Below are 461,373 nucleotides of genomic sequence, written 5' to 3' on the forward strand. Positions count from 1 at the left end.
CTTTGCAACCCCTTTTTTAATATTAGTGAAACAACAGTTCGCTTTTTAATCAAAAACGATAAAAATAGTCATTTTTTATATAAACATGGTTGTAAAAGCATCAATTTATCTAAGATCTTCTCGTCTTGATTCTTTTCTTGCCATCTAAGTGGTCGACAATCTATATATTCACAATATCCACCCTCTCCTTGCAGACACTGTTCATTCCAGCTTAATTGATATTGAAAGCTTCCCACATACCCAGCCGCCAACCCAAACTTGTAGTCACCACGGCTTTGTGCATAAAGTTCAAAAATTATTTTTCCGTTTTTCTCACATTGCCAAGAAAACTCCCTTGGCAAATACATCTCTTTACTATTCGGTGTTTTAACCTTTGGATAAACTCGGTGGATATGTAAATTTACGTCTTCTGTAAAACTTTCAACAGGCTTCCCAAATTCTTGAATATCTAATCTTGAACATAGGATGATATTCCACTGATTTCTTATTTGTAAGAATGTAAGCTGCGTCGTTTCATTTAAGTTAATAATTTGGCACGTATAGAAACATAAAGATAAGAACGGCAAATGCAAAGCTCGCGCGTGTTTAAATCGCCCCAACCCTTCAATTTGATATTTCTGTCCTTTATAAAAAATTTCACCTTCACATACACATAATGTTGACCAATAGTCAGAAACACCCCACTGCAAAGCAGAGGCATTAGATATATTCTCAGGGACTTGAATCAAAAGATCACATCCCATTTCTGGGTCTAAGCGTTTAAGGCGAATTGTCGGGATTTGCCATTGAATCACATCAATTTTATCAAATTGATATAAGGTCGAATCAAACTGACATTGGCGACGAATAGAATATGTTTTTAAATGCCCCACACTATGTTGGCTATTACTTACAAGCACTGTTGCAGTATCTATTGCCGAAGTTGTAATGGTGTGAGTGTTATAACAAAGAGGTATCCGCGGTTGTCCCACTAAACTAATGTAATTAAAATAACGAAGTGGGGTCGGTAAATTTGGAAGAATTAAGCCTTGATAAACAATTTTAAAAAAGCCACGAGAAGGTTGATAAACAACCCCCTCTTTAGGATTCAGGCCCAGTTGCTGTAATTGATTAATTTGACTTATCAACTTAGGCATACTGAACCTCTTCTATTTTATGTTTTTATTGTTTCATTACTCTTGCGTGCCAATAGAGTCGTAACAAAACCAGAGAGAGCATAGATAATTGAAACAGTCAAAATGCCCATTGGAATATTATAAGTGATTGCTGCAAAAATCAGTACTACTGGCAACATAACTACAAAGGGAACGCGTTTACGATCCATTTGTTTGAAAGAGTAATATTTAATATTGGAAATCATGAGTAATCCCACAACAACCATGAGAACAGAATTAATCGTTTGAATCGCAATATCCCGCAAATCAAAAATGAAAGGATAATCTCGAGCAACCCAGACGAGTGAAATAATGATAATGGCAGCGAGTGGACTTGCAATGCCAATAAAATAACGCTTATCAACAACTCCAATTTGCACATTAAAACGTGCTAAACGGAAGGCTGCGCAGGCTGTATAAACAAAACAGCATGCTAATCCAATACGGCCTAAATCATGCAAACTCCAGCTATACATCAACATTGCTGGAGCTACACCAAAAGCTAACAAGTCCGATAGAGAATCATATTGTTCACCAAAAGCGCTTTGTGCACCAATCGCTCGAGCAACTCGCCCATCTAAACCGTCAAGTAGCGCTGCAATAAAAATGGCATAGATCGCTTGGTTAAAATCCCCATTCATACTTGCAATGATGGAATAGAAACCGGACAACAGAGCAGCGGTTGTAATTAAGTTAGGCCAAAGGTAAATACCTCGGCGCTTCACTTTTTGTCCTTCCGGATTATCTTCTTCTTCAACCACTTCAAATGTAATCCCATCAAATGAATGTTCATTATGAGTTAAATCTTGCTCTGGTTTAGGCGCATTTGTCATTATTTTCTATTCCAAACATGTGCATTGATTTAAGTTAACTGTTACTCACCTACTAACCAGCGAACAGCAGCATGACCACCAGTTTCTTGCATACGTAGATGCGGGAATAACCACTGTAGTGCTTGGTCTGCTTGTTCTGAGAACTGCCAAGGTGGGTTAATCACTAATAAACCACAACCATTTAGGCCTACAGGGGTATCATCTGGCCATACACAAATTTCACAAACTAACTGACGGCGAATACCCGTTTTAAACATTTTCTTTTCAAAACGTTCAATCATCGCTCGGTCTTTAATTGGATACCAAACCGCAAAAACGCCCGTTGGCCATTTTTTATAAGCTTGTAGTAAAAGTTCAACTAATTGCGGAAAGTCTTTACGTTCTAATTCGTAAGGAGGGTCAATCATAACCAGACCGCGCTTTTCTTTTGGCGGAATTACACCGAGCAAGCCTTCATATGCATCGCGTTCATGTAAACCTGCACGTTTATCACGAATGTTATGACGTAATTGCTGAAATACATCGCGCTGCATTTCAAATATAGTCGCTTTGTCGATTTCACGCATGCCTTGCAAAGCAAACCAAGGAGAACCAGGATAACTACCCTTTCCTTCCTCAGAACGTAATTGTTCAACCAATTTCAAATATTGCTGGATCGCTTCAGGTGCCTGACGCTTTTCCATATCAGATAGTTGAACTAGACGATGAATGCCTGTGAGAAACTCTCCAGACTTTTGTGCAGGTGCCAGAGATAAATCATATTTGCCTGCCCCTCCATGCGTATCGATATAACGATAAGGTTTATCTTTAGCATTTAAACGGTTGAGCAGCTGTAGCAAAAGCACATGCTTCATAACATCTGCAAAGTTGCCCGCATGGAAATGGTGACGGTAATTCATGTTGACTTTAATTCCTCAATTCAACAAATAGTTTAACATGAAAAAAATATTCTTTCGTAAGGTTGTGATCATCTAAAATAGAGCTGCTTGATATTTTTACGATCTACCTGAGGTTATATGCACTCTCACTCGCTTCCTGATTCATGGAATTTGGATCAAATTTTGGATGATTTAAATACGCATGGCTTTGCCATTATAAATCAAGCCTATCCCGATCAATATCGCGCTCAGGTCGCCAATGAGTGCAGCCATCACATGGATGAATTTAGAGAAGCAGGTATTCAAAACGGCGTAGTCAGTAATATTCGCAGTGACCATATTCTCTGGATTAACGATCAGCTTCCTATTGCTCAACAACATATTGAAACTTTAAGTTTATTTTCACAGAGTCTAAATCAAGCATTCTATTTAGGGATTAAAGAGGTTGAAGCTCATTTTGCTCGTTATAATTTGGGTGAATTCTATGCTTTACACCGAGACAATCCTCAACAAAAAAATGATCGTATGATGTCAACTGTCTATTACCTACACCCAGAATGGCAAGAAGATTGGGGTGGACAATTACGACTGCAAGATAAAAATGAAAAATGGCATATTGTTAATCCTGAACCCAATCGCCTGGTAATATTTCAAAGCGATTTATTACATGAAGTATTAATCTCAAAACAACAAAGACTCTCTATTACGGCTTGGCTTCGTAGTGGAAATTCCATCTGGGTCTAAAGGTTACTCTTTAAATTTGCTAAATGAACCCGATATAAAAGCTATTGATTAAAAAAGGTGATGGCGTATGTCTATTGAAAGTAAAACAATTGTGAACCGAATTGGTGAAACAGACCAACTTTATTTGACTGAAAATACGCCTGAGCTTGCTTTAGAGCGTGCTGAGTTACGCATGCAACTTGTAGTATTAAGTCGTGTTCGCCAAGAGCAACTTCATTTTTTACAAGAAGCTATTGTTCTGCTTGAACAAGCTCGTATGGAATATGAAGAAATGCCATTGAGCTTATATCTTAATTTGTCTTTACATTTAGCCAAAGCCTATATGCTTTATTTTGAATTAAATAAAGAAAAACGTTTTGCGTTAATTACTCAACAAATTTTGAAGCCCTTAGCGCATCATGAGCATGCCGATATCTATTTCTTTTTGGCCTATGCTTCAGCAGCACGACAAGAATCAGCACTAACACGACATTGGTTAACTAAATATTTATCAACCTCTACGTGCAATCTTGAACTACTTCATGGCCAACCTGTATTTGATCTTGTTCGTCATGAACCATGGTATAAAGATCAATTAAAAGTAAAAACACATTAAACCCTTAATGTAATAAAGCCTGTTTTACGTATTACATGTAAAACAGGCTTTATTTTTTATGAAATTATTTTTTTACACTGTCTTCATGCAGTTGTTCATTCAGTTCATCAATCACCACAATCCATTCATCATCTTTTTCCCAATGACTTTTTAAAAAATCACTTTGCCCCTTTGACCAAAAAGAAGCTTCATGTAATTTTTGTTCGGCTGGCAATTGATGTGTCTTAATAAAATTTTCAATACTTGCTTCATCTGAGTCCAAACCCAGTTGATCAAATAAAAGCTCTAATGTAGGTTGCTGCTCAAACATTGTTATTCTCCTATAACTTCTTTTAAATCATCTATTAACTAATCTAACAATAAAACGTTTTTACTTGCATGATAGTGTCTATATTTTCTTGTTGCTTTTTGTGTTCCCTTTTTCAGGGTTCAATAAAAAAGCACTCTATAAAGAGTGCTTTTTTAACTCATCAAGTTGATGAATTATTTTACCATGTCAGCAATTGCTGCACGTTCTTCTTCAAGCTCGTTTAGAGTGAAGTTGATACGCTCACGGCTGAATTCATCGATTTCTAAACCTTGAACGATTTTGTATTCACCGTTTTCAGTTGTAACAGGGAAACCGAACATAACGCCTTCAGGAATACCATAAGAACCATCAGATGGAATACCCATAGTTACCCATTTGCCGTTTGTACCAAGCGCCCAATCACGCATATGGTCAATTGCAGCGTTAGCAGCAGAAGCAGCAGAAGACAAACCACGCGCTTCGATGATCGCAGCACCACGTTTACCAACAGTTGGAAGGAATACGTCTTTGTTCCAAGCTGGATCGTTAATTTTGTCTTTTAAGCTTTCGCCATTTGCAGTTGCAAAACGGTAGTCAGCATACATTGTTGGAGAGTGGTTGCCCCAAACTGTTAAGTTTTCGATATCAGCAACTGCCACACCAGCTTTTTGAGCAACTTGAGTCAACGCACGGTTGTGGTCAAGACGCAACATCGCTGTGAAGTTTTTCGCTGGAAGATCTGGAGCAGATTTCATTGCGATGTAAGCGTTAGTGTTTGCAGGGTTACCTACAACTAATACTTTAACGTTACGGCTAGCAACTTCGTTTAATGCTTGACCTTGACCGATGAAAATTTCACCGTTAACTTTTAACAAGTCAGCACGTTCCATACCAGGACCACGTGGACGAGAACCTACCAATAATGCGTAGTCAGCATCTTTAAATGCAACTTTCGGATCATCAGTCCCGATCATGCCAGCCAATAAAGGGAAAGCACAGTCATCAAGTTCCATCATTACGCCTTTAAGCGCTTGTTGTGCTTTTTCAACTGGAACTTCAAGCAATTGTAAAATAACAGGTTGATCTTTACCTAACATTTCACCGCTTGCGATACGGAATAATAAGCTGTAACCAATTTGACCTGCAGCGCCAGTCACGGCAACACGAACGGGTTGCTTCATGTAATTGTCTCCAATGAGTGTCCTTAATCGGGCTAAATAGGAATTCCATCTAACCAAATCATCATAAACGGCAAAGATTGTACTCTAAAGATTTGGCAGATGCATGTAAAAGCGACTCATTTTCACCAAAAGTCTGATAGAAAATACAAATTAACCTTTATAAATAGATTCAATGTATGACGAGCATTTTCTTACGAAATGACCATCACCTTTAGTAACTACCTTTAATCATGATTTCACCAGGGCAATTCGATACTACATGATTTGCACATTGTTTATATTGGCCTTTTACCGTGTAACAAACTTTCACTTCTGTTAAGACCACATCCGAACGCGATAACTGACAACTAAAACGAATACCATTTTGAGGTAAGCTCGGATTAAGGCGAATGAATTGCTGTCTTAACGCAGATTGTTGCATTTCAACATTTGTTGAACTTGTAAGACTAGCCGGAATTTTTAGACGTTCAGCAAAATTAATAACAGTACGGAAATATTGGCTTGCATTCATAGGAACGCATCCGCCTACACTTTTCCATAGCTGTACACGAGCATTATTATCGGGCATAACCCGAGCCACGACTTTAGCTTGCAATGGAGACAAGGTTGCAGAACTGTCTGTTGAGCAATTACTTTGGTTTGTTTCCGGCATGAGACCTGTAATTGTCAGTGAATATCCTTCAAGACATTTACGTTGTTTTTGTTTAGAGGGATCTAATGCACATGCGGCAGGTGTCATTTGCACATGCATAACATACCCCTGTAAATTAACAGGTTCGGCATGTAAAACAGAACTCATCAACCCTACTCCCGCACAGATGAGCCACCATGCAAGTTGCAAAATTGAACGAAGTTCCCAATATCTATATTTCATTTAATTAAAACTTGAATATGCCAATTAAAAGAAGATCCATCATCAACCACCTTAAAATTAAGGCGACGTACGCATTGGAATGACTTTCATACGTTGCGATAACGACTGGGCTCCTTGGCCCAATATTACGCCGTAATGTGTTGCATTCGTCATAACATGCTTGACATAGTCTCTGGTTTCCAACAATGGAATTGTCTCAGTATATTGGTCAGCCGAAATTGATTGGTAGTCCGGTTGCCAACGTCTAGCCCGATTAGGCCCCGCATTATAACCTGCTGTCGCCAAAACAGGGTTATTACTTAATTGTCCCTGAATCATCGACAAATAAAATGTTCCATATCGAATATTGGTATTCATTTCATTTAATGCAGCCGGATTATAAGTTTCACCCATTTGACGTGCAATCAACTTCGCTGTATCAGGCATAATTTGCATAAGACCGCCCGCCCCAACGTGAGAGCGCGCAGAAGTAACAAACCGGCTTTCTTGACGCATTAAACCATAAGCCCATGCAGGATCAATTCCTGCATTGTAACTATGACTTACGACATTAGTCTTATGAGGAGTCACATAACGATAAGTATCATTATGCTTATTTGTTGTACGATCTGCTGCATAAATTGCACGGTCATACCATCCCATGTCATGAGCACGCTTTGCCGCAGCTAAAAGTAGCCCATCGTCATGCTGAAGATAAGCTTGGCGAACTGCCCAATTCCACTCTCGGTTGGTATAAGTTGGATTGGCATTAATACGTCTTAAAGTAAAAGCACGATTAAAGTGAATATTCTGATCCAAACGTCTTAAATCACTTGCCGTTGGCTGATCATCATAGGGCTGATGGTTATAACGCTCACCTAAACGATCTTTTGCTAAAAGGTTATGATAGTCGTCACCCGCCTGAGCCAATTTTCTATAAATTTGTTGTGCTGTTGCTTTAGAAGCACTATCACCACGCTGTTCTGTTGCACGAGCAAGCCAATATTGCCAACGGTCTTCTTGTTTTTGGGATACAGTCATACTATCAATGGCACGTATTAAACTTTCCCACGCACCAAATCTAATCGCCTGACGCGCATAAATTTCAGCTTCTTCCGGACTTAATGGATAACCATAACTTGCATCAAAGTATTGAAGGACTTCACGATTAAAATTATTTTTCATCACCGTGGTGCCACCAATATAGGCTACCGTACGATATAAATATTTTTGTACATTTTGTGGCGTACCTTGAGCGACACGCTGCACATTCGAAAAAGCATTGCTTAAGTCATTATTAGCTAAACGCCCTAACGCGAAAATCAAATAAGCATAATCTGCATCATTTGTCTTAGGCGCACTCCATAAATAGTTAAGTGGGTTGGCCTGAATTTGGTTAAGCTGAGCCAAAGACAAATTCAAACCCAAAGTCTGTGCTGTCGCTAGCGCCTGTCCCGACAAACCTGCACGCAACTGTACCCATAGACGCTGTTGTTTATCTTGTACACTCATTAAAGGACTAGATAACATCATGCGACCTAAGCCCACACAAGATTCAGGTTGTGATTCAGTCGCTAGCCAAACATCTTTATATTCAGCAAAGACTAAAGCATCGCCGCTTTTCGCCCGCACTTGTGCTAAAGCACAATTTTCGGCTTGGTCAGGATTGGTAACATAAGATAAAACAGGTTGTGCAGATGCAAAGTCAGCTTGTTTAACTTTTTCTTCAACATAATCAGCTGCTAATTTTTCAGCCATTGCTGATTGTGGATAGCGTTGAGCAAAGCTTACGATAGAGGCAGTGGGTTGAAAGCCAAGGTTGGTATTGAGTTTCCAATACTCTGGATAATATCCCAATACATCATTTTGCATTGCAAGCTGATATTGGTCTAATAACGCAGTATTACCACTATTTGCAGCATTTAAGGCATCATTGAACTGCTCTTCGGCAGCATAAGTAAATGAACAACCAAGTAAACACATAGCTCCTAACCAGCTACGATGCATATATTTATTTTTCATTACACGACTATGTATTGATGAGCTCTTTCTACTTGGTCTCATAAATGTGCTAAACCCTGACTATTCACCTTCAACGCATAGTTTAATTATTCTTCGTGCTTTCTTTTGTTGTGTTATGTAACTCTATGATTCAACATCATTAAAATTCACCTAATTTACTTCACAAAAACCTTGTCATGTTCTGAAAGTTTACTGTTATCGGTTCGGCTCAAATACTGCTATAATAAATGGTTTGACCCATTTTGGGCCAATTTATTCTTTTTAGATCGATCTGTTAGGAGCCTGCATGACGGTTCAAACCTTCATTCCCAATAGTGCCAAAGCTGCCTCAGAAAACACTGTTACCCAGCCAACGCACACCACTGATGTTTCAATAAAAAAACTTTATATTGAAACTCAAGGGTGTCAGATGAATGAGTATGACAGTCACCGTATGGCAGACCTTTTAGGCGACTCTCACGGCTACGTTTTAACGACCAACCCTAATGAAGCAGACATTCTGCTCATGAATACGTGTTCTATTCGTGAAAAAGCGCAGGAAAAAGTATTTAGTGAATTAGGCCGCTGGCGCAAACTCAAAGACAAAAATCCTGACCTGATAATTGGTGTGGGTGGATGTGTTGCCTCTCAAGAAGGTGACAATATTCAAAAACGTGCGCCTTACGTGGACATGATTTTTGGCCCACAAACATTACACCGTTTACCACAAATGCTTGATCAACATAATGCTCAAGTAGAAAAACCCAAAAAAGATAAAATCAAATTGGTTGATATTTCTTTCCCAGATATTGAAAAGTTCGACTTTTTACCTGAACCACGTGTAGAAGGCTTTAAAGCATTCGTTTCTATTATGGAAGGCTGCTCTAAGTATTGTTCTTTCTGTGTAGTTCCTTATACACGCGGTGAAGAAGTTTCTCGCCCATTAGATGATGTACTTGCAGAAATTGCAGGTCTGGCTGAAAAAGGTGTTCGTGAAATTTCACTTCTGGGTCAAAATGTAAATGGATATCGCGGCGAAACTTTCGAAGGCGGCATCTGCACCTTCCCTGAATTGTTACGACTCGTTGCAGAAATTCCGGGTATTGGCCGTTTACGTTATACAACTTCACATCCACTTGAGTTCTCTGATGAGTTAATTCAGTGCTATGAAGATTTGCCTCAAATGGTGTCACATTTACACTTACCTGTTCAAAGTGGATCAAATGATGTCTTACAGGCAATGAAGCGAAATCATACGATTGATGTTTATATTGATAAGATTGCCAAGCTAAGAAAAATACGTCCAGATATGCATTTATCGAGTGACTTTATTATTGGTTTCCCAGGTGAAACTGATGAAAACTTCGCTGAAACACTTCAATTTATCAAAGACTTAGATTTTGACCACTCGTATAGTTTTGTCTATTCAAAACGTCCAGGTACACCTGCATCAGACTTGCCTGATACTACGCCTGAGCACGTTAAGAAAGAGCGTTTAGTTCAAGTTCAAAAAGTGATTAAACAATCTAGTATTGAAAAAACTGATGCAATGCTTGGCAAAATTGAACGTGTTCTTATTGAAAAAGTTTCGGACCAAGACCCTAATATTTTACTAGGTACAGCCGATAATACACGTCTAGTCACTTTCGTAGGTGATGCTTCTTGGGTAGGTCGTTTCGCAGAGATCGAGATTACTGAAATTAAAACTTTAAATTTAGTTTACGGTGAACTCTTGAATCTTGAGCCTGACGTGGCGTAATGTAGAGGTATTCTAAAGTCTACTGAAAGGTTTTCTCTTGACTGCAGCGATTCGACGTACCGTAACATTTCCTGAAATTTCAATGGAACGTTTAAAGAGCATCTTGGGTGCCTATAATGGGCACCTTAAGCAAATTGAACAGCGTTTAGATGTCAAAATTACTCATCGTGGAGATGTTTTTCATATCGATGGTGAGATAGATGCTGTTGGGAGAGCCGAAGCATTATTGCAACGACTCTACGAAGAGTCTGAGGTATCCCAGCAAATCAGTGCTGATCTGTTGCACCTGTTAATTCAATCTTCTCAAACTGAACGTAATTTCGAGTTAGTGGGAGAAGAAATGGATGAGCATGATGCGCCAATGGATGTTTATTTCCAAACTCGAAAAGGCCGCATTAATCCACGTGGTGCCAATCAAAAACGTTATGTACAGCGTATTTTGCAAAGCGACATTTCTTTTGGTGTTGGCCCTGCTGGTACAGGTAAAACCTATTTAGCAGTTGCCGCCGCAGTAGATATGCTCGAACGTAACGAAATCCAGCGGATTTTACTTGTACGTCCTGCCGTGGAAGCTGGGGAAAAGCTCGGTTTCCTACCTGGTGATTTAACTCAGAAAATCGATCCATACCTACGCCCTCTTTACGATGCCCTTTACGAAATGCTTGGCTTTGAAAAAGTTGCCAAGTTAATTGAGCGTCAAGTGATTGAGGTTGCCCCTCTTGCCTATATGCGTGGTCGTACACTTAACCATTCATTTGTAATTTTGGATGAAGCTCAAAACACAACGCCAGAACAAATGAAAATGTTCTTGACCCGTTTAGGTTTTGGCTCTCGTGCAGTGATTACAGGCGATATTACCCAAGTAGATTTACCTCGAGGCCAACAATCTGGTTTGGCACATGCACTACGTGTACTCGAGAATATTAAAGAAATTCATATTACCCGTTTCCATTCCCGTGACGTTGTACGTCATCAACTTGTTCAAAAAATTGTTGAAGCGTATGAGGGTTGGGATGGTGAACAACAGCGTCTTAATGCTGAAGCACGTGCTGAACGCAAAGCACGTCAAGAGGCATTAGTTGCTGAAAACGATACAGCAGCAGACTTGCAACATCAGGATGCTTAAGGATTCATTTTGAAAATCAGTTTAAGTTTACAACAAGACTTTCAATCACCTGAGTTAGAGCTCAAACGAGCTCAACTCAAAAAAATTATTGAGACAACTTTACACCACGTTGGTTATAAAGAAGATTGTGAAATTGGGGTTGCTTGCGTTGATCTGGACGAAAGCCAACAACTCAATTTGCAATACCGAGAAAAAGATAAACCGACTAATGTTTTATCTTTCCCAAGTGATATTCCTGAAGAAGTTTTACAAATGCTAGATGCCTTACCTCTAGGTGATTTAGTTATTTGCATTCCAGTGGTATTACAAGAGGCGTTAGAACAGAAAAAAACTGCCCAAAATCATTTTGCCCATTTACTAGTGCATGGTGTTTTACATTTGCTCGGTTATGACCATGAAACCAGTGATGAAGATGCTGAAGAGATGGAAGGCTTAGAAATTGAAATTTTAGCAAAACTCAATATTGCTAATCCTTATCAGGAATAATGTGATCATTAGTAAAATGTGGATATCCTAAAAGTTATCCACATTTTTTAATTAGTGAACCTCAAATTCAGCTTCAGCTGGGTCAAAGCGCCAAGTACGTACAATACGTAATTCCGAAATGTCTTTCATATTGGCATCAAAATGTCCAAATGGTGCGCCGCGACGTACTGAAGACTTAGCTGCTTCATCTAGTATTGAATGCCCTGAGCTTTCAAGCAGTCGGATTGCACGAATTCCGCCTTGAGCATTCAAAATCACCATTAAACGCACTTCACCTCTTAGCTGTTGTTGTTTGGCCTCTTCCGGATAATAGCGATTACCGTAAAGCTCTACTTTTTCACGGAACTTATCTAAATAAGCAGCCGAGGCATCTTTCTTTGCTTGAATTCCGTCTACTGTTTTTATTTTTTGCTGGCGGCTGAAATCTTGTCTACGTTGTAAATATTGTGCTTCAAGACTGGCAACCATCGCAGCTTTTGCCTGAAATTGACTTTGTAATTGTTCTAATTCTTTTTTTCTTTGACTTACATCCGCTTGTTTCTGCCAACTCAAAACTGTCATTAAGACCTTTTCTTCAAACTTAAGCTCTCTTTGTTGCTGAATATTTTGCAAAGTTTCTAACTCTGCATTTCCAGTTGAAGCATCCCTAAGCATAGGATTTAGAGTATCACTAGAAGTCCGGTGAGCCTCACGAAATGCACCTGAACCCTGCTGGTCTGCTTGCGCTAAAAAATCTGCCTGATGAACTGGCTCATTGTTTGGTCGAATTGAAATTGCAATTTCTTTAGTAGATTGCTCTGACGGGCTGGGCATAGCAAATTGAATGAGCAATACAAAAATATGCAGCAAAATTGCTAATATTGTTGCAGCAACAAAGACTCTGTCTTGCCACCAATAATGAAAAGGCTCTATGAATCGGCTTCTTTTGTTCAGCATAATCTTAAAAGCATATAAATGCCTTTTCCCCACGGTTTAATACCGAATAAAATGTAAACTAATATTCAAATATGGATAAAAGTGTGATTCACTTCAAATAGAGGGTTTTATCCATTTTCATTTTGTCAAAATGTATCAATTAAATTTGTTACACTGCAATATCAAAACCCGTTTTTTATCATAATAAAGATTGTCTGGGCTCTTTAGTAAATTATCTTCTGGAAGTTCTTTTATGCAAACGCTATTTTCCTCATTAGTCAGACGCCTTCAAAAAGTCTATAAAAAAGCAGAAGCATTCATTGAGGAAGAAAGAGATTTTACATTATCGCAAACCTTTCTGAATGCAACTTTGCAACGTTACGTCACTAATAATGTTGAGTTTTTAGATGACCTACATGCTGATCTTTATCATGACTGGTTAAGATTATATGCCACCATGCATGTAAAAGGCTTAGAAACTACATTATCCGTCGACTTAAAACTGATTCAAATGGAATTTAATAAAGAACAACAGCTTTTAGTTTTTGAACAAATTAGTAATACACAAATTATTGAAGCAAAATATAAAAACTTCTGGCAAAAAATTGCCGTAAAAGCCGCAGTTTTTTACTACCATAAAATTTTAAAAAAAGACCCTTTAGGGATGATTCTTGAACGTTTTAATGTAGCAGAAGAACGTGATGAACTTATATTTCTTGATCTCAACCGCTGGTTTGGTAAAAAAGCTAGTATCATCGAAACATTAGGTAAAGTGCATGTAAATTACGCACGGGTTCGTGAAGCTGAATTAGTCGTATTTGGAAATGTGAATTTAGCAGCATTACTTTACCGTGATCAGGACGAAGACGATTTTGAAGATGAATTAGAAGACTCTGAAATAACACCAATTCAGCAAAAAGGTGCATAAACGGATATAAATGAAAATTAATTAGCTGCCAAAAAACACAAATAGATTACACATTTAGCATAAATCCTGATTTTTTCTTCATGATCAGCAGGCATAATATGTTTAAGTTACAGATGCATCAGCACTGACTTTTTAGTCTGTACAAGGATACTTACTTATGGCAACAAAATTTCTGAAATCGTTTGGCATCGCAACAGGTATTTCAACAACTTTGCTTTTTGCAGGCTTCTCAAGCCATGCTCTTGCCATGAGCCCATTTCAGGCAAATTATCAGTTTACTTATAATAATAAAGGTATGGGTACGGCTACCCGTGCTTTAAGTCAGCAAGGTAATAACTGGACTTATAACTTCACCGCAAAAGCAGGTGGAATTGCTTCTGCAAGTGAGACAAGTAAATTCAGTTTCAACAATGGTAAAATTGGGTCTCAAAGTTTTAGCCGTACCAGCAAAATTTTGATTCATAACAACACCATGAGTATTAACTTTAATCCAAATAGCAAAACTATCTCTACGAAGAAAGATGATAAAGCCCGTTCATTTGCTTGGCAGGCAGGCGTTCTTGATGAGCTAAATGCAGAGTTACAGCTGCGTGAAGATTTAAAAAATGGTTCACTTAAAACTTCTTACCCACTTGCAGATGCAAAAGAAGTTGAAAATCGTCGATTTGTAAAACAAGGTAATGAGAAAATTAAAACCTCTTATGGCACATTCGATACCATTAAAGTCGTTTTACAACATAAAAAGCCTGAACGTAGTACAGTCTTTTGGTTAGCCCCAAAACTAGATTATTTACCAGTTAAAGTTAGCCATATTGATGGTAAAACTTCTTATGGCCTGTTATTAACAAGTTATACAGGTAAGACGAATTAAAGCTTGCATTTTTTCGGATGCTTTTTAAAATACGCATTTGCTTTAAAAGCATCCGTCTAGAGGATTCTCCCGTGCACGCACTAGAACAGAAAATCTTAACAGAAGGTATCGTTCTATCTGATCAAGTCTTGAAAGTCGACGCTTTCTTAAACCACCAAATTGATCCTGTACTCATGCAGCAGATTGGTAAAGAATTTGCCGCTCGCTTTAAAGATGCAGGGATTACCAAGATTATTACCATTGAAGCATCAGGTATTGCACCTGCAATCATGGCAGGTTTGGAACTTGGTGTACCTGTAATTTTCGCTCGTAAATATCAGTCATTGACGCTAAAAGATGACTTATATCGCTCAAAAGTATTTAGTTTTACTAAACAAACTGAAAGTACAATTGCGATTTCAAACAAGCACCTTCATTCAACTGATAAAGCATTAGTTATTGATGACTTCTTGGCGAATGGTCAAGCAGCATTGGGATTGATTGATTTAATTCACCAAGCAAATGCAGAAGTTGTAGGCGTGGGTATCGTAATTGAAAAATCATTCCAACCGGGCCGTGATTTATTGCTTGAAAAGGGTTACCGTGTTGAATCATTAGCACGCGTTCATTCCCTTACGGATGGCAAAGTTACTTTTGTAAAAGAATAAATTGTACAAATAAAAAAGAGCGGATAATCCGCTCTTTTTTATTTAATTACAGTGCGGTAAGAAGCTTTTTAGCAACTTCGCCTAAACGCTTGCCTTGAGCTTCACACAAAATCTTTTCGTCCTGACTTAAGTTCTGGTCATGACGCGGTCCACTTACATGACTTGCTCCATACGGCGTTCCACCTGTTTTAGTGTTAGATAAAGCTGGAATTGCATTTGGTAATCCCAAAATCATCATCCCATGATGAAATAACGGCGGTAGCATAGTGAGTAAAGTACTTTCTTGCCCACCATGCATTGAACCAGAAGAAGTAAAAACGCATGCTGGTTTATTATGTAATGCCCCATTCAACCAAAGACTTGTGGTTTGATCCCAAAAATATTTCATTTCACTTGCCATATTACCAAAGCGAGTTGGAGAGCCTAAGGCCAAACCAGCACAATTTGCTAAATCATCTAACGTACAATAGATATCGCCTTCTTCCGGAATGCTTGGCTCAGCTATGGTGACGACTGGAGCAATATTTGGCACTGTCCGAATTTTCACTGACATACCCACAGACTCAACACCGTTGGCAATTAAATGAGCCATTTCTTTAGTAGAACCATATTTGCTGTAATAGAGTACAAGAATGTAAGGTTGCATCGGTTTCATAAATTTTGTTAAAAAGAACACTATACGGGATTTTTTATTTTTTTGGCGCAACCAATTTTATGAAATTCTAGAGGTGATTGATGGTATAGCACCAAAGATAACACGAGCAAATTTCTCAAATTCGACGAGTAACAGTTTTTTCTACTTTTGATAAACCCATGCTCAGACAACAGAAAGTCTACTTTTTTGAAAAAAGTTTATAGCTACAATTCTTTCTATAGCGCATAGTAAACTTACAGAATGTCTTTAATTCTATAAGTTATTATTTTGCTCTAATCTACTATTTGAGTGTTTAAGCTCATACTTTGATAAGCTATCAATTGCCCAACATGATGATTAAAAAAATCGGGATAGACGACGCATGTTACAACGTTTTTTAAATAAGCTTCCTTTTTATAATAAAACCTGGTTTCAGTTCGTTTTATATGTATTTAAGCGTTTTGAAGCTGATCGGTGCCGTGAACAAGCTGGCTCTCTCACTTATACAACCCTATTTGCAGTTGTGCCGATGTTAACGGTTTTTTTAGTAATTATTTCTTCAATTAAAGCCTTAGAACCAGCAAGACAACAGCTCCAACATTTAATTTATAGCAATTTTTTACCGAAGAGCACAATCGCATTTGATAAAGCACTAAATGCTTTTACAGAAAAATCCAGCAACTTAACCATTATTGGTGTGCTGTTTTTATTCGTAACTACTGTCTTAATGCTGACCTCAATTGAAACAGTTTTTAATCGTATTTGGCGTGTTAAAGAAACTCGCAGTGGCATTATGGGCTTTATGCGTTATTGGACGATCATCTCCTTAGGTCCGATTATCTTAGGAAGTGCATTTGTCATTTCATCTACAGTCGCTTCCATGAACTTATTAAGTAATAACTTCACGGGGTATCAACTTGATGGTGCATTTCTACTTTGGCTTATTTCTTTTGCTCTTACCATTTTGGGTTTTTTCATTTTATATTGGACCATTCCCAATCGCACAGTTCCACTATATTCGGCAGCAATTGCCGCATGTTTAAGTGCAGCATTGTTTGAAATACTCAAAAATCTATTTAGCTTTATCATGTCAAACTTTACCAGTTATGAAATCATATATGGAGCATTTGCAGCAGTACCCATTTTCCTGCTATGGGTCTTTTTATCTTGGAATATTATTTTGCTAGGTGTAGAAGTGAGTTTTGCTTTAACTGCCTTTCATTCAGGTAAAGAGCAAAAACGGCACCCTGTTTTAATGCTATTAGATATCCTTGAATTGTTTTATAAAAAGCAGAAACTCGGTGAAAGTGTAAATGATAAAGAAGCTCTAGAAATTTTAGGCCGTGGAGAAATTGGCCGTTGGCCAGCTTATGTGCTTTTACTAGAGGAGCAGAATTTAATTAAACGCACAGATAAAGATGAATATGTGCTTGCTCGTAATTTATCTCAAGTCGACTTTTGGGGTTTTTTTACAGCTCTTCCTTACCCGCTACCACTACGGGAAGATGTTCTAAATGCACATGATGACGATGAATGGATGGAAAAAATTGGACCTGCTTTGGTCGAATCTAACGATTATTTGGCTGCTAAGCTTTCGATTCCTCTCTCAACAATTTTTGAAGAGAAATAGAAAATAGAGCTATTTATTAATAGAAATACCCTATCTCCTAGCTAATAAAAAAACCCTATTATTGAAAAAATAGGTTTTTTTTATTGTCCATTTTAAGAACAGATTAGGCTTTCACAAAAGTTTCCCATACAAAATCTTGCGTTGCACCTTTTAATGTCATTTTCAACTGATCACCCGAGTATAATGGACCAACCCCAGCTGGTGAACCTGTCATAATCACATCACCTGGTTCGAGTGAAAAGACCTGATTAATATCAGTTAACAGTTCGCCAATAGTAAACATTAACAGTGCAGTATTACCATCTTGACGCAATTCATCATTAATATGGAAAGTGAATTTGGTCTCTTGCCAATTTGTAATTTCTTTTGTATCAACCCAGTCTGACAAAACACAAGCACCATCAAAAGCTTTGGCACGCTCCCATGGATGACCTTTACTTTTCAAATCATTCTGTAAATCACGCATTGTTAAATCAAGACCCAACGTCACTGCCCCAATCGCCTTTAAAGCTTTTTCAGGGTCTGTTTCACCCTTTAAAGGCTGATCAATGCGCAAAACTAATTCACACTCAAAGTGACAACTGCCCCAAGCTGGATTCCATGAAATACCGTCATTTAAACCAATCAAGCTACTCGGTGGTTTAATAAATAATATAGGTCTGTCAGGCATAGCATTATTTAATTCTTTAACATGATCGGCGTAACTTCTGCCCACGCAAACGATTTTTGAAGGACGTGTATTCATGAGGCTTCCTTTGTTGTTGCGGCTAATAATTCCAATAATTTATTTCTTAAATGTATTTTCAAATATGGTTTGATCTGAAAGCTGCGCAAAAGCACGCTTTGGTACAATAATTACAGTTTTATTTTTTAGCTCAAGCATGTAAGTCAATTTGCCTTTAGCAAAAGTTTGTACATCCGCATATTGCATCACTTGCTTACGACCATTGGCATAAAGCTCAAAATAATCTTGATATAAGTCAATTCCCTGCTCGCTCTTTCCGAACTGGTAACGAATAAATTGACGCTTAAATAACATGGGTAAAAGCCAGTAACGCATCAGAACTTGCATCACCAGAAAAAACACGCCTAACCCGACATAATATCGACCAACACCAGAGAGACCTAAATAAAATCCCCAAATAATAATTGCGATACTAATCGCAGGTGTTAGAAAACGGGTAATTTGCTTTTTTCCAAAAGTCACTAATGAAAATCCATCTTGTGACTCTTCTAAATTCAAATAGTAACGTAGAGATAAAGCTGTTTTTTGCTCGGTCATTGCACTGCATCAATACTCAATAAATCTAAACTATTAGAGCATATTCATTTCAGCTTTAAAATGAATCAAAAGCTATTTTTTAATTTGTTTAAAGATGAAGCTTATTATTAGATTGGAAGATCAGCTACGTTGCATATATAGAACGTAGATTCATATTTTTTGAGCTTATTTCAGTTTTTAAAATTTCTACAATAAGAGCATCACCTTCTTAGTGGAATGTCTCATGTCTTTCTTTGCAAAATTATTTGGCTTAAATCAAAAAGCAACAGTCTCAAAAGATGTGGTTACTCAATCCACTCAAGAGTCCTCTCTTTTCAATCAACCAAGCTTTTTAGAATTAATTAAAAAACGTCGTTCTATTTATTCGATCGGGAAAAACCTAAAACATACTTCTGCGGAAATTGAAGAATTGATTCAAGAGGCGGTCAAACATAGCCCATCAGCGTTCAACTCTCAATCTTCTCGTGTTGTGATTTTATTTAATCAATCTCATCAAAACTTCTGGAATATTGTCTTAGATGTCTTAAAAACTATTGTTCCTGCCGAAGCATTAGCTGGAACTGAACAAAAAATCCAAAGTTTCGCAGCGGGTGCCGGTACAGTTTTATTTTTTGAAGACCAGAATGTAATTAAAAGTCTACAAGAACAATTTGAAACGTATGCAGATAATTTCCCCGTTTGGTCTGAACACTCAACCGCAATCGCACAGTTTGCAGTATGGAGTGTATTGGCTGAACAAGGTATTGGAGCTTCTTTACAGCACTATAATCCAATTATCGATGAGAAAATTAATGCTGCTTTTGATATTCCTGCTCAATGGAAATTAAGAGCTCAATTAGTATTTGGTTCAATTGAAGGCAAAGTAGGCGAAAAAGCTTTTATTGAAGACGAAAGCCGTTTTAAGACATTTGGCTAACTTTTTCGACTTCAAATTATTTATGAGCTAGTTGCCATGAGCACTAGCTTTTGAATGGAAATAATAAAAAAATAGACACAAAAAAACCGCTATATATAGCGGTTAATTCTTCAAGTGGTGCGCTCAGAGAGATTCGAACTCCCGACCCCTTAGTTCGTAGCCAAGTGCTCTATCCAGCTGAGCTATGAGCGCGTACTTGATGTTGCGCATTATACGCATTTTTCATAGCTTAGGAAGCCTTTTTTCATCTTTCTGTCATCAAACGTCTAGTTCTTAGCCAGAACCATATTTTATATAAAATCGTGGTTAAAGAAATTGAAGTTTTTCTCACCTAAGATGTATTTGAAATATTTTTTTTCAAATAAGTTTTAACGGTTTTTTGAAGTATTTGGCCATATACCTAGAAGATAAAGGCTACTGTTTTAGTCAACATTATAGAAATAATATATTTCTGATTGAACCTAACCATTATAAGCCTACATGAAATTTAACTAAGATAATGCTTCAAATAAGTGAAAATATGATTAAAAAAATAATTAGTTAAAATTATATAATATAAAAATTATTATTATTTTTATGTCTAAATTAAATAAATTATTATTTCTTTAAATATTATTTAATAACAAAAAATGTGACTAAAAATACACATTGACAGCTTTTGAGATCTAACCAATACTAAATCGCAATTATTGAGATACACATCTCATTAATTAACTCGCGCAATAAATAATACTTACTTAAAAATACATAATTATACAGGAAATAGACCAACATGTTTTTACTAAAAAATCTCGTATCTTCGATATCAAAAGTGACTCAAGACTTGGGCAACATTATATCGGTGAACACTACTGTAACGGGCGGCTCTTCTGTTGAGGGTCAGATATCAACCTCTGGTTTACTTTCAGACACTCTATCTACAGTAACAAATACCCTTACTACGACCACAACGGGCCTTATTTCTGATACCGTTGGTACTGTTACTGGCAGTATCGGTTCTACAAGTCCTGTAGACACAGTAACTAATATTATTGGCGGAGTAACTGGCGGTATTGATCTTGGAACTTCTCCAATTTCTCCAGTTATTGACGTTGTTCAAGGTGGTATCGACATTCTTCAGGGTGTTGAAAGCCTAAAAACTGAAATTATCAATACTGGCATTGAAACTGTTGCGGATACTATCATTGGTGTCCTTCCTCAAACTGAACACCCTGTTTCTGAAATTGCTGATCTTGGCACTTTAACTTTCGAAACTTCTCGTGACACAGTAAATGGCACGCTTGAAGTTATTTCTGATCTAGTGGGTGGAGATATTCAAGGCGCAACTGAGTCTGCTACTGGTGTCGTTGAAACATTAATCACTAATGGCACAACTGCGACTGGTATTGTTACTGAGGTTGTCGGCAGCATTACAGATGTCGTTGGCGGTGTAACTGGTGGTGTTGATGGTAACCCTCTCGAAGTAATTACCGATATTATTGGCGGTGTAACTGGCGGTGTTGATGGTAATCCGCTTGAAGTAATTACTGATATTATCGGCGGCGTAACTGGTGGCGTTGACGGAAATCCGCTTGAAGTAATTACTGACATTATCGGTGGTGTAACTGGTGGTATCGGTGATGGCACATCTCCAATCTCACCAGTTATTGACGTTGTTCAAGGCGGCATTGATATTATACAAGGGGTAGAAAGTTTAAAAACTGAGATCATTAATACTGGTATCGACACTGTTGCTGATACTATTATTGGTATTCTTCCACAAACTGAATACCCAGTTTCAGACCTAGCAGATCTTGGTACTTTAACCTTTGAAACCTCACGCGACACGGTAAATGGTGCTCTTGAAGTTGTTTCTGATTTAGTTGGTGGCGACATTCAAGGGGCTACTGAATCAGCAACAGGTATTCTCGATACGCTGATTACAAATGGCACAACTGCTACTGGAATTATTAATAACATTATCGGCGGCGCAACAAGTGGTGATAGCCCACTTGGCGTGGTAACCGACATTATTGGTGGTGTAACTGGTGGCGTTGACGGTAACCCACTTGAAGTAATTACTGACATTATCGGTGGTGTAACTGGTGGCGTTGACGGTAACCCACTTGAAGTAATTACTGACATTATCGGTGGTGTAACTGGTGGTGTTGATGGAAACCCACTTGAGGTAATTACTGACATCATCGGTGGTGTAACTGGTGGTGTTGATGGAAACCCACTTGAGGTAATCACTGACATCATTGGTGGTGTAACTGGCGGAATCGGTGGTGGAACTTCTCCAATCTCTCCAGTCATTGATGTCGTTCAAGGCGGTATTGATATTCTTCAGGGTGTAGAAAGCTTAAAAACTGAAATTATCAACACTGGTATCGACACTGTTGCTAACACAATCATTGGTATTCTTCCACAAGCAGAACATCCTGTTTCTGAAATTGCCGACCTCGGCACATTAACTTTTGAAACTTCTCGCGACACAGTAAACGGCGCACTTGAAGTTGTTTCTGATTTAGTTGGTGGTGACATCCAAGGTGCTACCGAATCTGCTACTGGTATTCTCGATACGCTTATTACAAATGGAACAACTGCTACTGGATTAGTAACAGAAATCATTGGTGGATTGACAGGAACTATTGGTGGAGTTACTGGTGGAGATAGCTCACTAGGCTTAGTTACTGATTTACTTGGCGGTTTAACTGGTAGCGTAGATGGTGATAGTCCTCTTGGCTTAGTGACCGACCTTCTAGGCGGCTTAACTGGTGGCGTTACTGGCGGTACAGACAACCCTATCGGCATCGTAACAGATATCGTGGGTAGCTTAACGGGCGGTGTGACTGGGGAAGGCGGATTAGATGTTATCTCTAATTTACTAGGTGGATTAACTGGTGGCAGCTTACTCGGTGGTGTAACGTCTACAGTATCTAATGTAACTAATACAACGCATACTATCGTACCTACATCATTACTTACTGATAACTTCTTAGAAAACTCTTTCAATACTGTTTAATATAAGTCGTAAAATAAAGCCACTTATTACAAGTGGCTTTATTTATTGATATATCTTTAAATATTAATTCATTTCTTCCCATCTATAATATTTCTTATGCGCCAGCTCTAACATTGCATAATCATTAGGTGTATCACCATAAGCATAAATTGTAGAATACTGAGTTAAATCATATTTGTTTTTTATTCTATTTACTTTTTCTAAATAACCACAATCACCATTAATAAAATCACCTGTCAAAATACCATCACGTATTTCAAGTTGATTACATATAACGTCTAAATCTAAAGATTGGCACCAGCTTTCTAGATAAACGCCTAATGATGCAGATACAACAACAACCTGATCACCTTGTTGTTTATGCCAAAGAATACGTTCTAAAGCATTTTGACGCACACAGGTAGGGAGTACATTTTTAGCAAACTCTTGCCCTATATATTTTAGGGAATCCGCATCATAGCCCACGTATCCCACTTGGCAGAGTTTAGTTCGAATAGTTTTATCGGTTACCCATTCAAGCTTATAACCCGCTATATAAGGTGCAAGTCGAATACCACCTAGTATTTGAGCTTTTTTATTTAAAGAAAATTTAAGGAATAGGCTGAATGTATCGCTGTGAGTGATCGTGCCGTCAAAGTCAAATAAAGCTAAGTTCATTTATGATTATCTCTAATATAATTAAAAAGTTATAAATTTAGATTTTTTTAAAGTACTAAAAAGCAGGCACAAAAAAACCGCTATAAAAGCGGTTAATTCTTCAAGTTGGTGCGCTCAGAGAGATTCGAACTCCCGACCCCTTAGTTCGTAGCCAAGTGCTCTATCCAGCTGAGCTATGAGCGCGTAACTTGTGTGCCTTTCAGCGATTCGTTCTATTTTACTTGGTGCGCTCAGAGAGATTCGAACTCCCGACCCCTTAGTTCGTAGCCAAGTGCTCTATCCAGCTGAGCTATGAGCGCATTAAGTAAATGGCGGTGAGAGAGGGATTCGAACCCTCGATACCAGTAATAGGTATGCTTCCTTAGCAGGGAAGTGATTTCAGCCACTCATCCACCTCACCGGAACGAGCCGCCATAATACAAACTAAAACCCTATTGTTCAAGTCATCATAGTGAAATTTTCTTGTTTTTTAGTTCAATGAATTATTTTTTAAGCAATTTTCTCATTATTTTCGTCTTTTTCGATCAAACGCTTGTTAAGATAGATATTATTTCTTCATTAAAATACTGTAGTGCATAACACATTATTGCAAACCTAAACGTGCAGTTCGGGTCTGCATGACTTATGCTAAACTTATCTGCCAAGCGTGAAACCAAACGACATGACAAAAAACTGGGCTGACCCCGAAGCAAAAGCTGAAGCTGAACGTTATGACAATCCTATTCCAAGCCGTACTCTTATTTTAGATACATTGGAACAATTGCAGACACCGCAATCTCATGCAGAACTTGTCGATCATTTTAATATTCATGACCAAAAAAGTATTGAAGCTCTAAGTCACCGCTTAAGTGCCATGGTTCGTGATGGCCAAATCATGAAAGACGGTTTTAAATTTCAGTTGGTGGCAGATCAACCAACCTATGAGGCAACTGTTTACATTAATAGTAAAGGTTTAGGTACGGCACATATTGATGGTCAAACTGATCTTTTACTTCCTGAACGCGAATTACGTTTAGTATTTAATGGTGACCGAGTTAGAGTGCGCCAGACTTCGGTTGACCGTAAAGGTAAACCTTGGGGTTTTATCACAGAAGTTTTACAGCATCGTGTTAAACAATTAATTGGTAAATTGTCAGTTCACGATGGCGAATATTTTATTCAACCCAACAATCCAAATCAGCACCAACCTATTCCCTTAGAAAAAGAACTGGTAACCCACGCTGAAGCAAATGTTGGCGATATGCTACGTGTCGCAATAGATAGTTATCCGACTCGTGAAGAATTTGCGACGGCGCATATTATTCAATCTATGGCCGACAAAGCTGATACAGAAATTATTATTCCACAAACTATTCTTGAGTTTGGCTTACCTTACGAATTTCCAGATGAAGTTATAAAAGAAGCTGAAAGTTTTAAAGAGCCTTCCGCTCAAGATCGTGAAGGCCGCATCGATTTACGAGATTTAGCATTAGTTACGATCGATGGTGAAGATGCTCGAGATTTTGACGATGCGGTTTATGCAGAAAAGCGTCCAGGTGGCGGTTATCGTGTAGTTGTCGCGATTGCTGATGTTAGCCATTATGTACGCTTAGACTCAGCCCTCAATGAAGAAGCTGAGGAACGTGGTACTTCTGTATACTTCCCTCACTTTGTATTACCGATGCTACCAGAGGCTTTATCAAATGGCTTATGCTCTTTGAACCCTCATGTAGACCGTTTATGTATGGTCTGTGACTTGAAGCTCTCTCGTACAGGCCGTGTAACAGGTTACGATTTTTATCCATCGGTCATGCATTCAAAAGCACGGTTGACCTATACACAGGTAGCACAATATTTTGACGGCGCAACAGATGCGATTCCAAAAGATCGTGATGTTCATAAATCTTTGAATACGCTTTTCCAGCTTTATCAGATTTTGAAAAATTTACGTGCTGATCGTCATGCAATGGAATTTGAAACCATTGAAACCTACATGACTTTTGATGAGCTAGGCGGGATTAAAGAAATTTTGCCACGTACACGTAATGAAGCACATAAGCTCATTGAAGAGTGTATGTTGCTTGCTAACGTTGCTGCGGCTGAATATGCATTAGAACATGATGTTCCAATGTTATATCGCGTGCACGAAGCGCCAGAGTTCTCTCGTATTCAAAAAGTAAAAGACTTTGTAAAATTACTGGGTCTACCCTTCCCTGACCAGCCAACTCAAGCAGACTATCAAAGAGTTATTGAGGCAACTAAAGATCGTATTGATGCACCGAGCATTCATGCTGTCTTATTACGCTCAATGATGCAAGCTTATTATGGCGCTAAAAATGCAGGGCACTATGGTTTGGCTTATGAAGCTTATACGCATTTTACTTCGCCAATCCGTCGCTACCCAGATTTATTATTACACCGTGCCATTAAAGCACATCTCAAACAAAAGCCTTTTCCACTCTCTGGTGCTGCACTAGATGATGCAGGTGAACATTTCTCTCAAACCGAGCGTCGTGCTGATGAAGCATCTCGCAGCGTAACGACTTGGTTGAAGTGCCACTACATGCAACAGCATTTAGGGGATGAGTTTATAGGTATTGTGAGTGCAGTAACCGAATTTGGTTTGTTTGTGACGCTGAAAGATCTATATGTCGATGGCATGATTCATATTAGCCAACTCGGCGATGACTTCTTTATTTATGACCAAGCGAGTCAAAATCTAGTAGGTCAAAATCGTGGTCAAGTCTTTGGTTTAGGCGATGAAGTTAAAATTCAGGTTGCTGGCGTCAATCTGGAAGAACGTAAAATTGACTTCCAGCTGATTAAACAAGTAACTCATGCAGGCCGAGTAGTTCGTAGCCGTGCACCGCGCACGACTAAAACAACTGCACAGGCTAACGAAGAAGTCTTTAGTAAACCAACCGTCAGCAGTGATGGTGAAAGACCTGTTCACAAAAAGAAAGAAAAAAGCAAGCCAAGTTCTTACACCAAAAAATCTGGTAAAAAAACCTCAGCAAAAGCTGAGACTAAACCAGAGAAGGTGAAGAAAAAATCGAAGCCTAAAAAGAAAAAGTCGAATGCAAAATCAAAGGCTGAATAATGAGTAAATAATTATCACGTTTTAGTAATAAGTCTCCAATAGGAGGCTTATTTCTTTTTAAAAGGGTTATTTTACAGATTAAGCTTGATTTCCGACTTCAGAGGACCTACATCTAATACTATGTTTAAAAAATAATGTGGCTATTAGCAATGACTTTACAGCAAGCGACTTTACCAACTCCTCATTTTGATCAAATCAAATTAGAAAATTTAAAACAGGATATTCAGCAAGCAATTCAAGCTGGACAAGAGTTTTTAAATACACTTACAGCCGCACCTATAGATACAGCTCAGCAACTTGCCGTACTTGAGCAAGTCGATACGCTTGAAAATAATCTAAGTGAATCATGGGGTGTTCTATCGCACTTAAATGCAGTAATGAGTAATTCAGAAACGAGAGAAGTTTATCAATCCTTATTACCAGCATTGAGTGAATATTACACTCAGCTTGGTCAACATACGGCGCTTTATCAAACTTATCAACACATCCATGATGGTCAAGGCTATACGTCGCTTAGCCCAGCCCAACAAAGTGCGATTCGCCTAGCTTTACGTGACTTTAAACTTTCTGGTGTAGCCTTAGAGGGTGAAGAGAAAAAACGTTATGCAGAGATTTCTGCGCGTCTTTCACAGCTTTCTTCTGATTTTTCAAATCACGTACTTGATGCAACACAAGCTTACTTTAAGCCACTTACCGAAGATCAGCTAAAAGGTCTTCCAGAAAGTAATATTGAATTATTAAAACAGTACGGCAAACAACGTGAACTTGATCAAGCTGTAGCAACCCTAGATTTTCCAGCATATTTTGCAATCATGACTTATGCCGATGACCGTGCATTGCGTGAAGAGCTTTATAGAGCTTATGTAACTCGTGCATCTGATCAGTCTGAACAAACTGAGTTTGATAACAGCAAAATTATGGAAGAAATTTTGAGTCTTCGTCAGGAAATGGCGAAACTACTTGGTTTCAATAACTATGCTGAATATTCTCTGGCAAGCAAAATGGCACCAGACGTAAAAACAGTACATGATTTTTTGGTTGACCTAGCAGAGCATGCGCGTGCTCCTGCGCTTCAAGAAGTTGCCGAACTTCAAGAAATTGCCAAACAAGATGGTGTTGATGAACTTAAACCTTGGGATACAACTTACTATTCTGAAAAGCTTAAACAGCAACAATTCAACTTATCTCAAGAAGCATTAAAACCTTATTTTCCTGCACCTAAAGTTATTCAGGGATTATTCCAGATTGTGCAGCGTCTATACGGCATTAACATTATTGAAAGACAAACACCTGTTTGGCATCCAGATGCACGCTATTTTGAATTAGAAGACCAAGGCCAAGTGATTGGTGGCTTCTTCTTTGACATCTATGCACGTACAGGTAAACGTGGCGGCGCATGGATGAATGGTTTCCGTTCGCGCATGCAAACACTTCATGGTTTACAAAAACCAATTTGCTACATGGTGTGTAATTTCACTCCTCCAGTAGGTGACCAACCTGCTTTATTGACTCATGACGAAGTGATTACTTTGTTCCACGAGTTTGGACATGGTTTACATCATATGTTGACCGAAGTAGATAATATCTCGGTTGCAGGAACGCACGGTGTTGCTTGGGATGCAGTAGAGCTACCAAGCCAGTTTATGGAGTTCTGGTCATGGGATAAAGAAAGCCTCGATGTACTAAGTGAACACATCGATAGTAAACAAACTTTGCCACAAGAATTACTGGATGCTTTATTAAATGCCCGATTCTTCCAATCTGGTATGCAAACTTTGCGTCAGCTTGAATTTGCGTTGTTTGACTTGACCATTCACACCAAAACACCTGCCCTGAACAGTGAGCAAATTCAGCAAACATTAAATGATATTCGTAAGCAATATGCGGTCGTTCCTACTGTCGACTACAACCGTTTCCAACATAGTTTTAGTCATATTTTTGCTGGCGGTTATGCCGCAGGTTATTACTCTTACAAATGGGCAGAAGTTTTAGCAAGTGATGCATTTGATCGTTTTGAAAATGAAGGCATTTTTAACACTCAAACGGGTAAAGAATTCCGTCAGGCAATTCTAGCTGTGGGTGGAAAAGACACTGCGCTTGAGGCATTTGTTAATTTCCGTGGGCGCGAGCCTAAAATTGACGCGCTGTTACGTCATCAAGGTTGGACGAATGACAACAAAACCGCTTAAACTATGGGCCTAAATTGATCGTGTGGTTAGGGTGATAAAGATGAAAAAACGTTTCATTGCTGGAGCAAAATGTCCAAAATGTGAAGCCATGGATCGAATTGTCATGCTAACCACCGCAGAAGACGAATGGATTGAATGTATCGAATGCGGTTATAGCGAAAATCGTCCGACTCATGTGGATGAGCCTGAAACACCTGCTATACCTGATGAAATTGGGGTAATACAGTTCAAGCCACGTCGTCCCGACTAAAGGTCTTAAACATGCCACTACAAAGAAAACAAAACTCAAAATTATTATGGATTTTAATTGGGGGCTTAAGCATTCTCGTAGTGCTTTTTTTTGCAGCGCAATGGTTTTTTAAAAAAACCGAGTCGTCAGCACCACTGGTTGATCCACAACCTGTCTCAACACCCGCTCCTGCTAAACTGAAACCGACCGATCCACTACCAAGTTCTGAACCCTTAGCTGAAAATGCAAGCTCTCAGCAACTTGTCAGTGAAAATGTGCTTAAAGAACCAGTACCAGCCCAAGAGTCTTTAGCGAAGGAAGAAGTATCTAAACTTGAAGATATTCATCGCCAGTTAAAAGATCAGGAAGCAACCTTAAAAGCTCAGCATGCTGATGCTGATCAATTAACTAAACTCAAAGAAGAACAAGTTAAATTGCTTGAAGCTCAGCTCAAACAGCAATAGTTTTTGAGTAAACTCTTAAAAAAGCTAAAGTCATCTATCTTTAGCTTTTTTTATTTGGATTTTAAAATAGTACTAATTACCTGTTTCTAAATTTACTCAATCCACTTATTAAAAAAGCCCTCCATTTAGGAAGGCTTTTTGTATAACCGATAATTTGATTTCAGTTATTTATACCAATCGAATAACTTAAATACATATGGCACATAAGTAACCAATACTAGTGATGAGAACAAGACAATAATTGGTAGCAACCAGCGCTCATACCGGAAGTAGAAGCTTGTATATTTCTCTTTCGCTTCTGCATCAGCAGCATTCACTTCATCATCTCCAACGGACAACCGCGTGAGTAAATGGTTCAAGGCAACTGGTGGTGTTACATAGCCAAACTCGAATGCAACTAATACAATCATCCAGAAATGAATTGGATGAATACCATTTTCGTATGCCACAGGCGCAATGGTTGCAGCAACTAAAATTACAGCACCAAATGGATCTGTACACATACCAATAATGGCAAGTAATAGCGCAATACATGCAAGTGAGATATAGATACTGCCCAAATGAGTCGGCAATAATTCAACCACTTCAGAGCGTTCAATTAAACCACCTACACTTGCAGACAGGGCCATCAAGATAATCAGAGCACCAATATGACCTACAGTTTCTAAAGTCGCAAAACGAAGTGCTCCACCAAAACCGAGACGGAATTGAGAGCTATGCGGATCATGGGCACGTAGGAATGGTGATTTCTGTTCGTGTTCACGAACAATCGCCTCATGAATATTGATTGCAGGAGCTTCTTTTGTAGAGACCAATTTGTCATATAGGATCATTGCGATCAGAACTAATGGCAAAATTACTGGTGCAGTAAATTCGTTCATTCCTGTGTCTAGTGCATATTTATAAATCGCAAGAACAACAACAGTAATTAAAATGTATGGAATTACGGGTACAAATGCACGCATCATGCCTGGAATCGCAACTTTTGGTGAATTCACACGGAATTTTTCTTCAGCCAAAAGTAATGAAACACCCAAGAAAATAAATGCAGTTAACCAAAATACATAGATACCATGACCAAATAGCTCATCCGACGTGACATGACGGCTATCAAGCATTGCAATTAAAACAACCAGTAGACATGGACGTACAACTACCCCTAAAGAACCTGACATTGCAGACACAGCCAAAGCATATTGACGGCGAGCACCCGCATTCCAGACTTCTTTATAAATAATTGCACCTGCTGCAATAACGAAGATACCGGATGCACCTGTATAGGCTGTTGGTACAGCAGCAGCAATTAGAATTAACCAAGTTAAGGTTTCTGGCGCCAAGTTCCATGGACGAAGTACATTAAGGAACAAGTCCATAACGCGTGTTTGAGTCAAAAGCATACCTGCCCAAATAAATAAGGCAAGGTTTAAGAAAATACCTGAGAACTCAACCAATAAACCAAGGTAAATCCCTTGTCCCATTGGGTAATCCATGAAGAACGTGAACGCTACGCCCGTAATCACAGCCATGTAAGCATATAAAGGCACACATAGTAAGGCTAAGCCAATATTACCGCCTTCACGTTTTGGTGGAGGTGAAACAAACAATTGGTAAAGACTAATTAAGGTCAGGACAACAAATAAAATCATCCAGATCCAGTAAATAGTCACCGTTTCATAGGTAGGTGTTACCCCGGAATTAATGACTGAACGATACTGACTAATTACAGAGGTACTTAGTAAAGCATTACCAATCACCATGAAGATGGAATAAACTTTGTAATCTATTTTTGTAGCTGGATTACGCAAGCCAATATGATGAAATTTCAACGATGCTGTAATCGCAGAAATTAGAACCATAAAGATGAGTAAAATTGCGCGATTTTCTGTACCGAATTTAAAAATACCAAAGAAACCTGTCTCGATAGCACGGTAAGTACGTACCCCTGGGTTAGCTTCGATATATTTTATGGTTTTATCATATGCCTGATATTTTTCATCACATTGTTGCTGCGCTGCGAGTAGCGATGCACGGACATCACTTTCTGACGCTGCACCAAAGAAACTTGCGAAATCATCAGACGCATTCGCTTTCATTTGTTCTTTTACTTGAGCCTCGATATTTGGATGTCGATCACAAGTCGGCTTTTCAGGTTCAGCACGCAAAAAAGAATATTGCATACCTGTAGCAGGGTCACCATAAAGACGCTCCCCGATACGTAATAACTGTCCGTGGATCATTTCCCCGGTACCAATTATCAGAGTCATTAATAGCAGAATAAGGATAACGAATGTTGAGATCCATTCGTTCCAGATATAACCCAGTAGACCTAATCCAGATCTTTTTTCTTGATGTTCTTGCATAAATATTCCAATTTTGTTCTCTCAAGTCCCTAAAAATTAAAGAATTGAGTCATGCAATTTTTCTTGGTCAGGGGTTAAATCCATCCCCCTTCTACCAATCCCTTTATTCAACGATCAAATTTGCATCAAACTTTGTTAATAAAGAATGACTAAAATCTCTTTTTTAACAGTTTGTATTGTCAATGTTTCTTTTTTAATCTCTGGAAAAGCCAATAGCATCCTCCAAAAATTGCTCCACCTATCGCTCCATATAAATGGGCTTCAGTTAAAACAGGGCTCCCTATTAACTGGGCAGTTCCTGTTTGGCCGAATGTATTTTCCCATATGAGTTTGGCTACGATTAAACCTAGTACCAACAAAGCGAAATTACGTTCTTTACGATATTGCAGATAAACTAAAGCAACCGCTGTATATAGCCCATGTAAGACGCCAGATAGCCCTGCATACGCTTCGATATAAGGTAAATAAAAATAAAACATCAAACTAATAAAAGGTGGCAACAGCAAAAGTAGGCTTAAAAGATGCCATGCTTTTGTATGCGGAAAGATAAAGGGTAAACAGGCGAATGCCATCATATTTAAAAGGAAATGAACCCATCCCACGTGTACCCAATGAGCAGTCCATAAACGCCAGAATTCACCAAGTAAACTTTCGCGCCAATAAATAAAAATATCAGGAAACACCTGTAGACAAGCAGATATGGAAATGCACACTGCGACCAAAAGCACTTTACTATTCAGTACATGATCCTTCATGGCACACTCCTTGAAATTAAACTTCTTACGATTATTGTAGAACTTAACAATAGACTCGCAAGAAGTTAGTCTTTCAAATATTCTTTACTGCGCTGCTGGTGGAGCAGATGAATCAGCAGGAACTTCAGATGCCGCTCCCCCATCAAACAACTCATCTAGCTCTGCGGCACCTTCATTCTTATCATCCCAGAAATGAGACATCCCATCATCTCCGGTACGTACACCAGTATGCTCAGTCCAATAACGGTCAGAGATACCACGTACAATAAGGCCAGCCATGCTATCGATTAACTTAAAGTTGGGATTGACAGGTTTGTCATCAGCTTGAGACGCTGCATAAGATCTTAACGCATCACGGATTTTTGCATCATCACCGCTTGCTTGGGCAGCTACCGCATATAAAGCATGAGATAGGCGAACACCTTTTTTCTCACCAATCTGAATTGACTGTTTTAAAGTTTGGTATGGATCAGGCTTTCCTTCATCAGCACCTGGCAATAAGGTCCAGATAACTGCACGAGTTGCGTTAGGTGCACCCCAGAATTTTTCATTATCTAGACAAACCATGCCACGCTCTACAATAGCAGCGATATCTTTAGGGACATTGACTGCACCACCTGAGTTAATATCGTTGGTTACAGCTTGAAGACCACTGATCATTCCAAGTAAATAAACAGTTTGATCAGTATCATTACGCATTGTTGGGCAAGAATCACCTAAGTGATATTTATATTTAGATTCCCACCGATCAGCAAACAACTTATAACCCGTATATTGACGTTCAGCAGCAATTGCCGCCCAACGCTTTTGGGCAATACGTGCATCTTGGGCTTCTGTCACTTGACCAGCTTTTGAGGCACGCAAATAACGCAATTCCTGTTCTAATGCTTGATTTTCCGCACATACGCCTGAAGCAGCATACATTAATACCGCAACACGTGTTGGATCTGCGCCCATACCTTTAGTAGACATGATTGCTGGTGTTAAAGCACTACCAGTATTACAAACCATTTCAGCATCTTGCATTGCCAGAATAGGCGGAACGACGTGCTTTTCCGTAAAACCTAGAGCAACATTTGCTCCGGTTTTCACGACGTATGAACAACCTGATAAAACTGAAGCTGCAAGAAAACTCACCGCCAAACCTTGGCTTATTTTTTGGACTTTAGACATCTTCCTGTCCTCTATGTAATTTGTTTTTTCCTTTTCAGATGTACATTAGCAGATGCATATCTTGAATAAAAGAGTAATTACTCTAATTGTAGCGCTTATACTTTGACACACTTCACAGCAGATAAAATTGACAGTTTTTCAAGGAAACAGAAATTTTAGGCAAAAAAAAGTAGCATTGCGACGGTTCAGCACATGCTACTTATTAACTGGGACAAGCTTTTAACGGCTTATATTATTTTTGTTCTATATAATCCTTAAGTAAAGTTCCTGCTCTTCCTACTACTACAGCCATAACTACTGCAATTAACAGAAACATCCACATTGAAATCTCCATGAGAGACCTCCTTACTACAATCGCACCCAGTTACTGGACACTTGATGAAATTAATCGATTAACCAATTTTAATAATTGACTGATCGACGACCTTGCATCCTCTGTCTCTTAACTTTGTTAATATTAACTCTGTTAAGATATTCCCTGAGTAAAGTTCCTGCTCTTCCTACTACCACTGCCAAAATTATGGCAATGACCAAGAACGACCATGTTGGCATCTCCATTTTGAGACCTCCGACACACTTTACGTTGGTGTTTGTACTTTAACCGATCAAATAGATACCCATAGGTGAAATTGTCAGACAATTGTCTTTCCTTGGCTTTTTTCTATATTTTAATTAGACAATCCTAAGCTCAAGGAATAAAAAAATAATTAAGTTTTTGTTTTTTATAATTTTTAAATAAATATACAATTGTAGAATTGTCTAACAATTAATAGAGTTTTTCTAAAACTTTTAATCTTTTCCACTGCTCAATAGAAAGCTGATCGAACCAAACAGTTGTTGCTTTCGCAGATGCCCCTTCAAAATAAATCACTACAAACATCTGATAATCAATTATTTTTCTAATTTCCGCACGGTAAATTTCTTTTTCCGAGTAATATGCAACCGACCATAATTTTTGATCTAAATATTCAATTTGAGATATTTGTGTTTGCTTTAAAAAGAAAATAAAACCAATAAATATAAAAATGACAGCACATAGCCACCATATCGGCATTAATAATTGATAAAGCAAGATTGCTAAACCCAAACCAATAAAAAGCTGAAATATTACCGAGACACGGCTATATTTCAGCTCAAAATTTAATTCTTTTATCAAAACAGTTTAGCCATGTACATACTGTTTTAATTTATAAATAAATTCACGTAACTCAGTACGTGGAGGCTCAGAAACTTCCATGAACCAATCTAATAAATCTGGATCTTCTTGATCAACTAACTCTGCAAATAATGCTTTTTCTGCTGGAGCAGCTTTTAAATAATAGTTTTTTACATACGGGTCAAAATAGACGTCAATTTCTTTTAAGCCGCGGCGTGCTCGATAAATTACTTTACGTTCTTCCAAGGTCATTTCGTCAGACATTTACGTCCCCATCTGCGTTGATAGTGCGCCTAGTTTACCTGATCACATCCTAAAGATCGCTAAAAATATCAAATTGACCAAATTTATCATATTGTACTCATAATTGAGCATTCATCACATTGTTCGGGATGAAATGCTTCCGTATGTTTAGGATATAACATCACACCTGAACCAAGGAAGAAATACAAATGCAATCTGGTGCCATCCGTCCTATTCCAAATATGCTACCGAGACAATTATTCAATGAGGAACACGAAGCCTTCCGTGAGACAGTGCGCAAATTCTATGAAAAGGAAGTAGTTCCCAATATAGAAAAATATGAGAAACAGCAACATGTTGACCGAGATCTTTGGAATAAAGCTGGCGAATTAGGTCTTCTTTGCACCACAATGCCAGAGCAATATGGCGGTTCTGGGGTAGATCGTCTATACAGTATGATTCTTATAGAAGAACAAGCGTATGCGATGGACTCTAGTACGGGCTTTTCTTTGCATTCCGACATTGTTGCTAATTACGTTAACAATTTTGGTAATGAAGAGCAAAAACAAAAATGGTTACCGAAAATGGCCACTGGAGAAGTGGTGACTGCTATTGCCATGACAGAACCGGGCACCGGTTCAGATTTACAAGCGGTAAGAACCACAGCGGTTCTTGATGGTGACGAATATGTCATTAATGGTTCTAAGATTTTTATTACAAATGGCTACTTATGCGATATGGCCGTAGTCGTTTGTAAGACTGGTAATAGTGATAAAGGTTCGGCGAACTTATCCTTAATTATTGTGGAAGCAGACCGTGCTGGTTTTAGTAAAGGTAAACCTCTCAACAAAATTGGTATGAAAGGCCAAGATACTTGCGAATTATTCTTTGATAACGTTCGTGTTCCTAAAGAAAATCTTTTAGGCATGGAAGGTATGGGCTTTATCATGCTCATGAAAGAATTAGCATGGGAACGAATGTTAGTTGCTATTATTTGTCAGGCAGGTGCTGAAGCAGCATTTGCACATACCGTTCAATATACAAAAGATCGTAAGGCTTTTGGTAAACCTATAGGCGCATTTCAGAATACACGCTTTAAACTTGCTGAACTTAGAACAGAAATCGATTTCTGTCGTACTTATCTAGATCGTTGTATGGAATTACAACTTGAAGAGAAGTTGAGTGTCGAAGCCGCCGCAGCTGCTAAATATAAAATTTCTGACATGTTCTCGAAGATTGTAGATGAATGTCTTCAATTACATGGTGGTTATGGCTATATGCTTGAATATCCAATTGCGCGTGCCTACATAGATCATCGAGCAAATCGAATTTATGCAGGTACAAATGAAATCATGAAAGAATTAATTTCAAGAACACTTTGATACCTTCATAAGAAAAGGGGCATTACGCCCCTTTTCTTATTTAATATGGCTTAAGATACTAATTTGGGTTTACGCTCATTCGCTTCAGAACGCTTATGAAAATGAAGAATCCCATCTTCAAATTTTGCATTTTTTAGGGACTTTCTATCTTCTAAATAGTTATTAGTCACCTGCCATGGAGCACGCTTACCTTGTTTAGGAAGTTCATGTGCTGCACGATTGATATAACCTGAAGATAGTTTACCCATTACGGTATCTTCTTCCATCACCGTCTTATCACCCGATGGAATCACTTCATCATAACTATTTTTGTCCATATAGTTTAATAAGCGACAAATATATTCGGCAGCGATATCCACTTTAAGTGTCCATGATGCATTCACATAACCAATTATCATCGCCATATTTGGCACATCACTGAGCATTATGCCGTTATAAAGCATATGTTCAGATGAGTTGATTGGTTTCCCATCAAGAGTAGCCTGAACTCCACCCATAATCTGAACTTGTAGCCCTGTTGCAGAAACAATGATGTCAGCGTCAAGATGTTTGCCAGATTTAAGCAAAACACCTTTTTCGGTAAATTTCTCAATCTGATCAGTTTCTACACTTGCTTTGCCTTCACGTAAAATCTTAAACAAGTCACCATCTGGCACTACACATAAACGCTGATCCCAAGGATTATATGAAGGCGTAAAATGCTTCATATCAACCTTACCTTTAAGTTGTACCTCAATTGCTTTTAAGAGCAAACGACGTACCGTTTTAGGATGTTTTTGAGATAACGCATAAATAGCACGTTGCATACCAATGTTGCGAGCACGGGTAAATTTATAAGCTGCTTCTTCAGACATAAATTTACGCGTTTTTTCATAGATGAAATCGATAGAAGGAACGCTAGCAATATACGTTGGTGAACGCTGCAACATGGTCACATGACCTGCCCCACCTTTAGCCATTGCTGGAACTAAAGTAATCGCTGTTGCACCACTACCAATAATAACCACCTTTTTACCCGCGTAATCTAAGTTTTCAGGCCAATGCTGTGGGTGAATTAGTTGCCCTTTAAATGCTTCTTGATTTGGGAAAGAAGGCGCATAGCCCTGGTCATAGTTGTAGTAACCTGTACACCCTACAACAAAGTTGGCAATCCAAGTCTGCTGTTTTTTATTGCTATCTTCAACTACAACCTGCCATTTTTTTGAAGCTGAATCATAATTAGCAGAAAGTACCCGATGACCAAAATGAATTTTTTCTTTTAATTTAAATTCATCAATTACTTCACCTAAATACCCTTTAATAGAAGCACCATCAGCTAATACATTCGCTTTACACCATGGTTTAAAGTTAAAACCAAAGGTAGACATATCTGAATCTGAACGAATACCAGGGTAGCGAAAAAGATCCCATGTTCCACCAAAAGACTCACGACGCTCTAAAATCTCGAATTGTCGCTGTGGAGAATTTTTTGACAAATGGGCAGCAACTCCAATTCCTGAAATACCTGCGCCAATGATTAAAATATCAACTTGCTTTTCCATTTTATTTTTATACCCATTGTTGAGAATATAAGTTTATTAAAACACAATTTTGACAATACACAATGTCAAGTTTGACCGTTTATCTACTTTTTTATGTCACTTGAGGACATTTTTATAATTTATTTTGTGACTAGAAATAAAAAAGACCGGTATAAAACCGGTCTTTCTTGAATAAAATCAATTATTCAGCTGAAGTGTTCACTTCACGATCTACAAGCTCAACGTAAGCCATCGGTGCTGCATCACCAGCACGGAAGCCCGCTTTAAGAACACGTAGATAACCGCCGTTACGTTCTTTGTAACGAGGGCCGAGTACGGTAAATAATTTACCAACAGTTGCAGCATTACGAGTACGAGCAAATGCTAAACGACGATTTGCTACAGTATCGTTTTTTGCTAGAGTGATTAAAGGCTCAGCAACACGACGTAATTCTTTAGCTTTAGGAACAGTTGTTTTGATCAACTCGTGTTCAAATAAAGAATTAGCCAAGTTTTGGAACATCGCTTTACGATGGCTGCTTGTACGGCCTAATTTCACACCACTATTACGATGACGCATGGTGATAGTCCTACTTAATTAACGGCTACGATAGGCAAAACGGTCGTCCATACGAAGACTAGCTGGTGGCCAGTTTTCAAGACGCATACCGAGTTGTAAGCCTTTCGATGCCAAAACATCTTTGATCTCTGTTAACGATTTTTTACCAAGGTTAGGAGTTTTTAACAACTCAACTTCAGTACGTTGAACAAGATCACCAATGTAGTAAATATTTTCTGCTTTCAAACAGTTAGCAGAACGAACAGTAAGCTCTAGATCATCTACTGGGCGAAGCAAGATTGGGTCAACTTCTTCACGAGGCTCTTGAGCAACTGGAGTTTGGTCTTTCTGAAGATCAACAAAAATTGCAATTTGTTGTTGCAAGATTGTTGCCGCTTTACGGATTGCTTCTTCAGGATCCACCGTTCCATTTGTTTCAAGGTCGATTACCAGTTTATCTAAATCAGTACGTTGTTCTACACGCGCATTTTCAACGGTGTAAGAAACACGTTTAATCGGGCTATAAGAAGCATCTAATTGCAAACGACCAACAGGGCGTGTTTCACCTTCAGGGAAACGAGAATCAGATGTTTCATAACCACGACCTTGAGCAACTTTCAAGCGCATTTTTAATGAGCCTGAAGCACTTAAAGTACCGATTAAATGTTCTGGGTTAACCACTTCAACATTATGAGGTAAACGAAGGTCAGCAGCAGTAATATCGCCAGGACCTTGTTTTTCTAATGTTAAATATGCTTCATTTTGATCGAACAGCTTAATAGACAATCCTTTTAGGTTCAGCAAGAGCTCGACGATGTCCTGCTGCAAGCCTTCTAAAGTACTGTACTCGTGCTCGACACCTTCTATCTCTACTTCAACCACAGCAGCGCCAGGTAAAGAAGACAATAGAATGCGACGTAAAGCATTACCTAGAGTATGGCCAAAACCACGCTCTAAAGGTTCTAGAATCACTTTTGCCGAGGTCCCGCTTACCGCTTCGACCTTGATCGCTTGCGGAGTTAGAAACTCGTTTGCAGTACGCGTCATTATTGCTACCTCAAGGATTATTTAGAATACAATTCTACAATCAAGCTTTCGTTGATTTCAGCAGGTAAATCAGAACGATCTGGTGCAGCTTTAAACGTACCTTCAAGCTTAGAATGATCAACTTCGATCCAAGCTGGAATACCACGTTGTGTAGCTAACTCAATCGCGTTTTTAATACGCAATTGTTGTTTAGCACCTTCGTGAACCGCAATTACATCACCAGCTTTAACTTGAATAGATGCGATGTTTACACGACGACCATTCAAAGTAATGCTACGGTGACTTACCAACTGACGAGCTTCTGCACGTGTAGAACCAAAACCCATGCGATAAACAACGTTATCAAGACGGCTTTCAAGCAATTTCAACAAGTTCTCACCTGTTGCGCCTTTAACACGAGCTGCTTCTTTATAGTAGTTACTAAATTGACGTTCTAACACACCGTAAATACGACGGACTTTTTGTTTTTCACGTAATTGTAGTGAATACTCAGATTGCTTACCACCGCGTGCCTGACCATGTTGACCAGGAGCTTTGTTAGCTTTTTTAGTTTTGACGTCAAATGGTTTAACGCCAGATTTAAGTTGCAGGTCTGTCCCTTCGCGGCGAGAGAGTTTGCATTTTGGACCAATATAACGAGCCATGAATGTTTCTCCTTACACGCGACGTTTTTTAGGTGGACGGCAACCGTTGTGAGGAATTGGAGTCACATCGGTAATGCTGTTAATCTTATAACCCACTGCGCCTAATGCACGAACCGCAGACTCACGACCTGGACCAGGACCTTTTACAAGGACGTCCAGATTTTTCAAACCGTAATCCAAAGCTGCTTTACCAGCAACTTCAGCAGCTACCTGAGCAGCAAACGGAGTTGATTTACGTGAACCACGGAAGCCTTGTCCACCTGAGGTGGCCCAAGCCAATGCATTACCTTGACGATCAGTAATCGTAACAATGGTGTTATTAAAAGACGCGTGAATGTGTGCAACACCTTCAGAGACGGTACGGGTGACCTTCTTGCGTGTGCGAGTATCTTTAGCCATCTTTTAGCTTCCAGAAATCTTACTTTTTAATCGGTTTGCGCGGACCTTTACGGGTACGTGCGTTAGTTTTGGTGCGTTGACCACGGACAGGCAAGCTGCGACGATGGCGAAGGCCGCGGTAGCAACCCAAATCCATTAAACGTTTAATGTTCATGGAAATTTCGCGACGTAAGTCACCTTCGGTAGGAACCTTAGCAACTTCTGCACGAATCGCATCAAGCTGAGCATCGTCCAACTCACGGATCTTAGTAGTTTCAGTAATACCAACTGCAGCTAAGATATTCTTAGCAGTGTGGCGACCGATACCAAAGATATAAGTGAGGGAGATAACAGCATGCTTGTTATCCGGAATGTTTACACCGGCAATACGAGCCATTCACTTTCTCCAAAAAGGCAGTAGAGATAATCAACCGCCCCACAAAAATCTTGAGGGGCGGATATTAACCCAATTCGCCTACTGAAATCAACAGGTCTTGATTAGATTAACCTTGACGCTGCTTATGACGAGGTTCTGCGCTACAAATTACGCGAATAACCCCATTACGACGGATAACTTTACAGCTACCACAAATTTTCTTTACAGAAGCTTGTACTTTCATGATGAAACCTCTAAGTGCGCTTATCCCTTAGGATGAGCAGTCGTTTTTCTCATTAATGTTTGATTATCATATTGATGAGATGTTAAATGCGCTTGTAGCTGAGCCATAAAGTCCATAACAACGACTACTACGATCAATAATGAGGTACCACCTAAATAGAATGGAATCCCAAAAGAGCTTTGTAGAATCATTGGCATTAAACAGATGACCGTAATATAAATCGCACCAATAAATGTCAAACGATTAAGAATATGATCTAAGTAACGAGCAGTTTGCTCACCTGGGCGAATACCAGGCACATAAGCTCCGCTGCGTTTTAGATTTTCTGATACTTCCTTAGGGCTAAATACTAAAGCCGTATAAAAGTAACAGAAAAAGATAATTAACGCACCAAAGAGCACCAAATACAAAGGCTGTCCAGGCGACAATACTAAAGCTAGATCTTGTAAGCTACTTTTAATAAAACCAGCATTTGGATCTGCACTTCCCACCCATTGTCCAAGACTTGCTGGGAACAATAGTAAAGAACTTGCAAAAATCGCAGGAATTACACCAGCCATATTAATTTTTAATGGCAAATGCGTCTGCTGTGCTGTAAATATACGACGTCCCTGTTGCTTTTGCGCATAGTTTACTGGAATACGACGTTGTGCTTTTTCAATAAACACAATGGCTGCCAATACACCTAAAGACAAAAGACCAAAGATTACAAGACCAATTAAACTTGTTTGACCATTATCTACAGAAGATACTGATTGCATGATTAAATTAGGCAAACCAGCAACAATCCCTGCAAAAATAATCATTGAGATACCGTTACCAATACCTCTTTCAGTGATTTGCTCACCCAGCCACATTAAGAACATAGTTCCAGCGACAAGTGAAGTAACTGCAGGTATATAAAAGGCAAGGCCAACTGTCAGAGTAATACCCTGACCGATCAAACCTGCGCACATACCGACTGCCTGAACCACTGCAAGTAATAAAGTACCCTGACGCGTATATTGATTAATTTTACGCTTACCTTGCTCACCTTCCTTTTTCAAGGCTTCAAGTGAAGGAATTACTGTTGACATTAACTGCACAATAATTGATGCAGAAATGTAAGGCATAATCCCTAAAGCAAGAATAGACATTCGCTCTAAAGCACCGCCAGAAAACATATTGAATAGCCCAAGAATAGTTCCTTGGTTCGCATGAAATAAATTTTCTAACGCAGCATTATTAATGCCTGGTACTGGAATATGCGCTCCTAGTCGAAAGACCAGCAATGCACCGATTAGAAAACTCATCCGGCGAATAATTTCACGATATTTCACATGAAATGGCTGACCTTTCATCATGTTGACATGACCTGAAGAACTAGGAGACATAGACACTCGAGATTACTCCTCGACTTTACCGCCAGCTGCTTCAATCGCAGCTTTAGCGCCTTTAGTCAATGCAACACCTTGAACAGTGAATGCACGAGTGATTTCACCAGAAAGTACGATACGAGCACGAATTTGGTCACGACGAACAACATTCGCAGCTTTCAAAGTTTCCAGGCTAACGATGTCGCCTTCAACCTTGCTTAACTCAGATAAACGTACTTCAGCAGTTTTTAAAGCGATTTGGCTAGTGAAACCGAATTTAGGTAAACGACGATAAATCGCTGTTTGACCACCTTCAAAGCCTGGACGAACGCCACCACTTTTACGTGATTTTTGACCTTTGACACCACGGCCACCAGTCTTACCAACGCCAGAACCGATACCACGGCCTAAACGACGGTGTTCACGTTTTGCACCTTCTGCAGGCGCAAGTTCATTTAAACGCAGAGTCATGGCTTATTCCTCTACACTAACCATATAGTAGACTTTGTTGATCATACCGCGGTTAGAAGGCGTATCTTGCACTTCTACAGTATGACCAATACGACGCAGACCTAAACCTTGTAAGCAAAGCTTGTGATTTTTCAAGCGATGTGAAGAAGATTTAGTCTGGGTAACTTTAATCGTTTTCATGATTGATTACCCTTGAATTTCTTCTACTGATTTACCACGTTTCGCAGCGACTTTCTCAGGAGAAGTCATATCACGCAAACCTTTAAAAGTTGCGTTTACTACGTTTGCAGCATTAGTAGAACCATAACATTTAGCAAGTACGTTATGTACACCTGCAGCTTCTAGAACGGCACGCATAGCACCACCAGCAATTACGCCAGTACCTTCAGAAGCAGGTTGCATATATACACGGCTTGCACCATGACGAGCATTCACAGGGTGTTGTAAAGTAGTACCTGCAAGGTCTACAGTAATCATGTTGCGACGTGCAGCTTCAAGTGCTTTAGAAATAGCAGCTGGAACTTCACGAGCTTTACCACGACCAAAACCAACACGACCATTACCATCACCCACAACAGTTAATGCTGTGAAAGAGAAGATACGACCACCCTTAACAACTTTGGCTACACGATCAACGGCAACCAGCTTTTCAACAAGACCTTCGTTTTGTTCAACTTTAGCCATGATTAGAACTCCAAGCCGTTTTCACGAGCAGCATCAGCCAAGGCTTTGATACGACCATGATATTTAAAACCAGAACGGTCAAATGCAACTTTAGTTACACCAGCTGCTTTCGCACGCTCTGCGATTAAAGCGCCTACTTTAGTAGCTGCGTCTACATTACCTGTAGTACCGCTACGTAAAGATGCATCCAAAGTTGAAGCTTGTGCTAAAACTTTGCCACCATCTGCTGAAATAACTTGAGCATAGATGTGACGCGGAGTGCGGTTTACACACAAACGAGTCGCACCCAATGCACGAATGTGCAAGCGTGTGCTTTTCGCACGACGCAAACGGGATTGTTTCTTTTCGTTCATAAGAACCTCGCGCCTTATTTCTTCTTAGCTTCTTTACGAAGAATGACTTCATCCGAATAACGAACACCTTTACCTTTATATGGTTCAGGAGAACGGTATGCACGGATTTCTGCCGCTACTTGACCTAACAACTGCTTATTTGCTGATTTCAAAATGATTTCAGTAGCAGTTGGAGTTTCCGCTGTTACACCTTCAGGTAAAGCGTAGTCAATTGGGTGTGAAAAACCAAGGTTAAGGTTTACAACAGTACCTTTAACCGCAGCTTTATAACCAACACCAACTAGCTGCAACTTACGTTCGAAGCCTTCACTAACCCCTTTTACAAGGTTATTCAATACAGCGCGAGCAGTACCAGCTTGCATCCAAGCATCTTTCGATTCTTTAACTGGAGCAAGTTGAAGTTTACCTTCTTCCTGTTTTAGCTCGACCAGCGCATGCAGGTTGAAAGACAATGTACCTTTGCTGCCTTTCACTTCGACCTGCCGGCCGTTCTGAGTAACTGCTACACCATTAGGTACAGTTACTGGGGCTTTAGCCACACGAGACATGAGGAATCACCTATTAAGAAACAAAAGCAATAACTTCACCACCAACGCCCGCAGCACGTGCAGCGCGATCAGTCATGATGCCTTTGCTTGTAGAAACAATTGCAATACCTAAACCTTGCTTAACGCTTGGAAGTTTATCTTTACCACGGTATTGGCGAAGACCTGGACGGCTTACGCGTTTAACCATTTCGATAACTGGTTTGCCTTCGAAATATTTTAAAGTAATTGTCAAAGTAGATTTTGTCTCTTCTTGAGCAACTTCTACATTTGAAATATAACCTTCTTGTTGAAGTACGTTTGCAATAGCAACTTTCAACTTAGAAGAAGGCATAGAAACAGTTTGTTTCTTAGCCATTTGTGCGTTACGAACACGTGTTAGCATGTCGGCAACGGTATCTTGCATACTCATTTAGTCGCTCCTTACCAGCTTGCCTTAACAACGCCTGGTACATCACCCTGCATTACTGTGTCACGTAATTTGTTACGGCTTAAACCGAACTTACGGAAGTAACCATGAGGACGACCAGTTAAACCACAACGGTTACGAAGACGTACCGGAGATGCATTACGTGGCAATGCTTGTAACTTTAACATCGCTTCGAAACGCTCTTCTTCACTTGCATTTACGTTTGCAATCGTAGCTTTTAATTCAGCACGTTTTGCAGCGTATTTAGCAACTGTTTTTTCGCGTTTCAATTCGCGATTAATCATACCTTTCTTAGCCATATCGACCTCTTATTTGAACGGGAAGCCGAATGCACGCATAAGCGCACGGCCTTCGTCATCGGTGCGAGCAGTCGTAGTAATAGTAATATCCATACCACGAATACGATCAATCTTATCGAAATCGATTTCAGGGAAAACGATTTGCTCTTTCAAACCCATTGAGTAGTTACCACGACCATCAAATGATTTCGAAGAGAAACCACGGAAGTCACGGATACGAGGGATTGCGATTGAGATCAAACGGTCCAAGAATTCGTACATTTGGTCGCCACGTAAAGTAACTTTACAACCAATCGGCCAACCATCGCGGATTTTGAAACCAGCGATAGATTTACGAGCAAGTGTAATTACTGGTTTTTGACCAGCAATTAATTGCATGTCGACTACAGCGCCATCTAATAATTTCTTATCAGTTGCAGCTGCGCCTACACCCATGTTTAGGGTAATTTTTGTGATGCGTGGAATTTCCATCACGTTCTTAATGCTAAGTTCTTCTTGTAACTTCGCTTTAAGTTCTTCGTTGTAACGTGCTTTAAGTCTGGCCATTGCCTTTTCAACCTATTACTTCGCTACCGCCACTGATTCACCATTTGATTTGTAAACGCGAGTTTTCACGCCATCAATCACTTGGTAACCAACACGGTCAGCCTTCTGGGTTGTAGCATTTAAAATTGCCACGTTTGAAATATGAAGCGAAGCTTCTTGAGTAACGATACCGCCTTCAGCGCCAGTTACACGATTCGGCTTTTGATGCTTCTTCACTAAGTTAAGGCCTTCAACCTTAACGCGGTCTTCAGAAACAGACAATACAGTACCCTGTTTGCCTTTTTCTTTACCTGCGATCACGATAACTTGATCGCCTTTTTTAATCTTAGCCATGATTGCCTCTTATAGAACTTCAGGAGCCAATGAAATGATTTTCATGAACTGTTCAGTACGAAGTTCACGAGTCACTGGTCCGAAGATACGAGTAGCAATCGGAGCTTTGTTGTTGTTCAGGATAACTGCAGCATTATCATCAAAACGGATCACAGAACCATCTGGACGACGAATGCCGAATTTAGTACGAACTACAACCGCATTCATCACGTCACCTTTTTTAACACGTGCGCGTGGGATTGCTTCTTTTACAGTAACTTTAATAATGTCGCCAACAGAAGCATAACGACGATGTGAACCACCAAGTACTTTAATACATTGTACGCGGCGAGCACCACTGTTGTCTGCTACGTCGAGCATAGTTTCGGTTTGAATCATTGCCCTACTCCAAAACCGAGCATCACCGGTCACAATTTCGAAAGGCTCAAAGAGTACTCGAAATTGACCGATGATGCAACAAGAACGTCGAATTACTCAGCAGCTGCTTCAACTACTTCCACTAAAGTCCAAGCTTTAGTTTTAGAAATTGGGCGGCTTTCTTTAATGGTCACAACATCGCCAAGTTTAGCAACATTGTTCTCATCATGAGCGTGTAACTTAGTTGAACGGCGAATTGATTTGCCATACAACGGGTGTTGAACGCGGCGTTCGATAAGAACAACAATAGACTTGTCCATTTTGTCGCTTACTACTTTGCCGGTTAACGTGCGGACTGTTTTTTCACTCATTGTCCGTTCCCCTGTTTTTCGGTAAGGAGTGTCTTAATACGAGCAATTGTCTTACGAGCAACTTGCACTTCATGCGATTTACCCAACTGACCAGTTGCTTTCGCCATACGAAGACGGAATTGATTAAGCTGTTGCTCATCAAGCAAAGCTTTCAACTCTTCTACCGATTTTTCACGTAGATCTTTAGTTTTCATTACATTACCGTCCGAGTCACGATAGTGGTTTTAAACGGAAGTTTAGCAGCAGCTAAAGCAAATGCTTCACGCGCTAATTCTTCGTTCACACCTTCAATTTCGTACAGGATCTTACCTGGTTGGATCTGGCAAACCCAGTACTCCACGCTACCCTTACCTTTACCCATACGCACTTCAAGAGGCTTTTGAGTAATTGGTTTATCCGGGAATACGCGAATAAAGATTTTACCACCACGCTTAATACGGCGGCTAATAGTACGACGTGCAGCTTCAATCTGACGAGCAGTCATACGACCACGTTCAGTTGCTTTAATTGCAATCGAACCAAATGATACTGTACTACCACGATGCGCTAGACCAGTATTACGGCCTTTGTGCACCTTACGGAATTTGGTACGTTTAGGTTGCAACATGGATTATTCTCCCTTGTCAGCAGCACGGTCACCGCGACGACCACGACGCTCTTGACCTTCACCACGACCACGACCACGTTTAGCTGGACGATCTTCAGCAGGAGCAGGGTTCATGACTTGTTTCATGCCACCTAAAATCTCGCCACGGAAAATCCAAACTTTAACACCAATCGTACCGTAAGTTGTTTCTGCACGCATAGTTGCATAGTCAATGTCTGCACGTAACGTATGTAAAGGTACACGACCTTCACGATACCATTCTGTACGAGCAATCTCTGCACCACCTAAACGGCCAGACACTTCAACTTTGATACCTTTAGCACCAGCACGCATAGTGTTTTGAACCGCACGCTTCATAGCACGACGGAACATTACACGCTTTTCTAATTGAGAAGCGATAGCTTCAGCAACTAAACGCGCATCTAAGTCTGGGCGATCAATTTCGTTGATACTTACTTGCGCAGGAACACCCATAATGCTGGTAAGTTCGCGCTGTAATTTCTCAATATCTTCGCCTTTTTTACCGATTACGATACCAGGACGAGCTGTGCTAATAGTTACTTTAGCAGCGCCTGATGGACGTTCGATAAGAATATTGCTTACCATCGCATTCTTAAGTTTTTTAGTTAAAAACTCACGAACTTGAAGATCTTTAAGCAAGTATTCAGCGTATTGTTTCGGATTCGCATACCAGTTAGCGTTATGACGTTTCACAACACCTAGGCGGATACCGATTGGATGAACCTTCTGACCCATATCAAACCCCTACCTTAACGGTGATGTGACAAGTACGCTTAGTAATACGATCTGCACGGCCTTTAGCACGTGGCATAATACGTTTAAGGCTCATGCCTTCGTCAACGTAAATCGTAGATACTTTAAGATCGTCAACATCTAAACTGTTATTGTGTTCAGCGTTTGCAATCGCAGATTCCAATGCTTTTTTCACTAAAACAGCAGCTTTTTTATTGCTGAAGTTTAAGATATTTAAAGCATGCGCAACAGATTTGCCGCGAATAAGATCTGCAACCAAACGTGCTTTCTGTGCCGAGATAGCGGCACCGCGTAATTTAGCAGTTACTTCCATCATGACACCTATTAACGTTTAGATTTCTTGTCAACACCGTGACCACGATAGGTACGAGTTGGCGCGAATTCACCGAGTTTATGACCAACCATATGCTCAGTAACAATTACTGGAACGTGGTTACGACCATTATGAACAGAAATTGTTAGACCAACAAAATCTGGAAGGATCATCGAACGACGAGACCAAGTTTTAATCGGCTTGCGAGAGTTACTAGCAACAGCCGCTTCAACCTTAGCGAACAAGTGCGCATCGACGAATGGGCCTTTTTTCAGAGAACGAGGCATTAGTCAGATTCCTTTACTTGACGCGACGGTCGCGAATAATCATCTTAGTCGTACGCTTATTGGTACGTGTCTTGTACCCTTTAGCTTTTTGACCCCATGGGCTTACAGGTTGAATACCTTTGTTACGCCCTTCACCACCACCATGCGGGTGATCAATTGGGTTCATCGCCATACCACGTACGGTAGGACGAACACCACGCCAGCGCGAAGCACCAGCTTTACCCAATGAACGAAGGTTGTTTTCTTGGTTAGAAACTTCACCAATTACAGCGCGGCATTCAACATGTACTTTACGCATTTCGCCTGAACGAAGACGAATAATTGCGTAAGAACCATCACGACCCAATAACTGAACAGAAGCACCAGCAGAACGCGCTAATTGCGCACCCTTACCAATTTTAAGTTCAACGTTATGAAGTGTAGAACCGATCGGCATATTACGAAGTGGCAAGCAGTTACCTGGACGAATTGGAGCATCGTTACCAGATTGTACTTTATCGCCAGCACGTAAGCCTTTAGGTGCGATGATATAACGACGCTCACCATCAGCATATTTCAATAAAGCAATATGTGCTGTACGGTTTGGATCGTATTCAATACGCTCTACAACAGCTGGGATGCTGTCTTTGTTACGTTTAAAGTCAACGATACGATAGTGTTGTTTATGACCACCACCAACGTGACGAGTAGTAATGTGACCGTTGTTATTACGACCACCAGTACGTTTTTTAGCTTCAACCAACGGTGCGTAAGGCGCGCCTTTGTGAAGATGGTCATGAACCACTTTCTCTACAAAGCGACGTCCTGGAGACGTTGGCTTACATTTTTGAATCGGCATAATTTTCGTCCTTATTCCGCTGCGCTTTCAGCGGTATCGCCCAAGTCAGCCATTTCAACATCTTGGCCGGCTTTCAGGGTGACGTATGCTTTTTTAACATCAGAACGGCGTCCTAATGTACGACCAAAGCGCTTAGTCTTACCTTTAGTAATAGTTGTGTTAACTTTAACAACTTCTACACCAAAAAGTTTTTCAACTGCTTTTTTGATTTCAAGCTTAGTAGCATTGATGTCTACTTTAAATACTTGAACACCAACAGTATCACCTAAAACTTGTGCCTTTTCTGAGAAGACTGGTCCTTTAAGGACGTGATAGATACGTTCGTTGTTCATCCGAGTTCTACCTCAATTTTCTTAGCAGCAGCTACAGACATCACAACTTTATCAAACGCGATCAAGCTTACAGGATCGATTGCAGTTGCATCTACCACATCTACATGTGGAAGGTTGCGTGCTGCAAGATATAAGTTCTCATCTACAGCGTCAGTAACGATTAATGCACGAGCAGCATTTAAGTCGTTAAGCTTTGCAAGCAATTCTTTAGTTTTTGGAGCTGCAACAGCAAACTCTTCAACTAATACAAGACGATCTTGGCGAACAAGTTCAGCTAAGATACATTGCATTGCACCGCGGTACATCTTACGGTTTACTTTTTGAGACCAATCTTGTGGACGAGCAGCAAAAGTTTTACCACCGCCAACCCAGATAGGGCTACGAATAGAACCCGCACGAGCACGACCAGTACCTTTTTGACGGAATGGCTTTTTACCACCGCCAGAAACGTCTGCACGTGATTTCTGAGCACGAGTACCTTGACGACCACCTGCTAAGTAAGCAGTAACAACTTGGTGTACAAGAGCTTCGTTAAATTCACGTCCGAAAGCAACTTCAGACAATTCAACAGCAGAGCCGGAAACAGTTTTCAAATTCACGGTATTTCCCCTCAGGCCTTGATGGTAGGACGTACAATCACGTCGCCGCCAGTTGCACCAGGAATTGCACCTTTAACAACTAAAACAGAACGTTCAGCGTCAATAGATACGATTTCAAGACCTTGTACTGTTACGCGTTCATCACCTAAGTGACCAGCCATTTTCTTGCCTTTGAACACGCGTCCAGGAGTTTGGTTTTGACCTGTAGAACCTAATACACGGTGAGAAACTGAGTTACCGTGAGTAGCGTCTTGGGTACGGAAGTTCCAACGTTTAACACCACCTTGGAAACCTTTACCTTTTGATTGACCAGTTACGTCAACTACCTGACCAACTGTGAACAAATCAACGCCAATAGTGCCGCCAACTTCACGACCTTCAAGCTCAGCTTCAGTAACACGGAACTCTTTAACTAAACGACCAGCAGCAACACCAGCTTTCGCGAAGTGACCTTTCTGAGCATTAGTTACGCGAGATTCGCGACGTTCACCAGTAGTTACTTGAACAGCTTGATAACCATCAGTTTCAAGTGTTTTGATTTGCGTAATGCGGTTTGGATCGACTTCGATGACTGTAACAGGTACAGAAACACCTGCATCTGTAAAGATGCGAGTCATACCACATTTGCGACCGACTAAACCAATAGCCATGTGCATAAACCTCTAAAAAAGCGGCCTAATTAACTTAGAAGTTAATCAACCGAAAGCCTTAACCCAAAGCGATCTGAACATCAACACCAGCCGCAAGATCTAATTTCATCAATGCATCAACAGTTTTATCTGTAGGTTGAACGATGTCGATCAAACGTTTATAGGTGCGAATTTCGTACTGGTCACGCGCATCTTTGTTAACGTGCGGTGAAGTAAGAACGTTGAAGCGTTCGATGCGAGTAGGCATCGGAATTGGACCACAAACTTGTGCGCCAGTACGCTTAGCGGTTTCTACGATCTCTTGAGCAGATTGATCAATCAGACGATGATCAAAAGACTTCAAACGGATACGAATTCTCTGGTTAGACATACCAGTAAACTCCAAGCCAAACATATAAAGAATCACCCTTGACGCATCTCACCCATTGGTAAGTGTCAAAGGCAGTGAAAATCACTAAGGTCATGATCGATGCCACGACTGTAATGCACATTTACTACTTTCTTCGCAGTAAATGCCCCTCCTTTTGAGGGTCGCCCATTATAACGATTGTTTAAGTCTTATGCAATTCTCTTTTTCTATTTTTTGTTCAAAACGTGCTTTAACCTAGCATTGATAAATCATTTAAGCATTTATGACAAATTCAATCGCTTTATTTAAGAGTTGATTACCTTGTTCAAATTTTTGCGCTTCCGAATATTGTAATTCACTTGCAGATTGAACATATTCTCCATTAAAAATAGATAGCTCCTCTTCATTTTCAAGCAAAAGTTTTAAAGTCGCAGGTGTCATCTCTGGATGGAATTGAAAGCCCAACACATTTTTCCCAATTTGATACATCTGATTACGACAAGCTATATTCTCAGCCAAATGTATGGCACCTTTCGGTATTTCAAATGTTTCACTGTGCCACTGCATCACCTTTATTTTTTCAGGCAATGGGAAGCTGTCTTGAGGTAGGTTTGCTACTCTTTGAACTGTCGACCACCCAAGCTCCTGATAGCGATTTCGACTGACTGCCGCCCCTAATGCATTAGCAATTAACTGCCCACCCAAACAAAGACCTATAGCCGGCTTCCCTGCTGCCAAATAACGACGTAACCATCTTTTCTCAATCTTAAGCCATGGATAATTAGCCTCGTCATTTACACTCATGGTGCCACCCATGACTAATAACAAGTCAACTTCATCAATTCGGGGTAAAGCTTCTATTTCAAGTGACCGATCGACTGGAAGTGCAAAAAATTCCGTAGAACTAATAGTCGCATGGTGAGCTTTTAAAAATGAATAACAACTCCCAAAGCCTTCACCTGCGATATGTTGAAAATAATGAACTCTTAAATGCGACTTCATGCGCTTAAACCTATTGTTGTTAGAATGTTGTAGAGGTCTTTGCAAAAATAAAGCCAAGTTTTTGTTTTATGGGTCGACTGTAACGAAACGTCTTACAAAACTTTATAAATCTAGCGAATAGTTTAAATTTCTCTTAATCTAACTTTATCATTTAAAACATAATGCACTATGAAAAAGCACAACGATTTTCAGACTCGCCTCATTCATGCCCCAAGAAAGGCTCCGCAATTCATTGAAACAGTGCAACCTCCCCTATTTCGCGCATCAACTATTATTTTTAAATCGACTTCGCACCTTTTTGATCGTCATTGGACTGACCCCTATGACTATAGTTATGGAACACATGGCACTCCTACCACCTTCACACTAGGCGACAATATTGCGCAAATTGAAGGTGGTTTGCATTGTTTGCTTGCACCGAGTGGTTTATCAGCAATTAATATTGTGAACTCAACATTTTTAAGCACTAATGATGAAGTATGGGTTCCAGACAATATTTATGGACCAAATCTAGAACATCTAAATTATCTACAAGATCAATATGGGATCATCGTTAAAGTATATAATCCAATTGATGCATCAAGCTTTCAGCCAACCGACAAAAGTAAACTACTATGGCTAGAAGCTGCAGGTTCGGTTACTTTAGAATTCCCTGATCTTAAAAATCTAGTTAAAAAAGCTAAAGAACATGGTGTTTTAACAGCCCTTGATAACACTTGGGGAGCTGGACTTGCGTTTAATGCTTTTAATTTTTCTGATGAACATCTGTCAGTCGACTTAACTATTCATGCACTCACCAAATATCCAAGCGGTGGGGGTGACATCTTAATGGGCAGCATTGTAACTCGTGATGAAAAACTGCATCACCGCCTATTCCGTACGCATGCCATTTTAGGTATTGCAGTTTCGGGAGATGATGCAGCACAGATTCAACGTAGCCTTGCTCATATGTCTTTACGCTATGAAAAACAGTCAGCCAATGCTCACACTCTACTTAAATGGCTAAAGAATCAACCTCAATTTGCACAAGTTCTACATCCAAGCGATGAGAACGCCCCAGGCCATCAATACTGGCAAGAAATCTGCACCATCGGTCAAAGTGCGGGGTTAGTGAGTATCATTTTCAAACCTGAATATGACATTAAAGCAGTACGTCGCTTCTGCGATGCATTAAAGTTATTTAAGCTCGGCTTTAGCTGGGGTGGGCCCGTTAGCCTGATTATGCTTTACGATTTAAAAATGATGAGAAAACTTGAGAATACACATTTACAACAAGGATTATTGGTTCGCTTCTGTATAGGACTAGAAGATCCGCAAGATTTGATACAAGATATCGAAAATGCACTGAAACAACTGTAAAACGACAACATTATAGTGACTCAAACCATAGGATAAAAATATATGGGTACACCGATTGTTATTGCTAAAAATATTAATGACACATCAAAAGAAATTGTTTTGCTTTCCCAGTTTGCTAACCGTCATGGACTTATTGCAGGCGCCACAGGTACAGGTAAAACAGTTACGTTAAAAGTTCTGGCAGAGAATTTCTCTCGAATCGGTGTGCCGGTATTTCTTGCCGATGCTAAAGGCGATGTTTCAAGTCTCGCAAAAGCTGGTGAAGCTTCGGATAAATTTAATGAACGCTTAAAACTTTTACAAATTGATAGTGTTCCATTCACAGCGAACCCAGTTGTTTTTTGGGATTTATTTGGTCAGCAAGGTCATCCTATCCGAACTACTATTTCTGAAATTGGGCCAATTTTATTAGCACGCATACTAAACTTAAATGATACCCAAGAAGGTGTTTTATCTGCTGTATTCCGTATAGCAGATGATCAAGGTTTACTTTTAGTCGACTTTAAAGATTTAAAAGCCATGATCACTTTTGTAAGTGAGCATGCGGCTGAGTTTAAAGCCGAGTATGGCAATCTATCTCCAGCCAGCCTGGGTGCCATTCAGCGTAACTTACTCGCTCTTGCCGACCAAGGTGGAGAACAGTTCTTTGGGGAACCAGCTTTAAATATTTTAGATTTTATCCAAACCGATGCAAACGGACACGGTTATATCAATATTCTTGCTGCTGACAAGCTCATGAATACGCCTAAGCTATACGCCACTTTCCTCTTATGGATGCTTTCAGAGTTATTTGAACAGCTACCAGAAGTCGGTGATATGGATAAGCCTAAACTCGTGTTTTTCTTTGATGAAGCTCACTTGTTATTTGATAATGCCAGCCAAGCACTCCAAGACAAGATTGAACAAGTTGTACGTTTAATCCGCTCTAAAGGGGTGGGTATCTACTTTATTACTCAAAACCCACTCGACTTACCCGAAAGCGTTCTTGGTCAACTTGGTAATCGCGTTCAACATGCATTACGTGCATTCACCCCTAAAGATCAAAAAGGGGTAAAAACTGCAGCAGATACTTTCCGAGCTAATCCAAACTTTAAAGTTGATGAGGCGATTACCGAACTTGGTGTTGGTGAGGCACTCATTAGTTGCCTAGATGAGCAAGGTACTCCACAAATTGTAGAACGTTGTTGGGTTATGCCTCCCTACTCTTCGTTTACGCCTATCACTCCAGAAGAGCGTCAGACCCTAATCTCGCAAAGTATTATTGCTGGTGTGTATGAACAAGCTGTAGATCGTGATAGTGCCTATGAAATGCTACAGAATAAAGTTGCTGAACGTGAACAGCAGCAACAAAATGCTGAACTTGCTAAACAACAAGCAAAAGAACAAGAAACTTTAGCAAAACAGCAAGCTAAAGAGCAGGAACGTTTGGCACGTGAGCAACTAAAAGAGGAAGAAAGGGCAGCACGTGAACGAGCCAAACTCACCCAAGACATTGTTGGAACTTTTGCCAAAAGTGCTGCACGCAGTTTAGGAGGAAGTACAGGCCAAAAACTCGTCCGAGGCCTACTGGGTTCTTTATTTGGAAAATAAAAAAAATTTAATAAAACTGTGTTAATTCTAGGGGATTTTATATCCCCTAATTTTTTTATGGTTTTTCTCAAAAAGTTATTGCCATTAATTTTTTAAAGATGTATTTTAAATACATCTTATATAGCCAGATAAATAAGGTCTAGCCATGACTCCACAACAAATTGAACTTGTTAAATCTACCGTACCTGTTTTACGTGAACACGGCGTTACGCTGACTACATACTTTTATAAGCGTATGTTGAATAACAATCCCGAATTAAAAAATGTTTTTAATTTAGATGACCAAACCAGCTTACGTCAGCCTCGTGCTCTTGCAGCTGCTGTACTTGCTTATGCAGAAAATATTGAAAACCCCACTGTTCTAGCCAAAGCTGTTGAACGCATCACTACTAAACACGTGAGCTTAGATATTCAGCCTGATCAATATGCAATTGTTGGTGACAATCTACTTCATTCAATTAGTGAAGTACTCAATGTGCCATTTGAATCAGAGCTTATCGAGGCGTGGAAGCAAGCATACTTACAGTTGGCTGATATCTTGATTGGTGTTGAAAAACAAAAATATGAACAACTTGAAAGCTTAAAAGGTGGATGGGCTGGCTGGCGTTCATTTGAAATTACTCAAATTGATCCTCTGGAATCTGGCAAACGCTTCACTTTAAAAGCAACTGACCATGAAGACGTACTGACTAGCCCAGCAAATGCCTTTATTTCAGTTAAAGTACAAGTTCCCGAGCAACAACTTGAACAACCGAAAGCTTTTAAATTTACAGAAGCTCAAGAAGATAACTCGTATCACTTTGAAGTGCAGCCTGAAGAAAACCACACTGAGTTTTCGGTGGCTAATATTTTACTTGAACATTACAGAGTGGGGGATCAAGTGCAGGTTTCAGCTCCTTTAACGCTGTAATGTAAAAACCTCTTGCCTGAAAGTTTTCTTATTTAAACTTTCAGGCTAAGATGATCATCCTTTTTATTCTCTTCCATTTTTGGTGATCATGCAGCTTAATAAATTTACCGATTATGCATTACGAATATTAATGTATGTTGCACGCCCAAGTGATGCACCCTACACGATTGCAGAAATCGCGAAAGATTTGCATGTTTCACAAAACCATCTAGTTAAAGTTGTTCACTTTATGGGCAAACAGGAATGGATTATTACCATTCGTGGAAAAGGTGGTGGAATACGCTTAAACCCAGATGCACTTAACTCAAGTTTAGGTTCAATTGTTCGAATATTACAGGGTGACAATCAAATCGTTGAGTGCAATACACCCCCTTGTGTATTACGCAGTCACTGTGGTTTAAAAGGTATTTTAGATCAAGCTCTAGAGAGCTTTTATCAAAGCCTAGACCAATACACACTCGGAGAAGTTTTGCAACAATCAAAATCTGCTCCTGACAACTCCCCTATTGCATTTTTACAAATCTGACCTCTACTGATTTTGATAAGTTGATTTATTGAAAATTAGCAAGAATACCCAAGCTCCTTTATACTAGGCGCGAGCCCTCTCATTTAAAAAGTTATTTTTTATGCGTCGTAGTGAAAAATCGAAAGACACCAAAGCCAGACTCGCACCCAAGCAAAAGATCAGCTATGAAAAAGCCCCAGATCCGGCGATCACAGCCTATGCTGTGCAATCACTAAACTGGTTACGCCAAGCTGAGTTTCTAATGAGTGCACCTAAATTGGCACTTTGTGTTGAAGATAGTGGCTACGAAATTGCTTTTGCAGGACGCTCAAATGCTGGTAAGTCCAGTGCCATTAATGCCTTGACCAATAAAAAACAGCTCGCACGTGCCTCTAAAAAACCTGGCCGTACTCAGATGATTAACTTCTTTAGTCTAGGTAATCCTGATCAGCGTTTAGTCGACCTTCCCGGCTATGGCTACGCAGCTGTACCTGAAGACATGAAACGAGTATGGCAAAAAGAGTTAGAGAACTATTTAATCCATCGTAAAAGCTTACAAGGCTTAGTATTACTGATGGATATTCGCCATCCTTTACAGCACTTCGACATGATGATGTTAGAGTGGGCTTATTCACGCCATCTTTTTGTTCACATCCTTCTAACAAAAGCGGACAAACTTAATCGTGGTCCAGCAAACAAAGTACTCTTAGAAGTTAAGCAACAGCTGAAAAAAATGAAGCTTGATTTCTCGATTCAACTTTTCTCATCACTCAATAAATTAGGTTTAGAAGAACTAGCCAGTGTTATGGCTGGACGTCTACATTTTACGCTTGATCAAGAGCCGGAATTTGATGTCGATGCGATTCCTGAAGCCACAGATGAGGATGCTGAAAGCTAAATTGTCATAGCAGATACAATTTCTTCATTAAATTTATATTCAAATTGGCCCCTATTGCTAAACACAAATGTAGGGGCTTTTTTTATACTCGTTATAACTTCATCGAGTTAAAAATCAGGACTAAATGATGAAATTATTATCTTTTTTGAAGAACAAGGCTTTAGGTTCTTCTATTGACTATAAAATTCTTCCACGTAAAGTAAAATTTGACTGGAAAGATACCCCTGTTGACTGGATTCCAAATCAACCTTTCGCAAGTTATTTTATTAATGAAATTAATAATATTTTACCTGCCGGAGAATTCTGGTTTTGCCGTTTGTACAATAAAGTTTTACCGCAAATTAAAGATGAAAAACTTAAACAGGATGTACAAGCATTTATCCGCCAAGAAGCTATGCATGCCAATGCGCATACTTCTGCCAATAAAGAATATTTAAGTGTGCGTAATATTGATATCCAGCGAAATCTGGACATTATGAATTATCTATTTACTACCGCCTTAGCAGATAAACCTTTTGATAAAGAAGTCCCTCAATTTCTACAAGAGCAATGGGACCTTTTCCGTTTAGGCGTTATTGCAACCGTCGAACATATGACCTGTGTATTAGGGAAATATGCGCTCTATAACAAGCGTTGGGAAGAATTAGGCGCTGACCCTGAAATGGTCGATCTAGTTAAATGGCATGGTTCAGAAGAAATTGAACACCGTACCGTAGCTTTTGATTTATACCGCCATCTTGGTGGGGGCTATATTCCACGCTACTATTTAAGTCTTGCAGTGATTGTACTGGTACTTGGATTATGGGTAGATGGTGCTGCACATATTATGAAACAAGATCCTCGCTTTTCAGATGCCGCTAAATCTAGATTTTTCCCAGTGTGGGTTGCTGTAGAATGGCTTAAGATTAGTCGCAAAGATAACCAAGTGCTACCAAATCCATTTTGGCTGATTGCCCAACAAATTGATTACCTCATGCCTTGGTATGATCCAGTTAAAGAAGGCAGCACTGAAGATGCGGTAAGTTATTTATCTCAATCTCCAGCAGCAAAAAGAGCCGAGCTTCAAGCCGCTTAAAAATAAAAAAGCAGGATTTTAAATCCTGCTTTTTTATTTACGAGATTAGACACTTATATCTTTATCTTTTGTATAACGGTCAACCACCACACTAATCATCATATCGCCCTGTACATTGACCACCGTTCTTACCGTATCTAATAGGCGATCAATCGGAAGTAAAATTGCAATTGCTTCAGCCGGCAAACCTACAGACTGTAAAACCATAATCATGGTGACCATACCCGCACTCGGAATTCCAGGTGCACCGAGTGATGCAATCATTGCTGTTAAGCACACGATAATTTGTTGTGTCAGGTTTAAGTCTAACCCCACCAAATTTGCCACAAAGAGTGCAGCTGCCGCTTCATATAGTGCCGTACCATCCATATTAAGCTGCGTGCCTAAAGGAATTACGAATCCTGCTGTTTGAGGGCGAACACCTAAGTTTTCTTGTGCGCATTTCATACTAAGTGGCATCGTGGCAGAGCTAGAACTGGTTGCAAATGCAGTAATCAGGGCTGTACGTGTTCCTTTAAAAAAAGTCCAAGGACTCATGCGGCCAAAAATCCAAAGTAGTAGCGGCAAAACAACAGCACCATGAAAAATGGTAGTCCCCGTCACCACAACAGCAAACTCAGCCAAACGACTTAATACCGAAATATCTTCCGTTGCCATTAACTTTGCTAATAAAGCAAAAATACCTAAAGGTGCCAGCTTCATTACCCAACCGACTAGCATCATCATTATTTCAAAAAACTGATGACTTAATACGCGAACACTTTTGAAACGCTCACCGCCATGGACTAAAGCCACACCAACAAATAGGGCGAATACCACAACAGCTAAAACGTTACCATCGCTAAAGGCTTTAAATGGGTTGATTAATGTATTTTGAATAAAATTAGTGAAAAAACTTGCAGGGTTTAAACTATCAGGTGCCTGATAATTTTGCATAGATGTTTGGAAAATAGAGATATCTATACCGCGCCCTACTTCAAATAGATGAGCACAACTTATACCTAAAATTAAAGCCAATGTTGTTGTGGTCAAACAACATAAAAAGGTAATTTTCCAGACTGGACCTAACTGCCCTCCCGCCTGCAAATTCGACACCCCCACAACAATCGAACTAAAAATTAAGGGCACCAATAACATTTTAAGCAGCCCAATAAAGACACTACTTAATATGCCCAACCCATATAAACTATGTTTTACAAACGCAGTATCGGGATATAGCGTTAATATAAAACCAAAGGCTAAGCCTAAAATGGCAGCAATAAGAATTTGTGTGTTTAAGTTCATATCAGCATTATTTTTTTCAGTTGGCAATCCTTTCGCAAATATGACATGAGCCTGCTTCTCATACGAGCAATTTTTTGTCACATCGTTTCAATTAAAAATAAAAAAGCCATCTGATGAGATGGCTTTATAAATAAATTTATTGCGTTTCAATTTCCCTCAAACGAATTAAACCCTCTTGTACGGTACTGCATACCAGCTGACCATTTTGCCACATACGGCCAAAGTTTAAGCCGCGAGAAGCTGCGCTGACTGTTGCTTCCATATCATAAAGCATCCATTCGTCAGCACGCAGCGGGCGATGGAAATAAATTGCATGATCAATACTTGCACATTGTAAACTTGGAGAAATATAGCTGAGCCCATGTGGTCTTAACGCGGTTGTCATTAAGGTAAAGTCTGAATAAAAGGCAACAATCGCTTGATGCAAGGCAATTTCATCTAATTGTTTTGGAATACGGTCATGGGTACGAATATAGTGAGCATTATAAGGAGCTTCGGGTTGCGGCTGAAATGGGTTTACCGGATCAATTGGGCGAATTTCCACATGACGCTCACGCATAAAGCTAGCACGAACATTTTCAGGTACGAAGTTTAGAATACCTTCTTTGAGTTCACTTTCAGATTTAAGGGCTTCTGGTGCAGGGTATTCTGGTTCTTGATGTTGATAGTTCAAGCCTTCTTCGGGATTAGCAAAAGAAACCATCGCCGAAAATATAACTCGGCCATGTTGAATTGCACGAACCTGACGGCTTACGAAGCTCTTCCCATCACGTAAACGATCTACTTCATAGATAATTGGGGCATTAATATCGCCACCATATAAAAAATATGCATGTAAAGAATGCGCGGGGCGATCGGTTGTATAAGATGCCGCACGTAAAGCCTGACCCAAAACCTGTCCACCAAAGACACGTTTACCGACAAGATTACGGCTTATGCCACGGTAAATATTTTCTTCTAGCTTTTCTAAAGTGAGAAGATCGACAAGTTCTTGGGTTAACGCATTCATGAGAGATACCTTCATATTTCAGGTAAAAAATCGTATTAAAGTACAGATGTGTAGAATCTATTGTGCCATAAAAAACTATTTGAACATGGAACAATCAGTCAACTTCTGACGAACATTGCTCATATAACAGCTAAAAATACGATTTTTAACGATAAAATATGCCAAAAGCATTATAATTTATAAGAAAGTAGCATATTGTTTTTTTTAATAAATGCCGCAAAATAATTACCCTCTGCATTTGGTGCTGGGATTTGTCTTTAAGAAGTAGGAGTTCTTATGTCCAAGAGTGGGTTTGGTCAAATGTATCGTCGGCTTTCGAGTAAACTACTTGACCTCGTGGTAACACCACATGTTCTTGGGGAAGTTCCTACTGAACCAGTATCAGAAACAACAGAAACAGAAGCAAAAACTGAGCGCCAAAAAGTGGTTTGCTATGTCTTGCAAAACCACTCTCGAAGCAATGCTTTAGTGGTTGATGGAGAAACGCGCCGTTTAAATTTAAAACCTGCGTTAGACCCATTAGTTGTTGGCACTCATCAGGAAAAAGCATCAGTTTTATTTTTACAGCACAATGATGAAAATAATTTACTGAATCCGCCTCCTCATGCTTTTCCACCACGTTTATTAAAACTTATTGAAGTTTTACAAGAAAATCCTGAACTTGATATAGAGCTTGTTCCGGTTACCGTTTTATGGGGCCGTTCGCCAGATAAAGAAGATTCTTGGTTTAAGCTATTATTTTCAGACACATGGGCAACACCAAGTACAGTTAAGCAGCTGGTTAATATTGGTTTGCATGGCCGTCAGTCTTATTTAGAATTTCATGAGCCGCAATCGCTTCGTGAATTGGTTGAATATGCACAGCAGCATTATCCGAACCTTTCACCAGCAACCTATATTGTAAGTACATTAAATGATTATTTAGACCGTCAGCGTGAAGTGGTGTTAGGTCCCGATTTATCGGATCGCCGTAATGTCATGCAGTCAGTCGTAAAATCTCGTGATGTACAAGAAGCAATCCGCCGTGAAAGTATTCGCGGAAAAGTGAGCATGCTTGAAGCTGAACGCCGTGCGATTGGTTATGTGAATGAAATCGTATCGGATTATTCACACTCAGCAGTACGCTTTGCCGACCTTGCCTTAACACGCTTATGGACCCAGCTTTATGACGGCGTAGAAGTACATAACTTTAGTACCGTTCGTGAACTAGCGAAAGATTATGAAGTTGTCTATACACCGTGCCATCGCAGTCACATTGACTATTTATTATTGTCTTATGTCATCTATAAGCGTGGCTTGATGGTTCCGTATATTGCTGCGGGTGACAACTTAAACTTACCATTTGTTGGGCAGCTTTTACGTGGAGGCGGTGCATTCTTTATTCGCCGCTCTTTCCGTGGAAACGGTCTATATACCACTGTATTTAAAGAATACTTATATAGCATCTTGTCACGTAACACACCACTTGAATACTTTATTGAAGGTGGACGCTCACGTACAGGACGACTATTACCGCCTAAAACCGGTATGCTTGCCATGACAGTTCACAGCCATTTACGTGGCCGTGCTAAACCAATCGTTTTCTTACCAACTTATATTGGTTATGAACGACTCATGGAAGGCTCAACTTACGTAGGCGAAATGCAAGGTAAGCCAAAAGAGGCCGAATCTATTTTTGGTATTGTGAAAACCTTACGAAAAATTGAACGTATTTTTGGTAAAGTCCATGTGAACTTTGGCGAACCTGTCTTCCTTGATGATCTGCTTAAGCAACATAATGCAGAAAATGTCTACATCGAGAAAAATGACGATCCAATTCCTCAAGCCGTTTCAGATGCAGTAAATAGCTCTGCACATGCAATTTTAGAAAATATTAACCGAGCTGTGGTGATTAACCCTGTCTCTTTACTTTCTATTATTTTGCTTGCGACGCCAAAGCATACGCTTGATGAAGAAATTTGTATTAAGCAGCTTGAAGCTTACCGAAATCTAGCATCAAACTTCCCATATGATCAACGTATGGAAGTAACGCCACTTTCTGGTAAAGAAATTATTGCTTATGGTTTAAAGCTTAAACTGATTAAACGAGTTCAGCATGCACTCGGCGATATTATTGCAATTGAAGATAACCAAGCTGTTCTTCTGACTTACTTCCGCAATAACATCTTGCATGCTTTCGTTTTACCGTCTTTGGTTGCTTCACTTGTTGAACATAATGGTAAAATCAGCCGTTCAGATTTAGCCAATGTCATTTATACACTCTATCCATTCTTGAAAGCTGAATTATTCCTTAAATGGAAGAGTAGCGAACTTAAAACACAAGTTGAGCAATATGCAGATGCACTTGTTCAATCAAACCTTATTCAACAAGATGATGAAGGTAATTTGATTAGCTCAGCACCTAATACGGAAGAGCATAATCAGCTTGTCGTTTTAGCTACACCAGTTAAGCAAAGTCTTGAGCGTTACTACATGACACTTGCGCTCATCACTCAACGTGGTTCAGGTAATATTTCTGCTAAACAAGTTGAAGAATTAAGTCATTTATTAGGACAACGTTTGTCAGTTCTCTATGAATTTAATTCGCCAGAGTTCTTCGACAAAGCTTTATTCCAGAGCTTCTTAAAAGTACTTACACAGCAAAATTACATTCGCACCAATGACCAAGGCCAAATCGAGTTTGATGATAATTTCCGTCAAATGGCTGCTGGCGCACAGTTGGTACTGGATGAAGTAACCTTACAAATGTTGCAGCACATCACGACCTTTACCGACGAAGAATTAAAAGATGCTCTTGAAGCAATGGCATCTCAACAAGCTAAACGCCGTTTAAAACGTAAAAAAGCTTAAATTCTTTACTCAAAATAAAAGGCAACTTCGGTTGCCTTTTATTTTATTAGCGAATTGGACATTCAAAATAACGCGGATCATCCATACACCGCAGACGCTTCATAAGTTGAACAAAATAAGCATCGTAATAGCCTGAAAGGACGTACTGATTACGTATTTTGGCAACCATCACGTCATAACTTTGCTTCTCATAAAAAGAGACATCTACCCAATAATAAGCAGGTAAATGATTTTCCCATTGTGTCGCACGGTTAGTCAGCAATTGGCTATTTTGAACAAACCATCCTCGAATTTTTCGGCCAAAATTAGCAGGATAAGCGTGTGGTTTAATAATTAAATTGACCCCGAAATATGCCAAAGGAAAATTAATGACTTGAGTATCTGGTCCAAATTCTTTTTGTAGGTTATATGGCAACAATCCATACACTGGTACAGGAATAATATCGATTTTATTTTGCTTAAATTGCACAATTGCGTTAGATAAATCCACATAAACTGGCTGAGCGCCCACACTTCGTACCAACGCTTGTTGTGGTGGATTGTTAAGTAGCACCCCAATACGTTGATTTCTTAGTTGAGCAACTCTAGAGATTTTCTTGTCTTTTAGAACCATGTAAGCCGTTCCAATAGGAATCATCCCTACAGCTTCATAATTCTTAGAAACTAACCTTTTTTCAATTGTGGGATGATTTAAAAGCTGCAAGAAGCTCTTGGCCGTACGATTATTAGGAATAAGCCCGATACCCGCCGTACTTCCCATAAACTGGTTATAACGATAAGTGTTAAAATTGGATGCAGCTAGACCTGAACATTTACCATCATCAAAAGCTTGTATGGCCTGCTGTTCTTTTTGATAGGTCACTACTTTAAATTTGACTTGATATTGCTGGGCATATAGCCGAATGTCATTTAAACGACGAGTAATATCCCCTTGGGACCCAATCGGATCATAGGCACACCACACCTGATCCTCGGCCCAACTCGCAACAGCTGTTACGCTCAAAATAAGAGCTAAACAAATTTTTTTCACTTTCAACCTTTTTATCTTTATCGGCAATTTGACTGCCTCATCAGGTATTTCTGTTCTTATTTAAAGTTTAATCAAAATTTTATTTAGTGCTATGGACATTTAAACATAATAAATAGTCATTAAAGCAAATTGGATGTTCTAACTGAAAACCTATTGTAGTTAAATGTTTTGCATAAATTCGTTTACCTGAGATTTGGTTTGATTCTAACGTTAACTCTGGCAATCCTAATTGTTTTTGAAACCACCCTATAATTTCATGTAAAGGTAATGGTTGATTATTAGTCACAATATAGCTTGATTGAGGATTTTCATAATCAGCCATAAAAGCCAAAAATCTTGCTAAATCATCAATATGTATTCGATTGCTATAATGTATATTTGGATAGCTTCGATTATTTTCAGCCATTTTCTTTAAACGGGCAATTGAAGTTCCATAAATCCCAGTTGGGCGCACAATTACAGATTGAGTTGGATAATGTTTTTGCCAGAGTAGCTCCATATTACGCAATATATGGCCTTGTTCATCACTTGGATGAATTTCACTAAAATCATCAATAATTTCTCCTGCATTTTCACCATACACCCGCGTAGAAGAGACAATGATTATTTTTTTTACTGGATGTATTTTTAATGCTTCTCGAATCGGTTCAATACTATCAACATAAGTATGTTGATAGCCCTCAACCGTACTCTCGTCTGGAGAAAGTAGAATATATACAACCTCTACAGGTTCAATATTACTTAAATCGAGCGAAAAAATATCTTGAACAAGATGTGTTGCGTAACTATCCGTTTTTACACTACGGCTGATTGTGGTAATTTGATGTTCTTTCTCAAATAGTTGTTTAGCAACACGCTGAGATGTTTTACCATAACCGATAAATAATATATGCATAGAAAACTCGTTGAGGGGACATGACTTCAGTCCATCAGTTACAAGGCGTTGGATCGGCTTCAGCAGCCCTGCTCGAAAAACTAAATATTTTTACCACAGATGATTTACTGTTTCATCTGCCACGTGATTATGAAGACCGAAGTACGATTATTCCAATGAATCAACTTGTGGTTGGACGGAGCTATTTGCTCGAAGGTGAAGTCAAATCAATTGACTTCCCTCCGGGAAAACGAAAATCTATGGCAGCCTTGGTTCAGGATGAATTCGGTAAAGTCACCTTACGCTTTTATCATATATATAAAAACCTGACTGATAAAATAAAACCAGGTCATCGCTTACGTATTTTTGGTGAAGTCCGCGTAGGTGCTCGCGGCCTTGAGATGTATCATCCCGAAATTCAGCTCATTCATGAACATACACCTCTACCAAAAACTCAGCTTACAGCAATTTATCCGAGTACGGATGGGCTCACTCAACCTAAACTGCGCGAATACGTTAAACAAGCTTTAAAGCATCATAGCGATGCCCTACCCGAGCTACTTCCAAAGCAATATACCAATGGCTACGCGCTTAAAGAAGCTTTGTATTACATTCATGAACCTCCCGTTGATGCCAATATGCTCCAATTGGCTCAAGGTTCGCACCCTGCACAGCAACGGCTTATTTTTGAAGAACTGGTTGCACATCAAATTAGTTTACTTAATCGCCGTGCTTATATTCGCCAAATTGCGTCACCTGCTTTTTCAAGCAGTAAAATATTAGCTAAAAAACTATTAGAAGCTTTACCTTTTCAAATGACCAATGCACAAAAACGTGTATCTAAAGAAATTTTAAATGACTTAAAACAGCACCAACCCATGCTACGCCTAGTACAAGGTGACGTAGGTGCTGGAAAGACCTTAGTTGCTGCTGTAGCTGCTTGCCATGCTTTAGAAGCCGATTGGCAGGTTGCATTAATGGCTCCTACTGAAATTCTTGCAGAACAACACTATTTGAACTTTAAACGTTGGTTTGAACCATTAGGTGTAACCGTGGCATGGCTATCTGGCAAACAAAAAGGTAAAGCCCGTGCCCAAGCAGAACAACAGATTAAAGAAGGCCACGCGGAACTTATTGTCGGTACACATGCCTTATTTCAAGATAATGTTGGCTTCGCTAAATTAGGGCTAGTTATTATTGATGAACAACATCGCTTTGGTGTAGACCAACGTTTAGCTTTACGCAATAAAGGTGCTGAGCAGTTCACCCCTCATCAACTCGTAATGACAGCCACACCTATTCCAAGAACTCTAGCAATGAGTGCATATGGTGATTTAGACACATCAGTTATTGATGAGTTACCTCCGGGCCGTACTCCCATTCAAACGGTTACCATTCCGCTTGATCGTCGAGAGGAAGTACTCCAACGTATTGCTTCAAATTGCAGAGATGGGAAACAGGCATATTGGGTATGTACATTGGTTGAACAGTCTGAGACTTTAGATGCACAAGCAGCGGAAGCAACTTACCAAGAGATGAAAGAGCGTTTCCCTGAGCTCAACATTGGCTTGGTGCATGGCAAAATGAAAGCTGACGAAAAACAAGCCGTCATGCAAGCATTTAAAAATAATGAATTACAGCTTCTTATCGCAACGACAGTGATCGAAGTTGGAGTCGATGTTCCCAACTCCTCCATTATGGTGATTGAAAATGCTGAACGCTTAGGCCTATCTCAGCTACACCAATTACGTGGTCGTGTAGGTCGAGGGGCTCAAGCCAGCTTTTGCGTACTTTTATACAAAACACCTCTTTCACAAAATGGGCAAGAGAGACTTTCTATTTTAAGAGAAAGTAATGATGGCTTTGTGATTGCAGAAAAAGATCTTGAGTTACGCGGACCGGGTGAATTACTAGGGACTAAACAAACTGGGGATATGGGATTTAGAGTTGCTCGTTTAGAGCGAGATGACCACCTACTGAGTCAAGCTCACTATGTGGCACAACAAGTTTTAAAAGATTATCCAGAACAGGCAGATGCTCTATTAAAACGTTGGCTTCCTGAGGCGCCTCGCTACGCCTATGTTTAATTTTTTAAACTTCCAACCTCTTATTCAGTTATTTTCACCTTGCTCATTGTGCGAGTTAGGCATGCGAGAAAAATACTCGCTCTGTAAAGACTGTTGGGAACAGCTACCTTGGCTTAAACAAACGATTCAACGTAATAATCACTCTGTTCTTGTGGCCTGTGACTATGCTTATCCAGTTAACCGGATTATTCAGCAATTTAAATATGAACAAAAGTTACATTATCAGATCTTATTAGGTGAAATTTTAAAACAATTAAAATTTCCCAAGATACAAGCGATCGTACCTATGCCCATTTCCAATCAACGTTTAATCGAGCGTGGTTTCAATCAATCATTACTACTTGCCAATATCTTAAGCAGACACTTAAAAATACCTGTTTGGCAACCAATTCAACGTTTAAATGAGCACTCTCAAAAAGGACTTTCTCGGCTAGAACGCTTTGAAAATATCGAACAACAATTTTTACCCTATCATCATGAGAAACGACGTTATCGCCGCGTTCTCATTATTGATGACGTAATAACTACGGGAAGCTCTGTTCATGCGCTCAGTCAAGCCCTTAAACAATTAGGCTGCACATCCATTCATACGGCTTGTCTAGCAGCAACGCCGAAGAGTTAAGCTATTGCACTGTAGATAAATACTCTTCACACCAAGGAATGACGATTTCTCGGGTCAATGGGGCAAGTTGAGTTTCTGAATCATTTAAATCTATCCACTTCATTTCTGCAATTTCGGCTGCAATTTTAGGAGCCTGATCAAGCTGAACAAGATATAAGTGACTCACTAAAATATGATCCGGTTCATTGGCAGCTGCTGTTTCAAAATGACCAATGAATTGCTCAATCACACAAGAGCTACCCACTTCTTCTAAAATTTCTCGTTGCATGGTGATGTCTGGCGCCTCATTAGGTTCCAGCTTGCCACCCACTTGCATAAAAGCTTGTGTATTACGCTTTCTTACCAGCAATAACTGATTTTGCTCATTTAAGATCACTGCGGCAGCGACCGTAATTGTTTTCACCTATTTAACCTCGTTTATGGTTGAACATCTGCATTTGTCCATTTTGGAGCAGGAGCCTGATATTGCTCAAACTGTTGAAGAATATCTTCAATGTTGTCTGAGGCGATCAATTTATCAACGAACCGTGCTTGGCTGAATCCATTATCCACCGTCCCTTGAATCATTTTAAGTAAATCTTCATAAAAACCCGCTACATTTAAGAAAGCACATGGCTTTTGATGAATCCCTAATTGCGCCCACGTCCATTGTTCAAAGATTTCTTCCAAAGTACCTGCACCGCCCGGCAAAGCAATAAAGCCATCTGAAAGATCCGCCATCTTGGTTTTGCGCTCATGCATATTTTCGACCACATATAATCTGGTTAGGCCCGGATGAGCTAACTCACGATCAACTAAAGCACGAGGGATCACACCCATGACTTGTCCACCTGCTTGTAAGGCACTATCGGCAACCACACCCATTAGCCCTGAGCGACCACCACCATAAACTAAGGTTTTACCTTGTTTTGCAATCGCCTCGCCTGTAGCTTGGGCAATTTGTTGGAAAATTGGGTTTGAACCAAGAGATGAACCACAGAAAATACAAATTGATTTCATAGTGTAAAAAACCGTTTTATTGAACTGTCATGCTGACAAACTAAACTATCGATAGAGTTTTTTTTTGCAAAATAGCGTATTGGCAAGTGTTTTTCGGCAAATCCTTGTCTAAAATACACCCATCCATTTCCATCAGACTGCGTGAGGAAAAAAGACACATGCTTGAAGCCTTTTATGCCACAGAACGCGGAAGTCTGGAAGATGCCACCATCAATGGTGGATTTGATCTACATCCCGAATTAGTCTGGCTTGATCTTATTGCACCCTCACAAGAAGAGCAACAATGGGTATTAGATGCCTATGACCAAAATTTACCAACCCTCAAGTCGCTTGAAGACATTTCATCTTCTGCACGATTTTACCGTGATGATGACGGTATTTTGCATATCAGTACTTATTTTTTAACGAAAAATAAAAATTACCAAGTAGATGGTGATGCAGAAGACTCATCACACATTTTAGCAATGGTGCAAACGGTCGCTTTCATTTTACATAAAGATCGCTTGTTCACGATGCGCGGAGAAAAATTAGTTGCCTTTCGCGCCTTTCGTGCACGTGCTCGTCGAAATGACTATGACATGGACTATAAAGATCCTACATGGATTTTATTAGGCCTTCTTGAAGCAAAACTCGATGAGCTTGCGGATATCTTAGAAGATATCCACAAAGATTTAGAAAAATATTCTACAGAGGTTCTTAATAACCACCAACGTGAAAAAATTCTAGATCTCGATGACATGATTACACGCCTCGCTCAACAAGAAGACATGCTAGGAAAAGCACAGCTTTGTCTTATTGATTTACGACGTGTACTTACTTTCTTATCACGTCCACGTGCTTTAGGCAGTCATATTTATGACGCAGACATTCGAGAACTGAGTGAAGATGTGCGCTCACTGGTAGAGCATGATGCCTTCTTATTCCAAAAAGTACGATTCTTACTTGATACGACGTCCGGATTCATTAACACCGAACAGAATGACACGATTCGTCGATTCTCGATTTTACCAAGTATGTTAGCTCCACCTATGCTCATTGCCAGTATTTATGGAATGAACACAGACGTATTACCTTTTGCACATGGTACGACCAGTTTCTTTATTGTTTTGCTCATTATTATGGGCTTCTTTATTGGGCCGATCATTTATTTCCGCTGGAAAAAATGGATTTAAGCTTTGTAATAAAATGCTAATTTCGAGCATAAAAAAGCACCTATATTTAGGTGCTTTTTTATATCTTAAACATCAGATCAAATGCAGATCTTCCTGCAAATGGCAAGCTTGAATGATCTTCAGCATTTTCTCGGGTACATTTTTAAAATGCAAACCAGCATTTTTTGGGGTCTCTCGTAACCATTGAACTAAAACAGCCAATGCCAAGGTACTACCATGCTCAAGCTCAGTTAAATCTACCACTAGAGGGAAGCTTTGCTGCTTCTTTATGATAGCCAAACCTGCTTGATACTGTTGTTCCGCATTTTCAAAATCAATTTTTCCCGAAACAACCAATTGTTGGTTGAGATACTGAACCACTCGTCACCTACTTATTTCTTTTTGTTTTGATTAACCGCTGCATCTGCATCAGGTTGGAAAGTTGCAATTGCTTTGTTTAAATCACCGCCATTGCGTTTCACTGTTGCAGCAAACTGATTACGGAACTGTAATCCTAAATCAATACCAGAAACATTGATATTACGGATTTTCCATTGAGTACCTTTGTCAGCTAACTGGAAAGAAACAGGAATTTTTTCACCATTGTGATTAAAGTCCAATGTCACTACAGGGTTTTTACCCGCAGTTGCCTTGTAAGGGCGCATGGTATAGCTTTGATTTGTATATTTAGCAAATGCGCTACCGTAATTTTCAATTAATGTATTACGGAAGTTCGTTTCAAACTGAGCGCGCTGTGCAGCTGTACTATACTGATTTGTCGCATAAGTACCCATCACGATACGAGTGAACGCTTGTGAATCAACATACGGGTCTAAATTCTGACGTACGATCGTTTTCACTAGCGCAGGGTTGCTTTGTAATTTTGCATGATCTGCTTTTAAACGAGCGATCAAACCATCAGCAACACGTTTAATAAAATCTGGTGGTGCTTCTGAAGGTGCAGCAAAAGCTGTACCTGCAATCATGGTAGACAAAAGACTTGCTGTCAGGGTTTGTTTAAACAACGTATTCACCTGGAACCACTCCTTCAAATAATCTTTTACTCAACAAATGATGTTTGCGCACTATCACTATTAGCGCTTGCAGGAGCATCTGCTTCTGTTGAGGCTGAACCAGCAGCGACTTTACTTGCACCGCCACCAGTAATAAATTTACTAATTAAATCTTCTAAATCCATAGTTCCTTGGGTATTTGAAATCATATCGCCACGTTTAAGATAGTTTAAACCACCACCTGGAACGACTTTCAAATACTTCTCACCCAACAAACCATTCGTTGCTACCATTATATAAGCATCTTCATCAATACTTGTGATGGAGTTCATGTTACTGGTCAGTTGCTGTTCCATTGCTTTTTGTTGCTCTGGGGAAGCCTGCGTATAGTCAGAACTATAACGGAGTTCATCTAAAGCATTTTTTTGAACTTCTTTTAGCTGCTCAGCATTAAAACTTGTCAATTTTCCATCTAAACCAAAGGTTACCGTAGCCAAACGCGTAACCGGATCAAGGGTAATTGAATCAACACGACCAATTGTGACACCGCTCATCGTTACTTTAGCACGAGGCTTTAAACCGTTGACGTTATCAAACTGAGCCTTCATGGTATAACTATCATTTAAGTTAGTTCCAACAAGGCCACTAACTTTCATGGCTAAAAAGAACAAGGCAATACCGAAGATAATAACAAAAATACCTACGGCCAGCTCACTACTACGTGATTTCATTAAATCCCTCCGAACATGACCGCAGTCAACACGAAATCAAAACCTAAAACACATAATGAAGAATATACAACTGTTCTCGTCATTGCAGTTGCGATTCCTTCCGGAGTCGGATCACATGCATATCCTTGATATACCGCAATCCATGTACATAACAAAGCAAACACAATACTTTTGATAATGCCATTTACGACATCATGCCCAAATTGCACATTGTTTTGCATTCCGCTCCAGAATGAGCCTTCATCGACGCCAAGAAAATCAACACCTACCATTTTACCGCCCACAATACCAATCGCAGCAAAAATGACAGTGAGCATCGGTAAGCTGACCACTCCCGCCCAAAGACGTGGTGATACGATTTGTTTTAATGGGTCAACACCAATCATTTCCATGCTGGCAAGTTGTTCACTTTGCTTCATTGAACCAATTTCTGCTGTTAATGCAGAACCCGCTCGACCAGCAAATAACAAAGCAGCAACTACAGGTGCCAATTCACGCAGTAATGTTAAAGACACCATTGTGCCTAGCATTGATTCACTGCCGACGTTTACTAAAATTGAATATCCTTGTAAACCGAGTACCAAACCAATAAATAGGCCCGACACTGTAATAATTAACAAAGACATTACCCCTACCCGATGCATTTGGTAAATAAATCGTCCAAAGCCACCAGATGAAGGAAAAGAAAAAACAATTTGTAAGAGCATTAGTGCCGCAACACCAATCCCTCGAATCCGCTCAATAACGAGTCTACCTAACCAGGCAATCGTATTCATGGACGAACCTCGTTATTTAAATAGGCTTGATGACTAAATTGGTATTCAACCGGTCCTTCTGCCGAACCTGTTAAGAATTGGCGTACAAATGGAGAAGCATATGCTTGTAATTCTTCTGGCGTTCCTTCCCCTTGAATTTTTCCTTCTGCTACAACGTAAATGTAGTCAGCAATAGAAAGGGTTTCAAGAACGTCATGCGAAACAATAATTGTGGTTAAATCTAAAGCTTCTCGCAATGAACGAATTAAACGTGTCAACACACCTTTTACAATCGGGTCTTGCCCTGCAAACGGTTCATCGTACATGATTAAATCAGGGTCAAGTGCGATTGCACGTGCTAAAGCGACACGACGGTTCATACCACCCGAGAGTTCTGTAGGCATTAATTGTTCAGAACCACGCAACCCTACTGATTCAAGTTTTAAAGCAACTAGCTCAGCAATTAGATTTTCAGGAAGCTTAGTGTGCGCTCGGATCGGGAACGCTACATTTTCATAGACGGACATATCCGTAAATAAAGCACCGCTCTGAAATAACATACCCATACGTGCACGGGCAGAAAAAAGTTCTTGACGAGACATTTTGGCAATATCTTTACCGTCGAGCAAAACTTCACCCTGATCAGGAACTAACTGTCCACCAATCAGACGTAATAATGTTGTTTTACCTGTACCAGAAGGTCCCATAATGGCCGTAATCTGGCCTCGACGTATATTTAAACTAATATTGTCATAAATGACGCGTTCCCCTCGATTAAAACTCAAATTTTTCACTTCAATAAGTGGTTGAGCCGAGAGAGGAGTTTTATTATTCATAATGGCAATCGTTCCTGCACTTTTATGCACGCATACTATAACACTGAAAATTGGCAAACTTGTTGTTATTTTGACAAAAGCAAAGCTAACTTAATTGATCGAATTAGAAGAAGTATGTTCGGAAAAAGAGGTTAATTCAGAAATTTGAAATTGTTCAATAGAACTTCCAGTTATAAAAGCATAGGCAAAATAAACCCCATTACACAAAACAAGTGCAATAAAAAGATAAGGCAAACCGTGCTGAACTAATAAGTTCTTCAACTGCGCCATTATTGTTTCTTTTCGTTTAATTTTACTCATTATTTAATAAAAAATTGAACCAATTCACACTTTGTTATTTTATAACAAAACTGAAAAATAAGAAAGGCCAGTATAAATACTGGCCTTTCTTTAAGATAATTAAGATAACTATTGATTAACGGTCGAATTTACGACGCGGTTTATCATCAAAACTACGACGTGGACGATCTTCACCACCGAAGCTACGTTTTGGACGATCTTCGCCACCAAACGCTGGACGCTCACCACGTGGTTTATCATCAAAGCTACGACGCGGTTTATCGTTAAAACCACCTTCGCGACGTGGACGATCTGAGTTGAACTCACGACGTGGACGATCTTCACCACCAAATGATGGACGCTCGCCACGAGGCTTATCATCAAAGCTACGACGTGGACGATCTTCACCACCGAAACTACGTTTTGGACGATCACCAAAACCATTTTCACGACGTGGTTTGTAATCTACGCGGTTACCACGGTTGTCATCATTTGAGTCAAAACGCGGTTTATCATTGAAACCACCTTCACGACGCGGACGATCTGAGTTGAACTCACGACGTGGACGATCTTCAAAACCACCTTCACGACGCGGGCGATCTGAATTGAACTCACGACGTGGACGATCTTCACCACCGAATGGGCGTTCACCGCGTGGTTTGTCATCGAAGCTACGACGTGGACGGTCATCACGACCACCTTCACGACGTTTGAAGTTGCTTTCGCCTTCAAAACGACGACCACCGCCAAAACCGCCACCACGACGACCATCACGACCACCGTTGCCGCCACGACCACGACCACCGCCATCACGACCTGAACGAGCAGGAGGTGGAGATGGCTCTAAGCCTTCAATTTCAGAAACACTTAAACGTGCATCTAAATAGTCTTCAAGCGCACGGATTTTACCGCGTTCACGATAAGTCGCTAAAGTAATTGCTTGACCTGTACGACCAGCACGACCTGTACGACCAATACGGTGTACATAATCTTCGTGTTTCATTGGTAAACCGAAGTTAATTACGTGAGAAATTGTCGGTACGTCAAGACCACGTGCAGCAACGTCTGTTGCTACCAAGATTTTTGCACGACCTTCACGAATACTACGTAAACGACGGTTACGAACTGTTTGTGGCATTGCACCGTGAAGTGCAACTACAGAGTGACCTGCTTCTGCAAGTTCTTCAGCCAACATATCTGTATCTTCTTGAGTGCTCGCGAATACAACCGCTTGATCAAGAGTTTCATCAGCCAACCAGTGAGTCAGAAGTTTCTTCTTGTGTTCGAAACCATCTGTCCAGTGTAAAGTTTGGGTGATGTCAGTGTTTGTACTGTGACCTGTTTCAATTGCAATACGCTCAGGTTCATTCATCATGCGCTCAGCAAGACGAATAATACGGTCAGCGAAAGTTGCAGAGAACATTAATGTTTGACGACGGTTACCAGCTAAATCGCTGATCGCTTCTAAATCTTCAGAGAAGCCGAGGTCTAACATACGGTCAGCTTCGTCAACGATTAAAGCTTCAACTTTATCTAACTTTAATTGACGACGGTTAACTAAGTCTAATAAACGGCCAGGAGTGGCAACAATAACTTGCGCACCTTTAAGCTGTTGGATTTGCTTACCAAAAGGCATACCACCCATGATTGCAGCAATACGAACACCTTTCATGTGACGTACGAAAGCAATCGCATCTTGGCTAACTTGTTGAGCCAATTCACGTGTTGGGCATAAAACTAAAATGTTAGGTTGGGTCACAGCTTTCATGCGTTCTTTGAACGGAACAAAAGTTTCTTGACCAGCTAAATTATGTAATGTCGGTAATAAAAATGCCGCAGTTTTACCAGAACCAGTCTGGCTAGATACTAGAAGGTCTTTTCCTTCTAAAGCTGCAGGAATAGATTGTTCTTGCACAGGAGTCGGGGTAGTAAAACCTAAACCTTCAAGCGCTTGTTGTAAGGTTTCATGCAAAGAAAATTCGGCAAAAGTTTTGCTCATAGAGAGTTTCACCCTAGTGGGTGCTCCATTTTTAATAAATACAAAATAGACATCGGCACAAAGCGGCAAAGCAAAGTTAGCTGAAACGTTTTTTCAGCAGCAATCCGAGTAACGACGATGTGGACTAAACGCACGCTTGATTACGGCCGAACCTGAAGAATCGCTGAGCGATCGGGGCGCAAGAAATGGTCCTCTCTATGGACAGCGTGCGCTTACAATGAATAGAACAGAATGTTCAGGTAATGAACGGAAATTTAAGTGCGTGGGCGGATTATAGCAGAAAGAAATTAAAAGTCATGTGTTTTAATCAACTTTCTTCATATTTATTGAACTAACTGAAATTTACCAATCACTTAAAAAATAAAACCCTCTGATAATAGAGGGTTTTATTTATAAATCATTAAATTATTTTGCGGCTTGAGCCCAAGCTGGAACTACAGTTTGCATTAAAGGTTTTAGCATTTTGAGTGAACTTGCAAGCACTTGACCATTTTCAAAAGACTCATTACCACCACGTGCATCAACCACTACACCGCCAGCTTCTTTAATAATAAGCTCACCAGCAGCGATATCCCATGGTTTTAAACCAAGCTCAAAGAAACCATCAAAACGACCAGCAGCAACATATGCTAAATCTAGGGCAGCTGAACCACCACGACGAATTTGTGCGCCTGCTTGAGTAACAGCTAATAATGAAGCAAAGTGTTGTTCTGCATAAGATACGATCTCACCAGCACGTTTAGCACGGTAAGGATGGCCTACTGCCAAGAATGTATTTTCTAAAGTATCTTTTACATTTACACGGATACGGCGTTGGTTCATCACCGCGCCGCGACCGCGACTTGCAGAGAATAATTCGTCACGTACTGGGTCGTAGATTACGCCATGCTGAGTAACGCCTTTATGCTGAACTGCAATAGAAATACAGAAATGAGGGAAACCATTAATAAAGTTTTGCGTGCCATCAAGCGGGTCGATTACCCAGCACCAGTCTGCATCGTGGCCTTTGCCTTCTTGCAAACCGAACTCTTCACCTAAGAAGCTATGGTTTTTATAACTTTTACGTAATGTATCAATCGTCAATTGTTCCAAATAACGATCTACACGTGTTACCGGGCCATCAATGCCTTTCTCTTCAACTTGCAAATCGAGTTTATGACGATTTTGATGCGCTTTTAAAAGCTCTTGACCAACTGTTTGAGCCGCACGCGCAGCCATAACCACCATAGGTTCCATTGAACACCCACTACAATACAAATTTGAAGATTTTGACAAAGAATAATGCATAAAAGCGCATACATTTTAGCAAATGAATGCGCTTTAGGGGAAAAAATGTTTCAAAAATTTTATTAAGGGTTTAAACCACCTGATTTAGCTTAAGCCAAGCTCGCTCAATTGAGCTCAAAATACCTTTAGCATCTAACCCACAATCCTGTAGCATTTGACCATGTGATGCTTGTTGTAAAAACAAATCTGGCAGACCTAAATTAATGATAGGTTTCACAATTTGTTCTTGTGCCATGAACTCATTTACCGCACTGCCTGCACCACCCATAATTGCATGCTCTTCAACAGTGACAAATAAATGTGTGCGTTCAGCCAACTCACGAATAATTTTTTCATCAAGTGGTTTCACAAAACGCATATTTACAACACGTACACCAACATCGTGTTTTTGTGCAAATTGCTCAGCAGCTTCTATGGCAACCATAACGCGGCTACCAAATGCCAAAATCGTAATCTGCTCATCAGAAGCAGATTTAATTTCAGCAACAATTTCAGCTTTACCTAATTCAATAGCAGTTAACTCTTGCTGAATTTCCACCCCTACCCCTGCACCACGTGGGTAACGTACTGCTGCTGGTCCATTATAGACATAGGCAGTATGTAGCATTTGACGACATTCATTTTCATCTTTTGGTGCCATGATGACCATGTTCGGAACTGTACGCATATATGCATAGTCATATGCACCAGCATGTGTTGGACCATCTTCACCCACCAAACCAGCACGATCGATCCCGAAAGTTACATCAAGATTTTGTAATGCAACATCATGAATAAGTTGGTCGTAACCACGCTGTAAGAATGTTGAATAGATCGCAACGACAGGTTTTAATCCTTCACACGCCATTCCTGCTGCAAGTGTTACTGCATGCTGTTCAGCAATTGCAACATCGAAGAAGCGCTTTGGAAATTCTTTAGCAAACTTAACCATGCCCGAGCCTTCGCACATAGCTGGAGTAATCGCTAATAAACGTTCATCTTGTGCAGCTTCGTCACACAACCATTGACCAAATACATCTGAATATTTTGGCGGTGTTTTACCCGCTGAAATCGCATTAACTTTACTAATTGCATGGTAGGTAATTGGGTCAGCTTCTGCAGGAGTAAAGCCCTTACCTTTTTTAGTATAAACGTGGACTAAGCGTGGACCTTTACGCTTTTTCAATGCGTTAAATACTTGAACAAGTTGATTTACGTCATGTCCATCGAAAGGACCGAAGTAATCGAAACCAATCGCTTTAAATAAATTATCGGCCGCATCTGTTGCCGATTGATGTAAACGAGAGTTGTACGTCCATTTCGGATGTGGCTGTACATACGCCTCGCCATGTTCATCGACATTAACTAAATGGCCTTTTTCCCAAATTGCAGCTAAATGCTTAGCAAAACCACCGGTACTGCAAGAAATCGACATGTCATTGTCATTCAGCACAACAATTAAATCAGCGTCATGTGCAACAGCATCGTTCATGGCTTCAAATGCCATACCGGCTGTCATTGCTCCATCACCAACAATACACACCACATCACATGGGTCGTTTTGATAGCGACGTGCTAAAGACATTCCTAAACCTGCTGAAATTGCAGTTGATGAATGCCCTACGCCAAAAGTATCAAAAACTGATTCTTCTCTAGCTGGAAATGCTGCTAAACCGTTTTTAGCACGGATTGTTGTCATTTGCTCACGGCGACCAGTCAAGACTTTATGTGGGTATGCCTGATGTCCTACATCCCAAACTAATCGGTCATTTGGAGTATTAAAGCAATAATGCAGCGCAACCGTCAGCTCAACCACGCCGAGGTTAGCACCGAAATGGCCACCACTCTGGCCTGCTGCATATAAAATATATTGACGCAACTCATCAGCCACTTGAACCAATTGGCTATGCTCGAGCTGACGTAATTGTTGAGGATGATCAATTGCATCTAACAATGGCGTAACAGGGCGTTGAGTTGGAATTTCGGTATACAACATATGTGGCAAAGCCTTTATAAGCCTGGCAAATCCTAAGCTGGGTCAAAATGGGTCGATCATACAATCGAATGAAGTCACCTTCAATCAGCCACATTTGCGAACGAGGTCATGCAAAGCAGTCTCTCATACAGTATGGGTATGGTTGGCAGATTATCCTGAATAATCTGACTATTTATCAACTATTATCGTCTTCTTTATACAAAAAAGAAAACCTTAGTGCTCAAAATGATTATGACAATTCGACCAATCTCCCAGCATTACGCTATACTTTAAACCGTTTTCGGTTAAAAGATGAGTTAATCTGTGCCTATAGAGTTCATTGCAACATCCAAACTCCCGACTGCTTTTGGTGAATTCAATATTTCTGTGTTTCAAGATCCCGTATCAGGTGAAGAACATGTGGCACTTTCTAAAGGGTTAGAAAATCCACCCACAGGCCCTGTTTTAGTACGTGTTCATTCAGAATGCTTAACAGGTGATGCTTTTGCGTCATTAAAATGTGACTGCGGCCCTCAATTACAGGCAACTCAAAAGCTCATTAACGAAGCAGGTCAAGGCGTTATTTTATATTTACGTCAAGAAGGCCGTGGTATTGGACTTACAAATAAAATTCGTGCGTATGCCTTACAAGATCAAGGTCATGACACGGTAGATGCAAATTTACTTTTAAATTTGCCAGCTGATGCACGCCGTTACGACATGTGCAGTATTATGCTCGACCACTTAAAAGTAAAAGAAGTTAAGTTAATTACTAACAATCCTTTGAAAATTCAGGCACTCAAGGATCAAGGTATTAATGTGGTTGGTCGTGTTCCATTAACGGTGGGACGTAATCCTTTTAATGAACAATATTTAAAAACTAAACGTGAACGCATGGATCACCTTTATCAAAAAGATGATTTCTAAAATAAAATTATAAATTTGAAAAATAATTGGAAGGGATTTTTAAGACATTTCTTAAAAATCCCTTACTTTTTTTATGGTTTTGTGTTTTGATGTATCTATCTCCTATCTCAATCATCTTTGAGGGTCACTATGCAACATCCGACTTCAACAGATATTCAACGTGTCCGCGAATTTCTCCTCGATTTACAAGCTCGTATCTGTGCTGGTTTAGAACAACAAGAAAAAGCTGGCGGTGGTACGGGTGAATTTATTATTGATGATTGGGAACGTCCAGAAGGTGGTGGTGGTCGTTCACGAGTTTTGCAAAATGGCACCGTGATTGAAAAAGGTGGTGTGATGTTTTCTCACATCAATATTAGTAAACTGCCCGCTTCTGCTACAGAAAGACACCCTCAAATTGCTGGTGCTAAAGCACAAGCGCTCGGTGTGTCATTAGTGATTCACCCTAAAAATCCGAATATTCCGACATCCCATGCCAATGTACGTTTATTTGTTGCAGAGCCTGAAGGTCAAGATCCGATTTGGTGGTTTGGTGGTGGTTTTGACTTGACACCGTTCTATCCAGATGAACAAGATGTTATCGATTGGCATCAAGCCGCATACGACCTATGTCAACCTTTTGGAGACAATGTCTACGCTGAACATAAAAAATGGTGTGATGACTACTTCTATTTAAAACATCGTGATGAACAGCGTGGCGTCGGTGGTTTATTCTTTGATGATTTAAATTGCTGGGATTTCGAAACCTGCTTTAAATATATCCAAGCTGTAGGCAATGGTTATTTAAATGCCATTCTGCCAATTTTTGAAAAACACCGTGAACAGCCTTACACCGAAGCTCAACGAGAGTTCCAGCTCTACCGTCGTGGTAGATATGTCGAATATAATTTAGTCTATGACCGTGGAACATTGTTTGGCTTACAAACAGGTGGACGTATCGAATCTATTTTAGTCAGCCTCCCTAACCTTGCAGGTTGGTCGTATCGTCCAGAATGGGATGAAGATTCACCAGAGAAACGTTTAACTGACTATTACCTAAAGCCACGTGACTGGTTAAATCTAAAAGAAAAAGTTGCTTAATTTTTTGCTTTTTGGAGATTCTTTGGCTTCCACCCTAGAGAATCTCCTTTTTTATTTTTCAATTTTCCGAACCTCATTCAAATATTTTTTCTTATCCCAATTTGGCTTATAGTGAGGCCTGCTGAATATTCAGTACAGACTTTATCTGCCTCATGCCATTTTAAAATTTTGGATATAAGAATGACCAAACAGTTTGCAGTAATTGGCAACCCCATCGAACAATCACGATCTCCTGAATTGCATCATGCTTTCGCTCAAAAAACAGGTGTTGACCTAGACTACCAAAAACGTCTTGCACCTCTGGATGGTTTTGAGGCGAGTATGCGTAATTTCTTTAAAAATGGCGGAAGTGGCATGAACGTTACCGTACCATTTAAAGAACAGGCTTTTGCTTTGTGTGATGTGCTGACTGAACGTGCTCAAATTGCCAAAGCCGTAAATACACTATGGATGGAAAATGGCAAATTACATGGTGACAATACTGACGGCCAAGGCTTAGTTGCAGCCATTCAAGCTTTAGACTGGAACCTAGAAAATACAACCATTTTAATTTTAGGTGCTGGTGGTGCAACGCGTGGTGTGATTTATCCGCTTGTGCAGGCTGGCGCTAAAAAGATTGTAATTGCAAACCGGACTCTTGCTCGTGCAGAGCAACTTGTAGATGACCTAAAAGCAGCAGTTCCTCAAGCTCAATTACAAGCAATTTCTCTAAATGAGCTAGAAGGGAAATTTGATATTATCATTAATGCAACTTCTGCAAGCCTGTCTGGTGATACATTACAACTACCAGAAAATTTAGACTTCAAATATGCCTATGAAATGGCTTATGGCAAGCCATCTAGCTTCCTTGATCAAGCCAAACAACGCAATGTACCTTATGCGGAAGGTTTTGGCATGCTAGTTGGTCAAGCCATTGAAGCTTTCTATATCTGGAATGGCGTAAGGCCGGAATTAAAAGATTTTCTATAAGTCAAAAAAAGAACCTACACGGAGTAGGTTCTTTTTTATCTCATCTATTATTTTTTAGCTGTAACCATCTGCTTATAAACATCTCGGAAAATCTCATAATCAATAAATTCATTATGTTCAGGTTTTAAATTCTGAATTGTTTTTTCCGTAAGTTGCTGTTTGCGAGCAGCGACATAAACTTTACCTAAAATATCAGCAGTTTCTGACAACAAGTGTTTTTCTTCATCAGAGCTACCATTTTGTTTTTCAAACTCTAATTGATACTGTTTTGAGAAAAGCTGTTCTGGTTGCTTATATTGTTTCTGTAGTTTTTGCCATGCTTCACGCCCAGCTTCACCTTGTATTGTTGTGATCACAATATGGTCCACAGCTCGACCTAAGTCATTATCAAATTGATCTTCTTGCTCAAGATGATGTTTTTTCTGCAACGCCTCAATACGTTCTAAGGCTTTACCTTGAGGATTATAAGTTTCCTCTTCAGAGAACCAATAAGCATAGACCTCGGCAATTTCTTGCAACTGTTGAACTGAATAATAATGAATATATGACGGTTTTTCGGCAGTCAATTTTGCAATAAACACAGCCTTATACGTTTTGTCATAAGCATGTGTTGCATCATAAGTTTGGTTAGCCAACAGCGCCAGAGTCGAGTCTAAATCTTGTACATCGCTATGTGCACCAACTGGATGCTCAGAGACATCACCCTGCCCAAGTTTTTCACTAAATCCTTTTACGAAGTTTTCAAATAAAGAACCTTTGCTTGCCTCTGCAACTGATTTAGCTTGTTTAAGTTGCTGCTGATTAATTGGGGTCGCTTTACCATAATTGAGAATTTGCATGTCTGCTTTAATATTAAAGCGATGGTTAAATTCAGCTGGTGTATATGCAATATCATAATCTGCGTTGACTAAACGGCCCTTTTCATCCAGTCCGACATCAATCGTAACTGGATTTCTTTGTTTTGGTAAAGCTTGTTCAATTTCTGCCTTATGCTTGATCCATAGAGCTTTGAATGCTTCATCATTAACAAACTGGCTTTGATCATAAGCAGCAAAAGTTTGTTTCAAGGCAGCTTGACGAGCCTTAATCTGAGTTTTTTCGGTATTTACAGCACTCCGATCAAGCACATCAATACCGTAAATTTGACAGTAATTAATATCACCTAAGGCAACGGGACTTTTTTGAGACTGTAATTCAACACACTGATCTTCTGTAAGTGAAGCTACTTCTTCATCTTGTGTGACTTCTTCAGCATCTGCTACAGCAACATCTTCGGCTTGGGCCGTATCAGAAGCATCCTCTTCGGCTGCCCCATCTTGAGCTACACTTGATTGGTCTTCATCATACTCAGAATCTAAGGCATTACCAAAATGAGCATTAATAAGTGAATAAAGTTGCTGGCTAACTGCGGCTGCATCTTCTGAAGAAACTTTCTGCTCCTCAGCACCACCTACCTTTCTCTTCGCTTCCGAAGCAGCTAATTCAGTTGCTATAGATTCGGCAATTTTTTCTTCATCAAATCCTAAAACATTTTTTTGCAAATATTTTGCATTGACCTGACTATAGAGCTGCGATTGTAGCAATAACGCTTCAACCGTATCTTTTAAACGAATTTTCTCTACAATCCCGGCTTTACGCTCAGCGTCACTAATTGATAAACGCTGTAAATTTTGCGGTTCAGCCAAAAGATAAGATACAGCGCCAGAAGCTTTCGCATATTCAACGAATTTCTTCATATCGACATTTGTAAACAGATTTTTATATTTTGAAAAATCGACATACGCCAAATTATTTTGATTATCTTTATTGACCAAATAAGGCATTAACCCGAAATAATTAACGTAAAATTTATAATCCTTCAGATCAAGTACCATTGGCAATTTTGCCTGTACCAAAAGCGTTGGTTTTTCATACCTTGCTGTGAGGTTTAAAGACCCCATTTTTTGACGATAATGAACCGAACCGTCGTAACTAAATTGAAGGTCATTTAATAAATTAATTAATACGGCGTTTACTTTTTCTGAGCGTGATTCACCAGAAATGCCCGAGTCCGCTTGCTCATTTGCAATTGCGGCATAGAGCGCCTGCTTCTGTTTTTTATTCAAATTAATTTTTTGTTCACGTAAATATTGATCTACTTTTTTTTGCACTGCAGCATCTAACTGCACTGTTTTTTCAACATTATTTATTTTTCTTGACTGATTTGGATCTACACTAACTTTAAAATGCCCACGATAGTCATAGCTTGGATATTCATACATTGCATTCATACCCTGAATGACTTTTTGATCTAACTGAGTAGATGCTACCGATGGACGTAGGTTATGCTGCGCACAAGCGGTCAAACCCAAACTAAATAAACATAAACTGAGATATTTTAAATGCATAACCTTTTTTAAAACCTTATCGCTTTATCTTTTTAACAAAACTTGCTAAAAATAAGAAAATTAGTTGTTTTTTCACATAAAAGTATAAGTCCTGAATGTAGCAGAAATTATAATTTCAGGTGTATTTATTTTCGACAAAATTCGCTTTTCTGACATTTCTTTCGGGTGCGATTAACATTGTATTTTTATCATGTGAGTGAATAATCAAATCATCGATACAGATAATCCCACAATGATTCAAAATTAGGATTAAAGCCATGCCAGCATATAAAGCCCCGCTACACGATATCCGCTTCTTAATGAATGAAGTATTAGATTACCCTGCTCACTATAAAACTTTATCAAATGGTGAAAGTGCTGATCCAGATACAGTTGATATGATTCTTGAAGGTGCGGCAGATTATTGTGAAAACGTATTGTCGCCACTTAACCAATCTGGTGATGAAGAAGGTTGCCATTTTGACAACGGTGAAGTAACTACTCCTAAAGGCTTTAAAGAAGCTTATGACCAATTCGTAATGGGCGGTTGGCAAGGTCTTTCTTACCCAGAGGAGTTTGGTGGTCAAGGCCTTCCAATGTCATTAAATCTGATTAAATCAGAGATGATGGGTACTGCAAACTGGTCATTTACCATGTACCCGGGTTTAAGTTCTGGTTGTATGAACACTATTTTGCAATTCGGTACTGATGAGCAAAAGCAAACATATATGCCTAAGCTTGTTGAAGGCACTTGGAGCGGCACAATGTGCTTAACCGAACCTCAATGTGGTACAGACTTAGGTCAGGTAAAAACTAAAGCTGAACCTCAAGCAGATGGTAGTTACAAAATCACTGGTACAAAAATCTTCATTTCTGCTGGTGAACATGATTTAACTGAAAACATCATTCACATCGTACTTGCACGCCTTCCAGATGCACCTGCTGGTACTCGTGGTATCTCATTATTCATCGTACCAAAATTCATGCCTACAGCTGATGGCGGTGTTGGTGAACGCAATACAGTAACTTGTGGTTCAATCGAACACAAAATGGGTATTCGTGCGTCTGCAACTGCAGTGCTCAACTTTGATAATGCAACTGGTTATTTAATCGGTGAAGTTAACAAAGGCCTACATGCAATGTTTACCTTCATGAATACAGCACGTATTGGTACTGCTGTTCAAGGTATTGCACATGCTGAGTTATCTTTCCAAGGCGCATTACCATATGCCAAAGATCGTATGTCAATGCGTGCGCTTTCTGGTAAAAAAGATCCGGATAAAGTTGCTGATGCAATCATTCACCATGCAGACGTACGTCGCATGCTATTAACTCAAAAAGCAATCGCTGAAGGCGGTCGTGCAATGATTTACTACGCTGCGCAAATCGCTGACAAAATGACAGATGCGTTAACACGTGGCGATCAAGCTGCTTTTGAAGACTACGATGATAAACTTGGTTTCTATACACCAATTTTAAAAGGTTTCTTAACTGAACTTGGTTTAGAAGCTGCTAACCATGGTATGCAAGTTTACGGTGGCCATGGCTACATTAAAGAATGGGGTATGGAGCAAATCGCACGTGATGCCCGTATTGCGACCTTGTATGAAGGAACAACTGGCGTTCAAGCACTTGACTTGATTGGTCGTAAAGTGTTGTTAAGTTCAAAAGGTAAAGTAGTTCGTGAATACACGGCTGAAATCTTAAAATTCTGTGCTGCACATGCACGTAATAAGTATTTACGCCGTTTTGCTTGGGACCTAACTAAGCTTTGTGCTCAATGGAATACTTTAACAGTACGTATCATGCTTGCTGCACGTAAAGACCGCGACATCGTATCTTCTGCTTCTGTAGATTTCTTAATGTTCTCAGGCTACGTGATGATGGCTTATTTCTGGGCTCAACAAGCTGTGGTTGCTTCTGAAAAATTAGAAGCAGGTAACGGCCAAGAAACTGCTGAATTCTATAAAGCAAAAATCAAAGTTGCTGATTTCTACTTTGACCGTTTATTGCCACGTGCTCAAGGCCATGCAGAATCAATGGTGACTACATCTCGCACACTAACATCATTACCAGTTGAACACTTTAGCTTCGACTACTAATGATTTTTAAGTAGTGAAATGAAAAAGAGCGCAATTTATATTGCGCTCTTTTTATATAAAACAGTTATCTATTCTTTAGTTAAAACATACGCCCGATTTGGAACAAAATAATTTTGCTCTAAAAATTCACGATTTTTCCCATAGTCACTATAAAGTAGCTTTTCTAAGTTCGTGACCAATCTTTTATCGGAATCAAGATTAAAATAAAAATTAACTTTAGATAACGGACATTGAATCGTTAACTCACGCTCTTTTTCATCTACTTTCCAATTTAAAGTAGGACATAACTGATTTACAGCGGCACTTTTAGCCCCGTCTTTACTTCCCACACGACCAAAATGAACAACATTCCAATAAGCCGAACCATTTGGTAATAAGTTTAAAATGTACTCAGCTTCGCCTGACTCACAATCAGCAAAAGCATCCTCACATGAGATACGAGTATGATAGCGCCCTACATATTGCAATGAGGCCGCATTTAATTTTTGGGTTTGATCAGAATTGTCTTCAGGTAAAAAAGTACGTCCAGCGACATAATCTAATGTTTTTATAGACGTGCTACTTTTTATTAAGTTTTCTTCATGATTAGAGCTAGAACTTGTAGTCGAGTGATCTTTTGAATTGGTATGGTTTATATCGCAAGCACTAAGGGCCATGCACATTGCAGCCGCTACAACCACATGCTTAACTGAAAACCTAGACCACTTCAAAGACATATACATTATTCACAGATAACAGCAACAGCTATATTTACTATTCAAATCGGGTATTAGCTGATTGCCGCTTTAAACTCTTAAGCCCTGAAAGGGTGCATTTTAGTAGATGTTGGTTTCCTTCATTTCAATCCTTTACATATTTTAACTATTTTACTTTTTAAAGGACTTTAAACCTTTAATTTCGACACCATATTTTTATTAAGCAAGAGCAATAGCTTCTTGTAATTTTTATCTTTAAGGAGAATTAGATGGCCAGTTCTGGTTTATATCGCTCGAACCGACACAGCATGATCGCCGGTGTAATGGGTGGTATTGCTGAACGTTTTGGTTGGAACGTAACTTTACTACGTGTCATTTTTGTTTTGATCTCAATAATGAGTGCAGCCTTTCCAGGACTTTTAGTTTATCTGGTTTTATGGTTAGTCATTCCGAAAAAACAGCCAGAGCATATTGAAGGCTATCGACAATCCGTCCGAACAGTAAATGAAGAACAAGTACGTTAATTCATAACTTTGGTCGCTACGGTTGCATCCCCTAATCAACCGTAGCTTTTTTTATTCTAAAAATTATAGCTTTCGATTTAACTGTTGCTGTAATGCAGCAATCATATCTGCACGGCTAATCATTCCTATAAGCTTACGATCTTCAACGACAGGAATATAGTTAAACGACTTCTCGACAAAGTACGGCACCAAATCTTGAATCGGTTGAGTTGGTAGTACCGTGACCACTCGACGGCTCATAATTTGTTTTACATAGTGCTGCCAAGAGTTTCTAGGGTCGGCTGCACCTTTAAACCATTCTACGACTTCATACAGCGCTAAAGTTCCGACCAAATGGTTTTCTGCATTTACTACAGGTAGGCTCATCAAGTTCACTTGTTTAAACTTATCGAGTGCCTGATGAATATCATCATCTTCATGTAGTTTAATCACATCACGGCTCATAATATCCTGACAGACATATTGATTGACCATACGCTCATTGGCATGCTCTTGCGCTTCTAAAATGATTTTTTCTAAGTCGTATTGGCTAATATCTAAAAGTTCAGTGTGATGTTCTAATGCGTACTCAATATCTTTGGGTTGAATCGATACTTTTTGAGTAGGCGTTGGATCTTTACTACGTTCATTAAGGCGTGCGGTAACCGGATAATGTCGTCCAATCAATCGATTAAAGAAAACAGCAAATCCAAGTAAAAGTAACGAATTGAGTAAAACTGGATAAAAAATAAAATAAAAGCCCAACTTATGAATTGCGGCCCCACCTAGTACAGCCGTAATCGCAACCGCGCCACTCGGTGGGTGCAAAGAGTCGGTGGTCATCATTAAAAATATGGCAAAACCTACTGCGACACTAAAAGCTGTGGTTAAATCTGGAATCCACTGCGCACAGGCAACACCAATAATTCCAGCCAGAGTATTACCAACAAGGACATTCCACGGTTGAGCCAAGGGACTGGTCGGCACAGCGAACAATAAAACAGATGAGGCACCCATTGGGGCGATGTACCAAGCATTAATTCCACCGAGAACATACCAACTAATTAAGGAGGAAATTGCTAAACCACACAACGCTCCAATACCGCAAAGTAACCGTTCTTTTAAAGGTAAAACCTTAAAATTTGGCTTTAAAATCTGTAACCACTCTCGCTGTATAACACTCACAGTACACCTTTAGGGATATGCCGTTATTTATAACGGGCAAAAGTATACGCCCAAAGCTACATAAAGTGCATTTAAATTATATCTTTCAACAATAAGAAAACTGGCTGAACTATTCTTTATGATTTTAAAACTTTAATATTCCATCAATTTTTCATTTAAATAGCGCCAGTAACGTTTTGGTAAATATTGCACATGAAGTTTTATATTTTGCCGTTCAGTAATATTTACGCTCTTAAAATAATCCTTCCAAAGCTGATCATATAAAACTTCCTGCTCATCAAGCTCAAGCTGAAAGCTTTGACTCATGCCATTTTTTAAATTACGGTCAACCTCAAAGGCTTCGAGTGAAACTTCATGTACTTCTTGTAAGTCATAATACAGCCCGAACTTACGTTTCTCATCATAAATCAGCCAACGCTGATCTTGATAACGCCGTTTAAAATGGGGCTGAATAAGCGGTAAAACATTAAAATCTGGACGCACCAGACTTAAAAAAAGCTCATCTTTGGTTTTCTTAAACCGAATAAAAGCTTCCATCCGATGCTTCTCTCGCCCGACCTTCTTCGTCCACTGAGCAATCGCTAAAACACTTGGATTAGAATAATCTTTTTCAATGGAAACAAGGCTAGTAAACACATAAATACAGTAGTTAAATAAATGCTGATAGGCATCTAAAGATTCAGATAAAAAAGCAAAATAAAATTGTCTTAACGAAGAAGATGAAAGCTTTTTTTGTAGCGCAGACCAAACACGCTCGGCATGTTGCTCGTTATTTGAAACCTCAATTTTATCAGCAAATAAGCCATGTTGACCCGCATTATTCAAACAGAGTCTGACTTGTAATTCTTTAAATTGAAATGCACGAAAAACACAGCTTAGCAGCCCAACCATTGAACCATCAAAATAGTAAGCGACTTCATCATTAAACATGACTAAAACCCAAGGCTTAATTGTGGCGAGAGTTGCTGCACATATTTCGAAGATCCCTGCGTTAAAATCTGCTGCCGAATAAAGCTTGAAGAAAGTTCTTTTTGGAATTTTGGACTGTCTTCACAGCGAATAAAGTATTTTGCACGCTGATAGGCCACGCCTAGTTTTTTAAGTAAATCGATATGGATTTTTCCAAAACGGCGAGCCTGTACAATTTTTTTGGCCGATTTCACTCCAATGCCCGGTACACGCAAAATCATTTGATAATCGGCACGGTTTAAATCTACTGGAAACTGCTCGGGATGCCTTAAAGCCCAGCTTAATTTCGGGTCAACATCAAGGTCTAAGTTTGGGTGTTTTTCATTGACGATTTCATCAACCTGAAAGCCATAAAAACGCATCAGCCAATCGCTTTGATAGAGACGATTTTCACGCAGCAAAGGCGGTGCAGAACCAACTGCCGGCAAGTAATTATTTTCGGTATTAATTGGAATATAGCCAGAGAAATAGACGCGTTTGAGTTTAAATTCTTTATAGTGTTTGTCAGCCATAAATAAGACATCTTGGTCTGACTCTTGATGGGCGCCAACCACCATTTGCGTAGTCTGCCCTGCTGGTACATATTTCGGCACATGCTTAATAATTTGTCGCTCATCTTTAAGCTGAATCAGCCTATCACGGACCAAACCTAAATCTTTTTGCACTTCCTGATGTGATTTTTCTGGGGCAAAAGTTTTTAGCCCTACCTCGGTCGGCATCTCTAAATTAATACTCATCCGGTCAGCATATAAACCTGCCTCATGAATCAGTTCAGGCGATGCTCCCGGAATGGTTTTTAAGTGAATATAACCATTAAAATTTTCTTCAAGGCGCAACTTCTTTACGACTTGAAGCATACGCTCCATCGTGTGATCTGCCGATTTAAAAATGCCTGAGCTTAAAAATAAGCCCTCAATATAATTACGGCGGTAAAAATTAATAGTTAAGTCCACCACCTCTTGCACCGTAAATGCTGCACGCTGGACATCATTAGAACGACGTGAAACACAGTAGGCACAGTCAAAAATACAAACATTACTAAATAGAATTTTTAAGAGAGACACACAGCGGCCATCTTCGGTATAGCTATGGCAAATTCCTGAATGGCTGGCATCTCCTAAACCTTTATCTTTATTTTTACGGTCACTGCCACTTGATGAACAAGACACATCATATTTAGCAGCATCAGCAAGAATCTGTAGTTTTTCCCGAATGCGATCAGACATATCAAACGACTCATTTATGGCATCGTTTAAAAAATATCATTTTGCTCTCTTAAATTTAATCCAGTGAGGTACGCTCGGCGTCATGAGGTGACGTTTTAATTCTGCTCAAGCTAGTACTGTTTATTAAATCAGATATAATCACTAAAAATTCAAAAGTTTAAAATATAAGCAATGGAACAAAACAAAGAAGAACTCCTTAAGCATCTTGCTGCTTCGCTCGAAGATGCAAAGAATGAGGGCGGTGCAATTTTATTGGTAGGTGCTGGTATTTCTGTATCTGCTGGAATTCCCCCTGCACAAAAATTGATGAAAATTGCTATTGAGAACTTTCCTAACTACTTTACTCAAGAAGAGCAAAAATTTGCTCAAAAAGACTTAAGTAAACTTCAATACAATGACATTATGACTAAGCTTTCTAACGTTAAACGCAAGGAGCTGTTTAAGTGGTTTATTGAAGGAAATAATGAAAAAAATATTGAAAAAGCTAAGCTAAATTTTGCGCATATCGCAATTGCTGAATTATTAAAACAGGGATATTTCAGTCGTATATTAACTGTAAATTTTGATCCTCTTTTAATCCATGCTTGTTACATGGTTGGTATGTATCCATTTCCTGCCATTTATGATTTAGGGGCTATGGGTAAAGTAAATGCTGAGCTTTTACATGACCCAAGCATTGTCTATTTAAATGGACAACATGTTGGATTTGTTCAGCGAAATACTACAGACCAACTTGAAGCACATAAAGAAACTTTAACTCAAATTGTACGTTCAACAGGTTGTAATAAAACTTGGGTTGTCGCTGGTTATAGCGGTGAAAATGATCCTCTAATGCATGCATTAAATGAACTTCGTCCCTATAATAATTGGTTATATTGGCTAGAATATGGTGATCAAGTTATCCAAAAAGACAGCCACAATTTCTTAGAAAAAGATGAAGAAATAAAAGTAATCTATAGATGTGATGCAGATGAAACATTTATGGAAATCGCTGAAAATTTACAATGTAGTTTAGATTTTATTGAACAGCCCTATACTGAATTAGAGCTTTATACTAAAGAAATTAATTTCAATACATCAAAGCTGAAAGGACATCAACTATTATCTAAAGTAAGAAACTATATAACTGTTTTAAAAAGTGATGTTACTATTAATAAATTTAAAATTGCTGAGATAGTTACAGATTATATTAGTAATGAAGAGTTCCATTCTTCTTCTGGTGATCCAAATTATTCTAATGAAAGATTAGTTTCTATTTGTGAAGAACTATTCCCAATTTTAAAAGAGAGTTTAACGGGTGAATTCTTTTTCTGGTGGGCAAGCGCATATTGTCCTTTAAATAAAATTTTCGATAGTAAACCTACTAATGAAAAAATCCTTGCCTATGAAAAAGCCTTAGAAATATCGCAGAAAGGTATTAAGCAAGATCCATCTTTTGGTGGAAATTTTCATTACAGCGGAATTTATCAATTAGAACTAGCTAAATTACTCAAGAATGATAATCCAAGAAAAAAAGAGCTTTTAAATCAATCTATTCAAAACTTTAGATCAAGTAACGATTATGCTGAACATGTAATGTATTCTGTAGAATGCTATATACTTTTAGAAAAATTCGATAAGCTTATTAACTATTTTAACGAACCTAAAACACTTGAAATAGTAAAAAGACATAAACCTCTGATATTCCAAGAAGAATATATACCCGCACTCATCCAAAATGATATTTTCTGTATATGGTACAAAACTATATTTCATAATATACCAAATAAAAAAAATATGAGAACTAAGGATAGCTAAAGCCTTTGCCACTCCCCCACAAAATCCTTATACTTAGTGGCAATTTTTCTCATAAATTCGTGGATGCTACATGAGTCGCGCCATCTCGCACATTGATACATTTCAGGGCTTAATTCTTGCCCTACAAAACTATTGGGCCGAACAAGGCTGCGTCGTATTACAACCTTACGACATGGAAATGGGCGCTGGAACATTCCACACCGCAACATTCTTACGTGCTTTAGGGCCTGAGACTTGGAATGCTGCATACGTTCAACCTTCACGTCGTCCCAAAGATGGCCGCTATGGTGAAAACCCGAACCGTTTGCAACATTACTATCAGTTCCAAGTGGTACTTAAGCCAAACCCAGACAACATCCAACAGCTCTATCTTGATTCTTTAAAAGCAATTGGGATTGATACGCTTACTCACGACATCCGCTTCGTAGAAGACAACTGGGAATCTCCGACATTAGGTGCTTGGGGCTTAGGTTGGGAAGTTTGGCTTAATGGTATGGAAGTGACTCAGTTCACTTACTTCCAACAAGTCGGTGGCGTTGAGTGTTACCCAGTGACAGGCGAAATCACTTACGGTTTAGAACGTCTTGCAATGTACCTTCAAGGTGTTGACTCGGTTTATGACCTTGTTTGGACGAAAGGCCAATTCGGTACTGTAACTTACGGTGATGTATTCCATCAAAATGAAGTTGAGCAATCGACTTATAACTTTGAATACGCTCCAGTTGAAAAACTATTTGAACTGTTTGATTTTTACGAATCAGAAGCAAACCGTTTAATTGAAGCAAAACTTTCTCTTCCTGCGTATGAGCAAGTTGTTAAAGCGTCTCATACCTTTAACTTGCTAGATGCACGTGGCGCAATTTCTGTGACTGAGCGTCAACGTTACATTTTACGTGTACGTACTTTAGCGCGTGCAATTGCACAAAGTTATGTACAAGCACGCGCAGAGCTTGGCTTCCCAATGGCAGAACCACACTTACGTGATGAAGTATTGGCACAGTTAAAAGCACAAGCTGAAAGTGAAGCAGCAAAGGCGGAGAAAAACTAATGAGCAAACATACTGTTTTATTCGAACTTGGCTGTGAAGAACTTCCACCAAAAAGCTTAAAAACTTTACGTGATGCTTTAGAAGCAGAAACGGTAAAAGGCTTAAAAGATGCGGGCTTAAACTTCGCATCAATTGAAGCTTATGCAGCTCCACGTCGTTTAGCGCTTAAAATTGTAGATATCGATGCTGCTCAAGCTGATACACAAAAACGTTTTGACGGCCCTGCCGTTCAAGCGGCTTATGATGCAGAAGGCAAACCGACTAAAGCGCTCGAAGGCTTTATGCGTGGTCAAGGCATTACTGTTGATCAGCTTTCTACATTCCAAGCAGGTAAAGTTGAAAAAGTTTGCTATTTAAAAGATGTGAAAGGTCAAAGTCTTGATGCTTTACTTCCACAGATTTTACAAACTGCATTAGACAATTTACCAATTGCTAAGCGTATGCGTTCTGCTGCAAGCCGTACCGAATTTGTACGTCCGGTGAAATGGGTTCTCTTACTTAAAGATGACCAAATTATTGACGCAACTATTCAAGATCACAAAGCTGGTAATGTGACTTATGGTCACCGTTTCCATGCACCTGAAGCTGTGACTTTAGCGCATGCAAATGACTACTTAGCTGCTTTAGAAAAAGCTTACGTTGTTGCGAACTTTGAAAAGCGTCAAGCAACCATTCAAGAACAAGTGAAAAAGTTAGCTGATGAAGTTAACGCAACTGCGATTGTTCCAGCTGACTTACTTGATGAAGTAACAAGTCTGGTTGAATGGCCTGTAGCTTTACGTGCAACTTTTGAAGAACGCTACTTAGCTGTTCCTCAAGAAGCACTCATTACAACGATGCAAGACAACCAGAAGTATTTCTGTTTGATCAATGCGGAAGGTAAATTACAGCCTTACTTCATTACTGTTTCAAATATTGAGTCTAAAGATCCGACTCAAATTATTGAAGGTAACGAAAAAGTTGTTCGTCCTCGTTTGTCTGATGCTGAATTCTTCTTCTTACAAGATCAAAAGCAACCGCTTGCATCTCGTAAAGAAAAATTAGCAAACATGGTATTCCAAGCACAGCTTGGTACGCTTTGGGACAAATCAACACGTATTGCAAAACTTGCTGTAGCTTTATCTGCAATCACTGGTGCAAACCCAGCCGATGCTGAAAAAGCTGCATTACTTGCTAAATGTGACTTAACCTCTGAGCTTGTAGGTGAGTTCCCGGAACTTCAAGGTATTGCGGGTACTTACTACGCACGTATTGAGGGTGAAAACACTGAAGTTTCAGAAGCTTTAGGTGAGCAATATTTACCAAAATTTGCTGGCGATGTTTTACCAAAAACCAAAACAGGTACAACCATTGCCCTTGCTGACCGTTTAGATACCCTAGTTGGTATTTTCGGTATTGGACAAGCACCAACAGGTTCTAAAGACCCGTTTGCTCTGCGTCGTTCAGCAATTGGTATTTTACGTTTAATCATTGAAAATGAGCTAGACGTAACAATTGAAGAATTAGTGAATCTTGCGCTTCAAGGTTATGGCGATATCGTTAAAGACCACGATAAAACTCTTGCTGATGCTGTTGCATTCTTGGAAGGTCGTTACCGTGCTAAGTACGAAGATCAAGGCGTTGCTGTTGACGTACTTCAAGCAGTTCAAGCACTCGCACCAAAATCTCCACTTGATTTTGACAAGCGCGTAAATGCTGTTAACCACTTCCGCACATTACCTGAAGCTGCTGCACTTGCTGCTGCGAACAAACGTGTTGCTAATATTCTTGCAAAAGAAGCAGCACCAGAAGGTTCTGTAGTTGAAGCAAACTTGGTTGAAGATGCTGAAAAAGCATTATTTGCTGAACTTCAAGCAGTGACACCTGTGGTTGAACCATTACTTGCAGCAAAAGACTACACTGCTGCACTCTCTAAGCTTGCAGCACTTCGCGCGCCGATTGATGCATTCTTTGATGGCGTAATGGTTATGGCAGATGATGCTGACCTAAAAGCAAACCGTTTACGTTTATTGGCTCAGTTACGTAACTTGTTTACAGCTGTGGCTGATGTGAGCGTGTTGCAAGGCTAAGCCTTAATTGGTTGTAAATTAATGAGAACCCCTCTATAAATTAGTGGGGTTTTTTAATATTAAGAATAAATCAGCAGTTATCATAATGAATACCACTTCAATTAAAAAGTTTTACCGTATAGATGCTTACCTTGTTCTTTGCCACACTCTTTTGATGGCATTCGGTTATGGTCTATGGAAGCTATATCCTCATATAAAGACCAAACCAGATATGAGCGGCCTGTTCTTTATGATTATCTCTATTCTAGGCGGTTTCGCAGGGCTGATTATGCTAGCTATAACTTTGCCTCGTTTAGATCGTTCTGTTCATAATTTATCAGTGAACAAATTTATTTTGGCTCTGCTGTATTGGGTTTCTAGTACCATTATTTTCGTACTATTTGGCATCAGCAAATTCTTCTTCAATAATCCGCTAGTTTTGCTGGTTTTTGTTTTGGTTTTTTTCAGCAGTGTTTATCTTTCGGTGATTCGCCTTGCAGATATGCGTAAAAAAGACTGGTTGATCTTAAGCGGAATTTTTGGAGCTATTGTGCTGTTCTTCTTTTTGCCAGAGCTTTAGAAAATGGCTTAATTAAAGATTCTAAGCTTGTAATGCTTTGCGTACTTAACAATACCTTCTTTGATGGCGTAATGGTAATGGCAGATGATGCTGACCTGAAAGCAAACCGTTTACGTTTATTGGTTCAATTACGTAACTTGTTTACTGCTGTGGCTGATGTGAGCGTATTTCAGAGTTAAGTATTTATAATACTTGATCTTTTTAATAAACCCCGCTATAAAATTAGTGGGGTTTATTTTTTGAGCAAATAGAATGCAAGCTAATTATAAAGTATATGATTTTGAAAAAAGTCGTGAAAGAATTGATGAGATATTAGATGCTTCTGATAATAATTATATCGAAAGTAATCAAATTCCTAGTATTGATAACTTAACCTATACCAATGGCTATCATATAAACTGCTCTGCCTTATTCATAGATATACGAGGTTCAAAAGAATTAGCTACTAAACATCAAAAGAAAGTATTAGCAAAAATTTATAGAGCTTATATTTCAGAACTAGTTGCTCTTTTTAACGGAAATCCAAATATTAGACAAATCTATATTGAAGGTGATTGCGTTTGGGGCGTTTTTAATACAGAAACAAAATCAGAAATCGATAGAGTCTTTCAAACTGCCTACGAAGCAAACTCATTAATCCAAACTTTAAACATCAAATTAAAGAAGAAAGGATATACTCAACTTTCAGTTGGTATGGGCCTCCACTATGGACAAGCATTAATTATAAAAGCTGGACATAAAGGAAGTGGTATCAATGAAGTTACATGGATTGGTGAGTTGATTGGAAAGACAGCACAATATTGCGGTTATGCTAATAAGGGGTACAGAAAAACAATTATATTATCTGATATATTCCATCAGAATTTAAATGAACATAACAGGGGATTATGTCAAAAAATAAATTATACAGATTATCATGAGTCTAATGCAGTCAGTACATATATGAATAATTGGGTTTCACAAAATGGATAAATCCACATTTTTGCAATCTGCCATTCAAGATACTCAACAAAATATTCGTGCTATTGATTTTAAAATCGGAGCATTATTAGCAGGTTGTATTGTTCCTTTCCCGCAGATTAGAACAATTTATGAATTTTTAAACTCTAATGGTCTATGGTGGCAACAAGGGTTGGCTTGGCTTATCTTTGCAATTTGGCTTATTGCTGTTTTAATCTTATTAGCAGCTCTTTCAGCAATTGATAATCCAAGTAAACATATAAATGACGGCTATGCTCAGAAAGGTACCTATTATGGGGGTGGAACTTTTAGATTTAATTTGATTAATGGTTTTTTTCGTACTGACATTCGTGCCAATCAAACAGTTTTAGATTACTCTAATGAATTAGATGATTCTAACTTTCCTTTTACTAAAGAATTAGTATTTGAACATCTTAAACTAATTTATATTCGTGATTTAAAGTTATATAGACTTAAGTTTGCTGTAAGTTTAATCGCGTGTCTAATTGTTACTGGCTCAATATCTTTCCTTTTTGCACCAAATATCAAAAAAGTTGAAGTTGAACCCAAAAAGACTATGCCTCAGAATTCAAAATCAATCCATTAAAAAATTAGAAATTAATTCTCTTATATAAAAGAATTAATTTCTTCTAAACTTTTCGACGGCTCAAACCACATAAAATCATAATCAGCCACATCATGAATATAAAATGGGTCATTTTTCATGATTGCTTCAGCTTCTTGAATCGAAGAGCTTAAAACTAAAATTACCCCACCTACTCTATTTTCTCGACGTCCCGATGCTAGAAACTTCTTTTGCTCATAGTAGTGATCTAAAAATGCAATATGCTCTTTGAGTACAGCATTAACTTCGGCTAATGGTTTTTTATAGGTCAAGGTAACAACAATCATTTCATTCTCTTAAAACAAGTAGCGCATGACATAGCTTATTCGATAGTACGCCTATTCCCCCAATTCATCCATACCAAGCTCCCCACAATAATCACTCCACCTAACAGCACCATCATTGATGGTTTTTCATTTAAGAAAACAACGGCTAAACTCATCGCGACAATCGGCGAACAATATAAAAAATTCGATGCAATCGTTAACGGCATATTTTTAAGTACATAGCCCCAAAGTACATACGCCATCGCACTTGGGAAAATACCCAATAAGACAACCGACATATTGGCTTGCCAAGTGGCATGTAAAATCTCATCAGGCAAATGAGCACTATAAAAAAGTAAAGGAATGGTTCCGAACCAAATGATGTAGCACATCATGCTCAAGGCATCATAATTTAAAGCAAATTTCTTATATAAATTAAAGTAGAGACCCCATGCAATTGCAGCTAAAACAATCAATAAACTATAAGGACTAGGTACACCAAAACCATGATCTCCACTGACCACCAACACGGCGCCGCCCAGTCCCAACAAAATACATAACCATTGTTTGAAACTGATTTGTTCCTTAAAAAGCAAAGCTGAAATAATAAATGTAAATAACGGAATAGATTGACTTAAAATGCTGGAGGCAACCGCAGTCACATATTGCTGCCCTGTATTTATCAGCAAATGATGCAGAGTTACAGAGAAAAAACCTAATACAGCAAGTGCAGGAGCATCTTTCCACTTTAAAGGCTGAATGCCTTTTTTCATGACCAAAAGCAGTAAAAAAAATGATGCGATCAAAAAGCGGAGCAAGGCAATGTGCTGCGGTGTATATGAATGCAAGGCACTATGTACGCCAATAGGTGAATAGCCCCAACAAAAGACAGTCACAGCAATACATAAATAGAGCTTAAATGCGGGAGGCTGGGTTTCGGCAGCAAGAGAAATTGCCATGTTAAATCTGCACTAATGAAATGGAACTCTTTCATCATATGCGCATGGATAGTTGAATAAAATTAACTTATATTGAGTTTAATATTCATTAAAAGTGAATGATAAAACATGGATATCGCTCAGTTAAAGATGTTCCAAACCGTGGTTGAATGCGGAACAATGGCAAAGGCATCAATGCAACTGCATTGTGTACCATCCAACATTACGACACGGATTAAACAACTCGAAGAAGAGCTTGGAGCACCTTTGTTTTATCGAGAAGGAAAAAGTTTAAACCTCACTCCATCAGGAGAAATTTTCCTAAATTATTGCCATAAAATTTTAGCGTTATGTGATGAGGCAAAACGTAGTATTCACCCTGATGCACCACCCTCTGGCCCACTCAAAATTGGAGCGATTGAATCGTCTGCCACAACTCGTCTGCCTAGCTTACTTGCGAAATATCATCGGCGCTATCCAGAGGTTTCCATTCAAATTATTACAGGTACATGGAAACAGCTATTAGTCGATATTTCTCAGCATAAACTCGATGGTGCGATTGTCGCGGGTAATATTGATTTTCCAATGCTTAATAAACTCAGCATTTACCAAGAAGACATGGTCTTAATTGCATCTCACTCTTTGGGAGAAATTAATTGCCAAGAAGACCTCATAGGCAAAGAAATCTTTATGTGGACTGAAGGCTGCCCTTACCGTGCAGCCCTCGAAGAATGGCTTAAACTGAAAAATATCTCTCTTCCCATCACTAGCATTACCAGCTATGCCACGATTATTGGCTGTGTGAGTGCAGGCTCAGGGGTGGCCTTAGTACCTAAGAGTATTTATGAGCAATATAAGAATTTAGCCCATATTCAAAGTTATAAGTTTGAATATCTTTCCTTTATGCAAAATCACTTTTTCTGGCACAAAAATGTGAGTAACCATAAAGCTCGAGATATGTTTATAGAATTAATTAAGTCTGAATTTTGTTTGTGAGTCATTGGTCTCATTGTTTTACTACTATTAAATGATGATTTATCGTAATCAAATCGTATGGGTTTTATCTCATTGCAGTACAAGCTTTATTTTTAACAGTAAGATCACCACTTCATCTTTTGATTCTGGTTGGGGAGATTGATCCATATGAAAACCTTACAAGTGTTATGCGTTGCAAGTTCTATATTGGCTTCATCAACCTTATTTGCAGAAACAACACAGCCACAACAAGTTGTTGAAACGACACCCAAAACACAACCTTATGGTGACAATCCTAGCTTAGGGCGCGTACTGTTGTATAAAACAGGCAAAGGCATACAAAATTTAGGAAACTCTATTCAAGGTGCTTCTGAAAAAACATCGAATAAAATTAGTGAGAAATGGCAAGACACCAAAGAATTTACTGCTGAAAAAGCAGAAGTCGTTCAACAAAAAGCAGATACAGCCAAAGTATTTACTGAACAGAAAATAGAGCAAGCCAAACAAAATATGACCAGTAGCCGAAATGGTGAAAATATTCCGATCGAGCAAGGTGAATTAAGTAAGTCGAGCACAACAGCTAACTAATTTTTTGGATAGCGCGATAAATTCGCGCGCTTATAAACACAGATATTCATCTAGAAATAATGTCATTAACTATAAGAAAGCTAGGAATTTGCCCTATGAATAGTCAAAAACTCCTCTTTTCAACATTATGCTGTTTAGCATTAACTGCATGTGCGACCTCTGCACCTCCTTCTTCTTCCTCTTATTCTCAAGCGCAAGTTTTAGAACAAGATACGAATATTGAGGCTTATCCATCCACCACAGGTAATGTAGCCAAACTCATTAAACAAGATAAACAAGCTTGTATGATTGAATTTACAGGATACTTAGGAGGTGGACATGTGACTGAACACTGGGTATTTAATGATAAAGGACTAATTTCAGCTACATCTTTCACCCAACAATACCCTGATGAGTCAGGTATATTAAATCAAGCAACAAACTCTACAACCAAAAGCTCAACCACTTTTAATATTCACGATCCAGAAATTCAGAATAATTTTAAAAAGCTTCAAAACAACTTTAATCCCGCGAATTTAGAGAAGTGTAATTAATACTTTTTCATAAAAAGCCCGTTGCAGAAGTTACCTTTTGCAACGGGTTATAGCTATTTAAAATTTCTTGGACCTTATTTTAAAAATTATAAATAAGCGATTTAGTTAATAGTTAAACCATTTGTTGCCGCTAACAAATCAATACGAGGGAAAACCAAGCCTGTTCTTGAATCAGTAACTGGCTTACCTGTCGTTTTTAAACGGCTAATGGTTTGATCAATAGTTTCTGCTGGACTCACACTATTCGCTCGTAATAAAGCAAACGTACCTGCCACATGTGGTGCCGCTTGAGATGTACCGCCCATGGTATAGCCCCCTGCGGTAATCAATGCACCTGGCGCTAATAAAGTCACCAGCTTACCTCCATTACTAAAGCAGGTTACCTTGTCGGCTGCTGTAGTTGTATCCGTACAATTACTCCATGATAAACCACCTAGGTTACTGTCATAGACAGCTCCCACTCTTACTGCGCCAGCAACACAAGCAGGAGATGAAATTCCATCTGAAAATGCATCATTACCTGAAGCTACCACCGGGACCACGCCTGCAGCTCTCGCATTAGCAAATGCGGTTGCATAACTGCTATTACTACACTCTGAAGTGTATTTAACGCCCGGTACGCCAAGGCTTAAATTCACCGCTTTGATGTTATAAGTTTGGGCATTATTTACAGCCCAGTTAATCCCCGCAAGAATATCACTATCATAGGCAGTACTAACCCATTTACCTTGGGATCTGACCTTTCTAAAAACATCAATGCCTATAATTTTAGTCTTAGATGCAACTTTAGAGACAATCCCTGAAACATTACTACCATGACCATCATCATCTAAAGTGCTGTCATCTGGTGCACTATCAAATGAATAAGCAACCCGACATGTGTTTGATGGTGTATTTACTGCCGTACACCCAAAGTCAGAGTGAAGATAATTTACGCCTGTATCAATCACTGCCACACTAGAGCCCTCACCCGTGAAACCATTGGTGTTTGCTTGTGGTTGATTAATTAAAGGTAAACTTTCATTGGTTGTAGTACGGTTAATACGATTTGGATAAACCGCTTTAACATTCGGATCATTTAATAAAGAGACTAAAGCTTCGCGATTACTAATCCGATAAAAAGCTAAAGGCAGATTATTATAGTCTCGAAGCACTTGGATGCCGCCAGCCCGGTTAAATCTTGCCTGTATATTCTTTTTATTCGTTGCAATATAACTTCGCCGTTCTAAACCGGAAGGCACACTCACCGAAGGAATATTATATTCAACAATTAAATCATTAGATTCATTGGTGACCAAGGCATCTAAATCGATTTTACCCTGAAGCACTTTTTGTTTTGCTGCCTGATTTAACTGCTGTTTGGCTCCCTTAGAATCCAAAGGAAGAGCGAAAGCTGTTGTACTTAATATTGTAGATAGACCTAATAGTAATAACGTTTTACTTTGCATTATTTTTCTCCGCAGTTCTCTGGTAAAGAACATTTGAACGTCTAGTATTTCTTGGATAAAGAAGACTAGATTATTTAAAGTGTTTTAATTTCATTAGCAGGATCTTTTTCTGGATCAATCGGTTGAATAGAAAGATCACTTTTTGTGTCATAAAAAGGAACAGTATCTGCAGATACTGGTTTAGGTTGTGTTGAATTTAAAGGTACGTTTTTAAGTTGAGTAGGCTCCTTAAGTTTAGAATGTAAAGATGAAGTGTCTGATTGTGATGAATTCGGCTTGGGTAAGGCAGAATTGAACACATCAGATGCACCGCTTGATGGCTTAAAATAGAGAACAACGGCGACTAAGCCGAGTAATACGACAAGGGAAGCAATAATTTTCATCATTTAAGATCTCTGTTTTTTTGTTTATAGACATCTATTTTTATTTTTGATTATTCGAAATAAAGTGCTATTTCTTTAGATACATTTCATGTGAAATTTCTATTTCATAAAATATAAACATTAGAAAAGCTAAAGTACCTTTTCCCGAATAAGCAAAAATATAGTTCTGCCCTGTGCATTTATATTTCTGGCAGAATATGGTTCAAAAAAGTGCTAAAAAGCGCTTTATTCTCATAATAAGCAATAACTATGCCGTTTCCACTAACAAATAATGAGACTCAAATCATAATTAGAGATATAGGTACAGGATGATAAAGAAGAGTAATTTTCAGAAAAGTTAAAATTTGCTGTTAAAAAAAGAAAAGACAAAATTAGACCAGTTTAATTAGCATAACTAACAAATAAACATTCTTTTTCACTTTATTATTAATTTTTATTAATCTTCACAATTTATCCCTAGTCTGTTTACTAAGCGTAACACTGTTGTAACATTTTGATGAAGTGAGTTCCCAAGCCTATATCACCTTGGCTATGATTCGTTTGCGTTTATGAAATACCTCACTAAAAAGGTATATTCTTTGAAGGATATCGCAATGAAAATGATGAAAACAGCTATCGTTACTGCAAGTGTTCTTGCTTCTGCCTCTATTTTTGCACAAAGTGCAGGCGTTAATGCAGGTGCTTCTGCTCAAGTAAATGTACAACCGGGTGGTCTTGTTAGTGGCGTAGCCAATACAGTCAAAAATACTGCACACACTGTAGGTAGCACAGCTAAGCATGCTGGTCATGTAGCTGCTGACACTACGGTTAAAGCAACTAAAAAAACAACAGGAAAAGTGACTGAACTTTCTTCTAAAGCTGCAAATGGCACTAAGCATTTTGCTAGCGAAGCTGCGACAGGTACTAAAAATGTAGCAACTAAAGCTGCAACTGGTACTAAACATTTTGCTACCGAAGCAGTAACAGGAACTAAAAATGTAGCGACTAAAGCTGTAAACGGTACTAAAAATCTAGCAGTTGAAGCAAAAGCTGATACAAAAGCAAGTGTTGATGCTGTAAAAGCTAAAGTTGCAGAAAAACAAGCTGACCAAAAAGAATTTACTGCTGAAAAACAAGCTAATGCTCAAGCGCATGTAGATGCAGTAAAAACTCGTGTAGCTCAAAACCAAGCTGAGCAAAAAGAATTTGTAGCTGACACTAAAGCTGATGCTCAAGCAAAGTTAAATGCAGCTCAACCAGCACATGCAATTAACGCTCAAACTGGTGTAAATGTGGGTGTTAACGTTGGCCCTGTTGGAGTTAACACAAACGCAAATGTAAATGCTGGTGCTCAAGCGTCTACACAAAAAGCTGAAAAGAAATCTTGGGTTAAAGGTCTTTTCGGTACTAACTAATAAATCACATAAATAAAAAAAGGGCAATTCATTGCCCTTTTTTATTTCTCAAAAATCAAGCATTCAACTCATTTCAGTTAAAACTAAACCCGCACGCAAACCAGTTTTCACATTTGGATTTGGAAATAAAATCCAGACCTGATCTTGCTCAACCACATAATTACCAGAAGGTTGAGTCGCAATGATTTCCCCTTTAGTAAAAGTCGAAAAATTTGGAGCCTCAGCCGATAAATTCATCTGAAAATCTTCATCTTTTTTAATTAAAGAATCAGTTACTTTAAAGACCCGAATTTTTGTTTTATTACGTGGTGGCAAGTCTTGATCAGAAACCACATGTCGAATAACTTCATCAATTGCTGCAAACTGGCTCAGGTCATTTTGTCCAAATGGTAAGGCTTTGCCTAACTCTAAAGTTGCACTCGCAGCCTTAAAATTTTCACTCGTAAAATGTGTAAACGTTTTACCTACCGCATTGTGATAAACCAAAGCATCTAAATCAGCTGCTTCCAGACTTGCTTTTAAATCTGCATCATAGCCATGCGTTTGATATGGAAATAAAGCGAAAGTAGGCAATAAAGAGGCACGAATTGCGGTGTGCAAATCATAGTGATAACGTTTTGCCTGACTCGAACTTTCCTGAAAGAAAGTGGCAACTGTCTGCTCTAAAACTTCAGCGCGCTTAGATTCTTCAGTCACAGTCAGATTTTTATACCCACCACAGAACATGCGGTTTACATCGTCATGCACATAGCGTTTGCCTTGACGCATTGCATAAGGGTTCCCCAATACAAGCAGCAACCTCACAGCAAGCTTTAAACGTCCTGCGAATAAATCTGTGCAAAGATGAGATAATAATTCAATTGGTGCTGTTTCATTACCATGTACTCCAGCTGACAGTACGACGGCTTTGTCGTACTGTGTGTTTGGCGTACATTCAAGAAGTCCCTCACCCAGCCAACGCCAAGAAAAATTATCTTGTTTTCCTTCGCGGGTTGTAGGCTGCTCACCTTGTAAGGTTAATGCTAGAAAATCTTGCATGTCACCTCCTCATTATTTTTGGAAAGGATAAACCGAACCCAAACCTAAAATTTTGGTTAGCTCGTCAAGTGCCATACGACTTTCCATTAACAAATGCGGATCAGCCAAATCTTCTTGTGCTAAACGATCACGATAATGTTTATCTACCCATTGATTGAGCGTGCTAAACAATTGATCATTCATTAGTACTTTTGGATTTACAGCGTTTAACTCAGTTTCGTTTAAAGCTACACGTAAACGTAAGCAAGCCGGACCACCACCATTACGCATACTTTCACGTAAGTCATATACCTGAATAGCATCAATTGGTGTGCCCATCTGAATCATGTCATTCAAATAGCCCCACACTGCTGCATTTTGACGAGACTCTTCTGGTACAACAATGGTCATTCCACCATCTGGACGAGTCAAAATTTGGCTATTAAATAAATAGGTTGCTACGGCATCATCAACGGTAACACGGTTTTCAGGGACTTCAATTGAAATAAAGTCTTCACCGATGCTTGCCATTTTTTGACGAATTTCAGCAAAAGCCTGATCTTGATTTAAAAAGGCATGTTGATGATGGAATAAAACCTGTTGGTTACTTACTGCGATCACATCGTTATGGAAAACTCCCTGATCAATCACATCAGGATTTTGCTGAACAAAAACGGTATGTGCATCATCTAAACGGTGCAAACGTGCAATTGCTTCACTCGCCTCGCGCGTCTGACGAGCCGGATAACGTTTTGGTCCCGGTAGGCCATTATTTAAATGTTGTTGACCATAAACAAACACCTGAACACCGCGCTTAGCATAATCACCACCTAAACGATTATGATTTGCTGCACCTTCATCACCAAACAAAGCCACTTGTGGCAATGCTTCATGGTGTACAAAGTGGCGTTCATTTTTAAAGATGGCTTGTAAAACTTGGCTTGTAGTTTCAGCTTCAATTGAACGATGAAACTTATTGTTCAGGTTCGCTGCTGTAAAATGCACGCGCTCATCTTGACTATCTGCCGAAGGTGAAACAGTAGCTGCATTGGCAGTCCACATTGGAGAAGCTGAACTTAAAGATGATAATAATTCTGGTGAATGACGCATTGCTTGAGCAATAACACTAATGTCATCTCCCGTAAAACCTAAACGACGTAACATTGGAACATGTGGACGCTCATGCGGAACAAGTACACCTTGTTTCATCCCCATGTCAGCCAAAGCTTTCATCTTTAGCAAACCTTGTTTAGCTGCTAATTTGGGGTTCGAGGTATTATTACGGTTTTTCGTCGATGCTTCATTACCAAACGATAAACCCGCGTAGTGATGCGTTGGCCCCACTAAACCATCGAAATTTACTTCATATCCTTTCATTTTTTCTTTCCTTAGTGTTTAAGGCAACACAATCCCTGGAGATAATTTTTCTGGTAAGGTTAAGCTGTCACTTTCAAGTGATGCCATCGGCCAAGCACAATAGTCAGCAGCGTAAAAAGCACTCGCGCGGTGATTACCAGATGCTCCGACACCACCAAATGGTGCAGCACTTGAAGCACCAGTTAATGGCTTATTCCAATTCACAATACCTGCACGCGCTTCAATGAGTAAGTCATCAAACAGTTCACGCTTTGGAGAAACCAAACCAACCGACAAACCAAAACGAGTGGCATTCGCAATTTTTAATGCTTCTTCAAAGTTGTCATAACGCTGAATTGTGGTAAGCGGACCAAAATATTCTTCATCCGGAATATCTTTCACGCCTGTTACATCAACAATACCCGGGGTAAGTAATGAGCTCTCTTGTTGTGGACGCGTCATTGCTAATAAACTTTTTGCACCAAGCTCAAGTAACTTTTGTTGAGCATTCATCATGTTTGTTGCGGCAACTGACGAGATTACCCCACCCATAAATGGTTGTTGCTCATCGTTCCAACTACCAACTTTTAGGTTTTTAGCAACTTCAACAAAACGTTGAATAAATGCATCACCTTCAGCACCATTTTTTACCAAGATGCGGCGCGCACATGTACAACGCTGACCTGCCGAAACAAAAGCAGATTGAATCGTAAGATTCACTACAGCATCAACATCGATAATTTCATCAATAATCAATGCATTATTGCCACCCATTTCAAGCGCAAGAATTTTTTCAGGTGCACCCGCCATTTGTTTGTGTAGGTGATAACCTGTGTTCGCACTTCCGGTAAACAATAAACCATCAATTTCATGTGAGGCAGCCAAGGCTTCACCTGTGGTGCGTCCACCTTGCACCAAATTCATCACACCATTTGGCAGACCAGCTTGTTGCCAAAGTTTTACAGTTTCTTCAGCAGTCCAAGGCGTTAATTCACTTGGTTTAAAAACAACTGTGTTGCCAGCAAGCAATGCAGGAACAATATGCCCATTTGGTAGATGGCCCGGGAAGTTATATGGACCGAAAACTGCAAGTACACCATGCGGACGATGACGTAAAGATGCTACACCATCGGCCATTTCAGTTGAGCTTTCGCCTGTACGCTGGTGGTAAGCACGAATTGAAATCGCAACTTTACCAATCATTGATTGAACTTCAGTTAATGTTTCCCAAAATGGTTTACTGGTTTCTTGGCTAATGACTTCTGCTAAACGCTTTTTATTTTCTTCAAGCAAAGCCGCGAATTTTTCAACAATCGCCACACGCTCTGCAAGTGGTAAACGCGCCCATGCTGGAAATGCAGTACGCGCTGCCTGACAAGCTTGCTCTACATCAGCAGCAGTTGCTTCAGCACCTGACCATACAGTTTGGTTATCAACCGGATTTGTTTTTTCAAATGTTGCGCCGCTGCCTTGTAACCAGACACCGTTTATAAATAAAGAGTTTGACATCAGGATACTTCCATTGGATTTAGTGATAGCACACGAACAACGTGACCTTCTTGTACACCGAGTTTTTCAGCTTGCTCATGTGTTAAATTTATTGTGTTATCAACAAGATCAAGCTTTAACAACATTGCCTTGTAGTCATGATAATTATCATTGGCAACGAGATATTGGGTCTTACCGACCGCAGCTTCACTTGTAATTTTGACGTTTAGTAACTGACTTTCTTTTACTGCTCTCAATTCATCAATATTGGCTTCAATGGTTGGACCCGCATCAAAAATATCGACATATCCTTGATAGCGTAAGCCTTCCGACTCAAGCACATGATAAGCAGGCAAAGTTTGTGGATGCATTTTTCCAATCACCTCTTGCGCGTCTTTTGGCAAGAGATCTACATAGACTGGAAAACGTGGCATAAGCTCTGCAATAAATACTTTTTGCCCAATTCCACTCAAATAGTCTGCTGTTGAGAAATCCATATTAAAGAAATGGTGACCAATCGCATCCCAAAATGGAGAACATCCATTTTCGTCTGAGAAACCACGCATTTCAGCAATTAATTTTTTCTCAAAATATTGCTTAAAGGCAGCAATAAACATAAAACGGATTTTCGATAAGAATTTACCGTTTTGATTTTCACGACGCTCTGGATCTAAAAATAATGTACAGAGTTCGCTACTACCTGTTCTGTCATTACTTAAAAATAAAGTAGGTAGTGACTTATAAACATTTAATGCTTTTGAAGCGTGTACTTGAGTACCAACATGAAAGTTGTACCAAGGTTCAATGAGTCCTACAGCAACTTCAATTGCACTTAACCCAATAACACGTTGAGCTTCTGTATCTTCAAGAACAAACAGATAACCTTGTTCACTTTTATGGACATTGCCATTTAAAGTATTGCGAGTACGTGAAATTCGAGCCGAAAGTGTATCCATATTTTGTGGCAAGGAAGTCAGGCCTACACCCGACTTACCTGCTAATTTATAAATATCTTCAAGGTCTCGAAACTCGGCATGACGGACGATCATCATGGCTAGCTTTCCTTTTTTTTATTTAGCCAACTTTGCCAATGCGCGTTTTAAACGAGCAATTCCTTCATCAATATCTTGTTCAGGAATAATCAGAGACGGTGTAAAACGAACTACATTCGGGCCTGCAATTAAAGCAAGTAAACCTTCTTCACCTGCCCAAGTCGTAATATCTTTCGCTTTCCCTGCATATTCAGCTTTTAATTCACAACCAATCAGTAAGCCTTGACCACGAATTTCTTGAAAAATCGGGTATTCAGCATTTAATTTATTTAATGCGTCAAGGAAATATTGATGGCGGTGCCTTACACCTTCAAGTACTTCAGGTGTATTAATAAATTCAAATACTGCACCCGCAACCGCACTTGCTAACGGGTTACCACCATAAGTCGTGCCATGTGTACCCACTGAAAAATGCGGAGCAAACTTATCGGTTGTTAGCATTGCACCGATTGGAAAACCACCACCTAGTGCTTTTGCAGTTGTTAACACATCTGGAATAACACCAGAGTTCATGTAGGCATAGAGTGCACCGGTACGGCCAACACCTGTTTGTACTTCATCAAAAATTAGTAAAGCACCGAACTCATCGCATAGTGCACGTAAACCTTTTAAAAATTCGATATCAGCAGGAATAACGCCGCCTTCACCTTGGATTGGCTCAACAATCACGGCACATGTTTGTTCATTAATGACCGCTTTGGCAGCGTCTAAGTCATTGAAGGCAACATGGTTAATGCCATTTGGAAGTGGTGCAAAGTCTTGTGAATATTTAGGTTGACCACCTGCTGAAACGGTAAATAAGGTACGGCCGTGGAATGCATTGTTAAATGCAACGATACCACTTTTACCCTCAACACCACTGTCTAAACCAACTTTACGAGCTAGTTTGAGTGCTGCTTCATTGGCTTCTGCACCTGAGTTACAGAAGAATACTTTATCTGCAAATGTATTTTCGGTGAGTTGTTTTGCAAGGCGTAGAACGGGTTCATTTGTATAACCATTGCCTACATGCCAAAGTTTTGTTGCTTGTTCTGTTAAAGCATTTACTGCCACTGGATGCGCATGACCTAATGCGTTTACTGCAATCCCGCCTGCAAAATCGATATATTCTTTATTTTCTTGATCCCAAATACGTGAACCTTCGCCACGTACCGGAATGAAATTTGCCGGTGCAAAAACTGGAACCATCCAGTCGTTAAAGTTGCTTCGAGTTACAGAAATTGGCTGTTCCATGCTTACCTCAGTATTTATTTAATATATTCGATAACACTTAAATTTGAATCATTTAGAAAAAGGGAGTGAGCAAATAAACCCTATAACATCCTTTATATTTGCTCAAACCACTTTTTCTAAAGTAATTTCCGCAGATTAGCCTGGGAAAATACCGCGCTCTTTACGAGCTTTTAAGATACGCTCACATGCCAAGATGTAAGCTGCTGTACGTAAAGTACAAGCGTTGCTGTTTGCAGTATTCCAAACGTCGTCCATAGCTTGAACCATCAATTTGTCTAAACGCTCATTGATTTCTTCTTCAGTCCAGAAGTAGCTAGCCATGTCTTGAACCCATTCGAAGTAACTTACAGTTACACCGCCGGCGTTACATACCACGTCAGGAACGACAACAATTCCACGCTCAACTAAAACGTCTTCAGCTTTCGGATAAGTCGGGCCATTTGCACCTTCTAAAATCAACTTAGCTTTAAGTTTTTGAGCACGTTCAACAGTGATTTGGCCTTCCAATGCAGCAGGAACAATAATGTCAACTTCAGCTGTCCAGAAATCTTCGTCAGCAATTGATTGAGCACCAGCAAAACCACCAACACCTTGGTTTGCATTTACGTGATCACGTAATGCTTCAAGATCAATACCATCAGCATTGAAAATTGTGCCAGTGTGGTCTTGAACATGTGTAACTTTCGCTTTTGATTCAACAAATAAGAAAGCCGCTTCACTACCTACGTTACCAAAACCTTGAATAGCGATTTTCGCACCTTCAATTGGTAAATTGATTTTTGCAGCTACTTCACGACCTGTAACAAATACACCACGACCAGTCGCTTTTACACGACCTAAAGAACCACCTAAGTGAACTGGTTTACCAGTTACAACACCTGTTACTGTATAACCTTGGCTTGTAGAATAAGTATCCATCATCCAACCCATGATATTGGCATTCGTACCAACGTCTGGAGCAGGAATATCTTTTTGAGGCCCAATAATGTGACCAATTTCAGTCGTATAACGACGAGTCAAACGCTCTAATTCACGATTAGATAATTTACGTGGATCAACACGAATACCACCTTTCGCACCGCCAAATGGCAAGTTCAAAACAGCAGTTTTAATTGTCATCCATGCAGACAACGCCATCACTTCATTCAAATCAACATTTGGATGGTAACGAACACCACCTTTACCAGGACCACGAGACAAGTTGTGTTGTACACGATAGCCTTCAAAATGTTGGATAGTACCGTCGTCCATTACGATTGGCACGTCTACAATAAGTGCACGTTTTGGACGTTTTAAAGTGTCGATAAACTCAGCTAAGTGGTCTAAGTACGGAGCAACACGGTCAATTTGTGCCAAGTAAGTTTGCCATGCATCGCTGTGTTCGTTTACGTATGAAAGATCTGACATCTTTTTTCCTATATACCTTCATAGACTCAGATTTGATAAATCCATAGTCTTTATTATTCAGCAACCAAAACCTTGCAATAACAAAGTCTTAGTTTATTTACTAAACCTTCTGCTCTTCTAAAGCATTAGGTTTTTTAAATTCCATTTGTTGATACTAAAAGTATGATCTACTTTTATATATCGATATCTTTTACAAGCTTTCTTTCACTTAACTTACTGTTTATAAAGCTATCTTTATAAAAGCAAAGTTTAACCACAACCCACTTAATCCAGTCGGCTGAAATATAAATACAAAAGAAATGGCATAACCGTTAGGGAGTTAAAAAGAACGATGATTTATCAAAAAATCAGTGTCCATAAAAATTATTTTGACTAATCGATAGATCCCTCCATTAGTCTTTTTAAAAATAAACATTGTTCAATAATGCTACAGATTAATTATCTCTACAGATACCAACTAAAATTGAGATGGCACATAGCGATAAAATCTTCCAATAAATATAGCATATAGCACTCTCATTTAGAACATTTTAAAATAAATAAGCAGAGAAAAAATAATCAAATCGCACTGTTTCTTATAATAAAAAAACAACAAATATTAAAAAAACCTTAACTTTAATAAAAAAAATTTATAGAAAAAATAAAATCATAATTTAAAAAAATACACCAAATTAAAATTATAAATAACAATAACTTAAAAATTATTCACCATTATTAAATTGTTAAAAATTTATACCTCTTCTACATTAAATCTATAATAAATCCATTTCCAATTCATATTTCATAAAATCTAAAAAACCTCTTTATCAAATAACCAAGCTAAACATAGACTTAATCAAATATTAATAATAAATAAATATTAATAAGAATCCGATAAATGGTAATTTTATAAAACAATATTTGTTTTCATGATTAAAAATAAAACTTCATTTTTAAAAAAAATACAGAAAATCTCTCTTTTGTAGTTCCTGTAAGGCACAAAAAAGGCCCCTTTCGGGACCTTTAAAAACACATTTTTTCAACTAAAAAAGCTTAGCCTTGCACTAGATCTTTCTTTCGATAAAAAATGAAATAGCTTGCATAGCAAAGAAGAATAAAAATAATGCAACTAATAAAACCAACGTGCATGGATGGATCAAACACCATACTGATACAGGTAATGATACAGAATAGCCCACCCACAATTGGAGTAAGAGGAAAAAGAGGTGCTGCGAAACGTAAATCTTTTGCTGTTTTGCCTGACTTATACCATTGTCTACGGAAGTTAAATTGTGAAACACAAATCGCAATCCAAACCACAACCATTGTAAAAGCTGCAACACCCAACAAATTCTTAAAAATTGTTTCTGGTGCAAATTGTTCTGAAAGCAAGCCAGGAATTGCCCCAAACATAGTTACAGTAATGGCAACAATAGGTGTTCCCGAAGGAGTTAATTTAGAAAATATTTTTGGTAATTGATTTTTTGCAGAAAGTGACCACATCATGCGTGAGGCAGCAAACAAACCAGAATTTGCAGCAGAAAGTAAAGCGGTAATAATTACAAAGCGAATAATGTCTTCTGCGTAGGGAATACCAATATAATTAAATACAGTCACAAAAGGGCTATTACTTACCTCATTCGCACTAAGTCCTGCGAGTTGGTACGGTAGTAATGAACTAATCACCACAATTGTACCCACAAAGAAAATCAGTAGTCGCCAAATAGCCGCATTGATTGCTTTAGGAACTGTCTGTGCTGGATTTTCAGCCTCCCCAGCCGCCACTCCAATTAATTCTGTACCGGAAAAAGCAAAGTTAACAATAAGCATGGTGGCAAAAATTGGGAAGAGACCATTTGGAAACCAACCGTGAGCCGTCAAGTTGCTAAATAATGGTGCCGTTTCATGCCCTTGGTACGGAATAAAACCAAAAATTGCCAGTAAACCCAATCCAATGAAACAGATGATAGTGATAACTTTGACGAGGGCCAACCAAAATTCAGATTCGGCAAATAATCGAGTTGAACTGATATTAAGAAAAAAGACTAAGGCGCCAAAAAAAAGAGTCCAAGCCCATACCGAGGTAGATGGAAACCATTCCTGTACCAATAAAGCCGCAGCGGTAAACTCAGTTCCTAAAGTTGCAGTCCAAGTTAACCAATAGAGCCAAGTAATCATATAGCCCGTACCCGGACCGATATAACGACGAGCGTACTCCCCAAAAGAACCCGATTCAGGCACATGGACCGCTAGCTCACCAAGACACAACATCACGGTATAGGCAATTAAACCGCCCAAAAAATAAGAAATAATTGCGCCAATTGGGCCTGCTTGGGAAATTACATCACCAGATCCTAAAAAAAGACCTGTACCTATGGCACCGCCAAGGGAGATCATCACCAAATGTCGAGTACTCATTGCTCGTTTCAAAGGTGCAGAACTTCCATGTTGCGATGCATCATTATTCCGATAATTTAATGATTGCATATAAAAAACTGTAACGACAATTTAGTAAAAAATCATTTTAGGAGAAAAAAATAAATATGCAATTATCTTTGAATAATGAACTTATTTTAACCAAACTCTCTACGTTAAAATAAAATCTATATTAAAAACATCTAGTTATATATTTTTATAGTTATAACTGTATTTTAATTAACCCCACATCATTTCTTCAATTTATATCAATTAAAAACCCATTTATTTATAAATATAATATTTATATATATTACTAGATATGCCTAATTTTAATACAGTGAATATGCACACAATAACCGTACTATTTATTTAAATAATGAATTTAAAAAAAATATATAAATAAGTTTATAAAAAAATATTTTTTAAGCAAAAAATAAAGCTCAAACCTAAAGGTCTGAGCTTTATTTAAACACTATCAAGTTTTAATAGTTGATGGTGGTCAACTGTTCTGTAGATTGAATCGAACCTTCTGTAAATTCACACAGCCCTTGTTCATCACAAGATAAATTTAGTTGCTTATAGCTAATCGCAAAAGAGTCAGAATATTTTTTGACTACAAACGGGCTCATATCCGACGTTAAAGGCTCTTCACTCTTGAACAATTTAATGATCTTACGGTCATTCATCGCTAACAAATAAATTTCATTATTTAATTCAATATGCACTACACCTGTGTGTTCAGCCACAATTGGAACCAAATAAGATTTATTCACCAGCAGAGTATCTACCATATAACTTTCAATCTTTGAATTGATGAGGTTGAATACCAAAACTGAACCAAAGCTGGTCTGCAAACCTTCTTTATAATTTGCAGCTTCTTGAATTCGCTGTACTTTAATACCCAACTTTTGAAAGTCTAGCTCAGTTGCTTGCTTCGTCTTTATCAAGCTACGCGTAATAGCCTGTTTAAGCGGGTTATCAAAATAACGTTCATCGAGCTGAAAATCGTTCTGACGCAATATTTTTAACAACATTTCATCATGATGGGTAAGAACATGCGCAAGTACATTACGGAAGTAAAATTTACTTTGCTTTTTGACCTTACGAACCTGCTGATAAAAATAGATTTCATCAAAGTCATGTTCAATAAAATCATGTAATAAACTTGAACTTGCCAACACAGACAATGCTTCATGACCAGTAAATGGCAAATGGATCGTATGTAAGTTTGGTAGCAGCTCTTTTATTTTTAGATAATGTTCACGGTCAGTCGCAAAATACGGATCATAAACAATAACGTATTCACGTGCTGCATCTACATCTTGTGGCTGGATCTGCATGTCTTTGTTTGCTATAGCATCAAAAAACTCGGCATAGCGTCGATCTTCAACCTGCTCAGGATCAATTGAATATTGAGGCACAAATGCAATCACACGATTCATATTCAATAAATTAGAATATTTGATTGCTGCATAGCCGCCCATTGAACCGCCATAACCTACAATATTTTTAAAGCCTTCTAAAATAGGCGTAATCGCTTTTGCCAGCTCAATCATGCTCGCTTGAGGAAACCATGATTTTTGTTTTGGCATTACCCCAATAACATTATATTGGTATTTAATTAGGGACTTTTCAGCATTGATAGATAAGCCACTCGCTCGGGTAATCAAATCGCCAAAAGAGAGAACCAATGTATTAGAATCGCCTGGTAAAAAAATGGCTCTAATGTGTTCGTCTTCAAAAATAATTTGCTTATCCATGCTCACACCGAAAGAAAATTTACTCCCACATACAACGTCAAAAATGAAACAAAATAGGTGTTTTGCCAATTTATGATTGCGGAGTATCTTATTTTATAGATGCCAGTCAGATTAAAAAGCGCAAAATATGACACAATCCTTACATCCTGCCGCTCAAAAAGGCTTCAGCTCGGCTGCTGAACTTTATCAGCAAGTTAGACCCAATTATCCCGCAGAAATAGTAAGTTGGCTGCAAAATTGCCTACAAATACAGGAAAACTCTACTGTTATCGATCTTGGATCAGGTACTGGCAAATTCTTACCCTACTTAAAACAAACACATGCTGATGTTATTGCAGTTGAGCCAATTGGCGAGATGTTACAGCAGCTTCAACAAGTTTATCCTGATATCAAAACATTACAGGCTTTTAGCCATTCAATTCCTGTAGCAGACCATGAAATTGATGCGATTATTTGTGCACAATCTTTTCACTGGTTTGACAACTTCGATACCCTAACAGAAATGCATAGAGTATTAAAACCAAAAGGGCATTTAGGGCTCGTTTGGAATCAACGCGACGAACGTAAGGACTGGGTAAAAGCCTTAGCTGATTTTCTACTTCCACTTGAAGGAGACACACCTCGTTATCATAGTGAAAAGTGGAAACGTGTATTTGAACAACAAGATTTGTTTGTATTTGATAGCCTACAAACATTCACACAGTCACAACACGGTTCTGTCGAACAAGTCGTGAGTAAACGTTTACTCTCTACGAGTTTTATTGCTGCAATGACTGAAAAAGATCAATTACAACTCAAAGCACAGTTTGAAAAAATTGTTTATGATTTTACGGGATTAGGTCCTCAAGATCAGATTGATTTCCCATATGTTACATATGCATATCACTTTCAGAAAAGTACGTTACCCGTTAAATAATTAGTGAATAGGTTTGGTTGAAAAGTTATGAAGAAGAAAACATCTCAAATCATTTTAATGTCTTTGCTTTGCTCTAGCCTATTTCTTACTGCTTGTAAAAAAGCAGATGAGCCTGCTAAGACGGAGCAACCTTCTGCCACCTCATCTACCGATCAGGTGTTAGAAAAACTGAATGAAAGACCTGTTAAGACATTCCCTGCCACTGCTGATGATGCACACGATATTGCACTGTTAGAGGATTATGACCGTCGCTTTACAGAAATGAGTGACGAGATGGAAAGTGAATTAGCAAAAATGCATGAAGCTGGAACCCTCACTACAGAGTTTGAGCAACAGCGTACTCTCGATAATGTGCGCTCTTCTCTGACCATGTTAAAAGATTTAGATTTAAAAACTGAGCAAGGCCGTTACATTCAGGGTCTACTTTATCAATATTGGGAAAACCAAGAAAAACACTTGAGTGATAAGCAAGCCAATAAAGATGAACAGATCAATGATCTTGCCGACTATTTACAAGCGCAAAATCAATTAAAATATTGGAAAGCATCGCAACAGAAATAAGTAATATAGTGCTTATAAAAAAGCCTTCATATTTATGAAGGCTTTTTAAATTATATATTTTGCTTTTCAACCCAATGAATAGATTGCACACGAAATAGTTCACAAGCACCATCACCTGTATCAGTTGGTGTAAGCGACGATTTCCAGACTAAATTTTTGTCTTTAATCTCGACAAGGTCACCTTTTAGATAAACTAAATCACCACGTTTAACCTGTTTAATCTGCTGAGCAATTTCAGGATTTGCAGGAATAATGTGCATGTTAGACACCATTTGCATTGCTTGCTCTGCTGGAACAGGTAATTTAGGAATTTTCCAGTTTAAATAACGGTCATATTGTTTCACTGAAATATGACGTGCGATTTCAGGCTGGGCAAACAATCCCCAACTTACTGCATAGTCGATAGGAGAAAATTTAGCTTGTTCATCATTTTGATAAACTTTTGAACCCAGAATTCTGAAATTTCCTTGAAAAGGCTGTAATACAGAAATAGATTGGTCTTTTTCTATCGGGCTCAAACCGTTGGCAATATTGTATGCGCTTGAGGACGATGCAAATGCTGAACTCATGCCAATAGCAGCTAGTAAGCCCATCATCAAACGTTGTTTTTTCATCGTGTTACACCTCAAATATTGCTAGATCAAAATGAATAGATCTTCAATTTATAATAGCTTTAAGCGATGAAAAAAATATCGAAATTTAGTAACAATACAGATCAATTTCGTCTATTTTTGTGCTGAATTAAACAGCTTGTTAATCTTCGAAATCTATTCTCAACGTTTCAAAACGAACCTTACCTTGTTGAACAGCTTGAGCAATTGCCTGTTGGCCTTTAGTGAGTCTAGCACCGCCACTTTTTACATCGAGTAAAATAATATTGATATCTTCTGCCGTACCATCGCCATCGCGAAAATCGGTATATCCATCAAAAATAATATAGTCCACCGGATCACCCATGAATTTTGCATCACTTGGTAAATATTGAAATTCAGGTAAAACTGGAGCAAATTGTTCTGCCATTTTTCCTTTCAATACCGCACGACTTGTATTTACACTTCTCTTTTGCGCTTGAGTAAGGGCTTGTTGATGCTCTAATTCAAGTTCAGCAATATATTGCTCATATTCAGCCCGAATTCGTCCATTACGTGTATTTGATAGAATAAGAGTCGTGAGAATAATTCCAATACCAGCACCAATAAGCATGGCAAGCCATACAGACATAAATTTTCCTTAGCAAACACAAATCAACATGACAGATCTGCAATCATATCTAAAATAACGAAACAGCTTAAACTTTTGTCAAATGCGGTCATCTACTTCTAACAAAAAGATGCTAAGGTATAAAACATAAACAAATGTGCTGCTGAAAATAATTGGATTTATGAAAACGATACTTATTGCAAATCAAAAGGGCGGATGCGGAAAAACCATGACAGCCATTACGTTGGCAACGGCATTGGCACAAAAAGGATATAAGGTAGCATTAGCAGATTCAGATAATCAGAAGTCAGCTTTACAATGGTTAAAACAGCGCCCTGATACAGTTGCGGCGATCCAAAGCCTAGACTGGCGTCATGAAAAATCAATTGGCGATGCTCCAAAAAATCTGGACTATTTAATTATTGATGCACCTGGTGCTCTTTCAGGTGAACATGCTGAACAGCTCATTAGTGAAGCTCATGCCATTATTACCCCACTTCAGCCTTCATTTTTTGATATAGATAGTACTCGTCGCTTTTTGAAGCATTTACAAGATATTAAACGTATTCGCAAAGGCAAAGTTCAGATTTTACTTCTTGCTAATCGCGTAAAACCAAACAGTGCCAGCTCAAAAGATATTCAACAGTTTTTTGAAAAAATTGAACAAGAACCTGTGGCATGGATTGCTGAACGCACTGCATATGGCAGTTTGGCAATGCAGGGCTTGAGTATTTTTGATAAACCGCAAAAAAACTTTATTACTATTCAAAATCAATGGCAACCCGTTCTAAACAAGTTGATTGAAGATAAAGCTGAATGGTTTTAAAGGACTTTTGTCCTCTAAAACTGCATGTATAAGGTTCTTTACATTAGAGCCTTAAAATTTGCCTCAGGTTATTTTTCAGTTAATATGACTTTATTCTATGTAGAAAATTAGAGAAATATTGTTCGTGCATCCATACGCTCCTAATTTACAGCGCGTTTTATTGTTTGGGCTGTTTTTTATTTTGATTTTTTTAGGATTTAATATCCTGAAATATTTTATTGTTCCTGTACTTTGGGCTGCCATCATTGCTTATATGACTTGGCCTATTTATTTAAGAATTCAGCGTTTTTTTGGAGAAAGCCGTAATACTTTAAATGCAACACTCATGATTAGTCTGGTCATTTTGGTTGTTGGTATCCCTTTTACATGTGCTATTTTCATTTTACAGCATGAAGGACGCAACTTATATTTTGACTTACAACGTCAGGTTTTTTCTGGTCATTTAAGCGTACCGGATTTTATACGTAATCTTCCTTTTGTCGGTAAAGAAATTTCTCGTACACTCAATGAGTTAAATAACGATCCTAATAGTACGATTCAAAATATTGCAGCTTGGGTACAAAGCCATTTAAGTTATGGCCGCGTGTTGCTCGGTGAAATTAGTAAAAATATTGTCAAACTTGGCTTTGCCGTATTTAGCCTATTTTTCTTCTATCGTGATGGTCAGCTCATTTTATCTCAGGTGAGCAAAGCTTTAGAGATGATCATTGGGCCTCGGATTCATCATTATCTTGATACGATTTCCGAGACAACTCGTGCAGTCGTTTATGGGGTGGGTTTAACTGCTATTGCTCAAGCTGTTTTAGCTGGATTAAGTTACTTCGTAGCAGGTGTACCAAACCCTATGGTCCTCACCATCGCTACTTTTTTATTGGCTTTAATTCCATTTGGTACTCCAATTTCTTATTTAGGCGTTGGCTTATGGTTGTTCTCTCAGGGACAAACTATGGAAGCGATTGGTGTTGTCGTTTGGGGTGTATTGATTGTCAGTAGTTCAGATAATGTTATTAGACCACTTGTGATTTCTGGTGCCACCAAAATTCCATTCTTATTAATTATGTTTGGTGTGTTGGGTGGTATTGCGAGTTTTGGCTTAGTAGGTCTATTTATTGGTCCTGTAATTTTAGCTATTTTATTAGCAATTTGGCGTGAATGGCTACATGAAACGATTGAGCCTGAACCTATGCCAAAAACCACTATGATTTATGATTCTGATAATGAGTCTTCAGCTGATAAAGAGTGACTTCATTATTTAATTTAAAAATGTTTCTAGATACAAATTAACTATTTAAATTAACTTGTAGGTTAGACCTGCGTTTGTTTGAATCAAACAATCATATAGATTTATAAGGACATCCAATCATGCAGATGTTTAATAAAATTGGTGCAGTTTGTGCGCTTACGGCTCTTTTCACGGTTGGCTGTAGCTCAGTCACAAAAACTGTATCCGATACGGCTCAAGCATTAACCACAATGCATACAAAAAAAGTGGTTGATGTAAATGAAGTAACTGCTAACGGTATTGGTAAAAAAATAGGTACCATTAGCTTTCAAGATAGCGACAAAGGTTTAATTATCACCCCTGCTCTTGCTGACTTACCAAGTGGTACTCGTGGTTTCCATATTCATGAAAACGCCTCTTGTGCACCTGCTGTAAAAGATGGGAAACCTGGCGCTGCTTTAGCTGCGGGTAGTCACTATAACCCGAACCAAGCACCTCATCACGGTACTCCAACCACTGGCCATTTAGGTGATCTACCTGTTTTAGTGGTCGACAACACAGGTGTTGCAACAACGGCCGTAATCGCACCTCGATTGAAACTTGCTGATATTAAGGGTCGAGCTATTATGATCCATGCGGGTGGCGACAATTACTCAGACTCACCTCAACCTCTTGGCGGTGGCGGAGCACGAATTGCGTGTGGTGTGATTAAATAATTGATGCCCTTGTTTAATTGTGGGTATCTAAAAAGATATCCACAATTTTGCTAATTTATTAATCATTAAGACTTGATCTTAAGTTTCATAAAATTTTAAAAAGTGACTGACTTTTGTAGATAAAAAGAATAATATTTTTGAAGTAATAAAATTTAAAGTTACATACTGCTTTCTCACGTATTCTCTAATTTAGAACAAAAAGCCGTGAATTATCTGACCCAAATATTTAATAGCTTTAAGACAAACTCTATTTTAATTTATTGCCTGCAAATTCTGATTGTACTCACTGGCACAACTTTAGGTTTGCTTTGGCTGGGCTATAATCAACTGATTGTTCCAGTAACCTTAGGGGCAATTGCAGCAGCATTAACAGACTTTGATGATCGCTTAAGCATTCGATTACGCAACTTGGTCTATGTCTGTCTGCTCTTTTCTACAGTCAGTAGTATTCTCGGCTTTTTAGCTCCTTACAAAATTTTCTTTATTTTATATCTCTCTATCTCAAGTGCTTTTTTCATATTACTAGGCGCATTAGGGCAACGTTATGCCACGATTTCTTTTGGTACAATTTTGCTTTCTATTTATAGTATGTTCGGTTTAGGCGAATATACACATTGGTATCAACAACCTACCTATTTTGTTTATGGTGCTCTGTGGTACGGTTTAACTTCTATTTTATTTTTTATTATTAAACCTACACTTCCCTTACAAGACAAACTCTCACAAATCTTTCAAGAAATTTCTGCTCTACTGCAAGCGAAAGCACGTTTGTTTGATCCAGACAATAAAGAGAATGTAGAACAGCTTTTATATGAACTGTCCTTACAAAATACGCAAGTTGCCCAAAGTCTTAATCAAATACGCAGTTCACTCCTTACTCGACTCAAAGCTTCAAGAGTCAGTAATAAAAGTATCTATTGGCTAAACCTATATTTTTTCGCACGAGATATTCACGAGCAAGCAACTTCAAATTATTTACATTACGAACATATTCAACAGAATTTTAGCCGTAGTGATCTTATTTTCCGTTTCCAGAAAAATCTACGCTTACAAGCACAAGCGTGCCAAGATCTAGCTCAGTGTATTTTGCATAATCGACCATCTCAGCCATCGCTAGAAAGCCGAACCGTATTAAACCATTTAGAAAGTTCTTTAAAGGACTGGATACAACAGCATCCACAAAATTTTGAAGTTAAAAATTTAAAACTTATTTTTGATAATTTAAAAGGAATGCATGAACAGTTTGAACAACTACAATATGCACAACCCGTCCCTGAAAATAATACCCAAACAAGACAAGAACACTTAAATTTACTTGATGATGATATTCAAGGATTTTCAGATCTTATCTTAAAACTTCGGCAACAACTTACGCCGCAGTCAGCCCTGTTTAGACATGCCATACGGATTGCTGTGGTTTTTGCCGCAGGTTATGCGATTTCGTTATTACCCTTTGCGCAGCATGGATACTGGATTTTACTGACCAGTTTGTTTGTTTGTCAGATTACTTATTTTGCGACTAAAAGCCGACTTAAATTAAGAACGATTGGTACCGTACTTGGTGTTTTATTAGGAATACCTATTTTATATTTTGTACCGAGTATTGAAGGCCAGCTCATTCTTACCATTATTTGTGGAGTTAGCTTTTTCTACTTACGCCAGAAGAAATATGCTTTAGCCACAGTCATGGCTACCCTTATGGTATTGCTCATTTTCAACTTAAAAGGTGCAGGTTACAGCATTATTTTACCTCGCCTAATCGATACCTTATTAGGCTGCTTTATTGCATGGCTTGCCGTAAACTTTATTTGGCCCGACTGGAACTTTCGAAACATCCCCAACAATATTAATAAAAGCAGCAAAGCCACCTTAGATTATTTCAATGTGATTGTTGAACAATATCAATATGGAAAAAATCAGGATATAGAGTACCGCCGAATTCGTCGTGCTGCGCATAATGCTCAAATCGAGCTATCAAATATGATCTCGAGTTTAAGTGCCGAACCGAACCCTAACCCTCAACTCATCCATTATGCTTTTCGTTATTTGGTTTATAGCCACAGCCAACTGAGTTACGTAGCAGCGTTAGGAAGTCAGCGTCAAAAAATTGATGATGAGCAGATTTTGCAATTATTGTTACGCTGCCAGCAAATTATAAGCCAGAGTGTTCTTGAGCAGTCACTTCCCGACCCGAAGCTTATTGAACAAACCTTACAAGAAATTCAAAGCATAACTGAACATGAACACCTTTCTGAAAAATATATATTAGTCTTGAAACAAATCACTTTATTGTTAGAAACTTTGCCTGAATTATTAACGCTTAAAGGCAAACTTTTAGAACAAGAGATTAAGTAGAATAAAAAAATACCGGAATATAAATTCCGGTATTTTTTTATTTAATTATTGCCTTGTTGCAGCCTTTCTTGCATTTCCTGCTTTAAAGCACTTCGCGGTTGGCTAAACCAAAGAGCAATAAAGGAAAATGCAGACAATGCAAAAGCCCATAAATGAAATTGCGTATAGAGATAACGTACTAGCTCAATCATTGCAAAGAAGCTCATCATCAGCAACATCGAAACTGCTGCGGCAACTGTTCCTTTTGATACTTCAGATGACATGAGTGCAAAACGATATAAGACTGAGAAACTAATCCCTTCACCAAAACAAATCAGAGTCATACCTGTAAGCAAACAAGGTATGAGATAGGTTTGCCATACCACACCTAGTATTAAAATAAGTGTACCCAACAGCATAATAGGCAAACCCATCATGACCGTTCTACCCAAAGGTAAACGGTCAATAATTTTGATTAAGACAATGTTGCCTATAATTAAACCCAAAAATACAGGGAATTGAGCTAAACCATATTGCACACTGGTAAGCTTTAATTCATCTACTAAAATGATTGGAGATAAAGCAATCCATAACATTAAAGGCATGCCCACTAAGGGTAATGCAAGGCTTAGACCCAAAAAACGGCGGTTGGTAAACACCTTCTTAAAGTCATCAAAAAGATAACTAAAGGGTTGCTTAGTTACACTGACTTGCTGGCTTGGCATCTGTTTTTTCAACCCGATCCAACTGAGTAATGCCAATACAGCGATGGCGACAAAGCCCCAATGCCATGACACATAATCAATTAAGAAAGCGCCAAGTACAGGTCCGAGCAAGGGCGCAAGCAATGAGATATTTGCCATGAGTGCCATGACTTTAATTGCATCACGCTCAGCAAAACTTTCTTGAATGGCCGCATAACCAACAGCTGAAATTACGGTTAAGCCAATTCCCTGCAAAAATCTTAAAGCTAGGAATTGCTCGATTTGCGTCGTCAGTAAAATTAAAAAGCAGCATAGAGCAAAGAATAAAACTCCTGCTAATAGTACTTTTTTACGTCCGAGACGGTCCGACAAAGGTCCAAGTAACCATGCAACAGATGCACCACCTAATAAATAAAATGACATCGAAGATGGTGCCCAAGTTGCACTTACACCAAAATCTTCAGTAATTGCCAACATGGCTGGCTGAATCAGGTCATTACCAATATAAACCGCAAATTCAAATAGCACTAAGGCCAAAGGAAACATCAACGTTGTACGGTTCAACGTTGCCGTTTGAATATTTTTCATGAGTTGTACACTTCAAAATAGCGGCCATATGTCTCTATGACTACCTATAAAATAAGATGTAGTCATGACGATGACATGTATGGTCAATCAATCTTTAGTTAAGTTGTTATATGCCGTGAGAGTGCATGTTTAGAGTGTGAAACACCGTATTCACAAGGTGTCTAAAACGAGAAAAAATATATGACGTGAGATTCGGTAATTTTTACCAATTGGCACTATTGCCGAGCGCAACAATAGCACTTTTTAAATTGATCAGCAATCATGCAATTTCAAGAAGCTTAAATTTCAGTTTTTTACACAAAAAGGCATGCAAATTATGGTTGTGCACAAACTCAAAGTTATCCACATATTTGATAAAAAATTAAGCATCATGGACAAGGGTTAACTTGAAAGTCTGTAGTTTCCTCCCCTTTTGTACATTGATAACTTTGCTTTTTATTCACAATTTTCCAGATTTGCTGATCTCTTTTTAATAAATATTCAGTACGTGTTTTCGACACTGCATCTGGACTAGGCTCTGTTTGTAAAATAGTAACTTGCGCATTGGAAGGATCATCTGCAGCATTCATTTGCTGCGAAATATCTAAATTGGTTGCATCATTTAAAAGATCTGGTTGATCAAATAATACAGCCTGTATCGGACTATCAGCAAGTTGAGTTGAAGATTTTTGAGGCGGAGCACAAGCCGTTAATATGCTTAAGCTGAAAATAATCAACAAACAATTTTTTTTCATTATCCTTCCCCTCTATTTACCCAAAATTAATGCTAAAGCTAATAGGCCACTTTTTCCTTTTGAGCTTTGTAAATAGTCATAAATTTATTGATATTAATTAGTTATATTAATATCAAATAAAAATCCCACAATAATTATTGATTTTTTGTCAACAATATTTTTCCAATTCATGCATTTTTCTACAACAGTAAATTTCATACAGTAGGCGTCAAATACAGGAATTTAATGAGAGCAACCTCCATGAGTAAGATTTTAGTGATTAATGGCGCTAAACAATTTGCCCATTCAAACGGTGAATTAAATGACACATTAACCACCCTCGCAACTACACATCTCACGGAACTCGGACACGAAGTTCAGGTCACCCGTGCAGACAGCAATTATGATGCTGAAAGTGAAGTTGAAAAATACTTGTGGGCAGATGTCGTTATTTACCAGATGCCAGGCTGGTGGATGGGTGCACCTTGGACAGTCAAAAAATATATTGATGATGTGTTTACCACAGGCCATGGTTCCCTTTATGCAAGTGATGGTCGTAGCCGTTCTGATGCCTCAAAAAAATATGGTTCAGGTGGTTTAATTCATGACAAAAAATATATGCTATCACTCACCTGGAATGCACCGATGGAAGCATTTGACGATGCAGATCAGTTCTTCCATGGCATAGGGGTAGACGGCGTTTATTTACCATTTCATAAAGCCAATCAATTCTTAGGCATGAGTACGCTTCCAACGTTTATTGTAAACGACGTAATTAAAATGCCTGACGTTGATAGTTATGTTGAAGAATATAAAGCACATTTAAATACTGTATTTGCAGCAGCCTAATAAGGAGAAATCCATGCTAACCATTATTGCGGAAATTCGTACTAAATCGGGTGGACAGCATCGCCAGAACGTATTGGATGCCTTTCAAAAAATCATTCCAACTGTTTTAGCAGAAGATGGTTGTCATGGTTATGAACCTTTAGTTGATCACAAATCAAATGCGAGCTTCCAAACTCACGAGCCTGATACGATTGTCATGCTAGAAAAATGGCAAAGTGTGGCCCATCTTGAAGCGCATTTAGCGACGTCTCATATGCAAGCACATCATGAAGCAGTTAAAGATGATGTAGTTGACGTTAAAATTAAAATTTTAGAAAGTGGCGTATAACTTAGCCTATAAAAAAGACGATATATTTATCATCTTTTTTTTATATTTTAAGAACAAAGCTGGGTCTGGAACCCTCTAGAGCCTTTCCCTCTCGCACATTGATAGCTCTTTTGCTTATTTTGCAATTGCCACTTTTCATCAATCAATTTAAATGAATATTCTGTTCGGATTGCAGAAACAGAATCATCCATTAAACCAGTTTGAATCACGGTAATACGGGAAACAGTTGGAGATTCTACGCGGTTAAATACTTGCTGAACTGATGTATTGTTGTGCTCTTTTGCAATCTCGGGTTGAGCTTTAAGTACTTGTTGCATTGGGGTATCAGAACCCACAAAAGGAATTAATTTACTGGTCGTCGCACACCCAGTGAAAAGTCCAGCACAAAGCGCTGAAATTAAAAATAAACGTTGCATACTTATCACCAAAAACAAAAGCCATAGCTTTATGATGCTATGGCTTTGTCGGTTACTCTGTAGAAACTATGTAGTCCTACAAAATAGATCTAACTTAAAGATCAAATAATTTACCTGGATTCATTAGACCATTCGGATCAAATACTTTTTTCAAAGCTTTCATATATTCAATTTCTTCAGGCGAACGTGAATATTCCAAATATGGCTTTTTCGTCATACCGACACCATGTTCAGCAGAGATTGAACCGTCATATTTTTTGACGGTATCAAACACATATTTATTCACAACCTGACATTTCGCAAAGAACTCATCTTTGGTTAAGTTTTCAGGTTTTAAAATATTTAAGTGCAAGTTACCGTCACCGATATGACCGAACCAACAGATTTCAAAGTCTGGATAGTTTTCTTGAACAATCGCATCAATTTCACGAATAAATGCAGGCACGTGAGTAATTAATACTGAGATATCGTTTTTATATGGAATAAACGGCGCGATTGATTCAGAGATATCTTCACGTAAACGCCATAAACTTTCTACTTGGTCAAGGCTCTGGCTCATTACGCCATCAAGTACCCAACCCTGCTCCATACAATGCTCGAAAATTTCCATTGCTTTATCGAGAATCGGCTCATATGGTGCTTCAAACTCAAGTAATACATAGAACGGACATTGAGTTTCAAATGGGCGTTGTACATGTCCATGATCTAAAACTTTTTGCATTGCAAGTTCACCAAAGAACTCAAATGCCGTTAAATCGATATCTTTTTGGAACGCATGTAATACAGGCATTACTGCATCAAAGTCAGGAACACCTAAAACTAAAACTTGTAAGTTTTGTGGCTGACGCTCAAGTTTAATTTCTGCTTCAGTGACTAAACCTAATGTGCCCTCACCACCAATAAACAAATGCTGTAATGCATAACCAGTTGCATTTTTAACCATACCTTTGTTTAAACGTAGAATATCGCCTTTACCAGTCACTACGGTTAAACCAAGCACCCAGTTACGTGTCATGCCATATTTAATAACTTTAATCCCACCGGCATTTGTTCCGATATTACCGCCAATCTGGCTAGAACCTGCTGACGCAAAGTCCACTGGATAATACATGCCTTGTTCTTCTGCATAATTCTGCAATTGCTCAGTCACAACACCAGCTTGGACACGAACCATACGATCTGCCGGGAAGAACTCAAGAATTTGGTTCATTTTGTCCATGCTAATGACAATTTCACCATTGGTTGCTACTGCACCGGCAGAGAGACCGGTACGACCACCTGACGGTGTAATCGCAACATTAAACTGATTCGCAAGCTTTACAACTGCCTGAACTTGTTCAGTCGTTGACGGAAAAACGATGACCGATGGGTTCGGATTAAAATGCTTGGTATGATCTTTACCCCAGTTTTCGAGACTATCAGCATCGATTTTAATACGGTTTTCACCGACGATTGCTGTTAATTGGGTGAGTAACTCAGGTGTTAAAGCGACTGGAGCATTCATCGTTTGCAGACCTAGCAAGAAGTAAACTGTGGTGGGACTATGACCTCATAATTCTCAAGGTTCTCACCTGAGCAAAGCCATAATGTTCTAGGAACTCCTATATTCTACATGTATCCGCGCAAGCGATAAAGTTCAGAATAGAGATACTGTCACTACAAAACATGTTTAACGTAAATAAATACTTCCTATGGGGCTTTCAGAGAAAAATCGCATTTAACTAACAGACAAAGCATATTTTTAAATGCTCGACAAGCCCATAAACAGAAGTGATTAGACATAGATAAAATTGCCATAAGGCGATGGTATAAACGAAATATCTATAGCGCTGCCCAGTATGTTATTATACCGCCACCAAATTTGGCCTTTGTAGCGGAGCCGTAATGAGCCAACATCTTTCACTACCTAAAGATAAAATCCGTTTCCTTTTGTTAGAAGGCGTTCATCAAAACGCAGTCGATACTCTAAACGCTGCGGGTTACACCAATATTGACTATCGTAAAACTGCTCTTGAAGGCGAAGCGCTTAAAGAAGCAATTAAAGAAGCTCACTTTATTGGTATTCGTTCGCGTACCCAATTGACTGAAGAAGTTTTCGAAGCTGCAAATAAATTGATCGCTGTAGGTTGTTTCTGTATCGGAACAAACCAAGTTGATCTTAAAGCAGCAATGGCACGTGGTATTCCTGTATTTAACGCACCGTATTCAAATACGCGTTCGGTTGCAGAGCTTGTACTTGCCCAAACAATTCTTCTTCTTCGCCGTGTTCCTGAAAAATCGGCGGCTTGTCATCGTGGTGGTTGGGACAAGTCTGCTGTCGGTTCTTTTGAAACTCGTGGCAAAACTTTAGGTATTGTGGGTTACGGTTCCATCGGTTCTCAACTTTCAGTTCTTGCTGAAAGCCTAGGTATGCATGTCATTTATTATGATGCAGTAACTAAATTACCGATGGGTAATGCTCGCCAAGTTGGTTCTCTAGATGAACTTTTAGCAACTGCAGATGTTGTAACGTTACATGTGCCAGATGTTCCATCTACACGCAACTTCTTCACTAAAGAACAATTTGCGAAAATGAAAGAAGGCGCAATTTTCTTAAATGCTGCACGTGGTACATGTGTAGTGATTGAAGATTTAGCTGATGCAATCAAATCTGGTCATATTGCTGGTGCAGCGGTTGACGTATTCCCGAAAGAGCCAAAAGCAAATGGTGAAGAATTCCAGTCTCCACTTCGCGGCTTAGACAACGTGATTTTAACTCCTCACGTTGGCGGTTCAACTATGGAAGCGCAAGCAAACATCGGTTTAGAAGTTGCAGAGAAATTTGTTGCTTACTCTGACAAAGGTATGACACTTTCTGCGGTTAACTTCCCAGAAATCGCATTGCCATTGACAGCTGGCCAACACCGTTTATTGCACATCCACAAAAACGTGCCAGGCGTATTGTCTAAAATCAACAACTTGTTTGCTGAACAAGGCATCAACATTTCTGGTCAATCACTTATGACTAAAGGTGACATCGGTTACTTGGTCATGGACGTTGATGCTTCTGCTTCTCAAGAAGCTTTAGATATGTTGCATGAAGTTGAAGGTACAATTCGCGTGCGCGTATTGTTCTAATACGAACTGTAAATTAAAAAGCCACAGCAATGTCTGTGGCTTTTTTATGGGCATTTACATTATCATGTGAAAAGTATACCAATCGATCAAATAATAAAATGTCTAGTTCGACTCAGAAATCTCAGCTACATGCTTTGGGCTTTCTCATTCTCGCAATGCTAAGCGTACAAAGCAGCGCATCTTTAGCAAAAATTCTGTTTCAGAACTTTCCTGTGCTCACTGTCTCTGCAATGCGCTTATGTCTAGGTGCAATTATTCTTGCCATTATTTTTAGAATTTGGCGAATTAATTTTAGTCAGGTTCGTTGGAAAGCAATCTTGGCTTATGGATTTGCGCTTGCAGGAATGAACGCACTATTTTATCTGTCGATCGAACGCTTACCGATTGGAATTGCGGTTGCTTTTGAATTTATTGGCCCTTTAAGTGTGGCGTTATACCACGCACGCCAAAAATATGATTTTGTTTGGGTGAGCTTCGCAATTATTGGGCTGATTTTACTTTTTCCTTTCAATCAGGCTCATAGTTTAGATTGGATCGGCGTCTTATTTGCCATTAGCGCAGGCGCGTGTTGGGCACTTTATATTATTGCTGGGCAAAAACCTTCTGGCATTTCAGGCAATCACACGGTGTGCCTGGGAATGAGTGTGGGTGCATGCATCTTATTACCCATTACCTTTTTTTCAGGGTCAATTGCACAAGTTATAGAACTTCCCAATCTTTTTTATTTTATTGGTTTAGCCATTTTAGCCAGTGCTCTCCCATTCTCTTTAGAAATGTTGGCACTTCGCAATTTGACGCCCTTAAGTTTTGGAACATTGATGAGCCTAGAACCCGCAGTTGCAGCGCTATCTGGTTTTATCTTTTTAGGCGAATATCTGTTATGGAACCAATGGCTAGCACTTGCAACCATTATTACAGCTTCTGTTGGTTGTACCATAACCACCCAAAAAGCTCGTCAAGAACGTGAAAAAACAGCAAGTTAATTTAATGAAATCCGCCAAGTAAAACACAGTATTCGTTATAATTGTCCGCCATTATTTTTAGATATCAGATGAAGCGCTAGAGTATTTTTCCATGCAAAATCTTCCAATTATTGCTGTGCTGTATATGATTTTGTCGATGGTTTCATACCAAATCAGCGCTTCATTTGCTAAACAGCTCATTGCGACATTAGACCCGCTCACCGTTACAGTTTTGAGACTAAGCTTTGCAACAATCATAGTCGCGATCATGTTCCGCTCTTGGAAAATCTGGTCACGCTTACCCTATTTAAAATGGCGTGATTTATTGATGTACTGCGCCTCTTTGGGGCTAATGAATATCTTATTTTATACGTCGCTTGGAAAATTACCCCAAGGTATCGCCGTAGGCTTAGAGTTTATTGGTCCATTAGGTCTTGCACTTCTTTCTATCAAACAAAAGAGTGATTACATTTGGGTAGCACTTGCCATGTTAGGCATTGCACTCATGGTACCTTGGCAAAACCCAGTTCAACACAATTTTTCCTATATTGGCGCAGCATGTGCGCTAGGGGCTGGACTTTGTTGGGCATTCTATATTTATTTCGGTCATAAAGTTGTGACCCAAAATATCGGGATGCATGCATTAACAATTGGGATCGGTGTTTCTGCAATTGCCTTATTGCCAATTGGAATCTGGCATAATGCTCCTGCATTACTTGAGACACAGTACTGGGGTAAAGCCTTACTTATTGCTGTGTTAGCGACTGCAATTCCATATGCACTCGATTTAATGGCTCTCAAACAACTCAATAAATTAACTTATGGGACTCTAACGAGTTTAGCACCAGCATTGGCAGCATTAACGGGTTTCTTATTACTTCACGAAGAAATCAGCATGCTGCAATGGGTGGCTTTGGCTTGCGTAATGCTGGCCTCAATTGGTGTCACTTTAAGAAGTACTAACAAAGCTGCATAGGTTTACTCTACTGCTGCTTTTTATACTTTTTATATTCCTTTAAATATTTATTACCCAGCGTTTCTTTTTCGCTGTCTTTAAGAATTTTTCCGGCTTGCTGGAAAAATTTATGTTCTTCTTCTTTTAAATGATGATGGACTTTTTCACTCAACTGTTTGGCGGTTGCTAACCAGCTTGGACTACTCATATCAGTTTTTTCAAGTTGTTCGACCAACTCATCCATTTCATGATGTTCGGATAAAGCATGTCTCGTAATATCTAGCCCCACATCATCAAACATTAAAGGAATATAGAGGTAGCGATCTTCGGCAACTGAATGGGCATAAAGTTCATTTTTTAATGCATCAAATAATTCTTTTCGTTCTTCGGTTAAACCGTGTGTCTGAATGAGTTGTTCAGAAAGGTTACGTTGATTTTCATGGCTTTCTCTTAATGCTTCGAAAATATTCATTCTCTTCCTCATTTTTTAGCTAAAAAATCTTTTTTATTTCAAGGTTTATCATACGTTGAAATTTATAATGTTTAAGTAGCTTAAAATGAGACTATTTTTTACACAGTTTTCTTTCTAGTAAATTTCTGTAATGATTTTTATATTTCTAGCTTTAAATGATACATAAAAGTATGAACTGCTTTCTAAGATCAGCTCATACTTTTTTTATTTGACTTAGCCTGTAACAAACATTTGATAGCCCAGACGGCAAATCAGGATACTCACCAAAATTAAAAAGATAATACGGACAAAACCACTACCGTATTTAAGCGCAGTACGTACCCCAACAATAGAACCTAGCACGTTAGCTACAGCCATCATTAAACCAATATGTAAAATCGCGTGTCCAGTTGGAATGAGGAAACTCAATGCAGCCAAGTTCGTCATAAAATTACCGATTTTAGACAAAGCTGAAGCATGTAAGAAATCAACTTGTAAAAAACGGATAAAGAAGAAAATAAAGAAGCTACCTGTACCCGGCCCAAAAATACCGTCATAAAAACCAATGGCCAAACTACCAATAGCAGCTAAAATTAACATTTTCGTGGTAATTTTTTGCTCGGTATGAACTTGACCGAAGTTCTTTTTAACTAGGGTATAAATTGCGATCACAATCAACATGACGAACACGAAAGGACGTAATACCGATTGGGGAATAAGTGACAAACATGCAGCGCCGGCAAAAGAACTAATCAAGGCACAAATGGCAATAACGGCTAAAAGCTTCCATTGCAACTTTACTTTCTTAGCAAAGGTATAAGCCGCCGACGCCGTACCAAAAATAGATGAGACTTTATTGGTACCAATCACGGTAGCAGTCGACATGTTAGGAAAAGTACTCATGATCCCGGGAATCTGGATGAGTCCACCGCCGCCTACAGCAGCATCAATTGCTCCTGCAGTAAACGCAAAAAAGATCAAACTAAGGATAACATCCCATTCCATGCCCATGTTCTATACTCTACATCTACTACAAATTTAAGATACGCTTAGGTACCAACCGTTTTTTATCGGTAATCTCGGCTAAGCCTAAACAGCGCTCACCCGAAAACACCAAAACTTCTGCTTCTGCAGAATGCTCAATATTGCTTTCTAAACCGTTACAAAAGTATTTTTCACGCCCTTCCGGAACTTGAATTTTCAAGAAATGGTCAACCGGAGCATAAACTGGAAGTAGCAAGGCTTCTCTTTGCTCTTCTGTTAAGCTTTCTAGATATTCAATGGTATAACTCGGTATAAGCTCAAAATGTCCTGTTTGAGTCCGGTTTAGCATCGTTAAATGCCCACCACAGCCAAGTGCCTCACCAATATCTTCACCTAATACACGGATGTATGTCCCTTTAGAACAGGTTACATCCAGAGTGATACTATTTTCGGTAAACTCAATAAGCTCTAAAGCATAAATCGTGACTGGACGCGCTTCTCGCTCAATCTCTATACCTTTTCTCGCCAACTCATATAACGGCTTACCTTCTTTTTTCAAAGCTGAATACATGGGCGGAACTTGTTGAATATCGCCTCTAAACTTTTCTAAAGTTTGTTCAATAAGTTCTTGGTCAAGAACAGGAATAGGGCGCTCTTGTAAAATCTCCCCTTCCACATCACCTGTTGTTGTGGTCTGTCCTAATCGAACAGTGGTTTGATAACGCTTTGTTGAGTCCAGCAAATAATGTGAGAACTTGGTCGCTTCTCCTAAACAAATCGGGAGCAAACCTGTCGCCAAGGGGTCTAACGCTCCAGTATGGCCTGCTTTTTGAGCGCGATATAACCAACGCACTTTTTGCAAAGCCGCATTTGAACTTAAGCCTAATGGTTTATTTAATAGAAATACACCACTGATATGGCGACGAGAAATTTTTTGATTTTTTGTCGTCATTTTTACTGGAACACAAAGCTAGAAAAAAGTGCCGACATGTTAGCAAATTCGGCAAGATATTTTCACAATATTTAGGTGCCTTTTCACTTATTTTATGGCACATTAATGATCGAGTAAAAAAACAACAAATTAAAACTTAAGGAAGATATCTTTATGCAAGGGATGCAGAAGAAGGTATTGTGGTGCGTGCTCGGATTTTTTATTCTGGGCCTCATTGCATGTGTATATTGGCTAAGCCCAGAATCAAAAAATACATCGACTCAAATAAATCAGAATGAAGCTAAAAGCTTAGCATCTGTTCCACCTACAAATCATTCATCGCTAAATGCAGATGCTTACCATAGTAAAAGTCAGCAAGATACCCAAGTTAACTGTCAGTTAAAAATTGATAGTTCTCAACATTTGGTCGTTAATAGTCAAACACGTGACTGCTTTGAATATTTTATTACCCAATATGGCGAAAACGATTTAGAGCAAATTAAAAATCACTTTGGACAATTTATTCAGGGAAAATATTTAGAGCCAGCTCGCTCACAGATTCTGGATTTATGGACCCGTTACTTAAAATACCGTGAGCAGCTTGCTCAAATCCAAACACCGTCATCAAAACATCAAGATAAAAATTATTTTCAAAAGATTTTTAATTCAATTCAAGATCTAAGAAAACGTTTCTTTTCAAATTCTGAAATTGAAGGACTCTTCTCAACTGAAGATATCTATCAGAACTACACGCTAGATCGTATGCAAATACTTGAGGACTCTTCTTTAAGCGAAATTGAAAAGGCTCAAAAACTTAAAGAACGCTTTGAACAACTACCAGAAGACTGGCAACAAAACCTACAAGAGCTCTCTAAACTTGATGATTTACATACACTGACCAAACAAATTAAAGCACGCAATGGTTCAGCAGAAGAACTTAGACAAATGCGTACAGCACTCGTTGGAGCTGAAGCAACGCAAAGACTAGAAACATTAGATACACAACGTAGTGCTTGGCAGCAAAGGGTCACAAGTTACCTGAGTGGACGAGATGAAATTATTAAAAGCAATATGAGTGATAGCGCTAAAAACCAAGCCATACAACAATTACGCCAACAACAATTTAACTCATCACAAGAACAATTAAGACTTCGAACTTTTGAAACGGTCCATGATCAGGGAGGTGAACTGCCATTTAATTATTAAGCCTTTCCTTTTAGGGACTGGCTAAAAATTCACTAGCAGTAAGAAGCTGCTTTTCATACAAAATAAAAATAGTGAGTAAAAAATGAAAAGGAAGTTAATATATTTTTGCGCTGCGATGCTCTCAGGACTGAGTATTTCAGCGGCCCATGCCACAAATGCTGAACAAGTTAAAAACTCGTTCGTTTATTCATCTTACGCACAAACCAAATATCCAATGGTTTTTAACCATGGTATGGCAGGTTTTAACCGAGTTGGAACAGATACCCTTGGTCTCGATTACTGGTACCAAATTCTTCCAGACCTTGCTCGTAATGGAGGAAATGTTTGGGCGACAAGAGTATCCCCATTTAACTCAACAGAAATGCGTGGAGAACAACTTGCCCAGCAAGTAGAAGAGATCATTGCCATTACTGGCAAACCTAAAGTCAACTTAATCGGTCATAGCCATGGGGGCCCGACAATTCGTTATGTGGCCGGTATCATGCCAGAAAAAATTGCCTCACTCACCACAATTGGTGCACCTCATAAGGGATCACCAATGGCAGATGTCATACTGAATGTTGAGGGTACTCCTCTTTCAGGCGTAGCAACGTTAGTAAACTGGTTTTCAGCAGCCATTACTTGGGCAGGAGGCTTAGATCCAACAAGCTATCCACACGATTCTTTAGCAGGCGCTCATAGCTTATCTACGCAAGGTTCTGCAAAATTTAATGCTCAGTTCCCAATGGGTATACCAACTACTTCTTGTGGTGAAGGGACATATCAAGAGAAAGGTATCTATATGTATTCTTTCTCAGGAAATAAAGCTCTCACCAACCCATTAGACCCATTTGATATTGCGCTAACAGGCAGTAGTTTAGTAGTCGATCCATTCGGTGATAATGATGGACTTGTTTCCAGATGCAGTGCCAAATTTGGTAAAACAATTCGTGATGATTACAACTGGAACCATTTAGATGAAGTGAACCAAGTACTTGGGGTACGTTCTATTTTTGCTTCCGATCCTGTCTCGGTTTACCGTCAACATGCCAACCGTTTAAAACTTCAAGGATTATAGTTTTTAAACAAAAAATGCGCCAAAAGGCGCATTTTTTTACTCGCTATAAGCTTACGCTTTACGAGCTGGTAATTTTTCACGAATACGTGCAGCTTTACCAGACAAGTCACGAAGGTAGTAAAGTTTAGCACGACGAACGTCACCACGACGTTTCACTTCGATTTTAGCAACAACTGGTGAATGAGTTTGGAATACACGCTCAACACCAACACCGCTAGAAATTTTACGTACTGTGAACGCAGAGTTCAAACCACGGTTTTTCTTAGCGATTACAACACCTTCAAATGCTTGAAGACGTTCACGATCACCCTCTTTTACTTTTACTTGAACGATGACAGTGTCACCAGGAGCAAAAGCAGGGATATCAGATTTTAACTGTGCATTTTCAACAGCTTGAACTAAAGGATGTTTACCACTCATTGTGGGAATCTCCAATATGTGCGGAGTCAGAAGAGGTCTGAGGTTCCGCTGGGGATAGAGGCTAAAGCGCATATCAACCCGTTTATCTTTCCCTTTACGACAATATGTCTATAAAGAGCCTTTAAATATACATAAAACTATTCATTAAATAGAATTATGCTTTAACTCGAAGCACTGCTTCTCGTCTGGTTGCAGAACTTTCGTTCTTGAGAATAACGATTAAGAATTACCGTCATTCTCTTGCGTATCTTTTAGCCATTTCTTTTGCTGCTTAGTCAACTCAACCTTTTCGACCAACTCTGGTCGGCGCTCTAGAGTTCGTTGATATCGCTGCAAAAAGCGCCATTTTTCAATGTTGCCATGATGTCCAGATTTTAATACCTCTGGCACATCCAGCCCTTCAAAATGGTCAGGCTTTGTATATTGTGGACAATCTAAAAGACCATCAACAAAAGAATCTTGTACTGCTGATTGTTCATCTGACATTACATTCGGCAAACGGCGAATAATACTGTCAAGTAACACCATAGCGGGCAGTTCACCACCAGATAAAACATAATCACCAATTGACCATTCTTGATCAACATAATGCTGGATCAAACGTTCATCTACTCCCTCATAACGTCCACACAGTACAATTAAGCCGTCATAATCGACAAACTGCTGTACTGCCTGTTCATTTAAGGTTTTGCCTTGTGGGGACATATACACCACAGGGACATGAACATGTCCTGCTTGTGAGGCAAGCTGTTTGGCATGTGCAATTGCTTTCGCCAAAGGCTCAGCCATCATCACCATACCGGGGCCACCACCAAATGGACGTTCATCCACTCTTCTGTAGTTTCCCTCAGCAAAATCACGAGGATTAATACAAGTGACTTGTACAATATCTCGTTTTGCCGCACGTCCGCTGATGCCGTAAGCTGTAATCGCTTCAAACATTTCAGGAAAAAGCGTAATGACTGCAAAAAACATTACAGACTCCTCTATTTTCCTGCTGTATTAATCCTAAAAGGATTAATAATCTACGCCCCAATTGACGTAAATACGACCAGCTTCAAGATCAACACGTTGTACTACATCTTTATGCCAAGGAATCATGCGCTCTTCTGAATCAATGCTGTCTGGGGTAGCATGCACCACCATCACATCATTAGCTCCAGTTTCAAACAACTCATGAATTTTCCCTAAGTTTACTTCCTGTTCTTCTTCATCAAGACCTAACACGGTTAAGCCCTTCAAATCTGACCAGTAGTACTCATCCACATCTGCTTTTGGCAGTTGAGACTTAGCAATCCAGATATTAGCGCCAACCAAGCTTTCCGCTCCAGTGCGATCACTCACACCCTTCAACGCGACAACTAGGCCTTTGCCATGGGGTTTCCAACGTTTTACATCTATTGTTTGCCAACCGGCCTTGGTCTCAATGTACCAAGGCAGGTAGTCAAACATGTTGCTCATAGGTTCTGTATTTGAATACACCCAGAGCCACCCATTCAATCCATAAGCTGAACGTAACTGTCCAATCTGAATACGATCTTCGGGAACATTCTGTGTTGATGTCATGGGCTACCTACTACAAAAATTATGCAGTAGCTTTTTTAGCTTGAGCAGCTAAAGAAGCAACACGTTCAGAAGGTTGAGCACCTTGAGAAACCCAGTGAGCAAAACGGTCAGCGTCTAAACGAAGTTTTTCTGCTTGACCTTGTGCAGTCGGGTTAAAGAAACCGATACGCTCGATGAAACGACCATCACGTGCATTGCGGCTGTCAGTCACAACGATTTGATAGAATGGACGTTTTTTTGCGCCGCCACGTGCTAAACGAATAACAACCATGATAAAAGCCTTATAATTCTTACGGATTATCCCTGCGCCGACCATCGGCAACACTTCAAACCCCTTTCATAGAGGGCGACATTCTACGTGATTTTCGCCCTGAAAGAAAGATTATTTTTTGAGTTATCCGCAGTTTTGAATTTAAAATTACTGTAGCCAATTTGATGTGGCAGATAACGCACAATCAGTTGCACCTTTTGCCCAAAATTTTTGCCCTTGATCATTAAGACAAATGATCCCATCACTAGCTTGAGAACTAGTAGCAATAGGTGTAGCAGTTAACACCCAGCTTGAATCAGTTATGCTAGCAAAAGCTAAGTTATATAGGGCTTGGCCTTGTTGAGGACTGACACTAGAACCATAAATCGAAGTAATCGTCGCATTCGACGGATAACGATTGTGAACTACTTTTTCTGATTCTAATGTTTGGGCAATATTCATCATTTCAGATTGAACAGCTGTACGATGCCCTTTGCGTAAATACTGCAAATACGAAGGTGTCGCTATAGCTGCTAAAATTGCAATTATTGCTACTACAATCATGAGTTCTATTAAGGTAAAACCATTCTTCATTGCCAATTCTCACTATTTGTTTCACATACATTGCAAGTGACTGTTCCACCACAGTCATTATCAACAGCCGTAGCTGTTAAACTTTGGCAACGCAAACCTGAATTCTTAGCAATAAAATTAATGTTTCTTGAATCTGTAGTTGTCGCTTTAATGACCCATGTTTGCCCATTTGCAGCAGCATTCGTTAATAAATTTCCTGTCCTCGTATCATCACTAATTTCAATCGTATAACCACCCCGTGGCAAAGTTACAGATGTGGTCGTAAATCCTCTATAAGTAAAGTTCTTGGATTTATGTCGTTCCAACTGTTCTGCCAATTTTAGAATTTCACCTTTAGCAGCAGAGGCAGTCGCTCTGCGGCTATAACTTTGATATGAAGGGATAGCAATTGAAGCAAAAATAGCGACAATCACGATGACAACCATGAGTTCAATCAAGGTAACACCCTGATTAAACCGCAGAATATAATATTTATTCATCAGTCATCCCTTAGCGATAACGCTCATACCAGCGCGCAGGAACTAAGTGACTTGTACATTGCCACTCGCCCGTTCCACTCTCGTTTCCAGACAGTTGTAATTTCCCACAACTATTAGTCACTGGAGGTACATCTCTTTTTGGAACGAATGCTATGCCACGAATACCTGAGCCAATGATATTTGTATTACATTCAGAAGCTCCTACTGGGCAATTAGTACCAGTTTTTGTTCTGAATCCACTTCCATTCTCTTTATTCTGATCAATTGATCCATCAGAATTAAGGCAGGCGCCAAATGGTAAACAGAACGTCTGCTGGTCAGTTTCACCTACTACCCGAGGTAAACATGGGTCTGCCGCTACAATACCTGTTCCCTGTGGATCATAAACAGGCACAATTAAAGTCCCTGTAATTGCCATAGGCTCTTCAAAAGCTTTCAGACCTCCTTTAATACGGAAACTATTATTAGCTTTCTCGGTACCATCGCTCATACTAGAAAGTGAACGATACCAACCATTTTGTCCCGTCCCAGTGTTTGGAAAGAAAATCTGTGCTACTCGTGTTTCCCCAGATCGTAAAATTTGTGGATTTTTTCGAAGCATCGATCGAGTAATATCTTTCGTTTCAAGCTGGCTATCTGTTAAAGACATTAAATTCTTTTTAATAAAGTCTTTATCGATAATTCCATAGACGTTGTTTACAGGTCTTCCGCTTAATGCCGTGCTCGGTGACATCCCCTCACGACCTGTAAGCGGATAAACATCTAAAGGTGTACTACGGTCACCTGAAGCAATACCTACAGTAATAAAAGTGCGGATTCCATAATCGTGAATTGTCACTGTTGGCGGTTCATAAAAACGCGGCGCATTCCCAGCGGTATAGTCATTCGAAGCATCATAAGTTGAGTCATTTGTTGCCAAATTGGCTAATCGAACAACTCGAATACCGAAACTGCTATAAGTTGAATTTGTTTTGGTCTGGTTATTATTAAGATCGATACGGAAAATTTGCCCGCCTAAATCACCAAAATATAAATGGTCGACTAAACCATCAGCATCTCGATCTAAGGTACTAATGCGACTAACAATACTGTGCTTCATATTAGAGTTATCTACACTAGAGCCTGTATCACTAGTCCACCATAAGCGTTCCCCAGTTTTAGCATCAATAATATAGACAGCGTTCCCTTTTGCTTTTCCATTCGTAAAGCAAGAGTTAGTCAACGTAATATTCGGGTTTTCATAACATTGGTCGTAGCCACCACCAACAATCATAACGCGTTTAATAACTCCGTTATAACGTATATTTGCAAGTACAGGTTTAGACCAACTCTGCCCCATGCGACTATAATCAGTTTGATCTGCTCCTACTCTAAAGAGAAGCTTAGGTGAAGCAGGATTTAAGACATTTAAGCCATAATAGCTGCTGCCCCCCATTCGCATACCACCATAAATATTCATTTGCTTTGCAGTTACTTTTGATACTACTGAGCTACCGCTTCCCGTTGTAGTAATACTATATGCAGGGTCAGATACCCAAGCCCCATCCATACCGTGAGCAGGAGCTGTAGCATCACTTTGGCCAACCACTAAAGCTTTTGATGCAACCGGATCATTTAATATATCAGCGGGAACGAAAGCCATTTGTTCTACACCAGTTGAGGCATCCACAATATGCAGACCACCTTCCATCGTTCCATAGAGAATGGATTGTTCACGCGCAGATGTTAAATTCCCATTTTCATCTAATGTTCCATTATAGGTAAGCTGTACCGGTAAAGAATGAATACTACCGCCCATCGATAAATAGGGTTCATTCGATGTAACTAATGACGAAGGTAAAGTCGTAGCGCTAATATCAGTTGAGTAACCTAGATAATTTAATATTTTTAATTTCAAGCTAATCGGGAAAGCTTTTAAAATATCTTGTCCCGTTGATGCATTAAATTTTCCTAAAATATAACTTGCTGTATTAGCCACACTATCAAAAGGATTAGTTCCTTCTGGTGGAGTAGCTGGAATTTTTAGCAAATTAGTTCCAGAAGTCGATATTTTCGTTAAGCTACCATCTGATGCAACGGCGGAAACATCAGTAAATAAGTTGCGGATTTTAGTTTGTACTGCGTAATAATATTTTGTGATATTTCCTTCTTCATCACGTGTTTCATTTTGTCCAGCAATTGGTAAAGGAACTTTTGCATATGAACCACCAAAAAAGACTTTACCTCCATCATTATAAGTAGAGCTATTCCAATAGTCTTTCGTACCCGTTCTAAATGCCCCAGTTGCGTTGTAAACCAACCCACCTGTATTAGCTTCAAAAGCGCCCGCATTTGTTCCCGATAAAACAACATGATATTTCTTTAAATTGCCTCGCCATGTTAAGTAGGTGTTAGCCGGGTTTGGCTCAAAAGCACGTAAGTAACCATATTCCTGTAAATTTTTAGGATTTAGTGCATCATAAGGAACAGAGATAGCACCTGTGGTTAAGGGTTCTAAAGGAACTTTATCTAAGTTATTAATAAATGCGATAACACTATCTGTTACACCTTGCGCACTTTGGGTAGGGAAAAATCCTCCATTTCCATAACCAGGTGCAGCGACCGCATTTGTGGTCTGATTCGGCGAACAATTATCATCACTTTTACGATCAGATTGGGTTCTCGAACTTAAACGACAGGCATTTTTTACATCAGAAGAACTTAAACTAGAAAAGTCACTACCAAAACCGACAAATGCTGTTTGAATAGAAACTCCAGCTGGATTTTTTGTTTTATCAAATAATCTTTTTGCAAATTCCCCCATACAAGCCCAACCAGAGTCTGCTGTCGTGTTAGACAAACCTCCAGAACAAGTAAAATTTGCTCCCAAAGTGTTACCTAGGGCTGTCGACATTACAGTTGCAGAACGCGTATTTGTTGTATTGTTCGGCTCCCCATCTGATAAAAAGTAGATTCCTTGCCCATCACAACTCTGGCGATTGGCCACCGCAGGCAAAGGAGATTGGTAAATAGCATTTAAATTAGAGGCATTTCTATCTACAACAATATTTGGATTGCTTGTCGTATCATTTGTTTTTGATTTTGGAATGCCACTATCTGCATTTGCTACAGCATAATTAAAGGTGGTGTAGTAATAAGTATAAGAATAAGTCCAATCCGAAGAAGTATCATAGGCAGTTGCCGTATCCACACCCGGATTAGAAGTTGACCAGTTACTCCAATAGTTATTAGAACGACAAGGTTGCCATAGATTTGTAGTATCGATTTGTGAATCGCGATAATTCGTACAATATGAGTATTCCGTTCTATTATCAGATTTTCGCACACGCTTTACATAGCTATCTTTTCGAATAGTATAATTCGCCTCTGAATAGGTTGTTGTACCCATCAAATAAGCAGCAGCTTCTGCATAAGCATGCGCTGAAGGTGTTGCCCCACCAGCAGTTAAATTTGCAACAGCCTGTTTTAATTTATAACGCTGAGAACCTACTGTATTTAAAGTACTCGCATCTCCTAAAGGAGCAGCAGCTACCAAAATTTGTCCACTTCGGCTATCACCATTGGCAGAGAAATTTCCCAAGCCCACACGAGTATCATTTAAAACAGGATTATTACTGGCTAAAAAAGCATTCATACCATTTTTAAGCAGGGCCAAACGGTTTTCACCATAACTATTGTTGGTCATACTTCCTGATGTATCCAACATCATCACAATGGTTTTTTTACCCGCTGTAGGTGAAGCATAAATTTGTAAATCACTCGCCTGCACCACAGAACTTGTCATTAGCCATGTAAAAGCAACCGAACTCGAACAGATGGCATACCATAAATTATTTGGCTTAAAATTCTTCAATTTTAGTTTCATGATATTCCCCATTATGAACCTGGTGCCGTAATTTGAGTGAGTTTATTGGTATAGTTAAATTCTTGAACTTGAGTACTAAAAGGCACGTTATGATTTGCCAAACACTCCGCCAATGTTTGTTTAGCTGTTAAAGCGGTATCAAAATTGTCGCTAATTTTTGCCGAACTCGTGCTTAAGCAATCTCTTTGTAAAGTTTCGATAGAGGTAGATGCATAGGCTGGTAAAAAAGCTGTTGTAATCACTCGAATACGTTGCGTAGATAGCATGCTTTTAGGAAGTTGTGTACCTTCCGAAGTATTTGTTCCTCGCGGTAAATTTGAACCTGGAATATCACTAGCAGCATCTGTTGGAATACTTACAGCAACTTGAGTAACCACTGCTTGGCGATTACTTCCATAGTCACTTGTTAAATCACAGAAACCCGCTACGCCGCCATCTTCAACGACTGCATTATTAGCGCTTCCTGCTCGAAGTAAACTTGCACCTCTGGTCTGAGCAAAATTTGTTGTAGAAACAGGCTTATAACAAAAGTTGTATTCCGCACCGGGGTTACTTTCGTGCTCTTTCAGCGCCGCCCCAATCACATTAGTAATATTAGTTAGGGTGGTAGGATTCATCTGCACAATGAGTTCTAAAGGTGTGTCAGATGACTGAAAATTTAATTGGCTAACTTGGCTATTGGTAGCAACTTTTAAAGAAACAATAGCCACTCTTATTGCTAAAACGCCTACAGAAATAACAATCAATAAAATAATAAGCACAACAATAAGGGTTGCCCCTTTTTCCTTAGATCTACTTTTATGAATTAAATGGGTCATAGACTTTCCCCCATCGCGTTGCGTAGAGCAATTGTTAAGTTATAAGTGCGGCGTAAGAATCGAGTTGTATTATCAGAAGCATGCACGGTTTGATCTAACATAAAAAAAGATTGCTCAGGATCTATTGCTTTGCTTTGGGCATTATTAGTAGAGCGCGCTAATACAGATATTTGTATTGAAAGAATTCGTGGCGGCATCACAGATGGTGTGGCATCTCGGGCAGCCTGTGCAGCAGCGCGATATTGGGGAATGGTATAGTAAGCAAAATTGCCAGCCGCATTTTTTGCACCAAACAGCACATGAAAATGATCAATACGCGGCAATACAATTTGACCAGCGTCGCCTAACCCAGCAATAGTTGTCGGTTGAGCTGTGGCTACAATAGAGGGAGTATTTGCATCACATACGAGTGCATAATCTTGCTGTGAACTACCATTGCTATCAAGACGTAAAAAATAACGCTCTACAATTAAATCTCCTGCAAGTACATTCACACCTTCACAATTGGTCATATTCGTAGGCGCAATAAATTGAATAGTCAATTGATCACTTTGCACAGCTGCATTTGAACTGTTCTGTATATTTGAAAGACCTTTCCAGTGATTGCTCACTGTACTTACCGTATCTCCTGCGCCACGACTGAGTAATGTGTTAGCAATATAAGTATTTGCTCCGACATTAGGGACAAAATTAACAGTGTTATTATTAGTTGCTGTTGAACCAGTTAGCACAACGCCGCCCCAAGGCGTCATATCAGTTAATATTGGGTTGGTTACATTTCCATAATTTAGAAGGCGTATATCACGGGCAATATATTCCAAACCAAAAATACCGCTATCTTGTATTTCAGCATTTGCTTTTTGTAGACGGCTTGATAAAAGTCCACCAATAAATAATTGAGTTGCTGCAGCTACTAAAATTAGGCCTAAAGCCAATGCAACCATAAGCTCAATTAATGTAAAGCCCCGTTGTTTCCACGATACAAATGAGTGAGCCATTAATATGTCTCCATCATCAAACAATTTGAATTATTGGTATATACACCATCTGTACTCATACAACTCGACACATCCGCGCTAGTGACTCCTTCAGTTGTTGTAATTACCGGAGAGGTTTTTCCCCAAAAAACAAACAGACATTGTCTCTGCTGGGCCATTGTGCTTGTAACCCCAGGGCAATTTGTCATTGTGATTTTCATGCCAAGTTGATCAGCATTTCTTGCTGCTTGATATGCATCAAATTGGGCAAGTTGAGAAGGTGTACAAGCTGAATTGAAACAGGAAGTCGGAGCTGCGGTAGTAGATGAATAATTGCTATAACTACGAACAAACGCAGGATATTGACTAGCTTGAGCACTATTTACGCGAATGTTTTCTGCTAATCCTCTCATAATCATCATGGCTTGAGATTTGCTTAATGCTTCTGAAGAAGCATCCATAGCCCGGACTTGCAAGGCAACATATCCTAAAACCCCTACCGCAAGTAAAATTAAGGCAACCAACACTTCTAATAAACCCACCCCAACTTGAGCTTTTTGTTTAGAGCTCCGCATTAGCATGTCTCCTCAGCTTTAAAAATTAATGTGCCAAGCTTTGTTAAAATAAGAATTTTCTTTTTATTTGTTTTTGAATTACAAATAGATAAAAGTGTATCTTGGGTAATATTAGTTACCACTCCATTTGCATTAAAAGTTAAAGTCGTCGCTGTTGATGAGCTCTGTGTACCGTTAGCAGCGATATTTTTAAGCTCAAGAGTGCTATTGGAAGCAGCTTTCCAATTAAAAGAAGTTGGTGTATTTGAGGCTGTTGAATTCAGATTAATGGATACATCTTGTCGACCAAGTATCGCTTGAGTCTTTGCTTCCGACAAAGTATTGATCAGGTCTCGTTGATTTTCATCTAATCGTTTGCTTTCTAATAAATTCGACATAGATGGCGCGGCCATCATCGCGATAATAGCCATGACCGCAATCGTCACCATAAGCTCAACTAAGGTGAACCCGTCTTGCGGAATAATTCCCCTCATCCCCAGAACCCCAAATAAACTTAAAAATTTTTTATTTATTAATTAAATTTTACGCTTTATGTTTACAAAAAAAATACAAAGCAGATAAAGGGTATAAAAAAACAGATAACTGTCATATCAACAATTATCTGTTTAACTTTTTAAAATCAGTATGTTAAATAAGTCACACTTTATGCTTGAGTTACATGAATGCGTAATTCTTTAGGAAGACTAAAGGTTATGTTCTCTTCGCGCCCTTCTAATTCTTTCGGTGCTTGAGCACCCCAATCTTGTAAACGTTGAATAACTTGTTTAATCAAGATTTCTGGCGCAGAAGCACCAGCGGTAACACCAATCTTGCAAGTCTCATTGAACCATGACTGCTCTAACTGATCAGCATTATCTACAAGGTAAGCAGCTTTACCCATACGTTCTGCAAGCTCACGCAATCGATTTGAATTTGATGAGTTAGGTGAACCCACAACCAATACCACATCGCACTTTTCAGCTAAATCACGCACAGCATCTTGTCTGTTTTGAGTAGCATAGCAAATGTCATCTTTACGTGGACCCTGAATATGCGGAAATTTAGCACGCAGAGCATCAATCACTTTAGCTGTATCATCAATAGAAAGCGTTGTTTGTGTGACAAATGCAAGTTTTTCAGGATGTCGTACGGTAAGTGCAGCAACATCTTCTTCATCTTCAACCAGATAAATATCACCGCCTTTTAATTTGTCATATTGACCCATTGTGCCTTCGACTTCTGGGTGCCCTTCATGACCAATTAAAATAGCTTCAGTACCTTCACGCGCATATTTAGTCACTTCAATATGAACTTTAGTCACTAAAGGACAAGTTGCATCGAAAACTTTTAAACCTCGGCGTTCAGCTTCTTGTTGAACTGCTTTTGAAACACCGTGCGCACTAAAAATTACAATTGAGTCATCTGGAACCTGATCTAGCTCATCAACAAAAACGGCCCCTCTCTGACGTAAGTCATCAACCACAAATTTATTGTGTACAACTTCATGACGTACATAAATAGGAGGGTTGAAACATTCCAAAGCCCGATTGACGATTGCTATGGCTCGATCAACACCGGCACAAAAACCACGCGGATTAGCTAACACAATTTCCATAACAGCCTCAAAATTAATAAAACAGGGGAATTTCTCTTGAATATTTGCAATTAAAACTATTCAGTTTAAACGCACGGTACACTACAATAGCGAAGATATTTTATCATATCAGGAAAAATATCATGTCGGGTCTATTGTTTGTCGTTTCTGCTGCATCAGGAACGGGCAAAACATCTTTGGTAAAAGCCCTGCTTGACCGTGTGAGCAATTTACATGTTTCAGTCTCGCATACAACCCGAGGTCAACGTCCCGGTGAGTTAGATGGTGTTCACTATCACTTCACTACAAAAGATGAATTCCTAGACCAAGTCAACCATGATGGTTTTATCGAATACGCTGAAGTATTTGGTAACTACTATGGAACTTCTCAAGCTACTGTAAAACAACAGTTAGCTCAAGGACACGATGTCTTACTTGAAATTGATTGGCAAGGTGCAGAACAAGTACGCAAACTTTTCCCTGAATCCAAACAAATATTTATTTTACCTCCGACTCAATTTGATCTGCGTCAGCGTTTATCTAATCGCGGCACTGACTCAGTTGAAGTCATTGAGCATCGTTTAAGCTGTGCAGTAGAAGATATGCAGCACTACACGAACTTTGATTACATCATTATCAATGATGATTTTAATAAAGCCTTACATGAGCTTGAAGCTGTGATTACAGCGAACCGTTTAGTGCTATCTCAGCAAGCAAAACGTCATCAAACATTAATCCAAGACTTGATTACTCCTCAACCAAAACAGGAATAACTTGAGTCTAGATCGAAAGCCTTTTATACTATTTAGTCTGTTCAAATTCACCATTCCAAAACGAGAACTTTTATGGCACGCGTCACCGTTGAAGATTGTTTAGATCATGTAGACAACCGTTTTGAGCTTGTGCTCGTTGCAAGTAAACGTGCTCGTCAATTGGCACGTCAAGGCATGGAGCCAACTGTAGAATGGGATAACGACAAACCAACTGTAGTTTCTTTGCGCGAAATCGCGGCAGGGCACGTTACGAAAGAAATTCTTAAACAACGTGAGCAAGATTACCAAACTTCTAGTCTTGATCTTGCCCTTTCTACAAACAGCTTGAATTTAGAAGGTTTTTCTTTCTAATTCACTCTGTTTCATAAAAAAACCATCGTTTTTTTGCGATGGTTTTTTATTTGGCTTTGCGACATATTCAAACATATTGGGAAAAGCAATTATTTTCATTGAAAAAAAAATACACTTTTTCAAATGAAAAATTTGACAAGTTCCGCAATATGCTTTTCATTAAGAAGCAGATAGATTTAGTTTTTCAGCAATAGGAAAAAGGGTGATTTATGCCAGGCGAAGAGGTCAGCCAAGCCAAGCAACAGCTCAAATTAATTATCGACCCTTACTTATCGGTAAGCGAAGTCGAAAAAGTGCTTGCTGCCTGCGATTTTGCCGATCTAGCGCACACTGGCATTACACGTAAAAGTGGCGAACCTTATATTTTGCACCCGATTGCGGTAAGCTGCATCCTTGCAAACATGCGTTTAGATGCTGAGACTTTAATGGCAGCACTTTTGCATGATGTTATTGAAGATACTCAATATACAAAAGAAGATATTATTGAGAAATTTGGTCTAACCGTTGCTGAGTTAGTCGATGGTGTAACCAAACTTAGCCAATCAAGCGATAAAGAATATAACAAGGCAGCTTCATTCCGAAAAATCTTGCAAGCGACCTTACAAGATCCACGTGTCATCATTATTAAATTAGCAGATCGCTATCATAATATGACAACTCTAGGTGCTTTACGTCCAGATAAACGTGCCCGTATTGCTCAAGAGACTTTTGATATATTTGTACCGATGGCAAGATTAGTCGGCATGAATGAAATGGGCGATAATCTAGAGAATCTCTGTTATCAAAACCTTGATCTAGATATGTTTGATAACGTTCAAAATGCGCTGCTTCAAACAAAACCAGAACGATGTAAATATCAAAGTATTTGGGAACAAAACCTCGCTGAACTTCTGCATAATTATCATATTCAAGGCCGTATTAAAAAGAAAAATAATAATATCGAATTATTACGCCATTTCGTTAAAAACGAGATGGATCTCCAAGAGCTTACCCATAGTCATGCTTTTGAAATCGTTTTACAGTCTATTGCCGACTGTGACCGCTTGGTAGAAGCATTAAGAGAAAACTTTCAGGTTATCCAGTATCAGGACCATATTCGTCGCCCATTACCCGGCGGCAACCAGTCTTTACTGATTAAACTTAAAGGCGAAAAAACGACGCTATCTCTTACTATTCAAACCGAGTTGATGCGTAAAGCTGCTCGTTTTGGTGTCGTGTTAGGCGAAAATGCGCCGCAAACTTGTCGCTCTGCCATTCAGGCTTCAATGCAGAACCTAAATACATTAATTGATGGCGAATGTGCTAAAACAACTTTCAATGATTTACTTGATTACTTACACCAAGAAAAAATCTGGGTATATACACCGCATGGTCAACTGCATGAGCTACCACAAGGTGCTACCGTAGTTGATTTTGCTTATTCAGCAAGTTTATTTTTAGGTAACCATGCCGTTGGCGCAAAAGTCGATGGTGAGATTAAACCACTTTCTACCCCATTAGTTAGCGGTCAGGTTATTGAGATTATTACAGATGTTTTAGCTACACCGAACCCAGACTGGCTAAGTTTTATTAATACGCAGAAAGCTCGTCGTGCTTTACAGCATGTGCTTAAAGATCAAGATATCGAAGAACAACGTCTAGTTGGAGCACAAGCCCTTTCTCGTGCACTGAAACTCTTTAATCGTTCAATCAATGATCTTTCTGAAGCCGACTGGCTAGATCTATTGCAATGGCGTCATATCGATAATAAAAATACATTGTTTGAACAAATTGCGGTTGGTGATTTATTACCTCAACTTGTAGCAAATCACCTGTTTGCGCATGATAAACACCCACAAGTAGAAAACTCAGATCGACTTATTCAAAGCACTGAAGGAGTCGACGTTAAATATGCACACTGCTGCAATCCAATTTTAGGCGATCCAATTCAAGGACACTTAACACGTCGTGGATTAATTGTGCATCGCATCCGCTGTCATAACTTACTACATGAACAACATCTACACCCTGAAAATATCATGCCGCTTCAATGGAAAGCAGATGATGTAGATGATGTCCGTTTTACTGCCTACCTTGCTATTTATATGACGATGAATGATGAACAGGTATCAGATCTGATTTATCAATGTCGTAAAAATAACGCTGGGGTAGAGATGGTTCACTCAAATGAGCAAAGAACTTTTGTGAATATTGTAGTGAATAACCGTAAGCACATTGCAAAAGTCATTCGTGATTTACGCATGCACTATGGTTTCCCACGTATTGAACGTTTAGATGCCCCTGCTCCACAAATGGAAATTTCAAAAGTAAGCTAAGACTTTATAGAGACTATTGGCTATAAATTTTTGTTTCCTTAACAAAATCAAACTTTCCAAATCCACTTAATCAATTAAATCGATGATACTTTTGTCCAAAGCTATCATCGATTATGATGGAAATAGATTTAATCAAGGAGAACCAAATGTCCCGCCAAGTCATTCATACTGAAAATGCCCCTGCTGCTATCGGCACCTATTCTCAAGCTATTTTAGTAGATAATACGCTATATCTTTCAGGGCAAATTGGTTTAGACCCATACAGTATGGAACTTGTAGAAGGTATTGAAGCTCAAATTCGCCGTGTATTTGATAATTTAAAAGCAGTTTGTGAAGCTGCTGGTGGTTCACTTGCAGATATTGCTAAACTCAATATTTTTTTAACTGACCTATCAAATTTCCAACTTGTAAACCAAATCATGGGTGAATATTTTGCTCAACCCTACCCTGCACGTGCAGCTCTTGGTGTAGCAAGCTTACCAAAAGGTGCATTAGTTGAAATGGATGGAATTGTAATTATTAATCAATAAGATATAAAAATCAAAATATCTAGCTCTAAATATTTGGTTTTAAAAATATGAACCACCTTTGTGTAAAAATCTAATTTCTTCTTAGATTTCCGCTTAGGTGGTCTTTTTTTATCCAAAATCCCAATAAGGATAAATGAGATTTTAAATGAATTTCATTGACAAACGATAATAATTATCAATAATATCAATTATCGCATTTATATTTGGGGATCACTCCCATGTACGTTTGCTTGTGTCGTGGCATTACTGATCAGGATATTAAAGACGCTATCGAAAATGGCGCTGAAAGCTATCGTGAAATTCGCGACTTGCTTGATCTTGGTACATGCTGTGGACGCTGTGCACCAGAAGCTCGCGCTATCATTAGCGAAGAATTAGCAGAAATCGCTGCTCGCATTTCTGTAGCTGCATAATAAAAATGAATATTTAACAAAATTTATTGACTCCTCCACCGCTTTTTGCGGAACGTTCATAGTTCCACATTCAAGCGGTTTTTTTTGGCATAAAAACCTTCTTTCTAATATTGTGTTGTTTTTGATTGCGATTTTCATTTGCTGTTCCATAAATTACTCGCCATCTCTATGATTGTTCACTAAAATGGATTTATAGATTGCCTTAATTAAGTTTGAGGCAGAAATTGTTTTGGAGTAGCTACAATGAAAGGCAATCGTGATGTCATTAATCAGCTCAATCAAGTGCTGTATCATCATTTAACTGCAATTAATCAATACTTTTTGCATTCACGCATGTTTAATGACTGGGGAATTGAGCAACTTGGTTCTGCTGAATATAAAGAATCAATTCGTCAAATGAAACATGCTGATAAAATCATTGAACGTATTTTATTTTTAGAAGGTCTACCTAACCTTCAGCATTTAGGCAAGCTTTATATTGGTCAACATACAGAAGAAGTTCTGCACTGTGACATTCGTAAAGTAAAAGAAAATATAGAGGCAATTCAAAAAGCGGTTGCTTTAGCTGAAACAGAGCAAGACTATGTCACCCGTGACCTTGTTCAAGAAATTTTAGAAAAAGAAGAAGAATATTGGGACTGGTTAGATACTCAAATTGATCTTATTGGTAGTGTGGGTATTGAAAACTATATCCAGAGCCAAATGTAATTTTTTATATAAAAATCCCCTTGAGTACAAGGGGATTTTTTTATTACTTCTCTTTTAATAACTCTGGTAGCGTTATTTTTTGTTTATAGAGACGCTGTAAAATAAATATTTGCTGCTGTGCCTGCTCTACTTTTCCATTATAAGCCAGCAATTTTGCGTACTTACGCAAGTTATATGGAGTAGGCTTATTTTTTACAAAATTTTCCCATTCAACCAAATCACCTTCAGATAAAATATTTTGGGGATTAAGTTCAATCCACTTTAAACGCTGCTCAAACTGCGTTAAAACAAAAATTTTACCACTTCCCATAAATTCAGCATTTGGACGCTTATTATTAAAGAGCAAATTACTATTTAAAACATAGACATTATAATCACGTAAAATCGCAATAATAAGCAACAAACTTACACCCCATGATAAGCGGAGAACATACTTACTAAGAATGATTCCTTTAAGTACAGGAGTCTGTGCTTGAACAATACCCAGTAGGAACCCACAAGTAAGCAAGAAATAGGCATAGCGTTGTGGGAACTCTAACATAGCATGAATAAGCACGGTACAGACCATCATAATCGCTATAATCGAGATAGTATTTTTAGCTTGTTGGTTTAACCACATAAACCAGCAAGCAAAGTAGGTAATGATTACAGCGCCCAGTGGAATACCATTCCAGATGATTAAATCAAGTAGTACATTATGAGCACTAGTGGTCCACTCTCCTGTTGGCAAAGCATGATAAACCGTCATTTGTGCCACACTGGTTTGATTCCAACCATAACCCAACCAAGGGTGCTGCTGTACAGCAAGTAACATTTGTGTCCAGATATTAAAACGCAAATATCCTGAACTTGCTCTTTCAACCAAACTACTTGATTGGGTTACATCTGTACTTGACCATGCTTCAATTAAACTAGTAGCAAATGGCAGAACTACACCGGCTATTACAAAAAAACCTACACACCACAAAAACCCCTGAACAAATCCAAATCTTTTTTGTTTTCCAAATTGTTTAACCATCCAGTAGATAAATAAGAATGGAAAAACAATCCATGAGGTACGTGACTGACTCAATGCGATCGTAAACAAAATAATCAATGCTGAAGGCAATAATAACCATAGAGTTACTTTATTCTTTTCATATAAGTATAAACATCCTAACAACCCAATAATTAAAAAAGTTGCCATGTTGTTGGGTTGACCAAAATTACCGTAAGGACGGTTACCAATCAGATGAAGGGTATAAATTAAATGTGATTCAATATTTAGCCACTGGGAAATTGATATAAGGCTGGTTAATAGTGATGCAATAATGATTAATAAGCTAAAACCTGAAAAAATCTGATCTCTCTTTTGTTGATCTAAAGATAGGTTGTAACCTGCCAAGACCATGAACCAAAAACCTAACAAATAAAACGTACTCAATAATGCCGTACTTAAATCAAAAACTAGACCGAAGCCCCACTGCACCATAGGAATTAAAGTAAATGGCAACAAAAATAATTGTGGCCTAGGAATTTTAATATTTTGTTGAATTAGGGCGGCTAATAGGCACAACCCAGTCCCGAATGTACTCACTTCACTTGAAAACATGACCCAAGGGCTATAGTGGAATGGAGACAACCATGCAAAACCCAACAGGATTGCAGCGAGGAATAGGAAGAATACTTGCATAGCGATAGGTTAAAGATCAAAATTTGAGAGAATTATACATGGAACATCAAGGAACCGTTTAGATTCCCTATGTATGACTCTTTTGCATTCACACAACATATTGTTAGGGAATCTGATCAGCGGGAATGAGATGTTCGGCTCCACCATAAAACCAAAAATTTGGTGCCATCCTTCCGACATAACTACCACCCCCCCAGCACATTAAATCTTGTCCTAAATACATGATCGTAATATACAAAAATAAAGCTCCCCACAAACCAATTAATAGTTTTGTCACTCTATAAGAATATTTCAAATATTCTTTAGACTGCTGCCGTTGAGAAAAAGCAAATGCTAAGAATAATATACAGGCCATTTGTGAAGCGGGATAAACCATACTTCCTGAGAACATCGCATCAAGTAGAATTGCAGCTAAGCCAGCTTTCGCAATAGGTAAAACATTCTTATCTCTAAGCAACCTGACAATTTGATATATCATCCAAACTAAAAAAATAAATCCAACGACTCCCCATTCAAAAATTAATCTTAAATATAAGTTATGCATGTGATGTCCATATTTATATTGGATTTCTGAGAGATATCCTCCTCCCACTCCAGACCATGGCCTCTCTTTCCATTGCTCAAAAACGAAACTCCACATCTCTGCACGCATGGATGTCCCCACTCTCATTACGGTCATAGTATTTTTATCAGCGAAATAAATCGTAGTTTTATAAATTAAAAAAGCTAAAAAAATGTAAATACAGCTTTGCAAAATGAGCTTTCGATTTTCTTGATAGTATATAAAGAAAAACAACAATCCTGTGGCTACAGCAAGTAAAGCGGATCTGGCTCCGTCAAAAAACCATGCTAGAGCAAAAAAGAAAATAGCAAATGGATAAAAGTAATCGAAATAAGGGTAATTTTTATTTTTTAAAAAAATTAGAAAAAAGAATATAGGTACGATAACACTGTCATAAATTCGAATCGTGCCAGAGTTAAATTGCCAATCAAACCATTGTTTATATAAAATAAAATTAGCGATAGAAACACAAATAAATAAACAAGGAATAAATGCTGAAACGACGATTAATGCTAGGCCATGTTCTATATTTTTTATATTCCTTAACTCATATGTCAAAGCAGAAAATATAAATAATAATGTTATCGCAGACCAAAGCTCTTGAAACTGAAAAATACTATAAGTTGTTATCTGTATAGCAGTTAATACACCAATTAGAAAAAAAATAGTTTGAGTGAAAATTGAATATTCTATTTTTTTTGTAAAGATTAAAACTGATAAAGCAGATAATGCTAAGGGGAATTGTAATAGGCGAAGCTCATCATATTGAAAGACAGACCAATCAATTTGATAACCCAGTAATGCCACAATTAGATAAATTGCTATTAAGAGGAATTGTATTTTGTTTTTTAACATTTTTATTTTCTTCAATAAAAAAGAGAGGCCCAAACCTCTCTTTTTTATTTATCTTAATATTAAGATGCAGCACATCCTTTAGGAGCAAGTGCTTTATTATTTGTATCTGTAATACCTGTAGTGGCACAAGTCCAAATTCCAGTTGCACCAACTCTTGTCCAAGTCATTACTGCACCTGTAACTTGAGAAGGAGCATTTTTAACTGTACATGCAATAGTTCCCGCACCACTACCAGCTGCAAAACCAGTTACAGCAATATCACAATTTGATGTAGTTGCTTGAAGACCAAGATCAGTTAGGGTAACTGCTTCTCCATTATTAATTCGCTCTTCTGCTACAGTTTTACCTGCTGAAATCTCTGACAAACTTGCTGTTAATTTAGATTTTGCTTGATACTTACTATACTGTGGAATCGCAATTGCTGCCAAAATACCAATAATGGCAACTACGATCATGAGTTCAATTAATGTAAAACCTTTTTGTGCATTCATAGCCTTTTCCCCAAAGATTGTATGTATGTTTTTATATAAGCTTTTTCAGCTATCAACTATATTGCAGCATCCATGCCAACTTTTATTCTAATTAAAAAACAATAAGTTATTTTATTTCAATAAATATTAAATATAAAATCGATGTAAATAATTGACAAAAAATGTCATAGAGCTTTTTATAAAACCAAATCACAAATTAAAAAAAACAAATTACCCACTTCAAATTTTATATTTGTTTTTGTGAATAAAATCTCTTTAAAAATGAATAAATAAGTGACATTTTTTGTCAGTCACCTTTAAAATTAAAAAAATTAGCTAGTATAGGCATGTTACAAGGCTAATTAATTAAGAATAATCGGAGTATTACCCAACTCATTGGATTGATCAGGCATATTTTCATCATAAAACCGTGACATCACCTCTCCAATTTGTTGTACGCCAATTACTACGGCCTGTTGATATTCTTTTTGTTTAAGCTTTTGTACTATTGCCTCACAAATCTGTTGCCAGACTTGCTCGTTAGTCGCATTTCGAATACCACGATCAAATACGATCTCTACTGTCCGTTCACATAAATTTAGGTATAACAATACGCCACTATTTAATGCAGTGTCCCAAACACCTAATTCTGCAAATAATTGCTGTGCTCTTAAACGGGTATTTTGTCTATAGGCTTGTGACACCGGAATATGGCCTTCAATTACAACCTGTATTTCCCCAGCATGCCCATGTTCTGCTTGCTGTACAGCATCAGCAATAGCTTCTTTATCTTGTTTTGAAAAATATCGGCTACTGGCTGGCAAGTAACAAAAATGCTTGAACCAACGCTTTAGGCTAGGTTCTACAGATTCCTCAATTTTGGGCTGAGTAATAATTTGTGTTGTTTCTGATGTTGTTACCATGAGCCTGAAGCACCTCCTCCGCCAAAACGGCCTCCGCCGCCGCCATAGCCTCCGCCACCTCCGCCGAAGCCACCTCCGCGTCCACCGCCACCAGAACCACTTAAAATAGCCTGTAAAATAAGTTGGGCAATAGAAGTAATGAGTAAAAAGAAAATACCAAAACCAAGTAGTAAGCTAGTGACTAGCCCTGCGCCATTTACAAAACCTGCTACCGCGGCAGCAACACCTGCTGTAGATGCACTAAGCGGACGACCGACAATAAATGAGCCCACAATTCCAGCAACAAGAATAAATAAAGACATTGTCAGCGTTGTTTGCTTCGCCTGTTGTTCTTCAGCAGCTCGATGCTGACGTTCTTTTAAATCTTGCGCAGCTTGCTGAGCTACTTCTGGGTCAAGATTTAAAATTCTTCCGATTTCATCAAGACCTGCACTCAGACCTTGTGCATATTGAGCTTGTTTAAAATAAGGTGTAATTTGGTTTCGAATAATCCGACTTGCCACAATATCAAGCAACACGCCTTCTAAGCCATAACCAGTTAGTATTTGTATACGGCGGTCATTTACAGCGACTGCAATCAGTAATCCATTGTCACGTTTAGCTGAACCTAATTGCCACTTTTCACCAACACGTAATGCATAATCAAAGATATCTTCTTGACCAGTTGTGGGAACAATCACAATACCAATCTGCGCTTTGCCTTGTTGGTATAAACTTAGAATTTTTTGATCAAGTTGCTGCTTCTCAGCCTCGCTTAAGATATTGGCTTGATCAATCACAGGCTGGTTTAAAGTTGGCAAACCACGAATTGATTCACCATCAGCCATATCATTAGCAACTTGGACTTGAGGCGCAGCACTTGAAGCAGCTTGCCCCTCTAGTTTAGTTGCAGAAGCTTGAGTTTGTTGCTTTTGAATAAGTTTGCCAGCAACTACTGTATCAGTCTCATCCGTAGCAGTTGCAATATTACTTTCACTCCATGCCGTATTCTGAAAAAGAACACCACAACACAGCAAAATCAAGGTCGAAATAAAGACCTTAATTTGCTTTGATTGAAGCAATAGAGTATCTCTCATACGGCACTTCCTTGATTTAAATTAATCAAAAGAAACTTTTGGAGCCTGTTGAGCAGATGCTTCTGCAGAGAAATTGGCTTTTGGATGCATACCAATTACTTTTGCTGTTACTGCCTGCGGGAACTGACGCACATATGAGTTATAGTCTTGTACTGTTGTAATATAACGATTACGTGCAACAGCAATACGGTTTTCAGTACCTTCAAGCTGAACTTGTAATTCTTGGAATTGAGTATTGGCTTTCAAGTCTGGGTAATTTTCCGAAACAGCAATGAGTCGAGATAATGCCCCTGTTAATTGACTTTGAGCCTGTTGATATTTTTCAAGTAAAGCGGGATCTTCTAAAACTTCTTTATCAACTTTTAAACCTGCAACATTAGAACGTGCCTGAGTTACTTCGGTTAATACTTGCTCTTCGTGCTTAGCATAGCCTTTCACTACGTTCACAAGGTTTGGTACCAAATCTGATCGACGTTGATATTGGTTTTGTACTTCAGACCACGCTGCTGTTACAGCCTCATCTTTTACTTGTAGAGTGTTATAGCCACATCCCGAAAACAGTAAGGTACTGGCAAGTGTTGTTGCGATCGCAAATTGTTTCAACATTTTCATCGTCACATTATCCTCAAGTTTTTCTTTATATTTTTAACCTCTTTACCTGATTGTATGATGAATTTGGCAATATTGTGTTGCTTTTATTTTATTGATTTTAAAAAACCGGATTTTTAAATCCGGTTATCTATTAGCTCAATCTTTGATGTTTTTCTTGTTCAAAGCTTGCCATTTGATGTTCTTCTGCTAAAGAGCTTTTCCAATAATTAACCATCCTGCCATAATCTTTTTGACCCGGATGGAAGTCTTTTTTGTAATATACGAAATATTCAGGCATTAACTGAACGAGCATCTTAGCCAGCAAGTACAATCCAAATAAATTCCCTCCAATTTTAGGTAAACTGTTCCATTTATCTTGCCAAAATAAACGTGTTGTCCCATAAAAAGCGAGACTCGCAAATCCTGTAGTGACACTACGCATCAATAAACGACGGATACGATCATCACCATATACATGTTGATAGACATCAAATGCGACCGAACGGTGTTCAATTTCTTCAATCGCATGCCATACCCAAAGTTTTAGCGCATCTTCATCTAGCGTTCTTAATAGCTCTGGATGCTGCAATATATATCCCCCAAGTAAAGCAGTGAAATGCTCAAATGCACAGGTCAATGCCAATTGCAGCTTAGGTGGAATTGTTCTTAAATATTTATCGCGCTGATTTAGCCAATTTTGAAAACTGTCCAGATTATAATCATCACGTCGCCACGCTTCATTAAATTCGCCATGTGCTTTGGAATGCATGGCCTCTTGCCCAATAAAAGCCGCAATTTGTGCTTGTAGCTGAGGATCTGAAACTTTATCACGTACGTTACGTACGCTATTTACAAAAAATTGCTCACCCACTGGAAACGTCGATGAAAGTGCAGTTAAAAAATGCGACATGAGAGGTGAATTTGCAAAATAGTGCCGCTTGATCGCTTTGGGATTAAATTCAAGACGACGCACTGTAATACCCAACGCTTTTCGACGATTTAAATATGATTTTTCTGCCGTCATACCTGCCATGTTCATATTCAACACCTATTGTATTGAAGAAGGAAGTTTCGAGTATGTCGCGAGCTTAAAAAGCTAAAAAGGGCAAAAAAGCTTATTATATTTGCCAAAAACATCAAAGTGACTAATGGTAGACAATAAAAAAGCCTACTTGAAGTAGGCTTTTTTATTGTCTTTTAACAAATGGCTTTATTAAACACCAAGATAGTCCAAAATGCCTTCGGCAGCTTGACGGCCTTCCCAAATCGCAGTCACGACTAGATCTGAACCACGTACCATATCACCACCAGCAAAGATTTTCGGGTTTGAGGTCTGGAATTTGAATTCTTGCTTTTCAACTGCCACAACACGGCCTGAACCATCAAGATTGATATTCACATTACCGAACCAGTCTGCTGGGCTTGGGCGGAAACCGAAAGCAAGTAAAACTGCATCAGCTGGTAATACTTCTTCAGAACCTGGGATTGGCTCAGGGCTACGACGGCCACGACTATCTGGTTCACCCATTTGTGTCGTTACCACTTTTACGCCTGTTACTTTGCCGTTTTCACCAACAATCTCGATCGGTTGACGATTGAATAGGAATTTTACACCCTCTTCGTAGGCATTTTTTACTTCACGCGCAGAGCCTGGCATGTTGCTTTCATCACGACGGTATGCACAAGTTACATCGTGAGCGCCTTGACGTAAAGAAGTACGGTTACAGTCCATAGCGGTATCACCACCACCAAGTACAATTACTTTTTTACCATCTAAGCTGATGTATTCACTTGGGTCTTTTTCCCAACCTTGGCAACGGTTCACGTTAGAGATCAAGAAATCAAGTGCATCATAAACACCATCAAGATCTTCACCTGGGAAACCACCCTTCATGTAGGTGTAAGTACCCATACCCATGAATACAGCATCATATTCTGCAAGTAATTCATCAATCGTGATGTCTTTACCAATTTCCGTATTTAAACGGAATTCGATGCCCATACCTGTGAAAATTTCACGACGGCGTTTCATTACATCTTTTTCCATTTTAAATTCTGGAATACCGAATGTAAGTAAGCCACCAATTTCAGGACGCTTATCGAATACAACTGGTTTAACGCCACCGCGAGCTAGAATATCCGCACAGCCTAAACCTGCTGGACCCGCACCAATAATTGCAACTTTTTTGTCAGTCCATTTTACGCCTGACATATCTGGACGCCAGCCCAAAGCAAAAGCTGTATCATTGATATATTTTTCAGCATTACCAATCGTCACTGCACCAAAACCATCATTTAAGGTACAAGCACCTTCACATAAACGGTCTTGTGGACATACGCGACCACATACCTCAGGTAGCGTGTTCGTTTGGTGACAAAGCTCAGCAGCTTGGAAAATTTGGCCTTCAGCGATCAGTTTTAACCAGTTTGGAATGTAGTTATGTACAGGACATTTCCATTCGCAATATGGGTTACCACAGCCTAAACAACGGTGAGTCTGATTAGTGACAGTTTCCGATGTAAAAGGTTTATAAATTTCCACAAATTCTGCTTTGCGGACAGTAATATCTTTTTTCTCTGGATCTTGACGTGGTACATCCAGAAATTGAAAGTCATTATTTAGGCGTTCTGCCATGTCTCTCTCCGTGGGTAGGCGCGGATTTCCTTGTTGCCCGCACCTGCCTATGTCTTTGCAGTCGTGGAATTATTGTGGGTCAGCTTGTGTTGTTTTCAAAAGCGTTTGCAAGTTAGCAGCTTTTGGTTTCACAAGCCAGAATTTACGGCTGTAGAAATCGAACTCATTGCGGATTTTATAAGCCCAAGCACTACCAGTTTCTTTGATGTGCTCATCGATAATACGCAACAAGAACTCTTTATGATCTTCCATAGATTCTGTTGAAATACGATTTAAATCAATCAACTCGTGGTTGTAGTAATCTACGAAGTCATTATCGAGGTCAAGTACATAAGCAAAACCACCAGTCATGCCCGCACCAAAGTTATGGCCTACTTTACCAAGTACAGTCACAACACCACCTGTCATATATTCACAGCAGTGATCACCCGCACCTTCGATTACAGCAAATGCGCCAGAGTTACGAACTGCAAAACGCTCACCCGCTGTACCTGCTGCAAAAAGCTTACCGCCAGTTGCACCATACAAACAGGTGTTACCAATAATTGCTGTGTTTTGTGTTTGGAAAGGTGAACCTTGTGGTGGGAAAATCGAAATACGACCACCAGCCATACCTTTACCTACATAGTCGTTTGCATCACCTTCAAGACGGATGTGTAAACCACCAGCATTCCAAACACCAAGAGACTGACCAGCTGTACCAGTTAAGTTCATTACAACTGGATGTGCTTCCATACCCAAGTTGCCGTAGCGACGAGCAATTTCACCTGACACACGAGCACCGATTGAACGGTCACAGTTCACGACGTTGAAGTTGAACTGACCACCAGCACTTGACTCAATTGCAGGAAGCATTTCAGCAACCATTTTCTCAGCCAATACACCTTTATCAAATGGTGCATTACCTTGTACCTCACAGTACTGTGCTTTACCTTCAGCAGAAGGATGTGAGGTTAACAATGCACTTAAATCAAGGTGAGCATGTTTTTCAGTTTCACCCGGTAATACTTCAAGCAAATCAACACGACCAATTAAGTCTTTCAATGAAGAAACACCTAATGCAGCCAACCATTCACGAGTTTCTTCCGCAATAAAGTGGAAGAAGTTGATGAGCATTTGCGGCTCGCCAATGTAGTGTTCTTGACGTAAATGATCTTGCTGCGTTGCAACACCGGTTGCACAGTTATTTAAGTGACAAATACGGAGGTATTTACAACCTAAAGCGATCATTGGTGTTGAACCAAAGCCAAAACTTTCAGCACCTAAAATTGCTGCCTTGATCACATCAAGACCAGTTTTTAGACCACCATCTGTTTGTACACGTACTTTCCCGCGCAAATCGTTTACACGAAGTGCTTGATGTGCCTCACTAAGACCCAATTCCCATGGAGAACCCGCATGGTGAATTGAAGAAAGTGGAGATGCTGCTGTACCACCGTCATAACCTGAAATGGTAATGAAGTCTGCATAAGCTTTTGCAACACCAGCTGCAATTGTTCCCACACCCGGTTCAGATACCAATTTCACAGATACCATTGCTTTCGGGTTAACTTGTTTCAAGTCAAAAATTAACTGAGACAAATCTTCAATTGAGTAAATGTCGTGATGTGGCGGAGGTGAAATTAGCGTTACACCTGGTACCGAGTAACGTAAACGCGCGATTAAGCCATTTACTTTACCACCTGGTAACTGACCACCCTCACCTGGTTTTGCACCTTGAGCAACTTTAATTTGCAATACTTCAGCAGAAGTTAGATATGCAGGAGTTACACCAAAACGACCAGATGCGATCTGTTTGATTTTCGAGTTACGAATTGTTCCGTAGCGAACAGGATCTTCACCGCCTTCACCAGAGTTTGAACGGCCACCAATCGTGTTCATCGCGATTGCAATTGCTTCATGTGCTTCTGGAGAAAGAGCACCTAAAGACATACCTGCCGAGTCAAAACGAGGTAAGATATCTTCAACTGATTCAACTTGCTCAACTGGAATTGAATTCGTTGTTTTTAGCTTAAATAAGTCACGGATTGTCGCTACTGGACGGTTATTTACCAACTCAGCATATTCTTTAAAGTCTTCGTATTTACCAGACCGAACTGCTTTGTGTAATGAGTTAATCACGTCTGGATTGAACGCATGATACTCTTTATCAAATACGAACTTAAGCAAACCACCTTGATCAATTGGCTTACGATTTGACCAAGCTGTCGCTGCTAATTTTTTCTGGTCTTTTTCAAGGTCAGCAAAGGTTGCGCCCTGAATACGGCTTGGAACGCCCAAGAAACATTGATCAACAACTTCAGATGACAAACCTACCGCTTCAAAAAGCTGACCACCGCGATAAGAAGCAACTGTAGAGATACCCATTTTTGAAAGAACTTTTAATAAGCCTTTCTCAATACCTTTACGGAAGTTTGCTTGCGCATGGATTGGATCACCTAAAAGCTCACCTTTAGCAATCAAATCATTGATCACGTCATATGCAAGGTATGGATAAACTGCGGTTGCACCAAAACCAAGTAATACCGCAAATTGGTGCGGATCACGTGCAAAACCAGTTTCAACCATGATGTTTGCATCAGTACGTAAACCAGTTTTGATGAGGTAATGGTGTACTGCACCTGTTGCAAGTGCTGCATTTGCTGGCAATAAACCTTGACGGATATTTTTATCTGTTAAAACGATTAAAGTCTTGCCGTCACGAACTGCTTGTGCTGCTTCTTCACAGATACGTGTGATTGCAGCTTGCAAACCTTCTTCTTCAGCATAGTTTAAATTGATATCAACTGCTTCATAACCCGGACGCTCAATGCTACGGATTTGCTGCATTTTTGAATTTGACAATACAGGGCTAGAGATGATGATACGGTCAGCATGCTCAGGACCTTGCTCAAATACATTCTGCTCACGACCCAAACAGGTTTCGAGCGACATTACAATTGACTCACGTAGCGGGTCAATTGGCGGGTTTGTCACTTGAGCAAACTGTTGACGGAAATAATCTGTCACGTGTCGTACTTGACGAGACAATACAGCCATTGGCGTATCATCACCCATTGAACCAACAGCTTCTTGTCCGCTCTCAGCGATTGGACGTAACAACTGGTCACGCTCTTCAAATGTCACCATAAACATTTTTTGAGCCGCTTTTAAAGCATCGCCAGTTAAGCCTTTATCGATTAATTGTTCTTCAAGTTCTGGGTTTGCATTTAAACGAATCGCATGATCACGTAACCACTCACGGTACGGGCGCATGTTTTTCAAATGCGTACTAACATCTTTAGTATCAAGTACTTTACCTGTTAAGGTATCAACTACCAAAATTTGACCAGGGCCTACACGGCCTTTAGAAACTACATCTTCAGGCTCATAACCCCAAACACCTATTTCAGATGCCAAGGTAATGTAATCATTTTTGGTAATTACCCAACGCGCAGGACGCAAACCGTTACGGTCAAGCATACAGATCGCATGACGGCCATCTTGAATAACAAGACCAGCTGGGCCATCCCAAGCTTCCATATGTTTAGAGTTGAACTCATAAAATGCGCGTAAGTCTGCATCTAAAGTTTCTACGTTTTGCCAAGCTGGTGGTACGAGCATACGTAAGGCACGGAATAAATCCATACCACCACCCACCAAGATCTCAAGCATGTTATCTAAGCTTGAAGAGTCCGAACCTGTACGGTTAACGATTGGGTTAAGCTCAGTAAGACCAGGTAATAATGGGTTTTCAAATTTAGGAGTACGCGCCAATGCCCAGTTACGGTTTGCTGTAATTGTGTTGATTTCACCATTATGAGCAAGGTAACGGAATGGTTGAGCCAAAGGCCAACGCGGTAATGTATTGGTGGAGAAGCGTTGGTGGAATACCACAATATGTGATTTTAAACGCTCATCTGCCAAGTCTGTATAGAACTCAGCAATTGCAGCCGGCATCATCAAGCCTTTATAGCTGATCACTGTCGAACAAAGCGTAGTCACATAAAATAATGGATCATTTTGTAATTGTTGTTCTGCACGGCGACGTGCCAAGAATAATTTACGGTTAAACTCAACCTCAGTTACTCCCATTGGACAGTTCACAATAACCTGTTCAAAAGCAGGGAGAGATTGAAGTGCAATTTCACCTAGTGCATCGTTATTAGTCGGGACAACACGCCAAGCCAGTACGCGTAAGCCTTCTGCCTCAATTTCTTTATTTAAAATATTTTTAGAATGTTGCGCTAATGCCGGATCAATATTTAGAAATACCGTACCTACAGCAAAAATCTCACTCAGTGTAATATCACTCAGTTTTTTTGCTTCATCACGAAAAAATTGCTTTGGCATCGCCAATAATAAGCCGCAACCATCTCCCGTCTTGCCATCTGCGGCAATACCACCACGGTGCGTCATGCAACTTAAACTGTGAATCGCGGTTTCTACAAGATGATGACTTGATTCACCCTTCATATGGGCGATCAGTCCAAAACCACAGTTATCCTTAAACTCATCAGGCTGATATAAACCTTGAGCGGGAGCTACAGTATTAGGCGATGGCATGTGCATAGCGTACCCTTCTTTCAATAAGGCTCTTTCGAGCGTCAAACAAACAACTTCTTTTTGCGATAGTGCCTACGGACGACAGTTAGCTCAATGTTTCACAAAAAAAAATTTTGGGCTGATAAGCCAATATACGCTGTTCCATTTTTACGTACACTGGTTTTTGCTAGAAAAATGTTTTGACTTATTTCGCACTCTTTTAAAGCAGTTCGACCCCACGACTCTGCATAGAATTCACTCTTTAGAGCGCCAAAATAGTTTACAGCACATTAATAAGCACAAGAATAAAGCAAAAACTATGCCAATATGATTTTTATAATTTAAGTATTTATTTTTGTTAAAAATAGCTAGGTTTTATTCGCGTTATCATTTTAATAAATGACTAAATATGCACCACAGAAGATCAAAAAATATATGCTCGTCCTCTTTTTGCACTATATTCGTGCAATTTATACTTATAATTAATTGCCTCGTGTGCCCTCATTTGTTGCATTTTTCGTAGAAGGTTCAGTTGTACGATTTTGTTGAACCCTTTTAGCCGCATCAGCAGCTGAATTAGACTGATGTACATCCACAACATTCCCTTCAGCATCTCGACGAATAATGGTTGTTCGAGTTGTAGAGTTTGTTGAAGGAGCAGCCACTTTAGGTGATGTATTCACAGCTCCACCTACCCCGGTCCCTATGAGCAAAGACTCATCAATTTTAGGTAAGGCAGCAGGACGTAACCGCACTTCATAAGTTTGACTAATGCCACCTTTCATCTCATCCGCCCCTAAATCATTAACTAATGGCGCATATGTAGAGAATTGTTGCGGTTGAGGTTTAATTGATTCAGGTAAATCAAGATTAAGTTGGGTTAACTGCTGAATTGCATCTTCAGAACGTTTAAACACCCCATATGTCAAAACATATTGTTCAGATTGCTTCTCTCCACTTAAACGGAAGTAGATAAATTTATTACGATCATTACGATTTTTTAAAAAGTTTTTAACAATATCTTCATCAGACGCGCGGAAAAGCTCAAGCGTCCATTGTTTCTTGTTTTCATTAATGAACTTTGTACCACGAAACTCAGCCTCGTGCTGACCTGAAGCGACTGTACGGGTTGTTAAATCAAGAGGCCTAACTTCATCAGCTAAAGCCCCTAAGTTAGCCGTTGTTGCTACTTTTTCCGGCTGAATTTGCACTGGCGTATCTGAATCAGCTGCTTTTTCAACTTCAACAAGCTTCTTACTATCGGTCATTACCCAAAAAATAAAAGCCAAAAACAAGCAGACGATACCACCCACCAACCAGATATATTGTTGAACATTCTGCCAAAGTGTACGTGATACAGTCATGTGTTACCTTAATTTATTATCCGTGTTGATTCGCCAAAATAGCTTGTTTCATGAGCTCAACATCAAAGTCTTTGGTAATTACTGCTTTTCCAAGTTGTTTTAACAACACTAAACGTAATTGACCATTGAGGACTTTCTTATCATGCGCCATATATCCAAGGAATTCATCCAATGGAATTTTTGGACATGATATCGGCAAATTAGCGCGTTGAATAATTTTTTTTGTACGCTCTACATCATCGCTTGAAATCCAACCTAAACGTTGTGATAAATCAGTTGCCATCACCATGCCAGTCGCTACTGCTTCACCATGTAACCAAGTACCATAACCAAGGTAAGATTCAATCGCATGACCAAAAGTATGGCCTAAGTTCAGTAAAGCTCTTTCGCCTTGCTCTTTTTCATCGTTGGCAACAATTCGTGCTTTATGAGCACATGAACGATAAACTGATTCTGCTAAAAGTTCAGCATCTCGTCCAATTAACCCATCCATATTCTGCTCTAACCAAACCAGAAAATCAGCGTCGCCTAACAAAGCATATTTAATGACTTCTGATAATCCAGCAGATAACTCTCGATCAGGTAAAGTATCGAGTTGAGCCATATCAGCCAAAACAACTTGAGGTTGCTGAAATGCGCCCAACATGTTCTTACCAAGAGGATGATTAATACCTGTTTTACCACCCACACTTGAGTCTACTTGTGAAAGGAGCGTAGTTGGAACTTGAACAAAATAAACACCACGCTGGAAACATGCCGATGCAAAGCCGGCCATATCACCAATAACACCACCACCCAAAGCTAAAACCGTACAATCACGATTAAAACCAGCTTCAAGTAAAGCATCAAAAATCAAATTTAAATGTTGAATATCTTTATATTTCTCACCATCTGGCAAAATGCAAGTCGCTACAGTTTTACCTAAACTTTTTAAAGCTTCTTGATAATGAGATAAATATAAAGGAGCAACCGTTTCGTTACTCACGATCATAACCTGTTGACCATGAAGATAAGGCTCAAGCAACTGCTTAGGATCCAGTTGACTGCCAATAAAAATAGGATAACGGCGTTCGCCTAATTCAACATGTAAAGTTTGCATGAGTTTATAAAACCACAAGTAAGTTTGGCTATTTTAGCGGGTTGGACAAAATAAGTTGCAAAATCTTTTGAGCAAGATCACGAGCAGCACCCTGATTGGTTTCAATCGTGTAATGCGCAACTTCACGATATAAAGGGTCACGTATTTTTAACAAATCACGTAATTTTTGTTCAGGGTTTTCAACTTGTAATAGAGGTCTGTTTTTATCACGATAAGTTCGTTGTAATTGTAATTCTACGGGGGTGTACAGATAAACAACTATACCACGTTGCTTTAGAAATTCGCGATTGGGTGCTTGAGTAATCGCCCCTCCTCCTGTCGCTAATACTAAGGCCTTACGGGAGGTCAACTCATTTATGACTACGGTTTCACGAGTACGAAATCCAATTTCCCCTTCTTTCTCAAAAATCCAGGGAATAGTGGCGCCTGTTTTGCGTTCAATTTCATGATCACTATCTAAAAATTCACGCCCTAATAGTTCGGCTAAATGACGTCCAACGGTTGTTTTTCCTGCCCCCATGGGCCCTACCAAATAAATATTTGGCAGGGTTTCAAACGCTTTGCTTGGCAAGGCGCCACCTATTTCAATTGCTTTCATTAAAAAATATATTAATGATTTCTCACCAAAGTGTCATTAACAATTCGTGGCGTAACGAAAATCAATAACTCTTGCTTATCATCAGATTTCACATCTTTTCTAAATAAACGCCCAACTACAGGAATGTCTCCAAAGAAAGGAACCTTGGTTTGTGAGTTAGAAGTCGTCTGCTCAAATACCCCTCCTAAAATAACAGTTTCACCATTATTGACCAGTACATTGGTATTGATATTATTTTTATTTAAAATTAACTCACCATTAGGTGCTTCACCAGCAACAGAATCCTTTGAAATATCCAATTTCATTTGAATTTTACCGTCAGGGGTAATGCTCGGAGTAACGTCCAGGCTTAAAAGCGCATCTTTAAAAGAAGTACTTGCTGTAGCGCCAGCAGCAGAATTCGTTGTGGTTTGATAAGGGACTTGTTGACCTGTCGCCACTCTGGCAGATTGTTTATCTGCGGTCATCACTTTAGGTGTGGAAATTACCTCACCATAGCCATCAGCTTGTAGGGCAGAAAGTTCAAGATCAAGCATGAAATCCGACATACTGATCAAGCCAAAGGCAATACTTCCAGCTGGATTAGTTACCCCTAAATCGACATTTAAATTATCTGGACGTTCAATCGTGTATTTGTAACCACCTGTGGTTTCATCTTTTTTAGGTTCTCTTAGATTCCACAAGGTCGTTTCACTCCCACCAACTAACAAATTATTATTGTTAGTAATCCCTTGCGATAATATGCCCCATTTAACGCCGAGTTCTTTCGTAAAAGAAGTAGAGGCTCTTACAATACGAGCTTCAACCATGACTTGTTTGATCTGCACATCAATCAAATCAATCATTTTACGAACTTTATCAATGTTCTGGGAAGTATCATTTATAATCAAAGTGTTGGTACGCGTATCAGCAACAGCACTACCTCGGAAGCTCAATAAACTTTCTAAAGCAAGAGAGTCTGAATTTGAGGTACGGTTTGCGACAGCAGTCTTACCATCCCGGGTATCTTCAATTAGCTTCAGCACATCTGCTGCTTTTGCATAGTTCAAACGAATATAATCCGTTTGGATCGGTGCTAATTTAATAGTTTGTGCTAAAGCTTTTGCTTCATCATCTTCTGCTTTGATTAACTCAGCGACTGGAGCAATCCAAATAACGTTACCATTTCTACGTTTATCTAAATTTTTAGTTTTTAAAATAATATCAAGTGCTTGGTCCCATGGAACGTCTTTTAAACGTAAAGTGATGTTCCCTTGCACACTGTCAGCCGCAACCATATTAATGCCAGTAAAATCTGCCAATAATTGTAAAACGCGTCGAACTTCAATATCTTGGAAATCAAGAGAAAGTTTATTCCCAGAATAATTAGATGGCTTAGATGAAGGGTTTACAGTTTTATCTTGAGGACGCTTTAGGCTAATGGTTAATTTATTTTCCGCCTGATAAGCCATATATTCATAGCTACCAGTGGATTGGATCGTAATAACACCATTGCCTTTTTCGTTATAAGATTCAATTGTCGAAACAAGCGTAGCAAAATCATTAACATTTAAGCGTTTAGCTAAATGCGCGGGAATTTTAGAACCTAATGTTTTTACTACAACTTTGCTACCTTGTTGCTGCACATCAACAGGGGTATTACTACCTAGCAAATCGATAACAATAAGGCCTTCTCCTTGACCACCGCGCTGAAAGCCAATATTTGAAACACCTTGGGGTTGCATCACACTTGTTTGTGCGGGCTTCGCTATAGCTTGAGCTGTATTAATTTTTAAAATAAAAGTATTGCCTTCAATACGAGTAGTAAAAGCACCTGCTTCTTTTAAATTTACAGTCAAACGTGAACGCTGATTATCAGAGCTTACATCGACAGAGCTCGCCTCATTCGTTCCAATCGCTACTTTTGACTGTGTGAGATTCTGCTGCGCTTTATTAAAATCTAAAATCAAACGTGAAGGATTTTCAAGTTGATATGCTTGTGGTTGCGGCGGCAAACCATTAAACATCACTCGAATTTCCGTACCCTGACCCGCTATTTGCGTCGGTACAATATTAATCATGCTGACCTGTGCAGACGCAACCTGCATAATTGCAATTGCTACAGCTCCCATAGAAAACTGACGGAATACGTGATTCATTGTCTAACCATCCCCAATAAATAATCTTTAAAAATAATTTTTTCTTTGTTATTCCCTAAATTTTAGGGTGCGGGTCCAATTAACACTAAGGTTCTTGGTCTTTCCACATAGCCTTCTCGTCCATCAGGGATAATTTCCACCAGATCAATCTGAGTCGGACCAATATGGGTAATTCGACCTTGATTCATCCCGATATAGTTCCCGACCTGTACTCGCTCAATTTGTTGATCAGGTGTTTGGATCAGAGCCATGACTTGCCCGCGGCTGTTACGCATGCTGCCTTTCATATTTAAGGATTCTAATGCATAGCTTTCAAGGGGTTGAGGTGCTCGTGAGAAATTCGGATATACCCGTTTTCCCGCCATAATCTTGAGTTCAGCAGCAAGCGAGCTTGGTAAAAATGGGCTCTTTAACTGATGGGCTGCATAATTAAACTGTGGGACAGGTGTAAAAACAGGCGCTGGCTTTATAGCTTGCGGTGGCTGATTACGTATGTCGGCCATTTGCTGATTTACGGCATCAATTCTCGAGTCGCATCCGACTAAAACCAAGCCCACCCCAAGAGAAAGTAAAATTTTCTTTAATTTCATTAATTATCCTCCTACTTTCGCTTTGACTTCTTGATAGAAGGAATATTTACATTATGGCTATCGGAGGTGTTGGCTTGCGTCTCACCATTTCCCCCTTGTGGGTCATTATTATTTTGGTTTTCCCCAGCGCCCATATAGCGATAAGTTTTTGCTTTGATAGAATAATTAAGCACAGGAATATCTGATTTACTATCCTTAACAGGAGCAGCTTCAACAATAAAATCATGCATCGTCACAATACGCGGTAATGCCGCAATACTGCTCACGAAAGCACCGAAAGCGTGATAATCGCCTGTTGCCTCAATCGTAATCGGCTGTTCAATAAAAATTTCCTGCTTCACTTCATCTTCTAAACGGATATTTTTAAACTTCAGACCAGAATTCACTCCCGTTAAGTTAATATCTTCAACTAAACTTGGAATTTCGGTTTCTTTTGGCAATTGTTCTAACTGCTGATTGAAGTTGGCTTGCATTTCTTGAAGTTGAAGCTGATATTGCTGCAAGTTACGTAATTTTGAGTCTTTTTCTCGAAACTCATTTAATAAATTACTTTCTTGTGCCTGAGCATTATCAATTGCTTGGAGCTTTGGCTGGATAGTAACAAAATAGCCCAAGGCCAATACAGCAAAGAAAATAAAAATCCAACACGTAATTTTCACAGATAATGGCCAACTGCCATAGCTGTTCATATCGAGTGTATTAAATTGCTGAAGAAATTTTTCTAAAGTGATCTTTTTTTTCTTAGATGGAGCTTGTTCTAAAGACAGCTCATGAAGTTCATGAGGACTCATTTTGCTACCTCCTTATCCGTACCTACAGACGTATTGGCGGTATCATCTGTTGTAGTCACTCCCATTTCCCCTACATCAACAGTAACAACAAAACTGCCATAGCTATCTTCTACTCGAGGAAGCAAAGAACTTACAGCCTTATCTTTTTTCTCTTCAGTCGCTAAGAAAGAATTCATAAAAGCGTTGCGATACCATGGTGATGCTTCGAGATTACGTAATAACTCTGCAACTGTATTTGGACTTTCCGCTTTACCTTCAATGGTAAATTTATCTCCAGTTCGGCTGAATTTAGTCAAATACATGGCTGCTGGAGTCACGCGTACCAATTCATCCACCAAACGTACAACGACTGGACGCTGGCTTTGTAAGCCTTGAATGAGCTTCATACGCTCAATAATTGCGTCACGCTGTTCTTGCAAGCCATTTAAGGTTTTAAGCTGTTGATCTAGATTCTGGTTTGTACTGATAATGAGTTGATTCGCTTGTTCTTGATCACTGAGTTTTTGATTCAAATAAAACCACCCAGAAAATACAGTGGTTATCCCCAAAACAACGACCCCAAAACATAAAATAATAAATTGTTTTTTGCGCTGCTCCCGAAGCCCATCACGCCAAGGGAGTAAATTAATTGTTGCCATTAATCAAAACTCCTTAAGGCCAAGCCACACGCCACCATTAATGATGAGGCATCATTTTCAATTTTTTGAATATCGACTTGAGGAGAAAAGCCCATTTGTAAAAACGGATTAGCAATAGTGACTCGGTAACCAAGTTTTTGCTGCAACAATTTCGCAAGGCCTGGAATGTTGGCATTACCACCTGCAAGCAAAATATGATCTATTTCATTGAATTGGGATGAAGAGAAGAAAAATTGTAGAGATCTAGCAGCTTGCTGAACTACAGCATCTAGAAATGGTTCTAAGATTTCGATGTCATAATCATCTGGTAAAGAACGTTCCTTTTTAGCGCGTCCCGCTTCTTCTAATGACAAACCATAACGACTTTGAATTTCCAAAGTAAGCTGTTTACCGCCAAAGACTTGTTCACGGGTGTAAATGATTTTGCCATTTTGCATAACCGATAATGTGGTCATGGTATGGCCAATATCTAAAATACCAATGGTACTTGCACCCATGGGTAAGCTATCAGCAAACACACTAAAAGCACGCTCGACAGCATAACTCTCGACATCAGCAAGTTTAGGCGTTAAATCTACCAGTTCCAGTACTTCTACGCGTGTTTCAACATTTTCTGTGCGCGTTGCGACTAAAAGTACATTCACACGATTTGGATTTGGCAGTCGATCTGGTAAAACCTCAAAATCAAGGCTCACCTCATCCAAAGGGAACGGTATATATTGCTCCGCATCTAATCGAATCTGAACTTCACGCTCATCATCGTTCATATCTGCATCCATTTCGATAGTTTTATGAATAACCGTCGATGTTGGAACAGCAATTGCAGCGTTACTGGTTTGGGGATTTGCTAAATTCATCGCCCTTTCCAAAGCTTCTGCAACTGCTTCAGGATTCAAGATATTTTTTTCAACTACACTGTTCTCAGGTAAAGGTGTTAAAGCATAGCTTTCCACCCAATATTTACCGTTCTTAACAGAGAGCTCTAACAACTTAACAGAAGTCGAACTAATATCGACACCCATTAACCCCTTATTCGGTTTACGATATAACCTGAGCACACTATTGTCCTATTATTTTTTTATCCCCAAAAAAAATTACAAACCAATAATCTCGATCTTTATTTTTACACGGATACAATATCTCATCTAACAATCCGCATGTCTAAAGGCTATACTGACCGCAATTAGTTTGTATTCGATCTTATTAAAGCTTACTTATCATGAAAAAGCTATCCAGTTTGGGCTTCGTGCGTCCAATTTTTTTGATCATTATTATTATCTTAGTCTCACTTCCGATGGGCTTTTATGGCATGTATCTCTATATCGCCCCATCGCTTCCAGAAATGAGTTCACTAAAAAAAGCTCCGCTTTTAAAACCACTACAGGTCTATACTTCAGATAATCAACTGATTGCGGAGTACGGTGGTAAGCTTTCTATTCCGGTTGAATACAAACAAATTCCTCCTGCTTTCATCCATGCATTTTTAGCAGCAGAAGATTCTTCTTTCTTTGAACATAGCGGGATTAGTTTTAAGGGATTAGGTCGAGCTCTGAGCGAAAGTGTGACGGGTTCAGATGTGCAAACTGGTGGTTCAACGATCACCATGCAAGTTGCAAAGAACTATTATTTGAGTCCAGAAAGAACCTTAAAACGTAAAATAACCGAAATCTTTTTGGCTCGAAAAATTGAGCAAAATTTGTCTAAAGAAGAAATTCTCAGTCTCTATGTGAATAAAATCTTCTTAGGGAAAAATGCGTATGGTATCGCGGCAGCAGCTAAAATTTATTATAACAAAAGCATTAATGAGCTCAGCATTGCTCAAATGGCAATGATCGCAGGTTTGCCAAAAGCACCTTCTAAATATAACCCTGTAGTTAATCCTGAGCGCGCACTCGAACGACGTAACTGGATTTTAGGCCGTATGTTACAGCTGGGTTATATTTCTCAAGCAGAATATCAAAAAGCAGTTGCAGAGCCGATTAATTTAAACATGCCCAATCGGGATTTAAATAATATTCATCCCTATGCTGGGGAAATGGTTCGTTCAGAACTTGTAAAGCATTTTGGTGAACAAGCGATTGATTCTGGTTATAAAGTTTACACAACAATTAATGCTAAACGTCAAGCAATTGCAGAAAAAGCTGTGCAAGATGGTCTTGAAGCTTATGACCGTCGTCATGGCTGGCGTGGTGCAGAAGCACATGATAAACCGTTAACTGAATTTAGAGCATATGCCAACACTTATCCTGCACAAGTCACTAAGGTAAATAGCAGCTCTTTTGAAGCATTAATGCAAGATGGCTCAACCGTTACTGTTCAGTGGTCAGGCATGTCATGGGCACGTCCCTATCGTAGTGCAAATAGTGTAGGTGGGGCTCCTTCACGTGCATCTCAAATTGTGAAAGTTAAAGATATTGTTCGTTTACGCCCAAATGATAATAAAACAGCATGGTCTTTAGTTCAGGTTCCAAAAGTTCAAGGTCAACTCATTGCCATCAATCCTAACGATGGTTCAATTGAAGCAATTGTAGGTGGTTATAACTTCTACCAATCAAAATTTAACCGCGCGCTACAAGGTTGGCGTCAACCTGGGTCTACGATCAAACCATTCCTCTATGCTTTAGCATTAGAAAGAGGTATGACCCCCTATAGTATGGTGAATGATAGTCCAATTACGATTGGTAAATGGACACCACGAAACTCTGATGGGCGTTACTTAGGTATGATCCCATTACGTCGTGCTTTATATTTGTCTCGTAACACCGTATCAGTAAGACTTCTACAAACCGTAGGGATTGAACGTACTCGCCAATTATTTATGGATTTTGGTTTACAAGAAGATCAAATTCCACGTAACTACACCATTGCCTTAGGTACTCCTCAAGTATTACCAATTCAAATGGCAACTGGTTATGCAACGTTTGCAAACGGCGGCTACCGTGTTCAACCGCATTTCATTCAACGTATTGAAGATGCTTACGGCAAAGTCATTTATGAAGCCAAACCAGAATACGCATGTATTCCATGTATTAATGCACCTGATACAACGGATGAAGAGCAAAAACCTAAAACGACTGATGATGAAGTCATTGAAGTTACGAATAAAGACATAGAACAGAAAGAAAACGCAGCTAAGCAGCTTAATCTTAAACAGACTGACAAAAACAATAGTCAATATCGCCAAGCTCAACGTATTTTAAAATCAAGCTCTGCTTATGATATGGCGAACATCTTACGTGATGTAATTGAGCATGGTACAGGTCGTGCTGCACTTAAAATTGGCCGTAGTGATTTAGGTGGTAAAACAGGTACTACGAATGATGCAAAAGATGCATGGTTTGCAGGCTTCAACGGCAAGTTAGTGACTGTAGCATGGGTTGGTTTTGACCAACCGACTACGCTTGGCCGCCGTGAATATGGTGGTATTGCTGCATTACCAATCTGGATTAATTTTATGGGTCAAGCATTACAAGGTACGCCAGCAGCTTGGGTTCGTTTAGATAAAGATGCTCAAGGCCCTATTTCTCGTGACAAACAACAAACCGTTACTGAAGTAGGCGATAAGAAAACTTATCGTGCAGCTCCCCCATTAGCACGTCCACTTTATCGCCCAGCACCTCCACAACCGAAACTGAGCAATGACAATGACTTCTCTGATTTACCGGGTGAAGAAATTGTTATTCCATCTAAGGCTGCACCTCCTGCTATGAAACCTTCACAGGAGCCTGCGCCTAAGCGTGAAAAAGATGAATTAGAAAATCTGATTAATCAGATTGAATAATAGAAAAAGCCATCGTTAGATGGCTTTTTTATTGCGCTTCTGAAAGACATAAATTTGAAAAGATGCTGTTACTTCTAATTGTGCTTGCTGCTCTAACTGCAAGCGACGCTCAGGAGAAGCTTTGTAAGCATAAGGCGTCATAGCAATCAGATTTTTTAAAGCCTGTTGATCAAGCACAAAAGGCGCATCAATAATTTGCTCTTGTTTTAGCTCAAACAAATCTTGTAGTTGCTCTACAAACTTTTCTGGCGTGTGAGGATTCACTTGTTCAAAAAGAGCTTCACGCATGGCATACAAATGTTCCGAGGCAGGCGTAACAACTATTAAATAACCCTCATCTTTTAAAACACGCGCAATTTCTGTTTGCGGAATAGGACTAAATAAACTGGTGCAGGCATCCATACTCTGATCTAGCACAGGTAAAGTTGCCCCTGTTCCTACAACCCAAGTTACTTCAGCATTAACCTTTGCTGCGCGCTGTACGGCATTTTTTGCAATATCAACACCAACACACTGCTCAACGACTTGCTGCATGGCACTTGTATAGTAGCCCTCACCACAACCAATATCGAGTATCGCTTTTACATTGAGTTGCTTTAATAAAGCGACTACAGCCTGCTGTAATGGCTGATAGTAACCCCCTTGTAAAAAAGCACGGCGTGCATCTACTGACTCGGGTGTATCCCCTGGGTTTTTACTATGTTTATGTTGCACAACATGTAAATTGACATAACCTTGTTTAGCCACATCATAACTATGTCCTTGCTCACATCGCCAAGTTCTTTTAGTTAAATTTAGGGACTGACGACACACAGGACACATTAAAATTTGCTTAGCCACTTTTAATTATTCTCTTGTTCTTTTTGTTGTAAATAAGCCTTTGCATGCAGTCCAACAAAGGTACGGCCTGCATTTGTACCACTAATCCACTCATCTACCTGAAACAAATCAAACAGACCTACTTTGACCAAGGTTGGAATTGCGATCTTTAACTCTTCCTCAATTTGTCCTCTTTGCCCTGCATTATATAATTCAATATTGTGCAGCATTGTGGCTACAGTTCCTGTTTGAACCTGACTTCCATCTTTAAGTACAACTTGAGGTAATACTTCGCCCTCTCCAACTACTTTTTGATTAATCACAGATAATTGATCTAGACCAGCAACTTTTGTCATTCACCTCTCCAATAAAAAAAGCCAGTAGAACTGGCTTTATATTGACACTAAAATAAGATCTATCGCAATTTTAAAGTCATTAGACCTAAAACTACTAATATAATTGTAATAATCCAAAAACGGATTACAACTTGCGTTTCTTTCCAGCCCTGCTTTTCATAGTGATGATGCAGCGGCGCCATTAAGAACACACGTTTATTACGCATACGCAAGGAGCCGATTTGTAAGAATACAGATACTGCCTCCATTACAAATACACCGCCCATAATTGCAAATACGATTTCTTGACGAACCATAACTGCAATTGTTCCAAGCATCGCACCTAAAGCTAAAGCGCCGACATCACCCATAAATACTTGAGCAGGATGCGCGTTATACCAAAGGAATGCTAAACCGGCACCAATCATGGCAGAACAGATTACTACGAGTTCAGATGTATATTTCACATATGGAATATGTAAATAGTTAGCGAAACGGATGTCACCAGATAAGTAAGCAAATACGCCTAAGCCCGTAGCTACCATGACAACCGGCATAATTGCCAAGCCATCTAAACCATCTGTTAAGTTAACTGCGTTAGAAGCACCATTAATCACCAGATAGGTAAATATAATAAATGCCAGACCTAACGGAACAATTGAGAGTGGAATTGAAAGATTCTTAAAGAATGGAATCAATAAATCCAGCATGTTTGCCGTATGTTCTGCATTGGACTGTTGAGTTGCGATTAAATACAACGCAATACCAGCACCCAGCGATGCAACAGAAGTCCAGAAAAACTTCTTACGTGCAGGTAAACCAGCATTGTCTTTATAGCGAATTTTAATCCAGTCATCTGCCCAGCCTACAGCACCGAATACAACCATTACACCAAGCACAATCCAGACATAAGGGTTAGATAAATCAGCCCATAGCAAAGTACTAATACCAATTGAAAGCAGAATTAAAATTCCGCCCATGGTTGGTGTACCCATTTTTTTAGCATGATTTTCAGGAGCAAACGAACTTACTGCCTGACCGTATTTTAACGCTTGTAATTTACGAATCATGATCGGCCCAAGGACCAGACCAATGGTCAGTGAAGTTAATACACTGAGTAAAGAACGTAATGTTAAATAACGAACGACCTGAAACGAGCTGTGATAGCCCGCAAGTTGTTCAAACAACCATAACAGCATTTAAAGTTTCTCCATCAAATCAGCCATCAACGTTTCCATATGAGTAAAGCGAGAACCTTTAAACAGGAAACTCATGGACTGGGGTTGATGTGTTTGGATTAGATTGATTAAAAATGGAAGCGCCTCAGCTTGTGTCTGAAATGCTTTCACTTTATTAGAATGAGAGTCTGCACCCTCGAGAGCGGCTGGAGCGAACTGTCCAACAGCAACAATATGGTCTAAAGGAAGCTCAGCAAGATCACGACCCAAATCATGATGCTCTTGCCAACTTCTATCACCTAATTCACCAATATCCCCCATGACCATCACTTTTATGCCTTGTTGTTGCAACAACACTTGTGCAGCAGCGCGCATAGAAGTCGGATTGGCATTGTAGGTATCATCAATAAATAAGTAAGGTGATTTATGAATAAAGTTAAGACGACCTTTGGCTCCCTGAGCTTGCTCTAAGCCTTGGACAATATCTTCTAGTCCAATACCAATCGCTAAAGCAAAAGCTACAGCTGCGGTCGCATTTTGAACATTATGCTCACCCGCAAAAGGAAGCTTAACTGCACTGCTACCTTGCGGTGTATGAAGATTAAAATTCGTTGATTGAGGCAATAATTCCACATCTGTTGCATAGACATCACCTCCTACACCAAATGTAGAAATATGATGCGCTTTTGCAGCATCAAAAATCTCGGCAGTGAAGTCATCTTGTTGCGGCACGATTGCAACGCCATTTGGTAAAATATGATGATAAATTTCCGATTTAGCACGGCAAATACCTTCACGCCCACCAAATTCGCCTAAATGAGCTGTACCAATATTTAATATGCCCGCAACATGAGGCTGAACGAGTTTTGAAGTGTAATCAATCTCGCCTTGATGGCTTGCACCCAACTCCATCACCGCATATTGATGTTCATTGCGAAGCTCTAGCAACATCATTGGTACACCAAGGTCATTATTTAAATTGCCTCGGGTGATTAGCGTCGGTGCCAAGCGCGACAATATACTTCCTAGCATTTCTTTGGTTGTAGTTTTACCACTACTCCCCGTTAAGGCAATCACCTTTAATTGTGAGTTTTGCTCACGGCGATAAGCGCCGAGTTGCCCCAAAGCTAAGCGAGTATCGGCAACAACGAGTTGTGCAATTTCTATATCTAAAGGACGTTCAACAATAGCGATTTGACAACCATTCGCTGCAACCTGAGCTACAAAGTCGTGTGCATCAAAACGTTCACCTTTTAGTGCTAAAAAGGCATCCCCCGTTTCCGCATGACGCGAATCCGTCAAAATACGTTTAATTTCAGTTTGAGGGATCTGGTCTTTATGCCAGTAGCCCTGTGTTGCCTGTTGTAATTGTTGAGCTGTCCACGGTTCCAAAGGCACGGTACTGGTGGTTGAAGTATGCATAATTTGTCCTATTGTGCAGGGTAAGCAGCGTCTACTGTATGATGTTGCGCAGCTATTGCTGATTGAACCTCAACAACATCATCAAACCAGTGACGTACGCCATTAATTTCTTGATAATTTTCATGTCCTTTACCGGCAATCACAACAATATCGCCAGCTTGAGCCTGCTGTGCAACAAATTTAATTGCTTCACGACGGTCATGAATTTCATGCATACGATGCCCTGAAAAATCGATTCCTTGCTTCATGTCAGCAAAAATCTGTTCAGGATTTTCTGTTCTCGGGTTATCTGAAGTTAAAATAACGGGATTTGCGCCATGTAAAGCTGCTTGAGTCATGAGTGGACGCTTACCGCGATCACGGTCCCCACCACACCCAAATACTGCCCAAAGCTGATTAGAAACATGACGTTTTAATGTTTTAAGCACTTGAATTAATGCATCTGGTGTATGTGCATAATCAACAACAAATAAACGCTCACCATCACGAATTACCTGCATTCGGCCAGGTGCACCAATCAATTTAGGCACAAAACCAACTAATGCTTCTAAATCAAAGCCTGCTTGCTCAGCAGCTATAAGTGCTGCAACCAAGTTTTCGACATTAAAGTGCCCCAATAATGGACTTTGCACAGCAAAAGAACCTTGCTGGCTTACTAAATTAAATGTCGCTCCTGCCAAACTATAACTTAGGTCAGTAATATAATAATCAGCAGTATTTTGTGTCAGTGAATACGTTAAAATTTTCGGTTGAGCAGGATTTTGCTTTGCCGCATTGATCATGAGAGCAGCATGCTCATCATCTAAATTAATAACGGCTACTTTTAAAGAACTAAAACGGAATAAAAGAGCCTTAGCTTCTGCATAAGCCTCTAAAGTTCCATGATAATCCAGATGGTCACGACTCAAATTGCTATAAACAGCAATCTCAATCGCACAACCATTTAAACGGCCTTGTTCCAAACCATGTGAACTTGCTTCTAAAGAAGCAAAAGTTGCACCTTGTTTTGCATAATCATGCAATGCATTTTGCAGTTGTAAAGCATCAAGCGTCGTGTGAGTTGATGGTGTTAAGTCTGGCAAAATACCATTGCCTGTAGTACCCATCACAGCACAACGCTGTTGTTGTGAGCTAATTAATTCCGCCACTAGACGCGAAATTGTGGTTTTACCATTTGTACCAGTCACTGCAATAATACGCACTGGTGTTACGGGATCTATAAGTTGTAAATAACGTTCTTGCCATTCACCCATACGTTGACGCACATCAGAACATACCCACTCATTCGCTACGCCCAACTCAGTCTCACTAATAATGGCAAGTGCACCATTCGCTAAAGCTGACTCAGCAAAAGCGCGTGTTTTTTCAGGTTGGCTATAACTGGTCAAAGCGATAAAGATCTGATCTGATGCCACCTTACGACTGTCTAAACTAAAGCCTTGAAAAGGCTGTTTAGACCACTGTGCATCGATCTTGACTGGATTAATTTCTTGGAAAGAAACAGACATAGCTTACCTGCGAATAGGATTTTCTGGAGTATCAAGGGGCTTATCAAGCGGTACATTCATTAAGCGCAATGATTCTTGCATAATGCGTGCAAAAACAGGAGCTGCAACCAAACCACCGTAATAACGACCTTGTGGATTTTCAACAACTACAATAACTGCTAATCGAGGGTCACTAATCGGAGCTACGCCTGCAAATAAAGCACGGTATTCATTATTTGAATAACCTTTACGGTCTGCTCGAAGTTTATGAGCAGTACCTGTTTTACCACCAACACGATAACCCGGAATATTAGCTTGCTTTGCAGTACCACCTGGCATCGTCACTTGCTCGAGCATGAGCAAAACCTGATCAGCAATTTTTGGAGCAAGAACTTGCTCACCTTTAGGTGCTTGATCGAGCTTATGCAAGCTTAGTGGCATTTTTACGCCATGGTTTGCAAGCATTGCATAGCCTTGCGCCAACTGAAGAATAGTTGCATTTAGACCGTAACCATAAGCCATGGTCCCAAGTTGAGAAGAGTTTAATTTGCTTACAGGAAGTACTAAACCAGAGCTTTCGCCAGGGAACTTCACAGCAGAACGTTTACCAAAACCAGCACGGTTAAAGAAGCTTGGTAATGTTTCTTTAGGAAGTGACAACGCAATTTTTGCCGAACCCACGTTTGATGACTTAATAATTACGCCACTAACAGTCAAAGCGCCATAATTGTGGGTATCACGAATGGTATGCCAGCCTAAACGCATTGAACCTGGTGAAGTGTTGACAATTGTATTTGGCGTATATTGTCCAGTTTCGAGTGCGGCAGAAACTGTAAAAGGTTTCATGGTAGAACCCGGCTCGAACATATCAATCGCGCCGCGGTTACGCATGGCATCTTTATTAGATAAACCGTTTTTATCATTCGGGTTATAAGAAGGCCAACTGGTCATAGCCAGAATTTCGCCTGTTTTAACATCTACAGCAATAGCTGTCGCCGAACGGGCATTATTTGCAACACCAGCAGCCGTTAACTCACGGTACATAATATATTGCAAACGAGAGTCGATACTTAAAGTGATGTTTTCGCCCGGCTCACCTTCACGAATAACTTCTGAAACTTTTAAGCGATTACCACGTTTATCACGAATAATTTTTTGTTCGCCATCTACACCAGACAGTTGCTTATTCAACTGCATTTCCAAGCCTTCAATCCCTTGACCTTCACTATTGGTTAAACCAATAATCTGAGCATTTGGCTGTGGTTGAGGATAATAACGCTTATATGTTTTCTCAGCATAAACGCCTTGGAAGTTACCCTTTGTAATCAGATCGGCCTGTTGTGGCGGCACTTCTTTTTTCAAAACCAAATAACGAGACCGTGGACGTGCATTCATCTGTTTTTTTAGGTCTGCACGATCTAAACCAACCACATCCGCCAACTCATCAAGGTTTAGGTTTTTATCTGGTAATTGTCGTTTCAACTTACGATTATTTGGATCTTTTTTTAGTTCCGCTGTGATTTCTTCATATAGGTGCTTAGTATCAAAGTAATCACGTGGATCAATGACAATTTTCATAATCGGTGTACTAATTGCCAAAGGCACGCCATGACGGTCGCTAATCACCCCACGCATTGCCTCAATACGTTCCGTACGCAAAATATTGGCATTGGCCTTGTTTTGTAAAAAGTCTTTATTAATCACTTGCACATAAAATGCACGTGCAATTAATACAACAAAACAGAGCAGTACTGTGGCCCAGAGCAGATAAAACCGCCACATATCAAAGGCAAGAGTTGGTTTTTCCGAAATAGACTGCTGTTTTTTCCGTGTTTGCTTTGTTCGCTTATCTACCATACAGCAAGGCCTTACTTATTTTGCTCTGAGGTCATCGGTAAAGAAATTACCACCGTTTCTGCAGCAGGTGGCGAAAACATGCGTAGTTGGGTTACAGCACGCGTACCAATCTGTGCTGTTGCACCGAAGGTTTGTTGCTCAATAAGCAAACGTCCCCATTCAGCATTGAGATCATCACGTTCACGCATATAAGAGCTAAGCTCTCTATAATCATGACGATATTCAAATACTTGAAACACCACCATCATGGCACTGATAAAAACAAGCGCCACTAATACGGTGTATACCACAACTTTTTTCACCACTTTATTTTCGGTGGTTTCAATTTCATCACTGCTTTTCATTACGCGCCTTTTTGTTCCAAGCGTTCAGCAACCCGAAGCCATGCACTACGTGAACGTGGGTTCGCTTTTACTTCTTCTTCACTCGCACGAACCCGTGAAATTTTCTTTAACCTTCTTGTATCTACCTGTTGCTGTGGCATTCCCCAGCCGAAATCTTCTGCCAAAGTCGATTCTTTTTGAATAAATTGTTTGATCAAGCGATCTTCAAGAGAATGAAAGCTAATCACAGACAAACGTCCTTTTGGTTTTAATAAGTCTACAGCTTGCGGTAAAAATACTTCAATATCATCTAGTTCTTTATTAATTGCAATACGAATTGCCTGAAATGTACGTGTTGCCGGATGCTTATGTTTTTCCCATTTTGGATGAGCTGTTTTAACAAGTTCTGCCAACTGGGCTGTCGTATCGAGTTTTCCAGCCTGTTTAATGGCTTTCGCAATACGTCGACTATAACGCTCTTCGCCATATTGATAAATAATATTTGCTAATTGTTCTTCTTCAATTTCAAGTAACCACTCAGCTGCAGTTAACCCCTTGGAATTATCCATTCGCATGTCTAGCGGGCCATCCTGCATAAAACTGAAACCACGTTCAGCTTGGTCGAGTTGAGGAGATGACACTCCTAAATCAGCCATAATGCCATCAACACTCATCACACCAATTTCCTGCATTTTTTCTTTAATATCAGCAAAACTGGCATGAATAATGGTAAATCTCGGATCTTCTTGCGCCAAAGCAGCCGCAACTTCCAAAGCTTGAGGGTCTTTATCAAATGCATATACTCGTGCATTTTCATCAAGTTTCGAGAGCAATAAACGTGTATGCCCACCTCGTCCGAAGGTTGCATCGATATACACCCCTGTTGTGCGATCTGCCAATAAGCTCTCAACGGTCTCAAAAAGTAAGACAGAAATATGCGACATAGGTGTTAAATCATTGCGTAAAAATGTAACTGCACATTATCACCTTGTTTATGACCAACGCCAAACGGCTTTTTGTAGGAAAATATTAATTTTTCATAGATAAAACCGTTTTGTTAGCATTTTTTAAGCAAAAAAAGAAAGCAAGCTCACTTTTTTAAGTTTGCTTGCTTTCTCTATGAATATTTAGCTTTTAAATTTTCTATTTCGTCTACTATTTTTAAAATATTTTATTTACTGCTTGCCACCATAAATTTGATCAAAAATAGCGCCATTGGCAAAGTGAGTTTTCTGAGCTTTAGCCCAGCCACCGAACACATCATTAATGGTAAATAATTTAATTTTTGGGAATTGCGCTGCATATTTCGACGCCACTTGAGCATTACGCGGTCGGAAATAATGCTTAGCAGCCAATTCTTGGCCTAAAGGTGAATATAAAAAGTTCAAATAGCCTTTTGCTAGTGTTCTGTTCCCATCTTTATCTACGGTTTTATCTACAATCGCGACAGATGGTTCTGCCAAAATTGAAATTGATGGGTAAACAATTTCAAATTTATCTTTATCAAGTCCTTTCGTCGCCAACAAAGCTTCATTTTCCCAAGACAACAAAACATCACCAATGCCACGTTCGGCAAATGTCGTAAGTGAACCACGCGCTCCCGAATCTAGAACTTTTACATTGTGATAAAGCTTTTTCACTAACTCTCGAGCTTTAGCATCATTTCCACCCGGCTGTTTTAAAGCATATCCCCACGCAGAGAGATAAATCCAACGCGGTGCTCCACCTGTTTTAGGGTTAGGGGTGATAATTTCCACACCCGGTTTTGTTAAATCATTCCAGTCGCGTATATTTTCTGGGTTACCTTTTCGTACTAGAAATACGACCGTTGAAGTATACGGGGCAGAATTATTCGGAAATTCTTTTTGCCAATTTGGCTGAATAAAACCAGCTTTCACAATCTCATCAATATCATTTGCTAGCGCTAACGTTACTACATCAGCTTCAAGTCCAGTGGCTACTGCGCGAGCCTGTTTACCAGATCCACCATGTGACTGTTTAAATTCAACATCTTGCCCTGTCCGCTGTTTCCAAAACTTACCAAATGCTTGGTTATATTCTTGATAAAACTCTCGAGTTGGGTCATAAGAGACATTTAAAAAAGAGGTAGCTGCTTGAGCCGCTGTTACCGCCATTCCCATATACAAAGCGACTGCTATTATTGATATTTTTTTCATTTACAAAATCCATCATTCGTTTTAGTTTTACTATATTTTTAATTTTATTTTTTACAATCAATTACTTATATTTATATCTTTTTTACTAATCTTTTTTAGATATATAGCTTAGAATGTCTAAGTTATTTCATTTTTGAAAAATTTTGTAATTATTCTTATAAATTATTTAGGACCTTCACTTTATCTACACATTAATTTGTTAAATAATGAAGCGTAAAGGATACATATGGTTTACATTTGAGTCGACCAGATTAAAATATAGGTAAATTTTGTAAAAAGTGTGACATAGTTCAACTTTTTTATTAAGATTTATGTTTAAATCGTAGCATTACCGTAATTTTACATTTTGTTAAATTCATAAAATAGATGAAATGTAATAAACAGAGGGGATGATTAACAATGAAAACTCATTATGGAAAAGCGTTAAGCTTAAGTTTGGTGCTGGGTTTGGCATCACAGTTCTCTGCAGCAGCTGTACTTAAAGAGATTCCAAACAAAACAGGTTCAGATAAGCAAACTTCGCTTATTGAAAAAGCTTTAGATCAGCAGAAACGTAACCCTATTGTGTTACCTTCTACAAATGATGAGCTTAAAGTTCTAAATACGATTCGCGTTACACCAACTCAAAATTTTCTTGCTGCACAACACGAACGTTTTTCACGTTTCGTTCAGGCAATCTTCCAGCCGCATGCTTCTTAAAATCTGAAACATCCCCTCTTCGTTTCAGTTTTAGCCCAGACTGACGTTAAATAAAACGTCAGAATACTGGGCTTTTTCGTTATAATAGTTTCAATTTTTATTCTGACCCTTTATCTATGAAAGTTCGTACTCGTATTGCACCTTCCCCTACTGGTTTTCCTCATGTCGGCACAGCCTACATTGCTTTATTTAACATGTGTTTTGCGAAACAACATGGCGGAGAATTTATTTTAAGGATTGAAGATACAGACCAACTTCGTTCTACACCAGAGTCTGAAAAAATGATTTTGGATTCATTACGTTGGTTAGGTTTGAATTGGTCTGAAGGTCCAGATGTAGGCGGTCCGCACGCACCATATCGCCAATCTGAACGTATGGGAATTTATAAGCAATACGCATTAGAACTTGTTGAAAAAGGTCATGCTTTTTACTGTTTTGCAACAGCAGAAGAACTTGATCAAATGCGTGCTGAACAACAAGCACGTGGCGAAACACCAAAATATGATGGCCGCGGTTTAAAACTTTCTCAAGAAGAAGTAACTCGCCGTCTTGAAGCGGGTGAACCTCATGTCATTCGTATGAAAGTACCTGAAGAAGGTGTTTGTAAATTTAATGACTTGCTACGTGGTGAAGTTGAAATTCCTTGGGCACAAGTCGATATGCAAGTCCTTCTTAAAACAGATGGCTTACCAACTTATCATTTAGCTAACGTTGTTGATGACCATTTAATGGAAATCACTCATGTATTGCGTGGTGAAGAATGGCTTCCATCTGCACCGAAGCATCAGTTGCTTTACCAATATTTTGGTTGGGAAATGCCAACACTTTGCCACATGCCATTGCTACGCAACCCAGATAAATCAAAACTATCTAAACGTAAAAACCCGACATCGATTAATTACTACCGCGACATTGGTGTATTACCAGAAGCCTTGTTAAATTATTTAGGCCGCATGGGTTGGTCAATGCCAGATGAAAGAGAAGTTTTCACATTACAAGATATGATGGATAACTTTGACATTCAACGTGTATCATTAGGTGGACCAATTTTTGATGTTGAAAAATTGAACTGGCTTAATGGTCAATGGATCAAAGGGTTAACTCCAGGTCAATTATTAGACCGTTTATTAACTTGGAAGAGTGATCGCAGCACTTTAGAAGATATTGCTGCCGCTATTCAACCACGTATTAATCTACTTTCAGAAGCTGTGAATTGGGCTGGTTTCTATTTTAATCATATGCCACAAATTACTGCTGAAATGTTTGAAAGTAAGAAATTGACTCAAGAGCAAGTTCGTCAAAGTTTACAATTTGCAATTTGGCGTCTTGAAGGTCAGTTTACTTGGAATAATGACACCGTTAGTCAAACCCTAATGGATCTTGCGAATCAGATGGGCATTAAATTACGTGATTTTATGCCAGCGTTCTTTATCGCAATTGCAGGTTCAACGAGCTCAACACCAGTGATGCAGTCAATGGTTACACTTGGGCCTGACTTAACTTTCGCTCGCTTACGTCATGCCCTAGAAATTGTGGGTGGGCCAAGCAAGAAAGAAGTTAAAAATTGGGAAAAACTCAATGAGAGCTTAAAATTGCCGAAAAATGATGCAACTAGCGAAGTTTAATTCATTTTTTTGTTGACGTGTGAGCGCATTCACCCTAAGATTGCGCTCACACAAACTGGGGTCATAGCTCAGTTGGTAGAGCGCTACAATGGCATTGTAGAGGTCAGCGGTTCGATCCCGCTTGACTCCACCACGCTCCTTTGTGTTTGCCTCATCAAGTCCCTATCGTCTAGAGGCCTAGGACATCGCCCTTTCACGGCGGTAACCGGGGTTCGAATCCCCGTAGGGACGCCATATTCTGCTTTAATAATTATTAAAAGACTCTATCGTCACCTTACTGTTTATTCTTTATCTCTTTCTAGATTGCACATTTGTCTATTTTATCTAAAATAGCGTCTTTCTTAATTCTCTCAATGTGTAATATGCAGCCATCTGACAATCAACTAGATGCTCATCAGCATCAGAACAGTACTGCACCTTTAAAAAGAGCCATGAGTACTCGCCATCTTGTGATGTTATCACTGGGCGGAGCAATCGGAACTGGTTTATTTTTAGGTTCAGGGGAAGTCATTTCACAAACTGGAGCTATTGGCGCAATTATTGCCTATATTCTTGGTGGCGCGATCGCTTATATGGTCATGCTCTGCCTAGGAGAACTCGCTGTACACATGCCTGTTTCAGGTTCTTTTGGTGCCTATGCCAAAAAATACATTAGCCCAAGTACGGGCTATATGATTTCTTGGATGTACTGGCTCACCTGGACTGCAACACTTGGAACCGAATTCACTGCCGCAGCTCTACTCATGCAAGAATGGTTCCCACAGATTTCCATGTGGATTTGGACAATTATTTTTGCAGTTACTATCTTTGGCTTAAATATTAGTTCAACACGTATTTTTGCTGAGTCTGAGTTCTGGTTAGCCCTCGTTAAGGTTGTTACGGTCATTGCCTTTATTGTGCTCGGCTTATTAGCAATTTTTGGTTTAATTCCATTCCATGGTACTCAAACTGCTCCGCTATTTAGCAATCTGACAGCTCAAGGCTGGTTCCCTCATGGTTTAATTCCTATTTTTACGACCATGTTAATTGTTAATTTTGCTTTTTCAGGAACCGAATTAATTGGTGTAGCAGCTGGTGAAACCAAAGATCCGGCTCAAAATGTACCAAAAGCAATTAATGCCGCGATCTGGCGCCTACTTATTTTCTTTGTCGGCACCATCATTGTTATTAGTGCCTTACTTCCTTTCCAACTTGCGGGTTTAGGCGGTGACGGTGTAAGTAGCAGTCCTTTTGTTACTGTATTTAATTATATTGGCATTCCATATGCGGATGACATTATTAGATTTGTAATTATTACAGCCCTGCTTTCAGCAGCGAATTCTGGCCTATATGCAGCTTCACGTATGATGTGGTCACTGTCGGAACAAAAATTACTACCTAGCGTATTTGCTACCCTATCAAAAAGTGGAACACCAATCGTAGCTCTAGTGGTAACTATGTTCGGTGCAATTCCAGGTTTGTTATCAGAGCAATTTGCACCTGAGACTATTTTTAAGAATTTGCTTGGCGTAGCAGCTTTTACCATGGTTATTGTATGGATGAGCATTTGTTTAAGTCAGTTCAATTTCCGCCGCCAATGGTATAAATCAGGCCATACGGTTAAAGATTTACAATATGCTGCTCCTCTATTCCCTATAGTCCCAATTTTAGGTTTCGTTTTCTGTTTTATTACTTGCTTAAGTATGGCAGCAGACCCTGAAATGCGTGCTGGTTTTGTAGGCTGTCTAATTTTCACAGCTTTATGTTATGTCAGTTATTTTATTTTTTATCGTAATAAAGAATAAACCAGCCCTTATTCAATTAAAGTGTAGCAAAAAGCTACACTTTTTTTTGCCTGCATACTGGTTTTAAACAACATACCGTTGTAGATTAAAATTTATATTAAAAACAAAATCTTGTATAGAATGAAAATTATATTTATCCACGGGATGAATCAACAAAACTACACAGCACATCGCTTGAAACAGCATTGGTTAAAAGTGTTTAAGCTCGGCCTAAAACAAATGCCTTGCAAAATTAATGTCCGTGATCTTCATATCCATATGCCATTTTATGGCGATTTAATGACCAAATATCAACTCAGCAATCAATTAGATCTTACAACTTTGTTACCTAAATCATTTTTAAATAATTATTTGCCAATCCATTTACATGAGAATAATCCTCCAACGAAAGAACATACTCCATTTATACCTTTATTATCACCTTCAACTGACCAAGTTGAAAAAAGCTTTTCAGAACGACTGTATCTCACCTCTCAACTCGTAAAAGATCGGGTACTCAAAGAGTTGGTTGTTCTTTTAAATAACTTCCCTAAATTACATGAGAGCTTGATTCAACAGTTTCTGATTGAAACTTATATGTACTTATCTAATCCTGAATTTATGCAGGAAGTGAATGAGCGGATTTTAAAGAAAATGCGAGAGGACGAAGATTATATTATCGTTGCCCATTCTCTCGGCTCAGTTATTGCCTTTAATCTTTTTTCAAACCCTGCATATCGGTTTTCAGTTAAACGATTTATAACGCTAGCTTCTCCTTTATCTTTCCGCGTGATTCAGAGCAAGCTTCCGAGTCCAATTTCTAGACCACCATGCATCTACGGCGATTGGTTTAATTTTTACTCTCAGGATGATTTTTTAACAGCTTTTCCATTATGCGAAGCCCCTTTTAATTTTGATCCTGCCATTATCAATCAGAAAATTTATACTTTTGCCAATCAGCCCCATGAGATTTTAGGGTATTTACAACACCCGTCAGTTATAAAGACAATTATTGAGCCTTTTCAGAAAAATGAAGGCTAAATGTATATATTTTCTACAATTTGAGTTATTTTTAATCGCTTAACTGTTTTTTTTAATATTTCTTCAGAAAACTATTTGACACTTTTATTAAATCGACCTAATATACGCCCACCTCTGAAACGTCCCTATCGTCTAGAGGCCTAGGACATCGCCCTTTCACGGCGGTAACCGGGGTTCGAATCCCCGTAGGGACGCCAATATTTTTTTCAGATGTATGCCTCATATAAGTCCCTATCGTCTAGAGGCCTAGGACATCGCCCTTTCACGGCGGTAACCGGGGTTCGAATCCCCGTAGGGACGCCAAATTCTAAAAAGCCACTGTATAACGCCAGTGGCTTTTTTCTTGCCTAAAAAATAAAAAAGCTAATCAATGATTAGCTTTTCATATGTTCTATTACCCTGCGATTCCTACTTGTACTTCCAGACGACCAGACTGTACTCGAAGTCCCCTAATTTCAAACTGATCTACGAGCTGCTGCACAAGCTCGCGACTTTCTCTCAAAATATTCAAGCCTGGTAAAATACTAAAATCAGTCAGACTTAAAAGCTTTTCAACCATCCATGAGCGGTTATTAATAAAGTCAATAAATCCTGCCTGTTCTAGATCAATAAACCACATGCGGTGGCCATCGCGTTGGATTCCGGGAATATCGCCAATTAAATGATTAATGAGTGATGGAATAGGCAACATATTTACGACTTCAAAGCCAACTCGACCAATACGACGCACAGCCCAATTTGACAAGGTACCGCCATGTCGAATCTGAACATCGAGACTTTCATCCATTTGACGTAGGCGTAAGAATTTTTCCTGCCCAATACGACATTCCAATACCTTAAAATCCAAACTCAAACGATACATGAAACGATGGTAATGCCCATCGATCTCGACTTGGAAGCTATCATTGCCACATTTGATTTTAATATCATCAATTTCAGAGCGGTCGATGCGCTTACGGATTTGATTATTTAATAACATTTCGGGCAAGTACAACGTTAAGGTACTTTTTCCTAAAAAAGTTCGCGCCATAATCAATGCGACTTGGCGTGCTGTCTCACTGGTTTCAGACACCATATCTCTTACAGTGCCTGCTGCCAGATTTGTCATTCCGACAACTCCACGTCGTGTATGAGTAGTGACTTGATCGAGCGCGTCCAAAGCAGCATCAGCAACCTCTGCAATATTACGTGTCGTGTCGCTAGCAAACCCAACTGCATCTTGGGCATGTTGCAATGTCTTATGCAGTAATCGACGAGATAATGACGGTTTAGCGGTATCTGGGGTAGCTAAAACCGATGCTGTCGTTGTAGGCTGCGACTTATTGTCATCTTGTTGACCCAAGTCCTTCTCTCCTTTTTATATTTATCCCACATCCTATTCGAGTATTTAAGCTCATTTATTGTGCTAATCACACTTCATTTTTCTGTAGATTAGCATGCTCTACAACATTATTTTATTTTTTATGTGTACGGATAAATCATCTGTTTTTTATATTTCTTTGTTTATTCATAAGTAATTTTTCTGCTAACTCAACGCATTTCCTCGATATCTTACAAATTTTTTTCTTTCTGCACATTTCCGTTAGAATAGATTCAAACTAAATGTGGAGTTCCCATGCAATATCGTTGCCCTAAATGTCAAAGTGTTAAAATTATGCCTGTGAGCCAAGGCGTTAACAGCGCAAAACCTGTCGTTCCTAAAAGTCTGGTTATCTTGATTCCTGCAATTTTTGTGCTTTTGCTCTTAGTAGTGATTAGCATTTTTATGTGGATTTTTGGCAATGGTGCAGGTAGTTCTCTTCAAATTGCAACTGTCGTTGCTTTTGTGGTTACTGTAGGGGCAGGTTTTATGTTCTGGCGTGATTTGCCTGACTTTAAATTGTCTATGCAAGCATTTATGCAGTCACAAAAACACTGGAAATGTCGTGATTGCAATAACGAATGGGAAATCTAATGAATTACTCACATCAGCTTAATGCTGATGTGAGTGTTTTTCGTCAGCATGTTCATGTGAAGCGTGTTGATTAATATGCTGACAATTGATCTCGGCATCATCCTCAATTTGCAATGTCACTTCACCAATACCATGTTCATGAGAAAGCATTTCAACAGCATCTTGATATAACTTGGTACGGTCAGCTTGCGGTGCAAATAAGTGAACCGTTAAATGAATATTTTTCGAAGTAATTGCCCACACTTTAAGTTGGTGAATACTCTCCACACCATTTAACGAAAGTAGATCGGCACGCAGCTTCTCAATATCAACCTCTTCGGGCACACCTTCGAGCAAAATATTAATACTTTGTTTAAGTAAAACCCATGTTCTTGGTAATACCCAAAATCCAATCAGTACTGCAATAAGCGTGTCTATCCAGTACCAATTGGTGAAGTAAATAATAATTGCACCAATAATTACCCCTACCGAGCCTAGCGCATCACTTAGTACTTCTAGGTAAGCACCTTTCACATTTAGACTGTTATTGGCACTCGACATGAGGATTTTCATTGAGATGAGATTAATCACCAAACCAATGGTCGCGACAATCAACATTCCCAAGCTTTGAATTTCAGGTGGCTTAGAGAAGCGGATATAGGCTTCATATAAAATATAAATTGCCACCACAAAAAGCATGAGCGCATTAAATAAAGCGGCCAGAATTTCAAAGCGCTGATAACCGAAAGTACGTTTATTATCGGCAGGACGTTTGGAAATTTGAATGGCAACCAAAGCAATTGCTAAAGCCGCTGCATCTGTAAACATATGTGCAGCGTCAGACAGCAATGCCAAACTTTGAGTGATTAAACCTGCAATGACCTCAACAATTAAAAACGTCGTGGTAAGTGCTAAGGCAATCGTTAATTTCTTAGCATTACCTTCAGTCACTACAGCATGACTATGGTCATGACCATGATGTCCACCCATTTTGCGGACTCCTTTTTATTTATCTTTATGGTGAGTTAAAGGTAGTGATGAAGACACCTTTACCTTTAACTCTTACAAACACTTTTTCGACTTAAATTTTGTAATCAAAAAAGATATCTCAAATCGATGACATTATGAATGCTCAACGCTTTTTGTCTTGCCTTCATTCATCCATCTATAAATGACTGGTAATAAAACCAAAGTTAATATCGTAGATGAAATAATGCCACCGATTACTACCGTTGCCAAAGGTCGCTGAACTTCTGCACCAGTTCCCGTAGCCAAAGCCATTGGAATAAAACCAAGTGACGCAACACAAGCTGTCATGAGAACAGGTCTTAAACGTAAGATCGCTCCATTCCACGTGGCTGTTTGAATATCAAATTTTTCTCTAAGCTCTTTAATAAAGCTCAGCATTACCAGACCATTCAAAACAGCAACTCCTGATAAGGCAATAAACCCAACACCAGCAGACATGGACAGCGGAATATCTCTTAGCCAAAGTGCAATCAGACCACCTGACAAAGCAAACGGCACGCCGCTAAATACCAACAAGCTTTCTTTAACATTATGAAATACAGCCATGAGTAGAATAAAAATCATAGCAAGCGCCAATGGAACAACAATTTTCATTCGTGCAGCAGCTGAAGCTAGATTTTCAAACTGACCTCCATATTCCAACCAATAACCCGCTGGCAGTTGTTCTTTTGCGAGTGTGGTTCTTAGCTCTTGAACAAATGATCCTAAGTCACGACCTTCTACGTTTGCAGTAATAATGACTCGGCGCTTACCATTTTCACGTCCCACCTGATTTAAGCCTGAGGTACGTTCAACTTTAGCTACATCTTGAAGCTGGATCAGTCCGCCATTTGGTAACTGGATCGGAAGTTGAGCTAAGTTTTGGATGGTACGCTGCTGGTCTTCTAGGCGAATTTCAAAATCAAATCGTCTATCGCCTTGTAAAATCTGTCCAACATTTTGTCCACCGACACTTGCCGCCACAATATCTTGAATGGCTTTGGCAGATAGTCCGTATTGCGCAGCCAGAGGTCGGTTAATTTCGACACTCAGCACCGGTAAACCGCTAGTTTGTTCTACCTTAACTGCAGTAGCACCTGAAATTTTTTGTACTTTCTGAGCGAGTGCTTGAGCCTGCTCGTTGAGTACTTGCATATCATCGCCAAAAATCTTGACGCCAATATCACTCCTGATCCCTGAAATTAACTCATTAAAGCGCAACTCAATCGGTTGAGAGAACTCACTGTTATTACCCGGTAATGTCGCTAAAAAAGCCTCCATACGTGAACGCAGCTCAGCTAGTGTCTCTTTAGGATTTGGCCATTGATCATGTGGTTTAAGCAAAATGACCGCATCGGAGATATTCGGCGGCATCACATCAGTTGCAACCTCAGCCGTTCCTGTTCGCGCAAAAACAGCTTTCACCTCTGGAAAGTTTTTCAAAATGAGCTTTTCAGTATTTTCCTGCATTCGAAGTGATTGCTCGAGCCCAGTACTCGGTGAACGCATTTGCTGTAAGGCAAAATCACCTTCGCTGAGTTGCGGTGCAAATTCACTGCCCATTTGGGTAGCTAACACACCTGTGAGTACCAAAATACTTAATGCAAAACTAACAACCACAATCTTAAGTTGATAAGCCTGATCGAGAATATTTTGATATTTCTGCTTTAAAAGCTGCATCCAACGGGTTTCTTTTTCTTTCACTTCACCCGTAACAAAAAGAGCAACTGCCGCAGGTACAAATGTCACAGAAAGAATCATGGCACCCAATAATGCCATCACAACAGTCATGGCCATTGGATGGAACATTTTGGCTTCAACACCAGATAAAGCAAAAATAGGTAAATAGACCACTAAAATAATCATTTGACCAAAAATAAGTGGTCGACGAGCCTGTTTTGCTGCAAGGAAAACTTCTTTGAATCTTTCAGCTCGTGTAAGGGGTCGATGTAAAGCATGCTGTGCTTCTGCTAGACGTCGAATACAGTTCTCTACAATAACAACTGCACCATCTACAATAATCCCGAAATCAAGCGCTCCTAAGCTCATTAGGTTGGCACTAATGTTTTGTTCAGCCATACCTGTCAGGGTAAATAACATCGAAAGTGGAATAACACAGGCTGTGATTAAAGCAGCTCGAAAATTTCCTAGGAAAATAAACAAAATCACAATAACCAGAATTGCACCTTCAACAAGGTTCTTCTGTACGGTTGCAATTGCTTTGTTTACTAAACTTGTTCGGTCATAAACCGTTTCGATTTCTACACCTTTAGGTAGGGTAGGCTGAATTTCCTTAATTTTGGTATCAACCGCCTGAGCAACGGTACGGCTATTTTCTCCCATCATCATCATGGCAATGCCAAGAACGGCTTCCTCACCATTGTAAGTTGCAGCTCCTGTTCTTAAATCATGCCCAATAGAAACATTTGCTACATCGGCCACGCGAATGGGTAACCCATTTTTGGTGCTCACAGTAATATTTTGAATATCTTCCACACTACTTAGCATGCCCGGCACACGAACGGTAAGTTGTTCGCCGTTTTCTTCAATAAAACCTGCACCGCGATTTTCATTATTTTCCTGCAGAGCAGTTTGAAATTCATTAATTGAAATTTGGAGCTGCTGCAAACGTTTTAAATCAGGTGACACAATATAGGTTTTATTGTAGCCACCAATACTATTAATTTCGGCCACGCCTTTCACACGTTGCAATTGAGGACGTACAATCCAGTCCTGAATTTCACGTAAATCCATGGCTGTATAGGCTGTACCATCTGCTTTCTTAGCGCCTGATTTTGCTTTCACGACCCATTGGTAAATTTCACCCAAGCCCGTTGAAACAGGAGACATAACTGGATCAACTGATTCAGGCAGTTGCCCGTCTGCCTCTTGTAAACGTTGGTTAATCAGCTGTCTTGCCCAATAAATATCTGTTCCATCTTTAAAAATAATGGTGACTTGGGAAAGTCCATAGCGAGAAATTGAACGAGTCTGCTCCAGATTAGGGATACCAGCCATCGCATTTTCAATAGGATAGGTAATCCGCTGTTCAACCTCTAAAGCGGTATAACCATTGGCTTGAGTATTAATCTGGACTTGTGTATTAGTAATATCTGGAACTGCATCAATAGGAAGCTTTTGATAACTCCAGACCCCAACTCCAATCCAAGTCAATACAAAGAGCATTACCCAAATAGCATTTTGAATAGCAAACTGAATAACCCTATCAAATAACCCTTCTGGTTTGGGTGGCTCAGGTTTATTAATGTCCATGTTCCGCCTCTTCTTTTTCCAATTCGGATTTCAGCAAGAAGCTACCTTCAGCCACATAGCGCTGGCTTGGATTAATACCTTTTACAACTTCGACCCACTGGCCATCTTTAGAACGTTGCCCCAACTGCACAGTGACAGGTTCAAATTCAAAGCCTGTTTTGACCATTTTTGGCATAAAGATAACGTCTTTACCTTCGACTTGTTGAATCGCCTGAGCTTTTACACGGGTGACTTTTTGTGTTGAACCTGAATTCAACTCAACGTTAACCATCAAGTTTGGACGTAATTCACTGCTATTTGCCAAAACCTTCGCGCGAACTTGTAAGCGCCCTGTCTGAGCATCAGCCTCTGTTGTTAAACTTTGAACCTGAGCATTAAATACATTCCCAGTTTGCAAAGATTTAAATTCAATCTGCTGATTCGGCTGTAAATTCAGATTTGCAGTGCTTGGTAAAATAAACTCAAGCCATAACTGATCAAGCTGATTAATAATAAAAAGCTGATCTGCTAGCTGTACGTTTTCACCCACCACAATATCTTTATTACTCACCATGCCAGCAATTGGCGCCGTTAAGGTATAGCGCCCTCCTGAGCCCGAACCCGCCCCGAAAGCACTTAAGCGCGAGCGAGCTGCTTTCACTTGAATTTGCGCTTGTTGATAGGCGTTATAAGCTCTTTGATAGTCTTGTTTAGCAGAAATTCCTTGAGACCATAAGCTTCGCTCGCGTTCATAATCCTGACGCGCTAAATCAAGATTAGTCTGGGCAATTTGCAAATTGGCTTGTTGATCGACCAGATCTGGAACCAATAAGCTTGCAAGAGCCTGCCCTTTTTTAACCTGTTGCCCCAATTCAACATATACCGCCTCGACACGACCACTAAAACTTGGTGAGACATGGGCTTGCCGGTCTGTATTCACAACCAGTTTTGCTGGATAAGTTTGAAGTTGAGGCACTTCACCTAGTTCAGCTTGTTCAATTTTTAAATTTTGTTCCTGCATTTGCTGAGCAGTGAGTAGCAGTGGTTTTTCACCTTCTTCATGGTGTTCTTCACCCTCTTCTTCAGCATGCCCGTGACCTTCCGATGCTTCTGAAGAATTAGATTTATTTTTTGAATTTAAAACCAATAAACCAATTAATAGTGCAGTGATTGCAGCAATCACCCCGACCCAAAGCCATTGAGAATTTTTCTTTAAATTTGTCGACATTATTATTCTCCTGCCTGAGTTGGGAATGTTTGACTTTGTTGCCAAGCACGTTGATTGAGTTGCATTAAGGCATCTTTCGCCATGATCTGTTCTGGTTCTAACCCAAGACGCAAACTTTGAATTTCAATTGAATTTTGCCAAGCCTGTTTTAATAGCTCGACTTTACGTAAGCGCACGTCTTGCAACTGCATGGTGGCTTGCTGAACATCGGTAACGGCGAATTTACCTAAACGGAAACCTTGCAATGTTTTTTGCTGAACCTGAATGGCAAGAGGAACTTGCTGATCATTCAGTTGTTTAAACTGGAGGCGTAAACCTTTTAACTCTGACATTAAGGTTTCAATATCAACTTGATTTTGCTGTCGATAAAAACTTTGCTGACGTTGAGATAGCTCTTGTTTGGCCTGAGCAATCTTGATTCCGTATTGCTGGCGATTAAAAAGATTTAAAGGAATTTCCACACCTAATCGGATTTGATTATCCGTACTCTGTTCTGGTGAGCGTGTGTTGTTCACCCCCAAGGTTACAGTAGGTTGTGGTCTTGCTTTTGCTTTAAGCTGTTGAATATTGGCTTGTTGTGCAAGAGCATCTAGTTGGAAAGCACGCTCTAATAAATTATTTTGCGCATCTTGGCTTGGTTCTACATTTGCTGCCAACGCCCATAACTGATTTGGACTTTGGAATAGCTGAAACTGACTTGAATCACCTCCCCATAAGTTCACCAATTGTTGTTTAGCAACTTGAAGTTTTAAATCAACTTGTTGGTATAAACGCTGATTTTCCAAGTGAGACATCCGCACTCGGTCTACATCAACTTGGGCAATACTGCCCGCTTGATAACGCTTTTCTGAGGCTATTAAATTGTCTTGACTCACTTCTAGTTGCTCGCCAATGAGAGACTTTTCAAGCTCAAACAAAGCCACTTGTGACCAGAAATATTTAACAATTAATTCAAGCTCCGCCTTATAACGCTGTTCGGCTAAATCAATTTTTGATATTTCCACTTTTGCTAAATTTTGTGCAGCCTTGCGTTGCCCAAAAATATCTAAAGGCTGAGAAATACCTATCGCGAGTTCTTTTTCTTGATCACTCTGAAAACCCGTTTGTTCAATGGAAAGACTTGGGTTAGCCCATAAACGACTTTGCTTTAAATTGGCCTCAGCCATTTGCTGTTGTACTTGCCAAGTGCCTTGCTGACTTTGATAGCTTTGAACCTGCGCCAGCGCCTGTTCAAAACTAAACGCTGCTTTTTGAATATAACGTTCTTGTTGAATCTCAGACTGAGCCATCGCTACTTGTCCAGCCAATAGCATAGCAACAGATAGGCTTGAGATTGTTAAAACCTTTTTTAACGTTATCTTAACGTTACTCTCCAAGTGAGAAGTAGAACCCACTCGAGTTGAAAAAATAGAAGACATGTTTTTGCCCCGCAATAAATAAGAAATGCGGTGGGCTTGTTTTGGCTACCCCACCTATAGCGGGGTTAAAACAGGAGGCGGTTTTAAAGTACCGAGATGCGGAGACTGATAAGAATTTGACCAATGATAAATTTGCGAAAGCTCATGTACATGCACTACAGGCGCCTGAGCTTGTTTTTCAACTTCTGTCATCACAATATGAAAGCAGGTTGGCAAATGGTCATGATGATCTTGCAAGTTTAAAGGCGCTTTATGAGAAGTATTTTCCATATCGCTTTGTTCACTATGAGCATGAAAAGAGGCTTGATATACATTCAAAGCAGTATGATGCCCAAAATGATGTAATGCTTTTTCCTGATTTTCATGCGTGCAAAATGCCGCTGCCACATTCCATAAACTCTGGAATATGAGCAAACTAAACAAGATGGACATAAAAATTGCGGAACGTGGCAAAAGCGCACCATTAAACTAAAAAGTTGAACAGAGCCACTATAACAGGCGGTAGGCATGTAATAAAATTACATCTATAAGTAGCAGTATAGAAACGTTTCTAATCTCGCCTGAGTAAAGATAAGAATAAATCATTAAGAATCTTTATCTTTACTCATAGGAAACTAATTATTAAGTAATTAGTTTCCTACAAAATAAAAATTATTTACGCTTACAAGTTAAATGAGGTTTCTTATCTTCTTGAGCTTTAGCTTTTGTTTCTTGCTGAGACTTAATATTCTTTTCGAGGAATATTAACCCTCCATCAGCATGAACTAAACTTGTTGAAAGAAGTAAAACCATCAAAACCGCTTTTGTATTTAGTTTAATAGACATAATAATCACCAGATCTAAATATTCCGAATTTATTTAAGGACTTAATCCAGAAATAAAATTAATTTTTCGCATGCTTTAGTTAATCAATTCAGGACAAATCTTCTGAGTCTCTAAGAAGCATGTGGATATACTTTCATTTCATTTTTTAGAACCAACTAAACAATGAAGGGAGAACACCGTGTAGTCGCAACTCATCAAAAAGTTGAACTAAGGCCGCAACCCAGACAAACCACACCACCTGCGTCAAAAAAATACGGAAATGCTTCGGCGAAACCTGATAGAACTCAGGCTCTTTAAAATTTTTGAAACTTGGTAAAAAGCGTGGAATTGTCTTTATATAATCTGAATATACAGTTCCATATTTTTCACTGAGGAACGCTTCTTCTTGACGTATAACAAAATGGTAGTAACAGAGAAAATAAAGCGTGAATACTATTGGGAAGATAAACGTCTCTGTAATCAACATGATCCCGACTCCACCCAGATAACTAAACAGATAGAGTGGATTTCTACATAAAGAATAGGGACCGTCTGCCACCAACTTGGCATTCTTAAATCCAGAAATGTAAAGACTGCACCATATTCTTCCCATTACTCCGATGCCCACAAAAAACCATCCAAAGAACCATAAAATATGTTCCACGAATGCCGCCTGAAAATGCCATTTACTAAAACTTAAAGCAAGGATAATAGCTAAAATCAGCCCAATCACTCGGGAGCTCACAGTTCTAACACGGGGGGTAAATAAAATATTCATTTCCATAAACCTCCATCACTGTGAATCATCAGAGATGAGATAACAGATTCATTAAAATGATATTTTTGTTTTCCAGAAAAATTTGACAGAACCTTATATCCCGCCTTGTCATTAACATAAAGACGTGAATGTTTAAGCGAGTAATCTACATAGAAGATTGCTGCGCTTTGTTTGCACATATAATTAAGCATAAGATAACCCTTTGAAATAAATAAATTTCTGGTGGGTTATTTTTCGGCTACCCCACCTATAGCAGGGTTAAGACAGGAGGGGGATTTAAAGAGCCAAGATACGGAGACTGATAAGAATTAGACCAGTAATAGATTTGTGAAAGCTCATGTACACGCACAAAAGGTTCTTGAGCTTGTTGTGCATTTTCAGTCATCACTACATGAAAACATGAAGGTAAATGATCGTGATGATCTTGCCAGCTTAATGGAGCATTATCAGAATTTTCTACAATACCAACATGTTCAGTCTGCATATGGTATGAAGATTGATATACATTTAAATCTGCATGATGACCGAAATGTTGTAATGCCTTTTCCTGATTTTTATGCACGCAAAATGCTGCCGCCACATTCCATAAACTTTGGAATATCAGCAAACTAAACAAGATGGACATAAAAACTGCGGAACGTGGCAAAAGCACACCATTAAACTAAAAAGTTGAACAGAGCCACTATAACAGGCTGTAGGCATGTAATAAAATTACAAAACGTCAATTCACCAATTCACATCTTTTAATTTAAAACTTCTCTCACATTAGTCGAGATAAATATAATTTCTTTTTGAGTAATCATGATGTACAAACTTTTTTCTGTATCGATATTAACAATGTGCCTTGGATTAACAGGCTGTGCAACGAATTTATTGTCTAAGGCCTTACCAAATGAAACAACTGAAATTAAAACCACTGTTTTAAAAAATGATCAAATCATTGCTTTGGGACAAGCTGTTCAAAACCAGCAAGAACAAGGTTTCGTATTTGTGGGGCAAGCTTATAATTATTTAATGACAGATGGCAGCTCAAATCTTTTAAATATTATCAAAAGCATTCCAGTAGAACAGAGAACAATAAAGACACCCTCACCTCTTGTACTTGTGATGGATGATTCCACCCATTTTCATGGCGAGATAACGATTCGTTATAATACCCCTACTTCTCAAATAGATGAAAAACAAAAAGAACTTTTAAATACATTAGGTTTTAAAAATCAATTTATGGCGATGGAAAATCAAAAACAAGTTTTCTACCCTTTCACCATAATCCGTTTTAAAGGAAAGATTTATCAAAAAGCAGATAATCAGAAGATTCAACAGCAGCTCCCAACTCCCTACCCAGTCGCTCTACAACAAAAAGATGAAGTAACCAAGAAACATCCATTTAAACGTGTAACACGCATGGCTTTGTATCCTCTAGCAATGACTTTTGACGTTATTACAGTAGCCCCATCATTAATCTGGTCAGATTTGCATGGTGACTTTAACAAATAAAATCCTTCACTCTTAAAATAAAAAACCGGCCCGTAGGCTGGTTTTTGTTTAAGAAAATTTCTTTTGTTTAATATTTATAAATTTTCTAACATTAAGTAAAAAACTATTTTTATTTTTAAAGAATTATTGATTATCCAAGGAATACTCTATTGTTAGAGTAATTCCGCTAAGCGTAAAAACATCTGTAACTTTTATGTAAGCTAAAACCTCATCTGTTTTCATCCAAATGCGCTATATCATATTTACAAAAATAAACATAATATTTCAATATAAGGGACTAGCTTAAAAGTGTGAGTCAATTCAATCAAATTGAGGAACAAGGGAGAACTATCATGAATATGAAATCAATCAAGCATGGGCTTAATCACTTGTTTGCTTTTGAAAACTTACCTTCTGATATGCATTCGCAAGCTGTTGATGAGATTGAACAAGGTTTACGCTTTGAAGAGTTAGCCGAACAAGATCATGAACGTATGCAAAATTGGTTAGATATAACTCCTAATGACCGAAATGCCATGTGGTGTTATTTACGCGCAGCTTTACGTGGTAGCCCAGATGCTTCATTTAAACTTGGTATTGGTTATCTAAATGGACAATTTGGTCTAGATAAAAATTATAGTGAAGCTGAAAAGTGGTTACAAAAGGCCGCAAGTCAGGGCCATCCTGATGCAAAGCGCTGCTTACAGGAAGCCTTTAGTAAATTGGCTTTTTCATAAATAAAAAAACCAGCCCGTAGGCTGGTTTTTTAATTAACAGAAATTATCCGCTAATTTTTTTGTATTTAATACGTTTTTGAACAGCATCTTCACCTAAACGTGACTGACGATAAGCTTCGTATTCTGCATAGTTACCTGTGTAGAATTCTGGCTGTTCATTTTCAAATGACAAGATGTGTGTCGCGATACGGTCAAGGAACCAACGGTCATGCGATACCACCATTACTGTGCCTGGGAATACAAGAATTGCATCCTCAAGCGCACGTAAAGTTTCAATATCCAAATCGTTTGATGGTTCATCCAGTAAGATAACGTTTGCGCCTTGCTGTAAAATTTTCGCAAGTTGTAAACGGTTACGCTCACCACCAGACAATTCGCCTACGCGTTTTTGCTGGTCTTGGCCTTTGAAGTTAAAGCGACCGATATAAGCACGTGAAGCAATTTCATAATCGCCCACTTTCAAGATATCTAAACCACCAGAAACTTCTTCCCAAACAGTTTTGTTATTGTCTAGAGTGTCACGAATCTGACCTACGTAAGCCACTTTAACTGACTCACCTAAAGTCACAGTACCTGTATCAGGTTGCTGTTCGCCAGTCATCATACGGAATAATGTGGTTTTACCCGCACCGTTTGGACCAACGATACCCACAATTGCTGTTGGAGGTACAGTAAAAGATAAGTTTTCGTACAATACGCGGCCATCAAATGATTTGCTGATACCTTCCACTTCCACAACTTTATTACCCAAACGAGGGCCAGGTGGAATGTAGATTTCAGACGTCTCATTACGTTGCTGGAATTCTTTAGAGTTAAGCTCTTCAAAACGCTCCATACGCGCTTTGTTTTTCTTTTGCTGACCTTTCGCATTTGAACGAACCCATTCAAGTTCTTTCTTCAATGCTTTAGCAAAAGATTCTTCTTGCTTCTGCTCTTGTTCTAAACGAGCATTTTTCTGTTCCAACCAAGAAGAGTAATTACCTTGGTAAGGAATACCGTGTCCACGGTCAAGCTCCAAGATCCACTCGGCCACGTTATCTAAGAAATAACGGTCATGCGTAATCGCAACGATTGTGCCAGGGAAATCTTTCAAGAAGCGCTCTAACCAAGATACAGATTCTGCATCTAAATGGTTCGTCGGTTCGTCAAGAAGCAACATGTCTGGCTTCGAAAGCAGTAAACGACAAAGCGCTACACGACGGCGCTCACCACCTGAAAGCTTAGTTACATCTGCATCCCAAGCTGGAAGATTCAAGGCATCCGCCGCGATTTCAAGCTGGTTGTTTAGGTTGTGCGCATCCCAAGCATGGATAATTGATTCTAATTTTTCCTGCTCTTTCGCAAGTGCATCAAAATCAGCATCTGGGTCTGCATATTCTGCAAATACCTGATCAAGACGTTCTAAAGCATCTAAAGCTTCACGTACGCCATCTTCAACGTTACCACGAACATCTTTAGTTGGATCAAGTGGCGGCTCTTGCTCTAAATAGCCGATTTTAATTCCAGGTTGTGCACGAGCTTCACCAGAGAAATCTTTATCTACGCCAGCCATAATACGAAGCAAGGTAGATTTACCTGCACCGTTCAAACCGAGTACACCAATTTTGGCACCCGGGAAAAATGATAAAGAGATGTCTTTTAAGATTTCGCGCTTTGGCGGAACCATCTTAGACACTCGGTTCATCGTATAAATATATTGGGCCACGCAGGACTCCTCAATTGAAAAACCAATACATCGCATAAGCGATAAATAATCGCGCGTATTATACGCTGAAAACCCCAACAACTTGAAGTTATGATTTCCATCGTACGGATTTATCAAACAATTTTCTTTTTCAATAAGTTGCAAAATGTTTATGGATAAGATTTATACAGCGTTTCAGCGTATATTTTTCTATCTTTATTCCTAAAATTAGAAAACAAACCAGAATTTCTGCAATTTTGTACATAAATTTTAGGCTAGACTCGCTCAATATTTAACTCACGAAGATGATGTAATCATGACTTATAAAGATGAAACCTTAGCCATTCACGCAGGCTACTCACCCGAAGCAACAACAAAAGCAGTTGCGGTCCCTATTTATCAGACTACTTCTTATGCATTTGATAATACACAGCACGGTGCCGACCTTTTCGATTTAAAAGTTCAGGGCAATATTTATACCCGGATTATGAACCCGACCACTGCTGTACTTGAACAACGCCTTGCTGCACTTGAAGGTGGAATTGGTGCGTTAGCCTTGGCTTCTGGAATGGCAGCAATTACCTATGCCATCCAAACGATTACAGAAGCAGGAGACAACATTGCCTCAGTCTCAACTTTATATGGCGGGACGTACAATCTATTTGCCCACACATTACCAAAACAAGGCATTGAAGTTCGCTTTTTTGATTATCAACAACCAGAAAGCTTAAACAATTTAATTGACGATAAAACTAAACTTGTTTTTGTTGAATCGATTGGTAATCCACTTGGAAATATCATTGATTTAGAAGCAATTTCAAAAATCGCACATGAATATGGGGTGCCTGTTATCGTCGACAATACTGTTGCCACCCCTGCTTTATTAAAACCATTTGAATATGGTGCCGATATCGTTATCCATTCGCTTACTAAATATATCGGTGGACACGGTAATAGCATTGGTGGTGCGATTGTAGATAGTGGCAAATTCCCTTGGGGTAAATATTCAGATCGCTTTAAAGTTTTAAATACACCTGACCCAAGTTATCACGGGGTGAATTATGTCGAGGCATTAGGTGAGGCTGCTTATATAGCACGAGCTCGCGTTGTACCTTTACGTAATACAGGTGCTGCAATTAGCCCCCTAAGTGTTTTCTTAATTTTACAAGGTTTAGAAACTCTAAATCTCCGCATGGAGCGCCATACTGAAAATGCGCAAAAAATTGCGGAATATTTAAAAACTCATCCAAAAGTAAAATGGGTCAATTACGCAGGTTTAAAAGATCATCCGCAGCATCAGCTTGCTCAAAAATATGTAAAAGGTAAACCTTCTGCAATTTTATCTTTTGGCGTGCAAGATGGTCGTGAAGGTGGTACTCGATTCATTGATGCACTTCAGCTATTTACTCGACTTGTTAATATTGGTGATGCAAAAAGTTTGGCTTGCCACCCTGCAACTACAACTCATCGCCAGCTCAATGAACAAGAGCTGAAATCTGCTGGTGTAAGCGAAGATATGGTACGTCTTTCAATTGGAATTGAGCATATTGATGACTTAATTGCCGATTTAGAACAAGCACTTTCAGCTGTATAACTTTTAAACTATTCAACAAGCCTCTGGAAATAGAGGCTTTTTTGTTTTTTCATTTATTATATGATTAAAATAATTAATGGATTAAGATCGTATTTTAGAGTTTTTACTCTAAATAAATTGTTAAATTTCATATATTTACAGACTAGACAATTTTTAAACATCTATTAAGATAAGGGCAGTATTTATGAGTTCATCTGGATGAACCTACGGTTGTAAAAAATAAAAATTACATACCGGAATAAATAGTCCCTGCCCCTACTTAGGTAAAATGCTGTGAATAAAAAATTAGAAGCTCTGTTCCAGAAAAAGGTACAAGATAAAGTCATTTTAGTGACAGGCGCCTCGAGTGGAATTGGATTAACGATCTCAAACAAACTTGCTGATGCAGGTGCCCATGTTTTACTGGTTGCCCGTACCCAAGAAACGTTGGAAGAAGTGAAAGCAGATATTGAAAGCCGTGGTGGTAAGGCATCAATTTTCCCATGTGATCTCAACGATATGGAAATGATTGATCAAGTATCTAAAGAAATTTTAGCAACTGTGGATCACATTGATATTTTAATTAATAACGCAGGTCGTTCTATTCGCCGTGCCGTACATGAGTCTTATGATCGTTTTCATGACTTTGAACGCACGATGCAATTAAATTATTTTGGCGCGGTTCGTCTAGTTCTCAATATCTTGCCGCATATGATTCAGCGTAAAGATGGACAAATCATTAACATTAGCTCGATTGGTGTTTTAGCAAACGCAACCCGCTTCTCTGCGTATGTCGCATCTAAAGCCGCTCTTGATGCATTTAGCCGCTGTCTATCTGCCGAAGTTCATGCACACAAAATTGCGATTACTTCAATTTATATGCCATTGGTTCGTACCCCAATGATTGCACCGACTAAAATTTATAAATATGTACCCACACTTTCACCTGAGCAGGCTGCTGACCTAATTGCTTATGCAATTGTGAAACGTCCAAAACGTATGGCAACGAACTTAGGCCGTTTAGCTTCAATGACTTATTCTGTAGCACCAGGCATCAATAATATGTTTATGTCGATTGGTTTCCGTTTATTCCCAAGTTCGGATGCAGCGAAGGGACAAAAAACCGAGAAATTAAACTGGGCACAAAAAGCTTATGCACGTATTTTCCCAGGTGAACACTGGTAATTTTGAGTTAATCGCATAACGAATAAAAAGCGCCTTAAATAAGGCGCTTTTTTAAAATAAGGAACTGATCAATCAAGAAACTGAACGTGCCCTGTTTTTACATCGTAAATTGCACCCACAACTACAATCTCACCTCGATCCACCATATCTTTAAGCACACTGCTGTTATTAATAATATACTGGATGTTGTAGTGAACATTCATTGCTGTGACTTGACTGATAAAAGCATTACCTAATTCACGTGGCTGCATAATGTCATATACGCTATCAACCGAATGCATTAATGGCCCAAGCACATATTGAATGTGTGGCATTTCCTTCACATCAGACACTTGCTTTTGCTCTAAGCGTAATTGACATGCACTTGTCACCGCGCCGCAATCGGTATGTCCTAAAACAACGATGACTTTAGAGCCTTTAGCCTGACAAGCAAACTCAAGAGAACCCAGTACTTTTTGCCCAGCAATATTACCTGCAATTCGTAAGCTAAACAGATCACCAATACCCACATCAAAAATCATTTCGGTAGGAGCACGTGAATCCATACAACCAAGCACGGCTGCAATCGGGTGCTGTCCTTCATCTGCAGTCACACGAATTTGTCGATAAATATCGCGTTGAAGACGTTCATTTTTTACAAAACGTTCGTTCCCTTCTTTAAGTAAATTGACGACCTGTTGAGGACTCAGCTTTTGTTGCAAGTCATGTGTACTAATATCAATATCAAGTATGGCATCATCAACGTCTTGATAGTGTTGTTTGAACCCGACCAGTTTAAGATTTACTTGGCGTTTAATGGCCGTTTCACTTTGATAATCTTGAATAACTTGATAGATATCAGGATCAATCGAGTCACATTGAGTCGCATCAATAATGAGTTGTTGGTGTTTATGCACATGTTCTAATGCCGAAATCAGCGCAGAACGATTAAGAAAGGTTACTTGTGATGGAAGTTCAATACGAGTCACTACGCCATGTAAGCGCTTCTCTCTATAAACACGAATACCTTTATTAAAATTACCATAGAGAATAAAAGCACTACTGGTGAATAGGCCAATTAAAATTCCCATTAAAAGATCAGTCAGCAAAATTGCAACTAAAGTAATAATAAAAGGCAGGAACTGTTTCCAACCTTTTTGATAAAGCTGTTTAAATAATTTTGGATGGGTAAGCTTAAAGCCTGTCAGGATGAGGATCGCAGCCAATGCAGACAGAGGAATCATGTTCATTAATGGCACGAAGAACAAAACCGCTAACAGCAACAATACTCCATGAATAATGGTAGAGCATTTACTACGCGCACCCGTATTTGCATTCACCGAACTACGCACAATCACTGAGGTGACAGGCATTCCACCAATTAAGCCCGAAATGATGTTACCTGTACCTTGTGCCCAGAGTTCACGGTTAGGAGGAGAAGAACGTTTTTGAGGATCAATCTTGTCTGCCGCTTCTAGATTCAATAATGTTTCTAAAGATGCTACAACAGCGAGCGTAATGGCACCTGTGTAAATCATAGGCTCAGCTAAATAGCTAAAATCAGGAAAAATTAATACTTCTTCGGGTGCTTGTAAGATATTCGGTAACTGAATGAGGTTATCCATTTGCACTGCCCATGCAGAGCCAATACTCACTAAAACAAAATTTAAAACTGCTGCTAGCACAACTGCAATTAAAGCCGAAGGTAAAGTTAGTTTTTTTAGCGGACTACTATCCCACGCTAAAATTAGGAATAAACTGAGTAAACCAATAAGGGCAGCCCCTTCATCAAAACGTTGAAGGAATGCGTCTGGTGTTGAAGTCCAAACCTGTTTCCATGAAAAATCAGAAAGTCCGAACAGGTAAGGCAATTGTGTCGCAATTAGAATGACACCAATAGCAGCGAGTAATCCTAAAATGACATTATTAGGGATAAAGTTGGCAAAAAATCCTAACTTAAATAATCCAAATAGAATTTGTAGGACACCGGCAAAAATAATACATAATAAAAAGGCGGCATAATTGCCGCCTAGTTGTTCTAACTGTACAAGAATTACGGCAGTCAGCCCTGCCGCTGGGCCTGCAACACTAATGTGAGAACCACTGAGTAAACCCACAATAATGCCGCCTACAATACCTGCAATAATACCAGAGATGATGGGAGCACCCGAGGCTAAAGCAATACCCAAGCACAGCGGTAATGCGACGAGGAATACGACAACTCCGGATAAGAGGTCTTTTAAATGAAATCTATTTTTCAGGTTTAAAACCGACATAAAACAACCATTTATAATAAAAAGAAATAAGCAAAGTTGTACTATTACAGCCTGAAAGAGAATAAATGCTTCAAGGCTGGGTTGATGATGTCGGACAACTGAATCTCATTAAAGTTTAGTTATGCTATAACGTTGTGTATTTAATTGTGTATTTAACAACGATTTGTTGATCTTAAGATTCACCTCATCTTTAGGACTGCGATTTTTCTTAACCGATCTTTAATCCCTCTCAGAAATAATACTCCACCAATAAAAAAGCCCCCGACTGGAGGCTTCTTATCATCTTAAAGACTCTTATTTAGAACCTTTAATTCCTGCTTGCAATAACAATGCACCTAAACCACCAATCTTTTGTTCTTGTGGTTTTTCTTGCTTGTTACGCTGAGGACGTTCAGCTTGATCTTTACGTGGTTGAGGACGTTTACCTTGAGGCTTACGCTCAAAACGTTGTTCGTTATTTTGCTCACGGCGTGGTGGACGCTGTGCTTTTACAGGTGCAGAACCTTCGGCACGCATACTTAAGTTCACGCGATTACGTTCAGCATCAACCTGCATAACACGCACTTGTACGATCTGACCCGGTTTTACAACTTTATGCGGATCAGAAACGAACTCATTCGCTAATTCAGAAATATGAACTAAACCATCCTGATGCACACCAATATCAACAAAGGCACCAAAGTTTGTGACATTAGTAATCACACCTTCAAGCTGCATACCTTCAGTTAATTGGCCCACTTCAGTGATATCTTCACGGAATTTAGCAGTACGGAACTCTGGACGTGGGTCACGGCCCGGTTTTTCAAGTTCAGCTAATACGTCTTGAACTGTTGGCAAACCAAATTTGTCATCAACAAATTCATCAGCTTTTACTTGGCGAATGATTTCGGTATTACCAATGATGTCTTTCACAGTTGTGGCTTTTGCTGCAACAATTTTCTCAACAAGGCCATAACTTTCAGGGTGAACAGCAGAAGCATCTAAAGGTTCAGAACCATTTTGGATACGTAAGAAACCAGCTGCTTGTTCAAAAGTACGCTCGCCTAAACGTGGTACGCTTTTCAAAGCTTGACGGTTATCAAAACGACCATGCTCTTTGCGATACTCAACAATTTGCTGAGCAATCGCTTTATTCAAACCTGCAATGTAAGCCAAGATTGCTGGCGAAGCAGTATTTACATCAACACCAACAGCGTTCACACAGTCTTCAACTACCGCATCAAGTGTTTTAGCCAAACCAGTTTGATTCACATCATGTTGATATTGACCTACACCAATTGATTTCGGATCAATCTTAACAAGTTCAGCAAGAGGATCTTGTAAACGGCGAGCAATCGACACTGCACCACGAATTGAAACATCAAGTTCTGGAAGTTCTGCCGCAGCAAGTTCACTTGCTGAATAAACAGATGCACCCGCTTCACTTACAGTCACACGCGTTAATTTAAGGTCTGTATTTGCAGCCATCATTTCAGCCACTACAGCTTCCGTTTCACGGCTAGCTGTACCGTTACCAATGGCAATAAGCTCTACATTATATTCACGGCATAAACGTGCAAGCTCAGCAATAGAGCCTTCTTTATCTTCTTTAGGCGCAAATGGATAAATCGTGCTGTGGGCAAGTACATCCCCTGAATCACTCACGACTGCAAGTTTAACGCCTGTACGAATGCCAGGGTCAACACCTAAAGTCGTACGGCTACCCGCTGGTGCTGATAACAATAAATGACGAAGATTTTCAGCAAATACCTGCATTGCTTCGGCTTCGGCAGTAAGACGCTTCTCTGTCAGCAATGAATGCTCGATTTGAGGACGAACTTTACCCAACCAGAACAATTTAGCAGTTTGCTTTAAGAAGTCCTGACGTGCTTGAGGTTGAATTTGCTCAAGGTTGTATTCAGTTTCGATACGTGCCAATGGTGCATCATCTTCACCATCTACTTTTAAACCTAATACGTTTTCTTGACGGCCACGTAACATCGCCAATAAACGATGTGAAGGCAGTTTGTTCAGACCTTCAGAAAATTCAAAGTAATCACGGAATTTTTTACCGACTTCTTTCTTTTCTTCAGAAGCAACTGTACTTTTTAACACTGCAGTTTTTGCAAAAGTTGCTTTTAATTCTGTAGTAAGCGCAATATTTTGTGCCCAATCATCAATTAGAATATGCTGAATCGCATCTAATTGACTTTCAACATCTGGATAGTCTTCGTGACTAAAACCAGCTAATGCTTCTGTCGGGTCAACTTGTTCTGCAATAATTTTTTCAGCAATCGGTCCTAGACCTGCTTCTTTTGCTTTAAAAGACTTACTTGTACGCTTAGGACGATACGGTGCATAAATTTCTTCTAAAGCATTTTTTGTTTCGGCTGCATTCACCCGCGCCAACAAGTCATCACTCAATTTATTCTGTTCTTGCAATGACTGAATAACCTTTTCACGGCGCTCATATAAATCACGTAAATACGCTAAACGAGTATCTAATTGGCGTAACTGCGTATCATCTAAACCTTGTGTTACTTCTTTACGGTAACGGGCAATGAATGGAACACTGGCACCTTCGTCAATTAAGCGGATGGCAGCTTCTACTTGGTTTGGACGTACGGCAAGTTCACTTGCCAACTGCTGAACTAAGTCAGTCATCGTGTTTGATCCCACAAGGATAAAGTTTAAAAGCACTGATTATAAAGACCAAGCCCATAAAATCCACACTTGTTTGCGTATTCAAAACGTTTTTTTGTATTGACTCTGAATATTTATAGTTTTTACGACGATTAGAGCACATAAAAATAGGCGTTTAACTATGAAAAAATTAAGACTGAACCCTACCTTTTAATATTTATAAAATATAAACGTATGACTTGTGTCATGAATATGACAAAAATTTAATATAATTTATGAGAAAATGATCATATTGATACATAGCCCAAAAGATCAAAAGATTGAGGTTGAGCACTGTTTTATTCTTCTAATTTTTCATCAGGTTTAACTATTTGCCCAACTCAACGATTAAAAGCTCTATGATAGTCTATTAAGCCTGATAGAAATAATGCATTTCAAACAAAGAGTTATTGCGATTAAGGTGTTCAAAAATTATTGAAAATTTAAGTATTTGTTTTTTTTGAGCGGTCTTTGCTAAATTATGGGCTTAAGATGTTGTTTTTTGGTTTCAAACTACCTTGAAAATTGTAATTTTGAGCAAATTGATACATAGTCTAAACAAGAACATCGGCATTATACTGAGGGCTTGTTGGCAATAAGCCTCTCCGACCCAATAATATATAAATTATGACTTTAAAAGGGAGTACATCATGAGTTTAGTTGTACCTGCTGAACATCCTGAAACCGTACACAACGAAACGGATCGTGTCGAACGTATTTTAGTGGTCGATGACGATGTGCGTTTACGTACCCTCTTGCAACGTTTTTTGGAAGATAAAGGCTTTGTTGTAAAAACTGCCCACGATGCTTCGCAAATGGACCGTTTATTACAACGTGAGTTATTTTCACTTATCGTACTCGACTTTATGTTACCGGTTGAAGATGGTTTAAGTATTTGCCGTCGTTTACGCCAATCAAATATTGATACGCCAATCATCATGTTAACAGCACGTGGTAGCGATTCAGACCGTATTGCCGGTCTTGAAGCTGGTGCAGACGATTACTTACCAAAACCATTTAATCCAAATGAGCTTTTAGCACGTATCCGTGCGGTATTACGTCGCCAAGTGCGTGAAGTTCCGGGTGCACCGAGCCAACAAGTTGAAGTAGTTAGCTTTGGTCCATGGTCTTTAGACTTGTCTACCCGTACCCTGACACGCGAAGGTCAAATTGTTACTCTAACAACTGGCGAATTTGCAGTATTAAAAGCATTGGTACAACACCCACGTGAACCATTAACACGCGATAAATTGATGAACTTAGCGCGTGGCCGTGAATGGGGTGCAATGGAACGTTCAATTGACGTTCAAGTTTCTCGTTTACGTCGTTTGATTGAAGATAACCCTGCACGTGCACGTTACATCCAAACTGTATGGGGTGTGGGCTATGTATTCGTTCCAGATGGTGCTGAATAAGCTTGAGATAAGATAGAGTGAGTTTAGAACCAATCGCCCCACAGAACTTTACCGATTACGTGACCTACTCAGAACGTAAACGGACTCGATGGGAACGTTTTCTCGACAAAATAAAGCCACGTTCTGCTGCCATGCGTACCACTATTTTGGTACTGCTGGTGGTGTTCTTTAGTTTGTTTATGTCGTTATGGTTCTTTTGGCGCACTCTTTATTTACCTGAAATTCAACAACACGCCCGTTATCTTGCAGTCGAGCTTGAACTCGTCAATAACCCCGATATACGAATTTTTCATCGTGAAAATGAAGTAGATATTGATGCGTGGTTGCGTAATCGAGTCGGTATTGAATACGTTACCAACCCCAAAGAATATCCAAGTGTCCGAGAAAAGGTCATTGCGGAGTTTTTTACTAATCATGTTGAACAAAAACTGGCAAATGAGATCGGGACTAAAGACGTTACCGTTTACTTCCAGTTTAAACCGAGCCCACGCATTTGGATTCAAACTCCGGAAATGCATGGAAACTGGGTTCGTGAGCCTTTGAAAACCTATGCCAACTACAGTCCTGAGCTCTTAGTGGGTTGGGTTGTGGGTGTTCCATTACTGTCCGCTATCATTATTTTGATTTTGGTCAGACAGATGAACCGCCCTCTGCGTCGTTTGCAAAATGCTGCCAATGAATACAGTAAATCCGGAACAGCACCTTACCTTGATACCAATCACGGTCCATTAGAAATTCGTCAAGTAAACCAAGCCTTTAATCGCATGGTCTACACACTCGATCAGACTGAGCGTGAACGACGTATTATGCTGGCAGGTATTTCACATGATTTACGCACCCCGCTTACACGCATACGTTTAACAGCAGAGATGCTGCCTGATGAGTTTTTACGTGAAGGCTTGGTCTACGATGTAGATGATATGGATGCAATTCTCAATCAGTTCATTTCGTATATGCGCGATGGTTCGGATGAGGAATTGAAAGACACCAATATCAACATGCTTTTGCAAGAATTAGTCGTGCAATTTAAACCTCTCGATATTCAATTCGAAATGCAGGATGTGCCTATTATTCCGGCACGTAGCCTTTCTTTAAAAAGATTGATTGCCAACTTGATTAATAATGCAAAACGATACGGTGCTGAACCAATTGAGCTCAGTGCAAAAGTTGAAAATGAATATATTTTAATTACCGTTGCTGATCATGGTGAAGGTATTCCAGCAGATCAAATTGAAGAGTTAATGCAACCTTTTGTTCGCGGAGACTCAGCAAGAACCATTCAAGGCAGTGGTCTTGGGCTGGCTATTGTTAAACGTATTGTCGATATTCATCATGGCGAGATTCAAATTCATAATCGCCAACAAGGTGGTTTAGAAGTTATTATTTCTTTACCCATCCCAAAACCGAGTACTGAAGAAAATACCACGACGAATCCTTTGGAAAAAATAAAGCAAACATTGAGTGAGCGCTTTTAATTTAATCAATCAGCAATTAAAAGCCTTGTTTTAATAGTAAATAAAAGCAATAAAAATCAATTAAATAAAAATCATCAATATAATTTATACCGCCATTTATTTACAAAATTAGACCTTAGCCTAACATCTATGCACTTTTCAATTTTTCATAGCTAAAATCCCCTATGTTTTGACAATATTGAGGATGTCCAATGTCTTTAAGTCGTATTCGCCTAGCTTCTCTTCATGACAAGGTCATCAGTGCTGAACAAGCTGCGCAATTCATCGAAAATGGAATGACCGTTGGTATGAGTGGTTTTACTCGTGCCGGTGAAGCTAAAGCTGTTCCACAAGCACTTGTAGAGCATGCAAAGAAAAATCCGTTAAAAATCACGTTAATTACGGGTGCTAGCTTAGGTAATGACTTAGACAAACAACTCACGGAAGCAGGTGTTTTATCTCGTCGTATGCCATTTCAGGTAGACAACACATTACGTCGTGCGATTAACAACGGCGAAGTTATGTTTATTGATCAACATTTATCAGAAACTGTTGAGCAAATGCGTAACCAGCAACTTAAACGTCCAGACGTTGCGGTGATTGAAGCAATTGCGATTACTGAAGATGGCGGCATTATTCCAACAACTTCTGTAGGTAACTCTGCAAGCTTTGCTATTTTTGCCGAAAAAGTTATTGTTGAAATCAACACCTCTTTAAGCGAAAGCTTTGAAGGTCTACACGACATCTACATTCCGACTTATCGTCCAACACGTACTCCAATTCCATTAACAAAAGTGGATGAGCGTATTGGTACAACAGCAATCCAAATCGATCCTGCAAAAATTGTAGGTATTGTATTTAACGATACACATGACTCACCATCAACCGTAACTCCTCCAGATGATGAGACTCAAGGCATCGCAAACCACCTTATTGCTTTCTTTAACAAAGAAGTTGCAGAAGGCCGTTTACCAAAAAATCTTGGTCCATTACAAGCAGGGATTGGTTCTATTGCCAACGCTGTATTAACAGGTTTAAAAGATTCTGATTTTGAAGACCTCATTATGTACTCAGAAGTACTACAAGACTGTACTTTTGAACTCATTGATGCAGGCAAAATGAAATTTGCTTCTGGTAGCTCAATTACCCTTTCTGCAAAATGTGGCGAAAAAGTTTTTGGCAATATCGAAGCTTACAAAGACAAATTAGTGCTCCGCCCACAAGAAATTTCCAACCACCCTGAATTGGTACGTCGTTTAGGTATCATCGGCATTAACACTGCACTTGAGTTTGATATTTACGGTAACGTGAACTCAACTCACGTATGCGGTACTAAAATGATGAACGGTATTGGTGGTTCAGGTGACTTCGCTCGTAACGCACACTTGGCAATCTTTGTGACTAAATCAATTGCTAAAGGCGGCGATATCTCTTCTATCGTGCCGATGGTGAGCCACGTTGACCATAGTGAACACGACGTTGATATTTTAGTGACAGAGCAAGGTTTAGCAGACTTACGTGGTTTAGCACCTCGTGAGCGTGCTCGCGCTATTATCGATAACTGTGTACACCCACTTTATCGTGGTGCATTAAACGACTACTTTGATCGTGCATGTGCTAAAGGTGGACATACTCCTCACTTACTTCGTGAAGCATTGTCTTGGCATGCAAACTTCGAAGAAACAGGTCAGATGCTTCAAGCAGAACCAGTTGCAAAATCAGCTTAAATCACTGGTTTAATTCAAGCACTCCCTCGGGAGTGCTTTTTTATTTGTTTAATTTATTGATAAAACACTGCTCAAGTCCTCATTTTTATTTTATCTTTTCAGCACATCAAAACAAAAAGTAGAAATCCATATGTTTATTATTCGTCAATTTACAAATGCAGATCTGGATGATGTGGTTATTTTATGGGAAAGCTGTGGCCTGACCCGCCCTTGGAATAATCCTGAAACCGATATTTTCAGGAAAGTCTCACAACAGGATGATTTGTTTTTGGTTGCTATTAAAGATGAGCAACTGATTGGCACGCTTATGGGCGGCTACGACGGCCATAGAGGCTGGATTAACTATTTAGCTGTTCATCCCCACCAACAACGCTTAGGAATCGCTACAGCGCTCGTTCAGCAGCTTGAAAAGCGATTGATTGCCCGCGGTTGTCCAAAACTACAATTACTTGTCCGCAAAGACAATTTAAATGTACTGAACTTTTACGAACAGCTTGGCTATGACGAAGTAGAAGCTGTGTGTTTAGGAAAACGACTTATTAGCGATAATCCACCCGACTAGCGCACCTAGTCCACACTTTCTTTTTCGCTATTAAAAAAACATATTTGGGCTTGGGGATAAGTAACTATACTTGTGGATAAAACGGGATTTATACACAGGTGAATTAACGATGTGTTGGGGCAAAATAGATAGACATAAAAAAAGCCCTATACGTTAATGTATGGGGCTTTTTCGAATATGGTGGCGAGACCCAGGATCGAACTGGGGACACACGGATTTTCAATCCGTTGCTCTACCTACTGAGCTATCACGCCGATGGCCTGTATTAAGCCGCATCTCAGAACAATAGTCAACAATTATCCTGAGTTTCTGATTTAAATGAGTATTTTTTATACTTAAAAAAAATCCCTGATGGGATCAGGGATTGAAAACACAAATAATGGTGGCGAGACCCAGGATCGAACTGGGGACACACGGATTTTCAATCCGTTGCTCTACCTACTGAGCTATCACGCCGAAGTGGGCGTATTAAACAATGTTTATAAGAAGACGTCAAGCAACTTCCGTATTTTTTGTAACAAGTGATTATTTTTAAATCACAAACACAAAATAATAGAAGCTTTTAGTGATGTAGTTTACCAATGTGAGCCAAACAGCGATGAATCGCGCCACAGCCTGGTTCAAAAGTTTTAACACCTTTTGACTCTTCTATACGGCAAGCTTCTTCAACTAAGCGCTCAGCTACCCCACGACCACGGTTAGCAGGATGCACAACAATATATTCAAGAACCTTGCTTTCGCCTTGTCCTGAAGACCAAATTGCACCTATAATTTTGGTGTTAAATTCAGCAGTGTATAGCGTGGTATACTGTTGTAAATCTTGTTCAAGTTGTTCAATCGCATCGTGCCCGTCACCAAACTCCGGACTTGTATCATACAAACGCTCAAGCTGATCGCGGATCTCTGAATTATCTAGAGAACTATAAGCATGTACGGTAATAGGCATTGATTAACCCTCCTGAGCAAACTATGATGCTGTCACGAATTCGTCACAGCGAAATTGTCGTTAACATCCAATCATTTTTGACGTTTTTTGAGGAACGTGTCCATGACGCAACGTATCAGTGAAGTGGTTAGAAATACCAATGAAACCAAAATTCGAGTTCGTTTAAATCTCGACGGTACTGGTCAAGGCACACTAAACACTGGAGTTCCATTTTTAGACCATATGATTGATCAAATCAAGCGACATGGCTTATTTGATATCGATATTCATTGTGACGGAGACCTCGAGATTGATGATCACCACACCGTAGAAGACTGTGGAATCACGCTTGGACAAGCTTTTGCACAAGCTTTAGGTGATAAAAAAGGTTTAAAACGCTATGGTCATTTTTATGCACCATTAGATGAAGCTTTATCTCGCGTAGTTGTCGATTTATCTGGTCGTCCGGGATTATTTATGGATATTCCATTTACCCGTGCACGCATTGGTACATTTGATGTCGATTTATTTTCTGAGTTTTTCCAAGGTTTCGTAAACCATGCGCTTATGACCTTACACATCGACAACTTAAAAGGTAAAAATAGCCACCACCAAATCGAAAGTGTATTTAAAGCACTTGCTCGTGCTTTACGTATGGCATGTGAAGTTGATCCACGTGCAGAAAACACGATTGCATCGACAAAAGGTAGCCTCTAATGACACGTATCGCGTTACTTGATTATGGCATGGGCAATCTACACTCAGCAGCGAAAGCTCTTGAGCATGTGGGCGCTACAGTCGATGTGACCAATGATCCAAAGTTAATTGCACAAGCTGACAAAATTGTTTTTCCGGGCGTTGGTGCAATGCGTGACTGTATGCAAGGCATGCGTGAAGCAGGGATTGATGAAGTAGTACGTAAAGCTGCTTTTAATAAACCTGTTCTTGCGATTTGTGTAGGCATGCAAGCACTACTAGAAAGCTCAGAAGAAAATGGCGGCGTAGATGCACTAGGTATTTTTGATGGTGTTGTAAAACATTTTCCTCAAATGGAAGGTTTAAAAGTGCCGCATATGGGCTGGAACCAAGTTCACCAACTGGACCCGAACCATCCAATGTGGAACAACATCGAACAAGATGCTCGTTTTTACTTTGTACATAGTTACTATGTCGAACCAAAAGATGAAAGCGTTGTAGCTGCAACTTGTGATTATGGTGTGAATTTCTGCACAGCAATTCATAAAGATAATTTATTCGCGACTCAATTCCACCCAGAGAAAAGTCACACTGCTGGTTTGCAGTTACTGAAAAACTTTGTGGAATGGAATATTTAATCTGATTTAAAACTGAAAAAGATCAGGTCTAGATAGCCTGATCTTTTTTTTTATTTATAATAACAACCAATCATTTATAGAATGATATTTTATTCAACAAAATATTGAATATTTCTACTTTTAAATAAAACCAAATGATTAGGAAAACAAAATGAATTCACCTTTCGAAAATCAACCGATTCAACAAGATTCCCCCTTTAAAGCTAGTGGTCGTTTTGGGCGACTCTCTTATGCTGCTTGGACATTCTTATTTTCACTCGTCATCGGCATCGCTGTTGTTGCCATCGCATTCACTTTTGGATTTACATCTAGTCAGGATCTAACAGGCCTTTCTACAGCAGGCATGATTGTTATCGCCATTCTTTATATTGTCTGCCTCTATGTAAGCTTTGTATTTACAATTCGTCGCTTACATGACCGCAATAATACAGGATGGCTTTCATTGCTAATGCTCATCCCTGTCGTAAACCTCATTTTCATGATTTATCTCTTTGCGGCAAAAGGTACAGAAGGCAATAATGATTACGGCCCACAACGCCCTACCCCAGGTTGGGAACGCGTTTTAGGCTGGATTTATATTATCCTGATTCCACTTGCTTTTGTTTTTGCTATTGTTGCCACAATCATGGCTCCAACCTATGAAGGCTATGTGGAGAAAAGCGAAAGTGTTGTTATTGGTACACCTTCTCAGTCTGAATAATTTTTAAAGATATTCATAAAGCCTAGTTCTCTAGGCTTTATTCATATATAAAGTGAATAGCCCAATTTATTTGTACGCTGTTAAATATGTCCGAAGCCGTTGCCCTTCTTGATAAAGCCTCTATTCAGCAGCTACCCCCTTTTGAAAATCTCAACCAACACAATATTGTGGTGATTGAAAATAGCGAACAATGCAAAACTATTGAAGAAGAATTAAAAAACGCCGCAATTTTGGGATTTGATTCTGAGTCTAAACCAACTTTTCGAGTAGGTGAAGTGTCGACAGGTCCTCATTTGATTCAGCTTGCCACAGCACAAAAAGCCTATTTATTTCATGTTAATTCATCAACTTTAAAATTTTTACAGCCGATTTTATCTAACCAAAAGCAAATTAAAGTCGGCTTTGGCCTCAAAAATGATAAGCATATTTTCCATAAAAAAGGTATTGAGCTGGAAAGTTGTGTCGACCTTGCTAAAGGCTTTAGTCATTTCGGTTTTACCCAGCAAATGGGCTTACAAAAAGCAGTAGCTTTGTTATTTGGGCAGTACCTTGCAAAGTCGAAGAAAGTCGGGACTTCAAACTGGGCACGAAAACCACTCACACCACAGCAAATCAGTTATGCTGCTGCCGATGCGTATGCTGCATTATTGGTATTTGAAGCGCTCAGAAAACAAAGTCTATTACCGAGTCACATTTCACAAACCATTCAAACCGCACTTCAAGCGTAAAGTTATAAAAGTCTTTTCTAAGGCTTAGCGATTGATCAATACTTTGCTAAGATGTGCACAATTTCATAATCATGATGAAGCAAGGAGCGGAAGCATGCTAATCATTCCAGCAATTGACCTGAAAGATGGTAAATGTGTGCGTTTAAAACAAGGGCGTATGGAAGACGATACTGTTTTCTCTGACGATCCAGTTGCAACTGCCCAGCATTGGGTAAATGAAGGCGCACGTCGTTTGCATTTGGTTGATTTGAATGGCGCTTTCGCAGGTACTCCAATTCATAAACCTGTTGTTGAAGCAATTGCTAAAGCTCAACCAGAATTACCAATTCAAATTGGTGGTGGTATTCGTTCATTAGAAACGATTGAACACTACTTAGAAGCTGGCGTGACTTTTGTCATTATTGGTACAAAAGCAGTTCAAGAACCTGAATTTGTAGAAGAAGCATGTAAGCGTTTTGCAGGCCACATCATTGTTGGTATTGATGCCATGAATGGCATGGTTGCAACTGACGGTTGGGCAAACGTTACTGATGTTAAAGCAACTGACTTAGCAAAACGCTTTGCAGATGCAGGCGTGTCTAGCATTGTTTATACAGACATTGCGCGTGATGGCATGATGCAAGGCGTAAATGTTGAGCAAACTGTAAACTTGGCTCAATACTCAGGCTTACCAGTAATTGCTTCTGGTGGTGTAACTAACCTTGATGACGTTCGTAACTTAAAAGGTCAACCGGGTATTTTAGGTGCGATCACAGGCCGCGCAATTTATGAAGGTACGCTAAATCTTCGTGAAGCTCAGCTGTTGTTAGATGAAAACCGTCTTTAATTGTTAAGATGTAAAAAAGAGCCGCTTTAGGCTCTTTTTTATTTTTGATTATCTTTAATTTAATAATTTTTCTAAATCGATTACCTCATCCGCAATTTCCATCGCATAGGGTGAATGCGTAATCATAATTATGGATGGAACGACTTGCTGAATATATTCAAGTATATTTTTTGCTGTACCAACATCTAAAGCTGCCGTCGGTTCGTCTAGGATGATAAGCTGAGGACGGGCTAAAACACCTCGAAGAATACAAATTCTTTGCTTTTCTCCTCCTGAAAAATTCTTATAAATTTCAGTTAGATCATCATCGAGTGTGAGTTGATGCTTTTTCAGAATATGTAATAAATTAAACTGCTCAAGCATTTGAAGTAAGTAAGAATCTTCATATATATACTGTGAGTTATAGACCAAATTCTCTCTTAAAGAATAAGGAAAAATAACAGGTTGCTGTGCAACATAAACCACTTCATCAAAAATATGCTTAGAAAACCTATGACTAATATCAATACCTTTATACAAAAGCTGTCCTAATTGAATCTGATACACACCCATTAAATAATTCATCAGAGAAGTTTTACCTAGCCCTGTTTGACCAATTACCACATACGTTTTATTGGCTGATATTGTTAAATTAAAATGATCTACGGTTCTTTTTCCTAATGAAAATTTAGCATTTATAAATTGGAAGAGAACCTCAGAATGTTGAATGGCAGAAGACGTATATTGTTCTTTCTTGAGGTTAAAGTACTGCCGATATTTTGCTAGAGCAACAAAGTTTCCATTTAAGCGCATCAAGCTTTGGGAAACCGCCAGAAAAGGGTTGGTGAGTTGAATAATATAAGTACTTATCAATACAAAAGCGCCAGGGGTTAATTGCTTTTCAGTTGAAAGAAATACTGTAAATAGCATAAAAATGAGTAAGAATAAAAAAATCATAAACAATTGAGAAATCATCAACAGTCCTATTTTCTTATTCCTATCTTTAGCTGTTGTAATGGATAAATTTAGAGTGTCATTAAATTTTGATAACTGAAAAGGTACCGCATTTTTCACTTTAATTTCATAAGAGTTTGATATCTGATGTATCAAATGACTATTCACCTGATTATCTTTTTGGTACATCGCATCGAATAGTGAACTGCTTTTTTTATTTATATGAAATGAAACTAGAAAAATAATAATAGCGATCAATAAAAAACTAATACTAAAAAGTAAACTAATGGTCGTGAACAAAACTACGAAAATCATAACCAATTGAAAAATAATTGGTCCTAAATGAAGAAGTAACGTTAGATTAATCTCACCAAAAGCAGAGCTTCCTCTTGCAAGATCACTAATCACGGTTCCAGTTTCAATTTGATCTTGTTCATCTTTTTTGAGATTTAAGTAATTTTTTAATCCTGCAAAAATTAGTGCCCCTTTGAAATCTACCATCAAATAAGCACTAAAAATATTTTTTGCCCAATTACATAACTCATTCGCTAACCATGCTGCGGCATAAGCAAGTGCGATCAGATATAAAAAATTAAATGGAAGTCGAACATCAAGTGGAAAGTCATATTCCTGTGCAGAATAATCGATAATAAGTTTTAATAAGTATGGCAATAATGTTGTAAAGAATGCTGTAAACATTACTAATAAAAACATAAGAAACATACTCCCCTTCTGCTTCTTATATTTTTCTTTAGAAATCTGCCATAAAAATTTATAGTTTTGAATATCTTGTGAACTTAATAAAAACTTCATTTCCGTATCTTTTTTCTATTAAAACGAATTAAAAATAATTTCATTACATAAGAAATATCATAACTTCTCTTATTTAGTCTTATCCGTGTTTTTTGTTTAAAATTACACCGATAAACTTTTAAATTTTTTTTATAAAACCTTAAAGTCTAATCAATCAATACACCACATTACGAATAAATTTCAGAACTTCATTACCACTATTAATATAGGTGTAAGTCACTGAACTGGCATATATAAATGAAGAACCAGCAACGAGGGTTTTTGAGCTATCTGCAAACTGTATGGTCAACTCACCTTCTAATACATAAATAAGCTCTTGCCATCCTTCCGGGTCTGCTTCAGCAACATAAGACTCTCCTACTGCCAATGACCATGTCCAAAGCTCAACTTGAGTATGAGATGGAACTGAGGCTAATAAAGTAGCATTACTCTCTTCTTTGCTACCCTGCCAAGCGAGTGCATTTACTAAGACTTGTTCTTTATGCTCAGGTGCACTCACAATCGTTCTGAAATCTACACCCAACACGACTGCAATCGCATCGAGTTTAGCCAAGCTAATATTAACTTGCCCTGTTTCCAATGCAGCAATGGTTCGTCTACTTACTCCTGCCTGATCGGCCAAGTCCTGTTGGCTTAAATCTCGTTCATCTCTTAAGGAACGGATATTTGTGCCGACATGCTGTAAAACGGTACTCGACTGGCTCATAAATTAACGCAGCAAATAAAATATGAGCAATATATTGCACAAAATAGAAGAATAGCGCAATATGTGCAGTATATTGCACAATTCGTTCTAACTTGAATATGTCACCAATTTCTTTAAGTTCAAACAAAGCTCCACAGTTAGCTCTCATTTTGATTACCATCATTTGGGGTGGAACATTTCTTACGGTGCAATATGCACTTAACTTTTCGTCGCCTATGTTTTTTGTAGGCTGTCGTTTTGCTGTAGCGGCTCTGACTTTGCTACTTATTTCATTAAAAAGTATGAAAGGAGTCACTTTAAAAGATTTAGGCGCGGGTTGTGCAATTGGTCTTGTGATCGCCGCAGGCTATGGCACCCAGACGATTGGCTTGCAAACCATTCCAAGTAGTGAGTCGGCTTTTTTAACAGCACTCTATGTCCCGCTTGTTCCTATTTTAATGTGGCTCATCTTTAGAAAAACTCCACATATCATGACCTGGGTGGGAGCCGCTCTTGCCTTTGCTGGACTTGTTTTATTGACAGGAAATGGTTTTGAGAAAATTTCCTTAAGTTTTGGGCAGCTTTTAACAGTACTTGGTGCCTTTGCGATTGCTTTAGAAATTATTTTTATTAGCTACTTTGCTGGAAAGGTAAATTTACGCCGCGTCACCATCATTCAACTCGGTGTCGCATCTCTACTTTCTTTTGCCATTATGCCTGTCGTGGGTGAACATACGATTCCAGCATTTTCATGGCCTCTTGTGGTGATTGCTGTTGTATTAGGCTTAGCCAGTGCACTCATTCAATTTGTGATGAACTGGGCTCAACGTGTGGTTGACCCTTCGCGTGCTGCAATTATCTATGCAGGCGAACCTGTTTGGGCAGGAATTATTGGTCGAATTGCGGGTGAGCGTTTGCCATTGATTGCTCTTCTGGGTGGAGCATTAGTCGTTTTAGGTGTCTTAGTCAGCGAACTAAAACTTAGATTGCCAATTAAAAAAACTAAAAGAATTCGAGAATAAAAAAGAGAGCTTAACGCTCTCTTTTTTATTTATTAAGATAGATACATCGGACGGTTATCATTTAAAGCAATCAAGCCGCGAATTGCACGATATACAATCCAGATCCACGCAGCACCAATCACGCCAACACAGAATACTGTCGATGAGATGGCAACACCTGCAAATAGATCGGTATTTTCACCCGTGAAGAACAAGAAAATAAACGGCAGAAAGGCAATAATATTCCAAGCGAGATACCACCAGAATGTTCTGATTTGCCATGTAAAGTGGCTCGCAAAAATTGAACCTTGCACATCAGAACGTTTTACGTAGTTAATAATTAAAGCAATAACTGCAAGTAAGCCGCCTGTAAAAATGGCAACAATATAAAGTACATATAAAATAAGTGTTAAAGTACGATTTGGATCTTGGTCGATAGAACTATTCATTTTTATACCTCTCAAGTTTAATAAAACAATTTACTTTTATGAGCCCCGCAACACATTTAAGGGAGAAATTAGCCACAAAATCAAAAGTAAATGAAAGAATATGGTACAAAAATAAATCTTACGAAAGGGTTGTTTTTGTGTTTTATGTCTCAGTTTTTGTTGTGCCCACCATGCAGCAGGCCAACCTCCTAAAAAGCTAACGATGTGTAATGTTTGCTCAGGCACACGGCGATTACCCAATTGTGCAGCTTCTTTGTCTTGTGAATATAGCCAATAACTTAAGGCATTCATCATTAGAACAAACAATAAGGTATAGGCGGGTAAAAGATGAATAAAACTCATAATTCCCATTAAAACAAAATAAAACACAATCCCCATTTGCATTGCAGACCACGGCCTAGCTTGAAAAGATGATTCTGCTTTTGCAGGCTTTGAAGCTTTCCCAGTTTGTGAAGCTTTTAAATAGGTGACCTGCTGGGCACGAAAGCGGCCTCGCTCATCAAGAATCACCCGATATTCCAGTGCACAGCCAATAATTGGCCGAGGTCCGGGGCGTGCAAAATCTTTTATATGCAAAAAGACTCGCTCTTTTTCAGCATCATCCGGCTGAATAAAGCCATAACCTTTTTCATCGAACCATTCGACTAAACGCCCCTGATCTCGCATCTTTATTCCCTTTTATGCTTTTACATGGCTTAAACGATCTTGCATCATTGCTCGCATTTCCTGCGGGTCTTTTTGCAAAATGTCGTCGCCAGTACGTCCTTCTTCTTTATTTTTTTGAGCAACTTGCAAACGCATTGACCAAAAACGGCAAGCCGCCATTGCCAAGAATACATCTAAACACTCAAGTTCATCTGAGGTAAGCGCACGAATTTTTTGGTATGCCTCTAAGTAAGCAGCTACTTTGTCAGAGTTTAAATGTGCTGCTGGATATTCGGTACAAAAGTCATTGATGGTAATTGCGATATCAAATAGCAATTCATCTTGATTTAGCTCGTAAAAATCTAAAATACCTTGTAACTGCTCACCTTCAAACAAAGTATTGTCACGGAACAAATCTGAGTGAATAAAACCTGTTGGTCGGTTTGAGTACTGCGCTGTTTTTACATTAAAAGCTTGATAAACCTGCTCAAGTAACACTTGGTCATCTTGAGTCATCTTGGGTTTAAGCTGTTCTGCAACGCCTGTCCAGTATTGATGATCACGGCGATATTCACGTTCAAGTGGAAAATCTTGTAAAGCCACATGCAATTTCGCCTGTGCATCGGCAATTGCTGCAACTTGCGCTACTGTGGTTTGCATGGGATGGTGTCCCATTAAACGTGGTGCAATCTGTGCTGGCTTTTCTGCAATCACATGAACCGCTTGTCCGCTGTGCTTTAATGGCACGGCAACGGGTACATCATGAGTTCCCAATTGTTCAAGAACAGGAATGAGTTCACCTGCCCCTTGTGCATCTAACTCTTCAAAAACGGTGAGTACATATTGCTTGCGGTTTACATCAACCAAAAAATAATTGGTGTTTTGAATACCTCCCTGAATTGGGTTCAGCTCCAACACCTCTAATCCATAAGGTGCAGCAAAGGCGCGAACTTCATCTAAACTCAACGGGGTATAAACCGACATGGAAAACCTGCAAAAAACATCTGTGAAGTTTGATAGAATACCTCTTCCCTCCATGAAGGTGTAGCGCCTGTGTAGGAACTTTCACCAACGGCGATTATTTTTGGAAAAAGCTATGCTTGCTAAACGTATTATTCCTTGCCTAGACGTTGATAACGGACGCGTAGTTAAAGGCGTTCAATTCCTCGATATTCGTGATGCGGGCGACCCAGTTGAAGTGGCACGTCGCTATAACGAACAAGGTGCAGACGAAATTACCTTCTTAGACATTACCGCTACACATCATGGACGCGATACCACTTACCGTACTGTTGAACGTATGGCCGAGACTGTATTTGTGCCATTAACTGTGGGTGGTGGCGTACGTAAGGTTGAAGATATTCGTGCGTTATTAAATGCAGGCGCAGACAAAGTGAGTATTAACTCGGCTGCCGTATTTAACCCTGAATTTGTTCAAGAAGCGTCACAGCACTTTGGCGCGCAATGTATTGTGGTTGCGATTGATGCCAAAAAAACTGGCGACAACAAATGGGAAATCTTTACCCATGGTGGTCGTAAACCAACCGGTATTGATGCGATTGAATGGGCTGTAAAAATGGCTGACTACGGTGCGGGCGAGTTACTGATTACCAGTATGGATGCCGACGGTACTAAAGCGGGTTACGATATTGCTTTAATGCGTGCCATTAATGACCGCGTGACCATTCCAACGATTGCATCAGGCGGCGTGGGTAACTTACAACATCTTGCAGACGGGATTTTACAAGGTGGTGCCGATGCAGTATTGGCAGCAAGTATTTTCCACTTTGGTCAATATACGATTCCAGAAGCTAAGCAATATTTGGCTGAACAAGGCATTGAAATGCGCTTGTAAGCTTATTGATATTTAAAGGGGCGATATGCCCCTTTATTTTTTATGCAGCACCCTCTATTTCTTTCACTTCACTAGGAAGTTCTATTTTTTCTTTTTTCTCGACCCATTTTGCCGGAAAGATTTTCTCTACTGCTTGAGACAGTGGTCTAGCAAGCGCTGTAGGTAGCCGAATACCCAAAGGATTTTGTTCTTTTAGGTCTGCCGAAGATACCACACGTGTCCCCATCACATAATCAAACCAAGGCTTGGTCACACACCAATTCGCATCTTGATTAGAGTTCATGTGGTGATCGTAATGCCATGGAATTTTACGCTTTGCCCAATCCGGCTCTAAATGTGCACGGCGATGAATATAGTAATAATTACCGGCACTGTACCAAGCTGCGAGTGCCATACCTTTTGAAAATGGATAGAAAATTGCACTTGAAACGGTTGCCACGACTGCCAGTGAAATTAACTCATTTTTAGTTCGCCAGTTGCCAACGCCCTCAACATAGCAATTATCATGAAATTGTTGTTTACGTACTTCACGATGGTGTGCCCAATGAGATTCCATGCTTTTTGGCACAGGGCTATAACGTGGTTTTCCGGCACGATGTACACCATGCAAAATATATTTGTGTGCCACCCATTCAAATGCATTCGCAACTGCAATTCCGGCAATAAACCCTTTTAACATCACCTAACTCCTTTTCTTTTTATTCAGAATATAAAATTCGTTATGCTAGGTATTGACCAGAATTTATGGTTTCATTGACAAATCACGACAAGAAAGAGGTGGTTAGGGATGCCACAATTAAAAAATTATACAGGCTCAGTGTATGGAGGGCTGGGACATCTATTAAAAGCTTATTGCGAAGCCAATCAATTAGCTATTCCTGAACAATTAGAACAAGTTCAAAATCTGGAACGCTTTGACTACGTCGTTTGGCGTGACCTATTAGAAGTGATTTATAAACTAGACCCAAAGCCAGGTTTAGGGCTAGAAATTGCCAAATATGTGCAACCCAAACACTTAGGGATTATTGCCTACCTTGCTCTCTCTTGCGATGACTTAGGTGAAGCCTTAATTCGCTATCATGATTTTCATCGTCTAATTTATGACGGGAGCCCATTAGTGGTTGAGCTACAAGGAAGATATGGTTGTATTCGCTGGGAAGCGACTGAGCTACACCCTACCCAGCTTACCGATGAAATCGCGATTGCACTGGTGATTCAATTCTTACGTCTTTTTATGTCTCATGAAGACGTGCATCTACATGAAGTACGTTTCTTAAATACTGCCCCTAAAAATATTAGAGTCTATGAACAATACTTTCAATGTCCCGTTCGTTTTAGCCAGCCACGTACAGAGTTACTCATTCCAATTACAGAAATTAATAAGCCGCTTAGCAGCGCTGACCACACGTTACAGCAACTATTGGTGCAGCAAGCACAAGCGCTTTTAGAGCAATTACCAAATTCAACCCAACTTGATCAGCGTTTACAGCATTCAATTTTGACTGGTCTACAAAAGAATCAATATCAAATTGAGCATATTGCCGCTCAATTAGGTCTGTCAGTTCGACAACTCCAACGACACTTACAACAACAAGGCACCACCTTTCAGGAACGTGTTCAGCAAGTCAGATTTATGCTCGCAACCGAATATTTAAAAGATCCGCATTTAAGTTTACAAGAGATCGCACTTTTGCTTTGTTATTCGGAACAAAGTGCTTTTCAAAGAGCATTTAAACATTGGACTAATCAGACACCCCAACAATGGAGAGATCATTTTTTAGACAAAGAATAACCAACCAAAACTTACAAATCTTTTCTTGATTAAAACAACACTGAAAACAAAAATTTCATATAGTCACATGCTTCAAATTTTTGTGACGTATTTCACATTAATTAAAATAGATTAAATAGATGAGTAATCACAATGAATAAATATTTTGCTGAATTTCTAGGTACGTTTTGGCTAGTCTTTGGTGGTTGTGGTAGCGCAGTATTAGCCGCAGCTTTCCCTGAACTTGGTATCGGCTTTGCAGGTGTAGCCCTTGCCTTTGGTTTAACCGTACTCACAGGTGCTTATGCTCTAGGGCATATCTCAGGTGGACATTTCAATCCCGCGGTAAGTGTTGGCCTTTGGGTCGGTGGCCGCTTCGATGTTAAAGATTTAATTCCATATATTGTTGCTCAAGTGGTTGGTGCGACTGCTGCTGCATTTGTTCTCTATATTATTGCTCAAGGCCAAGCAGGCTTTAGCGGTGTTGGTGGCTTTGCTACCAATGGTTTTGGTGATTTATCACCAAACAAGTTTGGCTTAAGTTCAGCGTTCATTATTGAAGTCGTACTTACGGCGTTCTTCTTAATCATTATTTTAGGTGCAACTGACCGCCGTGCACCTGCTGGCTTCGCTCCTATTGCAATTGGTTTGGGCTTAACACTCATTCACTTAATCAGTATTCCAGTTACAAACACTTCGGTGAACCCTGCACGTAGTACAGGTGTTGCGTTCTTTGCTGAAACGGCTGCATTAAGTCAGTTGTGGTTGTTCTGGGTAGCGCCGATTTTAGGTGCTGTTATTGGGGCGATTATTTATAAAGTGGTAGCTGGGGAGAAGGATTAACTGCACGACCGTAAATACCCTGTTCACTCAAATAGTAGTTGTGTAGGTAATGCCTCACTTTTGAATGAGCAAAAGTGACAAAACTCATTCGTTTCACTGACGTTACTTCCATGTAACGCAGTGAAACAGGCGGCATCCGTGCCGCCGTCGCGATAGCAAATTGAGTAAAATAATATTTATTACAAAAACGGATTATTAATTTCTTGCTCAGCTGGACGTTCAATTTTCTCAGGCAATTCTTCTTTTTCCAAAGCTGTAACCACATCGTTTAAAAAGCTCTGTAAGGCTTTTGCCTGCTCTAGCCCGACTTTGTCTTTAGTGATTTGCAAATTGCCATAAATGCTGACGCAATCGACATCATTTTCTAATGTTAAATCTTCAATTGATGAAGACTCTGTACCCTTTTCAAATGGCTTAAACATAAGTGTTATCTCGTTGTTATATCTTCACAGTGTAATACGACCAATTTAAAAAAAATCAATCAAAATTAAAAGTGCCGATAAAATTAGAAATGCTCCCATCAGGATATTAAAATATTTCAAACGGTTGCCCTGATTGAGCACAACTGAAAATTTATCGCCACATAGTCCCCAAAAAAACAAACATGCATAGCAAGTGAAGAAATAAATAACGATAAAGACCGGCAATGACTGCGGGTTTTCAATGCTTGTAAACATGGTAATACCTGACACACAAGCCAACCAAGCTTTGGGATTCAGCCACTGTAATAAGAACCCATCTTTAAAATTGGGAATAATCATCTGTTCGACAGGAGCATTTGAAATTGAAATATTGGCGGCGGAGAGAATAATTTTTATGCCGATATAACAAACAAATAGCGTTCCACAAACTGCAAGAATTTTTAATACAACAGGAAACTGAGTTAATAAACTCTGAAGACCAAATGCCATAAAAATTAAAAGTAAGGTAAATCCAATGGTGGCGCCTGAAATATAGGGAAGCGATCTTTTTAAACCGTGATTTAAACTGGTCGATAAAATGACTGTATTTACTGGGCCTGGGGTAATAGACATTGCAAATGAGAAAAGAAACATCGAGGCAAACATTGTTATTGTCCTTATTAAAATAAGATCCATAGACAGATCTGTCTATAGATTCTATTTTAAACAATTACGGTTTTGCAATAACAACAAAAAACGACTTATTTCATTATTTGCAGGAAATAGTTCACTAAAGCTTCCACCAATTGTTTCACAATCGCCTGACGGGTTTCTTCGTCAATCGTTGGAACTTTTGCTTCCATTGGTTCCGAAGAACCAGTTTTTTGCTTTTTAAATTGGTCTTGTAGCGCTTGAATTTGGTCAGCATTTAAGTCTTGCTCACACTGACTTTCACCATCCCAGTGTAAATAGTCGAGCTTTTGATTTGGCTTAACTTGGCTTGCTGTTAAAGGTAAGCGATAGACATTACGCTTTTGTTGCTCAGTTAACTGCGGAAATAGGTTAACGCCTAAGCGTTCCTCTAGATAGCAAACACTCACCACTTTCACTTGTAGAGAGTTATTGTTGGGCGCGTAATACGCTCCGATCGCGCCAGTTTTTGGCATATATACCGCTTTATAAACCGCGGTAGGAACAATTACACCTTGTCCAATGGTTTTAAGTCTTTTCCCTTCAAAAACAGGACCTGTCACCACGTAAACATCTTGTTTTTGTTTAGTGGCAATAGCTCGGGTCGCTTCTTCGAGCTTACGCCAGACTTCTTGGTTATTTTTAGGCGCTTGAGGCACCATATTGCTTAACGAGAAACTATCAGATTGGGATTCTTTATTTGGCATATCACCATTTGGTGCCATATGGCCACGGTCATAGCCTGAACCACGATAGTCACTTAACAGTGCCCGATGTTTTTGAGCAACACGGGTTTCTTCATGGAAATTATCTTCACGCTTAATTTTGACACTTAAACGTTCTGCATTTAAATGCTCTGCCGACCATAACGGCGTTTTAGAAATGCCTGAATACAAAACATTAAAGCCATTAAAGCACAGCGGATAACTGTCTTTTTTTAGACTTTCTTTATTTAAAGCAGGTGGAACTTCACGATAGAACTGATTAAGACAACTCGAGTTAGTCGTTAAAGGCGAAAACCACTGCGAAATCTTTTCACTACCAAAAGCAATCGCAAAACTTCCAGCAGCAATACAAGCAAGAATAATCTTGCCAAAATGCCCACTTAGAGAAAAAGAGTTTTTACCTTTACTACGTTTTTTAGTTGCCATGTTTCTATCAATACCACTGTCCACACGCAGCTTAACAATCCTACTTTTTTAAGTATATCTCTTATCTTTCAAATGGTTAAAACATAGTCAGCTTTTTTGTAACTCCATTACCCATTACGTAACAATCTGTTGGAATTATGAGTGGCTTTGGCTATTGAATTACGCCAATTGCGTATCTTTCGTTGAAAAACACTGATGGCTTATGACATGGTTAGCTCCACAAATTTGGATAAAAATATAATCGGAGTCCACTTAATGATCCATTCAAAGATTATTGGTATTGGCGTAATCACAGGATTGTGTAGTATGGCTGCTATGGCCGAACCAGCAGTCCAACCAGGCGACACTTTAGAAAGCTTATCTAAAGTCAAAGTCACTACTACCGTAAATGGCCAACCCGGCTCTATTAGTGATTTAGTCAATAGCGGACAAGTACAGCAAGTTTCTGCTGCACCAACAAGTGCGGCGCCTACAGGTGCTCCAATTCCAGCAGACGTTCCACCAGCTCCACCAGCAGGCGGTGAAATGGCGCCACCAGCAGCACCAACTGATGCAGTACCACCTGCACCGAACCAAGCGGCTCCTGCGCCACAAGATCCAAACATGCCACCACCTCCGGCAGATCAAACTCAGTCGGCAGACCCGATGGCAAAAGAGGGTGCTTTACCAGCTGATGCACCTATGCAACAAGCTCAATAATCAGAGCCAAAAAAAACCAAGACATCTGTCTTGGTTTTTTTATGCATCAACTTTTTATATTTCGATTTGACTACCTAACTCAACCACACGGTTGGTTGGAATTTGGTAGAAGTCACTCACTGGACTGGTATTACGCTGCATAGAGATAAACAATTTTTCTCTCCATGGAGACATACCATCACCCACCGAATGAACAATACGGTCGCGGGAAATAAAGAAGCTGATGTGCATCAAGTCATATTCAAGACCTAACTGCTCGTAAGCTTGCACAAGTGCTTTTGGTACATTCATTTCATCTTTAAAACCGTAAAAGATTTTAATACGGAAGAAATGTTCAGCTAAAGTTTCTGTCGTAATACGCTCTTCAGGTTCAACATACGGCACATCTTCAATCACTACAGTGACCAAGATATTACGCTGATGCAGCACTTTGTTGTGCTTGATGTTATGCAACATAGCATGCGGAACAACGTTTGGCGTACCTGTCATGAATACTGCATCGCCCGGCACCCAGTGCACGCTATTACCAATACTTTTTACAAACAAATCTAAAGCCAAAGTATCATGTTCAAGCTTAGCAAATGTAAGCTCACGACCACGTTTCCATGTCATTAAAATGGTTACAGCAATCGCACCAATCAATAATGGTACCCAACCGCCCGACAAGATTTTTAGGGAAGTTGCACCGACCAATACCGACTCTAAAACAAAGAACGGAATAATCAAAAGTAGTACTTTTGGTAGGCTCCACTTCCAAGCCGAGTAGATAAATACAGCAACCAAAATCGTGTCACAGAGCATGGTTAAGGTCACGGCCAAACCATATGCACTTGCAAGATTAGAACTGCTTTTGAAGATCAAGATTAGGATAATAATTGCGATTAAAAGCAACCAGTTTAAGAAAGGAATATAAATCTGGCCTTCTTCAGACTCAGACGTATGTTTAATACTTAAACGTGGTAAATAACCCAATTGAATCGCTTGGCGTGCAAGTGAAAACACCCCAGAAATTACGGCTTGAGAGGCAATTACGGTTGCCATGGTCGCCATAATAATCATTGGGTAAAGTGCCCACTGCGGGACCAATAAATAGAACGGGTTTTCAATTGCTGCTGGGTCTCTGAGCAATAATGCGCCCTGTCCTGCGTAGTTTAAAACCAAACACGGCAACACAACAAAGAACCATGCCATACGAATTGGCACTGGTCCAAAGTGACCCATATCGGCATACAGCGCTTCGCCACCCGTTACCGTTAAAACTACGGCACCCATAATAAAAAAGGTCATTACTGGATGGTGGTAGATAAACTGAATGGCCCAATGCGGACTAAACATACCCAACACAACAGGTGTCTGAATGACACTGTGAAGACCTAATAATCCTAAAGATAAGAACCACACCATCGTGATCGGGCCAAAAAACTTACCGACAAAGGCCGTACCGTGTTTTTGTACCAAAAACAAAGAGATGATAATGGTAATTGCAATTGGCATGATGAACGGGTCAAACACATCGGTTGCAATAGACAAGCCTTCGACTGCCGAAAGTACCGAAATGGCTGGGGTAATAATACCGTCACCAAAAAACAGCGATGCACCAATAAAACCAATGGCAATCATGTAGATTTTTTTGTTGTCGGCAATTTTGGCTTTACGCAAATTCAATGCGAGTAAGGCCATGATTCCGCCTTCGCCGTTGTTGTCTGCACGCATGACAATGGCGACATACTTGATGCTGATGATCAGCATTAAGCACCAAAAAATAATGGATAAAATTCCTAATACGTTTTCAGGCTGAATTCCCAACCCATGCGCTGCATGGAAGGACTCTTTCAAGGCATAGAGCGGACTTGTTCCGATGTCTCCAAAGACCACTCCAAGAGCTGCCAGAGCCGTGGCAGGCAAGGTCGCTTTTTTGGCCGTGTTTTGCATTGTGTAATTAAACCAATATGATTTTTAGCGCAATCTTATCACCTCTATTATTTTTTTTCTGTAATGCTCGTCTTAAATCTTGGCAGAACTCGTTTTTTTAGTTACTATCGCACGCCTTGGTGAGGTGTCCGAGTGGCTTAAGGAGCACGCCTGGAAAGTGTGTATACGTTTGCGCGTATCGAGGGTTCGAATCCCTCTCTCACCGCCAGAATTGAAATTTAAAGAAGCTTAAACTTAAAGGGTTTAGGCTTTTTTATTGGCTAAAATATTAAAAATAGCCAAACAAATATTGATAATTTTTACATCCCTAACAACGCCTAAATTCGATTAAACATTTAAATTCAATAAAGAATCTTATTTCTTTAGCTAAAATCAGAAAGAAATTCATACTTACATAAGGTTTTCGGCTTGTTCTAAAGACTCATAATGCTTATAACATCCTCTACACTTTCCACATGGATAATTTGCTTTATGACAACTATGGCTCCAACTCTTTAATACATTTAAATTCACTTTAGATGCTTTGATAAGCTCTGCTGTAGTTAAATGATTCACTGGAGCAGTGATCCTTAGATTACCTTCTTGAAGAGATATTAAATTATCAATACAGTCTATAAATCTTTGTGAACCATCAATGTGAGATGAATCATTTGCCACTGAGGCAATCATGATCTCATTAATATTTAATTGTATTGCTTTCATAGCACATAAAGTAATCAAGAGTTGATTTCTATAAGGCCACCAATCTGAGAACTCATTGTATTTACTCATTGGATTATTGCTAAGATCTCCCATTCCCAGGTGGCTACAATCAACCTTGATAATTTCATGGATGATTCCAAGCTTCTTACATACAAATTCGGAAGATATAATTTCCGCATCAGCAGCTGATTGACCATAATCAATGGTTATTGCAATATCTGGTTTCTGAAGAAAAGCCAGACAAAAAGAATCAATACCACCAGATAATAAAAGGCACTTTTTCATTGATTCCATATCGCTCTATATATTAGAAAATCTATATCATCTGAAATCACGCATCCCGTTCCTTCAAACATAGTTAAGTCTTTTTTTGCTGTATAATTCAAATACATAAATACTTTTTTCTTTAATGCTTTAGCATAGCCAATTTCAAATATAGTACCGGGGTCGAAATTATTTGAAATAGCAAAAATATTGTCTGCATTTTCTAAACCTTGAAGATCAGCTTGAGCAATTTGGGCAGAATTATTAGATACACCAACTGCATGATATGGTGAAAAAACTTGAATATTATATAATTCAAAAATCGCTTTTATCTTCTCAACTAACCATAACTCAGAAATTGAGAAAAATGGTCCAGCTAAATAAATCTTTCTTGCAATATTCTTTTGATCCAATTCAACAAAAGTACGATCTAAAATAATCGACAGATTTTCGTAAGTTTGGGTTTCTACATATACTGATACCGCTTTTGAAGCTTTTAAAGCTGCTTCTATTGGGTCTAAGTTTTCTATTATCCAGCTATATGCAAAACAAGCTGAGAAGATATCACCTGAGCCAATCTTATTAAACTTATTAGATAAGAAAAGAGGAATATCTGAGATTTCATCATTTACTAATACCTGAGCTCCATAAGGCCCCCTTTTTAGAACAACAATATCCGCACTATTAACTTCTTTTACTTTTCTTATCAAATCTGAATTTTCTAAGCTTCCTACCATTGCTTTAGCTTCATGTTCATTTAAAACAATAGCTAGTTCTCCCGCAACAGATCCAGTCTCATTAAATTTCTTTGGTTGTGAAGTGTTCTGCGGGTCATAAACAACTTTATTAGTAGCTTTAATCTTTATATTTGCATTTAACATACCAAAATAAAGGCAGTTATCTAAATTAACTTCTCTTTCATAAAAACCTTCATAACCAATAATCAATGGGTCAAATAAATAAGTATTATATTCAAAAGAAATATCTGATTCAGTTTCTTGATTGATAATTTCAATCTGGCTATTACTAGAAATAAATCCTCTTTTACTAGCTTGAAATGATTTACAAGCTAGCGTGGTTGCACATGTTATAAATTTGACATCTATATTCTGCTCCGCTAAAAATAAAGCAGCTCTTCCCCCAGAACCTAAAAAAAAATCCGATTTTGTTGAAATTTCTCTATAAAGCCCTCCTACTACGGTAATATTATTTTTCATTGTATTTTAACTCGTATAAATGAATCCCATTCAAAGCTACTAATTAAAGCAGTGTAGTTATAACCTTGTTCTAAACACTCTATTAACTTACCAATTAAGGAGTCAGCTCCATAGCCAACTAAATTGTCTTTATATTCAAATACTAGTGCCCCATCTTCGGCATACATTGTTAGTAAAATGCCATTTAACTCTTGCGTATCGAATACGCTAAAATCAGGCCTAACAATACTTATAGCTATATTCAAATTTTCACAAGTTATTTCATGGTCTGTTGAAGGTCTAAAGCTACCTGATCCAAAATTTCCGCCCCCACCTGACATTTTTATACCTCTTTCTTTAAGTTATTTATACTAAATATATACAATCATTTTTTTAAAGCAAATATATTTTATACTATTTGTTTAGATCAAAATTATCCAAGATTTCATTTTATTTATATACTTGTTCTAATAACTCTTATTTTAGTTAGAACAATATTTAGATTTTTGAATTAATTAAGCTCATCATAAATTTTATTAGAAAATATATAAAAACCTAAATTTTTACTTATAAGAAAAGACCCAAACTCTCACGTTCAGGCCTCCTCTCCTAAAATCTACACAGACAATTTCAGCAACTTCTGAACATACTCAATCGCATTATTTTCGATGTCTTGTTGAGTCGGAACATCGTCATCTTCTGATGGATTAGTATCTAAACCGTAAAATGCATGAAGTGGTTGATAGATTGCCCCAACATATAAAGCTGTTAGCTCAAATGGAATAAAAACCTTCTCTAAAGAAATTTGATATTCGCCACTTTCCGAATAAACCTTTTCTTGAGCACCAGCAGACACCGCCAGCATAAACTTCTTATTTTTAAGCTTATCGCCAGTTGAACCATACGCCCAACCATACGTTAAAACTTCATCAAGCCATTGTTTCAAAAGCGGCGGGCAGTTAAACCAATACACTGGAAATTGAAAGACTAAATTTTCGTATTGCTCTACAAGCGCTTGCTCTTTGGCAACATCAATCACCCCGTCTGGGTAGGCTTCATAAATTTGATGAACCGTAAATTGGTCTGGGTGTTTTTCTAGTTCCTCAATCCATCTTTTATTTACAACAGACTGGTCTATGTGAGGATGGGTAACGATGACTAATGTCTTTTTCATTATGAAAACACTCTATCGAAAAGTAGATAAATCGATTATAGAAGTGTGCTTTCCTAAATATAAGTACGGTAATTTATGTTATATACTATACTAAAAGATAGTATGGATTTTAAAAATGGACGACTGCCTTCCGTCATATACACCATTAGAAGATACGGGTTTTGGGTACACCCTTTCTTTGATTAATGGCAAATATAAAATGATTATTATGTATTGGCTTTATGGAAAAACCGTCATGCGTTTTAATGAGATGCAACGCTGCATTGGCAACATTTCGTTTAGAACGCTCAGCAATACACTTAAAGAATTGGAAAGAGACGGACTGATTATTCGTAAGGAATATCCTCAAATTCCACCAAAAGTTGAGTATCGCCTTTCTGAAAGAGGACAGTCTTTAATTCCTTTGTTAGATATGATGTGTGAATGGGGCGAGCGCAATAAGCCGTCTTAGTTTTATAGGGTTGAAGTGATACTAAATATGAGAAATGAATTAAGAGAAATTTTTATTAAGGGATGCGACGATAAAATTGAAAAGAAGGGAGACAATGTCGGTCTGTCTTTTTATGCTTTTTTTAAAAATAAGAATGATAACCCTGAGTTACTAATGGAAGCAGCACATTGGTGGATTATGGTGCATAAGCTAGATCACTTCGAGAAGGCTGTTAAGATTAAAGAGTTGGTTTTGAGTGAGTAGTAGAATTTAATTAGTGATTCTTTAACTTTAATGGAAAATTTTAGAAATATTATATTGGTTGAGTTGCGATCTCAAAGTAATATTAAAAAATCCCAGTATTAACTGGGATTTTTTAATATTACTGGAATAAGTAGGGAAATAATACTTCAACAGCATGGGGTGACAATCTAACTTGTAATGGATGTTTAGGGGGAGCAAATATGAGATGATCCTTAACCATTATTTGAACGATTTCTCTTAATTTTTTTTCACTAATTTGAAATTTATCCTGCAACTCTTTACGAGTATGGGGACCACTGTATAAAAGAGTCTTATATATATCTTTAGCTTCTAGCGGCAATTTTCTTAAAGGTTTCTTCGTTTTATGATCAAATAAAGCTTCATTAAACCTTAATTGAAAATAAACATTAATTCGTTCTTCAAGCTTATATGGTTCTAATAGGCTACTGAAATAAGTCATCTGATCTATAGCAACATCTATAAAGTATTCTGTAAAACTTTTTAGTCCATTATCAGATAGTATCCCTCTCCCATCACTACTACCTTGTCTTTGCCTATCAGCAATAGCAAGATATTCATAGTACTGCTCACTCGAACGGGCAAATCCTCTGGACATAGACCACAAGCCATAACTTTTCAAACCAATTGCACGCATAAAGCAATCCGTAAATAATCTTGAAACTCGTCCATTACCATCTAAAAATGGATGAATCCATGCTAAGCGATGATGTGAAGCAGCCATTGCCCAATACTTACTCAAACCTGAAAGATGTCTGATTTTATAAGCACTAGAAAACCAAGACATATATGGTGAGATTTTTTCTGGTGATGGTGGTATATGTGAGCCTACTTTTACTTGTGTTTGGCGATAACCTCCTGGCTCTATTTCATGAGTGGTTACACCATCACTATCTAAAACTTGTAATTCAAGAGGTACACACTGCTCATAAAAAGCTTTATGAATTTTTTTAATAAAATCTTGTGAAGTTACTTCATCAACAGAGGTATGTTCCAAATTAAGCTTAACTTGAACCTCGATATGTCTTTTAATCTCCAAAAGCCCTTTTGACTTATATTCAATAGATTCATCATTCAAATCCAATAGGTCACTAGGCGTAGTTGGATTACCTTCAATTTTATTACTGTAGTATGAGTTAACAACACGCAATAACCCTTCAACTGCATCTCGTATAGTACTAGGTACAGTTGAATTTAATTGCGCATCTAAGCGAATTATTTCAAATAATTTCTCTTCTAGTTCTGGTGAGTAACCACTAGCAATCGGTGTTATATCCACGTTGTAAATCTCTTAAACACAGCAAAGATATTGTACGCTATAAATTCCGAAATAAAAAAAATTTATTTTAATAAAAATCAAAACATTACAAAATAATTATGATAAAAACTCCGTTATTTATGCCGACATTATTAATTAAAAATTTCCAGATGAGTAGAAAATAAAAATATTTAAAGTTATAAATATTTTAATCACTATCAGGAAATAAGATATGTTAATTGCTGCTTTTATAGGATACTTTATAACTAGCTGGATACTACTCTATCACTATAAAAAACTTAGGATTGCAAAAAATCAAATCCGTCTATCAACAATCAAAAATCTGCAAGAAGAAAAAAATTACTTATATTCAACAGTCTGCTATTCAATGATTTTATCTTGTCTGTCTTATTTATTGAAATTCAGTTATGAGAATAATGAACTAATGGAATGCTTCTTTGTCGCATCTTTTATAGGTCTATTAATTATCTCAAGAAATTATTTTTTTAGTCTTCATGGTCTAAGAAGCTTAAAAGAATTAAAAAACTAAAATTTTCAGATGAATCTTTTACTAAAAGGAGGCCCAACTCCCGTCGGGCCTTCCCTCCATCAAACCCGACTTAAAAAATAGTCGAGCAATACCTCTCTTTCATCAGTACTATTCGCTCCCAAAAGCTGAACCATCGCACCATCAATCACAAACAAAAACATGTGTGCATCTTCAACTGTAGCAGTCGCTTTTACAGTTAAAAGCAGTTTATGAATTTCTTTAATGAACCAGTTTCGGTAGTCAATCACGATTTTATAGGCCGTTGGATAAAGCTTTTCAATTTCAAAAATCGCTTTAAATGGCAGCCGATAAAAGCCCTCTAAGTTTGCATGTAAAAAGTAAATTTTCTTGAGTTTATCGAAGGCCATAAGTTCACTGTAAGAGTGAATAATTGAAAACACCTCATGTTTTAATGCATCTGTTTGAAAAGTTAAGCTCATCTGAATGAGCCTTTCCTTGGAGTGAAAGTAGTTATAAAAAGTGGCTTTAGGAATTTTGGCTTCCTCAACGATTCGATCGACCCCGATGTAAAACCCATGTTGATTAAATAAATCTTTTGCTGCGTGGAGCACGCGTAATGCTCTAAATGAAGATTCTAAATTTGGCATTTTTATACCGTTTAAAATAATTTTTTGTTGTATGTAAATGAGATAGAAATGCCTTCACTCTTAAATTGAGCGCTAAAAACAGGCATGGGTAAGCTACACAAAAGGTGTGCTCGCCTATCTCAGATTTTATTGTTGCTATGATTTTTTAGTCGTAATGACCTATGGCTTAAAACCTAGAGTCGGTTAAACCGTTTTAAAGACCAGTTGGGTATAGAGTCAAAGATTTTGGCGAAGGTTGCCAATGAGAGAGATGAAATAGTACGCATAATGGCGAACTCCTTGTGTATTAAAGAAGAACTACCACGATTACTGCTAAATAATGGTGGCAGAACGAAAGGGGTTAGCAGACTGGTACACAAGGACCCAGCACGCGCAAGCGCGTCCCCCTCCGTCCTACCATAGAAAAAAGGGGGACGTAAGGATCCAGTACTGAAAAGCAAGCTTTTCGTACTCTTGTGTAAAAGGGTCTGCTAAAACCCACTGGCAATGTGGCCAGCAGGCAAAGGATAATCCGCGCGTTTTTGAGTGTCAATGTGATATTGGCTATTCATTTATAAAGATTATTTTTATTTTTCATTGGCATAGTGATTTAACAATATATTTTCTTAAAGTTTAGTTTGTTTGGTTATTTCATTATTAATTTATCATTCATTTTCAAGCCGCTTAAATGACCCGATTGATCGCGCTATAAATAAAAGCTACAGTAAATAAAGTTTGAATTTTATAACTTTAAATAAATTGATAACGCACGCAGGCAAAGACATGGAAACCATACATGATTTTTATCGCCGCTTTTCTTTAACCAGAGATAGCGATTACTCGGTTCCATCGACTTCGTTTGGACATTTTAATGTGTTCCAACGCGATGCCTGCTCGTTTCTAACGCCTTATAGCCGCCGCGATTATTATAAAATTTCACTGGTTTTAGGCACAGGTGACCTTCACTATGCCAACCGCTGGATTCGGGTAGACCGCCCTGCTTTACTGTTTTCAAACCCAATGGTTCCCTACGCTTGGGAAATTAATTCGCCCGAACAGGCAGGCTGGTTTTGCCTATTTACTGAAGAGTTTGTAAACCAAGAATCTCGACAAAGCTTTTTAAAAGATTCGCCACTGTTTAAAGTCGACGGCGACCCGCTATATTTTTTAAATGACCAACAGGTTGAAGAAATTTCATTTATTTTCAAAAAGATGATGATTGAAATAAATTCAGACTATATTCACAAATACAACGTTTTAAGAAACTATTTGCACCTAATTGTGCATGAAGCCATGAAAATGCAACCGACCCAACAGTTTGAAAAACATAGCAATGCTGCGGTTCGTATTTGCCATTTGTTCTTTGAATTATTAGAGCGTCAATTCCCCATCGACTCGCCCCATTTTCAGCTTAAACTCAAAACTGCAAATGACTATGCTTATGGCTTGTCGGTGCATGTAAACCATTTAAACCGAGCTGTAAAAGAAGCCACGGGCAAAACCACGTCTGAGCATATTAGCTCGCGCATTACGCAAGAAGCCAAAGCACTGCTACAACACACCAGTTGGAATATTTCCGAAATTGCCTATAGCTTAGGCTTTGAATATTCAGCGTATTTCACTAACTTCTTTAAGAAAAATACTGGATTTTCGCCTAAAAAATTCCGCGAAGACTGTGTAGCCTAAAAACAGATTGTTTGAATTTTATAATTATTGGTTTGAATGTTATACGTCAGTTTGAGCCAAAGCATTTTATAGTTTTTCTACTCAAGTGATTTTGCAAAAAGAGTGTGAAAAATGAAATATAGAACTTTAGGACAAACAGGCGAAAAAGTATCAGCACTTGGTTTAGGTTGCATGGGAATGAGCTTTGCCTATGGTGCCTCAGATGACACACAAAGCATTGCAACTTTAGAAAAGGCCTTAGACCTCGGCATTAACTTTTGGGACACAGCCGACATGTACGGCAACGGCGCAAACGAAGTTTTGCTCTCAAAAGTTTTAGAAAAACATCGTGATAAAGTGTTCTTGGCGACCAAATTTGGCTTTCGCTATAAAGAAGACAACCTTAATCCACAAAACTCGTTAGAGTCTTATATCGACGGTTCTCCAGAGTGGATTAAAGTTGCGGTCGAAAACAGTTTAAAACGTTTAAATACAGACGTGATTGATTTGTATTATGCACACCGCATTGACCCAAACATTCCAGTTGAAGACACTATTGGCGCGATGGCTGACTTGGTCAAACAAGGTAAAGTGCGTTATTTAGGACTCAGTGAAGCGTCGGCTGAAACCATTCGTAAAGCGCATGCAATTCACCCGATTGTAGCGGTTCAACATGAATATTCTCTCCTCACCCGCGACTTTGAGCAAACCCATTTGCAAACTATTCGTGAGTTAGGTATTAGCCTTGTGCCATATTCACCGTTATCGCGTGGTTTAATTACCAATACGCTTGATGTGGGCAACCTAGACGAAAACGATTTCCGTCGTCAGTTACCACGCTATCAGGGCGATAACTGGAAAAATAACCAAAGCTTGGCGCAAGCATTTAGCGAGTTTGCTCAAAGCAAAAATGCAACAGCGGCTCAACTGGCTTTGGCTTGGATTTTGGCGCAAGGTGACGACATCATTCCAATTCCGGGTACGCGTAAAATCGAGCGACTTGTGGAAAATGCTGGCGCTGTAGATCTTGATTTAACAGCGGCAGACTTGGCTGAAATTGATGCGATTATTGCGAGATACCCAAACATGGGCGCACGCTATAACGCTCAGCAACTTGCAGCGGTGAATCATTAAAAACCAAGCTATAAAAAAAGTCCGACTTTGTGTCGGACTTTTTAATTTAATTTTTGCTATATGTGCCTTGCTGGCGTCCACCTTCCCAGATCGCGTCTAAGGATTTGTCAGAAATATTTAGGCTTTCAGGGAAAATACTTAAATCCTTTTTAAATTTAGCCTCTGGTTTTAAACCAATACAGTCTCCGTTTTTCCACCATGTGCCTTCAGCATATTGGTCTAAAGCACCCACAACCAACATCCATTGAAACTTACCGTCGGGTTGAAGTAAAAGTTCTGAACCGACTTCCATCACACCATTTAAATAATAGTGTCCACTCCAAGCCTGATCAGCTTGCTGAAATTTCACTTCTTTACAGGTGCTGGTTGGCTCAGCATAAATTTGAGATGAAATCGCAATCGTAGAAAGTAGTAGCAATCGGACAAATATATTTTTCATTATTTGATTTCCTGCAAAGTCAATAAATTTCATTTTCAATCAATTTGTTAGTTAGCTTTATCCATCCCTGTCTTAGAGCAAACAAATGGGATTCTTAGGTTTTTATATATTCTTCATAAGAAGAGACTACGGTTACATCTTCTGCTAGGAAATCAGGGTACTTTTCTCTTAGTAACTCAACACATTTCGGATTTGCGGTTACTACAACGAGGGGGTCACTCGGGTAGGTAACAAACATGGGGAAATCACTAATGAGTTTAAAAACTGCTCTCTCCATTTTTTCTGATCCGCATGGTTTGAAAATAGTTAATCCTTCTACACTCGAGTTATCCTTACCGAAAGTTATGGAGAAATGACAGTGTACGCCTGCCATCCTGCCTTCATATACCTCTACGCCATAGTCCAGAAAGTAATAATTGTCATCTATTTCTGTCCAATAAGGACTAAAAATATCTAATATATCCTCTTTGGTTGCAGAATCTTCCATTGAAAAAATAAAATATTCAATACCCATGTTTTCTCTCTTATTTACGATGTCTCATTATTCAATTAATACGATCCAGCATAGGCATACATTAGACCAGCTACACCAATACATAAAAGAATGATAAAGGCTATATTCTGTGTCTCAGACTTGTTTTTACGTTTTTTACCGTATAGCCCAACAATTACTGCAATTATAATTATTAAGATACTAGCGAGCATTACAAAGCCCATCATAATGCCCTGGCCGATATTTGCCGAACTTAACATGCAAGTTTCCTTTTAAATCTTAGAAAATAAAACTAAGGAATTTATTATTTTCCAGACTCAACTTTTAAATACGTACCGTCGGCATAAACGTTATGTCCAAAGCCACAACCCGAGTTACCTTCGTTCTGTTTGACCTGAATATAATTTCCTAATTTCGCATTAGATTTAAAATCGAGCTGAATACGGCAGTCTTCATTTTTATAAACCGTTTGCTTTTTATTAGTCGGCATTTTGGTGTCAAACTCGCCCATGTTCGGACCATAAATTAAGCTTCTAAGTCCCATATATAAACCGGCATAACTGATTGCATATTGGCCCTGCTTACGGCTTACCGTGATGTGATCCCACTCACCAAAACCGGAGTAACGTACATACTCACCTGACAAATCATTTGAGGTTTTAGGTGTTGGTAATTGCTTAAGATTGAACTGACTCGATTTTGATTTTTCATCAAGCATAAACCATGCTCTTGCCCAAAGTGGTTGACCTAATTTAGCATAGGCTAAGCCCACGTTATTGTTGGCAACTTCAATATCACGGTCAGTAAATTTACCTGTAGTTTCATCTTGATTGGCTTTACAAAATGCAGTCCAAGACGCTTGGTTTTGGAAATTTTCGAGTGCTTTTTTATATTGTTTTTGGTCGTAGAATTTCTTACCTAAGCTCGCATATTGCTTCACTTTATTACAGCTTTGCTGTAGCTCTTGTGCAAAAGAAAACTCTGCATGAGTCACCGCCAATGCCGAAAGTATGAGAACCGCGCAACCTGAAATAATCGATTTAATCATTTTTAAAATTCTTTAATAATTAACTAATTATATAATATGAGTAAGCTCTATAAATCACAATTCTCTGCAACAAAACTCTATTAGAAGCGTTTAGATTTTTATAAAGTTTATTAAATTAATTCAGAATAAATTGTTGAGAATATTAAGCGTTAATTGGTTATTTTTGTTGAATATTCATCCAAAAAATATTGTAGACTGCATGCGTAAAACTTAGGAAGAATTATAAGCGTGAATAATTTAATTACTGGAACCCTATTTGCACTTTGTGCGGCTGCACTTAATGCTTCTATTGGTGTAATTAGTAAATTACTCATGCACAGTGGCTTAAGCCCACAAGATATTGCCTTTTTAAAAACCATCATCGCCTTTTTCTTTTTAAGTGTGGTTTTATTTAAAGTGCCTGTTAGCCAAAAGATTGCTTTTATTAGCAGCACGCCAAGTAAACTCAGCGTTTTTACCCAAATTGCCATATGTGCTTTTTTAGGGATTTTCTCTTTATTCTTTTTCGAAACCATTGCCTACAACCACGGTGCAGCAGCTAATGTTGTGGTGGTACTCATGGCTTCGGCTGCCATCTCTGCCCTATTTTTTGGTCGGTTTATTTTAAAAGAAAGTATCTACATTCATTCTCTTATTGGAACATTATTGGCAGTCGCGGGGATTAGTATTATTTCATGGAAAGGCGAAAATAGTCTTTTAATGCTGATTAATGCTTCTATTGCCGGCACAGGCTATGGCCTATTTTCGGTTTTAGTGAAAAAGTTCAAATTAAACGGCGGGCTGTTTCTAACCAAATATTTATTGCTGTTTGGCAGTGTTTATCTTGCCGTTCCGTTTTTAGTAAACTTGCATAGCATTACTTTTAATAGTGACATTGTTTTAGGTTTGATTGGTTTAGCTGTGCTGCCGACCATCCTCGGCTTTTTCTGTACCACCAAAGCGTTGTCTTATATGAGTGCCGCAAAGGTACAGGTGACCGAGCTTTCAGAACCTATTTTCGCAGCGCTTATGGCATGGGTTTTCATTCATGAACAGCCAACTTTATCGTTTTTATATGGCGCGATTTTTATTATTGCCGGCATTTTTTTAATGAACAAAGCGCCGAAAACAATCTAGCCAATTTCATTGATATTCCTCTGCGTGGTGACAAGCCACTTGCACCACACTGGCAAAGTTAATCGCCATTTGTGAAGGGGCGTGTTTTTTATAAGCAAGTCCTAAACCCACCGTAGGTACAGGCGCTTTCAAAGAGCGATAAGCCACCCCTTGTATTTGCAATTGTTTGGTCGACTCTGGCACCAAAGACACCCCTAAATTTGCAGATACTAACGATAAAATAGACACAATTTGTGGAGCGTTTTGTCCAATTTTTGGTTCAAAGCCACGCTCATGGCAGGCTTGTTTAATCGCATCAAAAAGCCCTGCGCTAATTGAAGGCGGCGAGACAATAAAATCAAGCTCTCGTAGTGCCGTTAAATCAATTTCTGGTGATGCATCGTCGAGTTGAAAAGACTCGGAAGGCAAAGCAGCAATGAGTGGCTCTGCCAATAATTCTTGAATAATTAAACTGTCTGGAATGTTGCGTGGTGAGCGAATAATCGCGACATCTAAACGGTCCTCAAGCAACAGGTCAATGAGCAGTAAAGTGTTGGCCTCTTCAAGCTTTAAATTCACTTTCGGATATTGTTGCTGAAAATAGCGAACGCATTTAGGAATTAAAGGGTTCAACATTGAAGTCCCTGTAAAGCCTAAACGTAGTTGACCGACTTCGCCATTTGCCACTTGTTTAACGAGGTTCGCTGCATCTTCTACACGCTGCTGTATAGGCTGAATGGCATTTAAAAAGGCAAGCCCAGCTTCAGTTAGCCCCACCCCATGCGGAGATCGAATAAATAAATCTGCACCCAGCTCTTCTTCTAAGTCTCGTATTTGCATGCTTAAAGGCGGCTGGCTCATGTTTAAGCGCTGCGCAGCTTTGGTGAAGTTTTTTTCTTCTGCTACCGCTAAAAAGTAGCGTATATGTCTTAGTTCCATCGCTATATATAAAACATATCATGATCCATTGTTAAATATATTAGAAAAATACCTTTCAAATTGCTAATTTTAATTTATCGAATTTTCTCGATGCAGCGTGCCCACAAGCACTGCACTTTCTTTCTGTCATGGTCATGATATGAACTCTTCATCTACACCCAGTACCTTAGGCACTGAGACAACTTCTGTTCTGTCCCGCGAGTGGATTCACAAAGGCACTAAAGCCTATAAGCATGCAGGATTCGCTTTATTCTTGGTTGGCTTTGCCAGTTTCTCACTGATTTATTGTGTTCAGCCGCTATTGCCTGCATTTAGTCAAAGTTTCCAAATTAGCCCTGCGAGTAGCTCTTTAGCACTGTCATTAACGACGGCCTTTTTAGCCATTTCAATTGTGCTATCGAGTGCCTTTTCACAAGCGATTGGCCGTCGTGGTGTGATCTTTACATCCATGTTATGTGCCGCAATTTTAAATATTGTCTCAATGTTTACACCGAACTGGCACAGCTTACTGATGGCGCGTGCTCTAGAAGGTTTGCTGCTCGGTGGTGTACCCGCAGTCACTATGGCGTGGATTGCCGAAGAAATTGCACCTGAGCACTTGGGTAAAACCATGGGTCTATATATTGCAGGTACGGCTTTTGGTGGCATGATGGGCCGTGTTGGCATGGGGATTTTAATTGAGTATTTTTCATGGCGCACAGCTTTAGGTTTACTTGGCGCAATCTGTGTTATTTGCTCAATCGCCTTCGTCAATCTACTGCCAGCCTCACGTAATTTTGTACAGAAAAAAGGGCTGAATTTAGGATTTCATATGCAAATGTGGCGTACCCATTTAACCAATACAAAACTATTACGTCTGTTTGCCATTGGGTTCTTGCTCACTAGCGTGTTTGTGACCTTGTTTAACTATGCCACTTTCCGTTTAAGTGGAGCGCCTTATTCACTCAGTCAGACGCAAATTAGCCTTATTTTCTTGTCGTATAGCTTTGGCATGGTGTCTTCATCGTTGGCAGGAACGCTAGCCGAGCGTTTCGGTAAAAAAACCATGATGATGAGTGGCTTTGCACTCATGATTGTGGGTAGCCTCATGACCCTACTCACCTCACTTTTCGGCATTATTATTGGCATTGCATTTATTACTACGGGTTTCTTTATTACCCACTCACTTACAAGTAGTTCTGTAGGTGCTGAAAGTAAACAAGCTAAAGCCCACGCCAGTTCACTCTACTTACTTTTTTACTATATGGGCTCAAGTATTGTCGGCTCGGCGGGCGGTTGGTTTTGGCTACACGGCGGATGGAATGCGATTGTAGTTTTAACCGTCGTACTTTCATTGTTTGGAATATTTTTAGCGGTTTATACCACACACGCGAAAGCGCATTAATTTTTAAGGTAAAGGAAAATCATATGTCGAGTTTATTTGTTTATGGCACTTTAGGCCCGGGTCGTCCTAATGCACATATACTTGAAAATATTGGCGGACAATGGTCAGAAGGTTGGGTAAATGGAACCTTACGTAATGAAGGTTGGGGAGCGGATTTAGGTTATCCGGGAATTGTACTTGATGATAGTAGCAATCAAGTGCAAGGTTTTGTTTTTAGCTCAGAACAGCTAGACGCGAACTGGAAATTACTCGATGACTTTGAAGGTGAAGGCTATGAAAGAGTACCTGTGCAAGTCACTTTAAATAGTGGCGAACGTGTTGATTCGTTTATCTATGTGTTGAAAACTCAATAAATCAAACAGCGTGCTGTCTTCATAAAAGCAGATAGCACGCATCTTTATATTTCACACAGTCGGCACTGTACCACCATCAATCACAAACTCAGTACCCGTAATCGCCGAAGCCCGTTCAGAGACCAAATAAGTAATTAAATCTGCCACCTCTTCCGGTTTATTTGGGCGCCCTAACGGAATCCCACCCAAAGCATTCATAATGATTTGCTTCCCCCCTTCATAATTTGTTTCTGCTTCGAGTGCAAGACGCTCTGCCAAAGCCACAGCAGCTTCAGTTTCAATCCAACCTGATGCCACGCGAACAACACGTATTCCCTTTGGAGAAATCTCTTTAGATAAACTTTTACTATATGTAGATAACGCCGCTTTTGCTGCTGCATATGCAGTCGTTGATTCTGGTAAAGGCAGTTCTCTCTGAATGGAAGTTACATGAATAATGACACCGGAACCTTGCTCTAACATCAGAGGTACCAATGCCCGATCCAGACGAATGGCAGGCATTAAATTTAAATTGATTTCTCGCTCCCATTCTTCATCACCTAATACAGCAAATCCGCCTGCCGGAGCAGATGAACCACCTAAAACGTGTACAACGATATCAATTTTCCCCCAGTGTTTCTGCACAGCCTGCACTAGCTCACTGCATCCTTTAGCTGTAGTTAAATCAGCTTCAATAAAATACACATTTTGTGGTAAATCCCCTGCAGGATGGCGAGCAGCAGTCATGACTTCCGCACCTACCTCATGTAATGCTCTTACAACAGCGGCTCCTGTTCCCTTACTGCCACCTGTCACCAACGCCTTTTTTCCTAAGAGTTGTAAAGGAAAATTCATACGGTAATCTCCAATACTTCAATTTTTTCATCGGTTAGCTGGAACGCATAATGTAAATTGATCGGACTACCGGGGAAGTTACCTTCTACACGTGCCAAAACCACATGCTTTCCGTTCTGCATCTCTATGCTCAGTGGTTCAGCATAATATTCATATTGAGTCGAAGCTTGCTGTTTCCAGCCCAAGATAGCCTTATGCCCCATATATTCGTGTCCTTCATCGCGCACGACACCATGCTCTGTAAAACAAGCAACTACTGCTTCTGCCGTCTGCCGATCTGATTCAAAATAATGTTGAATGATTGATGGCAATAAAATTTGGTGAGCCATATATCTAAGCCTTAAGTAAATTGATGCTTTCGATTGTAGCCCTACAAGATTCTTGTTATAAGAGGGATAATATGGGATGAATTAATGCAGAAATCGGGACAATGAACAACACCAGCCTAACGGATCTAAAAGCGGTGATTGTGCTTGCCAACCACCGTAATTTTCGGTCAGCAGCAGTTGAACTCGATATGTCTTCTTCAGCGCTTAGCCGAAATATTGCCCAGCTAGAACATAATTTAGGGATACGCTTATTTAATCGTACAACCCGTAGTGTTTCACTGACTGAAGCAGGAATACAGTTTTTAAATCGTATTACCCCAGCATTGGAACAAATTGATCTTGCTGTTCAAGAGACATTAGACCGTCGCGCCACTCCTTCAGGAACATTAAGAATCAATGCGGAAGAAGGTATGTCTCGGCAAATTTTGCATTCTGTAATCATTGAATATATCCGTCGCTATCCGGATGTACGAGTTGATCTCGTTTCTGATGGAGAATTCATTGATATTGTGAAAGAAGGTTTTGATGCTGGCATACGTTTCGCGAGTACCGTCCCGCAAGATATGGTTGCCATTGAAATAGGCCCTAAGCAAAGCATGGCGGTAGTTGCAACACCAGCTTACCTAAATACACATGGTATCCCCCACATACCTTCTGATTTGTTAAAGCATGAATGCATTCGCCTACGATTACCTAGCGGTAAAATTTATAAATGGGAATTTACTCAAAACAATGAATCTTTAACAGTCGATGTTTCAGGACATCTTACAATTGATACCTATATGTTAGCCATTGATAGTGCTTTATCTGGTATTGGCTTAGCTTACACAGGACATTGGTTTGTAGCTCCTCTCATCGAACAAGGTCGACTCATACGTGTTTTGGAGGAGTGGACACCTCACTATGCGGGTCTATGTTTATATTACCCGCAAGGAAAATATCCTAGTGCTGCGCTACGTGCTTTCATTGACTTAGCGCGTGAACAGCGACTTATTCCTTCCTATCCCATTCTTTAAACTGTTTGCTATTATCAGATATGAGAAAACATCTAACTGCTCATTTTTTGGCTTGTAATTTTTTTAAGAAACTGTAAAATTCTCACCACATCGCCGGCATAGCTCAGTTGGTAGAGCAACTGACTTGTAATCAGTAGGTCCACAGTTCGAATCCGTGTGCCGGCACCATCATTAAACCTCATGAATATTTGATTTATGAGGTTTTTTGTTGTCTGTAGATTTTAGACTATTTGATTTTCACGGACTATTGTGGCCCATTTGATCGATAGTCTAGTGATATAAAATAGTTCATTAAATCTACTTCATCAGGTATTGGATCTGTTCTAACTTTTACGTGGATAGTAAGATGGTATGATTTGATACATTAAGAATATTAAAGGTATTAATAAATTTTAAATTGCTGGCTAACACTCCCGAATAGGAGTTAATTGCCTAACAATGAGATAAAGAATAGTTATTTATAGTGATAAAAAATAATTTCTACAGGAAATTAGAAGAAAAATTATTTAACGAATAATAACCAAAATCGTAGTAAGATGTTCCGATATTAATAAATTAAAAAACCCAATCACTTTAGATTAGGCTTTAAAATCATAAAAATATAAAAAATTTCAATTGAATAAACCCAGCTTTTAAATAAAATACGCCATAATATTTTAAAACGTACTATACTTTAATAGCAATTAATTAAGACGAACCAACAAGAGGAATCAAATCCTTAATATGGATTACGCCTGGATTTGAAATAATTATTAATGGTATTTCATTATCTTTATTTACTTGAGCATTTAAACCTTTTCGAGATGTTGTTTTTGCTACAGAACCACGTGTTTTACATACTATTCCTATAAATTTAAATGGCTCTCTTAAATGTTTATTCAATTTCAATAAACTACATAACCATTCACACAAATATATCCCAGCAAAAATTTGTTTAAAGGCCTTAGCACCTGCGTTCTTAGACTTTAAATCTAAAACAAGAATATAATTATTGTTTTCATAATTAAGAACAATAATACCATCACATACACTAACAATACCTTCTAAAGGTCCATTTACAATAAATTCCCAAGGGTGCCCCCCTTCTTTATCTAAAGTAAATCCAAAACCTTGTGAACCACCAATTTTTAAAAATTTATTAGTTGAACTTTTGGATATTTCTTCAATTTCAAACATATTTCCGGATTGTTTAAGTCGATAGTCTGATTTAATAATTTGCTGAAATGCTTGGATTAAAGTTACAGGCATTATTACTAGCCCTCACTCAACACATATGAATAGTAAATATCATCACTACTATCGTTTAGCTGATTAATTTGCTCATCAAAAGTTTTTGCGATAATCCCTTCTTCATTAACCTCCATCTCTTTGAGCTCTCCACACTCAAAAACATATGCACCAATTTTATCCTTTGTTAGTAAAGCTTGACTATCTATCGAGTATTTTCGCAATAATTGACTTTTAGTCGCTTGGTTACCATTATTCTCACCAAGCATGATCAAGGAATTTAGCTCTCTAACAAAATAATCGCTATGTGTGCTTACGACTATTTTTAATCCCATATTCACCATTTTTGCGATTAAACGAGCAACTAATCTTTGATTGGATGGATGCAAGTTTAGTTCGGGTTCATCTATCATTAAAACACTTTGTTCCTTTGCTTGATATTCAAGATAAAACCAAAGACCAAATAAACTTTTTGCTGTTGAAGAAGATAAGTGTAAATCCATTTTAGGAACAGTTGGACCACCTCTTTTCTTTTTAGGCATAAAGGTAATATTACCTTCAGCATCAATATTATATTTACCACCAATTAATTTCTTAACTTCTTCAGCTAGCTCATGATATTTATTCTTTTCTGCACTTTTTTTTATATTAGTTAAATCATTTAACCAATCTATATAATCCGCAATTGGTTTAGCATATTTTGATCCTAGAACATCTTTTAGCAATAAATGTAAATCAAGTTCATCCCTAGAAGCATGATGTAATAAAGCTGTTCTTCTACTACTAAGCTCTCTATAAAACAGATGTAAACCATTTCTTTCTGCTGGTATTAAAAAAGTACTTTGTTGCTGCGCATTTCTACCTACTAAATAATTATAAATTAATGAGCTGATAACATCATTTAGAATTTCTTTAGGTAGATCTTTTATCAAGGTCATAGAAATAACTTGACTATCTTTAGATTTTATAGCTTTAAAGGCATGAATTTGCTTAGATCCCAATGAAAACTCAAATTCAAAAGATCTTCCCTTATTTCTCTCTAGTATTTCAGTAAGAACGACCTCCCATTTAAAAATAGAATTCTCAAATAGACTACTGTCTGAACTAAATATACTTGGTAACTTCATTTTAGTTGCTTTTTCAATGGAGCTCAGAGTGTCTTTAAAATTCTTTTCGAGCCATTCCTCTAAATTAAATTCCAAAATACCATTTTCTTTAAGATCAGTAACTATTTGATCTACACCAGCAAAGCTGCTAATTTCCTGATTATTCAAAAAACCATAAATAGTATACATAACCCATGTTTTACCTGTGTTATTTGGTCCACAAAGCAAAGTAAGAGGTTTGACTTCAATCGTACCACTCTCAAGATTTCCAAGATTTTGAATTGAAAATGTCCAAGCAGTATTGCCTTGATTTGACATTATATTTTCCTAAATTTAATCATTTGACTCTTATAGTCTGATACTATCATATCGACAGTTAATAAGAACTATTCCTTAAATGAGTAGAATATCTTTAGAACTATCTGTGATGTAGATGCTTATTTCTCATTTAACATGAAATCTTATCTACAAATTTTAGTAAAGTGTTTAATAATAAGAAATGAAAAAAGCCCAACATCCTGTTGGGCTTTTTTCGTATTTCGTTACTAGGCATACATCCTGTAATACCTCACGTCCTGATGCTTAAACTTATTATTGTTGTTTTACGTTTTGGAACTTCCTGTTCCTGATGAGTTCATCATAGGCAATTCGTGAGATCATAGAAAGACGATAATTTCCTGAATGGATGTAGGAAAAAACGTACATGGTTCTTTTAAATTTAAAACTTGATTTATCTATCATGGAAATAAAAATATGAATTTATAAGAAGTTATGTTCTTCAATTAAATAAGAAAACGATATAATGAGTTTATTACTTTATTTCTAAAATAAATTTAAAAACAACAAGGAACGACATGTCTAATCTACCATCAAATCTTTTTCAACCTTTAGTGATCATATTTGCATGCCTTATTATCCTTGTAAGTAAAATGCCTCAGCTAAAATTTAGAAAAACCATATTATTTTTAGCTCTTGGCAGTCTTACTTTAATCTGTGCTTTGGCAATATTTGGCTTCTTTAATTAAGCCTTATTTCTTGCTCTTCTCTATCATTTTTTCAAAGTGTTTAAGGTTTGGGTTCAACATGTCCCACGCATAGGTCTGGCTCACAAAAACCTCCGCTTTAGGATGATAGAGACTTGGGTCATCCAAAGTGCCTGCGCGTATTGAAATCATTTCAGGAACAAGTTCAGGTAAGCCAAAAAGTTGAGAACCACAAGTCGGGCAAAAAGCTCTTTTAATGGGACGACCAGAAGAACCTAATGTCTCAAAATATTTAAGTTCGCCACTTATTTTCAATTCAGATTGATGAAAAAAAGCAATTGGTGCATAGGCCGAACCTGTTGCTTTTTGGCAATCTCGACAATGGCAATTAAAACTATAACGTGGCTCTGCATCACTTTGATAGCTCACAGCTCCACATAAACATGATCCTTGATATTTAACTGACATGGCTCACCCTATTTTTTTATTGCTGTAATTTGAATATAACGTACATACCCATTTTGGTAGAGTTGTTGGCATAACTTTGCAGTCATTTGGATTTTAAAATTTGCCAACCCTCGGTTATGGCTTTGTGCTTGTTGATTTTGAATATACTGTGAAAAACCTAATAATACCTGTTCTGATAAATCTTCGATTTTAATATCTGTAAAACCTTGTTGTTCCAAGGTAGTTCTCAGCATCTCTTCCGTGAGTAAGGCATCCCAAGTGACATCGGCTGCTTTAAGTAAATAACGATGCTTTTGTTCTTGTAGCATGGTCATGTTGTGACATGAGTCGGCACGCATCAAGTAATGAAAACCTAATCGTCCTTTTGAATTTAAAACTGGCGTAACCGAATCTAGAAATGAATTTAAATTGCTGTGATAAGCCGCATCGATACAGAGCACTACATCGAAGCCTTGTTTAAATTCAAGTTGTTTTAAATTTAAAAATGAACCGCAGAAAATCTGACTTATTTCGGGAATAAGCTTTTGAATTTTATGAACGCATTGGACTTGTAAGTCAACTGCGCTAAGGCTTTTAGGCTGATAATGCTTTAACCAGTGCAACAAACTTGCACCCTGACCGCAGCCTAAATCTAAGAGATGATCTTTTGAATTTAAATTGACAGCTTGTGCCAAATGATCAGCCAATTGGCGACAAGCTTCACGGTAGCTTTGGGTATTTTTCCAAAAACCCAAATTTGTCCAAGCAATCTCCCCATCATCTCCCAAGTTTGATGCATCAATTGCATATTTATGGGGAATGAGTCGAGAAAGAGCTGCTCGAACTTTTGTTTTCACAATTTTAGTAGCCGAGTTCTGGGGCAACTTCTACCTTAGGTTTTAAACCTACAAATGGTAAAGGTGCACCTAAAATTTCAGCAATATGCATTGCAGAAGTGACTGCTGACTCTAAAATTGGCAAGCCATCGCACGACCATGAACCACAGTAGAATACTTTACGGCTTGGGTCTAAATGACGTTGTTGCAATTCTTTGTTTAAAGCAACCGTTTGCGAGTCTACAACTGCACGCGTTAAAGTCACTTTTGAAATCACTTTTTTAGGGTCAATATCAACCACTGGACGCCAAGTTTGGAATACAGGATTTTTACCTACGAGTGTTGGCTCGACCGCATTCATCCATACAGTGAATTGCTGACGTGTAAACTTACGGTCCATCATGTAGCTCAACACTGACCAGTCTTTACGGCGTGGCGGCATGACTGTCGCATCGGTATGAATCACAAGATCGCCTTGTTCAAAGCGGAATTGCTTAAGCAAGTTCATATCTTCTGCAAACTGTTCAGGATTTAAAAACTCATCGATTTTAGATGTTGGGGTTGCAACAATCACTCGATCAAACAAGTTCTGTTCACCTTGGCTATTTTCAACCAGTACTTTTTCGCCTTGTTGCTCAACTTTCTTAATTGCCGATCCGCTATGGATATCGATGCCTTTAATTAAGCTATCTACAAATGCTGGTGTGCCACCTTTCATACGTAACAGCATGTCGCCATCAGTTAAGTGACGTAAAAACTCAAGTAAGTTTTTTGCAGGCCAGTCGCCAATTGTTTTTGGATTACACGTACAAATTGTATAGAGCACTGGCATAACCACGCCATGCCAAAATACTTCTTCAATATCGTTCTGATTAATAAATTCAGCGAGGGTAATATCTTGATTTTTAGATTTGAAAAACTGGTGAATCGCAGTTTTTAATTGCAACATCCCTTTCACAAGACGCCAGCCATATTGCTGGATGCCTTTACGGTTATTAATAATCGGGAAATTACCAATACGGCTACGAGATGTCGTTAACCATGTTTCCGTACGATCTTCGAATAACCAGCTACAAGACATATAAGTACGAACCGGGAAGGTTTTAATACCTAAATGAGCAGCAAGGCTAAGTGTATTTTTCCATAAGTGAGGATTCATCACACGTAGCGGTGCATCAATAATTCCACCATCGAACTCAATACTATGGCTATCCATTCCCCGGCCAGGAAGTGCTTCAAATATCGTGATCGTATGCCCTGCATCTTTCAGAATTCTTGCTGCCGCAAGCCCTGCCATTCCACTGCCAATAATTGCGATATTCAAAATGATGTCCCATTTTTCGAGAATTTTTTTGATTATCACTCATACCCTAAAAAAACGCCGTATTAAAAACTACCAGATTTTTATTTTTTGCATCAATTTATATATAAGAAATTTAAAAGATTCAGCCAGAAGTTTTTCATAAAATTTTACAAAAGCAGATGAATGTATAAAACTCTATATTTTTTAAAAATTTAAAAAAAATCTTTTAAATAAAATAAGATAATTTAACTATATTTATATCATTTGTTTTACAAGCATCTTTTTTTAATATATTATTAACTCATAATAATGAGAAGCAAATCACACAAAACAATGCCGAAACAACAATGAAAACCATCATAAAAATAGAACCTTTACAGCGAAAAAGCCCGCTATTCACACTTGATAGCGGGCTTTTTATTACTTTGCTTTTAGAGCTTAATCAAACACAATTCGGCAATTTATGCTTCTTGCATGATTGAACCGAATTTTCCGCGATTAAAATCATTAATCGCTTCCATAATCTCAGCTTTGGTATTCATTACGAATGGACCATAACCTTCGATTGGTTCATTGAGTGGTTGGCCAGTCAACACTAAAAATTTAGTGTCTTCTTCTGCATTCAAACTAAACTCAACACCCTCACGAGACAAAATCGCAACGGTTTTACCTTCAAGGCGATTTGCATCATTGACCACAATCGCGCCATCTAATACTACAACAAGCGTGGTGTGACCTTCAGGTACATAGAGAGTATGTTTCTGGCCTTTAGCCAATTTACCATCCCATACATTTAATGGGCTAAATGTGGTTGCAGCACCTTTTGCATCTGCATATTCACCAGCAATCACACGCAAATGGCTACCGTGCTCGTCTAGTGCAATGTCTGGAATTTCTTTCGCTTCAATCGCTTGGTATTTTCCAGGCGTCATTTTTGAATGAGCAGGTAAATTAACCCACAATTGCACCATTTCAAAAAGACCACCATGCTCTGCAAATTCAGGAGAATGGAACTCTTCATGCAACACACCTGCACCCGCAGTCATCCATTGCACATCACCAGTTTTAATGGTTCCGCCGCCACCACTTGAATCTTTATGAGTCACTTCACCTTGATAGGCGATGGTCACTGTTTCAAAGCCACGGTGAGGATGCGAACCTACACCTTGCTGTTCGGTCGTTGGTGAGAAGTTATAAGGCGCTGCATAATCGAGTAACAAAAATGGGCTTAGGGTTTGGCCTAAACGGTCATAAGAGAACAGGTTATATACAGGGAAACCATCACCCACCCAATGCATGTGGTTATTTTGATATGCACCAAGAAATTTCTTCATCTGATCTCTCCTATATATGTAGGATTTTCTTGAACTGAGATTGATTTTACGCCCCAATAATTGCAGTTTATAGATCAGGATTAGCAACACATTATTTCATCTATGAGACAATCCCTCTTTTTCAGAAAGTGTCTCGTTGATCGTCCTATTTTTAAAATTCTTAATCCTATTTTTTAGACTTAAACACAACATAAAACTCAACTAGCATAATTTTAGGCAATAACGACCTACTCAATAATTTTTGATTATTCATTTAGATAACACGAGGAAATAAAAAATGGCTCAAGATTACGTGCGCTTAGACAAGGATAATGCTGCGGTTCTTTTAGTTGACCACCAAGCAGGTTTACTTTCTTTAGTTCGAGATATCGACCCAGATAAATTTAAAAACAACGTATTAGCGCTTGCAGATGCGGCGAAATATTTCAATTTACCGACTATTCTCACTACCAGTTTTGAAAACGGTCCAAATGGTCCTTTAGTTCCAGAATTAAAAGAACTTTTCCCAGATGCACCTTTTATTCCACGGCCTGGTCAAATCAACGCTTGGGACAATGAAGACTTTGTAAAAGCGGTCAAAGCGACAGGTAAAAAACAACTGATTATTGCAGGTGTAGTGACTGAGGTTTGTGTAGCATTCCCAGCTTTATCTGCCCTCGCAGAAGGTTTTGAAGTATTTGTGATTACTGATGCTTCTGGTACTTTCAATGAATTAACCCGTGACGCTGCTTGGGACCGTATGTCAAAAGCAGGTGCTCAGCTTATGACTTGGTTTGGTATGGCATGTGAGTTACACCGTGACTGGCGTAATGATGTGGAAGGTCTCGGTGCACTCTTCTCAAATCATATTCCTGATTACCGTAACCTGATGACCAGCTATAATTTTAATACATCGCAAAAATAAGCTGAATTGCTAAGATTAGAGTGCCTAAGCACTCTAATCTTAAATTTAAATGGATTGATCGGACATTGATAAGCTCTTTTGATGATTTTTATTATTTCTATTTAGTCGTAAAACACGGCGGCTTTAGTGCGGCCAGTGAAGCCGAAAATATAAGTAAATCGAAACTCAGCCGACGTATTATTGATCTTGAAAATAAATTTAATGTGAGCCTGATTCAAAGAACTACCCGCCATTTTAAAGTGACCGATTTAGGTCAAGAATTTTATGAGGAATGCTGCAAAGTTATTGCTCAAGTTGAATGTGCAGAAAACGTTTTGTTAAAGCAAAAAAGTGAACCGCAAGGGGTAATAAAAGTAAGCTGCCCGCCCTTAATGATGCATTTTCAAATTAGAAAAATTTTAAATCAGTTTTTAAAAACCTACCCTAAAGTTGAAATATCGCTTGAGCTGACCAGCCGTCGAGTAGATATTTTGCATGATGATATCGACCTCGCCATTCGTACCAATTTCGAACCGAATGAAGATTCAAATTTAATTGTTCGTGATGTGATTAAAACCGACCACTGCCTAGTGGCTTCGCCTGAATTACTGCAAGGTCGCACCATCGAGCATTATTCCGAGTTACAGGAATTTCCAAGTATTAGCTTAGGGACTCAAAAACAAAATTATATTTGGCATTTATGCAATATTCGTAACGGTGAATCGGTTGATATCCCTTATCAACCACGAATAAAAAGTAATGATTTGGCAGGCGTTTACTATGCCGTGATGGATGGTTTAGGCATTGCCGATCTTCCCTTTTTAACTGTCGAATCTGAAATTCGTAAAGGTACACTGGTTCATATTCTTCCTGACTGGAAGTCGAATATTGGCATGCTACAACTGGTTTATGTGTCCAGAAAAGGCCAACGTCTTGTGGTTGAAAAACTCATTGAAACCCTGATTGAAGAACTCAGACGTTTACCAGAAAGCCATGAAGGATACCTACCGACTTAAATAAAAAAACCGGTCATGAATGGGCATGACCGGTTTTTGTGAAACATCACATACAGCATAACTGCATGTTTTCGTTCAGAACAAAACGAACTCGTTTTGGTTCCTTACTCAGATAAGTCTACGCAGAGGTATTTCATTTCGACATATTCTTCGATGCCGAATTTTGAACCTTCACGGCCTAGACCTGACTGTTTTACGCCACCAAACGGAGCAACTTCATTTGAAATCGCACCCGTGTTAATGCCGACCATACCGTACTCAAGTGCTTCACCCACTCGCCATTGACGAGCTGTGCTTTGAGTAAATAAATAAGCAGCTAAACCAAACTCGGTATCATTCGCCATCGCCACTGCTTCATCTTCAGTTTTAAAGCGGAATAGTGGTGCAAGCGGACCAAAAGTTTCTTCTTTAGACACTTTCATGTCTTGAGTTACGCCAGTTAAAACCGTTGGCTCAAAGAATGTGCCACCAAGTGCCGAGCGTTGACCACCAATACGAACTGTTGCGCCTTTCTCGGTTGCATCTGCAATATGAGACTGAACTTTTGCAATCGCATCTTCATCAATTAAAGGCCCTTGGGTTGAACCTTCTTGACGACCGTCACCAACTTTAAGCTTAGACACAGCTTCAACCAGACGCTCTGCCAATGCATCGTAAATACCGTCTTGAACATAAATACGGTTAGCACAAACACAAGTTTGACCGCTGTTACGATATTTACTTGCCATAATGCCCTGAACAGCTTGTTCAAGATTGGCATCGTCAAATACCACAACTGGTGCATTACCACCAAGTTCAAGCGAAAGCTTTTTAATGGTTGGCGCACATTGTTGCATCAAGATACGGCCAACTTGGGTTGAACCTGTAAAGCTGAGCTTACGAACAATATCGCTTTCGCATAGGGTTTTACCAACTTCAACTGCATCACCACTAATGTTAATTAAAACATCAGCTGGTAAACCTGCCTGTAAAGCCAATACTTCAAGCGCATAAGCGGTTAACGGCGTTTGTTCTGCAGGTTTAACCAACATTGAACAACCCGCAGCAATCGCTGGACCTGCTTTACGCGTAATCATGGCAGCCGGGAAATTCCACGGCGTAATTGCAGCAGTAACACCAATCGCTTGTTTAATCACAAGCAAACGTTGATTTGGCAATGTAGGTGTTAAGACTTCACCATCAATACGGCGCGCTTGCTCTGCAAACCAGCGAATAAATGATGCTGCATAACCAATTTCACCACGTGCTTCTGCCAATGGTTTACCTTGCTCAGCTGTTAAGATTTGAGCCAGATTTTCTTTGTGCTCAAGCATGAGGTTGTACCATGCCAATAGCACATCAGCACGAGCCAAGGCAGTTTGCTTTTTCCAAGCAGCTTGCGCTTTTGCTGAACGATTAATTGCGGCTTCAACCCCTGCACGGTCATAGGTTTTTACCCATGCCAAAGTTTCACCCGTAGCAGCATCATTTACCTCGACATAGTCATTTGATGCAGGTGCTTCTAATGAGATATCAGGATGTTTTAATAAATACTGCAAATTATTTTGAATCATGCAGATTGCTCCATTGCTTTTGCACTACCTGCTTTTAGAGTTGCAAAACCTTGTTTCAAGATATCAAGGCCTTGGCGGAATTGTTCAGCAGGAATGGTTAATGGATATAAGAAACGAATTACATTACCGTATTTACCACAAGTAAGAAGTAACAACCCGTTTTCCATTGCATAGTTTTGTACAACTTTTGCTTGTTCAGCTGTTTCAAGCTCTACTGCAACCATTGAACCTAAAGCACGAATATCAGTTACTACGTCGCCTGTTGCTTGTTGAATATCTTTAAGGGTAGCTACTAACTCTCCACCTAATTCATTTGCACGGTCGCATAGGTTTTCTTCTTCAATCGCATCAATCACAGCATGCGCAGCAGCAACCGCAATCGGGCTACCTGCATAAGTACCACCTAGGCCACCTGGATTTGGTGCATCCATCACTTCTGCACGGCCAACAACACCTGAAATTGGGAAACCACCGCCCAAGCTTTTCGCCATCGTAATGAGGTCTGCTTTAATCTCGTAATAGTTCATTGCGAACAATTTACCAGTACGAGCAAAACCTGATTGCACTTCGTCAGCAACCAATAAAATACCGTGCTTGTCGCAAATTGAACGTAAACGTTTTAAGAACTCAGCTGGCACCACATTGAAACCACCTTCACCCTGTACTGGCTCAAGTACGATTGCTGCAACATCATGTGGTGCAATATCTTCACTGAAAATATCTTCAACGCTTTCAATTGCCGCGTCTACTGAAATACCTTTAGCAGGCACAGGGTAACGTGCGTGGAATACACCCGCTGGCATTACCCCGAAATCACGTTTGTAAGGCGCTGTTTTACCTGTCATTGCCATGGTCATGAATGAACGACCGTGGAAACCATTACCGAAAGTAATAATGCCGTGACGACCTGTATAACAACGAGCAATCTTCACCGCATTTTCAACTGCTTCTGCACCAGTTGTAAAAAAAGCTGACTTGGCAGGACCAGCAATTGGCGCGCGTTCATTAATACGCTCAGCTAAAGCTACATAGCTTTCATATGGTGTTACTTGATAGGCAGTATGCGTAAATTTAGTGAGTTGCTCAGTCACCGCTGCAATCACTTTAGGGTGGCGATGGCCTGTATTTAAAACCGCGATACCACCCGCAAAGTCGATAAATTGATTGCCTTCCTTGTCCCAAAGCGTAGCATTTTCAGCTTTTTCCGCATACCACTGGCACATCACGCCTACACCACGTGGAGTTGCTTGCTGTTTACGTGCGTTAAGTGCAGAATGTTGATTATCCATTTGATTCCCTCATATTTTCATCATCAGTTGCAGCTTTGGTTTTTTGCATCCTGTGCTTAATTTTCAGGGTGCTTTACAACGACTGCCTATGCATGTAATTTCGCTCGTCTGATGCCAACTGACGAGAGCCACTTTTTAACTGTAGGAGAGAGCCAATTGCGTAGTTTACTTGGAGATCATTTGCTGCAACGACTCCAACAGGACACTGAAGGGAAACTACATCAACGCCTTTTCCGTTGCCTGCGTGGTGCCATTATTGATGGAGTCATCCAGCCCAAGACCCGTCTACCTGCGTCACGCGACTTAGCCAGTGAAATTCATGTTTCAAGAAATACAGTGCTTACTGCCTATGAACAGCTACAGGCTGAAGGTTACTTAGAAGCTCGTACGGGGCACGGCACTTGGGTTGCCGAAAAATTACCAGAGAGTTTTTTAAATACACAAAACAAGAAAAAAGTAGTTTCTAGCCCGAAAGCTCAAAGCTCTTATGCCCTCTCACAGCGTGGTTCTAACTTATTAGGTTATGCCGCAGCTTCACCACACCAATGGGGAGCTTTCGTGCCGGGAGCACCCGATGTGACTGAGTTCCCCCATCATATTTTTAGTCGCATTCAAGCACGCTTAAGCCGCGAACCAGATATTAACCGCCTGATTTATAGCAATGCTGGTGGCTGTATTGAACTTCGAAGTGCGCTGGCAGATTACTTACGTGTTGCACGTTCAGTTCAGTGCGATGCGGATCAAATTATTATTACCGAAGGCATCCACCAAGCCATTGATTTAGTCTCACGTGCCCTTAGCGATATGGGAGATAAAATCTGGATTGAAGACCCCGCTTATTGGGGAATGCGTAATACGTTACGGATTAATGGTCTTGATATTCAGCCGATGCCTGTCGATGCTGAAGGCATTATTCCTGAAGAAAATCCAGCTGTTCCGCCTAAACTCATTTTTGTCACACCTTCACATCAATATCCGCTTGGCTCACATTTAAGTCTTGATCGTCGCAGACAATTGATTCAAATCGCACGTCAGCACAATAGCTGGATTGTCGAAGATGACTATGACAGTGAGTTCCGTTTCTCAGGTCAGCCTTATCCATCTTTACAAGGTTTAGAAAATGATGCGCCTGTGCTGTACATGGGCACATTTAGTAAAACCATTTATCCATCTTTAAGAATTGGTTATTTAGTCGTACCTAAACCACTTTTTTCACCACTACGTATCGTGGCAGCCGAGCTTTATCGTGGGGGCCATTTGCTTGAGCAAAAAGCCCTAGCTGAATTTATTCGTGAAGGCCATTACGAAGCGCATATTCGTCGCATGCGCCTGCTCTATGGTAAACGCCGTGATTACTTGGTGAGCTTAATTCAACGCTATCTTGGCCCCGAATTTATTCATGAATATGATGAAGCAGCAGGATTACATCTGGTTTTAAAACTACCGAACGCTTGTGACGATGTGGCGATTGCAGCGACTGCACTCGAACGCGGCGTCAAGGTTCGTCCACTTTCACAGTACTACATGCAGTCGCATGCGCATGCAGAGCGTGGACTGCTGATGGGCTTTGCCTGCGTAAATGAAAAAGACATGGTGATGGCTTTTGGCGTCTTGCTGCAGTGCTTACGTGAAGCAGGTGTACCTACGCTGAATTAAAGATTTTTCCATATTAATAAACAAAAAGAGCCTCATTGTGAGGCTCTTTTTTTATTTAAAAATTTAAACTAACTTTTCTTCATGGCTATGAGTTAAATGAGTCGCTCTACGATCTTTACCCCAACCCAATTTTTCGGACAACAATCCGAAGAACACAATAATGCCGAACAATGCTGTAGTGTAAATCACTTCTTTAAAGTAGGTGCCTTCAATCAACATGGTAAGAATTGCACCAATAATTGCAAAGATCACCACGTATGTTAGATAAGGGAACATCCACATTTTAAAGTCAATTTTTACGCCTTCCGCTTCAAGTTTCTTACGCATACGAAGCTGAGAATATGCAATGGTCAGGTATACATACAGTGTTGCTGCACCAGTCGTTAGCATGAAAAAGTCATAAACATTCATACTCTCGGTTGCAGTTAAAATTACTGCAATCACTGAGAAGAAGCATGACACAATCACCCCAACCCAAGGGCTGCTTTTACTGTTTACAGAACCAAAACTTTTCGGTGCATCACCACGTTTAGCTAAAGAGAACAACATACGTGAACATGTGTAAAGTGCTGAGTTAAAGCAACTACATACCGATGTTAAAACCACAAAGTTAACGATATGGCGCGCACCCGGAATGCCAAGGGCAGACAGAGTCACACTATAAGTACCCCAAGTTGAATCTTTCAAAAGTTCATTGTTGTGGGGAATCAAACATACCGCAACGAACATTGAGCCGACGTAGAATAAAATAATTCGCCAAACCACCGAGTTCGATGCCTTACGAATTTCTTTAGATGGGTTTGCCGATTCTGCCGCTGCTACAGTCACAATTTCAGCGCCAATATAGGCGAACATGACCCCAAGCAAGGCGGTAATAACGGATGAACCACCATTAGGCATAAAGCCTTGAGAAGTTAGGTTACTAATACCAGAAGCAGCCGGATTGCCCCAAGGCCACAAATGCATGATGGCTAAACTACCAATCACAAGGAAAATAACAATCGCGATGACTTTAATGAGCGCAAACCAGAACTCAAACTCGCCATAGTTTTTCACGTTTTGCAAATTAACGACAACAAGTGCACCAATCACCACGACCATATAGGCCCAGATCGGTATAAACGGGAACCAGTTGTTTAGAATTTTACCTGCAACATAAGCTTCCCACCCCATGAGCATTGCCAAAGTACACCAGTACAACCAGCCAATTGAAAACCCTGCCCAACGACCAATTGCACGATCCGCATAGGTTGAAAAAGAGCCACTATCAGGATTTAAAACGGCCATCTCGCCTAACATACGCATGATGAACCAAACGAGTAAACCACCTAATGCGTAGGTTAGAAATACCACAGGGCCGGTGTTGTAGATAATACTGCCTGAGCCAACAAACAGAGAACCGCCAATAACCCCAGCAATCGAGATCATGGTGAGGTGGCGTGATTTAAGTCCATGTTTTAAACTTTGGGAGTGATTGGCTTCAGAACCATTTTGATGAGCTGCCATATCATTTTCCTTAATATATGGAGGATATCGGCTAGTCTCGGAAATCCTCCGAAGCCAAAAAATATCCCCTAAAAATTTAGCCGTTCTGCCCAATTCCTAAAACAGAAAATTCACTGAGCTTATCCGGCGCTTCCGTATGCATACTTCCAATAGCTTTAATTTGTCGTTTCGGCACTCAAGAAACGAGAGCCATTTTTGTAATAAAAGAGAGAGCCAATTGCAAAATTTATACGCAAAATTGGCCCTTTTTGTAGCGGATACTGCTAAATGGCTTTTTGTTTTTATTTTAATCAGATTGAAAATCTTTAGTTCTGTTCAGAGATTAACAACGCTTTTGTGCCTGTTTGCAACGCTCTAAATATATGTTTCTGGTCAGCTGGATAGCAAATATAGTCTCCAACACCAAGCTCTACCGCTTCATCAATTAAACCCACCAAAGCTTTCCCTTCAATCACAATAATATGCTCTACAGAACCAACTGGATGTGGCTCTGAAAGCCGGTCTTCACCCGGCTCCACAATCAATAAATAAACATCACGGCGCGCATGAGGCGGACAAGTCGCCAGCAAAATTGCTTTGTAGTTGGCGATCTCTGAGCTCACTGTTGGACCATCGCCACAGCGAATGACTTGTACCTGATTGCTCGGTTCTTCCATCAAACGCGCAAATGGAATATTCAGCGCAACACAAAGTGCCCATAAGGTTTCAATGCTTGGGTTACCTTGGCCCGCTTCTAATTGTGAAAGAGTCGATTTGGCAACTCCTGCACGGCGAGCAACCTCTGCCAATGAAAGCCCTGCTCTTTGGCGTTCACGCGTTAAACCTTTGGCAATAATTTCAATTGGCTGAGACATTCAGTACATCCGTTCTATAAAAAAAACGATCGTTCGTTTTGACAAAACAATCAGACTTATTCATTATAATGGAAAATCGTTCGTTATATCATGCTATGACTACATACGCTCTCATTAAAAAACTCAGTAAAGACACGACTCGCTCGATTTTCTTTGTGTGTCTAGCGACGAGTGTCGTTGGCATGTCTTTAGGTTCACTCGCCGCAAGTTATGGCTTAGCACTCTGGATTCCGCTTTGCCTATCTGTATTTGTGCTCGCAGGAACTGCTGAATTTATTTTTATTGGATTCTTGGCTGTAGGGGGTAGCCCGATTGCGGCTGCAATTGCAGGACTACTCGTCAATTTAAGGCACTTACCTTTTGGCATTGCGGTCAATGAACTGATTCGTGGCAAATATTCTCGATATTTCGGGGCTCATATCATGAACGATGAAAGCGTTTTGTTTGGTATGGCACAACCCGATTTTGAAACAAAAAAAGCTGCTTACTGGTTATGTGGTATATGCATTATGCTGAGTTGGCCACTTGGTGTAACGGTGGGTTATTTTATTGGAAGTGCTATTCCCGACCCAAAAACATTCGGCTTAGATGCCATTTTCCCAGCGATTTTAATTGCACTTACTTTTTCTGCTTTAAAGAATAAATCTACTCGAAAAGCTGCATTTGCCGGATCTACTTTAGCCCTGATCACCACACCTTTTTTGGCCTCAGGACTTCCAATTCTGATTTCACTTTTTGGCTTGATATGGGGTAGAAAGAAATGAATCAACAGTTACTCATAATTTTGGGTATAGGCTTGTTAGCACTTGGAACCTATGGCATTCGCTTTGCTGGTTTTCACTTGGGTGCCAAGTTTTCTTTTTCTGAAAAATACCAAGTTTTACTCTCAAATGGGGCAACTGTCTTGCTCTGTGCAATTGCTGTGACGACAACATTTTTTGAAGGTCAACATTTCGCGGGGTTCGCACGTATATTTGGGGTGGCACTAGCACTGTTCTTGGTTTGGAAAAAAGTACCGCTTTTATTGGTGATTTGCTTGGCAGCCGCGGGCACGGCACTTATCCGTTTGCTTGGGATTGAGTAATAAAAAAGGCGAGATAAACTCGCCTTTTTTGAAACTTTGATTAGAACGGTAAATCGTCGTCTAAATCAGCTGGTGCAGAAGCTGGTTGTTGCGGAGCTTTAGGCGCAAAACCACCCGCTTGAGGATTGCTTCCACCATTACCGAAACCACCTTGGCTACCATAACCGCCGCCACTGTTTTGACCGTAGCCGCCACCTTGGTTGTTATTATTTTGATAACCATTACCACCCTGTTGAGGTGCGTTAAAACGTGGTTGATTAAAATCATTACCACCAGCGAAACCTTGTTCACCTTGTTGACGAGCATCTAACATCTGCATCTGGTCGCCACGAATTTCTGTAGTGTAACGCTCTTGGCCATTTTGGTCTGTCCACTGACGCGTACGTAGTGAACCTTCAATATAAACCTTAGAACCTTTACGCAAGAACTGTTGAGCAATTTCCCCTAAACGGTTATGCAATACAATACGGTGCCATTCTGTTTGTTCTTTACGTTCACCAGTATTTTTATCAGTCCAAGCTTCACTTGTCGCGATTGAAAATTGGGTCAACGAGCCCCCATTTGGAAAAGTTTTTGTTTCAGGATCACGACCCAAAGTACCAACCAAAATAACCTTATTTACACCACGCATTAGCTGTCTTCATCCTATACATTTCTATGTTTTACTTTATAAGAGTTATGCTTAAATGGCTACCTCTTTACCGAACAACTGCGTTAAATCACGTCGCGCAGCATCATCTAGAGACTGTTTATCGACTTTAATATAAGCAACTTGCTGGTCAGGCATCACCACAACTTCTTCGATACCACGAATTGCCAATAGCTGTGTGGTCCACTCATTCACCTGTTGCACTTGCGGCAATGGCAACACAATCGATGACAAATACCGCGGCTGAGCTAAACCAAAACTAATTAGCAACCATATTATAGCAATCCCTGCCAAGACACTCCATCCAATCGCAGTATTATGTAACATCAATAATTGACCACCTAGTGTGCCACCAAAAAAAGCGCCTAAAAACTGACTACTGGCATTTACGCCCATAGCAGTTGCTTTTGACTGGATTGGAGCAGACTTCGACAACCAAGAAGGCAATAAAGCCTCCATCACATTAAATGCAATAAAGAAAATACCTAAACCTGCAAGCAGAACATATTTTGATTGATAACCAAATATGAGCAGCAACAAACCTGCAATAATGCCTGTAATTGCCGTTAAGAAAATCCCTCGCATTTTGCGATATTTTTCAGCAATGATAATGCTTGGAAATGCAAAGAACAGGCTAATGACTAACAGGGGCAAATACACCAGACCGTGGCTCGCCAGAGGAATATGTGCAAACTCGATAAGTTGTGAAGGCACATAAATAAACATGGCAGTAAGTAATAAGTGCAATGCAAAAACCGAAACGTGCAAACGGTTTAAATCACCCATTTGAATGACTTGCTTAAGCTGTGCCATGTAGCCTTGCTGATAATTACGATGATGGCGAGTCACTTTAGGTACAAGCAATAACATCGCTATCGCAATCAAGCCCATAATAGTCGTCACAAAGAACAAACCAGAAATGCCGACAAGGCTTGTGAGCCAAGGCCCCAGACTAAAGGCCACTACAAAAGATAGCCCAATACTCATGCCCATCGCGGCCATGGCTTTAGTACGCTGCTCTTCGCGCGTCACATCGGCTAAAAGTGCCATCACAACAGCTGAAACTGCGCCAGCGCCAGCGATAGCACGACCAATAATTACACCATAAATCGTGTCAGATAAACCCGCAATTGCACCACCAATGGCAAAGAGTAATAGACCAAATACCACAAGTGGTTTACGGCTAAAACGGTCTGCCAGTAAGCTAAATGGAATCTGTAAAATTGCCTGACTTAAGCCATAGATACCTACAGCCAAACCAATGAGTGCTGGAGTTGCATATTGATATGACTGCCCAACTACAGAAAAGACAGGAATAATCATGAACAAGCCCAACATGCGTAGTGCGAAAATACTACTTAAGGCAAAAGTTGAGCGACGTTCCAAAGCATTCATCATATCAATACACGTTATCAAACTAGGTAAATTATAAGCCGATTCGTTTCTAAAAATACGGAACACCTTATTTAAAATAACGATTTGGGCTTAAAAAAATAAAGAGGCATTTAGCCTCTTCATTCTATCGAACTTTACTGAAAATTAGCTTAAGGCGACTGTTGATCACGCTTCGAATACTGAATTGAAGCAATGACAGCCCAAACAATAAACGCTACACCAATTAAACCAGTCACAACTTCAGGTACATGTACGCCTGTACCACTTGCAATCATAATGAATGCTAAAGCACCAATCGCATAATGCGCACCATGTTCTAAGAACACATAAGCATCTAGTGTGCCTTTTTCCACAAGGTAAACTGTCATTGAACGGACAAAAATAGCACCGATTGCAAGGCCCAGCATAATAACAACAACGTCGCTAGTAATTGCAAAAGCACCGATCACACCGTCAAAACTGAATGATGCATCTAATACTTCAAGATATAAGAAACCACCGATACCCGCTTTCACTACACCAGAAGCAGCACCTGATCCGTCTTTCATGACAGCATTGCCATCTTCATCAATTTCAGGTTCACCACCTAACATATGGCTTAATACTTCTACACCAATATAAACCACAATGCCCCAAATACCGGCCATAGTCACAACAAGGCGCTGAGATTCGTCAACATTTGCTGCCATAATTAGCATTGCAATGAGAGCAATAAAAACAGACATTGCTGGTACGCTTGCTAAACTAGAAAGTTTAGCTTCAAGCCATCTGAACCAATGAGTTTCTTTCTCTTCATCAAAAAAGAAGTTCAAGAAAACCAATAGTAGGAATGTTCCACCAAAAGCAGAGATCTCGGCGTGGTGGGCCATTAATCGCTCAGAATACGTTTTTGGATCGTTGAGTGCCAATTTAGCCACTTCAATCATTCCCATATCTGCAGTAACGGCGACAATCGCCACTGGAAAAATTAAACGCATACCAAAAACGGCGATTAAAATACCAACCGTCAAAAAGAGCATTTTCCAGAACGGATCCCAATTACGTAGAACCGAGGCATTTACGACAGCATTGTCAAAAGATAAAGAGACCTCCATTACAGCTAAAATGGCTGTAATCGTTAAAGCTTTAAGCATGGTAGACACGCCCGCTTCAGGTCCATGGGTAAAACCCCAATACGCCGATAGTGCTAAACACACCACCGTGAAAAATATCGAAAATCGGAAATGCTTCATGGATCAGACCTATACCAAGAATAAATTTAATCTTTCTTAAAAACCGCCGCTATTATATCGATAATTCACCACAAAACGATGTCGTTTTGTGCCGTTATTACTGTTACTTTATCTACCTGTTTAATAAAGAAATTTATAATATTTGATTAACTTGTTAATCGTGTTAAATATTTTCTTGCGATATATCTATCATTATTATTTTTGTATTTTAAAATTGATTTAAAATCTGGTTCAGCTGTCTTAAATTAAATGGAATGTTTTTATGCTTTTTTCTCAAGAACTTTGGCAACGCAATTTAAATTTATATCAAAAAATTTTAGACCTGCCTTTTAATCAGGAACTTGCTCACGGTACTTTAGATAAAGAAGCTTTTTGTCATTATGTGATTCAAGATGCTCAATACTTAGTGGCCTATGGTCGTGTGCTTGCTGTTGCAGCAGCAAAGGCTTTTGAGGCTGACGATATTATGCAATTTTCAGATGCAGCCAAAATTGCGATTGTGGTTGAGCGCAGTTTGCATGATGACTTTATGAAAAACTTTGGGGTAACCAAAGAAGAATTTAAAAATACGCCGCTAACCTTGGCAGGCCACCACTACACTTCATTTTTAACAGCAACTGCTTGGTCTGAAAGCTATCCAGTTGTGCTTGCGGCCCTACTACCGTGTTTCTGGATTTATGCTGAAGTCGGTAAAGATATTGTAAATAAATCAATTCCAAATAACCCTTACCAAGCATGGATTGATACTTACGCTGGTGAAGAGTTTCATACAGCGGTTCGTAATGTGATTGCGACAGTAGATAAAGTTGCAGCACGTTGTGATGCAGATACTTTAGAAAAAATGTATGCAGCCTATACCATGGGTGCAAAACTTGAGTGGTTGTTTTGGGATAGCGCCTACCACAAAAGACAATGGTTAGGTTTAGATCATATTTAAAACTTAAAAAGAATCGGTCAGATCGTTCAAGATGCTGACCGTTTTTAAAAAATGTGAGACAGATATGTATATCGGCGAATTAGCATCTTTAACTGGAGCCACTCCTAAAGCCATTCGGCATTATGAGAAATTAGGCTTACTACCAGTCGCAAAAAGAAAGGGAAATTATCGTGTTTATGAAGCACTGGATGTTCAAGCGGTTAAGATGATTCGCCTCGCGCAAGCTGTCGGATTTAGCCTTTCAGAACTGTATGACTTGTCAGCTTTAAAATATAAAAATAATCGTTTTCCTGTAGAAATTGCACAGCAGCTTATTCAAAAAAAGAATCAACAAATTATTGAGCAAAAAAAAGCATTAAATCGTTTACAAGAAGATTTAAAGCAACTGGAAGATGAGATTATTCAGACTTATATTACCAATAAGATTTCTGCCTAAAACAGCTAGTTAAAATCTGCAAATAGCTTTCAAAATGAGTGCTTGACTCTGCCCTTAGGGACAAGATTTATCGTAATGACTTCTTTTATTACGGACCAATAAAATGAGTGCTTATCTTTCTTTATTTAAATTTAAAAATTCAACAGCATTAATTACAGGCGCATCTTCAGGAATAGGCAAAGCCTATGCTCATAAACTTGCATCTTTAGGAATTCATTTAATTTTAACAGCACGCTCTGAGCAGAAACTAAATGATTTAGCCGATGGACTTAGAAAAACATATAACGTGAATGTTGAGGTGATCGTTTTAGATTTAGCTCAACCCAATTCAGCTCAGAGCTTATTTGATGAAGTGCAAGGTAGAAAATTATCGGTAGAGATTTTAATTAATAACGCAGGATTTGGAAAATGGACTAAATTTCTAGATCAATCTGTATCTACCTATCAAGAAATGATTACGCTAAATATCAGCAGCGTAACGTCTTTATGTTATCTATTTTTGCCCCACATGCTTACGAACAAAAAAGGCATCATGATTAATATTTCATCTACAGGTGCGTTTCAACCCCTGCCTTATATTGCTGTGTATGGGGCAACTAAATCTTATGTATTGCAATTTACTGAGGCTCTTGCAGGAGAATACGGCTCTTCAGGAGTTAAATTTCTGGCAGTTTGTCCAGGCAATACGGAAACCAATTTTACTCAGGTCGCTAATGCAGATACCAGCGGTATGAAAAGCTCTACAGTCGACGATGTTGTATCTGCAACAGTTAAAGCATTAGATAAGAATAAAGCAACGGTTGTAGTGGGTTGTAGCAATTATTTAACGTCTCAACTGCCACGAGTTCTATCTCGTAAAAAGATGATCAAATTAGTTGAAGGGATGCTCAGAACCCGCATTATCGAACCGTCATAAAGCTAGTTCAAATTAAAAGATTAAGAGATCTCTCTTAATCTTTTAATTTTGAAACAACTGCCATCCATAAATCAAACCTGCCGCGGCAACCACCCAACACAGTGTTGCCAAACCTAGACACGACCACATCGACATACGCGTTGCAAGCACATAAACGGCAACTAAATAAATAGCATAGGGAATAAGTGACCATAGACCAAACAGAGCCGTTTTTTGTAATGCCTCGGCACCTTTTTGCTGATAAACAATCACATGAGCAATCAAAGCGAATGTAGGAAAAAGCGGGACTAAACCTGCAATATAAAAGGCCTTACTTTTCGATAAAATTGAAATGATGAGGACAACCCCGGCCCCCAACATACACTTTAAAAATAACGCCCACATATTTAATCTAGATCCAACGCTTAACTATAAACTTCAATATTGTGCAGTTTGACTAAAGATACTTAAACCACAATCTGCTTGTGCTAAACGTCATCTGCAACCTGCCTATGATTATAAATGAATGTTTTTGCAAGAGAGTGGATAGATGATGTAAAACAACAGGTTTTGCAGATGACAATGGTTTTGGTTACTTTTGCCAAAACAAAAGTAACAGAATTAACTGATAGTATCTAATCTCACGGATTAAAGCTCCGTTGTGAAATTAAAAGTATTACCTAGATTTCATTTCATCATAAAAAATTAACAGCGACCAAAGCAATTAATGCTGGAACTGCCTGAATATAAATAATCTTTTTACTTGCAGTCAGACCGCCATAAACACCTGCAATCAGTACACAACCTAAAAAGAAATTGGCAATGGATGTCGCAAAAGGTGCATCAGCCAATAAAGACCAAAACAAACCCGCTGCTAAAAAGCCATTATAAAGACCTTGGTTTTGTGCCATCACTTTGGTGAGTTTTGCTTTTTCGGCATTATTTCCAAAGGCTTTCATGCCATAAGGTTTGTCCCACAAAAACATTTCTAACACTAAAATATAGACATGTAGTATTGCGATAAGCGCAATTAAAATTTGTCCGATCATACAGTTTTCCTTTTTATTTTAAAGATATGAAAAAAGATCAGTCTCTCGACTGATCTTTTAGTGTCTTACGGCTTTAACAACACTTTGCCTTGACGAGCACCTTGTGTGGCTCTTTGTGCGGCAGTTTTAATCTCATCAAAACTAAATACACCTTCTACAGGTAGGATTAATTTTTTCTGAGTTGCTAACGTTAATAACTCAACAATCAGTTCCTTTTTACGAGCAGCAGGCATTTCTTTATTAACCACACTCGCCCAGAAACCTTTTACTGTCGCTTGTTTGAAAATCAAATCGCCCGATGAAATCTGCATGGTTTCACCAGTCATACTACCGAACGAAACGAGCAGACTATTTTCACTGAGTAAATTCAGCATTTCACCACTTGCACTTCCACCAATCGAGTCTACACCAGCAATTAAAGGTTGGTCACCGTGAATCTGTTTAACTTGCTCTTTCCAATTAGGCTGATCAGTTGCAACAACATGCTGAATGCCTAACGCTTGCATCTCGGCTATCGCGTCAGTACGACGAACTAAATTAATTACAGGTAAACCACGTGCCTGTGCAATCATCGCAACCGTTTTACCAACTGCACCATTCGCTGTGTTTTGAATGAGCCATTGACCGGGTTGAACATTTACAAAGTCGAGTAGCATGAGCGCACTAATTGGCATACCAATCAGCTGCGCTGCTGTTTCGTCATCAATTTCATTATTGAGTGGAATAATCCCTTGAGCAGGTGCAATAAAGTATTCAGCCCAACTACCATGCACAGCTGCCACTGCGATGCGCTGCCCTACTTGTACATGAGTAACGCCTTCACCTAACGCATCTACAATACCAACGGCTTCACTACCACCAATCGCAGGTAAAGTTGGCTTGTAGCCATAGCTTCCACGTACTGTCCATACATCATGATTATGCATTGGAGACATGATGGTTTTAATACGAACTTCGCCTGCTTTTGGCTCTGGCTTTGGCATATCCGCCTGCTCTAAAACGTCTACAGGCTCGCCAAAATTACGATGGATAATACTTCGCATGCTTTATTCCTCTATCGGTTTTATGAGTTGTTGAGTAGTTTCTAAGGCTAGATGGAGATGTGCTTTGTCTTGCGATAATTTTGTGAGTAAAGCAGCACCTAACCATAACTGATACATGACTTGCGCAGTTTTTAAAGGTTCAATATGTTTTGGAATTGATCCTTCTTGTTGCCCTTCTTTGAGTAGCAAAGCCAAACGTTGCGTTAGTTTGTGCACGCCATCATTAAGAATTTGGCGCATGTCTTCTGACAAGTCAGAAACCTCTGCCGCCAACTTCACAATCAGACAGTTTTCAGCCCAACTACCGTTTACGGGATCATCAATCCACGCCTGCCATAGGGCCATTAAACGGGCATGAGCACTTTGCTCGCTGTGTTGCCAAAGTTGTTCCATACGAACTTTATAATCAGCCATATATTGCTCTAAGAGCGCACAGCCGAATGCCTCTTTCGAAGCAAAGTAGTGATAGAACGAACCTTTAGGTACGTCACAAGCCTTTAAGATTTCTTGTAAACCAACACCGACAAACCCTTTATGTAATACCAGCTCAAAACTGGTATCCAAAATATGTTGTCGCGTGGTTTCACTTTTATTTAATCGTTTCATACATACATCATAAACAACTATTAGACCAGTCGTCTAGTAAAGTTATGTTGCTGGTTAAAATCTGCTTAGAGTAGAAATCTGAAGTGAGGAATGTTAAAAATACAACCTGCTTATTTAAACAAATTTTGTCGATTGTCGTTTAACCGTCACAATTTGTCGCTTTAAATCATTTTGTACCACTTGAACAATTTTAAATCGTTATCATATATAGGGTCTGTTGTTTATAACCAGTCACACCTCTCTGCGACTGATCAATCAACACCTAAATTTTCATCAATACATAATTGAGATGTTTTATGAGCCAAAGTCATATCCGTATTCGAGGTGCACGTACCCATAATTTAAAAAATGTGTCTCTCGATATTCCACGCGACAAATTTGTGGTAATTACGGGGTTATCAGGTTCAGGAAAATCTTCTCTAGCCTTCGATACCCTGTATGCCGAAGGACAACGCCGTTACGTCGAATCGCTTTCAGCGTATGCCCGCCAGTTTTTATCGCAAATGGAAAAGCCTGAAGTCGACTCGATTGAAGGTTTATCACCAGCGATTGCTATTGAGCAAAAATCTACTAGTCATAACCCACGTTCAACCGTCGGTACCATCACCGAAATTTATGACTATTTGCGTTTACTTTACGCACGTGTCGGCACGCCTTACTGCCCTGAACATGACTTGCCTATGGTTGCGCAAACCGTTTCTGAAATGGTCGATGCAGTAAAAATCCTTGAGGAAGGCACAGCACTCATGTTGCTTGCCCCTGTCGTTCGTGAGCGTAAAGGTGAGTACAGCAATCTGTTCGAACAACTACAAGGTCAAGGTTTTGTTCGTGCCCGTGTTGATGGCGAAATCATTGATATTGATACGCCACCAGAACTCGACAAAAAGAAAAAACACACCATTGAAGTTGTCGTTGACCGCTTTAAAGTACGTGAAGATTTAGGTAACCGTATTGCCGAATCATTTGAAACTGCACTGCGTTTAGGTGGCGATATTGCAGTTTTATCGTGGATGAATGGTGAACACCCAGATCGCGTTTTTTCTGCAAAGCACTCATGTCCTGAATGTGATCGCGCTGTCGCAGAGCTTGAGCCACGTTTGTTTTCATTTAACAACCCGTTCGGTGCCTGTCCTGTTTGTGATGGTTTAGGTACACGCAGTCATTTTAGCTCTGAAAAGCTGATTCCAAATCCTGACCTTGCGATTAGTGAAGGCGCGATCCGTGGATGGGATCGTCAGCGTCCATATTATTATTCGATGCTGCAAAAAGTTGCAGATCATTTTGGTTTTCAACTTGATACGCCTTGGAACCAGCTCGATAAAGATACTCAAAAGAAATTCTTACAAGGTACAGGTAAAGAAAAAGTCGATTTAAGCTATATCGACGAACGTGGTCGTAAACACACTCGCGTACAACCTTTTGAAGGAATTTTGCCGCATCTTGAACGTCGTTACCGTGAAACTGAAAGTAACTATGTACGAGATGATTTAGCTCAATATCTCTCTAATGCCGCATGTGATGCATGTGATGGTTCACGTCTAAATGAAATTTCACGCAATGTCCGCGTAAAAGACAAAACCATTGCTGACATTACCCGTATGTCGATTGGTGATGCTGAAAGCTACTATCAAGGATTAAATCTTGAAGGTGCTAAAGGTGAAATCGCAGATAAAATCTTTAAAGAGATTCGTGAACGTCTACACTTTTTGGTGAGTGTGGGTCTTAACTATTTAAGTCTAGCTCGCTCTGCCGAAACCTTATCGGGTGGTGAGGCACAGCGTATCCGTTTAGCCTCACAAATTGGTGCAGGTTTAATGGGCGTCATGTATGTGCTCGATGAACCATCTATTGGTCTACATCAACGTGATAACGATCGTCTATTACAAACACTGATTCGCTTACGTGATTTAGGTAACACGGTATTAGTCGTTGAACACGATGAAGATGCAATCCGTGCTGCTGACCATATTATTGATATCGGTCCCGGTGCTGGTGTACATGGTGGTGTGATTATTGCCGAAGGGACTTATGATGAATTGGCTAAACATACCGATTCTCTTACAGGACAATACCTTTCTGGCAAACTCAAAATTGAAGTACCCAAAAAACGTACTCAATCACCACGTCCAGATGAGGTCATCAAACTCTCTGGGGCAAGTGGTCACAACTTAAAAAATGTCGATTTAACGATTCCGCTTGGCATTATGACCTGCGTAACCGGGGTTTCAGGTTCGGGTAAATCGACGTTGATTAACCGCACATTACTTCCATTGGCTGCGACACAGCTTAACGGTGCAACGACATTAACGGCTGAGAAGTTTGACTCGATTGATGGTCTTCAACATCTCGATAAAGTTGTTGATATTGACCAAAGCCCAATTGGACGCACACCACGTTCAAATCCTGCAACGTATACAGGGTTATTTACACCAATCCGTGAATTATTTGCGCAAACACCAGAGGCAAAAGCCCGTGGTTATAGTGCAGGCCGTTTCTCGTTTAACGTAAAAGGTGGACGCTGTGAAGCGTGTGAAGGCGATGGTATGATTAAAGTCGCAATGCACTTCTTACCAGACATGTATGTACCTTGCGATGCATGTCATGGCAAACGTTATAACCGTGAAACACTTGAAGTAGGCTATAAAGGCAAAAACATTTCTGATGTTTTAGAAATGACTGTTGAAGATGCTGCGGAGTTCTTTAGCGCTATTCCAGTGATTCATCGACGCTTAGAAACCTTAACTCAGGTGGGCTTAGGCTATATCCGTTTAGGCCAAGCTGCTACGACCTTATCTGGTGGTGAAGCACAACGGGTAAAACTAGCGCGTGAGTTAGCAAAACGAGATACGGGTAAAACTTTATATATCTTGGATGAGCCAACAACAGGTCTGCATTTCCATGATATTGCCAAGTTACTCGATATTTTGCATGAGCTACGCAATAAGGGTAATACCATTGTAGTGATTGAACATAACCTTGATGTGATTAAAACAGCGGACTGGGTTGTCGACTTAGGCCCTGAAGGTGGTTCAGGCGGTGGTATGATCATTGCCGAAGGAACACCGGAACAAGTGGCCGAGGTTGAGATTTCCCATACAGGCCGTTTCTTAAAGCCGATGTTGAAGCAATAAAATAAAAAGCCGGAAATCATTTCCGGCTTTTTTATCCCTCAACTGCATTTCGCCCTTTGGCTTTAGCTTTTAAGAGTGAGTTGTCAGCCTTCTCTAAAAGCTCAATCCAATTCGCTGCGCCTATGGCAAAACCAATACTTACAGACACATGCAATTTTTCTTCTGTACCAGATAAATCAATCTCTTCTAAAGAAATCGCCATTCGAATTTTCTCTGCTAATAGACGGACATCTACAAATTGCATCTGCTCTAGCAATATTAAAAATTCATCTCCCCCATAACGAACAATTAAATCCGAACTTCGGATATTTTGCTTTAATTGCTCGGCAATACTGACAATGACGCGGTCACCCACAATATGCCCATAGCGGTCATTCACCTGTTTAAAACGATCTATATCGATAATCATTAAGCAGGTCTGCGTAAATTTTTGAGGATAACTTTCAACGATTTTTAAATATTCAGATAAAGCCAAACGGTTAGACACACCAGTGAGTGGGTCAGTATTAGCAATATTCTTCAATTGAAATTCAAAAGCATCTCTTTGTTGCAACATACGCTGCAATCGGTCTATCGCTTCAAACAAAGAAAAAAATTCACCTTTTGTGGTGACATTCATCTCATCTTTACAATGATCTGAACTATGCGATAAATCTAAAATTAAAGTTCTCGCTTTAATTAAAGGAGAAAATACACGTCTTTGGGCATATATCAGAGTAAGTAATGCTGTAGCCAAAGAAATTAGAGAAATAAATAAAGTTAAAAAGAAATCATTTCGAGCAATTGCATTTTCTTGAGTGGCAATGACTACACTCTCATCAAGAATATAACTTTGTAAATCAACTACAGTGGTAAATTTACCTACGATTGCTTCGGTTAACTGTGTACCACTTAAAAAATATGGCTCATCCTTTTGGCTTTCTTCTAATAGCTTTTCTACAATTGGAATACCCTGATCTATAAACTCTGTTTTCACACGTGAATATAATCGTCGATATTCTGGAGTTTTTGCCTGTTCAGGCTGCAAAGTATCAACCAATATCCATAAATATCTAGCTTGATGCTGAGTTTGTAGAGAACGTGCCCGATTATTACTTGGAATCTCTTCATTAAAACTTACAGGGGCAATAATATTAGATGCCATACGCCCAGCCTGATCACGCATATCAGTCAGAACGATAATCAGCGTAAAGTAATTAGAAATACGACTATCTTTACTTTTTAACTGCAACATCAATTTTTGCAATATTTCCCTACATTGATCCCATGCGCCAAACATTCCTAAAATAGCGTTATCCATTTGAACGGAAGTTCTGGATGCATATGGATTTTCACCATAATAATCAACTACATGTCGAGCTTGTTTGAGATTTTCCTTTAAACTGGTTTGCAACTCATTGGCTAATGAGACATAACCTGCTTGTTTTAAAATAAGAATGCTTGTATCAATTTGTTCATCGACAATTAAACGAAATTTTTTTAATTCTTGCTGACTCTTTAATAAATCGTGAGGACCACTCGACATCATTTTGTTAGCGGGAGCACGTTCCTTCGAAATTTTATAAGCAATATCAGCAACTGCTCTTAAACTTTTTATTTCGGCTAGGGCTTGTCTAGTTTTTATATAATCCTGATAGCTTCCCACAATAAGAGGTATTGCCATGAATAATAAGGACAAAATTATAACCAGCATAAAAAAGAACAGTCGATTACTAATATGCTCTGAACGTAATCCTGACATTTCTAGCTGGTACTCCGTAAATGTCCTGCCATTTTTACTACGATATAAATTAGGCTTAAATCCATCCTAGCATTTTAATAACTAGAATTTCATCAATAATCCCTTCATTTCTCTTTTAATAATTATACGATTCCCCCCCATTCTCAGCTTAAATGAAAAATCAGAATCGAAAAATCAAATGATTTTTATAAAAAAACTCTATTTTACAGATTAAAGTTTTTTAGTAATGATAATAAATATATTCACTTGTCCTCTTGGATGTCTCTCCCAGCATCCACTGCCCAGCTTAAAGCTGGGTTCTTTTTGATCTATTGTTTTTAAAATAAAATTCACGTAATTCATAATGTAGTTTTTAGATTTTCTTACAGATAAAAAAAAGCTCAACCTTGGGGAAAGCTGAGCTCGTAAAGTCTGATGTGACATACACATCGTATCTGGGCAAGCACTTTAAATCCTAAAAACGTTAGGCAGTGAACTTTGCCATTAAATTATGTGATTTATCTCTACTTTTGTAAAGTTGATTAAATTAATCAGAATTAAAATTTTAATCGTTTTTTTAACTTAAAATATAGATTCCTTTTACTTTATTCACTTATATAATAATTAAGAATAGTTAAATTTTTTAGTTAAACTTATCGGAATATTGTTAACTATTCCTCAAAATAAAATAAATTTGATAATAAAATGACGATTTTTTATTCACTTTGTAAACAAAGCTATACTTTTACCAATGTTAAAACCGATCAATACAATCAGTTTTTCCAATTACAATTGTAATATCTTTTAAACATTTAGTTGTTAATTCTCAATGAAATATAATTATTAGCTTATTGTAAATGTTCATTTTTTTATCAGGTTGACAATTTACTTTTCATTTGATTAGTTTTTCACCATTTTTAACATAAGTGTCAAATATCTTTAACATTACCTTTTCTACATTATTGACTTCATAAATTGTTACAATACAATGGCCCCAGCTTTATCTCTTGTTAATGCTGGAAATGATTATGAAAAAACTTGGTTTAGCCACTGCTGTATTATTAGCCATGACCGGTGCTCATGCTTATCAATTTGAAGTTCAAGGTCAATCTGAATATGTTGACACAACTGCAAACGATAAAAACTTCACAGGTGACGTTGCTGGTACATTCTATTTAAAAAATGTTGATACTGCTAAAGGTCCTTTAGCTGAAGCAGCTTTCTTGAACCAAGCTTCTAGCGTATCTTTAGGTTATAGCTACCAACAGTATGACCAAAGCAACGGTTTAAACTATCACGTTGGTACATACGGTGTTAAAGGTGAGGCTTACGTTCCTACTCCTTACCTTCCTGGATACGCTAGCGCAACTTATAACCACACTGATGTTGATGGTAAAAACGCTATCTCTCGTGATGACAACGGTGACCGTTATGCATTAGAAGTTGGTGCTATGTTGTTACCTAACTTCTTGATGACTGTTGGTTATACAAGCGTTGCTAACCAATTCGCTTTAGACAACTTTGGCATCATTAGCAACGGTATCTACTCTGCTGTGAACCAAACTGCTGCAATCCAAGACGACCAAGATGCTGTTACAGCTCGTGCTAAATATGTAGGTCCAATCGATGGAACTAACATGGCAATCGGTTTTGAAGCTGCTGGTGCTTTCGGTCAAGAAAACCAATATGGTTTAAAAACTGACCTTTACTTAACTCCTAAGTTAAGCGTTGGCGCATCTTTCATTGGTAACGATGGTTCAGCTGACATCAAAGGCAATGACCTTGGTGAATTCCGTCAAGCTTGGGGTGGTAACGTAAACTACTTCATTACTCCAGCTGTAGCAGTTGGTGCATCGTACATGAAAGCTGACGTTAAAAAGTCTAGCTACGATACACAAACTATCGGCTTAAATGCTAAAGTTCGCTTCTAATTTAAATTAGAAATTGAATTAAAAAAAAGGACTCATTTGAGTCCTTTTTTTACAGCTAAATATTAACTTCGTACAATATTTAAGAAATATAAATGGCGTTCATATTGATCAATAATATCTTGAATTAAATCTTCCTGAGTCCAATCCATTACGTCATAGTTCTGTCCACCTTCTCTTAAAAAGACTTCAGCTTGGAAATATTGCCCATCTTCAGCTTCAGTACGTCCAATTAAAAAACTTGGCGGCACTGTTTCACGTGAAACAACTTTATAAATAAAATTAATTTCATTGTGATGATCGACCCGAAGTTGCATCCCATCTTCAAGTTGAGTAATTGAAACTTCTAAGTGACGGCGTCTAAATTCATGCTTGATATTTTCAAATGCGCGAGCCACTTGCTTTTCAATATATTCTCTTACTTCTTCTTCACTATGAGGATAGTGCATGATTAATCCGAGACGCTGTTGCCAGCTTCGTGGATTATGAATAGCACGTGGAGTAATGCGTGCTTCCTGAATGGCTGTCATTTTGGTGACATCAAGATGTAACGCTTTTATTAATCCCCAACTCATGAACAGCATAACCACAGTAAACGGCAATGCGCTCATAATGATTGAAGATTGAAGTGCAGCCAAACCACCGACTAACAATAAAATAATGGCGAGTAAAGCCATCAGCACTGTCCAGAACAAACGCTGCCAAGTTGGTGAATTTTCAGTTTTTGCAGTTAAGTAGTCTGTTACTAGGGCTCCAGAGTCAGCAGACGTCACAAAGAATAAAACGACTAAAATAGTAGCCAAAATATTCATGACACCTGACCATGGCAAGTGACCTAAGAATTCAAACAGTGCAACTGACGAGTCTTGCTGAACAGCCTGAATGAGAGTGGTTTGATGTTCATGAATAATGCTAAATAACGCAGCATTTCCTAAAAAGCCCATCCAGATAATCGTAAAACCTGTCGGAATGAGCAGAACACCAACAATAAACTCTCGAATGGTACGACCACGTGAAACCCTCGCGATAAACATACCCACAAATGGTGACCATGAAATCCACCAGGCCCAATATAAAATTGTCCAACCACCAATCCATCCATTCGGCTGATAAGCATATAAATTGAATGTCATGGTAAAAAGATTAGAGATATATTGCCCAGTGTTTTGAATAGTAGTCTGGAGTAAATAAATACTAGGACCAGCGATAAACACAAATATTAGTAATATTAAGGCTAAGACTAAGTTTAGCTCTGATAAGCGTTTAACCCCTTTATCTAGACCTAAGAACACAGATAAGGAAGCTAAAATGCTCACAAAAATAATCAGTAAAACTTGAATATGGGTGCTTTGTTCAACGCCAAATAAATAATGTAGACCAGAGTTAATTTGGGTAACACCAAACCCCAGAGAAGTTGCTACACCAAATACTGTACCAATGGTCGCGAAGATATCGATGCTGTCGCCCCATGGTCCATAAATCTTTTTACCAATGAGCGGATATAGGGCTGAACGGGTCTTTAGTGGTAAATTATGTCGATAAGCAAAATAAGCCAATGCTAACCCAACTACTGCGTAAATTGCCCACGCATGCAAACCCCAGTGGAAGAAAGTTACTCTAAGTGCTTGCTGCGCTGCATCAATGGTCTGGGCATCTCCACTTGGTGGATTAACATAATGCATGACCGGTTCGGCAACCCCGAAAAACATCAGGCCGATCCCCATCCCTGCTGTAAATAGCATGGCGAACCAAGACCCATTATTATATTCAGGCTGGCTATGATCAGGCCCTAATTTAATCCGTCCTATTGATGAGCAGGCGATATAAATCAACAAGATAAGAAAGAAAGCAACAGATAAAACATAAAACCAGCTAAATGAATCGGTGATCCATTGTTTTAATTGCTGCGTTAGAAGTTCAAAGGAACTGGGAGCGATCACAACAACTGCCAAAAACAAAGCAATGATAATGACCGTACCAAAAAATACGTTAGGATTAACGTTTGCGAACCAACCTGGTTGTTTGGAAGGCATAACTCCTCCATGTTATTTTAATGAAAAGTGACAGGCATTAAGCCAATAGAGATATTCACGGAATGAACAAAGTTAAATCTTTCAATAGAGAAAGCCGATAATACTCTAAATAAACTTAAATAATATTGCAGTTACAAAGGTGTAAACAAATTGAAACACCTTCTCCTTTATTTGCCAGAATCCTTCCTTGTGGGGTGAGCAATGTACTGCAAAGCAATTAAACGGGTAACAATCAAGGCCAGATACATCACTCCGCAGAACATCTGTAGCATGGCTAAAACTCGTGCTGGGGGACTAAGCGGCATTAAATCCGATAAGCCTGTCGCGGACTGTAAACTAAAGCTCAGGAAGAGTAGGTCTAACCAAGTCTGTAAATGATGAACATTATTTGGGTTTTGGAAGCTAGCAGGAATTAATAGCTGACAAATGTTGTAGAGGAATGCAAAGCCCCAAGCAATCAGGGTAAAGACTGCTGCTGCCGCAAATAGTTCATCTCTTGTTAAATACCGGTCAGCGAACATATAACGGAATAAACCATAAGCAGCCGAAAAGTAAGCTAGCGCTTCACAGCTATGGGCAAATATCTGGATCGTTAAATTGCTATAGCCTAATAAGATAAAGACCGAAGATATAATCGCTCCACTGACAAAGCTTAAACCCAAAAAAGTAAACATTGGAGTTTGGCGAATAACCTTGGCAATAATGAGTAAGGCAAGTACTCCTAACGCCCAAGTGAGGGTTCTATAAGACGCATCGTGAAAAGTCAGCATAGCTAAAATCAATAAAATAAACTGAACGAGTAAGAGCCACGCAGAAGGTAGCAGTCGAAAGCTCGCCCAAAAATCGATGATAGATCGCATTTAATTATTTTCCTTTTTCGTTATATTTTGAATTATAGAAAATCATACTGTACAAAAAATAGGATAAACAAGTTGTTCTTTATTAAAAAATTCTTTCATCTCGATATATAAAATAAACAAAAAAAGCCCCTAAGGGCTTTTAATGAGGGATGTACTAAATTTTGGTTTTAGTGGTCTGAAGCACCTGAAGCACCAATACCGGTCATTGAGCGAACGTATTGGGCATCGAATGCAGCACGCTCTTTTTTTGCACGTGCAGAGTTGTCAGTCACCGAGAACAACCAACAGCAAAGGAATGATAATGGCATCGCAAATAATGCAGGACCATTAAACGGGTTAATTGGTGTATCAGAGATTTTTAAAGTATCCACCCAAACTGCTTTAGACAGAACAATAAGCACTACCGCTGTTACAAGACCAACCAAACCACCGATAACAGCACCACGAGTCGTTAAACCTTTCCAGAACATTGAAAGAACAAGGATCGGGAAGTTTGCACAACATGCCACAGAGAACGCCAAGCCCACCATGAAGGCTACGTTTTGTTTTTCAAACAAGATACCCAAAATCATCGCAAAGATTGCTAAACCAAGTGTCGCAATTTTTGACATACGGAGTTCTGAAGCTGGAGTCGTTTGACCTTTCTTAAATACGTTAGCGTACAAGTCGTGTGAAATTGCAGATGCACCTGAAAGTGTTAAACCTGCAACAACTGCAAGAATTGTTGCGAATGCTACTGCTGAAATGAAGCCCATGAATAAGTCACCGCCTAAAGCGTCACTTAAATGCACGGCTGCCATGTTGTTACCACCAACAAGTTCAAGCTTGCCTGATACTGCCATTTTTGCAACATCAAGGAATTGAGGGTTGTTTGATACGAAAAGAATCGCACCGAAACCAATAATAAAAGTTAGAAGATAGAAGTAACCAATGAAACCTGTCGCAACCACAACTGATTTACGCGCTTCTTTTGCATCTTTTACTGTGAAGAAACGCATAAGAATATGTGGAAGACCTGCTGTACCAAACATGAGTGCTAAGCCAAGAGACAATGCATCAATCGGATTTGCGGCAAGTTTACCCGGACCCATAATTTTCGCAGCTTCTTCAAAGCTTACGCTGTGAACTTTACTGAATACTTCAATTGATTGAGTGAACATGTTGCTGAAGCTAAAACCAACCGCTTTCATCACCATGAATGCCATGAAAGTCGCACCACTGAGCAACATGACTGCTTTAATGATCTGTACCCATGTCGTTGCCAACATGCCACCAAAGATGACGTATGCCATCATTAATAAACCAACGATGACAACAGCGATGTTGTAGTTCAAACCAAATAGTAATTTGATGAGCTGACCCGCTCCTACCATTTGAGCGATCAAGTAGAATGCGACAACAACCAACGAGCTCAAGGCAGCTAAGGTACGGACCGGTTTTTCTTCGAGACGGAATGACACTACGTCTGAAAGGTTGTATTTACCCAGGTTACGTAAACGCTCTGCAATCAAGAATAAAACGATTGGCCACCCTACCATAAACCCAAGAGAATAAAGTAAGCCATCAAAACCCGAGCTAAATACCATTGCGGAAATACCGAGGAAAGATGCAGCTGACATATAGTCACCGGCAATTGCCAATCCGTTCTGGAAACCGCTGATTCCGCCCCCTGCGGTATAGAAATCTTGTGCTGATTGGGTTTGTTTTGCAGCCCACTTGGTAATAAACAAAGTGAAACCAACAAAAATCAAAAACATGATGATGGCATGCCAGTTTGTCGCCTGTTGCTCAGCTTCTCCCAAATCTGGACCAGCCATAGCAACAGTTGAATATAGCGATGCTGCTGCCAATAAGGCTTTCGCTTTTAATGAATTCCATTTCATATTAGTGTAATCCTTTCTCATGCGTGATGGCTTCAACTTCCTTCAACGCTTCTTCACTCAACTGGTCAAGGGTATTGTTTGCGATATAGGAATACACGCCACACAGTAGGAAAGATAAAACAATAATTCCTAAGCCTAGTGGAATACCCCATGTCGTTACACCACCACTAAATGAACTCATCAAAAATTCTTTGTTGTAGCCAACAAGTAGCATAAAGCCCACATAAAGCACTAACATAATGATTGTGAGCGTCCAGCTTAATGCACTTTTTTTCTTGACCATTTTCTGAAACTTTGGATTGTGTAGAATCTTTTCTACTTGGCTTTGATCCATAACCAAACTCCTTGCCCTGTGCCCAACCTTGGCCACTTTTTTAATAGTAGTTTCTCATTATTCAAATTAGCAAAATTACGTGTAATTCGTAACTTAGACTTTGGTCGTTAAAATTTAATCAATTTATTGCTTTGTTTCTGCTTGCGGTATGATAGGCGCAAGGTTTTAATCATGTAGGTCATATGAACAGCTGGCTGATTATTGGGGTACTCACTCTTTATATAGCACTCTTATTCGTTTGTGCTTTTTTTGGCGAAAAGCATGCCAGCCGTCTGAGTACACGTGGCCGCATGTTCTTGTTTAGTTTGACCTTAGGTGTTTACTGTTCATCTTGGACTTTTTATGGTGCAACCGGAGCGGCGGTCCGAGAAGGCGTTATTTTCTTACCTATTTATTTAGGTCCACTGTTATTTGTCTGGTTCGGTTATGACATCTGGCGACGTTTAGGCCGAGTACGTCAGCACCACGCGATTTCATCAATTGCCGACTTTGTTGCTGCACGTTATGGAAAAAGTGGCGTATTAGCTTCGCTGGTTACAATCTTGGCAGTGATTGCGATTATTCCCTATCTCGCCTTACAGTTACGTGCAATTGCCTTAAGTACATCAGTCATCTTAGAGCAGAATGCTCATATTCATACGACCACCAACAGCGTTTTGCTTTTAACCAGTGTCCTTGCGATCTTGGCCATGATTTTTGGTACCAGACAAATTGCAAACACCGAGCAACATGGCGGCCTCATGTTAGCTGTGGCATTTGAATCTTTTGTGAAATTATTCGCGCTGATCTGTGTCGCTTTATTTTTTATTTTTGAAGCACCCGCGAACTTAGTACAAGTCTCAGCCGACGTAAACCAAACCTTTCAGGAAGTCCAATTGTTTGGGGTACCTGAAACTTTCTGGATTCAGACACTATTGGCAGGTCTAGCAATTATATGTTTACCCCGTCAATTTCATGTGGCTGTTGTTGAATTACGTGATGAAAAGCATATCCGCGGTGCACGTAAATGGTTTGCGGCTTATCTTATTTTAACGATTCTAGCGATTATCCCGATTGCAAGCTGGGCCTTGCATGCAGCTCCGAAGTTCCTCACTGTGCCCGATGTTGCAGTACTCTCATTACCACTGAGTTATAACCAAGAGTGGTTAGCCCTACTGGCCTTTTTAGGCGGGTTCTCTGCATCAACAGGCATGTTACTGGTGTCATCTGTTGCCTTGTCTATCATGCTCAGTAATGACTTGATTATGCCCGCACTTTGGCGTTTTAAGTTGCTTTCACGCCATGATAAACATCTACCAAAAGTTCTTAAATTTAGTCGACGTATTAGTATTGTCGCGGTAATGCTACTTGGCTTTTTATTCTTCCATTTCTTTAATGATATTAACCAACTTTCAGTATTTGGTTTATTAGCATTTAGTGCTGTTGCCCAGTTCGCACCTGCATTGATTGGGGGATTGTATTGGCGAGGCGGAAGTCGCCAAGGTGTCTACGCTGGTCTCATCGTTGGATTTTTAATGTGGAGTTATACATTACTATTTCCAACCATCTTACGTAGTTTGCCGGAAGCCTATCAAGAAACAGCCCAAAGTATTTTGCTTTTTGGTCCTTTTGGAATAAATGCCTTACGTCCAGAGTCACTTTTTGGTTTTGAGTCATTTGCACCTTTAACGCACGGCGTCATTTGGTCACTCGGTTTAAATATTCTTTTATATATCTGGATTTCTAAACTTTACCGCCCAAGTGTGGCTGAACAAATACAGGCAGAAAGCTTTTTTTATTATGAAACTAAGCCTTTGCCATCACCCCATACTTCTACCGATTTGACCTATTTACCACACGATGCCGCGCGCTTAAAAGTAGGTGATCTGTTCGCACTTGCTAAAAGAATTACGGGTGAGCAACCCACAACTCAAGCATTCGAGAACTTTTGCGAGCAAAATCATCTCACGCTCAACCCGAATAGTATCGCCAACGGCATGTGGTGGCGATTCACTGAGCAATATCTTGCAGGTATTATCGGGGCCGCTTCTGCACGTACGTTGCTCACTACAGCAATGATTAACAATGGTTTGGCATTAGGACAAGTCGCTAATATTTTAGACCAAGCCTCACAATGGCAACGTTTTAATCAAAACTTGCTGATGACCATGATTGACCACATGACTCAAGGGGTAAGTGTGGTTGATAAAAATATGTGTTTGGTCGCGTGGAACAACCAATATTTAAAATTATTTGGCTACCCAAAAGATTTAGTCTATGTAGGTTGTCCAATTGCCGACTTGATTCGTTATAACGCTGAACGCGGCGAATGCGGACCCGGTTCAGTCGAAGAACATGTTCGTAAACGCTTACACTGGATGAAAGTCGGAAGTGCGCATGAGTTTGAACGAATCCGTAAAGACGGACGCGTTATTCAAATGCGTGGTAATCCTATTTCAGGGGGAGGCTTTGTGACTACGTTCGCTGACATTACTGCTTTCCGTGCGAATGAGGCAATACTCGAAGCCCGCGTAAAAGACAGAACCCAACAACTTGCAGATGCCTTAAGCGAGCAACAGCTTGCACGCGAACAAGCTGATATGGCCAATATGTCAAAAAGCCGATTTATTGCAGCCGCCAGTCATGACTTATTACAACCTATGCATGCCGCCCGTTTGTTTAGTACGGTTCTTGAACAAAGCATCGCAACTGAAGAAGATCGTCAAACTTTGCAGCAACTTGACCGTGCTCTGTATGGCGCAGAAAGTATGCTCTCTGCCCTACTCGATATTGCACGTTTAGAAGGCGGCACCATACAACCAAAAAGACAGCCTTATCCTTTACATGATTTATTAAGCGATCTTGAACTCCAGTTCAAATCAATTGCTGCACAGCGAAACATTTCCCTGAAAGTTCACGATGTATCGTTCTGGATCGATACAGATCCACAGTGGATTCGACGCATTATTCAAAACTTTGTAAGTAATGCTTTGCGCTATACAGCCAAAGGCCGAGTAATTGTTGGCGTATTACGTTCTGCTCAAAAATCTGGTCATATTCGAATTGGTGTTTGGGATACAGGCCCTGGAATTGCTGAAGAGCAACGTATTAAACTATTTCAAGAATTCGAACGTTGTGGACATTTATCCCCTTGGGGTGAGCAAGGTTTAGGTTTGGGCCTTGCTATTGTGCAGCGTATGACGGGCTTGCTGAATTATCCAGTCCATGTCTACTCACAACTCAATAAAGGCTCTTGCTTTATGATTGAGGTTCCTATCGTAGAAGCTCCAAAAGTGATAACCCCAACCGTACAGGCAGTACCTTTAAAAACCAAAGCCTACCGAATTTTATGTCTAGACAATGATGAAACTATTCTTGAGGGCATGAGTAGCTTATTAGGTCGATGGGGTTATGAAGTTTTTAAAGCCACTGAACCAGAACAAGCACTTGAGATTATTCAAAAAGAGAATATTCAGGTCTGGCTTATCGATCAGCATTTAAACAACAACCAACTCGGTGTCGATTTTATTTTGCAAAATCGTCAGGATGACGTTCCAGTGGCTTTAATTACCGCAGATTCTCATCCTGAGCTACCTCAACAATTGAAAGAACTGAATATTGTTTTACTCAAAAAACCGCTTAAGCCAGCTTCTCTAAGAGCATGGTTATCGGGACTTAAAATCGCCAGTGAGGTAGATTAAATATTTTCTCTCCCAAACCTTTTAATAAGTTTGGGAGAGATGGTTGGCAAAAATTATGGGTTTAATTTAAGCCAATAGGCAAAACTGCTCAAAAAGTCTACTTTTGTTTATTAAATAATTGGCCAAACTTTCCATTAGCTCTTTTTCTATGGCAAAGCTCACCTTTTTTGTAAGTGAACACTTGTATACTTAGTTACAATTTCATAAGCCACTGTTTTTTAAAATTATAATTAGTCAAAAACAACTATATACGACTTTAGTCGTATTCTACTTGCATTCTTCATGACACATAAATATTCAAAACTTATTTTTTAAATGTACAGCTATTTTTATATAAAACCTATTTCTATATTAAGCACCCCTGCTCACGAATTAATGCAAAGGACAATTGCTATGAATATTTCTGATAACAGCCCACAAGGCCAACTTTCGTCTCAACAGTTTTATCGTCAATATAGTGCCAATGCTTTACTTCCTGAACTAGATTGGCAAAGTATTTTCCCCCATAGCAAACTCAACGAAGCAAATATCAAAGCGTTAAATACAATTTATCAATGTGCAGTCCCACTGGCACTTAATGTATTTCATGATCTAAATTTTGATGTATTTGCACCTGCGGCTTATCATCCGCAAGGTTTAGGCTTATTTGATAAATTGGCTCAACAAGAAGAAAACTTTTTAAAAGTTCTTAGCGCTGAAAGTGAAAATCTTGACCACGACACACGTCATCAAATCTGGAGCATGCTACTCCGTGGCGGTGCTGTACTCGTTTTCAAAGCTTGGCTTGGTCATGTCAAACTCGGCGAAAATCAGTTAGATATGACTCAGTTTGATGAACTCTCTGACTTACTGTTTATTAAAACGCATCCAGATCAACTTGCTGAACGACTCCATGTTGATGAAAAAGCAAAACTCGACCATATCTTCTTGATGTATGGCAATGATATCTTCCTTGATCGCTTCAACAGCCTAGAAACAGCTGCACTTTTTGTAGATTTAGGCGTTTATGATGCAGCCTTCTTAAGCTTACGTGACGACCGCGTGGCTGAATATTTAAAAATGAAAGGTTATGTGACTCAAGATCAAATTGATGATTTGCAATGTGCGCTTAACCCATTGTACTGCGACAGCCTAACGCCAAAGCAAGACTGCCTTGCTTAAGTGGCACCCATAAAAAAGACCTCAATTGAGGTCTTTTTTCTTTTTTAGATTTTCTTATCTTCAATATTAAGTGCACTAATCGCTAATACGGCTTGTGTACGGTTTTGCACACCTAATTTTCTAAAAATAGCGGTCACATGCGCTTTAATTGTTGCTTCTGAAACATCGAGCTCGTATGCGATCTGCTTATTTAACAAACCTTCGGCAACCATCATCAAAACACGGAATTGCTGAGGTGTTAACGATTGAATACGTTCAGCTAAAGCAGTTTCATCTGCTGCTCTTGGGTCAAGGTTAAGATTAGATGGCAAGTTAGGTGGTAACCAGATATCACCTTCTAAGACTTGACGAATCGCTTCGCCAATATGACTTGGATGAGCCGACTTAGGAATATAACCCATCGCACCATGTGCAATTGCACGCTGAATGATTGAAGTTTCTTCATGTGCAGAAACCACAATAATCGGAATAGATGGATACTGTGCTCTTACATAAACCAGAGCCGAAAAGCCTGAAGCACCCGGTAAATTTAAATCGAGTAATACTAGATCAGGTTCTGCCCCATTTTCCAAACGCTCATAAAACTCATCAACCGAAGCTGTTTCATGAATTTGTGCCTGTGGCAGGCTATAACGTACTGCTTGAATTAAAGCATGACGAAACAAAGGATGATCATCAACGATTAAAATATTCATAAGCGATTAAAGTAATCTTGAGCATAAGTATGGCCTATTGTAACCCTACTATTTAGATGAAAGATACGTTCATCTTATCCATTTTTATGCAAAATGTTGATAAATGCAGAACTTAGCCAAGATTTTCAGATGTTTTTTAACTTTTAATCAAAATTAATCTGTTTTTTATATAAGCTTCTTTTTTATTATAAAAAATATATCACCAATAATTATATAAAATAAAAACAGCAACTTAACAGAAAGCCAAAGTATAAAAATCCACTATTTATCTTTTATATTTAAAACTGATAAGGTTGACCAATTTCGTTATTTTACAGTTTACCGTCATTGTTGATTAATAAGTCTAATCTCTTGTTTTAGGCTTAGGAACCAAATTATGACTGGTATCACATCACCAAAACCTTTAAATATTGTTGCTGTTTCTGGTGGCTTAAATACCCCATCTAAAACGGAAAGTCTGGTTCAAGCCATTCTTGATGAATTATCAGAAGCAATCGACATTAAAGTTCATTTTATTAAATTAAGCGAAATTGGACCTCTATTAGGCGGTGCATTTTATCGCAATCAACTTCCACAGCGCGTACAAGATGATCTTGCAGCGGTTGAAGCAGCAGATGCTTTAATTGTAGGCACACCTGTTTATCGTGCCTCTTTTACAGGTCTTTTCAAACATTTCTTCGATTTTGTTGAACAAACTGCTTTAGTCGATGTGCCTGTACTTTTAGCAGCATCAGGCGGTAGTGATCGTCATGCACTCGTGCTAGAACATCAACTTCGTCCGTTGTTTAGTTTCTTCCAAGCACAAACTTTACCAATTGGCGTATATGCGACAGATCGTGACTTTACCCCAGAATATACGGTGAAAAGCGAGCAATTATCCGATCGTATTACGTTAGCGGTAGCACGTGCATTGCCTATTTTAGAATGGGCACCGGCAAAAGGTAAACGTGCTGAGGTGGTTAAACCTAAATCACAGCAGGCAAATCAAGAACTTGGTATTAACAAGCAAATTGAGCAAGAAGAAGTATTACCTTCAGCAGCTGTACCAGATCTTGATGCGGCAGAGTCCCGTTTACATCACAAGTCTGGCAAATCATTAACGCATGTTGCCTAAATGCAACATAGCTAAATAAAAATAACGAATGGGGAGAGCGAACCATGACGCAATTACAACAACCAATTAAATTTGCTTATTGGGTACCAAATGTAAGCGGTGGCCTTGTAGTAAGTAACATCGAACAGCGTACAGACTGGAGTTATGACTACAATGTTCGACTTGCACAGGCTGCCGAAAAAAATGGTTTTGAATATGCGCTCACCCAAATTCGTTTTACGGCGGGGTACGGGGCAGAAAACCAACATGAATCTGTAAGTTTCAGTCATGCATTACTGGCAAAAACTGAAAAACTTAAAGTCATTGCGGCGATTCTGCCCGGCCCCTGGAAACCAGCACTGGCAGCCAAACAACTTGCAACGATTGATTATCTAACCGAAGGCCGTATTGCCATTAATGTGGTGAGTGGTTGGTTTAGAGGAGAGTTTGATGCGATTGGAGAAGAGTGGCCTGAGCATGACGAACGCTACGTTCGCTCTGAAGAATTTATTCGTACGCTAAAAGGAATTTGGACCACAGATAACTACAGTTTTGATGGTAAATACTATCAGTTCCAAAACTACACACTTAAACCAAAACCTCTGCAAAAGCCTTATATCGAAGTTTTTCAAGGCGGTAGCTCACGTGCTGCACGCGACATGGCATCTCGTGTATCTGATTGGTATTTTACTAATGGTAATACGGTCGAAGAAATTCAAAAACAAGTTGAAGACATTCGCACCAAAGCAAAAGCAAATAATCATCATGTCAAAATTGGGGTAAACGCTTTCATTATTGCCAGAGATACCGAAGAAGAAGCAAAAGCAGTACTTCACGAAATTATTGATAAAGCCAACACTGAAGCGGTCAATGCATTCGGCGATGCAACTCGCGAAGCGGGTGCGGCTTCCCCAGAGCAACAAGGCAACTGGGCAAAATCAAGTTTTGAAGATTTAGTGCAATATAACGATGGGTTTAAAACCAATTTAATTGGTACACCACAGCAAATTGCAGAGCGTATTGTGGCGCTTAAAAATGTAGGCGTTGATTTGATTCTTTCAGGATTCTTACATTTTATTGAAGAGGTGGAATATTTTGGAGAAAAGGTTCTACCACTCGTTCGCCAGTTAGAGCTTCAACAGGAAAAGGAGGTAGAAATTCAAGCTAAATCAGCCTAAAAACCCCAGTTAAAACAGCGCAAGATAATAAAAACAATAAATTAAAAATAAAGAATTTATTGGCTCCAAGACTCGGCTTGGAGCCTTTATTGTTTAAGATTTCTCAACTTCTCGAATCACAGTTTCAACTGAGTAACGGCACCATTTTGAAAGTTTCTCTATAAACTCATTTAATGCTGGGTGTTCAAAATGGCTTACGATCATATAGCAAGCATTGCCCATGACTTTAAAACATTCATCGATTTGTTCATATTGCTTGACCAAATTTTCAATTTCTTCAAATGCGCGTTGTTCATTTAAATGCAAATGAATAAATTGTTTATGTGAATACTGCACGGTAATCGTGTAATTTTTAATGACCCCAGCATCCATCAACTGAGAAATTCGAGCACCCACCGCCTGTCCTGTCCGGTGCACGCGCTGCCCAATTTCTTTATTGGTTAGTCGGGAATCTTGTTTAAGCAATGCAATAATTTTTAGATCGATCGGGTCTAATTCAATATTCATTTTTCATGGCGAAAGAAAACGGGCGGTAATGCTTTCATCTGACTATAGCCGATTTTTCAAGCAGAGAATAATCTTGTTTTATCTCATATCAACAAGAGTAATCTCATGAAACAAGCATTATTAGTTATCGATGTCCAAAATGATTATTTTAAAAATGGCAAAATGGAATTGGTTGGGCCAGATCAAGCGTTAGAAAAAATAAAACAACTCGAACAATATTTTAACGAGAAAAACTTGCCCATCATTTATGTACAGCATATTAATCCACCACAAGCGAGTTTCTTCCAAGAAAATACAGATGGAGTTTTACTTCATCCCGAACTCAGTGCGGGCAGTGATTCTTTAATAGTGACAAAGCATTATCCAAACAGTTTTTTAGAAACCAATTTAGATGAACTTTTAAAAGCACATCAAATTGAGCAGCTCGTGATTACAGGCATGATGACGCATATGTGTATTGATTCAGGTACACGTGCAGCCAAAGAACTTGGCTATCAACCCATCTTAATTGCAGATGCAACTGCCACTCGTGATTTAAGCCATGACGGAAAAACTGTAAAAGCTGAAGACGTACAAACTGCTTTTTTAACTGCGCTGAGTACGTTTGCAAATGTACAAAATACTGCTGACTTTTTAGCAAGCTCTTAATAGAACTCAATAAAAAAGCCCCAGATGGGGCTTTTTTAGAATTAATTTTGCTTATCAGGATAAACCGTTGCAATCAACTGCTCTACCACTGCTGGTTCAGCCAAGGTCGAAGTGTCACCTAAGCTATCTAATTCATTCGCTGCAATTTTTCTTAAAATACGGCGCATGATTTTACCCGAACGAGTTTTAGGTAATGCTGGTGCCCAGTGTAATGCATCAGGTGAAGCCACAGGTCCAAGCACTTTACGTACCCAGTTAATTAACTCTTTACGCAGCTCTTCCGACTCTGGAACACCTGCCTGTAAAGTCACGAAAGTACAAATACCTTGCCCTTTAATATCATGAGGCATGCCCACCACTGCTGCTTCTGCAACAGATTCATGCGAAACCAAAGCACTTTCAATTTCAGCAGTGCCCAGACGATGACCTGAAACGTTTAAGACATCGTCAACACGACCTGTGATCCAGTAATAGCCATCTTCATCACGGCGAGCACCATCCCCCGTAAAATAAGTATTTTTAAAGGTCGAAAAATACGCCTCAATAAAGCGGTCTGGGTCACCCCAAATGGTACGCATCTGGCCCGGCCATGAATCTTTAATCACAAGGTTACCTTCAACCGCACCTTCTAGTTCATTGCCTTCACCATCTACAATGGCAGGTTGGATGCCAAACAACGGACGTGTTGCCGAACCTGGTTTTAAAGCTGTTGCACCTGGCAAAGGAGCAATCAAAATACCGCCTGTTTCGGTTTGCCACCATGTATCAACAATCGGGCAGCGACCTTCACCGACTACATTGTAGTACCAGTTCCAAGCCTCAGGGTTAATAGGTTCACCGACCGAACCGAGTAAACGCAAGCTGCTACGGTTACTTTCGCGTACAAACGAATCACCTTCTCGCATCATGGCGCGAATCGCAGTTGGCGCTGTATACAAAATAGAAACTTTATGCTTATCGACCACATGACCAAGACGTGCCCATGTTGGATATTGAGGCACACCCTCAAACATTAGGGTCGTGGTGCCATTTGCTAGCGGTCCATAAATTAAATAACTATGCCCTGTAATCCAACCGATATCGGCTGTACACCAGTAAACATCATCTTGTTTTAAATCAAATACCTCTTTAAAGGTACTGGTTACATAAACTAAGTAACCACCCGTAGTATGTAAGACGCCTTTCGGTTTACCTGTTGAGCCCGAGGTATAAAGAATAAATAAAGGGTCTTCTGCCTTCATCGGCTCTGGAGGACAGTTTGCATCCACTTCCATAATAACAAGGTGATACCACAAATCACGGCCCGGCTTCATTTCAATCGGGTTCGCATTGCGGTAAACCACAATCACGTTTTCAACACACTCAGTACCCGGCAATGCTAAAGCCAAATCAACATTTTCTTTGAGCGGTAAGAGTTTACCGGCACGTAGACTTGAGTCTGCGGTAATCACCAGTTTAGCTTGGCTGTCTTCAATACGACTTGCCAAAGAATCTGGCGAGAACCCACCAAATACCACGCAGTGAACTGCACCAATACGAGCACAGGCTAACATCGCAATTGCAGCCTCAGTCACCATCGGCATATACAGCACAACACGGTCGCCTTTACCAATGCCATATTTCTTTAAAACGTTAGCAAAACGGCAGACTTCGTCATGTAATTCTTTATAAGAGACAATTTTATGACGGGAAGGATGGTCACCTTCCCAAATGATGGCAGGTTTATGTGGATGTTCTTTAAGATGTCTGTCTAGGCAGTTTGCTGACACGTTCAGCTCGCCATCAGCAAACCATTCAATTTTGAAATTGTCTTTGTCAAAACTGGTATTTTTAACTTGGGTAAATGGTTTTATCCAATCGACAATTTTAGCTTGCTCTGCCCAGAATTCATCTGGGTTCTCGATAGAGTGTTGATAACGTTTAAAGTAGTCTGCTTCAACAGTACGAGCAGTTTTTTTAAATTCCTCTGGTACTGGATAGATCTCATTCATACGCAACTTCCTTGATCTTGTGCATCCCATCTCGAGACTGTGGCTATTATTTTACTGGATCTTATTTGCATGCCTTTGCAGTATGATGACTCTTTCAAAGTCTAGACAATGCGACTTTGGTCATATATTAAACACTTACTCAAGCATACGAAATTATGAACATTTTTATAAAATTAAGTTGATTTAAAACATTTGTCTATAGCTTTTACTTTTATAATTTTTTCAAGATTTGATGGTTTTGATCATCAACAAAGATTATTTTGTCTCTCATATGCAACTCAGGAATAAAATAATATGTTTGCCCAAACTAGCTCTTCACGCCCACCACAGCTCCCTTTAAAAGATAGTCCGTTTTCAATTCATGGGCGCTTTAATCGCATGAGCTATTTAGGTGGTTATGGACTGATTTATTTAATCACTCTCGTGGGCTATTTCATTTTGGCCTCATTTCTTGGAAGTTTTCAGCTTTCAAGCAATCTATTTAATTTTGAGTTTTATAGCTCTCTTTCTGGTCTTAGTGCCTTGATCGTCTGGGCTTTTTGGATATTTCTGATTTACTTAAATATTGTTCTCGTTGTTCGACGTTTGCATGATTTAAATAAAAGTGGCTGGATGGGATTGCTGTTATTTATTCCAGTTGTTCAGTTCTTTTTTATGATTTATTTACTGCTTGCCTCAGGTACAGCAGGTCCCAACGAATATGGCCCAGCTCGACCATCAACCTTTATAGAAAAACTCATGGCTTGGTTTATTTTATTCGTCATTTTAATTAGCCTTATTTCTACCGCAGGCTTTTTTTACTACTTCTCTGGTACCGATACTATAGAAACTCCGTCACAAATCTTACAAAAAGGAACTGAATACTTTTAATTAAAAAACACTTTATTATTTAGATGAACTCATTATAGTAGGCGCACATTTTATCTCCTACTATCATGAAAGCCGATCATCGCTTTCATCATTTTTTTTAAATAGAGACTTGTCGTGGCTGATGAACAAAAATCCTTAACGGATGTTGCAAAAAATACAGGTGAACTTTTGCAAGAAGCAGGTACTAAAACCACTCAAACTGTTTTAGCTCATACTGAAAAGTATCATGATGCCTATACCACCATTGATAAAATCGTGGATAGTTTCTGGGAACGTGTGCCTTATATTTGTATTGCGATTATCGTTTTCATTATTTTTTGGCTACTCACCAAATTATTTAAGCTTTTTGTTCGTAAAACTTTAGAAAACCGTTCTTACACGCGCCAAAACCTAGTTTTGGTATTAAACCGTGTAGGAAGCACGACAATTTTATTTTTTGGTTTCTTAATTGCACTCGTCATCATGATCCCAGGTTTTACCCCAGGACAACTCATGAGTGCGTTAGGGATTGGTTCGGTTGCAATTGGTTTCGCATTTAAAGATATTTTTCAAAACCTGCTCTCAGGTATTTTGATTTTATTAAGTGAACCATTCCGTATTGGCGATTCGATCGTGGTGAATTCACTTGAAGGAACTGTTGAAGATATTCAAATTCGTGCAACATTCTTACGTTCGCCAGATGGCCGTCGTATCGTTATTCCAAATGCAACTGTTTATACGAGTGCCTTAACTGTAAATACGGCTTATCAACAACGACGCTGTGAGTTTGTAGTTGGAATTGGGTATGACGACGATGAACAAAAAGCTAAACAGATTATTTTAGATATTCTTAATAATGATCGAAATGTACTTAGTCAGCCAGCTTTCTCGGTTAACGTTACAGCTTTAGCAGATTTCTCGGTTAACCTGACTGTACGTTGGTGGGTTGATACCACTGAAACAGATATGTCGTCATCTATCAGTACAATTCAAGCTCAAGTAAAACAAGCTTTCAATGACAACGGTATTAATATTCCATACCCAATTCAGGAATTAAAAATGGCTGCAAACCAGCCACCATTAAACCCTGAAGCATCAACTAAAGAGACGACCTAAAATATAAGAAATAGACGTTTCAGTTCTTAAAATACGGTTGCCTAAGCTCACAGCTTGGCAGCCGTTTTTTGTGAGCAAATCAACTTCATAGGGAATAAACCCACCTTCGGGTCCAACGACTACACTGCACGCATGCGGAATATTAACTGGCATGCTCTGCTCGGCATACGGATGAGCCACATAAGCGGGGCTTTCCTTTGAAATTAAGCTTGGCAAAACATCTTCAACAAAAGGTTTAAAGCGTTTGTATATTTGAATTTCAGGAACAATCGTATCGCCTGCTTGCTCAAGCCCTAAAGTCACATAGTTATCAAGTTGTTGCAAAAATGGAGTTTGCCAATAGCTTTTATCTACACGATAACTATGAATCAAACTAATTCTTTCAACCCCCAAAGTCACACTGTCCATAATTAAACGGCGTAAAACTTTGGGCCTTGGTAAAGCTACAATTAAATGTACTGGAAGTTTTGCAGGTACAACTTCTTCACTAATAGGTCTGATACAAACTTCTTGCTCGTTAATCGAAATAATTTCAGTGGTATAACGTGCACCATTACGAACACCAACTTTTAGATTTTGGCCAACCGTAATATCAAGATGTTCACGTAAATGCTGTAGTTGGCGCTTTGAACGGATTGACCATAACTCTGACTGAACATCTTCAGGTTCTAGCAAAACGATATTCATGATTTTTCGGCCAAATACCGATTAATTACACCAATATGTTTCTGTAATGAACCTTGGTTACGCTGCAAGACTTTATGCGCCTGCTCAACCACTTGTTGAGTCTGATCAGGTTCAGCTAAACATGCCATCCAGATTGCTACGACTTGCTCAGCATCTTGGGCAATGAGCACCCCATTTTCATCAATGAATTCATCAACAATAGTTTGGAAATTAAAGTAACGAGGCCCAATTACGGTCGGCACATTTAAGACCATAGGTTCTAAAATATTATGCCCACCGCCTGGTTCATTAAGTGATCCACCCACGAAACACACCTGACTTAAGGCGTACCATAACCAAAGTTCACCCATGCTATCCGCCAGATAAACCTGTGTACTGGCATGAATACTATGATTCATACTTCTACGATGAGTGACTAGACCTAAGTTTTGGGAAATTTCAAATACTTCATCGAAACGTTCAGGATGTCGAGGTACGACAATACAAACTAAATCAGGTTCTGACTTTAGATAAGGTGCAAGCGCTTCTAAAATTTGTTGTTCTTCGGGTGCATGTGTACTGGCAATTGTCAGGACTTTACGCTGTCCCAAATACCATTGTTGTTGTAATTGCTCAGCCTGATTTATAAAAGTCTGAGGTGCATGAATATCAAATTTAATATTTCCAACCACCTGACTTTTTTGTTGATCCAAACCCAATTCTACATAACGTTGGCGAGTCGCAACGTCTTGTGCCAATACCCAGTCAATTTGTTTCAGCATTCCTGCCGTTAGACCTGAAACGCGGCTATAACCTTTAGCTGATTTTTCTGATAATCGCGCATTTAATAACAAACAAGGAACCTGTTGTAGTTTGGCTTGATCAATTAAATTTGGCCAAAGCTCAGTTTCAACCAATGCTAAAAGTTTTGGCTGATACAACTCAAAAAATTGTTTTAAAAGATGCTTTTGATCAACAGGCAAATAAACTGCTTGAAATAAATCTAAATAAGGTGCTTTTAAAAATAATGATTTGGCACGTGCCTGCCCTGTTTTCGTTGTGTTGGTCACTAATACAGGTTGACCGAGTTTAAGATAATGCTCGATTAAAGGCTGCGCAGCATTGGTTTCTCCAACCGAAACAGCATGGAACCAAATTGCTTTGACATTTTTCGGAGATTCAAACGGCCCAAATCTTTCCAGACATTCCTGATTATATAATTCCTGGCTTTCTGCACGTTTTTTTATCCGCCAGTGGTAAAAAGGTTTTAATAAATGGAGTGCGGTGTTGTACCAAAAAGGGGTCGCCAAGCGGTTTGCCTCAAATCATCAAAGTTTAAAACTGGGGAAAATATAACATAGATAGAAAAAATGGCAGAGTTTCGATACCTAAACTCTACCATTACAAGAAAAGCGATTTACTGAGTTCAGAAACAAACGAAGTCAGCAAATCATCATTTCAAAGAATTTTATGAAGCTTCTAGCGTTGGATAGTCTGTATAACCTTCAGCGCCTTTAGCATATAAAGTTATTGCTTGAAGTTCATTTAGTGGCAAGTCTTGCTCTAAACGTTGTAAAAGATCTGGGTTAGCAATATATGCTTTACCAAAAGATACGGCATCTGCCTGACCTTCACGCAAGATACGTTTTGCTGACTCTGGTGTTAGGTTCTCATTGGCAATCCATACACCATTAAATTTTTCGCGAAGTTTAGGGCTAATACTGTCAGCAGCTTCATATTCACGAGAGAAAATGAAAGCTACATTACGTTGGTTAAGCTGTTCAACTACATAACCAAAAGTTGCTAATGGATTTTCATCACCCATATCGTGTGAATCACCACGCGGTGCGATATGAACACCAACTCGGCCAGCGCCCCACACTTCAATAAATGCATCAACGACTTCTAATAATAAACGTGCACGGTTTTCAATAGGACCACCGTATTCGTCATCACGTTGGTTGGTATTACTTTGAAGGAACTGGTCAATTAAGTAACCATTCGCTGCGTGTAATTCAACACCATCAAAACCAGCTGCTTTAGCTAATTCTGCTGAATGTTTATATTGAGCGACCACCTCTTTCACTTCTTCTAATGAAAGCGCACGGGGTTTAACATACGGACGTTTAGGACGTAATAAACTCACTTCACCCGCAGGTTGAATTGCACTTGGTGCAACAGGAATATCACCATCTAAAAGTTCAGGATGTGAAATACGACCTACATGCCAAAGTTGCACTACAATTTTTGAACCTTGAGCATGAACTGCCTCAATAATTTTATTCCAAGCTTGTGCCTGCTCTTCTGACCATAACCCTGGGGTATCTGCATAACCCACAGTTTTTGAACCAATCACTGTTGCTTCAGTCAAAATGAGACCAGCATTTGCACGTTGTTGATAGTATTCAACCATTAAATCATTAGGCACTCGGCTTTCACCACTACGCGCACGCGTTAATGGAGCCATGACCAATCGATTTTTGATTTCAAAATCACCAACCGTTAAAGGAGTATTGAGTTCAGCCATAATCGCCTCGACTTACACTTTTAATAATTTAAAGTGTTTGTTTTAAATGTTCGATATATTGCTGAATCAAAGCTTCGTTACGTGAAAAATAAGACCATTGACCATATTTTTGGACCTGAATAAGCCCCGCCTGTTGTAACACAGACAAATGATTAGACATCGTAGACTGAGCTACTTTACCCAAACGTTCAATATGACCTGCACAAACACCCTTCTCAAAACTACCACCACATTCTTCCACCGGTAAATAATGTGCAGGTTCTTTTAACCATTGCAAAATTTGCCGACGCAGAGGGTTGGAAAGGGCTTTGCTAATTGCATCAATATCCATAGGCTCAACACGTCTTTTAAACGAACAAAGCTTTGTTCAGCATTTCAAAAACATAATATCGTATTTCCTCGATATTCATATCTATTTTTTTCGATATTCATATCGTATTTTTCCGATTAACATTTGAAGACTGAACTGCTTTGCCGTTTTAATCGCTAAAAATCCAAGAGTTCTACATATTCATAGATGAACTGTATTTAAACTAAAAGTTCAGCAGACTCTTATAAACCTTGTTTTAAGCTCGCCTCAATAAAGCGATCAAGGTCACCATCAAGAACAGCACCTGTATTAGAGTTTTCAACACCCGTACGTAAATCTTTAATACGGGAATCATCTAATACATATGAACGAATTTGGCTTCCCCAACCAATATCAGACTTCGAGTCTTCTAGCGCTTGAGCTGCTTCATTACGTTTTTGCATTTCCAATTCATACAAACGCGCACGTAGCTGTTTCCATGCATGGTCACGGTTAGCGTGTTGCGAACGCTGGTTCTGACATGCCACCACAATACCTGTTGGAATGTGAGTCAAACGCACAGCCGAGTCGGTTTTGTTAATATGCTGACCACCTGCACCAGATGCACGGTAGGTATCAGTACGAACATCAGAAGGATTAATATCAATTTCAATATTGTCATCAACTTCTGGTGAAATAAATACCGCAGAGAATGAAGTGTGACGACGGTTACCACTGTCAAATGGTGATTTACGAACTAAACGGTGTACACCTGACTCTGTGCGTAACCAACCGTAAGCATATTCACCTTCAACACGAATTGTTGCTGATTTAATACCAGCCACATCGCCATCAGATACTTCCATAAGTTCTGCTTTAAAGCCATGGCGTTCAATCCAGCGCATATACATACGTAATAGCATAGATGCCCAGTCTTGTGCTTCTGTACCACCTGAACCTGATTGAATCTCTACATAGCAAGGATTCGGGTCCATTGGGTTACTAAACATACGACGGAATTCAAGTTTAGCCAGTTCATCTTCAGCAGCACCAAGCTCTGATTGAACATCCTCCAGCAAGCTTTCATCGTCAGCTTCTACAGCCAAATCTAACATCGCTTTTGCATCTTCAAGTTGTGTTGACAACCCATCCAATACATTAATAACGTTTTCTAGTTCGCCCTTTTCTTTCGCCATTGCCTGAGCGCGGCTTTGATCATTCCAGATCGCAGGGTCTTCTAACTCACGTAAAACTTCTTCTAAACGTTCTTTTTTCAGATCGTAGTCAAAGATACCCCCGTAGTGTTTGGCTACGATCAGTTAAGTCTTTCAATTGGTTTAGATAAGGATTAATTTCCACGCGAGTGTTCCCATAAGAGCAGATAAACAGTCAATTATTTTAGCATAGCTGTAGTTATCTACGAACTTGCTTTGTATTTCTCCTCATATTTCACTCATTTAATCTATAAATTTTCTTCATTTTATTTAAAGTTTAATTGGTAACATCCTCATACAAAATTGGGTACTTTTACAGCATTTTTTATGATCTACACAAAATATCCTCAATTTTAATAAAATAAAACATTATGAATTTATATTTAAAAATCAAAATCTTATATTAATTCAATTTACATAAATATTACATGGTTACAGTACGGTTACTTGCGCAAGATTGACGGCAAAGCTTTTTCGTCTAGACTAAAAGTTGTAACAAAACATTTATAAAATCGCTTTTTAGAGGGGAGAGATTCCATGAAAAAACTAGCAATTGCATCAGCTCTTTTATCTGCACTCGCAGTGAGTGGCGCAGCAAACGCTTACCAAGCTGAAGTTGGTGGTTCTTACAATTATCTTGATCCAGACAACGGTAGCAGCGTAAGTAAATTCGGTGTTGACGGGACTTATTACTTTAATCCTGTTCAAACTCGTAACGCTCCACTTGCTGAAGCAGCTTTCTTAAGCCGTGCAAGTAACGTTAACGCCCTAATCAACTATGGCGATAACAGCGGTACAAAAGATACTCAATATGGCGTAGGTGTTGAATACTACGTTCCTAACTCAGATTTCTACCTTAGCGGTGATGTAGGTCGAAATGAGCGTGAAGTCGACAACACTAATATTGACAGCAAAGTAACTACTTATGCAGCTGAAGTAGGTTATTTACCAGCTCCTGGTTTATTACTTGCATTAGGTGTTAAAGGTTACGACGAGAAAGACGGTAAAGACGGCGCTGATCCAACAGTACGTGCTAAATACGTAACTCAAGTAGGTCAACATGACGTAAACCTTGAAGCGTTCGGTGCATTTGGTGACCTAGACGAATATAAAGTTCGTGGTGACTACTACATCGACAAAACTTTAAGTGTTGGTGCTGATTACTACAACAACGACTTAACTGATAAAGATGAATTTGGTATCAATGCTAAAAAATTCTTGAATCAACAAGTAAGTGTTGAAGGCCGTGTTGGATTTGGTGATAACGACAACACTTATGGTGTTCGTGCAGCATACCGCTTCTAATCAAGCCTAAAGTCATAAAAAATCCGCTCAATTGAGCGGATTTTTTATTGGCTTAAATGCACAATACGCAATTGCAAATTTACATTACCATTAAATGCATTACGATCTATTTCATAGACCAAATGTACATGATCACGCATTGGATCAAACTCAAAACGGCCCGCTGCATTAAAAGCAATTGCATCAAAACTGTATTGGTCTAGTGCCAATTTAAGCTTCAAATGCGTTTCTTTAAGCCAGCGATAATCAACAACTTTAAAATACCCCTCAAACTGTGGGAAAGGAAATTTTTGTCCCCACGGTCCCAACTGTTCTATCCAGTCCAAGGTATTTAGTTGCAGAGCCGAAGTAGGAAGTTCACCGTCCGTCCATAGCGTTGCTTGAAACAAAGATTCTTCCATTTCTGCAATGCAATTGGTAAACGCTGTTTTAAAAGCCTCAAAATTTTCTTTACGTATGGTTAAACCAGCCGCTGCTGCATGACCTCCAAAATGGCTCACCAATTCTGGATGTTGTTCAGCAACCTGTTCAATCGAATCTCGAATATGTATCCCATCAATTGAACGAGCAGATCCTTTTATATGAATACCATCTTCATCAGGTGCAAACACAATAGTGGGACGATGAAACTGTTCTTTTAAGCGTCCTGCGACAATCCCAATCACGCCCTGATGCCAGTTTTCTTCAAAAAGTACAAGAGCTGGAGGAATGTCTTCTTTTGAGAGCTGCAAGTTATCTAAAGCAGATAAGGCTTGTTGCTTCATCTCCCCTTCGATTTGACGGCGCTCTATATTTAATTGATTTAATTGTCTCGCAATCGGATAGGCCGTTTCCATAGAGTCTGCTAACAAGCACTCGATCCCGATGCGCATGCTCTCCATACGCCCTGCTGCATTAATACGTGGCCCAAGCACAAATCCTAAATCTTGCGCACGTAAAGACGATACCTCACGGCCCGCAATATCTAACAGCGCCAATATTCCGACTCGGCATTGATGTTGCTGAATGCGTTTTACACCTGCATCGACCAAAATACGGTTGTTATAATCTAGAACAGCGACATCGGCATAAGTTCCTAAAGCAACCAAGTCTAGATATTGAGTGACTTTACTTGTGCTTTTACCTTGCTTGCTACGTAAACTTGCTAAATTGGCTAGCACATAAAATGCAACTCCAACCCCTGCAAGCGCTTTACTTGGGAACTCACAACCTAACTGATTAGGATTTACCACTGCTTCTGCCAGAGGCGTTTCTTTAGTTGTTAAATGGTGATCTGTAATAACCACTTGCATGCCTAGCGCATGCGCTGCATCTACACCAGCATGGCTGGAAATTCCATTATCGACAGTAATCAATAGGTCAGGTTGATAAGTTTGATGCGCAAGCTCTGCAATTGCAGGGGTAAGTCCATAACCGTATTTAAATCGGTCTGGAACTAAATAGTCGACTTGCGCTCCCATATCACGAAGCACCAATACCATTAAAGCTGTGCTGGTTGCGCCATCGGCATCATAGTCACCGACAATAACAATTTTTTTCTGCTCATCAATGGCTTGGTCTATTAATGCCACAGCGGTTTCTAATCCCTTGAGCTGCGGAGCTAATAAATTCTTAAGCTTTAACTCTAATTCCTGTTCAGATTGTACTCCACGCCTTGCCAAAATTTCGGCAATAAACGGAGGCACGCCCTGAAATTGTTCAGGGCGTGTCAATAAAGGTCTTTGTTTGATTTGTATTTTTGTCATTTAAGGCATCAGTCGGTGCAGCGTCCATTGACCATCGATTTTTTCATAACTTAAGCGGTCATGTAAACGATTCGGTCGCCCTTGCCAGAATTCATAATAATCTGGTTGCAAACGATAGCCTCCCCAGAACTCTGGCTTATCAAGCACTTCACGACTTTCGACTTGCTGTTGTAAGTTTTGAAAGCGTTGCTGTAACAGCTCTCGGCTTTCAATTTTACCACTTTGTGGAGTACTGATATGTGCTGCAATCTGGCTATCACGTGGTCGTTTAAGATAATAATCTGTAGATTCTTGCTCAGCAATTTTAACTACACGACCACCAACTCGCACCTGACGCTCTAGACTTGGCCAATAAAATAATAATTCGGCATATGGGTTTTCTGCCAAATCTATACCTTTTTGACTGTCATAGTTAGTATAAAAATCATACCCAGCTTCTGTAGCCCCACGTAACAAAACTGTTCGAACATGAGGTCTGCCATTCGCACTTGCTGTCGCTAATGACATTGCATAGGGTTCATGCAAATTGGCTGCTAGAGCATGGTTAAACCAACCCAGAAACTGCTGATGAGGGTTTGATTCAACCTGCCCTTCATGCAATTCCCCTTGCTCATAACTTAAGCGTAACTCACTTAAATCTTTAATGACATCACTCATGTCATGCACCTTATGCGACTTGTGCTTGTGAACGAACTGAATCGGCTAAATGCTGAGCTAAAGCATTCACTTCTTGCTCATCATCACCTTCGACCATAACACGAATTACAGGCTCTGTTCCTGACTTACGAATCAAGATTCGTCCACGTCCTTTGAGCTGTGCTTCTGCTTTATCAAACTCGGCAACCAATGCAGGAATAGAATACGGATCAAGCATTTGTTCTAAACGTACATTCACAAGAATTTGTGGGAATAGTTTAAAGTCTTGAACCAGTTCATGAAGAGCCTTATTTTGCTCGACCATCACGGTTAAAACTTGAAGCGCTGCAATAATCGCATCACCAGTTGTGCTCTTGTCTAAAGTTAGAATATGACCAGAAGGCTCACCACCAGTAACCCATCCATTTTCTTCTAAAGCTTGTAACACATATCGGTCACCAACCTTAGCCCGAACAAAACCAACATTCGCTTTTTCAAGTGCGACTTCGAGTGCCATGTTACTCATGACAGTACCAACAACGCCTGCTGGTTTTTTCTGAGCCTGAGTCGCCAAGATATATAAGATATGATCGCCATCAATTAAGTTACCAAACTTATCGACCATCACAACACGGTCAGCATCACCATCAAAGGCAATCCCTAAATCTGCTTCGTGCTCAACTACTGCTTTTTGTAGATTTTCAGGATGTGTTGAACCACAACCTTCATTAATATTTAAACCATCCGGCTCATTATATAAAGCAACAACTTTTGCGCCCAACTCACGGAAAACTGAAGGACCAACGCTATACGCTGCACCATGAGCACAGTCCAATACGATCTTTAAATTATTTAAGTCAAAGTGGTATGGGAAAGTGGATTTACAAAATTCGATATAGCGACCGTTTGCATCATTTACACGAACACTTTTACCTAAGTTTGCAGTGTCATCAATTAATAAATCTTTTTCTAATTCAAGGTTAATTTCTTCTTGTAGAGCATCTGGTAATTTTTTGCCTTCGCTTGAGAAAAATTTAATGCCATTATCAAAATAAGGGTTATGCGATGCAGAAATCACGATACCTGCATGCGCATGTAAAGCACGGGTAAGATGTGCAATTGCTGGTGTTGGCAATGGACCAAGTAAATGAACATATACGCCAGCAGCGTTTAACCCCGCCTGTAAAGCAGATTCTAAAATATAACCAGATAAACGAGTGTCTTTTCCTAATACAACGAGTGGCTTATTTTTCGGACTCGTTCGTTTTAATACCTTCCCTGCAGCAAAACCGAGTTTTAAAGCAAACTCTGGAGTAATAGGCATTTGCCCAAATTTTCCACGAATACCATCCGTTCCAAAATAACTCATAGCTTATCTCATTCTTACGCCACTTCAGCCGTGGCTTACTTCATATATGGCAATTCCGCCATATCTCTTTTCGTCAGATTTACTTTACACCAAAAACAAAAAGCCGTCAGTGTAATGACGGCTTTCTTCGTTGTTTTGGTTACGAAAATCTAACCAACACGATAGTTTGGAGCTTCTTTAGTAATCGTTACATCATGAACATGTGACTCAGACATGCCTGCTGAAGTAATTTTCACAAATTTCGCATTTTGGCGAAGATCTTCAATCACAGCTGAACCTGTATAACCCATCGATGAACGTAAACCACCCATCATTTGATGAACGATATTACCCATTGGGCCTTTATATGGAACACGGCCTTCGATTCCTTCTGGTACTAACTTCTCAGCACCCGCTTTTGAATCTTGGAAATAACGGTCAGCAGAACCAGTTGCTCCCGCCATTGCACCTAATGAACCCATACCACGATATGCTTTGTAGTAACGACCTTGGAAAAACTCAACTTCGCCCGGCGCTTCTTCAGTACCCGCAAGTAATGAACCAACCATGATCGTACTTGCACCCGCACCGATCGCTTTTGCCATATCGCCAGAGAAGCGGATACCGCCATCTGCAATTAAAGGAATTTGATCTTTTAGTGCACTAGCAACGCTGTCAATCGCAGAAATTTGTGGCATACCGATACCAGCCACAATACGTGTGGTACAGATAGAACCAGGGCCAATACCAACTTTTACAGCATCTGCACCTGCATCTAATAATGCTAATGCAGCATCACCAGTTGCAATGTTGCCACCAATCACTTGTACTTGAGGGAAGTTTTGTTTCACCCAACGTACACGTTCAATTACACCAGCAGAGTGACCATGCGCTGTATCAACAACAATTACGTCAACACCAGCTTCAACTAATGCTTCCACACGACTTGGTGTATCAGCACCTGTACCTACCGCAGCACCAACACGTAAACGGCCAAGATCATCTTTACAACTATTTGGATAGCTCTCAGCTTTGCGGAAGTCAGTTACTGTAATTAAGCCTTTGAGTTCGTTGCTCTCACCAACGACCAAGACTTTTTCAATACGGTGTTTTTGCAATAATGCTTGAATATTTTCTTTAGACTCGCCTTCACGTACAGTTACTAAACGATCTTGGCCTGTCATGATGTTGCTAACAGGTTGTTCTAAATTGGTTTCAAAACGCGTATCACGGCCTGTCACAATACCAACAACCTTGCCGTCTTTAACAACAGGTACACCGCTAATGTTATTAGCGCTGGTAATTGCAATCAGTTCACGTACTGTAGTTTCAGGCGTTACAGTGATAGGATCTTTCACCATACCCGCTTCGAATTTTTTCACACGGCGTACTTCTGCAGCTTGAGCAGCAATATCCATGTTTTTGTGCAAAATCCCGATACCACCATTTTGTGACATAGCAATCGCCATACGTGACTCAGTCACTGTATCCATTGCAGCTGAAACTAATGGGATATTTAAATGAATGCCGCGAGTTAAACGTGTCTTTAAAGAGACATCTTTTGGGAGAACAGTAGAGTAGGCAGGAAGTAATAAGACATCATCGAAGGTTAGCGCTTCTTGAACGATGGTCAGCATAACAATCTCACTGGTAAATTCCGTGAGCTATTATAAACAAATTTCAATGCAATTTTCATATTATCTTTGCCTTTTTCAGCAATAGATATCGGCCTGTACTAAATAATTCCCGCTTAATTATACTTTTAGCTCTATTTTTAGCTTTTATCTTTTTATAACCCAGAACTTCATCTGGGTTAATTATTAGAAATAATATTTAGATTTATGCAGGACAACTAAAAACTTGTTCTGTCATTAAATCTACGCCGCACGGCAATGTCTCAATCCAGTCTAAAAACTGATTGACCATTTCTTTTCCCATAAATGGACTACCATGCTGTGGAACGATCATTTCGATATCCATCTGGCGGACCATATTGACCCACAAACGGATAACCTTATTGGAACACATATAGCGTTGGTGAAAAGCCTTCATTTTCATGACGTGCGTATCGAAATCTTTTAAAGGCTGATTAGCATCTTCAACAATTGAGGCACCCATATCGCCAGAAAATAAAATCTTAGCAACTGGATCATAAAACTGAAAATTACCCACCGAATGTAAGAAGTGAGCGGGAACTACCACAAGCTTGGATTCTCCTAGAGCAATCACTTGGCCGCGGTCAGGTAATTCAATAAGGCGATCCTCCCAATTCCCTTTCATTCGCTCACTCATAAATGAGGAATTTAGGTGCGGTAAAAAACGTGCCCATAATTTTGACGCCACGACTTTAGCATCGGTATAGACTAACCAGCGCGGCATTGAAGTAATAATGTCCGGATCTTGATGAGAGGCCATCACATAGTCCAAATTTTTCAAACGAGTATATTTATTTAATTCCATTGTTAATGGAACATAAGTCAAATCGCCGCCTGGATCGATTACAGCAGCACGCTCATGATCAATAATTAAAAATTGATTGGCTTGAATGCCTTCCCCTTTGACCAAACTGGTAAAACTTATACATTTATGTACACCATTATCAAATAATATCTGCGATGTAGTTTTTTCAAACCCCATATAATTCCCCAAAAAACTTTAAATATTAGATATTTTTATATCCATAATAAAATAATGGGATTCAGCAACTCTTACAATGAATTATTTGATTTTTCTCATAATATTTTAAAATGGATTTTGCTTTTCTTATTTTATAAATGAATCATAATGTTATTTAAAATTAACCCACAATAAATTAAAATAATTCTCATTATCAAATTTACTTTTTGTGCTGCTTAGGCCTCCCATGAATCAACCCTTCCATTTTTCAACTTCAAAAACATTGTTAGCAGTTGCTACTTTTACTTCGATGACAGTAAGTCATGCTGAAGAAATAACAGAACAACAGAATTCGACCAATGTTCTACCCACAATTTCTGTTCAAGCGCAAAAAGAAAGCTCTTCACCCTATGTCGCAACGAAAGCTACCTCTGTTTTAAAATCAGATGCTCCTTTATTTAAAACTGCTCAATCAGTTTCGGTGGTGACCCGCGAGCAACTTGATCAGAAACAAGCAAAGACACTTGCAGATGCAATTGAAGGCGTGGCAGGTGTAGGAGCTGGAAAACTTGGTCGTCGTGGTTGGGATGATTTCATTATCCGAGGACAAACTTCTTCTGATCAAATTTTTATAGATGGTTTACGTCAAGCTCAACAAAACACCTTTGTTGCAGCAGAAATATCGGGCATGGATCAAGTACAAATTTTAAAAGGCCCAGCTTCTGTTAATTTTGGATTAGTACAGCCAGGTGGTATGGTCAACTTAGTGACTAAACGCCCTCAAGCTGAAAGCTTTGCTCGGGCCACTATGACTTATGGCAGCTATAATCTTAAGGAAGGGACATTCGATTTAAACTATAGTCCAAATAATAGTGAAAAAGGTGCTTTCCGTTTAAATGGCCGTATTTCTGACCAAGATGACCCGACAGATTATGTGTATTTTAAAAATTACTATATCTCTCCTTCTTATAATTTTGACTTAGGAGATAACACCGACCTTTCTGTCATCGCAAGTTACCAGCACCGCGAATATATTCGTCAGCAAGGCTTACCTGTTATTGGAACATTAAAAGACAATCCTAATGGAAGTTTGCCAAAAGACTTATTTATTGGTGAACCGAGTTACGGAGCTTATGATGCCGATGTATTCCGTACAGGTTATAACTTTAGGCATGCTTTTAATAATGGTTGGGAATTTAAGCAAAACTTTGCAATTCAAAAAACAGAAATGATTGGCCCTGCTGTATTTTATAATGGCTGGACCGATAAAAACTATACAACCCTTAAACGTCAAGCCCGCTATCAAGATGTTAGTAACCTAAGTTTCTCAATCGACAATAGTGTCCAAAAGACCTTTCAGTTTGCAGATATGGCACATCAAATAACGATTGGATTAGATGGTCTGCAAGACAAAAATGATTATCTAAATAATCGCTGTTCTGCCACAAATTTAAATCTCTATTCACCAGAATACGGCACTACAGTCACTTGTCCAGAAAAAGTCACAAACCATGATATTAACCGCCTAAAGTATATGGGGTTATATTTACGTGACCGCATTCAGATTAATGACCAGCTCGTTTTAAATCTTGCGGGTCGCCAAGATTGGGCGCAAACCCAAACTGTAGATTTAGTTAAAAATACCAATACTAAAAAATCAGAAGAAGCTTTTACAGGTAACGCCTCATTGTTATATACAATTAATGATGTCGTGGCGCCTTATGTAAGCTATGCAACCTCTTTCTTCCCAACAAGTGGGTCAGACTCTGCCGGAAATACCTTTGATCCTGAAAAAGGCAAACAGATTGAAGTCGGAATGAAATTGCAAAGTCCTGATCAGCGGATACAAGGTAGCGTTGCTTGGTATGATTTAAAACGTCAAAATGTATTAGTCAACGACCCTACAGACACGACTTTCAAAGTACAACGTGGCGAGCAATTAACTCGTGGTATTGAGACAGAATTAAATGCAGATGTATTAGATGGTTTAAAACTTACGGCGACCTATACTTACACCGCAGATGCTGAAATTAGTAAAGATGCAAACACAAGTAATGTTGGAAAGCCTCTCGATAATATTCCTGAACACGCTTATAGCTTGTCGGCTCGTTATAAATTTGACCCTGCCTCAAAAATTGGTTGGTATGTTGGCGGTGGATTCCGAGGCGAAACATATAAAACTATGGATAAACTAGATGTCCATATTCCAGGCTATACAGTCTTTGACACTGAAGCTGGCTATGACGCTGGACATTGGGGCGCTCAACTTGCGATCCGTAATCTATTCGATAAAGATTATTATGCAGGCGCCTTAAACGAAAATATGGTGACTTTAGGCAATCCACGTCAAATTAACTTTACCGTAAAATTTAACTATTAAAATTACCTATAAAAAACGCACTCGTTATGAGTGCGTTTTTTTGTACGATTTAAAAAATTACTTAGAAGAAATAATGTTGTACCAAAGTAGAGACACCTACAATTAAGAAAATAGCCGCACCAATTTTATGAATGAGTGAGATAGACAAACGTTCAGCCAATTTATTACCAATAAATACAGCTGGCGCATTGGCAATCATCATGCCTAAGGTTGTACCTAGCATCACCCAGAAAATACTATCGTAACGTGCAGCTAAGGCTACTGTTGCTATTTGGGTTTTATCGCCAATTTCAGCCAAGAAAAATAAGATAAAAGTTGCACCAAAAACACCAAATTTTTGCCATTTATTAATACTTGCCGTTTCATCATCTAGCTCATCTGGGATAAGCATCCAGAACGCCATGCCAATAAAGCCAGCGGCAAGTACCCAAACTAAAATTTCGGGACTCAGGACGGTTGTAATCCACTGGCCAAGCACAGCAGAAATACCATGGTTAATTAAAGTTGCTAAAAGAATCGCAATAAGAATAGGGATTGGCTTACGGAAACGGGCAGACAGTAAAAGGGCCAAAAGTTGCGTTTTATCGCCCATTTCAGCGAGGGCAACAATCGAAGTAGAAATCAGAAATTCTTGCATGTCGTTTCTCTGGCTAGCATAAATGCCCATGACCTACCCCTCCTGCTAGCCAAATATCTGCAGAGTGGTAAATCAAAGGTCTTGCCAACTCGGAAACGATGAGACGTTTAAGCTATGATGACCATGTTCTGTTGAACAATTATGTTGATCATCACCTATTCATTCAGAAATGAATAGCGGCTACTCCCCAATGAAGTATGTGCTCATTATATTCGAGCAATTCTATTTTTCAAATAAAAAATTTTATCCATGCCCAAACTAACAATCGCCCTAAGCCCAATAGTAAAGCTAAACAAATACTTAAGTTAATAAACCCTAAATTATTAATACCAGCTACGTGCTGTGATTGAAATTCAAACGGCAAAATAAGCATTGCTACAAATACTTCCAAGCCCATTGCAACGTAGGTCACCCACTCCCAAGGAAAGTGTAAAATACTCACCCACACTCCCATCAATAAAAATACAATCAATAGGATGGGCACCATAATTTTCAAAAATCCTACCATTTATTATTTCTCCTTTACTAATAACGAGAAATTTCTCCGCTCTCGACACTTTTTTCGTCTTTAGATTAACCTAAAACCAAGTAAATTAAATATCAAAATAAAACCCCGCCGAAGCGAGGTTTTAATGATTCATTTCAAAATATTAGATTAATAAAGTACGAATATCTTTAAGAAGTTTCGTAAGTTTATTGGTAAAGCGGGCTGCATCTGCACCATTAATTACACGGTGGTCATAAGACAATGACAATGGCAACATTAAGCGTGGGTCAAAGTCCTTACCATTCCAAACAGGCTGCATCGTTGCAGGTGAAATACCCAAAATCGCAACTTGCGGCCAGTTTACAAGTGGTGTAAATGCTGTACCACCTATTGCGCCTAAACTTGAGATGGTGAAATTCGCACCTTGTAAGTCTTTCGGTGTTAATTTCTTATCACGTGCTTTTTGACCTAACACACCCAATTCAACTGCAATTTGCTTAATTGATTTTTGGTCTGGGTTACGAAGTACTGGCACAGTTAAACCATCAGGTGTTGCTACCGCAATTCCCATATGGATTTCATTGCGCAAGAGCACTGATTTACCGTCATCAGATAGATGGCCTGCGAACTCACGCTCTTCTTTCAACAAATGCGCAACCGCTTTGATAATGAATGCCATAATCGTCAGGCTGATACCTTCTTTTTTGAAGTTACCTTTTAGCTCATTACGCCAATCTTCTAACTCAGTAATATCAGCAAGGTCAAACTGAGTTACCTGTGGAATAAAGTTGTTCAACGACAATTGCGGAATTGATACTTGCTGCAAACGCGTCAGTACTTTTTCTTCCACGCCACCAAATGCTGTAAAGTCAGGAAGCTTTGGCAAACCTGAAACTGCTGGTGCAGCCGCAGCAACTGGTGCAGCTTGCGGTGCAGTTAAACGAGTCTTCACATACGCAAAGATATCTTCTTTAACAACACGGCCATGTTCGCCAGAAGTCTTAACTTGAGATAAAACTACACCAAGTTCACGAGCAAGCTTACGAACAGCTGGTCCTGCATAAACTTTAGCGTTTTCGGCTTCTTGCTCTTTGGTTAACTTGTCACTGCCAGTCGCTGGAGCAGATACAGCTTGAGTCTGAGCAGGAGTTGCCGCTTTAGGCGCTGCTGCCTGTGGAGCGGGAGCTACCTCTGCTTTTGCCGCTGGTGCAGCAGCAGGTGCTTGGCCTTCAGCTTCAATTGTTGCAAGCAATACACCTTGTGAAACCTGTTGACCTGCCTGTAAGTGAATTGCTTTCACAACACCCGCAACAGTACTTGGAACTTCCACAGTTGCTTTATCTGACTCAACGACAACAAGGCTTTGATCTACATCAACCTTGTCACCAACCTGAACCAAGATTTCAGCAACAACAGCTTTATCAACACCCAAATCAGGAACGTTAATATCAACTGGTCCAGATTGAGTAGCAGTCGATGCTACAGTTTCTTGCTGAGCTGGTGCAGGTGCTGCCGCCGGAGCTGCTGTTGTAGGAGCGGGTTCAGCCGATGCACTAGATGCAGACGTTGTTTTCACTTGAATGAGAACCACGCCTTCTTTAACTGTATCGCCTTCTTTAACTTGAATGCTTTCTACAGTACCCGCAACACTGCTTGGTACTTCTACAGTTGCTTTGTCAGACTCAACCACAACGATGCTTTGCTCAACATCGATTTGCTCGCCAACTTTTACTAAAATTTCACCAACCAGTGCTTTTTCAACACCAATATCTGGAACTTGAACTTCAACCACTTGGCTAGTTGTTGTCGTTGCTGGTTGAGCAGCAGTTGAAGGCTGTTGTGCCGCTGCCGGTGCTGCTGTTTGCTCAGTTGCTGGTGCAGGTTTTGGAGCTTCTTCTGCTTGAGCTGCTGGTGCAGCTCCTTCAGCTTCAAGTTCAAGCAATACCGTACCTTCAGTTACGCTATCACCTTCTTTGATTAAGATGCTTTTTACCACACCTGTTGAAGTGCTAGGCACTTCAACAGAGGCTTTATCTGACTCAAGCAAAACAAGGCTATCATTTTCTGCAATGCTGTCGCCAACTTTTACCAAAATTTCAGCAACAACTGCTTTATCTACACCAATATCAGGGGTCTTAATTTGCATGCTTAGTTCCCCTCACCTGTTTGCGTTTCATTATATTCAGCAACTGCCTGAACTTCTGGATGCGCTTGAGGAGCCCATGCCACTGGACGGTCAGTATCTAACTCAAAGTTAGAAATTGCATCTTTAACTAAACGTGCATCTACTTCACCTTCGTCAGCTAATTTTTTCAAAGTAGCAACAACGATATGTGCAGCATCAACACCAAAGAAACTACGTAAGTTAGCACGTGTATCTGAGCGACCGTATCCATCTGTACCTAATGCAACAAATGGACGACCATCTGGAAGATAAGCACGGATTTGTTCGCTATAAGCACGCATATGGTCAGTTGCTGAAACAACGATACCTTCTGTACCACGTAACTGTTTAGATACCCAAGATTCTTTCACTTCTTCAGAAAGCGGGTGTAAACGGTTGTATTCTTCACATGCCATACCATCACGTGACAACTCATTGAAGCTTGTTACACTCCAAACGTTTGAATGGATTTGGTATTCATCACGTAAGATTTTCGCAGCCTTGATCACTTCGCGAAGAATCACACCTGAACCAAGCAATTGGACAGTTGCTTTTTCATCTTTTTCGAACAAGTACATACCACGTTTAATGCCTTCCTCAGCGCCTTCAGGCATTGCAGGATGCTCGTAGTTTTCGTTCATTACAGTTAAGTAGTAGAACACACGCTCTTGGTTCACATACATACGTTGTAAACCATCATGTACGATTACAGCTAATTCATAACCAAAACATGGATCATAAGATACACAGTTTGGAATCGTGTTCGCCAAGATATGTGAATGACCATCTTGGTGCTGTAAACCTTCACCGTTCAACGTTGTACGACCAGCAGTTGCACCTAACAAGAAACCTTGAGCTTGCGCATCACCAGCTGCCCATGCAATGTCACCAATACGTTGGAAACCAAACATTGAGTAGTACATATACATTGGAATCATTGGCAAGTTATTAGTTGAATAACTTGTTGCCAACGCAGCCCATGCACTCATCGCACCAGCTTCGTTAATCCCTTCTTGTAGCATGTGACCATCACTTGCTTCACGGTAATGCATTAACTGTTCTTGGTCTTCTGGAGTATATTTTTGACCGTGAGCGGCATAGATACCGAGCTGACGGAACATACCTTCCAGACCAAAAGTACGTGCTTCATCTGGAACGATTGGTACTACGCGGTCTTTAATCGCTTTTTCTTTGAGTAAAGAAGCAATTAAACGAACCATCACCATAGTGGTAGATTGCTCTTTTCCACCTGAACCATTTAATACAGCATCAAATACAGATAATTCAGGAATCGCTAAGATTTCACTCTCTTTACGACGTGCAGGTAGGTAACCACCTAACGCTTCACGACGCGCCTTCATGTACTTCATTTCTGGAGAGTTTTCACTTGGACGATAGAATGGAAGCTCTTCTAACTTATCGTCTGTAAATGGAAGGTTGAAACGGTCACGTACATATTTCAAAGAGTCGATCTGCATTTTTTTGATTTGGTGAGTTTTGTTCACCGCTTCAATTTCTTCAGACAAACCGTAACCTTTAACAGTTTTCGCAAGAATAACTGTTGGTTGACCTTTGGCTTTCATTGCTTCTGCATATGCAGCAAAAACTTTGTACGGGTCATGACCACCACGGTTAAGATTATCGATATCTTCATCGCTTAAATCTTTTACAAGTTCCGCAGCTTCTGGGTACTTGCCAAAGAATTTCTCACGCGTATATGCACCACCTTTCACTTGATAGCGTTGGTATTCACCATCAACTGTTTCTTCCATTACCGCTTTTAAAGCGCCTGTGCTGTCTTTTGCAAGTAATGGATCCCAATGACGTCCCCATACTACTTTAATGACACGCCAGCCCGCACCACGGAATAAAGATTCTAGTTCTTGAATGATTTTACCGTTACCACGTACAGGACCATCTAGACGCTGTAAGTTACAGTTAACAACCCAGATAAGGTTATCAAGCTTTTCACGACCAGCAAGTGAAATTGCACCAGTACTTTCTGGTTCATCCATCTCGCCATCGCCAAGATAAGCCCAAACTTTACGATCTTCTTCTTTGATCAAGCCACGATTCATCAAATATTTTTGAATGTGCGCTTGATAAATCGACATGATTGGACCAAGACCCATTGATACGGTTGGGAATTGCCAATAGTCAGGCATTAAATATGGATGCGGATAGCTTGGTAAACCGTTACCGCCAACTTCACGGCGGAAATTACTTAACTGCTCTTCAGTTAAACGTCCTTCAAGGAATGAACGTGCATAAATACCAGGAGCACAGTGTCCTTGGTAATAAATCATATCTCCGCCAAAACTATTGCTGTTTGCGCGGAAGAAATGGTTAAAACCTACGTCATATAATGTTGCACTTGATGCGAAACTCGCCAAGTGTCCACCTAAATCATCACCTGTTTTATTCGCACGAAGTACCATTGCTAAGGCATTCCAACGAATCAATGCACGAATACGGCGTTCCATATCTTGGTCGCCTGGCATTGCAGGTTGTTCTTCAACAGAAATTGTATTTAAGTAAGGTGTATTGAGACGTTGAATTGGAACATGCTTAGCAATTGCTTGTTGGTAAAGTTTTTCCAACAAGAATGCCGCTCGTTCAGTTCCCATATGTTGTAAAACTGAATCGAATGCATCTTGCCATTCTTGGGTTTCTTGTGCGTCGGAGTCACCGTAAAACGCCATAATTCACCTGTTCCTTGTTCTCTAATCTACTTTGTATTTTTACCACGTTTTACCCCTTTCAAGTTATTGCCTCGGGTGAATGTGAGGGGGCCCTATTATTTTCTGAATGAATAGTCATTGACCGAGCATTAAACAAAATAACAAAAAAACGCCAATAATGGCGTTTTTTTATACAATCTTTGCGTTAAAAAAGGTTTAGGCTTAGTTTTAGATTCATAAATTTAATAACTTCACCCTTTTAACTATGCTTTTATGGAAGCATTGCCAAGTAAGTAGTTGGGTTTTTACGTTGACCATCTTTTACTACTTCATAGTGCAAATGTGGACCAGTACAGCGACCTGTACACCCTACATTAGCAATATGCTCACCTGCAGATACTTGGTCGCCTACACGCACCATTAGACGTGAAGCATGCGCATAACGCGTTAAATAACCGTTACCATGGTTAATTTCAACATATTGACCATAGCCAGTACCCCAACCAGATTTAGTTACTATACCTGGGCCTGTAGCATAAATTGGTGTGCCACTCGGAGCCGCCATATCCAAACCGCCATGATGTTCTGCGCGACCACCCATGGTGCGACCACCAAAGTTCGAAGAAACTCGTACTGTATCAGGAAGAGGATGAGAAACTAACCAAGAGTAAGGATTTGAAGAAGAGGCTTTAAATGAATTTTTTGCAGTCGTACTACCGTACTTCTTTGCGAGCGACTCATTGTTGAGTTCAACTGGTTTTTGGCGTAAGGTCACTGAAACTTTCGCACTCGCCGGAAGATCTAAATCATCGGGATGAGTATATGAACCTTGAGATAATGTTTTTGATAGTTGTTCCAATCGATCTGAGTCAGTAGATTGGTTAATTGTTTGATAATCTGCAAAAGCAACTGATGCTGCCGAAGCGGCAAGTGAAAACGCTAATAAAATACGACGCGTGTGCATAAAAACCTCTTGAAACTGTTCTTACTCAAGTTCCTTATGATCTCTTCCTTGATATCGATTGAAATGAACGCTTAAGATTAAGACAAGAATCTATCCGAGAATGACCATGTCTAAACCCGATAACGTTTTTCAACAAACCGGAAAACACATAAAAACAGGAAACCTTACGTTTCTAACAACGCAAGTCGCGCAATGGCAAAGACTTACGAAAATTATCCAACCCTTATTGCCCCAACCGGAACAATGGCAGGTCGTGTGTTATCAAAATGGTTCTTTAATCATTACTGGTGAAAATCAAGCGATGATCAGTCAACTCAGTTACTTACAGAACCAATATGTATCTAAATTATCTCAGCTTGAAGGGTTAAAAGACTTACAAAGAATTCAGGTTCGTTTGAGAAACAAAAATATTTCCAATGCACCCTCATCTGAGCCATCTAAACCCATCCCCCCGGAAGCACAAGAAATGTTACGTAGTGCAGCCGACTTCGTGAGCGACCCTAAGCTTAGCCAAGCTTTACTACGTTTGGCAAGCAATAAAAAATGACGAGCTTTCTATTTCTTAATTAGAATCATTATTATTATGTGATAAGAATCACAATTTTTAATGTTACATTATAACGTAGCCAAGTAAAGACAATGACTTATGTCACGCTGACATATGGAATTGGACACTGACTCTCGTCATCAAATGTTACAATTTCATAATTACTCGGATCACTTTGAACATTGCGTAACAACTGATTATTTAAAGCATGTCCTGATTTGTAGCCATCGAACTTGGCAATAATTTGATGACCAAGCAAATACAAATCACCTACTGCATCTAAAATCTTATGTCTGACGAATTCATCGGCGAAACGTAAGCCTTCTTCATTGACGACCCCTGTATCATCTACACCAATTGCATTATCTAAGCTTGCACCTAACGCTAAATTATTGGCTTTCAGGTAGTCTAAATCTTTCATGAAACCAAAAGTACGCGCTTCACTAACTTCATAAACAAAAGTTTCAGTCGAAAAGTCAATCGTCGCAGATTGATATTCTTTAGCAAATGCAGGATGGTCAAAATCAATTGTAAAATTTAATTGAAAACCATTATGCGGTCTAAAAATTGCTTTTTTATCATCAATGAGGGCTTCAACTGGTTTTAATATTTTTATAAATTTTTTCGGTGCATCCAGCTCACGTAATCCACCTTGCATTAAAAGGTAAATAAATGGGCCGGCACTTCCATCCATGATTGGAACTTCAGAAGCAGACACTTCAACAATCAGGTTATCAATTCCTAAACCTGCAATTGCACTCATTACATGCTCAATTGTTCCAACTTTTATATCTCCAGTGACTAAGTTGGAGCACATAAAAGCTTCTTGAATCAATAATGCATTGGCAGGTATATCGACTGGTGGATCCAAATCGATACGGCGAAATACAATACCTCCATCCACGGTATGTGGAATGAAATTGATCATCACTTTTTGACCGCTATGAAGACCTATTCCACTCGCTTTTACCACACGACTGAGAGTACGCTGTTTCACCATGCTTTGTAACTTCTTTTTTAAAACCGCTATACGTTAGCATATTTAGTCATTGATCAAAAATAAAAAAAGGCAGTGTTTAAACACTGCCTTTCATTAAAACTAACGATAATTTACTTACGTTGCTGATTTTTCAAGTAATCTTGAATACTCATTGGAGAAGAACGTGGTGTAGAACTTGCTGTACTACTTACTTCATTATCAGCATTTTGACGCTTATTGATGGCAGGAACATCATCTTCATCAACAGATTGAGCTGACTGACTCGATGCATGGCTTACCGTATTACGTTTTCTCGGTTCAGCATCTGCTGCATTACGAGTTAAACCAGTTGCAATCACTGTTACGCGTAATTCATCACGTGCATCTGGATCAAATACTGTACCGTAGAAGATTTCGCCTTCATCAAGGTCAACAATCTGGTTTACCACGTCAGTAATAATTTCTGTCTCACGCAACGTAATGTCATCACCACCAGTAATGTTAATTAACACGCCTTTGGCATTAATAATATTTACGTTATCAAGTAATGGACTGCGAATTGCTTGTTCAGCAGCTTGACGCGCACGATCTTCGCCACGACCTAAACCAGCACCCATCATTGCGTAACCGCGAGTACTCATTGCAGTTTTCAAATCGGCGAAGTCAAGGTTAATGTGACCACGGTTAACAACCAAGTCAAAGATACTACGTACAGCGTTTAACAATACATCATCAGCTTTTTTATAAGCATCTTTCATTGAAATATCGCCATATACGCTCAATAAGCGCTGGTTAGGGATAATAATCAATGAATCAACATGAGCTTCAAGTGCTTCAATACCACGTTCAGCAGATTTTAAACGGCGACGGCCTTCAAAGTTAAATGGCGTTGTAACCACACCAACAGTCAAAATACCCATTTCTTTGGCAACTTCAGCCACAACAGGCGCTGCGCCAGTACCCGTACCACCACCCATACCAGCGGTAACGAAAACCATATCGGTACCTTCAAGGTGGTGACGAATGATTTCACGGCTTTCTTCTGCTGCAACTTGCCCTACTTCAGGATTAGCACCAGCACCTAAACCACGTGTACTTTGCTCGCCTAACTGAATTTTGAAAGGTGCATTCATACAGTCCAGTGCTTGTTTGTCTGTATTGGCACAAACGAATTTAACACCTTGAATATCAGACTGCACCATATGTTGAACGGCATTACCGCCACCACCACCTACACCAAATACAGTGAAACGGGCTTGACCGTTGCCATCGTTTAGTTCATCTTCTATAAATTCAAATGAGGCCATGACCTTTAGGGTTCCTAATACATTATGGCAGTCACTTCAGCCCGTATACTGCCTTGATTTTCAAAAATAACTAATTTTAAGAATGCTGTGCAATACCAACCTTGTCAAGTACAGCGGTTTTCTCTTACAACTTCCTAACAATTCTACCAATAAATACATACATCCTAAAAAATGGCTTTTAACTTGCTATTAAACGCATTCCAGCCATTTACCATTCGTTCCCATACCGAACGGTCATTTGCCTCTTCAGGCTCTTCAACAGCATCTTGCAACTCACTTTGGCTAAACATGAGCAAACCAGCTGCTGTTGCATACATAGAACGACGTAAGGCTGCTTGATGTTGATCATCAGCATAAACCTGTAACGGCGGATTACCCAAATGTGCAGATACACCCAACATACGACGAGCTAAACTCACCATACCTTCTATTTGACAAGCATCCCCTGTCAATACTACCCCATGGTATAAACCATGAATTGCACCGCTTTGTTCGAGTTCATCGCGAATCTGGCTAAAGATCTCTTCATAACGGGCAATAATAATTTCTGACAACTCAATTCGGCTAATGGTTTGAGGGCCATCAATTCCTTCTACCTGAATCATGTGATCAGGCTTAACAGCACTTAAATCGACACAACCATGCAGAATTTTAATTCGTTCAGCTTCTTCTGTCGTGGTTTGCAATACAGCAGCAATATCACGTGTAACGTGTTCACCACCGCGTTGCAATGTACGTGCTAGAGCCAAACGTCCATCTAGATAAACAGCAAGATTGGTAATGCCTGCGCCAATATCAACCAGACAAACACCATACTCTTTTTCATCTTTCAGCAAGCTTGCCTCAGCGGTTGCCAGACAAGACACCACCATTTTTTCAACCCCGATATTTGCGCCTTTCATAGCACGATCAAGGTTTTGCATAGTCGCTATAGGCATCATCATGAGTTGATAATGTCCAGTCATACTATGGGCAGTCATATTAATTGGATTCTGCACCCATTCAGCAGAATCACCCAGTTCAAAGCCTAACGGCACTGCACTTGCTAAATAGTAATCAGAAGTCACATGACTTGCTTTTGCCAATTCTAACGCGCGCACGACTTCATTTGTTGTAATCACATGTGCTGGATTAGATACTGGTGTGCGACCAGAGGCATAAAAACTTTGCAACTCGGTACTCGGAATCGATACCCATGCGCTATGAATGCGACATTCGGCCATATTTTCCGCTTCAGCAACAGCATTTTTAATCGCAGCAATGACTTTATCGAGGCTTACAATTTTTCCTTTATTCATGCCTCGATTGCGAGCAGTTGCCATACCGATAACTTGAATGTTATCCGGCGCATGAATTTTTCCAATCAAAACTGAAACTTTATGCGTCCCAATGTCAATCGCAACAACTGAGGGAACAGCTTCACTCATCACTCATACCATTTCTTTGTTGTTTAATACCAGGCAAATTGCCTATTTTAAAGCCACGTATTATGGCTTTGCTTTTGTTCCACCTGCAATGCTTGTGTCATCACTCGTTACAACAAACTGACCATTCACAATTTTAGGTGGTGTTGCGTTCTTCCATTGAATAGATAATCCATTACGATATCGCAAATCAATGGCTGATATTTTCGACCACACCGGTTTTAAGTCAGATTGTGCCAGATGACTTAAACGTTGCAACTTATTCATTGTTTGATCTTGGTCAACAATAATACGTAAACCTGAGTCAAACTGCATAAACCAAGTCATTCGCTCAGTTAGATATAACTCTTTTAAGCGTAAATTGACAGGATGGAATAATTGATTAATTTCATTATAGCGTCGCATCATCATTTTTGACTGACTTACCGGCCCATGAAGCAACGGAAGTTCAGGATGAATTGTTGGCTCCGCCTCACTAAATACATCGCCTCCATCGCTTAACAAGCGACCTGTTCCCCAACGGGCGATAGCATGTCGAGGCATGACACGAACACGAATACCATTGGGCCAAGCACGAGATACAACAACCCGGTCTACCCATGAAATTTCTAATGTTTTGTCACGAATTTGTTCTAAATCAGATGTGAAATAATTCGCTTTTATAGTTGGAGCAACATGTTGCATCACTTGTTGTGTTTCAACTGACGTCGTTGAACCTACAACTTCTAGCTTTGCAACTGTCGCATCTGTAATAACTTTATATAACCCATAAATTCCGACTGCCAGCACCACAAAAGCAATAACCAACAGCACCCATCCACCAGCATTCGCAAGTTTCTGCTTACGCGTAGGCGGTTTATCATGAATAGAGGTGATGGCCGCACGTTTACGGCGCATGGAAGCCGGAAGTTGTGCCATATTTAAGCCGTACCTTCCAATGTTTGCTCAAGAATTGCAACACACAATTCATCAAAGCTATAACCCACAGCTTTAGCAGCTTTTGGAACTAAAGAGTGGCTAGTCATACCCGGAACAGTATTTACTTCTAAAAGCCAGAAATTGCCTTGCTCATCCTGCATCGCATCAATACGGCCCCAGCCTTCTGCGCCAACAGCCTGAAAAGCACGTAAACACAATGCTTGTAGGTTTTTCTCTTCTGCCTCACTGAGACCACAAGGAATACCATACTCTACATCATTACGTTGATATTTCGCTTCATAGTCATAGAAAGCAACATCTGCTGGTGGTTGCAAACGAATAACCGGTAAAGGCTGTCCATTTAGGAATGAAATTGTGAACTCACGACCAGTGATCCACTTTTCTGCCATCACCACAGCATCGTGCTGAGTCGCTTTCTCAATTGCAGCTGCAAAATCTTCTGCTTTCTCAACCTTACTCATGCCGACACTCGAGCCTTCATGTACAGGTTTAATAATGACAGGTAAGCCTAACTCAGCAATCACCGCATCTAAATCTGTTTCTTTAGTAATAATGCGATATGGTGCTGTAGGTAAATCGCTACCTTGCCAAATTTGCTTGGTTTTAACTTTATCCATACCAATGGCAGAACCTTGCACACCTGTTCCGGTATAAGGCAGGTTTAACCATTCAAGCACACCTTGAATCTGGCCATCTTCACCACCGCGACCATGCAATACAATAAATGCACGATCATAATTTACAAGTTCAGTCACACTGCGGTCTTGCGGATCAAATGCTTCAGCCTGCACACCTGAACGTAACAAAGCGTCCAAAACTGCCTGACCACTATCCAAAGACACAGCACGCTCAGCCGATTTCCCACCAAACAGCACGGCAACTTTGCCGAATTTTGTAGCATTTGACACGTTTAAATCCTTAACCCGATAATTCAATACTTTTTGTTTATTTCACATACAAATGGTGTTGTGCAAGTTCTACTGAAATCGCTCCCACGTTACCCGCACCTTGCGTTAATAACAAGTCATTTGGTTGTAACACATTTTTCATGATGTTTTGCAAATTACCTTCAACCGGATCGACCAAAATCGGTTCCACTTGTCCACGTAAACGAATACTACGCGCCAAAGTACGGCTGTCTGCACCCACAATAGGCTTTTCACCAGCAGGATAAACTTCCAACAATAATAGTTGATCGACTTGAGAGAGCACTTCAATGAAGTCATCAAAACAATCGCGAGTACGAGAGTAACGGTGTGGCTGAAACAACATAACCAAACGACGGTCCGGATGGCTTTGACGTGCAGCTTTAATGGTTGCTTCTACTTCTTTCGGATGGTGTCCATAGTCATCAACTAATTTAACGTTGCCATCAGCAAGTTCAAATTCACCCTGCACTTGGAAGCGGCGACCTACACCACTAAATCCTTCTAATGCACGGCTAATTGCATCATCAGAAACACCTTCATCTGTTGCAACACCAATTGCTGCCAAGGCATTTAAAACATTATGTAAGCCTGGTTGATTAATTGTTAAACGCAATGGTTCACGGCCTTTACGCAACACAGTAAAGTGCGAACGCATACCATCTTGTTCAATATCAACTGCGCGAATGTCATTATCTTCATTAAAACCATAAGTAATGACCGGGCGGCCTACACGCGGTAGAATTTCACGAATGTTCGCATCATCACCACAAACTACAGCTAAGCCATAAAATGGTAAGTTATGAAGGAACTGTACAAATGTATCTTTTAATTTATCAAAGCTACCTTCATAGGTATCCATATGGTCAGCATCGATATTCGTTACAATCGCTGCCATTGGTTGTAAATAAAGGAAAGATGCGTCTGATTCATCAGCTTCAGCTACGATGAAACGGCTTTCACCTAATGCCGCATTTACGCCTGTACTGTTAAGTAAACCACCAATAACGTAAGTTGGATCAAGGTTTTCTTCAGCCAACATGGTCGTCAAAAGACTTGTAGTTGTGGTTTTACCATGTGTACCTGCTACAGCAATACCATGACGATAACGCATAAGTTCGCCTAGCATCTCTGCACGACGTACAATTGGAATACGCTGTTCAATCGCAGCTTTAATTTCTGGATTTTCCGGATCAATTGCTGTAGAAACTACAAGCACATTAGCATTTTTAATATTTTCCGGTTGATGGCCAATATAAACTTTAATGCCATTTTTCTCTAATTGTTCTGTAGTTTTAGACGCTTTAATGTCTGAACCGGAAATTTTATAGCCTTGGTTACCCAAAACCTCTGCAATGCCACACATCCCAGCGCCACCGATCCCCACAAAATGAATGTGTTTGATACGGCGCATTTCAGGCACTTTAATCAGTTTTTTTGCTTGGTTCGCAGCTGTTGATGGAGACATAGTAAATCCGATTACATTTTTTGGATAAGATCAACCACATGCTGAGTCGCATTTGGTTGGGCATGTTGACGCGCTTTCACTGCCATTTCTGTAAGTAATTGGCGGTTCATCAGCGAAGTGAACAATTCATTTAAAACATCTGGTGTCATGGTCGATTGCTGGCAAATTTTCGCAGCACCGACATCGGCCAGAAATTTGGCATTTGCAGTTTGATGGTCATCAACTGCTATAGGGAGTGGTACAAAAACTGCGGCCACCCCTGCTGTTGCAACTTCTGTTACCGTAAGTGCTCCAGCTCGACAAATAATTAAATCCGCTTCACTATAAGCCTTTGCCATATCTTCAATAAACGGCAAAACATGTACGGCTAAATGAGCTGGTGCATCTGCATAAAGTGCTTGAGTTGCCTCAACTTGTTGCTGACCACACTGGTGAAAAATATTGAGTGGAACTTGTAATTGTTTTAATGCTGGAGGTAAGCGCTCATTGAGTGCTTTGGCACCTAAAGATCCGCCCACAATTAAAATATTTAACGGCTTACCCACTTGCTCGCGCTCATCATAGCGCCACTTTGGGCTTAAAATATCCGTGATTTCACGACGCACAGGGTTTCCTGTGGTTACAACTTTTCCACCAGCAGGAAAGGTATTTGGAAATGCTTCGCACACCACTTTAGCAACACGAGATAACTGTGCATTGGTAAAACCTGCAACTGCATTTTGCTCGTGAATAAGTACAGGAATACCTAATAAACGTGCAGCTAGACCACCCGGTCCCGCCACATAACCGCCAAAACCTGCAACTGCATCAACTTTAAGCTGCTTCATATAGCGCATTGCACTAAAAGTAGCTTTTAGAATTTTAAAAGGTGCAGCAACTTTACGGACTAATCCATTGCCACGAACACCTTGGATATCAATTTGATATATTGGAATATTTTGATCTTTTAATAACCGATTTTCCATACCTGTTGGCGTGGCTAACCATGAAACCTGACAACCTTGTTGTTGAAGTTGTTTGGCTACGGCGAGGGCTGGGAAAACATGTCCACCTGTACCGGCAGCCATCATCATGACATGTTTGGGTTTGCTTTGCTGTGAATCGGTCACGGTCTAATTCTTCAACTCAAAAAACAATGGAAATTGTCATCTATTTTTGTAGCCGTTTATTTTAATCCTAAAGCTTCATTAACGAAAAGCTAATTTCACTCGTTTATAACAGAAAGATGTGCTTTTTTGAAAATATGCCTACAAAGCTGTGGTGTATTTAGTATTGTTATTTTATTAATTCATATATTTTCAGGTGATTTCCCATAAATACCTTAGAAAACCACCTGAAATAACGAGTTAAGCTGAACGACCAGCTTCTAATACATCAAATAGATCGTCTGCAATTGATGTACCAAATTGAGCATCAATTTCACGAATACAGGTTGGGCTAGTGACATTAATTTCAGTAACATAATTACCAATTACATCTAAACCAACAAAAACCAAACCTTTTTCGCGTAAGAAAGGACCGATCTTAGCCGCGATCAGCTTATCATTTTCGGTAAGCGGACGCGCTTGGCCTAAACCGCCTGCCGCCAAGTTACCGCGCACTTCACCATTTTGTGGAATACGAGCTAAACAGTAAGGAATAGGCTCACCGTTTACCATTAAAATACGCTTATCCCCTTCTACAATTTCAGGAATGTAGCGCTGTGCCATAATTGGACGTGTACCAAGCTCTGTCAGCATTTCTAGAGTAGAACCAATATTTACACCGTCTTGGTATAAACGGAAAATACCCATACCACCCATACCATCAAGTGGCTTAACAATGACATCGCCATGTTCTTTAATAAATTCACGGATTAAACTTTGTTGCGATGTCACAAGTGTAGGTACTTGTAGTTCTGGAAATTGCGTTGCAAAAAGTTTTTCATTGCAATCACGCAATGACTGAGGCTTATTAATAATCCATGAACCTTCGCGCTCAGCTTGCTCAAGCACATAAGTCGTGTAGACAAAGTTCATATCAAACGGCGGATCTTTACGCATGAGCACAACATCGTAAGCCGCGATAGATTCTTTTTTCTTTTCGCCTAGCTCATAGTAATGGTTGTAATCTTCGAACACCTTTAACGGTGAAATGAGACCGTAAGCTTTTCCTTGATCGATATATAAATCTTGTTGTAATGCATAACCTAATTCATGTCCACGACGGCTCGCCGCCCACAACATTGCCATGGTTGAATCCTTTTTAAGGTTTACGGTTTCAATCGGATCCATGACGACAAGTACACGCATGCTCAAGCTCTTCTTAAAATTTAAATTAGCATGAGTATAACTGAGATTTTTCACTGGTTTTTCTTAATTTCAGTAAAACCTTATCAGTTATTTCTTTATCTTGAATTAAGATAAATTCAGTTAAACTATGCTCATAAAATATTATTTTTAAAGGCTAAACATGAAACTTTATCGCTATTTAACTGGCCCGGATGATTCTGCATTTTGTGCACGAGTGACTAAAGCACTGAATCATGGTTGGGAATTATATGAAGCACCCACTATGACCTTTAACGGCACGCATGTCATTGTGGGACAAGCAATTTGCAAAACAATTGATGAAAATTATGATCCAGAACTGGATATTTTAGATGTTCTCAAAAATAACGCGTAATTCCAGAAGGGTGCTTTTAATCGACAAAAGTCCCCTTTAAAACCTAATTAACAAGAAAAACTAATGAGTCAACTCATAGAATTTGTTTAATTTTCTAATTAACTTACCAAAAATCAGTTATTAAAAAATAAATATGTCATTTTTTAAGGTAATATTTCTTTTATTCTAAACAATTAAATGATTATAATTATCATTTATACTTTTATTTTTGTTAATTGACTTTATTTTTATGTTAAGTATTTCTACACCATCTCCCCAAATGAAGCGTCTTTTTCCACTGAGCTTACTCAGTTTAATGATCTTGCATATTCAAGGTGCCTATGCAGAAGATGTGACTGACTCATCAAAAGTCGCCGCTACCATGCCCACCATAAAAATTGAGGCCATGAGTGAACTCGACCCGATTAAAAGTTATATCGACTATGACAAAGCCAATGTCACACGTAATGGTTTAGACAAAAAAGATATCCCTCAAACCGTTGATACCATTGATGTTCAGAAATATAAAATTTATGGATCGAATGATTTAAGCGTGATGTTGCAAGGCACCCCTGGCGTATCAACCAGTTACGATATGCGCGGTGATGGGATCACGATTCGTGGTTTTGGTGCTGATACAGGTGATATTTACCGCGATGGCATACGTGAAAGCGGACAAGTACGTCGTAGTACAGCAAATATCGAACGTATTGAAATTTTAAAAGGCCCCGCCTCTGTTTTATATGGCCGTAGTGCTGGCGGCGGGGTTGTGAATATGGTGAGTAAGTTCGCCAATTTTGACTCTAAAAGTTCAGTTGGTGCGTATGCTGGTTCATATGATAACTACGGAACAACGGCTGACATCAACCAAGTACTTAATGACAATCTAGCAATACGTTTAACTGGAGAATATGGCGAGTCAGGCAGCTTCCGCTCTGGCATTGAAAATAAGATTGAAATGTTTTCACCAAGTTTTACTTATAAAAATGATGATGGAACGCTTACTTGGACCACACAATATACGTATGACAAATTAGGTCGTGTACCTGATCGTGGTCCAGCATATGAAAACTTGCCTGCGGGAACTTCAATTAAAATGGGATTTGCGCAAGACGGCGACTATGTTGATGATATTTTGCAAGTTGTGCGTACTGATGTGAATTATCAATATGCGCCTGATTGGAACTTCCACTGGGCAGCAAGTTATCGACAAGCAGAACAGAACTTTGATCACTTTTACTTTGGAACTTATTGTGGGTTAGATGGAAACGACCTAAAAGGTAAAGAATGCAACACTAAAAAAGGCTACATCAATCAAATTTACTACTGGCAACAAACCAGCAATAAAACCACCACCAATACATTTGATATTAAGGGCAAGTTCAAAACAGGTTCGCTTGAACATCAAATCATGATGGGTACAGACTGGACTTATGAACAACGAGAACCACGCTTAGCAAATGAAGCTCAGAATGGTTCTATTTACGGCTACGTTAATCCATTCACAGGCGAACGTGAATATAGCCGTGGCAATGGCCCATTAAAGATGAGACAGCATAACTATAATGAAGGCACAACTTACGGCGTATTTATTCAAGATTTAATTGGTCTAAATGACCAACTTAAACTCATGATGGGTGTGCGCTACGATTACTTTGACTTTTCAACCACCAACAAGCTGACTAAAGAACACCGTAATGTAAAAGATGGCAGCTTTAGCCCAAATGTTGGTTTGGTATGGCAACCGCTTCCTGAACATAGCTTTTATACGTCTTACTCTAAGAGCTTTGCACCGTTTGGTGGACAAATGGGTGTTAACCAAGTTACTGGAAGCACCGATGTCACAAAAATGGATAAAGAGCCTCAATATAACGAGCAATATGAAGTTGGGGTAAAAAGCGAATGGTTAGATAATCGTTTAAATACTCAATTTTCCGTCTTTGATATTCGTAAAAATAATATCCTCTATAAACCAAAACCTGATGAACAACCAGAGGTATGGGCAACTGCGGGACAGCATCAATCACGTGGTCTCGAATTTAGCTTTATTGGTCGTGTACTTGATAATGTCTTTGTTCGCGGTGGTTATGGCTACACAGATGCTAAGGTAAAAGAAGACAAACAAAAGCCTGAACAAGAAGGCAACTATTTAGCCAACACATCTAAAAATACGGGTAATTTATTTGTTCGTTATTTACCAACCGAGCAGTGGTATACAGAGGTGGGGGTAACCTATGTAGGTTCGTATTATCCAAATATTAATAATCAAGTAAAAATGGAAGGCTTTAACCGTGTTGATGCAGCGATTGGTTATAGTGCAGATCCATGGAATGTCACACTTGCGGTAAATAACCTTACCAATAAAGAGTACTGGCGCTCAGACAGCATGCCAGGCACTCCACGTAATGTATTATTGCGTTTGAATTATCAGTTTTAAGTAAATATTAAAAAAGCATACCCCTATTTAGGGGTATGCTTTTTTATTTTTAAATACCATATTTCTCGCGATAAGCTTGCATATTTGCTAACGCTTCTTTTTCGCCTTTGGGATGACTGAACAAGGATGCAAAGAGAAATTAGGCATGATGCTAGAGTGTAAAAAGTGTGATGAGAAAGATTTCGTAGATTCACGATTATGTTAAATGAACTATTAAATAAGGCTAAACTCTAGATAGATCAGCACTGTACTTTTTAAAATTAAAAGTCATATACCAATTGGCATTTGCTGTGATTTCTCACCAACCCTTCAGTTTGTCGTTTAGTTACTTCAACTTCTATACATTAAAATTTAAATCATCAATACCTGATAATTCTAAAGTTATTGATGATTTAATTAGACCATTTCATAGTCCAAGAACTATGATTAGAGCTATTTTTTAAATGGCCACAACAACTGCTTGAAATATCGATTCGATATAGGGGTACGAATGCCCAAACTATCTGCAGAAACTGCTTTTTCTTCGTAGTGAAAAGTGCCAAAAATATGATCCCAAATCACAAAAACCTCGGCAAAATTTTTACTGCCAAAGCCCTGTTTATGGTGCCAACGATGTACTTCAGCAACAGCAAATACATGTTTTAATGGCCCTGCCCGATAGTCTAAGTTGGCGTGTTGAAAACTTAAATGTACCGCAGTAAAGGTTAGCCAACAACCTATCAGCAAGGTTGGTGCCCCTAATATCGTTAACACCAATAAACTAGGTGTTGCTAGTGCAATCGCACTAAATGGATGACGTTTTTCACCATTTAACCAATATAAGCGTTTAGGTTGATGATGAATGGCATGTAATTTCCACAACCAGCGCCGACGATGACTCAGTTTATGCATATACCATAAACCAAAATCGATAATTATTCCCACCAGTAAAAATTGTACCCATATTGGCCATTGAATAGGCCATAATTTAGAAAAAAACTCGAACTTCAGGATAAATTGTAAAATTGTTGCGGTTATTAGAATAAGTGCTACATTAAAAATCGCATGAAAAATGTCAGTGAATGTATCCTCTTGATCATGTAACCATTTTTGCTGATATGGCAAAAAGCGCTCTAACATTGCAACCATAGCGCTAATGGATACAATGCATACTAGTGCGGATGGCCAATAGGGTATTTTTTGATAAGCCATCAATAATACTATTGCTAAGGTCGTAACAGATAAAATCGGATAACTCAAATAACGTATTAAAAAATGACTATACTTTAGCATGATGATGTCCTCTATTTAGATTGATCACTACCATGCAGGATTGTTTGATGTTTAAATTGAATAAAACGGCTATATTTTATTTAAAAAGTGAACTTACTTAAGATTCAGGCAACAAGATCATCTTGTTTTGAATGTTTTTGATAGCCGAAGGTTGTATGCCAAACATTTGCATACAGGTTCTAGAAAAATGTGCTTGATCGGTAAAGCCACTCTGATACGCTGCTGCAGTTAAATTATTTTCTTCATGTAGATTTTTAAGTGCAATAATCAAGCGTAACCACTTGCGATAACTACGTAATGAAATACCAAAATGGGAATTGAACCAGTGTGCTAGACGACTTTCAGATAAGTGATGTAACGCTGCCAGCTCCTGACGTGAAGGAACATAATTATATAATAGATGTTGATAGATATAGTCATTCATTAATTGAGCACGTTCACTAGCTACCATACAATCAAAATAGCACTGTAATTGAGCAAAGGCTTTGGTAATATTAGTATGCAAAAAATAAAGCCGCAATTGCTCCAGAAGCGTTGTTGGCAGTATTTGTATCTGAGAAGTTGAGGCAAAAAATTGATGTATAGCCTGCCCTAAATAATAAGTTCCATCCAAATAAATCGAGCAATACTTGCCTTTCTGTAACTGATGCACAGTATTTGCTGGAATGAAAAAACCCCTACCCGTATATAACTGCTCGTATCCAATAATCTGCATAGATTGTAGTGAATCGAGGGGAAAAGTGATCTGATGCGCAAGATGTCGATGTGGTCTGTTATCTCCTGCTTGTCCACAAAAATAACCGTAACCCAAACCAATAGCCATCTGACCTTGCCAATGTGATGACTGCTCTTTTTTTCTCATGTTTATATTTTACAAGATTAACGCTAAAATTGAATGCTTTATAAAGATATTTAAATAATTCAGTTACATTAGTATTGAGATGAAACATATAAAATTTAAAAGTCCTCAAAAATAAAAACTTGATTTCTTTTAATTTAAGAAATTCTAGAGTTAACATAATGCAGTCATACGAAATTCTTTTTAAATCAATTTCTTATTTCACTTACTTAAACCCAGTCACACTCATTGGGCTTTTTCACGTTCCACGACTATGATTCAACCCATTTTTTACAAATTTAATGAGATCTACTCAACAATTTAATCCTCTGATAAATGAAAAAGGAAGCCATCGCTTCCTTTTTTCAATTCAATATAGACTTAGATGCCGTATTTCATACGGTAGGCTTCCATTTTCGCCAAAGCTTCACTTTCACCTTTGGCTTCCAAATAATCCATTAAATCTTTCATGGTAATGAGTGCGTGTACAGGAATTTCTAACTCTTTTTGAACTTCTTGAATTGCAGAAAGCTCACCTTGACCACGTTCTTGACGATCTAGCGCAACTAATACACCAGCGATAGTTGCACCAGCATTTTTCAAAATCGTTACGACTTCACGAATAGCAGTACCTGCGGTAATTACGTCATCAATAATCCAGACTTTTTTACCTTCAACCGCAGCACCAACTAATACACCGCCTTCACCATGATCTTTTGCTTCTTTACGGTTAAAGCCCCATGGCACGCTCTTGTTATGTGTTTGCGACAAAGCAACAGCAGTCGCTGCTACAAACGGAATACCTTTGTAAGCTGGTCCAAAAATCACATCAACATTTTCACATTGTGTTAATTTATCGGCATAGCCTTGTGCTAAAAGAGATAAAGCTTCACCATCGTTGAGTAGGCCTGCATTAAAAAAATAAGGACTCACGCGTCCAGATTTTAAAGTAAACTCACCAAATTTAAGCACACCGCGTGATAATGCGAGTTCGATAAATGCTTGCGGGTGAAATGACACAGGCGTTGTCATGAGGTGCTCCAAATTCACAATTGAGGTTAAATTTTCGCATGATACCAAAGGATCAGTATCCAAGTGATGTAAAAATTCTTCGAGTCGTTTCCATTAACGTAAATGGCTTACGTTCTTCAGTAACGAAAGGCTTACTTGAATGGTTAGAACAATCAGATGCCGATGTCGTATGCATGCAGGAAAGCCGCATTACCCATGAACAATGGACTGAAAAATTTAGACCCGAAGGATGGCATACCCATCTCTTTCCAGCAGAGCGTGCAGGTTACGCGGGGACTGCGATATATAGCCGCCTACCCTTCGTTTCTGTTAAAGATGGTTTAGGGTTTGAGCTAGCAGACAGTCAAGGCCGCTTTATTTCTGCGGAATTCGATTTAGGTTTGTCACATCCGGTACATATTGCGTCATTATACTTACCTTCGGGCTCAAGTGGTGAAGAAGCGCAAGCACGTAAAGATTTATTTTTAGGTGAATACGCAAAAATCTTGAAACAATGGCGTGATGAGAATAAGTCAGTCATCATTTGTGGTGACTACAACATTGTTCATAAACGAATAGATATCAAAAACTGGTCAGGTAACCAGAAATCATCTGGTTGTTTACCACATGAACGTGCATGGCTTGACCATATTTATGATGAACTTGGCTATGTCGATACCTTCCGTGTAGTTCGCGCAGAAGCAGAACTTTATTCATGGTGGTCAAATCGCGGTCAAGCCCGTGCAAAAAATGTAGGGTGGCGTATTGACTATCAAGCGTGTTCACCAGACTGGAAAACACGTGTAATCAACGCATGGGTCTTTAAAGATCAATGGTTTAGTGACCATGCACCTGTCATTATTGACTATAAAATTCAAGAGTAAGTGAACACTTGTTCACTTACATTGTCGTTTTCGCTTACAGCACATGTCGTTTTTGAGTATTTTTCTTACACAGCTTTAACGGCATTATAGCCCCACGGCACAGGGAAGCAGTCAGGATGACGCAAAAGGATAGGACGCCGTAGGAAGATAAAATAAACTTATGATAAGTTTATTTGCAAGGATGTGACATTGGACGTTGAAATGAGACCCGCATGATCAGGATGATTAAATGCGGGTTTTCTCTTTTTTAGTCTCTTATTTTGCGCTAAGTTTTTTAGTTTTAACTTCTTCTTATTAAGCTCATTATCGCCTTGTCTTATGACAATAACATGACACCTCACTTTTGATTAATCATTAATTTTCATTTGTTTTAAAAGTATCGGTATAAAGTAGTGCTTGAAAGCATTTTGGGTTAGGCTGTGTGCTCTCTCTTTTTGACATGGTCCGATAAAATGTTAAAAATTTATGGAATTAAAAACTGTAACTCAATGAAAAAAGCATTTGATGCCTTACAGACTAAAGGGCTGAGCTACGATTTTCATGATTATAAAAAACAAGGTATTGATGCAGATACCTTAAAGATCTGGTTAAAAGAAATTGGACAAGATACTGTTCTCAACAAAAAAGGGACGACTTGGCGCAAGCTTTCAGAGGAAGAACAAAATCGTGCTCTAAGCAGTGAAGAAAGCCTCATTGAAGCACTCATTGCTCAACCAAGTTTGATTAAAAGACCCGTGTTAAAAACTTCTCAAGGCTTTATTGTAGGTTTTGATGAAACCGCTTATCAAAATATTCAAGCGTAAAAAAACGAGCCATTTGGCTCGTTTTTTTATTAAAACTTTTAGTTCGCGCGAATCCATGTTTGGTTACGACCAAGTGCAGAAACGCCAATATAACCACGTAATTTAAGCTTTTTACCGCCATCGGTTAACTCACCTTTCAGTTTGTAAGTTTTACCTGATTTTGGGTCTAAAATCGTACCGTTTTCATAACTGTTACCACCTACATTTTTTAAATTATGTACAATGGTGACACCTTTAAGTGGTTTGTTTTTATATGGACCTTCACATTTTGTACAAGCGTTTTCTTCGCCCGGTGTCAAAATGTTTTGAATGGTTGCAGTTAAGGTTCCGTCCTTCTGTTCCGTAAATTTCACTACGGCTTTTGGCTTGTTGGTCTGATCATCAATCGTTTTCCATACCGTTCCATTGAGTGTATCAGCCGCATTGGCAAATGCAGCCATACCAATGAGTCCTAGAGCTAAAGCAATCTTTTTCATTTTTGTAATATCCTTGGGTCTTTCAAGATTTTTAGTATTCAGAAGTCGCAAAGATATTGCAATTTTTGAATGTGACTGTTTCGTGTAACCTTGTAATCTTGCAAAATAAAATTTACAAGAAAACAAGAAACTAGCATAAAAATGGATGCTCTATGAATATACCAAATGTTTGGAAATATTATTTTACAGAAACTTTTCTTAAAACAACAATTCGCAAGCCAAGCCAGCTAAATTTGCCGGCTACTGCCTTACGTCCCGTTCTAGATCAGATGTGTCGTGCTTTTCCACGACAAAAAAATGTTTCTGTGCGCCCAATTCGGTTGGCAGGCATTAAAGGTGAAGAAATCAAACCGCAAGATTCTGCGACTCAGCTGATTTTTCACATTCATGGCGGTGCTTTTTTCCTTGGCAGCGTCAAAACACATCATGCTTTTATGACAGATTTGGCTGCTCGCACCCAAATGCAAGTTATTCATGTGGACTATCCACTTGCACCAGAGCATCCTTATCCTGAGGCAACTGAAGCTCTATATGACATCTATCAATCTTTAGTGGTACAAGGCATTCAGCCGAAAGATATTATTTTATCGGGTGATTCATGCGGGGCAAATTTAGCACTAGCACTTTGCTTACGTTTAAAAGAACAACCGGAGCTCATGCCAAGTGGTCTGATTTTATTGTCTCCATTTTTGGATTTAACACTCACGAGTGAGTCTCTCAGATTTAATAAAAAACATGATGCGTTATTGTCTATTGAAGCCCTACAAACAGGTACGCAATACTATATAGGCAATCATATTGCAGCTGATGATCCACGCGTTTCGCCTATTTTCGATGACTTGCATGGCCTACCGCCCACTTTGGTTCAAGTGGGGTCGAAAGAAATCTTATTAGACGATGCCAAACGTTTTAGAGAAAAAGCTGAAGATGCTGGCGTTAAAGTTCAATTCAAACTTTATACAGGCATGTGGCATAACTTCCAGATGTTTAATGCATGGTTTGATGAGGCAAAACAAGCATTGGCAGATATTGCTGAATTTGCCCACGAACTCGATAAAACTTAATTTATCTATATCTATAAATGATGTGGAGAGTGAACAAAACTTTTCGCATCATTTTCTTTATAAAAAGTCATCATCTATAAAATGAAAATCATGGTATGTTTAAAATATAAATTATTTAAACAATCCAATTTTAGGATGGTCTAACAAAGAGGCATCTATATTTAGGAGCCCTTACTTACTATGAAAAATCGTTTAATCACTCATCCCATTCATAGAACAAAACAGGTGATAATCGATTTCATCCACAATAATCACATCATCAACTGGACACCATTACAAAAAAGTGCACTGATGCTCACACTTGCCTGTGCGATGAATTTCAGTTGGATTTTATGGAAAGGCTATATTTTAATTACACCCAGTGTCTGGCAATGGGCGAATCTGCCTTTAGTTGAATCACAAATCTGGCTCAATTTATTTACCTTATTTTTATTAATCATTTTAATTATTCCCTGTTATCGCTACAAAAATGATGAATGGGCTCAGAGAGTTATTCCTTTCATTAGTGTGCAGTTCTTTACACTCATGCTATGTCATGATGGGTATTTAATTGGCAGCATTAGTCCAGCCACTATGGTCGGCTATGTAGGCACGATTGGAGTCGGTCTGGTGTTATTTGACCGTAAAATCGTTTATAGCGCCCTTGTCCCTGCGACGATTATTTTAACGGTGTGTACGTATTTAAGTATGAAAGGTTTTTTGCCTTATGCGCCTTTATTTAATCTGATTGCTATGCAACGTGCTCAAACTAACCCATTTTGGTTAGGAAGTATGGCTTTTTTTATTATGCCCATCTTATTGGCCTGTTTTATTTTATTTGAAATATTACTTACCCAATGGCGTCAGCGAGAAACTTATATTCAGCGTTTAAGCCAAATTGACCCTTTAACTAATGTATTAAATAGACGTAGTTTAAATACGTATTTAGAGTCGCTACACCAACAACAATTTGATTATGCAGTGATACTTCTTGATATCGATCATTTTAAAAAAATTAATGATATATACGGCCATCACCAAGGTGATCAGGTTTTAATTGAAATTGCTCAATGTCTTTCCGAGAACTTGCGTAGTGAGGATATTATTGGACGTTTTGGCGGGGAAGAATTTATTTTACTACTTCCCCACACCGATATTATTCAAGCAGAAAAAATTGCTGAACGCTGTCGCCACGCCTTAGAAGAACTGACCGTTTTTAGTACTCAAAATAACCCCATTCATATTAGTGCGAGCTTTGGGGTAAGTAGCTCAGCTTTTGCACAGGACCCTTATCTAGTTATTCGTCAGGCAGACCAAGCACTCTATGCGATAAAAGCTTCTGGACGCAATCAAGTACGTACATTTCATCAGATCGAAACGATGAATACCTTATGAATCTTTTAGTTTTGCCAAGCTCGCAAGTTGTTGCAAAAGCTCTTGCTGACTAAAAGCCCCCGTTAAACGTAAAGCACGAATCTCTTTTTGCTCTGGGCTTAAAAATAGATAGGTCGGTGGACCTAAAATATTCCATTGTTTGAGTAGCGCTTCATGTGACTGGTCATAATGACTCAAATCAAGCTTAATTAAATAATATGGTGCTAGCGCAGCCTGAACCTCAGGTGATTTTAAAATACGATGCTCAATCGGTTGGCAGGCAACACACCAGTCTGCATAGACATCAACTACAATAGCTCGATCTGTAGGCGCTGCTGCTAAAATTTTCTCAAAGTCCGCTGCTGTAGTTGCAATATGCCACTCGGCCATATGATTAGAACTTTGCAAAGTTCGATTTTGAATGTGTTGGTATTGGTTATAGGCTACAAAAGGTGTAACGATTAATAATAAAATCGCGTAGAGCCATTGTAGCTGTCCTTTTTTCCAGAAAAACTGATAAACAGCATAGGCTATAAAAGCGAGACCTAATACAAGACTAAGTGCTTGCATGCCCCAATCTGGCAATAAAGGACGAATAAAATAAAGGCTTAACCCCAACATCAGAAAAGCAAAAATCACTTTAATCTGATGCATCCAGTCGCCCGCTTTAGGCAAGAATTTTGCCCCTAAAATACTTGCCAGCAACAACGGAATTCCCATTCCAAAACCTAGGCAGAATAAAAGCAAAGCGCCTTGCCACTGATTTTGCGTTTGAGAAATAAATAATAAAGTTCCAGCCAGAGGTGCAGTCATACAAGGACCCACCAAGAGTGCAGAAACCACACCCATGACGCCAGCACCCACTAAAGTGCCACCTTGTTGCATTGACTGAATACGGTCAAGTCGGTTTAACCATGTTTGCGGTAAACGAAGCTCAAACAAACCAAATAAGTTCAGAGCAAAGATAATAAACAGCAAACTAAAAGCAATTAAAGTTGCTGGCTGTTGTAACCAGCGTTGGAAATTTAAGCCTGCCGAAGAAGCAATTAAACCCAAGCCTGCGTAAACCAATGCCATGCTACACACAAAAGTAAGTGCAATGGTCCACGCTTTTAAACCTTTATGCTCTCGAATAATCAACGAAGTCAAAATAGGTAGCATTGGTAAAGAACATGGCGTGAATGCGAGCAACATGCCTAAACCTAAAAATAATAAAACCCCATACCACAGCGAGTTTTCAATTAACTTGGCTGACCAGATCTGATCTTGCGCAATTTGAGGTGTAGTTGTATCAGCTACTGCCTCTGTACTCTGCTCTTTTTCTAAAGATTCTGAACCCGAGGAAGCGTCTGATTGTGTATTTGCTAAATCCAGTAATCTTTTTGGCGCTGTTCCTGCTTGATTTTGTACACCCACTAGGCCATCAGCATCGGTTTGAAACTCAATGGTTTGGGGCGGATAACAAATACGGTCTTTGGCACAGCCCTGCCAAGTCACACTATAGTGTTCTGAAGGCTTAGTCTTAATTTGGAAATTAACTTGATGGTAGTAAACCTGACTTTGCCCATAGTTTTCATCATATTGGGCAATCGCTTTAGGTAACTTTAAAGCTAAAGGTTGAGTACCTTGTTGTACGGAAAATTTATGCTGATAAAGATAGTAATTTGGCTGAATCTGCCAAGATAAATTCGCAGTATGCGGCTCAGAAGATTCAACCGAAAATGAAAAAGCTTGTTCGGGTGAAAGTAGCTTATCTTGCGCAGAAACCAACTGGCTAAATACACAAACAGCAACTGCTAGAAAATAAAGAATTCCCTGATGAATAAGCTTTTTCATTAACATAAATTTAAATTGCTTCGATTAGAACAAGAACGCCACGCCTAAGCCACCATTGTAGCTCTTGTCTTGACCGTTCAAATCGACTCCGATACTTGCATCAAGCTGAGTACGATTATTTACGGCGTAGACTAAACCTGTACCTAAACCATATTCATAATCTTGGCTTTCAGCTTTACGGTAAATGAACTCAGAATAGCCTGACAGCTTACCTGCAATTTTATAGTCAATCGTCGGTACTGCTGTCACTGCCCAATCACTATTTTGCACTTCGTAGCGCATGGTAATTGAGGTGCCCACTAAATCACTATATTGGTAAGCTACTGCTGAACTTAAACTATAAATATCGTCATGTGCTGTAAATTCATCATTTCCAGTGGCAATGATCGCTTCAGCTAACACAGCCATAGACAATCTATCATCTTTTAAATCAATTGCTTTTTTTAAACCGATGCTGACATCACCAAAACCTGACGTGTCATGTTTTTTACCAGCACGTTTAGTTTGAGTCCATGCCGGACCTTGCCATCCTAATTGTAATTCCAAGTCACGCGCTAAACCGGTACGGAATAACATATCCTGATTTAAAGTTACGGTCTTTTCTTTAACACCGTCAACAGTCGACTCAGTATAGGTTACACTCGGTAATCCTTGCTCCCAAGCCAAATTACCTACAGGAGTAATCCCTGTTCCCATTCCAGCACCGGGACGGTCAAAAGAGAACTCTGCGGCAAAAGTACTTCCTGCGGCAACAGTGGTCAAAGCAAAAGTTAAAATTTGAAATGTTCTCATTCTATTATCCAATCAAGTAGTTAGTTCTTTTGACATTTTTGCCCCATGTTGGCGCAACAACTCTAGTGTTTCACGCTCTTCTTGAAGCGCTTCTGACCAATCTATTTCATCAAAGTCACAATCAAAGAACAACTGACTGATTGAAGATAAAATAGTGAGCCCTTCTTCATCACGTGTGTTTGGATCAACTTTTTCATTTAATAAACGTTGAACGGCTGGCGCACATGCCGAGCTTGCAGCATCCCATAAAGGACCATAAAACTCTTCTGCATCCCAAAGGTGTACGTTGGCTTTAGCTTGAATCAACGCTTCGAGAATATCGAGGTAGACTTGTAGTGATTGTTGCTTTTCTTCTTTTGATAAGGGTGTACCCGCTTCATAAGCTTCTGATACATCTTCCCACCATTTAAAAATTCCATCACAAATGATTGATACAGGTGGTCCTTGTTCCGGATCAATAAAGTTCGGATCAAGTCCTTCAGCAAGTAATTTTTGCACTTGCGCGAGTTCTAATTCTTCTATGGCTTTAATTAAAGCTTGCTGCTGGGTGGTTAACATGACCATCTCTCAAAAATATATTAGGGCTATTATGCCTAATCTCATCTGAAGATTTTAGAGGTTGATTGCATCGCATTGCAAACCTAATGTTGTGAATAGTTTTATTTTCATCAAATATAAAAAAAGCCCCGAAGGGCTTTTTAGCATTTTCGACTAAACTTCATCATCAATGAATTCTGGTTGACCACCTCTCGGGTGTTCTTTTTTCTCAAAAGTATGTTCAAGGCTACGTTTTAATTTTTCAATCGCACCATGAATCGAAGCATCAATATTTCCTGCTTTATGGTGCACTGCAACTGGTTTCAAACCTGAAGGACGTGCTTCAATCATACAGTGGATATCTTTGTCACCACTTTTGTCCCCATTTTCATCACTAAAATGAACCGAGAAATGCGTAATACGTTCGCTATGACGTTGGAATTCTTGAGTAAGTTCTGCACGTACATAAGTAATTAAACGTTCGCTATTATGGATGTTTTTATCTGTGCGGATTTCTATATTCATAAATACCATCCTCTCTTTCTTACTGTGGATCTTTTCTATGCAAAACTTTTTTATGTTGGCATGTTTTAAGCATGCATGAACTGACTTCAATTGTACATTTTGATGGTGTAATGGTTTGTTATCTCCTGACTTAAACGTACTGCTTTTAATTTATTTTGAAGATCTTCATATCTTCAATATCAGTCCATCTATAAAAATATGCAAGCTGATTTTTTAAATATTTATGAAAAATTGAACAAAAGGAGAGCAATCGTGACCGAATCTTATCTATCTGGCGCCGAGCTCATTGAGCAAATTCAGAAGTCTCCTTATTCACGTGATTTAATCGGTTATCACGGACAGCCTCCACAGGTTAAATGGCCTAATAATGCCAAGGTTGCTGTGCAATTTGTGCTTAATTATGAAGAAGGTGGCGAAAAACATATTGAACACGGCGATGATGGCTCAGAACAGTTTTTATCAGAGATTATTGGCGCTGCAAGCTACCCAGCTAAACACATGTCGATGGACTCTATGTACGAATATGGTTCACGTGCTGGATTTTGGCGCATTCATAGTGAATTCCAAAAGCGCAAGCTTCCAATGACCATTTTTGGAGTTGCAATGGCGCTTGCCCGCAATCCTTATATTGTGGAAGCCATTAAGCAAGCTGATTATGATGTAGTGTCTCATGGCTACCGCTGGCTTCACTATCAAGATACCGATATTGAATTAGAAAAACAGCACATGGAACAGGCCCTATCTGTTTTAGAAAACTTTTTTGAAAATAAAGTGATAGGTTGGTACACCGGACGTGACAGCCCCAATACTCGTCAGTTACTTGCAGAGTTCCCACAAATACAATATGACTCTGATTATTATGGTGATGACCTGCCTTTTTGGACCACACTTACCGATGCTGCGGGTGCATCCCGACCTCATTTAATTATTCCTTATACTTTAGAATGTAACGACATGAAGTTCTGTTCACCGGGTGGATTTAATAATTCAGAACAGTTTTTTCAATATTTAAAAGATAGTTTTGATGTGCTGTACGCAGAAGGTGAAACTGCACCAAAAATGATGTCGATTGGAATGCATTGCCGCATTTTAGGGCGTCCGGGCCGTTTTAAAGCATTACAGAAATTCCTAGACTATATTCAAATGCACGATCGTGTTTGGATATGTCGTCGTCAGGATATTGCTGAACATTGGTATAAAAATCACATAAATAAATAATTGATTTTTAATTTTCAAAATTTATAAGCGAATCAAAACTCGCTATTGGCACTGTTATTGCTAAAACTCTATATCAAGACAACGAGTTTAGGAATAACAGTGTTTTTAGCCGAGTTTAATCAAGCCCCACCAGAACAACTCAAGACTTTGTTAAAAAACTGTGTCCACATTCCAGCATGGGCCGAAAAAATCATCTCAAATCGTCCCTATTCAACAAAAGCATCTCTTTTGGAATATGCAGAAAATTTAAGTCAAATGTGGTCATGGCAAGACATTGAAACTGCTTTAGCAACCCATCCAAAAATTGGTGAACGCCAAGCTAAAAAACAACTCAATGCAAAAGAGCAAGATTTTTCATCTAAAGAACAAGCTGGCATTTCTTTAGATGAACAAACACAACAAGCTCTGCTGCAAGGTAATCTTGATTATGAACAAAAGTTTGGCTTTATTTTTTTAATTAAAGCGGCAGGCCTCAGTAGCGATGAAATTTTAAAAAAACTACATGAACGTCTACAAAATGACTTGGCTATTGAAAAAACAATTGTACATGGGCAACTCGCAGCGATTGCTCTATTACGCCTATCTCAGGAAATACAAGCATGATCAGCACTCATATTTTAGATACAAATTTAGGTAAACCAGCTGCAGATGTAGAAGTGAAGTTGTTTCATGCAGCAACCCATGAGCTGATAGCGACCGCAACCACTAACCCAGACGGTCGAGTGAGTGATTTTGGAATAACAGTCTTTGCAGAAGGCGCTTATCAACTTGAATTTGAAATTGCACCTTATTTTTCATCGCAGCAAGTCAAAACTTTTTTCCCGCGTGTTTGTATCCAATTTTCTATAGAAGACGCTAGTCAGCATTACCACATTCCATTGCTGATCAGCCCGTTTGCTTATTCCACCTATCGCGGTAGCTAATTCAAATATAAATAGGAGAAAAATATGAATCATCAGCAAAAAAATGCGATTTCTCCAGAGCATGAATATTTAGGAATTTCCAAAAGTTTTGCTTACGGTTTACAGCATGTGCTGACCATGTATGGTGGCATTGTAGCCCCGCCCTTGATTATTGGAACGGCAGCTGGCTTAAGCTCAGCACAAATCGGAATGCTCATTGCAGCGGCCCTATTTGTAGGTGGATTGGCAACACTGATTCAAACCATCGGAACCAAATATCTAGGCGCAAAATTACCTTTAGTTCAGGGTGTGTCTTTTGCGGGTGTGGCCACCATGGTCGCCATTATCACCACAGGCGGTGGTTTACCTGCTGTTTACGGTGCGGTCATTGCAGCCTCTCTAATTGGGTTATGCCTTGCACCTTACTTTTCAAAAGTTATTCGATTTTTCCCACCCGTTGTGACTGGATGCGTCATCACGATTATTGGTCTATCTTTGTTACCTGTTGCAATTCGCTGGATGATGGGTGGCAACAACAAAGCACCAGATTGGGGTAGCGTAGAAAATATCTCTTTAGCCTTACTAACCTTAGGCATTGTGATTGTTCTAAATATGCTGCCGCATGCAAGTATTCGCCGCTTATCAATTTTGTTGGCTATTGTTGCTGGTACCACTCTCGCCTACTTTATGGGTTTTGGTGATTTTAGTCAGGTGAGTTCAGGGGCATGGCTGCAATTCCCACACTTATTTGCATTTGGTTTACCAACTTTCGAGTTCAGTGCAATTTTATCGATGTTGATCGTGACCTTAGTGATTATGACGGAAACCACAGCTGATATTATTGCTGTCGGAGACATTGTAGGAACTGAGGTCGATTCGAAACGGATCGCCAATGGCGTACGTGCCGATATGTTTTCGAGTGCTTTTGCCCCTCTCTTTGGTTCTTTCATGCAAAGTGCTTTTGCCCAAAATGTTGGACTGGTTGCGATTACAGGCATCAAAAGCCGCTTTGTAGTGGCAGCAGGCGGTATAATTCTCATTATTTTAGGGCTACTACCCATTATGGGTCGTTTGATTGCAGCGATTCCAATGCCCGTACTTGGTGGTGCAGGTTTGATCTTATTTGGTTCGGTTGCAGCAAGTGGAATTCGCACTTTGGCAAAAATAGATTATAACGATCAGAAAAATTTAATTATTGTCGCGACCGCTTTATCAGCTGGGATGATCCCAATTATTAACCATGAGTTCTATGCTCATTTCCCAGTTTGGGTACAAACTTTGTTCCATTCGGGCATTAGTTCAACTTGTATCTTTGCTATCTTGTTGAATTTGCTATTTAATCATTTACCCTCATTTCGTAGCTCGCGTACCCCGCATTTAAGCCAAACAATAAACACCAGAAATACACATTAAAGATTTACTGTTTAGCGCCCCACTTCGGTGGGCTTTTTTTTAACCGTTGATCAAATTTGGCTTCATTTTTGCTTAAGACCCTGTATCCTTAGCGTGCTTTATTTGGGGGGAGATCATTTAAATGCAATTAAAGCAACTTGCGGCGACTTGTGCCTTGTTATCTGCAACTGCCATGGTTCAGGCGAAACCAATCTGGCAAGATTTTAGCGTGACTGGACTTTATGGTGAAAACTATGAAGTTGTAGATGAAAAAGAAACCACGATTACTTTGGAATATGCAGCGAAAGTTAAATACGCTGATGTATTTTTCTTCGTGGACCGCATGCGTGGTGAAGACGATCATAAAAGTACATATTTTGAGTTATCACCGCGTTTGAGCTTAGGTGAAGTATCGGGTAAAAAACTTGCATACGGGCCAGTAAAAGATGTGTTGATCAGTACCACTTGGGAAAGTAATTCTCAAAATGGTAATAACTTCGACAATTTCCTTTATGGTTTTGCAGTTGATTTAGATATCCCATATTTCCAATATGCGAATTTAAACTTCTACCGTGCAAATAATGAGAACACTGACGACGATTATCAAATGACATTCGTTTACGGCATTCCATTTAAACTCGCATCTGAAGATTTCTTAGTAGATGGTTTTCTTGACTGGTCAACCGCTGAAGATGACCATGCCAGCGAGTTGAACTGGACAACACAATGGAAATGGAATGTAGGTAAACACATTTCTCCAGATACTCGTTTATACCTCGGTATCGAGCACTCAGTGTGGAATAACAAATTTGGTATTAAAGGTGCCGACGAAAATAACGTCAGCGCATTGGTTAAATACCACTTCTAAAATCCAAATTTAGAAGATAAAACAGCAAGGAAACTCCTTGCTGTTTTTGTTTTAGTCGAGTGGATTACCCACAATATTGCTAATAATCCCCTGCATAATATGTCCGCCTTGTTCACGGCGTAATTCTTCATACCATGCTTGTGTAACGGCTTCATCTTTCATATGCGTCACATCACAACGTTTGCGTGCACGAAGTACCAATTCATTAGCACGTTCATTACGCTTGTTTTGATAGCGACGTAAAGCATCCTCTAGCCCCAAAGTATTAATCTGCAAAGAACGCGCTAAATAAATTGCGTCTTCCATCGCTTGGCAACCGCCTTGCCCAATATCAGGTGTCGTGCTGTGTGCAGCATCACCTAAAATCACCACACGACCTTTATAAAATTGAGTGAACGGTTCTATGTCATGTATTTCGACCCGATTAGTTTTTTGTGGGTCTAAGCGTTCAATAAGCTGCTGCACAGGTTGACACCAATCAGCGAAATATTGTTTTAAAAGTTTTTTATATTCATCTCGGTTATTGTCTAGCCCTGCGGGTAAAGGCACATCTAAAAAGAAATAGAACTTTCCATCTGCAACAGGCATCAGAGAGGCACGCTTACCCTCTCCGACATAAGTCGTCCATTGCTGAGCAGGAGCTAAATCTTCAGAGATTTCAACCAAACCATTCCAATTCACATATCCCGCGTAACGGCGCTGTACTTGCTGGCCCAACACGTAGGTGCGTGTAAGTGAGTGCGTGCCATCAGCGCCAATCAATAAATCGGCCTGCGTTGAGCTACCATCTGCAAAATGGACTTCAACAAAATCGGCTTTGTCTTCAAGACTGACCATTTTTTTGCCTAGATAAATCTGATCACGGCCAAATTCATCCATCAGCATATTTTGTAAATCGGCCCGTGCAACTGGATAAGGTCGTTGTCCTACTTCTTCAATTAATGGCAGTAAACTGAATTGTGTCATCACATCTCCAGTTAAACCATCCACATAGGCCAAATCATCCATTTGTCCGCCAAGTTTGGCGATTTTATCGGTTAATCCCAGATAGTTCAGACATTTCACACCATTCGACCACAGCGAAATTGCCGCGCCGACAGGAAGAATCTTTTCAGTTTGCTCAAAAATGCGAACTTGGTGACCAAATTTCTTTAATGCAATGCCTGTAGTTAGACCTCCCATTCCTGCACCAATAATCACCACATTCATAACACTCTCCTATAGATATTCACCTATAGGGTGCTTATGCTAAAAACATGCCATCGTTCAAAATTTATTTAGCTTTTCCACAAAACTGGCATGCACCATGCTTATATATTTATGTATAAAACTCGTCTCGGCACGCTCCATGTCAGCGCAGTTTTAAATGAAAAATCATGTTTTTAACAAGAAATACGGATAATCCACTATGGCAATATTACACGCTCCAGCTTTTGAACTTCCTGAGATTTTGAATACGAAAACCAACTTGGCAGATGCCCGAATTGGTGCACAAGTTATTGAGTGTTCAGATGATTTCTTTGCAGAAGCAAAGCGTATGCTGCAATTTGATGCACCGATTTTTGTTGAAGATAAATTTGATAACAACGGCAAATGGATGGACGGTTGGGAAACGCGCCGCAAGCGTCACGCAGGTTATGACTGGTGTATTGTGAAGCTAGGTGTAAGTGGAAAAATCACTGCTCTTGATATTGATACCAGCTTTTTCACAGGAAACTATCCTGCATCTGCCTCATTAGAAGCATGTTATGCACCAAATGGTGACCTGACAGGGGCAAAATGGGTGAGTGTTTTAGGAAATACCGAACTCGGCCCAAGCCAGCATCATATTTTTATGGTCAATAATGATGCACTTTTCACTCATATACGCCTTAATATTTTCCCAGATGGTGGTATTGCCCGTTTACGTATCTATGGTGATGTTCATATTCAAGTGACTGATAGCAAACAAACTCTCGATTTATTGGCTCTCGAAAATGGTGGCCGCGTAGTTGCCTATAGCGACGCTCATTTTGGACATCCGCGTAATTTGATTAACCTTGGCCGTGGCGTCAACATGGGCGATGGATGGGAAACCAAACGCCGCCGCGCACCGGGTTATGACTGGTGTATTCTTGCACTCGGTAAAAGTGGCAAAATTGAGAAGCTTGAAATTGATACAGCTCACTTTAAAGGGAATTTCCCTGCTGAGGTTTCTATTCAGGCGGTTTACCTTGAAAATGCAACCGATGCACAATTAATTCCTCAAAGTATGTTCTGGTCTTACTTACTAGAAGCCCAACCGATGCAAATGGATCATATTCATGAATATATGAATGAGATTTTACAACACGAAAAAATCTCGCATATTCGTATTAACATGATTCCAGACGGTGGCATTAGCCGTGTTCGTTTATGGGGAAAAATTGCCAAGTCATGATGAAGAATGTTCAAATTCAGCCTTTAACAATTGAAAATTTTCAGCCCTTCGGAGAAGTCATCTGTTGCGACGGGCATGACTTTTTTCATATTAATGATGCCCACACCGAGCGCTACCATGCGCTCGTTGAAACTGAAATTGAAGGGGAAGCAAAGGCAGGAATTAGTATTTTCCGTAATATTAAGGCGAGTGTGCTGCCTCTGGAAATTTCAATGCTAGAACGCCATCCAAAAGGCTCTCAGGCATTTATTCCACTACAGCAGCAAAAGTTTTTAATTATTGTAGCGCCAGCTTTAGACGAGAATAATCCCGATATTTCAAAGCTATGTGCTTTTATCTCAGACGGTAAGCAAAGTATCAATTATCGGGCAGGCACATGGCATCATCCTTTGCTTACTTTTGAAGCACCGAGTGATTTTGCGGTAGTCGATCGAATTGGTAGCGGCGCAAATTGTGATGTTTTTCAATTTCCGGAAGCTATAAAAATTACGATCTAAATTTAAAATATACAGATCTGTCTAATTTTAATTTAATGGCCGAGAAGCCAATAGCAGCAACTGTTGTGATGATTACCTAAAATTTAGGTTTATATAAAAAATCCCCACCTATTGAGCGGGGATTTTTTTAATTCTTTTTAAACAGTGATATCAGCTAAGTTACCTTTCTGCTCAAGCCACTGCTTACGATCTGCCGAACGTTTTTTCGCAAGCAATTTATCGAGTAAGCCTGCCGTTAGATGAACATCATCTAGATCGAGCTGCACTAAACGACGCGTGTTCGGATCCATAGTCGTTTCACGTAATTGAATCGCGTTCATCTCACCCAATCCCTTGAATCGGGTAATTTGCGGATTACGATTGCCCTTAATATTTTTCAAAATAGTTTCAAGTTCATCATCATCAAGCGCGTAATGAACATCTTTACCAATATCGATACGGAACAATGGTGGCATTGCTACATACAAATGCCCTTCTTCAACCAATGCTGGAAAATGTTTAACGAATAAGGCGCAAAGCAAAGTCGCAATGTGTAAACCGTCCGAGTCCGCATCGGCCAAAATACAGATTTTGCCATAACGCAGTTCAGATAAATCATCACTACCCGGATCTACACCAATCGCAATTGCAATGTCGTGAACCTCTTGAGAAGCCAATACTTCATCTGAAGAAACTTCCCACGTATTTAAGATTTTTCCACGAATTGGCATGATAGCCTGAAAGTTTTTATCACGGGCTTGCTTGGCACTACCGCCAGCAGAGTCACCCTCGACAATAAATAACTCACTGTCTTCACGTGTTTGACCAACACAGTCTGCCAATTTACCCGGTAAAGCAGGGCCAGAAACAATCTTTTTACGCTCGACTTTTTTTGCTGCTTTTAAACGACGACCTGCTTTAGAAATCGCCATTTCTGCCAGTTGCATCGCAATTTCAGCATGTTGGTTTAACCAAAGTGCGAAAGCATCTTTAGCAATATTTAAAACAATATTTGATGCTTCTCGACTAGAAAGACGCTCTTTGGTTTGACCTGAAAACTGCGGCTCTTGGAACTTGAGCGACAAGATGTAATTCACGCCATCCCAAACATCTTCTGCCGAGAGTTTAAGATTACGCGGTAACAAGTTACGCAGTTCACAGAACTCACGTAACGCCTCAGTTACGCCTGAACGTAAACCGTTCACATGAGTACCGCCTTGTGCGGTTGGAATTAAGTTGACGTAACTTTCTTGAACCTGTTCACCACCTTCTACATTCCAACAAATTGCAAATTCACATGCCGCACGATCTGCCTGACCATTACTCACAAAAGCAGGATTTGGCAAGATTTCACGGTCTTGCAACTCATCCATCAAATAATCGACGAGGCCATTTTCAAATTGCCATTCGATTTTTTCATCATTAATTTGATCGATATAGATAATTTTTAAGCCAGCCGCTAAAACAGCTTTGGCCTTTAAATTATGTTTAAGCGCTTTTAACGCAAATTTTGGACTATCAAAATATTTCGCTTCAGGCCAAAAATGTACCGTTGTCCCTGTCGCGCGTTTTGGTGCTTTACCTTCTAAGACAGCTAAAGGCGCAACAGGCTCCCCTTGCTCAAAGGCCATTTGGTATAGGTTACCCTGACGTTGAACTTCGACTTCAACACGTGTTGATAAAGCGTTTACAACTGAAATCCCCACACCATGTAAACCACCTGAAAACTGGTAGTTATCGGTACTGAATTTACCACCTGCATGAAGCTTGGTCAGAATAATTTCGATACCACTTTGGCCATATTCCGGATGAATATCGACTGGCATACCACGGCCATTATCTTCAACCGACAACGAACCATCTTTATAAACCGTGACACATATTTTGTCGGCATGACCAGCTAATGCTTCATCAACAGCATTATCAATAACTTCTTGGGCTAAATGGTTAGGTCGAGTCGTATCGGTATACATCCCTGGACGACGACGAACAGGGTCTAAACCGGAAAGAACTTCAAGCGATTGAGCCGTATATTGTGTCACGTTGTACGTTTTCCTTATTTGATGGTGTGCGCAAAGAATTCGATCACTAACGGTAATTTTTCTTCAAAATCTTCCATAGCATGATTGCCATGAGCATCCGTCAAAATCAATGAGGATGGCGTTGCAGCACTATAATAGCGTTGTGCTTGACGATAATCCAAAATTTCATCGCCTTGTTGCAACAAGACGAGTATTTTGTCGGCATTTTCAGGTTGTTTCAGTTCCAGTTGTTCTAACTGCCGTAACTGAACATGGTCAATTGACCATTGATCATTCACCACATAGGGCATACTTTCAACTTGAAATAACTCATCAAACAGTTTCCATGGTTGCATAGCAGGGTTAATCAGTACAGCTGGAACATTATATTTCGCGACAAAATATGTCGCAAAAAACCCGCCAAGGCTACTACCGACTAAGGCTACATCTTGTAAAGACTCTATCAGTTCTGAGACTTGCTCAACCACTAGATCAGGAGATCTGTTTAAATCTGGCAAATGCACATTTATACCCAATTCGCTACAATATTGCTTAAGGCTCAGCCCTTTAATTGAAAGAGAGCTACTATTAAAGCCATGGAGGTAGATAATATTCATATATTTTCCCTCTAAATTGAGAATAAACTCACATTTTTGTTCTCAGTTTGTATATAAAAACACTATTGTCAGACAAGAAAAACCACTCAACTAACCATTCATCAGTATTTTAAAAATATGTGCTATTTAAACTACTAAGATGGAAACGTTTACTGCCGTTGATAAAAAGTACAGCTTAAAACGTCGGTTATAACGTATATGGGGAAAAGATATGCCGAGCTTAACACCACTACATGAAACTTATTGTAAATGGGATCGTACGCCACCTAGTCAGGCAGACGTATTAGAAGGTTTAGCTCAACTGTTCAGTACCAGCTTAAATGGTGTACATGAATTAATTCAAGTTATTAATATTGAAGTATTAAAAAATGCTTTTGGTGTGAGTACACAAAATGCTAAAAACTTTCAAAAACGACCATTTGTGCAAAAGGCATATCAGCTTTCTTATGGCGCTTTACAAAAATACGGTAGCTATTTTTTAGCGCCAAGTTTACGTCATATTATTGAAAAATATCCCACACTTCACGAAAAACCACTCACCCCAAGCCTACATTTTTTAGTCGGCATTTTGAATGGGATTTTTGGGGATTATCTACTTAAACAGCATAGCCCCCTCGCATTACCTATGGTGCTATATGATCACTACGGTGCAATACAACAAGGGGAACTTGCAGGTCGTATCGTGATTTTGGCTCATGGTTTGTGTATGAACCATCTGACTTGGTCAAATGCCCATTATGGTGGAATTGGGGAGCGCCTGTTAGCGCAGCGTGACCATAACACCATGTTGTATTTAAATTACAATACAGGCCGACGTATTTCAGCCAATGGACGCAGTTTTTCGAACTTATTAGAAGACTTGGTACAACGTAATCCAAGAATTACCAGCATTGATATCATTGGCCATAGTATGGGCGGACTGGTTTCCCGTAGTGCCTTGTTTTATGGCAAACAAAATATGTATCAATGGATTCATATGGTCGAGAATCTAGTTTGCATTGGCTCTCCACATCATGGGGCAGTTTTAGAGCGCTTTGGCTTTACCATACAAGATAAACTTGGGGCTTTCCCTTTTGTGGGTTTACTCGGTCAACTGGTTAATATTCGGAGTAATGGTATTTTAGACCTACGCCACGGCAGCGTTCGTGATGATGATTGGGAACATATGGATGCCCGTATTGGTATGATGGATGATAACCGTGCTCCTGCTCCGTTACCTTCCCATATCAACACCTTTTTAGTGGCAGGGACCTTAGAATTTGAAAAGGTCCGCAATAAAGCATTGACCGTAATTGGCGACTACTTAGTGAGTGTAAAAAGCGCGCTAGGTGAACACCCTAATCCACGTTTTCAGCTTAAAGTTCCAGACTCACATAAAGCCGTGTTTTATGGTTTAAATCACTTTGAAATTCAGTATCACTCAAGTGTTGCCGAACAGATCACTCGCTGGTTATATCCTCATGTGAATGATTATGTTCAAGAGGGTATTCAAACTCATATTATTGATATGCCGAACTATAAGCTCGAAGATTTAGAAGGGATTGTAGAGACTTAAAAAAAGCCCAACTTATGTTGGGCTTTTTCTTAATTTACATTATTTTAAAGATCATAAATCCATCAATAATTTTTATCTAACCATTTTTTAATTTCAGAAATGGTTTTATATTTATAATAGACTTTCCCTTCTGTAATCCCCTCAAAACCCTCTGCATTACTACCTAATATATTTGTTATATTTTTCAAATTTAAAATTTTATTTTTACTAATTTGATATAGATTAACTTGATAAATTTCACCTTCAATTTGTGGAGTACAACAGTAATATGATGAGTTAATGGTAATTAATATAGGAGGTTTTCTTTTATTTGATTTATAAATACTCACAGCTAAAAGTTTAGGACTCTCTTTAGCTGCAAAATCAGAATAATCACCAACAAATATTTTTTCTCTTGATCTCCTACATAACTTTTAAGATATAAACCTTCTGAAGATTCACACATATAATTATAGAATTTATAATCATTTTTCTTAAATATATTTAAGTTTACTTGTTGGTCAATATTACATTGATCGATTGCAAATAAATTCTGAGAATATATTAGAGATGATATGACAAACAGAATACTAGTAAAATATTTTTTCATTAGATTAGCTTATAAATAATAAGATCAAACCACTATAACAAAATTACAATAAAATATTTTATAAATTCACAAAGTAAATATTAAAATGTTCCTTTTAAAAACTAATTCTTATCACTATTACTAAATTTAGAGAAATATATGAAGGAAATCATTGTTTTTGATTTAGATGGAACATTACTATCTGGCGACTCTACAAAGGCATGGTTAACGGGTAAATTGAAATCTAATCTTCTTAGATTCATCGGTGCACTTATTGTTACTCCCATTGCTTTGCCTCTTATGAAATTTAAGAAATATAAATCTAAAGGTGCTTCATTGTATTTATGGATTACAACGTATGGCTTGAACGAAGAAGAATTAGAATACAGCTTTAAAAATTTTTCCAATAATATAAAAAATACTACTTCTGATTCATTATATTGGTTTGAGCAAGGTATAACAGAAGTTAAAGATCATTTAGCCAATGGAAGAATTGTGTTTATTGCCACGGCTGCACCAGAAAAGTTAGCGAATGTTTTACTCGAGTCTATCAATCTAGATGTACGAATTATTGGTACTCCTCTACAAAACAAGCTGGGAGGATGGGTAAGTGGGATACATTGTAGGGCTGAAGAAAAAGTAAGAAGATTGAATAAGCTTGATATCAAACAACCTTGGTTTGCAACATACAGTGATGATATTGAAGATGACTTACCTATTTTGATTAGCGCTAAACTGCCCTATTTAATTAGCGGGGATAACAACAAAATTAAAAATATTAAATTGGTTTTAAACTTATGATATGAATATTGTTTATATAGATTTCTAAAGACTAAATAAAGATAGCATAGGCACTTTTAGTAATAAAAGTGTCTATGCTATTTAAATTAAATTTCTATTTATAGAGAATATTATCAGATACTTTCATTAATTTTCTCTATACTTATTTCTTAAATCTAACAAACCTTTACTATATATTTTTTCATTTTCAGTGCACGATGCTTGTAAGTTCATATCTAGATAAGTATAACGATGTAACAACTTTTCTTCATTATTGTGCCCTCCAAAAATATTAAAATGTGCACCTTCACTTGAAAAACATTCAGTTATAATATTAGGAATTCCATCCCCTATCAAATCAACTCCTCTAATTTTATTATTTTTATATAAAATCTGATCCTTATTTAATTCAAAGCCATAGCCTCGTACTAAATCCTTGCTTCTTTTTTTAATATTATAAAAATAATTAGGCTCATCTGTAACAAAAGCTAATTCTGAAACACAATCACTACTATCTTTTTTCAATAGTGGGTTCACAACATCATATTTAAATTTTTCTTCCTCTTTATAGATAATTACGATATCTTTATTAAGAGGTTTTTCACTTACTATACAACCCTCATCAGAATCTAATAATAAATAAATCTTATTGTCTAACATTTTTTTTATATCTTTACTAACCTGTAATTTCTCTACTGAAGGTAATTTTTTTTGTGGCATCTCGACTTTATGTTGTTCAGTAAGTTTAACATGAGTAGTCTCACTTAAATGTTTATTATCACAAGCACTTAAGCCCAATCCCAATAAACACATACCAATTAATGTTTTGTAAATCACTTTTTACCTACCTGTCTCTGACCAATGAGGTGCATCTTTACTACCATACCAAATTACACCATATTTTTTGCCTAATTGAGTTAATGTTGCCCAACTTGTAATTTTTATACTTTCACCATCAATAGTCACAACTTTTCCAATATAATTAGATATTCTCATATCTACTGCTTTTTTTCTATTATGGTTTGAAGAGCCTGGTTTACCTACTGGATTCTTGCCTATACCATATTTTTTATACATTGCTTTTGCTGCTTTTATTGCTTCAGTTTTATTTCCTTTATGTGTCCAATCAATATTTACACCCGGAAATGGAGGTACTTTATCTACAGCAATTTCTCCTCTTGCTATCGCTGTAGAATAATACATTAAATAACTTCTTTCAGATGGACGCCAAGTTGTATTAATTACGACACTGATACCGGCATTTTTCATGCCATTAATAAATTTTGAAGCGTTGGTTTTGAAAGGCTCAGCTAAATCACTTAAACTATTACTTTGTAAGAACAAGCTACACCAATCCACTCCGCTAACTTTTAGTTGAGATGAATCCGACTTAGTAACATTAATAGATATAGGTTTCATATCTTTTTGTAATGTTACTTGAATCAATAGGTTAGTATTTTCAAATATTTTTATTGTTTGTCCGGCTTGGCCCTTATGTATTTTTGTACCTAGACCGCTAACACCGCTTATATGAGAGTTTTTATTTCCTTTATACTCAATTATATATTCACAATTACTAACTAATTGCTTAGTTATTTTGTCATAAGTTAAAATTTTAAACTCTATATCACTATTATCTATAACAATAGTTTTAGGATGGCCTTCTGTACTGGTTTTTACTTTTTCATCTCTCTTAGGGGTAGAATCATGAGTTTCAACTGGCTTATCAACTAGTCGCTTATGTTTAGCTGAAGGAATTGGTTGTTTAGATTGAGATATTTCTACAACTTTAGTCCCTGTCTTTATATTTTTTGATGCTTGCTCTATTGCTGAGGAATCAACATCGATAACACGAAGCGATTTATTTTTATCAACTTTGATAGTTAATAAATTCCGTTCATCTCTTAATTTATAATTCAGTTCGAATCCTGGCATTGCACTAACAGTTATCTTTCCATTACCATCAGTCTTTTTTTGCTTTATCTGATTTCTATATTTTTGAATTAAATTCAAATTCGTTATAGGTTTTTTCGTATCTCTATGTCTGAACAGGATATTAAAAGTATGTAAATTAACTTTTATAGTCTTTTCACCCATCCCCTCTTGTGCTGTAAAACGAATAATTTCTTGTTTTGAGTCCAGCCCACTAATTAAAACTGTAATCTCCTCACCACTTAACGCTACTAAGTTATTTTCAATACCATTAGTACCTACACTATGCTTCTTTTCAGCATTTTTATATTTTAAAAAATAGGAAAAATTTGGTATCACCTTATTTTCACTATCTATGATCTTAATACTAAAATTAACGTTTTTTTGTTTAGTATTATTCTCACCTTCTTCTGCTTTTTTTTCATTATTTACTTCAGCTTTGGTGTCTTTTTTTACAGATTCTTGCTTTTGACTAGGTGATGTCTGTTGGTTATGTATGTCAGTTTGAGATTTTATTCCACTACGACCACTTGCAACAACTATAACCGAAGAATGATTTTTCCCATCAGCAATTAATAAAATTTCTTTATTATTATTATCAACCGCTTGAACACCATCAATAGTAAATCTTGCTCCCCAACCATCTTTCACAAGAAATGATCTAATTTTACCTTGATTATCAGTAACTAAATTACTTAACGCTGGTACTACTTTTGTTTTCTTGTACCCAATACTTACACTAGACTTAGCAAGTACATTAGCACTTCTATCAACAAATTGAACATAGAAACGTGATGTACCTTTATATCTATACCAACGCATATCATCATTTTCTGTTCCTTTTATTTTTACTTCTTCAGTCAAGGAACTTTTAGCAAAATCTGGAACTAGTGAAGTATATTTTTCTGGATTTTTCTTATGTAAAGCTGCTTGAGCTTTAGGGCTAAAATATAATACAACTCCATTTGTTATATCCTCTTCCAGTCCTTGATAAATTGGTGATATTGCTTCAATAATATCTTGGGTATGATCAGATATATTCCCCGAATACATTTCTGTCACAGCTTTTTTAAAAGGTGGATTTTTATCAGTAATAGCATCGAAATTCTTTTTTAAAATATCATTAACATTTCTTGCATTAAGCCACTCTGCAAAACCAATCCTATTTTTTATACAGTGCGCCACAACTTTCCAAGTGGTTGGACTGCATCCTCCAGCTTCTCCTGCCACAGTCCCAACAAACTTTATAAATTCTTCTGAATAACTCATTTACTGTTACTTCCACAAGGATTTTGGATTTTCTTTTTAAATAGAATTTTACCATAATCATTTGCAATTAAATTGAGCTCCCCAGTATTATCAAAATGAGACATCTCACTAAAATCACTGTAATAATTAAATTTTGATGGAAGAATATTGAATTTCTTTTCACTTAAGTCTATTAAAATTCTTTTATTATTAGTGAACATCTTTTTTGCATATATTTTCTTTTTACGACTATCACTTTCTATAATACATTTAGACTTAATATCAAAACTAATCAACTCCTCAGTATAGTCTTCCTCATGTTTTCCAATAAAGTAATGTCCTATACAAGGTGAACCACATGAACTTACTATATGAAAGATGTCTTCATTAACTTTTTCAATACTTGGTGATTTTATATCGTGTAATAAAATATTTTTTTTACCATTTGCTGTTAGAACAACATTACAACTTGTCTCATATTCGTCCGTACATTGTGAAATAAGATTAAAATCTTCTTTTGCATAACTTTTCAGTGAAAACAAAACCAAAAAGAGGCAAACAATATTTTGTTTATTAAACATCAGTCAATCTCCTAATCATTATATGTATGCTCATGATCAATTCCACATCCACAGCCATCAATCTCCTCACCATCTAGTGATTCAGCTTCCTGTCCAAGCATCAGCTCTTTAATTTCTGTTAAATAAGCTCCTGGGACTAAAGCGAGTTCTACATTATCAACAGAATCGCTGTAAACTCTCGCGCTACTTTCTTGCTCAAACTCATATACAGCTTCAATTTTCTTAGAATGATTAATTAATTTATACTTCATATTTTTTAATATTTTAGTATCAAATATTTGACTTAAATCAAATCTCATACTATACATCCCAGTTGCCGGCATTTTCGGCAACTCAGCATTTACTGTTGCTCCACTCGTAAACAAATGCTGCCCAGCTTTACTTTCAAACTTACCGCCCGTTGTTGAAAATACGCCATCCGCATTAATTTTGAGCTGAGATCCACCCGCTGTTAAAACAATTTCTTTTGGGCTCGTAAGCTCGATTTTTTCTTCAGTAGAAATGAGCTTGATGATCTTTTTAGCAATTGCTTCAATGGCATCGTCTTGTGCTTGTAGTTCGAGCTTTCCTTTTGCTGCATAAGCACGAAAACCTTTTTGCGCAGCAAACAAACTTATTTTGTCTTGTGCATGCCCAATAATATTTTTCTGTGCACTTAAGTTAATTGAGCCACTAGCACTTTCGGCAATATCTTGCGAAGCTTGCAAAATAATATTTTCAGGTGTCGTCAAAGCAATGCCATTTGGCGATGCTAATAACATAAGCGCTTGTCTAAAAATTTTGCCTTGTTCTTGCTGTTTAGTATCGGAACTACTTTCTAAACCTTGGGTATAACCCTCCATAAAGCCTTGCAAAGAAATTAATGCTTTAGAAGGTGATACTTCCAATTTACTGCCTTTACTAAACGTTCCACATACACTCATCATGTCAAAGTCTTTAGTCTCGACATTAGCTAAGACTTTTCCAACTTCTTGAATACTTTCAAATGGATTTTTATGAATGCGGTCTTTAATGCTAGCAAGTTTTCCTTTAACGATGTCGGCACCATGCTCTTCAACATTTTCAATAAATGCTTTTAAGTTTTCTACCGCATCTTTGGCATCACTAAAGAAAGAATTAAATTCGTCCACAACGCCTTTTGCATTTCCCCCTAGCGCGCCAATATCTTGAATAAAGCCACCACAGTCTTTTAAGGCGTGAATAGGATCGTTATTAATTCCTTCTTTAAATAGATTCACCGTACTATCTAATGCTTGTCCTGTAGTTTTTAGCTCAAGTGACTGGATGAATTTGGGTAAGCGATTAATTACATTCAAAGCATCAGTTTGTTGCTTGGCTGCAACTTCACTGAGCATTTTCATGCTTTCATAACCTTGTGAAAGTAAGGATTGTGCTTGTGCGGCCTCTAGATGGTCTGCAATCGCTTGCTCTTGTGCATAGGTACTGATGAGCATGCCTTTGCCCGCACGCACAGCTCCCCAAGCATCTGTTCTAAGCTCAAAGCCTTCTCCACGGCCTTGGCTCGTTTCTTGTTCTTTCGGATGGCTTAAATTACCCAAATTCAGCTGTGTTGCTGCATGACTACTTTGTAATTGGGTACTAATTTGCCCCGTTGTGTCATCAAAGCGTAATTGGTTAAACCCGCTACCATTAACTTCCTGACTACGAATACCGCTGAGTTTTTTAGTATCTGGAAGCTGCCCTTTCACATCGAACTTGGTTGGCGAACGCTGCGCTTCATGGATACGCCCCGTCACAAATGGACGGTCAATATTGCCATCAAAGAAGTCAATGACCACCACTTCACCGATACGTGGCAAGAAACGTGCTCCATAGCCTTCGCCTGCCCAAGGAGTCAGTACATCCACCCAAGCTGAGTCGGTATCATTGTCATTGCTACCTGCGCCACCATCATGCCCATGATCATCACTACGGGTAAATAGAAAACGTACTTTGATACGACCCCATTCATCGACATGAATGGTCTCTCCCTCTGGCCCCACGACTTTCGCTCTTTGTGGATAAGCAATTGGTCGATGCTGTTCTGGATTATATTCAGGTGCAGTTTTAATTTGACGGCGTATTAAGGTCAGCTCATTACCTTGACGCTCAATATCATCATAACCATGTTTATCCCATCGACTTTGGGTGAGTAACTGACTAACTTGTTGATGCAAATCTTTTGGTAAATTGTTTTGGTTGTAGAAATTTTTAGCGATAATCAGGAACTCTTGATCAGCCCCTTCATGTTGATCAATTTCAGGATGCTCTCGAAAATTAAACCAATAGCCGACTTGGCTATCTCGAACACTGCTATAAGCCTTAAAGTATTTGGCCTGACTGGCATACATGTCATTAAATTGCTGATTCAGTTTCTCTAGCTGATTACTAGTTGAAGCAGTAGCTTGATCCTCACCTTTTAAATCTTGCATCCAAGCAGGACTCATGTGCCATGCTTGCTCAAGGCTTAAACTCGCTGAATCAAAGTTATCTGAATGTGTATGGGTCGTGATGACGGAACCAGCGCCTTCTTCTTGTGATAAGGCATCGGGCTGCCAGCGTTGCACATGTACCGCAGTCGGTTGCAGACTCCGCACCGCAACAAAACCCGTAATACTATCTTGATATTCTGTCGCACTACTGCGGTGATAGCGAATGCTACGGCGTGCTAAAGCTTGGTACTGGTTATTATCATCAATTAATCTAAGCTTTTGGGCCTGTACCGGAGCAGTAAAATGGGGAACGAAAAGTTCTGATTCATCAATTAGCCAACTCACGCCTTCGCTTCGCCATAAACGCGTAAGAAAGTCATAGTCGGATTCATTATGCTGCATGCTAAATGGACGAGTATCATAACTCTGGCTTAACCCACTCAGGTCTAGGCTTAAACTTGTCGCAAAAAGTGGACTTTTTTCTTGCCACTCTTTGAATAGAACTTCGGTAATTTCTACAATACTTTTATTCATAAAAACACGACTGTTACGGCGTTTGTGCCATAAATTTGTCGCGTCTTTTAAGGTCAATTTATAAAGTGTTAAAGCACCATCACTTTGACCATAACTGGCTTCAGTCACAATTCCTGTAGTTCGAAATAATTGTCCAGAATCTGTAACCTGATCAACAGCAACCTGAACGCCTATAAACTGCTTCAATGCAATTTGGGCACTCGTCGAAAGGCAAATTAACTCAGCTTCAATTCCCCCATTTAGCTGATGTTGGCCTTCTATACGTTGTAAAAAAACTTGGTGATTGAGCAATTCATTAGAAAATTGCACGTGGATCGCACGTTTCTGTGCGCTTAATCCTATTTTTTCCAATACACTAAAAATATTAAAAAGCATTTTTTTATAATCATAAGGATATATAAACGGCTGCACTTTATAAAAAACAGACCCATCTGTCTACAATATTATGCTTTTTTTCAATTCGTTTTTTTATATTTTGATTAATTCTAAAACAATAAAAAAGCCCAACTTCATGTTGGGCTTTTTTTTAATCTGTTTAAACTCTTTTTTTAGCAGTCTTAAACACTGGATAAAAACGGAACAATTGCCATAAACATACGAGTAATAGCAAAATGAAATAAACCAATGACCAGACTGGTAAAGACTGGCCTAAAAAGGTCCAGTCAATTGCTGCACATTCACCTGAACCTGACAATACTTCTTGCAAAACTGTTTTCATTGGTAAGGCATCAACTAAATAGTTTAAACCTGGACCACAGCTTGGCACTTGATCAGGTGGTAAATGTTGTAGCCAGACATGACGCCCCGCTACACCCACTGACCATAAAATTGCGATGCCAGCCAAAAATGCGTAAAAGCGTTTAACCGCATTGGAAACAGGGTTATGCAAAAATGCAATCAGTGCCACAAGGCCCATTGCCATTAAGCCAACACGTTGAAAAATACAGAGCGGACATGGCTCCAAACCTTTTACATGTTCCAGATACAACGCAAAAGACATGCCGACAATACTTGCTAAAACAAGTAGTCCACTCACCAAACGGTAACTTAATCGCATGTAAAACCTCATTTTATTATCGATATTGTTCAAGATATTGGTCAAAACTGACCTGAGTATCTTGCTCAAGTTGTTCTTGCTGCTGTAAAGATTGTGCAGCCAATTGCTCAAAATGTTTCAAGGTTTCCACACTAAGCTCATGCTCCTCATAACTTTCAGCATGTAACTGGGCCATGTGGCTACCAAAACTCCAAGTTCCACCATGCTTTAACGTATCGTCAATAACATGGGCTGACAAAGTTTCATCAACTTCATCAATTCTTGCTTGCATGATTGCTAACGCAGAACCATACAGCTCTGTTGCATAGGTCTGATCGAGTAACTGCGCACAACCTTGCATCTGAGCAATATACAAACGTGCCCAATCTTCGATGTGATAAGACCCGTTTAAATCTGTAATGGTTGCATTCGGCGCTCGGCCACGATTCACCACTTCAGTCTGGTTCTTTTCAATCAAATCTTGCTCAGGGCCTAACAGCTCCGGGCTATCACTTAACAAGCAATAAAGTGCTAACACTTCAAGGAAGCCAGCCGTCGTTTCATCAACGCCAATTGACGAATATGGGTTTACATCAACAGCACGTAGTTCAACATAACCCACTCCTCGATTTTTCAAGGCTTGAGACGGCGTTTCACCCGCTTGAGGCACCTGTTTTGGACGTACAAGACTGTAATATTCATTCTCGATCTGCAAAACATGATCATTAATTTGCAACGGCTCACCAGCGGCATCATTTAACCCTAAACGGCTAAATGGTGGGTAAGGAGAATGAACGGCTTTTTGTAAACCATCCAGATAGCCAGTCAAATTGTTGTAATGAATACCTAAGCTTTTTTGGGCTGAGTTTTGATAGCCCAATCGCCCCATACGTAAAGCTGTAGCATACGGTAAATAGTATGAACCTTTGATTAAAGGCAACAACTGATGTTTATGTCCGGTCAAGAAACAACGACATACCGTTGGACTGGCACCTACCAAGAACATAACCAGTGGTGTTAAACGGATAAAGTTACGAATAAGACCAAAATAACGATGGCTACGATAATCCTGCAAACTTAATGATTTTAATTGTTCGTCAGTTTCATGAGCCTGCAACTCAGCAAAAAGCGTATCTGGAAAAGATAAATTGTAATGCACACCTGAAATCGTCTGCATACGACGACCATAACGTATTCCTAACCCACGACGGTATAGTGTTTTAAAACGACCAATATTAGAAGTGCCATATTGCGCTAGACGAATACGTTCTTCATTGTCATCTAACATACATGGCATAGATAGCGGCCAAAGTTTTTCACCATTTTCTAAATGACGATGCACAACGGCATGGATATCGGTGAGCTCATGTAAAGCTTCACCAATGGTTGGCTTTGGAGAAGTAATAAACTCCATCAATGCTTCTGAATAATCAGTCGTAATTTGCGGATGTGTTAAAGCCGAACCTAATGCTTTTGGATGTAACTCTTGCGATAAGAACCCATTACTTTGCATACGTAGGCTTTCACGCTCTATTCCACGTAACATGCCTTGTAGTAGCGACGAATCCACCCAAGCAGGAATAACTGATTGAGATGGTGTAGTGGGTTGACTCATGCATTTGCTCGCTTATTAAAGATCACTATATACAAAATCGTGAGATGATACGGTTACTTATATAATCACATCATTCCAGTTTGGCAATTTTTATCACAATCTTGTTATTTAAGACACGAAAGAATTGTGATTTTATTGAAGAATAATTGCTAAAGAGTTGTCAATATCATGAACGATCAAGACATTTTAAACTTCTGGTTTTCACCTGAACACCGTTCACTTTGGTTTGCAAAAAGTGATGATTTTGACAAAAAGATTTGTGAAAATTTTTCTGACGTTCATCGACAGGCAACTCAAGCAGAACTCTGGTCTTGGCGAAAAACGGCTGAAGGCCGTCTGGCAGAGATTATTGTACTAGACCAGTTTTCTCGCAACATTTATCGTGATCAACCACAATCTTTTGCTTATGACAGCTTGGCATTAGCTTTGTCACAAGAAGCCATTAGCTTGCAATTAGATGCACAGCTTAATCCAGAGCAACGCTCTTTTTTATATATGCCGTTTATGCATAGTGAATCAAAATCGATCCATGAGTTTGCCTTGAAACTATTTCAACGCCTCGGCAATGAAATTAATTTAAGCTTTGAGAAAAAGCATAAAGTGATTATCGATCGCTTTGGTCGTTATCCTCATCGCAATGCGATTCTTGGACGTGTCTCCACTCCAGAGGAAACCGAATTTTTATTAGAACCAAACAGTAGTTTTTAAAAATTCTTAATTTTTAACGCTGAGTCATCTATTTTCTAATACTCAGCTGGGAGTTCATCATGAAATATCTCTCTCTTTGTTTAGCCTTAGGCACTGCCTTAACTTTAACTGCTTGTGCAACAACGCCAAGTAAACCAAGAACCTTTGATCAGCTTGGTCAGTTTTCAGCATATCCTTTAAATGCCCAAACTTTTCGGATTAGTTTTCAAGCCGACCCGAATATGAGTTATGGCGCAGCTGAAGAAATCACTTTGGTAAAATCAGCACAAACGACGGTACAAAAAGGCTTCCGCTTTTTTAAAGTGCAAAATGACCCAAGTAATCAAAGTCAGAAACCGCCACGTCAAGCCGTGGTTTACCCATCTGCTCCAAGTTTTTACCCATATGGTTACGGTCGTCGTTACCCGGGTTTCTGGCATGATCCGTTCTATGATTACCCACAAGTGGTCAATATCGATCCTGTTCAAGTGTCGTATACTATTGAATGTTATCGGGATCAGAAGCAGGCTCCTCAGGATGCTTTTGATGCAACCTTGATCTTGAAATCAATCGGACAAAAATATGGATTGAGTCCGACAGGAGAGCTGTTGCCACCGCCTGAGCCTCCAGTAAAACAAAAATGAATAGGATAAATTTATGAACATGGCAGAAGAAGTTCACCACGTGCCCAGTCTAAAACGTAGCAAATATTTTGCTACTCTGGCGCTTATTATTGTCGTTGTGCTGTGGATTGCACTGATGGTGGCTGATCGTTTTCTGCCAGAGTACACAGGTTTTATTCATATTTTAATGTTAGGGGCAGAAGCTGGTGTAGTCGGTGGTTTAGCCGACTGGTACGCGATTACCGTTCTGTTTCGGAACCCTTTTGGTAAATTACCAATTCCTAATTTTTTAAGGGACCACACCGAGATTATTCCGCGCAACAAAGCTCGCATTGCAGAGTCAATGGGCCGTTTTGTACAGGAAAATTTTCTTTCGCCTCAAGTGGTAGAACGAAGCTTAGAAAAAACTGACTTAAGCCTCGCAATTGGTCAATGGCTAGCAAGTCCACAAAACAATACGCAAGTGGTACAGCTTATTCAGCAAACTGTTCCGAAAATTTTTGAGTTTGTTAGCCAAGTTCAAATTGCCAACTTTGTGCAAAACAATAGTGTGCAATGGGTACGTAATACCGAAGTCAATAAACTCGCAAGTGAAATGCTCCGCGCAGTATTGGAAAATGACTTCCACCAAGACGTTTTACAGCGTGGTCTCGATATCGCCCATGAGTGGGTGGTACAAAACCCAGATAAAACCCGTGAGTTAACCCGAAAGATGTTTAAAGCACTGGGTGTCTGGTCCCTTGCAAAAGGTGCAAGCTGGATTGGCATTGATGTTCAACAACGCACCATCGACTCACTCGTTGAAAAAGTAGAATCAATGTTGGCAGACCCTGAACACCCATGGCGACAAGAAATTGAAACCATTGCCCACTCGCTCATGCTTGAGCTAGCAAAACCAGACAGTGCTGCCAGCCAACGCCTAAACAGCGGTAAAGATGCCCTTTTAGACAGCCCTCAAGTCCTAAATTTCATCAGTGGTGCCGTCACCATTTTGTGTGATGCCATTAAAGAAGATTTAATGAAAAAAGACTCAGGTATTGCAATGAACCTTCGGGCTGCTATTCAGCAACTGGGTGAAAATCTTGTTCAAAATGCCAAAGTACGTGAAGTGTTAAACAAAGAAATGACAGGCCTTGCGCTGAATTTTACAGACCAATATAGCCATAAAATCATACGCTATGTCAGCGAACGCATTCATGAATGGGATTCGCGCGAAATGATTGGAAAAATTGAAAACGAAGTCGGTGGCGACTTACATATGATCCGTGTGAACGGCGTTGTAGTCGGGGCATTTATTGGTTTAACACTCGGTGTAATTCGGGCAGTGATTGAATCAATTTTATAACTTTAAATATTTTTATAAGAGAACAATATGCTACAGCTTCAGTCAAAATTGGCCACTCAAGGCGTGACGATTTTTAGCACCATGACGGCAATGGCACATCGACTAGGTGCACTCAACCTGTCACAGGGTTTTCCAGATTTTTCGGCTCCACCAGCCTTACTGGAAGCCTTATCTCAGGCGACTTTGGCTGGACATAATCAATATCCACCCGGCGATGGTATTCTCGCTTTACGTGAACAGCTTGCTTTACAATTTCAGCAACGCGACCAACTTCAACTAGATCCTGTCACGCAAATCACGATTACTCCCGGCGCAACCATTGCAATTTTTTGTGCCATACAGGCATGCATTAATGCGGGTGATGAAGTTATTATTTTTGATCCAAGTTACGACAGCTACGGCCCATCCGTGCAGTTAGCAGGTGGTAAAGCCATTCACATCGCTCTTGAAGCACCCGATTTTAAGGTGAACTGGCAACAGGTTAAAGATCTGATTAACGATAAAACTCGAATGATTGTGGTGAATACTCCCCATAATCCAACAGGTACCATCTGGGCAAAACAGGATTGGTTAGAACTCATTGAACTAATTCAAGATAAAAACATTGTGGTTTTATCCGATGAAGTCTATGAACACTTGGTCTTTGATGGTCAACAACACTTCAGCGCATTACATTTTCCAGAGCTCAGAGAGCGTAGCTTTGTGATTGGTTCTTTTGGAAAAACCTTTCATGTAACAGGCTGGAAAACAGGTTATTGCGTCGCTTCACCTGAGTTAATGCGTTTATTCCGCCAAATTTACCAATATGCGAATTTCTGTGGCACGACACCTTGTCAGATTGCTCTAGCGCAATATATGGAGCAACATCCAGAACATATTCAAGAGCTTCCACAGTTTTACCAAACTAAGCGAGATCATTTTAATCAGGCGATTCACCATAGCCGTTTCTTGCTAAAACCGTCTCAAGGTACTTATTTCCAAAATCTCGATTACAGTCAAATTAGACCCGACTTAAACGATGTTGAAATGTGCCAGTTTCTAGCAGAACAACATAAGATTGTGGCTATCCCAGTTTCGGTTTTCTACAAGCAAGCGCCGGAGTCTTTGCGTTTGATTCGTTTCTGCTTTGCTAAAAATGATGAGACATTGCAAAAAGCAGGAGAAATTCTGAATCAATGTTAATAAATTTAGCCACTTAGCATAGTAAAAACACTACAAGCCATTTGCTCTAACTATGCTAAGTTGGATATCTGCCCCGCTCATCAAAGAGATGGGCGATGGAGAATGCATGCCACCAAGACAGTCTTTAATTCATCAGCAAAATCTATGGAAAACATTTTTTGTTTTCTTGCTACCCCTGATTGCAACCAATATTTTGCAGAACTTGTCCGGAACGATTAACACCATCTTTGTTGGTCAAATGATGGGAGTAGATGCAATTGCGGCAGTTTCTGTATATTTCCCTATCTTATTTTTGCTACTCGCTTTTATTATCGGGATTTCAACGGGTACGACTGTTTTAGTCGGGCAAGCATGGGGTGCGCAAAATATAGAGAAAGTCCAAAGTGTGGTCGGTTCTACTCTGTTTATGACCATCATTGGTGGAATTATTACCGCGATTATCGGTGTGTTTTTCGCCCATGATATTTTGGAGCTTTTAGGTACTGACCCAAAAGTAATGCATCTTGCTTTGCCTTATGTACAATGGATGTTGGCGGGTAGCCCTCTTCTGTTCGTTTATATTATCTATACTTCAATTTTACGTGGTGTGGGAGACAGTACTACCCCTTTACTGGCCCTAGCTTTAACCAGTGTCATCGGCGTAATTATTACACCAATTCTTCTCAAAGGTTATTTTGGCTTTCCTGCCCTAGGGATTATTGCTCCTGCTATAGCATCAATTATTAGTTATATCGCAATATTAATTTTTCTGGCGATTTATCTAAACAAGAAAAATCATCCACTTCGCCCGAACCGTCAGCTTCTGCAACATATCCGTCACAATCCAGAACTGAGCAAAATCATTTTGCGCTTAGGTGTCCCAACCGGTATTCAAATGATTACGACCTCAATGGCGGGTTTAGTGATTGTTGGGTTGGTTAACCATTATGGTTCACATGCTACAGCAGCGTATGGTGCAGTGAATCAGGTGCTCAACTACATTCAGTTTCCAGCGATTTCGATCTCAATTGCAGCTTCAATTTTTGCAGCGCAAGCGATTGGTGCGGGTAAATCAGATCTATTAGCGCGAGTAACCCGCACCGCTTTGGGGATGAATTTTTTATTTACAGGTACCTTAATTGCACTTGGCTATCTATTTTCAAAATATTTAATGGCTTTGTTTATTACTGACCCAACTGTGGTGGTGTTAGGTCAACAGCTTTTATTTATTGTACTTTGGGCAATTTTATTCTTCGGTGCAGGTGCCATTTTTGCATCTATCATGCGTGCGAGCGGTACCGTGACGGTTCCAATGCTGATTAACATCTCTGCCATTTTATTTATTGAAATTCCATGTGCTTACTGGTTTAGCTCAATGTGGGGACTTAAAGGTATTTGGGTTGCCTATGCCTTGGCATTTGTTAGTTTATGTATTATTCAAGGTTTGTATTATCAATTTATCTGGAAGAAAAAGACGATCAAAGTTCTTATTTAGAACTATCCAAACCACATAAAAAAAGCCATCATTTGATGGCTTTTTTTAATTTAAATCTTATTTCATCCATTTGGTCACAACGGTTGAAGCACGTTGATATCCTGTTGGGAACAAACGCTGCAATGCATCAAGAAATTTTGCATCACTACCAATCAATAAACGGCGTTTATTTTTCAAAACAGCATCCAAGATTTGACGAGCCGCTTCTTCTGGTGGGGTACGTAAAAACTTATCAAAGTTTTGAATCGATTTAGCCGGATCCATACCCAAACTACTCAAGCTATCACTCATTTTTGCAGCTTTAGCAATATTGGTACGAATTCCCCCCGGATGTACGCACAAAGAACTCACGCCACTTTTTTCAATATCCAACTCTTGACGTAATGATTCGGTAAAACCACGGACAGCAAATTTAGTTGCATTATAGCCAGATTGGGTTGGTTGAGCAGTTAAACCAAATAAGCTCGAGATGTTAATAATATGGCCATCTTGAGTCTGCTTAATGAATGGTAAAAATTCTTTAGTACCGTATACGACACCCCAGAAGTTAATCCCCACAATCCACTCTAAATCTTCGTAGGTGGCGCCTTCGACAGTTGAGCCTAATGCAACACCAGCGTTGTTAAAAATCAGGTTAACAGAGCCATGATCTTGCACAGTTTCTTGTGCCCATTGCTTTACCGCTTCACGGTCAGACACATCAAGCTTTTTGGTGGTAATAGTAATATTGCTGTATGGTTTTAAAAGCTCGACAGTTTGTTGTAATCCTTTTTCATTAATATCACTCAACGAAAGATGGCAGCCCTGTTTTGCCAAAAGAATTGCTAACTGTTGCCCAATGCCAGAACCCGCGCCCGTAATTGCAGCGACTTTGTTTTTAAAATTTTTCATTGTCCATCCTTTGTTTTTCGATATTTGCACAGTCAGTTCATTGCATGTGCAGTTTAGACAACTTCAATATAATTTTGACAATACACATTGTCAATATAGTACACTGTAATTTCAGATAGAATGGCACAATTCTTCTGAGCGCTTTATCATAGTGAGCGTATTTGGCCAAAACCTATAAATTAGGCAATCATTCTTTAGGAAACGACTTATTTATGGCGACTAACGACTCAACCAGTAAAAAGAAAACAAAAAGTGTGAGTAAAGAACGTCAGTTCAAAGGTTTATCTCTATCTGAACGTAAAGAGGCGCGCCGTGAAAAACTGATTGAAGCAGGTATTGCGACCTACGGAACCCTTGGTTTTTTTTCAGTGACGGTAAAAGATGTCTGCCAAGAGGCAAAACTCACAGAACGTTATTTTTATGAATCATTTAAGAAGAGTGAAGATTTATTCCAAACCATCTTTTTAAAAATGATTGAAGAATTACAGCAAAATCTGATGCAAGCCGTGATTAAAGCTGCACCCGATCCAGAAAAGATGGTTGATGCTGGCTTAAGAGCTTTACTAACTACTTTAAAAGATGACCCGAGATTAGCTCGTATTGTCTATGTCGATGCAGTCTTGGTACAAGAATTACATAATCAGGCCACCATTCAAGAAACACTTGCGCAATTTGATCGCATGATTCAGGCCTTTGTTATGTTGACTATGCCGCAAATTCAACACCATGAAAATGAGCTTTCTTTAATCGCAACTGGCTTAAATGGGTATGTCACTCAAATTGCGATTCGTTGGGTTATGGGAGGGTTTGAGCAATCTCTTGAGCAGGTTTTAACCGCATGCCGTATTGTTTTCTTGTCTTTATTAGCTCAGGTTTCAAAATAATATTAAAGTTTTTTGACAGCTTAAAATGTGAAAAAACAACTAAGCAATTACTGTGTTAACCTATTGAATGACTTTAGAAAGTTTGAGGGTTAGATGTCATAATTTGGTCATACCTTTGCCTTAGTTTTGTCACAAATTATTGCTAAATTCAATTTTATAGACTTTTCTGCAATGAAATTGTCATAATTAATCTTTGTAATAAGCCTGTCATAACTACAAAACGGTTCACCGTTAAATCTATAGGATATTGCGCTGTGAAAGATGACTATATTTTAATTGTCGATGATGAGCTTCCTATTCGTGAAATGATCCATACTTCTTTGGACATGGCAGGCTTTCAATGCTTACAGGCCGAAGATGCCAAACAGGCTCATCAAATTATCGTCGACCAACGTCCGGCGCTTATCTTGCTTGATTGGATGTTACCTGGAGGCGTAAGCGGTGTCGATTTATGTCGCCGCTTAAAACGTGATGAGAACCTCGCAGAAATTCCTGTGATTATGCTGACCGCCCGCGGAGAAGAAGACCATAAAGTACAAGGTCTTGATGCAGGTGCAGATGACTACATGACCAAGCCATTCTCAACACGTGAACTGGTTTCTCGTATTAAGGCTGTTCTGCGCCGTGCCAATGCATTAAGTGGTGAAAAAACAATTGATGCCAATGGTTTAATTCTTGATCCTGTAAGCCAGCGTGTTAGCTTTGGCAACAGTATTTTAGATATGGGTCCAACAGAATATCGCTTACTTGCGTTTTTTATGACCCATCCAGAGCGTGCATATACGCGTGCCCAGTTGCTCGATCAAGTGTGGGGCGGTAATGTATATATTGAAGACCGCACTATTGATGTGCATATCCGTCGTTTGCGTAAAGTCTTAGAACCTTTTGGTGTTGACCGATTTGTTCAGACTGTACGTGGAACTGGCTACCGTTTCTCTACACGTGCAGATTTAGCCGCAGGTTAACCAAGATTTATGTATGAACCCTACCCCGTCCCTGAACAGGTACGTGAACAAAAACTTTCTCGCTACAGTAGTTTATGGACGTTTGCCAAACAAGATTTACGGCTTTTATTATTTTTTCTAATTATTGCCGGTTTAGTCGGTTTCGGTATTGGGTATTTCTGGAGTTGTATCTTTATCGCCTTCGTGGTGTTTTTTACACTCCAGTTGCGTTCTTTATATCTGGTCAATGACTGGATTGCCAATAAACCATATGACGTGCCTCCAAACCTTAACGGGATTTGGGGGGCATTGTTATTTAATGTTTACCGTGCTCAGCGCCAAGAACGAATTGTTCAGGCCGAAATGGTCGGTTTAATTGACCGCGCTCAATCTTCTTTGGTCGCACTTGCTGAAGCGGTTGTACTTATTGATGACCAACATCAAATCGAGTGGTGGAACCCTGCTGCAGAGCGATTATTGGGTATCAGTCCACTCGACCGCGGTCGCAACTTATTAACGATTTTGCGCCAGCCTACTTTTATTGAATATTTTAATAATATTGATCAGGCACCTGATGGAATTAAGCTGCATTCCAATTTTGATGATGACCGCTATGTGCAGGTTAAACTCACAAGATTTGGTGGAGAAAGTCGTTTATTGGTGGCTTACGACGTGACGCGTATGCATAACCTTGAGCAAATGCGTAAAGACTTTGTCGATAATATTTCGCATGAACTTCGTACGCCATTAACGGTGCTCAGTGGTTATATCGAAACCTTTACCGATCAGGAAGATATTAGCCCACGCTGGAAACGTGCATTTGATCAAATGCAATCACAAACCAAGCGTATGAATGCGTTGGTGAATGATTTACTACTGTTATCGAATTTAGAAAATAACAAGAAAATTGCAAAAAATCAGATTATCGAAATGCCGAGTTTAATGAATCAATTATTTGATGATGCTCAGGCCTACAATGCCGATTATGGACACACGCTCAATTTACATATTGATAGCCACTGTGACCTGATTGGTTCCGACATGGAAATTGCCAGCGCGTTTAGTAACTTAATTACCAATGCCATCAAGTACACGCCAAAAGGTGGAACTATTACCATTGGTTGGCATGATGATGGTGAACATGCTTACTTTAGCGTGCAAGACACAGGCATCGGAATTAACCCTAAACATTTGCCACGACTGACTGAACGCTTCTATCGTGTTGACAGTGACCGTAGCCGTCAAACAGGTGGTACAGGATTAGGTCTTGCGATTGTAAAACACGTGCTTATGCAACACGGCGCTTATTTAGATGTACAGTCTAAAGAAAACGAAGGATCAACCTTTACCGCAGTTTTTCCAAAAGAAAGACTCTATAACATGACCTAAAGTTGCCCTCTCACATTTAAAAAGCCGACTCATGAAAAGTCGGCTTTTTTGTAGCATTTAAACCAATTTACTTAAAATTTGAGCAATAAGATTTTGTCTGGTTTTTCTCTATGACATTCAAAAAGTCAGTGGCAAAAGTATTACTTTGACGCAGTGCATCACGGTGATCACCACCATCAATCGTTTGATAAATAGTTGGTTTTTTTAATTTACATAGCTGTTGATAATAAGCAGATGTGCCTCTAGGGTCGACTAAATGATCTTTAGAGCCTTGAACAATCATTAATGGCACGGTCGGCACCATATTTTCAATAGACTGCTGTTTTAAGTAAGCCAAAAGAGGTTTTAAGTCTGCATTAGGGCGAAATATGCTAGAAGGAGATTTTTTCAAATCAGATTGAAGTTCAGATAAACAGCGACTACGCGCTTGAGTTAGCACCGTGTTCATTTCTGCACTGACTAAGTTTTCAGGAACAATGCTTGGTTCTGCTGCTTGCGCTCCCAACAACACAATCGGGAAAAATGCTGCCACACTAGGTTCTGGGTTCGGATTATTTTTCACATATTCTGCAATGCCTTCATATTGATAGCCGCCTGGCGCAAGAGCGATTGCCCCTTTTAAATCTAGTTCAGGTGCATCTTTTTGACCATAGGCAGACACTGCGATTGCCGCAGCTCCGCCTTGACTATGTCCCATCACCAACCACTGTGGATTGAAATCTTTGGGTTTAAGCACATGTAATGCCCGCACTGCATCGACCACTGTATGTAGCTGGCTCTTTGCATTCATATAGGGATGTGCGCCTAACGTACCTAGTCCCTGATAATCAGGTGCGACAACTGCATAACCACGTGCAAGCCAACCATCTAAAGCTTTTGAAGCCACTTCTTGATATGAATGAACTGGGCCACCTGCATAATCACCAGAAGGTGCACAAGTATCAGCAACTCCAGTCGTACCATGTGCCCAAGCCAATATCGGCCAGCCATTTTTTGGCGGTGTTCCTTTTGGTAATAAAATAAAAGCCGATGCAACAATAGGTTCGCCCTGAATCCCTCGACTACGATAATTGACCAATAAACGCTGATCAGCATGAGGAAATAAATTCGTCACATCTTGCTGTGCTATAGAGAGGATTGAACCTGGTTTTTCACTCACAATTTGCTTACTCAAATCTGTAATTGGAGCAGCCATAGCAGAACCAGATACCAAACAAACACTGCTAAATAAAATTTTAAAAAAGGAATTACTTTTTCTAATCAAGGGATTACTCCTCTATTATTTACATTACATCTATTTAAATAATCAATTTATAAAGTATAAACTACCATAAAAGCATCTATAATTATATTCAATTCAAAAACATTAAATTATAATCACTGAAATTTAATAAAACGATATTTTAAAAATAGGTAGTATAAATATAGTTGCAAAAATTAATCCCATTTAAATAATAAAAAATATATGCTGATATTTTCTTAATTACTATAGCGATTAAAATGTCAAAACAATATAAATTTATACAGTACCTGATTTATCTTATTGTCGGTTCACTATCTATCCATAGCTTTGCAGACGTACAAGTATATGGTCCTGGTGGGCCAGCACCTGCAATGAAAGAAGCCGCTAAACAATTCACCAATAAAACAGGAATAGCAGTCCATGTGACTTCTGGACCTACTGCTCAATGGTCTGAAAAAGCGAAACTAGATGCAGATGTTATCTATAGTGGTTCCGAAGCCATGATGTCGGATTTCGAAAATACTTTTTCTGAGCAAATTATAAAAGACTCGGTAGAACCTTTATATTTACGCCCCGCAGCAATTTTAGTGAGAAAAGGAAATCCTAAAAATATTAAAGGATTTAAAGACCTCGCTAAACCCGGTGTTAAAGTTTTAGTTACGCATGGTGCAGGTCAAGTCGGTATGTGGGAAGATATCGCTGGCAGAACTGGGAATATTCAATTAACCAAATCTGTTCGAAAAAATATTGTCACCTATGCAGTCAACACAGGAATTGCCAAGAAAAACTGGGAAGAAAATAGCAGCTATGATGCTTGGTTAGTCTTTAATATTTGGGGAATCAGTAATCCAGACGTGGGACAAATTATCCCTATCGAACCAGAGCTCGTTGTCTATCGCGATACAGGTGTAGCATTGACTAAACATAGTTTAAAAGACGCTGAAGCTAAACGTTTTGTAGAATTCTTATCGTCTCAGCAAGGCAATATTATTTTCAAAAAATATGGTTGGACTAAATAATAAAAAAGGGAGCATAGCTCCCTTTCATTTTTTAAAATTATTCACTCTAGTTCACCTAGAATATATTCGTTTCAAATTAAATATACACCTGCGGCATATAAAGCGCCCAGTATTAAACAAAAAGCTGAGCTGACATACCAAAATAAATCAGTATTTCCCACAAATTTTGACTTTAACCATGGAAAAGCAAAACCACGGATAAGAAACACTGCTGCAACAAGCGACAAAATAATTTTAGTAAAAGGTAATACCTGTATTTCCTTTGCTGCAAAGAAGGCATACATAGAACATACAGTTAGAATTAATCCCACAGTTATAGCTGTAAAATTAGGATACCAGTGACCTCTTTCGGCCATCTGGACAATACTTTTACCAGCCCCTAAAACCCGAAAACCATTTGCTCCCCAGAACACACAAATAAAATGAAGTAATGCGGCACAGAATGTTAATAGTGCAGCAAGATATAGTAGAACGTTCGGAAGTGATTGCATTAGATCTTATACTAATCAACATATGTGAGATTTATTATACTTAATCATAAAATATATAAAACTTATAAATAGTTAAAATAAGATTAACTTGGTATTTAATATTTTAAATACCAAGCTCAGGCCATCTCAATTATTTACTCTCAAACTCTTTAAAATCAGCTTTTCTGATTTTTGCATGGATCCCTTTGGTTTTATCTACAACTTGTGAAACTTCAAAATCAGTTGCGGCACTTAAATACGCATAAGCCGTTGCTTCATCAATACCATATTCTTGATTTAGGAAACGAATGGCTTCACGTGTAGATTTTTTCATCGCTTCATCTAGATCTTCATCAAGACCCGGCGTAATCCAAAACTCAGCATTTTCAGCTAAAGGTTGTTTTAACTCTTTGCCCGGTATTCTATCTTTACCTGCTTTGAGCAAAGTAAATTTTAGTGTCGCACGTGCTGAAGCTTCGAGTGCAGTTAATGCTACTTCACCATCCCCTTGCGCGAAATGACTATCACCCGTATAGAATAATGCGCCTTTGACCTGAACAGGATAATACGCAGTTGAACCTGCACCTAGTTCATTAATATCAATATTTCCGCCATACATTGCAGGTGGTACAGAGTGAACAGGCTCAGAAGTATTGGCTGCTACCCCCATAATTCCCATAAAAGGATACAGTGGGAAACGTATTGATTTACCCGATTCTGTTTTTAATACACCTTCATATTCACCTTGTGCATTTTTTTCAATTGGGGTGAAAATCGATACGTTTCCATAACGTTCAGGATACTCAGCCGATGCGTTTTCTTGCTTTGCTTTTTTAGGAAACTCCCCGACTAAAGCACCCTTACCATGTCGATTTGAAATAACGCCATAAGGAACACGTGGCTCAACTTTAAGCACTTCAACTTTCAGAATATCACCGGGCTGTGCGCCTTCGATTGCAACAGGACCTGTGACAATATGCGGCCCATCTTTATGAAAATCATGCTTTAAATTTGACTGCGTAATTGTTTTTGCATCTTCCAATATTTCATTAGAATTTACGCCCTTCGATTTAAAGAACTTTTCAGCATTACGCCCTTGGTCTTCAAGCAAACCTTCATGAGAAACCGTATCAAATGTCACAACACTACCCGACGGAACATTAAGCACGGGTTTAGCATCCCGATTCGGCAAATAACCCCATGTAATGGTATTTAAAGTAGATGGAACGTAATAATTACCTTTATATTCGCCACTTTGAAGTTGGGTAGGCTGTTTTGAAATTTGATTTAAAACTTTAAAATCATTGGCATGGGTGAGTGAAATACAAAGTACAGATAAAACCGAAGCTGTCAGGCGTTTAACTTTTAACATGATTTCAGAACCTAAAAAATATGAAAATTACAGTAAGGTCCTGAATAGTTAGCAAGCATTGTGCCAAGGCTAAAGGCTATGCAATATCTAAAAAGCAAATCATAGTTATAAAATTAAATAATTTTTTTATATTTAATTACTTATCTTTAAATAAAATTAAAATTACGACTTAAGTCTAACTTAAATATTTCTCTATATTCTTCTTTATTAATTTTTAATTATATTAATATTTTTGCTCTCTTCAGACACATATTTATAGATTAGCCTATATAAAGTACTCATTTAGATCACTTAATAACAATTATATTTCTATATAATATAAACCCAAAAATTATAATATATTGTGTTTTTATATAGCTTAATTCAAAAAATAAACCCTGATTAATTAAAGTCAGGGTTTATTTATATTATAGGGGTTATATCGTTTACTAAACTGTATGTCCCATGCGCTCGCCCATTACAACCACAGACTCAGCTTTAAAACGTTGTTCCCATTCGATCTTATCTTTTTCAAATAAAATAACTGCGGTAGAACCTAAATAAAAACGTCCAAGCTCAGCACCTTTCTCTAACTTTAACTGATGATGCTGTAATTCAATACGACCTGAAGGTTTCACTTTACCTGTCGCCACAGTTTCAATACCCGCAACAATCATTGCACCCACTAACACAACAGCCATACGGCCAAGTTCAGTATCAAACAAGCAAACCATACGTTCATTACGGGCAAATAGTCCCGGTACATTTTCAGCAGTCATCTGATTTACCGAAAATAGCTCGCCCGGTACATACAACGTTTCTGTTAATGTACCTGCAAACGGCATATGAACACGGTGGTAATCACGCGGTGATAAATAAACAGTCGCGAACTCACCGTCTTGGAATGGCTGAGCAAGTTGTGGATCACCAATTAATTTCTCTACAGAGAAACTTTGGCCTTTTGCTTGAAATACTTCACCCGCAGTGATCTTACCAATTTGGGAAATCGCGCCATCGGCCGGTGAAACGATGCTATCTGCATTTTCATCAACCAAACGTACACCTTCTTTTAATGCACGGGTAAAAAAGTCATTAAAAGATTTATATTTTAGTGCATTGCCTTGTTCAGCAATCGATAAATCAATTCCATATTTAGCTTTAAACGCATGAATAACAGCAGCTTTCACAACTGGATTTTCACTCGCAGCAACTTTACCTACCACACGGCTCAATTGATGCTGTGGTACAAGGTTTTGTGCCTTAATAAATAATTCTTTTTTTAATCGAGATGTGAAACTCACGATGGTGACTCTCCAGTAATAATAGGACTATCGAGGCGATTGCCCCATTCACTCCACGCACCATCATAGGCTTTTGCTTCCCAGCCCAAGAGTCTAGCCAAAATATAGGCCAAACCGGAACGGTGATGTGACTGGCAGTACACGACTACAGGTTGTTGTAAATCGAACCCAAGTTGTTCAAGGCGCTGCCGCGTGCGTTCAAGCGGATGCAATTTTAGATGATTTTCACGATTAAGTGCAGTACTCCATTCAAAATGGAGAGCATTTGGAATGTGACCGCCGCGTCGCGCTGCTAAACGGACACCACTATATTCATCACTTGTGCGACAATCCCACAGTTGCACACTTTCTTGCTCAACTTGTTTGCGTAGCTCTTCATAATTCACTCGGAACTGCGCGGCATGTGATAAATCAATCTGAATTAAGTCTGCAACAGGAGAAAATTTTTCGACTTCTGCCGTAGTAGGCAACCCTGCTCCTAACCATGCATGGATACCACCATTAATTAAACTGGTACGGGTGAATCCTAAGCAGTGCAAATTCCAGATTAAACGCCCAGCCCATGCTCCGCCCTCATCGTCATAGACCACGACATGATGATTAGGTGAAATATTCAATTTTTCAATAAGTGCTTGTAAACCCGCTTCATCTGGCAAAACACCAGTGGCTTCTTCGTGCTGAGCCACTAACCATTTAGGCTGTAAGTGAATAGCATGTGGAATATGGAGTTGTTCATAAACCGATGCACGGCTTAAATCCACAACACGAATATATTCATTGCCTAAATAAGGCACTAACTCTTCTGCTTCTATTAATAAATCGAGTTTAAAATCAGGGAGGGTCATCGTCATGGTTTCTTTTTATACCAGCTTATTTCCAATCTTAGCATAAGCATATATCTAAAAAACTCTGATTTCCTGCTGCGCTTTAGCAGAAAATCAGATATCTGCATTCTCAGTTTTAAAAATAAAAATAGTGAGACTATTTTCTACTTAAACCACTTCTTCAAGTTCTTCGATATCAAAAACCTGACGTAAATAAGCCAAGAACGTATCGTTATCAGTCATGGTTTTACCTGGACTATCAGAAATTTTCGCAACTGACTGACCATTACATTCAACGAGTTTCAACACAATATTGAGCGGCTTTTGCCCCATGTCATTGGTCAAATTAGTTCCAATACCAAAACTCACCTGAAAACGATCTTTAAAGTATTGATGTAATTCCCACGCTTTTGGCAAATCAAGACCATCGCTAAAGGTCAGCATTTTGGTTTTAGTATCAATTTTTAATTTACGGTAATGTGCATAAGCCTTATCACCCCATTCATACGGGTCGCCACTGTCATGACGTAAACCATCAAATAGCTTTGCAAAATAAAGGTCAAAGTCGCGTAAGAAGGCATCCATCCCCACCACATCAGTTAGGGCAATTCCTAAATCGCCACGATACTCTTGTACCCATGTTTCTAAAGCTGCTTTTTGGAAATCACGCAAGCGGACATCAAGCGCCTGAAACGCTTGTAAAAACTCATGTGCCATGGTTCCAATTGGTGTAATGTTAAGCTCTTTAGCCAGTAATACATTACTTGTACCACGAAACACATTTGGTACAGTTTTATGAAAAGCTGCCACAACATGTTTTTGCCATTCAAAGCTATAGCGACGACGTGTACCAAAATCAGAAACTAAAAACGGTGGATCATTCGGCTGCTGAGCTTTTTCATATTGCTGAATCAATTCGAGTTTTGCTTGTAAACGGCGTTCGCCTTCGGCCCAAACTTGATCTGTTTTGATACGGCTAAAATATAACTCGTTTACAATCGCCAGAACAAAAATCTCGAACATCATGGCTTGAACCATCGGACCTTCGATACGAATATCCAAACGACCTTCGGCATCAATACTTGCCTGAATAAAACGTCGTTTGAGTTGGAATAATTCTAAATAATCGACAAAGTCGCTTTTAATAAATCGTAATTTTCGTAAATATTGTAGCTCGTCTTCTTTATATTTGAGATTACATAAATGGTCGAGTTGCTCGTTTAAGTCATCCAAAATATCCACTAACGGATAAACTGTATCTTCTAAGTTTCTGCAACGAAAATGATAGACACTATGTGTTTGCGGGAATTTATGCAAAACCACTTGTAGCATCGTAAATTTGTACAAGTCTGTATCTAGTAAAGAATGGATAATTGGAGACATAGTCAATGATTATTCGCTTGCTTCTTAGCATTAAAGCATATTTTTATGGATGAATTGCGAGGTTTTATACCATTGTTGCAGTTCCATGAAATTTCCTTTTAAAAATCATTTAATTTAAATTCTGCTAAACTACGTTAATTCAATTAATTATAGAAATTTGCTTTAACTATGCGCGCTTTAATACAACGAGTTCTTGAAGCCAAAGTGGTTGTAGACGGTGAAACTACAGGCGAAATCCAACACGGCCTACTGGTATTTTTAGGCATTGGCCGAGATGATACTTTGGCTGTTGGCCAAAAGCTTATTGATAAGATTTTAAAATATAGAATCTTTGATGATGAGCAAGGCAAAATGGGCTGGAACGTGTCTCAAGCAAAGGGTGGAATACTGCTCGTGTCACAATTTACTTTAATGGCACAAACACAAAAGGGTTTACGTCCAGACTTTGGCCCAGCAATGCCACCTAGCGACGCAAAAGCTTTATACGAGCAATTGGTTGAATATGCACATTCTCAATTTGAAAATGTTCAAACTGGGATATTTGCTGCTGATATGAAAGTACATTTAATAAATGATGGTCCGGTGACATTCAATTTAGAAGTCGAAGCATAAATATAAAAAAACTCCCAAGATGGGAGTTTTTTTATATCTGGATATTAACGACCAGTTTTCTCTTTAATGAAAGCACGTGCCTGACGGACTTTATCTTTTACTGGTTTTGGTAATTTAGGTGGAATGAGCTTAGCAACTTGGTTAAACCATACTAATAGGCTGAAGTCACCTTCCATTTTAATACTGCCTTCTTGCATACCCGTCATAAATGCTGTTGGGTCACCTTTGATCAAAGTTTTTACACCTTGCTCACTGTCTGCAAATTGCAAAATAAAATCAGCCTTTTCAGGCGCACCTGCAACTGTATCAATCTGACCATTATTAATAATGATCTGACGTGCAACACCTAAATCTGTACCGATCTGAATACGGAAAGCGCGGTCATGAATCAGTTCAATAAACTTAGGGCTAGTACGCGCCAACTGCTTCATACGCAGCACTAAACCTGCTACCAATAAATCTAACGGGTCTGTACTGACATCAACGAGAGGTAACTTGACTACAGGTATAGAAGAAAGTTTCATGAACATTCACGCCTATTGTATTTTTATGAAAACTTTAGAGCAAAACTTAGCAAGGACATACCATTGCCTGTGTTTTATGCATCAATTGATAATTTTTTAGCTGGCAACGCAATCTAGATGAAACGTCAACAGACCCATCTATCGTAGCATAACTGGCTATTTTTTAATAAATGCTTTGTATAATAAAAATCACGTTTCGTAAATGAAAAAGGCATGCTGTGCATACCTTTTTACCGTTAGATAACAATTTAATTATCGGCTAGAACATTGCTGCTGATCATCTTCATATACTGGCGTGTGTTCTATATATTGGCGATTTGCCAAAGCCTTTTGTGCTTGTTTATCCTCACGTAACAAAATAAATGTAACCATTACCATCGCTAGACTTAGTGCAGTTAAATAACTATATGTGACTGGCATTTCAAAAGTGACTTGAACTCCAAAACGGACCACTTCCAATAGCCCCCAAAAGAACATCCCTGCAAGCATAAAACCAAGCCAACGACGGTAAGGAGAAAAGAAAACAGCAACAAGCGCGACAGCAATTAAGCTGAATCCGGCGATAGCGGCAAAATTCGCTGTTACCATAGAAACCTCCGTCTTAATGAAAACGTCTAAAAACATTCGGTCTTAAATACCCGACCTCATTCCAAAAACAACTTTAATTCATGATTTGTGTTGAAGCTTACGATGCATTATGTATGTTTTTTTTTAGAAAAAAAGACCCGTTTTTTCTCTATGCGACATACTTTGTCGCAACATTCTTTTGTCATTACATTTTTGTAAAATTCAAAAAGATCGATTCCCTATATGGCATCAATTCTGGCGTGTCATTACAATAAAATATGATGTTTTTAAGGGCCAAAATAAGTTTTTTTCAGATTTTTTTATTGCCTTTTTTCTGTGCAAAATTTTGACATAACTTGCTTGTTTTTATGACTATTCTGCATAAAAAAAGCGCTACTCTGAAGTAGCGCTTAAAGCTTATCCATATAGGTTAAGCACGATTTAAATCTTTATCATGCATACCGAGTAAATACAGCACACCGTCTAAACCAACACTTGAAATCGCCTGATTTGCGTTTTGGCGTACTAATGGTTTTGCACGATATGCAACTCCTAGACCTGCAATCGCAAGCATTGGTAAATCGTTTGCGCCATCGCCTACTGCCATCGCTTGCTCTAGAGAAATCCCCATTTTATTTGCAAGCTCGCGTAGTAACTCAGCTTTACGGGCACCGTCTACAATCGCACCTTTCACTTCACCTGTCACGAAACCATCTTGCACATCTAAGATGTTGGCATGAACTTCATCAATACCCAGTTTGCCTTGTAAATATTCAGCAAAATACTGGAATCCACCCGATAAAATTGCCGTTTTATACCCCAGTGCTTTTAAAGTCGAGATAAGGCGTTCTGCACCTTCGGTAATGGTTAAACGCTCTGCAATTTTAGGTAAAACAGCAGCATCAAGCCCTTTTAATAATGCAACACGTGCACGGAAGCTTTGCTGAAAATCAAGCTCACCTTGCATCGCTCTTTCAGTAATTTCAGCAACTTGTGCGCCTACCCCTGCTTCAATCGCCAACTCATCAATCACTTCTTGTTCAATTAAGGTTGAGTCCATATCGAAACACACTAAACGGCGATTGCGTCGATACGCATTGTCTTCTTGAACAGCAACATCAATATTTAATTCGCTTGAAAGAAGTAAACATGCTGCACGCATGGCTTGTGCATCTAAAGTTGGGCCGCTACTTAAACCAAACTGTACACAAGCACGACGCGGGAATGCGCTATCCTTTTCAAAGTCTACACGACCCGATAAACGCGTTACTGTTTCAATGTTAAAGCCTTGGCTAGACACAATTTGTGTAACCGCTTGTAAATGTGCAGCCGTGAGTTCTGGGGCTAAAGCCGTGACGATATAACGAGTCCGGCCCCCTTCACTAACCCATTGTTCGTATTCTGCGCCCGTGATTGGTTTAAAGCGCACTGTTAAGCCAATATCATGTGCTAAAATCAGAATCTCTTTCATTGCCAATGCGGTTGCAGTTTCATTATCGGAAGCGACCACAATGCCTAATGTAAGTTGATTATGAATAACAGCCTGACCTACATCCAGTATTTGCAATGAATGTACGGATAGTACTTGCATTAATCGGGTAAACTGGTTTGGTTGGTCCGGTCCTAAAAAGGATATAAGAATGATTTCTCGCATGAATTGACTCTAGTCTGAGTGACAACTATTGTAAGAATCATAATCGAATTTCAATATAATTGCCTTGGAAGTTTAACTTGATTGCGCCTAGACAAGGGCTATTTGCTAGCCTACTGATCGTTAGTTTTGCATTGCATACCTTTTTATTGGTCATTGCAACGACACACCAGCTTAATGAAAACCGTGCGAGTCAAGGTCAGCTCATGACCAGCCAGCTCGTTGCAGACAGCTTATCTGAGCTTGAACCTGCCAATACGGTGTCTTTAGCTCTGATTGCCAATCGCTATGCGACCAATCCAAGCGTTGCGTCTATTCGCATTCTTGATGCTAACAAACAGGTTCTAGCAACGAGCGGAATTTCAAAAACCCGCCAAGGCGAGATTTTTGCTCGTGATGCCCTTCAAAATGAAAAGAAAGTGGGTTCTATCGAGGTTACGCTGATTCAGCCAAGTATTGGAGAAATTCTTCGTACTCAATGGCTTGCAATTTTAGCTTCTCTGTTTTTGCATGTTTTATTATGGCTTGCCTATCGCGCGATTGCTCGTCCAACCCGTAGCGAATATTTGGCACGCATTAATGAAGAAAACCGCTTGAAGCATGAAATTCAGCAGTTAACTCAAGCATTGGCTTTAGAAAAACAAAATACGGTGACATTGGTTGCACAAGCTCAGCAACAAGCTAAAGCTAAACCAGCAGTCCGCCAACAAACTGAGAAAACTTCAGATTCAACTGATCAACATACTCTGGCACTTAATATCCAGTTCTATGACCCTAAACAGTTATTAAGCAGCGTTAACCAGTCGGTTTCTGTACCGTACTTTAAACTCTGTCAGCTCTTTTTAAACAAGAGTATTGAGCTGTGCGTTAAGCATTACCAATTAAAGCTAACCGATATTGAAGTGGTAGATGAGTTTAATGCCGACGGTGCAACACTTGCGATTTCAACTTCGCATGCCCACGCTGTAGAGTGTCTGCTCATGATTGGAACAGTCTTCCAACTACTTTCAGACGTTTTATATAAACGTTACCGTGAAGATAAACGCTTTGCGCTGCAAACTCGTAGTGCAACGTGTAATGCTGTAGAAGCGATGCAAATTGATGCAAAAGAAGCTGCTCAACGTTTAGCGCAGCATCTTCATGCGAAAGAGTCGGCTTTATATCTTGAGAATGATCAGCTCAAAGCAATTCAAGACAGTTATCAACTTGTTGCTATGCCAAACCCAAGCAATGTGATGACACGTCATGCATTTATGATTAATGGCATGAATGCAGAATGTGCTGAACTTGCTCAAAATATCCGGACTGAAATTTTAATGGGAAAAAAATCAATCCCACAAAATGATAGTCCAAGTAGTGCAGCTTCATAAAAAGTAACTACGCGCATCATAACCTAGCCTTTTGGCTAGGTTTTTTTATTTAGATTCATAGCTTTTCTTTAAAATCACTCCATTTTTTTATGATTTATTTGTATAAATAAATCTCGATCTATTCTTTGGATTCATAAATTTGGATAAATCAGAATCATAGGCAAAATTATCTAAACAGCGTAAACTATGCAAAATTTATTAAATAGAAATTGTCTTACGACAAAAAAAGGTGAAAGCGAATGCCGCTGAGTCGTGTTGAAGATCTTGTCGCCGATATTCGTGCAGGCAAAATGGTTATCTTGATGGATGACGAAGATCGCGAAAATGAAGGTGATCTTGTCATTGCAGCAACGCATGTTCGTCCTGAAGATATTAACTTCATGATTACCCATGCACGTGGTCTAGTTTGCCTAACGCTTAGCCGTGAGCGCTGTAAACAGTTAAACCTTCCGTTGATGGTTGACCAAAACGGTGCTCAGCACAGTACAAACTTTACCTTATCAATCGAAGCCGCTGAAGGTATTACAACGGGTATTTCAGCAGCAGAACGTGCACATACAATTCAAGCTGCTGTTGCAGCGCATGCTAAACCAACTGATATTGTACAGCCGGGCCATATTTTCCCATTAATGGCACAACCAGGCGGTGTTTTACATCGTGCAGGCCATACCGAAGCAGGTTGTGATTTAGCACGTTTAGCAGGTCTGGAACCAGCTTCTGTCATTTGTGAAATCATTAATGAAGATGGCACAATGGCACGCCGTGCAGATTTAGAAATTTTTGCTGAGAAGCATGGCTTAAAAATTGGTACAATTGCGGACTTGATTCACTACCGCATGACCAATGAGCAAACGGTTGAACGTCTGGATCAAAAAACCATTCAAACAGAATATGGTTCATTTGAACTTTATCGTTATCGTGAGATTGGTAACCCGGACATTCATTTGGCTTTAGTCAAAGGCGAGCCAAAAGAAGGTGTTACAACAGTACGTGTACATGGTTTTAGTCCAATTCGCGATTTGCTTAAGCTCAATAAAGCTGATGGTGAACCAGCGTGGAATTTAGACCGTGCACTACAGACGATTGCAGCGAGTGATCGCGGTGTTTTAGTCTGGATCGGACAAGATCATTTGCAAGACTTGGGACCAGCGTTGGATGATTTAAATAAGCCAAAACCGGTGAAATCCAATGCAGCACTTTCACATCAATATCAAACCATTGGTGTCGGTGCTCAAATTTTGCGTGATTTAGGTGTTGAAAAAATGAAGCTTCTTAGCTCACCATTACGTTTCAATGCTTTATCTGGCTTTAATTTAGAAGTAGTGGAATATGTCACTGCTGATCAAATCACAACGAAATAATCGAGGTTGCTATGGCAATTCGCCGTATTGAAGGTTTATTACATCTCGCAAGCGAAGGTCGTTATGCGATTTTAGTGGGTCGTTTCAACAGCTTTGTTGTTGAACACTTATTGGATGGTGCAATCGACACATTAAAACGTCATGGTGTAAATGAAGATAACATTACTGTTATTCATGCTCCTGGCGCATGGGAACTCCCGATTGTTGCTAAAAAATTAGCTACATCAAACCAGTTTGATGCAATCATCGCACTTGGCGCAGTGATTCGTGGTAGCACACCACACTTTGACTTCGTTGCTGGTGAGTGTGCAAAAGGTTTAGGTGTAGTGGCGTTAGAAAGCAGCTTGCCTGTCATCAATGGTGTATTAACTACTGATAGCATCGAGCAAGCCATCGAACGTTCAGGTACAAAAGCAGGAAACAAAGGTAGCGAAGCTGCATTGACTGCTATTGAAATGGTTAATTTATTAAAGGCAATTTAAAGCATGTCTCAAACACTGCAAGCCGCTTATGCAGCAAAACGTAAAGCACGTCGTTTTGCTGTACAAGGTATTTATGAGTGGCAAATGAGTCACAACCCTGTACATGAAATCGAAGCACGCACCCGTGCTGAAAATGCAATGCACAAGGTAGACTTAAACTACTATCACGAACTGCTCACACAAGTGATTGCACAGCACGAAGATCTTGATGCATTACTCATTCCGGTACTTGACCGTGAACTTAGTGCACTTGATGGTGTAGAGCTAGCAACATTACGCTTAGGTGCTTATGAGTTACGTGATCATTTAGAAGTACCATATCGAGTAGTTCTAGATGAAGCTATTGAACTCGCTAAACACTTTGGTGGAGCAGATAGCCATAAATACATTAATGGCGTTCTAGATCGTTTAAGTTCAACACTACGTAGTGCTGAAAAACAACAAGCAAACTAACAGGTTTGAAGTTGATATGGCTGAGTTTTCTATTATTGACCAGTACTTTAACAGACAATCTTATACGGATGTCACCTTAGGTATTGGAGATGACTCAGCCTTAATTACCCCTCCCGCAAACCAACAATTGGTGATCTGTGCAGATACACTTGTTGCTGGACGTCATTTCCCTCTCGATACTTCTGCCCATGCAATTGGCTGGAAAAGCGTAGCTGTCAATCTTTCAGATATTGCAGCAATGGGGGCAAAACCGCATAGTATTTTACTGGCGTTAAGTCTTCCTACAATTGATCATGAATGGCTTGAAGGATTCAGTCAGGGAATTTATGACTGCTGTAATCAATTTGGGGTTGCTCTTATTGGCGGAGATACGACCCAAGGTCCTCATCTCACCATTACCGTCACAGCCATGGGCTGGGTTGAAACCGGACAAGCTGTGTTACGTTCCGGTGCCAAAGTCGGTGACTATGTTTGTGTGAGCGGTCAAGTGGGTGATGCCGCGTATGGTTTACAGCATCTAGGTCATCCATTACAAAAGAGACTGGACTACCCAACACCACGTTGTCAGCTTGGACAACAGTTGAAGGGATTAGCTTCTAGTATGATTGATATTTCTGATGGATTAGCCCAAGATTTAGGCCATATTTTAAAAGCCTCGCACGTCGGCGCCCGATTACTTTTAGAAAAGTTACCGATTGATTCAACACTACAAGAACTACCAGAACAACAGCGCTGGCAATATGCGCTCGCTGGTGGCGATGACTACGAATTATGTTTTACAATAACACCGCAAAATTACGAAAAACTTTTGCAAAAACAACTAGACATTAAGATTACAATGATCGGAGAGATCGTTGAGCAAACACAACTAACTTTTGAGCATTTGGGTTCAGATTACCCATTGCAAATTCATGGATACCAACACTTTGCATAAGCCACCGATTCATTTTAAGGACATGTCTTGGTTCAACCGCTGCATCGTTTTCTGTGGAGTTGGTTTCGGATCTGGTCTCGCACCTAAAGCTCCCGGTACTTTTGGCTCTGCCTTTGCCCTACTCTTCGTTCCAATCTGGTTATCGCTTGGCTTTAACTTAAGCTTGATCGCAATCCTCATCATGTCATTGGTGGGGATTTATATTTGTGGTCAAACCGCAAAAGTTATAGACGTACACGATGATGGTCGAATTGTGTGGGACGAATTTGCAGGTCAATCTATTACCTTTCTTCCTCTGCTTTATTTACAACAAATGAATTGGATGTGGGTGATTGGGGGATTTATATTATTTCGGATTTTCGATGTTTGGAAACCTTGGCCTATACGCGTTATTGATCGTCAAGTGCATGGTGGTTTTGGTATTATGCTTGACGATATTATTGCCGGTGTATGGGCTGCTCTTTGTACACTAATTATTATCCATTTGAGTTAAATCATTAGAGTTATTCATGTCAACTACCGTCATTATTCTTGCTGCAGGCAAAGGAACGCGTATGCGTTCTCAGCTTCCTAAAGTACTACAACCTTTAGCGGGTCGCCCACTTTTAGGACATGTCATTCAAACAGCAAAAAAAATACACGCAGAAAATATTATTACGATTTATGGACATGGTGGTGACCACGTCAAACAAACTTTTGCACAAGAAAAGATTCAATGGGTTGAACAAGCAGAACAATTAGGTACAGGTCATGCAGTACAAATGACCTTACCAGTACTTCCTAAAGACGGTATTTCATTAATTCTTTATGGTGATGTACCTTTAGTACGTCAAACAACGCTAGAGCAACTTGTTGAAGTGTCAAGTAAAACAGGCATTGGCATGATTACTTTACATGTCGACAACCCAACAGGTTATGGTCGTATTGTTCGTCAAGAAGGTAAGATTCAAGCGATTGTTGAACATAAAGACGCAACTGAAGCTCAGCGCCAGATTCAAGAAATCAACACAGGTATTTACTGTGTTAGCAACGCAAAACTTCATGAGTGGTTGCCTAAACTTTCAAATGAAAATGCGCAAGGCGAATATTATCTAACTGATATCGTAGCAATGGCTGTTGCAGATGGGCTAGAAATCGCCTCTATTCAACCAGAACTCGCTTTTGAAGTTGAAGGCGTCAATGATCGTTTGCAACTTGCTGCACTTGAACGTGAGTTCCAGCAACAACAAGCTAAAGAGCTTATGCAACAAGGCGTAACTTTTGCCGACCCTGCACGCTTTGACTTACGCGGTACTGTAAAAGTTGGACATGACGTTCGTATTGACGTCAATGTGATTATTGAAGGCGACTGCGAGCTTGGTGATTTTGTAGAAATCGGCGCTGGTTGTATTTTAAAGAACACCAAAATTGCAGCGGGCACTAAAGTTCAGGCCTATAGCGTTTTTGATGGTGCGGTTGTTGGTGAAAATGCTCAGATTGGACCATTTGCACGCTTACGCCCAGGTGCTAATTTGGCAAATGAAGTACATATTGGCAACTTTGTGGAAGTTAAAAACACAACAATTGGATTGGGTAGTAAAGCTAACCATTTCACCTATTTAGGTGATGCAGAAATCGGTGCTGAATCGAATATTGGGGCAGGTACGATTACTTGTAATTATGACGGTGCAAATAAACACAAAACCACTATTGGCGATGCCGTTTTTATCGGTTCTAATAGCTCGCTGGTTGCTCCGGTGACCATTGGGAATGGCGCAACAGTTGGTGCGGGTTCTGTGATTACGAAAGATGTAGCCGAACAAAGTCTCTCCTTTGAACGTGCGCAACAAATTTCAAAAGCAAATTATCAACGTCCCCAAAAGGTTAAAAAATAAGAGGATTGAAGTATGTGTGGTATCGTCGGAGGCGTTGCAGAACGTTGTGTAACCGAGATTTTAATTGAAGGTTTAAAACGTCTTGAATACCGCGGTTATGATTCTGCGGGTGTAGCTTTACTAAATAATCAACAAATTTTACGTGAGCGTCGTGTAGGTAAAGTTATTAACCTTGCAGATGCTGTTGCTGAACACCAGCTTACAGGGGCTATCGGGATTGCACATACCCGTTGGGCAACCCATGGTAAACCAACTGAAAACAATGCTCACCCGCATATGTCTGGTAAGGTTGCTGTCGTACATAACGGTATTATTGAAAACTATCAAGAATTAAAAGACGACCTTCAAGCATTAGGTTACGTTTTTACTTCTCAAACAGATACTGAAGTTGTTGCACACTTAGTTGCTGAAGCCTTAAAAAACACAGATAGCCTTTTAGATGCTGTTGAAGCGGTTGTACCACAGCTTAAAGGTGCGTATGCGTTAGGTATTATCCATAGCGATTATCCAGATGAACTGATTACTGTACGTGAAGGTTCACCACTCGTAATTGGTGTAGGTATTGGTGAAAACTTTATTAGTTCAGACCAACTTGCACTTTTACCAGTGACTAACCGCTTTATTTACCTAGAAGAAGGTGATATTGCCCGTCTTACCCGTACTTCAATTGAAGTATTTGCAAATGGACAACCTGTTGACCGTCCTGCGAGAGAGCTTGACGCAACTGTAAGTAGTGCATCAAAAGGTGAATACAAGCACTACATGCTCAAAGAAATTTATGAGCAACCAGAAGCAATTAAGCAAACGATTTCTCAAGCGCTTGATGGCAACAGCTTACGTGATGATTTCTTGAAAAATTCTGAAGCAGATTTCAACAAAATTCAAAGCGTACAAATCATTGCGTGTGGTACAAGTTACCACTCAGGAATGATTGCGAAATATTGGTTTGAGCAACTGATTGGCGTGCCTTGCCAAGTTGAAATCGCAAGTGAGTTCCGCTACCGCACTCCTGTAATTGTTGAAAATACACTTTATATTTGTATTTCACAGTCAGGTGAAACTGCTGATACTTTAGCTGCGCTACGTGAAACTCAAAAACGTGCGAAAGCAAACAATATCGATATTCAGACTTTGACTATCTGTAACGTTGCAACGTCTTCAATGGTTCGTGAAACTGATCATCACTTATTGACCCTTGCTGGGCCTGAAATTGGTGTTGCTTCAACTAAAGCGTTTACGACTCAACTTGCTGCGCTTATGTTGTTAATCTTGAAAATTGGTCAAGTGAAACAACGTATTAGCCCTGCTCTTATTGAAGAAATTACACGTGAATTGTGGCACAGCCCGAAAGTTATTCTTGATACGCTTAAGAATGACCCAGAAATTTTGCGTTTATCTGAATTATTCGTTGAAAAAAATCACTGCTTATTCTTAGGCCGTGGTACGAATTATCCAATCGCATTAGAAGGCGCATTAAAGCTCAAAGAAATTTCATATATTCATGCAGAAGGCTATGCAGCTGGCGAATTAAAACACGGCCCATTAGCACTTGTTGATAGTGAAATGCCAATCGTGATTCTTGCGCCAAATGATGAAATGCTTGATAAGCTCAAATCGAATATGGAAGAAGTTCAGGCACGTGGTGGTGAATTATTTGTTTTCGCTGATGAAAATAGTGGCGTAGTTGAAAAAGAGCGTCAACACGTTGTACAAATTCCAGCAGTAAACGAATGGTTAGCTCCAATTGTTTATAGCGTACCAGTTCAGTTATTGTCTTATCACGTTGCTGTTTTACGTGGTACAGACGTTGACCAGCCACGTAACTTGGCGAAGTCAGTAACTGTAGAGTAATTCAAAAAGATCATTATTAAGGCATCCCCTGCTTTAATAAATGATTGATTAAGCCCGATATGCATTAATTGCCTATCGGGCTTTTTTATTGTGTTCATATCGCTACACAGACGCTTTTACGTGAAAGAAAATCTAGTTTGATAGTAGAGAAGTCCCCCTAGGACTCTGTGTCACAACCGACTTTTTACTTTTGCGCTGATTTAAAGTTTGAGAGATCATTGCGACACAGAGATAAAGGAGCTAACCGAACTTAGCCCATTTCATTTTTGTCACAGCGTCGAATGATGCTGAGCATATTAGGGGCAAAGTCCTGTGGGAGATCAGGACTTTGCAAACTGGTATGTTTTAAACGTTGCACAGTTTGAGGTGAATACACCTGTGCAAGCTGTTGGCAAATACAATTGCAACTGGCTTGCATTTTTTCACCTGATAAACAAATTTTTTCAAATTCCTGCTGAGCATTGGCATCATCATTTGTAATACTGTAAGCACCGACCACAAGGTTTAAAACTAATATAAATTTATGAAATTTCATATTATTCTCATGATTATTTATATCTTTAAATAAAATAAAAATATGATTCGTCTAAATATTAAAATAATATTTTAAATAATAATTAACCCTCCCATAAAAACAGGATAATAAAATAAATAAAATTTTAAAATAAAAATAATTTATAAATCTAAAAAATCAGGTTGTAGAAAACCCAAATTTTAAATAAATAAAATAGTTAAATGAAAGAGAAAATGAGTTTAAATTGTGGCATGGCCAACTCCTTAAAAATGGAGTCCTACCACCAAATCACCGTCAATTGATTAGGGTGGCAGAACGAAAGAGGGTTAGCAGACTGACCTAGCGACCAGCACGCGCGAACGCGTCCCCCTTCCGCCCTACCATAGAGAAAAAGGGGGCACAAAGGTTCCACATGGGAAATACTCAGAAAGTATAACCCATTCGCTAGGATACGGTCTGCTAAAACCGACTGGCAATGTAGGCCAGCAACGAAATATTAATCGGTATAATAAAGAACGTCAATTTATTTTAATGAAAAAGTTTAAATATAATAATTTAATTAATTTTTGAATAATATTATCCTTATTATTATATTCATGACTTTTAATTAAATTTAAAATATAAAATTTGGTTATATATATTTAGTAAATAAAATAAATTAATCGTTAAGTAATTTAAAAATATATTGTTATCAAAGCAACCATAACTTTGATAACTCATTTATTAAAAAGCCTGATATGTCTTTGAAATACATATTGGAATTTTTTATTGCGCTCATAAAGCTCTAAAACATAGTGGCCCCTTTTATTAAGGAATTCTAATAAATACAATTAAATCAACATGTTATATACAAAAACCAACAAAAACACTTGGCTTTTTACATAAAAAGTTATGGTATAAATCACGCTTCGAAATTTACTTGATAACTATTAATTTCGACTATTACAAAAAACTTTCTAATTATAAGGAGCAACTCGTCATGGCTAATGGATTTCCAGGTGGAAACTTTAGAATCGTTAACAAAGAAACAGGTGCGTGTATCGCAAGTGCACATGGTGGCCAGACAAGTGGTATGCAAGATGCCGTAACTGCACGTGGTGAAACGGGTAAGTTATCGTACTCTCATACAAATGACCGACAATTTACGGTACATGACAAGGTTAAAAACATAGAAGAAGAACTTTGGTATTTTGACAGCCAAGACTATCGCAGTGGTCGAGAAAATAAGCTATTCAACAAAGTTAAAGATATCCGTTCTAGTTGGGTGCTCGGTGCTCATGTTGAAACAGATGCGATTGCATATAAATTATTTGATAAAGACTTAGAGCATTTCCTTAGTCTTTTACCAAAGCAAGATGAAGAAACACTCGCCCACTTAAAAACCAGTGATTGTCTTGATATTGTTCATTTATTACAAACATTTCTTTATAGTAACGGCGAAGAAATGATTAAATCGGAACTTGTTGGTAAACTCGATGAGACTAAGCTGAACGAATATTTAAATGCCGTACTCGCTCATGAGACAATTCGTCGCATCGAACAAAAGTTCCATGAATATGCTGCCTCTCCTTGGCTCTTTTTAGATATTCCTGAACTTAAAGGCTTGTCTGAAAATCCTTTCGCTCAGCAGAATGAACAACTCTATAAAATTATTCTTGCCTCTGTGCAATTAGATGTCTTGGATCAAAAAGATTGGACTACAAGGTCAGAGTTCCGATTGCATTTACGCCATGACAATATCGATGCTCTACTAAAAAATATGAAGAAAGAGAGCATGGCGGAGCTTCATGGAAAAGCATATAAAGAATATGAAAATACTCAAGACCTCAAAAAAGAAGCCGTAAAAGTCCTTCTAGAGCTTAGAAAAACTCTAGATTTACATACCAATGAAAAAAATATGGATACGGTCAAAAAGATTTTAAAAATCAGCTTAAAATCAAATGAGTCTTTTGAACAACTGCAAACAGCGTTAAACAGTACCAATGGTAAAGAAATAAAACCAGTTAATTGGCATAGTGGCAATGTTTTCTTGCAAGGCGCGGGTCGTCAGTACCAAACGAATTGGGCATTTGAAGATGGCTATATCTTTGTAGAAGGCCAACCAGATGCTGTACTGACACATCTCTGGGGTTCATCTGTAGGTATTAGTCAACGATCTAATGACCCAAAACAGCGCTGGGAACTTAAAAGAGCTTAATCTAGGTTGTCTGAATTTAGTTTTTAGTCATTAAGACTTTGAGACTGTGACTCGCAAAGCTAAATAAGTTTATTTGCAATCATCCAAAGAATTTAAAATTATTCTTTGGATGATTTTTAGTTTTATAGACATAAATCTGATTATAAAATTGAAATACTTATAAATTTCATATACTTTAAATTGCTCAAAATTCACTCAAAAATAGTAACAATAAGATAGGTAAAACATGATTTCTTTAGAGCTTTTTATTACATTTTTAATTACTACGATTATTTTTGCTTATATTCCGGGTCCAGCAATGCTTTATACCGCTGCACAGACGCTTTCTCGCGGCAGAAAATCTGGTTTGATGGCAGCATTTGGAATTTTCTTAGGAGGCTGTTTTCATATCATAGCGGCATCTTTGGGCCTAACAACTATCTTTCAAATTATTCCAAAACTCTATGACATTATTAAAATTTTAGGTGCTTTGTATTTAGTTTGGTTAGGCATTAAATTAATTAGATCATCCTCTTCCCCGACTGTTCAGCAAAATGTTGAAAATGGTCAGTTATCTTTAAAACAGAGCATTCTGGTCGAAGTTTTAAACCCTAAAACCGCTATTTTTTATATCGCCTTTTTACCTCAATTTATTAATACCTCATTCGATTTTCCAGTTTGGTCTCAATTCATCATTTTAGGACTAATCGTGAATCTGATCTTTGTGTCTGCCGATGTCGTTTGTGTGTTTTTAGCCAATTATATTAGCCAAAAATTAACTAAATCGAAGAAGCCCCAAAAATCTATGTCAGTGATGGGTGGACTTATTTTTATGGGGCTAGGCGTTTTTCTTGGCTTTAAAAACCAGTAGTTTCTACAGGTAAATGCGTACCTAGCAAAGAAAAAGTTACGTCCGCAACTTCCAACGGGTCTGAACTGGTCCAAATAATATGATTCCCCTCATTTGGACTTTCAGAACTTAAATGATATTGATTGAGCTGCCGAATTAATTGCGCTGTTACAGCTTCCGAAGGCTCAATAATTTGGATATCACGACCTACAATTTCCTGAATCGCATCTGAAACAAACGGATAGTGGGTGCATCCTAAAATAATCGTATCGACTTTTTGCTCGACTAACGGCGCCAAAATATTTTTTAAATAATCTTTAACTTCCGCTGTATGTGCTTTGCCCGTTTCGATTTTTTCGGCCAAACCAATACAAGGTACTAAAGACACTTTGATATTTTGTGCATACGTTTCAATTAAACTTTTTAAGTTTTTGCCCTTCACCGTCGTTGCAGTTGCCAAAACTGCAATATGCTTGCTTTGTGTGATTGTCACTGCGGGTTTTACGGCCGGTTCTATTGCAATAAGTGGAACACTAATTTGTGCTCTAATCGTTTCAATCGCTACAGCCGTCATGGTGTTACAAGCAATCACGATCGCTTTGCATTTGCCATGATCCACTAAATTTGAAATTAAATGCGCGGTTCTTGAAACAATCCAGTCACTTTCTTTGTCTCCATATGGGACATATTTCGAGTCAGCGAAATAGATAATGTCTTCATTCGGAAGAGCCTCTCGAATATGCTTAAAGAGAGACAACCCGCCTAAACCAGAATCAATCATTCCAATCGGGTTGTTATTGTTATTCATGGTTTGTCCTGCATTTCATATACTTAGAAAAATTCTTTCATGGTTGCCAAGTCTGTGAGCACGACTTTGGGCTGAATGGTTTTTAATTTTTCAGCCGATGTATAACCCCAACCTACAGCAGCAAAATCAATGCCTGCTTTATGTGCAGCTTCGCCATCAGTCGTTTGGTCGCCGACATAAATGGCCTGCTCTTTATTTAAATTCAAAATATTGAGAACACGTTTAATTCGTTTAGCTTTGCCAAATATAGAAGAGCCACCATCAATATGGCTAAAAAGTTCACATAGTTCTGTACCAAGAATACTTTGACAGTTTTCTTTAGAGTTTGAAGTAATAATTGCGAGCATATATCCCCGATTATGTAGTTCAATTAAGTGGTCCCGCATGCCGTCAAACATGTAAACTTCTTGGTCTCTTTCTTTCATTAAACGAATGAAATCTTTGGCAATCCAAGGCAGTTTCCACCTAGAAACATTCATCTCTTTCATAATTTCTTTTGGTGAAAGATGTTTGTACTGCTCTACTTCATGTAGCTCTACAGATTTAAATTTATGTTTCTTGGCAAGCTGATTTAAAGCACCTAAAAAGAAGCTAAAGGAGTCAACTAAAGTACCGTCCATATCAAAAATAATAGCTTGATATTCTTTTAAAGATTTTTCCATTTTAAAGTTCTGAAATAAAATATATTTTTTATAATTATATTCTGTTTTCTATTAGTTTTTAAATCAGGCCCAACGAGGACCTGACCTAAATTTCGATTTTTATTTTAAGCTGCCGCTTTTTGTTCCTTAATCCAATTTTTAATACGTGCATCCAAAATATTTAAAGGCAATGTTCCTGCATTTAAAATCATGTCATGGAACGCTTTGATATCAAAACGGTCTCCGAGCTCATGTTTTGCAAGCTCCCGTAGCTCTAAGATTTTTAGTTGCCCCATCTTGTATGCCAATGCTTGGGCAGGAATAGCAATATAGCGGTCTGTCTCTGCCTGAATATCAGGCTCATCTAAAGCAGAGTGTTCTCTCATAAAATCAATCATTTGCTGGCGGGTCCACTTTTTATAATGTACGCCAGTGTCCACCACTAGACGACACGCACGAAATAACTCGCTCGAGAGTCTTCCATAGTCTGAAAGCGGGTCTTTATAGAAACCAACATCTTTACCCAATTGCTCTGCGTAAAGTGCCCATCCTTCAATATAGGCGGTATGGTTGGGTTGCTTTCGGAACATCGGTAAATTTGGCAGGTTTTGGGCAATATCAATCTGCATATGGTGCCCAGGAATTGCCTCATGATAAGCGGTCGCTTCCATTGATATTTTTGAACGTTCAGAGAAGTCGCCAGTATTTACATAAACTTGTCCGGGACGTGAACCATCAGGTGTTCCTTGGTGATACTCCGCACCTGCCGCTTCTTTTTCTCGATATTGCTCTACAGGCAAAACTTCGACTTTATTTTTGGGTAATAAACCAAACAGCTTCGGCAACTCTGGTTGCATTTGGGCAATGTATCCTCGATAAATCTCTAAAATTTCTTCACGAGATTTTGGGAAAACAGAGGGATTTGTCTTTAATGATTGTTGGAAACTTTTTAAGTCGTTGAAACCTTGTGCTTTGGCAATTTTAAGCATTTCCGCTTCAATACGGGCAACTTCTTTTAATCCAAGTTGATGAATATTTTCAGGACTTTCCGAGGTGGTCGTATTATTTTCTACATAAAAGCGATAGAGCTCATCACCGTTTGGCAAGCTCCATATCCCCTCGTGTTGTCGCCCATAGGGTAAGTAATCTTTTTGAATAAACGTCCCGAGTTTTTGATAAGCAGGGCGAACATGCTGATCTATGGCCTGTAGTATTTCACGGCTTAAACGCTCTTGTTCTGCTTTAGAAATGTTTTTTGGAAATTGCTTTAATGGAGAAGCAAAAACACTGTCCTTTCCTGCTGGAGTTGCAATGCTATCAATCTGCTTTGCCACTTTTTCAATTAAATACTTGGGTGGCATCAAACCATCTTTTTGTCCTTGTTTTGCTAACTGAACACCTTGATCAAGAATGAGAGGAATTTGTTTTAAACGGGCAATATAGTCTTGATATTGCTTCGTATTATTAAATGGAATCGAACTAATAAATCCCGGAAATTGTAAATGTAGTCCCCACATTTGGTTGAAAGGCATCTCATAGAGTTTCAAATCGTAACTTTTAAGTGACTCTTTTAATTGATAAATCATTAAATCTTTATTTAATTGATCGGTTGCTGAAAAGCCTGTGCTATCAATTGCCTCAAAACGTTTTAAAAAATTTTGAGTAGTTTTTTTATCTTTCTCGATCTGATTTTTTGAAAGCTCAGTCCACCGATTGTTGTAGCGTAAATCTCCTAAAACGGTTGCAGTTTCAGGATTATTTTTCAAAGTATATTCCCACTGCTCTTGTAAAAGCTGGTTTAAAGCTTTCACCCGAACAGAGACATCACTGTTTTGTTTAGCTTGTGATTTTTCGATGGTATTTGTATTTATTTCGGGGGTTGCTGCATTAGTGGAATGAGACATCCAAAATAAAACACTGATACAAGCCAAATGTAAGGTTCTGTTTTTCATTTAATTATCCAGAAATATTTAACGAAGGTTAAAATAAAGACAAAACAAATTACGTGCCAAACCGCATATAAAATGGTGTAAAAATCGAGTATTTTTTAACTCAATGATTTTATAAATTAATTTTCTTTTTAATTAAATTATTTATAGTTGCTATCTATATTCCGTATCTGACTTTAATGGACCAAGAACTTAAAAAAGTGCACATGAACGATCTCAGTGCACTTTTGAATTTCTACATTAAAAATTGTTTCTCAAGAAAACAAATATTGATAAACAATGTATGCAGCCAACTTTGCAGTTCTATTGTCCAAATCAAATTTTGGATTGCACTCAGCAATATCTAACAGTTTGATTTTGCCAGTCTCTTGAATATGTTTAAAAATTGCTTCAAAAGTCGCTAAATCAATTCCTTTTACAGCAGGTGCACTTACTCCGGGTGCAACCGCGGCAGTAAATACATCTAAATCAATCGTAACGTACAAACAGTCCACTTTTTCAATAAAAGCATCAACCGCAGCAAGCACGTTGTTCAAGTTAAAAATATTAACCTCATGATCGCGCAAATATGAACAATTCAGCGCATCGGCGGTATCAAACAAAACTTTAGTATTGGCATGGTTAGCGACCCCAATACATAAATAATTAAATTGTTTTTGATGCTGTTCGGAAAGTCGAGCTGCTTGTAAAAAAGGTGTGCCAGAAGTGGCATGCTCTGCTTCACGCAAATCGAAATGGGCATCGAAATTAATAATGCCTATTTTTTTATCTGGCGCGTGGGCTTGTACATATTGGAACAGGCCGCTAAAGCTGCCAAATGCAACTTCATGCCCACCGCCTAATACAATCGGTTTTAAATCATTTTGCAGGCTATTTGCGACTTGCTCAGCTAATTCGTTTTGGGCTTGTTCCAAATTGTCATATTCACAAGTGACCGTACCCAAATCGACAATACTGACCGGACGATGAATCGGTAAATTAGCAAGTTGTGTGCGAATTGCATCTGGCGCATCGGCAGCACCGACTCGGCCTTTGTTACGCTTCACGCCCTCATCAGAGCTAAAACCAATCAGCGCAAATTCGGCATGTTGAGTTTTGTTGACAATATGGTGAATACGTTGGTGTGCTTCACCCTCGCCATCATGGCGGCCTTGCCATTTAAATGTGTGGTTCATATGACACCGTTTAAAAAATAACTTCTTGTCCATGCTGAATCACTCGCTTAGGCAAATCTCCGCCAAGCCAGTAAACAATTTCAGATGGATGTTCAATATCCCAAGCGACAAAGTCAGCGACTTTACCTTGTTCCAAACTGCCGTGCGTTTGTTCTAAGCCGAGCGCTTGTGCGGCATGAATGGTGACACCCGCTAATGCTTGCTCTGGTGTTAAGCGGAACAGCGTGCTGCCCATGTTGAGCATTAAACGTAAAGAAAGTGCTGGAGATGTACCCGGGTTTAAATCACTCGACAGCGCAATACGGACGCCATGTTTAATGAGACTTTCAATCGGTGGATATTGCGTTTCACGTAATAAATAAAACGCGCCCGGCAATAACACTGCAACCGTACCCGACTCTGCCATGGCTTTGACATCATCTTCGGTCATGTACTCTAAATGGTCAGCCGATAAAGCTTGATAACGTGCCGCCAAGCTTGAACCACCTAATGATGAGAGCTGTTCAGCATGGAGCTTAACAGGCAGACCCAATGATTGCGCCGTTTTAAAAACACGTTCAACCTGAGCAGGTGAAAATGCTAAATGCTCGCAGAACGCATCAACTGCATCGACTAAACCTTCGGCATGCAGTTTAGGCAGCATTTCCGTACAGATATGCTCGATATAAGCATCGCTTTGATCTTTGTACTCTGGCGGTAACGCATGTGCTGCTAAACAGGTACTTTTTACCGTCATCGGTAATTTTTCACCAATTTGACGGATCACACGGAGCATCTTGCGCTCATTTTCGTAATCAAGTCCGTAGCCAGACTTAATCTCAATGGTCGTTACACCATCTTGCTGCATGCAACGAATACGCTTAAGTGCTGAGCTCAGTAGCTGTTCTTCACTTGCTTCACGCGTTGCACGCACTGTGCTGGCAATTCCACCACCGCTTGCTGCAATTTCAGCATAGCTCACACCTTGCAAGCGTTTTTCAAACTCAACGCTACGGTTGCCACCAAACACACTATGTGTATGACAGTCGATGAACCCTGGGGTCACCCAAGCGCCATTTAAATCAACTGTTTCTGAATATGTGTCGGTAGGAAGTTGTTGTTGTTTTCCAATCCAGTGAATCAGATGCCCTTCTGTGACTATTGCAGCATCTTCAATGTAGGAATATTGCCCATTTTGCATGGTCGCAATGTGGCAATTTTGCCAAAGTTTTTTCATTCGCCTTTCCTCAAAACTGCCCAATAGCAATACTATCGGGCAGTTGACTTGTTAGCTTTCTATCTCGATATTTTGCGGAATTGAATTATTTTGCTTTCCCGAATTCTGCTGAGGTTTGACCCAAATACGATAAGCGATCATTAACAGAACAAGCCATGTGATTCCTACATAAATTGCAGGGCGTGAATCTGGGAAATATCCCATCATGACTAAAATGAACACCATAAAACCGATTGCAAAAGCAGGAGCATACGGCCAACCAATAACTGGGAAATCCAATGCCTTAATTTCAGCAGTAGATAACTTACGGCGCATTGCGACTTGCGAAAGCAAGATCATGAGCCACACCCAAACGGTTGCGAAAGTTGCAATCGATGCAATGATCATGAATACATTTTCAGGAATCAGGTAGTTCAGCACCACACCAATTAACAGCACGCCAGCCATAACCACTACAGTCATCCATGGCACACCATTACGTGATAATTTTTGAAAAACTCGAGGCGCTTGACCACGGTTTGCCATGCCATAAAGCATACGACCAGCACCAAATACATCACTATTAATCGCTGAAACAGCAGCAGTAATCACGACAATATTTAAAATTGTAGCTGCTGATTGAATGCCTAAATTCTCAAAAATCTGTACAAATGGACTACCTTGGCTACCAATTTGATTCCATGGGAAAATCGACATTAGTACAAAAATGGTTAGTACGTAAAACAGTAAAATACGAACCGGAACAGCATTAATCGCTTTTGGCAAAGTTGTTTTCGGGTCTTGTGATTCACCAGCTGTGATACCAATAATTTCGATACCACCAAAAGCAAATACAACCACAGATAAACACGCAACCAAGCCTGCAATCCCATGTGGCATAAAGCCGTCATAAATCCATAAGTTTTGAATACCCGGTACCACACTGCTATGGTCAGCATGGAATCCATAGAACATTAAGCCTATTCCACCTAAAATCATGGCAACAATGGCGCTCACCTTGACAATAGAAAGCCAAAACTCGAGTTCGCCAAAGACTTTAACGTGAATAAGGTTAATTGCACCCAAGAACATAATCAGCGATAGAATCCAGATCCACCGTGGTACATCGGGATACCAAAACCCCATGTAAATACCAAAAGCAGTGACATCAGCCAACGCCACAATGATCATCTCAAAAACATAAGTCCATCCCGTCGTAAAGCCAGCCAATGGACCAATGTACTGTGAAGCATAGTGGCTAAACGAACCAGAGACAGGGTTTTGGACAGCCATTTCACCCAGTGCGCGCATAACGATATAAATTGCAATCCCTGCAACGATATACGCCAGTAATACTGAAGGCCCTGCCATTTTAATCGCAGTTGCCGAACCATAGAAAAGCCCAGTTCCAATTGCTGAGCCCAATGCCAAGAAACGAATGTGGCGGGTGTTCAATCCCCGCTGTAATGTGGAGTTTTGTGACATTATAATCTCCAATCCTTGAGGATATTTAGTTAGATTCGGCCACTCCATGTGACCGTTTTATTAATCACACTTCAGACAAACTAGGGAGTAGTTTTGGAATAAGTAACTCGTTTAAGCAGCCGCTTGAGAGTAATTCACTTGCTTGTTCAATATCAGGAGCAAAGAAACGGTCTTCACTGTAGTAAGGCACTTGAGCGCGCAAGATTTTACGAGCTTGTTCAAGTTTAGGCGAGCTTTTTAAGCCTTCACGGAAGTCTAGACCCTGACAAGCGCCTAACCATTCAACAGCTAAAATGCCACGGACGTTATCAGCCATATACCAAAGACGTTTACCCGCATTCGGAGCCATTGATACGTGGTCTTCTTGGTTAGCTGAAGTTGGCAAGCTATCAACACTTGCCGGATGTGCAAGCGCTTTGTTGTCGCTTGCAAGAGCAGCAGCGGTTACCTGAGCAATCATAAAGCCCGAGTTAACACCACCATTTGCCACCAAGAACGGTGGAAGTTGTGACATGTGACGGTCCATCATCATTGAAATACGACGTTCAGACAGTGAACCAATTTCTGCAATTGCCAATGCTAAATTGTCGGCCGCCATTGCTACAGGTTCTGCATGGAAGTTACCACCAGAAATCACATCACCTTGTTCAGCAAAAACAAGCGGGTTATCAGATACAGCATTTGCTTCAATTTCTAATACTTCAGCAGCCTGACGGATTTGGGTTAAACATGCACCCATCACCTGTGGTTGGCAACGTAAAGAGTATGGGTCTTGAACTTTGCTACAGTCTTCGTGCGAATGTGCAATTTCACTTGAGTCTGTTAATAGATCACGATAAGCCGCAGCCACATCAATTTGACCACGTTGACCACGTACTTCATGAATACGCGCATCGAATGGTGCACGTGAACCCAGCATTGCTTCAACGCTTAATCCACCACAAACCGTTGCAGCAGCAAATAAATCTTCAGCTTCAAACAAGCCACGTAAAGCATAAGCGGTTGAAACTTGTGTACCGTTTAAAAGTGCTAAACCTTCTTTAGCTGCTAAAGAAATCGGTTCTAAACCTGCAACTTTTAAAGCTTCAACTGCTGGTAACCATTCACCCTTATAACGCGCCTTACCTTCACCAAGTAACACTAAAGACATGTGTGCAAGGGGTGCCAAGTCACCTGAAGCCCCTACTGAACCTTTTAGTGGAATGTGTGGGTAAACTTCGGCATTAATTAAAGCCAACAAAGCATCAATCACTTTACGGCGAATACCAGAGAAACCACGCGCCAAGCTATTTGCTTTTAATAGAATAATTAGACGAACCATTGCATCATCAAGTGCTTCACCAACACCTGCCGCATGCGAAAGAACTAATGAACGCTGTAATTTTTCTAAATCTTCAGGAGCAATCTTGGTCGAAGCAAGTAAGCCAAAGCCCGTGTTAATACCGTAAGCTGTACGCCCTTCATTTACAATTTTCTCAACGCAAGCCACGCTTGCATTAATTGCAGATGAAGCACTTTCATCTAATTTAACTTTAATTGGGTTGAGGTAAGCTTGACGTAAATCGGCTAAGGTTAGTTTTCCCGGTTGGATCAGTAATTCCATGTTGGCTTCCTAATTTTTTGCACTATATTCTGCTGAGACAGTGCTTTTCACAATTGCAAAAAGCACCGCCAGTTCTTCCGTGTATTTTTATTGCGTGATCATTGGCAAGTGTAGACCTTGCTCTTTCGCACAGTTAATCGCAATTTCATAACCGGCATCGGCATGACGCATAACACCTGTTGCAGGGTCATTGGTCAGTACGCGCGCAATACGTGCAGCAGCTTCATCTGTACCATCACACACAATCACAACGCCTGAGTGTTGAGAGAAGCCCATACCTACACCACCACCGTGATGTAAAGACACCCAAGTTGCGCCGCCTGCTGTATTGAGCAACGCATTTAATAAAGGCCAGTCTGATACTGCGTCTGAGCCATCTTGCATTGCTTCAGTTTCACGGTTTGGACTTGCAACCGAACCTGAGTCTAAATGGTCACGACCAATCACAACTGGTGCAGACAATTCACCGCTACGAACCATTTCGTTAAATGCCAAACCAAGTTTTGCACGTAAGCCTAAACCAACCCAGCAAATACGCGCTGGTAAACCTTGGAAGCTAATACGTTCACGTGCCATGTCTAACCAGTGATGTAAATGTTCATCATCAGGAATTAATTCTTTAACTTTGGCATCTGTTTTATAAATGTCTTCTGGGTCGCCAGAAAGCGCTGCCCAACGGAATGGACCAATACCGCGACAGAACAATGGACGGATGTATGCAGGTACGAAACCAGGGAAATCAAAAGCGTTTGCTACGCCTTCATCTTTTGCCATTTGACGGATGTTGTTGCCATAGTCAAATGTTGGAACACCCATTTTTTGGAAATCGAGCATCGCTTGTACGTGCTTCGCCATCGACTGTTTTGCAGCTTTTACAACAGCTTCTGGTTCAATTTTCGCACGTTCACGGTATTCATCCCAAGTCCAACCTACTGGTAAGTAGCCATTAAGTGGATCGTGTGCACTTGTTTGGTCAGTTACCATGTCTGGGCGTACACCACGGCGTACAAGCTCAGGTAAAATTTCAGCAGCATTACCATGAAGCGCGATTGAAATTGCTTTGCCTTCTTTTGTATAGCGGTCAATACGCGCCAAAGCGTCATCTAAATCAGTCGCTTGTTCATCTACATAACGGGTACGTAAACGGAAATCGATACTTGCTTGTTGGCATTCAATGTTTAAAGAACACGCACCTGCAAGTGTTGCAGCTAAAGGCTGAGCACCACCCATACCACCTAAACCAGCAGTAAGAACCCAACGGCCTTTTAAATCACCGTTGTAGTGTTGGCGGCCTGCTTCAACGAAAGTTTCGTAAGTACCTTGTACAATGCCTTGGCTACCAATGTAGATCCATGAACCTGCTGTCATTTGACCGTACATTGCCAAAGCTTTTGCGTCTAACTCGTTGAAGTGTTCCCAGTTTGCCCAGTGCGGTACAAGGTTTGAGTTTGCAATTAAAACGCGTGGTGCATCTTTATGAGTTTTAAATACACCGACTGGTTTGCCTGATTGAACTAATAACGTTTCATCAGTTTCAAGATTTTTTAAAGTATCTACAATTTTGTCGAAACATTCCCAGTTTCGTGCTGCGCGGCCAATACCACCGTATACAACCAACTCTTTCGGGTTTTCTGCAACGTCCGGATCAAGGTTATTCATCAACATACGTAATGGAGCTTCAGTTAACCAACTTTTAGCCGTCAATTCAGTGCCGCGTGGCGCACGAATTTCTACATCACGAAATTTTGTTGTCATTGTTGTCACAGGCGGACTCCTTCCTTTGAGCTTACATCAGCAGAACATCTCTTGTTTCTGCATTTGTATAGTAATGTATTAACTTGTATATACATCCATATACTACACAAATATTTTTCGGCGTGAAGAGGCTTGCTCGTATTTTTTTAAAAATAATTAATAAGCTTATGAATTAAATTAATTTATTTTTATATTAAGCATAAAAAAAGCACATGTCTTTTCACGAGACATGTGCTTTTAAATAAGCAAATTACTTAAGTTTTAACGCTGAATTAGCTCAATAACATAACAACTTTTTGCCTGAGTTTGAGTAAAATGAACCGATGTTACACCAGTATTTTTTTCAATTTTTAAAGTTTCATGGGTAGCAAGCTGAACGGAATGATCATCCACATTTACTTCTGTCTCAGAACCATGATTGAAAATAAAAATCAGATCTGCCGAGCTAATAAATGTCTGCTCCGCTGCATCATTTAACCACTGAAAACGGACATGAAACTTTGCAGGATCATAAATTAAATTTAAGTCCCGAATTGCCCCATCTACTAGTTCACTTTGGACATGACTCTCACCATGAAAAGCAAGAATTTCACCTTGGTTCAGCTTTTTGGCAGCAAGATCATCGACATGCAAAATCATGCCCTGTCCATCGAGTACGCTAATAATGCGCTGCTTATTTGGAAATAGCGAAAATGGTCCAGAAGTAGTCACATCTGCCATCGAAATGCGCCAATCGAAGTCAGCCTCACCTTGGCTTCGAGCAATTTCTAAAGTAAAACCTGCACCATTTTTCCAAAGCATTTTTGTATATTGATCGGCCCTGATCAATTCAATCATGGATTAAATTTCCCTTCGAGATAATAGCGGCTACCCGGATAGATCAAACGCGCACTTGAAATGAGCTGTTTGTTTGACCATGTACGACGACGAATCAATAAACATGGTTCAGCTTTGTTGATCTTCAACCATTTACACTCTTGAGCAGATGCTAAAACGGCCTCAACAATGTGCTCGCCTTCTGTCACGGGTGCTTTTGCCATGAGGTAAGCATTAGGCGTAATGGTTTTAAAATCTTGTTCTAAGTAATCTGGAATTAGTGCTGCATCAACTAAACGATCTTCGACCTGAACAGGTACATCATTTTCATAATGCACAATAATCGAGTGAAATAATCTTTGCCCTTCGCGAGTCTGCATTAACACGCTTTGCTCTGCATTTGCATTAATTTGTTCTAAGACTAAAACTTCAGCGTGGTGCTTATGGTTTCGTGCAATAATCTCATCGGCGATATTATTAATCTGAAAAAGTGCAGTACGGCCTTGCCCTTCAGCAACGAAAGAACCAACGCCTTGAATGCGAACCAATAAACCCTCAGTCGTTAATTCACGAAGCGCACGGTTTACAGTCATACGGCTACAGCCGAGTTGATTAACCAGTTCACTTTCCGAAGGAATTTTTTTATTTACAGCCCACGAGCCTTCATAAATTTTTTGTGAAATCAGCTGTTTGACGCGTTGATATAGAGGAACTGGACTATCAGCTTCAATCGAAAGCTCAGCATGTTCTTGTTTTGATGTTCTGGGCATAACAAATACTCAAAAAGGCGGCAGGCAAAAAGGTATTTTAGTTGACATGCTATGTATATACAACCACATACAACATGTTAATTTATGAATTAAATAGATTTTAAAAAGTTTAAAAAATAAACATTGCTCAATAAGAGCTAATTTAAAGTTTTATGTAGAGAAATTCAAATATATTAAGCTTTTATCAATATTTATTTAATAGTTATTTCTGCTAAGCCTGTGCTCCATTCAAGGACGTGAAAAGTATAGTCTTTTCTAATTTACGAAATGCTGCTTAAAATTTTTATTTAAAATAACTGATCGATAGTATTCTTCTGCCACACAGTATATTAATAAAACTGGAAGCACATCGAATGCGTAATTATAAAATAGATATTCTTCGAGGAATTTCTATCCTTTTGGTTCTTTTACATCATTTTAATATTCCCTATAAACTTAAAGACACATGGTTAGGTTTTGATTTCTTAGGTGAAGCATTTAGCACAGTCATCGCAAGAAATGGAAATTATGGCGTCACCATGTTTTTTGTGATTTCAGGTTTTTTAATTACCCATCACACTTTAAAAAGAGATAAACAATTCTCCGCAATTAATCTCAAGCATTTTTATATCCGGCGGGCGGCGCGTATTTTACCGTGTCTAGGATTACTCATTTTAGGTGTAAGTGTGCTTGGGTCATTTGACTTAAAACCCTTTATAAACCAAGCCCCCAATGGCATTGAGGTTTCCTATCCACTAACAATTTTTGCAGCTTTAACCTTCTGGATGAATATCCTGATTATTAAATTTGGTTGGGTAAACTATGCTTTAGGCGTGTTGTGGTCGCTCTCTGTAGAAGAAGTTTTTTACTTTGTTTTTCCATTATTGTGCCTGCTCACGCGTAGTAATAAGGTCTTTATTGCGGTACTAATTGGAGTGATTTTGTACGGGCCTTATTTTAGATCTCTCCATTTTGGAGAAGAAAGCGGCGCCTATTTATATCATTATTTTTCGAGTTTTGATGGCATAGCAATTGGTTGTTTAACGGCGATTTTTTCTCATAAATATCAGCCAAATTGGCACTATAAAAAACCTCTTTCGTGGTTAATTATTTTGAGCATGACCGCTCTATATTTATATGCGCCAATTAAAGAAGTGAGTACTTGGGGTATCAGCTTATTTGCTCTTGCCACAGGCTTACTGATTTTGTGTTTTCAGCATCCTTCCGAAACACAAGCGCATAACCTATTTACCAAAGTGATGGTCTGGTTAGGGCAAAGAAGTTATGAAACTTATTTGTTTCATCTGGTTGTGCTGGGTCTTATGAAAGTTGCTTTTATTCCGACTCAAACCGACGCTAGCATCAAAATTATGCTTTTAATTGGCTATCTGGTTTTGACTTTTATCATTAGCGCAGCGATTGAAAAATACTATTCCACACCGCTTAACAGCTATATTCGAAAGGTTTTTATTAAAGACAAATTATAAAAATAAGCCCCTTTAAAATAGGGGCTTTACTTTGTTAAGCAATTAGCAAGGTTTCATCTTCTTGCTTAAAAGGGTTCGACCAGCTCTGCCAAACTTGTGGACCTAAAGCCATTTCTTCATCACTTAATAAACAACGGTTTAAGCGCGTTATTAAGGCTTGCTCATCCATTTGCATACCAATTAAAACCAGCTCCTGACGTGCATCGCCTGTGCGGGCATCCCAATTTTTCTTAATTTCTTCAATACTGGCTAGGTCACTCGGCCAGTCTTCTTCTGCAACGGCGGCCCACCAATAACCTGCCAAGCCATGCCGCGCCATCGCACCCGCTTGTGACCATGAATAAGCCAATGTCGGTTCAGCAGCCAACCAGAAAAAGCCTTTAGAACGAACGACACCCGGCCATTCAGCCTGCACCAAATTATAAAAACGCTCGGGATGGAAAGGTCGGCGCGCGCGGTAAACAAAGCTACTGATTCCATACTCTTCAGTCTCTGGCGTATGCTCGCCGCGTAACTCTTTTAACCAGCCCGGTGCTTGTGCGGCCTCATCAAAATCAAATAGCTGTGTATTTAAAATTTTATCTAAAGCGATCTTTCCAAATTGAGCAATTTCAACTCGTGCACGCGGGTTTAGTGTTTTTAAAATTGCGATGAGCTGGTCTTGCTGCGCTTGGTCAATCAAATCAATTTTATTCAGCACAATCACATCACAAAACTCGATCTGATCGATGAGAAGATCGACTACAGTTCTTTCATCTTGCTCGCCTAATGATTCACCACGTTGTTGCAGTAAGTCAACCGAACTGTAATCTTTAAGAAAGTTAAAAGCATCGACTACCGTGACCATGGTGTCGAGTCGAGCGAATTCATTTAGAGAGTTTCCATCTTCATCTTCAAAGGTAAAGGTTTCTGCCACAGGCAGGGGTTCAGAAATGCCAGTTGACTCAATCACCAATTGGTCAAAACGTCCTTCATCTGCTAAACGTTTAACCTCAACCAATAAATCTTCTCGTAGCGTACAACAGATACAGCCATTACTCATTTCAACCAGCTTTTCATCTGTTCTTGAAAGCTCCGCCCCACCTTCGCGTACTAATGCGGCATCAATATTGACCTCTGACATATCATTGACGATTACGGCAATACGGCGGCCTTCGCGATTATTTAAAATATGGTTGAGTAACGTGGTCTTTCCTGCACCCAAAAAGCCAGATAAAACAGTGACGGGAAGCTTGGCAAATGAGTTGGCGATTGCAGTGCGCATGGCTTGATCTCTTTGAATAATATTTAAACTGATCATGGCTAGCCATTTAAATATGGCCAGATCACAGGCGTAATCTATTTCTAAACCACAATAATGTTATGTTATAACATAACTATTGATCAAGTTTTTATTCCAGTTTTATTTAAGCCCATTCACTTAGTCTTTGAAAAAATTGCTTTTATAGTTACTGACAATTTGAAGTTTTGTAGCGATGGTCAGGTCCCCATGCACGGAATCCTTGGCTATCAATATGAATTTGTCCTGAAGCATAAACACCTAGTCCCATATTAAGCGCTTGACCTTTTGTGGCCCAAAACTGACAAAGTTTGGTTTTAGTTTGCTGAATATTGAACTGGTCTAAGTCGCTGGGCTGTTCTGGCCCAATTCGAAAATCAAGCGCTGCATTAAAGACATGTCGAGAAGCATCTGCACCACCTGCACAGCGGTTTAAAGATAAAGCGCGGTAGACCGAAGTCACTTCAAAATCATTAATTACACCATCATCAACTAACGCTTTTAAAATGCTAAGTGTCGGAACAATATTGGACCAAATCTCGCGTGGCGGCACCGCATAGGGCTCGACTCCACATTTTTGCCAGTCTCGAGCTGAACGTAATAATTCATGGTCTGGCACTAGATCGGCAAGTCCCTTTTGCTTAAGAAATTGCTTGTAAGCTTGCACAGACTGCCTGTAATCGCCTGTAGCTAACCATGCAACATACGCCTCAGGTTGAGGTTTTATTTTGACAACTGGTTTTGTAGGTCGAGGTAAAGACGTTTGAGTTTGTAAAGGAGTTTTTGGCTTGGGTGGCTGAGTACTACATGCTGTGAGAGATAATAAAATTAAACCGAAATAACGCTTCATAAATATGCTCTATCTTCACCAAAAATGGGAAAATTGCTCATCATTAAATTAATGAAATGTTATATTATAACAATAATAAAATCCTTTAATTTCTGTTGCTAAATTTTAAAAATAAAAAAGACGCCTCTCAGACGTCCTTTTTAAATACAACTCAAGAACTTATTAAATATCTGCTTCTAAGGCAGGTACAGACTGCTCAGCTTTTAATTTTCGGCGTTTAAATTGATAAGCCACCATCAAACATAAGATCCAGCCAGGAATCATCATCACCGCAACACGCATATCTGGTGTTAAAGACATCACAATTAAAATGCCCAACATAAACACGATACACAGATAGTTGCTAAACGGATACATAAAGCTTGGGAACTTGGTTTTTTGCCCTTGGCGCATCATAAATTTACGGAATTTTAAATGCGTCCATGAAATTACTACCCAGTTAATCACAATCGCTGCAACCACCAGCATCATGAGTAAACCAAATGCTTTTTCAGGGAAAATATAGTTTAACAGTACACATAAAATAGTGACTGCCGCAGAAAGAATCACAGCATTAGTTGGAATACCGCGTTTATTAATACGTGCAAATACTTTTGGTGCATTCCCTTGTTGTGCAAGGCCCAATAGCATACGGCTACTGCAATAACTTGTACCGTTATAAACCGAAACTGCTGCTGTCAAAATCACAAAGTTCAATAACGTTGCAATGCCTTGGCTATCTAAAGAAGCAAAAACCATCACAAACGGGCTTCCGCCTTGTGCCATTTGATTCCATGGGAATAGCGAGAATAAAACAAAAAGTGTCGCAATATAGAAAATCAAAATACGGTAAATAATTTGATTCACAGCTTTAGGTAAAGTTTTATCAGGGTCACGTGCTTCAGCCGCGGTAATACCGAAAAGCTCAATACCACCAAAAGCAAAAATAATGACCGCCATTGCCATGACTAAGCCTTCAACACCAAACGGAAAGAAACCGCCAATTGCCCAAAGGTTGCTGATACTTGCCTGAGGACCTGCTGTGCCTGTTGCAAGTAAATATGAACCAAAACCAATCATTGCAAGAATCGCCAAGATTTTGACAATAGAAAACCAAAATTCCATTTCGCCAAAAAACTTAACATGTAGCAAATTAATGCCATTAATTAAGACAAAGAAGGTTAAAGCAGATGCCCACGTCGGGATTTGCGGCCACCAATATTGAATGTAAAGACCAATTGCACTGAGTTCTGCCATGCAGACGAGGACATTGAGTACCCAATAGTTCCATCCTGACATGAACCCTGCAAATGGTCCCCAATATTTGTAGGCAAAATGACTAAAAGATCCACTGACTGGTTCTTCAACCACCATTTCGCCAAGCTGACGCATCATTAAAAAAGCAATAAATCCTGCAATGGCATAACCGAGGATGACCGATGGACCTGCTAATTTAATCGATTGTGATATACCAAGAAAAAGCCCTGTGCCAATCGCCCCACCCAATGCAATAAGCTGGATGTGCCGATTACTCAAACCATGTTTCAGGTTTCCTTGCTCTTGTGCTGACATATGATTATTCTCATCCGTGTCACGTAATTTTTTTCCAATAAATTACGTATATCATAAATTGATCAAACTTTCATAGAGATTCATGAAAAAATAATTGCGTGACTTTTCTCATGACCGCGAATGAAAACAGAAAATACAAGAAATGACAATTATTATGAAATGTGTAATTAAATTATGTATTGCGTAATTTTATGAATTCAGTATTATAGAGACATGAAGCAATTGGTTGTGCTCGGTCTATATCAAACTCATAAGACAAAAGATGATCTAAGCAAAGGTTAAAACTTATTGAGTAGCTCAGTCCTAGGCCGAACTTTTATTTGTATAAGACCCGAGATAAAGACAAGGACGCGAAAATGGAACAAAAACTAAACTCTTTTATTGAAGTTTCACCTCAATCAGATTTCACTATTCATAATTTGCCTTACGGTGTTTTTAGCAGAGCTAACGAAAGTGAGCGTCAAGTTGGTGTAGCTATTGGTGATTGGGTGATAGATCTCGCTGCGCTTGAAAAGCACGGTCTTTTAAAACTTTCAGAACAAGACATATATTTTAACCAGCCTACACTGAATAAATTTATCGAGTCTGGCAAAGCCAACTGGTCAAAAGTTCGTAAGACACTACAGTCTCTTCTCTCGGTTGAAAATTTAACACTTCAAGAAAATGAAGTATTGCGTCAGGAAGTTTTGGTTAAGCAAGACAGCGTAACTTTGCATTTACCACTTAAGGTGCCTGGTTATACCGACTTCTATTCTTCTAAAGAGCATGCGACCAATGTTGGCTGTATGTTCCGCGACCCTAAAAATGCTTTACTGCCAAATTGGACTGAATTGCCTGTCGGTTATAACGGCCGTGCTAGCTCTGTTGTAGTCAGTGGCACTCAAGTTGTACGACCATCTGGACAAATTAAACTTCCAAATGAAGAGCGCCCAGTTTTCTCAGCTACGCGTAAACTCGATTTTGAACTTGAAACCGCATTTGTTATTGGTAAACCAACGGAGCTTGGCCAGCCGATCTCGATTGAAAATGCATGGGACCATATTTTTGGAATGGTATTACTCAATGACTGGTCAGCACGCGATATCCAGCAATGGGAATATGTTCCACTTGGACCATTTAACGCAAAAACTTTTGCAAGTTCGATTTCTCCTTGGGTGGTAACACTTGAAGCACTTGAGCCATTTAAAGTGGAAGGTCCAAAACAAGAGCCTAAACCTTTAGCGTATTTACAAGAAAATATCGCAAATAGTTACGACATTAATTTGAGTGTTGAAATTCAAAGCCCGAAATCAGCACAAGCTGATGTGATCTGCAAAACTAATTTCAAATATATGTATTGGTCTATGGCTCAGCAGCTTACTCACCATACCATTGCAGGTTGTAATGTTCAGGTCGGTGACTTGATGGGCTCAGGTACCATTTCAGGTTCTACACCAGATTCGTATGGTAGCTTGCTTGAGCTTACATGGAATACCACCAAGCCTTTAACACTTGCCAATGGTGAAACTCGTGGTTTCTTGCAAGACGGCGATACCCTCATCATGAAAGGTCACTGTGAGAAAAATGGTATTCGCATTGGCTTCGGTGAAGTTCGAAACACGGTTCTTCCTGCATTAAATTTCGATTTTGCAGAAACTTCGGAGCCTGACTATGAAGCTGTATAGTTACTTCCGTAGCTCTGCAGCCTACAGAGTACGGATTGGTCTAAACATTAAAGGTTTAGCTTATGAGACTGTTCCAGTCCATCTGGTAAAAAATGAACAGCAAAGCGAAGACTATTTAAAGTTAAACCGCAGTGCTCTCGTTCCGACTTTAATTGACGGCGATTTAACCTTGTCTCAATCGTTAAGTATTTTGGAATATCTGGATGAGCAATATCCAGAGACCAAATTACTTCCGAGTGATGTGCAAGAGAGAGCCAAAATCCGTGCCTTTGCTCAAGCAATCGCCTGTGATATTCACCCGTTAAACAACTTACGTGTACTGAAATATTTAAAAAATGACTTAAATGTTTCAGATGAGCAGAAAAATTATTGGTATCAGCACTGGATTATTGAAGGCTTTCAAAATCTCGAACAGCAACTTCAAGATTCAAATGGACAATTTTGTTTTGGACAACAAGCAACTATTGCCGATTGCTGCCTGATTCCACAGGTCTACAACGCGAAACGCTTCAAGATTGATTTATCTGCGTTTCCAAAAATTGAATCGATTTATCACCATTGTTTGTCTATCCCAGCCTTCTATAACGCGGCACCAGAACAACAACCAGATTGGGAATAGTAAAAAGGAGTTTCAACATGACATTTGCCATTAAAAAAATACATCACGTTGCATATCGTTGTAAGGATGCGAAAGAGACCGTTGAGTGGTATAAAAAAATGCTCAACATGGACTTCATTTTAGCTTTTGCTGAGGACCATGTACCTTCAACTAAAGCCTTTGACCCATATATGCATTTATTCTTAGATGCCGGCCAAGGTAACGTTTTGGCATTTTTTGAATTGCCAACTCAACCAGAAATGGGGCGCGACGAAAATACGCCTCAATGGGTACAACATATTGCTTTTGAAGTTGAAGACTTAAATGCGCTGATGACTGCCAAGCAACATTTAGAAGAAAATGGCGTGAAAGTTTTGGGCGTAACCAACCACGGTATTTTCCATTCAATTTACTTCTTTGACCCAAATGGCCACCGTTTAGAACTGACTTATAACGATGTGCATGCTGAAGAAAAAATTGCAAAAATTACTGAAGAGATGAAAACTGAAATGCTAGAGGAATGGAGCAAAACCAAACGCGCTCCACACCACACTCATTTCTTACATGAAGAAGAGTTAGGAACCTAATTTTTAAAGAGCGCACAAAAAAATCGGCATTGATTAGAATTGTTTAAATGAACGGTTCTATATCAATGCCGATTTATATTATTTAAAAGCGCTAAATTTTTAGAAAATTGCGCTATAAATGAGAGCATAGTGATTTTAGAAAATTGTTGATTATAAAACATGTCAATTTCGCTAATAGAAAAAGGTGATTTCTATTTTTCACTAGGCTCAGGCATGATGTAAAACGCACCAATTTCAATTTATGTTTTGATCGTCACTGTTTAACAGCTGAAGTAAATTTATTAAGGGTATTTAAATGATTGAAGAAAAAGTATCTGGGGGGGTTCAATCACTTGAAGTCGGTTTATCTGTACTAAACGCCCTTTTGGAACACAATCAACCTATTATTCTCAAAGATCTGTCTAGCAAGCTAGAAATGCATCCTGCCAAGGTTCACCGCTATCTGGTTAGCCTCATTCGCATGGAATATGCAAAACAACTCGATGATGGCCAATATGCTTTAGGTGATCAGGCATGGCGCTTAGGACTCAACTGTGTTCAACATAGTGACACACTACAGCTGGTACAGCATTTAATTTACGACCTACAAAACAAAATTGGTTGCGGCATACAAATCAGTAAATGGTCACCGAAAGGTCCTGTCGTGGTTCAATCGATTGAATCGAACCACCCTATTTCGATTGTCACTAAAGTCGGCTCAATTATGCCTTTAGTCAATTCTGCTGCGGGACGTCTATTTGCTTCTTATCTTCCAGAGCATTTTGTTCGCCCTTTAATGGAAGCAGAATGGCAAAAGCATCAAGAACTTGGTCTGCACATCGCACCACAAAACTGGCAAGCATTTACAGAGCTTAAAGAAACCATTCGCCAGCAACAAATGTCAGCAGCAAAAGGTGATTTACTGACGGGGATTAATGCGGTGGGTTTACCTGTGTTTAACTCAAACCAAAGCATTGAGTTTTGTATTGTCGCACTGGATAGCGAAATGTTTTTACCAGTCGACCCTCACAGTAAAACGATTGAAATCTTAAAAAATGAAGTGAACCTCATCAATCAATATATTAAAAGCCGCTAATCAATAGCCATAAAAAAACCAAGAGATCAAACTCTTGGTTTTTTTAGATCAGGAATAAAGCTCAGCTTATTTATTTAGTTTCTAAAACACCACGGCGAATCTGGTCACGTTCAATCGACTCGAATAATGCCTTGAAGTTACCTTCACCAAAACCATCATCATCTTTACGTTGAATAAATTCAAAGAAGACTGGACCAATCATATTTTCAGAGAAAATTTGCAATAACAATTTCTTCTGACCATCTTTAGTATTACCATCGAGCAAAATACCGCGCTGTTTTAATTCATCAGTCGGCTCACCATGCTCAGGTAAACGATCTTCTAGCATTTCATAATACGTATTTGGCGGCGGAGTCATAAATTTCAGACCAAGGCCTTTTAACTTATCCCAAGTCGAGATTAAGTCATCACAAATAAATGCGATATGCTGAATACCTTCACCATTAAAATCAGCTAAGAATTCTGCAATTTGGCCGTTTCCTTTGTCTGAATCTTCGTTTAAAGGAATACGAATCATGCCGTCTGGCGCTGTTAATGCTTTAGATGTTAAACCTGTATATTCGCCTTTAATATCAAAGTAACGAATTTCTTGGAAGTTGAAGATTTTCTCATAGAAGTTTGCCCAATACTCCATACGGCCTTTGTAGACGTTATGAGTTAAGTGGTCAATCTCGTTTAGGCCTGCACCTACTGGATGTCTTTCGGCATCATTATAGAAAACAAAGTCATTTTCATAAATATCACGGTCAACTAAAAAGATTGGCATGCCACCAATACCTTTAATTGCCGGAATGTTGAGCTCCATTGGCCCAACTTTTGAATACATTGGTTCAGCACCAAGCTCTACTGCTTTTTGGAAAGCTTTTGCTGCATCACGTGTTTTAAAACCCATCGCACAAGCAGATGGACCATGTTCATTAAAGAAGAATGAAGCATAAGATTCTGGCTGATAATTCAGGATAATATTGATATTTCCTTGACGCCATAAGTACGCTTCTTTCGATTTATGCTTGGCTACTTTTGAAAAGCCGATTGTTTCAAAAACTGGATCTAATTCATTTTCTTTTGAAACAAACTCAATAAATGCAAAACCGCATAATTCTAATGGGTTCTCTAAAATATCCATCTAGTTTCCCTCTGGTGATTACCTGTTCCGTTTATCTCTATTGCTGATGAACTCAGCTCCTTTCTCTATAGAATACGTGGTCATTGGGTGAGTATCTGAACCGTCAAAAATGCCTTAACCCAACGCATCCTATGAGAAAAAAACGAGTCGCTAAAACGAAGATATGATGGGCGTAAAGCCTTTAATGATTAATTTCCGTTCCATGTGGTGTTTATTTTCCATACACACTGTCCTTTGTTATCTAAAAGTACGATTGAGATTTTTCAATAAACCCTTAAAAATCGTCTTTTCCTAAAAATCATTTATAGATTTATGGAGACCAACATCCTTGTTGGATCTCCAATGGCCATTTACCTTGAATTAGATGCTACTAAAAACAATTAAATTATGCAATACATAACTTAATTATGAATTGCATAATTTTAGTAATCTTGAATTAAGCTATTTTAAAATTAATGGTCAGTTTTCAAATTTTGTTTATGATTCTTATAGACAGCCACGCCATCCATTTGGTTTAGGAAAACTTATGATCTTAGTGAGCGCATGTTTAATTGGTGAACCTGTTCGATATGATGGTAAATCTTGTCCAAATACCCGACTTAAACAGCTATTAATCAATAAAAAAGCCCAAGCATTATGCCCAGAGTTATTAGGGGGTTTTACTACACCTCGCTTACCCGCAGAAATTGTAGGAGGAACAGGTCAAGATGTACTTGATGGCAAAGCAAAAATTACCGATTCATCTGGTTTAGATGTGACTGATCTATATTTTAAAGGTGCTTATCGCACACTTGAAGTCGCACAACAAATAAAAGCAACTTGTGTGGTATTAAAAGAAAATAGCCCATCTTGTGGTAGTCAAAAAATTTATAACGGTACTTTTCAAGGCGAGAAAATTACGGGAGTTGGAATCACCACAGCGCTTTTGCAGCGCCATGGTTTTGAAGTGATTTCTGAAAATGAAATTGAAGATTGGTTAGCAGAACATCCTCTTTAAGGTTGCGTTGATCTACCCAATCAAAACCCTCTTAATTGTTTTCTAAAACGGAAACATATGGCACTCATTAGACAAGCCACTAAATAACTTATGGCTGCCATCCACCAAAAACCATAAATTCCCATAGCAGAAATCGAGATATTCTGCCAATGCAGTCCTTTATAGGCCATCCACCAACCGCCGCCCAATCCGAAACACAACACCATGACCAAGAAAATCAGCATCGGTAAAATCGACACATCCCAACAGCGCAATAAAGAGGTCAATAACGCCATTAAGCCATCTAGAAAATGAAACATACAGGCAATCAACAACAGTGATGCAGCCAAAATTTTTACGGCCAAATCATCTGAATAGAAGGTAACTATTATGTCCCGCTCTAACCATAAGCATAGGGACAGACCGCCACTCACCGCCATAATCACCCATATACTTTGTCTGGCAATTTTATTTGCTTCTTCCATGTTCCCACTGCCCATAGAGCGTGACACCAAAATGCTATAAGCCGAGGCAATTGATGAAGGGATAATAAACATGAATCCGCTGGTACTTGTGACAATTTGATGGGCTGCGGACACCACACTCCCAAAAGGCAAAATCAAAATAGCAACCGAACAAAATGCAACGACATCCATCAATGCTATGATTGTGGTCGGTATCCCTATTTTTAAAATCATACGCAGACTTTGTCGACTATCTTCAACTGACCGTTCTGGTTGCTCAATAAAGATGTATCCTTTCTCCAGAAAAAATAGGTAATAAACAGCCAACATAATCCACCGTACAATGAGAGTGGCTAACAAGGCCCCCATGGCACCGAGTGGTGGAATTGAAAATAAAGCGACACCATAAATCAAAAGATAGGACAAAATAATTTTAAGAATGAAGAAAATGCTATCTGATAGTAAAACCCTATGCGCATTTTCAGTGACCTGAGACAAAGCTGTAAATAAGCGCATCAGTAAATGCGCAGGTAAAATAAATACCAAAAGCCAAATACAATTTTTAGTAATTGAAACGACATGTTCAGATGCACCAAATAATTTTGGTAAATCACGGAACAAATAAAGCAAGCCAATACTCAGCAACGCTGAACCTAACATCAGCCAAATGCCTTGAATAAAAATTTGACGAATGCGTGGTATGTCATGGCAACCATAAGCTTCCGAGAGCTTGAGGATCACACCTTGCAGCATACCCATCCCAATGACATAAACCACTGTATATAAAGATAAGGTCACCGATAATGCGGCGACATGGTCATTACTAAAATGCCCTACATAAGCAATATCAATCAATCCACTTAAAACTAGAATTAAATTGCTTGAGAGCATGGGAATAAATAATTTAAAAATCTGGTTCATCTAGGAAATACCTTATTTTTCTTTGCGATTTATACTCATATTCACGTTATTTTTAGTGCATCAATCCAAAGCAAAAGACATACCAGCTCTACCTTTAGCTCCCATAAAATATGCTTTAAATAAAAAAGACCAAACTATTCGTTTGGTCTCATTTTCTAATTCATTTTTTCTACAGTTATTCTTGTTTGTGTTTACTTGCCCAATAAGTCGCAAGCGCAGGCCCAGAAATATTATGCCAAAGACTGAAAATCGCGCTTGGTACGGCAGTAATTGGAGATGCAGCAAAATGCACTGCGGCGAGCGCAACACCTAAACCTGAGTTTTGCATTCCGACTTCTACAGCAATAGCTTTACTGTCCGCATAAGGCAATTTAAAGAATCTCGCTGCTGCAAAACCTAATAAATATCCAAGCCCATTATGTAAAATCACCACAGCCAAAATGAGCAAGCCCGATTGAAGAATGGCTGCTTTGCTTCCCCCAATAATGGCTGCCACAATCGCTACAATTGCAATGACCGAAACTAAAGGCATGACTTGAATATAAGATTCGACTTGACGTTTAAGCCATGTTCTTAAAATCAGACCAACCACAATAGGAAGCAGAACCACCTGCAAAATCGAAATAAACATCGAAGCTGCATCAATCTTTAGCCATTGGCTGGCAAGCAAATAGAAAATCGCAGGTGTTAGCACAGGCGCTAAAAGCGTAGATACCGATGTACAGGCCACTGATAAAGCCACATTGCCTTTAGCCATATAGGTAATTACGTTTGAAGCCGTTCCACCTGGACAACATCCAACCAAAATAACCCCAACGGCTATTTCAGGTGGTAAATTAAATAATTTACATAATATAAATGCCAAACCCGGCATCACTACAAACTGCGCTACGACTCCAATGAGTACGGCTTTAGGGCTTTGTAATACCCCTTTAAAATCATCGACAGTCATGGTCATTCCCATGCCGAGCATAATAATCCCCAAAATCCATGGAATGTATGCTTTGAGCCAGACAAAAAATTCAGGCTGCCATAGCGCTAGCGCTGCAAAAACAATCACCCATAGCGCGAATGTTTTTTGAATAAATTGGGTAAAGCGTAGAAATGCAGCCATACTTTCTATCCCTAAAAATTAAAATATGAAAGTTAAAAACTAGAGCAATATATTTAGCGCTCGCTCAACAGATCAGTAGATTGAATACGGACAACACCTTGTTGCTGCATGGTTTGCCATGCATTTTCTAATGAGCCATTCAAGTCAATACCTTTACAAGCATCTTCAACCACTAAAGTTTTAAAACCTTGTTTAACTGCATCTAAAGCAGTCCATGCGACACAAAAATCCGTGGCAATTCCGACCACATAAACCGTAGAAATGCCACGCTCTTTTAAGTATCCCGTTAAACCCGTCATTGTGGCGTGGTCTGCTTCCATAAAAGCCGAATAGCTATCAATATGAGCATGAAAGCCCTTTCGAATAATCAGTTGAGCGGTCGGAATATTTAAATCAGGGTGGAACTCAGCATCTTTGGTACCTTGTACGCAATGCTTAGGCCAAAGCACCTGCTGTCCATAGTCGAGTTCAATCGTTTCAAATGGCTGTTTCCCCGTATGGTTTTGTGCAAAAGAAATATGATTATCCGGATGCCAATCTTGGGTCAGAACGACATTTTCAAAACAACCGGCCAATTGGTTAATGATTGGAATAATTGTATCGGCATCGGCAACTGCTAAGTTTCCACCCGGTGTAAAACCATTTTGTACATCAACTACGATTAAAGCCGCATTTTGGGGTTGTTTATTCATATTCATGTCATCTTCAATCCCAATCGGGAAAATTGCATTCTATCTTGCCATAAAAAAAGCCTATATTAAGTAAGGCCCAGTCGAATCAGGCTGTATTGTTATATTTACGGGTCTCTCAGCTGGCAATAATGAAAACATCCTATCTTTTCCTCAAGTTTACATCGCGATTATCCGTTAGGCGTATTGTTCTTATGCGTCTGATCAGTCATAATTTGCATAATTGTCATTCAACAATCTGTTATTGTTAGAACTGGACAATCAAAATACTGCAACCATCCCACATTTTGTTTTTCTTACCTCAGATTCGGATGGATAAATAGGATATTTTTAAAAATGACTCAGCAAGCACAGACCATTCAAGGCTCAATCGTCGCAATCGTCACACCCATGTTGAAAGACGGCGGTGTAGATTGGAAGGGTCTTGAGAAGCTGGTTGAGTGGCACATAGAACAAGGTACAAACAGTATTGTAGCCGTCGGTACAACCGGCGAAGCCTCAACATTGAGCATGGAAGAGCACACACAGGTTATTAAAGAAATTATTCGTGTAGCCAATAAACGTATTCCAATTATTGCCGGTACTGGTGCAAACTCAACCCGTGAAGCAATCGAATTAACTAAAGCTGCGAAAGATCTTGGCGCAGATGCAGCTTTACTTGTAACGCCATACTATAACAAGCCAACTCAAGAAGGCCTATTCCAACACTATAAAGCGATTGCTGAAGCTGTTGAATTACCGCTTATTCTATATAACGTGCCTGGTCGTACTGGCGTAGACCTTTCAAACGACACAGCTGTACGTTTAGCAGAGATCTCGAATATTGTCGGCATTAAAGATGCGACAGGTGATGTCCCTCGTGGTAAAGCTTTAATTGAGGCGTTAAATGGCAAGATGGCTGTGTACTCAGGTGACGACGAGACAGCATGGGAACTTATGCTTCTTGGCGCTGATGGGAATATCTCGGTTACTGCAAATGTTGCCCCTAAAGCCATGAGCGAAGTATGTGCTGTTGCGATTGCCAAAGATGAGCAACAAGCGAAGGCGCTTAACAATAAGATTGCAAATTTACACAATATTCTATTTTGCGAATCAAACCCAATTCCTGTGAAATGGGCACTACATGAGATGGGACTGATTGATACTGGTATTCGTTTACCACTCACTCCTCTCGCTGAGCAATATCGCGAACCTCTCCGCAATGCCCTAAAAGATGCGGGAATTATTTAATAAGAGCAATTTATGATGCAATTACGTCTTGGTTTAGTCCTTGCAGTTTCAGCCTTAAGTTTAGCTGGTTGTAGTCGCTTCGCAATTAATAATCATTCTTTAGATTATAAAAATGCCAAGCAACTTGCCCCGCTTGAGTACCCTGCCGATGCAACTGTACGACCAGCGACACCTTTGTATCCTGCACCAACTGTAGAACAGCGCGCTATCGATAACGCACCGAAGTTTGAAAACAAGCGTGGCAACCGTTTTGAATTGCCACGCCCTGAACAAACGCAAGGTAACGCTACAGCAGATGCGTCTGCTCAAACGTCGACTGCCCTTGGACGTCCTCAGCTTGTGACTGACGGTAATAAAAACCCGTTGTTAAAAGTTGATGGAAATACAGCCGAGATCTGGCAATACACCAAAGCAACTTTAAGTACTTTAAATTTCAACATCATCGCTCAAGGTAGTAATCAGGCGACGATTAAAGTAAATGACAATACTTATGTGCTTAAACTTACTGGTGTAGGTTCTAGTCATACTCTTGCTCTATTTAATGTAGATAACACTTTTGCAAGTCCAGATGTGGCTGCTGAAGTGTTAAACCAGATTTACCAAAATTGGCCAGCCTAGTCGTTTACTAGGCATTTTTTTTAAAAAGGTTCCCTCATGTTAAAACAAACCTTGCTCTATACTGGTAAAGCAAAATCTGTATATGAAACAGACAATGCCGACCATCTGATTTTAGTCTTTCGTGATGATGCCTCTGCGTTCAACGGCGAAAAAATCGAACAACTAGATCGTAAAGGCAAGGTGAACAACCGTTTTAACGCCTTCATCATGGAAAAACTTGCTGCTGCGGGTATTGAAACGCATTTTGAAAAATTGCTTTCTCCAACTGAAGTGCTTGTTAAAAAACTTCAAATGATTCCAGTTGAATGTGTAATTCGTAACTACGCAGCTGGTTCTCTATGCCGTCGCTTAGGTGTAGAAGAAGGTAAAGAGTTAACTCCTCCTACATTTGAATTGTTCTATAAAGATGACGGTCTAGGCGACCCAATGGTTAACGAATCTCAAGCGATTGCTTTAGGTTGGGCGACTGCTGAACAGTTAGAACAAATGAAAGTTTTAACTTATAAAGTAAACGATGTATTAAAAGCATTGTTTGCTGAAGGCAACATGATTTTGGTGGACTTCAAGCTTGAATTCGGTGTTTTCCATGACCGTATCGTGCTTGGTGATGAGTTCTCTCCAGACGGCTGTCGTTTATGGGATAAAGACTCTAAGAAGAAACTCGACAAAGACCGTTTCCGTCAAGGTTTAGGCGGTGTTGTTGAAGCTTATGAAGAAGTTGCTGCTCGTTTAGGCGTAGATTTATCTGACATCTAATCAGTAAAACTTCAAAAAAACCGGGCTGAAGCCCGGTTTTTTTATATTCAGCGCAATACAACCAAAACAATATAGACAGATTTGTCTATTAAAATAAATTAGCGCTTGCACAATCTTAATTTAAAACACTAAAATCTAAAAAAACACAAAGTACTTCACAATAATTAAATTTAAAACCAGAGTGATCCTATGGAAATATCTAAGCTTGAAAAGAGATTAATCAATCATCCAGTCCATTTTGGTGAGAATCCTCTGGTCTTATTAACCAACTTTAGCAATTCTGCTTTAAAACAAGGCTGGAGTCAGGCAGAAGTTGAATCTGTTATTGCTCAAGCTTCTCAAGGCGACTATATGGCACTCATCCGCACTTTAAGAACTTATACATTTTTTTAATCTTATTTTTTTGATGATCTGCTCTACTATTGCGAATTCAATTTATAAAAAAATACATAAAGCTGTTATGAATAGACTAGATTTATCCTGAGCACTACCTTAACAATAAATAAAACAATAAATATAAGATATTTATTCAGTGAGGAGTAAACCTGATGGACCATGAAATAGAGGAAAAAAAGGTCGAGAAAACCTTAAGCTGGCGTGAAAAAATGGCAGTAGAAGAACATGAGAAACTGTCACCCCGTCTGGTTTATGAAATTATCCGCCGTGATGGTGCCGAAGAGCTGGATCGTCCAACAACTGCACTGATCTTTTCAGGGATTGCCGCGGGTTTAGTCATCAGTTTTTCATTTGTATTTAAAGCGATTATTGCTGCTTATCTCCCAGCTGATGCAGTCTGGACCGATTTAATCACTAATGTGGGTTATACCATTGGGTTTCTAATCGCTATTTTGAGTCACATGCAACTCTTTACCGAGAATACTATCACCACAGTTGTACCTTTATTCAAGCCCTTTACTCTCGATAAATTACGAGCAGTGGGTCGATTATGGGGGATTGTGATTCTATGCAACATCATTGGAACAGCTTTGGCGAGTTTATTTTTCCTCACTACTCATCTGTTTACTCCAGATATCGACAAAGCACTAGATGAACTCGCCCATCATGTGGGTTCCTTTTCCGCCACCCAGAATATGCTCAAAGGTATTATGTCAGGGCTGTTAATTGCAGCTTTGGTCTGGATGATGCCTTCAGTCAATAATAAATTCTTGCTCATCTTTTTCATGACGTATTTGATAGGACTGGGTGACTTTACCCATGTAGTGGTTGGTTCTACAGAAATGTCCTATCTGGTCTGGCAAGGAGAAGCTTCTATTGGCAAGTATCTATTTACTTTCCTGATCCCGACCACCATTGGCAATATTGTTGGTGGTACAGGCGTGTTTACTCTACTAATTTATGGTCAAGTGACTGAAGAACTAGAGCAGAAGCATCAATGAACTATTGTTCCTGCTGCCATCTGCGTTGCTGTAAGCGCTCGCCTTCAACCTCACGCTTATTTCTCGCAGACTCATAGAGTTTGGTTCCCTTTAACTCTGGCGGCAAATAATCTTGCAGTACAAAGTGCTCAGGGTAATCGTGAGGATAGAGATAATTAATCCCATAGCCTTGCTGTTTCATAAGCTTAGTCGGCGCGTTTCTCAAATGCAAAGGCACAGGTAAATTCGCCGTTTTTTCAGCAAGTTCTAGAGCCTTATTAATCGCTAAATAAGTACTATTACTTTTTGCACTCGTTGCCAAATAAACTGCTGTTTGACCGAGAATAATTCGAGCCTCAGGCATACCCACCGCTTGGACAGAGCGGAAGCATTCACCTGCAAGCAGTAGCGCATTTGGGTTAGAATTTCCGATATCTTCTGAGGCTGCAATCAGCATACGTCTTGCAATAAAAACCGGATCTTCTCCGCCTTTGAGCATACGTGCCATCCAATATAGAGTTGCATCTGGATCACTGCCTCGAATTGATTTAATAAAGGCGGAAACGAGGTCGTAATGCTGCTCACCAGATTTATCATAACGTGCAATATTTTGCTGAGCGACTTTCACCACTACCGCATTGGTAATCGTATTTTCAACTTCTGGTTCAAAGGTACTTGCAATCAAGTCCAGTAAATTAAGCGCTTTACGAGCATCGCCTGCTGCAAACTGAATGAGCGCATCATATTCTTCAATATGGATATAACGTTCTTTTAAAAATTTGTCGCTTTGAAGTGCATTATTAATAAGAGTCTGGATCGCCTCGCTGTCTAAACTATTTAAGGTGTAAACCTGACAGCGTGATAAAAGTGCACTATTCACCTCAAATGATGGGTTTTCAGTGGTCGCACCAATTAAAGTAATTTTGCCTTTTTCTACTGCGCCTAATAATGCATCTTGCTGTGATTTATTAAAACGATGAATTTCATCAATAAAAACTACAGGCGTCAGTAAATCACCACTTTCTGCAATTACTTCACGTAATTCTTTTACGCCCGTATTCAGCGCAGATAAGCTGACAAATGGACGGTCTATTGCCTGAGCCAAAAGTAAAGCAATCGTTGTTTTACCAACGCCTGGTGGTCCCCAAAAAATAATAGAAGGCAAATGACCCTGATCAATCATTTGACGTAAGGGCGCATGTTCACCTAATAAATGGTCTTGCCCAATAATTTCAGACAAGTCTCTTGGGCGCAGGCGTTCGGGAAGTGGAATATGGGTGTCTGACATCTCAAATGGCTTTATCGTCTTTTCACTATAGTCTATTGTGTCTCACAGAAATCTACAATTTGAATCTATGAGACACATCCTTTATTTACAGGCTGCTCGTAGTATTAAGAGGGTTTCTTACTGAGCTTCAGTAAACGCGCATTTGAGCCATCTTCAATGACCCAAATCGAACCATCTTGTGCTTCATGCAATCCACGAATACGTTTTTTCATATCTAATCGTTGCACTTCTTTCACAGGCTTTTGCTCTAAATCCACGACCACAATTGCTTCAGAAGATAACCCGCCAATTAATGCTTTATTTTGCCATCCAGGAAATTGTTGACCACGATAAATAATCATACTCGACGGAGAGATTACAGGAGTCCAGTCAATTTCAGGTGCTTTAAATTCTGGACGAGTGTGATGATCTGGAATAGGTTGGCCCGAATAATGGTCTCCATTTGAAACGATCGGATAACCATAATTTTCACCTTTGGTAATAATATTAAGCTCATCACCACCTTTAGGCCCCATCTCAACCACCCACAGCTGTCCTTGGCGGTCAAAGGCCATACCTAATGGGTTACGGTGACCCAGTGACCATATTTCAGCAGTGACCCCGCCTTGCTTATAAAAAGGGTTTCCTGCCGCAGCTGAACCATCCTCATTTAAACGCAAAATTTTACCCAAGTTACTTTTCATGTTTTGGGCAGGATCAAACTTTTGTCGCTCACCTGAACTGACCCATAGCTTCCCGTTTGCGCCAAAAAGCATGCGATGTCCATAATGGCCTTGTCCTGAGACTTTAGGTACTTGCTGCCAAATCTGCTTTATAGCGGTAAGTTTTGGCTGATTGGGGTTAGATAAATCTAATTTCGCACGCGAAATAACTGCTCCAGATCCACCTTGCCCTTTCGCAGCATAGCTGAGATAAACCCAGTGATTCTTCGCAAAGTCAGGGTGTAAAACGACGTCTCCTAAACCACCCTGTCCTCCATAATTCACTGCTGGAATACCTTGAACATCCAACATTTGCTTATTTTTAGGATTAAAAATTTTTAATTTACCTTGCCGTTCAGTCACCAATAAACGCTGATCAGGCAGACTGGTCACCGCCCAAGGTTCATTAAAATGTGCGACTGCTTGCACCTGATAAGTTTGTTTGACAGCAACAGACTGATCTGCTTTTGCAGTCGTATTTTGTTCAGGATTTTTTGAATTGGTATTATTAGACCCACAGGCCATTAACAAAAAAAAGCTACTACATAATAAGGGTGCTGCTAATCGTCTCATCATTTTTATCTCCTTTTGTTCTTATTGTTATATAACGGAGATGAGCAAAAAAATTACGATAAAAGTGTTACTTTATTATACGCTGTAATTAATACATCTATTTTTCAAGATTGAACTAACGCACCCATCGCACAATATAATCTTCAAGGTCATCTTCATGGACATCAACTTCAGACAAACAACGTCCTGCAACTGACTTTTTCGCCTTAACAACGCTTTGTCTCGAACCCGTATTTAAATAATGCCAAGAAGGTAAATTCTTGCCTTCATTCAAGCGCTTATAGGCACAGCTTGATGGCAACCAGTGGATCGTTTTTAAAGACTCTACAGTTAACTGCAAACAGTCAGGTACTTGCTGCTGACGATTTGAATAATCTGAACAACGCCCTGTACTGCAATCGAGTAACTTACACGCCACTTTGGTATATGCCACCTCATGGGTATCTTCATCTTCAAGCTTGACCAGACAGCATAAACCACAGCCATCACATAAAGCTTCCCACTCAATTTGAGTCAGTTGCTCTAGTGGATAGTTTTTCCAGAAGAGTGGTCGAAGTGAGGTCTCGGTAGACATAATCTTTTAACAGCTGATGAGATAAAACGATGTATCAGTATAGCATTGAAGTGGTCTGTACTAAAAAAGAAGCTGTATTTGTGGCATCACAAAACGATTGTTTAATATACATTTCAACCACATAAACGACACATTCGGCGTAAAAAACACACTATATAGTTAAATGACAATGAAAAATAAGGAGGACAACATTATGTTCCGTTGGGCGATAATTTTTGCAGTAATTGCACTCATTGCCAGTCTATTAGGGTTTGGTGGTGTTGCAGGGCTATCTAAAGATTTTGCCGTGATTTTATTAGTTGTGGCTGTAATTCTAGCTGTAATTGGGTTCATCTCGCGCGGCAGGACCTAATCTAATCATTAGCATATAAAAAGAAGGAACTGGTTTCCTTCTTTTTTTATTGTGCTGAAATATCTATCTTTTTCTTTTGATGTAGATTTTTACATAGTTATTTATTTTACTTCTTATTTTTTATGCTTTAATCAAGCGTGTTTAAACCAAGTTTAATTTCAGGATTAATGTCATGAGTACAGCAATTAAAACCCGTGAAATTCAATATACTGCACCAGACGGCAGCCATTTAATTGGTTACTTTGCGGCTCCAGAGAGTGAGAAACCTGTACCAGGTATCATTATTGGTCCTGAGTGGTGGGGCCGTAATGAATATACTGAGCAACGCGCACGTGAGCTTGCTGAACACGGGTATGCTGCTCTTGCTATTGACATGTATGGCGATAAAAAAGTCACCTCTACTGCAGCTCAAGCCTATGAATGGATGATGCAGACATTTGAAGAATTAGACACGGTTACTGATCGTGCCAACGCTGCGCTTCAAACGCTTGCTGCTCAACCAGAAGTGAATAGCGAAAAACTAGCTGCAATTGGCTTTTGCTATGGCGGTAAAGTTGTATTGGACCTTGCTCGCTCAGGTGCACCACTTAAAGCAGTTGTAACGTTCCATGCTACATTAGCACCAAAGGCACCTGCTCAAAAAGGCAACATTCAAGGTGAAGTTTTAGTTCTACATGGTGAACTAGACAGTATGGTCACCTTAGAAGATGTTGCTAATTTTGAAAAAGAGATGCAAGCTGCTGAGGTTAAACACGAAGTAGTGGTTTTAGAAGGTGCTAAACATGGCTTTAGTAACCCGCTTGCAGATGAAAAAGCTAAAGCAAACGGTGTAGATCTTGGCTACAACAGCGAAGCGGAAAAACAAGGCCTTGCTAAAATGTACGATGTGCTAGATCGTACTTTAAAATAAAAGAAGCAAATTTGGAGCAAATGACTTTTTCGCATTTGCTCCCTTAAATGTTTATGACTTTGCAATATTTTTACTGTATTTTTTAAACCATACTTCAATAACTATACTCCCGTTGAGCTAGAGCAAAGCCTAGTCTTATTTCCCGCACTCGGGGTTTAATGGAATAACATGAGAGGATACAACAATGACTGACAAGAAATGTCCGTATTGCGAATTTGATGAATATGACATCATTGATAAAAATGAATTTGCTGTAATTTTGCCTGATTCTAATCCGTTATCTAAAGGCCATTGTGTAGTAACACCACTGCGCCATGTTAGTTCTTTTTTTGACATTACTTCTAAAGAACACCAAGGCTTGCTTACACTTCTTGAAATTGCCCGTCATGAGACACAACTTCGTCATCAACCAGATGGCTTTCATATTGGCTTTAATGATGGTGAAGTTTTTGGACAAACTTCAGATCATTTCCACATTCATGTCATTCCTTATTATAAAAACCAGCCGTTGAAACTTGATCAACGTTGGGGTGTACAAAAGGATTAATCCTTTTATCTGATTGAAACAGAGATTGCTATTTTTCAAGGTCGTCTCTGTTTTAATACCCTCATTTTCATTGTCTGCTTTAAACAAAATTTCATCTAAATTTCAGCTATAATTTAGCCCTTACTTTTCTTCTATAGCTGTTCATGCCTGAATTTTCTTTTTCTGATGCCCTCTTAAACTGGTTCGATCAACATGGTCGTCATGATTTGCCTTGGCAAGTTGCCGATGATCCGTACAAAGTTTGGGTTTCTGAAATTATGCTACAGCAGACTCAGGTGAAAACAGTCTTGCAATATTTTGACCGCTTTATGGAACGCTTCCCAACAGTAGAAGCTTTAGGTCATGCAACTTGGGATGAAGTAGCCCCTTATTGGGCAGGTCTTGGCTATTACGCTCGTGCGCGCAATTTGCATAAAGCTGCAGGCCTTGTCACTCAGCAAGGTAAGTTCCCTGAAACACTAGAAGAATGGATTGCACTACCCGGTATTGGTCGCTCTACCGCAGGTGCACTCATGTCTTTGGGTTTACGTCAGTATGGCGTCATCATGGATGGCAATGTGAAACGTGTTTTAGCTCGTTTCTTTGCCATTGAGGATGATTTGAGCAAGCCACAGCACGAACGTGAAATGTGGAAACTGGCTGAAGCGCTTTGCCCGACACATCGTAATCATGACTACACTCAAGCGATTATGGATCTCGGCGCAACCATTTGTACGCCTAAAAAACCGCTGTGTTTATATTGCCCAATGCAAGCTCATTGTCAGGCTTATCAGCAAGGTTTAGAACAAGAATTACCTTTTAAGAAACCGAAAAAGACCCCGCCTGTTAAAACAGCAGATGTTCTTATTATTCAGTGTGAAAATGAATGGTTTTGGCAACAGCGCCAAGCTCATGGCCTATGGGGCGGTTTATTCTGTTTACCTATTTTAGAAAATGAACATGACCGACTGAGCTTAAGCCAGCAATTTAAACTACAATCTCAAACACAAACCTTTCAAATTAGTCATAGTTTTACTCACTTCACATGGTTACTTAATGCTCACACGTTCCACGTGGAACCCGATCAAAAAGAACATCTAGCCATTGAACTCGAAGGCCAATGGTTAAGTCCGGAACAGGCTATTGCCAAAGGTGTTCCAACCGCTATGAAAAAATTGATCTCGACAAGCCGTTCGTGACATAGTGAACAAAATAATTTTGATATGACTGTGACAGGGAGTATTTCGTGCGACGTTTTGTTTCTCATTTCTCACTTGGTTTTCTGATTATTCTATTGGCTGCCTGTGCGAGTACACCTAAAAAACCTGCCCCGCTTCCACCCGCTCAAGTCATCAAACTCAAAAGTATGCAGCTTCCAAATCGACTGCCCGTGCCAGTAAAGGGTATCAATCGAGATGAGTTAAAAGACACATGGGGAGCTGCTCGTAGTCAGGGGCGCAGTCACGAAGGAATTGATATTTTGGCTCCACGTGGAACCAAAGTGTACAGTGCAACAGAAGGACTCGTTGCCGATCTTCGTAATAACAATTTGGGTGGCAAAGTGATCTGGATTTTAGGCCCAGCAGGAACATGGCATTATTATGCTCATCTTGATGGTCACAAACGTGGCTTAAATGTGGGTGACTATGTCAAAAAGGGTGACCTCATTGGCTATGTCGGCAATACCGGCAATGCACGTTATACTTCACCTCATCTTCATTATGGTCTTTACCTAAATGGTAAAGGACGTGGTGCTGTTAATCCTTATTCATATTTACGCTAGGAACATTTTATGTCGGAAGCGCTGATCAATCGCTTAGTAGAGTTTGCCGAGTCTGGTAACCAGCAAAAGATCATTTTAAATGGCAATAGCTATCAAGGCTGGATCATGGAAATCAGCGATGATGCCCTACTGATCAGTACCGGTTTTTCAGATAAAGTTGGCAAAGACTTTTGGCTAAAGTTTGAAGACTTAACTCAAGCTGAACTGTATTATTGGGATACTCGCCCAAACGAGTGGGTGTTATTTAAACTTTAAAATTCTAAGATAAATATAAGGAGCATCATCATGAAAACTCAACGCTGCGGATGGTGTTCCGATGATCCACTCTATATTGCCTATCATGATGAAGAATGGGGTAAACCTGAACACGACGAAGCCCGACTATTTGAAATGCTCTGCCTAGAAGGTCAGCAAGCAGGCTTATCGTGGATTACCGTACTGAAAAAAAGAGAAAGCTACCGTCAGCACTTTTTTAATCACCCGATTGCAGAAATTGCTTCATTTACGGATGATTTTTTAGAACTAAAATTATCCGATGCAGGTTTAATTCGTCACTTGGGTAAACTTAAAGCCATTCGTGATAATGCAATTGCTTGGCAAGCACTTAAAGCCCAAGTCGGCGATGTTCCTACATGGCTTTGGCAGTTTGTAAATGCAGCTCCTCAACACAATGATGTTGTAGATTATCGCAAGGCCCCTGCTCAAACCGAGCTAAGCATAAAACTTTCCAAAACACTTAAAAAGAATGGTTTCAAATTTGTTGGACCAACCACCTGCTATGCTTTTATGCAGGCAGTAGGCATGGTCAATGACCATGAAAACGATTGTCAATTTAAAGCTTCATAACCCACCAGAACGGTTTAAAGCCGCTTAAGGAGTTCCGATGAGCAATAATACGATTCAGGCTTATGCAGCAATGCAAGCAGGTGAAAAACTGGTTCCCTACCAATTTGACGCAGGTGAATTACAACCGCATCAGGTTGAGGTAAAAGTTGAATATTGTGGTTTATGTCATTCTGATATTTCTGTTTTGAACAATGAATGGCGGTCAACCGTGTACCCTGTGGTTGCAGGCCATGAAATTATTGGACGAATTGTTGCTTTGGGCTCAGAAGCCAAAGGTCTAAAAATTGGACAGCGTGTTGGTATTGGTTGGACAGCTGAAAGTTGCCAAGCCTGTGATGAATGTATTGGCGGTCAGCAAGTACTTTGTACAGGCGAAAATGTTGCGACAATCGTGGGACATGCTGGTGGCTTTGCCGATAAGGTCCGTGCAGGCTGGCAATGGGCCATTCCCCTCCCTGACGATTTAGACGCTGAAAGTGCAGGTCCCCTACTTTGTGGCGGAATTACCGTTTTTGACCCATTACTCAAACACAAAATTCAGGCAACACATCATGTGGGTGTAATTGGTATTGGTGGTTTAGGTCATATCGCCATTAAGCTACTTAAAGCTTGGGGCTGTGAAATCACTGCTTTTAGTTCTAACCCAGATAAAACAGACGAACTCAAAGCAATGGGAGCTGACCATGTAGTGAATAGCCGCGATACAGAGGCGGTAAAAGCTCAAAAAGGGAAATTTGATTTATTGCTGAGTACTGTAAATGTGACCCTAAATTGGCGTGCTTTCATTTCTACGCTAGCACCAAACGGTTCTTTGCACTTCTTAGGACTCACGCTAGAACCAGTTCCTGTCTCTGTCGGCTCTCTCATTGATGGTGCCAAGTCCGTAACAGGCTCACCTACGGGCTCACCTGCTGCACTACGTCAGCTTTTAAAGTTTGCTGCACGCAAAAAAATTGCACCTCAAATTGAGCTATTTCCAATGTCACAACTTAATGAAGCAATTGAACGTCTACACTCAGGTCAAGCACGCTACCGCATTGTGCTTAAAGCAGACTTTGCAGAATAAGACTAACTCGCTGTTTTAATCTGTTGTCGTGACCAATCCGCCAAGTCTTTAATTGCTTGGCGGACATCTGCTGTTAACTCATGACCCGCATTTAAACGAATAAAATGCCGATAGCGTTCATCCTCACCAAAAACGTGACCAGGAACTACGGTAATTCCGTGAGATTTTGCAGTGTAATAGAGCGCCAAACTATCTACAGTTTTAGGTAACTGCATCCATAAGGCATAACCCCCTTCTGGTTGGCTCAGTGCAATTGGAATACCTTCAAAGGCATTTAAAATACAACTACGATACTCCTCGACTTGGCGCATTAAATTTGGTCGTAGTTGCTCTAAATGCTCTCGATAACCACGACTATAAATAAAATCAGCTAGGCCTAGTTGTAGCGGTGTATTGACCCCAATATTACTAGCCAACAGCTCAAGCCTTAAATGCTGTAGCTTCGCACTTAAACAGAACCACCCTACCCGATACGCACTCGACAAAGATTTAGATACCGACCCACACCAAATCACATAACCTTCGCGGTCCCAATAGCGTATAGGTAATGGTCGCTCACCGCTGTAGCCACACTCTCCATAAATGTCATCTTCGATAATAAAGCACTGATACTTTGCTGCTAATTCGGCAATCTTTTGTTTTTCTGCATTACTTAAACAATATCCTAAAGGGTTTTGATAGTTGGCTGTCATTAAGCAAACTTTAGCTAAACCTTGCTTCATAAATGATTCTAAGCGCTCAAGATCGATACCACGATGATGTGCTGGAATTTCAATAATCTGCCGTTTTAAACTTGCTATAAGCTGTAGTTGTCCATTAAAAGTAGGCGTCGGGATTAAAATACTATCGCCGACTTCTGTTAGATGCTGAATCACCAAAGACAAGGCTGGCATACAACCGTTAGTAATAAAAATATCTTCTGCTGCGATAAAAATCCCGTCTTCACGCCAATGATCAGATAACGCTTTTCTTAATTGCTCATGCCCTTGTTTATTACAATAAAGAAAGTCTTGAGGCTGACAATTTTTTAAAGCCCGTTGAATAGAACGACGTAAACCTTCCACAGGAATAAAATGAGGGGTTAACTGAATAGAGCCTAATGGTACAAGGTGGCTTTGTAAGGCAGCTTCCTGAATTTGATTATGCAATTCCAGGTTTGAAACTTGTCGAGGTAAAGACAAGAAATCTGGACTTTCAGGAATGGGGCCAGATTGTGCACGAGCAACCACAAAATAACCTGACTTCGGCTTTACATAAATAAGCCCCCTCGCCTCAAGTAACTCATAACAACTTTTTGCTGTACTTAAACTAATGCTGTGCTGACGAGCAAAATCTCGTAAAGAAATAAGTTTCTGATGAGGTTTAAGCTCATTTTGATAAATACGATGTGCTAATTGATTGGCAAGAACCTGATATTGGAAAGTCATTCTGTGCTGCTTTTTTAAAAATTTCTGTATCTGTACTGGTTTATAGAACACCTTTAGGCTATAGAAATCAACTCAGAAAGTAGCAAAGTCATGAAATTAAAAGCTATATTGTTATTTACTATTGTTTTAGCTGGTTGCCAACAACAACCAAAAGATGAGCAGTACAGACATACTGTTTGCCAAAGTCTCATAGAAGGCTATTTAAAAATGACAAATCAACAAGACTATAAAATGGAGCAACGCACTGATGAAAAGACCAGTACGATTTCTCATTATCAATATAAACGGAATAGCTCAAATGAAGTTGTAATGGTGAACTCCGTTTATTCGACTTTGTATTTTAGCTGCCGAGAACAGCAAAAAAGCTATTTTCTGTCTCAACATTCATCAGAAGGACAAACGACTCCACTTTTAGAAGTTCATTTTCCAACTGACAGTTACACTACTTTTAGAGAGCGTTTTTAAAACCGTCTTTTAACTGTTCTGCCAAAAATTCAATGAATAAACGAATTCGTTTTGGTAGATGCTCTTGTTGATAATACACAGCATGGATGCTTTGATATTGATGTTCAATTTGGTCTTCAAATAAGGCAATCAATCGCCCTTCTTCAATATCTTTCCAAATTTCAAATTCAGATAGTCGTGCGATACCATGTCCTCTAATCGTGAGTTGGCGTACTGTCTCACCACTAGAAGCTTTAATTTTTGATTGCGCAAAAAAATACTTATCGCCAACTTTAATCGGCCAGCTATTGATATAAGTAGGTCTGGTAAAGCCGATCAAATCATGTTGTTCGAGTTGTTCAGGTTGCGTCGGTGTTCCCTTAATCGCTAAATAGTCAGGACTTGCAACGATAAATAAGCGACTTTTACACACTAATTTGGCATGCAGACTCGAGTCATTAAGTTCCCCAAATCGAAATGCCACATCGGTTTTATGCTGCAAGAGATCAATCACCTGATCATTACTATTTAACTCAATTTCAATATCAGGATAACACTCATGGAACTTATGCATTAATGGCGCAATTACGTGTAAAACAAACGGCGTTGCCGAATCAATGCGAATGAGCCCTGCGGTGCCCTGATCCGATTTTTGTAGTTCTTCTTCGGCAGCATTCAGCTCATTTAAAATTTTACGGGCCTTTACCAGAAACTGCTGACCTTCTTGCGTGAGTTTCAGTTTACGCGTAGTCCGCTCTAGCAAAGTCACATCTAACTTCGCCTCCAAGCGTGTTAAAGATCGACTAACCCCTGAAGGTGTTTGTTTTAAATGCTCTGCCGCTGCAACAAAAGAGCCTGTATCAACAATGGTGATAAAGGCAACGAGTTCTTCAATTGTTGATTTCATGGCTTATTCTATTATTGACTAATGATCAAAGATATTTTGCTTATTCATCTATTTTTTCGCAACAATAAAAAAAGCAAAATGCACCTCAAGTTAAACAATTATTTAAATTCAGGTGAACACATGAATATCCCTCGTTTTGGTCTAGGAACTTTCCGCCTTAAAGAACAAGCGGTGATTGATTCTGTTAAAAATGCTTTAGATGTAGGTTACCGTGCAATTGATACGGCTCAAATTTATGACAATGAAGCAGCGATTGGTCAAGCCATTGCCGAAAGCGGTGTATCACGTCAGGACTTATTTTTAACCACAAAAATCTGGGTAGATAATTTTGCTCAAGATAAGTTTATTCCTAGCTTAAAAGAGAGCCTAGAAAAGCTTCGTACTGACCATGTTGACCTCACTTTGATTCATTGGCCAGCACCGGATTTAGGCGTTTCGATTCCTGAAGTTATGAAGCTTTTACTTGAAGCAAAACAACAAGGCTTAACCAAACAAATTGGTATTTCAAATTTCAATATTGAGCTTACCCAACAAGCAATTGACACAATAGGTGTAGAACATATTGCAACGAATCAGATTGAATTAAGTCCTTATCTTCAAAACCATAAGCTTGTAAATTTCTTACAAGAGAAGAATATTGATGTCACTTCATATATGACGCTTGCGTACGGCAAAGTGCTTCAAGACCCTGTTCTAGCTGAAATTGCAGCAGCACATAAAGCAACGACAGCGCAAATTGCACTAGCGTGGGCATTGCAACGTGGTTTTGCAGTCATTCCTTCTTCGACTAAACGTGAAAACCTGATGAGCAACTTAAAAGCACAGGATATCGAGTTAACTTCAGCTGAAATGCAAATGATTGCCGAACTTGATCGTAACAGTCGTGAAGTTAGCCCAGAGCCATGGGCACCAGTTTGGGACTAAACTCATGAACACTCAATCAAATACGGCGTTTTCGTTATTGGCATTGGCAATAGGTGCCTTTGCCATTGGCACCACGGAATTCTCTCCAATGGGATTGCTTCCAAATATCGCTCATGATTTAGGGATTTCAATTCCAACAGCCGGAATGTTAATTACAGGCTATGCACTTGGCGTCATGCTAGGTGCTCCGTTCATGACCCTATGGTTTGGTGGTTTTGCACGACGTAATGCGCTTATTTTCCTCATGGCGATCTTTACGGTAGGTAACCTAATCGCAGCATTTTCACCAAGCTATATGAGCTTATTAGGTGCGCGTCTCATCACAAGCCTGAATCATGGTGCTTTTTTCGGGATTGGCTCTGTTGTGGCAGCAAGTATTGTGCCCGCACATAAACAAGCTAGCGCTGTAGCCACCATGTTTATGGGCTTAACTATTGCCAATATTGGGGGTGTGCCTTTGGCAACATGGGTTGGGCAAAACATTGGCTGGCGTATGTCTTTCCTTGCGATTTCCTTGCTTGGTGTGATTACTATGCTCGCTTTATGGAAAGCGCTGCCATCAGGTATGGTTGCCCAAAAGCCAAATGTGAAAGCCGAGTTGAAGGTATTAACGCGTACTCCTGTGGTCCTTGCGCTACTTACTACAGTGCTCGGTGCAGGTGCAATGTTTACGCTCTACACCTATATTGCGCCAAGTTTGACTGAGTTTACCCATGCTTCACCGACCTTCATTACGTTTATGTTGGTATTGATTGGTGTCGGTTTCTCGATTGGTAACCATTTAGGTGGACGTTTTGCAGATTTGTCCATTAACAAAACTCTGATTGGTTTCTTGGTTCTTTTAATTGTCATGATGGTGACTTTCCCCATCCTTGCGCAAAGCCAGATTGGAGCAGCCATTGCCTTAGTGATCTGGGGTGCAGCAACCTTTGCGTTAGTACCACCTTTGCAAATGCGTGTAATGTCAGTCGCTCATGAAGCACCAGGACTTGCCTCTTCAGTAAATATCGGTGCGTTTAACTTAGGTAACGCAGTAGGAGCAGCAGCAGGTGCGTTAGTACTCGATTTAGGTTGGGGTTATAGTGCAGTATCATTTGCTGGCGCATTACTGGCTGGTTTAGGTTTGTTATTGGTTTTATTTCAAATCAAACGCGAAAGTAGTCCTGCCCAAGCGTTGCAGCAGTGTTCAGATTAATAAAAAAAGCGCCTGAATCAGGCGCTTTTTTTAAGCTATTTATTTTAAAATTTCTGGTAATTTCGGGTGTTCATAAATCGGGCTAGTCACTTCCCGCTTCATTTTAAGCAACATCTGATAAGGCTGCTGTTGAACAAACATATTTACAAAACTTAATGGAATGGCACCAGCAGGATCTGCATAACCACTAGTGGTTACTTTCACCTTATTATTTGCAAGTTTCTGGAATGTCCAATCCCCTTCATAGCGTGTTAAGCGCACTACATCAGGTTGTATCGGATAATTTCCGCTAATTGCAGTATTTTTAATTGTCACAATACCATTTGCGGCCTTGCTCATTTTTCCTTTTACAACGACATCACGATCTTTTAAAGGAAAAGGAAAGTCCAACACCATATACAGTGTGAACTCACCTTTTTTCTCATCTTGAGACAACATCTCAACCTTGCCCATATAAGGCACCCACTGATCAGCACGATTTACATCTAAAATCACAGCGACAGCGCGCTCAAGTGGCACATCAAATGTTGTTTCCGCTTTATATTGAAAGACTGGATTATCGGTTTTTTGATAGGTCCAGACTTTAATATTATTGCGGTCTAAGCTGAGTTTAGCTTTTTCTGTAGAAGCAGCCCCCGTCCAGAGGCTGCTTAAGCAAAGAAGAGTGGTCAAGGCAATTTGTTTTTTATTCATGTTCTGCTCTATCTTGTTTTTCTCGCTACACATGGAATACGTACAGGGTTTTATACCTGTACGTCGTTCAATCCTAAAACATCTTTCATGTCATATTTACGCGCTTCACGGCCCACAACCCATGCAGCAGCTCGTACTGCACCAGCAGCAAAGTTCATACGGTTAGTGGCTTTATGAGTCACTTCAACACGCTCACCTTCACCAATAAACATGACAGTGTGTTCGCCAACGATGTCACCACCACGAATGGTTTCAAAGCCAATCGTTTGACGGTCACGTGGGCCTGTATGCCCTTCACGGCCATACACAGCAACTTCTTTTAAGTTACGACCTAAAGTATCTGCAATTGCTTCGCCCATCATTAATGCTGTACCTGACGGTGCATCTACTTTATGACGGTGGTGAGCTTCGATGACTTCAATATCTACTGTATCGCCAAATACTTTTGCTGCAAGCTCAAGTAACTTGATCGATACATTTACGCCCACAGAATAATTTGCAGCGTAAACCACAGGGGTATGAGTGGCAGCTTCGTCTAACTCAGCTTTTTGCTCATCTGACATACCTGTTGTACCAATAACCATAGCAACCCCAGCTTCACGGCAAAGCTTCAAATGCTGAGCAGTCGCAACTGGTGCTGTAAAATCAATTATTACATCGCAGTCTTTCAAAACATCTGACAAGTTTCCAGAGACCTTCACACCCACTGAACCAATACCAGCAAGCTCACCTGCATCCGTGCCCACCAAACTACTTTCCGGACGCTCTACTGCAGCAGCTAATTGATAGCCTGCCTGTTGAACTGCTTGAATAAGCGTACGGCCCATACGACCGCCTGCACCTAAAATACCAATGCGTGGAGCTGCTGACATAATCCTTCTCAATCTTCTGTTTTACGTAATTTGTCTACTATATCAAAACTCTTTGCTCATCTTAAAAAGTAAAAATTATTTTTTGAGTTAGGACGAAATTTAATCTGTTTTCACAAAAGTTAAAGAATTTATCGGCACACTACGGAGCCACGAATGAGAAAAAGATGACGATAAAGGAGTTCAAAATGCATTCGAGAATTATTGGTTTTACAGCAATGATGGGGATGATGACTTCAGTGGCATTTGCAGAGCCTGCAATCCAGCCAGGAGACACATTAGAAAGCTTATCTAAAGCGCGTATTACGACAAACGTAAATACTCAAACAGCAACGCCTACAGCTCAAACAAGCAATGCCAATGCTGACGTTAAAGTTGAAGATATTGACCCGATTATTGGCGAAACAACAGCAGAAGCACCGAAAGTAGCTGTACAGGCAGAAGCAGTAGCCGCAACAGTGATCGAAAATGCTCCAACTCTTGCTTCTAGCGAACCGACTGTAAGTGTTAATGATATTGATGTTGCTCACCCTACAGAGTAAACAGACATAATTTTTCTTTTAAGCAGAATAAAAATAATAAGATACATCAGCGCAATAAAAAGGCGGATATTTATAAAATATCCGCCTTCTTTTTAATTTCTTGTCTAATCAAGTATTAATCGAACAAACGATCAAAGAATGATTTCTTCTTTGGTGAAGAAGCGCTGTCTTCGCCATCAAAAGAAGCTTGCAACTCTTTAAGTAATTCACGTTGACGAGAATTTAAGTTAACCGGTGTTTCTACCACAATACGGCAAAGTAAATCACCGACCATGCTGCTACGTACTGGACGAACGCCTTTACCACGTAAACGGAATAATTTACCTGTTTGAGTTCCTTCAGGAATTTTCAGGCTAACACGGCCTTCCAAAGTTGGAATTTCAATTTCTTTACCAAGTGCAGCATCAGCAATGCTTACAGGTACGTCCATATAAAGATCTGCGCCATCACGTTGGAAAATTTCGTGTTCACGAACTACCACTTCAACGTACAAGTCACCTGACTGGCCATCACGAATTGCTTCGCCTTTACCACTCAAACGAACGCGGTCACCATTATCTACACCCGCTGGAATGGTAACTTCCAACGTTTGCTGGCGATCAGCAACACCTGAACCATGACATGCCTGACAAGGGTTTTTAATAATTTTACCTTGGCCACGACACGTACCACATGTTTGTTGTACAGAGAAGAAACCTTGCTGCATACGAACTTGTCCTGAACCATGACAAGTTTTACAGGTTTCAACATCTTTAGGATTTTTAGAGCCTTTACCATCACACACATCACATGGTGCAGGAGCAGTAAAAGTAATGGTTTTTTTCACCCCTTTTACAGCTTCTTCAAGGGTAAGTTCCATGACATAGCGTAAATCTGATCCGCGACGTTGACGCTGTTGACGTCCACCACCGCCGAATGCACCACCGAAGATATCACCGAACTGGCTAAAAATATCTTCTGCACTAAATCCGCCGAAGCCACCGCCGCCACCGCCAAAGCCGCCTTCGAAAGCATTATGTCCCATGCGATCGTACATGCTACGCTTTTCGCTGTCCGATAAAACTTCATAAGCTTCAGCAGCTTCTTTAAATTTCTCTTCAGCTTCGGCATTGTCAGGGTTTCTATCAGGATGATATTTCATCGCCAATTTACGGTAGGCTTTTTTGATCTCATCATCACTTGCGGTTTTTGAAACGCCTAAAACCTCATAATAATCACGTTTAGCCATTTTTGGCGGTGCTCCTCACGGAATTTTATCAATACTCTATTGCCGACTAAATGGGGGACTTTAGCCGAATTTACAAGGGGGAAATGTTCAAAAAATAGATATATTAAAAAACTGCCTTATTTTTTAAATATTTAGACAAGCCTTTTAACCATGCATTTAATAGAAATAACCACGCGATAGCGCTAAAAACTACACCAGCAACTGTAGAGGCTGTAACCCAAAGATTACTATCCCATGCAAAGAAGAAGAGCGGAATAAACCAGACCACAGCAAAAATTGCCATACAAAGAAATAGAATCCCGCTACGCATAATCCATAGTGCATGCGCATGAATCCAAACTTCAGCATTATCTACAACTGCTACTTTACGAGCGATCAAATAAGCAAAGGCCGCAAAAATAACCGTAAACAATGCAAGAAACATGAACGCATAAGAAATTACTATATAACGGCGATGCTGTTCGATATGGTCTTGCCCCATCTGTATTTCACCTCAATTCACTGCATTTTGCCTATTTTTTATGCAGTGAAATAATCCTGTATTTTTTGTGTAAAGACAGGTGCTACTATATTGGAGTTTTCAATATTTCGCACCTTTATTCACAAAAAATTTATGTATTTTATGCGGTTTTTTTCACCTTAAACCACGCCGCATAGAGTGCAGGTAGGAAAAATAATGTCAGTAGGGTGGCAACAATCAATCCACCCATGATCGCAACTGCCATCGGACCAAAGAAAATACTCCTCGAAAGTGGAATCATGGCCAAAACTGCGGCTAAAGCAGTCAAAATAATGGGACGGAATCGACGCACTGTCGCTTCAATAATTGCCTCCCAAGTTGGATGTCCTGCCTGTCTGTCTTGCTCAATTTGATCAATCAAAATAAGCGAGTTACGCATGATCATTCCAGAGAGCGCAATTGTGCCTAGCATGGCCACAAAGCCAAATGGTTTGTTAAATAACAATAAGAATAAAACAACACCAATTAAACCCAGTGGAGCTGTTAACAACACGATGGTCGAGCGAGATAAGCTTTTGAGCTGAATCATCAGTAATGTCATGACCACTGCCAAGAAGAGTGGCATCCCAGCATTTACAGAATTTTGCCCACGTGCAGACTCTTCCACGGTTCCACCCACTTCAATGAGATAACCACTTGGCAATTCAGCCCGTAACTTATCCATTGATTCAGCTAACTCACCAACAACGGTAGCAGGCTGCAAATTGGTACGAATATCTGCGCGAACGGTAATTGTCGGTAAGCGGTTACGATGCCAAATTAAACCATCTTCAAACTTATACTCAATTTTTGCAATTTGGGCTAAAGGTACTGTCGTTCCATTGTTTGTGGGTACAGCTAAGCTTGCCAGTGAAGCTACCTCAACACGCTCTGCTTGGTCTCCGCGTAAGCGGATTTCAATGAGTTCACGCTTTTCACGATATTGCTCAATCGCACTACCTGTAATTGATGCATTAATGAAGTTCGCTAAATCCAGACTAGAGACACCCATTTGTCGAGCACGGTCTTGATCTATTTGAATGGAAATGATTTTACTTGGCTCGCCCCAATCTAAATGCACATTGGTGGTATTCGGGTTCTCGCTGATCACTTTAGCGACCTGCTGTGCTTCTTTACGTACCAGATTTAAATCTTCACCTGATACACGATATTGCAATGGATAACCAACAGGTGGGCCATTTTCCAGTAATGACACGCGAGTACGAACTTGTGGGAGTAACTGCTTAATTTGTGTTTCTAACGAGCGTCGAATGTCATCACGATCATCAAGCGATGATGCGAGTACAACAAACTGTGCAAAACTGGCTTGCGGTAATTGCTGGTCTAAAGGTAAATAAAAACGTGGTGAACCTGTACCCACATAGGCCACATAGTTATCAATACCTTTTTGTTTAGACAGGAATTTTTCAACCTTTTTCACAGCTTGTTCTGTTGCTGTTAAAGAAGCGCCTTCTTCAAGTTTTAAATCGACTAAAATTTCGGCACGGTTTGAAGGCGGGAAAAACTGCTGAGGTACCATCTTAAACATCAGTACAGATAGCACGAAAATTCCCACCGTCGTTGCAATCACGGTTTTACGATAGGTCACACAAAACTCGACCATTTTCCTAAAACGTACATAAAAACTAGAGTGATAAGGATCGTAATGGTGGTCCTGTGAAATAACGACAGTTTGCGGTTGTGGTTTTTTAGTTAATCTTGCCCATAAACGGACATACCAAGGGGCCTGATGTCCTAACTTGGTAAAATCTGGTAATAGCTTTTCACCTAAATAAGGCACAAATAAAACTGCTGCAATCCAAGATACCAATAAGGCAATCGTCACGACCTGAAAGATCGAGCGCGTATATTCCCCTGTACTAGACTGAGCTGTAGCGATAGGTAAAAAACCTGCCGCAGTGATGAGTGTTCCGGTTAACATTGGAAATGCTGTGGTTTTCCACGCAAACCCGGCGGCTTTAATTCGGCTATAACCCTGCTCCATCTTAATGGCCATCATCTCGACGGCAATAATGGCATCATCGACTAACAGGCCTAATGCCAGAATCAAGGCACCCAGTGAAATCTTATGCAGCCCGACATCGAATAAACTCATACCGGCAAAGGTCATTGCTAAAACTAAAGGAATAGAAAAAGCAACCACCAATCCCGTACGGAAGCCTAAAGAGAAAAAACTCACTAATAAGACAATGATAACTGCTTCAGCGAGTACCTTCACAAACTCATGAATACTACGTTGTACTGCTACAGGTTGGTCAGAAACTTTTTGCAATTTCATGCCGAGTGGCAAGGTCTTTTGCAGTTGGGCAAATTCTGTTTCTAGATTTTTACCAAGGGCAATAATGTCACCACCTTTACGCATCGAAACGGCAATGCCAATACCATTTTCACCCATGAAACGCATACGTGGTTGAGCAGGCTGACTAAAACCACGATAAACATCCGCGACGTCACCAAGTTGAATGGTTTTATCACCGACCAATAAAGGTGTTTTTTTAATTTCATCAATGTTTTGTAGATGACCACTCACCCTAATTTGAATACGGTCTGTACCTGTTTCAAAAAAGCCAGCACTTGCCATACTATTTTGCTTTTGTAATGCTTCTTGAATCGCAGTAACCGGAATTCCAAGCTGTACCGCTTTGGTGTTAGAAATCTCAATCCAGATTTTTTGATCTTGTAGACCAATCAATTCAACCTTACTGACATCCTTGACTCGTTGAAGCTGTAATTGCAAACGATCTGCGTATTCTTTCAAAAGTGCATAGTCAAAGTCTTTGCCTGTCAGTACATAAATATTACCGAAAGTGTCTCCAAATTCATCATTGAAAAATGGGCCTTGTACACCGCTTGGTAGTTCATGGCGAATATCATTCACCTTCTTACGAACGTTGTACCAAACATCAGGAATCTGTGCCGATGTTAGCGAGTCCTTGGCAACAAACGTAACCATCGACTCACCCGGGCGGGAGTAAGCCATAATCTTGTCATACTGCCCTGTTGTCATGAGTTCCTTTTCAATACGGTCAGTCACCAGCGTTGAAACTTCTTTCGCTGTTGCTCCCGGCCAATAGGTTTGTACGACCATGACTTTAAAGGTAAATGGTGGGTCTTCACTTTGTGAGAGTTTTGAATAAGAGATCGCGCCGATAATGCCAAGCAACAGCATAAAATAAAGGACGATTCCTTTATTTTTTAATGCCCATTCCGAGAGATTGAATTTCATGGCTGGGTTACTCCCTGAATTTTCACCGCACGGTTCTCACGGTCAATCGGATGAATCTTCTGCTTATCGCGTAGCAAATGCACACCACCAATCACCACCCAATTATTTGGTGTTAAACCAGATAATACGGGCACACTGTCTCTGCCATATGCACCAACCGTTACAGGGACTTTGCGTAAAGTTTGATTCGCATTAACCACCCAGACATAAGGCTGATTATCCGTTGCTGAAACACTCGAAAGTGGCACACTCATCACGTTAGTTTGAGTTGAGGTAAAAAATACGCGTGCACTTTGTCCAAGCTGAATAACAGACTGTCCTTCTTTGAGGGCTACCTTGACTGTAAAAGTACGAGACTGATCCGCTGCGGGAGAAACTTCGCGAACATATCCGGCAAATTTTTCATTCGGTTTAGACCACAAGGTTATCCAAGCAGCTTGACCAACTTTAATCTCGCTAACTGCTTGCTCTGGTACACCAATGACAACTTCACGTTCACCATCAATTGCAAGTTGATAAGCAGCTTGTCCTGCTGCAACAACTTGTCCAATTTCTATATTTCGAGCAGTAATCACGCCGTTTTTGTTAGAAACGAGTTGGTTATAACCTGTCTGGTTGGCAGAAACTTCATAGTTAGAACGAGCTTGCTGTAAGGCTGCTTGTGCCGCATCGTATTGATTTTTTACCGTATCAAATTGCGAACGGCTCACAGCATTAATCGGGAGTAATTGTTGAAAACGTTTAAGTTCATCTGCTGCTGTTTTTGCTGAAGCCTGTGCATTATCCAGTTGTGCTTTAGCAGCATTTAATTGTAACTGAGCATCTGCTACGTCAAGCTTTGCTAGTACTTGTCCCACTTTAACTCGGTCGCCTACATCCACATAGCGAGCCGTAACTTGTCCACCTACCCGAAATGCTAAAGCCGTTTGTTGTCTAGCCTGAACATCTCCTGCATAGCTTTTTTGTTCATTAAGTGTGGTTAATGGCTGTGCCACCATCACATAGGGTATTTCTTCTGTTTTTGGAGCTTCTTTACTACACCCCATTAATGTGACCGTACAAACAATCACCATACTCATGATGAGAGGTTTTAACACATTCATATCTTATCGCTCTTATTCAAACTGATTTTTTAAGGCACAATATGCTTGCATCATAGTTCGTTTATTTTTTAATTAATATACCCATGGGTACATTAATTAAAGAAAAACTGATAAATGTTTTATTTTTAAAATTATTATTTAGAGGGTTTTGTGCAAACAGTTAATCAAAGTGGTCGCCCAAAAGATCTAGAAAAACGTGCTCGTATCTTACAAGCCGCGAAAGCTATTTTTTTGAAATCTGGCTATCACGGTACCAGTATGAACCAGATTGCACAGGAAGCAGGCGTTACTAAACTCACGGTTTATAATCACTTTCAAGATAAAGCCAACTTGTTTATCTGTGCGATTACAGAAACCTGTGAGGAGACACTTGATACTAAACAATTTGAATTAGATGCATCGGCAGACTTTTATCAAGCACTCTTTATTGTGTGTTCACGCGCCTTACAAATTATTTACTCACCTGAAGCGCTTAAACTTGAACACGTTTTATTTGAACTTGCAGCAGAGCAAAGTCCTCTCACTCTACAGTTTTTTGATGCATCACATACGCGACTGCAAAATCAATTAACTGAGTTTTTGCAAAAAGCGGCTCAATTAGGTTTTATTCAAACCGATGACCCGAATTATCAAACTGAGCTCCTTTTGTCCTTATTGCTTGGCGTACGTCACCAGAAGGTTTTACTGGGGATCATTGCTGTACCCAATGCTCAAGAGCTTGAAAAAATTATTCAAGACGCAATAAATTTATTCTTGCTCAAATACCGGAATTAAACCAAAGTCCGATTGTCAAAAGTTGCGCTGAGTGCATGCCAACTTTTAAGACTCTGCACGCGAATTAAATGTTATTTTTTAAGCAAAAATTCACATTTTCTTACGCTCAAAGCTTGGAATGTTTGTTAATCGCGCTATATTCGATAAGAATAAGAACAGGAGAAAAATAGCATGGTTCAGCAAATCGATGCGCCACTGCGTGAAGATGTCCGCTTACTTGGTAATTTGTTAGGTGAAACCCTAAAACAACATGCAGGACAAGAACTGTTTAATCAGATCGAGCAAATCCGTGCTCTTGCCAAAGGTGCACGTGATGGTCAAGCTGAAGCCCAAAAGCAACTAGAACAATTATTTTTAGAACTGCCCGATGAAGAGCTACTTCCTCTTACCCGCGCTTTTTCTCATTTCCTAAATTTTGCCAATATTGCTGAGCAATATCATGTGGTCCGTAGCCGCCGACAGGCAGAATTTGATTCGGATGCGAACTCTCCGAATCCGCTTGTTCACTTATTTCAAAAATTTAAAGATAAAAGTATTTCGACAGAAAAACTGTTCCAGCAAATTTGCGATCTTAAGATTGAATTAGTACTTACGGCGCACCCCACTGAAGTGAGTCGCCGTACCCTGATCCAAAAATATGATGATATTAATGCTTGTCTCTCACAGCTTGATCAGCAAAAACTTACTCCACGCGAACGTCAAAATGCACTTGCGAACTTAAAGCAACAAATTAGTTCGGCTTGGCAAACAGATGAAATCAGACAGCACCGCCCTACTCCAGTCGATGAAGCAAAATGGGGATTTGCCACAATTGAGCAAACACTTTGGAATGCTGTACCCAAATTCATTCGCGAGTTAAATGAATTAGTTCAAGAAAATTGCCAACTCAATCTACCACTTAATATTGCACCAGTACGTTTCGCATCTTGGATGGGCGGAGACCGTGATGGTAACCCGAACGTTACTCATCAAATCACTCAAGAAGTGCTGTGGTTATCACGCTGGCAAGCTGCTGACCTCTACCTAAGAGATATCGAAAATTTACGTTGGGAACTTTCAATCCAGACTTGTTCTGAAGAAATGATTCAGGCAATTGGTAGCCAACATGCAGAACCTTATCGTGAATATTTACGTGCTACACGAGAGCGTTTAAAAGCAACTCGCCACTGGTTAGCTCAGCGTTTACAAGGCTTAGAAGCAGACGACAGCAATGTCATTAAAAGCAAAGATGAGCTTTTACAACCATTATTGCTGTGCTACCGCTCTTTAATCGACAGTAACCTACCTGAAATTGCGAATGGTCAGCTCCTCGACTTTATCTATCGTGTGAACTGTTTTGGTATTGAACTACTTAAACTCGACATTCGCCAAGAATCAGGCCGCCATCGCCAAGCGATTTCAGCAATTACCGAATATTTAGGTTTAGGTAATTTTGAATCATGGACTGAACAAGCGCGCCAAAACTTCCTCATTCAAGAATTACAAAGTAAACGCCCGCTTTTACCGAAATACATTAATGAACCTGAAGGGAGTTTGATTGGACATCCCGATGTTCAAGAAGTATTTGCCACCATGCGTACTTTGGCAGACCAACCACCTGAGTCTTTAGGGGCTTATATTATTTCGATGGCTGAATATCCAAGCGATGTTTTGGCTGTATTGTTATTGCAAAAAGAAGCTGGTATTCAACATCCTTTACGTGTAGTTCCTCTATTTGAAACTTTAAAAGATTTAGATGGCGCTGCAACTACCATGAATACGCTGTTCAATATGCATTGGTATAAACAGCACATTCAAGGTAAACACGAAGTCATGATCGGTTACTCCGACTCTGCAAAAGATGCTGGTTTCATGTCTGCCAACTGGGCGCAATATCGTGCTCAAGAAGAGCTGACTGCAATTGCTCAAACGCACGGCGTACAGTTGACACTATTCCATGGTCGTGGTGGTTCAATTAGTCGTGGTGGTGCTCCAACCCAGCAGGCTTTGTTCTCACAACCTCCTGGTTCAATTTCTGGTGCAATTCGTG

Annotated in this window: 438 protein-coding genes, 12 tRNA genes, 9 pseudogenes and 1 riboswitch (1 of these 460 only partly in view); of the genes and pseudogenes, 183 read left to right on the forward strand and 276 right to left on the reverse strand. The window is 39.4% G+C overall.

The window, feature by feature from the left end:
* Positions 1-49: 49 nt before the first annotated feature.
* From AWW73_RS15910 to AWW73_RS15920, 3 genes and pseudogenes are all read right to left on the reverse strand, one after another.
* A pseudogene (locus AWW73_RS15910) lies at positions 50-1,136 on the reverse strand (DUF6670 family protein).
* Positions 1,137-1,153: 17 nt separating this feature from the next.
* Entirely contained in the window at positions 1,154-1,987 is an 834-nt protein-coding gene (gene pssA, locus AWW73_RS15915) for a CDP-diacylglycerol--serine O-phosphatidyltransferase (protein WP_016143534.1), read from the reverse strand.
* 41 nt (positions 1,988-2,028) lie between these two features.
* Complete coding sequence (locus AWW73_RS15920; protein ID WP_062850144.1) at positions 2,029-2,886, reverse strand: 23S rRNA (adenine(2030)-N(6))-methyltransferase RlmJ; 858 nt, start codon at positions 2,884-2,886, stop codon at positions 2,029-2,031.
* A 117-nt stretch (positions 2,887-3,003) separates the two neighbouring features.
* Between AWW73_RS15920 and AWW73_RS15925 the strand changes: the two genes are divergently transcribed.
* Complete coding sequence (locus AWW73_RS15925; protein WP_062850145.1) at positions 3,004-3,609, forward strand: 2OG-Fe(II) oxygenase; 606 nt, start codon at positions 3,004-3,006, stop codon at positions 3,607-3,609.
* Between the two features lie 67 nt (positions 3,610-3,676).
* Complete coding sequence (locus AWW73_RS15930; protein ID WP_062850146.1) at positions 3,677-4,204, forward strand: hypothetical protein; 528 nt, start codon at positions 3,677-3,679, stop codon at positions 4,202-4,204.
* A gap of 64 nt (positions 4,205-4,268) precedes the next feature.
* Here AWW73_RS15930 and AWW73_RS15935 read toward each other — a convergent pair whose 3' ends face one another.
* The 4 genes from AWW73_RS15935 to AWW73_RS15950 all read right to left on the reverse strand — a co-directional run bounded on the left by AWW73_RS15935 (position 4,269) and on the right by AWW73_RS15950 (position 8,549).
* On the reverse strand, positions 4,269-4,514 hold the full coding sequence (locus tag AWW73_RS15935) for a DUF2789 family protein (RefSeq protein ID WP_002119522.1): 246 nt from the start codon (positions 4,512-4,514) through the stop codon (positions 4,269-4,271).
* A 173-nt stretch (positions 4,515-4,687) separates the two neighbouring features.
* Positions 4,688-5,674 (reverse strand): malate dehydrogenase, encoded by a 987-nt coding sequence (locus tag AWW73_RS15940; RefSeq protein WP_002119517.1) that lies wholly within the window; start codon positions 5,672-5,674, stop codon positions 4,688-4,690.
* Positions 5,675-5,885: 211 nt separating this feature from the next.
* Positions 5,886-6,548, reverse strand: coding sequence for a ribonuclease T2 family protein (locus tag AWW73_RS15945; RefSeq protein WP_062850147.1), 663 nt, complete (start codon positions 6,546-6,548; stop codon positions 5,886-5,888).
* Positions 6,549-6,605: 57 nt separating this feature from the next.
* Complete coding sequence (locus AWW73_RS15950; RefSeq protein WP_062850148.1) at positions 6,606-8,549, reverse strand: lytic transglycosylase domain-containing protein; 1,944 nt, start codon at positions 8,547-8,549, stop codon at positions 6,606-6,608.
* Positions 8,550-8,835: 286 nt separating this feature from the next.
* On the opposite strand from AWW73_RS15950, the gene miaB reads away from it, so the two are divergent.
* Genes miaB through ybeY form a run of 3 tightly spaced genes read left to right on the forward strand, consistent with a single transcriptional unit; the run spans position 8,836 to position 11,899 of the window.
* Positions 8,836-10,287: a tRNA (N6-isopentenyl adenosine(37)-C2)-methylthiotransferase MiaB gene (miaB, locus tag AWW73_RS15955; protein WP_062850149.1), complete on the forward strand. Its 1,452-nt coding sequence runs from the start codon at positions 8,836-8,838 to the stop codon at positions 10,285-10,287.
* Between the two features lie 37 nt (positions 10,288-10,324).
* Positions 10,325-11,413, forward strand: coding sequence for a PhoH family protein (locus AWW73_RS15960; RefSeq protein WP_002119513.1), 1,089 nt, complete (start codon positions 10,325-10,327; stop codon positions 11,411-11,413).
* 9 nt (positions 11,414-11,422) lie between these two features.
* Positions 11,423-11,899, forward strand: a complete 477-nt coding sequence (ybeY, locus tag AWW73_RS15965) for an rRNA maturation RNase YbeY (RefSeq protein ID WP_062850150.1) — start codon at positions 11,423-11,425, stop codon at positions 11,897-11,899.
* 51 nt (positions 11,900-11,950) lie between these two features.
* Here ybeY and AWW73_RS15970 read toward each other — a convergent pair whose 3' ends face one another.
* Positions 11,951-12,835, reverse strand: coding sequence for an energy transducer TonB (locus AWW73_RS15970; protein ID WP_062850151.1), 885 nt, complete (start codon positions 12,833-12,835; stop codon positions 11,951-11,953).
* Positions 12,836-13,067: 232 nt separating this feature from the next.
* On the opposite strand from AWW73_RS15970, the gene AWW73_RS15975 reads away from it, so the two are divergent.
* The 3 genes from AWW73_RS15975 to AWW73_RS15985 all read left to right on the forward strand — a co-directional run bounded on the left by AWW73_RS15975 (position 13,068) and on the right by AWW73_RS15985 (position 15,260).
* On the forward strand, positions 13,068-13,742 hold the full coding sequence (locus tag AWW73_RS15975) for a hypothetical protein (RefSeq protein WP_062850152.1): 675 nt from the start codon (positions 13,068-13,070) through the stop codon (positions 13,740-13,742).
* Positions 13,743-13,899: 157 nt separating this feature from the next.
* Positions 13,900-14,613: a DUF3108 domain-containing protein gene (locus AWW73_RS15980; RefSeq protein ID WP_057104940.1), complete on the forward strand. Its 714-nt coding sequence runs from the start codon at positions 13,900-13,902 to the stop codon at positions 14,611-14,613.
* Between the two features lie 71 nt (positions 14,614-14,684).
* Positions 14,685-15,260 carry a xanthine phosphoribosyltransferase gene (locus AWW73_RS15985; protein WP_002119547.1) on the forward strand — a complete coding sequence of 192 codons (576 nt, stop codon included), beginning with the start codon at positions 14,685-14,687 and terminating at the stop codon, positions 15,258-15,260.
* 46 nt (positions 15,261-15,306) lie between these two features.
* Here AWW73_RS15985 and wrbA read toward each other — a convergent pair whose 3' ends face one another.
* On the reverse strand, positions 15,307-15,915 hold the full coding sequence (gene wrbA, locus AWW73_RS15990) for an NAD(P)H:quinone oxidoreductase (RefSeq protein ID WP_205630331.1): 609 nt from the start codon (positions 15,913-15,915) through the stop codon (positions 15,307-15,309).
* A gap of 361 nt (positions 15,916-16,276) precedes the next feature.
* On the opposite strand from wrbA, the gene AWW73_RS15995 reads away from it, so the two are divergent.
* The gene (locus tag AWW73_RS15995) at positions 16,277-17,524 is read left to right on the forward strand and encodes a YihY family inner membrane protein (protein ID WP_062850154.1); all 1,248 of its coding nucleotides are present in this window, start codon (positions 16,277-16,279) and stop codon (positions 17,522-17,524) included.
* Positions 17,525-17,627: 103 nt separating this feature from the next.
* Here AWW73_RS15995 and AWW73_RS16000 read toward each other — a convergent pair whose 3' ends face one another.
* Positions 17,628-18,269, reverse strand: coding sequence for a fumarylacetoacetate hydrolase family protein (locus tag AWW73_RS16000; protein ID WP_062850155.1), 642 nt, complete (start codon positions 18,267-18,269; stop codon positions 17,628-17,630).
* 39 nt (positions 18,270-18,308) lie between these two features.
* Positions 18,309-18,806, reverse strand: a complete 498-nt coding sequence (locus AWW73_RS16005; RefSeq protein ID WP_016143547.1) for a YcxB family protein — start codon at positions 18,804-18,806, stop codon at positions 18,309-18,311.
* Positions 18,807-19,029: 223 nt separating this feature from the next.
* Here AWW73_RS16005 and AWW73_RS16010 point away from each other — a divergent pair, with 223 nt between their 5' ends.
* A complete protein-coding gene (locus tag AWW73_RS16010; RefSeq protein WP_062850156.1) occupies positions 19,030-19,722 on the forward strand; it encodes a nitroreductase family protein in 693 nt (230 codons plus the stop codon).
* 115 nt (positions 19,723-19,837) lie between these two features.
* On the opposite strand, the gene AWW73_RS16015 is transcribed toward AWW73_RS16010, so the two are convergent.
* Positions 19,838-19,914: transfer RNA gene (locus AWW73_RS16015), tRNA-Arg, on the reverse strand.
* A gap of 142 nt (positions 19,915-20,056) precedes the next feature.
* A pseudogene (locus AWW73_RS19320) lies at positions 20,057-20,155 on the reverse strand (hypothetical protein); the annotation flags it as partial.
* A 339-nt stretch (positions 20,156-20,494) separates the two neighbouring features.
* Here AWW73_RS19320 and AWW73_RS16020 point away from each other — a divergent pair.
* Positions 20,495-22,726, forward strand: a complete 2,232-nt coding sequence (locus AWW73_RS16020) for a beta strand repeat-containing protein (protein WP_062850157.1) — start codon at positions 20,495-20,497, stop codon at positions 22,724-22,726.
* Positions 22,727-22,789: 63 nt separating this feature from the next.
* Here AWW73_RS16020 and AWW73_RS16025 read toward each other — a convergent pair whose 3' ends face one another.
* The 4 genes from AWW73_RS16025 to AWW73_RS16040 form a co-directional block, all read right to left on the reverse strand.
* Positions 22,790-23,383 (reverse strand): HAD-IB family hydrolase, encoded by a 594-nt coding sequence (locus AWW73_RS16025; RefSeq protein WP_062850158.1) that lies wholly within the window; start codon positions 23,381-23,383, stop codon positions 22,790-22,792.
* A gap of 106 nt (positions 23,384-23,489) precedes the next feature.
* Positions 23,490-23,566 (reverse strand) — tRNA-Arg (locus AWW73_RS16030).
* 39 nt (positions 23,567-23,605) lie between these two features.
* A tRNA-Arg gene (locus AWW73_RS16035) sits at positions 23,606-23,682 on the reverse strand.
* A gap of 10 nt (positions 23,683-23,692) precedes the next feature.
* Positions 23,693-23,783, reverse strand: a tRNA-Ser gene (locus AWW73_RS16040).
* A 261-nt stretch (positions 23,784-24,044) separates the two neighbouring features.
* Here AWW73_RS16040 and rnr point away from each other — a divergent pair.
* From rnr to AWW73_RS16060, 4 genes are all read left to right on the forward strand, one after another.
* Complete coding sequence (gene rnr / locus AWW73_RS16045; RefSeq protein ID WP_062850159.1) at positions 24,045-26,462, forward strand: ribonuclease R; 2,418 nt, start codon at positions 24,045-24,047, stop codon at positions 26,460-26,462.
* A gap of 134 nt (positions 26,463-26,596) precedes the next feature.
* Positions 26,597-28,651 carry a M3 family metallopeptidase gene (locus AWW73_RS16050; RefSeq protein WP_062850160.1) on the forward strand — a complete coding sequence of 685 codons (2,055 nt, stop codon included), beginning with the start codon at positions 26,597-26,599 and terminating at the stop codon, positions 28,649-28,651.
* A 40-nt stretch (positions 28,652-28,691) separates the two neighbouring features.
* Positions 28,692-28,901 carry a YheV family putative zinc ribbon protein gene (locus AWW73_RS16055; RefSeq protein ID WP_016142985.1) on the forward strand — a complete coding sequence of 70 codons (210 nt, stop codon included), beginning with the start codon at positions 28,692-28,694 and terminating at the stop codon, positions 28,899-28,901.
* 11 nt (positions 28,902-28,912) lie between these two features.
* The gene (locus AWW73_RS16060) at positions 28,913-29,344 is read left to right on the forward strand and encodes a hypothetical protein (RefSeq protein WP_062850161.1); all 432 of its coding nucleotides are present in this window, start codon (positions 28,913-28,915) and stop codon (positions 29,342-29,344) included.
* 164 nt (positions 29,345-29,508) lie between these two features.
* Here AWW73_RS16060 and AWW73_RS16065 read toward each other — a convergent pair whose 3' ends face one another.
* The 5 genes from AWW73_RS16065 to AWW73_RS16085 form a co-directional block, all read right to left on the reverse strand.
* Positions 29,509-31,704, reverse strand: coding sequence for a TRAP transporter large permease subunit (locus AWW73_RS16065; RefSeq protein ID WP_062850162.1), 2,196 nt, complete (start codon positions 31,702-31,704; stop codon positions 29,509-29,511).
* A 179-nt stretch (positions 31,705-31,883) separates the two neighbouring features.
* Positions 31,884-32,459 (reverse strand): rhombosortase, encoded by a 576-nt coding sequence (rrtA, locus tag AWW73_RS16070; RefSeq protein ID WP_031949421.1) that lies wholly within the window; start codon positions 32,457-32,459, stop codon positions 31,884-31,886.
* An 84-nt stretch (positions 32,460-32,543) separates the two neighbouring features.
* Positions 32,544-33,632: a hypothetical protein gene (locus tag AWW73_RS16075; RefSeq protein WP_014207738.1), complete on the reverse strand. Its 1,089-nt coding sequence runs from the start codon at positions 33,630-33,632 to the stop codon at positions 32,544-32,546.
* A gap of 766 nt (positions 33,633-34,398) precedes the next feature.
* Positions 34,399-34,788 (reverse strand): hypothetical protein, encoded by a 390-nt coding sequence (locus tag AWW73_RS16080; RefSeq protein ID WP_062850163.1) that lies wholly within the window; start codon positions 34,786-34,788, stop codon positions 34,399-34,401.
* Positions 34,789-34,794: 6 nt separating this feature from the next.
* Complete coding sequence (locus AWW73_RS16085; RefSeq protein ID WP_016143558.1) at positions 34,795-35,052, reverse strand: FAD assembly factor SdhE; 258 nt, start codon at positions 35,050-35,052, stop codon at positions 34,795-34,797.
* Between the two features lie 188 nt (positions 35,053-35,240).
* Between AWW73_RS16085 and AWW73_RS16090 the strand changes: the two genes are divergently transcribed.
* Positions 35,241-36,413: an acyl-CoA dehydrogenase family protein gene (locus tag AWW73_RS16090; protein WP_016143559.1), complete on the forward strand. Its 1,173-nt coding sequence runs from the start codon at positions 35,241-35,243 to the stop codon at positions 36,411-36,413.
* A gap of 50 nt (positions 36,414-36,463) precedes the next feature.
* Here the strand turns inward: AWW73_RS16090 and AWW73_RS16095 are convergent, their stop codons facing one another.
* The 30 genes and pseudogenes from AWW73_RS16095 to AWW73_RS16240 all read right to left on the reverse strand — a co-directional run bounded on the left by AWW73_RS16095 (position 36,464) and on the right by AWW73_RS16240 (position 52,676).
* The gene (locus AWW73_RS16095) at positions 36,464-37,954 is read right to left on the reverse strand and encodes a flavin-containing monooxygenase (protein WP_062850164.1); all 1,491 of its coding nucleotides are present in this window, start codon (positions 37,952-37,954) and stop codon (positions 36,464-36,466) included.
* 181 nt (positions 37,955-38,135) lie between these two features.
* Positions 38,136-38,513: a 50S ribosomal protein L17 gene (gene rplQ / locus AWW73_RS16100; protein ID WP_002049717.1), complete on the reverse strand. Its 378-nt coding sequence runs from the start codon at positions 38,511-38,513 to the stop codon at positions 38,136-38,138.
* 18 nt (positions 38,514-38,531) lie between these two features.
* On the reverse strand, positions 38,532-39,539 hold the full coding sequence (locus AWW73_RS16105) for a DNA-directed RNA polymerase subunit alpha (RefSeq protein WP_002116730.1): 1,008 nt from the start codon (positions 39,537-39,539) through the stop codon (positions 38,532-38,534).
* Between the two features lie 17 nt (positions 39,540-39,556).
* On the reverse strand, positions 39,557-40,183 hold the full coding sequence (rpsD, locus tag AWW73_RS16110) for a 30S ribosomal protein S4 (protein WP_062850165.1): 627 nt from the start codon (positions 40,181-40,183) through the stop codon (positions 39,557-39,559).
* A gap of 12 nt (positions 40,184-40,195) precedes the next feature.
* Positions 40,196-40,582, reverse strand: a complete 387-nt coding sequence (rpsK, locus tag AWW73_RS16115; RefSeq protein ID WP_001040166.1) for a 30S ribosomal protein S11 — start codon at positions 40,580-40,582, stop codon at positions 40,196-40,198.
* Between the two features lie 19 nt (positions 40,583-40,601).
* Entirely contained in the window at positions 40,602-40,958 is a 357-nt protein-coding gene (gene rpsM, locus AWW73_RS16120; protein WP_000090815.1) for a 30S ribosomal protein S13, read from the reverse strand.
* A gap of 106 nt (positions 40,959-41,064) precedes the next feature.
* A complete protein-coding gene (gene rpmJ, locus AWW73_RS16125; protein ID WP_000867907.1) occupies positions 41,065-41,181 on the reverse strand; it encodes a 50S ribosomal protein L36 in 117 nt (38 codons plus the stop codon).
* A 20-nt stretch (positions 41,182-41,201) separates the two neighbouring features.
* A complete protein-coding gene (gene secY / locus AWW73_RS16130) occupies positions 41,202-42,521 on the reverse strand; it encodes a preprotein translocase subunit SecY (RefSeq protein ID WP_171068081.1) in 1,320 nt (439 codons plus the stop codon).
* Positions 42,522-42,566: 45 nt separating this feature from the next.
* Positions 42,567-43,007, reverse strand: a complete 441-nt coding sequence (gene rplO / locus AWW73_RS16135; RefSeq protein WP_002116985.1) for a 50S ribosomal protein L15 — start codon at positions 43,005-43,007, stop codon at positions 42,567-42,569.
* 3 nt (positions 43,008-43,010) lie between these two features.
* The gene (gene rpmD, locus AWW73_RS16140) at positions 43,011-43,187 is read right to left on the reverse strand and encodes a 50S ribosomal protein L30 (RefSeq protein ID WP_000849088.1); all 177 of its coding nucleotides are present in this window, start codon (positions 43,185-43,187) and stop codon (positions 43,011-43,013) included.
* A gap of 6 nt (positions 43,188-43,193) precedes the next feature.
* Entirely contained in the window at positions 43,194-43,691 is a 498-nt protein-coding gene (rpsE, locus tag AWW73_RS16145) for a 30S ribosomal protein S5 (RefSeq protein WP_001141025.1), read from the reverse strand.
* Positions 43,692-43,693: 2 nt separating this feature from the next.
* Positions 43,694-44,044, reverse strand: a complete 351-nt coding sequence (rplR, locus tag AWW73_RS16150; protein ID WP_002049741.1) for a 50S ribosomal protein L18 — start codon at positions 44,042-44,044, stop codon at positions 43,694-43,696.
* Positions 44,045-44,058: 14 nt separating this feature from the next.
* Positions 44,059-44,592: a 50S ribosomal protein L6 gene (gene rplF / locus AWW73_RS16155; protein ID WP_002116801.1), complete on the reverse strand. Its 534-nt coding sequence runs from the start codon at positions 44,590-44,592 to the stop codon at positions 44,059-44,061.
* Between the two features lie 13 nt (positions 44,593-44,605).
* Positions 44,606-45,001, reverse strand: coding sequence for a 30S ribosomal protein S8 (rpsH, locus tag AWW73_RS16160; protein WP_002049732.1), 396 nt, complete (start codon positions 44,999-45,001; stop codon positions 44,606-44,608).
* A gap of 11 nt (positions 45,002-45,012) precedes the next feature.
* On the reverse strand, positions 45,013-45,318 hold the full coding sequence (gene rpsN / locus AWW73_RS16165; RefSeq protein ID WP_002049689.1) for a 30S ribosomal protein S14: 306 nt from the start codon (positions 45,316-45,318) through the stop codon (positions 45,013-45,015).
* 9 nt (positions 45,319-45,327) lie between these two features.
* Positions 45,328-45,864: a 50S ribosomal protein L5 gene (rplE, locus tag AWW73_RS16170; RefSeq protein ID WP_002116961.1), complete on the reverse strand. Its 537-nt coding sequence runs from the start codon at positions 45,862-45,864 to the stop codon at positions 45,328-45,330.
* A gap of 15 nt (positions 45,865-45,879) precedes the next feature.
* A complete protein-coding gene (gene rplX, locus AWW73_RS16175; protein WP_002116820.1) occupies positions 45,880-46,197 on the reverse strand; it encodes a 50S ribosomal protein L24 in 318 nt (105 codons plus the stop codon).
* Between the two features lie 9 nt (positions 46,198-46,206).
* On the reverse strand, positions 46,207-46,575 hold the full coding sequence (rplN, locus tag AWW73_RS16180; protein WP_001982634.1) for a 50S ribosomal protein L14: 369 nt from the start codon (positions 46,573-46,575) through the stop codon (positions 46,207-46,209).
* A gap of 92 nt (positions 46,576-46,667) precedes the next feature.
* Positions 46,668-46,925 carry a 30S ribosomal protein S17 gene (gene rpsQ, locus AWW73_RS16185; protein WP_002116661.1) on the reverse strand — a complete coding sequence of 86 codons (258 nt, stop codon included), beginning with the start codon at positions 46,923-46,925 and terminating at the stop codon, positions 46,668-46,670.
* Positions 46,922-47,119, reverse strand: a complete 198-nt coding sequence (gene rpmC, locus AWW73_RS16190) for a 50S ribosomal protein L29 (protein ID WP_000849928.1) — start codon at positions 47,117-47,119, stop codon at positions 46,922-46,924. The genes rpsQ and rpmC overlap by 4 nt, the downstream gene beginning before the upstream one ends.
* The gene (gene rplP, locus AWW73_RS16195) at positions 47,119-47,532 is read right to left on the reverse strand and encodes a 50S ribosomal protein L16 (RefSeq protein WP_002049688.1); all 414 of its coding nucleotides are present in this window, start codon (positions 47,530-47,532) and stop codon (positions 47,119-47,121) included. Before rplP ends, rpmC begins: the two co-directional genes overlap by 1 nt.
* A pseudogene (gene rpsC, locus AWW73_RS16200) lies at positions 47,472-48,288 on the reverse strand (30S ribosomal protein S3). Before rpsC ends, rplP begins: the two are co-directional and overlap by 61 nt.
* Before the next feature lies 1 nt (position 48,289).
* On the reverse strand, positions 48,290-48,619 hold the full coding sequence (gene rplV / locus AWW73_RS16205) for a 50S ribosomal protein L22 (protein WP_001982638.1): 330 nt from the start codon (positions 48,617-48,619) through the stop codon (positions 48,290-48,292).
* A gap of 11 nt (positions 48,620-48,630) precedes the next feature.
* Positions 48,631-48,906: a 30S ribosomal protein S19 gene (rpsS, locus tag AWW73_RS16210; protein WP_001138119.1), complete on the reverse strand. Its 276-nt coding sequence runs from the start codon at positions 48,904-48,906 to the stop codon at positions 48,631-48,633.
* A 13-nt stretch (positions 48,907-48,919) separates the two neighbouring features.
* Positions 48,920-49,744: a 50S ribosomal protein L2 gene (gene rplB, locus AWW73_RS16215; protein ID WP_002049686.1), complete on the reverse strand. Its 825-nt coding sequence runs from the start codon at positions 49,742-49,744 to the stop codon at positions 48,920-48,922.
* An 11-nt stretch (positions 49,745-49,755) separates the two neighbouring features.
* A complete protein-coding gene (gene rplW, locus AWW73_RS16220; RefSeq protein ID WP_062850166.1) occupies positions 49,756-50,076 on the reverse strand; it encodes a 50S ribosomal protein L23 in 321 nt (106 codons plus the stop codon).
* Positions 50,073-50,675, reverse strand: coding sequence for a 50S ribosomal protein L4 (gene rplD / locus AWW73_RS16225; RefSeq protein WP_002049755.1), 603 nt, complete (start codon positions 50,673-50,675; stop codon positions 50,073-50,075). The genes rplW and rplD overlap by 4 nt, the downstream gene beginning before the upstream one ends.
* Before the next feature lie 11 nt (positions 50,676-50,686).
* Positions 50,687-51,325, reverse strand: a complete 639-nt coding sequence (rplC, locus tag AWW73_RS16230) for a 50S ribosomal protein L3 (RefSeq protein WP_002117051.1) — start codon at positions 51,323-51,325, stop codon at positions 50,687-50,689.
* Positions 51,326-51,383: 58 nt separating this feature from the next.
* Positions 51,384-51,695 carry a 30S ribosomal protein S10 gene (gene rpsJ / locus AWW73_RS16235; protein WP_000070912.1) on the reverse strand — a complete coding sequence of 104 codons (312 nt, stop codon included), beginning with the start codon at positions 51,693-51,695 and terminating at the stop codon, positions 51,384-51,386.
* Between the two features lie 252 nt (positions 51,696-51,947).
* Entirely contained in the window at positions 51,948-52,676 is a 729-nt protein-coding gene (locus AWW73_RS16240) for a type 1 glutamine amidotransferase (RefSeq protein ID WP_016143562.1), read from the reverse strand.
* 168 nt (positions 52,677-52,844) lie between these two features.
* On the opposite strand from AWW73_RS16240, the gene AWW73_RS16245 reads away from it, so the two are divergent.
* From AWW73_RS16245 to AWW73_RS16270, 7 genes and pseudogenes are all read left to right on the forward strand, one after another.
* Positions 52,845-54,035: a PLP-dependent transferase gene (locus AWW73_RS16245; RefSeq protein ID WP_062850167.1), complete on the forward strand. Its 1,191-nt coding sequence runs from the start codon at positions 52,845-52,847 to the stop codon at positions 54,033-54,035.
* A gap of 42 nt (positions 54,036-54,077) precedes the next feature.
* On the forward strand, positions 54,078-55,625 hold the full coding sequence (locus tag AWW73_RS16250; RefSeq protein WP_062850168.1) for a helicase HerA-like domain-containing protein: 1,548 nt from the start codon (positions 54,078-54,080) through the stop codon (positions 55,623-55,625).
* A gap of 18 nt (positions 55,626-55,643) precedes the next feature.
* Positions 55,644-55,768: pseudogene (locus tag AWW73_RS18990) on the forward strand (hypothetical protein).
* Positions 55,769-55,770: 2 nt separating this feature from the next.
* Positions 55,771-56,535 carry a globin domain-containing protein gene (locus AWW73_RS16255; protein WP_014207751.1) on the forward strand — a complete coding sequence of 255 codons (765 nt, stop codon included), beginning with the start codon at positions 55,771-55,773 and terminating at the stop codon, positions 56,533-56,535.
* 88 nt (positions 56,536-56,623) lie between these two features.
* Complete coding sequence (locus AWW73_RS16260; protein WP_062850169.1) at positions 56,624-57,061, forward strand: RrF2 family transcriptional regulator; 438 nt, start codon at positions 56,624-56,626, stop codon at positions 57,059-57,061.
* A gap of 100 nt (positions 57,062-57,161) precedes the next feature.
* Complete coding sequence (gene yihA, locus AWW73_RS16265) at positions 57,162-57,938, forward strand: ribosome biogenesis GTP-binding protein YihA/YsxC (protein ID WP_031949428.1); 777 nt, start codon at positions 57,162-57,164, stop codon at positions 57,936-57,938.
* Positions 57,939-58,062: 124 nt separating this feature from the next.
* The gene (locus AWW73_RS16270) at positions 58,063-59,013 is read left to right on the forward strand and encodes a metal-dependent hydrolase (protein ID WP_081409671.1); all 951 of its coding nucleotides are present in this window, start codon (positions 58,063-58,065) and stop codon (positions 59,011-59,013) included.
* A gap of 45 nt (positions 59,014-59,058) precedes the next feature.
* Here the strand turns inward: AWW73_RS16270 and AWW73_RS16275 are convergent, their stop codons facing one another.
* A complete protein-coding gene (locus AWW73_RS16275; protein ID WP_031949430.1) occupies positions 59,059-60,324 on the reverse strand; it encodes a dicarboxylate/amino acid:cation symporter in 1,266 nt (421 codons plus the stop codon).
* 109 nt (positions 60,325-60,433) lie between these two features.
* The gene (locus tag AWW73_RS16280; protein WP_031949431.1) at positions 60,434-61,306 is read right to left on the reverse strand and encodes an acyl-CoA thioesterase; all 873 of its coding nucleotides are present in this window, start codon (positions 61,304-61,306) and stop codon (positions 60,434-60,436) included.
* Between the two features lie 276 nt (positions 61,307-61,582).
* Between AWW73_RS16280 and plsB the strand changes: the two genes are divergently transcribed.
* Positions 61,583-64,156 (forward strand): glycerol-3-phosphate 1-O-acyltransferase PlsB, encoded by a 2,574-nt coding sequence (plsB, locus tag AWW73_RS16285; protein ID WP_062850171.1) that lies wholly within the window; start codon positions 61,583-61,585, stop codon positions 64,154-64,156.
* Between the two features lie 46 nt (positions 64,157-64,202).
* On the opposite strand, the gene AWW73_RS16290 is transcribed toward plsB, so the two are convergent.
* Both AWW73_RS16290 and AWW73_RS16295 read right to left on the reverse strand, forming a co-directional pair.
* Positions 64,203-65,186 carry a putative solute-binding protein gene (locus AWW73_RS16290; RefSeq protein ID WP_057105667.1) on the reverse strand — a complete coding sequence of 328 codons (984 nt, stop codon included), beginning with the start codon at positions 65,184-65,186 and terminating at the stop codon, positions 64,203-64,205.
* 79 nt (positions 65,187-65,265) lie between these two features.
* Positions 65,266-66,081, reverse strand: coding sequence for a Rossmann-fold NAD(P)-binding domain-containing protein (locus AWW73_RS16295; protein WP_062850173.1), 816 nt, complete (start codon positions 66,079-66,081; stop codon positions 65,266-65,268).
* A 20-nt stretch (positions 66,082-66,101) separates the two neighbouring features.
* Here AWW73_RS16295 and recG point away from each other — a divergent pair, with 20 nt between their 5' ends.
* Together recG and AWW73_RS16305 are read left to right on the forward strand one after the other, a co-directional pair.
* Positions 66,102-68,147, forward strand: coding sequence for an ATP-dependent DNA helicase RecG (gene recG / locus AWW73_RS16300; protein ID WP_062850174.1), 2,046 nt, complete (start codon positions 66,102-66,104; stop codon positions 68,145-68,147).
* Entirely contained in the window at positions 68,140-68,769 is a 630-nt protein-coding gene (locus tag AWW73_RS16305) for a ComF family protein (protein ID WP_062850175.1), read from the forward strand. Before recG ends, AWW73_RS16305 begins: the two co-directional genes overlap by 8 nt.
* Before the next feature lies 1 nt (position 68,770).
* Here AWW73_RS16305 and AWW73_RS16310 read toward each other — a convergent pair whose 3' ends face one another.
* Both AWW73_RS16310 and AWW73_RS16315 read right to left on the reverse strand, forming a co-directional pair.
* Positions 68,771-69,172 carry an NUDIX hydrolase gene (locus AWW73_RS16310; protein ID WP_016143576.1) on the reverse strand — a complete coding sequence of 134 codons (402 nt, stop codon included), beginning with the start codon at positions 69,170-69,172 and terminating at the stop codon, positions 68,771-68,773.
* A gap of 14 nt (positions 69,173-69,186) precedes the next feature.
* Positions 69,187-69,768 (reverse strand): LOG family protein, encoded by a 582-nt coding sequence (locus AWW73_RS16315; RefSeq protein WP_016143577.1) that lies wholly within the window; start codon positions 69,766-69,768, stop codon positions 69,187-69,189.
* A 158-nt stretch (positions 69,769-69,926) separates the two neighbouring features.
* Between AWW73_RS16315 and AWW73_RS16320 the strand changes: the two genes are divergently transcribed.
* The gene (locus AWW73_RS16320) at positions 69,927-70,940 is read left to right on the forward strand and encodes a magnesium and cobalt transport protein CorA (protein WP_031949440.1); all 1,014 of its coding nucleotides are present in this window, start codon (positions 69,927-69,929) and stop codon (positions 70,938-70,940) included.
* Positions 70,941-71,012: 72 nt separating this feature from the next.
* On the opposite strand, the gene AWW73_RS16325 is transcribed toward AWW73_RS16320, so the two are convergent.
* From AWW73_RS16325 to dxs, 9 genes are all read right to left on the reverse strand, one after another.
* The gene (locus tag AWW73_RS16325) at positions 71,013-71,300 is read right to left on the reverse strand and encodes an STAS domain-containing protein (protein WP_031949442.1); all 288 of its coding nucleotides are present in this window, start codon (positions 71,298-71,300) and stop codon (positions 71,013-71,015) included.
* A gap of 11 nt (positions 71,301-71,311) precedes the next feature.
* Entirely contained in the window at positions 71,312-71,953 is a 642-nt protein-coding gene (locus tag AWW73_RS16330) for an MlaC/ttg2D family ABC transporter substrate-binding protein (protein ID WP_031949443.1), read from the reverse strand.
* Between the two features lie 26 nt (positions 71,954-71,979).
* Entirely contained in the window at positions 71,980-72,663 is a 684-nt protein-coding gene (gene mlaD / locus AWW73_RS16335; RefSeq protein WP_016143580.1) for an outer membrane lipid asymmetry maintenance protein MlaD, read from the reverse strand.
* A complete protein-coding gene (gene mlaE, locus AWW73_RS16340; RefSeq protein WP_002117010.1) occupies positions 72,663-73,439 on the reverse strand; it encodes a lipid asymmetry maintenance ABC transporter permease subunit MlaE in 777 nt (258 codons plus the stop codon). The genes mlaD and mlaE overlap by 1 nt, the downstream gene beginning before the upstream one ends.
* A complete protein-coding gene (locus AWW73_RS16345) occupies positions 73,436-74,254 on the reverse strand; it encodes an ABC transporter ATP-binding protein (RefSeq protein WP_016143581.1) in 819 nt (272 codons plus the stop codon). Before AWW73_RS16345 ends, mlaE begins: the two co-directional genes overlap by 4 nt.
* Positions 74,255-74,344: 90 nt before the next feature.
* The gene (locus tag AWW73_RS16350) at positions 74,345-74,554 is read right to left on the reverse strand and encodes a hypothetical protein (protein ID WP_025470494.1); all 210 of its coding nucleotides are present in this window, start codon (positions 74,552-74,554) and stop codon (positions 74,345-74,347) included.
* Between the two features lie 115 nt (positions 74,555-74,669).
* Entirely contained in the window at positions 74,670-76,532 is a 1,863-nt protein-coding gene (locus AWW73_RS16355) for a DEAD/DEAH box helicase (RefSeq protein ID WP_016143582.1), read from the reverse strand.
* Between the two features lie 405 nt (positions 76,533-76,937).
* Complete coding sequence (locus tag AWW73_RS16360; RefSeq protein ID WP_016143583.1) at positions 76,938-77,768, reverse strand: inositol monophosphatase family protein; 831 nt, start codon at positions 77,766-77,768, stop codon at positions 76,938-76,940.
* A gap of 121 nt (positions 77,769-77,889) precedes the next feature.
* Positions 77,890-79,794, reverse strand: coding sequence for a 1-deoxy-D-xylulose-5-phosphate synthase (gene dxs / locus AWW73_RS16365; protein WP_062850176.1), 1,905 nt, complete (start codon positions 79,792-79,794; stop codon positions 77,890-77,892).
* 303 nt (positions 79,795-80,097) lie between these two features.
* Between dxs and ribA the strand changes: the two genes are divergently transcribed.
* From ribA to aroE, 3 genes are all read left to right on the forward strand, one after another.
* Positions 80,098-80,700 (forward strand): GTP cyclohydrolase II, encoded by a 603-nt coding sequence (ribA, locus tag AWW73_RS16370; RefSeq protein ID WP_002116908.1) that lies wholly within the window; start codon positions 80,098-80,100, stop codon positions 80,698-80,700.
* Positions 80,701-80,829: 129 nt separating this feature from the next.
* Positions 80,830-81,780, forward strand: coding sequence for an oxygen-dependent coproporphyrinogen oxidase (gene hemF / locus AWW73_RS16375; protein ID WP_062850177.1), 951 nt, complete (start codon positions 80,830-80,832; stop codon positions 81,778-81,780).
* Positions 81,781-81,960: 180 nt separating this feature from the next.
* Positions 81,961-82,749 carry a shikimate dehydrogenase gene (gene aroE / locus AWW73_RS16380; protein ID WP_062850178.1) on the forward strand — a complete coding sequence of 263 codons (789 nt, stop codon included), beginning with the start codon at positions 81,961-81,963 and terminating at the stop codon, positions 82,747-82,749.
* A gap of 47 nt (positions 82,750-82,796) precedes the next feature.
* Here the strand turns inward: aroE and AWW73_RS16385 are convergent, their stop codons facing one another.
* Positions 82,797-85,136 (reverse strand): eL24 family ribosomal protein, encoded by a 2,340-nt coding sequence (locus tag AWW73_RS16385; protein ID WP_062850179.1) that lies wholly within the window; start codon positions 85,134-85,136, stop codon positions 82,797-82,799.
* A 257-nt stretch (positions 85,137-85,393) separates the two neighbouring features.
* Between AWW73_RS16385 and AWW73_RS16390 the strand changes: the two genes are divergently transcribed.
* The gene (locus AWW73_RS16390; protein WP_057106052.1) at positions 85,394-87,217 is read left to right on the forward strand and encodes an acyl-CoA dehydrogenase C-terminal domain-containing protein; all 1,824 of its coding nucleotides are present in this window, start codon (positions 85,394-85,396) and stop codon (positions 87,215-87,217) included.
* Positions 87,218-87,285: 68 nt separating this feature from the next.
* Here the strand turns inward: AWW73_RS16390 and AWW73_RS16395 are convergent, their stop codons facing one another.
* On the reverse strand, positions 87,286-87,933 hold the full coding sequence (locus AWW73_RS16395) for a hypothetical protein (RefSeq protein ID WP_081175787.1): 648 nt from the start codon (positions 87,931-87,933) through the stop codon (positions 87,286-87,288).
* Between the two features lie 248 nt (positions 87,934-88,181).
* Here AWW73_RS16395 and AWW73_RS16400 point away from each other — a divergent pair, with 248 nt between their 5' ends.
* Complete coding sequence (locus tag AWW73_RS16400; protein ID WP_016143590.1) at positions 88,182-88,436, forward strand: PspC domain-containing protein; 255 nt, start codon at positions 88,182-88,184, stop codon at positions 88,434-88,436.
* Between the two features lie 63 nt (positions 88,437-88,499).
* On the opposite strand, the gene AWW73_RS16405 is transcribed toward AWW73_RS16400, so the two are convergent.
* The 3 genes from AWW73_RS16405 to AWW73_RS16415 all read right to left on the reverse strand — a co-directional run bounded on the left by AWW73_RS16405 (position 88,500) and on the right by AWW73_RS16415 (position 91,795).
* Entirely contained in the window at positions 88,500-89,600 is a 1,101-nt protein-coding gene (locus AWW73_RS16405; RefSeq protein ID WP_031949452.1) for an HPP family protein, read from the reverse strand.
* A gap of 132 nt (positions 89,601-89,732) precedes the next feature.
* Positions 89,733-90,530, reverse strand: coding sequence for a TIGR03915 family putative DNA repair protein (locus AWW73_RS16410; RefSeq protein WP_062850180.1), 798 nt, complete (start codon positions 90,528-90,530; stop codon positions 89,733-89,735).
* Positions 90,531-90,532: 2 nt separating this feature from the next.
* Complete coding sequence (locus tag AWW73_RS16415) at positions 90,533-91,795, reverse strand: putative DNA modification/repair radical SAM protein (protein ID WP_031949455.1); 1,263 nt, start codon at positions 91,793-91,795, stop codon at positions 90,533-90,535.
* A 171-nt stretch (positions 91,796-91,966) separates the two neighbouring features.
* Here AWW73_RS16415 and AWW73_RS16420 point away from each other — a divergent pair, with 171 nt between their 5' ends.
* The 7 genes and pseudogenes from AWW73_RS16420 (at position 91,967) to AWW73_RS16445 (ending at position 98,835) form a co-directional block, all read left to right on the forward strand.
* Positions 91,967-93,592 carry an SIR2 family protein gene (locus AWW73_RS16420; protein ID WP_062850181.1) on the forward strand — a complete coding sequence of 542 codons (1,626 nt, stop codon included), beginning with the start codon at positions 91,967-91,969 and terminating at the stop codon, positions 93,590-93,592.
* 70 nt (positions 93,593-93,662) lie between these two features.
* A complete protein-coding gene (glyQ, locus tag AWW73_RS16425) occupies positions 93,663-94,640 on the forward strand; it encodes a glycine--tRNA ligase subunit alpha (RefSeq protein WP_002044989.1) in 978 nt (325 codons plus the stop codon).
* The gene (gene glyS / locus AWW73_RS16430; protein ID WP_062850182.1) at positions 94,640-96,709 is read left to right on the forward strand and encodes a glycine--tRNA ligase subunit beta; all 2,070 of its coding nucleotides are present in this window, start codon (positions 94,640-94,642) and stop codon (positions 96,707-96,709) included. Before glyQ ends, glyS begins: the two co-directional genes overlap by 1 nt.
* Positions 96,710-96,794: 85 nt before the next feature.
* A complete protein-coding gene (locus AWW73_RS16435) occupies positions 96,795-97,268 on the forward strand; it encodes a hypothetical protein (protein ID WP_001098608.1) in 474 nt (157 codons plus the stop codon).
* Between the two features lie 53 nt (positions 97,269-97,321).
* Positions 97,322-97,447 (forward strand): annotated as a pseudogene (locus AWW73_RS19325) (hypothetical protein); the annotation flags it as partial.
* A gap of 73 nt (positions 97,448-97,520) precedes the next feature.
* Positions 97,521-98,240, forward strand: coding sequence for an adenylate/guanylate cyclase domain-containing protein (locus AWW73_RS16440; protein ID WP_062850183.1), 720 nt, complete (start codon positions 97,521-97,523; stop codon positions 98,238-98,240).
* Entirely contained in the window at positions 98,233-98,835 is a 603-nt protein-coding gene (locus AWW73_RS16445; RefSeq protein WP_062850184.1) for a hypothetical protein, read from the forward strand. Before AWW73_RS16440 ends, AWW73_RS16445 begins: the two co-directional genes overlap by 8 nt.
* A gap of 20 nt (positions 98,836-98,855) precedes the next feature.
* On the opposite strand, the gene AWW73_RS16450 is transcribed toward AWW73_RS16445, so the two are convergent.
* Together AWW73_RS16450 and AWW73_RS16455 are read right to left on the reverse strand one after the other, a co-directional pair.
* Positions 98,856-99,140, reverse strand: a complete 285-nt coding sequence (locus tag AWW73_RS16450) for a YciI family protein (RefSeq protein ID WP_062850185.1) — start codon at positions 99,138-99,140, stop codon at positions 98,856-98,858.
* 35 nt (positions 99,141-99,175) lie between these two features.
* Positions 99,176-100,078, reverse strand: a complete 903-nt coding sequence (locus AWW73_RS16455) for a DMT family transporter (protein ID WP_062850186.1) — start codon at positions 100,076-100,078, stop codon at positions 99,176-99,178.
* 108 nt (positions 100,079-100,186) lie between these two features.
* On the opposite strand from AWW73_RS16455, the gene AWW73_RS16460 reads away from it, so the two are divergent.
* The 3 genes from AWW73_RS16460 to AWW73_RS16470 all read left to right on the forward strand — a co-directional run bounded on the left by AWW73_RS16460 (position 100,187) and on the right by AWW73_RS16470 (position 102,153).
* Positions 100,187-101,053, forward strand: coding sequence for a LysR family transcriptional regulator (locus AWW73_RS16460; protein WP_062850187.1), 867 nt, complete (start codon positions 100,187-100,189; stop codon positions 101,051-101,053).
* Between the two features lie 147 nt (positions 101,054-101,200).
* Positions 101,201-101,620, forward strand: coding sequence for a hypothetical protein (locus AWW73_RS16465; protein WP_057106044.1), 420 nt, complete (start codon positions 101,201-101,203; stop codon positions 101,618-101,620).
* A gap of 95 nt (positions 101,621-101,715) precedes the next feature.
* Complete coding sequence (locus AWW73_RS16470) at positions 101,716-102,153, forward strand: hypothetical protein (protein WP_057106043.1); 438 nt, start codon at positions 101,716-101,718, stop codon at positions 102,151-102,153.
* Positions 102,154-102,254: 101 nt separating this feature from the next.
* On the opposite strand, the gene AWW73_RS16475 is transcribed toward AWW73_RS16470, so the two are convergent.
* Positions 102,255-103,601, reverse strand: a complete 1,347-nt coding sequence (locus AWW73_RS16475) for a S8 family peptidase (RefSeq protein ID WP_016143604.1) — start codon at positions 103,599-103,601, stop codon at positions 102,255-102,257.
* A 74-nt stretch (positions 103,602-103,675) separates the two neighbouring features.
* Positions 103,676-103,984, reverse strand: a complete 309-nt coding sequence (locus AWW73_RS16480) for a hypothetical protein (RefSeq protein WP_081409689.1) — start codon at positions 103,982-103,984, stop codon at positions 103,676-103,678.
* 593 nt (positions 103,985-104,577) lie between these two features.
* Between AWW73_RS16480 and AWW73_RS16485 the strand changes: the two genes are divergently transcribed.
* Positions 104,578-105,378: a hypothetical protein gene (locus tag AWW73_RS16485; protein ID WP_062850189.1), complete on the forward strand. Its 801-nt coding sequence runs from the start codon at positions 104,578-104,580 to the stop codon at positions 105,376-105,378.
* Between the two features lie 63 nt (positions 105,379-105,441).
* On the opposite strand, the gene astE is transcribed toward AWW73_RS16485, so the two are convergent.
* The 8 genes from astE to AWW73_RS16525 form a co-directional block, all read right to left on the reverse strand.
* Positions 105,442-106,416 (reverse strand): succinylglutamate desuccinylase, encoded by a 975-nt coding sequence (gene astE, locus AWW73_RS16490; RefSeq protein ID WP_062850190.1) that lies wholly within the window; start codon positions 106,414-106,416, stop codon positions 105,442-105,444.
* Positions 106,417-106,428: 12 nt separating this feature from the next.
* Entirely contained in the window at positions 106,429-107,772 is a 1,344-nt protein-coding gene (astB, locus tag AWW73_RS16495) for an N-succinylarginine dihydrolase (protein ID WP_016143608.1), read from the reverse strand.
* 18 nt (positions 107,773-107,790) lie between these two features.
* Positions 107,791-109,260: a succinylglutamate-semialdehyde dehydrogenase gene (gene astD / locus AWW73_RS16500; RefSeq protein ID WP_062850191.1), complete on the reverse strand. Its 1,470-nt coding sequence runs from the start codon at positions 109,258-109,260 to the stop codon at positions 107,791-107,793.
* The gene (gene astA / locus AWW73_RS16505; protein WP_016143610.1) at positions 109,260-110,291 is read right to left on the reverse strand and encodes an arginine N-succinyltransferase; all 1,032 of its coding nucleotides are present in this window, start codon (positions 110,289-110,291) and stop codon (positions 109,260-109,262) included. The genes astD and astA overlap by 1 nt, the downstream gene beginning before the upstream one ends.
* Before the next feature lie 18 nt (positions 110,292-110,309).
* A complete protein-coding gene (locus AWW73_RS16510) occupies positions 110,310-111,524 on the reverse strand; it encodes an aspartate aminotransferase family protein (RefSeq protein WP_062850192.1) in 1,215 nt (404 codons plus the stop codon).
* Between the two features lie 135 nt (positions 111,525-111,659).
* Positions 111,660-112,931, reverse strand: coding sequence for a Glu/Leu/Phe/Val family dehydrogenase (locus tag AWW73_RS16515; RefSeq protein ID WP_031949472.1), 1,272 nt, complete (start codon positions 112,929-112,931; stop codon positions 111,660-111,662).
* 1,032 nt (positions 112,932-113,963) lie between these two features.
* Positions 113,964-115,397 (reverse strand): amino acid permease, encoded by a 1,434-nt coding sequence (locus AWW73_RS16520; RefSeq protein ID WP_062850193.1) that lies wholly within the window; start codon positions 115,395-115,397, stop codon positions 113,964-113,966.
* 413 nt (positions 115,398-115,810) lie between these two features.
* On the reverse strand, positions 115,811-117,088 hold the full coding sequence (locus tag AWW73_RS16525; protein ID WP_062850194.1) for a hypothetical protein: 1,278 nt from the start codon (positions 117,086-117,088) through the stop codon (positions 115,811-115,813).
* Positions 117,089-117,215: 127 nt separating this feature from the next.
* Here AWW73_RS16525 and AWW73_RS16530 point away from each other — a divergent pair, with 127 nt between their 5' ends.
* Both AWW73_RS16530 and AWW73_RS16535 read left to right on the forward strand, forming a co-directional pair.
* A complete protein-coding gene (locus AWW73_RS16530) occupies positions 117,216-118,004 on the forward strand; it encodes a class I SAM-dependent methyltransferase (RefSeq protein WP_062850195.1) in 789 nt (262 codons plus the stop codon).
* A gap of 27 nt (positions 118,005-118,031) precedes the next feature.
* Entirely contained in the window at positions 118,032-118,565 is a 534-nt protein-coding gene (locus tag AWW73_RS16535; protein WP_016143616.1) for a hypothetical protein, read from the forward strand.
* Positions 118,566-118,615: 50 nt separating this feature from the next.
* Here the strand turns inward: AWW73_RS16535 and AWW73_RS16540 are convergent, their stop codons facing one another.
* Positions 118,616-119,179 carry a hypothetical protein gene (locus AWW73_RS16540; protein WP_016143617.1) on the reverse strand — a complete coding sequence of 188 codons (564 nt, stop codon included), beginning with the start codon at positions 119,177-119,179 and terminating at the stop codon, positions 118,616-118,618.
* A gap of 139 nt (positions 119,180-119,318) precedes the next feature.
* Positions 119,319-119,786, reverse strand: a complete 468-nt coding sequence (locus AWW73_RS16545) for a Holliday junction resolvase-like protein (protein WP_016143618.1) — start codon at positions 119,784-119,786, stop codon at positions 119,319-119,321.
* A 160-nt stretch (positions 119,787-119,946) separates the two neighbouring features.
* Here AWW73_RS16545 and AWW73_RS16550 point away from each other — a divergent pair, with 160 nt between their 5' ends.
* From AWW73_RS16550 to yccS, 4 genes are all read left to right on the forward strand, one after another.
* Positions 119,947-120,591, forward strand: coding sequence for a ParA family protein (locus AWW73_RS16550; RefSeq protein WP_031949478.1), 645 nt, complete (start codon positions 119,947-119,949; stop codon positions 120,589-120,591).
* Positions 120,592-120,715: 124 nt separating this feature from the next.
* A complete protein-coding gene (locus AWW73_RS16555) occupies positions 120,716-121,834 on the forward strand; it encodes an AI-2E family transporter (RefSeq protein WP_031949479.1) in 1,119 nt (372 codons plus the stop codon).
* Between the two features lie 125 nt (positions 121,835-121,959).
* Positions 121,960-122,529 (forward strand): superoxide dismutase family protein, encoded by a 570-nt coding sequence (gene sodC, locus AWW73_RS16560; RefSeq protein WP_079748571.1) that lies wholly within the window; start codon positions 121,960-121,962, stop codon positions 122,527-122,529.
* A gap of 204 nt (positions 122,530-122,733) precedes the next feature.
* The gene (gene yccS / locus AWW73_RS16565) at positions 122,734-124,884 is read left to right on the forward strand and encodes a YccS family putative transporter (RefSeq protein ID WP_062850196.1); all 2,151 of its coding nucleotides are present in this window, start codon (positions 122,734-122,736) and stop codon (positions 124,882-124,884) included.
* A gap of 41 nt (positions 124,885-124,925) precedes the next feature.
* Here the strand turns inward: yccS and craA are convergent, their stop codons facing one another.
* Positions 124,926-126,155 carry a chloramphenicol efflux MFS transporter CraA gene (gene craA / locus AWW73_RS16570; RefSeq protein ID WP_062850197.1) on the reverse strand — a complete coding sequence of 410 codons (1,230 nt, stop codon included), beginning with the start codon at positions 126,153-126,155 and terminating at the stop codon, positions 124,926-124,928.
* 368 nt (positions 126,156-126,523) lie between these two features.
* Positions 126,524-126,892, reverse strand: a complete 369-nt coding sequence (locus AWW73_RS16575) for a hypothetical protein (protein ID WP_081409672.1) — start codon at positions 126,890-126,892, stop codon at positions 126,524-126,526.
* A gap of 237 nt (positions 126,893-127,129) precedes the next feature.
* On the opposite strand from AWW73_RS16575, the gene AWW73_RS16580 reads away from it, so the two are divergent.
* Positions 127,130-127,717, forward strand: coding sequence for an NAD(P)H-dependent oxidoreductase (locus tag AWW73_RS16580; protein ID WP_062850199.1), 588 nt, complete (start codon positions 127,130-127,132; stop codon positions 127,715-127,717).
* A 13-nt stretch (positions 127,718-127,730) separates the two neighbouring features.
* Positions 127,731-128,045, forward strand: coding sequence for a putative quinol monooxygenase (locus AWW73_RS16585; protein WP_062850200.1), 315 nt, complete (start codon positions 127,731-127,733; stop codon positions 128,043-128,045).
* Positions 128,046-128,092: 47 nt separating this feature from the next.
* Here AWW73_RS16585 and AWW73_RS16590 read toward each other — a convergent pair whose 3' ends face one another.
* Together AWW73_RS16590 and AWW73_RS16595 are read right to left on the reverse strand one after the other, a co-directional pair.
* The gene (locus AWW73_RS16590; protein WP_062850201.1) at positions 128,093-128,461 is read right to left on the reverse strand and encodes a hypothetical protein; all 369 of its coding nucleotides are present in this window, start codon (positions 128,459-128,461) and stop codon (positions 128,093-128,095) included.
* A 94-nt stretch (positions 128,462-128,555) separates the two neighbouring features.
* Positions 128,556-129,965 carry an FAD-binding oxidoreductase gene (locus AWW73_RS16595; protein ID WP_062850202.1) on the reverse strand — a complete coding sequence of 470 codons (1,410 nt, stop codon included), beginning with the start codon at positions 129,963-129,965 and terminating at the stop codon, positions 128,556-128,558.
* 380 nt (positions 129,966-130,345) lie between these two features.
* On the opposite strand from AWW73_RS16595, the gene serA reads away from it, so the two are divergent.
* From serA to AWW73_RS16610, 3 genes are all read left to right on the forward strand, one after another.
* Positions 130,346-131,578, forward strand: a complete 1,233-nt coding sequence (gene serA / locus AWW73_RS16600) for a phosphoglycerate dehydrogenase (RefSeq protein WP_016143629.1) — start codon at positions 130,346-130,348, stop codon at positions 131,576-131,578.
* Between the two features lie 98 nt (positions 131,579-131,676).
* The gene (locus AWW73_RS16605; protein WP_062850356.1) at positions 131,677-132,561 is read left to right on the forward strand and encodes an EamA family transporter; all 885 of its coding nucleotides are present in this window, start codon (positions 131,677-131,679) and stop codon (positions 132,559-132,561) included.
* A gap of 91 nt (positions 132,562-132,652) precedes the next feature.
* Positions 132,653-133,516: an EamA family transporter gene (locus AWW73_RS16610; protein ID WP_062850203.1), complete on the forward strand. Its 864-nt coding sequence runs from the start codon at positions 132,653-132,655 to the stop codon at positions 133,514-133,516.
* Positions 133,517-133,523: 7 nt separating this feature from the next.
* On the opposite strand, the gene AWW73_RS16615 is transcribed toward AWW73_RS16610, so the two are convergent.
* The 3 genes from AWW73_RS16615 to truB all read right to left on the reverse strand — a co-directional run bounded on the left by AWW73_RS16615 (position 133,524) and on the right by truB (position 135,882).
* Positions 133,524-133,967 (reverse strand): hemerythrin domain-containing protein, encoded by a 444-nt coding sequence (locus AWW73_RS16615; RefSeq protein WP_001019905.1) that lies wholly within the window; start codon positions 133,965-133,967, stop codon positions 133,524-133,526.
* 213 nt (positions 133,968-134,180) lie between these two features.
* A complete protein-coding gene (locus AWW73_RS16620) occupies positions 134,181-134,957 on the reverse strand; it encodes a sulfite exporter TauE/SafE family protein (protein ID WP_016143633.1) in 777 nt (258 codons plus the stop codon).
* A 19-nt stretch (positions 134,958-134,976) separates the two neighbouring features.
* A complete protein-coding gene (gene truB / locus AWW73_RS16625; RefSeq protein WP_031949487.1) occupies positions 134,977-135,882 on the reverse strand; it encodes a tRNA pseudouridine(55) synthase TruB in 906 nt (301 codons plus the stop codon).
* A 153-nt stretch (positions 135,883-136,035) separates the two neighbouring features.
* Between truB and AWW73_RS16630 the strand changes: the two genes are divergently transcribed.
* Complete coding sequence (locus AWW73_RS16630; protein WP_062850204.1) at positions 136,036-137,067, forward strand: lipase secretion chaperone; 1,032 nt, start codon at positions 136,036-136,038, stop codon at positions 137,065-137,067.
* A 115-nt stretch (positions 137,068-137,182) separates the two neighbouring features.
* The gene (locus tag AWW73_RS16635) at positions 137,183-138,124 is read left to right on the forward strand and encodes a lipase family alpha/beta hydrolase (RefSeq protein WP_081409673.1); all 942 of its coding nucleotides are present in this window, start codon (positions 137,183-137,185) and stop codon (positions 138,122-138,124) included.
* A 51-nt stretch (positions 138,125-138,175) separates the two neighbouring features.
* Here AWW73_RS16635 and rplS read toward each other — a convergent pair whose 3' ends face one another.
* The 12 genes from rplS to ispH form a co-directional block, all read right to left on the reverse strand.
* Positions 138,176-138,544 (reverse strand): 50S ribosomal protein L19, encoded by a 369-nt coding sequence (gene rplS, locus AWW73_RS16640; protein WP_002116654.1) that lies wholly within the window; start codon positions 138,542-138,544, stop codon positions 138,176-138,178.
* Positions 138,545-138,763: 219 nt separating this feature from the next.
* A complete protein-coding gene (gene trmD, locus AWW73_RS16645) occupies positions 138,764-139,519 on the reverse strand; it encodes a tRNA (guanosine(37)-N1)-methyltransferase TrmD (protein ID WP_057068806.1) in 756 nt (251 codons plus the stop codon).
* 42 nt (positions 139,520-139,561) lie between these two features.
* On the reverse strand, positions 139,562-140,110 hold the full coding sequence (gene rimM / locus AWW73_RS16650) for a ribosome maturation factor RimM (protein ID WP_002116736.1): 549 nt from the start codon (positions 140,108-140,110) through the stop codon (positions 139,562-139,564).
* Between the two features lie 19 nt (positions 140,111-140,129).
* Complete coding sequence (gene rpsP, locus AWW73_RS16655) at positions 140,130-140,381, reverse strand: 30S ribosomal protein S16 (protein ID WP_000260334.1); 252 nt, start codon at positions 140,379-140,381, stop codon at positions 140,130-140,132.
* A 147-nt stretch (positions 140,382-140,528) separates the two neighbouring features.
* Positions 140,529-140,954 carry a type IV pilin protein gene (locus AWW73_RS16660; protein ID WP_062850206.1) on the reverse strand — a complete coding sequence of 142 codons (426 nt, stop codon included), beginning with the start codon at positions 140,952-140,954 and terminating at the stop codon, positions 140,529-140,531.
* Positions 140,951-141,433: a type IV pilin protein gene (locus AWW73_RS16665; protein WP_062850207.1), complete on the reverse strand. Its 483-nt coding sequence runs from the start codon at positions 141,431-141,433 to the stop codon at positions 140,951-140,953. The genes AWW73_RS16660 and AWW73_RS16665 overlap by 4 nt, the downstream gene beginning before the upstream one ends.
* Positions 141,434-141,443: 10 nt before the next feature.
* Positions 141,444-145,298 carry a PilC/PilY family type IV pilus protein gene (locus tag AWW73_RS16670; protein WP_062850208.1) on the reverse strand — a complete coding sequence of 1,285 codons (3,855 nt, stop codon included), beginning with the start codon at positions 145,296-145,298 and terminating at the stop codon, positions 141,444-141,446.
* 11 nt (positions 145,299-145,309) lie between these two features.
* Positions 145,310-146,116 (reverse strand): PilX N-terminal domain-containing pilus assembly protein, encoded by an 807-nt coding sequence (locus tag AWW73_RS16675; protein ID WP_062850209.1) that lies wholly within the window; start codon positions 146,114-146,116, stop codon positions 145,310-145,312.
* The gene (locus AWW73_RS16680) at positions 146,113-147,114 is read right to left on the reverse strand and encodes a PilW family protein (protein ID WP_062850210.1); all 1,002 of its coding nucleotides are present in this window, start codon (positions 147,112-147,114) and stop codon (positions 146,113-146,115) included. Before AWW73_RS16680 ends, AWW73_RS16675 begins: the two co-directional genes overlap by 4 nt.
* On the reverse strand, positions 147,114-147,674 hold the full coding sequence (gene pilV, locus AWW73_RS16685; RefSeq protein ID WP_081409674.1) for a type IV pilus modification protein PilV: 561 nt from the start codon (positions 147,672-147,674) through the stop codon (positions 147,114-147,116). Before pilV ends, AWW73_RS16680 begins: the two co-directional genes overlap by 1 nt.
* Positions 147,668-148,141 carry a pilus assembly FimT family protein gene (locus AWW73_RS16690; RefSeq protein ID WP_031949497.1) on the reverse strand — a complete coding sequence of 158 codons (474 nt, stop codon included), beginning with the start codon at positions 148,139-148,141 and terminating at the stop codon, positions 147,668-147,670. Before AWW73_RS16690 ends, pilV begins: the two co-directional genes overlap by 7 nt.
* Before the next feature lie 170 nt (positions 148,142-148,311).
* On the reverse strand, positions 148,312-149,262 hold the full coding sequence (ispH, locus tag AWW73_RS16695) for a 4-hydroxy-3-methylbut-2-enyl diphosphate reductase (RefSeq protein WP_016143645.1): 951 nt from the start codon (positions 149,260-149,262) through the stop codon (positions 148,312-148,314).
* 122 nt (positions 149,263-149,384) lie between these two features.
* On the opposite strand from ispH, the gene gmk reads away from it, so the two are divergent.
* The 5 genes from gmk to AWW73_RS16715 all read left to right on the forward strand — a co-directional run bounded on the left by gmk (position 149,385) and on the right by AWW73_RS16715 (position 153,210).
* Positions 149,385-150,014 (forward strand): guanylate kinase, encoded by a 630-nt coding sequence (gmk, locus tag AWW73_RS16700; protein WP_002116973.1) that lies wholly within the window; start codon positions 149,385-149,387, stop codon positions 150,012-150,014.
* A 72-nt stretch (positions 150,015-150,086) separates the two neighbouring features.
* Positions 150,087-150,365 carry a DNA-directed RNA polymerase subunit omega gene (gene rpoZ / locus AWW73_RS16705; RefSeq protein WP_002116990.1) on the forward strand — a complete coding sequence of 93 codons (279 nt, stop codon included), beginning with the start codon at positions 150,087-150,089 and terminating at the stop codon, positions 150,363-150,365.
* 38 nt (positions 150,366-150,403) lie between these two features.
* Entirely contained in the window at positions 150,404-150,559 is a 156-nt protein-coding gene (locus AWW73_RS18995; protein WP_155860466.1) for a hypothetical protein, read from the forward strand.
* 15 nt (positions 150,560-150,574) lie between these two features.
* Complete coding sequence (locus AWW73_RS16710) at positions 150,575-152,680, forward strand: RelA/SpoT family protein (RefSeq protein ID WP_031949498.1); 2,106 nt, start codon at positions 150,575-150,577, stop codon at positions 152,678-152,680.
* A 146-nt stretch (positions 152,681-152,826) separates the two neighbouring features.
* Positions 152,827-153,210, forward strand: coding sequence for a RidA family protein (locus AWW73_RS16715; RefSeq protein ID WP_002116996.1), 384 nt, complete (start codon positions 152,827-152,829; stop codon positions 153,208-153,210).
* Here the strand turns inward: AWW73_RS16715 and AWW73_RS19330 are convergent.
* Positions 153,204-153,326, reverse strand: a complete 123-nt coding sequence (locus tag AWW73_RS19330) for a hypothetical protein (protein WP_408649495.1) — start codon at positions 153,324-153,326, stop codon at positions 153,204-153,206. The genes AWW73_RS16715 and AWW73_RS19330 overlap by 7 nt on opposite strands.
* Positions 153,327-153,428: 102 nt before the next feature.
* On the opposite strand from AWW73_RS19330, the gene AWW73_RS16720 reads away from it, so the two are divergent.
* Both AWW73_RS16720 and bfr read left to right on the forward strand, forming a co-directional pair.
* A complete protein-coding gene (locus AWW73_RS16720) occupies positions 153,429-153,623 on the forward strand; it encodes a bacterioferritin-associated ferredoxin (protein WP_000289091.1) in 195 nt (64 codons plus the stop codon).
* A 243-nt stretch (positions 153,624-153,866) separates the two neighbouring features.
* Positions 153,867-154,331, forward strand: a complete 465-nt coding sequence (gene bfr, locus AWW73_RS16725) for a heteropolymeric bacterioferritin subunit Bfr (RefSeq protein ID WP_016143648.1) — start codon at positions 153,867-153,869, stop codon at positions 154,329-154,331.
* A 43-nt stretch (positions 154,332-154,374) separates the two neighbouring features.
* On the opposite strand, the gene AWW73_RS16730 is transcribed toward bfr, so the two are convergent.
* From AWW73_RS16730 to AWW73_RS16815, 17 genes are all read right to left on the reverse strand, one after another.
* The gene (locus tag AWW73_RS16730; RefSeq protein WP_062850212.1) at positions 154,375-156,003 is read right to left on the reverse strand and encodes a PglL family O-oligosaccharyltransferase; all 1,629 of its coding nucleotides are present in this window, start codon (positions 156,001-156,003) and stop codon (positions 154,375-154,377) included.
* Between the two features lie 103 nt (positions 156,004-156,106).
* A complete protein-coding gene (locus tag AWW73_RS16735) occupies positions 156,107-157,420 on the reverse strand; it encodes an O-antigen ligase family protein (RefSeq protein WP_062850213.1) in 1,314 nt (437 codons plus the stop codon).
* 59 nt (positions 157,421-157,479) lie between these two features.
* Positions 157,480-157,911 carry a pilin gene (locus AWW73_RS16740; protein WP_062850214.1) on the reverse strand — a complete coding sequence of 144 codons (432 nt, stop codon included), beginning with the start codon at positions 157,909-157,911 and terminating at the stop codon, positions 157,480-157,482.
* 341 nt (positions 157,912-158,252) lie between these two features.
* Positions 158,253-158,813 carry a TPM domain-containing protein gene (locus tag AWW73_RS16745; RefSeq protein WP_031949503.1) on the reverse strand — a complete coding sequence of 187 codons (561 nt, stop codon included), beginning with the start codon at positions 158,811-158,813 and terminating at the stop codon, positions 158,253-158,255.
* A complete protein-coding gene (locus AWW73_RS16750; protein ID WP_062850215.1) occupies positions 158,807-159,889 on the reverse strand; it encodes a TPM domain-containing protein in 1,083 nt (360 codons plus the stop codon). The genes AWW73_RS16745 and AWW73_RS16750 overlap by 7 nt, the downstream gene beginning before the upstream one ends.
* 21 nt (positions 159,890-159,910) lie before the next feature.
* Positions 159,911-160,501 carry a LemA family protein gene (locus tag AWW73_RS16755; RefSeq protein ID WP_039765214.1) on the reverse strand — a complete coding sequence of 197 codons (591 nt, stop codon included), beginning with the start codon at positions 160,499-160,501 and terminating at the stop codon, positions 159,911-159,913.
* 130 nt (positions 160,502-160,631) lie between these two features.
* Entirely contained in the window at positions 160,632-161,519 is an 888-nt protein-coding gene (locus AWW73_RS16760) for a metal-dependent hydrolase (RefSeq protein ID WP_062850216.1), read from the reverse strand.
* Between the two features lie 174 nt (positions 161,520-161,693).
* Positions 161,694-163,115 (reverse strand): glutamate synthase subunit beta, encoded by a 1,422-nt coding sequence (locus tag AWW73_RS16765; protein ID WP_062850217.1) that lies wholly within the window; start codon positions 163,113-163,115, stop codon positions 161,694-161,696.
* Positions 163,116-163,184: 69 nt separating this feature from the next.
* Complete coding sequence (gene gltB / locus AWW73_RS16770) at positions 163,185-167,660, reverse strand: glutamate synthase large subunit (RefSeq protein ID WP_171254655.1); 4,476 nt, start codon at positions 167,658-167,660, stop codon at positions 163,185-163,187.
* Positions 167,661-168,121: 461 nt separating this feature from the next.
* Positions 168,122-169,003 (reverse strand): hypothetical protein, encoded by an 882-nt coding sequence (locus AWW73_RS16780; protein ID WP_062850220.1) that lies wholly within the window; start codon positions 169,001-169,003, stop codon positions 168,122-168,124.
* Between the two features lie 16 nt (positions 169,004-169,019).
* Positions 169,020-170,102, reverse strand: coding sequence for a 3-dehydroquinate synthase (gene aroB / locus AWW73_RS16785; protein ID WP_062850221.1), 1,083 nt, complete (start codon positions 170,100-170,102; stop codon positions 169,020-169,022).
* A gap of 28 nt (positions 170,103-170,130) precedes the next feature.
* Entirely contained in the window at positions 170,131-170,700 is a 570-nt protein-coding gene (gene aroK / locus AWW73_RS16790) for a shikimate kinase AroK (RefSeq protein ID WP_016142884.1), read from the reverse strand.
* Positions 170,701-170,711: 11 nt separating this feature from the next.
* Positions 170,712-172,838, reverse strand: coding sequence for a type IV pilus secretin PilQ (locus AWW73_RS16795; protein WP_062850222.1), 2,127 nt, complete (start codon positions 172,836-172,838; stop codon positions 170,712-170,714).
* 62 nt (positions 172,839-172,900) lie between these two features.
* Positions 172,901-173,428: a pilus assembly protein PilP gene (locus AWW73_RS16800; protein ID WP_062850223.1), complete on the reverse strand. Its 528-nt coding sequence runs from the start codon at positions 173,426-173,428 to the stop codon at positions 172,901-172,903.
* An 11-nt stretch (positions 173,429-173,439) separates the two neighbouring features.
* The gene (locus tag AWW73_RS16805) at positions 173,440-174,219 is read right to left on the reverse strand and encodes a type IV pilus inner membrane component PilO (protein ID WP_016143660.1); all 780 of its coding nucleotides are present in this window, start codon (positions 174,217-174,219) and stop codon (positions 173,440-173,442) included.
* On the reverse strand, positions 174,216-174,857 hold the full coding sequence (locus tag AWW73_RS16810) for a PilN domain-containing protein (RefSeq protein ID WP_016143661.1): 642 nt from the start codon (positions 174,855-174,857) through the stop codon (positions 174,216-174,218). The genes AWW73_RS16805 and AWW73_RS16810 overlap by 4 nt, the downstream gene beginning before the upstream one ends.
* Positions 174,857-175,915 (reverse strand): pilus assembly protein PilM, encoded by a 1,059-nt coding sequence (locus AWW73_RS16815; RefSeq protein WP_016143662.1) that lies wholly within the window; start codon positions 175,913-175,915, stop codon positions 174,857-174,859. Before AWW73_RS16815 ends, AWW73_RS16810 begins: the two co-directional genes overlap by 1 nt.
* 161 nt (positions 175,916-176,076) lie before the next feature.
* Between AWW73_RS16815 and ponA the strand changes: the two genes are divergently transcribed.
* Positions 176,077-178,638 carry a penicillin-binding protein PBP1a gene (gene ponA, locus AWW73_RS16820; protein ID WP_062850224.1) on the forward strand — a complete coding sequence of 854 codons (2,562 nt, stop codon included), beginning with the start codon at positions 176,077-176,079 and terminating at the stop codon, positions 178,636-178,638.
* A 15-nt stretch (positions 178,639-178,653) separates the two neighbouring features.
* Here ponA and AWW73_RS16825 read toward each other — a convergent pair whose 3' ends face one another.
* The 9 genes from AWW73_RS16825 to AWW73_RS16865 form a co-directional block, all read right to left on the reverse strand.
* The gene (locus AWW73_RS16825; protein WP_081409675.1) at positions 178,654-179,478 is read right to left on the reverse strand and encodes a putative RNA methyltransferase; all 825 of its coding nucleotides are present in this window, start codon (positions 179,476-179,478) and stop codon (positions 178,654-178,656) included.
* A 2-nt stretch (positions 179,479-179,480) separates the two neighbouring features.
* Positions 179,481-179,813 carry a DUF7709 family protein gene (locus tag AWW73_RS16830; protein WP_016143665.1) on the reverse strand — a complete coding sequence of 111 codons (333 nt, stop codon included), beginning with the start codon at positions 179,811-179,813 and terminating at the stop codon, positions 179,481-179,483.
* Positions 179,814-179,872: 59 nt separating this feature from the next.
* Positions 179,873-180,991: a phospho-N-acetylmuramoyl-pentapeptide-transferase gene (gene mraY, locus AWW73_RS16835; RefSeq protein ID WP_031949516.1), complete on the reverse strand. Its 1,119-nt coding sequence runs from the start codon at positions 180,989-180,991 to the stop codon at positions 179,873-179,875.
* Positions 180,992-182,392, reverse strand: coding sequence for a UDP-N-acetylmuramoyl-tripeptide--D-alanyl-D-alanine ligase (locus AWW73_RS16840; protein WP_062850225.1), 1,401 nt, complete (start codon positions 182,390-182,392; stop codon positions 180,992-180,994). It lies immediately after the preceding gene.
* Positions 182,393-182,400: 8 nt separating this feature from the next.
* Entirely contained in the window at positions 182,401-183,900 is a 1,500-nt protein-coding gene (locus tag AWW73_RS16845) for a UDP-N-acetylmuramoyl-L-alanyl-D-glutamate--2,6-diaminopimelate ligase (protein ID WP_062850226.1), read from the reverse strand.
* Positions 183,901-183,903: 3 nt separating this feature from the next.
* Positions 183,904-185,736, reverse strand: coding sequence for a penicillin-binding protein PBP3 (ftsI, locus tag AWW73_RS16850; protein ID WP_031949519.1), 1,833 nt, complete (start codon positions 185,734-185,736; stop codon positions 183,904-183,906).
* Between the two features lie 11 nt (positions 185,737-185,747).
* A complete protein-coding gene (ftsL, locus tag AWW73_RS16855; protein ID WP_016142872.1) occupies positions 185,748-186,080 on the reverse strand; it encodes a cell division protein FtsL in 333 nt (110 codons plus the stop codon).
* Positions 186,080-187,003 carry a 16S rRNA (cytosine(1402)-N(4))-methyltransferase RsmH gene (gene rsmH, locus AWW73_RS16860; RefSeq protein WP_016143670.1) on the reverse strand — a complete coding sequence of 308 codons (924 nt, stop codon included), beginning with the start codon at positions 187,001-187,003 and terminating at the stop codon, positions 186,080-186,082. The genes ftsL and rsmH overlap by 1 nt, the downstream gene beginning before the upstream one ends.
* Positions 187,004-187,234: 231 nt before the next feature.
* Complete coding sequence (locus tag AWW73_RS16865) at positions 187,235-188,236, reverse strand: sulfate ABC transporter substrate-binding protein (protein ID WP_062850227.1); 1,002 nt, start codon at positions 188,234-188,236, stop codon at positions 187,235-187,237.
* Between the two features lie 399 nt (positions 188,237-188,635).
* Between AWW73_RS16865 and AWW73_RS16870 the strand changes: the two genes are divergently transcribed.
* From AWW73_RS16870 to AWW73_RS16905, 8 genes are all read left to right on the forward strand, one after another.
* Positions 188,636-188,935, forward strand: coding sequence for a hypothetical protein (locus AWW73_RS16870; protein ID WP_062850228.1), 300 nt, complete (start codon positions 188,636-188,638; stop codon positions 188,933-188,935).
* Between the two features lie 116 nt (positions 188,936-189,051).
* On the forward strand, positions 189,052-190,560 hold the full coding sequence (gene gltX, locus AWW73_RS16875; RefSeq protein WP_017400508.1) for a glutamate--tRNA ligase: 1,509 nt from the start codon (positions 189,052-189,054) through the stop codon (positions 190,558-190,560).
* A gap of 57 nt (positions 190,561-190,617) precedes the next feature.
* A tRNA-Ala gene (locus AWW73_RS16880) sits at positions 190,618-190,693 on the forward strand.
* 25 nt (positions 190,694-190,718) lie between these two features.
* Positions 190,719-190,794 (forward strand) — tRNA-Glu (locus AWW73_RS16885).
* Positions 190,795-190,922: 128 nt separating this feature from the next.
* Positions 190,923-192,344: an amino acid permease gene (locus AWW73_RS16890; RefSeq protein ID WP_031949522.1), complete on the forward strand. Its 1,422-nt coding sequence runs from the start codon at positions 190,923-190,925 to the stop codon at positions 192,342-192,344.
* A gap of 120 nt (positions 192,345-192,464) precedes the next feature.
* Positions 192,465-193,364: a lipase family protein gene (locus AWW73_RS16895; RefSeq protein ID WP_081409677.1), complete on the forward strand. Its 900-nt coding sequence runs from the start codon at positions 192,465-192,467 to the stop codon at positions 193,362-193,364.
* 121 nt (positions 193,365-193,485) lie between these two features.
* Positions 193,486-193,561: transfer RNA gene (locus AWW73_RS16900), tRNA-Glu, on the forward strand.
* A 30-nt stretch (positions 193,562-193,591) separates the two neighbouring features.
* Positions 193,592-193,667 (forward strand) — tRNA-Glu (locus AWW73_RS16905).
* Positions 193,668-193,758: 91 nt separating this feature from the next.
* On the opposite strand, the gene AWW73_RS16910 is transcribed toward AWW73_RS16905, so the two are convergent.
* Positions 193,759-194,706, reverse strand: coding sequence for a hypothetical protein (locus AWW73_RS16910; protein WP_002116860.1), 948 nt, complete (start codon positions 194,704-194,706; stop codon positions 193,759-193,761).
* 273 nt (positions 194,707-194,979) lie between these two features.
* Between AWW73_RS16910 and AWW73_RS16915 the strand changes: the two genes are divergently transcribed.
* Positions 194,980-195,318: a hypothetical protein gene (locus AWW73_RS16915; protein WP_002117013.1), complete on the forward strand. Its 339-nt coding sequence runs from the start codon at positions 194,980-194,982 to the stop codon at positions 195,316-195,318.
* Between the two features lie 18 nt (positions 195,319-195,336).
* On the opposite strand, the gene AWW73_RS16920 is transcribed toward AWW73_RS16915, so the two are convergent.
* The 9 genes from AWW73_RS16920 to AWW73_RS16955 all read right to left on the reverse strand — a co-directional run bounded on the left by AWW73_RS16920 (position 195,337) and on the right by AWW73_RS16955 (position 204,431).
* Entirely contained in the window at positions 195,337-196,287 is a 951-nt protein-coding gene (locus AWW73_RS16920; RefSeq protein WP_031949525.1) for a cation diffusion facilitator family transporter, read from the reverse strand.
* A gap of 132 nt (positions 196,288-196,419) precedes the next feature.
* Positions 196,420-199,578 (reverse strand): efflux RND transporter permease subunit, encoded by a 3,159-nt coding sequence (locus AWW73_RS16925; RefSeq protein WP_062850230.1) that lies wholly within the window; start codon positions 199,576-199,578, stop codon positions 196,420-196,422.
* Complete coding sequence (locus AWW73_RS16930) at positions 199,568-200,785, reverse strand: efflux RND transporter periplasmic adaptor subunit (protein WP_062850231.1); 1,218 nt, start codon at positions 200,783-200,785, stop codon at positions 199,568-199,570. Before AWW73_RS16930 ends, AWW73_RS16925 begins: the two co-directional genes overlap by 11 nt.
* 2 nt (positions 200,786-200,787) lie before the next feature.
* The gene (locus AWW73_RS16935) at positions 200,788-202,203 is read right to left on the reverse strand and encodes a TolC family protein (protein ID WP_062850232.1); all 1,416 of its coding nucleotides are present in this window, start codon (positions 202,201-202,203) and stop codon (positions 200,788-200,790) included.
* Positions 202,204-202,257: 54 nt separating this feature from the next.
* The gene (locus AWW73_RS16940) at positions 202,258-202,656 is read right to left on the reverse strand and encodes a cation efflux protein, CzcI-like (protein ID WP_079748560.1); all 399 of its coding nucleotides are present in this window, start codon (positions 202,654-202,656) and stop codon (positions 202,258-202,260) included.
* 198 nt (positions 202,657-202,854) lie between these two features.
* A complete protein-coding gene (locus AWW73_RS18840) occupies positions 202,855-203,028 on the reverse strand; it encodes a hypothetical protein (RefSeq protein WP_200043417.1) in 174 nt (57 codons plus the stop codon).
* 145 nt (positions 203,029-203,173) lie between these two features.
* Complete coding sequence (locus AWW73_RS16945) at positions 203,174-203,791, reverse strand: methyltransferase family protein (RefSeq protein WP_081172645.1); 618 nt, start codon at positions 203,789-203,791, stop codon at positions 203,174-203,176.
* Positions 203,782-203,976 (reverse strand): hypothetical protein, encoded by a 195-nt coding sequence (locus AWW73_RS16950; RefSeq protein WP_031946965.1) that lies wholly within the window; start codon positions 203,974-203,976, stop codon positions 203,782-203,784. The genes AWW73_RS16945 and AWW73_RS16950 overlap by 10 nt, the downstream gene beginning before the upstream one ends.
* Positions 203,977-204,032: 56 nt before the next feature.
* Positions 204,033-204,431, reverse strand: coding sequence for a cation efflux protein, CzcI-like (locus AWW73_RS16955; protein WP_031946966.1), 399 nt, complete (start codon positions 204,429-204,431; stop codon positions 204,033-204,035).
* Between the two features lie 158 nt (positions 204,432-204,589).
* Between AWW73_RS16955 and AWW73_RS16960 the strand changes: the two genes are divergently transcribed.
* Together AWW73_RS16960 and AWW73_RS16965 are read left to right on the forward strand one after the other, a co-directional pair.
* A complete protein-coding gene (locus tag AWW73_RS16960; protein WP_062850233.1) occupies positions 204,590-205,282 on the forward strand; it encodes a YidX family protein in 693 nt (230 codons plus the stop codon).
* Between the two features lie 332 nt (positions 205,283-205,614).
* Complete coding sequence (locus AWW73_RS16965; protein WP_057106461.1) at positions 205,615-205,998, forward strand: tetratricopeptide repeat protein; 384 nt, start codon at positions 205,615-205,617, stop codon at positions 205,996-205,998.
* Positions 205,999-206,041: 43 nt separating this feature from the next.
* Here the strand turns inward: AWW73_RS16965 and ettA are convergent, their stop codons facing one another.
* Positions 206,042-207,703, reverse strand: coding sequence for an energy-dependent translational throttle protein EttA (ettA, locus tag AWW73_RS16970; RefSeq protein WP_062850234.1), 1,662 nt, complete (start codon positions 207,701-207,703; stop codon positions 206,042-206,044).
* A gap of 295 nt (positions 207,704-207,998) precedes the next feature.
* Here ettA and AWW73_RS16975 point away from each other — a divergent pair, with 295 nt between their 5' ends.
* Both AWW73_RS16975 and AWW73_RS16980 read left to right on the forward strand, forming a co-directional pair.
* Positions 207,999-209,276 (forward strand): O-acetylhomoserine aminocarboxypropyltransferase/cysteine synthase family protein, encoded by a 1,278-nt coding sequence (locus AWW73_RS16975; RefSeq protein WP_062850235.1) that lies wholly within the window; start codon positions 207,999-208,001, stop codon positions 209,274-209,276.
* Between the two features lie 273 nt (positions 209,277-209,549).
* Positions 209,550-210,440, forward strand: a complete 891-nt coding sequence (locus AWW73_RS16980) for an SDR family NAD(P)-dependent oxidoreductase (RefSeq protein WP_062850236.1) — start codon at positions 209,550-209,552, stop codon at positions 210,438-210,440.
* Between the two features lie 68 nt (positions 210,441-210,508).
* Here the strand turns inward: AWW73_RS16980 and AWW73_RS16985 are convergent, their stop codons facing one another.
* Entirely contained in the window at positions 210,509-212,695 is a 2,187-nt protein-coding gene (locus tag AWW73_RS16985) for a solute carrier family 23 protein (protein WP_062850237.1), read from the reverse strand.
* 294 nt (positions 212,696-212,989) lie between these two features.
* On the reverse strand, positions 212,990-215,338 hold the full coding sequence (locus AWW73_RS16990; protein ID WP_031949534.1) for a Tex family protein: 2,349 nt from the start codon (positions 215,336-215,338) through the stop codon (positions 212,990-212,992).
* Positions 215,339-216,006: 668 nt separating this feature from the next.
* On the opposite strand from AWW73_RS16990, the gene ompR reads away from it, so the two are divergent.
* From ompR to AWW73_RS17010, 5 genes are all read left to right on the forward strand, one after another.
* Positions 216,007-216,771 (forward strand): osmolarity response regulator transcription factor OmpR, encoded by a 765-nt coding sequence (gene ompR / locus AWW73_RS16995; RefSeq protein ID WP_000060753.1) that lies wholly within the window; start codon positions 216,007-216,009, stop codon positions 216,769-216,771.
* Between the two features lie 17 nt (positions 216,772-216,788).
* Positions 216,789-218,246 carry an ATP-binding protein gene (locus AWW73_RS17000; protein ID WP_062850238.1) on the forward strand — a complete coding sequence of 486 codons (1,458 nt, stop codon included), beginning with the start codon at positions 216,789-216,791 and terminating at the stop codon, positions 218,244-218,246.
* Between the two features lie 33 nt (positions 218,247-218,279).
* Entirely contained in the window at positions 218,280-218,402 is a 123-nt protein-coding gene (locus AWW73_RS18845; protein WP_081409693.1) for a hypothetical protein, read from the forward strand.
* Positions 218,403-218,437: 35 nt separating this feature from the next.
* A complete protein-coding gene (locus AWW73_RS17005) occupies positions 218,438-219,952 on the forward strand; it encodes an acetyl-CoA hydrolase/transferase family protein (RefSeq protein WP_016142851.1) in 1,515 nt (504 codons plus the stop codon).
* 130 nt (positions 219,953-220,082) lie between these two features.
* Entirely contained in the window at positions 220,083-220,514 is a 432-nt protein-coding gene (locus AWW73_RS17010; protein WP_016142850.1) for a GNAT family acetyltransferase, read from the forward strand.
* Positions 220,515-220,692: 178 nt separating this feature from the next.
* Here AWW73_RS17010 and AWW73_RS17015 read toward each other — a convergent pair.
* The 3 genes from AWW73_RS17015 to AWW73_RS17025 all read right to left on the reverse strand — a co-directional run bounded on the left by AWW73_RS17015 (position 220,693) and on the right by AWW73_RS17025 (position 221,460).
* Positions 220,693-220,768, reverse strand: a tRNA-Phe gene (locus AWW73_RS17015).
* Between the two features lie 126 nt (positions 220,769-220,894).
* Positions 220,895-220,970: transfer RNA gene (locus tag AWW73_RS17020), tRNA-Phe, on the reverse strand.
* 106 nt (positions 220,971-221,076) lie between these two features.
* Positions 221,077-221,460 (reverse strand): GNAT family N-acetyltransferase, encoded by a 384-nt coding sequence (locus AWW73_RS17025; protein WP_002116928.1) that lies wholly within the window; start codon positions 221,458-221,460, stop codon positions 221,077-221,079.
* A 102-nt stretch (positions 221,461-221,562) separates the two neighbouring features.
* Between AWW73_RS17025 and hisB the strand changes: the two genes are divergently transcribed.
* From hisB to hisA, 5 genes are all read left to right on the forward strand, one after another.
* Positions 221,563-222,156: an imidazoleglycerol-phosphate dehydratase HisB gene (hisB, locus tag AWW73_RS17030; RefSeq protein WP_002116767.1), complete on the forward strand. Its 594-nt coding sequence runs from the start codon at positions 221,563-221,565 to the stop codon at positions 222,154-222,156.
* Positions 222,156-222,773 carry an imidazole glycerol phosphate synthase subunit HisH gene (gene hisH / locus AWW73_RS17035; protein ID WP_031949537.1) on the forward strand — a complete coding sequence of 206 codons (618 nt, stop codon included), beginning with the start codon at positions 222,156-222,158 and terminating at the stop codon, positions 222,771-222,773. The genes hisB and hisH overlap by 1 nt, the downstream gene beginning before the upstream one ends.
* A 151-nt stretch (positions 222,774-222,924) precedes the next feature.
* Positions 222,925-223,473: a DUF805 domain-containing protein gene (locus tag AWW73_RS17040; RefSeq protein ID WP_062850239.1), complete on the forward strand. Its 549-nt coding sequence runs from the start codon at positions 222,925-222,927 to the stop codon at positions 223,471-223,473.
* A gap of 86 nt (positions 223,474-223,559) precedes the next feature.
* Positions 223,560-224,201 carry a 3'-5' exonuclease gene (locus AWW73_RS17045; protein WP_057106288.1) on the forward strand — a complete coding sequence of 214 codons (642 nt, stop codon included), beginning with the start codon at positions 223,560-223,562 and terminating at the stop codon, positions 224,199-224,201.
* 94 nt (positions 224,202-224,295) lie between these two features.
* A complete protein-coding gene (hisA, locus tag AWW73_RS17050) occupies positions 224,296-225,027 on the forward strand; it encodes a 1-(5-phosphoribosyl)-5-[(5-phosphoribosylamino)methylideneamino]imidazole-4-carboxamide isomerase (RefSeq protein WP_000905538.1) in 732 nt (243 codons plus the stop codon).
* 54 nt (positions 225,028-225,081) lie between these two features.
* Here hisA and AWW73_RS17055 read toward each other — a convergent pair whose 3' ends face one another.
* Complete coding sequence (locus AWW73_RS17055) at positions 225,082-226,773, reverse strand: ATP-binding cassette domain-containing protein (protein WP_062850240.1); 1,692 nt, start codon at positions 226,771-226,773, stop codon at positions 225,082-225,084.
* 154 nt (positions 226,774-226,927) lie between these two features.
* On the reverse strand, positions 226,928-227,479 hold the full coding sequence (locus AWW73_RS17060; protein WP_061874364.1) for a helix-turn-helix domain-containing protein: 552 nt from the start codon (positions 227,477-227,479) through the stop codon (positions 226,928-226,930).
* 98 nt (positions 227,480-227,577) lie between these two features.
* Here AWW73_RS17060 and AWW73_RS17065 point away from each other — a divergent pair, with 98 nt between their 5' ends.
* Entirely contained in the window at positions 227,578-228,480 is a 903-nt protein-coding gene (locus AWW73_RS17065; protein ID WP_062850241.1) for a DMT family transporter, read from the forward strand.
* Between the two features lie 32 nt (positions 228,481-228,512).
* Here AWW73_RS17065 and AWW73_RS17070 read toward each other — a convergent pair whose 3' ends face one another.
* From AWW73_RS17070 to AWW73_RS17080, 3 genes are read right to left on the reverse strand one after another with little or no spacing between them, the layout of a single operon-like run.
* Entirely contained in the window at positions 228,513-228,908 is a 396-nt protein-coding gene (locus tag AWW73_RS17070; RefSeq protein ID WP_061874366.1) for a DUF4870 family protein, read from the reverse strand.
* Positions 228,909-228,944: 36 nt separating this feature from the next.
* Positions 228,945-229,574 carry a DUF1294 domain-containing protein gene (locus tag AWW73_RS17075; protein WP_016143697.1) on the reverse strand — a complete coding sequence of 210 codons (630 nt, stop codon included), beginning with the start codon at positions 229,572-229,574 and terminating at the stop codon, positions 228,945-228,947.
* A 12-nt stretch (positions 229,575-229,586) separates the two neighbouring features.
* Positions 229,587-230,537, reverse strand: coding sequence for a homoserine kinase (locus AWW73_RS17080; protein WP_016143698.1), 951 nt, complete (start codon positions 230,535-230,537; stop codon positions 229,587-229,589).
* Between the two features lie 112 nt (positions 230,538-230,649).
* Between AWW73_RS17080 and hisF the strand changes: the two genes are divergently transcribed.
* Positions 230,650-231,408 (forward strand): imidazole glycerol phosphate synthase subunit HisF, encoded by a 759-nt coding sequence (gene hisF / locus AWW73_RS17085; RefSeq protein ID WP_000880078.1) that lies wholly within the window; start codon positions 230,650-230,652, stop codon positions 231,406-231,408.
* Positions 231,409-231,448: 40 nt separating this feature from the next.
* Here the strand turns inward: hisF and AWW73_RS17090 are convergent, their stop codons facing one another.
* Positions 231,449-232,087 carry a hypothetical protein gene (locus AWW73_RS17090; RefSeq protein WP_062850242.1) on the reverse strand — a complete coding sequence of 213 codons (639 nt, stop codon included), beginning with the start codon at positions 232,085-232,087 and terminating at the stop codon, positions 231,449-231,451.
* Between the two features lie 108 nt (positions 232,088-232,195).
* Between AWW73_RS17090 and AWW73_RS17095 the strand changes: the two genes are divergently transcribed.
* Both AWW73_RS17095 and aqpZ read left to right on the forward strand, forming a co-directional pair.
* Positions 232,196-233,200, forward strand: coding sequence for an AraC family transcriptional regulator (locus AWW73_RS17095; protein ID WP_016143700.1), 1,005 nt, complete (start codon positions 232,196-232,198; stop codon positions 233,198-233,200).
* 132 nt (positions 233,201-233,332) lie between these two features.
* Entirely contained in the window at positions 233,333-234,022 is a 690-nt protein-coding gene (aqpZ, locus tag AWW73_RS17100) for an aquaporin Z (protein ID WP_031949547.1), read from the forward strand.
* A 179-nt stretch (positions 234,023-234,201) separates the two neighbouring features.
* Here the strand turns inward: aqpZ and AWW73_RS17105 are convergent, their stop codons facing one another.
* From AWW73_RS17105 to AWW73_RS17115, 3 genes are all read right to left on the reverse strand, one after another.
* Positions 234,202-234,444, reverse strand: a complete 243-nt coding sequence (locus AWW73_RS17105) for a hypothetical protein (RefSeq protein ID WP_016142837.1) — start codon at positions 234,442-234,444, stop codon at positions 234,202-234,204.
* Between the two features lie 45 nt (positions 234,445-234,489).
* The gene (locus AWW73_RS17110; protein WP_062850243.1) at positions 234,490-235,089 is read right to left on the reverse strand and encodes a LysE family translocator; all 600 of its coding nucleotides are present in this window, start codon (positions 235,087-235,089) and stop codon (positions 234,490-234,492) included.
* 95 nt (positions 235,090-235,184) lie between these two features.
* Complete coding sequence (locus AWW73_RS17115) at positions 235,185-236,264, reverse strand: DNA/RNA non-specific endonuclease (protein WP_025470508.1); 1,080 nt, start codon at positions 236,262-236,264, stop codon at positions 235,185-235,187.
* A 255-nt stretch (positions 236,265-236,519) separates the two neighbouring features.
* Between AWW73_RS17115 and AWW73_RS17120 the strand changes: the two genes are divergently transcribed.
* Positions 236,520-236,963: a hypothetical protein gene (locus tag AWW73_RS17120; protein WP_016143705.1), complete on the forward strand. Its 444-nt coding sequence runs from the start codon at positions 236,520-236,522 to the stop codon at positions 236,961-236,963.
* 54 nt (positions 236,964-237,017) lie between these two features.
* Here AWW73_RS17120 and AWW73_RS17125 read toward each other — a convergent pair whose 3' ends face one another.
* Entirely contained in the window at positions 237,018-238,895 is a 1,878-nt protein-coding gene (locus tag AWW73_RS17125; RefSeq protein WP_016143706.1) for a potassium transporter Kup, read from the reverse strand.
* A gap of 118 nt (positions 238,896-239,013) precedes the next feature.
* On the opposite strand from AWW73_RS17125, the gene AWW73_RS17130 reads away from it, so the two are divergent.
* Positions 239,014-239,103 (forward strand) — tRNA-Ser (locus AWW73_RS17130).
* Between the two features lie 182 nt (positions 239,104-239,285).
* Here AWW73_RS17130 and AWW73_RS17135 read toward each other — a convergent pair.
* The 4 genes from AWW73_RS17135 to AWW73_RS17150 all read right to left on the reverse strand — a co-directional run bounded on the left by AWW73_RS17135 (position 239,286) and on the right by AWW73_RS17150 (position 242,231).
* Positions 239,286-239,891 carry a 7-cyano-7-deazaguanine synthase gene (locus AWW73_RS17135; protein WP_240491662.1) on the reverse strand — a complete coding sequence of 202 codons (606 nt, stop codon included), beginning with the start codon at positions 239,889-239,891 and terminating at the stop codon, positions 239,286-239,288.
* Entirely contained in the window at positions 239,879-241,078 is a 1,200-nt protein-coding gene (locus AWW73_RS17140) for a PfkB family carbohydrate kinase (protein WP_062850245.1), read from the reverse strand. The genes AWW73_RS17135 and AWW73_RS17140 overlap by 13 nt, the downstream gene beginning before the upstream one ends.
* A complete protein-coding gene (locus AWW73_RS17145) occupies positions 241,075-241,398 on the reverse strand; it encodes a hypothetical protein (protein WP_062850246.1) in 324 nt (107 codons plus the stop codon). The genes AWW73_RS17140 and AWW73_RS17145 overlap by 4 nt, the downstream gene beginning before the upstream one ends.
* Positions 241,399-241,673: 275 nt before the next feature.
* Complete coding sequence (locus AWW73_RS17150) at positions 241,674-242,231, reverse strand: NAD(P)H-dependent oxidoreductase (protein ID WP_062850247.1); 558 nt, start codon at positions 242,229-242,231, stop codon at positions 241,674-241,676.
* A gap of 115 nt (positions 242,232-242,346) precedes the next feature.
* Between AWW73_RS17150 and AWW73_RS17155 the strand changes: the two genes are divergently transcribed.
* Together AWW73_RS17155 and AWW73_RS17160 are read left to right on the forward strand one after the other, a co-directional pair.
* Positions 242,347-242,682, forward strand: a complete 336-nt coding sequence (locus AWW73_RS17155) for a winged helix-turn-helix transcriptional regulator (RefSeq protein WP_016142830.1) — start codon at positions 242,347-242,349, stop codon at positions 242,680-242,682.
* Between the two features lie 27 nt (positions 242,683-242,709).
* The gene (locus AWW73_RS17160; RefSeq protein ID WP_062850248.1) at positions 242,710-242,925 is read left to right on the forward strand and encodes a DUF6500 family protein; all 216 of its coding nucleotides are present in this window, start codon (positions 242,710-242,712) and stop codon (positions 242,923-242,925) included.
* A 118-nt stretch (positions 242,926-243,043) separates the two neighbouring features.
* Here AWW73_RS17160 and AWW73_RS17165 read toward each other — a convergent pair whose 3' ends face one another.
* A complete protein-coding gene (locus tag AWW73_RS17165) occupies positions 243,044-244,222 on the reverse strand; it encodes a Fic family protein (protein WP_062850249.1) in 1,179 nt (392 codons plus the stop codon).
* 588 nt (positions 244,223-244,810) lie between these two features.
* Positions 244,811-245,359: a TetR/AcrR family transcriptional regulator gene (locus AWW73_RS17175; protein WP_062850251.1), complete on the reverse strand. Its 549-nt coding sequence runs from the start codon at positions 245,357-245,359 to the stop codon at positions 244,811-244,813.
* Positions 245,360-246,121: 762 nt separating this feature from the next.
* On the opposite strand from AWW73_RS17175, the gene AWW73_RS17180 reads away from it, so the two are divergent.
* Together AWW73_RS17180 and AWW73_RS17185 are read left to right on the forward strand one after the other, a co-directional pair.
* Positions 246,122-247,024 (forward strand): helix-turn-helix domain-containing protein, encoded by a 903-nt coding sequence (locus AWW73_RS17180; protein WP_062850252.1) that lies wholly within the window; start codon positions 246,122-246,124, stop codon positions 247,022-247,024.
* Between the two features lie 111 nt (positions 247,025-247,135).
* Positions 247,136-248,137 (forward strand): aldo/keto reductase, encoded by a 1,002-nt coding sequence (locus tag AWW73_RS17185; protein WP_062850253.1) that lies wholly within the window; start codon positions 247,136-247,138, stop codon positions 248,135-248,137.
* A 46-nt stretch (positions 248,138-248,183) separates the two neighbouring features.
* On the opposite strand, the gene AWW73_RS17190 is transcribed toward AWW73_RS17185, so the two are convergent.
* The 4 genes from AWW73_RS17190 to AWW73_RS17205 all read right to left on the reverse strand — a co-directional run bounded on the left by AWW73_RS17190 (position 248,184) and on the right by AWW73_RS17205 (position 250,117).
* Positions 248,184-248,576 (reverse strand): hypothetical protein, encoded by a 393-nt coding sequence (locus AWW73_RS17190; protein WP_062850359.1) that lies wholly within the window; start codon positions 248,574-248,576, stop codon positions 248,184-248,186.
* Between the two features lie 94 nt (positions 248,577-248,670).
* A complete protein-coding gene (locus AWW73_RS17195) occupies positions 248,671-249,090 on the reverse strand; it encodes a hypothetical protein (RefSeq protein WP_062850254.1) in 420 nt (139 codons plus the stop codon).
* A gap of 35 nt (positions 249,091-249,125) precedes the next feature.
* Entirely contained in the window at positions 249,126-249,329 is a 204-nt protein-coding gene (locus AWW73_RS17200) for a hypothetical protein (protein WP_062850255.1), read from the reverse strand.
* 44 nt (positions 249,330-249,373) lie between these two features.
* Positions 249,374-250,117 carry a hypothetical protein gene (locus AWW73_RS17205; RefSeq protein ID WP_062850256.1) on the reverse strand — a complete coding sequence of 248 codons (744 nt, stop codon included), beginning with the start codon at positions 250,115-250,117 and terminating at the stop codon, positions 249,374-249,376.
* A 228-nt stretch (positions 250,118-250,345) separates the two neighbouring features.
* Here AWW73_RS17205 and AWW73_RS17210 point away from each other — a divergent pair, with 228 nt between their 5' ends.
* Complete coding sequence (locus AWW73_RS17210) at positions 250,346-251,233, forward strand: DMT family transporter (protein WP_062850257.1); 888 nt, start codon at positions 250,346-250,348, stop codon at positions 251,231-251,233.
* On the opposite strand, the pseudogene sxtR reads toward AWW73_RS17210, so the two are convergent.
* A pseudogene (sxtR, locus tag AWW73_RS17215) lies at positions 251,230-252,151 on the reverse strand (multidrug efflux pump transcriptional activator SxtR). The gene AWW73_RS17210 and the pseudogene sxtR sit on opposite strands and share 4 nt — an antisense overlap.
* A 139-nt stretch (positions 252,152-252,290) precedes the next feature.
* Here sxtR and sxtP point away from each other — a divergent pair.
* Positions 252,291-253,535 carry a multidrug efflux MFS transporter SxtP gene (gene sxtP / locus AWW73_RS17220; protein WP_062850259.1) on the forward strand — a complete coding sequence of 415 codons (1,245 nt, stop codon included), beginning with the start codon at positions 252,291-252,293 and terminating at the stop codon, positions 253,533-253,535.
* Positions 253,536-253,558: 23 nt separating this feature from the next.
* Positions 253,559-253,888 carry a gamma-glutamylcyclotransferase family protein gene (locus tag AWW73_RS17225; RefSeq protein WP_062850260.1) on the forward strand — a complete coding sequence of 110 codons (330 nt, stop codon included), beginning with the start codon at positions 253,559-253,561 and terminating at the stop codon, positions 253,886-253,888.
* A 51-nt stretch (positions 253,889-253,939) separates the two neighbouring features.
* On the opposite strand, the gene AWW73_RS17230 is transcribed toward AWW73_RS17225, so the two are convergent.
* Positions 253,940-254,722, reverse strand: coding sequence for an SDR family oxidoreductase (locus tag AWW73_RS17230; protein WP_062850261.1), 783 nt, complete (start codon positions 254,720-254,722; stop codon positions 253,940-253,942).
* A complete protein-coding gene (locus tag AWW73_RS17235) occupies positions 254,719-255,051 on the reverse strand; it encodes a nuclear transport factor 2 family protein (protein ID WP_016142814.1) in 333 nt (110 codons plus the stop codon). The genes AWW73_RS17230 and AWW73_RS17235 overlap by 4 nt, the downstream gene beginning before the upstream one ends.
* 101 nt (positions 255,052-255,152) lie before the next feature.
* Between AWW73_RS17235 and AWW73_RS17240 the strand changes: the two genes are divergently transcribed.
* On the forward strand, positions 255,153-256,067 hold the full coding sequence (locus AWW73_RS17240; RefSeq protein WP_062850262.1) for a LysR family transcriptional regulator: 915 nt from the start codon (positions 255,153-255,155) through the stop codon (positions 256,065-256,067).
* Positions 256,068-256,159: 92 nt separating this feature from the next.
* Positions 256,160-256,235: transfer RNA gene (locus AWW73_RS17245), tRNA-Thr, on the forward strand.
* A 519-nt stretch (positions 256,236-256,754) separates the two neighbouring features.
* On the opposite strand, the gene AWW73_RS17250 is transcribed toward AWW73_RS17245, so the two are convergent.
* The 6 genes from AWW73_RS17250 to AWW73_RS17275 form a co-directional block, all read right to left on the reverse strand.
* Entirely contained in the window at positions 256,755-257,315 is a 561-nt protein-coding gene (locus AWW73_RS17250; RefSeq protein ID WP_062850263.1) for a hypothetical protein, read from the reverse strand.
* A gap of 5 nt (positions 257,316-257,320) precedes the next feature.
* Positions 257,321-258,718 (reverse strand): AAA family ATPase, encoded by a 1,398-nt coding sequence (locus AWW73_RS17255; protein ID WP_062850264.1) that lies wholly within the window; start codon positions 258,716-258,718, stop codon positions 257,321-257,323.
* A 710-nt stretch (positions 258,719-259,428) separates the two neighbouring features.
* On the reverse strand, positions 259,429-259,851 hold the full coding sequence (locus AWW73_RS17260) for a GFA family protein (RefSeq protein WP_000114353.1): 423 nt from the start codon (positions 259,849-259,851) through the stop codon (positions 259,429-259,431).
* Between the two features lie 8 nt (positions 259,852-259,859).
* Positions 259,860-260,687 (reverse strand): SAM-dependent methyltransferase, encoded by an 828-nt coding sequence (locus AWW73_RS17265; protein WP_062850265.1) that lies wholly within the window; start codon positions 260,685-260,687, stop codon positions 259,860-259,862.
* Between the two features lie 4 nt (positions 260,688-260,691).
* Complete coding sequence (locus AWW73_RS17270) at positions 260,692-261,990, reverse strand: FAD-dependent oxidoreductase (RefSeq protein WP_005066911.1); 1,299 nt, start codon at positions 261,988-261,990, stop codon at positions 260,692-260,694.
* 440 nt (positions 261,991-262,430) lie between these two features.
* Positions 262,431-263,303: a pirin family protein gene (locus AWW73_RS17275; RefSeq protein ID WP_062850266.1), complete on the reverse strand. Its 873-nt coding sequence runs from the start codon at positions 263,301-263,303 to the stop codon at positions 262,431-262,433.
* A 277-nt stretch (positions 263,304-263,580) separates the two neighbouring features.
* Between AWW73_RS17275 and ycaC the strand changes: the two genes are divergently transcribed.
* Together ycaC and AWW73_RS17285 are read left to right on the forward strand one after the other, a co-directional pair.
* A complete protein-coding gene (gene ycaC, locus AWW73_RS17280; protein ID WP_057106285.1) occupies positions 263,581-264,207 on the forward strand; it encodes an isochorismate family cysteine hydrolase YcaC in 627 nt (208 codons plus the stop codon).
* A gap of 20 nt (positions 264,208-264,227) precedes the next feature.
* The gene (locus AWW73_RS17285) at positions 264,228-265,202 is read left to right on the forward strand and encodes a LysR substrate-binding domain-containing protein (protein WP_062850267.1); all 975 of its coding nucleotides are present in this window, start codon (positions 264,228-264,230) and stop codon (positions 265,200-265,202) included.
* A gap of 104 nt (positions 265,203-265,306) precedes the next feature.
* Here AWW73_RS17285 and AWW73_RS17290 read toward each other — a convergent pair whose 3' ends face one another.
* A complete protein-coding gene (locus AWW73_RS17290) occupies positions 265,307-266,755 on the reverse strand; it encodes an NAD-dependent succinate-semialdehyde dehydrogenase (RefSeq protein WP_016142807.1) in 1,449 nt (482 codons plus the stop codon).
* On the reverse strand, positions 266,752-268,044 hold the full coding sequence (gene gabT / locus AWW73_RS17295; RefSeq protein ID WP_062850268.1) for a 4-aminobutyrate--2-oxoglutarate transaminase: 1,293 nt from the start codon (positions 268,042-268,044) through the stop codon (positions 266,752-266,754). Before gabT ends, AWW73_RS17290 begins: the two co-directional genes overlap by 4 nt.
* 156 nt (positions 268,045-268,200) lie before the next feature.
* On the opposite strand from gabT, the gene pdxR reads away from it, so the two are divergent.
* Positions 268,201-269,700, forward strand: a complete 1,500-nt coding sequence (pdxR, locus tag AWW73_RS17300; protein WP_062850269.1) for a MocR-like pyridoxine biosynthesis transcription factor PdxR — start codon at positions 268,201-268,203, stop codon at positions 269,698-269,700.
* Between the two features lie 63 nt (positions 269,701-269,763).
* On the opposite strand, the gene AWW73_RS17305 is transcribed toward pdxR, so the two are convergent.
* On the reverse strand, positions 269,764-271,206 hold the full coding sequence (locus AWW73_RS17305) for an amino acid permease (RefSeq protein ID WP_016142804.1): 1,443 nt from the start codon (positions 271,204-271,206) through the stop codon (positions 269,764-269,766).
* 305 nt (positions 271,207-271,511) lie between these two features.
* Positions 271,512-272,060, reverse strand: a complete 549-nt coding sequence (locus AWW73_RS17310) for a helix-turn-helix domain-containing protein (protein WP_016142803.1) — start codon at positions 272,058-272,060, stop codon at positions 271,512-271,514.
* Between the two features lie 68 nt (positions 272,061-272,128).
* On the opposite strand from AWW73_RS17310, the gene AWW73_RS17315 reads away from it, so the two are divergent.
* Together AWW73_RS17315 and AWW73_RS17320 are read left to right on the forward strand one after the other, a co-directional pair.
* Positions 272,129-272,824, forward strand: a complete 696-nt coding sequence (locus AWW73_RS17315; protein WP_062850270.1) for an AzlC family ABC transporter permease — start codon at positions 272,129-272,131, stop codon at positions 272,822-272,824.
* A complete protein-coding gene (locus AWW73_RS17320; RefSeq protein WP_016143744.1) occupies positions 272,821-273,144 on the forward strand; it encodes an AzlD domain-containing protein in 324 nt (107 codons plus the stop codon). Before AWW73_RS17315 ends, AWW73_RS17320 begins: the two co-directional genes overlap by 4 nt.
* 40 nt (positions 273,145-273,184) lie before the next feature.
* Here the strand turns inward: AWW73_RS17320 and ssb are convergent, their stop codons facing one another.
* From ssb to AWW73_RS17335, 3 genes are all read right to left on the reverse strand, one after another.
* The gene (gene ssb, locus AWW73_RS17325; protein ID WP_016143745.1) at positions 273,185-273,775 is read right to left on the reverse strand and encodes a single-stranded DNA-binding protein; all 591 of its coding nucleotides are present in this window, start codon (positions 273,773-273,775) and stop codon (positions 273,185-273,187) included.
* Positions 273,776-273,826: 51 nt separating this feature from the next.
* The gene (locus tag AWW73_RS17330; protein ID WP_044119018.1) at positions 273,827-275,191 is read right to left on the reverse strand and encodes an MFS transporter; all 1,365 of its coding nucleotides are present in this window, start codon (positions 275,189-275,191) and stop codon (positions 273,827-273,829) included.
* Between the two features lie 146 nt (positions 275,192-275,337).
* Complete coding sequence (locus AWW73_RS17335) at positions 275,338-276,420, reverse strand: DUF475 domain-containing protein (protein ID WP_062850271.1); 1,083 nt, start codon at positions 276,418-276,420, stop codon at positions 275,338-275,340.
* Positions 276,421-276,682: 262 nt separating this feature from the next.
* On the opposite strand from AWW73_RS17335, the gene tenA reads away from it, so the two are divergent.
* The 3 genes from tenA to AWW73_RS17350 all read left to right on the forward strand — a co-directional run bounded on the left by tenA (position 276,683) and on the right by AWW73_RS17350 (position 278,709).
* A complete protein-coding gene (tenA, locus tag AWW73_RS17340) occupies positions 276,683-277,357 on the forward strand; it encodes a thiaminase II (RefSeq protein WP_062850272.1) in 675 nt (224 codons plus the stop codon).
* Positions 277,358-277,421: 64 nt separating this feature from the next.
* Positions 277,422-277,793, forward strand: coding sequence for a MerR family transcriptional regulator (locus AWW73_RS17345; RefSeq protein ID WP_016143748.1), 372 nt, complete (start codon positions 277,422-277,424; stop codon positions 277,791-277,793).
* 103 nt (positions 277,794-277,896) lie between these two features.
* Positions 277,897-278,709, forward strand: a complete 813-nt coding sequence (locus AWW73_RS17350; RefSeq protein ID WP_062850273.1) for an SDR family NAD(P)-dependent oxidoreductase — start codon at positions 277,897-277,899, stop codon at positions 278,707-278,709.
* Between the two features lie 42 nt (positions 278,710-278,751).
* On the opposite strand, the gene AWW73_RS17355 is transcribed toward AWW73_RS17350, so the two are convergent.
* The 4 genes from AWW73_RS17355 to AWW73_RS17370 all read right to left on the reverse strand — a co-directional run bounded on the left by AWW73_RS17355 (position 278,752) and on the right by AWW73_RS17370 (position 281,386).
* Positions 278,752-279,093, reverse strand: coding sequence for a GlpM family protein (locus AWW73_RS17355; protein WP_016143750.1), 342 nt, complete (start codon positions 279,091-279,093; stop codon positions 278,752-278,754).
* A 290-nt stretch (positions 279,094-279,383) separates the two neighbouring features.
* Positions 279,384-279,737, reverse strand: a complete 354-nt coding sequence (locus tag AWW73_RS17360) for a DUF1304 domain-containing protein (RefSeq protein ID WP_062850274.1) — start codon at positions 279,735-279,737, stop codon at positions 279,384-279,386.
* A gap of 65 nt (positions 279,738-279,802) precedes the next feature.
* Positions 279,803-280,780 carry a zinc-binding dehydrogenase gene (locus AWW73_RS17365; RefSeq protein ID WP_062850275.1) on the reverse strand — a complete coding sequence of 326 codons (978 nt, stop codon included), beginning with the start codon at positions 280,778-280,780 and terminating at the stop codon, positions 279,803-279,805.
* A gap of 3 nt (positions 280,781-280,783) precedes the next feature.
* Positions 280,784-281,386: a TetR/AcrR family transcriptional regulator gene (locus tag AWW73_RS17370; protein WP_061874398.1), complete on the reverse strand. Its 603-nt coding sequence runs from the start codon at positions 281,384-281,386 to the stop codon at positions 280,784-280,786.
* 296 nt (positions 281,387-281,682) lie between these two features.
* On the opposite strand from AWW73_RS17370, the gene uvrA reads away from it, so the two are divergent.
* Entirely contained in the window at positions 281,683-284,517 is a 2,835-nt protein-coding gene (uvrA, locus tag AWW73_RS17375) for an excinuclease ABC subunit UvrA (protein WP_062850276.1), read from the forward strand.
* A 31-nt stretch (positions 284,518-284,548) separates the two neighbouring features.
* Here the strand turns inward: uvrA and AWW73_RS17380 are convergent, their stop codons facing one another.
* Positions 284,549-286,258 carry a GGDEF domain-containing protein gene (locus AWW73_RS17380; protein WP_062850277.1) on the reverse strand — a complete coding sequence of 570 codons (1,710 nt, stop codon included), beginning with the start codon at positions 286,256-286,258 and terminating at the stop codon, positions 284,549-284,551.
* A gap of 1,007 nt (positions 286,259-287,265) precedes the next feature.
* On the opposite strand from AWW73_RS17380, the gene omp33-36 reads away from it, so the two are divergent.
* On the forward strand, positions 287,266-288,168 hold the full coding sequence (omp33-36, locus tag AWW73_RS17385; protein ID WP_062850278.1) for a porin Omp33-36: 903 nt from the start codon (positions 287,266-287,268) through the stop codon (positions 288,166-288,168).
* Between the two features lie 62 nt (positions 288,169-288,230).
* On the opposite strand, the gene AWW73_RS17390 is transcribed toward omp33-36, so the two are convergent.
* From AWW73_RS17390 to AWW73_RS17405, 4 genes are all read right to left on the reverse strand, one after another.
* Positions 288,231-290,198 carry a BCCT family transporter gene (locus AWW73_RS17390; RefSeq protein WP_062850279.1) on the reverse strand — a complete coding sequence of 656 codons (1,968 nt, stop codon included), beginning with the start codon at positions 290,196-290,198 and terminating at the stop codon, positions 288,231-288,233.
* A 167-nt stretch (positions 290,199-290,365) separates the two neighbouring features.
* The gene (locus AWW73_RS17395) at positions 290,366-291,058 is read right to left on the reverse strand and encodes an ion channel (RefSeq protein WP_016143757.1); all 693 of its coding nucleotides are present in this window, start codon (positions 291,056-291,058) and stop codon (positions 290,366-290,368) included.
* Positions 291,059-291,225: 167 nt separating this feature from the next.
* On the reverse strand, positions 291,226-292,941 hold the full coding sequence (locus AWW73_RS17400) for a cation acetate symporter (RefSeq protein ID WP_016143758.1): 1,716 nt from the start codon (positions 292,939-292,941) through the stop codon (positions 291,226-291,228).
* 1 nt (position 292,942) lies between these two features.
* On the reverse strand, positions 292,943-293,275 hold the full coding sequence (locus AWW73_RS17405; RefSeq protein WP_016142785.1) for a DUF485 domain-containing protein: 333 nt from the start codon (positions 293,273-293,275) through the stop codon (positions 292,943-292,945).
* A gap of 182 nt (positions 293,276-293,457) precedes the next feature.
* Between AWW73_RS17405 and AWW73_RS17410 the strand changes: the two genes are divergently transcribed.
* On the forward strand, positions 293,458-296,955 hold the full coding sequence (locus AWW73_RS17410) for a hybrid sensor histidine kinase/response regulator (protein WP_061874403.1): 3,498 nt from the start codon (positions 293,458-293,460) through the stop codon (positions 296,953-296,955).
* 393 nt (positions 296,956-297,348) lie between these two features.
* Complete coding sequence (locus AWW73_RS17415) at positions 297,349-298,116, forward strand: hypothetical protein (protein ID WP_017387555.1); 768 nt, start codon at positions 297,349-297,351, stop codon at positions 298,114-298,116.
* A gap of 44 nt (positions 298,117-298,160) precedes the next feature.
* Here the strand turns inward: AWW73_RS17415 and AWW73_RS17420 are convergent, their stop codons facing one another.
* Positions 298,161-298,811, reverse strand: coding sequence for a response regulator (locus AWW73_RS17420; protein WP_002122041.1), 651 nt, complete (start codon positions 298,809-298,811; stop codon positions 298,161-298,163).
* A 376-nt stretch (positions 298,812-299,187) separates the two neighbouring features.
* Between AWW73_RS17420 and msuE the strand changes: the two genes are divergently transcribed.
* Both msuE and sfnG read left to right on the forward strand, forming a co-directional pair.
* Complete coding sequence (gene msuE / locus AWW73_RS17425) at positions 299,188-299,925, forward strand: FMN reductase (protein WP_016142782.1); 738 nt, start codon at positions 299,188-299,190, stop codon at positions 299,923-299,925.
* Positions 299,926-299,969: 44 nt separating this feature from the next.
* Positions 299,970-301,082: a dimethylsulfone monooxygenase SfnG gene (sfnG, locus tag AWW73_RS17430; RefSeq protein WP_062850280.1), complete on the forward strand. Its 1,113-nt coding sequence runs from the start codon at positions 299,970-299,972 to the stop codon at positions 301,080-301,082.
* A gap of 93 nt (positions 301,083-301,175) precedes the next feature.
* On the opposite strand, the gene AWW73_RS17435 is transcribed toward sfnG, so the two are convergent.
* Positions 301,176-301,589 (reverse strand): Lrp/AsnC family transcriptional regulator, encoded by a 414-nt coding sequence (locus AWW73_RS17435; RefSeq protein ID WP_062850281.1) that lies wholly within the window; start codon positions 301,587-301,589, stop codon positions 301,176-301,178.
* A 105-nt stretch (positions 301,590-301,694) separates the two neighbouring features.
* Between AWW73_RS17435 and AWW73_RS17440 the strand changes: the two genes are divergently transcribed.
* Positions 301,695-302,237 carry a cysteine hydrolase family protein gene (locus AWW73_RS17440; RefSeq protein ID WP_061874404.1) on the forward strand — a complete coding sequence of 181 codons (543 nt, stop codon included), beginning with the start codon at positions 301,695-301,697 and terminating at the stop codon, positions 302,235-302,237.
* A 41-nt stretch (positions 302,238-302,278) separates the two neighbouring features.
* On the opposite strand, the gene acs is transcribed toward AWW73_RS17440, so the two are convergent.
* Entirely contained in the window at positions 302,279-304,228 is a 1,950-nt protein-coding gene (acs, locus tag AWW73_RS17445; protein WP_031949600.1) for an acetate--CoA ligase, read from the reverse strand.
* A gap of 294 nt (positions 304,229-304,522) precedes the next feature.
* On the opposite strand from acs, the gene AWW73_RS17450 reads away from it, so the two are divergent.
* Entirely contained in the window at positions 304,523-305,098 is a 576-nt protein-coding gene (locus tag AWW73_RS17450) for a DUF805 domain-containing protein (RefSeq protein WP_016143765.1), read from the forward strand.
* Between the two features lie 114 nt (positions 305,099-305,212).
* The gene (locus AWW73_RS17455) at positions 305,213-306,193 is read left to right on the forward strand and encodes a mechanosensitive ion channel family protein (RefSeq protein ID WP_016143766.1); all 981 of its coding nucleotides are present in this window, start codon (positions 305,213-305,215) and stop codon (positions 306,191-306,193) included.
* Here AWW73_RS17455 and AWW73_RS17460 read toward each other — a convergent pair.
* The 5 genes from AWW73_RS17460 to prfB all read right to left on the reverse strand — a co-directional run bounded on the left by AWW73_RS17460 (position 306,173) and on the right by prfB (position 311,034).
* Complete coding sequence (locus AWW73_RS17460) at positions 306,173-306,880, reverse strand: 16S rRNA (uracil(1498)-N(3))-methyltransferase (protein ID WP_062850282.1); 708 nt, start codon at positions 306,878-306,880, stop codon at positions 306,173-306,175. The two genes, AWW73_RS17455 and AWW73_RS17460, sit on opposite strands and share 21 nt — an antisense overlap.
* Entirely contained in the window at positions 306,877-308,169 is a 1,293-nt protein-coding gene (locus AWW73_RS17465; protein WP_062850283.1) for a 3-deoxy-D-manno-octulosonic acid transferase, read from the reverse strand. Before AWW73_RS17465 ends, AWW73_RS17460 begins: the two co-directional genes overlap by 4 nt.
* Positions 308,170-308,327: 158 nt before the next feature.
* Positions 308,328-309,386 carry an alkene reductase gene (locus tag AWW73_RS17470; RefSeq protein WP_031949604.1) on the reverse strand — a complete coding sequence of 353 codons (1,059 nt, stop codon included), beginning with the start codon at positions 309,384-309,386 and terminating at the stop codon, positions 308,328-308,330.
* Positions 309,387-309,414: 28 nt separating this feature from the next.
* Positions 309,415-309,717 (reverse strand): ArsR/SmtB family transcription factor, encoded by a 303-nt coding sequence (locus tag AWW73_RS17475; RefSeq protein WP_002121891.1) that lies wholly within the window; start codon positions 309,715-309,717, stop codon positions 309,415-309,417.
* 221 nt (positions 309,718-309,938) lie between these two features.
* Positions 309,939-311,034 (reverse strand): peptide chain release factor 2 gene (gene prfB / locus AWW73_RS17480; protein WP_099475557.1). Its coding sequence is split into 2 segments (ribosomal slippage): positions 309,939-310,961 and positions 310,963-311,034, totalling 1,095 coding nucleotides; the frame shifts between segments, so codons are not numbered across the junction.
* A gap of 392 nt (positions 311,035-311,426) precedes the next feature.
* On the opposite strand from prfB, the gene AWW73_RS17485 reads away from it, so the two are divergent.
* Complete coding sequence (locus AWW73_RS17485) at positions 311,427-312,194, forward strand: putative porin (protein ID WP_005078653.1); 768 nt, start codon at positions 311,427-311,429, stop codon at positions 312,192-312,194.
* Between the two features lie 44 nt (positions 312,195-312,238).
* Here the strand turns inward: AWW73_RS17485 and recJ are convergent, their stop codons facing one another.
* The 5 genes from recJ to AWW73_RS17510 form a co-directional block, all read right to left on the reverse strand.
* Positions 312,239-313,939 carry a single-stranded-DNA-specific exonuclease RecJ gene (gene recJ / locus AWW73_RS17490; protein WP_062850284.1) on the reverse strand — a complete coding sequence of 567 codons (1,701 nt, stop codon included), beginning with the start codon at positions 313,937-313,939 and terminating at the stop codon, positions 312,239-312,241.
* On the reverse strand, positions 313,940-314,596 hold the full coding sequence (pdxH, locus tag AWW73_RS17495) for a pyridoxamine 5'-phosphate oxidase (RefSeq protein WP_016143773.1): 657 nt from the start codon (positions 314,594-314,596) through the stop codon (positions 313,940-313,942).
* Between the two features lie 10 nt (positions 314,597-314,606).
* A complete protein-coding gene (gene glmM, locus AWW73_RS17500) occupies positions 314,607-315,944 on the reverse strand; it encodes a phosphoglucosamine mutase (protein WP_062850285.1) in 1,338 nt (445 codons plus the stop codon).
* Between the two features lie 149 nt (positions 315,945-316,093).
* The gene (guaB, locus tag AWW73_RS17505) at positions 316,094-317,560 is read right to left on the reverse strand and encodes an IMP dehydrogenase (protein ID WP_002121951.1); all 1,467 of its coding nucleotides are present in this window, start codon (positions 317,558-317,560) and stop codon (positions 316,094-316,096) included.
* A 202-nt stretch (positions 317,561-317,762) separates the two neighbouring features.
* Positions 317,763-318,560: an oxygen-binding di-iron domain-containing protein gene (locus AWW73_RS17510; protein WP_062850286.1), complete on the reverse strand. Its 798-nt coding sequence runs from the start codon at positions 318,558-318,560 to the stop codon at positions 317,763-317,765.
* A 226-nt stretch (positions 318,561-318,786) separates the two neighbouring features.
* On the opposite strand from AWW73_RS17510, the gene AWW73_RS17515 reads away from it, so the two are divergent.
* Positions 318,787-320,919: a TonB-dependent siderophore receptor gene (locus tag AWW73_RS17515; protein ID WP_062850287.1), complete on the forward strand. Its 2,133-nt coding sequence runs from the start codon at positions 318,787-318,789 to the stop codon at positions 320,917-320,919.
* Positions 320,920-320,980: 61 nt separating this feature from the next.
* Here the strand turns inward: AWW73_RS17515 and AWW73_RS17520 are convergent, their stop codons facing one another.
* From AWW73_RS17520 to AWW73_RS17540, 5 genes are all read right to left on the reverse strand, one after another.
* Complete coding sequence (locus AWW73_RS17520; RefSeq protein WP_062850360.1) at positions 320,981-321,556, reverse strand: TMEM165/GDT1 family protein; 576 nt, start codon at positions 321,554-321,556, stop codon at positions 320,981-320,983.
* A 15-nt stretch (positions 321,557-321,571) separates the two neighbouring features.
* Positions 321,572-321,757, reverse strand: a riboswitch (yybP-ykoY riboswitch).
* 28 nt (positions 321,758-321,785) lie between these two features.
* Positions 321,786-322,064, reverse strand: coding sequence for a hypothetical protein (locus AWW73_RS17525; protein ID WP_061874415.1), 279 nt, complete (start codon positions 322,062-322,064; stop codon positions 321,786-321,788).
* 142 nt (positions 322,065-322,206) lie between these two features.
* Entirely contained in the window at positions 322,207-324,189 is a 1,983-nt protein-coding gene (locus AWW73_RS17530; protein ID WP_062850288.1) for a 2-oxo acid dehydrogenase subunit E2, read from the reverse strand.
* 2 nt (positions 324,190-324,191) lie between these two features.
* Complete coding sequence (gene aceE / locus AWW73_RS17535) at positions 324,192-326,909, reverse strand: pyruvate dehydrogenase (acetyl-transferring), homodimeric type (RefSeq protein ID WP_002121885.1); 2,718 nt, start codon at positions 326,907-326,909, stop codon at positions 324,192-324,194.
* A gap of 250 nt (positions 326,910-327,159) precedes the next feature.
* Positions 327,160-327,852 carry a M23 family metallopeptidase gene (locus tag AWW73_RS17540; RefSeq protein ID WP_031949615.1) on the reverse strand — a complete coding sequence of 231 codons (693 nt, stop codon included), beginning with the start codon at positions 327,850-327,852 and terminating at the stop codon, positions 327,160-327,162.
* 100 nt (positions 327,853-327,952) lie between these two features.
* On the opposite strand from AWW73_RS17540, the gene AWW73_RS17545 reads away from it, so the two are divergent.
* On the forward strand, positions 327,953-328,399 hold the full coding sequence (locus tag AWW73_RS17545) for a DciA family protein (RefSeq protein WP_079748565.1): 447 nt from the start codon (positions 327,953-327,955) through the stop codon (positions 328,397-328,399).
* Positions 328,400-328,496: 97 nt separating this feature from the next.
* Here the strand turns inward: AWW73_RS17545 and lpxC are convergent, their stop codons facing one another.
* From lpxC to gshB, 8 genes are all read right to left on the reverse strand, one after another.
* Positions 328,497-329,399 (reverse strand): UDP-3-O-acyl-N-acetylglucosamine deacetylase, encoded by a 903-nt coding sequence (gene lpxC, locus AWW73_RS17550; protein ID WP_031949617.1) that lies wholly within the window; start codon positions 329,397-329,399, stop codon positions 328,497-328,499.
* Between the two features lie 110 nt (positions 329,400-329,509).
* Positions 329,510-330,685 (reverse strand): cell division protein FtsZ, encoded by a 1,176-nt coding sequence (gene ftsZ, locus AWW73_RS17555; RefSeq protein WP_002121912.1) that lies wholly within the window; start codon positions 330,683-330,685, stop codon positions 329,510-329,512.
* Between the two features lie 164 nt (positions 330,686-330,849).
* Positions 330,850-332,112, reverse strand: coding sequence for a cell division protein FtsA (ftsA, locus tag AWW73_RS17560; protein WP_002122057.1), 1,263 nt, complete (start codon positions 332,110-332,112; stop codon positions 330,850-330,852).
* Positions 332,113-332,172: 60 nt separating this feature from the next.
* Entirely contained in the window at positions 332,173-333,027 is an 855-nt protein-coding gene (locus AWW73_RS17565) for a cell division protein FtsQ/DivIB (RefSeq protein ID WP_016143786.1), read from the reverse strand.
* A gap of 2 nt (positions 333,028-333,029) precedes the next feature.
* Complete coding sequence (locus AWW73_RS17570) at positions 333,030-333,956, reverse strand: D-alanine--D-alanine ligase (protein WP_032054508.1); 927 nt, start codon at positions 333,954-333,956, stop codon at positions 333,030-333,032.
* Between the two features lie 37 nt (positions 333,957-333,993).
* Positions 333,994-335,442 (reverse strand): UDP-N-acetylmuramate--L-alanine ligase, encoded by a 1,449-nt coding sequence (gene murC / locus AWW73_RS17575; RefSeq protein ID WP_062850289.1) that lies wholly within the window; start codon positions 335,440-335,442, stop codon positions 333,994-333,996.
* Positions 335,443-335,453: 11 nt separating this feature from the next.
* Positions 335,454-336,551, reverse strand: a complete 1,098-nt coding sequence (gene murG, locus AWW73_RS17580; protein WP_062850290.1) for an undecaprenyldiphospho-muramoylpentapeptide beta-N-acetylglucosaminyltransferase — start codon at positions 336,549-336,551, stop codon at positions 335,454-335,456.
* A gap of 237 nt (positions 336,552-336,788) precedes the next feature.
* A complete protein-coding gene (gene gshB, locus AWW73_RS17585; protein ID WP_057106087.1) occupies positions 336,789-337,733 on the reverse strand; it encodes a glutathione synthase in 945 nt (314 codons plus the stop codon).
* A 160-nt stretch (positions 337,734-337,893) separates the two neighbouring features.
* Here gshB and AWW73_RS17590 point away from each other — a divergent pair, with 160 nt between their 5' ends.
* A complete protein-coding gene (locus tag AWW73_RS17590) occupies positions 337,894-338,106 on the forward strand; it encodes a DUF1737 domain-containing protein (protein ID WP_057106086.1) in 213 nt (70 codons plus the stop codon).
* A gap of 229 nt (positions 338,107-338,335) precedes the next feature.
* Complete coding sequence (locus tag AWW73_RS17595) at positions 338,336-340,522, forward strand: TonB-dependent receptor (RefSeq protein ID WP_062850291.1); 2,187 nt, start codon at positions 338,336-338,338, stop codon at positions 340,520-340,522.
* Positions 340,523-340,954: 432 nt separating this feature from the next.
* Here AWW73_RS17595 and AWW73_RS17600 read toward each other — a convergent pair whose 3' ends face one another.
* From AWW73_RS17600 to pyrE, 3 genes are all read right to left on the reverse strand, one after another.
* Positions 340,955-341,794 carry a sterol desaturase family protein gene (locus AWW73_RS17600; RefSeq protein WP_062850292.1) on the reverse strand — a complete coding sequence of 280 codons (840 nt, stop codon included), beginning with the start codon at positions 341,792-341,794 and terminating at the stop codon, positions 340,955-340,957.
* A gap of 97 nt (positions 341,795-341,891) precedes the next feature.
* On the reverse strand, positions 341,892-342,656 hold the full coding sequence (locus AWW73_RS17605) for a helix-turn-helix domain-containing protein (RefSeq protein WP_062850293.1): 765 nt from the start codon (positions 342,654-342,656) through the stop codon (positions 341,892-341,894).
* Positions 342,657-343,013: 357 nt separating this feature from the next.
* A complete protein-coding gene (gene pyrE, locus AWW73_RS17610) occupies positions 343,014-343,664 on the reverse strand; it encodes an orotate phosphoribosyltransferase (protein WP_057106169.1) in 651 nt (216 codons plus the stop codon).
* Between the two features lie 38 nt (positions 343,665-343,702).
* Here pyrE and AWW73_RS17615 point away from each other — a divergent pair, with 38 nt between their 5' ends.
* Positions 343,703-344,527: an exodeoxyribonuclease III gene (locus tag AWW73_RS17615; protein WP_057106170.1), complete on the forward strand. Its 825-nt coding sequence runs from the start codon at positions 343,703-343,705 to the stop codon at positions 344,525-344,527.
* Positions 344,528-344,979: 452 nt separating this feature from the next.
* Positions 344,980-345,330: an arsenate reductase gene (locus tag AWW73_RS17620; RefSeq protein WP_062850294.1), complete on the forward strand. Its 351-nt coding sequence runs from the start codon at positions 344,980-344,982 to the stop codon at positions 345,328-345,330.
* A gap of 38 nt (positions 345,331-345,368) precedes the next feature.
* Here AWW73_RS17620 and AWW73_RS17625 read toward each other — a convergent pair whose 3' ends face one another.
* A complete protein-coding gene (locus tag AWW73_RS17625; RefSeq protein WP_003654111.1) occupies positions 345,369-345,806 on the reverse strand; it encodes a DUF2147 domain-containing protein in 438 nt (145 codons plus the stop codon).
* A 152-nt stretch (positions 345,807-345,958) separates the two neighbouring features.
* On the opposite strand from AWW73_RS17625, the gene AWW73_RS17630 reads away from it, so the two are divergent.
* Positions 345,959-346,870, forward strand: coding sequence for an alpha/beta hydrolase (locus AWW73_RS17630; RefSeq protein ID WP_016143795.1), 912 nt, complete (start codon positions 345,959-345,961; stop codon positions 346,868-346,870).
* A 180-nt stretch (positions 346,871-347,050) separates the two neighbouring features.
* The gene (locus AWW73_RS17635; protein WP_062850295.1) at positions 347,051-348,244 is read left to right on the forward strand and encodes a GGDEF domain-containing protein; all 1,194 of its coding nucleotides are present in this window, start codon (positions 347,051-347,053) and stop codon (positions 348,242-348,244) included.
* On the opposite strand, the gene dsbD is transcribed toward AWW73_RS17635, so the two are convergent.
* The 4 genes from dsbD to AWW73_RS17655 form a co-directional block, all read right to left on the reverse strand.
* Positions 348,239-350,065: a protein-disulfide reductase DsbD gene (dsbD, locus tag AWW73_RS17640; RefSeq protein WP_062850296.1), complete on the reverse strand. Its 1,827-nt coding sequence runs from the start codon at positions 350,063-350,065 to the stop codon at positions 348,239-348,241. The two genes, AWW73_RS17635 and dsbD, sit on opposite strands and share 6 nt — an antisense overlap.
* Positions 350,066-350,083: 18 nt before the next feature.
* Entirely contained in the window at positions 350,084-350,851 is a 768-nt protein-coding gene (locus AWW73_RS17645; RefSeq protein WP_016143798.1) for a transporter, read from the reverse strand.
* Positions 350,852-350,863: 12 nt separating this feature from the next.
* Positions 350,864-351,409: an ankyrin repeat domain-containing protein gene (locus tag AWW73_RS17650; protein WP_005066773.1), complete on the reverse strand. Its 546-nt coding sequence runs from the start codon at positions 351,407-351,409 to the stop codon at positions 350,864-350,866.
* Positions 351,410-351,562: 153 nt separating this feature from the next.
* On the reverse strand, positions 351,563-351,913 hold the full coding sequence (locus AWW73_RS17655) for an HPF/RaiA family ribosome-associated protein (RefSeq protein WP_004640014.1): 351 nt from the start codon (positions 351,911-351,913) through the stop codon (positions 351,563-351,565).
* A gap of 252 nt (positions 351,914-352,165) precedes the next feature.
* Between AWW73_RS17655 and puuE the strand changes: the two genes are divergently transcribed.
* From puuE to AWW73_RS17680, 5 genes are all read left to right on the forward strand, one after another.
* Positions 352,166-353,131: an allantoinase PuuE gene (puuE, locus tag AWW73_RS17660; protein ID WP_062850297.1), complete on the forward strand. Its 966-nt coding sequence runs from the start codon at positions 352,166-352,168 to the stop codon at positions 353,129-353,131.
* A gap of 99 nt (positions 353,132-353,230) precedes the next feature.
* Positions 353,231-353,734 (forward strand): 2-oxo-4-hydroxy-4-carboxy-5-ureidoimidazoline decarboxylase, encoded by a 504-nt coding sequence (gene uraD / locus AWW73_RS17665; RefSeq protein ID WP_062850298.1) that lies wholly within the window; start codon positions 353,231-353,233, stop codon positions 353,732-353,734.
* A complete protein-coding gene (gene uraH, locus AWW73_RS17670) occupies positions 353,731-354,054 on the forward strand; it encodes a hydroxyisourate hydrolase (RefSeq protein ID WP_062850299.1) in 324 nt (107 codons plus the stop codon). The genes uraD and uraH overlap by 4 nt, the downstream gene beginning before the upstream one ends.
* Positions 354,055-354,078: 24 nt before the next feature.
* Positions 354,079-355,446, forward strand: a complete 1,368-nt coding sequence (locus AWW73_RS17675; protein ID WP_062850300.1) for a nucleobase:cation symporter-2 family protein — start codon at positions 354,079-354,081, stop codon at positions 355,444-355,446.
* 121 nt (positions 355,447-355,567) lie between these two features.
* Positions 355,568-356,293 (forward strand): outer membrane protein OmpK, encoded by a 726-nt coding sequence (locus AWW73_RS17680; RefSeq protein ID WP_057106177.1) that lies wholly within the window; start codon positions 355,568-355,570, stop codon positions 356,291-356,293.
* A gap of 51 nt (positions 356,294-356,344) precedes the next feature.
* Here the strand turns inward: AWW73_RS17680 and hpxO are convergent, their stop codons facing one another.
* Positions 356,345-357,502, reverse strand: a complete 1,158-nt coding sequence (hpxO, locus tag AWW73_RS17685) for an FAD-dependent urate hydroxylase HpxO (RefSeq protein WP_061873984.1) — start codon at positions 357,500-357,502, stop codon at positions 356,345-356,347.
* Positions 357,503-357,701: 199 nt separating this feature from the next.
* On the opposite strand from hpxO, the gene alc reads away from it, so the two are divergent.
* Both alc and AWW73_RS17695 read left to right on the forward strand, forming a co-directional pair.
* Positions 357,702-358,712 (forward strand): allantoicase, encoded by a 1,011-nt coding sequence (gene alc, locus AWW73_RS17690; RefSeq protein WP_062850301.1) that lies wholly within the window; start codon positions 357,702-357,704, stop codon positions 358,710-358,712.
* Entirely contained in the window at positions 358,688-359,209 is a 522-nt protein-coding gene (locus AWW73_RS17695) for an ureidoglycolate lyase (RefSeq protein ID WP_062850302.1), read from the forward strand. The genes alc and AWW73_RS17695 overlap by 25 nt, the downstream gene beginning before the upstream one ends.
* 137 nt (positions 359,210-359,346) lie before the next feature.
* Here AWW73_RS17695 and parE read toward each other — a convergent pair whose 3' ends face one another.
* Positions 359,347-361,230, reverse strand: coding sequence for a DNA topoisomerase IV subunit B (gene parE / locus AWW73_RS17700; protein WP_057106181.1), 1,884 nt, complete (start codon positions 361,228-361,230; stop codon positions 359,347-359,349).
* A 14-nt stretch (positions 361,231-361,244) separates the two neighbouring features.
* A complete protein-coding gene (locus AWW73_RS17705; protein ID WP_057106182.1) occupies positions 361,245-361,826 on the reverse strand; it encodes a YqiA/YcfP family alpha/beta fold hydrolase in 582 nt (193 codons plus the stop codon).
* 211 nt (positions 361,827-362,037) lie between these two features.
* On the opposite strand from AWW73_RS17705, the gene AWW73_RS17710 reads away from it, so the two are divergent.
* Positions 362,038-363,381, forward strand: coding sequence for a PGAP1-like alpha/beta domain-containing protein (locus AWW73_RS17710; RefSeq protein ID WP_062850303.1), 1,344 nt, complete (start codon positions 362,038-362,040; stop codon positions 363,379-363,381).
* 62 nt (positions 363,382-363,443) lie between these two features.
* Here the strand turns inward: AWW73_RS17710 and AWW73_RS19105 are convergent.
* Positions 363,444-363,970, reverse strand: a pseudogene (locus AWW73_RS19105) (hypothetical protein).
* 138 nt (positions 363,971-364,108) lie between these two features.
* Between AWW73_RS19105 and AWW73_RS17725 the strand changes: the two are divergent.
* Positions 364,109-364,750: a haloacid dehalogenase-like hydrolase gene (locus AWW73_RS17725; protein WP_062850306.1), complete on the forward strand. Its 642-nt coding sequence runs from the start codon at positions 364,109-364,111 to the stop codon at positions 364,748-364,750.
* Between the two features lie 126 nt (positions 364,751-364,876).
* On the opposite strand, the gene AWW73_RS18860 is transcribed toward AWW73_RS17725, so the two are convergent.
* The 6 genes from AWW73_RS18860 to gshA all read right to left on the reverse strand — a co-directional run bounded on the left by AWW73_RS18860 (position 364,877) and on the right by gshA (position 374,107).
* Positions 364,877-365,566 carry a hypothetical protein gene (locus tag AWW73_RS18860; RefSeq protein ID WP_081409683.1) on the reverse strand — a complete coding sequence of 230 codons (690 nt, stop codon included), beginning with the start codon at positions 365,564-365,566 and terminating at the stop codon, positions 364,877-364,879.
* 3 nt (positions 365,567-365,569) lie between these two features.
* On the reverse strand, positions 365,570-367,930 hold the full coding sequence (locus AWW73_RS17740; RefSeq protein ID WP_062850307.1) for a hypothetical protein: 2,361 nt from the start codon (positions 367,928-367,930) through the stop codon (positions 365,570-365,572).
* Entirely contained in the window at positions 367,927-368,490 is a 564-nt protein-coding gene (locus AWW73_RS17745; protein WP_062850308.1) for a hypothetical protein, read from the reverse strand. The genes AWW73_RS17740 and AWW73_RS17745 overlap by 4 nt, the downstream gene beginning before the upstream one ends.
* Positions 368,491-368,501: 11 nt before the next feature.
* Positions 368,502-371,831 carry a type VI secretion system Vgr family protein gene (locus AWW73_RS17750; RefSeq protein WP_062850309.1) on the reverse strand — a complete coding sequence of 1,110 codons (3,330 nt, stop codon included), beginning with the start codon at positions 371,829-371,831 and terminating at the stop codon, positions 368,502-368,504.
* Between the two features lie 160 nt (positions 371,832-371,991).
* Positions 371,992-372,513 (reverse strand): disulfide bond formation protein B, encoded by a 522-nt coding sequence (locus AWW73_RS17755; protein WP_062850310.1) that lies wholly within the window; start codon positions 372,511-372,513, stop codon positions 371,992-371,994.
* A gap of 16 nt (positions 372,514-372,529) precedes the next feature.
* The gene (gene gshA, locus AWW73_RS17760) at positions 372,530-374,107 is read right to left on the reverse strand and encodes a glutamate--cysteine ligase (RefSeq protein WP_062850311.1); all 1,578 of its coding nucleotides are present in this window, start codon (positions 374,105-374,107) and stop codon (positions 372,530-372,532) included.
* Positions 374,108-374,275: 168 nt separating this feature from the next.
* On the opposite strand from gshA, the gene AWW73_RS17765 reads away from it, so the two are divergent.
* From AWW73_RS17765 to AWW73_RS17785, 5 genes are all read left to right on the forward strand, one after another.
* On the forward strand, positions 374,276-374,815 hold the full coding sequence (locus AWW73_RS17765; RefSeq protein WP_062850312.1) for a DUF924 family protein: 540 nt from the start codon (positions 374,276-374,278) through the stop codon (positions 374,813-374,815).
* Between the two features lie 59 nt (positions 374,816-374,874).
* Positions 374,875-375,438, forward strand: coding sequence for a CC0125/CC1285 family lipoprotein (locus AWW73_RS17770; protein ID WP_004640061.1), 564 nt, complete (start codon positions 374,875-374,877; stop codon positions 375,436-375,438).
* A gap of 13 nt (positions 375,439-375,451) precedes the next feature.
* Positions 375,452-376,762 carry a DUF445 domain-containing protein gene (locus AWW73_RS17775; protein WP_062850313.1) on the forward strand — a complete coding sequence of 437 codons (1,311 nt, stop codon included), beginning with the start codon at positions 375,452-375,454 and terminating at the stop codon, positions 376,760-376,762.
* A gap of 27 nt (positions 376,763-376,789) precedes the next feature.
* Positions 376,790-377,944: a pyridoxal phosphate-dependent aminotransferase gene (locus AWW73_RS17780; RefSeq protein ID WP_062850314.1), complete on the forward strand. Its 1,155-nt coding sequence runs from the start codon at positions 376,790-376,792 to the stop codon at positions 377,942-377,944.
* A 106-nt stretch (positions 377,945-378,050) separates the two neighbouring features.
* A complete protein-coding gene (locus AWW73_RS17785) occupies positions 378,051-379,418 on the forward strand; it encodes an MATE family efflux transporter (RefSeq protein WP_062850315.1) in 1,368 nt (455 codons plus the stop codon).
* Between the two features lie 57 nt (positions 379,419-379,475).
* Here AWW73_RS17785 and AWW73_RS17790 read toward each other — a convergent pair whose 3' ends face one another.
* Positions 379,476-380,309 carry an SDR family NAD(P)-dependent oxidoreductase gene (locus AWW73_RS17790; protein ID WP_016143818.1) on the reverse strand — a complete coding sequence of 278 codons (834 nt, stop codon included), beginning with the start codon at positions 380,307-380,309 and terminating at the stop codon, positions 379,476-379,478.
* 212 nt (positions 380,310-380,521) lie between these two features.
* On the opposite strand from AWW73_RS17790, the gene AWW73_RS17795 reads away from it, so the two are divergent.
* The 3 genes from AWW73_RS17795 to phoR all read left to right on the forward strand — a co-directional run bounded on the left by AWW73_RS17795 (position 380,522) and on the right by phoR (position 383,526).
* Positions 380,522-381,193, forward strand: a complete 672-nt coding sequence (locus AWW73_RS17795) for a TetR/AcrR family transcriptional regulator (protein WP_000224580.1) — start codon at positions 380,522-380,524, stop codon at positions 381,191-381,193.
* Positions 381,194-381,447: 254 nt separating this feature from the next.
* Positions 381,448-382,158 (forward strand): phosphate regulon transcriptional regulator PhoB, encoded by a 711-nt coding sequence (phoB, locus tag AWW73_RS17800; protein ID WP_000650776.1) that lies wholly within the window; start codon positions 381,448-381,450, stop codon positions 382,156-382,158.
* Between the two features lie 9 nt (positions 382,159-382,167).
* Complete coding sequence (phoR, locus tag AWW73_RS17805) at positions 382,168-383,526, forward strand: phosphate regulon sensor histidine kinase PhoR (RefSeq protein ID WP_002121907.1); 1,359 nt, start codon at positions 382,168-382,170, stop codon at positions 383,524-383,526.
* A gap of 67 nt (positions 383,527-383,593) precedes the next feature.
* On the opposite strand, the gene AWW73_RS17810 is transcribed toward phoR, so the two are convergent.
* Entirely contained in the window at positions 383,594-384,790 is a 1,197-nt protein-coding gene (locus tag AWW73_RS17810; RefSeq protein ID WP_062850316.1) for an alpha/beta fold hydrolase, read from the reverse strand.
* A gap of 236 nt (positions 384,791-385,026) precedes the next feature.
* Here AWW73_RS17810 and AWW73_RS17815 point away from each other — a divergent pair, with 236 nt between their 5' ends.
* Positions 385,027-385,788: an AcfC family putative adhesin gene (locus AWW73_RS17815; protein WP_062850317.1), complete on the forward strand. Its 762-nt coding sequence runs from the start codon at positions 385,027-385,029 to the stop codon at positions 385,786-385,788.
* Between the two features lie 71 nt (positions 385,789-385,859).
* Here the strand turns inward: AWW73_RS17815 and AWW73_RS17820 are convergent, their stop codons facing one another.
* From AWW73_RS17820 to pncB, 5 genes are all read right to left on the reverse strand, one after another.
* Positions 385,860-386,279, reverse strand: coding sequence for a hypothetical protein (locus tag AWW73_RS17820; RefSeq protein WP_031949651.1), 420 nt, complete (start codon positions 386,277-386,279; stop codon positions 385,860-385,862).
* A 130-nt stretch (positions 386,280-386,409) separates the two neighbouring features.
* Complete coding sequence (locus AWW73_RS17825; RefSeq protein ID WP_062850318.1) at positions 386,410-387,630, reverse strand: acetamidase/formamidase family protein; 1,221 nt, start codon at positions 387,628-387,630, stop codon at positions 386,410-386,412.
* 428 nt (positions 387,631-388,058) lie between these two features.
* Positions 388,059-388,910 (reverse strand): archaetidylserine decarboxylase, encoded by an 852-nt coding sequence (gene asd / locus AWW73_RS17830; protein WP_062850319.1) that lies wholly within the window; start codon positions 388,908-388,910, stop codon positions 388,059-388,061.
* A complete protein-coding gene (locus AWW73_RS17835; protein ID WP_057105789.1) occupies positions 388,907-389,755 on the reverse strand; it encodes a sulfurtransferase in 849 nt (282 codons plus the stop codon). Before AWW73_RS17835 ends, asd begins: the two co-directional genes overlap by 4 nt.
* Positions 389,756-389,902: 147 nt before the next feature.
* A complete protein-coding gene (gene pncB, locus AWW73_RS17840) occupies positions 389,903-391,117 on the reverse strand; it encodes a nicotinate phosphoribosyltransferase (protein WP_062850320.1) in 1,215 nt (404 codons plus the stop codon).
* A gap of 168 nt (positions 391,118-391,285) precedes the next feature.
* Between pncB and dtd the strand changes: the two genes are divergently transcribed.
* Complete coding sequence (gene dtd / locus AWW73_RS17845) at positions 391,286-391,729, forward strand: D-aminoacyl-tRNA deacylase (RefSeq protein WP_016143827.1); 444 nt, start codon at positions 391,286-391,288, stop codon at positions 391,727-391,729.
* A 44-nt stretch (positions 391,730-391,773) separates the two neighbouring features.
* On the opposite strand, the gene AWW73_RS17850 is transcribed toward dtd, so the two are convergent.
* Together AWW73_RS17850 and aciT are read right to left on the reverse strand one after the other, a co-directional pair.
* The gene (locus AWW73_RS17850) at positions 391,774-392,253 is read right to left on the reverse strand and encodes an SCP-2 sterol transfer family protein (RefSeq protein WP_025470417.1); all 480 of its coding nucleotides are present in this window, start codon (positions 392,251-392,253) and stop codon (positions 391,774-391,776) included.
* Positions 392,254-392,505: 252 nt separating this feature from the next.
* The gene (gene aciT, locus AWW73_RS17855; RefSeq protein ID WP_002119105.1) at positions 392,506-392,841 is read right to left on the reverse strand and encodes a ciprofloxacin tolerance protein AciT; all 336 of its coding nucleotides are present in this window, start codon (positions 392,839-392,841) and stop codon (positions 392,506-392,508) included.
* Between the two features lie 113 nt (positions 392,842-392,954).
* Here aciT and AWW73_RS19305 point away from each other — a divergent pair.
* Positions 392,955-393,170, forward strand: a pseudogene (locus tag AWW73_RS19305) (hypothetical protein).
* Positions 393,171-393,250: 80 nt separating this feature from the next.
* Here AWW73_RS19305 and serB read toward each other — a convergent pair.
* Positions 393,251-394,474: a phosphoserine phosphatase SerB gene (gene serB, locus AWW73_RS17860; protein WP_031949656.1), complete on the reverse strand. Its 1,224-nt coding sequence runs from the start codon at positions 394,472-394,474 to the stop codon at positions 393,251-393,253.
* A 59-nt stretch (positions 394,475-394,533) separates the two neighbouring features.
* Here serB and AWW73_RS17865 point away from each other — a divergent pair, with 59 nt between their 5' ends.
* The 8 genes from AWW73_RS17865 (at position 394,534) to glmS (ending at position 402,796) form a co-directional block, all read left to right on the forward strand.
* The gene (locus AWW73_RS17865; protein ID WP_080648611.1) at positions 394,534-395,841 is read left to right on the forward strand and encodes a hypothetical protein; all 1,308 of its coding nucleotides are present in this window, start codon (positions 394,534-394,536) and stop codon (positions 395,839-395,841) included.
* A gap of 239 nt (positions 395,842-396,080) precedes the next feature.
* The gene (ribBA, locus tag AWW73_RS17870; protein WP_002119278.1) at positions 396,081-397,202 is read left to right on the forward strand and encodes a bifunctional 3,4-dihydroxy-2-butanone-4-phosphate synthase/GTP cyclohydrolase II; all 1,122 of its coding nucleotides are present in this window, start codon (positions 396,081-396,083) and stop codon (positions 397,200-397,202) included.
* Positions 397,203-397,213: 11 nt separating this feature from the next.
* Positions 397,214-397,684, forward strand: a complete 471-nt coding sequence (gene ribH, locus AWW73_RS17875; protein WP_002119264.1) for a 6,7-dimethyl-8-ribityllumazine synthase — start codon at positions 397,214-397,216, stop codon at positions 397,682-397,684.
* Between the two features lie 3 nt (positions 397,685-397,687).
* Positions 397,688-398,137, forward strand: coding sequence for a transcription antitermination factor NusB (nusB, locus tag AWW73_RS17880; protein ID WP_002119137.1), 450 nt, complete (start codon positions 397,688-397,690; stop codon positions 398,135-398,137).
* A 16-nt stretch (positions 398,138-398,153) separates the two neighbouring features.
* On the forward strand, positions 398,154-399,071 hold the full coding sequence (gene thiL / locus AWW73_RS17885) for a thiamine-phosphate kinase (RefSeq protein ID WP_062850321.1): 918 nt from the start codon (positions 398,154-398,156) through the stop codon (positions 399,069-399,071).
* A complete protein-coding gene (locus AWW73_RS17890; RefSeq protein WP_016143831.1) occupies positions 399,049-399,564 on the forward strand; it encodes a phosphatidylglycerophosphatase A family protein in 516 nt (171 codons plus the stop codon). The genes thiL and AWW73_RS17890 overlap by 23 nt, the downstream gene beginning before the upstream one ends.
* A 16-nt stretch (positions 399,565-399,580) precedes the next feature.
* Positions 399,581-400,945 carry a bifunctional UDP-N-acetylglucosamine diphosphorylase/glucosamine-1-phosphate N-acetyltransferase GlmU gene (gene glmU / locus AWW73_RS17895; RefSeq protein WP_031949660.1) on the forward strand — a complete coding sequence of 455 codons (1,365 nt, stop codon included), beginning with the start codon at positions 399,581-399,583 and terminating at the stop codon, positions 400,943-400,945.
* Positions 400,946-400,957: 12 nt separating this feature from the next.
* A complete protein-coding gene (gene glmS, locus AWW73_RS17900; protein ID WP_031949661.1) occupies positions 400,958-402,796 on the forward strand; it encodes a glutamine--fructose-6-phosphate transaminase (isomerizing) in 1,839 nt (612 codons plus the stop codon).
* Positions 402,797-403,036: 240 nt separating this feature from the next.
* On the opposite strand, the pseudogene AWW73_RS17905 reads toward glmS, so the two are convergent.
* A pseudogene (locus AWW73_RS17905) lies at positions 403,037-403,331 on the reverse strand (hypothetical protein).
* Positions 403,332-404,289: 958 nt separating this feature from the next.
* On the opposite strand from AWW73_RS17905, the gene AWW73_RS17910 reads away from it, so the two are divergent.
* Positions 404,290-405,507: a hypothetical protein gene (locus AWW73_RS17910; protein ID WP_062850323.1), complete on the forward strand. Its 1,218-nt coding sequence runs from the start codon at positions 404,290-404,292 to the stop codon at positions 405,505-405,507.
* 226 nt (positions 405,508-405,733) lie between these two features.
* Positions 405,734-406,357 (forward strand): LysE family translocator, encoded by a 624-nt coding sequence (locus AWW73_RS17915; protein ID WP_016143842.1) that lies wholly within the window; start codon positions 405,734-405,736, stop codon positions 406,355-406,357.
* On the opposite strand, the gene murI is transcribed toward AWW73_RS17915, so the two are convergent.
* From murI to hutC, 10 genes are all read right to left on the reverse strand, one after another.
* Positions 406,344-407,144, reverse strand: a complete 801-nt coding sequence (gene murI, locus AWW73_RS17920; protein WP_062850324.1) for a glutamate racemase — start codon at positions 407,142-407,144, stop codon at positions 406,344-406,346. The genes AWW73_RS17915 and murI overlap by 14 nt on opposite strands.
* Before the next feature lie 23 nt (positions 407,145-407,167).
* Positions 407,168-407,806, reverse strand: coding sequence for an HAD family hydrolase (locus AWW73_RS17925; RefSeq protein WP_031949665.1), 639 nt, complete (start codon positions 407,804-407,806; stop codon positions 407,168-407,170).
* 104 nt (positions 407,807-407,910) lie between these two features.
* Positions 407,911-409,737 (reverse strand): DUF885 domain-containing protein, encoded by a 1,827-nt coding sequence (locus AWW73_RS17930; protein ID WP_062850325.1) that lies wholly within the window; start codon positions 409,735-409,737, stop codon positions 407,911-407,913.
* A 251-nt stretch (positions 409,738-409,988) separates the two neighbouring features.
* Entirely contained in the window at positions 409,989-410,909 is a 921-nt protein-coding gene (gene hutG / locus AWW73_RS17935; RefSeq protein WP_062850326.1) for a formimidoylglutamase, read from the reverse strand.
* A gap of 10 nt (positions 410,910-410,919) precedes the next feature.
* Complete coding sequence (gene hutI, locus AWW73_RS17940) at positions 410,920-412,125, reverse strand: imidazolonepropionase (RefSeq protein WP_062850327.1); 1,206 nt, start codon at positions 412,123-412,125, stop codon at positions 410,920-410,922.
* Positions 412,126-412,176: 51 nt separating this feature from the next.
* Positions 412,177-413,589 carry an amino acid permease gene (locus tag AWW73_RS17945; protein WP_005804358.1) on the reverse strand — a complete coding sequence of 471 codons (1,413 nt, stop codon included), beginning with the start codon at positions 413,587-413,589 and terminating at the stop codon, positions 412,177-412,179.
* A gap of 64 nt (positions 413,590-413,653) precedes the next feature.
* Complete coding sequence (hutH, locus tag AWW73_RS17950; protein WP_016143848.1) at positions 413,654-415,192, reverse strand: histidine ammonia-lyase; 1,539 nt, start codon at positions 415,190-415,192, stop codon at positions 413,654-413,656.
* An 87-nt stretch (positions 415,193-415,279) separates the two neighbouring features.
* The gene (hutU, locus tag AWW73_RS17955) at positions 415,280-416,947 is read right to left on the reverse strand and encodes a urocanate hydratase (RefSeq protein ID WP_081409686.1); all 1,668 of its coding nucleotides are present in this window, start codon (positions 416,945-416,947) and stop codon (positions 415,280-415,282) included.
* A gap of 261 nt (positions 416,948-417,208) precedes the next feature.
* Positions 417,209-417,784, reverse strand: coding sequence for a HutD/Ves family protein (locus AWW73_RS17960; protein WP_062850329.1), 576 nt, complete (start codon positions 417,782-417,784; stop codon positions 417,209-417,211).
* Positions 417,781-418,533: a histidine utilization repressor gene (gene hutC, locus AWW73_RS17965; protein ID WP_062850330.1), complete on the reverse strand. Its 753-nt coding sequence runs from the start codon at positions 418,531-418,533 to the stop codon at positions 417,781-417,783. Before hutC ends, AWW73_RS17960 begins: the two co-directional genes overlap by 4 nt.
* A gap of 353 nt (positions 418,534-418,886) precedes the next feature.
* Here hutC and AWW73_RS17970 point away from each other — a divergent pair, with 353 nt between their 5' ends.
* Entirely contained in the window at positions 418,887-419,999 is a 1,113-nt protein-coding gene (locus AWW73_RS17970) for an acyltransferase family protein (protein ID WP_062850331.1), read from the forward strand.
* A gap of 34 nt (positions 420,000-420,033) precedes the next feature.
* Here AWW73_RS17970 and zigA read toward each other — a convergent pair whose 3' ends face one another.
* The 3 genes from zigA to AWW73_RS17985 form a co-directional block, all read right to left on the reverse strand.
* Positions 420,034-421,299, reverse strand: a complete 1,266-nt coding sequence (gene zigA, locus AWW73_RS17975) for a zinc metallochaperone GTPase ZigA (protein ID WP_081409687.1) — start codon at positions 421,297-421,299, stop codon at positions 420,034-420,036.
* A gap of 148 nt (positions 421,300-421,447) precedes the next feature.
* Entirely contained in the window at positions 421,448-422,128 is a 681-nt protein-coding gene (gene zrlA / locus AWW73_RS17980) for a D-Ala-D-Ala carboxypeptidase ZrlA (RefSeq protein WP_062850332.1), read from the reverse strand.
* A 162-nt stretch (positions 422,129-422,290) separates the two neighbouring features.
* The gene (locus AWW73_RS17985; protein WP_062850333.1) at positions 422,291-423,679 is read right to left on the reverse strand and encodes an amino acid permease; all 1,389 of its coding nucleotides are present in this window, start codon (positions 423,677-423,679) and stop codon (positions 422,291-422,293) included.
* 356 nt (positions 423,680-424,035) lie between these two features.
* Between AWW73_RS17985 and fahA the strand changes: the two genes are divergently transcribed.
* The 4 genes from fahA to AWW73_RS18005 all read left to right on the forward strand — a co-directional run bounded on the left by fahA (position 424,036) and on the right by AWW73_RS18005 (position 427,603).
* The gene (gene fahA / locus AWW73_RS17990) at positions 424,036-425,343 is read left to right on the forward strand and encodes a fumarylacetoacetase (protein ID WP_062850334.1); all 1,308 of its coding nucleotides are present in this window, start codon (positions 424,036-424,038) and stop codon (positions 425,341-425,343) included.
* Positions 425,330-425,962 (forward strand): maleylacetoacetate isomerase, encoded by a 633-nt coding sequence (gene maiA, locus AWW73_RS17995; RefSeq protein ID WP_062850335.1) that lies wholly within the window; start codon positions 425,330-425,332, stop codon positions 425,960-425,962. Before fahA ends, maiA begins: the two co-directional genes overlap by 14 nt.
* Before the next feature lie 17 nt (positions 425,963-425,979).
* Positions 425,980-426,528, forward strand: coding sequence for a VOC family protein (locus tag AWW73_RS18000; protein WP_062850336.1), 549 nt, complete (start codon positions 425,980-425,982; stop codon positions 426,526-426,528).
* A 295-nt stretch (positions 426,529-426,823) separates the two neighbouring features.
* Positions 426,824-427,603, forward strand: a complete 780-nt coding sequence (locus AWW73_RS18005) for an IclR family transcriptional regulator (protein ID WP_061874160.1) — start codon at positions 426,824-426,826, stop codon at positions 427,601-427,603.
* Positions 427,604-427,673: 70 nt separating this feature from the next.
* Here the strand turns inward: AWW73_RS18005 and hppD are convergent, their stop codons facing one another.
* Positions 427,674-428,729 carry a 4-hydroxyphenylpyruvate dioxygenase gene (gene hppD, locus AWW73_RS18010; protein WP_061874161.1) on the reverse strand — a complete coding sequence of 352 codons (1,056 nt, stop codon included), beginning with the start codon at positions 428,727-428,729 and terminating at the stop codon, positions 427,674-427,676.
* A gap of 526 nt (positions 428,730-429,255) precedes the next feature.
* On the opposite strand from hppD, the gene AWW73_RS18015 reads away from it, so the two are divergent.
* Complete coding sequence (locus tag AWW73_RS18015) at positions 429,256-429,726, forward strand: 2-thiouracil desulfurase family protein (RefSeq protein ID WP_062850363.1); 471 nt, start codon at positions 429,256-429,258, stop codon at positions 429,724-429,726.
* Between the two features lie 20 nt (positions 429,727-429,746).
* Here AWW73_RS18015 and AWW73_RS18020 read toward each other — a convergent pair whose 3' ends face one another.
* The 3 genes from AWW73_RS18020 to pncA form a co-directional block, all read right to left on the reverse strand.
* Positions 429,747-431,090, reverse strand: a complete 1,344-nt coding sequence (locus AWW73_RS18020; protein ID WP_062850337.1) for an MATE family efflux transporter — start codon at positions 431,088-431,090, stop codon at positions 429,747-429,749.
* Between the two features lie 175 nt (positions 431,091-431,265).
* Complete coding sequence (locus AWW73_RS18025) at positions 431,266-432,204, reverse strand: bile acid:sodium symporter family protein (protein ID WP_016143862.1); 939 nt, start codon at positions 432,202-432,204, stop codon at positions 431,266-431,268.
* A gap of 53 nt (positions 432,205-432,257) precedes the next feature.
* Positions 432,258-432,902: a bifunctional nicotinamidase/pyrazinamidase gene (pncA, locus tag AWW73_RS18030; protein WP_062850338.1), complete on the reverse strand. Its 645-nt coding sequence runs from the start codon at positions 432,900-432,902 to the stop codon at positions 432,258-432,260.
* Between the two features lie 327 nt (positions 432,903-433,229).
* Here pncA and dapA point away from each other — a divergent pair, with 327 nt between their 5' ends.
* From dapA to AWW73_RS18055, 5 genes are all read left to right on the forward strand, one after another.
* Positions 433,230-434,123 carry a 4-hydroxy-tetrahydrodipicolinate synthase gene (dapA, locus tag AWW73_RS18035; protein WP_016143864.1) on the forward strand — a complete coding sequence of 298 codons (894 nt, stop codon included), beginning with the start codon at positions 433,230-433,232 and terminating at the stop codon, positions 434,121-434,123.
* 15 nt (positions 434,124-434,138) lie between these two features.
* Positions 434,139-434,741: a lipoprotein-34 precursor (NlpB) gene (locus AWW73_RS18040; protein WP_080648743.1), complete on the forward strand. Its 603-nt coding sequence runs from the start codon at positions 434,139-434,141 to the stop codon at positions 434,739-434,741.
* Positions 434,742-434,777: 36 nt separating this feature from the next.
* On the forward strand, positions 434,778-435,497 hold the full coding sequence (gene purC / locus AWW73_RS18045; RefSeq protein ID WP_002119240.1) for a phosphoribosylaminoimidazolesuccinocarboxamide synthase: 720 nt from the start codon (positions 434,778-434,780) through the stop codon (positions 435,495-435,497).
* Between the two features lie 189 nt (positions 435,498-435,686).
* Positions 435,687-435,890 (forward strand): hypothetical protein, encoded by a 204-nt coding sequence (locus AWW73_RS18050; protein WP_016143866.1) that lies wholly within the window; start codon positions 435,687-435,689, stop codon positions 435,888-435,890.
* 155 nt (positions 435,891-436,045) lie between these two features.
* Complete coding sequence (locus tag AWW73_RS18055) at positions 436,046-436,894, forward strand: formate/nitrite transporter family protein (protein ID WP_016143867.1); 849 nt, start codon at positions 436,046-436,048, stop codon at positions 436,892-436,894.
* A gap of 1 nt (position 436,895) precedes the next feature.
* Here AWW73_RS18055 and AWW73_RS18060 read toward each other — a convergent pair whose 3' ends face one another.
* The 3 genes from AWW73_RS18060 to AWW73_RS18070 form a co-directional block, all read right to left on the reverse strand.
* Complete coding sequence (locus tag AWW73_RS18060) at positions 436,896-438,161, reverse strand: replication-associated recombination protein A (protein WP_016143868.1); 1,266 nt, start codon at positions 438,159-438,161, stop codon at positions 436,896-436,898.
* 104 nt (positions 438,162-438,265) lie between these two features.
* Positions 438,266-439,438 (reverse strand): PQQ-dependent sugar dehydrogenase, encoded by a 1,173-nt coding sequence (locus tag AWW73_RS18065; RefSeq protein WP_062850339.1) that lies wholly within the window; start codon positions 439,436-439,438, stop codon positions 438,266-438,268.
* A 112-nt stretch (positions 439,439-439,550) separates the two neighbouring features.
* Positions 439,551-440,009, reverse strand: a complete 459-nt coding sequence (locus AWW73_RS18070; protein WP_057105731.1) for a YcgN family cysteine cluster protein — start codon at positions 440,007-440,009, stop codon at positions 439,551-439,553.
* A gap of 193 nt (positions 440,010-440,202) precedes the next feature.
* Between AWW73_RS18070 and AWW73_RS18245 the strand changes: the two genes are divergently transcribed.
* The 8 genes from AWW73_RS18245 (at position 440,203) to ahr (ending at position 445,492) form a co-directional block, all read left to right on the forward strand.
* Positions 440,203-440,361 (forward strand): DUF1328 domain-containing protein, encoded by a 159-nt coding sequence (locus AWW73_RS18245; RefSeq protein WP_002053759.1) that lies wholly within the window; start codon positions 440,203-440,205, stop codon positions 440,359-440,361.
* A gap of 172 nt (positions 440,362-440,533) precedes the next feature.
* A complete protein-coding gene (locus AWW73_RS18075) occupies positions 440,534-441,271 on the forward strand; it encodes a dienelactone hydrolase family protein (RefSeq protein ID WP_031949686.1) in 738 nt (245 codons plus the stop codon).
* A 184-nt stretch (positions 441,272-441,455) separates the two neighbouring features.
* Positions 441,456-441,818, forward strand: a complete 363-nt coding sequence (locus AWW73_RS18080; RefSeq protein ID WP_005066600.1) for an HIT family protein — start codon at positions 441,456-441,458, stop codon at positions 441,816-441,818.
* Between the two features lie 143 nt (positions 441,819-441,961).
* Entirely contained in the window at positions 441,962-442,996 is a 1,035-nt protein-coding gene (gene mutY / locus AWW73_RS18085) for an A/G-specific adenine glycosylase (protein ID WP_062850340.1), read from the forward strand.
* Positions 442,997-443,043: 47 nt separating this feature from the next.
* The gene (locus tag AWW73_RS18090) at positions 443,044-443,580 is read left to right on the forward strand and encodes a M23 family metallopeptidase (protein WP_061874171.1); all 537 of its coding nucleotides are present in this window, start codon (positions 443,044-443,046) and stop codon (positions 443,578-443,580) included.
* Between the two features lie 9 nt (positions 443,581-443,589).
* Complete coding sequence (locus tag AWW73_RS18095; protein WP_001287364.1) at positions 443,590-443,835, forward strand: hypothetical protein; 246 nt, start codon at positions 443,590-443,592, stop codon at positions 443,833-443,835.
* A 30-nt stretch (positions 443,836-443,865) separates the two neighbouring features.
* Complete coding sequence (locus AWW73_RS18100) at positions 443,866-444,426, forward strand: DNA-3-methyladenine glycosylase I (RefSeq protein WP_062850341.1); 561 nt, start codon at positions 443,866-443,868, stop codon at positions 444,424-444,426.
* 37 nt (positions 444,427-444,463) lie between these two features.
* The gene (gene ahr, locus AWW73_RS18105) at positions 444,464-445,492 is read left to right on the forward strand and encodes an NADPH-dependent aldehyde reductase Ahr (protein WP_062850342.1); all 1,029 of its coding nucleotides are present in this window, start codon (positions 444,464-444,466) and stop codon (positions 445,490-445,492) included.
* 2 nt (positions 445,493-445,494) lie between these two features.
* On the opposite strand, the gene AWW73_RS18110 is transcribed toward ahr, so the two are convergent.
* Entirely contained in the window at positions 445,495-446,919 is a 1,425-nt protein-coding gene (locus tag AWW73_RS18110) for an aminotransferase-like domain-containing protein (RefSeq protein ID WP_062850343.1), read from the reverse strand.
* A 90-nt stretch (positions 446,920-447,009) separates the two neighbouring features.
* Here AWW73_RS18110 and AWW73_RS18115 point away from each other — a divergent pair, with 90 nt between their 5' ends.
* Entirely contained in the window at positions 447,010-447,384 is a 375-nt protein-coding gene (locus tag AWW73_RS18115; RefSeq protein WP_062850344.1) for a hypothetical protein, read from the forward strand.
* Here AWW73_RS18115 and AWW73_RS18120 read toward each other — a convergent pair.
* Positions 447,368-448,270: a LysR family transcriptional regulator gene (locus AWW73_RS18120; RefSeq protein ID WP_062850345.1), complete on the reverse strand. Its 903-nt coding sequence runs from the start codon at positions 448,268-448,270 to the stop codon at positions 447,368-447,370. The two genes, AWW73_RS18115 and AWW73_RS18120, sit on opposite strands and share 17 nt — an antisense overlap.
* Positions 448,271-448,390: 120 nt before the next feature.
* On the opposite strand from AWW73_RS18120, the gene dkgB reads away from it, so the two are divergent.
* Positions 448,391-449,194 carry a 2,5-didehydrogluconate reductase DkgB gene (dkgB, locus tag AWW73_RS18125; RefSeq protein ID WP_061874195.1) on the forward strand — a complete coding sequence of 268 codons (804 nt, stop codon included), beginning with the start codon at positions 448,391-448,393 and terminating at the stop codon, positions 449,192-449,194.
* Positions 449,195-449,198: 4 nt separating this feature from the next.
* Positions 449,199-450,389: an MFS transporter gene (locus AWW73_RS18130; RefSeq protein ID WP_062850346.1), complete on the forward strand. Its 1,191-nt coding sequence runs from the start codon at positions 449,199-449,201 to the stop codon at positions 450,387-450,389.
* A 39-nt stretch (positions 450,390-450,428) separates the two neighbouring features.
* Here AWW73_RS18130 and AWW73_RS18135 read toward each other — a convergent pair whose 3' ends face one another.
* Positions 450,429-451,082 (reverse strand): START domain-containing protein, encoded by a 654-nt coding sequence (locus AWW73_RS18135; RefSeq protein WP_062850347.1) that lies wholly within the window; start codon positions 451,080-451,082, stop codon positions 450,429-450,431.
* A 50-nt stretch (positions 451,083-451,132) separates the two neighbouring features.
* Entirely contained in the window at positions 451,133-451,954 is an 822-nt protein-coding gene (dapB, locus tag AWW73_RS18140) for a 4-hydroxy-tetrahydrodipicolinate reductase (protein ID WP_016143882.1), read from the reverse strand.
* 185 nt (positions 451,955-452,139) lie between these two features.
* Between dapB and AWW73_RS18145 the strand changes: the two genes are divergently transcribed.
* On the forward strand, positions 452,140-452,493 hold the full coding sequence (locus AWW73_RS18145; protein ID WP_061874180.1) for a hypothetical protein: 354 nt from the start codon (positions 452,140-452,142) through the stop codon (positions 452,491-452,493).
* Between the two features lie 115 nt (positions 452,494-452,608).
* Here AWW73_RS18145 and dnaJ read toward each other — a convergent pair whose 3' ends face one another.
* The 4 genes from dnaJ to AWW73_RS18165 all read right to left on the reverse strand — a co-directional run bounded on the left by dnaJ (position 452,609) and on the right by AWW73_RS18165 (position 458,570).
* Positions 452,609-453,721: a molecular chaperone DnaJ gene (gene dnaJ, locus AWW73_RS18150; protein WP_002119101.1), complete on the reverse strand. Its 1,113-nt coding sequence runs from the start codon at positions 453,719-453,721 to the stop codon at positions 452,609-452,611.
* A 103-nt stretch (positions 453,722-453,824) separates the two neighbouring features.
* Complete coding sequence (locus AWW73_RS18155; protein ID WP_031949700.1) at positions 453,825-454,202, reverse strand: hypothetical protein; 378 nt, start codon at positions 454,200-454,202, stop codon at positions 453,825-453,827.
* Between the two features lie 139 nt (positions 454,203-454,341).
* Complete coding sequence (locus AWW73_RS18160) at positions 454,342-457,467, reverse strand: efflux RND transporter permease subunit (RefSeq protein WP_062850348.1); 3,126 nt, start codon at positions 457,465-457,467, stop codon at positions 454,342-454,344.
* Positions 457,464-458,570 carry an efflux RND transporter periplasmic adaptor subunit gene (locus tag AWW73_RS18165; RefSeq protein WP_062850349.1) on the reverse strand — a complete coding sequence of 369 codons (1,107 nt, stop codon included), beginning with the start codon at positions 458,568-458,570 and terminating at the stop codon, positions 457,464-457,466. Before AWW73_RS18165 ends, AWW73_RS18160 begins: the two co-directional genes overlap by 4 nt.
* 150 nt (positions 458,571-458,720) lie before the next feature.
* On the opposite strand from AWW73_RS18165, the gene AWW73_RS18170 reads away from it, so the two are divergent.
* Both AWW73_RS18170 and ppc read left to right on the forward strand, forming a co-directional pair.
* Complete coding sequence (locus AWW73_RS18170) at positions 458,721-459,344, forward strand: TetR/AcrR family transcriptional regulator (RefSeq protein WP_057104624.1); 624 nt, start codon at positions 458,721-458,723, stop codon at positions 459,342-459,344.
* Between the two features lie 171 nt (positions 459,345-459,515).
* Positions 459,516-461,373: the 5' portion of a phosphoenolpyruvate carboxylase gene (ppc, locus tag AWW73_RS18175; protein WP_031949704.1), read on the forward strand. Its footprint extends 827 nt past the window's final position; 1,858 of the gene's 2,685 nt are visible here — the first part of the coding sequence; it begins with the start codon at positions 459,516-459,518; its stop codon lies off the right edge, out of view.

It is taken from the genome of Acinetobacter lactucae, from assembly GCF_001605885.1.
GTDB lineage: Bacteria > Pseudomonadota > Gammaproteobacteria > Pseudomonadales > Moraxellaceae > Acinetobacter > Acinetobacter lactucae.

Bases quoted from the DNA above. Each gene is read 5' to 3' on its own strand.
- pssA (WP_016143534.1), bottom strand. From the start codon at position 1,987: ATGACAAATGCGCCTAAACCAGAGCAAGATTTAACTCATAATGAACAT.
- AWW73_RS15920 (WP_062850144.1), bottom strand. From the start codon at position 2,886: ATGAATTACCGTCACCATTTCCATGCGGGCAACTTTGCAGATGTTATG.
- AWW73_RS15925 (WP_062850145.1), top strand. From the start codon at position 3,004: ATGCACTCTCACTCGCTTCCTGATTCATGGAATTTGGATCAAATTTTG.
- AWW73_RS15930 (WP_062850146.1), top strand. From the start codon at position 3,677: ATGTCTATTGAAAGTAAAACAATTGTGAACCGAATTGGTGAAACAGAC.
- AWW73_RS15935 (WP_002119522.1), bottom strand. From the start codon at position 4,514: ATGTTTGAGCAGCAACCTACATTAGAGCTTTTATTTGATCAACTGGGT.
- AWW73_RS15940 (WP_002119517.1), bottom strand. From the start codon at position 5,674: ATGAAGCAACCCGTTCGTGTTGCCGTGACTGGCGCTGCAGGTCAAATT.
- AWW73_RS15945 (WP_062850147.1), bottom strand. From the start codon at position 6,548: ATGAAATATAGATATTGGGAACTTCGTTCAATTTTGCAACTTGCATGG.
- AWW73_RS15950 (WP_062850148.1), bottom strand. From the start codon at position 8,549: ATGAAAAATAAATATATGCATCGTAGCTGGTTAGGAGCTATGTGTTTA.
- miaB (WP_062850149.1), top strand. From the start codon at position 8,836: ATGACGGTTCAAACCTTCATTCCCAATAGTGCCAAAGCTGCCTCAGAA.
- AWW73_RS15970 (WP_062850151.1), bottom strand. From the start codon at position 12,835: ATGCTGAACAAAAGAAGCCGATTCATAGAGCCTTTTCATTATTGGTGG.
- AWW73_RS15975 (WP_062850152.1), top strand. From the start codon at position 13,068: ATGCAAACGCTATTTTCCTCATTAGTCAGACGCCTTCAAAAAGTCTAT.
- AWW73_RS15980 (WP_057104940.1), top strand. From the start codon at position 13,900: ATGGCAACAAAATTTCTGAAATCGTTTGGCATCGCAACAGGTATTTCA.
- wrbA (WP_205630331.1), bottom strand. From the start codon at position 15,915: ATGAAACCGATGCAACCTTACATTCTTGTACTCTATTACAGCAAATAT.
- AWW73_RS15995 (WP_062850154.1), top strand. From the start codon at position 16,277: ATGTTACAACGTTTTTTAAATAAGCTTCCTTTTTATAATAAAACCTGG.
- AWW73_RS16000 (WP_062850155.1), bottom strand. From the start codon at position 18,269: ATGAATACACGTCCTTCAAAAATCGTTTGCGTGGGCAGAAGTTACGCC.
- AWW73_RS16005 (WP_016143547.1), bottom strand. From the start codon at position 18,806: ATGACCGAGCAAAAAACAGCTTTATCTCTACGTTACTATTTGAATTTA.
- AWW73_RS16010 (WP_062850156.1), top strand. From the start codon at position 19,030: ATGTCTTTCTTTGCAAAATTATTTGGCTTAAATCAAAAAGCAACAGTC.
- AWW73_RS16020 (WP_062850157.1), top strand. From the start codon at position 20,495: ATGTTTTTACTAAAAAATCTCGTATCTTCGATATCAAAAGTGACTCAA.
- AWW73_RS16025 (WP_062850158.1), bottom strand. From the start codon at position 23,383: ATGAACTTAGCTTTATTTGACTTTGACGGCACGATCACTCACAGCGAT.
- rnr (WP_062850159.1), top strand. From the start codon at position 24,045: ATGACAAAAAACTGGGCTGACCCCGAAGCAAAAGCTGAAGCTGAACGT.
- AWW73_RS16050 (WP_062850160.1), top strand. From the start codon at position 26,597: ATGTGGCTATTAGCAATGACTTTACAGCAAGCGACTTTACCAACTCCT.
- AWW73_RS16055 (WP_016142985.1), top strand. From the start codon at position 28,692: ATGAAAAAACGTTTCATTGCTGGAGCAAAATGTCCAAAATGTGAAGCC.
- AWW73_RS16060 (WP_062850161.1), top strand. From the start codon at position 28,913: ATGCCACTACAAAGAAAACAAAACTCAAAATTATTATGGATTTTAATT.
- AWW73_RS16065 (WP_062850162.1), bottom strand. From the start codon at position 31,704: ATGCAAGAACATCAAGAAAAAAGATCTGGATTAGGTCTACTGGGTTAT.
- rrtA (WP_031949421.1), bottom strand. From the start codon at position 32,459: ATGAAGGATCATGTACTGAATAGTAAAGTGCTTTTGGTCGCAGTGTGC.
- AWW73_RS16075 (WP_014207738.1), bottom strand. From the start codon at position 33,632: ATGTCTAAAGTCCAAAAAATAAGCCAAGGTTTGGCGGTGAGTTTTCTT.
- AWW73_RS16085 (WP_016143558.1), bottom strand. From the start codon at position 35,052: ATGTCTGACGAAATGACCTTGGAAGAACGTAAAGTAATTTATCGAGCA.
- AWW73_RS16090 (WP_016143559.1), top strand. From the start codon at position 35,241: ATGCAATCTGGTGCCATCCGTCCTATTCCAAATATGCTACCGAGACAA.
- AWW73_RS16095 (WP_062850164.1), bottom strand. From the start codon at position 37,954: ATGGAAAAGCAAGTTGATATTTTAATCATTGGCGCAGGTATTTCAGGA.
- rplQ (WP_002049717.1), bottom strand. From the start codon at position 38,513: ATGCGTCATCGTAATAGTGGTGTGAAATTAGGCCGTACAAGCAGCCAT.
- AWW73_RS16105 (WP_002116730.1), bottom strand. From the start codon at position 39,539: ATGACGCGTACTGCAAACGAGTTTCTAACTCCGCAAGCGATCAAGGTC.
- rpsD (WP_062850165.1), bottom strand. From the start codon at position 40,183: ATGGCTCGTTATATTGGTCCAAAATGCAAACTCTCTCGCCGCGAAGGG.
- rpsK (WP_001040166.1), bottom strand. From the start codon at position 40,582: ATGGCTAAAGATACTCGCACACGCAAGAAGGTCACCCGTACCGTCTCT.
- rpsM (WP_000090815.1), bottom strand. From the start codon at position 40,958: ATGGCTCGTATTGCCGGTGTAAACATTCCGGATAACAAGCATGCTGTT.
- rpmJ (WP_000867907.1), bottom strand. From the start codon at position 41,181: ATGAAAGTACAAGCTTCTGTAAAGAAAATTTGTGGTAGCTGTAAAGTT.
- secY (WP_171068081.1), bottom strand. From the start codon at position 42,521: ATGAAAGGTCAGCCATTTCATGTGAAATATCGTGAAATTATTCGCCGG.
- rplO (WP_002116985.1), bottom strand. From the start codon at position 43,007: ATGACTCTGCGTTTAAATGAACTTGCGCCTGCAGAAGGTGCAAAACGT.
- rpmD (WP_000849088.1), bottom strand. From the start codon at position 43,187: ATGAAAACGATTAAAGTTACCCAGACTAAATCTTCTTCACATCGCTTG.
- rpsE (WP_001141025.1), bottom strand. From the start codon at position 43,691: ATGGCTAAAGTTGAACAAAACGAAGGTCTTGTTGAAAAGCTGGTTGCC.
- rplR (WP_002049741.1), bottom strand. From the start codon at position 44,044: ATGAACGAAAAGAAACAATCCCGTTTGCGTCGTGCGAAAAGCACACGC.
- rplF (WP_002116801.1), bottom strand. From the start codon at position 44,592: ATGTCTCGTGTGGCTAAAGCCCCAGTAACTGTACCTAATGGTGTAGCA.
- rpsH (WP_002049732.1), bottom strand. From the start codon at position 45,001: ATGAGTATGCAAGATACCGTTGCCGACATGCTAACACGTGTTCGTAAC.
- rpsN (WP_002049689.1), bottom strand. From the start codon at position 45,318: ATGGCTAAGAAAGGTATGATTAATCGCGAATTGAAACGCGAAAAAACA.
- rplE (WP_002116961.1), bottom strand. From the start codon at position 45,864: ATGGCCAGACTTAAAGCACGTTACAACGAAGAACTTAAAGCGAAGTTA.
- rplX (WP_002116820.1), bottom strand. From the start codon at position 46,197: ATGGCTAAGATTAAAAAAGGCGATCAAGTTATCGTGATCGCAGGTAAA.
- rplN (WP_001982634.1), bottom strand. From the start codon at position 46,575: ATGATTCAAACCGAAACTATGCTCGACGTAGCAGACAACAGTGGTGCT.
- rpsQ (WP_002116661.1), bottom strand. From the start codon at position 46,925: ATGAGTGAAAAAACAGTCCGCACGTTAACCGGCAAAGTAGTAAGCGAC.
- rpmC (WP_000849928.1), bottom strand. From the start codon at position 47,119: ATGAAAACTAAAGATCTACGTGAAAAATCGGTAGAAGAGTTGAAAGCT.
- rplP (WP_002049688.1), bottom strand. From the start codon at position 47,532: ATGTTGCAACCTAAACGTACCAAATTCCGTAAGGTGCACAAAGGCCGT.
- rplV (WP_001982638.1), bottom strand. From the start codon at position 48,619: ATGGAAGTAACTGCTAAATTACGCGGTGCCGCTATCTCGGCACAGAAA.
- rpsS (WP_001138119.1), bottom strand. From the start codon at position 48,906: ATGCCTCGTTCTCTGAAAAAAGGCCCATTCGTCGATGCGCACTTGTTC.
- rplB (WP_002049686.1), bottom strand. From the start codon at position 49,744: ATGCCGATTCAAAAATGTAAGCCAACGTCTCCAGGACGTCGCTTTGTA.
- rplW (WP_062850166.1), bottom strand. From the start codon at position 50,076: ATGAACAACGAACGTATCTATCACGTCCTTAAAGGACCAGTCTTCTCA.
- rplC (WP_002117051.1), bottom strand. From the start codon at position 51,325: ATGGCTATTGGTTTAGTCGGTCGCAAATGTGGTATGACTCGCATCTTT.
- rpsJ (WP_000070912.1), bottom strand. From the start codon at position 51,695: ATGTCTAACCAGAGAATTCGTATCCGTTTGAAGTCTTTTGATCATCGT.
- AWW73_RS16240 (WP_016143562.1), bottom strand. From the start codon at position 52,676: ATGAAGTCGCATTTAAGAGTTCATTATTTTCAACATATCGCAGGTGAA.
- AWW73_RS16245 (WP_062850167.1), top strand. From the start codon at position 52,845: ATGAAAAAGCACAACGATTTTCAGACTCGCCTCATTCATGCCCCAAGA.
- AWW73_RS16250 (WP_062850168.1), top strand. From the start codon at position 54,078: ATGGGTACACCGATTGTTATTGCTAAAAATATTAATGACACATCAAAA.
- AWW73_RS16255 (WP_014207751.1), top strand. From the start codon at position 55,771: ATGACTCCACAACAAATTGAACTTGTTAAATCTACCGTACCTGTTTTA.
- AWW73_RS16260 (WP_062850169.1), top strand. From the start codon at position 56,624: ATGCAGCTTAATAAATTTACCGATTATGCATTACGAATATTAATGTAT.
- yihA (WP_031949428.1), top strand. From the start codon at position 57,162: ATGCGTCGTAGTGAAAAATCGAAAGACACCAAAGCCAGACTCGCACCC.
- AWW73_RS16270 (WP_081409671.1), top strand. From the start codon at position 58,063: ATGATGAAATTATTATCTTTTTTGAAGAACAAGGCTTTAGGTTCTTCT.
- AWW73_RS16280 (WP_031949431.1), bottom strand. From the start codon at position 61,306: ATGAATGCGTTAACCCAAGAACTTGTCGATCTTCTCACTTTAGAAAAG.
- plsB (WP_062850171.1), top strand. From the start codon at position 61,583: ATGTCCAAGAGTGGGTTTGGTCAAATGTATCGTCGGCTTTCGAGTAAA.
- AWW73_RS16295 (WP_062850173.1), bottom strand. From the start codon at position 66,081: ATGCATATATTATTTATCGGTTATGGTAAAACATCTCAGCGTGTTGCT.
- recG (WP_062850174.1), top strand. From the start codon at position 66,102: ATGACTTCAGTCCATCAGTTACAAGGCGTTGGATCGGCTTCAGCAGCC.
- AWW73_RS16305 (WP_062850175.1), top strand. From the start codon at position 68,140: ATGTTTAATTTTTTAAACTTCCAACCTCTTATTCAGTTATTTTCACCT.
- AWW73_RS16315 (WP_016143577.1), bottom strand. From the start codon at position 69,768: ATGAAATCAATTTGTATTTTCTGTGGTTCATCTCTTGGTTCAAACCCA.
- AWW73_RS16320 (WP_031949440.1), top strand. From the start codon at position 69,927: ATGCTTGAAGCCTTTTATGCCACAGAACGCGGAAGTCTGGAAGATGCC.
- mlaD (WP_016143580.1), bottom strand. From the start codon at position 72,663: ATGAAATCACGTAGTAGTGAGCTGGCCGTAGGTATTTTTGTTATTATC.
- mlaE (WP_002117010.1), bottom strand. From the start codon at position 73,439: ATGAATACGATTGCCTGGTTAGGTAGACTCGTTATTGAGCGGATTCGA.
- AWW73_RS16345 (WP_016143581.1), bottom strand. From the start codon at position 74,254: ATGAATAATAAAACTCCTCTCTCGGCTCAACCACTTATTGAAGTGAAA.
- AWW73_RS16350 (WP_025470494.1), bottom strand. From the start codon at position 74,554: ATGAGTAAAATTAAACGAAAAGAAACAATAATGGCGCAGTTGAAGAAC.
- AWW73_RS16355 (WP_016143582.1), bottom strand. From the start codon at position 76,532: ATGAGCAAAACTTTTGCCGAATTTTCTTTGCATGAAACCTTACAACAA.
- AWW73_RS16360 (WP_016143583.1), bottom strand. From the start codon at position 77,768: ATGGAACCTATGGTGGTTATGGCTGCGCGTGCGGCTCAAACAGTTGGT.
- dxs (WP_062850176.1), bottom strand. From the start codon at position 79,794: ATGTTGTATACCGAAATTCCAACTCAACGCCCTGTTACGCCATTGTTA.
- hemF (WP_062850177.1), top strand. From the start codon at position 80,830: ATGCAACATCCGACTTCAACAGATATTCAACGTGTCCGCGAATTTCTC.
- aroE (WP_062850178.1), top strand. From the start codon at position 81,961: ATGACCAAACAGTTTGCAGTAATTGGCAACCCCATCGAACAATCACGA.
- AWW73_RS16385 (WP_062850179.1), bottom strand. From the start codon at position 85,136: ATGCATTTAAAATATCTCAGTTTATGTTTATTTAGTTTGGGTTTGACC.
- AWW73_RS16390 (WP_057106052.1), top strand. From the start codon at position 85,394: ATGCCAGCATATAAAGCCCCGCTACACGATATCCGCTTCTTAATGAAT.
- AWW73_RS16395 (WP_081175787.1), bottom strand. From the start codon at position 87,933: ATGTCTTTGAAGTGGTCTAGGTTTTCAGTTAAGCATGTGGTTGTAGCG.
- AWW73_RS16400 (WP_016143590.1), top strand. From the start codon at position 88,182: ATGGCCAGTTCTGGTTTATATCGCTCGAACCGACACAGCATGATCGCC.
- AWW73_RS16410 (WP_062850180.1), bottom strand. From the start codon at position 90,530: ATGTTTAATGATGAAGTCGCTTACTATTTTGATGGTTCAATGGTTGGG.
- AWW73_RS16415 (WP_031949455.1), bottom strand. From the start codon at position 91,795: ATGTCTGATCGCATTCGGGAAAAACTACAGATTCTTGCTGATGCTGCT.
- AWW73_RS16420 (WP_062850181.1), top strand. From the start codon at position 91,967: ATGGAACAAAACAAAGAAGAACTCCTTAAGCATCTTGCTGCTTCGCTC.
- glyQ (WP_002044989.1), top strand. From the start codon at position 93,663: ATGAGTCGCGCCATCTCGCACATTGATACATTTCAGGGCTTAATTCTT.
- glyS (WP_062850182.1), top strand. From the start codon at position 94,640: ATGAGCAAACATACTGTTTTATTCGAACTTGGCTGTGAAGAACTTCCA.
- AWW73_RS16435 (WP_001098608.1), top strand. From the start codon at position 96,795: ATGAATACCACTTCAATTAAAAAGTTTTACCGTATAGATGCTTACCTT.
- AWW73_RS16440 (WP_062850183.1), top strand. From the start codon at position 97,521: ATGCAAGCTAATTATAAAGTATATGATTTTGAAAAAAGTCGTGAAAGA.
- AWW73_RS16445 (WP_062850184.1), top strand. From the start codon at position 98,233: ATGGATAAATCCACATTTTTGCAATCTGCCATTCAAGATACTCAACAA.
- AWW73_RS16450 (WP_062850185.1), bottom strand. From the start codon at position 99,140: ATGATTGTTGTTACCTTGACCTATAAAAAACCATTAGCCGAAGTTAAT.
- AWW73_RS16455 (WP_062850186.1), bottom strand. From the start codon at position 100,078: ATGGCAATTTCTCTTGCTGCCGAAACCCAGCCTCCCGCATTTAAGCTC.
- AWW73_RS16460 (WP_062850187.1), top strand. From the start codon at position 100,187: ATGGATATCGCTCAGTTAAAGATGTTCCAAACCGTGGTTGAATGCGGA.
- AWW73_RS16465 (WP_057106044.1), top strand. From the start codon at position 101,201: ATGAAAACCTTACAAGTGTTATGCGTTGCAAGTTCTATATTGGCTTCA.
- AWW73_RS16470 (WP_057106043.1), top strand. From the start codon at position 101,716: ATGAATAGTCAAAAACTCCTCTTTTCAACATTATGCTGTTTAGCATTA.
- AWW73_RS16475 (WP_016143604.1), bottom strand. From the start codon at position 103,601: ATGCAAAGTAAAACGTTATTACTATTAGGTCTATCTACAATATTAAGT.
- AWW73_RS16480 (WP_081409689.1), bottom strand. From the start codon at position 103,984: ATGAAAATTATTGCTTCCCTTGTCGTATTACTCGGCTTAGTCGCCGTT.
- AWW73_RS16485 (WP_062850189.1), top strand. From the start codon at position 104,578: ATGAAAATGATGAAAACAGCTATCGTTACTGCAAGTGTTCTTGCTTCT.
- astE (WP_062850190.1), bottom strand. From the start codon at position 106,416: ATGCAAGATTTTCTAGCATTAACCTTACAAGGTGAGCAGCCTACAACC.
- astB (WP_016143608.1), bottom strand. From the start codon at position 107,772: ATGAAAGGATATGAAGTAAATTTCGATGGTTTAGTGGGGCCAACGCAT.
- astD (WP_062850191.1), bottom strand. From the start codon at position 109,260: ATGTCAAACTCTTTATTTATAAACGGTGTCTGGTTACAAGGCAGCGGC.
- astA (WP_016143610.1), bottom strand. From the start codon at position 110,291: ATGATGATCGTCCGTCATGCCGAGTTTCGAGACCTTGAAGATATTTAT.
- AWW73_RS16510 (WP_062850192.1), bottom strand. From the start codon at position 111,524: ATGGAACAGCCAATTTCTGTAACTCGAAGCAACTTTAACGACTGGATG.
- AWW73_RS16515 (WP_031949472.1), bottom strand. From the start codon at position 112,931: ATGTCAGATCTTTCATACGTAAACGAACACAGCGATGCATGGCAAACT.
- AWW73_RS16520 (WP_062850193.1), bottom strand. From the start codon at position 115,397: ATGCAATCATTAAATTATCGGAATAATGATGCATCGCAACATGGAAGT.
- AWW73_RS16525 (WP_062850194.1), bottom strand. From the start codon at position 117,088: ATGGATAAGCAAATTATTTTTGAAGACGAACACATTAGAGCCATTTTT.
- AWW73_RS16530 (WP_062850195.1), top strand. From the start codon at position 117,216: ATGACACAATCCTTACATCCTGCCGCTCAAAAAGGCTTCAGCTCGGCT.
- AWW73_RS16535 (WP_016143616.1), top strand. From the start codon at position 118,032: ATGAAGAAGAAAACATCTCAAATCATTTTAATGTCTTTGCTTTGCTCT.
- AWW73_RS16540 (WP_016143617.1), bottom strand. From the start codon at position 119,179: ATGAAAAAACAACGTTTGATGATGGGCTTACTAGCTGCTATTGGCATG.
- AWW73_RS16545 (WP_016143618.1), bottom strand. From the start codon at position 119,786: ATGTCTGTATGGCTTGCCATGCTTATTGGTGCTGGTATTGGAATTATT.
- AWW73_RS16550 (WP_031949478.1), top strand. From the start codon at position 119,947: ATGAAAACGATACTTATTGCAAATCAAAAGGGCGGATGCGGAAAAACC.
- sodC (WP_079748571.1), top strand. From the start codon at position 121,960: ATGTTTAATAAAATTGGTGCAGTTTGTGCGCTTACGGCTCTTTTCACG.
- craA (WP_062850197.1), bottom strand. From the start codon at position 126,155: ATGAAAAATATTCAAACGGCAACGTTGAACCGTACAACGTTGATGTTT.
- AWW73_RS16580 (WP_062850199.1), top strand. From the start codon at position 127,130: ATGAGTAAGATTTTAGTGATTAATGGCGCTAAACAATTTGCCCATTCA.
- AWW73_RS16585 (WP_062850200.1), top strand. From the start codon at position 127,731: ATGCTAACCATTATTGCGGAAATTCGTACTAAATCGGGTGGACAGCAT.
- AWW73_RS16590 (WP_062850201.1), bottom strand. From the start codon at position 128,461: ATGCAACGTTTATTTTTAATTTCAGCGCTTTGTGCTGGACTTTTCACT.
- AWW73_RS16595 (WP_062850202.1), bottom strand. From the start codon at position 129,965: ATGAATGCTCCAGTCGCTTTAACACCTGAGTTACTCACCCAATTAACA.
- serA (WP_016143629.1), top strand. From the start codon at position 130,346: ATGAGCCAACATCTTTCACTACCTAAAGATAAAATCCGTTTCCTTTTG.
- AWW73_RS16605 (WP_062850356.1), top strand. From the start codon at position 131,677: ATGTCTAGTTCGACTCAGAAATCTCAGCTACATGCTTTGGGCTTTCTC.
- AWW73_RS16610 (WP_062850203.1), top strand. From the start codon at position 132,653: ATGCAAAATCTTCCAATTATTGCTGTGCTGTATATGATTTTGTCGATG.
- AWW73_RS16615 (WP_001019905.1), bottom strand. From the start codon at position 133,967: ATGAATATTTTCGAAGCATTAAGAGAAAGCCATGAAAATCAACGTAAC.
- AWW73_RS16620 (WP_016143633.1), bottom strand. From the start codon at position 134,957: ATGGGCATGGAATGGGATGTTATCCTTAGTTTGATCTTTTTTGCGTTT.
- truB (WP_031949487.1), bottom strand. From the start codon at position 135,882: ATGACGACAAAAAATCAAAAAATTTCTCGTCGCCATATCAGTGGTGTA.
- AWW73_RS16630 (WP_062850204.1), top strand. From the start codon at position 136,036: ATGCAAGGGATGCAGAAGAAGGTATTGTGGTGCGTGCTCGGATTTTTT.
- AWW73_RS16635 (WP_081409673.1), top strand. From the start codon at position 137,183: ATGCTCTCAGGACTGAGTATTTCAGCGGCCCATGCCACAAATGCTGAA.
- rplS (WP_002116654.1), bottom strand. From the start codon at position 138,544: ATGAGTGGTAAACATCCTTTAGTTCAAGCTGTTGAAAATGCACAGTTA.
- trmD (WP_057068806.1), bottom strand. From the start codon at position 139,519: ATGTTTTTTGCAGTCATTACGCTTTTTCCTGAAATGTTTGAAGCGATT.
- rimM (WP_002116736.1), bottom strand. From the start codon at position 140,110: ATGACATCAACACAGAATGTTCCCGAAGATCGTATTCAGATTGGACAG.
- rpsP (WP_000260334.1), bottom strand. From the start codon at position 140,381: ATGGTTGTTATTCGTTTAGCACGTGGCGGCGCAAAAAAACGTCCATTC.
- AWW73_RS16660 (WP_062850206.1), bottom strand. From the start codon at position 140,954: ATGAAGAATGGTTTTACCTTAATAGAACTCATGATTGTAGTAGCAATA.
- AWW73_RS16665 (WP_062850207.1), bottom strand. From the start codon at position 141,433: ATGAATAAATATTATATTCTGCGGTTTAATCAGGGTGTTACCTTGATT.
- AWW73_RS16670 (WP_062850208.1), bottom strand. From the start codon at position 145,298: ATGAAACTAAAATTGAAGAATTTTAAGCCAAATAATTTATGGTATGCC.
- AWW73_RS16675 (WP_062850209.1), bottom strand. From the start codon at position 146,116: ATGACCCATTTAATTCATAAAAGTAGATCTAAGGAAAAAGGGGCAACC.
- AWW73_RS16680 (WP_062850210.1), bottom strand. From the start codon at position 147,114: ATGGCTCACTCATTTGTATCGTGGAAACAACGGGGCTTTACATTAATT.
- pilV (WP_081409674.1), bottom strand. From the start codon at position 147,674: ATGCTAATGCGGAGCTCTAAACAAAAAGCTCAAGTTGGGGTGGGTTTA.
- AWW73_RS16690 (WP_031949497.1), bottom strand. From the start codon at position 148,141: ATGAGGGGAATTATTCCGCAAGACGGGTTCACCTTAGTTGAGCTTATG.
- ispH (WP_016143645.1), bottom strand. From the start codon at position 149,262: ATGGAAATTGTGTTAGCTAATCCGCGTGGTTTTTGTGCCGGTGTTGAT.
- gmk (WP_002116973.1), top strand. From the start codon at position 149,385: ATGTCGGGTCTATTGTTTGTCGTTTCTGCTGCATCAGGAACGGGCAAA.
- rpoZ (WP_002116990.1), top strand. From the start codon at position 150,087: ATGGCACGCGTCACCGTTGAAGATTGTTTAGATCATGTAGACAACCGT.
- AWW73_RS18995 (WP_155860466.1), top strand. From the start codon at position 150,404: ATGGTTTTTTATTTGGCTTTGCGACATATTCAAACATATTGGGAAAAG.
- AWW73_RS16710 (WP_031949498.1), top strand. From the start codon at position 150,575: ATGCCAGGCGAAGAGGTCAGCCAAGCCAAGCAACAGCTCAAATTAATT.
- AWW73_RS16715 (WP_002116996.1), top strand. From the start codon at position 152,827: ATGTCCCGCCAAGTCATTCATACTGAAAATGCCCCTGCTGCTATCGGC.
- AWW73_RS16720 (WP_000289091.1), top strand. From the start codon at position 153,429: ATGTACGTTTGCTTGTGTCGTGGCATTACTGATCAGGATATTAAAGAC.
- bfr (WP_016143648.1), top strand. From the start codon at position 153,867: ATGAAAGGCAATCGTGATGTCATTAATCAGCTCAATCAAGTGCTGTAT.
- AWW73_RS16730 (WP_062850212.1), bottom strand. From the start codon at position 156,003: ATGCAAGTATTCTTCCTATTCCTCGCTGCAATCCTGTTGGGTTTTGCA.
- AWW73_RS16735 (WP_062850213.1), bottom strand. From the start codon at position 157,420: ATGTTAAAAAACAAAATACAATTCCTCTTAATAGCAATTTATCTAATT.
- AWW73_RS16740 (WP_062850214.1), bottom strand. From the start codon at position 157,911: ATGAATGCACAAAAAGGTTTTACATTAATTGAACTCATGATCGTAGTT.
- AWW73_RS16745 (WP_031949503.1), bottom strand. From the start codon at position 158,813: ATGGTAACAACATCAGAAACAACACAAATTATTACTCAGCCCAAAATT.
- AWW73_RS16750 (WP_062850215.1), bottom strand. From the start codon at position 159,889: ATGAGAGATACTCTATTGCTTCAATCAAAGCAAATTAAGGTCTTTATT.
- AWW73_RS16755 (WP_039765214.1), bottom strand. From the start codon at position 160,501: ATGAAAATGTTGAAACAATTTGCGATCGCAACAACACTTGCCAGTACC.
- AWW73_RS16760 (WP_062850216.1), bottom strand. From the start codon at position 161,519: ATGAACATGGCAGGTATGACGGCAGAAAAATCATATTTAAATCGTCGA.
- AWW73_RS16765 (WP_062850217.1), bottom strand. From the start codon at position 163,115: ATGGCAGAACGCCTAAATAATGACTTTCAATTTCTGGATGTACCACGT.
- gltB (WP_171254655.1), bottom strand. From the start codon at position 167,660: ATGCCATCGCCTAATACTGTAGCTCCCGCTCAAGGTTTATATCAGCCT.
- AWW73_RS16780 (WP_062850220.1), bottom strand. From the start codon at position 169,003: ATGACTGTATCACGTACACTTTGGCAGAATGTTCAACAATATATCTGG.
- aroB (WP_062850221.1), bottom strand. From the start codon at position 170,102: ATGCAAACTTTACATGTTGAATTAGGCGAACGCCGTTATCCTATTTTT.
- aroK (WP_016142884.1), bottom strand. From the start codon at position 170,700: ATGAAAGCAATTGAAATAGGTGGCGCCTTGCCAAGCAAAGCGTTTGAA.
- AWW73_RS16795 (WP_062850222.1), bottom strand. From the start codon at position 172,838: ATGAATCACGTATTCCGTCAGTTTTCTATGGGAGCTGTAGCAATTGCA.
- AWW73_RS16800 (WP_062850223.1), bottom strand. From the start codon at position 173,428: ATGAAATTAAAGAAAATTTTACTTTCTCTTGGGGTGGGCTTGGTTTTA.
- AWW73_RS16805 (WP_016143660.1), bottom strand. From the start codon at position 174,219: ATGAGTCCTCATGAACTTCATGAGCTGTCTTTAGAACAAGCTCCATCT.
- AWW73_RS16810 (WP_016143661.1), bottom strand. From the start codon at position 174,857: ATGGCAACAATTAATTTACTCCCTTGGCGTGATGGGCTTCGGGAGCAG.
- ponA (WP_062850224.1), top strand. From the start codon at position 176,077: ATGAAAAAGCTATCCAGTTTGGGCTTCGTGCGTCCAATTTTTTTGATC.
- AWW73_RS16830 (WP_016143665.1), bottom strand. From the start codon at position 179,813: ATGACAAAAGTTGCTGGTCTAGATCAATTATCTGTGATTAATCAAAAA.
- mraY (WP_031949516.1), bottom strand. From the start codon at position 180,991: ATGCTGTTATGGTTGTTTGAACAACTTGCGGGCTATCACAGCTCGTTT.
- AWW73_RS16840 (WP_062850225.1), bottom strand. From the start codon at position 182,392: ATGCATACTTCAACCACCAGTACCGTGCCTTTGGAACCGTGGACAGCT.
- AWW73_RS16845 (WP_062850226.1), bottom strand. From the start codon at position 183,900: ATGTCTGTTTCTTTCCAAGAAATTAATCCAGTCAAGATCGATGCACAG.
- ftsI (WP_031949519.1), bottom strand. From the start codon at position 185,736: ATGGTAGATAAGCGAACAAAGCAAACACGGAAAAAACAGCAGTCTATT.
- ftsL (WP_016142872.1), bottom strand. From the start codon at position 186,080: ATGAAAAGCAGTGATGAAATTGAAACCACCGAAAATAAAGTGGTGAAA.
- rsmH (WP_016143670.1), bottom strand. From the start codon at position 187,003: ATGTCGCATATTTCTGTCTTACTTTTTGAGACCGTTGAGAGCTTATTG.
- AWW73_RS16865 (WP_062850227.1), bottom strand. From the start codon at position 188,236: ATGAAAAAAATATCAATAATAGCAGTCGCTTTGTATATGGGAATGGCG.
- AWW73_RS16870 (WP_062850228.1), top strand. From the start codon at position 188,636: ATGAAAACTCATTATGGAAAAGCGTTAAGCTTAAGTTTGGTGCTGGGT.
- gltX (WP_017400508.1), top strand. From the start codon at position 189,052: ATGAAAGTTCGTACTCGTATTGCACCTTCCCCTACTGGTTTTCCTCAT.
- AWW73_RS16890 (WP_031949522.1), top strand. From the start codon at position 190,923: ATGCAGCCATCTGACAATCAACTAGATGCTCATCAGCATCAGAACAGT.
- AWW73_RS16895 (WP_081409677.1), top strand. From the start codon at position 192,465: ATGAAAATTATATTTATCCACGGGATGAATCAACAAAACTACACAGCA.
- AWW73_RS16915 (WP_002117013.1), top strand. From the start codon at position 194,980: ATGCAATATCGTTGCCCTAAATGTCAAAGTGTTAAAATTATGCCTGTG.
- AWW73_RS16920 (WP_031949525.1), bottom strand. From the start codon at position 196,287: ATGGGTGGACATCATGGTCATGACCATAGTCATGCTGTAGTGACTGAA.
- AWW73_RS16925 (WP_062850230.1), bottom strand. From the start codon at position 199,578: ATGGACATTAATAAACCTGAGCCACCCAAACCAGAAGGGTTATTTGAT.
- AWW73_RS16930 (WP_062850231.1), bottom strand. From the start codon at position 200,785: ATGTCGACAAATTTAAAGAAAAATTCTCAATGGCTTTGGGTCGGGGTG.
- AWW73_RS16935 (WP_062850232.1), bottom strand. From the start codon at position 202,203: ATGTCTTCTATTTTTTCAACTCGAGTGGGTTCTACTTCTCACTTGGAG.
- AWW73_RS18840 (WP_200043417.1), bottom strand. From the start codon at position 203,028: ATGTCTATTAAACTAAATACAAAAGCGGTTTTGATGGTTTTACTTCTT.
- AWW73_RS16945 (WP_081172645.1), bottom strand. From the start codon at position 203,791: ATGGAAATGAATATTTTATTTACCCCCCGTGTTAGAACTGTGAGCTCC.
- AWW73_RS16950 (WP_031946965.1), bottom strand. From the start codon at position 203,976: ATGCTTAATTATATGTGCAAACAAAGCGCAGCAATCTTCTATGTAGAT.
- AWW73_RS16960 (WP_062850233.1), top strand. From the start codon at position 204,590: ATGTACAAACTTTTTTCTGTATCGATATTAACAATGTGCCTTGGATTA.
- AWW73_RS16965 (WP_057106461.1), top strand. From the start codon at position 205,615: ATGAATATGAAATCAATCAAGCATGGGCTTAATCACTTGTTTGCTTTT.
- AWW73_RS16975 (WP_062850235.1), top strand. From the start codon at position 207,999: ATGACTTATAAAGATGAAACCTTAGCCATTCACGCAGGCTACTCACCC.
- AWW73_RS16985 (WP_062850237.1), bottom strand. From the start codon at position 212,695: ATGTCGGTTTTAAACCTGAAAAATAGATTTCATTTAAAAGACCTCTTA.
- AWW73_RS16990 (WP_031949534.1), bottom strand. From the start codon at position 215,338: ATGACTGACTTAGTTCAGCAGTTGGCAAGTGAACTTGCCGTACGTCCA.
- ompR (WP_000060753.1), top strand. From the start codon at position 216,007: ATGAGTTTAGTTGTACCTGCTGAACATCCTGAAACCGTACACAACGAA.
- AWW73_RS17005 (WP_016142851.1), top strand. From the start codon at position 218,438: ATGTCTTTAAGTCGTATTCGCCTAGCTTCTCTTCATGACAAGGTCATC.
- AWW73_RS17010 (WP_016142850.1), top strand. From the start codon at position 220,083: ATGTTTATTATTCGTCAATTTACAAATGCAGATCTGGATGATGTGGTT.
- AWW73_RS17025 (WP_002116928.1), bottom strand. From the start codon at position 221,460: ATGCCTATTACCGTACATGCTTATAGTTCTCTAGATAATTCAGAGATC.
- hisB (WP_002116767.1), top strand. From the start codon at position 221,563: ATGACGCAACGTATCAGTGAAGTGGTTAGAAATACCAATGAAACCAAA.
- hisH (WP_031949537.1), top strand. From the start codon at position 222,156: ATGACACGTATCGCGTTACTTGATTATGGCATGGGCAATCTACACTCA.
- AWW73_RS17040 (WP_062850239.1), top strand. From the start codon at position 222,925: ATGAATTCACCTTTCGAAAATCAACCGATTCAACAAGATTCCCCCTTT.
- AWW73_RS17045 (WP_057106288.1), top strand. From the start codon at position 223,560: ATGTCCGAAGCCGTTGCCCTTCTTGATAAAGCCTCTATTCAGCAGCTA.
- hisA (WP_000905538.1), top strand. From the start codon at position 224,296: ATGCTAATCATTCCAGCAATTGACCTGAAAGATGGTAAATGTGTGCGT.
- AWW73_RS17055 (WP_062850240.1), bottom strand. From the start codon at position 226,773: ATGAAGTTTTTATTAAGTTCACAAGATATTCAAAACTATAAATTTTTA.
- AWW73_RS17060 (WP_061874364.1), bottom strand. From the start codon at position 227,479: ATGAGCCAGTCGAGTACCGTTTTACAGCATGTCGGCACAAATATCCGT.
- AWW73_RS17065 (WP_062850241.1), top strand. From the start codon at position 227,578: ATGTCACCAATTTCTTTAAGTTCAAACAAAGCTCCACAGTTAGCTCTC.
- AWW73_RS17070 (WP_061874366.1), bottom strand. From the start codon at position 228,908: ATGAATAGTTCTATCGACCAAGATCCAAATCGTACTTTAACACTTATT.
- AWW73_RS17075 (WP_016143697.1), bottom strand. From the start codon at position 229,574: ATGCGAGATCAGGGGCGTTTAGTCGAATGGTTCGATGAAAAAGGTTAT.
- AWW73_RS17080 (WP_016143698.1), bottom strand. From the start codon at position 230,537: ATGTCGGTTTATACCCCGTTGAGTTTAGATGAAGTTCGCGCCTTTGCT.
- hisF (WP_000880078.1), top strand. From the start codon at position 230,650: ATGCTTGCTAAACGTATTATTCCTTGCCTAGACGTTGATAACGGACGC.
- AWW73_RS17090 (WP_062850242.1), bottom strand. From the start codon at position 232,087: ATGTTAAAAGGGTTTATTGCCGGAATTGCAGTTGCGAATGCATTTGAA.
- AWW73_RS17095 (WP_016143700.1), top strand. From the start codon at position 232,196: ATGCCACAATTAAAAAATTATACAGGCTCAGTGTATGGAGGGCTGGGA.
- aqpZ (WP_031949547.1), top strand. From the start codon at position 233,333: ATGAATAAATATTTTGCTGAATTTCTAGGTACGTTTTGGCTAGTCTTT.
- AWW73_RS17105 (WP_016142837.1), bottom strand. From the start codon at position 234,444: ATGTTTAAGCCATTTGAAAAGGGTACAGAGTCTTCATCAATTGAAGAT.
- AWW73_RS17110 (WP_062850243.1), bottom strand. From the start codon at position 235,089: ATGTTTGCCTCGATGTTTCTTTTCTCATTTGCAATGTCTATTACCCCA.
- AWW73_RS17115 (WP_025470508.1), bottom strand. From the start codon at position 236,264: ATGGCAACTAAAAAACGTAGTAAAGGTAAAAACTCTTTTTCTCTAAGT.
- AWW73_RS17120 (WP_016143705.1), top strand. From the start codon at position 236,520: ATGATCCATTCAAAGATTATTGGTATTGGCGTAATCACAGGATTGTGT.
- AWW73_RS17125 (WP_016143706.1), bottom strand. From the start codon at position 238,895: ATGCAAAACACGGCCAAAAAAGCGACCTTGCCTGCCACGGCTCTGGCA.
- AWW73_RS17135 (WP_240491662.1), bottom strand. From the start codon at position 239,891: ATGGAATCAATGAAAAAGTGCCTTTTATTATCTGGTGGTATTGATTCT.
- AWW73_RS17140 (WP_062850245.1), bottom strand. From the start codon at position 241,078: ATGAAAAATAATATTACCGTAGTAGGAGGGCTTTATAGAGAAATTTCA.
- AWW73_RS17145 (WP_062850246.1), bottom strand. From the start codon at position 241,398: ATGTCAGGTGGGGGCGGAAATTTTGGATCAGGTAGCTTTAGACCTTCA.
- AWW73_RS17150 (WP_062850247.1), bottom strand. From the start codon at position 242,231: ATGAAAAAGACATTAGTCATCGTTACCCATCCTCACATAGACCAGTCT.
- AWW73_RS17155 (WP_016142830.1), top strand. From the start codon at position 242,347: ATGGACGACTGCCTTCCGTCATATACACCATTAGAAGATACGGGTTTT.
- AWW73_RS17160 (WP_062850248.1), top strand. From the start codon at position 242,710: ATGAGAAATGAATTAAGAGAAATTTTTATTAAGGGATGCGACGATAAA.
- AWW73_RS17175 (WP_062850251.1), bottom strand. From the start codon at position 245,359: ATGCCAAATTTAGAATCTTCATTTAGAGCATTACGCGTGCTCCACGCA.
- AWW73_RS17180 (WP_062850252.1), top strand. From the start codon at position 246,122: ATGGAAACCATACATGATTTTTATCGCCGCTTTTCTTTAACCAGAGAT.
- AWW73_RS17185 (WP_062850253.1), top strand. From the start codon at position 247,136: ATGAAATATAGAACTTTAGGACAAACAGGCGAAAAAGTATCAGCACTT.
- AWW73_RS17190 (WP_062850359.1), bottom strand. From the start codon at position 248,576: ATGAAAAATATATTTGTCCGATTGCTACTACTTTCTACGATTGCGATT.
- AWW73_RS17195 (WP_062850254.1), bottom strand. From the start codon at position 249,090: ATGGGTATTGAATATTTTATTTTTTCAATGGAAGATTCTGCAACCAAA.
- AWW73_RS17200 (WP_062850255.1), bottom strand. From the start codon at position 249,329: ATGTTAAGTTCGGCAAATATCGGCCAGGGCATTATGATGGGCTTTGTA.
- AWW73_RS17205 (WP_062850256.1), bottom strand. From the start codon at position 250,117: ATGATTAAATCGATTATTTCAGGTTGCGCGGTTCTCATACTTTCGGCA.
- sxtP (WP_062850259.1), top strand. From the start codon at position 252,291: ATGAACTCTTCATCTACACCCAGTACCTTAGGCACTGAGACAACTTCT.
- AWW73_RS17225 (WP_062850260.1), top strand. From the start codon at position 253,559: ATGTCGAGTTTATTTGTTTATGGCACTTTAGGCCCGGGTCGTCCTAAT.
- AWW73_RS17230 (WP_062850261.1), bottom strand. From the start codon at position 254,722: ATGAATTTTCCTTTACAACTCTTAGGAAAAAAGGCGTTGGTGACAGGT.
- AWW73_RS17235 (WP_016142814.1), bottom strand. From the start codon at position 255,051: ATGGCTCACCAAATTTTATTGCCATCAATCATTCAACATTATTTTGAA.
- AWW73_RS17240 (WP_062850262.1), top strand. From the start codon at position 255,153: ATGAACAACACCAGCCTAACGGATCTAAAAGCGGTGATTGTGCTTGCC.
- AWW73_RS17250 (WP_062850263.1), bottom strand. From the start codon at position 257,315: ATGCCTGTAACTTTAATCCAAGCATTTCAGCAAATTATTAAATCAGAC.
- AWW73_RS17255 (WP_062850264.1), bottom strand. From the start codon at position 258,718: ATGTCAAATCAAGGCAATACTGCTTGGACATTTTCAATTCAAAATCTT.
- AWW73_RS17260 (WP_000114353.1), bottom strand. From the start codon at position 259,851: ATGTCAGTTAAATATCAAGGATCATGTTTATGTGGAGCTGTGAGCTAT.
- AWW73_RS17275 (WP_062850266.1), bottom strand. From the start codon at position 263,303: ATGAAGAAATTTCTTGGTGCATATCAAAATAACCACATGCATTGGGTG.
- ycaC (WP_057106285.1), top strand. From the start codon at position 263,581: ATGGCTCAAGATTACGTGCGCTTAGACAAGGATAATGCTGCGGTTCTT.
- AWW73_RS17290 (WP_016142807.1), bottom strand. From the start codon at position 266,755: ATGATTCAAAATAATTTGCAGTATTTATTAAAACATCCTGATATCTCA.
- gabT (WP_062850268.1), bottom strand. From the start codon at position 268,044: ATGGATAATCAACATTCTGCACTTAACGCACGTAAACAGCAAGCAACT.
- AWW73_RS17305 (WP_016142804.1), bottom strand. From the start codon at position 271,206: ATGGCAGCTCATCAAAATGGTTCTGAAGCCAATCACTCCCAAAGTTTA.
- AWW73_RS17310 (WP_016142803.1), bottom strand. From the start codon at position 272,060: ATGTCTCAGCCAATTGAAATTATTGCCAAAGGTTTAACGCGTGAACGC.
- AWW73_RS17315 (WP_062850270.1), top strand. From the start codon at position 272,129: ATGGAAAATCGTTCGTTATATCATGCTATGACTACATACGCTCTCATT.
- AWW73_RS17320 (WP_016143744.1), top strand. From the start codon at position 272,821: ATGAATCAACAGTTACTCATAATTTTGGGTATAGGCTTGTTAGCACTT.
- ssb (WP_016143745.1), bottom strand. From the start codon at position 273,775: ATGCGTGGTGTAAATAAGGTTATTTTGGTTGGTACTTTGGGTCGTGAT.
- AWW73_RS17330 (WP_044119018.1), bottom strand. From the start codon at position 275,191: ATGATGAATGCTTTGGAACGTCGCTCAACTTTTGCCTTAAGTAGTATT.
- AWW73_RS17335 (WP_062850271.1), bottom strand. From the start codon at position 276,420: ATGAAGCATTTCCGATTTTCGATATTTTTCACGGTGGTGTGTTTAGCA.
- tenA (WP_062850272.1), top strand. From the start codon at position 276,683: ATGCTTTTTTCTCAAGAACTTTGGCAACGCAATTTAAATTTATATCAA.
- AWW73_RS17345 (WP_016143748.1), top strand. From the start codon at position 277,422: ATGTATATCGGCGAATTAGCATCTTTAACTGGAGCCACTCCTAAAGCC.
- AWW73_RS17350 (WP_062850273.1), top strand. From the start codon at position 277,897: ATGAGTGCTTATCTTTCTTTATTTAAATTTAAAAATTCAACAGCATTA.
- AWW73_RS17355 (WP_016143750.1), bottom strand. From the start codon at position 279,093: ATGTGGGCGTTATTTTTAAAGTGTATGTTGGGGGCCGGGGTTGTCCTC.
- AWW73_RS17360 (WP_062850274.1), bottom strand. From the start codon at position 279,737: ATGATCGGACAAATTTTAATTGCGCTTATCGCAATACTACATGTCTAT.
- AWW73_RS17365 (WP_062850275.1), bottom strand. From the start codon at position 280,780: ATGCGAAGTATTATCCATCGTAATTTTGGCGAGCCTGTAGACGTTTTA.
- AWW73_RS17370 (WP_061874398.1), bottom strand. From the start codon at position 281,386: ATGAAACGATTAAATAAAAGTGAAACCACGCGACAACATATTTTGGAT.
- uvrA (WP_062850276.1), top strand. From the start codon at position 281,683: ATGAGCCAAAGTCATATCCGTATTCGAGGTGCACGTACCCATAATTTA.
- AWW73_RS17380 (WP_062850277.1), bottom strand. From the start codon at position 286,258: ATGTCAGGATTACGTTCAGAGCATATTAGTAATCGACTGTTCTTTTTT.
- omp33-36 (WP_062850278.1), top strand. From the start codon at position 287,266: ATGAAAAAACTTGGTTTAGCCACTGCTGTATTATTAGCCATGACCGGT.
- AWW73_RS17390 (WP_062850279.1), bottom strand. From the start codon at position 290,198: ATGCCTTCCAAACAACCAGGTTGGTTCGCAAACGTTAATCCTAACGTA.
- AWW73_RS17395 (WP_016143757.1), bottom strand. From the start codon at position 291,058: ATGCGATCTATCATCGATTTTTGGGCGAGCTTTCGACTGCTACCTTCT.
- AWW73_RS17400 (WP_016143758.1), bottom strand. From the start codon at position 292,941: ATGAAATGGAATTCATTAAAAGCGAAAGCCTTATTGGCAGCAGCATCG.
- AWW73_RS17405 (WP_016142785.1), bottom strand. From the start codon at position 293,275: ATGGATCAAAGCCAAGTAGAAAAGATTCTACACAATCCAAAGTTTCAG.
- AWW73_RS17410 (WP_061874403.1), top strand. From the start codon at position 293,458: ATGAACAGCTGGCTGATTATTGGGGTACTCACTCTTTATATAGCACTC.
- AWW73_RS17415 (WP_017387555.1), top strand. From the start codon at position 297,349: ATGAATATTTCTGATAACAGCCCACAAGGCCAACTTTCGTCTCAACAG.
- AWW73_RS17420 (WP_002122041.1), bottom strand. From the start codon at position 298,811: ATGAATATTTTAATCGTTGATGATCATCCTTTGTTTCGTCATGCTTTA.
- msuE (WP_016142782.1), top strand. From the start codon at position 299,188: ATGACTGGTATCACATCACCAAAACCTTTAAATATTGTTGCTGTTTCT.
- sfnG (WP_062850280.1), top strand. From the start codon at position 299,970: ATGACGCAATTACAACAACCAATTAAATTTGCTTATTGGGTACCAAAT.
- AWW73_RS17435 (WP_062850281.1), bottom strand. From the start codon at position 301,589: ATGAATATTGAATTAGACCCGATCGATCTAAAAATTATTGCATTGCTT.
- AWW73_RS17440 (WP_061874404.1), top strand. From the start codon at position 301,695: ATGAAACAAGCATTATTAGTTATCGATGTCCAAAATGATTATTTTAAA.
- acs (WP_031949600.1), bottom strand. From the start codon at position 304,228: ATGAATGAGATCTATCCAGTACCAGAGGAATTTAAAAAAACTGCTCGT.
- AWW73_RS17450 (WP_016143765.1), top strand. From the start codon at position 304,523: ATGTTTGCCCAAACTAGCTCTTCACGCCCACCACAGCTCCCTTTAAAA.
- AWW73_RS17460 (WP_062850282.1), bottom strand. From the start codon at position 306,880: ATGAATATCGTTTTGCTAGAACCTGAAGATGTTCAGTCAGAGTTATGG.
- AWW73_RS17470 (WP_031949604.1), bottom strand. From the start codon at position 309,386: ATGGCTGAACTCAATACTCCTTTAACGGTTGGTGATTTTGAAATCAAA.
- AWW73_RS17475 (WP_002121891.1), bottom strand. From the start codon at position 309,717: ATGGATATTGATGCAATTAGCAAAGCCCTTTCCAACCCTCTGCGTCGG.
- AWW73_RS17485 (WP_005078653.1), top strand. From the start codon at position 311,427: ATGAAAAAACTAGCAATTGCATCAGCTCTTTTATCTGCACTCGCAGTG.
- recJ (WP_062850284.1), bottom strand. From the start codon at position 313,939: ATGACAAAAATACAAATCAAACAAAGACCTTTATTGACACGCCCTGAA.
- pdxH (WP_016143773.1), bottom strand. From the start codon at position 314,596: ATGAGTGATGTCATTAAAGATTTAAGTGAGTTACGCTTAAGTTATGAG.
- glmM (WP_062850285.1), bottom strand. From the start codon at position 315,944: ATGAGTTATTTTGGAACGGATGGTATTCGTGGAAAATTTGGGCAAATG.
- guaB (WP_002121951.1), bottom strand. From the start codon at position 317,560: ATGCTGACCATCGTTCAAGAAGCGCTAACCTTCGATGATGTCTTATTA.
- AWW73_RS17510 (WP_062850286.1), bottom strand. From the start codon at position 318,560: ATGGGGTTTGAAAAAACTACATCGCAGATATTATTTGATAATGGTGTA.
- AWW73_RS17515 (WP_062850287.1), top strand. From the start codon at position 318,787: ATGAATCAACCCTTCCATTTTTCAACTTCAAAAACATTGTTAGCAGTT.
- AWW73_RS17520 (WP_062850360.1), bottom strand. From the start codon at position 321,556: ATGCAAGAATTTCTGATTTCTACTTCGATTGTTGCCCTCGCTGAAATG.
- AWW73_RS17525 (WP_061874415.1), bottom strand. From the start codon at position 322,064: ATGGTAGGATTTTTGAAAATTATGGTGCCCATCCTATTGATTGTATTT.
- AWW73_RS17530 (WP_062850288.1), bottom strand. From the start codon at position 324,189: ATGCAAATTAAGACCCCTGATATTGGTGTAGATAAAGCAGTTGTTGCT.
- aceE (WP_002121885.1), bottom strand. From the start codon at position 326,909: ATGGCGTTTTACGGTGACTCCGACGCACAAGAAACCCAAGAATGGCAA.
- AWW73_RS17540 (WP_031949615.1), bottom strand. From the start codon at position 327,852: ATGCACACGCGTCGTATTTTATTAGCGTTTTCACTTGCCGCTTCGGCA.
- AWW73_RS17545 (WP_079748565.1), top strand. From the start codon at position 327,953: ATGACCATGTCTAAACCCGATAACGTTTTTCAACAAACCGGAAAACAC.
- lpxC (WP_031949617.1), bottom strand. From the start codon at position 329,399: ATGGTGAAACAGCGTACTCTCAGTCGTGTGGTAAAAGCGAGTGGAATA.
- ftsZ (WP_002121912.1), bottom strand. From the start codon at position 330,685: ATGGCCTCATTTGAATTTATAGAAGATGAACTAAACGATGGCAACGGT.
- ftsA (WP_002122057.1), bottom strand. From the start codon at position 332,112: ATGAGTGAAGCTGTTCCCTCAGTTGTTGCGATTGACATTGGGACGCAT.
- AWW73_RS17565 (WP_016143786.1), bottom strand. From the start codon at position 333,027: ATGGCACAACTTCCGGCTTCCATGCGCCGTAAACGTGCGGCCATCACC.
- murC (WP_062850289.1), bottom strand. From the start codon at position 335,442: ATGTCTCCATCAACAGCTGCGAACCAAGCAAAAAAACTGATTAAAGTG.
- gshB (WP_057106087.1), bottom strand. From the start codon at position 337,733: ATGCGTGTACTTGTCGTCATGGATCCGATTGAAACCGTAAACCTTAAA.
- AWW73_RS17590 (WP_057106086.1), top strand. From the start codon at position 337,894: ATGAAACTTTATCGCTATTTAACTGGCCCGGATGATTCTGCATTTTGT.
- AWW73_RS17595 (WP_062850291.1), top strand. From the start codon at position 338,336: ATGTTAAGTATTTCTACACCATCTCCCCAAATGAAGCGTCTTTTTCCA.
- AWW73_RS17600 (WP_062850292.1), bottom strand. From the start codon at position 341,794: ATGCTAAAGTATAGTCATTTTTTAATACGTTATTTGAGTTATCCGATT.
- AWW73_RS17605 (WP_062850293.1), bottom strand. From the start codon at position 342,656: ATGAGAAAAAAAGAGCAGTCATCACATTGGCAAGGTCAGATGGCTATT.
- pyrE (WP_057106169.1), bottom strand. From the start codon at position 343,664: ATGACAACGCCTGTGTCATTTCACCCGCAAGCATTTATCGAACTCGCA.
- AWW73_RS17615 (WP_057106170.1), top strand. From the start codon at position 343,703: ATGATACCAAAGGATCAGTATCCAAGTGATGTAAAAATTCTTCGAGTC.
- AWW73_RS17620 (WP_062850294.1), top strand. From the start codon at position 344,980: ATGTTAAAAATTTATGGAATTAAAAACTGTAACTCAATGAAAAAAGCA.
- AWW73_RS17625 (WP_003654111.1), bottom strand. From the start codon at position 345,806: ATGAAAAAGATTGCTTTAGCTCTAGGACTCATTGGTATGGCTGCATTT.
- AWW73_RS17630 (WP_016143795.1), top strand. From the start codon at position 345,959: ATGAATATACCAAATGTTTGGAAATATTATTTTACAGAAACTTTTCTT.
- AWW73_RS17635 (WP_062850295.1), top strand. From the start codon at position 347,051: ATGAAAAATCGTTTAATCACTCATCCCATTCATAGAACAAAACAGGTG.
- dsbD (WP_062850296.1), bottom strand. From the start codon at position 350,065: ATGTTAATGAAAAAGCTTATTCATCAGGGAATTCTTTATTTTCTAGCA.
- AWW73_RS17645 (WP_016143798.1), bottom strand. From the start codon at position 350,851: ATGAGAACATTTCAAATTTTAACTTTTGCTTTGACCACTGTTGCCGCA.
- AWW73_RS17650 (WP_005066773.1), bottom strand. From the start codon at position 351,409: ATGTTAACCACCCAGCAGCAAGCTTTAATTAAAGCCATAGAAGAATTA.
- AWW73_RS17655 (WP_004640014.1), bottom strand. From the start codon at position 351,913: ATGAATATAGAAATCCGCACAGATAAAAACATCCATAATAGCGAACGT.
- uraH (WP_062850299.1), top strand. From the start codon at position 353,731: ATGATCAGCACTCATATTTTAGATACAAATTTAGGTAAACCAGCTGCA.
- AWW73_RS17675 (WP_062850300.1), top strand. From the start codon at position 354,079: ATGAATCATCAGCAAAAAAATGCGATTTCTCCAGAGCATGAATATTTA.
- AWW73_RS17680 (WP_057106177.1), top strand. From the start codon at position 355,568: ATGCAATTAAAGCAACTTGCGGCGACTTGTGCCTTGTTATCTGCAACT.
- hpxO (WP_061873984.1), bottom strand. From the start codon at position 357,502: ATGAATGTGGTGATTATTGGTGCAGGAATGGGAGGTCTAACTACAGGC.
- alc (WP_062850301.1), top strand. From the start codon at position 357,702: ATGGCAATATTACACGCTCCAGCTTTTGAACTTCCTGAGATTTTGAAT.
- AWW73_RS17695 (WP_062850302.1), top strand. From the start codon at position 358,688: ATGGGGAAAAATTGCCAAGTCATGATGAAGAATGTTCAAATTCAGCCT.
- AWW73_RS17705 (WP_057106182.1), bottom strand. From the start codon at position 361,826: ATGAATATTATCTACCTCCATGGCTTTAATAGTAGCTCTCTTTCAATT.
- AWW73_RS17710 (WP_062850303.1), top strand. From the start codon at position 362,038: ATGCCGAGCTTAACACCACTACATGAAACTTATTGTAAATGGGATCGT.
- AWW73_RS17725 (WP_062850306.1), top strand. From the start codon at position 364,109: ATGAAGGAAATCATTGTTTTTGATTTAGATGGAACATTACTATCTGGC.
- AWW73_RS17740 (WP_062850307.1), bottom strand. From the start codon at position 367,930: ATGAGTTATTCAGAAGAATTTATAAAGTTTGTTGGGACTGTGGCAGGA.
- AWW73_RS17745 (WP_062850308.1), bottom strand. From the start codon at position 368,490: ATGTTTAATAAACAAAATATTGTTTGCCTCTTTTTGGTTTTGTTTTCA.
- AWW73_RS17750 (WP_062850309.1), bottom strand. From the start codon at position 371,831: ATGCTTTTTAATATTTTTAGTGTATTGGAAAAAATAGGATTAAGCGCA.
- AWW73_RS17755 (WP_062850310.1), bottom strand. From the start codon at position 372,513: ATGCGATTAAGTTACCGTTTGGTGAGTGGACTACTTGTTTTAGCAAGT.
- gshA (WP_062850311.1), bottom strand. From the start codon at position 374,107: ATGAGTCAACCCACTACACCATCTCAATCAGTTATTCCTGCTTGGGTG.
- AWW73_RS17765 (WP_062850312.1), top strand. From the start codon at position 374,276: ATGAACGATCAAGACATTTTAAACTTCTGGTTTTCACCTGAACACCGT.
- AWW73_RS17770 (WP_004640061.1), top strand. From the start codon at position 374,875: ATGAAATATCTCTCTCTTTGTTTAGCCTTAGGCACTGCCTTAACTTTA.
- AWW73_RS17775 (WP_062850313.1), top strand. From the start codon at position 375,452: ATGAACATGGCAGAAGAAGTTCACCACGTGCCCAGTCTAAAACGTAGC.
- AWW73_RS17780 (WP_062850314.1), top strand. From the start codon at position 376,790: ATGCTACAGCTTCAGTCAAAATTGGCCACTCAAGGCGTGACGATTTTT.
- AWW73_RS17785 (WP_062850315.1), top strand. From the start codon at position 378,051: ATGCCACCAAGACAGTCTTTAATTCATCAGCAAAATCTATGGAAAACA.
- AWW73_RS17790 (WP_016143818.1), bottom strand. From the start codon at position 380,309: ATGAAAAATTTTAAAAACAAAGTCGCTGCAATTACGGGCGCGGGTTCT.
- AWW73_RS17795 (WP_000224580.1), top strand. From the start codon at position 380,522: ATGGCGACTAACGACTCAACCAGTAAAAAGAAAACAAAAAGTGTGAGT.
- phoR (WP_002121907.1), top strand. From the start codon at position 382,168: ATGTATGAACCCTACCCCGTCCCTGAACAGGTACGTGAACAAAAACTT.
- AWW73_RS17815 (WP_062850317.1), top strand. From the start codon at position 385,027: ATGTCAAAACAATATAAATTTATACAGTACCTGATTTATCTTATTGTC.
- AWW73_RS17820 (WP_031949651.1), bottom strand. From the start codon at position 386,279: ATGCAATCACTTCCGAACGTTCTACTATATCTTGCTGCACTATTAACA.
- AWW73_RS17825 (WP_062850318.1), bottom strand. From the start codon at position 387,630: ATGTTAAAAGTTAAACGCCTGACAGCTTCGGTTTTATCTGTACTTTGT.
- AWW73_RS17835 (WP_057105789.1), bottom strand. From the start codon at position 389,755: ATGACCCTCCCTGATTTTAAACTCGATTTATTAATAGAAGCAGAAGAG.
- pncB (WP_062850320.1), bottom strand. From the start codon at position 391,117: ATGTCTCCAATTATCCATTCTTTACTAGATACAGACTTGTACAAATTT.
- dtd (WP_016143827.1), top strand. From the start codon at position 391,286: ATGCGCGCTTTAATACAACGAGTTCTTGAAGCCAAAGTGGTTGTAGAC.
- AWW73_RS17850 (WP_025470417.1), bottom strand. From the start codon at position 392,253: ATGAAACTTTCTTCTATACCTGTAGTCAAGTTACCTCTCGTTGATGTC.
- aciT (WP_002119105.1), bottom strand. From the start codon at position 392,841: ATGGTAACAGCGAATTTTGCCGCTATCGCCGGATTCAGCTTAATTGCT.
- serB (WP_031949656.1), bottom strand. From the start codon at position 394,474: ATGCGAGAAATCATTCTTATATCCTTTTTAGGACCGGACCAACCAAAC.
- ribBA (WP_002119278.1), top strand. From the start codon at position 396,081: ATGCCGCTGAGTCGTGTTGAAGATCTTGTCGCCGATATTCGTGCAGGC.
- ribH (WP_002119264.1), top strand. From the start codon at position 397,214: ATGGCAATTCGCCGTATTGAAGGTTTATTACATCTCGCAAGCGAAGGT.
- nusB (WP_002119137.1), top strand. From the start codon at position 397,688: ATGTCTCAAACACTGCAAGCCGCTTATGCAGCAAAACGTAAAGCACGT.
- thiL (WP_062850321.1), top strand. From the start codon at position 398,154: ATGGCTGAGTTTTCTATTATTGACCAGTACTTTAACAGACAATCTTAT.
- AWW73_RS17890 (WP_016143831.1), top strand. From the start codon at position 399,049: ATGGATACCAACACTTTGCATAAGCCACCGATTCATTTTAAGGACATG.
- glmU (WP_031949660.1), top strand. From the start codon at position 399,581: ATGTCAACTACCGTCATTATTCTTGCTGCAGGCAAAGGAACGCGTATG.
- glmS (WP_031949661.1), top strand. From the start codon at position 400,958: ATGTGTGGTATCGTCGGAGGCGTTGCAGAACGTTGTGTAACCGAGATT.
- AWW73_RS17910 (WP_062850323.1), top strand. From the start codon at position 404,290: ATGGCTAATGGATTTCCAGGTGGAAACTTTAGAATCGTTAACAAAGAA.
- AWW73_RS17915 (WP_016143842.1), top strand. From the start codon at position 405,734: ATGATTTCTTTAGAGCTTTTTATTACATTTTTAATTACTACGATTATT.
- murI (WP_062850324.1), bottom strand. From the start codon at position 407,144: ATGAATAACAATAACAACCCGATTGGAATGATTGATTCTGGTTTAGGC.
- AWW73_RS17925 (WP_031949665.1), bottom strand. From the start codon at position 407,806: ATGGAAAAATCTTTAAAAGAATATCAAGCTATTATTTTTGATATGGAC.
- AWW73_RS17930 (WP_062850325.1), bottom strand. From the start codon at position 409,737: ATGAAAAACAGAACCTTACATTTGGCTTGTATCAGTGTTTTATTTTGG.
- hutG (WP_062850326.1), bottom strand. From the start codon at position 410,909: ATGAACCACACATTTAAATGGCAAGGCCGCCATGATGGCGAGGGTGAA.
- hutI (WP_062850327.1), bottom strand. From the start codon at position 412,125: ATGAAAAAACTTTGGCAAAATTGCCACATTGCGACCATGCAAAATGGG.
- AWW73_RS17945 (WP_005804358.1), bottom strand. From the start codon at position 413,589: ATGTCACAAAACTCCACATTACAGCGGGGATTGAACACCCGCCACATT.
- hutH (WP_016143848.1), bottom strand. From the start codon at position 415,192: ATGGAATTACTGATCCAACCGGGAAAACTAACCTTAGCCGATTTACGT.
- hutU (WP_081409686.1), bottom strand. From the start codon at position 416,947: ATGACAACAAAATTTCGTGATGTAGAAATTCGTGCGCCACGCGGCACT.
- AWW73_RS17960 (WP_062850329.1), bottom strand. From the start codon at position 417,784: ATGATTGAATTGATCAGGGCCGATCAATATACAAAAATGCTTTGGAAA.
- hutC (WP_062850330.1), bottom strand. From the start codon at position 418,533: ATGCCCAGAACATCAAAACAAGAACATGCTGAGCTTTCGATTGAAGCT.
- AWW73_RS17970 (WP_062850331.1), top strand. From the start codon at position 418,887: ATGCGTAATTATAAAATAGATATTCTTCGAGGAATTTCTATCCTTTTG.
- zigA (WP_081409687.1), bottom strand. From the start codon at position 421,299: ATGATCAGTTTAAATATTATTCAAAGAGATCAAGCCATGCGCACTGCA.
- zrlA (WP_062850332.1), bottom strand. From the start codon at position 422,128: ATGAAGCGTTATTTCGGTTTAATTTTATTATCTCTCACAGCATGTAGT.
- AWW73_RS17985 (WP_062850333.1), bottom strand. From the start codon at position 423,679: ATGTCAGCACAAGAGCAAGGAAACCTGAAACATGGTTTGAGTAATCGG.
- fahA (WP_062850334.1), top strand. From the start codon at position 424,036: ATGGAACAAAAACTAAACTCTTTTATTGAAGTTTCACCTCAATCAGAT.
- maiA (WP_062850335.1), top strand. From the start codon at position 425,330: ATGAAGCTGTATAGTTACTTCCGTAGCTCTGCAGCCTACAGAGTACGG.
- AWW73_RS18000 (WP_062850336.1), top strand. From the start codon at position 425,980: ATGACATTTGCCATTAAAAAAATACATCACGTTGCATATCGTTGTAAG.
- AWW73_RS18005 (WP_061874160.1), top strand. From the start codon at position 426,824: ATGATTGAAGAAAAAGTATCTGGGGGGGTTCAATCACTTGAAGTCGGT.
- hppD (WP_061874161.1), bottom strand. From the start codon at position 428,729: ATGGATATTTTAGAGAACCCATTAGAATTATGCGGTTTTGCATTTATT.
- AWW73_RS18015 (WP_062850363.1), top strand. From the start codon at position 429,256: ATGATCTTAGTGAGCGCATGTTTAATTGGTGAACCTGTTCGATATGAT.
- AWW73_RS18020 (WP_062850337.1), bottom strand. From the start codon at position 431,090: ATGAACCAGATTTTTAAATTATTTATTCCCATGCTCTCAAGCAATTTA.
- AWW73_RS18025 (WP_016143862.1), bottom strand. From the start codon at position 432,204: ATGGCTGCATTTCTACGCTTTACCCAATTTATTCAAAAAACATTCGCG.
- pncA (WP_062850338.1), bottom strand. From the start codon at position 432,902: ATGAATATGAATAAACAACCCCAAAATGCGGCTTTAATCGTAGTTGAT.
- dapA (WP_016143864.1), top strand. From the start codon at position 433,230: ATGACTCAGCAAGCACAGACCATTCAAGGCTCAATCGTCGCAATCGTC.
- AWW73_RS18040 (WP_080648743.1), top strand. From the start codon at position 434,139: ATGCAATTACGTCTTGGTTTAGTCCTTGCAGTTTCAGCCTTAAGTTTA.
- purC (WP_002119240.1), top strand. From the start codon at position 434,778: ATGTTAAAACAAACCTTGCTCTATACTGGTAAAGCAAAATCTGTATAT.
- AWW73_RS18050 (WP_016143866.1), top strand. From the start codon at position 435,687: ATGGAAATATCTAAGCTTGAAAAGAGATTAATCAATCATCCAGTCCAT.
- AWW73_RS18055 (WP_016143867.1), top strand. From the start codon at position 436,046: ATGGACCATGAAATAGAGGAAAAAAAGGTCGAGAAAACCTTAAGCTGG.
- AWW73_RS18060 (WP_016143868.1), bottom strand. From the start codon at position 438,161: ATGTCAGACACCCATATTCCACTTCCCGAACGCCTGCGCCCAAGAGAC.
- AWW73_RS18065 (WP_062850339.1), bottom strand. From the start codon at position 439,438: ATGATGAGACGATTAGCAGCACCCTTATTATGTAGTAGCTTTTTTTTG.
- AWW73_RS18070 (WP_057105731.1), bottom strand. From the start codon at position 440,009: ATGTCTACCGAGACCTCACTTCGACCACTCTTCTGGAAAAACTATCCA.
- AWW73_RS18245 (WP_002053759.1), top strand. From the start codon at position 440,203: ATGTTCCGTTGGGCGATAATTTTTGCAGTAATTGCACTCATTGCCAGT.
- AWW73_RS18075 (WP_031949686.1), top strand. From the start codon at position 440,534: ATGAGTACAGCAATTAAAACCCGTGAAATTCAATATACTGCACCAGAC.
- AWW73_RS18080 (WP_005066600.1), top strand. From the start codon at position 441,456: ATGACTGACAAGAAATGTCCGTATTGCGAATTTGATGAATATGACATC.
- mutY (WP_062850340.1), top strand. From the start codon at position 441,962: ATGCCTGAATTTTCTTTTTCTGATGCCCTCTTAAACTGGTTCGATCAA.
- AWW73_RS18095 (WP_001287364.1), top strand. From the start codon at position 443,590: ATGTCGGAAGCGCTGATCAATCGCTTAGTAGAGTTTGCCGAGTCTGGT.
- AWW73_RS18100 (WP_062850341.1), top strand. From the start codon at position 443,866: ATGAAAACTCAACGCTGCGGATGGTGTTCCGATGATCCACTCTATATT.
- ahr (WP_062850342.1), top strand. From the start codon at position 444,464: ATGAGCAATAATACGATTCAGGCTTATGCAGCAATGCAAGCAGGTGAA.
- AWW73_RS18110 (WP_062850343.1), bottom strand. From the start codon at position 446,919: ATGACTTTCCAATATCAGGTTCTTGCCAATCAATTAGCACATCGTATT.
- AWW73_RS18115 (WP_062850344.1), top strand. From the start codon at position 447,010: ATGAAATTAAAAGCTATATTGTTATTTACTATTGTTTTAGCTGGTTGC.
- AWW73_RS18120 (WP_062850345.1), bottom strand. From the start codon at position 448,270: ATGAAATCAACAATTGAAGAACTCGTTGCCTTTATCACCATTGTTGAT.
- dkgB (WP_061874195.1), top strand. From the start codon at position 448,391: ATGAATATCCCTCGTTTTGGTCTAGGAACTTTCCGCCTTAAAGAACAA.
- AWW73_RS18130 (WP_062850346.1), top strand. From the start codon at position 449,199: ATGAACACTCAATCAAATACGGCGTTTTCGTTATTGGCATTGGCAATA.
- AWW73_RS18135 (WP_062850347.1), bottom strand. From the start codon at position 451,082: ATGAATAAAAAACAAATTGCCTTGACCACTCTTCTTTGCTTAAGCAGC.
- dapB (WP_016143882.1), bottom strand. From the start codon at position 451,954: ATGTCAGCAGCTCCACGCATTGGTATTTTAGGTGCAGGCGGTCGTATG.
- AWW73_RS18145 (WP_061874180.1), top strand. From the start codon at position 452,140: ATGCATTCGAGAATTATTGGTTTTACAGCAATGATGGGGATGATGACT.
- dnaJ (WP_002119101.1), bottom strand. From the start codon at position 453,721: ATGGCTAAACGTGATTATTATGAGGTTTTAGGCGTTTCAAAAACCGCA.
- AWW73_RS18155 (WP_031949700.1), bottom strand. From the start codon at position 454,202: ATGGGGCAAGACCATATCGAACAGCATCGCCGTTATATAGTAATTTCT.
- AWW73_RS18160 (WP_062850348.1), bottom strand. From the start codon at position 457,467: ATGAAATTCAATCTCTCGGAATGGGCATTAAAAAATAAAGGAATCGTC.
- AWW73_RS18165 (WP_062850349.1), bottom strand. From the start codon at position 458,570: ATGAATGTGTTAAAACCTCTCATCATGAGTATGGTGATTGTTTGTACG.